This window comes from Rhodoferax sp. P1_F3 (genome assembly GCF_056405715.1).
In genome coordinates this window covers 54308-504856 of record NZ_JBFUBO010000001.1, presented here as the reverse complement: position 1 = coordinate 504856, position 450549 = coordinate 54308, and the positions used below count along the sequence as shown (strand labels likewise).

Annotated in this window: 432 protein-coding genes, 10 tRNA genes and 1 riboswitch (2 of these 443 only partly in view); of the genes, 234 read left to right on the top strand and 208 right to left on the bottom strand. The window is 61.5% G+C overall.

Features of this window, described 5'->3' with window-relative positions; translation table 11 throughout:
• From AC1DZ5_RS02475 to AC1DZ5_RS02380, 20 genes are all read left to right on the top strand, one after another.
• Window positions 1–1643 carry the 3' portion of an acetyl/propionyl/methylcrotonyl-CoA carboxylase subunit alpha gene (locus AC1DZ5_RS02475; RefSeq protein ID WP_477885685.1) on the top strand. Its footprint begins 382 nt before the window's first position, so 1643 of the gene's 2025 nt are visible here — the last part of the coding sequence; the start codon falls outside the window, past its left edge; the stop codon is at window positions 1641–1643.
• A 29-nt stretch (window positions 1644–1672) separates the two neighbouring features.
• On the top strand, window positions 1673–2593 hold the full coding sequence (locus tag AC1DZ5_RS02470; RefSeq protein ID WP_477885788.1) for a 2-hydroxyacid dehydrogenase: 921 nt from the start codon (window positions 1673–1675) through the stop codon (window positions 2591–2593).
• Between the two features lie 16 nt (window positions 2594–2609).
• Window positions 2610–3518, top strand: a complete 909-nt coding sequence (locus AC1DZ5_RS02465) for a hydroxymethylglutaryl-CoA lyase (protein ID WP_477885683.1) — start codon at window positions 2610–2612, stop codon at window positions 3516–3518.
• Between the two features lie 14 nt (window positions 3519–3532).
• Window positions 3533–4033, top strand: a complete 501-nt coding sequence (locus AC1DZ5_RS02460) for a YbaK/EbsC family protein (protein ID WP_477885681.1) — start codon at window positions 3533–3535, stop codon at window positions 4031–4033.
• A gap of 86 nt (window positions 4034–4119) precedes the next feature.
• Window positions 4120–4272, top strand: coding sequence for a DUF1289 domain-containing protein (locus AC1DZ5_RS02455; protein ID WP_477885679.1), 153 nt, complete (start codon window positions 4120–4122; stop codon window positions 4270–4272).
• Window positions 4269–4925, top strand: coding sequence for a 2-hydroxychromene-2-carboxylate isomerase (locus tag AC1DZ5_RS02450; RefSeq protein WP_477885677.1), 657 nt, complete (start codon window positions 4269–4271; stop codon window positions 4923–4925). The genes AC1DZ5_RS02455 and AC1DZ5_RS02450 overlap by 4 nt, the downstream gene beginning before the upstream one ends.
• A gap of 167 nt (window positions 4926–5092) precedes the next feature.
• Entirely contained in the window at window positions 5093–6853 is a 1761-nt protein-coding gene (locus tag AC1DZ5_RS02445; protein ID WP_477885675.1) for an MFS transporter, read from the top strand.
• 95 nt (window positions 6854–6948) lie between these two features.
• Window positions 6949–7110 carry a hypothetical protein gene (locus AC1DZ5_RS02440; protein WP_477885673.1) on the top strand — a complete coding sequence of 54 codons (162 nt, stop codon included), beginning with the start codon at window positions 6949–6951 and terminating at the stop codon, window positions 7108–7110.
• A gap of 68 nt (window positions 7111–7178) precedes the next feature.
• Window positions 7179–7655 carry a hypothetical protein gene (locus AC1DZ5_RS02435; protein WP_477885671.1) on the top strand — a complete coding sequence of 159 codons (477 nt, stop codon included), beginning with the start codon at window positions 7179–7181 and terminating at the stop codon, window positions 7653–7655.
• Window positions 7656–7802: 147 nt separating this feature from the next.
• Window positions 7803–14045 carry an excinuclease ABC subunit UvrA gene (uvrA, locus tag AC1DZ5_RS02430; RefSeq protein WP_477885669.1) on the top strand — a complete coding sequence of 2081 codons (6243 nt, stop codon included), beginning with the start codon at window positions 7803–7805 and terminating at the stop codon, window positions 14043–14045.
• Window positions 14046–14136: 91 nt separating this feature from the next.
• Window positions 14137–14799, top strand: coding sequence for a hypothetical protein (locus tag AC1DZ5_RS02425; protein ID WP_477885667.1), 663 nt, complete (start codon window positions 14137–14139; stop codon window positions 14797–14799).
• Between the two features lie 107 nt (window positions 14800–14906).
• Window positions 14907–15542 carry a DUF2239 family protein gene (locus AC1DZ5_RS02420; RefSeq protein ID WP_477885665.1) on the top strand — a complete coding sequence of 212 codons (636 nt, stop codon included), beginning with the start codon at window positions 14907–14909 and terminating at the stop codon, window positions 15540–15542.
• A gap of 13 nt (window positions 15543–15555) precedes the next feature.
• Window positions 15556–16929, top strand: coding sequence for an MATE family efflux transporter (locus AC1DZ5_RS02415; RefSeq protein WP_477885663.1), 1374 nt, complete (start codon window positions 15556–15558; stop codon window positions 16927–16929).
• 114 nt (window positions 16930–17043) lie between these two features.
• Entirely contained in the window at window positions 17044–17526 is a 483-nt protein-coding gene (locus AC1DZ5_RS02410) for a Spy/CpxP family protein refolding chaperone (protein WP_477885661.1), read from the top strand.
• Window positions 17527–17532: 6 nt separating this feature from the next.
• Entirely contained in the window at window positions 17533–17832 is a 300-nt protein-coding gene (locus AC1DZ5_RS02405; RefSeq protein WP_477885659.1) for a hypothetical protein, read from the top strand.
• Between the two features lie 5 nt (window positions 17833–17837).
• The gene (locus AC1DZ5_RS02400; RefSeq protein ID WP_477885657.1) at window positions 17838–18533 is read left to right on the top strand and encodes a response regulator transcription factor; all 696 of its coding nucleotides are present in this window, start codon (window positions 17838–17840) and stop codon (window positions 18531–18533) included.
• Between the two features lie 23 nt (window positions 18534–18556).
• Window positions 18557–19891 (top strand): sensor histidine kinase, encoded by a 1335-nt coding sequence (locus tag AC1DZ5_RS02395; RefSeq protein ID WP_477885655.1) that lies wholly within the window; start codon window positions 18557–18559, stop codon window positions 19889–19891.
• A gap of 3 nt (window positions 19892–19894) precedes the next feature.
• On the top strand, window positions 19895–20608 hold the full coding sequence (locus AC1DZ5_RS02390) for an alpha/beta fold hydrolase (RefSeq protein ID WP_477885652.1): 714 nt from the start codon (window positions 19895–19897) through the stop codon (window positions 20606–20608).
• A 383-nt stretch (window positions 20609–20991) separates the two neighbouring features.
• Window positions 20992–23175 carry a hypothetical protein gene (locus AC1DZ5_RS02385; protein WP_477885650.1) on the top strand — a complete coding sequence of 728 codons (2184 nt, stop codon included), beginning with the start codon at window positions 20992–20994 and terminating at the stop codon, window positions 23173–23175.
• Window positions 23176–23202: 27 nt separating this feature from the next.
• Entirely contained in the window at window positions 23203–24096 is an 894-nt protein-coding gene (locus AC1DZ5_RS02380; protein WP_477885648.1) for a GIY-YIG nuclease family protein, read from the top strand.
• Between the two features lie 60 nt (window positions 24097–24156).
• On the opposite strand, the gene AC1DZ5_RS02375 is transcribed toward AC1DZ5_RS02380, so the two are convergent.
• Window positions 24157–24753: an ATPase gene (locus tag AC1DZ5_RS02375; protein ID WP_477885646.1), complete on the bottom strand. Its 597-nt coding sequence runs from the start codon at window positions 24751–24753 to the stop codon at window positions 24157–24159.
• 1 nt (window position 24754) lies between these two features.
• On the bottom strand, window positions 24755–25108 hold the full coding sequence (locus AC1DZ5_RS02370) for a TA system antitoxin ParD family protein (RefSeq protein ID WP_477885644.1): 354 nt from the start codon (window positions 25106–25108) through the stop codon (window positions 24755–24757).
• Window positions 25109–25161: 53 nt separating this feature from the next.
• Here AC1DZ5_RS02370 and AC1DZ5_RS02365 point away from each other — a divergent pair, with 53 nt between their 5' ends.
• The 6 genes from AC1DZ5_RS02365 to AC1DZ5_RS02340 all read left to right on the top strand — a co-directional run bounded on the left by AC1DZ5_RS02365 (window position 25162) and on the right by AC1DZ5_RS02340 (window position 30150).
• Window positions 25162–25572 carry a PPC domain-containing DNA-binding protein gene (locus AC1DZ5_RS02365; protein WP_477885642.1) on the top strand — a complete coding sequence of 137 codons (411 nt, stop codon included), beginning with the start codon at window positions 25162–25164 and terminating at the stop codon, window positions 25570–25572.
• Between the two features lie 128 nt (window positions 25573–25700).
• Entirely contained in the window at window positions 25701–26375 is a 675-nt protein-coding gene (locus AC1DZ5_RS02360; protein ID WP_477885640.1) for a hypothetical protein, read from the top strand.
• Window positions 26368–27048 (top strand): hypothetical protein, encoded by a 681-nt coding sequence (locus AC1DZ5_RS02355; protein ID WP_477885638.1) that lies wholly within the window; start codon window positions 26368–26370, stop codon window positions 27046–27048. The genes AC1DZ5_RS02360 and AC1DZ5_RS02355 overlap by 8 nt, the downstream gene beginning before the upstream one ends.
• A gap of 37 nt (window positions 27049–27085) precedes the next feature.
• Entirely contained in the window at window positions 27086–28363 is a 1278-nt protein-coding gene (gene murA, locus AC1DZ5_RS02350) for a UDP-N-acetylglucosamine 1-carboxyvinyltransferase (protein ID WP_477885636.1), read from the top strand.
• Between the two features lie 71 nt (window positions 28364–28434).
• A complete protein-coding gene (locus tag AC1DZ5_RS02345) occupies window positions 28435–29475 on the top strand; it encodes a histone deacetylase family protein (protein ID WP_477885634.1) in 1041 nt (346 codons plus the stop codon).
• A gap of 48 nt (window positions 29476–29523) precedes the next feature.
• Window positions 29524–30150: a hypothetical protein gene (locus AC1DZ5_RS02340; RefSeq protein ID WP_477885632.1), complete on the top strand. Its 627-nt coding sequence runs from the start codon at window positions 29524–29526 to the stop codon at window positions 30148–30150.
• 18 nt (window positions 30151–30168) lie between these two features.
• On the opposite strand, the gene AC1DZ5_RS02335 is transcribed toward AC1DZ5_RS02340, so the two are convergent.
• From AC1DZ5_RS02335 to AC1DZ5_RS02320, 4 genes are all read right to left on the bottom strand, one after another.
• The gene (locus AC1DZ5_RS02335; protein ID WP_477885630.1) at window positions 30169–31362 is read right to left on the bottom strand and encodes an MFS transporter; all 1194 of its coding nucleotides are present in this window, start codon (window positions 31360–31362) and stop codon (window positions 30169–30171) included.
• A complete protein-coding gene (locus AC1DZ5_RS02330) occupies window positions 31359–32192 on the bottom strand; it encodes an HAD-IIB family hydrolase (protein WP_477885628.1) in 834 nt (277 codons plus the stop codon). Before AC1DZ5_RS02330 ends, AC1DZ5_RS02335 begins: the two co-directional genes overlap by 4 nt.
• Before the next feature lie 6 nt (window positions 32193–32198).
• Window positions 32199–34151 carry a bifunctional 2',3'-cyclic-nucleotide 2'-phosphodiesterase/3'-nucleotidase gene (locus AC1DZ5_RS02325; RefSeq protein WP_477885626.1) on the bottom strand — a complete coding sequence of 651 codons (1953 nt, stop codon included), beginning with the start codon at window positions 34149–34151 and terminating at the stop codon, window positions 32199–32201.
• 90 nt (window positions 34152–34241) lie between these two features.
• Window positions 34242–35873 (bottom strand): peptide chain release factor 3, encoded by a 1632-nt coding sequence (locus AC1DZ5_RS02320; protein WP_477885624.1) that lies wholly within the window; start codon window positions 35871–35873, stop codon window positions 34242–34244.
• A 19-nt stretch (window positions 35874–35892) separates the two neighbouring features.
• Between AC1DZ5_RS02320 and AC1DZ5_RS02315 the strand changes: the two genes are divergently transcribed.
• From AC1DZ5_RS02315 to metF, 4 genes are all read left to right on the top strand, one after another.
• Window positions 35893–37023: a substrate-binding domain-containing protein gene (locus AC1DZ5_RS02315; protein WP_477885622.1), complete on the top strand. Its 1131-nt coding sequence runs from the start codon at window positions 35893–35895 to the stop codon at window positions 37021–37023.
• Between the two features lie 46 nt (window positions 37024–37069).
• Window positions 37070–37177, top strand: a riboswitch (S-adenosyl-L-homocysteine riboswitch).
• A gap of 76 nt (window positions 37178–37253) precedes the next feature.
• Window positions 37254–38786 (top strand): adenosylhomocysteinase, encoded by a 1533-nt coding sequence (ahcY, locus tag AC1DZ5_RS02310; RefSeq protein WP_477885620.1) that lies wholly within the window; start codon window positions 37254–37256, stop codon window positions 38784–38786.
• 12 nt (window positions 38787–38798) lie between these two features.
• Window positions 38799–39686 (top strand): TlyA family RNA methyltransferase, encoded by an 888-nt coding sequence (locus AC1DZ5_RS02305; RefSeq protein ID WP_477885618.1) that lies wholly within the window; start codon window positions 38799–38801, stop codon window positions 39684–39686.
• A 43-nt stretch (window positions 39687–39729) separates the two neighbouring features.
• Window positions 39730–40584 carry a methylenetetrahydrofolate reductase [NAD(P)H] gene (metF, locus tag AC1DZ5_RS02300; RefSeq protein ID WP_477885616.1) on the top strand — a complete coding sequence of 285 codons (855 nt, stop codon included), beginning with the start codon at window positions 39730–39732 and terminating at the stop codon, window positions 40582–40584.
• A gap of 30 nt (window positions 40585–40614) precedes the next feature.
• Here the strand turns inward: metF and AC1DZ5_RS02295 are convergent, their stop codons facing one another.
• Window positions 40615–41505: a 23S rRNA (adenine(2030)-N(6))-methyltransferase RlmJ gene (locus AC1DZ5_RS02295; protein WP_310344949.1), complete on the bottom strand. Its 891-nt coding sequence runs from the start codon at window positions 41503–41505 to the stop codon at window positions 40615–40617.
• A 109-nt stretch (window positions 41506–41614) separates the two neighbouring features.
• Here AC1DZ5_RS02295 and AC1DZ5_RS02290 point away from each other — a divergent pair, with 109 nt between their 5' ends.
• From AC1DZ5_RS02290 to erpA, 6 genes are all read left to right on the top strand, one after another.
• Window positions 41615–43297, top strand: a complete 1683-nt coding sequence (locus AC1DZ5_RS02290; RefSeq protein ID WP_477885613.1) for a serine/threonine protein kinase — start codon at window positions 41615–41617, stop codon at window positions 43295–43297.
• 166 nt (window positions 43298–43463) lie between these two features.
• On the top strand, window positions 43464–43934 hold the full coding sequence (gene rplM / locus AC1DZ5_RS02285; RefSeq protein ID WP_310344953.1) for a 50S ribosomal protein L13: 471 nt from the start codon (window positions 43464–43466) through the stop codon (window positions 43932–43934).
• Window positions 43931–44323: a 30S ribosomal protein S9 gene (rpsI, locus tag AC1DZ5_RS02280; protein ID WP_094477218.1), complete on the top strand. Its 393-nt coding sequence runs from the start codon at window positions 43931–43933 to the stop codon at window positions 44321–44323. The genes rplM and rpsI overlap by 4 nt, the downstream gene beginning before the upstream one ends.
• 136 nt (window positions 44324–44459) lie before the next feature.
• Entirely contained in the window at window positions 44460–45140 is a 681-nt protein-coding gene (locus AC1DZ5_RS02275) for a DUF6776 family protein (protein ID WP_477885610.1), read from the top strand.
• Window positions 45141–45158: 18 nt separating this feature from the next.
• The gene (locus tag AC1DZ5_RS02270) at window positions 45159–45554 is read left to right on the top strand and encodes a bactofilin family protein (protein ID WP_477885608.1); all 396 of its coding nucleotides are present in this window, start codon (window positions 45159–45161) and stop codon (window positions 45552–45554) included.
• Window positions 45555–45615: 61 nt separating this feature from the next.
• Window positions 45616–45981, top strand: a complete 366-nt coding sequence (gene erpA / locus AC1DZ5_RS02265) for an iron-sulfur cluster insertion protein ErpA (protein WP_310344961.1) — start codon at window positions 45616–45618, stop codon at window positions 45979–45981.
• Window positions 45982–46002: 21 nt separating this feature from the next.
• Here the strand turns inward: erpA and AC1DZ5_RS02260 are convergent, their stop codons facing one another.
• Together AC1DZ5_RS02260 and AC1DZ5_RS02255 are read right to left on the bottom strand one after the other, a co-directional pair.
• The gene (locus tag AC1DZ5_RS02260; RefSeq protein ID WP_477885606.1) at window positions 46003–47118 is read right to left on the bottom strand and encodes an anhydro-N-acetylmuramic acid kinase; all 1116 of its coding nucleotides are present in this window, start codon (window positions 47116–47118) and stop codon (window positions 46003–46005) included.
• A 16-nt stretch (window positions 47119–47134) separates the two neighbouring features.
• Window positions 47135–48502, bottom strand: a complete 1368-nt coding sequence (locus AC1DZ5_RS02255) for a peptidoglycan DD-metalloendopeptidase family protein (protein WP_477885604.1) — start codon at window positions 48500–48502, stop codon at window positions 47135–47137.
• A gap of 123 nt (window positions 48503–48625) precedes the next feature.
• Between AC1DZ5_RS02255 and tyrS the strand changes: the two genes are divergently transcribed.
• Complete coding sequence (gene tyrS / locus AC1DZ5_RS02250) at window positions 48626–49867, top strand: tyrosine--tRNA ligase (protein WP_477885602.1); 1242 nt, start codon at window positions 48626–48628, stop codon at window positions 49865–49867.
• 8 nt (window positions 49868–49875) lie between these two features.
• A complete protein-coding gene (gene dtd, locus AC1DZ5_RS02245) occupies window positions 49876–50340 on the top strand; it encodes a D-aminoacyl-tRNA deacylase (protein WP_477885600.1) in 465 nt (154 codons plus the stop codon).
• Between the two features lie 343 nt (window positions 50341–50683).
• Here dtd and ybeY read toward each other — a convergent pair whose 3' ends face one another.
• Window positions 50684–51133 (bottom strand): rRNA maturation RNase YbeY, encoded by a 450-nt coding sequence (ybeY, locus tag AC1DZ5_RS02240; protein WP_477885786.1) that lies wholly within the window; start codon window positions 51131–51133, stop codon window positions 50684–50686.
• The gene (locus tag AC1DZ5_RS02235) at window positions 51130–52143 is read right to left on the bottom strand and encodes a PhoH family protein (protein WP_477885598.1); all 1014 of its coding nucleotides are present in this window, start codon (window positions 52141–52143) and stop codon (window positions 51130–51132) included. Before AC1DZ5_RS02235 ends, ybeY begins: the two co-directional genes overlap by 4 nt.
• Before the next feature lie 109 nt (window positions 52144–52252).
• Here AC1DZ5_RS02235 and ruvA point away from each other — a divergent pair, with 109 nt between their 5' ends.
• Complete coding sequence (ruvA, locus tag AC1DZ5_RS02230) at window positions 52253–52825, top strand: Holliday junction branch migration protein RuvA (protein ID WP_477885596.1); 573 nt, start codon at window positions 52253–52255, stop codon at window positions 52823–52825.
• A gap of 51 nt (window positions 52826–52876) precedes the next feature.
• Here the strand turns inward: ruvA and AC1DZ5_RS02225 are convergent, their stop codons facing one another.
• The gene (locus AC1DZ5_RS02225) at window positions 52877–53881 is read right to left on the bottom strand and encodes a carbonic anhydrase (RefSeq protein ID WP_477885594.1); all 1005 of its coding nucleotides are present in this window, start codon (window positions 53879–53881) and stop codon (window positions 52877–52879) included.
• A gap of 177 nt (window positions 53882–54058) precedes the next feature.
• On the opposite strand from AC1DZ5_RS02225, the gene ruvB reads away from it, so the two are divergent.
• Window positions 54059–55126, top strand: coding sequence for a Holliday junction branch migration DNA helicase RuvB (gene ruvB, locus AC1DZ5_RS02220; RefSeq protein WP_310344987.1), 1068 nt, complete (start codon window positions 54059–54061; stop codon window positions 55124–55126).
• An 83-nt stretch (window positions 55127–55209) separates the two neighbouring features.
• Window positions 55210–56451 (top strand): trypsin-like peptidase domain-containing protein, encoded by a 1242-nt coding sequence (locus tag AC1DZ5_RS02215; RefSeq protein ID WP_477885592.1) that lies wholly within the window; start codon window positions 55210–55212, stop codon window positions 56449–56451.
• Window positions 56452–56460: 9 nt separating this feature from the next.
• Here the strand turns inward: AC1DZ5_RS02215 and AC1DZ5_RS02210 are convergent, their stop codons facing one another.
• The 8 genes from AC1DZ5_RS02210 to AC1DZ5_RS02175 all read right to left on the bottom strand — a co-directional run bounded on the left by AC1DZ5_RS02210 (window position 56461) and on the right by AC1DZ5_RS02175 (window position 62576).
• On the bottom strand, window positions 56461–58197 hold the full coding sequence (locus AC1DZ5_RS02210; RefSeq protein ID WP_477885590.1) for a lysoplasmalogenase family protein: 1737 nt from the start codon (window positions 58195–58197) through the stop codon (window positions 56461–56463).
• A gap of 70 nt (window positions 58198–58267) precedes the next feature.
• The gene (locus AC1DZ5_RS02205; RefSeq protein WP_477885588.1) at window positions 58268–58726 is read right to left on the bottom strand and encodes a hypothetical protein; all 459 of its coding nucleotides are present in this window, start codon (window positions 58724–58726) and stop codon (window positions 58268–58270) included.
• Between the two features lie 14 nt (window positions 58727–58740).
• On the bottom strand, window positions 58741–59391 hold the full coding sequence (locus AC1DZ5_RS02200) for a histidine phosphatase family protein (protein ID WP_477885586.1): 651 nt from the start codon (window positions 59389–59391) through the stop codon (window positions 58741–58743).
• Window positions 59391–59981 (bottom strand): DUF4136 domain-containing protein, encoded by a 591-nt coding sequence (locus AC1DZ5_RS02195; RefSeq protein ID WP_477885584.1) that lies wholly within the window; start codon window positions 59979–59981, stop codon window positions 59391–59393. The genes AC1DZ5_RS02200 and AC1DZ5_RS02195 overlap by 1 nt, the downstream gene beginning before the upstream one ends.
• A gap of 13 nt (window positions 59982–59994) precedes the next feature.
• The gene (ttcA, locus tag AC1DZ5_RS02190; RefSeq protein WP_477885582.1) at window positions 59995–60954 is read right to left on the bottom strand and encodes a tRNA 2-thiocytidine(32) synthetase TtcA; all 960 of its coding nucleotides are present in this window, start codon (window positions 60952–60954) and stop codon (window positions 59995–59997) included.
• 26 nt (window positions 60955–60980) lie between these two features.
• On the bottom strand, window positions 60981–61352 hold the full coding sequence (locus AC1DZ5_RS02185) for a dihydroneopterin aldolase (protein ID WP_477885784.1): 372 nt from the start codon (window positions 61350–61352) through the stop codon (window positions 60981–60983).
• Between the two features lie 7 nt (window positions 61353–61359).
• Complete coding sequence (locus tag AC1DZ5_RS02180; RefSeq protein WP_477885580.1) at window positions 61360–61761, bottom strand: dihydroneopterin aldolase; 402 nt, start codon at window positions 61759–61761, stop codon at window positions 61360–61362.
• Window positions 61758–62576 carry an SDR family NAD(P)-dependent oxidoreductase gene (locus tag AC1DZ5_RS02175; RefSeq protein ID WP_477885578.1) on the bottom strand — a complete coding sequence of 273 codons (819 nt, stop codon included), beginning with the start codon at window positions 62574–62576 and terminating at the stop codon, window positions 61758–61760. The genes AC1DZ5_RS02180 and AC1DZ5_RS02175 overlap by 4 nt, the downstream gene beginning before the upstream one ends.
• Window positions 62577–62614: 38 nt before the next feature.
• Between AC1DZ5_RS02175 and AC1DZ5_RS02170 the strand changes: the two genes are divergently transcribed.
• The 7 genes from AC1DZ5_RS02170 to AC1DZ5_RS02140 all read left to right on the top strand — a co-directional run bounded on the left by AC1DZ5_RS02170 (window position 62615) and on the right by AC1DZ5_RS02140 (window position 70474).
• A complete protein-coding gene (locus AC1DZ5_RS02170; protein WP_477885576.1) occupies window positions 62615–63736 on the top strand; it encodes a class I SAM-dependent methyltransferase in 1122 nt (373 codons plus the stop codon).
• Window positions 63737–63871: 135 nt separating this feature from the next.
• Window positions 63872–64828, top strand: a complete 957-nt coding sequence (locus tag AC1DZ5_RS02165) for an ROK family protein (protein ID WP_477885574.1) — start codon at window positions 63872–63874, stop codon at window positions 64826–64828.
• A 179-nt stretch (window positions 64829–65007) separates the two neighbouring features.
• Window positions 65008–66258, top strand: a complete 1251-nt coding sequence (locus AC1DZ5_RS02160; RefSeq protein ID WP_477885572.1) for an ABC transporter substrate-binding protein — start codon at window positions 65008–65010, stop codon at window positions 66256–66258.
• Between the two features lie 107 nt (window positions 66259–66365).
• Window positions 66366–67628: an ABC transporter substrate-binding protein gene (locus AC1DZ5_RS02155; RefSeq protein ID WP_477885570.1), complete on the top strand. Its 1263-nt coding sequence runs from the start codon at window positions 66366–66368 to the stop codon at window positions 67626–67628.
• 5 nt (window positions 67629–67633) lie between these two features.
• Window positions 67634–68512: a carbohydrate ABC transporter permease gene (locus AC1DZ5_RS02150; RefSeq protein WP_310345027.1), complete on the top strand. Its 879-nt coding sequence runs from the start codon at window positions 67634–67636 to the stop codon at window positions 68510–68512.
• A gap of 30 nt (window positions 68513–68542) precedes the next feature.
• Entirely contained in the window at window positions 68543–69397 is an 855-nt protein-coding gene (locus tag AC1DZ5_RS02145) for a carbohydrate ABC transporter permease (protein WP_477885568.1), read from the top strand.
• Window positions 69398–69400: 3 nt separating this feature from the next.
• Window positions 69401–70474, top strand: a complete 1074-nt coding sequence (locus tag AC1DZ5_RS02140) for an ABC transporter ATP-binding protein (RefSeq protein ID WP_477885566.1) — start codon at window positions 69401–69403, stop codon at window positions 70472–70474.
• A gap of 198 nt (window positions 70475–70672) precedes the next feature.
• Here AC1DZ5_RS02140 and AC1DZ5_RS02135 read toward each other — a convergent pair whose 3' ends face one another.
• The 7 genes from AC1DZ5_RS02135 to AC1DZ5_RS02105 form a co-directional block, all read right to left on the bottom strand.
• On the bottom strand, window positions 70673–71128 hold the full coding sequence (locus AC1DZ5_RS02135) for a hypothetical protein (protein ID WP_477885564.1): 456 nt from the start codon (window positions 71126–71128) through the stop codon (window positions 70673–70675).
• 250 nt (window positions 71129–71378) lie between these two features.
• Complete coding sequence (locus AC1DZ5_RS02130) at window positions 71379–72281, bottom strand: hypothetical protein (RefSeq protein WP_477885562.1); 903 nt, start codon at window positions 72279–72281, stop codon at window positions 71379–71381.
• A 308-nt stretch (window positions 72282–72589) separates the two neighbouring features.
• Window positions 72590–73966, bottom strand: coding sequence for a sensor histidine kinase (locus AC1DZ5_RS02125; protein WP_477885560.1), 1377 nt, complete (start codon window positions 73964–73966; stop codon window positions 72590–72592).
• Window positions 73963–74664: a response regulator transcription factor gene (locus tag AC1DZ5_RS02120; RefSeq protein WP_477885558.1), complete on the bottom strand. Its 702-nt coding sequence runs from the start codon at window positions 74662–74664 to the stop codon at window positions 73963–73965. The genes AC1DZ5_RS02125 and AC1DZ5_RS02120 overlap by 4 nt, the downstream gene beginning before the upstream one ends.
• Window positions 74665–74717: 53 nt before the next feature.
• Window positions 74718–76001 carry a multifunctional CCA addition/repair protein gene (locus tag AC1DZ5_RS02115; RefSeq protein ID WP_477885556.1) on the bottom strand — a complete coding sequence of 428 codons (1284 nt, stop codon included), beginning with the start codon at window positions 75999–76001 and terminating at the stop codon, window positions 74718–74720.
• Window positions 76002–76006: 5 nt separating this feature from the next.
• A complete protein-coding gene (locus tag AC1DZ5_RS02110) occupies window positions 76007–76690 on the bottom strand; it encodes a glutathione S-transferase family protein (RefSeq protein ID WP_477885554.1) in 684 nt (227 codons plus the stop codon).
• Between the two features lie 98 nt (window positions 76691–76788).
• Window positions 76789–78801 (bottom strand): lytic transglycosylase domain-containing protein, encoded by a 2013-nt coding sequence (locus tag AC1DZ5_RS02105; protein WP_477885552.1) that lies wholly within the window; start codon window positions 78799–78801, stop codon window positions 76789–76791.
• A gap of 9 nt (window positions 78802–78810) precedes the next feature.
• On the opposite strand from AC1DZ5_RS02105, the gene AC1DZ5_RS02100 reads away from it, so the two are divergent.
• Window positions 78811–79410, top strand: a complete 600-nt coding sequence (locus tag AC1DZ5_RS02100) for a 5-formyltetrahydrofolate cyclo-ligase (RefSeq protein ID WP_310345058.1) — start codon at window positions 78811–78813, stop codon at window positions 79408–79410.
• Between the two features lie 49 nt (window positions 79411–79459).
• Here the strand turns inward: AC1DZ5_RS02100 and AC1DZ5_RS02095 are convergent, their stop codons facing one another.
• A complete protein-coding gene (locus AC1DZ5_RS02095) occupies window positions 79460–79891 on the bottom strand; it encodes a TfoX/Sxy family protein (RefSeq protein ID WP_477885550.1) in 432 nt (143 codons plus the stop codon).
• Between the two features lie 15 nt (window positions 79892–79906).
• Window positions 79907–80815, bottom strand: coding sequence for a DUF6279 family lipoprotein (locus tag AC1DZ5_RS02090; RefSeq protein ID WP_477885548.1), 909 nt, complete (start codon window positions 80813–80815; stop codon window positions 79907–79909).
• Window positions 80816–80905: 90 nt separating this feature from the next.
• On the opposite strand from AC1DZ5_RS02090, the gene glmU reads away from it, so the two are divergent.
• Both glmU and AC1DZ5_RS02080 read left to right on the top strand, forming a co-directional pair.
• Entirely contained in the window at window positions 80906–82285 is a 1380-nt protein-coding gene (glmU, locus tag AC1DZ5_RS02085) for a bifunctional UDP-N-acetylglucosamine diphosphorylase/glucosamine-1-phosphate N-acetyltransferase GlmU (protein WP_477885782.1), read from the top strand.
• A 19-nt stretch (window positions 82286–82304) separates the two neighbouring features.
• Window positions 82305–83075: a sensor histidine kinase gene (locus tag AC1DZ5_RS02080; RefSeq protein ID WP_477885546.1), complete on the top strand. Its 771-nt coding sequence runs from the start codon at window positions 82305–82307 to the stop codon at window positions 83073–83075.
• A gap of 31 nt (window positions 83076–83106) precedes the next feature.
• On the opposite strand, the gene AC1DZ5_RS02075 is transcribed toward AC1DZ5_RS02080, so the two are convergent.
• The gene (locus AC1DZ5_RS02075) at window positions 83107–83313 is read right to left on the bottom strand and encodes a hypothetical protein (protein WP_477885544.1); all 207 of its coding nucleotides are present in this window, start codon (window positions 83311–83313) and stop codon (window positions 83107–83109) included.
• A gap of 204 nt (window positions 83314–83517) precedes the next feature.
• On the opposite strand from AC1DZ5_RS02075, the gene AC1DZ5_RS02070 reads away from it, so the two are divergent.
• Window positions 83518–84480: a LysR family transcriptional regulator gene (locus AC1DZ5_RS02070; RefSeq protein WP_477885542.1), complete on the top strand. Its 963-nt coding sequence runs from the start codon at window positions 83518–83520 to the stop codon at window positions 84478–84480.
• On the opposite strand, the gene AC1DZ5_RS02065 is transcribed toward AC1DZ5_RS02070, so the two are convergent.
• Window positions 84466–84948, bottom strand: a complete 483-nt coding sequence (locus tag AC1DZ5_RS02065; RefSeq protein ID WP_477885540.1) for an Lrp/AsnC family transcriptional regulator — start codon at window positions 84946–84948, stop codon at window positions 84466–84468. The two genes, AC1DZ5_RS02070 and AC1DZ5_RS02065, sit on opposite strands and share 15 nt — an antisense overlap.
• Window positions 84949–85083: 135 nt before the next feature.
• Here AC1DZ5_RS02065 and glmS point away from each other — a divergent pair, with 135 nt between their 5' ends.
• The 8 genes from glmS (at window position 85084) to queC (ending at window position 94445) form a co-directional block, all read left to right on the top strand.
• On the top strand, window positions 85084–86979 hold the full coding sequence (glmS, locus tag AC1DZ5_RS02060; protein ID WP_477885538.1) for a glutamine--fructose-6-phosphate transaminase (isomerizing): 1896 nt from the start codon (window positions 85084–85086) through the stop codon (window positions 86977–86979).
• Between the two features lie 93 nt (window positions 86980–87072).
• Window positions 87073–88095: an iron ABC transporter substrate-binding protein gene (locus tag AC1DZ5_RS02055; RefSeq protein WP_477885536.1), complete on the top strand. Its 1023-nt coding sequence runs from the start codon at window positions 87073–87075 to the stop codon at window positions 88093–88095.
• A gap of 7 nt (window positions 88096–88102) precedes the next feature.
• Window positions 88103–89671 (top strand): ABC transporter permease, encoded by a 1569-nt coding sequence (locus AC1DZ5_RS02050; protein ID WP_477885534.1) that lies wholly within the window; start codon window positions 88103–88105, stop codon window positions 89669–89671.
• Entirely contained in the window at window positions 89668–90729 is a 1062-nt protein-coding gene (locus tag AC1DZ5_RS02045) for an ABC transporter ATP-binding protein (RefSeq protein WP_477885532.1), read from the top strand. Before AC1DZ5_RS02050 ends, AC1DZ5_RS02045 begins: the two co-directional genes overlap by 4 nt.
• 41 nt (window positions 90730–90770) lie before the next feature.
• A complete protein-coding gene (locus tag AC1DZ5_RS02040) occupies window positions 90771–91373 on the top strand; it encodes a DUF4337 domain-containing protein (RefSeq protein ID WP_477885530.1) in 603 nt (200 codons plus the stop codon).
• 162 nt (window positions 91374–91535) lie between these two features.
• Entirely contained in the window at window positions 91536–92981 is a 1446-nt protein-coding gene (locus AC1DZ5_RS02035) for a DUF4139 domain-containing protein (protein ID WP_477885528.1), read from the top strand.
• A gap of 324 nt (window positions 92982–93305) precedes the next feature.
• On the top strand, window positions 93306–93650 hold the full coding sequence (locus AC1DZ5_RS02030) for a hypothetical protein (RefSeq protein ID WP_477885526.1): 345 nt from the start codon (window positions 93306–93308) through the stop codon (window positions 93648–93650).
• 54 nt (window positions 93651–93704) lie between these two features.
• On the top strand, window positions 93705–94445 hold the full coding sequence (gene queC / locus AC1DZ5_RS02025; RefSeq protein ID WP_477885524.1) for a 7-cyano-7-deazaguanine synthase QueC: 741 nt from the start codon (window positions 93705–93707) through the stop codon (window positions 94443–94445).
• Here queC and AC1DZ5_RS02020 read toward each other — a convergent pair.
• The 6 genes from AC1DZ5_RS02020 to gspF all read right to left on the bottom strand — a co-directional run bounded on the left by AC1DZ5_RS02020 (window position 94400) and on the right by gspF (window position 101633).
• The gene (locus AC1DZ5_RS02020) at window positions 94400–96193 is read right to left on the bottom strand and encodes an ABC transporter ATP-binding protein/permease (RefSeq protein ID WP_477885522.1); all 1794 of its coding nucleotides are present in this window, start codon (window positions 96191–96193) and stop codon (window positions 94400–94402) included. The two genes, queC and AC1DZ5_RS02020, sit on opposite strands and share 46 nt — an antisense overlap.
• A gap of 96 nt (window positions 96194–96289) precedes the next feature.
• Window positions 96290–96514 (bottom strand): hypothetical protein, encoded by a 225-nt coding sequence (locus AC1DZ5_RS02015; protein WP_477885520.1) that lies wholly within the window; start codon window positions 96512–96514, stop codon window positions 96290–96292.
• Window positions 96515–96610: 96 nt separating this feature from the next.
• Window positions 96611–97888, bottom strand: coding sequence for a DUF1501 domain-containing protein (locus AC1DZ5_RS02010; RefSeq protein ID WP_477885518.1), 1278 nt, complete (start codon window positions 97886–97888; stop codon window positions 96611–96613).
• 7 nt (window positions 97889–97895) lie between these two features.
• Window positions 97896–99416 carry a DUF1800 domain-containing protein gene (locus AC1DZ5_RS02005; RefSeq protein ID WP_477885516.1) on the bottom strand — a complete coding sequence of 507 codons (1521 nt, stop codon included), beginning with the start codon at window positions 99414–99416 and terminating at the stop codon, window positions 97896–97898.
• 86 nt (window positions 99417–99502) lie between these two features.
• Entirely contained in the window at window positions 99503–100408 is a 906-nt protein-coding gene (locus AC1DZ5_RS02000; RefSeq protein ID WP_477885514.1) for a 5'-nucleotidase, read from the bottom strand.
• Window positions 100409–100415: 7 nt separating this feature from the next.
• Window positions 100416–101633: a type II secretion system inner membrane protein GspF gene (gene gspF / locus AC1DZ5_RS01995; protein WP_477885512.1), complete on the bottom strand. Its 1218-nt coding sequence runs from the start codon at window positions 101631–101633 to the stop codon at window positions 100416–100418.
• 247 nt (window positions 101634–101880) lie between these two features.
• Here gspF and AC1DZ5_RS01990 point away from each other — a divergent pair, with 247 nt between their 5' ends.
• Both AC1DZ5_RS01990 and AC1DZ5_RS01985 read left to right on the top strand, forming a co-directional pair.
• The gene (locus AC1DZ5_RS01990; RefSeq protein ID WP_477885780.1) at window positions 101881–102798 is read left to right on the top strand and encodes a lipase family alpha/beta hydrolase; all 918 of its coding nucleotides are present in this window, start codon (window positions 101881–101883) and stop codon (window positions 102796–102798) included.
• A 3-nt stretch (window positions 102799–102801) separates the two neighbouring features.
• Complete coding sequence (locus tag AC1DZ5_RS01985) at window positions 102802–103782, top strand: lipase secretion chaperone (RefSeq protein ID WP_477885510.1); 981 nt, start codon at window positions 102802–102804, stop codon at window positions 103780–103782.
• Between the two features lie 164 nt (window positions 103783–103946).
• Here the strand turns inward: AC1DZ5_RS01985 and AC1DZ5_RS01980 are convergent, their stop codons facing one another.
• The 9 genes from AC1DZ5_RS01980 to AC1DZ5_RS01940 form a co-directional block, all read right to left on the bottom strand.
• Window positions 103947–104663: an ABC transporter ATP-binding protein gene (locus tag AC1DZ5_RS01980; protein ID WP_477885508.1), complete on the bottom strand. Its 717-nt coding sequence runs from the start codon at window positions 104661–104663 to the stop codon at window positions 103947–103949.
• A gap of 39 nt (window positions 104664–104702) precedes the next feature.
• On the bottom strand, window positions 104703–105479 hold the full coding sequence (locus tag AC1DZ5_RS01975; protein ID WP_477885506.1) for an ABC transporter ATP-binding protein: 777 nt from the start codon (window positions 105477–105479) through the stop codon (window positions 104703–104705).
• Window positions 105476–106459 (bottom strand): branched-chain amino acid ABC transporter permease, encoded by a 984-nt coding sequence (locus tag AC1DZ5_RS01970; RefSeq protein ID WP_477885504.1) that lies wholly within the window; start codon window positions 106457–106459, stop codon window positions 105476–105478. Before AC1DZ5_RS01970 ends, AC1DZ5_RS01975 begins: the two co-directional genes overlap by 4 nt.
• Window position 106460: 1 nt before the next feature.
• A complete protein-coding gene (locus AC1DZ5_RS01965) occupies window positions 106461–107342 on the bottom strand; it encodes a branched-chain amino acid ABC transporter permease (RefSeq protein ID WP_477885502.1) in 882 nt (293 codons plus the stop codon).
• 81 nt (window positions 107343–107423) lie between these two features.
• Window positions 107424–108593: an ABC transporter substrate-binding protein gene (locus AC1DZ5_RS01960; RefSeq protein ID WP_477885500.1), complete on the bottom strand. Its 1170-nt coding sequence runs from the start codon at window positions 108591–108593 to the stop codon at window positions 107424–107426.
• Window positions 108590–109435, bottom strand: a complete 846-nt coding sequence (locus AC1DZ5_RS01955) for an alpha/beta fold hydrolase (RefSeq protein WP_477885498.1) — start codon at window positions 109433–109435, stop codon at window positions 108590–108592. The genes AC1DZ5_RS01960 and AC1DZ5_RS01955 overlap by 4 nt, the downstream gene beginning before the upstream one ends.
• Window positions 109432–111027, bottom strand: coding sequence for a benzoate-CoA ligase family protein (locus tag AC1DZ5_RS01950; RefSeq protein ID WP_477885496.1), 1596 nt, complete (start codon window positions 111025–111027; stop codon window positions 109432–109434). Before AC1DZ5_RS01950 ends, AC1DZ5_RS01955 begins: the two co-directional genes overlap by 4 nt.
• A 22-nt stretch (window positions 111028–111049) precedes the next feature.
• Window positions 111050–112642 (bottom strand): 3,4-dehydroadipyl-CoA semialdehyde dehydrogenase, encoded by a 1593-nt coding sequence (locus AC1DZ5_RS01945; protein ID WP_477885494.1) that lies wholly within the window; start codon window positions 112640–112642, stop codon window positions 111050–111052.
• 11 nt (window positions 112643–112653) lie between these two features.
• Entirely contained in the window at window positions 112654–113088 is a 435-nt protein-coding gene (locus tag AC1DZ5_RS01940) for a 4-hydroxylaminobenzoate lyase (protein ID WP_477885492.1), read from the bottom strand.
• Between the two features lie 162 nt (window positions 113089–113250).
• Between AC1DZ5_RS01940 and AC1DZ5_RS01935 the strand changes: the two genes are divergently transcribed.
• The 9 genes from AC1DZ5_RS01935 (at window position 113251) to pcaF (ending at window position 123380) form a co-directional block, all read left to right on the top strand.
• A complete protein-coding gene (locus AC1DZ5_RS01935) occupies window positions 113251–114231 on the top strand; it encodes a helix-turn-helix transcriptional regulator (RefSeq protein WP_477885778.1) in 981 nt (326 codons plus the stop codon).
• A gap of 108 nt (window positions 114232–114339) precedes the next feature.
• Window positions 114340–116004 carry a 2,3-epoxybenzoyl-CoA dihydrolase gene (gene boxC, locus AC1DZ5_RS01930; RefSeq protein ID WP_477885490.1) on the top strand — a complete coding sequence of 555 codons (1665 nt, stop codon included), beginning with the start codon at window positions 114340–114342 and terminating at the stop codon, window positions 116002–116004.
• 26 nt (window positions 116005–116030) lie between these two features.
• Window positions 116031–117458, top strand: a complete 1428-nt coding sequence (gene boxB, locus AC1DZ5_RS01925; protein ID WP_477885488.1) for a benzoyl-CoA 2,3-epoxidase subunit BoxB — start codon at window positions 116031–116033, stop codon at window positions 117456–117458.
• Between the two features lie 218 nt (window positions 117459–117676).
• Window positions 117677–118960 carry a benzoyl-CoA 2,3-epoxidase subunit BoxA gene (boxA, locus tag AC1DZ5_RS01920; protein WP_477885486.1) on the top strand — a complete coding sequence of 428 codons (1284 nt, stop codon included), beginning with the start codon at window positions 117677–117679 and terminating at the stop codon, window positions 118958–118960.
• Window positions 118960–119754 carry an enoyl-CoA hydratase-related protein gene (locus AC1DZ5_RS01915; RefSeq protein ID WP_477885484.1) on the top strand — a complete coding sequence of 265 codons (795 nt, stop codon included), beginning with the start codon at window positions 118960–118962 and terminating at the stop codon, window positions 119752–119754. Before boxA ends, AC1DZ5_RS01915 begins: the two co-directional genes overlap by 1 nt.
• The gene (locus AC1DZ5_RS01910) at window positions 119751–121295 is read left to right on the top strand and encodes a 3-hydroxyacyl-CoA dehydrogenase (RefSeq protein ID WP_477885482.1); all 1545 of its coding nucleotides are present in this window, start codon (window positions 119751–119753) and stop codon (window positions 121293–121295) included. The genes AC1DZ5_RS01915 and AC1DZ5_RS01910 overlap by 4 nt, the downstream gene beginning before the upstream one ends.
• Before the next feature lie 3 nt (window positions 121296–121298).
• Window positions 121299–121748: a MaoC family dehydratase gene (locus AC1DZ5_RS01905; protein WP_477885480.1), complete on the top strand. Its 450-nt coding sequence runs from the start codon at window positions 121299–121301 to the stop codon at window positions 121746–121748.
• Window positions 121749–121830: 82 nt separating this feature from the next.
• Window positions 121831–122160 carry an enoyl-CoA hydratase-related protein gene (locus AC1DZ5_RS01900; RefSeq protein WP_477885478.1) on the top strand — a complete coding sequence of 110 codons (330 nt, stop codon included), beginning with the start codon at window positions 121831–121833 and terminating at the stop codon, window positions 122158–122160.
• An 8-nt stretch (window positions 122161–122168) separates the two neighbouring features.
• Window positions 122169–123380, top strand: coding sequence for a 3-oxoadipyl-CoA thiolase (pcaF, locus tag AC1DZ5_RS01895; protein ID WP_477885476.1), 1212 nt, complete (start codon window positions 122169–122171; stop codon window positions 123378–123380).
• Between the two features lie 149 nt (window positions 123381–123529).
• On the opposite strand, the gene AC1DZ5_RS01890 is transcribed toward pcaF, so the two are convergent.
• Complete coding sequence (locus AC1DZ5_RS01890) at window positions 123530–124090, bottom strand: DUF4148 domain-containing protein (RefSeq protein WP_477885474.1); 561 nt, start codon at window positions 124088–124090, stop codon at window positions 123530–123532.
• 201 nt (window positions 124091–124291) lie between these two features.
• On the opposite strand from AC1DZ5_RS01890, the gene AC1DZ5_RS01885 reads away from it, so the two are divergent.
• Window positions 124292–125224 (top strand): LysR family transcriptional regulator, encoded by a 933-nt coding sequence (locus tag AC1DZ5_RS01885; protein ID WP_310345120.1) that lies wholly within the window; start codon window positions 124292–124294, stop codon window positions 125222–125224.
• Here the strand turns inward: AC1DZ5_RS01885 and AC1DZ5_RS01880 are convergent.
• From AC1DZ5_RS01880 to gspG, 11 genes are read right to left on the bottom strand one after another with little or no spacing between them, the layout of a single operon-like run.
• Window positions 125221–126609: a GspE/PulE family protein gene (locus AC1DZ5_RS01880; protein WP_477885471.1), complete on the bottom strand. Its 1389-nt coding sequence runs from the start codon at window positions 126607–126609 to the stop codon at window positions 125221–125223. The genes AC1DZ5_RS01885 and AC1DZ5_RS01880 overlap by 4 nt on opposite strands.
• 9 nt (window positions 126610–126618) lie before the next feature.
• A complete protein-coding gene (locus tag AC1DZ5_RS01875) occupies window positions 126619–128094 on the bottom strand; it encodes a hypothetical protein (protein WP_477885469.1) in 1476 nt (491 codons plus the stop codon).
• A gap of 25 nt (window positions 128095–128119) precedes the next feature.
• Window positions 128120–130231 (bottom strand): type II secretion system secretin GspD, encoded by a 2112-nt coding sequence (gene gspD, locus AC1DZ5_RS01870; protein ID WP_477885467.1) that lies wholly within the window; start codon window positions 130229–130231, stop codon window positions 128120–128122.
• A 4-nt stretch (window positions 130232–130235) separates the two neighbouring features.
• Entirely contained in the window at window positions 130236–131054 is an 819-nt protein-coding gene (gene gspN / locus AC1DZ5_RS01865; RefSeq protein WP_477885465.1) for a type II secretion system protein N, read from the bottom strand.
• A 7-nt stretch (window positions 131055–131061) separates the two neighbouring features.
• A complete protein-coding gene (gene gspM, locus AC1DZ5_RS01860) occupies window positions 131062–131535 on the bottom strand; it encodes a type II secretion system protein GspM (protein WP_477885463.1) in 474 nt (157 codons plus the stop codon).
• A complete protein-coding gene (gene gspL, locus AC1DZ5_RS01855) occupies window positions 131532–132716 on the bottom strand; it encodes a type II secretion system protein GspL (RefSeq protein WP_477885461.1) in 1185 nt (394 codons plus the stop codon). Before gspL ends, gspM begins: the two co-directional genes overlap by 4 nt.
• Window positions 132717–132750: 34 nt before the next feature.
• On the bottom strand, window positions 132751–133713 hold the full coding sequence (gene gspK / locus AC1DZ5_RS01850; protein WP_477885459.1) for a type II secretion system minor pseudopilin GspK: 963 nt from the start codon (window positions 133711–133713) through the stop codon (window positions 132751–132753).
• The gene (locus tag AC1DZ5_RS01845; RefSeq protein WP_477885457.1) at window positions 133710–134387 is read right to left on the bottom strand and encodes a PulJ/GspJ family protein; all 678 of its coding nucleotides are present in this window, start codon (window positions 134385–134387) and stop codon (window positions 133710–133712) included. The genes gspK and AC1DZ5_RS01845 overlap by 4 nt, the downstream gene beginning before the upstream one ends.
• Complete coding sequence (gene gspI, locus AC1DZ5_RS01840; RefSeq protein WP_477885455.1) at window positions 134387–134755, bottom strand: type II secretion system minor pseudopilin GspI; 369 nt, start codon at window positions 134753–134755, stop codon at window positions 134387–134389. The genes AC1DZ5_RS01845 and gspI overlap by 1 nt, the downstream gene beginning before the upstream one ends.
• Window positions 134752–135186 (bottom strand): GspH/FimT family pseudopilin, encoded by a 435-nt coding sequence (locus tag AC1DZ5_RS01835; RefSeq protein WP_477885776.1) that lies wholly within the window; start codon window positions 135184–135186, stop codon window positions 134752–134754. Before AC1DZ5_RS01835 ends, gspI begins: the two co-directional genes overlap by 4 nt.
• On the bottom strand, window positions 135180–135611 hold the full coding sequence (gene gspG / locus AC1DZ5_RS01830) for a type II secretion system major pseudopilin GspG (protein ID WP_477885453.1): 432 nt from the start codon (window positions 135609–135611) through the stop codon (window positions 135180–135182). Before gspG ends, AC1DZ5_RS01835 begins: the two co-directional genes overlap by 7 nt.
• An 81-nt stretch (window positions 135612–135692) precedes the next feature.
• Between gspG and AC1DZ5_RS01825 the strand changes: the two genes are divergently transcribed.
• Window positions 135693–136190, top strand: coding sequence for a type II secretion system protein N (locus AC1DZ5_RS01825; RefSeq protein WP_477885451.1), 498 nt, complete (start codon window positions 135693–135695; stop codon window positions 136188–136190).
• A 46-nt stretch (window positions 136191–136236) separates the two neighbouring features.
• Here the strand turns inward: AC1DZ5_RS01825 and ilvA are convergent, their stop codons facing one another.
• Window positions 136237–137859 carry a threonine ammonia-lyase, biosynthetic gene (ilvA, locus tag AC1DZ5_RS01820; protein WP_477885449.1) on the bottom strand — a complete coding sequence of 541 codons (1623 nt, stop codon included), beginning with the start codon at window positions 137857–137859 and terminating at the stop codon, window positions 136237–136239.
• 124 nt (window positions 137860–137983) lie between these two features.
• Between ilvA and AC1DZ5_RS01815 the strand changes: the two genes are divergently transcribed.
• Window positions 137984–138433 carry an OsmC family protein gene (locus tag AC1DZ5_RS01815; protein ID WP_477885447.1) on the top strand — a complete coding sequence of 150 codons (450 nt, stop codon included), beginning with the start codon at window positions 137984–137986 and terminating at the stop codon, window positions 138431–138433.
• A 17-nt stretch (window positions 138434–138450) separates the two neighbouring features.
• Here AC1DZ5_RS01815 and coq7 read toward each other — a convergent pair whose 3' ends face one another.
• Window positions 138451–139068 carry a 2-polyprenyl-3-methyl-6-methoxy-1,4-benzoquinone monooxygenase gene (gene coq7, locus AC1DZ5_RS01810; protein WP_477885445.1) on the bottom strand — a complete coding sequence of 206 codons (618 nt, stop codon included), beginning with the start codon at window positions 139066–139068 and terminating at the stop codon, window positions 138451–138453.
• A gap of 242 nt (window positions 139069–139310) precedes the next feature.
• Between coq7 and AC1DZ5_RS01805 the strand changes: the two genes are divergently transcribed.
• The gene (locus AC1DZ5_RS01805; protein ID WP_477885443.1) at window positions 139311–140312 is read left to right on the top strand and encodes a porin; all 1002 of its coding nucleotides are present in this window, start codon (window positions 139311–139313) and stop codon (window positions 140310–140312) included.
• Between the two features lie 288 nt (window positions 140313–140600).
• Window positions 140601–141680 carry a porin gene (locus AC1DZ5_RS01800; RefSeq protein ID WP_477885441.1) on the top strand — a complete coding sequence of 360 codons (1080 nt, stop codon included), beginning with the start codon at window positions 140601–140603 and terminating at the stop codon, window positions 141678–141680.
• A gap of 126 nt (window positions 141681–141806) precedes the next feature.
• Here the strand turns inward: AC1DZ5_RS01800 and AC1DZ5_RS01795 are convergent, their stop codons facing one another.
• Both AC1DZ5_RS01795 and zwf read right to left on the bottom strand, forming a co-directional pair.
• Window positions 141807–142655, bottom strand: a complete 849-nt coding sequence (locus tag AC1DZ5_RS01795; protein WP_477885439.1) for a MurR/RpiR family transcriptional regulator — start codon at window positions 142653–142655, stop codon at window positions 141807–141809.
• A gap of 6 nt (window positions 142656–142661) precedes the next feature.
• The gene (zwf, locus tag AC1DZ5_RS01790; protein ID WP_477885437.1) at window positions 142662–144128 is read right to left on the bottom strand and encodes a glucose-6-phosphate dehydrogenase; all 1467 of its coding nucleotides are present in this window, start codon (window positions 144126–144128) and stop codon (window positions 142662–142664) included.
• 142 nt (window positions 144129–144270) lie between these two features.
• On the opposite strand from zwf, the gene tal reads away from it, so the two are divergent.
• From tal to AC1DZ5_RS01770, 4 genes are read left to right on the top strand one after another with little or no spacing between them, the layout of a single operon-like run.
• Complete coding sequence (gene tal / locus AC1DZ5_RS01785; protein WP_477885435.1) at window positions 144271–145218, top strand: transaldolase; 948 nt, start codon at window positions 144271–144273, stop codon at window positions 145216–145218.
• Window positions 145219–145220: 2 nt separating this feature from the next.
• On the top strand, window positions 145221–146789 hold the full coding sequence (gene pgi / locus AC1DZ5_RS01780; protein WP_477885433.1) for a glucose-6-phosphate isomerase: 1569 nt from the start codon (window positions 145221–145223) through the stop codon (window positions 146787–146789).
• A gap of 16 nt (window positions 146790–146805) precedes the next feature.
• A complete protein-coding gene (locus AC1DZ5_RS01775; protein ID WP_477885431.1) occupies window positions 146806–148053 on the top strand; it encodes a winged helix-turn-helix domain-containing protein in 1248 nt (415 codons plus the stop codon).
• Complete coding sequence (locus tag AC1DZ5_RS01770; protein WP_477885429.1) at window positions 148050–148700, top strand: HAD family hydrolase; 651 nt, start codon at window positions 148050–148052, stop codon at window positions 148698–148700. The genes AC1DZ5_RS01775 and AC1DZ5_RS01770 overlap by 4 nt, the downstream gene beginning before the upstream one ends.
• Before the next feature lie 129 nt (window positions 148701–148829).
• On the opposite strand, the gene groL is transcribed toward AC1DZ5_RS01770, so the two are convergent.
• Together groL and groES are read right to left on the bottom strand one after the other, a co-directional pair.
• Window positions 148830–150476: a chaperonin GroEL gene (gene groL / locus AC1DZ5_RS01765; RefSeq protein ID WP_029707088.1), complete on the bottom strand. Its 1647-nt coding sequence runs from the start codon at window positions 150474–150476 to the stop codon at window positions 148830–148832.
• Window positions 150477–150558: 82 nt separating this feature from the next.
• On the bottom strand, window positions 150559–150849 hold the full coding sequence (gene groES / locus AC1DZ5_RS01760) for a co-chaperone GroES (protein ID WP_477885426.1): 291 nt from the start codon (window positions 150847–150849) through the stop codon (window positions 150559–150561).
• Window positions 150850–151226: 377 nt separating this feature from the next.
• Between groES and AC1DZ5_RS01755 the strand changes: the two genes are divergently transcribed.
• The gene (locus AC1DZ5_RS01755; RefSeq protein ID WP_477885424.1) at window positions 151227–154163 is read left to right on the top strand and encodes an MASE4 domain-containing protein; all 2937 of its coding nucleotides are present in this window, start codon (window positions 151227–151229) and stop codon (window positions 154161–154163) included.
• Window positions 154164–154196: 33 nt separating this feature from the next.
• On the top strand, window positions 154197–155399 hold the full coding sequence (locus AC1DZ5_RS01750; protein WP_477885422.1) for an EAL domain-containing response regulator: 1203 nt from the start codon (window positions 154197–154199) through the stop codon (window positions 155397–155399).
• A 332-nt stretch (window positions 155400–155731) separates the two neighbouring features.
• Here AC1DZ5_RS01750 and AC1DZ5_RS01745 read toward each other — a convergent pair whose 3' ends face one another.
• Window positions 155732–156022 (bottom strand): hypothetical protein, encoded by a 291-nt coding sequence (locus AC1DZ5_RS01745; protein WP_477885420.1) that lies wholly within the window; start codon window positions 156020–156022, stop codon window positions 155732–155734.
• 171 nt (window positions 156023–156193) lie between these two features.
• On the opposite strand from AC1DZ5_RS01745, the gene AC1DZ5_RS01740 reads away from it, so the two are divergent.
• Entirely contained in the window at window positions 156194–157162 is a 969-nt protein-coding gene (locus AC1DZ5_RS01740) for a Bug family tripartite tricarboxylate transporter substrate binding protein (RefSeq protein WP_477885418.1), read from the top strand.
• A 15-nt stretch (window positions 157163–157177) separates the two neighbouring features.
• On the opposite strand, the gene AC1DZ5_RS01735 is transcribed toward AC1DZ5_RS01740, so the two are convergent.
• The 10 genes from AC1DZ5_RS01735 to AC1DZ5_RS01690 all read right to left on the bottom strand — a co-directional run bounded on the left by AC1DZ5_RS01735 (window position 157178) and on the right by AC1DZ5_RS01690 (window position 169733).
• Window positions 157178–159109 carry a YhgE/Pip family protein gene (locus AC1DZ5_RS01735; protein ID WP_477885416.1) on the bottom strand — a complete coding sequence of 644 codons (1932 nt, stop codon included), beginning with the start codon at window positions 159107–159109 and terminating at the stop codon, window positions 157178–157180.
• Between the two features lie 153 nt (window positions 159110–159262).
• Window positions 159263–160390 carry an FAD-dependent oxidoreductase gene (locus AC1DZ5_RS01730; RefSeq protein ID WP_477885414.1) on the bottom strand — a complete coding sequence of 376 codons (1128 nt, stop codon included), beginning with the start codon at window positions 160388–160390 and terminating at the stop codon, window positions 159263–159265.
• 12 nt (window positions 160391–160402) lie between these two features.
• The gene (selD, locus tag AC1DZ5_RS01725; protein WP_477885412.1) at window positions 160403–162691 is read right to left on the bottom strand and encodes a selenide, water dikinase SelD; all 2289 of its coding nucleotides are present in this window, start codon (window positions 162689–162691) and stop codon (window positions 160403–160405) included.
• Window positions 162692–164875 (bottom strand): FAD-dependent oxidoreductase, encoded by a 2184-nt coding sequence (locus tag AC1DZ5_RS01720; RefSeq protein WP_477885410.1) that lies wholly within the window; start codon window positions 164873–164875, stop codon window positions 162692–162694.
• Window positions 164872–165477 carry a CDP-alcohol phosphatidyltransferase family protein gene (locus tag AC1DZ5_RS01715; protein WP_477885408.1) on the bottom strand — a complete coding sequence of 202 codons (606 nt, stop codon included), beginning with the start codon at window positions 165475–165477 and terminating at the stop codon, window positions 164872–164874. Before AC1DZ5_RS01715 ends, AC1DZ5_RS01720 begins: the two co-directional genes overlap by 4 nt.
• Before the next feature lie 9 nt (window positions 165478–165486).
• A complete protein-coding gene (locus tag AC1DZ5_RS01710; protein WP_477885406.1) occupies window positions 165487–165990 on the bottom strand; it encodes a TlpA family protein disulfide reductase in 504 nt (167 codons plus the stop codon).
• Between the two features lie 80 nt (window positions 165991–166070).
• Window positions 166071–166700, bottom strand: coding sequence for an ATP-binding cassette domain-containing protein (locus tag AC1DZ5_RS01705; protein WP_477885404.1), 630 nt, complete (start codon window positions 166698–166700; stop codon window positions 166071–166073).
• Entirely contained in the window at window positions 166697–167098 is a 402-nt protein-coding gene (locus AC1DZ5_RS01700; RefSeq protein WP_477885402.1) for a Rieske (2Fe-2S) protein, read from the bottom strand. Before AC1DZ5_RS01700 ends, AC1DZ5_RS01705 begins: the two co-directional genes overlap by 4 nt.
• A gap of 34 nt (window positions 167099–167132) precedes the next feature.
• Window positions 167133–168788, bottom strand: coding sequence for an ABC transporter permease (locus AC1DZ5_RS01695; protein ID WP_477885400.1), 1656 nt, complete (start codon window positions 168786–168788; stop codon window positions 167133–167135).
• An 81-nt stretch (window positions 168789–168869) separates the two neighbouring features.
• Window positions 168870–169733: a cupin domain-containing protein gene (locus tag AC1DZ5_RS01690; protein WP_477885398.1), complete on the bottom strand. Its 864-nt coding sequence runs from the start codon at window positions 169731–169733 to the stop codon at window positions 168870–168872.
• A gap of 128 nt (window positions 169734–169861) precedes the next feature.
• Here AC1DZ5_RS01690 and AC1DZ5_RS01685 point away from each other — a divergent pair, with 128 nt between their 5' ends.
• Window positions 169862–170821: a phytanoyl-CoA dioxygenase family protein gene (locus AC1DZ5_RS01685; protein ID WP_477885396.1), complete on the top strand. Its 960-nt coding sequence runs from the start codon at window positions 169862–169864 to the stop codon at window positions 170819–170821.
• A 9-nt stretch (window positions 170822–170830) separates the two neighbouring features.
• Here AC1DZ5_RS01685 and AC1DZ5_RS01680 read toward each other — a convergent pair whose 3' ends face one another.
• The 5 genes from AC1DZ5_RS01680 to AC1DZ5_RS01660 form a co-directional block, all read right to left on the bottom strand.
• Window positions 170831–171484 (bottom strand): peroxiredoxin, encoded by a 654-nt coding sequence (locus tag AC1DZ5_RS01680; protein WP_477885394.1) that lies wholly within the window; start codon window positions 171482–171484, stop codon window positions 170831–170833.
• A 67-nt stretch (window positions 171485–171551) separates the two neighbouring features.
• Window positions 171552–171797, bottom strand: a complete 246-nt coding sequence (locus AC1DZ5_RS01675; protein WP_477885392.1) for a hypothetical protein — start codon at window positions 171795–171797, stop codon at window positions 171552–171554.
• Window positions 171798–171806: 9 nt separating this feature from the next.
• Window positions 171807–172487: a hypothetical protein gene (locus AC1DZ5_RS01670; RefSeq protein WP_477885390.1), complete on the bottom strand. Its 681-nt coding sequence runs from the start codon at window positions 172485–172487 to the stop codon at window positions 171807–171809.
• Between the two features lie 6 nt (window positions 172488–172493).
• The gene (locus AC1DZ5_RS01665) at window positions 172494–173426 is read right to left on the bottom strand and encodes a class I SAM-dependent methyltransferase (RefSeq protein ID WP_477885388.1); all 933 of its coding nucleotides are present in this window, start codon (window positions 173424–173426) and stop codon (window positions 172494–172496) included.
• 184 nt (window positions 173427–173610) lie between these two features.
• Complete coding sequence (locus AC1DZ5_RS01660; RefSeq protein ID WP_477885386.1) at window positions 173611–174690, bottom strand: hypothetical protein; 1080 nt, start codon at window positions 174688–174690, stop codon at window positions 173611–173613.
• Window positions 174691–174831: 141 nt separating this feature from the next.
• Between AC1DZ5_RS01660 and AC1DZ5_RS01655 the strand changes: the two genes are divergently transcribed.
• From AC1DZ5_RS01655 to AC1DZ5_RS01645, 3 genes are all read left to right on the top strand, one after another.
• Entirely contained in the window at window positions 174832–175284 is a 453-nt protein-coding gene (locus AC1DZ5_RS01655) for a lysozyme inhibitor LprI family protein (protein ID WP_477885384.1), read from the top strand.
• Window positions 175285–175371: 87 nt separating this feature from the next.
• A complete protein-coding gene (locus tag AC1DZ5_RS01650; protein WP_477885382.1) occupies window positions 175372–176076 on the top strand; it encodes an N-acetylmuramoyl-L-alanine amidase family protein in 705 nt (234 codons plus the stop codon).
• 225 nt (window positions 176077–176301) lie between these two features.
• The gene (locus AC1DZ5_RS01645; protein ID WP_477885380.1) at window positions 176302–176805 is read left to right on the top strand and encodes a pyridoxamine 5'-phosphate oxidase family protein; all 504 of its coding nucleotides are present in this window, start codon (window positions 176302–176304) and stop codon (window positions 176803–176805) included.
• Window positions 176806–176828: 23 nt separating this feature from the next.
• Here the strand turns inward: AC1DZ5_RS01645 and AC1DZ5_RS01640 are convergent, their stop codons facing one another.
• Window positions 176829–177155 carry a plasmid stabilization protein gene (locus tag AC1DZ5_RS01640; protein ID WP_477684968.1) on the bottom strand — a complete coding sequence of 109 codons (327 nt, stop codon included), beginning with the start codon at window positions 177153–177155 and terminating at the stop codon, window positions 176829–176831.
• 136 nt (window positions 177156–177291) lie between these two features.
• On the opposite strand from AC1DZ5_RS01640, the gene AC1DZ5_RS01635 reads away from it, so the two are divergent.
• A complete protein-coding gene (locus tag AC1DZ5_RS01635) occupies window positions 177292–177567 on the top strand; it encodes a hypothetical protein (protein ID WP_477885378.1) in 276 nt (91 codons plus the stop codon).
• 13 nt (window positions 177568–177580) lie between these two features.
• Here the strand turns inward: AC1DZ5_RS01635 and AC1DZ5_RS01630 are convergent, their stop codons facing one another.
• On the bottom strand, window positions 177581–178990 hold the full coding sequence (locus AC1DZ5_RS01630) for a DHA2 family efflux MFS transporter permease subunit (protein WP_477885376.1): 1410 nt from the start codon (window positions 178988–178990) through the stop codon (window positions 177581–177583).
• A gap of 118 nt (window positions 178991–179108) precedes the next feature.
• Here AC1DZ5_RS01630 and AC1DZ5_RS01625 point away from each other — a divergent pair, with 118 nt between their 5' ends.
• The 5 genes from AC1DZ5_RS01625 to AC1DZ5_RS01605 all read left to right on the top strand — a co-directional run bounded on the left by AC1DZ5_RS01625 (window position 179109) and on the right by AC1DZ5_RS01605 (window position 182312).
• Complete coding sequence (locus AC1DZ5_RS01625; RefSeq protein ID WP_477885374.1) at window positions 179109–180263, top strand: zinc-binding metallopeptidase family protein; 1155 nt, start codon at window positions 179109–179111, stop codon at window positions 180261–180263.
• A 207-nt stretch (window positions 180264–180470) separates the two neighbouring features.
• On the top strand, window positions 180471–180863 hold the full coding sequence (locus AC1DZ5_RS01620) for a BON domain-containing protein (RefSeq protein WP_310345586.1): 393 nt from the start codon (window positions 180471–180473) through the stop codon (window positions 180861–180863).
• 147 nt (window positions 180864–181010) lie between these two features.
• Entirely contained in the window at window positions 181011–181325 is a 315-nt protein-coding gene (locus AC1DZ5_RS01615) for a hypothetical protein (RefSeq protein ID WP_477885372.1), read from the top strand.
• Between the two features lie 113 nt (window positions 181326–181438).
• Window positions 181439–181894 (top strand): DUF3429 domain-containing protein, encoded by a 456-nt coding sequence (locus AC1DZ5_RS01610; protein WP_477885370.1) that lies wholly within the window; start codon window positions 181439–181441, stop codon window positions 181892–181894.
• A 184-nt stretch (window positions 181895–182078) separates the two neighbouring features.
• Window positions 182079–182312 carry a DUF2835 family protein gene (locus AC1DZ5_RS01605; protein WP_477885368.1) on the top strand — a complete coding sequence of 78 codons (234 nt, stop codon included), beginning with the start codon at window positions 182079–182081 and terminating at the stop codon, window positions 182310–182312.
• Between the two features lie 4 nt (window positions 182313–182316).
• Here AC1DZ5_RS01605 and AC1DZ5_RS01600 read toward each other — a convergent pair whose 3' ends face one another.
• The 7 genes from AC1DZ5_RS01600 to ftsY form a co-directional block, all read right to left on the bottom strand.
• On the bottom strand, window positions 182317–183585 hold the full coding sequence (locus AC1DZ5_RS01600; RefSeq protein ID WP_477885366.1) for an Hsp70 family protein: 1269 nt from the start codon (window positions 183583–183585) through the stop codon (window positions 182317–182319).
• Window positions 183582–184259, bottom strand: a complete 678-nt coding sequence (locus AC1DZ5_RS01595) for an alpha/beta hydrolase (RefSeq protein WP_477885364.1) — start codon at window positions 184257–184259, stop codon at window positions 183582–183584. Before AC1DZ5_RS01595 ends, AC1DZ5_RS01600 begins: the two co-directional genes overlap by 4 nt.
• Before the next feature lie 110 nt (window positions 184260–184369).
• Entirely contained in the window at window positions 184370–184804 is a 435-nt protein-coding gene (locus tag AC1DZ5_RS01590) for a DUF2846 domain-containing protein (protein WP_477885362.1), read from the bottom strand.
• Between the two features lie 204 nt (window positions 184805–185008).
• Window positions 185009–186454: a cache domain-containing protein gene (locus AC1DZ5_RS01585; protein ID WP_477885360.1), complete on the bottom strand. Its 1446-nt coding sequence runs from the start codon at window positions 186452–186454 to the stop codon at window positions 185009–185011.
• Between the two features lie 15 nt (window positions 186455–186469).
• Window positions 186470–187669 carry an ABC transporter substrate-binding protein gene (locus AC1DZ5_RS01580; RefSeq protein WP_477885358.1) on the bottom strand — a complete coding sequence of 400 codons (1200 nt, stop codon included), beginning with the start codon at window positions 187667–187669 and terminating at the stop codon, window positions 186470–186472.
• 36 nt (window positions 187670–187705) lie between these two features.
• Complete coding sequence (locus tag AC1DZ5_RS01575; protein ID WP_477885356.1) at window positions 187706–188296, bottom strand: hypothetical protein; 591 nt, start codon at window positions 188294–188296, stop codon at window positions 187706–187708.
• Between the two features lie 22 nt (window positions 188297–188318).
• Window positions 188319–189386 (bottom strand): signal recognition particle-docking protein FtsY, encoded by a 1068-nt coding sequence (gene ftsY, locus AC1DZ5_RS01570; RefSeq protein WP_477885354.1) that lies wholly within the window; start codon window positions 189384–189386, stop codon window positions 188319–188321.
• A 29-nt stretch (window positions 189387–189415) separates the two neighbouring features.
• On the opposite strand from ftsY, the gene AC1DZ5_RS01565 reads away from it, so the two are divergent.
• From AC1DZ5_RS01565 to AC1DZ5_RS01540, 6 genes are read left to right on the top strand one after another with little or no spacing between them, the layout of a single operon-like run.
• Window positions 189416–190870, top strand: coding sequence for a M16 family metallopeptidase (locus AC1DZ5_RS01565; protein ID WP_477885352.1), 1455 nt, complete (start codon window positions 189416–189418; stop codon window positions 190868–190870).
• A gap of 16 nt (window positions 190871–190886) precedes the next feature.
• Window positions 190887–192242 carry a M16 family metallopeptidase gene (locus tag AC1DZ5_RS01560; protein ID WP_477885350.1) on the top strand — a complete coding sequence of 452 codons (1356 nt, stop codon included), beginning with the start codon at window positions 190887–190889 and terminating at the stop codon, window positions 192240–192242.
• 9 nt (window positions 192243–192251) lie between these two features.
• Window positions 192252–192884: a 16S rRNA (guanine(966)-N(2))-methyltransferase RsmD gene (gene rsmD, locus AC1DZ5_RS01555; RefSeq protein WP_477885348.1), complete on the top strand. Its 633-nt coding sequence runs from the start codon at window positions 192252–192254 to the stop codon at window positions 192882–192884.
• A 25-nt stretch (window positions 192885–192909) separates the two neighbouring features.
• Window positions 192910–193398 carry a pantetheine-phosphate adenylyltransferase gene (gene coaD / locus AC1DZ5_RS01550; protein WP_310345556.1) on the top strand — a complete coding sequence of 163 codons (489 nt, stop codon included), beginning with the start codon at window positions 192910–192912 and terminating at the stop codon, window positions 193396–193398.
• Between the two features lie 15 nt (window positions 193399–193413).
• Complete coding sequence (locus tag AC1DZ5_RS01545) at window positions 193414–193860, top strand: universal stress protein (RefSeq protein ID WP_477885346.1); 447 nt, start codon at window positions 193414–193416, stop codon at window positions 193858–193860.
• 38 nt (window positions 193861–193898) lie between these two features.
• Complete coding sequence (locus AC1DZ5_RS01540; RefSeq protein ID WP_477885344.1) at window positions 193899–194150, top strand: YfhL family 4Fe-4S dicluster ferredoxin; 252 nt, start codon at window positions 193899–193901, stop codon at window positions 194148–194150.
• A 3-nt stretch (window positions 194151–194153) separates the two neighbouring features.
• Here the strand turns inward: AC1DZ5_RS01540 and AC1DZ5_RS01535 are convergent, their stop codons facing one another.
• The 8 genes from AC1DZ5_RS01535 to AC1DZ5_RS01500 form a co-directional block, all read right to left on the bottom strand.
• Window positions 194154–194531 (bottom strand): hypothetical protein, encoded by a 378-nt coding sequence (locus tag AC1DZ5_RS01535; protein WP_477885342.1) that lies wholly within the window; start codon window positions 194529–194531, stop codon window positions 194154–194156.
• Window positions 194528–195178 (bottom strand): aminoacyl-tRNA hydrolase, encoded by a 651-nt coding sequence (pth, locus tag AC1DZ5_RS01530; protein WP_477885340.1) that lies wholly within the window; start codon window positions 195176–195178, stop codon window positions 194528–194530. The genes AC1DZ5_RS01535 and pth overlap by 4 nt, the downstream gene beginning before the upstream one ends.
• Before the next feature lie 94 nt (window positions 195179–195272).
• A complete protein-coding gene (locus AC1DZ5_RS01525; protein WP_310345543.1) occupies window positions 195273–195902 on the bottom strand; it encodes a 50S ribosomal protein L25/general stress protein Ctc in 630 nt (209 codons plus the stop codon).
• A 98-nt stretch (window positions 195903–196000) separates the two neighbouring features.
• Window positions 196001–196975 carry a ribose-phosphate pyrophosphokinase gene (locus AC1DZ5_RS01520; RefSeq protein ID WP_310345540.1) on the bottom strand — a complete coding sequence of 325 codons (975 nt, stop codon included), beginning with the start codon at window positions 196973–196975 and terminating at the stop codon, window positions 196001–196003.
• A gap of 78 nt (window positions 196976–197053) precedes the next feature.
• Window positions 197054–197130, bottom strand: a tRNA-Gln gene (locus AC1DZ5_RS01515).
• A gap of 39 nt (window positions 197131–197169) precedes the next feature.
• Entirely contained in the window at window positions 197170–198042 is an 873-nt protein-coding gene (ispE, locus tag AC1DZ5_RS01510; protein WP_477885337.1) for a 4-(cytidine 5'-diphospho)-2-C-methyl-D-erythritol kinase, read from the bottom strand.
• Window positions 198043–198078: 36 nt separating this feature from the next.
• Complete coding sequence (locus AC1DZ5_RS01505; RefSeq protein ID WP_477885335.1) at window positions 198079–198585, bottom strand: lipoprotein insertase outer membrane protein LolB; 507 nt, start codon at window positions 198583–198585, stop codon at window positions 198079–198081.
• A complete protein-coding gene (locus tag AC1DZ5_RS01500; protein ID WP_477885333.1) occupies window positions 198582–200321 on the bottom strand; it encodes a tetratricopeptide repeat protein in 1740 nt (579 codons plus the stop codon). The genes AC1DZ5_RS01505 and AC1DZ5_RS01500 overlap by 4 nt, the downstream gene beginning before the upstream one ends.
• A gap of 38 nt (window positions 200322–200359) precedes the next feature.
• Between AC1DZ5_RS01500 and mutM the strand changes: the two genes are divergently transcribed.
• Genes mutM through mutY form a run of 3 tightly spaced genes read left to right on the top strand, consistent with a single transcriptional unit; the run spans window position 200360 to window position 204246 of the window.
• Complete coding sequence (gene mutM / locus AC1DZ5_RS01495; protein ID WP_477885331.1) at window positions 200360–201175, top strand: bifunctional DNA-formamidopyrimidine glycosylase/DNA-(apurinic or apyrimidinic site) lyase; 816 nt, start codon at window positions 200360–200362, stop codon at window positions 201173–201175.
• 54 nt (window positions 201176–201229) lie between these two features.
• The gene (locus AC1DZ5_RS01490; protein WP_477885329.1) at window positions 201230–203200 is read left to right on the top strand and encodes a dynamin family protein; all 1971 of its coding nucleotides are present in this window, start codon (window positions 201230–201232) and stop codon (window positions 203198–203200) included.
• On the top strand, window positions 203197–204246 hold the full coding sequence (mutY, locus tag AC1DZ5_RS01485; RefSeq protein ID WP_477885774.1) for an A/G-specific adenine glycosylase: 1050 nt from the start codon (window positions 203197–203199) through the stop codon (window positions 204244–204246). The genes AC1DZ5_RS01490 and mutY overlap by 4 nt, the downstream gene beginning before the upstream one ends.
• A 6-nt stretch (window positions 204247–204252) precedes the next feature.
• On the opposite strand, the gene rapZ is transcribed toward mutY, so the two are convergent.
• From rapZ to AC1DZ5_RS01470, 3 genes are read right to left on the bottom strand one after another with little or no spacing between them, the layout of a single operon-like run.
• The gene (rapZ, locus tag AC1DZ5_RS01480; RefSeq protein ID WP_477885328.1) at window positions 204253–205113 is read right to left on the bottom strand and encodes an RNase adapter RapZ; all 861 of its coding nucleotides are present in this window, start codon (window positions 205111–205113) and stop codon (window positions 204253–204255) included.
• Window positions 205113–206762, bottom strand: coding sequence for a DNA repair protein RecN (gene recN, locus AC1DZ5_RS01475; RefSeq protein ID WP_477885326.1), 1650 nt, complete (start codon window positions 206760–206762; stop codon window positions 205113–205115). Before recN ends, rapZ begins: the two co-directional genes overlap by 1 nt.
• Window positions 206763–206765: 3 nt before the next feature.
• Window positions 206766–207662, bottom strand: a complete 897-nt coding sequence (locus AC1DZ5_RS01470) for an NAD kinase (protein ID WP_477885324.1) — start codon at window positions 207660–207662, stop codon at window positions 206766–206768.
• A 39-nt stretch (window positions 207663–207701) separates the two neighbouring features.
• On the opposite strand from AC1DZ5_RS01470, the gene hrcA reads away from it, so the two are divergent.
• Window positions 207702–208706, top strand: a complete 1005-nt coding sequence (hrcA, locus tag AC1DZ5_RS01465) for a heat-inducible transcriptional repressor HrcA (RefSeq protein WP_105261210.1) — start codon at window positions 207702–207704, stop codon at window positions 208704–208706.
• 34 nt (window positions 208707–208740) lie between these two features.
• Window positions 208741–208817: transfer RNA gene (locus AC1DZ5_RS01460), tRNA-Ile, on the top strand.
• 164 nt (window positions 208818–208981) lie between these two features.
• Here AC1DZ5_RS01460 and AC1DZ5_RS01455 read toward each other — a convergent pair.
• Window positions 208982–209722, bottom strand: coding sequence for a response regulator (locus AC1DZ5_RS01455; RefSeq protein ID WP_477885322.1), 741 nt, complete (start codon window positions 209720–209722; stop codon window positions 208982–208984).
• Window positions 209723–209880: 158 nt separating this feature from the next.
• Window positions 209881–216303, bottom strand: a complete 6423-nt coding sequence (locus AC1DZ5_RS01450; protein ID WP_477885320.1) for an AAA family ATPase — start codon at window positions 216301–216303, stop codon at window positions 209881–209883.
• A gap of 542 nt (window positions 216304–216845) precedes the next feature.
• Between AC1DZ5_RS01450 and AC1DZ5_RS01445 the strand changes: the two genes are divergently transcribed.
• The 3 genes from AC1DZ5_RS01445 (at window position 216846) to AC1DZ5_RS01435 (ending at window position 221484) form a co-directional block, all read left to right on the top strand.
• Window positions 216846–217586 (top strand): AfsA-related hotdog domain-containing protein, encoded by a 741-nt coding sequence (locus AC1DZ5_RS01445; protein ID WP_477885318.1) that lies wholly within the window; start codon window positions 216846–216848, stop codon window positions 217584–217586.
• A gap of 575 nt (window positions 217587–218161) precedes the next feature.
• Window positions 218162–219325, top strand: a complete 1164-nt coding sequence (gene cfa / locus AC1DZ5_RS01440) for a cyclopropane fatty acyl phospholipid synthase (protein ID WP_477885316.1) — start codon at window positions 218162–218164, stop codon at window positions 219323–219325.
• An 86-nt stretch (window positions 219326–219411) separates the two neighbouring features.
• Window positions 219412–221484, top strand: a complete 2073-nt coding sequence (locus AC1DZ5_RS01435) for an AsmA family protein (protein ID WP_477885314.1) — start codon at window positions 219412–219414, stop codon at window positions 221482–221484.
• Between the two features lie 81 nt (window positions 221485–221565).
• Here the strand turns inward: AC1DZ5_RS01435 and AC1DZ5_RS01430 are convergent, their stop codons facing one another.
• A complete protein-coding gene (locus AC1DZ5_RS01430) occupies window positions 221566–222039 on the bottom strand; it encodes a MerR family transcriptional regulator (protein WP_477885312.1) in 474 nt (157 codons plus the stop codon).
• A complete protein-coding gene (locus AC1DZ5_RS01425; protein WP_477885309.1) occupies window positions 222029–222325 on the bottom strand; it encodes an SCP2 sterol-binding domain-containing protein in 297 nt (98 codons plus the stop codon). The genes AC1DZ5_RS01430 and AC1DZ5_RS01425 overlap by 11 nt, the downstream gene beginning before the upstream one ends.
• A gap of 152 nt (window positions 222326–222477) precedes the next feature.
• On the opposite strand from AC1DZ5_RS01425, the gene AC1DZ5_RS01420 reads away from it, so the two are divergent.
• The 8 genes from AC1DZ5_RS01420 to greB all read left to right on the top strand — a co-directional run bounded on the left by AC1DZ5_RS01420 (window position 222478) and on the right by greB (window position 230735).
• A complete protein-coding gene (locus AC1DZ5_RS01420) occupies window positions 222478–224088 on the top strand; it encodes an acyl-CoA carboxylase subunit beta (RefSeq protein WP_477885307.1) in 1611 nt (536 codons plus the stop codon).
• Window positions 224089–224121: 33 nt separating this feature from the next.
• On the top strand, window positions 224122–225273 hold the full coding sequence (locus AC1DZ5_RS01415) for an acyl-CoA dehydrogenase family protein (protein ID WP_477885305.1): 1152 nt from the start codon (window positions 224122–224124) through the stop codon (window positions 225271–225273).
• Between the two features lie 6 nt (window positions 225274–225279).
• Complete coding sequence (locus AC1DZ5_RS01410; protein ID WP_477885303.1) at window positions 225280–226128, top strand: enoyl-CoA hydratase/isomerase family protein; 849 nt, start codon at window positions 225280–225282, stop codon at window positions 226126–226128.
• Window positions 226125–228083 (top strand): acetyl/propionyl/methylcrotonyl-CoA carboxylase subunit alpha, encoded by a 1959-nt coding sequence (locus tag AC1DZ5_RS01405; RefSeq protein ID WP_477885301.1) that lies wholly within the window; start codon window positions 226125–226127, stop codon window positions 228081–228083. Before AC1DZ5_RS01410 ends, AC1DZ5_RS01405 begins: the two co-directional genes overlap by 4 nt.
• Entirely contained in the window at window positions 228080–228958 is an 879-nt protein-coding gene (locus tag AC1DZ5_RS01400) for a beta-keto acid cleavage family enzyme (RefSeq protein WP_477885299.1), read from the top strand. The genes AC1DZ5_RS01405 and AC1DZ5_RS01400 overlap by 4 nt, the downstream gene beginning before the upstream one ends.
• 96 nt (window positions 228959–229054) lie before the next feature.
• A tRNA-Arg gene (locus tag AC1DZ5_RS01395) sits at window positions 229055–229131 on the top strand.
• A 125-nt stretch (window positions 229132–229256) separates the two neighbouring features.
• Window positions 229257–230084 (top strand): diguanylate cyclase domain-containing protein, encoded by an 828-nt coding sequence (locus tag AC1DZ5_RS01390; RefSeq protein ID WP_477885297.1) that lies wholly within the window; start codon window positions 229257–229259, stop codon window positions 230082–230084.
• A gap of 87 nt (window positions 230085–230171) precedes the next feature.
• Window positions 230172–230735: a transcription elongation factor GreB gene (greB, locus tag AC1DZ5_RS01385; RefSeq protein WP_477885294.1), complete on the top strand. Its 564-nt coding sequence runs from the start codon at window positions 230172–230174 to the stop codon at window positions 230733–230735.
• Here greB and AC1DZ5_RS01380 read toward each other — a convergent pair.
• The 4 genes from AC1DZ5_RS01380 to AC1DZ5_RS01365 form a co-directional block, all read right to left on the bottom strand.
• Window positions 230732–232972 (bottom strand): RelA/SpoT family protein, encoded by a 2241-nt coding sequence (locus AC1DZ5_RS01380; RefSeq protein ID WP_477885292.1) that lies wholly within the window; start codon window positions 232970–232972, stop codon window positions 230732–230734. The genes greB and AC1DZ5_RS01380 overlap by 4 nt on opposite strands.
• An 86-nt stretch (window positions 232973–233058) precedes the next feature.
• Entirely contained in the window at window positions 233059–233262 is a 204-nt protein-coding gene (gene rpoZ, locus AC1DZ5_RS01375; protein WP_477885290.1) for a DNA-directed RNA polymerase subunit omega, read from the bottom strand.
• Between the two features lie 17 nt (window positions 233263–233279).
• Complete coding sequence (gene gmk / locus AC1DZ5_RS01370; RefSeq protein ID WP_477885288.1) at window positions 233280–233900, bottom strand: guanylate kinase; 621 nt, start codon at window positions 233898–233900, stop codon at window positions 233280–233282.
• A 38-nt stretch (window positions 233901–233938) separates the two neighbouring features.
• The gene (locus AC1DZ5_RS01365) at window positions 233939–234856 is read right to left on the bottom strand and encodes a YicC/YloC family endoribonuclease (RefSeq protein WP_477885286.1); all 918 of its coding nucleotides are present in this window, start codon (window positions 234854–234856) and stop codon (window positions 233939–233941) included.
• Between the two features lie 79 nt (window positions 234857–234935).
• Here AC1DZ5_RS01365 and AC1DZ5_RS01360 point away from each other — a divergent pair, with 79 nt between their 5' ends.
• Genes AC1DZ5_RS01360 through AC1DZ5_RS01335 form a run of 6 tightly spaced genes read left to right on the top strand, consistent with a single transcriptional unit; the run spans window position 234936 to window position 240222 of the window.
• Window positions 234936–235943, top strand: a complete 1008-nt coding sequence (locus AC1DZ5_RS01360; protein ID WP_477885284.1) for a serine/threonine protein kinase — start codon at window positions 234936–234938, stop codon at window positions 235941–235943.
• Window positions 235940–236857, top strand: coding sequence for a PP2C family protein-serine/threonine phosphatase (locus AC1DZ5_RS01355; protein ID WP_477885282.1), 918 nt, complete (start codon window positions 235940–235942; stop codon window positions 236855–236857). Before AC1DZ5_RS01360 ends, AC1DZ5_RS01355 begins: the two co-directional genes overlap by 4 nt.
• Before the next feature lie 37 nt (window positions 236858–236894).
• Entirely contained in the window at window positions 236895–237623 is a 729-nt protein-coding gene (gene rph / locus AC1DZ5_RS01350; RefSeq protein WP_477885280.1) for a ribonuclease PH, read from the top strand.
• Between the two features lie 42 nt (window positions 237624–237665).
• Window positions 237666–238271, top strand: a complete 606-nt coding sequence (locus AC1DZ5_RS01345; protein ID WP_477885278.1) for a non-canonical purine NTP pyrophosphatase — start codon at window positions 237666–237668, stop codon at window positions 238269–238271.
• Between the two features lie 6 nt (window positions 238272–238277).
• Window positions 238278–239513: a radical SAM family heme chaperone HemW gene (hemW, locus tag AC1DZ5_RS01340; protein ID WP_477885276.1), complete on the top strand. Its 1236-nt coding sequence runs from the start codon at window positions 238278–238280 to the stop codon at window positions 239511–239513.
• Between the two features lie 25 nt (window positions 239514–239538).
• Complete coding sequence (locus tag AC1DZ5_RS01335; RefSeq protein WP_477885274.1) at window positions 239539–240222, top strand: CBS domain-containing protein; 684 nt, start codon at window positions 239539–239541, stop codon at window positions 240220–240222.
• Window positions 240223–240237: 15 nt separating this feature from the next.
• Here AC1DZ5_RS01335 and AC1DZ5_RS01330 read toward each other — a convergent pair whose 3' ends face one another.
• From AC1DZ5_RS01330 to ureE, 7 genes are all read right to left on the bottom strand, one after another.
• The gene (locus AC1DZ5_RS01330; protein ID WP_477885272.1) at window positions 240238–240942 is read right to left on the bottom strand and encodes a type 1 glutamine amidotransferase; all 705 of its coding nucleotides are present in this window, start codon (window positions 240940–240942) and stop codon (window positions 240238–240240) included.
• Window positions 240943–242157 (bottom strand): MFS transporter, encoded by a 1215-nt coding sequence (locus tag AC1DZ5_RS01325; RefSeq protein WP_477885270.1) that lies wholly within the window; start codon window positions 242155–242157, stop codon window positions 240943–240945.
• A gap of 30 nt (window positions 242158–242187) precedes the next feature.
• Window positions 242188–242934, bottom strand: coding sequence for a hypothetical protein (locus tag AC1DZ5_RS01320; RefSeq protein ID WP_477885268.1), 747 nt, complete (start codon window positions 242932–242934; stop codon window positions 242188–242190).
• Window positions 242935–243101: 167 nt separating this feature from the next.
• Window positions 243102–243191: transfer RNA gene (locus AC1DZ5_RS01315), tRNA-Ser, on the bottom strand.
• A 13-nt stretch (window positions 243192–243204) separates the two neighbouring features.
• Window positions 243205–243864 (bottom strand): urease accessory protein UreG, encoded by a 660-nt coding sequence (gene ureG, locus AC1DZ5_RS01310; RefSeq protein WP_477885266.1) that lies wholly within the window; start codon window positions 243862–243864, stop codon window positions 243205–243207.
• Window positions 243865–243922: 58 nt separating this feature from the next.
• Entirely contained in the window at window positions 243923–244600 is a 678-nt protein-coding gene (locus AC1DZ5_RS01305; protein WP_477885264.1) for an urease accessory protein UreF, read from the bottom strand.
• A gap of 5 nt (window positions 244601–244605) precedes the next feature.
• On the bottom strand, window positions 244606–245127 hold the full coding sequence (gene ureE / locus AC1DZ5_RS01300; protein ID WP_477885262.1) for an urease accessory protein UreE: 522 nt from the start codon (window positions 245125–245127) through the stop codon (window positions 244606–244608).
• A gap of 69 nt (window positions 245128–245196) precedes the next feature.
• Between ureE and AC1DZ5_RS01295 the strand changes: the two genes are divergently transcribed.
• Window positions 245197–246513, top strand: a complete 1317-nt coding sequence (locus tag AC1DZ5_RS01295) for an ATP-binding protein (protein WP_477885260.1) — start codon at window positions 245197–245199, stop codon at window positions 246511–246513.
• 29 nt (window positions 246514–246542) lie between these two features.
• Here the strand turns inward: AC1DZ5_RS01295 and AC1DZ5_RS01290 are convergent, their stop codons facing one another.
• The 6 genes from AC1DZ5_RS01290 to ureA all read right to left on the bottom strand — a co-directional run bounded on the left by AC1DZ5_RS01290 (window position 246543) and on the right by ureA (window position 251425).
• Entirely contained in the window at window positions 246543–247790 is a 1248-nt protein-coding gene (locus AC1DZ5_RS01290; RefSeq protein WP_477885258.1) for a serine hydrolase domain-containing protein, read from the bottom strand.
• Between the two features lie 63 nt (window positions 247791–247853).
• Window positions 247854–248351, bottom strand: a complete 498-nt coding sequence (locus AC1DZ5_RS01285) for a GNAT family N-acetyltransferase (RefSeq protein ID WP_477885256.1) — start codon at window positions 248349–248351, stop codon at window positions 247854–247856.
• Between the two features lie 4 nt (window positions 248352–248355).
• On the bottom strand, window positions 248356–250074 hold the full coding sequence (gene ureC / locus AC1DZ5_RS01280; RefSeq protein WP_477885254.1) for an urease subunit alpha: 1719 nt from the start codon (window positions 250072–250074) through the stop codon (window positions 248356–248358).
• A gap of 2 nt (window positions 250075–250076) precedes the next feature.
• Window positions 250077–250382: an urease subunit beta gene (locus tag AC1DZ5_RS01275; RefSeq protein ID WP_315478770.1), complete on the bottom strand. Its 306-nt coding sequence runs from the start codon at window positions 250380–250382 to the stop codon at window positions 250077–250079.
• A 10-nt stretch (window positions 250383–250392) separates the two neighbouring features.
• Window positions 250393–250986: a HupE/UreJ family protein gene (locus AC1DZ5_RS01270; protein WP_477885251.1), complete on the bottom strand. Its 594-nt coding sequence runs from the start codon at window positions 250984–250986 to the stop codon at window positions 250393–250395.
• Window positions 250987–251122: 136 nt separating this feature from the next.
• Window positions 251123–251425, bottom strand: a complete 303-nt coding sequence (gene ureA / locus AC1DZ5_RS01265) for an urease subunit gamma (RefSeq protein ID WP_477885249.1) — start codon at window positions 251423–251425, stop codon at window positions 251123–251125.
• A 170-nt stretch (window positions 251426–251595) separates the two neighbouring features.
• Between ureA and AC1DZ5_RS01260 the strand changes: the two genes are divergently transcribed.
• Together AC1DZ5_RS01260 and AC1DZ5_RS01255 are read left to right on the top strand one after the other, a co-directional pair.
• The gene (locus tag AC1DZ5_RS01260) at window positions 251596–255078 is read left to right on the top strand and encodes a hybrid sensor histidine kinase/response regulator (RefSeq protein ID WP_477885247.1); all 3483 of its coding nucleotides are present in this window, start codon (window positions 251596–251598) and stop codon (window positions 255076–255078) included.
• Complete coding sequence (locus tag AC1DZ5_RS01255; protein ID WP_477885245.1) at window positions 255059–256030, top strand: response regulator; 972 nt, start codon at window positions 255059–255061, stop codon at window positions 256028–256030. Before AC1DZ5_RS01260 ends, AC1DZ5_RS01255 begins: the two co-directional genes overlap by 20 nt.
• Before the next feature lie 88 nt (window positions 256031–256118).
• On the opposite strand, the gene AC1DZ5_RS01250 is transcribed toward AC1DZ5_RS01255, so the two are convergent.
• Window positions 256119–257111, bottom strand: a complete 993-nt coding sequence (locus AC1DZ5_RS01250) for an alpha/beta fold hydrolase (RefSeq protein WP_477885243.1) — start codon at window positions 257109–257111, stop codon at window positions 256119–256121.
• A 179-nt stretch (window positions 257112–257290) separates the two neighbouring features.
• Here AC1DZ5_RS01250 and AC1DZ5_RS01245 point away from each other — a divergent pair, with 179 nt between their 5' ends.
• The 7 genes from AC1DZ5_RS01245 to AC1DZ5_RS01215 all read left to right on the top strand — a co-directional run bounded on the left by AC1DZ5_RS01245 (window position 257291) and on the right by AC1DZ5_RS01215 (window position 262069).
• Window positions 257291–258256 (top strand): substrate-binding periplasmic protein, encoded by a 966-nt coding sequence (locus AC1DZ5_RS01245; protein ID WP_477885241.1) that lies wholly within the window; start codon window positions 257291–257293, stop codon window positions 258254–258256.
• 59 nt (window positions 258257–258315) lie between these two features.
• On the top strand, window positions 258316–258588 hold the full coding sequence (locus tag AC1DZ5_RS01240; protein WP_477885239.1) for a VF530 family protein: 273 nt from the start codon (window positions 258316–258318) through the stop codon (window positions 258586–258588).
• Window positions 258589–258710: 122 nt separating this feature from the next.
• Entirely contained in the window at window positions 258711–259289 is a 579-nt protein-coding gene (locus AC1DZ5_RS01235) for a cytochrome b (protein WP_477885237.1), read from the top strand.
• A 34-nt stretch (window positions 259290–259323) separates the two neighbouring features.
• Complete coding sequence (locus AC1DZ5_RS01230) at window positions 259324–259896, top strand: YceI family protein (RefSeq protein ID WP_477885235.1); 573 nt, start codon at window positions 259324–259326, stop codon at window positions 259894–259896.
• 47 nt (window positions 259897–259943) lie between these two features.
• The gene (locus tag AC1DZ5_RS01225) at window positions 259944–260516 is read left to right on the top strand and encodes a YceI family protein (RefSeq protein ID WP_477885233.1); all 573 of its coding nucleotides are present in this window, start codon (window positions 259944–259946) and stop codon (window positions 260514–260516) included.
• A gap of 72 nt (window positions 260517–260588) precedes the next feature.
• Entirely contained in the window at window positions 260589–261245 is a 657-nt protein-coding gene (locus tag AC1DZ5_RS01220; protein WP_477885231.1) for an ABC transporter ATP-binding protein, read from the top strand.
• 20 nt (window positions 261246–261265) lie between these two features.
• Window positions 261266–262069: a DODA-type extradiol aromatic ring-opening family dioxygenase gene (locus tag AC1DZ5_RS01215; protein WP_477885229.1), complete on the top strand. Its 804-nt coding sequence runs from the start codon at window positions 261266–261268 to the stop codon at window positions 262067–262069.
• Between the two features lie 3 nt (window positions 262070–262072).
• On the opposite strand, the gene AC1DZ5_RS01210 is transcribed toward AC1DZ5_RS01215, so the two are convergent.
• Window positions 262073–262357, bottom strand: coding sequence for a hypothetical protein (locus tag AC1DZ5_RS01210; RefSeq protein WP_477885227.1), 285 nt, complete (start codon window positions 262355–262357; stop codon window positions 262073–262075).
• A gap of 38 nt (window positions 262358–262395) precedes the next feature.
• Window positions 262396–263169: an SDR family NAD(P)-dependent oxidoreductase gene (locus AC1DZ5_RS01205; protein WP_477885225.1), complete on the bottom strand. Its 774-nt coding sequence runs from the start codon at window positions 263167–263169 to the stop codon at window positions 262396–262398.
• 101 nt (window positions 263170–263270) lie between these two features.
• Between AC1DZ5_RS01205 and AC1DZ5_RS01200 the strand changes: the two genes are divergently transcribed.
• Window positions 263271–264179 carry a LysR family transcriptional regulator gene (locus AC1DZ5_RS01200; protein ID WP_477885223.1) on the top strand — a complete coding sequence of 303 codons (909 nt, stop codon included), beginning with the start codon at window positions 263271–263273 and terminating at the stop codon, window positions 264177–264179.
• Between the two features lie 7 nt (window positions 264180–264186).
• On the opposite strand, the gene AC1DZ5_RS01195 is transcribed toward AC1DZ5_RS01200, so the two are convergent.
• The gene (locus AC1DZ5_RS01195) at window positions 264187–264813 is read right to left on the bottom strand and encodes a FecR domain-containing protein (protein WP_477885221.1); all 627 of its coding nucleotides are present in this window, start codon (window positions 264811–264813) and stop codon (window positions 264187–264189) included.
• Between the two features lie 251 nt (window positions 264814–265064).
• Between AC1DZ5_RS01195 and urtA the strand changes: the two genes are divergently transcribed.
• The 5 genes from urtA (at window position 265065) to urtE (ending at window position 270714) form a co-directional block, all read left to right on the top strand.
• Entirely contained in the window at window positions 265065–266339 is a 1275-nt protein-coding gene (gene urtA / locus AC1DZ5_RS01190; protein ID WP_477885219.1) for an urea ABC transporter substrate-binding protein, read from the top strand.
• 96 nt (window positions 266340–266435) lie between these two features.
• Entirely contained in the window at window positions 266436–268016 is a 1581-nt protein-coding gene (gene urtB / locus AC1DZ5_RS01185; RefSeq protein WP_477885217.1) for an urea ABC transporter permease subunit UrtB, read from the top strand.
• The gene (gene urtC / locus AC1DZ5_RS01180) at window positions 268013–269131 is read left to right on the top strand and encodes an urea ABC transporter permease subunit UrtC (protein ID WP_477885215.1); all 1119 of its coding nucleotides are present in this window, start codon (window positions 268013–268015) and stop codon (window positions 269129–269131) included. Before urtB ends, urtC begins: the two co-directional genes overlap by 4 nt.
• Window positions 269128–270009, top strand: a complete 882-nt coding sequence (urtD, locus tag AC1DZ5_RS01175; RefSeq protein WP_477885213.1) for an urea ABC transporter ATP-binding protein UrtD — start codon at window positions 269128–269130, stop codon at window positions 270007–270009. The genes urtC and urtD overlap by 4 nt, the downstream gene beginning before the upstream one ends.
• 12 nt (window positions 270010–270021) lie before the next feature.
• A complete protein-coding gene (gene urtE, locus AC1DZ5_RS01170) occupies window positions 270022–270714 on the top strand; it encodes an urea ABC transporter ATP-binding subunit UrtE (RefSeq protein ID WP_477885211.1) in 693 nt (230 codons plus the stop codon).
• Here the strand turns inward: urtE and AC1DZ5_RS01165 are convergent.
• The 6 genes from AC1DZ5_RS01165 to AC1DZ5_RS01140 are packed head-to-tail and all read right to left on the bottom strand — an operon-like array spanning window position 270711 to window position 276355.
• Window positions 270711–272375: a tetratricopeptide repeat protein gene (locus AC1DZ5_RS01165; protein ID WP_477885209.1), complete on the bottom strand. Its 1665-nt coding sequence runs from the start codon at window positions 272373–272375 to the stop codon at window positions 270711–270713. The two genes, urtE and AC1DZ5_RS01165, sit on opposite strands and share 4 nt — an antisense overlap.
• Before the next feature lie 40 nt (window positions 272376–272415).
• On the bottom strand, window positions 272416–273246 hold the full coding sequence (locus AC1DZ5_RS01160) for an urease accessory protein UreD (RefSeq protein WP_477885206.1): 831 nt from the start codon (window positions 273244–273246) through the stop codon (window positions 272416–272418).
• Window positions 273247–273248: 2 nt separating this feature from the next.
• Window positions 273249–273722 carry a nucleoside deaminase gene (locus AC1DZ5_RS01155; RefSeq protein WP_477885204.1) on the bottom strand — a complete coding sequence of 158 codons (474 nt, stop codon included), beginning with the start codon at window positions 273720–273722 and terminating at the stop codon, window positions 273249–273251.
• Window positions 273722–274489, bottom strand: coding sequence for an ABC transporter permease (locus AC1DZ5_RS01150; RefSeq protein WP_477885202.1), 768 nt, complete (start codon window positions 274487–274489; stop codon window positions 273722–273724). Before AC1DZ5_RS01150 ends, AC1DZ5_RS01155 begins: the two co-directional genes overlap by 1 nt.
• A 6-nt stretch (window positions 274490–274495) precedes the next feature.
• Entirely contained in the window at window positions 274496–275323 is an 828-nt protein-coding gene (locus AC1DZ5_RS01145; protein WP_477885200.1) for an ABC transporter ATP-binding protein, read from the bottom strand.
• A gap of 3 nt (window positions 275324–275326) precedes the next feature.
• Window positions 275327–276355, bottom strand: coding sequence for an ABC transporter substrate-binding protein (locus AC1DZ5_RS01140; protein ID WP_477885198.1), 1029 nt, complete (start codon window positions 276353–276355; stop codon window positions 275327–275329).
• A gap of 131 nt (window positions 276356–276486) precedes the next feature.
• Between AC1DZ5_RS01140 and AC1DZ5_RS01135 the strand changes: the two genes are divergently transcribed.
• Window positions 276487–281613, top strand: a complete 5127-nt coding sequence (locus tag AC1DZ5_RS01135; protein ID WP_477885196.1) for a sensor domain-containing protein — start codon at window positions 276487–276489, stop codon at window positions 281611–281613.
• Window positions 281614–281654: 41 nt separating this feature from the next.
• On the opposite strand, the gene AC1DZ5_RS01130 is transcribed toward AC1DZ5_RS01135, so the two are convergent.
• Genes AC1DZ5_RS01130 through AC1DZ5_RS01115 form a run of 4 tightly spaced genes read right to left on the bottom strand, consistent with a single transcriptional unit; the run spans window position 281655 to window position 286290 of the window.
• On the bottom strand, window positions 281655–282884 hold the full coding sequence (locus AC1DZ5_RS01130) for a M20 family metallopeptidase (protein ID WP_477885193.1): 1230 nt from the start codon (window positions 282882–282884) through the stop codon (window positions 281655–281657).
• Between the two features lie 12 nt (window positions 282885–282896).
• Window positions 282897–284708 carry a 2-oxo-4-hydroxy-4-carboxy-5-ureidoimidazoline decarboxylase gene (uraD, locus tag AC1DZ5_RS01125; protein ID WP_477885191.1) on the bottom strand — a complete coding sequence of 604 codons (1812 nt, stop codon included), beginning with the start codon at window positions 284706–284708 and terminating at the stop codon, window positions 282897–282899.
• A gap of 5 nt (window positions 284709–284713) precedes the next feature.
• The gene (puuE, locus tag AC1DZ5_RS01120) at window positions 284714–285652 is read right to left on the bottom strand and encodes an allantoinase PuuE (RefSeq protein WP_477885189.1); all 939 of its coding nucleotides are present in this window, start codon (window positions 285650–285652) and stop codon (window positions 284714–284716) included.
• Window positions 285649–286290, bottom strand: a complete 642-nt coding sequence (locus AC1DZ5_RS01115; protein WP_477885187.1) for a GntR family transcriptional regulator — start codon at window positions 286288–286290, stop codon at window positions 285649–285651. Before AC1DZ5_RS01115 ends, puuE begins: the two co-directional genes overlap by 4 nt.
• 66 nt (window positions 286291–286356) lie before the next feature.
• On the opposite strand from AC1DZ5_RS01115, the gene uraH reads away from it, so the two are divergent.
• Window positions 286357–286722, top strand: a complete 366-nt coding sequence (gene uraH / locus AC1DZ5_RS01110; RefSeq protein ID WP_477885185.1) for a hydroxyisourate hydrolase — start codon at window positions 286357–286359, stop codon at window positions 286720–286722.
• A gap of 8 nt (window positions 286723–286730) precedes the next feature.
• Here uraH and AC1DZ5_RS01105 read toward each other — a convergent pair whose 3' ends face one another.
• Entirely contained in the window at window positions 286731–287270 is a 540-nt protein-coding gene (locus tag AC1DZ5_RS01105) for an energy transducer TonB (RefSeq protein WP_477885183.1), read from the bottom strand.
• A gap of 89 nt (window positions 287271–287359) precedes the next feature.
• On the opposite strand from AC1DZ5_RS01105, the gene xdhC reads away from it, so the two are divergent.
• From xdhC to AC1DZ5_RS01090, 3 genes are all read left to right on the top strand, one after another.
• On the top strand, window positions 287360–288169 hold the full coding sequence (gene xdhC, locus AC1DZ5_RS01100) for a xanthine dehydrogenase accessory protein XdhC (protein WP_477885181.1): 810 nt from the start codon (window positions 287360–287362) through the stop codon (window positions 288167–288169).
• A 12-nt stretch (window positions 288170–288181) separates the two neighbouring features.
• Complete coding sequence (locus AC1DZ5_RS01095; RefSeq protein WP_477885179.1) at window positions 288182–289414, top strand: urate hydroxylase PuuD; 1233 nt, start codon at window positions 288182–288184, stop codon at window positions 289412–289414.
• 625 nt (window positions 289415–290039) lie between these two features.
• Entirely contained in the window at window positions 290040–293069 is a 3030-nt protein-coding gene (locus AC1DZ5_RS01090) for a RelA/SpoT domain-containing protein (RefSeq protein WP_477885177.1), read from the top strand.
• Window positions 293070–293587: 518 nt separating this feature from the next.
• Here AC1DZ5_RS01090 and AC1DZ5_RS01085 read toward each other — a convergent pair.
• The 10 genes from AC1DZ5_RS01085 to AC1DZ5_RS01040 form a co-directional block, all read right to left on the bottom strand.
• Entirely contained in the window at window positions 293588–294214 is a 627-nt protein-coding gene (locus AC1DZ5_RS01085; RefSeq protein WP_477885175.1) for a LysE family translocator, read from the bottom strand.
• 35 nt (window positions 294215–294249) lie between these two features.
• Window positions 294250–295137, bottom strand: coding sequence for a 2-hydroxy-3-oxopropionate reductase (locus tag AC1DZ5_RS01080; protein WP_477885173.1), 888 nt, complete (start codon window positions 295135–295137; stop codon window positions 294250–294252).
• A 23-nt stretch (window positions 295138–295160) separates the two neighbouring features.
• A complete protein-coding gene (garL, locus tag AC1DZ5_RS01075; protein ID WP_477885171.1) occupies window positions 295161–295943 on the bottom strand; it encodes a 2-dehydro-3-deoxyglucarate aldolase in 783 nt (260 codons plus the stop codon).
• Window positions 295944–295970: 27 nt separating this feature from the next.
• Window positions 295971–297536, bottom strand: a complete 1566-nt coding sequence (garD, locus tag AC1DZ5_RS01070) for a galactarate dehydratase (protein WP_477885169.1) — start codon at window positions 297534–297536, stop codon at window positions 295971–295973.
• Between the two features lie 7 nt (window positions 297537–297543).
• Complete coding sequence (locus AC1DZ5_RS01065) at window positions 297544–298503, bottom strand: Bug family tripartite tricarboxylate transporter substrate binding protein (protein WP_477885167.1); 960 nt, start codon at window positions 298501–298503, stop codon at window positions 297544–297546.
• Window positions 298504–298541: 38 nt separating this feature from the next.
• Window positions 298542–299834: a TRAP transporter large permease gene (locus tag AC1DZ5_RS01060; RefSeq protein ID WP_477885165.1), complete on the bottom strand. Its 1293-nt coding sequence runs from the start codon at window positions 299832–299834 to the stop codon at window positions 298542–298544.
• On the bottom strand, window positions 299825–300313 hold the full coding sequence (locus AC1DZ5_RS01055) for a TRAP transporter small permease (RefSeq protein ID WP_477885163.1): 489 nt from the start codon (window positions 300311–300313) through the stop codon (window positions 299825–299827). The genes AC1DZ5_RS01060 and AC1DZ5_RS01055 overlap by 10 nt, the downstream gene beginning before the upstream one ends.
• 63 nt (window positions 300314–300376) lie before the next feature.
• Window positions 300377–301345, bottom strand: coding sequence for a TRAP transporter substrate-binding protein (locus AC1DZ5_RS01050; RefSeq protein ID WP_477885161.1), 969 nt, complete (start codon window positions 301343–301345; stop codon window positions 300377–300379).
• A 20-nt stretch (window positions 301346–301365) separates the two neighbouring features.
• The gene (locus AC1DZ5_RS01045; RefSeq protein WP_477885159.1) at window positions 301366–302283 is read right to left on the bottom strand and encodes an SMP-30/gluconolactonase/LRE family protein; all 918 of its coding nucleotides are present in this window, start codon (window positions 302281–302283) and stop codon (window positions 301366–301368) included.
• A 7-nt stretch (window positions 302284–302290) separates the two neighbouring features.
• Window positions 302291–303118 (bottom strand): NAD-dependent epimerase/dehydratase family protein, encoded by an 828-nt coding sequence (locus AC1DZ5_RS01040; protein WP_477885157.1) that lies wholly within the window; start codon window positions 303116–303118, stop codon window positions 302291–302293.
• Window positions 303119–303203: 85 nt separating this feature from the next.
• On the opposite strand from AC1DZ5_RS01040, the gene AC1DZ5_RS01035 reads away from it, so the two are divergent.
• Both AC1DZ5_RS01035 and gudD read left to right on the top strand, forming a co-directional pair.
• Window positions 303204–303983 (top strand): FadR/GntR family transcriptional regulator, encoded by a 780-nt coding sequence (locus AC1DZ5_RS01035; RefSeq protein ID WP_477885155.1) that lies wholly within the window; start codon window positions 303204–303206, stop codon window positions 303981–303983.
• Between the two features lie 61 nt (window positions 303984–304044).
• A complete protein-coding gene (gene gudD / locus AC1DZ5_RS01030; RefSeq protein ID WP_477885153.1) occupies window positions 304045–305397 on the top strand; it encodes a glucarate dehydratase in 1353 nt (450 codons plus the stop codon).
• Here gudD and AC1DZ5_RS01025 read toward each other — a convergent pair.
• Complete coding sequence (locus AC1DZ5_RS01025; RefSeq protein WP_477885151.1) at window positions 305394–306830, bottom strand: 8-oxoguanine deaminase; 1437 nt, start codon at window positions 306828–306830, stop codon at window positions 305394–305396. The two genes, gudD and AC1DZ5_RS01025, sit on opposite strands and share 4 nt — an antisense overlap.
• A gap of 182 nt (window positions 306831–307012) precedes the next feature.
• Here AC1DZ5_RS01025 and AC1DZ5_RS01020 point away from each other — a divergent pair, with 182 nt between their 5' ends.
• From AC1DZ5_RS01020 to AC1DZ5_RS01010, 3 genes are all read left to right on the top strand, one after another.
• Window positions 307013–308353 carry a glycerate kinase type-2 family protein gene (locus AC1DZ5_RS01020; RefSeq protein WP_477885772.1) on the top strand — a complete coding sequence of 447 codons (1341 nt, stop codon included), beginning with the start codon at window positions 307013–307015 and terminating at the stop codon, window positions 308351–308353.
• 155 nt (window positions 308354–308508) lie between these two features.
• Window positions 308509–309087 carry a Crp/Fnr family transcriptional regulator gene (locus AC1DZ5_RS01015; protein WP_477885149.1) on the top strand — a complete coding sequence of 193 codons (579 nt, stop codon included), beginning with the start codon at window positions 308509–308511 and terminating at the stop codon, window positions 309085–309087.
• A 135-nt stretch (window positions 309088–309222) separates the two neighbouring features.
• Complete coding sequence (locus AC1DZ5_RS01010; RefSeq protein ID WP_477885147.1) at window positions 309223–310836, top strand: diguanylate cyclase domain-containing protein; 1614 nt, start codon at window positions 309223–309225, stop codon at window positions 310834–310836.
• Between the two features lie 57 nt (window positions 310837–310893).
• Here the strand turns inward: AC1DZ5_RS01010 and AC1DZ5_RS01005 are convergent, their stop codons facing one another.
• On the bottom strand, window positions 310894–311955 hold the full coding sequence (locus AC1DZ5_RS01005) for an extracellular catalytic domain type 1 short-chain-length polyhydroxyalkanoate depolymerase (protein ID WP_477885145.1): 1062 nt from the start codon (window positions 311953–311955) through the stop codon (window positions 310894–310896).
• Window positions 311956–312281: 326 nt separating this feature from the next.
• Here AC1DZ5_RS01005 and AC1DZ5_RS01000 point away from each other — a divergent pair, with 326 nt between their 5' ends.
• Both AC1DZ5_RS01000 and AC1DZ5_RS00995 read left to right on the top strand, forming a co-directional pair.
• A complete protein-coding gene (locus AC1DZ5_RS01000) occupies window positions 312282–312941 on the top strand; it encodes a DUF4145 domain-containing protein (protein ID WP_477885143.1) in 660 nt (219 codons plus the stop codon).
• A 17-nt stretch (window positions 312942–312958) separates the two neighbouring features.
• Entirely contained in the window at window positions 312959–313417 is a 459-nt protein-coding gene (locus AC1DZ5_RS00995) for a hypothetical protein (protein WP_477885141.1), read from the top strand.
• A 1098-nt stretch (window positions 313418–314515) separates the two neighbouring features.
• Here the strand turns inward: AC1DZ5_RS00995 and AC1DZ5_RS00990 are convergent.
• Genes AC1DZ5_RS00990 through xdhA form a run of 3 tightly spaced genes read right to left on the bottom strand, consistent with a single transcriptional unit; the run spans window position 314516 to window position 318641 of the window.
• Window positions 314516–314833, bottom strand: coding sequence for a helix-turn-helix domain-containing protein (locus AC1DZ5_RS00990; RefSeq protein ID WP_477885139.1), 318 nt, complete (start codon window positions 314831–314833; stop codon window positions 314516–314518).
• Window positions 314830–317166 (bottom strand): xanthine dehydrogenase molybdopterin binding subunit, encoded by a 2337-nt coding sequence (gene xdhB / locus AC1DZ5_RS00985; RefSeq protein WP_477885137.1) that lies wholly within the window; start codon window positions 317164–317166, stop codon window positions 314830–314832. Before xdhB ends, AC1DZ5_RS00990 begins: the two co-directional genes overlap by 4 nt.
• On the bottom strand, window positions 317163–318641 hold the full coding sequence (xdhA, locus tag AC1DZ5_RS00980) for a xanthine dehydrogenase small subunit (RefSeq protein ID WP_477885135.1): 1479 nt from the start codon (window positions 318639–318641) through the stop codon (window positions 317163–317165). The genes xdhB and xdhA overlap by 4 nt, the downstream gene beginning before the upstream one ends.
• An 86-nt stretch (window positions 318642–318727) precedes the next feature.
• On the opposite strand from xdhA, the gene AC1DZ5_RS00975 reads away from it, so the two are divergent.
• From AC1DZ5_RS00975 to AC1DZ5_RS00945, 7 genes are all read left to right on the top strand, one after another.
• Window positions 318728–319660, top strand: coding sequence for a LysR family transcriptional regulator (locus AC1DZ5_RS00975; protein ID WP_477885133.1), 933 nt, complete (start codon window positions 318728–318730; stop codon window positions 319658–319660).
• 13 nt (window positions 319661–319673) lie between these two features.
• Window positions 319674–321242 (top strand): ABC transporter ATP-binding protein, encoded by a 1569-nt coding sequence (locus AC1DZ5_RS00970; RefSeq protein ID WP_477885131.1) that lies wholly within the window; start codon window positions 319674–319676, stop codon window positions 321240–321242.
• Window positions 321235–322317, top strand: a complete 1083-nt coding sequence (locus AC1DZ5_RS00965) for an ABC transporter permease (RefSeq protein ID WP_477885129.1) — start codon at window positions 321235–321237, stop codon at window positions 322315–322317. Before AC1DZ5_RS00970 ends, AC1DZ5_RS00965 begins: the two co-directional genes overlap by 8 nt.
• Entirely contained in the window at window positions 322317–323237 is a 921-nt protein-coding gene (locus AC1DZ5_RS00960) for an ABC transporter permease (RefSeq protein ID WP_477885127.1), read from the top strand. The genes AC1DZ5_RS00965 and AC1DZ5_RS00960 overlap by 1 nt, the downstream gene beginning before the upstream one ends.
• A gap of 48 nt (window positions 323238–323285) precedes the next feature.
• Window positions 323286–324443 carry a BMP family ABC transporter substrate-binding protein gene (locus AC1DZ5_RS00955; protein ID WP_477885125.1) on the top strand — a complete coding sequence of 386 codons (1158 nt, stop codon included), beginning with the start codon at window positions 323286–323288 and terminating at the stop codon, window positions 324441–324443.
• Between the two features lie 83 nt (window positions 324444–324526).
• A complete protein-coding gene (locus tag AC1DZ5_RS00950; protein WP_477885123.1) occupies window positions 324527–325513 on the top strand; it encodes an aromatic ring-hydroxylating dioxygenase subunit alpha in 987 nt (328 codons plus the stop codon).
• Window positions 325513–326565, top strand: coding sequence for an adenosine deaminase (locus AC1DZ5_RS00945; protein WP_477885121.1), 1053 nt, complete (start codon window positions 325513–325515; stop codon window positions 326563–326565). The genes AC1DZ5_RS00950 and AC1DZ5_RS00945 overlap by 1 nt, the downstream gene beginning before the upstream one ends.
• Here AC1DZ5_RS00945 and AC1DZ5_RS00940 read toward each other — a convergent pair.
• From AC1DZ5_RS00940 to AC1DZ5_RS00925, 4 genes are all read right to left on the bottom strand, one after another.
• Window positions 326558–328066: an aminotransferase-like domain-containing protein gene (locus tag AC1DZ5_RS00940; protein ID WP_477885119.1), complete on the bottom strand. Its 1509-nt coding sequence runs from the start codon at window positions 328064–328066 to the stop codon at window positions 326558–326560. The two genes, AC1DZ5_RS00945 and AC1DZ5_RS00940, sit on opposite strands and share 8 nt — an antisense overlap.
• A 220-nt stretch (window positions 328067–328286) precedes the next feature.
• Complete coding sequence (locus tag AC1DZ5_RS00935; RefSeq protein WP_477885117.1) at window positions 328287–328457, bottom strand: hypothetical protein; 171 nt, start codon at window positions 328455–328457, stop codon at window positions 328287–328289.
• Window positions 328458–328575: 118 nt separating this feature from the next.
• The gene (locus AC1DZ5_RS00930) at window positions 328576–329370 is read right to left on the bottom strand and encodes a tetratricopeptide repeat protein (protein ID WP_477885115.1); all 795 of its coding nucleotides are present in this window, start codon (window positions 329368–329370) and stop codon (window positions 328576–328578) included.
• Window positions 329371–329427: 57 nt separating this feature from the next.
• Window positions 329428–330063 (bottom strand): flavin reductase family protein, encoded by a 636-nt coding sequence (locus AC1DZ5_RS00925; RefSeq protein WP_477885113.1) that lies wholly within the window; start codon window positions 330061–330063, stop codon window positions 329428–329430.
• Between the two features lie 123 nt (window positions 330064–330186).
• On the opposite strand from AC1DZ5_RS00925, the gene AC1DZ5_RS00920 reads away from it, so the two are divergent.
• The 12 genes from AC1DZ5_RS00920 (at window position 330187) to AC1DZ5_RS00865 (ending at window position 340902) form a co-directional block, all read left to right on the top strand.
• Window positions 330187–331356: a BMP family ABC transporter substrate-binding protein gene (locus AC1DZ5_RS00920; protein WP_477885111.1), complete on the top strand. Its 1170-nt coding sequence runs from the start codon at window positions 330187–330189 to the stop codon at window positions 331354–331356.
• Window positions 331357–331365: 9 nt separating this feature from the next.
• A complete protein-coding gene (queE, locus tag AC1DZ5_RS00915; RefSeq protein ID WP_477885109.1) occupies window positions 331366–332001 on the top strand; it encodes a 7-carboxy-7-deazaguanine synthase in 636 nt (211 codons plus the stop codon).
• Window positions 331998–332402, top strand: a complete 405-nt coding sequence (locus AC1DZ5_RS00910; protein ID WP_477885107.1) for a 6-carboxytetrahydropterin synthase — start codon at window positions 331998–332000, stop codon at window positions 332400–332402. Before queE ends, AC1DZ5_RS00910 begins: the two co-directional genes overlap by 4 nt.
• Before the next feature lie 75 nt (window positions 332403–332477).
• Window positions 332478–333788 (top strand): guanine deaminase, encoded by a 1311-nt coding sequence (gene guaD, locus AC1DZ5_RS00905; RefSeq protein WP_477885105.1) that lies wholly within the window; start codon window positions 332478–332480, stop codon window positions 333786–333788.
• A 25-nt stretch (window positions 333789–333813) separates the two neighbouring features.
• Window positions 333814–335046, top strand: a complete 1233-nt coding sequence (locus AC1DZ5_RS00900) for an MFS transporter (protein ID WP_477885103.1) — start codon at window positions 333814–333816, stop codon at window positions 335044–335046.
• A 204-nt stretch (window positions 335047–335250) separates the two neighbouring features.
• The gene (locus tag AC1DZ5_RS00895; protein WP_477885101.1) at window positions 335251–335496 is read left to right on the top strand and encodes a hypothetical protein; all 246 of its coding nucleotides are present in this window, start codon (window positions 335251–335253) and stop codon (window positions 335494–335496) included.
• A gap of 562 nt (window positions 335497–336058) precedes the next feature.
• Complete coding sequence (locus AC1DZ5_RS00890) at window positions 336059–336511, top strand: hypothetical protein (RefSeq protein ID WP_477885099.1); 453 nt, start codon at window positions 336059–336061, stop codon at window positions 336509–336511.
• Window positions 336512–336677: 166 nt separating this feature from the next.
• A complete protein-coding gene (locus AC1DZ5_RS00885; protein WP_477885097.1) occupies window positions 336678–337043 on the top strand; it encodes a hypothetical protein in 366 nt (121 codons plus the stop codon).
• Between the two features lie 166 nt (window positions 337044–337209).
• Window positions 337210–337746 carry a deoxycytidylate deaminase gene (locus AC1DZ5_RS00880; RefSeq protein ID WP_477885095.1) on the top strand — a complete coding sequence of 179 codons (537 nt, stop codon included), beginning with the start codon at window positions 337210–337212 and terminating at the stop codon, window positions 337744–337746.
• Window positions 337747–337936: 190 nt separating this feature from the next.
• Complete coding sequence (locus AC1DZ5_RS00875; RefSeq protein WP_477885093.1) at window positions 337937–338242, top strand: hypothetical protein; 306 nt, start codon at window positions 337937–337939, stop codon at window positions 338240–338242.
• 90 nt (window positions 338243–338332) lie between these two features.
• Complete coding sequence (ypfJ, locus tag AC1DZ5_RS00870) at window positions 338333–339232, top strand: KPN_02809 family neutral zinc metallopeptidase (RefSeq protein ID WP_477885091.1); 900 nt, start codon at window positions 338333–338335, stop codon at window positions 339230–339232.
• A 185-nt stretch (window positions 339233–339417) separates the two neighbouring features.
• Window positions 339418–340902 (top strand): DEAD/DEAH box helicase, encoded by a 1485-nt coding sequence (locus tag AC1DZ5_RS00865; RefSeq protein ID WP_477885770.1) that lies wholly within the window; start codon window positions 339418–339420, stop codon window positions 340900–340902.
• A 3-nt stretch (window positions 340903–340905) separates the two neighbouring features.
• Here AC1DZ5_RS00865 and AC1DZ5_RS00860 read toward each other — a convergent pair whose 3' ends face one another.
• On the bottom strand, window positions 340906–341769 hold the full coding sequence (locus AC1DZ5_RS00860; RefSeq protein ID WP_477885089.1) for a symmetrical bis(5'-nucleosyl)-tetraphosphatase: 864 nt from the start codon (window positions 341767–341769) through the stop codon (window positions 340906–340908).
• Between the two features lie 24 nt (window positions 341770–341793).
• On the opposite strand from AC1DZ5_RS00860, the gene AC1DZ5_RS00855 reads away from it, so the two are divergent.
• Window positions 341794–343098, top strand: a complete 1305-nt coding sequence (locus AC1DZ5_RS00855; RefSeq protein WP_477885087.1) for a hemolysin family protein — start codon at window positions 341794–341796, stop codon at window positions 343096–343098.
• Between the two features lies 1 nt (window position 343099).
• On the opposite strand, the gene AC1DZ5_RS00850 is transcribed toward AC1DZ5_RS00855, so the two are convergent.
• Both AC1DZ5_RS00850 and AC1DZ5_RS00845 read right to left on the bottom strand, forming a co-directional pair.
• Window positions 343100–343840 carry a YdcF family protein gene (locus AC1DZ5_RS00850; RefSeq protein ID WP_477885085.1) on the bottom strand — a complete coding sequence of 247 codons (741 nt, stop codon included), beginning with the start codon at window positions 343838–343840 and terminating at the stop codon, window positions 343100–343102.
• A 54-nt stretch (window positions 343841–343894) separates the two neighbouring features.
• A complete protein-coding gene (locus AC1DZ5_RS00845; RefSeq protein ID WP_310344444.1) occupies window positions 343895–344110 on the bottom strand; it encodes a hypothetical protein in 216 nt (71 codons plus the stop codon).
• 92 nt (window positions 344111–344202) lie between these two features.
• Here AC1DZ5_RS00845 and AC1DZ5_RS00840 point away from each other — a divergent pair, with 92 nt between their 5' ends.
• The 6 genes from AC1DZ5_RS00840 to AC1DZ5_RS00815 all read left to right on the top strand — a co-directional run bounded on the left by AC1DZ5_RS00840 (window position 344203) and on the right by AC1DZ5_RS00815 (window position 349552).
• A complete protein-coding gene (locus AC1DZ5_RS00840; RefSeq protein WP_477885082.1) occupies window positions 344203–345549 on the top strand; it encodes a sigma 54-interacting transcriptional regulator in 1347 nt (448 codons plus the stop codon).
• A 216-nt stretch (window positions 345550–345765) separates the two neighbouring features.
• Entirely contained in the window at window positions 345766–346218 is a 453-nt protein-coding gene (locus AC1DZ5_RS00835; RefSeq protein WP_477885080.1) for a globin family protein, read from the top strand.
• A gap of 218 nt (window positions 346219–346436) precedes the next feature.
• The gene (locus AC1DZ5_RS00830; RefSeq protein ID WP_477885078.1) at window positions 346437–346616 is read left to right on the top strand and encodes a hypothetical protein; all 180 of its coding nucleotides are present in this window, start codon (window positions 346437–346439) and stop codon (window positions 346614–346616) included.
• A gap of 5 nt (window positions 346617–346621) precedes the next feature.
• Window positions 346622–347167, top strand: a complete 546-nt coding sequence (locus AC1DZ5_RS00825; protein WP_477885076.1) for an ABC-three component system protein — start codon at window positions 346622–346624, stop codon at window positions 347165–347167.
• Window positions 347161–347661 (top strand): ABC-three component system middle component 5, encoded by a 501-nt coding sequence (locus AC1DZ5_RS00820; RefSeq protein ID WP_477885074.1) that lies wholly within the window; start codon window positions 347161–347163, stop codon window positions 347659–347661. The genes AC1DZ5_RS00825 and AC1DZ5_RS00820 overlap by 7 nt, the downstream gene beginning before the upstream one ends.
• Entirely contained in the window at window positions 347648–349552 is a 1905-nt protein-coding gene (locus tag AC1DZ5_RS00815; protein WP_477885072.1) for an AAA family ATPase, read from the top strand. The genes AC1DZ5_RS00820 and AC1DZ5_RS00815 overlap by 14 nt, the downstream gene beginning before the upstream one ends.
• Here AC1DZ5_RS00815 and AC1DZ5_RS00810 read toward each other — a convergent pair.
• From AC1DZ5_RS00810 to AC1DZ5_RS00800, 3 genes are all read right to left on the bottom strand, one after another.
• Entirely contained in the window at window positions 349549–349734 is a 186-nt protein-coding gene (locus tag AC1DZ5_RS00810) for a hypothetical protein (protein WP_477885070.1), read from the bottom strand. The genes AC1DZ5_RS00815 and AC1DZ5_RS00810 overlap by 4 nt on opposite strands.
• 55 nt (window positions 349735–349789) lie before the next feature.
• Window positions 349790–349901 (bottom strand) — tRNA-Ser (locus AC1DZ5_RS00805).
• 107 nt (window positions 349902–350008) lie between these two features.
• Window positions 350009–350212, bottom strand: a complete 204-nt coding sequence (locus tag AC1DZ5_RS00800; protein ID WP_477885800.1) for a hypothetical protein — start codon at window positions 350210–350212, stop codon at window positions 350009–350011.
• Here AC1DZ5_RS00800 and AC1DZ5_RS00795 point away from each other — a divergent pair.
• The 3 genes from AC1DZ5_RS00795 (at window position 350123) to AC1DZ5_RS00785 (ending at window position 351833) form a co-directional block, all read left to right on the top strand.
• Window positions 350123–350524: a tyrosine-type recombinase/integrase gene (locus AC1DZ5_RS00795; RefSeq protein WP_477885768.1), complete on the top strand. Its 402-nt coding sequence runs from the start codon at window positions 350123–350125 to the stop codon at window positions 350522–350524. The two genes, AC1DZ5_RS00800 and AC1DZ5_RS00795, sit on opposite strands and share 90 nt — an antisense overlap.
• Before the next feature lie 237 nt (window positions 350525–350761).
• Window positions 350762–350837: transfer RNA gene (locus AC1DZ5_RS00790), tRNA-Thr, on the top strand.
• Between the two features lie 465 nt (window positions 350838–351302).
• Window positions 351303–351833 carry a hypothetical protein gene (locus AC1DZ5_RS00785; protein ID WP_477885068.1) on the top strand — a complete coding sequence of 177 codons (531 nt, stop codon included), beginning with the start codon at window positions 351303–351305 and terminating at the stop codon, window positions 351831–351833.
• Window positions 351834–352318: 485 nt separating this feature from the next.
• Here AC1DZ5_RS00785 and AC1DZ5_RS00780 read toward each other — a convergent pair whose 3' ends face one another.
• The gene (locus AC1DZ5_RS00780) at window positions 352319–352585 is read right to left on the bottom strand and encodes a helix-turn-helix domain-containing protein (RefSeq protein WP_477885066.1); all 267 of its coding nucleotides are present in this window, start codon (window positions 352583–352585) and stop codon (window positions 352319–352321) included.
• A 106-nt stretch (window positions 352586–352691) separates the two neighbouring features.
• On the opposite strand from AC1DZ5_RS00780, the gene AC1DZ5_RS00775 reads away from it, so the two are divergent.
• The 7 genes from AC1DZ5_RS00775 (at window position 352692) to AC1DZ5_RS00745 (ending at window position 358207) form a co-directional block, all read left to right on the top strand.
• A complete protein-coding gene (locus AC1DZ5_RS00775) occupies window positions 352692–353225 on the top strand; it encodes a hypothetical protein (RefSeq protein ID WP_477885064.1) in 534 nt (177 codons plus the stop codon).
• Between the two features lie 171 nt (window positions 353226–353396).
• Complete coding sequence (locus AC1DZ5_RS00770; protein WP_477885062.1) at window positions 353397–354572, top strand: serine hydrolase domain-containing protein; 1176 nt, start codon at window positions 353397–353399, stop codon at window positions 354570–354572.
• A 27-nt stretch (window positions 354573–354599) separates the two neighbouring features.
• The gene (locus AC1DZ5_RS00765; RefSeq protein WP_477885060.1) at window positions 354600–355799 is read left to right on the top strand and encodes a serine hydrolase domain-containing protein; all 1200 of its coding nucleotides are present in this window, start codon (window positions 354600–354602) and stop codon (window positions 355797–355799) included.
• A gap of 140 nt (window positions 355800–355939) precedes the next feature.
• Window positions 355940–356290 (top strand): hypothetical protein, encoded by a 351-nt coding sequence (locus AC1DZ5_RS00760; RefSeq protein ID WP_477885058.1) that lies wholly within the window; start codon window positions 355940–355942, stop codon window positions 356288–356290.
• Complete coding sequence (locus tag AC1DZ5_RS00755) at window positions 356280–356639, top strand: hypothetical protein (RefSeq protein WP_477885056.1); 360 nt, start codon at window positions 356280–356282, stop codon at window positions 356637–356639. Before AC1DZ5_RS00760 ends, AC1DZ5_RS00755 begins: the two co-directional genes overlap by 11 nt.
• Window positions 356640–356774: 135 nt before the next feature.
• Window positions 356775–357725, top strand: a complete 951-nt coding sequence (locus AC1DZ5_RS00750; RefSeq protein ID WP_477885054.1) for a site-specific integrase — start codon at window positions 356775–356777, stop codon at window positions 357723–357725.
• Window positions 357722–358207, top strand: a complete 486-nt coding sequence (locus tag AC1DZ5_RS00745; protein ID WP_477885052.1) for an HAD domain-containing protein — start codon at window positions 357722–357724, stop codon at window positions 358205–358207. The genes AC1DZ5_RS00750 and AC1DZ5_RS00745 overlap by 4 nt, the downstream gene beginning before the upstream one ends.
• 87 nt (window positions 358208–358294) lie before the next feature.
• Here the strand turns inward: AC1DZ5_RS00745 and AC1DZ5_RS00740 are convergent, their stop codons facing one another.
• From AC1DZ5_RS00740 to AC1DZ5_RS00720, 5 genes are all read right to left on the bottom strand, one after another.
• Window positions 358295–359152, bottom strand: a complete 858-nt coding sequence (locus AC1DZ5_RS00740; protein WP_477885050.1) for a hypothetical protein — start codon at window positions 359150–359152, stop codon at window positions 358295–358297.
• Between the two features lie 245 nt (window positions 359153–359397).
• Window positions 359398–360291, bottom strand: a complete 894-nt coding sequence (locus tag AC1DZ5_RS00735; RefSeq protein ID WP_477885048.1) for a hypothetical protein — start codon at window positions 360289–360291, stop codon at window positions 359398–359400.
• 58 nt (window positions 360292–360349) lie between these two features.
• On the bottom strand, window positions 360350–361663 hold the full coding sequence (locus AC1DZ5_RS00730) for a Y-family DNA polymerase (protein WP_477885046.1): 1314 nt from the start codon (window positions 361661–361663) through the stop codon (window positions 360350–360352).
• Complete coding sequence (gene cho, locus AC1DZ5_RS00725) at window positions 361660–362517, bottom strand: excinuclease Cho (RefSeq protein ID WP_477885044.1); 858 nt, start codon at window positions 362515–362517, stop codon at window positions 361660–361662. Before cho ends, AC1DZ5_RS00730 begins: the two co-directional genes overlap by 4 nt.
• 2 nt (window positions 362518–362519) lie before the next feature.
• The gene (locus AC1DZ5_RS00720) at window positions 362520–362960 is read right to left on the bottom strand and encodes a LexA family protein (RefSeq protein WP_477885042.1); all 441 of its coding nucleotides are present in this window, start codon (window positions 362958–362960) and stop codon (window positions 362520–362522) included.
• A 29-nt stretch (window positions 362961–362989) separates the two neighbouring features.
• Between AC1DZ5_RS00720 and AC1DZ5_RS00715 the strand changes: the two genes are divergently transcribed.
• The 4 genes from AC1DZ5_RS00715 (at window position 362990) to AC1DZ5_RS00700 (ending at window position 365420) form a co-directional block, all read left to right on the top strand.
• Window positions 362990–363133, top strand: coding sequence for a hypothetical protein (locus AC1DZ5_RS00715; protein ID WP_477885040.1), 144 nt, complete (start codon window positions 362990–362992; stop codon window positions 363131–363133).
• Between the two features lies 1 nt (window position 363134).
• Window positions 363135–363629, top strand: a complete 495-nt coding sequence (locus tag AC1DZ5_RS00710; RefSeq protein ID WP_477885038.1) for a hypothetical protein — start codon at window positions 363135–363137, stop codon at window positions 363627–363629.
• Entirely contained in the window at window positions 363619–364404 is a 786-nt protein-coding gene (locus tag AC1DZ5_RS00705) for a S1/P1 nuclease (protein WP_477885766.1), read from the top strand. Before AC1DZ5_RS00710 ends, AC1DZ5_RS00705 begins: the two co-directional genes overlap by 11 nt.
• Before the next feature lie 212 nt (window positions 364405–364616).
• Window positions 364617–365420 (top strand): DUF1353 domain-containing protein, encoded by an 804-nt coding sequence (locus AC1DZ5_RS00700; RefSeq protein WP_477885036.1) that lies wholly within the window; start codon window positions 364617–364619, stop codon window positions 365418–365420.
• A 704-nt stretch (window positions 365421–366124) separates the two neighbouring features.
• On the opposite strand, the gene AC1DZ5_RS00695 is transcribed toward AC1DZ5_RS00700, so the two are convergent.
• The 3 genes from AC1DZ5_RS00695 to AC1DZ5_RS00685 form a co-directional block, all read right to left on the bottom strand.
• The gene (locus tag AC1DZ5_RS00695) at window positions 366125–367231 is read right to left on the bottom strand and encodes a hypothetical protein (RefSeq protein WP_477885034.1); all 1107 of its coding nucleotides are present in this window, start codon (window positions 367229–367231) and stop codon (window positions 366125–366127) included.
• 227 nt (window positions 367232–367458) lie between these two features.
• Window positions 367459–367848: a hypothetical protein gene (locus tag AC1DZ5_RS00690; RefSeq protein ID WP_477885032.1), complete on the bottom strand. Its 390-nt coding sequence runs from the start codon at window positions 367846–367848 to the stop codon at window positions 367459–367461.
• Window positions 367849–368443: 595 nt separating this feature from the next.
• Window positions 368444–369031, bottom strand: coding sequence for a GIY-YIG nuclease family protein (locus AC1DZ5_RS00685; RefSeq protein WP_477885030.1), 588 nt, complete (start codon window positions 369029–369031; stop codon window positions 368444–368446).
• A 661-nt stretch (window positions 369032–369692) separates the two neighbouring features.
• On the opposite strand from AC1DZ5_RS00685, the gene AC1DZ5_RS00680 reads away from it, so the two are divergent.
• The 3 genes from AC1DZ5_RS00680 to AC1DZ5_RS00670 are packed head-to-tail and all read left to right on the top strand — an operon-like array spanning window position 369693 to window position 374063.
• Window positions 369693–371327 carry an ATP-dependent nuclease gene (locus AC1DZ5_RS00680; protein ID WP_477885028.1) on the top strand — a complete coding sequence of 545 codons (1635 nt, stop codon included), beginning with the start codon at window positions 369693–369695 and terminating at the stop codon, window positions 371325–371327.
• An 11-nt stretch (window positions 371328–371338) separates the two neighbouring features.
• Entirely contained in the window at window positions 371339–372025 is a 687-nt protein-coding gene (locus AC1DZ5_RS00675) for a UvrD-helicase domain-containing protein (protein ID WP_477885026.1), read from the top strand.
• Between the two features lie 25 nt (window positions 372026–372050).
• Window positions 372051–374063, top strand: coding sequence for a hypothetical protein (locus tag AC1DZ5_RS00670; protein ID WP_477885024.1), 2013 nt, complete (start codon window positions 372051–372053; stop codon window positions 374061–374063).
• A 10-nt stretch (window positions 374064–374073) separates the two neighbouring features.
• Here the strand turns inward: AC1DZ5_RS00670 and AC1DZ5_RS00665 are convergent, their stop codons facing one another.
• The 16 genes from AC1DZ5_RS00665 to AC1DZ5_RS00590 form a co-directional block, all read right to left on the bottom strand.
• Window positions 374074–375561 carry a DNA/RNA helicase domain-containing protein gene (locus tag AC1DZ5_RS00665; protein ID WP_477885022.1) on the bottom strand — a complete coding sequence of 496 codons (1488 nt, stop codon included), beginning with the start codon at window positions 375559–375561 and terminating at the stop codon, window positions 374074–374076.
• Between the two features lie 257 nt (window positions 375562–375818).
• Entirely contained in the window at window positions 375819–376235 is a 417-nt protein-coding gene (locus AC1DZ5_RS00660; protein WP_477885020.1) for a hypothetical protein, read from the bottom strand.
• Window positions 376236–376237: 2 nt separating this feature from the next.
• Complete coding sequence (locus AC1DZ5_RS00655; RefSeq protein WP_477885018.1) at window positions 376238–377338, bottom strand: hypothetical protein; 1101 nt, start codon at window positions 377336–377338, stop codon at window positions 376238–376240.
• Window positions 377339–377548: 210 nt separating this feature from the next.
• Complete coding sequence (locus AC1DZ5_RS00650) at window positions 377549–378505, bottom strand: AAA family ATPase (protein ID WP_477885016.1); 957 nt, start codon at window positions 378503–378505, stop codon at window positions 377549–377551.
• Entirely contained in the window at window positions 378505–378891 is a 387-nt protein-coding gene (locus AC1DZ5_RS00645) for a hypothetical protein (protein WP_477885014.1), read from the bottom strand. Before AC1DZ5_RS00645 ends, AC1DZ5_RS00650 begins: the two co-directional genes overlap by 1 nt.
• Before the next feature lie 129 nt (window positions 378892–379020).
• On the bottom strand, window positions 379021–380544 hold the full coding sequence (locus AC1DZ5_RS00640) for a hypothetical protein (RefSeq protein WP_477885012.1): 1524 nt from the start codon (window positions 380542–380544) through the stop codon (window positions 379021–379023).
• A gap of 23 nt (window positions 380545–380567) precedes the next feature.
• Window positions 380568–381767, bottom strand: a complete 1200-nt coding sequence (locus tag AC1DZ5_RS00635; protein ID WP_477885010.1) for a tyrosine-type recombinase/integrase — start codon at window positions 381765–381767, stop codon at window positions 380568–380570.
• A 368-nt stretch (window positions 381768–382135) separates the two neighbouring features.
• Window positions 382136–382244 (bottom strand) — tRNA-Thr (locus tag AC1DZ5_RS00630).
• Window positions 382245–382281: 37 nt separating this feature from the next.
• Window positions 382282–383313, bottom strand: a complete 1032-nt coding sequence (locus tag AC1DZ5_RS00625) for a class 1 fructose-bisphosphatase (protein WP_477885008.1) — start codon at window positions 383311–383313, stop codon at window positions 382282–382284.
• Window positions 383314–383335: 22 nt separating this feature from the next.
• Complete coding sequence (locus AC1DZ5_RS00620) at window positions 383336–384184, bottom strand: tetratricopeptide repeat protein (RefSeq protein ID WP_477885006.1); 849 nt, start codon at window positions 384182–384184, stop codon at window positions 383336–383338.
• 17 nt (window positions 384185–384201) lie between these two features.
• Window positions 384202–386880, bottom strand: coding sequence for an aminopeptidase N (gene pepN, locus AC1DZ5_RS00615; RefSeq protein ID WP_477885004.1), 2679 nt, complete (start codon window positions 386878–386880; stop codon window positions 384202–384204).
• Window positions 386864–387550 carry an HAD family hydrolase gene (locus AC1DZ5_RS00610; protein WP_477885002.1) on the bottom strand — a complete coding sequence of 229 codons (687 nt, stop codon included), beginning with the start codon at window positions 387548–387550 and terminating at the stop codon, window positions 386864–386866. The genes pepN and AC1DZ5_RS00610 overlap by 17 nt, the downstream gene beginning before the upstream one ends.
• Window positions 387547–388569, bottom strand: a complete 1023-nt coding sequence (locus AC1DZ5_RS00605) for a hypothetical protein (protein ID WP_477885000.1) — start codon at window positions 388567–388569, stop codon at window positions 387547–387549. Before AC1DZ5_RS00605 ends, AC1DZ5_RS00610 begins: the two co-directional genes overlap by 4 nt.
• Before the next feature lie 29 nt (window positions 388570–388598).
• Window positions 388599–389703 (bottom strand): peptide chain release factor 2 gene (gene prfB, locus AC1DZ5_RS00600; RefSeq protein WP_477885764.1). Its coding sequence is split into 2 segments (ribosomal slippage): window positions 388599–389621 and window positions 389623–389703, totalling 1104 coding nucleotides; the frame shifts between segments, so codons are not numbered across the junction.
• A 74-nt stretch (window positions 389704–389777) separates the two neighbouring features.
• The gene (locus AC1DZ5_RS00595) at window positions 389778–391061 is read right to left on the bottom strand and encodes a hypothetical protein (RefSeq protein WP_477884998.1); all 1284 of its coding nucleotides are present in this window, start codon (window positions 391059–391061) and stop codon (window positions 389778–389780) included.
• A gap of 47 nt (window positions 391062–391108) precedes the next feature.
• Window positions 391109–392011, bottom strand: coding sequence for an alpha/beta fold hydrolase (locus tag AC1DZ5_RS00590; RefSeq protein WP_477884996.1), 903 nt, complete (start codon window positions 392009–392011; stop codon window positions 391109–391111).
• A gap of 25 nt (window positions 392012–392036) precedes the next feature.
• Between AC1DZ5_RS00590 and AC1DZ5_RS00585 the strand changes: the two genes are divergently transcribed.
• From AC1DZ5_RS00585 to plsY, 7 genes are all read left to right on the top strand, one after another.
• On the top strand, window positions 392037–393815 hold the full coding sequence (locus tag AC1DZ5_RS00585) for an acetate--CoA ligase (protein ID WP_477884994.1): 1779 nt from the start codon (window positions 392037–392039) through the stop codon (window positions 393813–393815).
• On the top strand, window positions 393796–394620 hold the full coding sequence (locus tag AC1DZ5_RS00580; RefSeq protein ID WP_477884992.1) for a glycine-rich domain-containing protein: 825 nt from the start codon (window positions 393796–393798) through the stop codon (window positions 394618–394620). The genes AC1DZ5_RS00585 and AC1DZ5_RS00580 overlap by 20 nt, the downstream gene beginning before the upstream one ends.
• 69 nt (window positions 394621–394689) lie before the next feature.
• Entirely contained in the window at window positions 394690–395757 is a 1068-nt protein-coding gene (locus AC1DZ5_RS00575; RefSeq protein WP_477884990.1) for an aldo/keto reductase, read from the top strand.
• 84 nt (window positions 395758–395841) lie between these two features.
• Complete coding sequence (locus AC1DZ5_RS00570; RefSeq protein WP_477884988.1) at window positions 395842–396291, top strand: hypothetical protein; 450 nt, start codon at window positions 395842–395844, stop codon at window positions 396289–396291.
• A gap of 52 nt (window positions 396292–396343) precedes the next feature.
• Window positions 396344–396871, top strand: coding sequence for a peptide chain release factor family protein (locus tag AC1DZ5_RS00565; RefSeq protein ID WP_477884986.1), 528 nt, complete (start codon window positions 396344–396346; stop codon window positions 396869–396871).
• Window positions 396872–396994: 123 nt separating this feature from the next.
• Window positions 396995–397486, top strand: coding sequence for an aminoacyl-tRNA deacylase (locus AC1DZ5_RS00560; RefSeq protein WP_477884984.1), 492 nt, complete (start codon window positions 396995–396997; stop codon window positions 397484–397486).
• A gap of 31 nt (window positions 397487–397517) precedes the next feature.
• Window positions 397518–398159 (top strand): glycerol-3-phosphate 1-O-acyltransferase PlsY, encoded by a 642-nt coding sequence (gene plsY / locus AC1DZ5_RS00555; RefSeq protein ID WP_477884982.1) that lies wholly within the window; start codon window positions 397518–397520, stop codon window positions 398157–398159.
• 21 nt (window positions 398160–398180) lie between these two features.
• Here plsY and AC1DZ5_RS00550 read toward each other — a convergent pair whose 3' ends face one another.
• Genes AC1DZ5_RS00550 through AC1DZ5_RS00540 form a run of 3 tightly spaced genes read right to left on the bottom strand, consistent with a single transcriptional unit; the run spans window position 398181 to window position 400277 of the window.
• Window positions 398181–399134 (bottom strand): HD-GYP domain-containing protein, encoded by a 954-nt coding sequence (locus AC1DZ5_RS00550; protein ID WP_477884980.1) that lies wholly within the window; start codon window positions 399132–399134, stop codon window positions 398181–398183.
• A gap of 7 nt (window positions 399135–399141) precedes the next feature.
• Complete coding sequence (locus AC1DZ5_RS00545; protein WP_477884978.1) at window positions 399142–399792, bottom strand: retropepsin-like aspartic protease family protein; 651 nt, start codon at window positions 399790–399792, stop codon at window positions 399142–399144.
• Window positions 399792–400277, bottom strand: a complete 486-nt coding sequence (locus tag AC1DZ5_RS00540; RefSeq protein WP_477884976.1) for a YajQ family cyclic di-GMP-binding protein — start codon at window positions 400275–400277, stop codon at window positions 399792–399794. The genes AC1DZ5_RS00545 and AC1DZ5_RS00540 overlap by 1 nt, the downstream gene beginning before the upstream one ends.
• A gap of 34 nt (window positions 400278–400311) precedes the next feature.
• On the opposite strand from AC1DZ5_RS00540, the gene murB reads away from it, so the two are divergent.
• From murB to AC1DZ5_RS00515, 5 genes are all read left to right on the top strand, one after another.
• Window positions 400312–401382 carry a UDP-N-acetylmuramate dehydrogenase gene (gene murB, locus AC1DZ5_RS00535; RefSeq protein WP_477884974.1) on the top strand — a complete coding sequence of 357 codons (1071 nt, stop codon included), beginning with the start codon at window positions 400312–400314 and terminating at the stop codon, window positions 401380–401382.
• Between the two features lie 284 nt (window positions 401383–401666).
• Window positions 401667–402695 (top strand): virulence RhuM family protein, encoded by a 1029-nt coding sequence (locus AC1DZ5_RS00530; RefSeq protein ID WP_477884972.1) that lies wholly within the window; start codon window positions 401667–401669, stop codon window positions 402693–402695.
• 133 nt (window positions 402696–402828) lie between these two features.
• Window positions 402829–403389, top strand: coding sequence for an ORF6N domain-containing protein (locus AC1DZ5_RS00525; protein WP_477884970.1), 561 nt, complete (start codon window positions 402829–402831; stop codon window positions 403387–403389).
• A gap of 60 nt (window positions 403390–403449) precedes the next feature.
• The gene (locus tag AC1DZ5_RS00520; protein ID WP_477884968.1) at window positions 403450–404403 is read left to right on the top strand and encodes a nuclease-related domain-containing protein; all 954 of its coding nucleotides are present in this window, start codon (window positions 403450–403452) and stop codon (window positions 404401–404403) included.
• A gap of 28 nt (window positions 404404–404431) precedes the next feature.
• Complete coding sequence (locus AC1DZ5_RS00515; RefSeq protein ID WP_477884966.1) at window positions 404432–406390, top strand: ATP-binding protein; 1959 nt, start codon at window positions 404432–404434, stop codon at window positions 406388–406390.
• 91 nt (window positions 406391–406481) lie between these two features.
• Here the strand turns inward: AC1DZ5_RS00515 and argG are convergent, their stop codons facing one another.
• The 3 genes from argG to AC1DZ5_RS00500 all read right to left on the bottom strand — a co-directional run bounded on the left by argG (window position 406482) and on the right by AC1DZ5_RS00500 (window position 408627).
• Window positions 406482–407813, bottom strand: coding sequence for an argininosuccinate synthase (gene argG / locus AC1DZ5_RS00510; protein WP_477884964.1), 1332 nt, complete (start codon window positions 407811–407813; stop codon window positions 406482–406484).
• A 72-nt stretch (window positions 407814–407885) separates the two neighbouring features.
• On the bottom strand, window positions 407886–408212 hold the full coding sequence (ppnP, locus tag AC1DZ5_RS00505) for a pyrimidine/purine nucleoside phosphorylase (RefSeq protein ID WP_477884962.1): 327 nt from the start codon (window positions 408210–408212) through the stop codon (window positions 407886–407888).
• Window positions 408213–408276: 64 nt separating this feature from the next.
• Window positions 408277–408627 carry an ArsC family reductase gene (locus AC1DZ5_RS00500; protein WP_477884960.1) on the bottom strand — a complete coding sequence of 117 codons (351 nt, stop codon included), beginning with the start codon at window positions 408625–408627 and terminating at the stop codon, window positions 408277–408279.
• Between the two features lie 306 nt (window positions 408628–408933).
• On the opposite strand from AC1DZ5_RS00500, the gene folC reads away from it, so the two are divergent.
• From folC to AC1DZ5_RS00455, 9 genes are all read left to right on the top strand, one after another.
• Window positions 408934–410277, top strand: coding sequence for a bifunctional tetrahydrofolate synthase/dihydrofolate synthase (gene folC, locus AC1DZ5_RS00495; RefSeq protein ID WP_477884958.1), 1344 nt, complete (start codon window positions 408934–408936; stop codon window positions 410275–410277).
• A gap of 15 nt (window positions 410278–410292) precedes the next feature.
• The gene (locus AC1DZ5_RS00490; RefSeq protein ID WP_477884956.1) at window positions 410293–411117 is read left to right on the top strand and encodes an SPOR domain-containing protein; all 825 of its coding nucleotides are present in this window, start codon (window positions 410293–410295) and stop codon (window positions 411115–411117) included.
• Window positions 411118–411130: 13 nt separating this feature from the next.
• The gene (locus tag AC1DZ5_RS00485) at window positions 411131–411616 is read left to right on the top strand and encodes a CvpA family protein (protein WP_477884954.1); all 486 of its coding nucleotides are present in this window, start codon (window positions 411131–411133) and stop codon (window positions 411614–411616) included.
• 14 nt (window positions 411617–411630) lie between these two features.
• Window positions 411631–413133, top strand: coding sequence for an amidophosphoribosyltransferase (gene purF, locus AC1DZ5_RS00480; RefSeq protein ID WP_477884952.1), 1503 nt, complete (start codon window positions 411631–411633; stop codon window positions 413131–413133).
• A gap of 3 nt (window positions 413134–413136) precedes the next feature.
• A complete protein-coding gene (locus AC1DZ5_RS00475; RefSeq protein WP_477884950.1) occupies window positions 413137–414348 on the top strand; it encodes an O-succinylhomoserine sulfhydrylase in 1212 nt (403 codons plus the stop codon).
• 2 nt (window positions 414349–414350) lie between these two features.
• Complete coding sequence (gene gltX / locus AC1DZ5_RS00470) at window positions 414351–415751, top strand: glutamate--tRNA ligase (protein ID WP_477884948.1); 1401 nt, start codon at window positions 414351–414353, stop codon at window positions 415749–415751.
• A gap of 74 nt (window positions 415752–415825) precedes the next feature.
• Window positions 415826–415901 (top strand) — tRNA-Ala (locus AC1DZ5_RS00465).
• 32 nt (window positions 415902–415933) lie between these two features.
• Window positions 415934–416009, top strand: a tRNA-Glu gene (locus AC1DZ5_RS00460).
• Between the two features lie 94 nt (window positions 416010–416103).
• Window positions 416104–416180 (top strand) — tRNA-Asp (locus AC1DZ5_RS00455).
• A gap of 59 nt (window positions 416181–416239) precedes the next feature.
• Here the strand turns inward: AC1DZ5_RS00455 and AC1DZ5_RS00450 are convergent.
• Window positions 416240–416911 carry a glycine zipper 2TM domain-containing protein gene (locus AC1DZ5_RS00450; protein WP_477884946.1) on the bottom strand — a complete coding sequence of 224 codons (672 nt, stop codon included), beginning with the start codon at window positions 416909–416911 and terminating at the stop codon, window positions 416240–416242.
• Window positions 416912–417053: 142 nt separating this feature from the next.
• Here AC1DZ5_RS00450 and AC1DZ5_RS00445 point away from each other — a divergent pair, with 142 nt between their 5' ends.
• Window positions 417054–417713 (top strand): DUF1345 domain-containing protein, encoded by a 660-nt coding sequence (locus AC1DZ5_RS00445; protein ID WP_477884944.1) that lies wholly within the window; start codon window positions 417054–417056, stop codon window positions 417711–417713.
• Here AC1DZ5_RS00445 and AC1DZ5_RS00440 read toward each other — a convergent pair.
• The 3 genes from AC1DZ5_RS00440 to AC1DZ5_RS00430 are packed head-to-tail and all read right to left on the bottom strand — an operon-like array spanning window position 417691 to window position 420711.
• Window positions 417691–418605 (bottom strand): DMT family transporter, encoded by a 915-nt coding sequence (locus tag AC1DZ5_RS00440; protein WP_477884942.1) that lies wholly within the window; start codon window positions 418603–418605, stop codon window positions 417691–417693. The genes AC1DZ5_RS00445 and AC1DZ5_RS00440 overlap by 23 nt on opposite strands.
• Window positions 418602–419096 carry a methylated-DNA--[protein]-cysteine S-methyltransferase gene (locus AC1DZ5_RS00435; RefSeq protein ID WP_477884940.1) on the bottom strand — a complete coding sequence of 165 codons (495 nt, stop codon included), beginning with the start codon at window positions 419094–419096 and terminating at the stop codon, window positions 418602–418604. Before AC1DZ5_RS00435 ends, AC1DZ5_RS00440 begins: the two co-directional genes overlap by 4 nt.
• A gap of 49 nt (window positions 419097–419145) precedes the next feature.
• Window positions 419146–420711 (bottom strand): Ada metal-binding domain-containing protein, encoded by a 1566-nt coding sequence (locus tag AC1DZ5_RS00430; protein WP_477884938.1) that lies wholly within the window; start codon window positions 420709–420711, stop codon window positions 419146–419148.
• A gap of 116 nt (window positions 420712–420827) precedes the next feature.
• Here AC1DZ5_RS00430 and AC1DZ5_RS00425 point away from each other — a divergent pair, with 116 nt between their 5' ends.
• From AC1DZ5_RS00425 to AC1DZ5_RS00415, 3 genes are read left to right on the top strand one after another with little or no spacing between them, the layout of a single operon-like run.
• Window positions 420828–422204, top strand: a complete 1377-nt coding sequence (locus tag AC1DZ5_RS00425; protein ID WP_477884936.1) for a phosphomannomutase/phosphoglucomutase — start codon at window positions 420828–420830, stop codon at window positions 422202–422204.
• Entirely contained in the window at window positions 422201–423274 is a 1074-nt protein-coding gene (waaC, locus tag AC1DZ5_RS00420; protein WP_477884934.1) for a lipopolysaccharide heptosyltransferase I, read from the top strand. Before AC1DZ5_RS00425 ends, waaC begins: the two co-directional genes overlap by 4 nt.
• A complete protein-coding gene (locus AC1DZ5_RS00415; RefSeq protein WP_477884932.1) occupies window positions 423271–424587 on the top strand; it encodes a 3-deoxy-D-manno-octulosonic acid transferase in 1317 nt (438 codons plus the stop codon). Before waaC ends, AC1DZ5_RS00415 begins: the two co-directional genes overlap by 4 nt.
• On the opposite strand, the gene AC1DZ5_RS00410 is transcribed toward AC1DZ5_RS00415, so the two are convergent.
• From AC1DZ5_RS00410 to AC1DZ5_RS00385, 6 genes are read right to left on the bottom strand one after another with little or no spacing between them, the layout of a single operon-like run.
• Complete coding sequence (locus AC1DZ5_RS00410; RefSeq protein WP_477884930.1) at window positions 424577–425911, bottom strand: TolC family outer membrane protein; 1335 nt, start codon at window positions 425909–425911, stop codon at window positions 424577–424579. The two genes, AC1DZ5_RS00415 and AC1DZ5_RS00410, sit on opposite strands and share 11 nt — an antisense overlap.
• Before the next feature lie 56 nt (window positions 425912–425967).
• Window positions 425968–426309 carry a rhodanese-like domain-containing protein gene (locus tag AC1DZ5_RS00405; protein WP_477884928.1) on the bottom strand — a complete coding sequence of 114 codons (342 nt, stop codon included), beginning with the start codon at window positions 426307–426309 and terminating at the stop codon, window positions 425968–425970.
• Window positions 426310–426350: 41 nt separating this feature from the next.
• Entirely contained in the window at window positions 426351–427004 is a 654-nt protein-coding gene (locus AC1DZ5_RS00400) for a protein-L-isoaspartate O-methyltransferase family protein (RefSeq protein ID WP_477884926.1), read from the bottom strand.
• Window positions 427005–427047: 43 nt separating this feature from the next.
• Window positions 427048–430200 (bottom strand): efflux RND transporter permease subunit, encoded by a 3153-nt coding sequence (locus AC1DZ5_RS00395; protein ID WP_477884924.1) that lies wholly within the window; start codon window positions 430198–430200, stop codon window positions 427048–427050.
• Between the two features lie 3 nt (window positions 430201–430203).
• A complete protein-coding gene (locus AC1DZ5_RS00390) occupies window positions 430204–431337 on the bottom strand; it encodes an efflux RND transporter periplasmic adaptor subunit (protein ID WP_477884922.1) in 1134 nt (377 codons plus the stop codon).
• Between the two features lie 8 nt (window positions 431338–431345).
• Window positions 431346–432032 (bottom strand): TetR/AcrR family transcriptional regulator, encoded by a 687-nt coding sequence (locus tag AC1DZ5_RS00385; RefSeq protein ID WP_477884920.1) that lies wholly within the window; start codon window positions 432030–432032, stop codon window positions 431346–431348.
• Window positions 432033–432199: 167 nt separating this feature from the next.
• Here AC1DZ5_RS00385 and msrA point away from each other — a divergent pair, with 167 nt between their 5' ends.
• Window positions 432200–432742, top strand: coding sequence for a peptide-methionine (S)-S-oxide reductase MsrA (gene msrA / locus AC1DZ5_RS00380; protein ID WP_477884918.1), 543 nt, complete (start codon window positions 432200–432202; stop codon window positions 432740–432742).
• Here msrA and AC1DZ5_RS00375 read toward each other — a convergent pair.
• The 5 genes from AC1DZ5_RS00375 to AC1DZ5_RS00355 all read right to left on the bottom strand — a co-directional run bounded on the left by AC1DZ5_RS00375 (window position 432739) and on the right by AC1DZ5_RS00355 (window position 435851).
• Window positions 432739–432921 carry a hypothetical protein gene (locus AC1DZ5_RS00375; protein ID WP_477884916.1) on the bottom strand — a complete coding sequence of 61 codons (183 nt, stop codon included), beginning with the start codon at window positions 432919–432921 and terminating at the stop codon, window positions 432739–432741. The two genes, msrA and AC1DZ5_RS00375, sit on opposite strands and share 4 nt — an antisense overlap.
• A 93-nt stretch (window positions 432922–433014) precedes the next feature.
• A complete protein-coding gene (locus AC1DZ5_RS00370) occupies window positions 433015–433935 on the bottom strand; it encodes a metal ABC transporter substrate-binding protein (RefSeq protein ID WP_477884914.1) in 921 nt (306 codons plus the stop codon).
• A gap of 43 nt (window positions 433936–433978) precedes the next feature.
• Window positions 433979–434866: a metal ABC transporter permease gene (locus AC1DZ5_RS00365; protein ID WP_477884912.1), complete on the bottom strand. Its 888-nt coding sequence runs from the start codon at window positions 434864–434866 to the stop codon at window positions 433979–433981.
• Window positions 434863–435690, bottom strand: a complete 828-nt coding sequence (locus tag AC1DZ5_RS00360; protein ID WP_477884910.1) for a metal ABC transporter ATP-binding protein — start codon at window positions 435688–435690, stop codon at window positions 434863–434865. Before AC1DZ5_RS00360 ends, AC1DZ5_RS00365 begins: the two co-directional genes overlap by 4 nt.
• Entirely contained in the window at window positions 435687–435851 is a 165-nt protein-coding gene (locus tag AC1DZ5_RS00355) for a hypothetical protein (protein ID WP_477884908.1), read from the bottom strand. The genes AC1DZ5_RS00360 and AC1DZ5_RS00355 overlap by 4 nt, the downstream gene beginning before the upstream one ends.
• A gap of 105 nt (window positions 435852–435956) precedes the next feature.
• Between AC1DZ5_RS00355 and AC1DZ5_RS00350 the strand changes: the two genes are divergently transcribed.
• The 6 genes from AC1DZ5_RS00350 to AC1DZ5_RS00325 are packed head-to-tail and all read left to right on the top strand — an operon-like array spanning window position 435957 to window position 440128.
• Complete coding sequence (locus AC1DZ5_RS00350; protein WP_477884906.1) at window positions 435957–436442, top strand: Fur family transcriptional regulator; 486 nt, start codon at window positions 435957–435959, stop codon at window positions 436440–436442.
• Window positions 436439–437131 (top strand): ABC transporter ATP-binding protein, encoded by a 693-nt coding sequence (locus tag AC1DZ5_RS00345; RefSeq protein WP_477884904.1) that lies wholly within the window; start codon window positions 436439–436441, stop codon window positions 437129–437131. The genes AC1DZ5_RS00350 and AC1DZ5_RS00345 overlap by 4 nt, the downstream gene beginning before the upstream one ends.
• The gene (locus AC1DZ5_RS00340) at window positions 437128–438330 is read left to right on the top strand and encodes an ABC transporter permease (RefSeq protein ID WP_477884902.1); all 1203 of its coding nucleotides are present in this window, start codon (window positions 437128–437130) and stop codon (window positions 438328–438330) included. Before AC1DZ5_RS00345 ends, AC1DZ5_RS00340 begins: the two co-directional genes overlap by 4 nt.
• Window positions 438331–438349: 19 nt before the next feature.
• Window positions 438350–438592: a hypothetical protein gene (locus AC1DZ5_RS00335; RefSeq protein ID WP_477884900.1), complete on the top strand. Its 243-nt coding sequence runs from the start codon at window positions 438350–438352 to the stop codon at window positions 438590–438592.
• Between the two features lie 32 nt (window positions 438593–438624).
• A complete protein-coding gene (locus tag AC1DZ5_RS00330) occupies window positions 438625–439155 on the top strand; it encodes a DUF3299 domain-containing protein (RefSeq protein ID WP_477884898.1) in 531 nt (176 codons plus the stop codon).
• A gap of 16 nt (window positions 439156–439171) precedes the next feature.
• Window positions 439172–440128 (top strand): AEC family transporter, encoded by a 957-nt coding sequence (locus tag AC1DZ5_RS00325; RefSeq protein ID WP_477884896.1) that lies wholly within the window; start codon window positions 439172–439174, stop codon window positions 440126–440128.
• Window positions 440129–440534: 406 nt separating this feature from the next.
• Here AC1DZ5_RS00325 and pdxH read toward each other — a convergent pair whose 3' ends face one another.
• The gene (gene pdxH / locus AC1DZ5_RS00320) at window positions 440535–441173 is read right to left on the bottom strand and encodes a pyridoxamine 5'-phosphate oxidase (protein WP_477884894.1); all 639 of its coding nucleotides are present in this window, start codon (window positions 441171–441173) and stop codon (window positions 440535–440537) included.
• Between the two features lie 134 nt (window positions 441174–441307).
• Here pdxH and AC1DZ5_RS00315 point away from each other — a divergent pair, with 134 nt between their 5' ends.
• From AC1DZ5_RS00315 to AC1DZ5_RS00270, 10 genes are all read left to right on the top strand, one after another.
• Window positions 441308–441772, top strand: a complete 465-nt coding sequence (locus AC1DZ5_RS00315) for a (2Fe-2S)-binding protein (RefSeq protein WP_477884892.1) — start codon at window positions 441308–441310, stop codon at window positions 441770–441772.
• 11 nt (window positions 441773–441783) lie between these two features.
• Window positions 441784–443922, top strand: coding sequence for a xanthine dehydrogenase family protein molybdopterin-binding subunit (locus tag AC1DZ5_RS00310; protein WP_477884890.1), 2139 nt, complete (start codon window positions 441784–441786; stop codon window positions 443920–443922).
• Between the two features lie 25 nt (window positions 443923–443947).
• Window positions 443948–444958: an XdhC family protein gene (locus AC1DZ5_RS00305; RefSeq protein ID WP_477884888.1), complete on the top strand. Its 1011-nt coding sequence runs from the start codon at window positions 443948–443950 to the stop codon at window positions 444956–444958.
• Entirely contained in the window at window positions 444948–445499 is a 552-nt protein-coding gene (locus tag AC1DZ5_RS00300) for a nucleotidyltransferase family protein (protein ID WP_477884886.1), read from the top strand. The genes AC1DZ5_RS00305 and AC1DZ5_RS00300 overlap by 11 nt, the downstream gene beginning before the upstream one ends.
• 86 nt (window positions 445500–445585) lie before the next feature.
• Window positions 445586–447454 (top strand): phosphogluconate dehydratase, encoded by a 1869-nt coding sequence (gene edd / locus AC1DZ5_RS00295; protein WP_477884884.1) that lies wholly within the window; start codon window positions 445586–445588, stop codon window positions 447452–447454.
• 37 nt (window positions 447455–447491) lie between these two features.
• Entirely contained in the window at window positions 447492–448133 is a 642-nt protein-coding gene (gene eda, locus AC1DZ5_RS00290) for a bifunctional 4-hydroxy-2-oxoglutarate aldolase/2-dehydro-3-deoxy-phosphogluconate aldolase (protein WP_477884882.1), read from the top strand.
• A gap of 220 nt (window positions 448134–448353) precedes the next feature.
• Window positions 448354–448917 carry a hypothetical protein gene (locus AC1DZ5_RS00285; protein ID WP_477884880.1) on the top strand — a complete coding sequence of 188 codons (564 nt, stop codon included), beginning with the start codon at window positions 448354–448356 and terminating at the stop codon, window positions 448915–448917.
• Window positions 448918–449013: 96 nt separating this feature from the next.
• Complete coding sequence (locus AC1DZ5_RS00280) at window positions 449014–449661, top strand: dihydrofolate reductase family protein (RefSeq protein WP_477884878.1); 648 nt, start codon at window positions 449014–449016, stop codon at window positions 449659–449661.
• A gap of 31 nt (window positions 449662–449692) precedes the next feature.
• Entirely contained in the window at window positions 449693–450172 is a 480-nt protein-coding gene (locus AC1DZ5_RS00275; RefSeq protein ID WP_477884876.1) for a VOC family protein, read from the top strand.
• Window positions 450173–450176: 4 nt separating this feature from the next.
• Window positions 450177–450549, top strand: the 5' portion of a protein-coding gene (locus AC1DZ5_RS00270) for a group II truncated hemoglobin (protein WP_477884874.1). It continues 140 nt past the right edge of the window; only the first 373 of its 513 coding nucleotides appear in the window; it begins with the start codon at window positions 450177–450179; the stop codon falls past the right edge of the window.

The following is a 450549-nucleotide window of genomic DNA, read 5'->3' as shown; positions in this document are numbered from 1 at the left end:
TGCCGCTGGTGCCCGGCTACCACGCGGCCGACCAAGACCCCGCGCTGCTGCAGCGCGAGGCGGACCGTATTGGCTACCCCGTGCTCATCAAGGCCAGCGCGGGTGGTGGTGGCAAGGGCATGCGCGCGGTGGACAAGGCCGAGGACTTCGCGGCAGCGCTGGCGTCGTGCAAGCGCGAGGCCATCAACAGCTTTGGTGACGATGCAGTGCTGATTGAAAAGTACGTGCAGCGCCCCCGCCATATCGAGATTCAGGTGTTCGGCGATACGCACGGCAACTACGTGTACCTGTTCGAGCGCGACTGCTCGGTACAGCGCCGCCACCAGAAGGTGCTGGAAGAGGCGCCCGCACCGGGCATGACCGAGGCCTTCCGCAAGCAGATGGGCGAAGCCGCCGTGGCGGCAGCGCGCGCTGTGCACTACGTGGGCGCCGGTACGGTGGAGTTCATCGTCGAGCAAAAGCCCGATGGCAGCATGACCTTCTTTTTCATGGAGATGAACACGCGCCTGCAGGTGGAGCACCCGGTCACCGAAGCCATCACCGGGCAGGACCTGGTGGAATGGCAGCTGCGCGTGGCGTCGGGCGAGCGGCTGCCGCTGCAGCAGCACGAGCTGAAGATCCAGGGCCACGCCATTGAGGCGCGCATCTGCGCCGAGAACCCCGACAACAATTTCCTGCCCGCCACCGGCACGCTGCAGGTCTACGGCCTGCCCGCGCATGTGACCTTTGAGCGCGCCAGCCATGGCACACGCGTGGACTCCGGCGTGCGCCAGGGCGACACCATCAGCCCCTATTACGACTCCATGGTGGCCAAGCTCATTGTGCATGGCGCCACACGGGAAGAGGCCTTGGCGCGCATGGATGCCGCGCTGGCGCAAACCCATATCGTGGGGCTGGCCACCAATGTGCAGTTTTTGCGCCATGTCACCACCAGCGCCTCGTTCGCCCAGGCGAATCTGGACACGGCGCTGATTCCACGCGAGGCCGCAGCCCTGTTCAACCAGGACAAGCTGGGCCTGCCGCTGGCCGCCGCCGCCTTGGTGGCGCACACGCTGCAGGCCGAGCAGGGCCAAGGCGCGCAGACCGACACGGCAGGCTGGCGCGACCCCTGGGCGCAGCGCGATGGCTGGCGTTCGCATGGTCCGTCGGTGCGCGGCTTTGCGCTGGAGTACGCTGGCGAACCCCACACCGTGGTGCTGACGACGGTGCGTGGCCGCTACACGCTTGCCGTGGCGGGGCAGAGCCTGCCGCTGCAGTGGGCCGTAAGCGCCACGGGCGCGCTGGACTTGCAGCTCGGTGCGCAGCGCGTTTTGGCCCATATCTATAGAAATGGCGATATAGCCCACGTATTCACTGCGCAAGGCGCTATACAAATCGTAGCAATTGACGCATTGGCCCATGCAGGGGAAACCCATGCCGAGGGCGGCCGACTGACCGCGCCCATGCCAGGCAAGGTGGTGTCGTTTGCGGTGAAGGTGGGCGACGCGGTGACCAAGGGCCAGGCGCTGGCCGTGATGGAAGCCATGAAGATGGAGCACACCATTGCCGCGCCGGCCGATGGCACGGTGGCCGAGTTGCTGTTTGCGCCCGGAGACCAGGTGACCGAAGGGGCTGAATTGCTGCGCCTGGAGACTGCGGCCTGAGTTGCGGAGAGAATGGCCGCATGCCTTCTTTGAACGTTATTTACTACTCGGCCGATATGGATGCGGCCTCCTGGATCCCCGGCCTGCAAGCAGCCTTGCCGGGTGCCACAGTCTCCCTGTGGGAGCCCGGTGCGCCGCAGGCGGATTTCGCCGTGGTGTGGAAGCCGCCTCAGCAGTTGCTGAACGAGCAGACTGGCCTGAAGGCCATCTTCAACACCGGTGCGGGCGTCGATGCGCTGATGAAGCTGGACCTGCCAAAGGGCGTGCCCGTCATCCGGCTGGACGATGCTGGCATGTCGGTGCAGATGGCCGAGTATGTGTGTCATGCGCTGATCCGCCACTTCCGCGAGTTCGATGGCTATGAGGCGGACGTGGCGCATGGCAAGTGGTCCTTCCGCAAGCCGCGCAGCCGGCTGGATTACCCGGTGGGCGTGTTGGGCCTGGGGGTGCTGGGTGAGCGCGTGGCCAAGGCCGTGGCGCTGTTTGATTTCCCCGTGAACGGCTGGAGCCGCTCGCCCAAGGCGGTGCCCGGCATCCAGAGTTTTTCGGGCGAGGACCAGTTGGACGCCTTTCTGGCCGCCAGCCGCGTGGTGGTGTGCCTGCTGCCACTTACGCCCGACACCGAAAACCTGCTCAACGCCGAGCGACTGGCAAAGATCCGCTCGGGTGGCTATGTGATCAATGTGGCACGCGGCGCCCACGTGGTGGACGCCGACCTCATCGCCGCCCTCGACAGCGGCCACCTGGCCGGTGCCACGCTGGACGTGTTCCGCATAGAGCCCCTGCCCAAGGATCACGCGTTCTGGTCCCACCCCAAAATTACCCTGACCCCCCACACCTCAGCCCGCACATTGCGCAGCGAGAGCATCGCCCAGATCGCCTTCAAGATCGGCGCGCTGGAGCGCGGCGAGCCGGTGGCGGGCCGCGTCGATGCGGCGCGCGGCTACTGAACCCCGGAGACACCCCATGGCCTACCCATCCCAAGTCAAAATCATCGATGTCGGCCCGCGCGACGGTCTGCAAAACGAGAAGCAACCCGTGCCCGCCGCCATCAAGGTAGAGCTGGTGCACCGCCTGCAGGATGCGGGGCTCAAGGAAATTGAAGTCACCAGCTTCGTGTCCCCCAAGTGGGTGCCCCAGATGGCCGACAACGCCGAGGTCATGGCGGGCATCCAGCGCAAGCCCGGCGTGCGCTACTCGGTGCTCACGCCCAATATGCAGGGCTACGAGGCAGCCGTGCTGTCCAAGCCCGACGAGATCGTTGTGTTTGGCGCGGCCAGCGAGGCCTTTAGCCAGAAGAACATCAACTGCTCCATCGAGGAAAGCATTGAGCGCTTTCGCCCCGTGGCGCAGGCGGCCAAGGCGGCGGGCATTGCGGTGCGCGGCGCCATCTCGTGCGCCGTGGGTTGCCCGTACGAGGGCGAGATTGCGCCCGAACGCGTGGCGCTGGTGGCGCGGCTCATGAAGGACATTGGCGTGGAGCACGTGGGCGTGGCCGATACGATTGGCGTGGGCACGCCGGTGAAAGTGCAGCGCGCGCTGGACGCCGCGCTGCAGCACTACAGCGTGGACCAGGTGTCGGGCCACTTCCACGACACCTACGGCATGGCGCTGGCCAACACGCTGGTGAGCCTGGAGATGGGCATCTGGCATTTCGATACCTCGTCCGCTGGCCTGGGCGGTTGCCCTTACGCCAAGGGGGCCACCGGCAATGTGGCCACGGAAGACGTGGTCTACCTGCTGCACGGCATGGGCATTGAAACCGGCATTGACCTGGACAAGCTGATCGATGCGGGCAAGTTCATCAGCGACTTTCTGGTGCGCAAACCGCATTCGCGTGCGGCCAATGCGCTGTTGACCAAGCGCCTGGGCTGAGGCGCGCCAACTGCATGTGTGGAGCTGAATTGACTGAACTACCCGAAGGCGTGCAGCGCGTGGCGGCTGCCCTGCAGGCGCAGAACCACCCGCACAGCCCGGTCATGCTGGACGGCGCCGCGCGCACCGCGCAGCAGGCGGCCGATGCGCTGGGCATTGCCGTGGGGCAGATTGCCAAGAGCATCATTTTTCGCCGCCTGGCCGACGATGTGGCCGTGCTGGTCGTCACCTCGGGCGACCGGCGGGTCGACGAAGCGAAGGTGGCCGCGCTGGTGGGGCCGCTGGGCCGGGCCAATGCCGCGTTTGTCAAAGAGCGTACCGGGTTTTCGATTGGCGGCGTCAGCCCCATCGCCCACGCCACGCCCAGTGTGACGCTGATCGACCAGGACCTGTTCCGTTTTGACGAGGTATGGGCCGCGGCCGGACACCCCCATGGCGTGTTCAAGCTGGCGCCCCAGGATTTGCTGGCGCTGGCCAATGCGCCGGTGGCCGATGTGGTGGAGATGCCTGCATGAGTGCTATCAAAAGACTAGCTGCTCGCGCAGCGTCTATGCGGGCTGGGGCCGAAAATGTGCCTTCTCCCTGCAGCTCGGTCTGTCGCATGGGCCCCAGCACCGGTCTGTGCGAAGGCTGCTTTCGCACGCTGGACGAGATCCGCGACTGGAGCACCAGCACCGACTCCACCAAGCAACAGGTGTGGGCCGCTATCGCCCAGCGCATCGTGACGACCCACCCGCAGGAGTTCCCCGCATGAAACAGATCACCTTCTACCTGGACTTCATCTCGCCCTACGCCTACCTGGCGTTTGAAGAGCTGCCGCTGGCGCTGCTGGGCCTGAGCTACAGCGTCACCTACAAGCCCGTGTTTCTGGGCGGCCTGCTCAAGCACAACGGTGTGCTGGGCCCGGCCGAGGTGCCGCCCAAGCGCGCCTGGATTTACCGCCATGTGCAGTGGCTGGCCCACACCAAGGGCGTGGCGCTGGACATGCCCGCGGTGCACCCCTTCAACCCGCTGGGCCTGTTGCGCCTGGCCGTGGCCACCGATGCGGCCGGCCTGCCGAACCGTTACGTCTGCGAGACCCTGTTTCACCACGTCTGGCGCGGTGGTGCCGATGCGGGCGATGCGCAGCGCCTGGCCGCCGTCACGCAGTCGCTGGCACCCGTGCAAGACCCCACCGGACCGGAGGTGAAAGCGCAGCTCAAGGCCCATGCGGACGAGGCCATTGCGGCGCAGGTGTTTGGCGTGCCTTCGTTCGAGGTGGACGGCAAGGTGTTCTGGGGCGTGGACGCGTTGCCCATGCTGCGCGCCTACCTGGAAGGCGACGCCTGGTTCACCGATAACGAAGCTGACACGCGTTGGGCGGGGGTGCACGCTGTGCCCTCGGGAATACCCTTGCGCTCCGCGTGAATTGCCGTGATGTGAAATGGCCCTACAGGGTTAGACCTTAATCTGTCAGAGCCTAGTCAGTTTCGCGCAAGCCAGCGTTGGTTTCGCGTCAGAGCAGGGTCAGTGCCTACTCCAAGAATACGGCAAGCCTTCATGTCGGGGGCTGTACAACGATTGGAGACACAAATATGGCAAACGTAGCCCCACGGCCGATGTCTGCGGAAGAGAAGAAAGTTATCTTCGCTTCCTCACTCGGCACCGTTTTTGAGTGGTACGACTTCTACCTCTACGGTTCTTTGGCAGCCATCATCGCCAAGCAGTTTTTCAGTGGTCTGGATGAAGGCTCTGCCTTCATTTTTGCGCTGTTGGCGTTTGCTGCCGGCTTCATCGTGCGCCCCTTCGGTGCCATTTTCTTCGGCCGCTTGGGCGACATGATTGGTCGCAAGTACACCTTCCTGGTGACCATCCTGATCATGGGCTTGTCCACCTTCATCGTGGGTATCTTGCCCAACTACGCCTCGATTGGCGTGGCCGCTCCCGTCATCCTGATTGCCCTGCGTCTGCTGCAGGGTCTGGCGCTTGGTGGTGAGTACGGTGGTGCTGCGACCTATGTGGCGGAACACGCACCCCACGGCAAACGTGGTGCCTACACCTCCTGGATTCAAACCACGGCAACTTTGGGCCTGTTCCTGTCGCTGATCGTGATTCTGGGTACCCGTACTGCGATGGGCGAAGAAGCCTTTGCCGATTGGGGCTGGCGCGTTCCGTTCGTCGTGTCCATCCTGCTGTTGGCCGTGTCCGTCTACATTCGTTTGAGCATGAATGAGTCGCCCGCCTTTACGAAGATGAAGGCCGAAGGCAAGACCTCCAAAGCGCCCCTGTCCGAGTCCTTCGGCCAATGGAAGAACCTGAAGATCGTGATCCTGGCCCTGATCGGTTTGACCGCCGGCCAGGCCGTGGTCTGGTACTCCGGCCAGTTCTATGCCTTGTTCTTCCTGACCCAGGCGTTGAAGGTGGACGGTCCTACGGCCAACATCTTTGTGGCTGTGTCCCTGATCATCGGTACGCCGTTCTTCGTGATCTTCGGCTCCCTGTCTGACAAGATCGGACGCAAGTGGATTATTTTGGGTGGCTGCGCATTGGCGGTGGTGACTTACTTCCCCGTGTTCTCCGCGCTGACCAAAGCCGCCAACCCTGACCTGGCTGCTGCGCAAGCCGCTGCCAAGGTGACGGTGACTGCCGATCCTGCTGAGTGCTCCTTCCAGTTCAACCCAACAGGCACCAAGAAGTTCACATCGAGCTGCGACGTGGCCAAGCAACGCCTGGCCGGTGCTTCGGTGTCGTATGACAACGTGGTGGCCGCGGCCGGTACGCCTGCCGTGATCAAGGTTGGTGAGACTGTGGTGAACGTGAAGTACAGCCCTGAAGACATCGCCGCTGCCAAGGCCAAGGCCGAAGCCAAGCTGGCTGAAGTGTCTGCTGCCAACCCGGTGGACGAAAAGGCTGTCGCCGCCGCCAAGAAGTCGGTTGCTGACCTGGGCAACGAGAAGACCGCTGGCGCCACCCTGCTGGGTGCCAATCTGGGTGCTGCCCTGAAGGCCGCCGGCTACCCCACCAAGGCAGATCCTGCCAAGGTGGACAAGGTCATGGTGATTGCCCTGCTGACCTACCTGGTGATTCTGGTGACCATGGTGTACGGCCCCATTGCCGCCATGCTGGTGGAAATGTTCCCCACTCGCATCCGTTACACCTCCATGAGCCTGCCGTACCACATCGGTAACGGCTGGTTCGGTGGCTTGCTGCCTACCACTGCGTTCGCTATCGTGGCGCAGACCGGCAACATGTACAACGGCCTGTGGTACCCCATCATCATCGCTGGTGCAACTGTCGTCATTGGTGCCTTGTTCATCAAGGAAACCAAAGACGTGGACATCTACGCGAACGACTGATCTGTTCGATTGACGTGAGTTAACGCCCCGACCTTTGTGGGTCGGGGCAATTTCCAGGCTCTCCTTGTGGGGGCCTTTTTTTTGAAAGAAATGGTATGTGGAAAATTGCAGTGGGTTTTGTGGTGTTTGCCGCCCTTGCCCTGTTCATCCTGAGCAAGGGTGGAGATTTGGATATGAGTGGAGAAAAGCATGGTGTGGATGCCGCGCACACAGACGCCCCAGCCACACCCGCCGCCGCTGCCAGTGCAGCCAAGTAGGGTTAACGTGGAGGGCGCAAATACGTGAAGCACCCGCAAAACCGGGGTACGGCCCCTAGAATGTCCGCATGAGATATGCAAAGACGGAGGCGGGGCAACAGGCGTTCAAAGAGCGCTCGCCCCTGTTTTCTGCAAAACAGCGCTCCACCTTCATTCTGTTCGACGGCAACAAGACGCTAGAACAGGTGCTCGCGGCCACCGCTGGCATGGGCGTGGTCGAGGCGGATGTGCTGCACATGGTGGAACAGGGCTTTCTGGCTGCAGTCGCCGAGGCCGAGCCCGCGCCTGCGGCCTCGGCCGAGATGATTCAAGACGCGGAAGACGCCGCAACACCCCCCAGCAACCGCACGGCGCAAGAACGCTACAGCGACGGCAAGCCCATCGCCACCAAGCTCACCGCTGGCATGGGCCTGCGTGGTTTTCGGTTGAACCTGGCCGTGGAATCCGCAGCCGGCTATGACGACCTGCTGGCCCTGCTGCCCAAGATCCAGGAAGCCCTGGGCTCCAAAGCGTGCCGGGAATTGGAGCGCGCCCTGAAGGGCTAGCCCCCACGCTCCGCCGCTGCGCGGGTCGCTGCCCCCCAAGGGGGCTAATTTTGCTTGAGGCGGCTCGGCGCAAAATTGCCCTCACACACGGTTTTCATCTATGTGGTTGCCTAGAATGTCTCTCCTCCTCCAGAAGAGCATTCACTTATGTCCCAGGGAACCATCCGCATTCGCGGAGCGCGGCAGCACAACCTCAAGAACCTTGACCTGGACATTCGCACCGGCGAATTGACCGTGGTGACTGGCCCCAGTGGCTCGGGCAAGTCCAGCTTGGTGTTTGACACGCTGTACGCCGAAGGCCAGCGCCGCTACGTAGAAACCTTCAGCGCCTACGCGCGCCAGTTTCTGGACCGCATGGACAAACCCGCTGTGGACAAGGTGGAAGGTGTACCACCAGCCATCGCCATCGACCAGACCAACCCGGTGCGCTCCAGCCGCTCCACGGTGGGCACCATGACGGAGCTCAACGACCACCTCAAGCTGCTGTTCTCCCGTGCGGGCAACCTGTTCGACAAGGACACCGCGCTGCCGGTGCAGCACGACACGCCCGAGACGATATATGCCGAGCTGGTACGCCGCGCCGCCGAGGCTTCGGGCCCGCGCCTGGTGCTTACCTTCCCGGTGGAACTGCCCGCCAGCACCACGCAAGAGGAAGTGACCCAGTGGCTCAGCGCCAGCGGCTTCACGCGGGTGCAGGCCGAGCGCGAGGTGTCTACCGTCAGCGGACCGAGAAAGGTCTTGGATGTCGTGGCTGATCGCTTCCGCATCGACGGCGTGGAGAAGGCCCGTGTGCTGGAAGCCATCGAGGTGGCACTGAAGCGCGGCAGTGGGCGCCTCAATGTTTATGTATTAAATGATGCTGTAGCCCCCGTCGACACTGCGCCAGCAGCTCCTGAAAATGTAGCAACTACCGCGCCCACGCTCTGGCGCTTTTCCACCGGCCTGCACTGCCCGCAAAGCGATTTGCGCTACACGGACCCGATCGCGTCCATGTTCAGCTTCAACTCCGCCGTGGGCGCCTGCGAGGCCTGCCGCGGCTTTGGCCGCGTGGTGGGGGTGGACTACGGGCTGGTGATTCCCAACGACAAGCTGACACTGCGTGCGGGCGCCGTGAAGCCTATGCAGACGCCTGCCTGGCAAGAATGCCAGGACGACCTGATGCGCCACGCCGAGGCCGCAGGCATCCCACGCGATACACCTTGGTACAAATTAACCGAGGAACAGAAAAACTGGGTATACAAGGGCTCGCCCAACTGGAACGGCAAGTGGAACCAGCACTGGTTTGGTGTGGACCGTTTCTTCGAGTACCTGGAGAGCAAGGCCTACAAGATGCACATCCGCGTGCTCTTGTCCAAGTACCGCAGCTACACGCCATGCGGCACCTGCGGAGGTGCGCGGTTGAAGACCGAGAGCCTGCTGTGGCGCATCGGTACCAAGGCACAGGCCGATGCCGTGCTGCCGCCCGCCAAGCGCTTCATGCCACAAGGTGTGAAGTGGACGCGCGCCCAACTCGAAGTGCTGCCCGGACTGTGCCTGCACGACATGATGCTGATGTCGTTGGACAAGCTGAAGCGTTTCTTCGATTCCCTGCAAGTGCAGTTGGATACGCCCAACTCCGCCTTGTCTGCGGCGGCCACGTCCGAGGCTGAGCAGAAGACGCTCAAGCTGTTGTTTGAGGAAGTGGGCACACGCCTCAAGTACCTGTGTGATGTCGGCATTGGCTACCTCACGCTGGACCGGCAAAGCCGTACGCTGTCGGGCGGGGAGGTGCAGCGCATTAACCTGACGACGGCGCTGGGCACCTCGCTGGTCAACACCCTGTTTGTTCTCGACGAGCCCAGCATCGGCCTGCACCCGCGCGACATGAATCGCATCATCGTGGCCATGCAGCGCCTGCGCGATGCGGGCAATACGCTGGTGGTGGTGGAGCATGACCCGGCCGTGATGCTGGCCGCCGACCGCATGATCGACATGGGCCCCGGCCCCGGCGAGAAGGGCGGGCAGATTGTGTTTGATGGCACGACCGAAGCCTTGAAAGGCGCGGACACCATGACCGGCGCCTACCTGGGTGGCCGCAAGCAGGTGGGCATGGGCTTCAAGCGCATGGTGGCGCCGAACACGCCACGCCTGATTCTGGAGGGGGCTACCGAGCACAACCTCAAAAACGTGACCGTCGAGATTCCGCTGCAGCGTTTGGTGTGCGTGACCGGTGTGTCCGGTTCCGGCAAGTCCACGCTGATTCAGGACGTGCTGGCCCCTGCACTGCTGCGCCACTTTGGCAAAGCTACCGAGACACCGGGTGCCCACGCGCGCCTGCTGGGGGCGGAGCAGCTCAGCGAAGTGGTGTTTGTGGACCAGTCGCCGATAGGCAAGACCGCACGTTCCAACCCTGTGAGCTATGTGGGTGCGTGGGATGCGATCCGCGAGCTGTTTGCGGGCGCCTCCCTGTCCAAGGAGCGCAGCTACACCGCCAGCAAGTTCAGCTTCAACAGTGGCGATGGGCGTTGCCCCACCTGCGGCGGCTCGGGCTTTGAGCATGTGGAGATGCAGTTCCTCAGCGACGTGTACTTGCGCTGCCCGGATTGCGATGGCAAGCGTTATCGGCCCGAGATTCTGGAAGTCACGATTGAGCGCAAGGGCCGCAATGTGAACGTGGCCGATGTGCTGGACCTGACGGTCAGCGAAGCGGCCGACCTGTTCAGCGCCGACCGCGATGTGATCCGCGTGCTGCAGCCCATTGTGGATGTGGGGCTGGAGTATGTGAAGCTGGGGCAGCCGGTGCCCACGCTCTCGGGTGGTGAGGCGCAGCGCCTCAAGCTGGCGGGCTTTTTGGCGGAAGCCGCCAAAACCAGCAGCGCGAGCAAGCAGCTCGTGGCCAAGCGTGGTTCGCTGTTCATGTTGGATGAGCCCACCACGGGGCTGCACTTTGATGACATTGCCAAGCTCATGCGCGCGCTGCGCAAGTTGTTGGATGCGGGCCATTCGCTGGTAGTGATTGAGCACAACCTGGATGTGATTCGGGCTTCCGATTGGTTGATTGATTTGGGGCCTGAGGGCGGGGATGCGGGAGGCGAGGTGGTGGCTTACGGCACGCCGGAAGATTTGCTGCTGCATGCAACTTCGCATACGGGCAAGGCGCTGCGGGAATATGCGGCGGCTATGGGGGTGGTGCATGAGGTCAATGAGGACCGGGCTACTTTTTCGTCGTTCGCTGCGGCGGACGGGCTTACGCCCGGAGCCTCATACACTCGCTTCGCGATTGCCAAATCGGCACCGGGCGCAAGCCCATCCGCCTCCGGGGCGTTGCTCGCTGACGCATCGAATTCGATTCGTATCGTTAATGCGAAGGAACACAACCTGAAGTCACTGTCGGTGGATATTCCACGGGGCAAGTTCAGTGTGGTGACGGGGGTGTCGGGGTCGGGCAAATCGACGTTGGCGTTTGACATCTTGTTCAACGAAGGCCAACGGCGCTATCTGGAGTCGCTCAACGCGTATGCGCGTTCCATCGTGCAGCCCGCAGGGCGGCCTGAGGTGGATGCGGTGTATGGCATTCCGCCTACGGTTGCGATTGAGCAGCGGCTCTCGCGCGGTGGGCGCAAGAGTACGGTGGGTACGACTACCGAGGTTTGGCACTTCTTGCGTCTGTTGTACGTGAAGCTGGGCACCCAGCATTGCTACAAGGACGGCGCGGCGGTGGAGCCGCAGTCGGCGGACAGCATTGCGGCGCAGTTGCTGAAGAACTACCGTGGCCAGCACATTGGGCTGTTGGCGCCGCTGGTGCAGGGCCGCAAGGGCGTGTACACCGAGCTGGCGGACTGGGCGCGGCCACGTGGCTACACGCATCTGCGGGTGGACGGCAACTTCCTGCCCACCACCAGCTTCCCGCGCATCGACCGCTTCAAGGAGCACAACATCGAGCTGCCGGTGGCCAGTCTAGATGTGTCGCCGTCCAATGAACCCGCGCTGCGCCAGGCGCTGGCCGATGCGCTCACGCATGGCAAGGGCGTGGTCTATGTGCTGAGCGAGATTGATGGCCTGCGCGAAGCCATGGTGGCCGGCTCGCCTGCGGCGGGCATTGGCAAAGTGCAGGTGTTCTCCACCAAGCGCGCCTGCCCGGTGTGCAGCACCAGTTATGCCGAGCTGGACCCGCGCCTGTTCTCCTACAACAGCAAGCATGGCTGGTGCCCGGACTGCGTGGGCACCGGTGTCGCGCTAACCAAAGAGCAGCGCAAGGTGTTTGACGATTCCGTGAAGGACGATGACAACAAGGGCCGCGAGCAAACTTTTGCCGAGGCCGACATTGAAGACCTGCACGACGCGACCTGCCCCACCTGCAACGGCACGCGCCTGAACGCCACCGCACGCAATGTGAAGTTCGCCAACGTGGGCATCACCGATATTGCGCGCCTCTCGGTGACCGATGTGCGCAAGTGGGTGCAGACGCTGCAAGTAGTGGGCGGCATGACCACGCGTGAAGGCGACATCGCACGCGACCTGGTGCCCGAGATCAAGAGCCGGCTGGAGTTTTTGGAAGAGGTGGGCCTGGGCTACCTGACGCTGGACCGGGGTGCGCCCACGCTCAGCGGTGGCGAGGCGCAGCGCATTCGATTGGCCGCGCAGCTGGGCAGCAATTTGCAGGGCGTGTGCTATGTGCTGGACGAGCCCACCATTGGTCTGCATGCGCGCGACAACAAGATATTGCTGGGCGCTTTGCAGAGCTTGAGCGACAAGGGCAACACGCTGGTGGTGGTGGAGCATGACGAAGACACCATTCGCCATGCGGACCACATCATCGACATTGGCCCCAGTGCGGGCAAGCGCGGTGGGCGGTTGGTGGCGCAGGGCTCCATTGCCGATGTGCAAGCGGCTCCCGAGTCGCAGACTGGGCGGTATTTGCTGCATGCGATGAAGCATCCCCTGGCAGTGCGTCGCGGGATGGTTTCTTATGCGGAGACCTTGGCGCTCGACGCGGCGGAAGCCGTATCGCCGGGTTCCTCATACGGGTACACGAAATCGTCACCCGGCGATACGACTCCCACCGTGAGTGTTGATAAACCTGCGAAGAAGCTCAGTGCTAAAGCAGCCAAGGCTGCGGTGGCAGCTGCACAAGTGAGCGCCAGCGAGAAGGCAAACATCGAATTGGCAGAGCGAACGAAAGTGGCCGCCGAATACGCAGCATTGGCTGACCGCCGCACCGCCCAAATGTCCGTCGCAGCAGCGGGTAGCCCCAGGGCGGGTGACGATTTGGCAGTTGCGCAGCAAATGCATGAGGAGCCCGCCCTGGGGCTACCCGCTGCGGGCCCAGCCAAAACACAGAAGCCAAAGATCGGCTGGCTAACCGTCAAAGGCGCCAACCTGCACAACCTGCAAACTGTCACGGTCCACGTGCCCCTCAAGCGCCTGGTCGCCATCACCGGTGTCAGCGGCTCCGGCAAGTCCACGCTGGCGCGCGACGTACTGCTGGCCAACGTCCAGGTGGCCGTGCAAAAACGCAGCACCAAGGCTGGCCGCGATGCGCTGGACGCGGGCGAGAAAATCCAGTGGACCGGTTGCGCAGGTGTGGAAGGTTTTGAGAGCGTGGACCGCGTGCTCGAAGTGGACCAGACGCCCATCGGCAAAACGCCGCGCAGCTGCCCCGCCACCTACATCGGCTTTTGGGACACCATCCGCAAACTGTTTGCCGACACGCTGGAAGCCAAGGCGCGTGGCTACGCGTCCAACCGCTTCAGCTTCAACACCGGCGAAGGCCGCTGCCCATCGTGCGAAGGGCAGGGCATACGCACCATCGGCATGAGCTTCCTGCCCGATGTGAAAGTGCTGTGCGAAACCTGCAAGGGCGCGCGCTTCAACCCCGAAACATTGGCCGTCACCTGGCGCGGCAAGAACATTGGCGATGTGCTGCAGATGGAAGTAGACGAAGCCGTCGACTTCTTCGCCGCCATGCCCGTCATCGCGCACCCGCTGCAACTGCTCAAAGATGTGGGCCTGGGCTACCTCACGCTGGGCCAGCCGTCACCCACATTGAGCGGTGGCGAGGCGCAACGCATCAAGCTGGTGACCGAGCTCAGCAAGGTGCGCGACGACGTGGGCAAGCGCGGCAACAAGGCGCCGCACACGCTGTATGTGCTGGACGAGCCCACCGTGGGCCTGCACATGGCCGACGTGGAAAAACTCATCCATGTGCTGCACCGCCTGGTCAATGGCGGCCACAGCGTGGTGGTCATCGAGCACGACCTGGACGTGATCGCTGAAGCCGACTGGGTGATTGACCTGGGCCCGGACGGCGGCAATGGTGGTGGCCGCGTGGTAGCCGCCACAACGCCCGAAGCCGTGGTGCAGCTTGGCACCCACACGGGCAAGGCGCTGGAGGCGGTGTTGGCGCGGTAGCGCTTCGGGGAACAATTGCTTACGGTTTGTGCGTCGGCGCAGCCTACAGTGGGGCGTTATAAGAGTCTGTCCCTACAACAAGGAGCCTTGTATGCCCAACACTTTTTTCGCACCACGCGGCCTTATCGTGATCTGTGGAGCCGTTTTGCTGGCATGGGGGGCGGCACAGGCACAAACGTCTGCTACTCCGGTACCACCACCCGCACCGGTGGCCACCCAACCCAGCCCGCCTAACGACAAGCTGGTCAAGGAGTACTCCGCTTGGGCAGGTTCCCGGCAAAACGCGCAAGCCTTGGTGCTGGGGTTGCGCAGCGGATCTGCGGTCAGCCTGGGCACAGGAGCCACCAGCACTACCTTCACGCCCACGACCACCAAGCTGGGCACGGGTGAGGTGAACATTGCGCTGTCGCTGGCCAAGGCGGCCCTTGCTAAGCAAGGCATTACCAACCCCACGCCTGCGCAAATCGCGGCTGCGCTCAATGGCGGCACGGTAACCACCGCCAAGGGAACCCAGACCTTGCCTGGTGTGCTGACACAGCGCCAAAGCGGCATGGGCTGGGGCCAGATTGCCCATGCCATGGGCGTGAAGTTGGGCTCGGTGGTCAGCGCCTCCAAGTCCGGCAAAGGCACCACGGGTACGCAATATGCCAAGGCCAAGCTGCACGACAAGGCGGGATCAACAGGTACCCACGGCAAGGGCGAGCATGGCGGTGGCGGTTCCTCCGGTGGCGGGGGAGGCGGGGGCAAGAAGTAAGCACCCGACAGCCCTGTCCACACCCAGCACAAGCCCGGCAGCGTCCGGGTTTGTGCTTTTGTTTTACCCGGATATAATTTGCACATTAATTAAATCCGGGTAAATTTATGGCATGGTTAGAAACATCGTCTACGGCATTTGAAGGCAGCCGCTGTATCGCCAGTGGCTCGCTGAGAGAAGTGGCTCTGGCCACCAAGCCGGTGGTAGACCGCTGGGCGGGCAGCATCAGCCCGCCGCCCATCCTGGTCTTTGAGGACGCGAGCAGCGAGGTGATCGAGCTGGACTGGCGCGGCACGTTGGCCGACTTTGAGGCGCGGCTGAACGCGCTGAACCCGGTGATGACGCAGGCCATGCCGCCGGCACCCGTAGAAGAGCCGCCTGCAGCGGCCGACGCGCCACGTGGCCCGGGCCGGCCCAAGCTGGGTGTGTCGGCCCGTGAGGTGACGCTGTTGCCGCGCCATTGGGAATGGTTGGCGCGCCAGCCCGGCGGCGCCTCGGTGGCGCTGCGCAAGTTGGTGGAAACCGCACGCCTGGCATCTGAGACCAAAGACCGCGTGCGCCACTGCGGCGCTGTGACCTACAAATTCATGTCCACCATGGCCGGGCACGAGCCAGGCTTTGAAGAGGCCAGCCGCGCGCTGTTTGCCGGTGACTCCGCGGGCTTTGCAGCGCGTGTGGCGCCGTGGCCTGCGGACGTGCAGGCGCATCTACTCAAAATATCAACCCACGCCTTTGCAGCGTGACCAGGGAGCTCCCATGACAACCCGCAACCCTGCGCTGCCCGCGGCCGCGCCCCCGGCACTCTGGAGGGGCTATCTGGCCTTTCTGGTGCCTATGATCATCAGCAACATCCTGCAGGGCCTGTCGGGCACGGTGAACAACATCTACCTGGGCCAGATGCTGGGGGTGGGCGCCATGGCCTCGGTGTCGGCCTTCTTCCCGGTGCTGTTTTTCCTCATCGCCTTCATGATCGGCTTGGGCGCAGGTGCCTCGGTACTCATCGGCCAGGCCTGGGGGGCGAAAGAGCCGGAGCGCGTGCGCGCCATCACCGGTACCACCTTGACGGTGGGCGTGTACGCGGGCCTGGTGGTGGCAGTGTTCGGTGGCACGTTCACCGAGCCACTGCTGCGCGCGCTGGGCACGCCGGCCGACATCCTGCCCGGTGCCATTGCCTATGCGCGCATCAGCATGGTGGCCGCGCCCGGCATCTTCATCTTTCTGCTCATCACTTCCATGCTGCGCGGCGTGGGCGACACCAAAACCCCGCTCAAGACCCTGATCATTTCCACCGTGGTGGGGCTGGTGGTCACGCCCGCACTCATCCAAGGTTGGCTGGGCCTGCCGCGCTTGGGCGTGACGAGCGCGGCCTGGGCCTCGGTGCTGTCGTTCTTGTCGGCCATCGCCTGGACGGCCTGGCACCTGCTGCGGGTGAACCACCCCATGGCGCCCAATGCGGCCTTCATGAAGCACCTGCGGGTAGACCGCGCCATCCTGGCCAAAGTGCTGCGCATCGGCCTTCCCACGGGCCTGTCCATGATCACCATTTCGGTGGCGGAGATTGCCGTGCTATTCCTGGTGAACCGCTTTGGTTCGCAGGCCACGGCCGCCTATGGCGCGGTGAACCAGATCGTCTCGTATGTGCAGTTCCCGGCGTTCTCGATTGCCATTGCGGCATCCATTCTGGGCGCGCAGTCCATCGGTGCGGGACGCACCCACTTGCTGGGCCAGATTGCCCGCACGGGGATTGTGTTGAACCTGCTGTTGACGGGCGCGTTGGTGCTGGTGTGCTACGTGTTCTCGCGCAGCATGCTGGGGTGGTTCATTACCGACATAGCGGTGGTGGATCTGGCCCAAACCCTGCTGCACGTCATGCTGTGGAGCGTGGTGATCATGGGCATGTCGATGGTGCTGTCTGGCCTGATGCGGGCTAGCGGCGTGGTGCTGTGGCCCACCGCCATCACCATGTTTGCCATTGGCTGTGTCGAAGTGCCAGTGGCCTGGGTGCTGAGCCAGCACTACGGCTTGAACGGCATCTGGGCCGCATACCCCATCACTTTCCTTGTGATGCTGGGCATGCAGACCACCTACTACCGCCTGGTGTGGCGCAAGAAGCCGATCCGCCGCCTCTGAGCGCGTGACATAAACCGATACAAACCGAAACTGCCCTGACACCCTGTATCAGGCCTGCGCCGGCACCATTGCAGTCATGTTCAACACATCCCTTCGGGGATTCGAAAGGTCAGCATGAGCCACTTCTTCCGCCGCAACCTGAAACGTACCCTCATCGGCGCTCTGGGCGCCACCCTGCTCATCGGCGGCCTGTCCGCCTGCGGCCACCGCCCGCACGACTACGGCAGCAACATGAGCGCTGAGCAATACGCGCAAAAGCGCGACAAGATGGTCGACAAGGCCGCCAGCAAACTGGACCTCAACGAGGACCAGAAGAAGCGCTTGGCTACCCTAGGCGACAAGCTGTATGAGCAGCGCACCGCGCTGATCGGCCAGACCAAAGACCCACGCGCCGAAATGAAGGCGCTGGTAGCTGGCGACAAGTTTGATGCCGCCCGTGCCCAGGCCTTGATCAATGACAAGACGGCTGCGGTGCAGGCCAAGAGCCCTGAGGTGATTGCTGCGCTGGCCGACTTCTACAACAGCCTGAACCCTGCCCAGCAGCAAAAGGTGCGCGACTACATGGATGGTCGCGGTCACTGGTTCCACCGCGGATAAACCACCATGCCCACCACCACGCTGAGCGCTTTGACCGCCCCCCTGCGGGCCTATGGCGCGGTGCTGTTCGAGGGATACGAGGAGCCCCACGCCGAAGTCATGGCGTTGGTGTGGGGTCCGCGTTTTGACCGAGAGCATGCAAACACCCTGCTGGAGCGCCGCCCCGGCTATGTGCCGCAGGTGCTGCATACCGTGCAAAGTGCGGCCGACCAGTTTGACCAACTGGCCGCCGAGCAGCAACGGCGCGTGCGCCAGCTCATCCTGCGCCACCGCAGCCGGTGGGACAATGCGCAGGCCACCCAATAACGCCTATGCACCGCATCCTGCTGATTGACGACGACACCCAACTGGGCCCGCCCCTGGCCGCCTACTTTGCGCGCTTTGACATGGTGCTGGAATGTGCCCTCAAGCCCAGCGAAGGCATGGCCCGGCTGGCGCAGGGCGGGGTGGATGCCGCCATCCTCGACGTGATGCTGCCTGAGATGGATGGTTTCTCACTGTGCCGCGCGATCCGCAAGGACAGTGATATTCCCATCATCATGCTCACCGCGCGTGGCGAGGTGATGGACCGCGTGGTGGGGCTGGAGCTGGGCGCGGACGACTATGTGCCCAAACCCTTTGAGCCGCGCGAGCTGGTAGCGCGAGTGCAAACCGTGTTGCGCCGCCGCCTGCCCGCAGCGGCCAAGCCTGCGGCGGCTGACGCCAACACCTTTGTCTTCAACGGCCTGGTGGTCAACGGCACCACGCGCACCGTGCAGCGCCAGGGTGAGGCCGTGGACCTGACTAGCACCGAGTTTGATTTTTTGTACATGCTGGCGCGTGAGCCCGGCAAAGTGTTCAGCCGCGACGACATCCTGAACCAGCTGCGCGGCCATGAGGCCGAGCTCTACACCCGCGCGGTGGACATTGTGGTGAGCCGCCTGCGCAAGAAGCTGGAGCCGCTGGACTGCATCAAGACCCTGCGCAACGCGGGCTACACGCTGGCCCTGGCGGGCGCGGCCCCATGAGGCTTCACGGTTTCAAGGCGTGCATGCGTGCCAGCCGCCGCGCCAAAAAGGCGCTGGCCCATTCACTGCGCGTGCGCCTGGTCGCCATGTTTGTGCTGCTGGCCATGGCCATGGCCGCGTGCTTTCTGTTCGGCATGCAGTCGGCCCTGTCCGTGGGCTGGCGCGACGCGGCCAAGCCGCTGGTAGTGGACTACATCGACAAGCTGGCAGCCGACATCGGCAGCCCGCCCAGCGTCGAACGCGCCCAGGCGCTGACGCAGCGCTTGCCGCTCAGCGTGCGCATCAGCGGCCCCCAAACCAACTGGCGCAGCCACCCGCAAGACCCCGACTACGGCCACGGCTGGATGGACGACAAACGCAACAAGACCGACGAGCTGCGCTTTTACGAACGCACCACGGCCGACGGCCACCGCATCCAGTTTGGCGTGAGCGTGCAGGCCTGGCATGACCGGCCGCGCTTCATTGGCTGGGCCACGCTGGCCATTTTGCTGAGCCTCACCGCACTGGCCTATGTGCGTGTGCGCCGCATGCTGCGCCCGCTGGACGACATCCGCGCCGGTGCCCTGCGCTTTGGCCAGGGCGATTTTTCTCAGAAGATTGTGGTGCGCCACTTCCACCACCCCGATGAGCTGGGTGAGCTGGCCCACACCATCAACACCATGGGGTCCGACATCCACCAGATGCTGGAGGCCAAGCGCACGCTGCTGCTGGCCATCAGCCACGAGCTGCGCAGCCCGCTAACCCGCGCCCGCCTGAACACCGAGTTGCTGCCCGAGACCGCCGAGGTGCAGCCCAGCCGCGAAGCCCTGCTGCGCGACCTGGCGCTGATGCGCGACCTGGTGACCGACTTGTTGGAAAGCGAACGCCTGGCCAACCCCCACGCGGCCCTGTACCGCGAGCCGGTGAATCTGGCTGCCCTGGTGCAAGACGTGGTGTGCGAACTGCAGGCCGCCCACGCCGCCGCACCGCATATCGCCGTGGATGTGCAGGCCGGTCTGCCCAGCATGGCGCTGGACCCCACACGCATTCGCCTGCTGGTGCGCAACCTGCTGGACAACGCGCTGCGCCACAGCACGGGCGAGCCCGCCGCGCCGCAGCTCAGCGTGCAGCGCCAGCCCAATGGCAGCATCGCCATCACCGTGCGCGACTTTGGGCCCGGCGTGGCCGAGGCCCAATTGCCCAACCTGGGTCAGCCGTTTTACCGCCCCGATGCGGCCCGCACCCGCGAAGGCGGTGGCGTGGGGCTGGGCCTGTACCTGTGCCGCCTGGTGGCGCAGGCGCATGGCGGAACCTTTGCCGTGCGCAACGCGCAGCCAGGCCTGGAAGTGCAGGTGGTCTTGCCAGACGCTACAGTCTGAGGCATGACCGACACAACCCTGGTTCTTCTCCCCGGCCTGATGTGTGACGCAGCGGTGTGGGCGCTGCAGGTGCAGGCGCTCGCATCCCATGCCACTTGCCATGTGCCGTCGTGGGGCCCGTTGGATACGCTTACCGCCATGGCCGAACATGTGCTGGCCACCGCTCCCGCGCGCACCTTCGCCCTGGCCGGCCACAGCATGGGCGGGCGCGTGGCGCTGGAGGTCATGCGCATCGCGCCCCAGCGCGTGGAGCGCCTCGCCCTGCTGGACACCGGCACGCCCGCGCTGGCTGCTGGCGCGGCCGGTGCCAAAGAAAAGGCCGGCCGCATGGCGCTGCTGGCATTGGCGCAGAGCAGCGGCATGCGCACCATGGGCGCGCAGTGGGCCAGCGGCATGGTGCACCCCAGCGTGCTGGGCACCGCCTTGTTCGAACAGATTCTGGACATGCTGGAGCGCAGCAGCCCCACGCAGTTCGCCGCCCAGATCCACGCGCTGCTGAACCGTCCCGACGCCGCCCCCGTGCTGCCCACCATCACCTGTCCCACGTTGGTCCTCACTGGCCGCGAAGACCTGTGGAGCCCACCCAACCAGCACGAAGCTATTGCCAATGCCATCCCCGGTGCGCAGCTGTGCATCGTGGAGCAGTGCGGGCACATGAGCACCCTGGAGCAACCGGAGGCGGTGAATGCGGCGTTTGCGGCCTGGCTGGCAAGTTAGGGTGCTATCAAAAGAGAAGCTGCTGGCGCAATGAATACGGGGGCTAGTGCCTGTTTCTGTTTGTAACTAGAATGCAAACACGGGAGGACAGGGCATGACGCCAGAGCTAAAAGCCAGAGTCAGCATCGACGCGCAATTGCAGCAAGCTGCTTGGCATGTCTGCAATGTAGCGGATGCCAACATCCACGCCAGCGTGGGCGTGGCAATCCGCGAATTCCCACTTAACACCGGTTTTGGCTTTGCGGACTACCGCCGCATAGCGTCCGTGAAAGCAAGCCGATGTCTATGCCAACTTCCGGCGTGTGCAGTCACTGCTACAGACACAGATGACGGCAATGAACTACTTGTGTGTTGAACCGAGAACCAAAAAGGGGGCAAGAAATATGACGAATGAAGACGCGGCCGCAATCTCCGCGGCAATGAGTCCCAGAGAGCTAGTTGCTTTTGCATTTGTTGAAGAGGCCTATTCGAAGACAGGTGACCTAGTCGCTGGGCTAGTGCCGTTGTTCGTACCCATTCTGGCGAAACGTGCCAATAGGCGCTTTGATCCGGCTGAATTTTCGAGCGCTGTCGAAAAGACATACGACATCCCAATGAGTCCACTTGTCGCTGCTGGCCTAGCAGAGAAGCTGGCAGAGTTTGGGTTGTTGCGAGTTGATCCAAGTGAGCCGCATACATATCGGGTTGAACCGTCCGCACATGTTGATACGAAATTTGATGATTCCGGAATGGATCAACTTCTGGCAGCGTTCAGTGAGTTTGCGGCTGAGGCGCTGAAGAAAATTGAATTGGACGTATCTCCTGACTCATTGCAAACAGCCTTCCTGAGGAGGTTGACTAGCGTTGACTTTTTGAGCTTTGTAGACCGACGGGAGAAAAATTACTACAAAGGAAAGAAGCTGGTTCTAAATGAAGTTGTAGATGATGAACAGGATGCCGTTCACCTAGATCAAGCGCTTGACGTCCTGTCCGCAGCTTTTGCACTTCAGACGATTGAGCAAGGTGGATCGGGCGCCGACCTAATAACGCGCCTCACATGTGGCGCGTTAATTGCTGAGGTGGTACTTACCTTGCAGGTGCCGAGTTCCTCAACAGCGCTGAATGGTGTTTCGATTTCATTTGATGGGCCGTTGATCCTTGACTATTTGGACCTTAGTACGCCGGAGCTGCATGACTTCTCGAAAGACCTATTCGAATTGATCGAGAAGGCCGGGATTCGTAAATATGTTTTTTCTCACGTAGTGGCTGAGATGAAAGGCACTCTTCGTGGTCCCTTGGAGGCAGTGCAAAGGGGCGAGATGCCTTTTGGCCCATTGGGTAACCGGATACGGGCCGACTCAAGTCACGCAGGATATGCACGGGCGACTCTGGACAATTTGGATTCTCAGTTGGTCGCATTGGGCTTTGAAATCCTAGACGCAGATGTTTATGCAACCGAAGAGTTGTTTACTTTTTGCGATCTTGCAATTGAAGAAGGTTTGAGGAATACGGTTGGCCCCCTTCACACTAATTTGGAACGGCGAATACGCGATGCGAGGTCAATAGCGACGGTGCTTCGGTTGCGTGGGGAGACTCAACATGCGAAGTCAATAGCCGACGCAAAGTGGCTCTTCATTACGCGAAACGATGTTGTCGCTTCCAAGTCCGGCGGGTATGTGGTTTTCAAGAATTTGCTAAAGAGAGACGATGTTCCACCCGCATTGACTGACCGGAGATTGGCGGGGCATCTATGGTTTGCCGTCGGCGGGAATCTTGGCAATCTCTCGCGCAAGAAACTTATCGCGAACTGTTCCTATGTGATGAATCCGCAAACTGATCTAGTAAGTAAGGTTCGACAGTACCTTACGGAGCTTGATCCAAAGAAGGCGGAAATTTTTGTGGCTTTGATGCGGGACCAGCGTGCCCAGCGTTGTTTGGTGCAGTCCACGATGGCTTTTCCAAGTTTGGTCGGGTTGGATAACGTCGATGAGTTGCTTGAGGTTGTCAGGTTGAGTACTGCTGATGACGTTCGAGCCTTGGCGGAGCAGAGGGAGGCAGCGCTAAAGCGGGAGCACGATGAGGCGCTAGCGAACTTGGTAAAAAGTAATGCTGACGAAGAGCTTGCGAGGAAGAGTGAAATACTCCGACTTGAGCAGGAACAGGCGCGTCAAAGAGAGGAGGCGGAAAGATCGGTTGACGTGCGTGATGGCCAAATTGGAGATTTGTCTTCGCGGCTTACTGAAATTGAGATTGCGGCAAACGCTGACATTGATCAGCGAATTCAGCGTGCCGTCAAAAGTGCCAAGAAGATGTCCACGCTACTCAAATCTGCTCTTACCGTCGCATACCTTGGTGCTGTGGGAGCTGCATATTGGTATGCACCTGCAGAGAAAACGCCTTTATTTTTGGCCGTAACTTTGGCCTTGGCCTTTGTGGGTTTTTGGATAATTCCAGATCTCGTTTTTAAGATGGTACGGCCCCCCCTGTGGAGATGGCGATTCAATAGCAGATGTGAAGATCTTCAAGTTTCACAGCATCTGTCCAAGTTCTTGGTCGACGAGACCAATGAAACTGCGGTTAGGTCATGAAGCTTGTTTACAACTCCTGAATTCACCGTGAGTCAGCCCTTCTCCCTCCGCATCTTCGTCGCCGACGGCGACCCCGACGGCCTGCGCATCGTCGACAAATCCAACTGGATCGGCAAGGCGCTGGTCTTCCCGCGTGCGCTGCTGCCGCAAGTCAAAGCCCGGCCCGAGCTCGCGCAGACCGGGGTGTACCTGCTGCTGGGGCCGCGCCCGGACGGTGAGGGCGACGTGCTCTACGTGGGCGAGGGCGACCCTATCCGCCCCCGGTTGGAGCGCCATTACGCGGAAAAGGATTTCTGGACCCGTGCCATCGGCTTCACCACCACCACGGCCGGGCAACTCAACAAGGCGCATGTACAGTTTCTGGAGTCGCGCCTCATTACTCTGGCCCGTGCCGCCAAGCGCATGCCGTTGGACAACGCCAATCTGCCCGCCGAGCCATCTCTAAGTGAGGCGGATCGTGCCGACATGGAAGTCTTTTTGGCCCACATGCTGGGCATGCTGCCGGTGCTGGGCGTGCATGCGTTTGAGCAGGCGCCGCCTGCGGTGGTTTCTAGTTTGTCTGCAGGTGGACCGCTGTCTGCTGTCCCAAACTTGTTGTATTGCAAGGGCAAGGGGATAGAGGCGGTGGGGTACGAGTCCACCCAGGGTTTTGTGGTGTGCAAGGGCTCGCAGGCGGTGGCGGACGTAGTGCCCTCACTGGAGGCCAATAAGCCCGCCCGCCTTGCGCAGCGTGAGGACTTGATAGCCCGTGGGGTGGTGGAAATGCATGCAGGCACCTATCGATTTACACAAGACTATGTCTTTTCTTCGCCCAGCATCTCTGCGACGTTCGTCCTGGGAATGAGTAGCAATGGACGCACCAAATGGCGTGACGCGCAAGGGCGCACGCTGAAGGAGATTCAGGAGGCGGAGGCGGGATAGTAACCGCGCTTCTATTTTGATAGCTGCTTGCGCAGTACCTGCGCGGGCTAGGGCCCTATTTCAATCCCAAAGTACCCGTCGTGCCCATTCGGGCATGGGCTGCACCAGCTCTCGCGTCCAGTCGCCCTTGCAGGTGGCCACGGCGGTGTGCGTGCCGGGCGACACGTCGGCAGAGTCATAAAGAATGGCGGCGTCGGCTAGGCGCACTGCGTGGGTCAGGTGGGCAAGCGTGCGCGGGTAGCGCGCCAATATGCGTTCAGGTGGCACTGGGTGGCCGCCCTCAAGAACCCGCTGGGCGACACGAGCCAATAGGCGCTCCGGCTGGTCCAGCGCCACGACCAGCAGCATGACAAAGAAGCTCTTGGCCTGTGCTTCCTGAATGAGCGCTAGTTTGGATTCGTGTGAGAACACGGTTTCGCTCACAAACGATTGGCCCGCTTGCAGCAGTGCGGCCCGGCGCGCATCGGCCCACTGGCGGGCTTGCTCTGAACGTTGCTCTGGGTCGGTAATGTGTTGCAGATGTACGGCTTCGTGCAGGTCGGCGTTTACAAACTCTGCCGTGGCCGGAATGGTGCCTGCCAACACCAATGCGCGGTACAGGGTGGACTTGCCAGCGCCGTTGGGCCCGGCCAGCAGGTAGAAGACGGGTTGCCCCATGTCAGGTGGCTGTGGGGTCTGCTTTGCTCCGGTTGCTGGCTACCACTTCGCGCACGCGTTGCGCCAGGCTGCCATCGTTTTCCACAGTCATGAACTGGGCGAGTAGGGCGTCTGCCTGGCTGGCGGGTTCGCTTGGGGTGGGCTGAGCACGCCGGGCGGCGGCCTCGTAGTTGGCGATGGCGGTTTGCGCCTCTTGCGCGGTCAGGCCGCTGTGCTCCACGATGCGGCCCAAGGTGGCCCAATATTCCACTTGGCCCGCTACCGAGCGGCGCATAGGCTGCGCAGCTTCGCGCGCTTGGGTCACCAGGGCGGTGGGCAGTTTGACGGATGCAAAACCGGTGTTGGCTTGGGACATGGTGTTTCTCCTGATTGGCGCATTTTGCGCCATTTTGGATTAATATGAAAGAAATGAAGACTCTCCCCATCCGCCTCACCCCCGGCCAGGACCTGCGTGCCGCGCTGGAGGCTGCCGTACAAAGCCAAAACTGCCGTGCGGCCTTTGTGCTTTCTGGCATCGGCAGCCTGTCCACCGCGGGCATCCGGCTGGCGGGTGCGGATCAACCCACGCGGCTGACGGGCAGTATGGAAATCCTCACCTTGTCGGGTACGGTAGCGGTTGATGGTGGCAAGACCAGTTCACATATGCACATGGCCATTTCCACCGCCACGGGCCAGGTGCTGGGTGGGCATGTGGCGCCCGGCTGCATCGTGCTCACCACGGCCGAGGTGCTGCTGGCCCTGCTGCCCGACTGGCAGTTCAGCCGCGAGCCGGACGCACACACCGGGTATGACGAGCTGGTGATTCGGGCACGAAACTGATTTGCTTCTGTTTTGATAGCTGCTTGTGCAGACTCCGCCTGGGCTAGAGGCTGATTTCATCCATAACTTGCCTTCGATTGGTAATTCATTTACATTCAATATTCGTGATTCACGAATATTGAATGTAAATGCAACTCAAACCCCAAGACTTCCTGGTAGCCCTCAAGCTCGTGGCTTGGGGCGAGCAGCGCTGGACGTACGCGAGGCTGGCACAGGAGCTGGGCATTAGCGTGTCTGAGGCGCATGCCTGTATCAAGCGGGGGTTGCAGGCGGGGCTGTTACTGCCGAACCGGGAATCGCTGCCGGATACTGCGGCTGGGAGCAGCGCACTCGGTGTGCAGGAGCCCGCTGCTATTTACCGTGTCACTCGCAAACGGGTACGCCGTTCTGTATTGCCGGACAGTGAGGTAGTCGCCGACAACGCGGTGCGCCCCCATGTGCACAACCTGGCCGAATTCGCCCTGTACGGAGCCAAATACGCTTTTCCCGGTGTGCGGCTGCCACTGGTCGTCGGCGTGCCCACTAGCCACAGCGCACCGGCATTCGCTGGTGTGTTCGCACCCGGCAGTACCGACTTTGTTTGGCCGCACCCCAATGGCTCGGTGCGTGGTGTGGGGGTCGAGCCGCTGCACCCGTCCGTTCCCTTTGCCGCGATGCAGGACGCCAAGCTGTACGAAATGTTGGCGCTGTTCGACGCTCTGCGAGTGGGCAAGGCCCGCGAGCGAGGCATGGCGCTGGAACGACTGCAAGCACTGATTGACCCCGACGCGCCCAAACCCATGAAAGGCCCCATGTATGGCTAACCCGAACTTGGGTCTATTGATGGGCATGGCGCAGGCCATGGGCCCTTTGTGCGAGCAAGTGGTGTTTGTGGGCGGCTGCGCCACGGGCCTGTTGGTGGACGATGCTGACTTGATGGATGTGCGCCCCACAGAAGACGTGGACGCCATTGTGGAGGTGGCTTCGTTGGCGGCCTATCACCGACTGGCAGAACAGTTGATGGGGCGCGGCTTCAAGCAGACCATGGCAGACAATACGCCGCCATTTCGCTGGTTCTGGAATCGTATGCAGCTGGACTTAGTGCCCTTGGACGAAAAGGTGCTGGGTTTCGCCAATCCGTGGTACCGAGTCGGCTACGAAAACGCCTTGACGGCAGAGCTGACGGACGGGCTTCGGTTGCGGCATCTTTCAGCTCCGCACTTTCTGGCTACCAAGTTCGAAGCCTTTAAGGATCGCGGGCAGAATGATGTATATCTGAGCCACGATCTGGAAGACATCATGACGGTGGTGGAAGGACGTTCCACCCTGGTGCAGGAGGTGCTTGCCGCACATGAAGCCGTGCGCCGCCACCTAAGTCAATCGGTGGCGACGTTGTTGAAAATGCCTGCTTTCCACAACGCGCTGCCAGGTTTGCTGAGCGACCCGGAGCGAGAGCAAACCGCCAAGGCGCGCTTAATCCAGATTGCCGTCGAATAGCGCATCTAAATTCATTCAACCAAGTTTCTCCCAACCCATGTCCACATTCGAAATTGAAGGCGGCGTGCCGCTGCGGGGCACCATCCGCGCCTCTGGCAACAAAAACGCCATCCTGCCCATGATCGCGGCCTGCATCCTGACTGACCAGGAGGTGGTGCTGGACAACGTGCCTGACATCATCGACGTGCGCCACATGCTGGACGTGATCGTCGAGATAGGCGGCAAGGTGGAGCGCAGCGGCCAGCGTGTGAGCATCCATGTGGCCAGCGTGCGCACCAACGAGATTGGGCAGGTGCTTTGCAACAAGGTGCGTACCTCCATCCTCTGCGTGGCGGGTCTGCTGCACCGCACTGGCAAGGCGCGCCTGCACCCGCCCGGTGGTGACGTGATTGGCCGTCGCCGACTGGACACGCATTTCTACGGTCTGCAGAAGCTGGGTGCCCAAGTCACCATCGACGGTACGTACGACTTTGAAGTGCCCGGCGCACTCACGGGCGCCGAGCTGTTCTTTGACGAACCTTCGGTCACCGGCACCGAGCACATCCTGATGGCCGCTGCCGTGAGCCGTGGCCACACGCTGATCCGCAACGCAGCCTGCGAACCGCACGTGCAAGACCTGGCCCACCTGCTCAACGCCATGGGCGCGAAGATCACCGGCATCGGCACCAACCAGCTCAGCGTGGATGGTGTGGAGTCACTGCGCGGCACCACATACACCGTGTGCCATGACCACATTGAGGCCGCGTCTTACCTGGCGCTGGCTGCGGCCACGGGCGGCGAGATCACGGTGGAGGGCACAGACAAACACGCCTACGGCATGTGCCACCGCGTGTTCGAGACCCTGGGCGTGAAGATCGATTTGCACGACAAACACATCTACCTGCCTGCCAACCAGAGTCTGCGCGTGACGCGCGAGTTTGACGGCGCCATGCCGGTGATCGGCGACGGCCCCTGGCCCCAGTTCGCCACTGACCAGATGAGCTGCATGATCACGCTGGCCACGCAGGTGGAGGGCAATGTGCTGTTCTTCGAGAAGATGTTTGAGTCGCGCCTGTACTTTGTGGACAAGCTCATTGCCATGGGCGCTGCCGCCGTGGTGTGTGACCCGCACCGTGTGGTCATCAGCGGGCGCAGCAAGCTGCGCGGCACCACGTTGCCTTCCCCCGATATTCGCGCCGGCATGGCGTTGCTGGGCGCGGCCCTGTGTGCCAGCGGCAAGTCCACGCTGCAAAATGCCAACATGATCCAGCGCGGCTACGAGAAGTTGAACGAGAAGCTGCTGGCACTGGGTGCCCGCATCACCCAGAAGGCTTGAGGCTTGCTATACAAAGCGTAGCTGCTTGCGCATATTCCATAAGGGCTAGAGCCCTATTTGATGCCTAAACCATGATCACCTTCTACAACCACCTCCACGCCCAGCACCAGGGCAAAGTCGAAATGTTTCGCGGCGCGCTGGTGCCGTGTTTTGAAGTGCCAGCACGTGCCGACCATGTGCTGGCGGAGCTAAAGCGCCGCCAGCTGGGCACGGTGCAAAACCCGCATGCGTTTGACGACAGCGCGCTGACCGCGATCCACAGCCCGCGCTACCTGAACTTTCTGGCCACTGCCTGGGACCAGTGGGTGGCGCTGGACCCAGCCAACGCCGACAAGGACATCTTGCCCTCAGTCTGGCCCACACGCACCTTCCGCACGGACATCGAGCCTGAGAATTTTTCGGCCAAGGTCGGGTTGTATTCGTACGACGCGGGCTCGCCGTTCACCAGCGGCACCTGGGTGGCGGCACGTGCCGGGGCGCATTGCGCACTGAGTGCGGCGCAGGCCCTGCTGGACGGCGACCGCGCATCGTTTGCGCTGAGCCGCCCGCCGGGCCACCACGCAGGTATGGATTTTTTTGGCGGCTACTGCTTCCTGAACAACGCCGCACTGGCCGCGCAGCACCTGCGCAATGCGGGCATGAAAAAAGTGGCGGTACTGGACGTAGACTACCACCACGGCAACGGCACCCAGGCCATCTTCTACGACCGGCCCGATGTGTTCTTTGCCAGCATCCATGGCGACCCGCGCACCGAGTACCCCTTCTACCTGGGCCATGCCGATGAAAAAGGGCAGGGCGCGGGGCTGGGTGCCAACCTGAACCTGCCGCTGCCACGCGGCACCAACTACGCCACCTGGGCACAGGCGCTGGACATGGCGCTGGTAGCCATCCAGACGTTTGGTGCCGATGCGCTGGTGGTGTCGCTGGGCATGGACACCTTTGAGGGCGACCCCATCTCCGGCTTCACCCTCAAGAGCGATGACTACCTGCGCGTGGGCGAACGCCTGGCCAAGGCCGGTCTGCCCACGGCCTTTGTCTTTGAAGGCGGCTATGCGGTGGAAGAGGTCGGTATCAACGCCGTCAACGTGCTCCAGGGATTTACCGGCGATTAACAATTGCCCGGCACGAGGCTCGCTGCAGGCAGGCTAAGCTAGCGCCCCATGAAACGAGACATTTCCAAGTTGCTGGCCGCAAGCCTGCTGGGCGCCCTGGTGGCACTGGCCACACCCGCGTGGGCCGCATCGCCTGCAGAACCCGCATCCTCCAGCTTGTTCACCGACGAGCTGTCCGAACGGCTGGTGACCGAATTCACCCCTTGGCTGGGCAGCCGTGACGACACCGAAGCCCTGGTCAACACGCTGCGCAGTGGCCAGCCCACCCGCCCTAACGGCGCCGCAGGCGTAGGCCCCGCTACCGGCCCCATGGGCTATGGCGAGGCGCGCCTGGCGCTGAAGATGGCCCAGAGCACGCTGGCCCAGCAGGGCGTGCCCCAACCCAACACCGAGCAACTGCGCGCTGCCTTGCACGGTGGTGCAGCGGATACCCCCGGTGGGGTGCAAGAGCTGCCCGGTGTGCTGCCTCTGCGTGCGCAGGGCATGGGCTGGGCGGCCATCGCCGAGCGGTCCCATGTGCCCATCGACGACCTGATGGTGCCCCCGCCGCGCGCGCCCCGCCAGGCGCACAGCGCCAAACACAGCAAGAAAAAAGGGGCCACCGCCAAGGGCCAGGCCTCCAAAAAAACCTCTGCCAAGGGCACTAAGCCCAGCGCCAAAAAGCCCCGCAAGTAGGGCTTGCTCCGTGGTCGGCTAAAACCGGCCCGCGCGCCGGGTGCGCAGCAGTGCTACCAAACCGATAGCGGCTACCGCAATCAGCACGAGGGAGAAGCCCATGTTGGGCGACCAATCGATGAGCGCGCCGGACATGGCCGACGCCACCAGCCCGCCCAGCGTGTAGTTCAGCACCAGCACTGCGGTGCTGTTTACCAGCGCGATGCCCTGCTCGCGTGCACCGATGTCCGTCATGCTCAGCGTGTAGAGGCTGCTACCGGCTGCCCCCAATAAAAAGACGATGGGCCACGCCAGCCAATGCCAGCGCGCCACCAGCAGCAGGCCGCAGGTCATTGCCAGTGCGATGGCGACGCACACGGCCATCAGCGTGCGCCGACCGCGGACCTTGTCGGTAAAGCGGTCCGCCACCATGCCAACGGGAATGGCTACCAGCGTGCTGCCCATGCCGCTCACCGAGATCAGCAAGGCTCCGGCCGCCGCGCCCAGGCCCATGGCCAGCCCATAGAGCGGCAGGATTGACGCCAGGCCCAGCTCAAAGAAGCCGCCAATGAACCCGGCCAGCATGATGATGGGGTGGCTGCGCACTGCCTGCCACAGGCCCCGCAGGCCTACGTGTGCGCTGGCCGATTCGGGGTGGGGTGGTACCACGGGGATGAAAAGAGTCCAGGCCAGCCCCAGGCTCAACAGGGCGATCACCAAGCCCAGCGCCGCGGGGCCCTCGCTGCCGACCCAGGCCAGCAGCGTGGGGCCGATGATGAAGGTGGCGCCCACCATGGTGGCGTAGATGCCGATAGTGCGGCCCAGCCGGTCGGATGGCGAAAACTCGGCAATGAACGCCTCGGCCAGCACCCAGCGCAGGCCGCCGGCCACGCCGGCCAACAGCTCCAGTGCAAACCACAGCCACAGCGCGTCCGTGGTCAGAAAGCCGATGGCCGCCAGCAGCGGCGCACCGGACGCAAACCACATGGTGGTGCGTTGGCCCCAGCGTCGGGTGAGTGCAGAGGCAAACGGGGTGACGATGAAGATGCCCAGCCAGGTGGTGGCCGCGAACAGGCCCGCCACGGTGGTGGACACCTCGCGCTCTTTCAGCAGCACCAACATCAGCGGCGAGAGCATGAACACGCCCGAGAGCTGGAACAGCGTGGAACCAAACACACTGATCAGGCCCATGGGAGAGCCTGCGGAACTGCGGCGAACGGCGCTGCTGCTCACAGGCCGCGCGCCTGCAAAATCGCTCGCGCCACTTCGGCAAAGCCAGCGCCGCGCTCGGCCGTGGTCACGTAGCCGGGCAGGTGTGCCAGCTGTGGCACAAAGCGCGCAATGTTCGCCACCCCCACGCTGTGCGTGAAGTGTTCAAACATGGCCTGGTCGTTGCCCGAGTCGCCCACAAACACCCAGCGGTCCAGCTCTTCGGCCAAGTCGCGTCCCAGCAGTTCGCGCGCCATCCAGCAGGCGCCCTGCCATTTGTTGAAGTTGCCAAAGCAGCCGTGGATGTGGATGCTGCTCACGGTCGTCTGCATGCCCGCGCGCTGCAGCACGGCCAGCACTTGTTGCACCGTGTCGGGCGCGAGGCAGGCGAATTCGGCGTAGTCAAACGCCAGGTCGGTCTCGCGGCCCGCGCTGTCGCGGCTGAGCTGCACGCCGGGCACTTCGGCCACCACTTGGGCGGCAATGGCCTGCATGCGGGCCTGGTTGGCCGTGCGCGTGGCAGCGTCCTGTTGATATAGTTTTGATAGCGGCTCGCGCAGATTCGACGAGGGCTGCAGGCCTTTTTGATGCACAAAGGCCACCGCACCGTTCTCCGCCACCATGGCGTCCACGGGCCAGGCCGGGCCGTCCGTCCCCGCCATGAAGGGCTCGCACCAGCCGATGGGCCGCCCAGTGATGGGGATGACAAACAATCCCGCGGCCTTGAGGTCGGCCAGCGCCTGCAGCGCGTCCGCAGTGATGGCGCCGTCGGTGGTCAGCGTGTCGTCGATGTCGGTGAACACGCCGATGATCTGCCGGCGCTGCGCGGCAGGCCATTGGTGCAAAGGGTGCATGCAGTCTCAGTCCAGCAGCTCGTACAGGGCAGAGCCGTCGCCGTTGTCCTGTACTAGCCGGATTTCCGTGTGCTGGCCCAGAAAGCGGCTGGCCGCGCTGCCCGACAAAAAGGTAGGGTGCACACCGGGGATGCGTGCGATGCGCCAGTTGCCGTCGGCTGTGGGGTTGACGGTGTGGTCCGCCGCCAGCTTGTCCGACATGCGCAGGTACTCCACCAGGGCCTGGCGGTTTTCGTCGGGCGCGTCCAGCACCACCTTGTCGGCCTTCAGGCCGGGGAAGTTGCCGCCGCCGAAGGCACGGTAGTTGTTGGTGGCGACCACAAAGCGTGCAGTGTCCACGATGGGCTTGCCCTCAAAACGCAGGTTGCGGATGCGGTGGGCGTCGGGGGTGGTCAGTTGCCCCTTGGCGTCGTAGCGGGCGGGCTGGGTCACGTCGACCTCGTACTGCACGCCGTCGATCACATCGAAGTTGTAGGACGGGAAAGCATCGTTGATGAGCGGCTGGCGCGCCGGGCCCTGCGGGTCGATGCGCAGGAACTGGCCGGCGGACATTTCCAGCCATTCGCGCACCTCCGCGCCCGTGATCAGCATGGCCTTGAGCGTGTTGGGGTAGATATAGAGGTCCGCCATGTGCTTGATCGCCAGCGGGCCGGCAGGAATGTCGGTGTAGTAGTTCCAGCCCTGGCGCCCACCCGCCTTGAAGGGGGCGGCCGCAGAGAGCACGGGGTACTTCTCGTAATCGGTGCCCTGCATGGCGCGCTTCACGTAGGCGATCTGCGCGTTGGACACGATCTGGATGGACGGGTCATCCGCCACCTGGGCAAAGTAGCTGTAGATGGGGGCACTGCTCAGGGCCACCTTGTTGCGCACATAGTCCAGCGTGCGCTGGTGCTCCGCGCCGATCAGGTCCATCACCATGGGGTCTTCTGCCGCGATCGATTTCTTTGCAGCACGGTCAAAAATGGGGCGAATGCTGGCCTGGCTGTCCACCACCTTCCAGTTGCCGCTGCTGTTGTCCAGCGTCAGGTCGATCACACCCAGGTGGTCACCCCAGCGGCCGGGCATGACGGCGGGCACGCCGTTGATGGTGCCGCGCGCGATGTCCACCTTGGGGTAGTCGGCAAAGGCCTTGCCGGGAAACTCTGCGTGCGCATGGCCGAACAAGATGGCGTCCACGCCGGGCACTTCGGCCAGGCGGGAGACAGCGTTTTCCGCAAAGCTGCCGACCTCACCTTTCTCAAAACCGGAGTGGGGAATGGCGATCACCAGTTGCGCGCCCTTGGCCCGCATCTCGGGCACGTAGCGGCGGGCCATGTCCACCATATCGCGCGTGGTGACCTTGCCTTCCAGGTTGGCCTTGTCCCACTGCATGATTTGTGGCGGCACAAAGCCGATCACGCCCACGCGCAGCTTCTGCTCCTTGCCGCTGGCATCCTTGAAGGTGCGGTCCAGTAGCACATAGGGGGTGAAGGCGTGGGTGGGCGTGGCGCTGTCTTGTTTGCCGTCGGCCAGCAGCACATTGGCGTTCACGTAGGGGAAACCAGCCCCGGCGATGGAGCGGCGCAGAAAGTCCAGACCGTAATTGAACTCGTGGTTGCCCAAGTTGGCCGCGTCATAGCCCAGCGGGTTCAACACCTTGTAGGCCGGGTGCGTCTGGCCGGGCTGCAGCGGGGCCACGCGCGCCACCACATCGCCCAACGGGTTGCCCTGCAGCAGGTCGCCGTTGTCAAACAGCAGGCTGTTGGGTGCCTCGCTGCGTGCGGCCTTGATGAGGCTGATGGCACGGGCCAGGCCGTATTGGTCGGTCGGCTTGTCCTGGTAGTAGTCGTAGCTCAGCAGGTTCATGTGCACATCGGTGGTCTCCAGGATGCGCAGCTTCAGTTGTTCGGCGTTAGCGGCCGTGCCCAGGGCTGCCAGCAGCAGGGCGCTGGCGAGGCGCAGGGAAGAGGGAAATGTCATGGGGTGCTCCTGTCCGGTCAAGCCAATAAAAAAGCCCACTGACTGCAGCGGGCTTTTGATCTTACTTCGGTGGGCGAAGGAGCTGGCCCTTCAGCCCGCGCTTTGCAGCGCCAAGCCCGCGTGCTCGCGCAGCGGGTGGAAGTGGATCTTGGGAAAGCGCTCCTGCGCCAGGCGCACGTCGTAGGGGCTGGTGCACAGGTAAGCCAGCGTGTCGGCCGCGTCGCGCGCCATGCGGGCGGGGTAGGCGTTGATGAATTCCTGCAGCTCTTTGGGCGTGTCGGCCGTGATCCAGCGCGCGCCGGTGTACTGGCTGCCTTCCAGGCGGATGTCGGCGTCATATTCGCCCTTGAGGCGGTGCTGCACCACTTCAAATTGCAGCTGGCCCACGGCGCCCAGCAGCATGTTGCCGCCCATCTCAGGGCGGAACACCTGAATGGCACCTTCTTCGCCCAGCTGGGCCAGGCCCTGCTGCAGTTGCTTAGTACGTAGCGGGTTTTTCAGCACCACGGTCATGAACATTTCGGGCGCGAAGAAGGGCAGGCCGGTGTACATGAGGTTCACACTGCCGTCGGTAATCGTGTCGCCCAACTGCACGCCGCCGTGGGTGGTAAAGCCCACGATGTCGCCTGCATAGGCCTCTTCCACCGCCTCGCGGCGCTGGCTCATGAAGGTCACCACGCTGGTGGGGCGCAACTCTTTGCTGGTGCGCATCACCTTGAGCTTCATGCCTGGCGTGTACTTGCCGCTGGCCATGCGCACAAAGGCAATGCGGTCGCGGTGGTTGGCGTCCATATTGGCCTGCACCTTGAACACCACGCCGCTGAAGGCGTCGTCTTCGGGCTGCACTTCCTTGATGACAGGCTGCTTGTTGACGATGAAAGAACTGGTACGCGGGCCGGGCGAGGGTGCCAGGTCCACCAGCGCGTCCAACACTTCCATCACGCCAAAGTTGTTCACGCCCGAGCCAAAGAACACGGGGGTTTGCTTGCCGGCCAAAAAGGCCTCCAGGTCCCAGGCGGGGCTGGCGCCGGTGGCCAGCTCCATGCTCTCGATAGCGGTCGTCCACTCATGGCCAAAGCGCTTGGCCAGCGAGTCGGCGTCGTTCAGCGGCACGGCGTCAAAGTCCTGCGGGCGGCGCTCGCTGCCGCTCTCAAAGACCGTCATGGCTTTGGTGCGCAAATTGATGATGCCGCCGAAGGCCTTGCCCTGGCCCACCGGCCAGGTCATGGGCACGCAGGGCATGCCCAGCTCGCGTTCGATCTCGTCCAGGATGTCCAGCGGCTCGCGCACTTCGCGGTCCATCTTGTTCACAAACGTGATGATAGGTGTATCGCGCTGGCGGCAGACCTCAATCAGGCGGCGGGTCTGCGCTTCCACACCGTTGGCCGCGTCAATCACCATCAACGCGGAATCCACCGCGGTCAGTACCCGGTAGGTGTCTTCCGAGAAGTCCTTGTGGCCGGGCGTGTCCAGCAGGTTGATCACGTGGTCGCGGTAGACCATCTGCATGACGCTTGATGCCACCGAGATGCCGCGTTGCTTTTCAATTTCCATCCAGTCGGACGTCGCGTGGCGCGTGGCTTTGCGGGCCTTCACCGAGCCGGCGATCTGGATTGCTCCCGAGAACAGCAGCAGCTTTTCGGTCAGCGTGGTCTTGCCGGCGTCAGGGTGGGAAATGATGGCAAAGGTGCGGCGGCGGCGGGTTTCGGGGGCGTAGGTCACAGGGGGTCCAAGGTCGGGTGTGGGCAGCGCACAAGGGGCGGGCCACCAGAGAGAAGCTCGGTATTTTACAGAGGGCGCCAACCGACCGCTTGCCCTTACACTCGCGCTCCAACAAGCGAAACGAGCGGAGCAGCGTGTGAGCATCAAGCAACTGGCCAGTGCACTGGGGTTATCCACCTCCACGGTCAGCCGCGCCTTGAATGGCTACACCGATGTGAATGAGCAGACCCGCGAGCGTGTGCAGGCCATGGCTGCGGCCATGGGCTACCGGCCCGACGCCGGTGCGCGTCGCCTGGTGCGCGGCAAGACCGATGCGGTGGGCATTGTCTACTCCGCCGCGGTGGAAAACCTGGGCAACCCGCAGTTTCTGGACATGGCCGATGGCCTGGGAGAGCGCCTGCAAAGCAAACAGCTGGACCTGCTGCTGGCGGTGGCCAAAAACGAGACCGATCTGACGTTTTACGAGCGCCTGTTTCACGGTGGGCGGGTGGACGCGGTCGTCGTGCCCAACACCCGGGTGCATGACCCGCGCGTGGACTACCTGCGGGAAAAGGGCTACCCCTTTGTCGGCTATGGCCGCACCCATGCGTGCGACGACTATTCCTGGGTGGACTTTGACAACGACATGGGCAGTCGTCTGGCCGTGGAGCATTTGCTCAAACTGGGCCATACGCGGTTTGCCTATGTACATGCGCCGCTGGAGCTGAACTTTGCCTTCCAGCGCCACCGCGGCTTCATGGCCGCGCTGACAGCGCGCAATCTGGATTGCCCGGCCCACTACCGCGTGGGCGATGTGCAAGACCGGCGCAGCGGCCTGCAGGCCGTGCAGGCCCTGCTGGCCATGAGCCCGCGGCCCACCGCCGTGCTGGTCGACAACAACCTGGGCGGCGTGGGCGTCATCCGCGGCCTGATGGATGCCGGCGTGCGCGTGGGGCAAGACATTTCGGTCGTGGTGCATGGGGACATTCCGCAAGATACGTTGCTTACCGGCATGCCAGTCACCACCGTTACCCAGCCCACGCCCCACACCACGGGCGAGGCACTGGCCGACATGGTGTTCCAGGTGCTGCACGCGCCTGAAGATGGCCCCTACCACTTACTGCGCCAGCCTGGACTGCAGCTGGGCACCACCACCGGGCCGGTGCGATAAATCCCTAAAGGTTGCCGCGGTCCGTGGCAACAGGCTAAAATGCGCCACTTCCGAGGAGCGTTGCAGCTCGCCCGATGCCCCCAGCGGCACGGCGAGTGAGGCTCGGAAAACACGGCGCGCCCTGCGCTGTGCCTCCCAACGGCGCTCACCCACTGGTTTGTGTGCGGTGAGTTTTACCTCTTGAATCCCCGCCCGCCAGTGTTTATTCAAATGAACTTTTGGAGTGAACCATGAGCGCTGTGTTGAAATTTTCCAAGACCCCCAAGGCTGTCAAGGCTGCCGTCAAATCCGTAGCCCCCAAGGCGGCTGCCAAAGTGGTGAAGGCGCCCGTCGCCAAGACTGAAGACTTCAAGATTGCCGACATCGCCCTGGCAGCCTGGGGCCGCAAAGAGCTGACCATTGCCGAGACCGAAATGCCCGGTCTGATGGCCATCCGCGAAGAGTTCGCCAAGGTCCAGCCCCTGAAGGGCGCACGCATCACCGGCTCGCTGCACATGACCATCCAGACCGGCGTGCTCATTGAAACGCTGAAGGCCCTGGGCGCCGATGTGCGTTGGGCTTCGTGCAACATCTTCTCCACGCAAGACCACGCCGCCGCCGCAATTGCCGCGACTGGCACGCCAGTGTTTGCTGTCAAGGGTGAGTCGTTGGAAGACTACTGGGATTACACCCACCGCATTTTTGAGTTCAACGGCAAGAAGGGGACTGCGGCTGAAGGCCCCAACATGATCCTGGACGACGGCGGCGATGCCACGCTGCTGATGCACCTGGGCGCTCGCGCCGAGAAAGACATCAAGCTCCTGGCCAAGCCCGGTAGCCACGAAGAAATCTGCCTGTTCAACAGCATCAAGGCCAAGCTGAAGGTGGACTCCACCTGGTACAGCCGCCGCCTGAAGAACATCATGGGCGTTACCGAAGAGACCACTACGGGCGTGATGCGCCTGGAAGAAATGGCCGCCAAGGGCACACTGGCCCTGCGCGCCATCAACGTGAACGACTCGGTGACCAAGAGCAAGTTCGACAACCTGTACGGTTGCCGCGAATCCCTGGTGGACGGCATCAAGCGCGCCACCGACGTGATGATCGCCGGCAAGGTGGCCGTGGTGGCTGGCTACGGTGACGTGGGCAAGGGCTCTGCCCAGGCCCTGCGCGCTTTGTCCGCCCAAGTGTGGGTGACCGAGATCGACCCCATCAACGCCCTGCAGGCCGCGATGGAAGGCTACAAGGTCGTGACCATGGAATACGCTGCCGACAAGGCCGACATTTTCGTGACCACCACCGGCAACAAGAACGTCATCACCTACAAGCACATGGAGGCCATGAAGGACCAGGCCATCGTGAGCAACATCGGCCACTTTGACAATGAAATCGACGTCGCTTCGCTGGAAAAGCTGAAGTGGGAAGAGATCAAGCCCCAGGTGGACCATGTGATCTTCCCGGCCAAGGGCAAGAAGCCTTCCAAGCGCATCATCCTGCTGGCCAAGGGCCGCCTGGTGAACCTGGGCTGCGGCACCGGCCACCCCAGCTTCGTGATGTCGTCCAGCTTTGCGAACCAGACCATCGCCCAGATCGAGCTGTTCACCAAGCCCAAGGAATACAAGGTTGGCAAGGTCTATGTGCTGCCCAAGCACCTGGACGAAAAAGTGGCGCGTCTGCACCTGACGAAGGTCGGCGCCATGCTGACCGAACTGACCGACGAGCAGGCTTCGTACATCGGCGTCTCCAAAGCCGGTCCGTACAAGAAAAACACCTACCGCTACTAAGCCAAGGACTTCATGCGTATAGACCAACTGCTGGTACAGCGCGGGCTGGCCAGCACCCGCTCGCAGGCCCAACGCCTGATCGCCGATGGCGTGCAGTGGCAGAAGATGGAAGCGGGCGGCGAGGTCTGGAAACGCGTGGTCAAGAATGGCGACGACGTGCCTGAGGACGCTCGCATCGAGCTGCTGGACGACTCCGAGGCACGCTATGTGTCGCGGGGTGGTCTGAAGCTGGAGGCCGCCCTCAAGCACGTGGGCTTGTCGGTGGCGGGGCTGCGTTGCCTGGACGTGGGGCAGAGCACCGGTGGTTTCACCGACTGCCTGATCCAGGCGGGTGCCGCCGCGGTGGTGGGGGTGGATGTGGGCAGTGCCCAACTGCACCCCAGCCTGCGCGAGGACGCCCGGGTCTTGTGCGTGGAGAGCGTCAATGCCCGTACCCTGTCCGCTGCAGATTTGATAGCTGCTTACGCAGACAGTACGGGTGCTGAAGGCCAATTTGACCTGGAAGAGGATGGCGCAACCTTTGAAGGTTTCGATGGCTCCGATGACAGCCGTGAGGAGGCCGAGCTGGCCACCTTGCCGCCAGAATTCGCGCCGCCGTTTGACCTGCTGGTGGCCGACCTATCCTTCATCTCGCAAACCTTGGTACTGCCCGCGGCGGTGCCTTTGTTGCGGGACGGTGGCACCTTGCTGACCCTGGTGAAGCCGCAGTTTGAACTGCAGCCTGGCCAGGTAGGCAAGGGCGGCATTGTCAAAGACGCGGCCATGTACGCCATCGTCGAGCAGCGCCTGCGCGAGGCCTGTGCCGAACTGGACCTGACGGTCACCGCGTGGTTCGACTCGCCCATCGAAGGCGGCGACGGCAACCGCGAATTTTTCATTTGCGCCCGCAAGGCGGGCTGAACGCAGCTCCCGCGTGTGCGGGGCGTGCGAGACGGAGATGCTGATGTTTACCAACGACCGAATTCCGCTGAGTCTGGAGTTCTTTCCCCCCAAAACACCCGAAGGCGCGGAGAAGCTGCGGGGCGTGCGCCAGCAGCTGTACGCGCTGCGCCCCGATTTTTGCTCGGTCACTTTTGGTGCCGGCGGTTCCACGCAAGAAGGCACCTTCGGTGCGGTGCGTGAGATCCTGGCTGAAGGCGTGAGCGCGGCTTCGCATTTTTCGTGCATCGGTGCGACCAAAAACACCGTGCGCGATCAGCTGGCCATCCTCAAGACCATGGGCGTGAAGCGCCTGGTGGCTTTGCGTGGCGATCTGCCCAGTGGTTACGGCGCGGGTGGTGAGTTCCACTACGCCAGCGACCTGGTGGCCTTTATCCGAGCTGAGTCGGGCGATGACTTCCACATCGAAGTGGCGGCCTATCCCGAGGTGCACCCCCAAGCCAAGTCACCGGCCCATGACCTGCAGGCGTTTGCCGCCAAGGTCAAGGCTGGTGCCAACTCGGCCATCACCCAGTATTTCTACAACTCAGACGCCTACTTCCGCTTTGTGGAAGAGGTGGATGCGCTGGGGCTGGAGGTGCCCGTGGTGCCGGGCATCATGCCCATCACCAGTTCCACGCAGCTGATGCGCTTCTCGGACGCTTGTGGTGCCGAAATCCCGCGCTGGATTCGCCTGCGCCTGCAAAGCTATGGCGACGATATTGCGTCCATCAAGGCCTTTGGGCTGGAAGTGGTGACAGATCTGTGCGAGCAACTGCGCGCCGGCGGCGCCCCCGCGCTGCACTTCTACACCATGAACCAGAGCGGGGCTACTCTGGCGTTGTGTCAGAACCTGGGGCTGGTGCCTACGGTGCAATAACGCGGAATCGCTAGGCCCGGAGAGGCGGTATTAGCCGCCCGACTCCAGCGTTGACGTGGCATTTGCGTCTTGTTTGAGCAATTCCACCATCTGCGGCAAGGCGTCTTTCAACGCGGCTTTGAGCGTGTGAGGTGGGTTGATCAGGAACATGCCACTGGCTGGCAGACCCGGGCGCACCACTTCGCCTTCGGCGTCCTGCAGCAGCTTGCTGGACTTCACGGTCAGTGTGGCGTGCAGCCAAGACTTACCTGATTTGTTGGCCAGGGTCTTGAGCTTCTTGGGTAAGTCGTGTGCCTCGGGGCGCGGAATGATGGGGTACCAGACGGCGTAGGTGCCGGTGGCAAAGCGCACCATGGCGTCTGCCACCATGGCGGTAACGCGGGCGTAGTCGTTCTTGACTTCGTAGCTGGGGTCGCACAGCACCAGCGCGCGGCGTGAGGGCGGCGGCAAGAACTTCTTCAGCCCTTCAAACCCGTCTTCGCGCAGGATGGCCACCTGGCGGCCCGCTTCAAGCTGGGCGATGTTCGCCATCAGGGTTTTGGTGTCGGTGGGGTGCAGCTCGAACAGTTTGAGCTTGTCGCGGTCACGCAGCAGGCTCTGGATGATGAATGGCGAGCCGGGATACACGCTCCAGTGGTTGGTGCTGTTGAAGCCTGCCACCATGTCCACATAGTCTTGCAGGGCGGGCGCAAACGGCGTTGCGGGCTTGGTGGCAACCAGTTTCAGGAAGCCCTCGGCGGCTTCCTCGCTGGTTTTGGCGAAATCGCCATCCAGCCGGTACAGGCCTGCACCCGCATGGGTGTCGAACACGTTGAGCGCGGTATCTTTTTGCGTCATGTGACGCAACACCGCCAGCAATACGGTGTGTTTGAGGACGTCGGCATGGTTGCCGGCGTGAAAGGCGTGGCGGTAACTGAACATCCCCTATGATACCTACGCAAGGCCAGCCGCCACAGGGCGGGATGTTGGAAGCGCGGCCTGAAAATAATATTGTGTAGAGCCTGGAGCTCTTTCCTACTGTTGCCACAGCATGAGTGATACCACCTCCCAGCCCAGCGAGCCTGCGGCTTTGCCCCTGGGCCACATGGACGCATTGCCGCCCGGCACCATGCTGGGCGAGTTTGAGCTGCAGGCGCTGCTTGGCGTGGGTGGCTTTGGCATGGTGTACCGCGGCTACGACCATTCGCTACACCGCCCCGTGGCTATCAAGGAGTACATGCCATCCGCATTGGTAGGGCGTGGCACTGACTTGTTGGTGTCGGCCCGCTCTACGGCCGACGCCAAGCCCTTCCAGGCCGGTTTGCAATCCTTCATCGCCGAGGCCCGCTTGCTCGCCCGTTTTGACCACCCCTCGCTGGTCAAGGTGTACCGCTTTTGGGAAGCCAACAACACGGCCTACATGGCCATGCCGCTGTATGAAGGCATCACCCTCAAGGAAGCCCGTCGCCGCATGAGCGGCCCGCCTTCGGAAGAATGGCTGCGCCAGGTGCTGTGGTCGGTTCTGGAGGCACTGCGCGTGCTGCACGACAACGACACCCTGCACCGCGACGTATCGCCAGACAACATCTTTCTGCAGAACCTGGGCCCTCCGGTGCTGCTGGACCTCGGCGCTGCGCGCCGTGCGCTGATGGATTCCAGCCAAAAACACACGGCTATCCTGAAGGTGAATTACGCGCCCATCGAACAGTACGCCGATGCGCACGACCTGCGCGAGGGGCCGTGGACCGATCTTTACGCGCTAGCCGCCGTGGTGCACGGCTGCCTGTGCAATGAGCCACCGCTGCCCGCTACCTTCCGGGTGGTACGTGACCGCATGCCCGCTTTTGCACAGGTCGCCAAGACTGCAGAAACGCATTTTGGCCAGCTGTATTCGCTGGCGTTTGTAGAGACCGTGGCACATGCCCTGACCATAGAGCCAGGAGGACGCCCCCAGAGTGTAGATGCCTTTGCACAGGAAATGGCACTGCAGGTGCCAGCCGATATGGCGCGATTTGATTGGCGCCAGGGTTTGGGGCCTTCCATCACGCTGGAGGAGCGCGGTGTGGCTTCGGTGCCGTTGACCACCGCCTTACTCACCACGCAGCCAGCACCTCAGCAGCACACCCAGCCGGTAACGTCCAAGACCTCTCGGGCATCGGCCAAAACGGTACGGGTGCCTCCTCGTGCCAAGCGCAAACCCGATGTAGTGGCTGCCGTCGCTCCACGCAAGACGGCCCCGTCGGGGTGGTGGATTGCCGCCGTTGTGGCGTTGGTCGTTGGGGTGCTGGCAGCTGCTTTCACGGTAGGCATAGGTCATAAATCGACGCCGCAGGCAGCAGTCGTAGAGCCGGGAAAATCCGTGACACCGGCGGAAATCGTTCCCGTAACGGAAGTGCCTGCGCCCGCAGTGTTACCCAATGTCGCGGCCTCCGCCCCCGCACCTCGCAATGCGCCCGTTGTCTTGGCCAAACCTGCAACGACTGCTGTCGCAGGGGTGGCCGCGGACAAGTCGATGGTGGTCAAGCCCAACCGGGCAGAGCCCAAGCCCTCCGCCCCGTCCGCACCCCCGGTGGTTCAGGTGGCGCCGGTAGAGCTGTGCCCCGATGCCACGGTCCTCACCAAAACCATGTGCATCTACCGGGAATGCCTAAAACCAGAGCACGCGCAGCTGCCGGTTTGCATTGCCGACCGCAAGCGCTGGGAGAGCCAGAACAACCGGGCAGTTCTTCCCTGATATTTGCCGATTGGCAGGGCTTTTTGTATAATCGTGGGCTTCGCAGCGCTTTTGTGGCTCCGCGGCGAAGGCTTTTCACAAAGTATCCCCACCTAAGAGATTCCCATCAGAGGAACGCCGACCGTGGAAAAGAGCCCGCCAAACCCTCCTTTAAAAGAGAAATCTCATGTCTACTTTCAGCGCAAAACCCGCTGAGGTCGTGCACGAGTGGTTTGTGATTGACGCGACCGACAAGGTCCTCGGACGAGTAGCCAGCGAAGTTGCTCTCCGTTTGCGCGGCAAACACAAGGCCATTTACACGCCTCACGTCGATACCGGTGACTTCATCGTCATCATCAACGCAGCCCAGCTGCGCGTCACAGGGGCCAAGACCCTGGACAAGGTGTACTACCGCCACTCCGGTTACCCCGGCGGCATTACAGCCACCAACTTCCGCGACATGCAAGCCAAGCACCCCGGCCGCGCTTTGGAAAAAGCCGTCAAGGGCATGTTGCCCAAGGGTCCCCTGGGCTACGCCATGATCAAGAAGCTCAAGGTGTACGGTGGTGCTGAGCATCCCCATACCGCCCAGCAGCCCAAGGTTCTGGACATCGCTGGTATTTCTGCCAATGCAGTGAAGAGAGAGGCCGCCCAATGATCGGTGAATGGAACAATGGCACCGGCCGTCGCAAATCCAGCGTCGCCCGCGTGTTTCTGAAAAAAGGCTCCGGCCAAATCGTGGTGAACGGCAAGGCCATCGAAAAGTTTTTCGGTCGCGCAACGTCCATCATGATCTGCAAGCAGCCTCTGCTGTTGACCAACCACGCAGAAACGTTTGACATCATGGTCAACGTGGCTGGTGGCGGTGAGTCTGGTCAGGCTGGTGCAACCCGCCACGGCATTACCCGCGCTTTGATCGACTACGACGCCACACTCAAGCCCGTCTTGAGCCAAGCTGGCTTCGTGACACGCGATGCGCGTGAAGTCGAACGTAAGAAGGTCGGCTTCCACGGCGCTCGCCGTCGCAAGCAGTTCTCCAAGCGTTAATCGCCGCAACATTGCGTTGCAAAGCAACAGCCGCCAGAGTGCAAATTCTGGCGGCTGTTGTCTTTTGGGCTGCTAGACTTCGCCCTCCATGAGATTCCGCCTGCTCCGCCGCCGCCTTACCATCAGTGCCCCGCGCATGGCGGTACGCAGTGCACTGCCGTGGCCGTTTCGGTGGGCCATACTGGCTATCGTGCTGGGGTTTTGCTCGGCCATCGGCCTGTGGGCCTTCGAGTTTGGCAAGGACATTGCCGGGCTGGACAAAGGCTCCAAGGAAGAGCTGATGCAACTGCGCACCGACGTGGCCACCTTGCGCGCCGAACTGACAGATGTCAAAACCGAGCGCGACCAGGCCCAGTCCATTGCCAATACCGCCGACACCTTGGTCACGGCCGAGAAGGCATCGCACGAGAAACTCCTGGCGCAGGTCAAACAGCTGGAAGCGGAAAACCGGGGCTTGCATGACGACCTGGGCTTCTTTGAGAAGTTGATTCCAGCGGGTGCGGTCGAAGGTTTGGCGATTCGCGGTCTGCAAGCGGAGCTGAGTTCCCCTGGAACGTTAAAATGGCAGACGCTGGTCATGCAGCCGGGCCGCAATACGCAAGAGTTCACAGGTCGTTTGGAGTTAACTTTTGCGGGCACGGTGAATGGCAAACCCTGGTTTGCAACCTTGCCGGAAGGGGCTATCCCCATCCGGATCAAGCAATACGGACGCATGGAGGGCGAGTTGGCGCTTCCTCCTCAGGTGATTGTTAAGAGTGTGTCAGCGCGGGTTCTTGAGGGTTCTACGGTCAAGGCGACCCAGACCCTCAAGCTGTAATGTTTACAGAGGTTCACCATGTTCAACAAGAAAAAGCAGCCCCCCATCAAAAGCCTGATCGCCGAAGGCACGCAAATCGACGGCAATATGGCCTTCTCGGACGGCCTGCGGGTCGATGGCGTGATTGTGGGCAATGTGATGGCCAGTGATACCGTGGCCAGCATTCTGGTGATTTCCGATTCCGCCAGCGTGACCGGCGAAATTACCGCGGACCACATCATCATCAATGGTACGGTGAAGGGCCCTATTCACGCCCGCCACATGCTGGAGCTGCAGCCCAAGGCGCGCATTGAAGGCGATGTGGAATATGCCGCCCTGGAAATGCACCAGGGCGCCCTGATTTCTGGCCAATTGCGGCCACTGTTGGGCGCCGAAGAAAAACCCACACTGAAACTAGCGGCAAATAACCTGTAAAAGAATTCCCGAGCGAATTCCTGTACTATTTGCAGCATCCTGATACCGACCGGAGTTCCCCATGAGCGCAGTTGCCGAAAACATCCAGACCGAAATGCCTTCTCCTATCCTGTTTACCGACAGTGCGGCGGCCAAGGTGGCGGACTTGATCGCCGAAGAGGGCAATCCTGACCTGAAACTGCGCGTGTTCGTGCAGGGTGGCGGCTGTTCTGGCTTCCAATACGGTTTCACGTTTGATGAAATCACCAACGAAGACGACACCACCATGACCAAAAACGGGGTGTCCTTGCTGATCGACGCAATGAGCTACCAGTACCTAATGGGTGCGGAGATTGATTACAAGGAAGACCTGCAGGGTGCGCAGTTTGTGATCAAGAACCCCAATGCCACGTCTACCTGTGGCTGCGGTTCGTCGTTCTCGACCTGATGGTCGGCAAGCCCTGCGTACTTACGCGGGGTAGATTGCACCGAGTATGCGGGCGCCTTGGGCGCCCGTTACTTTTGGCAGGCTGCTAGTCTGGCGCAGGCAGGTCTGGCGGGCCAGCCAGGCAAAGGCGCTGGCTTCCACCTGTAGGGGGGGCAAGCCCTGGGCTTCGGAGGATTCCACTGCGCATCCCGGCAGATGGTGTGCCAACCTTTGCATTAAATGGGTATTGAAGGCACCACCACCACAGACCACCAGGGTATTGCAGTGCGGGGCGACCTTGCGCAGGGCTTCTGCACACGACCGGGCCGTTAGTTCTGTCAATGTGGCTTGCACGTCTTGCGGTGATACGCCGGTCACCTCTGACAAACAGCGTGCCAGCCATGCGGCGTTGAACAGGTCGCGTCCCGTGCTTTTGGGTGGGGGGGTCGCGAAGAAGGGTTCATTGAGCAAACGCACCAACAAAGCCGCATGCACCTGACCACCGGCAGCCCAGCGGCCCGCATCGTCAAAAGCCTGACCGGTATGGGTTTGGCACCAGCCGTCCATCAAGGCATTGCCCGGACCACAGTCAAAGCCCTGCACGGGCGCATCCGCAGAATGATTCAGCACCGTGATATTGGAGATACCGCCAATATTCAGCACGGCCATTGCGCGACCGTCTTGCCCGAAGAAGGCTTGGTGAAAGGGCGGAACCAGCGGGGCGCCTTGACCGCCGGCTGCCACATCGCGGCTGCGAAAATCGGCGACCACGTCGATGCCGCAGAGTTCGGCCAGCAAGGCGGGTTGGTTCAGCTGCAGGGTGTAGCCCGTGCCATCAAACTCTTGCGGGCGGTGCCGCACGGTTTGTCCGTGGGCGCCTATGGCTCTAACTGAGGACCTTGGCGTATCGCCACCCTGCAGCAAGTTGGCGACCACTTCGGCATACACCCTCACCAAACCGTTGCCAGCGAGGGCTGCGCGGTGCAGTTCGTTGTTGGAGGGCGTATTCAGGGCCAGTAGCTCTGCACGCAATGGGGCTGGCAGCGGTGCGCTGCAATGTTGCAGCACGCGCATACGCCCTTGGGAAAAGTCGGCCAGCACGCCATCCACACCGTCCAGCGAAGTGCCGGACATCAGGCCAATGAACAGTTCGGACACAGTGCGGCCGGTGCGATTATTCGGCGCTGCCGGGGCGTAGCTGGGCTGCGGCGGCCAACTGGGCGCGCACGCCCATGGCCGCCTGGTCGAACTGGGGCTTGAGTGCCGCGGTGACGGGCACCGATTCGCTCTGGCGTGCAATGGTCAGCGGGTCGTGGTGCACGCCGTTGACGCGGAATTCAAAGTGCAGGTGCGGGCCCGTGGCCCATCCGGTGGAACCCACCGCGCCGATGTTTTGGCCCTGCGACACGCTCTGGCCTTTTTTGACATTGATTCGGCTCAGGTGGGCATACACCGTGGTCTGGTTGTTGCGATGCTTGACCATGACCACATTGCCAAAGCCGTTTTGCACACCGGCGAAGTCCACCACGCCATCGGCCACGGTGCGCACGGGCGTGCCGGTGGTGGCTGCGTAGTCCACGCCCAGGTGGGCTTTCCAGGTTTGGAGAATCGGGTGAAAGCGCATGCTGAAGCCGCTGCTGATGCGCGAGAACTCCAGGGGCGAGGCCAGGAAGGCGCGGCGCAGGCTTTCACCGGCGAGCGTGTAGTAGCTGCCCTTGGTCGCGCCTGCAACGGCGGCGGGGTCGCGGAACCACATGGCTTGGTGGGCCTTGCCCGCGTTCACGAACTCGGCGCTGAGTACGCGGCCGGAGCGCAGGGGTTCGCCATCGCCTTCCAGCGTTTCATACACCACGGAAAAGCGGTCGCCCTTGCGCAAGGCACGGTGGAAGTCGATGTCGCCGGAAAAGATTTCGGCCATCTGCACGCCGATGGAGTCGGGGAGGTGGGCGTCGTCAGTGGCGGCAAACAAAGAGGTCTGGATCACGCCGCTGGCGAGGCGCGTGGTGGCCACCAGCGGCAGGGTCTCCAACTGAGCCTTGAAGCCGACGCTGTCCTTGGTCACGTTCAGGCGCTTGAAGGTGCCATCGTCCAGCGGGCTCCACCGTGCAGTCAGGGAGGTCAGGCCTTGCAATTCATTGACTTCGGCGGTCACGTTGCGGCCCGCGCGGCCCAGTAACTGTTGCTGCACCTGGGGGTTGGCGCGCAAAAAGGCCGAGGCTGCGGGGTCGAACACGCCCAGGCGCTTGAGCAGGCTGTCGGCGGTATCGGTGGAGCGGGTGACTTCGGACCGGTACAGCCGCATGGTCTGGTCAGGCAGGGCAACGTCCAGTGGCGCTGCGGGCAGGGCCTGCACGGCCTCGACCACGGTGCGCACGGGCAAATCCGCTGCATCGGGAGCAAAGGACGCTACGGCGAAGGCGCCACCAGTCCCACCCACGAGGAGGGCTGCGATGGCGGCGGAGATGCGTTGGGGGTGGCGTTGGGCCAAGTCACGTGTGTACGCAAAGCAGGCCTCTACGGCCTGGGTCAATCCGTGTTTCAAAATCTGGGACTCCGATGGGTGGTGCGGCACGAACTAAAATCCAGCCGCTGGCAACGAACACGTTGCAGGAGAGAGCCCGCAGTATAGCGGCGGCACCTCCTCCAGCAACCAGAAAAAACCCTTATGAATCAAGCCTCAAGCCCCCAAATTGTTGTAAGCGATCGTGTCCGCGAAGCCCTGGCGGTGACCCTGCGCGGCGTGGAAGAACTGCTGCCGCAAGACGAGTGGGTGAAAAAACTCGCCAAATCGGAGGCCACCGGCACGCCGCTGCGCATCAAGCTGGGCCTGGACCCCACCGCACCGGACATCCACATTGGCCACACCGTGGTGCTGAACAAGATGCGGCAACTGCAAGATCTGGGCCACACGGTCATCTTTTTGATCGGCGATTTCACCAGCATGATTGGCGACCCCAGCGGCCGCAACAGCACCCGCCCGCCGCTGACGGCCGAGCAGATCAAGGTGAATGCCGAGACCTACCGCGCCCAGGCTGACAAGATACTGGACCCAACCAAGACCGAGCTGCGCTACAACAGCGAATGGAGCGACCCGCTGGGCGCGCGCGGCATGATCCAGCTGGCCAGCCGCTACACCGTGGCGAGGATGATGGAACGCAATGACTTCCATGACCGCTTCAAGGCTGGCACGCCCATCGCCGTGCACGAATTCCTGTACCCGCTGATGCAGGGTTATGACAGCGTGGCGCTCAAGAGCGACCTGGAGCTGGGCGGCACCGACCAAAAGTTCAACCTGCTGATGGGGCGCACGCTGCAGGCCGAATACGGCCAGGAGCCGCAGTGCATCTTGACCATGCCTTTGCTCGAAGGCCTGGACGGCGTGGAGAAGATGTCCAAGAGCAAGAACAACTACATCGGCATCAGCGAGGACGCCAACACGATGTTCGCCAAGGTGCTGTCGATCTCCGACGTGCTGATGTGGAAGTGGTACACGCTGTTGAGTTTTCAGAGTGAAGCCGCCATTGCGGCGCTGAAAGCCGAGGTGGATGGCGGGCGCAACCCCAAGGACGCCAAGGTGGCCTTGGCCAAGGAAATCACTGCGCGCTTCCACAGCGCGGCAGCGGCCGATGCGGCCGAGCAGGATTTCATCAACCGCAGCAGGGGCGGTATCCCGGACCAAATTGATGACCTGTCCGTGGAGTTGGGCGAGGGGGCTCTATTGGGCATCGGTGTTCTGCTGAAGATGGCTCGGCTGGCAGCGTCAACCAGCGAAGCCAACCGCCTGATTGACGGCGGTGGTGTGCGCATCGACAGCAATGTGGTGAGCGACAAGGGCCTGAAGCTGGGCGCTGGTACCTATGTGTTGCAGGTGGGCAAGCGCAAGTTTGCCCGCGTGACACTCGCCTAATTCGTCCGATGCTAGCTTTGGTGCAACGGGTGCGGCGGGCCCAGGTGACGGTGGATGATGCGGTGGTGGGCTCCATCGGTCGCGGTCTGCTGGTGCTGGTGTGTGCCGAACAGGGTGATACCGAAGCGCAGGCGGACAAGCTCCTGGCCAAGCTGCTGAAGCTGCGCATCTTCAGTGACAGCGCGGGCAAGATGAACCTTGCCGTGCCGGACCTGGATGGTGCGGGCACGGTGGGTGGTTTGTTGCTGGTGAGCCAGTTCACCCTAGCGGCGGACACCACGGGCGGCAACCGGCCTAGTTTCACCAACGCAGCGGCCCCAGCGGAGGGACGACGCCTGTACGACTACTTGGTGGCGCAGGCGCGGGTGGCGCATCCTATTGTGCAGACCGGCATTTTTGCAGCGGACATGCTGGTGGAGCTGGTCAATGATGGGCCGGTGACGATCCCCATGCGGGTTGCGCCTGTTGTTTGATTGCTATTAATTTAGTAGCTGCTTGCGCAATGTTTACGGGGGCTTGGGGGTTAAAAGGCTTGTAGGTTGGGTGGTGTTTGCCCGCGAGGGGAAGGGGTAGGCGTTTTGCTCCGTGTCCCCCGCCCGCTGCGCAGGCTCCTCCTTGACCTACGCAAAACGCCTACCCCTTCCCCTCGCTTGACGCATTGGAACGCCGACGCCCTAACCTTTGACGTTTCGAGGTTGCAGACACTCGGAGGAGTAGTTGCAGTGGGCGTTTTGCGTAGGTCAAGGAGGAGGCCGAAGGCCGGGGGACACGGAGCAAAACGCCCACTGCGGCTGCTCTGGAGCAACAACCCAAAACTCAATAGGGGTTCTTAAACCCCAACCGCGCCATGATCTCCGTCTCGCGCAGTTCCATCACCTCCGCGTCCTCGTCCAGCTCATGGTCCCACCCCTGCGCATGCAGGGTGCCGTGGACGATCATGTGCGCGTAGTGCGCCTCCAGCGTCTTCTTCTGCTCCTTGGCTTCCTTGGCAATCACCGGTGCACACAGCACCAGATCGGCGCTCACCACGGGGTCTTGCGTGTAGTCAAAGGTCAGAACATTGGTGGCGTAGTCCTTCTGGCGGTACTCGCGGTTCAGCGTTTGGCCTTCCTCGGCATCGACGATGCGCACGGTGATTTCCCCGTTCACTTCCAGCGTGTTGCGAATCCAGCGGATCACCTTGTGACGCGGCAGTGCGGCGCGGTGCTTGTCGGCATCTTTGAGCTTGCCGAATTGCAGGGAGAGAGAGAGTTCGGGCAGCATCAGCGGGCCTTGGGTGTTCGGGTTTTGGGCAGGCCCACGCGCGGTAGTTCGGGTTCAGGGTCGGGGATAGCGATGCGTGGCAAGTCTTCCAGGCGCGCGGCGTCGTAAGCGTCCACAATGCGGGCCACGAGTGGGTGGCGCACGATGTCGGCGCTGGTCAGGCGGGTAATGGCAATGCCGGGCGTGCGGCGCAGGATGCGCTCGGCATCGACCAAGCCGCTGAGCTGCGTCTTGGGCAGGTCAATCTGGCTCACGTCACCGGTGATGACGGTCTTGGTGCCAAAGCCCACGCGCGTGAGGAACATCTTCATCTGCTCGGGCGTGGTGTTCTGCGCTTCGTCCAGAATCACAAAGGCATTGTTCAGCGTGCGCCCGCGCATGAAGGCCAGAGGCGCAATCTCCAGTGCTTGCCGCTCGAAGGCCTTGTGCACTTGGTCGTAACCCATCAGGTCGTAGAGCGCGTCGTACAACGGGCGCAGATACGGGTCCACCTTCTGGTTCAAATCGCCGGGCAAAAAGCCCAGGCGTTCGCCCGCTTCCACGGCGGGGCGCGTTAGCACAATGCGTTGCACCGCGCTGCGCTGCAAGGCGTCCACGGCGGCGGCCACGGCCAGATAGGTCTTGCCGGTACCAGCCGGGCCAATGCCAAAGGTAATGTCGAACTCGGCGATGTTGTCCAGGTACACGGCCTGGTTCTGGCTGCGCGGCTTCAGGTCGGCGCGGCGGGTGGCCAGCGTGGGGCCGTCTGCACCGTCCGGGCCACCGTTGCCGCTGAGCATGAGCTGCACGGTGGAGGCAGCAATCGGGCGGCCAGCGATTTCGTACAGCGCCTGCAGCATCTCCATGGCGCGCTGGGCTTTGGCCTTGGCGCCTTCCACCTTGAATTGCTCATGCCGGTGGGCGATGCGCACCTCCAGTTCGCGCTCGATGGTGCGCAGGTGCTCGTCGGTCGGGCCGCACAGGTGCGAGAGGCGTGTGTTGTTCAGCGGGGTGAAGATGTGTTTGAGAATCAAGCTGATAATCCGGCAGGGCTAAGGGGCGCCAAGGCTGGCGTTACCCTGCATTGTCCCCAATGTTCGGCCCACAGGCCACACCCCGCGTTACAACCCCAGGCAAAAGACGATGATCGGCAAACTCACAGGCATCCTCAGCGACAAAAATCCCCCGCAGGTCATCGTGGACTGCGGCGGCGTGGGCTACGAGGTGCAGGTGCCCATGAGCACGTTTTACAACCTGCCGGCCGAGGGGCAGAAGGTCAGCCTGTTGACCCACTTTGTGGTGCGCGAAGACGCGCAAATCCTCTACGGCTTTGGCAGCAGCAGCGAGCGCGAGGCGTTCCGCGAACTCATCAAAATCTCTGGTGTCGGGCCGCGCACGGCGCTGTCCGTACTGTCGGGCATGGACGTGGCGGACCTGGCGCAGGCCGTGACGCTGCAGGAAGCCGGGCGCCTGGTCAAGGTGCCGGGCATTGGCAAGAAGACCGCCGAGCGCTTGCTGCTGGAACTCAAGGGCAAGCTGGGCGCGGACATTGGCGCGCCACTGGGCGCCGCCAGCGATGCGCAGGCCGACATCCTGCAGGCGCTGCTGGCCCTGGGCTACAGCGACAAGGAGGCCGCGGCCTGCCTCAAGGCCCTGCCCAAGGATGTGGGCGTGAGCGATGGCATCAAGCTGGCGCTCAAGTCATTGGCCAAATAGGCCGCTAGCCCGCGTGGAATTTGCGCGAGAAGCTACTAAATCAATAGCAAGCTATTGCGCCTCGCGCACGGGCCGACCGTTGAGTGCTTGCACCGGGCGGGCATTGGCGGCGTAGAGCTGAGTGAACAGCTTGTACTGCGCGCGGCTGATTTGCATGGGCTGCTTCAGCACGGTCCATAACACGCCCTCGGTGCAGGGTGGCGTGGTCAAGGAGCCCATGAACTGGTAGTAGCGCTGGTCGGTGGGCAGCAGCTCGTTGAGGTTCAGCAGCTCGCGCGGCATGCGCACACGGTCGTTCACCTCCAGCGGCATATAGGTCCACACCTTGTCGATCAGCGGGTTGGCCACACCGGGCTCCAGCAGCACCGCCACGACGGCCAACTGACCGTCGTCGTTCTTGTGCACCAGGTGCGCCACCATGGCCGCACGTTTGCCGTTCACCTGCTCTTCGGATGGGGTGTGAAAGTGGAACTGCAGCAGCTTGTAGCGCGTGCCACGCACGGTGATGGTGTTGTCGCCTTGCACATCCACCTGGATGGTGTGGCCGTTGTTGAGCACGGTGCCATTGCTGGCCGTGTAGTTGAACAGCAGCGGTTCTGCCGGGCCTTGCAGGGTGTTGCCGTCTTCGATGTTGATGGGGGACTGGCGTTTGCCCAGCGCGCAGACGTTGAAGTCGGGTTTGAGCTTGCCCCAGGCCTGCGGCCCTGCGTCGCCCTCATAGGCCCAGTGCACCTCGCCGCCATGGGCCTCTGCACCCGTCTTGGCGACCTGGCTGGCTGCGGCGTGGGCGGGCGGGCGGCGGCTGGCAGAGGCGGCTCCCGCCGGTCCCGTACCGCTGACCGTGATGGTGAGTTTCTTCTTGGGGGCCACGCCCAGCGCTTCGCGCAGCTGGTCACCCACCTCTTTGGCATTGGAGGCACTGGTGGCCTGAATATCGACAGCGGCGGGCTTTTTGGCCACGGCGGGTTTGGTGGGGGGCACCGCGTCGTTGGCCCACGCCGTGGCGGAGCCCAGCGCCAGGGCCAGCAGCAGGGAAATTGGAAGGCGGATGGGCATGGCGGGCGCGGCCTTTCAGTCGTGCAGAAGCGTAAATCCAGGCCCGGGCGCACCAGACAAGGAGGGGATATCCTGCATATCGGCACAGTGGCGGTGCTTCTTGAGCGCGGACGGTGCCGCGCTATAGTGGGCACCCACCCCGGGTTTTGTGATTTTCAGCATGGATAGGCCTCTTTCGTGAGCATTCAGACCGACGACTTTTCCGTTCCACCCCCTGCCGCGCCGCGCATGGTGTCTGCCGCGCCGGTGTCCAGCAGCGAAGAGGCGATCGAGCGCGCGCTGCGGCCCAAGCTGCTGGACGAGTACGTGGGCCAGGCCAAGGTGCGCGAACAGTTGGAGATCTTCATCGGTGCGGCCAAAAAACGCAATGAGGCGCTGGACCACGTGCTGCTGTTCGGCCCGCCTGGCCTGGGCAAGACCACGCTGTCGCACATCATTGCCCATGAGCTGGGTGTGAACCTGCGCCAGACCAGCGGCCCGGTGCTGGAAAAGCCCAAAGACCTGGCAGCCCTGCTGACCAACCTGGAAAAAAATGACGTCTTGTTCATTGACGAAATCCATCGCCTGTCGGCCGTGGTGGAAGAAATTTTGTACCCCGCGCTGGAGGACTACAAGATCGACATCATGATCGGCGAAGGTCCCGCAGCACGCTCCATCAAGCTGGACCTGCAGCCCTTCACGCTGGTGGGCGCCACCACGCGCGCCGGCATGCTGACCAACCCGCTGCGCGACCGCTTTGGCATCGTGGCGCGGCTGGAGTTTTACAGCTCCGAAGAGCTGGGGCGCATTGTCAAACGCAGTGCAGGACTCTTGGGCGTTCCCATGGAAGAAGAGGGTGGGTTTGAAATCGCCCGCCGCTCGCGCGGCACGCCGCGCATTGCCAACCGCCTGCTGCGCCGCGTGCGTGACTATGCGGAGGTGAAGGGCGATGGCACCATCACGCTGGACATTGCCAACCGCGCACTGGCCATGCTGGACGTGGACCCGCAAGGCTTTGACCTGATGGACCGCAAGCTGCTGGAGGCCGTGATTCACCGCTTTGATGGCGGCCCCGTGGGGTTGGACAACATTGCGGCCAGCATTGGCGAAGAGCGCGAAACCATTGAGGACGTGATCGAGCCCTACCTGATCCAGCAAGGCTATTTGCAGCGCACGCCGCGCGGGCGCATTGCCACACTGGCGGCCTACCGGCATCTGGGGGTGACGGCGCCTGCTGCACCGGCCGTAGACCTGCTGGGCGATTGAAGCTGCGCCCGGCAACGGGCGCTTGACTCCGCCACTGCGCAGGCGCACGATGGCCCCAGGTCTATCCACTCTGGAGGTTGACCATGGACGCACTGCCGACCCCAACGGAGTTGTTCCTGCCCCGCACCCGCGGACCGTGGTCTGCGCCGGCAAGCTTTGCCCGGCCACTGGTACGCAGACCCGTTGGAGCGTCCACCCGCACAGACCGCTCGGCGCGCCGACACCTGCGACGGGTGCTGTGGGTGGTTCTGTGTGTGGCGGCTATGTTGGCAGGCATGGGCGTGCAAAGCCTGTACACAGCAGACCTTGCAGAACGCCTGGCGCAGGCGCAAGCACGTGTCAATGACCTGGACCAGAACCTGCAGACCCTGCGGGCGCAAGCCTCCACCCATGATGACGTGGAGTCACTGCGCAGTGTCATGGGGCATGGCTTTGATGGCACGGCGGCCCGCGTCAGCGCGGTGGAGTCCGGTTCAGTGGCTCCCGTGGTGTCCAGGGTGGCCAAGTCGGTGGCACTGATTCAGGCGCGCTATGTGCTGATCGATCCGCCTACCGGCCGGCCTTTGCGGCTGGTACTTGTCAAGGGCAAACCACAAATGGGGGCTGACAACGAACCCCGCCTCACCTTGTCCGGACAGGGGCCTATCTATATGTTCCGCTCCACCGGAACGGCCTTTGTGGTCGACGCGCAGGGCACGCTGGTGACCAACCGCCATGTCGCTTTGCCCTGGGAGCAGGGCGTGGCGATGCAAGCCATGCAAAGCTTCGGCGTGCGGCCCATGGTGTTGGAGTTGCGTGGTTTCCTGCCCGGCACGGTGGAACCCTTTGCCGTGTCGGTAGCGGGGGTGAGCACCACCCATGACCTGGCGCTGTTGCGTGGCAGTGGTGCAGCCCTGACGGCCGAGCCGCTGACGATGGCCAGGCTGGCGCCTTCGCCCGGCGACGCGGTGTTGGTGTTGGGCTACCCCACGGGGCTGACGGCATTGATTGCACGGGCCGACAAGCGCTTTGTGTCTGGCTTGCGCCAGCAGGCCGACATGAATGACCAAAAAGCGGCGGAGGCATTGGCGCAGGCCGGGTTGATCCAGCCGCTGGTGAGCCGGGGCATCGTGGCGCAGGTCAGCGCCGCCGCGGTGGTGCACGACGCCCAGACCACGTTTGGTGGCAGTGGCGGCCCGGTGCTCAACCTGCGTGGCGAGGTGCTGGCCATCAACCGGGCGATTCTGGCGGGCTTTGGCGGAGCGAACATGGGCGTGCCCGTGGGCATGGCCAGTGAACTGATGCAGGCCGAGAGTGAGGCCCGCAAGAAGGCAGAGCAGCCCTGAAGGCGGCGCCTAGTGGCGCTGCGGGCTCTGCACGTTGTGCACGATGAGCAACTGGGCTGCGTAGTAAGTCAGCAAAATCCAGAACGAGGCCAGCGGCACGGGTGTCAGGAATTTGTTCACTGCAATCAGCGAGTCACTCAGCATGAACACGCAGGCACCCACTGCCACCCAGCGGGCGGCTGCGTCACTCTGCGCTGTGGCGCGGCCAATGGCCTGCGCCGCCATCAGCGAGATCACAAACACATAGGCCGCCACCGCCCCTTTGAGCACCGGGTCGCCCAGGCTGCCCCACAGCGTGGCGTACATCACCGCGCCAAAGGCCAGCACATAGACCAGCGCCGTGCGGCTGGGGAACCAGGCCTGCCCTTGGCGGAACAGCGCGATGTAGAACAGATGCGCCACCAGGAACGAGGCCAGACCGGGGATGAAATAGTTTCCGGGCAGCATGAGGAACACATCGCCCACCAGTGAAAACCCCAGTGCACCGATCAGCAGCGCCGTCGGTTTAATGCCAAAAAGTCCGATAGCCCCCGTGGAATATGCGCGAACAGCTACAAAAGCAATAGCAAGCACCATCGCCAGTGGTTTGGTGACGAGGTAGTAGGGCAGCAGGCCCATGGCCCCCAGCGTGGCCAGCGCTGCGGCCTCCACCACCAGCACCTCCAGCGCGCCCAGGCGGTGCTGCATGAAGCGGCCCAGCGCCCACATGGCGGCTGACAGGGCCACGCAGCCCGCGGCCGCGTCGGCAAAACTCAGGCCGTCGGCCACCCACAGGTAGCCAGCCACCGCACCCAGCGCCAGCACAAACTGCAGGCCGGCAAACCATTGCTGGCCTCGGGTCAGCTGCGGGTCGTAGGTGTGCACCTGGTCCAGGGTGAACGCAGGTTTGGGGTGGGCGGCTGCCAGGTCCGCCGGTTGCCAGCCCGGTGGCTTGAACCAGACGCGTAGCTTGTCGGCCCAGCGCCGCGTGGCCCAGCTGTCCTTGGCCAAGCCCCAGTAGACGTCGGCATTGGCCCATAGCGGATCCCAGCTGTTGAGCGGGCCGCGCGTGCCATAGACACAGGGCTCCTTCTCTTCGGTGAAGGTGCCAAACCAGCGGTCCCACAGCACCAGAATACCGCCGTAGTTTTTGTCGATGTACGGGTCGTTCACCGCGTGGTGCACGCGGTGGTTGCTGGGTGAGCAGAACACGCGGTCAAACCAGCCCAGCGTGCCCACTTGCTCGGTGTGCACCCAGAACTGGTAGAGCAGGTCGATGAGGGCGACGATGCCAAAGACCAGCGGCGGTACGCCGGCCACCGCCATGGGCAGGTAAAAGATCCAGCCGAACAACGTGCCGCTGCTGGTCTGGCGCAGTGCGGTGGACAGGTTGTAGTGCTGGCTTTGGTGGTGCACCACATGCGCCGCCCAAAACAGCGCCACCACGTGACCAGCCCGGTGCAGCCAGTAGTAGCAAAAGTCGTAAAACACCAGCGCCAGCACGATGCCGTACCAGGTCCTCCAGAACTCCAGATCGGGGTAGAGGGCCACGGCACCAAACACCGCGGTGTAAATGCCAATGCTGAGCACCTTGGTCAGCACGCCGCTGACTTGGCTCAGGATGCCCAGGCTGATGCTGTTAATGGCGTCGTTCAGGCGGTAGGCGCGCACGCCGGGCACGCGGGCGTTGGCCCGGCGACTCCAGGCAAATTCCAGAGCGATCAGCAGCAGGAAGACGGGGGTGGCTAAAACGATAACTTTGCTCATGCCCGCATTTTTGCCGAGCAAGCGCTTGGTGCCGAGCGGGACAACCCTAGTTCGGCGTAGAGGGGGCTGACTACTTTGCGCGGAAATCGCGCCACTGCACCCGCGCAAACCAGGCACAGAGCGCACCCAGCGCCAGCCAGAACAGCAGCGAGCCCCAGGAAATATTCGGGAAGCGGAACGCATCGCCCAATACGGCCGTGAGGCTGATGAGGAAGCCCAGGCCCGAGAGCAGCACAAAGACCAGGGCCAGGACGCGTTCTATGCCCGTCTTCACGGTGGCCACGGCCTGCTGGGTCTGCTCCCAGGCCTCGGCCGCATCGGCCAGCGGGCTGCGGTCTTGGGCGGCCAGGGCGTCGGCCACATTGGCCTGGGTGGCCAGCGCCGCAAAGTCGCCTTTGGCGGGTCGGCTCGCGCGCTTGCGCCACCAGAGCAGGCCAAACAGCGCCACGAGGGCCGCAAGGATGAGGCCCGCGTAGAGCAACTGGTCCTGCCAGGGGACCGAGTTGGCATGCAAGATGTAGTGGCCCATATCGGTGTCTCGCGTCAGGTGGTGGATTCGTCCAGCGCGCTGTCGTCGAGGTGCCGGGTATCGGCCCAGCCCACCAGCGTCAGGGCGTCGGGCGTCCACAGCAGGCGATTGATGGCGGCATTGCCCAGTTCCCAGGTGCGCGCGGCATGCAGCTCCTGCTGGGTGGCCAGGCGGTAAAGGATATCCATCACGCCGCCGTGGGCCACCAGCACAATGTGCTCGCCCAGGTGCTGCTGCGCAATCTCGTTCAGGGTCAGGGCCACACGTTCACGCAACTGCAACGGGGTTTCGCCACCAGGGGGCGCAAAGTGGGGGTCGCGCTGGCGCCAGCGCTTGGATTCTTCGGGCCACTTTTCGGCGATGTCGGCCCAGGTCTGGCCCTCAAAGCTGCCAAAGCCGCGTTCGCGCAAACCGCGGTGCAGCCGCACTGCACGCGCGTGGGGGTTGTGGGCATGGCGCGCAATGGCCTGGGCGGTGGTGTGGGCCCGTGCCAGGTCGCTGCTGTAGACGCAGTCCACGGTTTCTTCCGCCAGCGCCGCACCCACGCGCTCGGCCTGCCATAGGCCGCGTTCGTTGAGCCCAATGTCCAACTGGCCCTGGATGCGGGTGTCTACGTTCCAGGCGGTTTCGCCGTGGCGTACGGCAGTGATACGGGTGGCGGCCATCAGCGGTTGTCTTTGCCAGGTGCTGGCAACTCCACCACGACTTTGTGGGCACCAGGTTGGGGATAGTTTTGAAGGGCTGCTTCCAGCATGGGAGGCAGCAGGTTCAGCGTGTCGCCCCAGGGGCCTTCAAACACGGCGGTGGTTTCGTAGGCCACTTGGCCACTGGCGGTGTCGCGCAGCAGCAGGTGCACGCGGTGGCGTACCCAGGGCGGGTCCATGTCCAGCAGCGGGCGTTCGTACCACAGGCCATTGGTGCCCAGCACCAGGCCGTAGCGCGGCGGACGTGCGTAGGGGTTGCGCATGCTCTCGGCATCCACGCCCACCTGCACCAGGTAGCGCGGGGCGGTGTCGCTGCGGTGTAGCCCGGCATTGGCCAAGGCCGCCTCGGTCATCGCCTCAATGCGGTCCTGCACACCATTGGCGGCCTGCGACGGCAGGCGTTCAAACCGGTAGCTGGCGCCGGTGACCGCAGGGGCGGTGCCGACAAAGCTTTGCACATCGCTGTCGATCATGCGCGAGGTGGCGCAGCCCACTAAGAGCAGTGCGACCAGGGTGAGTCCCCAGCGGCGGAGCGCAACGAGCATGGGCATGGTGATTCCTTTCCTACAGACTGACGACCTGCAGCCCCGGCAAGCCAGACAGTCCTGGCAATGCCGGTGCGGGGAACTCCTCCGCGTCAAACGCCTTGTCGCCATCTTCGTCAGCCACGCCAGTCGTCGCAATGTTCTTGAAGTCGTGCTTGGTGTGGTCCATCAGGTGGGAAGGAACCACGTTTTGCAACGCCGTGAACATCGTTTCGGCCCGACCGGGATATTGCTTCTCCCAGTCGCGCAGCATGTTGCCGATCTGCACACGCTGCAAGTTCGTCTGACTACCGCACAGCGTGCAGGGGATGATGGGGAACTGTCTGTGTGCTGCCCAACGAATCAGGTCCTTCTCTGCCACATAGGCCAGGGGGCGAATGACAATGAATTCACCGTTGTCACTGGCCAGCTTGGGGGGCATGCCCTTGAGCTTGCCACCGAAGAACATGTTCAGGAAGAAGGTTTGCAGCATGTCGTCGCGGTGGTGGCCCAGCGCGAGTTTGTTGCAGCCCAGCTTGCGCGCCACGTTGTACAAAATGCCCCGGCGCAGGCGGCTGCACAGGCTGCACATGGTCTTGCCTTCGGGGATGTTTTTCTTGACGATGGAGTAAGTGTCCTGTGTCTCGATGTGGTACTCCACGCCCAGATTCTTCAGGTACTCGGGCAGGATGTGCTCGGGGAAGCCGGGCTGCTTCTGGTCCAGGTTGACCGCAACGATTTTGAAGTCGATAGGCGCGCGCTGCTGCATCTTCAGCAGAATGTCGAGCATGCCGTAGCTGTCCTTGCCGCCGGACATGCAGACCATGACACGGTCGCCTTCCTCGATCATGTTGAAGTCCATGATGGCTTGGCCGACCTGGCGGCACAGGCGCTTTTCGAGCTTGTGCGTTTCGCGCTCGATCTTCAACTCTTTGTTCCGATTTGCGGCAGCCGCGTCTGCGGCCTCTGCGGTTTCATCTTCTACCCACACTGCACTCATAGTTTTCTCCATTGCGCCATCCGCGTTCACCACTGGCCCGTCTCCATACGGATGGCCACTTCACAGTCTTCAAAAATTTCCAGCTTTGCAATCTTCACGCGCACCCCCAGCACGCCAGGCAGCTGCATCAGGCGGTGGGAGAGTTTGCCGATCAGCGTTTCCAGCAAATTCACATGCTCCGCCGTGCACTCGGTGATGATGATTTGGCGCACCTTGCGGTAGTCCAGCACATGGTTGATGTCATCATCGTGCGGCAGCAGGGGCTGGGTGCCCAGGCTCAGTTCGGCGTCTACCTGGATCGGCTGGGGTGCGGTTTTTTCCGACTCCAGAATGCCCAAGTTCGCGTCGAAGCGCAGGCCCGTGAGGGTCAGGGTTTGGTGACCGGTGCCGGTCTTCATGCTCTCTTCACGCATTTGCGCCTTTCATGCGAAATACTTCAACGCCCACGCCCGCACAGTCGGGGTACACATCGGGTTTTTGGGTGGACAGGCGCACGGCGCGCACTTGCGGGTGGGCCAGCAACTGGGCCGCCAAGTCATCGCACAGGGTTTCCTGCAATTCCACATGGCCCTGCGCAATGCGTGCAGCAATCACTTCGCGCACAAAGTCGTAGTCCACCACCTCGGCCAGCTTGTCGGCCTTGGGCGTGGTGCTGGCGTAGGGCACAAACAGCTCTACGTTGAATACCAGGCGCTGGGTCACGCCCTTCTCAAAGTCGTGCGCACCAATCTGTACCGGCACCACATGGTCACGCAGAAACAGGCGGCGGCATTCCACGGCCAGGGTGTCGAAGATGCGCTCGCTCATGGCGCGGCTCCGTTGGCGGCGGGCACCATGAACATCACATCGCGCGCCAGCGGCACCAGATGCTGTCCGTTGTCTACGGCAATGGTCACACCGCTGATGCAGGGGTTCTGGGCCAGGAATACACAGGTGGCGGCCACCTGGGCTGGTTCTAGCGCGCGCTGCATCAGGTTGACGCGGGCGGCCTGGTCAAAGTTGTCCTGGGTTTGCGGGCCGCTCAAAAACATCAGCCCCGGCGCCACACCGCAGACGCGGATGGTGGGTGCCAGCGCCTGCGCCTGCAGGGCCACGGCACGCTCCAAGGCCAACTTGGTCACGGTATACGAAAAATAATCGGGGTTCAGGTTGAACACTTTCTGGTCCAGCACGTGAATGATGCTGCGCGCACCCGCTGGTTCGTCGGCATCGGTTTGGGCCATCAGGCTGGAGAGGGACAGGGGCGCCAGCAGGTTGATTTCGATTTGCTGGCGAGCACCGTCCACGTCCATGGCCTGGCCGTTGTCCGGCTCAAAGCTGGAGGCGTTGTTCACCAGGCAGTGCAGCGGGCCCGATTTGGCGGCGATTTGCTGCACCAGGGCGCGGCGACTGTCTTCCTGACTCAGCTCGGCCTGGATGGCATGGGCCTCATGGCCTTGGGCGCGCAGATGGCTGCACAGCGCCTGGGCCGCTTCAGCGCTGCGCTGGTAGTGGCACCAGACCTCCCAGCCGGCTTGCGCAAACTGGGTGCACAGCAGCGCACCCAGGCGATGGGCGCCACCGGTGACGAGTACGCGTTTAAGCACCAAATAGTCCTTGAGCAGAATGGGGGTGAGGGGCAAGATAATCCTTGGCTTTACCAAACACGAGACCGTTGTTCATGTTCACTGCCGAAAGCATTCCGGCCAGCCTGACCCGAATTATCGCGGATGCCATCGAAAAAGCTGGCGGCTGGCAGGGTTTTGACGCGTTTATGGGCCAGGCCCTCTACACGCCGGGGCTGGGCTATTACGCCAACGGCTCGTCCAAATTCGGTCAGATGCCCCAGGGCGTGCAGGGTGTCGAAGGGGTTGTCGGGGCGGGCAGCGACTTTGTCACTGCACCCGAAATGACGCCCTTGTTTGGCCAGGCGTTGGCCCGTCAGGTGGCGCAGGTGCTGGAGGTTACGGGCACCGACGAGGTCTGGGAGTTTGGCGCCGGCACTGGGGCGCTGGCCTCGCAACTGTTGGAGGCTCTGGGTGACCAGGTGCGTCGCTACACCATTGTGGATCTGTCCGATTCGCTCAAGGAGCGGCAGCGCGCAACCCTGGCACGGTTTGGCGACAAGGTGGTGTGGGCCACGGAACTGCCCACCGAATTGCGCGGCGTGGTGGTGGGCAACGAGGTTCTGGACGCCATGCCGGTGCAGTTGCTGGTGCGCAGGGGCGGAGTCTGGCATGAGCGCGGCGTGGTGGCAGCGCAGGGCGCCCTGCAGTGGAGTGACCGCCCCACCGCCCTGCGGCCCCCGGTGGAGATTGAGGGCGAGCATGACTACCTGACTGAAATCCACGCCCAGGGCGAAGCCTTTGTGCGGACGCTGGCCGATCGTTTGGTGCTGGGGGCCATTGTGTTGCTGGACTATGGATTTCCGGAGAGTGAGTACTACCATGTGCAACGCCATATGGGCACCGTGATGTGCCACCGCGCGCACCAGAGCGACCCCGAACCGCTACTGGATGTGGGCCTCAAGGACATCACCGCGCATGTGAACTTCACCGGCATAGCGCTGGCCGCACAGGATGCCGGGCTGGACGTGCTTGGCTATACCAACCAGGCCCATTTTCTGATCAACTGTGGCTTGGTCGATGCCATGCAGGCCGCACCTTTGCAGCAGCGCGTGGCGGCACAAAAGCTGATCCTGGAACATGAGATGGGCGAGTTTTTCAAAGTGATCGCCTTGGGGCGCGGAGTAGATGCGCCCCTGCTGGGTTTTGCCCGCGGGGACAAAACCCACCGTTTGTGAGGGCCTGGTGCCCGTAACGGCGCTGTAACAGGGTGGGAGGCTTGCACGTTAGTATCAGCCGCCCGTTGTAATGACCCACCGACGGCCCCTTTTTTGAACGAGACAACCATGCAAACAACCTCCTCGGATCTTTTGGTGAAACTGCCTCCCGGCGCGGCCCCGGTGGCCTGTGTGGACATTGGGGGGACCAAGGTGGCTGTCAACGTGGCTGACACCGAAGGTGTGCGTGGCAAAGTGTCTGAGCCGACGTGCAAGGAAGGCAATAACGACGCGCTGGCCTTGCAGATCATTCGCATGATTGGCGAGAGCTGCGCATTGGCCGGCATTGCCGTTGCGGACATTTCTGCCGTGGGCGTGGCCACCTGCGGCCCGTTTGTCATCAACCAGGGTATGGTCGAACTGGCGGGCCCCAACATTTGCGGCGGCCTGGCTGGCAAGGCGCGTGGGCTCCCCAATGACTGGAACACGGCACTGCTGGAAGCCCCGCTGAAAGCGGCCTTCCCCAATGTGCGGGTGGAGAACGACGGCGTGGGTGCGCTGGAGGCCGAGCGCCGCTGGGGCGCGCTGCAGGGGCTGGACAACTGCGCCTACGTCACCTGGAGCACCGGCATTGGCATGGGCCTGTGCGTGGACGGGCACATTCTGCGCGGCAAGAACGGCAATGCGGGCCATGCAGGCCATACCTTTGTCATCAGCAACGACGACGCCTTGTGCGGTTGTGGCCTGGTGGGGGATGTGGAAGGTATGGTGGCCGGTAACGCCATTCCGCGTCGTTTTGGCGCCCAGGGTTTCTCAGACGCTGCTACGCTTTTTGTAGCTGCTCGCGCAGGAGATGCGGGGGCTACAGCCATTGTGGATGATCTTTGTACGGTGATGGGGCGCACGCTGTTCAACATGGTGGCTACGCTGGATTTGCAGCGCATCAGCGTGGGCGGCAGCGTGTTCTGGCACAACCGCGATTACCTGCTGCCCAAGCTGCAAAACTACCTCAAGGGCAAGCTGCCCGCCCTGACCAATGGGGTCGAAATCGTGCCCGCCGGCTTGGGTGAAAAGGTGGGTGACTACGCCGCCCTGGCGCTGGTTGTTGGCTAAGCAAACTAATTCAGGCTTTTTGATTTAGCAAGCCCTAGGGAAACTCCCAATAGTTGAGCGTTAAAAATTAATGAAAAATTAATTAATTCGAACTGGCATGGTGTCGGTTTGAATTCAACGTAGCTTCTGGCCCTTTTTAAGACACCGGGCTGCGAAGACAAAACTTTTTTGGAGACAAGATGTTGAAGCTTTCTAAACTCGCCACCGCCGTGGCACTCGTGGTTGCTGGTTCGGCCGCTGTGGCTGGTGAAGTGGAAGTCCTGCACTACTGGACATCCGGTGGCGAAGCCAAGTCGGTTGCTGAACTGAAGAAGATCATGCAAGCCAAGGGCCACGTCTGGAAAGACTTTGCCGTGGCTGGTGGTGCTGGCGATAACGCTGCGACCGTGCTGAAGAGCCGTGTCGTGAGCGGCAATCCTCCTGCTGCTGCCCAAATCAAGGGCCCTGCCATCCAAGAATGGGCTGCCGAAGGCGTGCTGGCCAACCTGGATGCAACCGCCAAAGCTGAAAAGTGGGACAGCCTGCTGCCCAAGGTCGTGGCTGACGTGATGAAGTACAAGGGCAACTACGTGGCTGCCCCCGTGAACGTGCACCGCGTGAACTGGATGTGGGCCAACGCCGCCGTGCTGAAAAAGGCTGGCGTGACAAGCACCCCCAAGACTTGGGACGAATTCTTCGCCGCTGCTGAAAAGGTCAAGAAGGCCGGCCTGATCCCCGTGGCACACGGTGGCCAAAACTGGCAAGACTTCACCACCTTCGAGTCCGTGGCTCTGGGCGTGGGTGGCACCAAGTTCTACAACGACGCTCTGATCAAGTTGGACGAAAAGGCACTGACCAGCGCCACCATGACCAAGGTTCTGGAAACTTTCCGCAAGATCAAGGGTTACACCGACGCTGCCGCTCCTGGCCGCGACTGGAACCTGGCCACTGCCATGGTGATCCAAGAGAAAGCCGCCTTCCAATTCATGGGTGACTGGGCCAAGGGCGAATTCACTGCCGCTGGCAAGGTTCCCGGCAAGGATTACATCTGCGCAGCCGCTCCTGGCACCGACAAGGCTTACACCTTCAACGTGGACTCCTTTGCCATGTACAAGCTGAAGGACGCAGGTGCCCAAAAGGCCCAGGCGGATCTGGCTGCGTCCATCATGGGCACTGAGTTCCAAGAAGTGTTCAACCTGAACAAGGGCTCTATCCCCGTGCGCCTGAACATGGACATGTCCAAGTTTGACGACTGCGCCAAGACGTCCGCCAAGGACTTCGTGGAAACCGCCAAGACTGGTGGCCTGGTGCCTTCCGTGGCCCACGGCATGGCGATCAAGCCTGCTGCTGAAGGTGCGATCAAGGACGCCGTTTCCCAATTCTGGAACGACGACAAGATCTCCGTGGCTGACGGTGTGAAGAACATCGCCAAGGCTGCTGCAACCAAGTAAGTTGTACTGGCGCGCAAGCGCTAGTGTCTAGCCAAGCAGACGCCCCATCCCTCCGCGGGGGGGGGGGGCTGTTTCCCATGTGGCCGGCCTCTCAAGATTGCATTCCCATGTCATTCCCATCCTCTTTGCGTTACCTGTGCGCCGCTGTGGCCCTGTGTGCTGGTGCGAGCCTGTGGGCTGGCGAGGTGGAGGTGCTCCACTACTGGACGTCGGGCGGCGAGGCCAAATCCGTGGCGGAACTCAAGGGCATGATGGCCCTGCGTGGCCACAGCTGGAAAGATTTCACGGTAACCGGCGGTGGCGGCCAGAACGCCATGGCCGTTCTCAAGCAGCGTGTGCTGGCAGGCAATGCCCCGGCAGCTGCAAACATCAAGGGCCCTGCCATTCAGGAATGGGCCGAGCTCAATGTGTTGACCAGCTTGGATGCCATGGCTTCCTTTGAGCGCTGGGACGAGGTGCTGCCCAAGGTGGTGGCAGACCAAATGAAATACAAAGGCCGCTATGTGGCCGTGCCGGTCAATGTGCACCGGGTGAACTGGTTGTGGGCGAACTCGGCCGTGCTGAAGAAAGCCGGCGTGGCGTCGCTGCCCAAGACGTACGACGAATTTTTTGCCGCCGCCGACAAGATCAAGGCCGCGGGCTTTGTCCCTGTGGCCCATGGCGGCCAAGACTGGCAGGACTTCACGGTGTTCGAGACCGTGGTCCTGGGTGTGGGCGGTGCGGCTTTTTACGACAAGGCGCTGGTCAAGCTGGACCGTGCGGCCCTGACCAGCGACGAGATGCGCAAATCCCTGGAGGTGTTTCGCCGCATCAAGGCCTACACCGACGACAAATCTCCCGGCCGCGACTGGAACGTGACCACCGAGATGGTGATCAACGGCAAGGCGGGCTTCCAATTCATGGGTGACTGGGCCAAGGGCGAATTCCTGGCGGCCGGCCAGACGCCTGGCAAGGATTTCACTTGCTCGGCAGCGCCCGGCACCGAAAAGGCTTACACCTTCAACGTGGACTCGTTTGCCATGTTCCAGCTCAAGAGCTGGGAGGCGCAAAAGGCCCAGGGCTACCTGGCCTACCTGTTGATGGGCAAAGACTTTCAAGAGAAATTCAATCTGCGCAAGGGCTCCATCCCCGTGCGCCTGAACATGCCCATGGACAAGTTTGACGAATGTGCCAAGACCTCCAGCAAGGACTTTGTGGCCACGTCTGTCAGTGGCACGCTGGTGCCTTCGGTGGCCCATGGCATGGCACTGTCGTCTGCCCAGCAGGCTAGCATGCGCTCGGCCGTGTCCGAGTTCTGGAATAACGACAAATTGACAGTGAACGAAACTCTGTCCAAGCTGTTGGCGGTGAGCGCCCCCAAACAGAAATAAAGCTTATGAAAACCCTTGAAAACATCCTACCCAAGCTGGTGATCGCCCCGGGCTTCGTGCTCGGCTTCGCCTTCATCTATGGCTTCATGATCTGGAATGGCGTGCTCTCCGTCACTGGCTCGCGCATGCTGCCCAACTACGACGAGTTTGTGGGGCTGGAGCAGTACGTACGCCTGTGGGAGATGGACCGCTGGTACGTGGCGCTCAAAAATCTGGGCCTTTTCAGCTTGCTGTACGTGGGCGGCTCCATGATTTTGGGCATGGGCCTGGCGATTTTTCTGGACCAGAAAATTCGCTTTGAAGGCGTGCTGCGCACCGTCTACCTGTACCCCATGGCGCTCTCGTTCATCGTGACCGGTACCGCCTGGAAATGGATCTTGAACCCCAGCCTGGGCCTGGAAAAACTCATGCACGACATCGGTTGGGCCAGCTTCAGTTTTGACTGGCTGGTGCAGTCCGAGACCGCCATTTACTGCGTCGTGATTGCCGGCATCTGGCAGTCCGCTGGCTTTGCCATGGCCTTGTCTTTGGCCGGCCTGCGCGGCATTGACGACAGCATCATCAAGGCCGCCCAGATCGATGGCGCCTCGCTGCCCCGCATCTACTGGCGCATCATTTTGCCCATCCTGCGCCCCGTGGTGTTCTCCACCGTGCTGGTGCTCTCCCACCTGTCCATCAAGAGCTTTGACTTGGTCATGGCGCTGACCTCCGGTGGCCCCGGTTTCTCGTCGGACGTGCCCGCCACCTTCATGTACACCATGAGCTTCACACGCGGCCAGATCGGCCTGGGCGCCGCCAGCGCCACCATGATGCTGGCCTTTGTGGCCGCCCTCGTGGTGCCCTATCTGTACAGCGAATTGCGCTCCAAACCGCACGACCGCTAATCCACGACCGTCACACCACGATCGAAACCTATGTTGTCCAAAAACCTCCCCCGCATCCTGATCTACGGCGTTCTGCTCATCGCCGCCTTCTTCTTCCTCGCGCCGCTCTATGTGATGTTGGCCACGTCCTTCAAGGACGCCGAGCAAATCCGCTCGGGCAACCTGCTGAGCTTGCCGTACGGTCTGAACTTTGACTCGTGGAAACTGGCGTGGTCTGCCGCTTGTACCGGCGTAGATTGCCGCGGCCTGCAGCCCTACTTTGTCAACTCCGTCATCATGGCCGTGCCGGCCGTGCTCATCTCCACCGCATGGGGCGCCATCAACGGCTACGTGCTGAGTATGTGGAAGTTCAAGGGCAGCGAGGTGCTGTTCGGCTTCATGTTGTTCGGCGTGTTCATGCCCTTCCAGGTGGTGCTGTTGCCCATGAGCCAGGTGCTCGGTTTCCTGGGCCTGTCCAGCTCGCTGGGTGGTCTGATCCTGGTGCACTGCATTGCAGGTTTGGCCGGTACCACGCTGTTCTTCCGCAACTACTACACAGCCATCCCCAAAGAGCTGGTGAATGCGGCGCGTATTGACGGCGCGGGCTTCTGGCGCATCTTCTTCCGCATCGTGGTGCCCATGTCCACCCCCATCCTCATGGTGACGCTCATCTGGCAGTTCACCAACATCTGGAACGACTTCCTGTTCGGCGTGGCCTTCAGCGGTGCCGACAGCAAGCCCATCACCGTGGGCTTGAACAACATGGCCAACACCTCCAGCAGCGTGAAAAGCTACAACGTCGACATGGCTGCCGCCGTGATTGCCGGTCTCCCCACCATGCTCGTCTACGTACTCGCAGGTCAATATTTTGTGAAAGGTCTCACCGCCGGCGCGGTGAAAGGATAAAAAATGGCAGCTTCTCTTCAAATCGCAGGCATCCGCAAAGTTTTCGGCAAAGGTGACAAAGCCGTCGAAGTTCTCAAGAAGATCGAAATTGATGTTGCTCCCGGCGAATTCCTGATCTTGGTTGGCCCCTCGGGCTGCGGCAAGTCGACCCTGCTGAACATCATTGCGGGTCTGGAAGAGCCGTCTGAAGGCGAACTGCGCATTGCCGGCAAAAACGTGGTGGGCGTAGCCCCCGCCCAGCGCGACATTGCCATGGTGTTCCAAAGCTACGCGCTCTACCCCACCATGAGCGTGGCCGACAACATTGGCTTCGCACTGGAAATGCGCAAGGTGCCGCTGGAGCAGCGCAAGAAGCGCATTGCCGAAGTAGCCGCCATGCTGCAGATCGAGCACCTGCTGGACCGCCGCCCTGCGCAACTGTCCGGTGGCCAGCGCCAACGCGTGGCCATGGGCCGTGCCCTGGCGCGTGACCCGCAACTGTTCCTGTTTGACGAGCCCCTGTCCAACCTGGACGCCAAGCTGCGCGTGGAAATGCGCGCCGAAATCAAGCGCCTGCACCAGGTCTCCGGCATCACCAGCGTGTATGTGACGCACGACCAGATCGAGGCCATGACCCTGGGTAGCCGCATTGCGGTGATGAAGGACGGCATCCTGCAGCAGATCGGCACGCCCGACGATATCTACAGCCGCCCGGCTAATACCTATGTGGCCAGCTTCATCGGCTCGCCCACTATGAACCTGATCAAGGGCCATGTGGAAGCCGCGGGTGCGCAAGGTCGTTTTGTTTTCAACGGCAGCACCCTGCAACTGGCCACGCCCGCAGTGGGCGACGCTACGTTGGGCGTGCGCCCCGAGCATGTGCACCTGGTGTCCGATGCCTCCTGGCGCGGTGAGGTGATGGTGGTTGAGCCCACGGGGGCAGACACCTACGTGGTAGTGAAGACCGCCGCGGGCGATGTGACAGTGCGCACCGCCCCCAAGAGTCAGTGGAAAGCCGGTGACCAGGTCGGCCTGGAAGTCAGCCCTGCCAACGTCAACTGGTTTGGCACTACGACGGGTGTGCGTCTAGACGCGTAATTCCGCAGGCGAAGAACTGAAGCGCCGGGCTGTCCCTGTAGGGAAGTCCGGTTTTTTTTATTTCTTCAAAAAACTGAAAGTCGACTTTCGCAGCGCTCGAAAGCAGTCGTTAACATCGAAGATGTCTAGCGGACAGTATGTGGGCGAAGCCCGCCGATAGGACGTCCCAGTCGATCGACTCGTTATATTGCTGGGCGCTCACTTTCCTTCGCCCGCCCACGAGGGGCGTTTCTTCACAGGCTTCGATTTCCATTCGTGTCCATTCGAATCGCTAACTTGGGCCACGATTTTGTCCCAGTACTTAGCGTATATCTCCATGCCATCCTGGGTCACCACGTGGATTTCCGACGGTGCGGCCTCGGAGAGTGTTTTGCCTCGAATTCCGTCGCTGATCAGAAGGTGGGTGTCGTCCAGTCCCTTCGGCAGGCGAAGAGCGACGTGGCTCACGTGGATGGGGCGGCGTCCGACGTTCGTGACAGTTACAACACCCCAGAACTTGTTCTCGTCGTACTCCGGCGCGCCAAAGCTCTTCATGTCCCATTGAAGCGATACCTGAACACTTGCACGATCACGCAAGTAGTTCATCACGCCAAGGACGGTGCCCGCAACGCCAGATGCAAGACCCAGGACTGCGACTACTTCGGTGATGGTCATAGAGCGATCTAACGAGGCTGTAAAAAAACTATCGCGTGCGCTGCGGTAGCGCGATTTCGAGGGTACTTGCACCCTTCCCTTGCCCGAGATCGTGGCATATACGCCGTTCTGATGCGTCGATTTTTGGTGCAATTCATAGGGGATTTCTCTGGATGAGTTTTTCTACAGCCTCAACGTTTGAGTTCAGGGCGCCGCCGCCGATAGGCGGGGCATCCCATGCAACGAAAAGTTAGGTTTCATGTGATCGTACTCAAAAACCAATTAGGTCAAAGATGGCTGCGCAGACAAGCAGCACGACAGCAATTGACCATGAAAGAACTTGTATTGGAGCATTTATCTTTTTCCGATCCAGCCAGTTGAGCGCGTCCAGTGCCCAGAATATCGGGGCTGCGACAGTTCTTTGCAGAGGTGCAGGGAAAGTCCTGAGCAGTGCCGCAACGAGGAACATTGCGGATACCAGAAACGATGAAAGAGCGCTGGAAGCAGCGAGCAGTCCATAGGAAAACCAATGCGTTCCAAGCTGCATAGATCCCGAACTTTGGATCGGATTGAAGAATGCGACAACGATTCGATTCCAGACGAACGACGGAATAAATAGGTTACTGGAAACGAGAAATCCAACTATTGCAGCCAACCCAGCGCCAACGGCCCATAGGGCATAAGCCAATGGCAGCGCAGCAATGAGAGCAATATAGGTGCGAGTTGTCTTTCCTTTTGCCCCCCAACGGACTAAGAGGTGGGCGCAAGCTATATCTACTGGTGCAAGGAAAGTGGCCGTAAACACGCTTGGCAGAAATATGAACTGCCACCAATAGTGCTTTTGCACAATGAGTACAGCTTGTGCGAAATCATTAGCAATAAATATCAAAGCGAAAGCTGAGAGCAGTACTCCAAGGCTCAACCCGATTGCAGCACACCGGATTACATAGGAGGCCGAAAGTATCTTGCTCCCCCCAACTGTGTTAAACGTTTTGTCCGCTAGACCAATTGCCTTCGTCGCAAGCTCGCCGAATTTCATTTGTTTTAGCGACGACAAAGCTGAAAGGAGTTTGGTCTTCTGCGTTTGACGATCACGTTGCTGAAGGAATGGCGCTAGCGCCCGAAGGAAGAAGATCACCTTTGCGGCCAAGAAGAAAAATGCAGAAGACAGCATATGAAGCCTAACGATTAGCGTTTATCAGCCGCGCTGCAATGCTCGTAGAAACCACGAACGCCTCTCGCGGCTGATAAACCATGTTGGACTGAACCGCCTGCTGAGGCAGTCGCGATAGGGGGTTGTAAATTTCGCCCAAATTTTTGAATCAAATTTGGCCGGTCTTTCGGTGACCTCTCCATCATGGCACTGAGTTGCCGTAAACCGCAACCCTCTTGGCGTGCGGCTTGCTCGGGACGGGGAAGTCCCTTTCATTCATTTTGGTGAATTTTCGAACGTCTGCTTCCGCCCCGCAAAGCAGCCCGCCATCACCCCTGCAACGGCAGCTGCAAACTAATCGTCAACCCATGCGGCAGCGTGGTGCGTGCCGTGGCCGTGCCGCGGTGGCGTTTGGCAATCTCGGCCACGATGGACAGACCCAGCCCGCAGCCGCCGGGTAACTCGCTGGCGCGCCAGAAGCGTTCGAACACACGTTCCAGGTGCTCGGCCGATAGGCCCGGGCCGTTGTCTTCCACTTCCAGAAAACACAAGCCGTCGCGCACCTCGGTGCGCAGGGTCACGTTGCTGCCCTTGCCTGCGTAGCGCAGCGCGTTGTCGATGAGGTTGCTCAGCACCTCGCGCAGCAGCAGTTTGTCGGCTGGCACCATCACCGCGTCTTCGCCTTCGTAGCCCAGGTCTACGCCCGCGGCCATCGCGCGTGGCGTCCATTCGCGCGCCACCTCGCGTGCCAGCGCTGCGGCGTCTACCGGGTGCAGGGTGACTTCGGCCTCTGTGCGCGCCAGCGACAGCAACTGGTGTACCAGGTGGGCGCTGCGCTGGGCGCCGGTGTGCACTTTGGCCAGGCGCTGTTGCAGGGCTTCGGGGTCTTTTTCCTGCATGGCCAGCTCGGTCTGGCTGATCAGGCCGGCCAGCGGCGTGCGCAGCTGGTGTGCGGCGTCGTTCAAAAAGCGTTTCTCCTGGCTCAGGCTGCGGCGCAGCGTGGTGAGCAGCTGGTTCAGCGCATTGGCCAGCGAGTGCACCTCCTCTGGCGCTTGGGTCATCTCGATGGGGGAGAGAGATGCCGTGGTGCGGTGTGCCAGTTGGGCCTCGAGCCGCTCCAAGGGGGCCAGGCCGCGGCGTATGCCCTCGTACACCAGCACGCTGAGCACCGCGCCCAGCAGCAGCAGGGGGAACAGCACATCGCGCACCAGCTCGCGCGCAATGCGCTGCTGCACCACCAGGCTCTTGGCCACCTGCACACGCATGCGCTGGTCGGTAAAGCCGTCGCCAAAGCTCAGGTCCATGGACGCTACGCGCATGGGCTTGCCATCCAGCACCACCTCGTAGAGCCGTGGCTCGTTGTCGGGCATATAGAGGTCGGGCTGCATGGCGGGTATCTTGGTGTTGCCCAGCAAAAAGCTGCCGGGTGGCGAGGACACCATGTAGGCCACCCGGTCGCTGGGGTCTTGCTCCATGATGTCTTGTGCGGCGCGCGGAAAGTCAATCAACAGGCCCGAGCCCAGTGGTTTGACCTGGCGCGCCAACGAGCGCACGGATTGGGTCAGTGACTGGTCAATGGTTTTCTCGGCATAGGACAGCGCCACCCGAAAGGCCAGCACCCCGCCCATGAGCCACAGCACCAGCTGGGGCAGCAGCAGCCACACCAGCAGCTGACGCTTGAGCGAGAAGCGGGCCGGAGCGCTCATGCGCTGTCGGTTTCCAGCATGTAGCCCAGGCCACGCACGTTGCGGATGTTCAGGCCGCTGTCGGTCAGTTTGCGGCGCAGGCGGTGCACATACACCTCCAGCGCGTTCGAGCCCACGGCCGCGCCATCCTGTGGCTGCGTTTGCCACACAGCGAGCACGTCTTCGCGGCCCACCACCTGGCCCATGTTGTTCACCAAGAGCGACAGCAGCGACCACTCGCGCTGGGTCAGGTCCATGGGGTCTTCGCCCAGCCAGGCCAGGGGCAGCACGGGGTCCAGGCGCAGGTTTTTGCTGGAGCTGCTTTGCACCTCCAGCGAGCCGCCAAAGGCCGGCAGGCGCGAGCGGCGCAGCATGGCCTGCAGCCGGGCCAGCAGCTCGGCCATGTTGAAGGGTTTGGTGAGGTAGTCGTCGGCGCCGGCGTTCAGGCCTTGCACCCGGTCGTCCACGCCGTCGCGCGCGGTGAGCACCAGCACGGGCAGGGCGGTCAGGCGCTGGCGTATCCAGTGCAGCACGCTGATGCCGTCAATCAGCGGCAAGCCCAGGTCCAGCACCACGCCGTCAAAGCGGTTGCCTTCCAGCAGGCTTTGGGCCTGCGCGCCATCGCTGGCGCTGCTCACGCTATGGCCGGCGTGGACCAGCTGCGCACACAGGCCGTCGCGCAGCAATTCATCGTCTTCAACAATCAGTAAATGGGCCATGGGCCGAGCATACCAAGGCAGTTGGCGTAGCAGGGAGGGGGAAAGCGCGGTGTCTAGAGTCCTTGCGCGACGGCTTCGGTGCGCGCCGCCTGGATCATTTGGCCTATTTTTGGGCCGCTAGCCCCCGTGGATATTGCGCGAGCAGCTACTAAATCTGTAGCAACTGCCTGTGCGCGCTGCAGCGCGGCGGCCAGGCGGTCGGCCTGGGGGTATGGGGCGTCGGTCATGCCGAGGCGGCCCTGGGCGTCGCACTGGCAGGCCTGCAGCACTTGGGCGAAGCGCTGGGGTTTGCGGAAGGCGTCGCAGCGCTCCAAGAGGCGTACCACGGCGGCTGCGTTGAGTTCGCCAGAGCGGTGGATGTTGCCGTGCTCGCGCGCCACCACCTCGGCCAGCTCGGCGCAGTCGGTGGGCACGCGCAGGCGTTGGCATACGGTTTTGAGCAGGCGCTCGCTGCGCTCCTCGTGGCCAATGTGGCGGGGCAGCACGTCGGTCGGCGTGGTGCCCTTGCCTAGGTCGTGGCCCAGGCAGGCAAAGCGCACGGCCAGCGGCGCGCCCAGCTGGGCGGCGCGGTCCAGCACCAGCATCACGTGCACGCCGGTGTCCACCTCGGGGTGGTGCTGTGGGCTTTGCGGCACGCCCCACAGGCGGTCCAGCTCGGGCAACAGGCGCACCAGCGCGCCGCAGCTGCGCAGCACCGCAAACATGCGTGCGGGCTGGGCTTCCATGAGGCCGGTGGCCAGCTCCTGCCACACGCGCTCGGGCACCAGATGGTCTACCTCGCCCTCGTTCACCATGGTTTGCATGAGCTCCGTGGTCTCAGAAGCCACGGTGAAATCGGTGAAGCGCGCGGCAAAGCGTGCCAGCCGCAGGATGCGCACCGGGTCTTCGCGGAAGGCGGGCGTCACGTGGCGCAGCACGCGCTGGGCGATGTCGCCCTGGCCGTGGAAGGGGTCTACCAGGGTTTTGGTGTCAAATGAGCCGCTAGCCCCCGTAGAATCTGCGCGAGCAGCTATGGAATTGATAGTAAGGTCGCGCCGGGCCAGGTCTTCTTCCAGTGTCACGCCGGGTTCGGCGTGCACCGCAAAGCCGCGGTAGCCCGGTGCCGTTTTACGTTCGGTGCGGGCCAGCGCGTATTCCTCTTTGCTGTGCGGGTGCAGGAAGACCGGAAAGTCGCGGCCCACGGCCACAAAGCCGGCGTCCAGCATGGCCTGCGGCGTGGCACCCACGACCACCCAGTCGTGGTCCTTCACCGGCAGGCCCAAGAGCGAATCGCGCACGGCGCCGCCCACCAGGTAGGTCTGGCCGGGGATGGTGAGGGGCGTGCGGTCGGCGGGCATGGGTGTCAGGGCGCAAGCCGGTAAGGCTCATCAAAGACCAGAAAGTCTTTTTCGGCCAGCGCCGCATCAGTCCAGGCCTTCACGCCGGGTAGGGCCAGAACACGGTCCACATAGGCCGTTGCCTTGGCTGGCAGCGGCAGGGCGTAGGTTTTCAGGCGTGTGCAGACCGGGGCAAAGTAGGCATCAGCCACGGTGAACTGGCCAAACAGCAGCGGGCCGCCGTACTGGTCCAGCAGGCCTTCCCACATGGCGACCAGGCGCGCCACGTCGGCCCGCACGCCGGCCTTGTCACGCCAGATCAGTGCGCCCGCGGTGGTCAGGTTGGCTTCCACATTCATGGGGCAGTTGCCGCGCAGTGCGGTAAAGCCGGAGTGCATTTCGGCACAGACGCTGCGCGCGCGGGCTCGGGCGGCCTTGTCTTGGGGCCAGAGCTGCTTGTCGGGGTATTGCTCCGCCAGGTACTCGGCAATGGCCAGGGTGTCCCACACAGCCAAATCACTGTCCACCAGCAACGGTACCTTGCCGGTGGGCGTGTGTTTGCTCAGGGTGGTTTTGAATTGAGAGCCGCTGTCGAACGAGTCGAAGCGGACCATTACCTCGTCAAACGCAATGTCGGCCTGCTTGAGTAGCACCCAGGGGCGCATGGACCAGGAGGAGTAGTTTTTGTTACCGATGTAGAGCTGGGGCATGGGTCACCTTGGTTGTAGGACTGCCATCGTAAAAGACCCTGGCATTTTCATTGATGAAAAAAAGGGCGCCCATTGATGTGGACGCCCTGGGGTCGGGTTCAGGGCAGTTCCAGTCCGGGGTCGGGCGTGGACGTATCGCGCGGGCCCACGGTGCCTAGGCGCGCCTTGAGCGACTGGGGTTGGCCGGTGATCAGCGCGGCATACAGCGTGGTGTTGGCCAGCACTTTCTTCACGTAGTCGCGGGTCTCGGTGAACGGCACGTTTTCGGCCCAGATGGCGGCCTCTACCGTGGGGCTGCCGGTCTGGCCGCGCCACAGGCGGGGTCGGCCGGGGCCGGCGTTGTAGGCGGCCGCGGCCATGGCCATGGAGCCGCCAAAGTCGTCCAGCACCAGCTTGAGGTAACCGGTGCCGATGGCGATGTTGGTGTCGCGGTCGGTGATCTGGTGGGCCTGGAAGTCGGTCAGGCCAATCTTCTTGGCGGTCCAGCGTGCCGTGGCGGGCATGACCTGCATGAGACCAGAGGCGCCCACGCCCGATTTGGCGTCCATGATGAAGCGGCTTTCCTGGCGGATGAGGCCATACACATAGGCGGGCTCCAGGCCGATCATCTGGGTGCGCGCCATGACGGCGGACTTGAACGGCATGGGGAAGCGCTGTTCCAGGTCGATCACACCCTTGGTGCGTTCGCTGGTGTTGATGCAGCGGTCCCACACCTCGTTTTTGCAGGCCAGGTCGGCGGCGGCCAGCAAGCCACGGTCGTCCATGCCGCCCCGGGCGTGCAGGTTGGTGGTGTAGTTCCACTCGCGCACGCCCTCGGTGCGCAGGCCGATCTGGATGGCGTAAAGCGCGCGTGCCAAGCCGGGGTTGGCCTTGGCCGTGTCTTTTTCTTCCAGCGTCGGGGGCAAGGGGCGGGTCGGGGCGATCACCTTGTAGCCCAGCTCTTCCAGTGCCAGCATTTCGTAAAAGCCTTTGACGCTGGCGATGTTTTCCAGCGGGCGCAGTGCCTCCGTGCGGGCCACGTCGGTGCTGGCGCGGGCCAGCTGGGCGCGGGCGCGCCAGTAGACCCAAGTGGGGTCGTTGCGCAGGCCCTCTGGCATGGCGGCGATGGCATCGGCGACCTGGGCCCAGCGCCCGGCGCGTAGCGCAGCGCGCGCGGCCCAGACCAGGTGGTCTTCATGCATCTGCGCAAACTGACCCTTGGCAAAGTAGCCCAGTGCATCGTCCGAGAGACGTTGTGCGGCACGTTTGCCGATCACGCCCCAGATCCAGCTGCGCTCTTCCTGCGTGAGTTGGGCTTTCCAGCGCAGTTTTTCCACTTCCACCGCAGCGTCCAGCGGCTCCAGAAAGGCCTGGCGGATCAGCGCCAGCGACACCAGTTCGCGCGTCTGTGGGCGCAGTGCGGTGAGCTTGTCGTTGAGGTATTTGCCGGGGTTCAGGTAGATGGAGTTGACAGTCTTGACCCAGTCCGGGTCCATCAGCGCCACAGCCTGGGTGGCGATGCGCAGTTTGTCGTTCTCCATGCCCAGGCGGGCGCGCACCCAGGCGACGTGGGTGTTGAGCTTTTTGTCCTTGATCAGCTGGCCGGCAGCGCTGCCGCAGGCTTCGTCGGCGTCTTTGAGCGAAAGCCAGGTGTCCTGCACCGCATTGGTAACGTCTGCGCCCTGGGTGGTGTAGCTGGCCAGCAGGCCGTAGCAGCGCACCGAGCGGTCGTCGCCCATGCGGTACAGCGGGTACTCGCGGTTGAAAGTGTCCCAGTCGCGGTTGCGGCCCAGCTGCAGCAACCATTCTGCGCGAAGCCGGTCTTCCTGGTAGGTGCCGCTGTGGCGGTTCAAAAAGTCCTGGATGTCGTTGGGGCTGGCATCGTACAGCCGGGTCGAGAGTTCCCAGTAGGCTGCCCAGGGCTCCAGCGGGTGCGTGCGCAGCTGCGGCAGCAGGGCGGTGAGGCGTTTGCGGTCGCGCTGTTTATAGGCTTGCGCCATGTCCAGCACCACCTCGTCGGCACGGGCGGAATCGCGGGGAAGGTCACGCGCCTGGGCGTATGCTGGAGCGAGAACGGAGGACACCAGCGCGCTGGTGAGCGCCAAGGATGTCAGAATGACTGAAAACTGCATGTGGGGATTATGGACAACTCAGACGATAGCAAAGCCGCGCAAAAGAAAGCCCTTCGCAAGGCGCTTCTGGAACAACGCCTGAACCTGCCGGACCGCCTACAGCGGGCTGATTTGTTACAGCGCGTGATGCGCATCTGGCTGGTGGGCCGGCCCGACGCGGTGATTGGTGCCTACTGGCCCATCAAGGGCGAGTTTGATCCGCTGCCCGCCCTGCACCGCTGGAAGGAAGACGGTGAACTGATCGACCAGCCCCAGCCGCGCCGCATTGGCCTGCCGGTGGTGAACCGCGAACACAAGACCATGACCTTCCACGCCTGGTACCCGGGCTGCCCCATGGAAGAAGATGCCTACGGCATTCCCAAGCCCAAGGACACGGAGTTGATCGTGCCCACGCTGCTGTTTGTGCCTTGCGTGGGCTACAGCGCGGGTGGCTACCGGCTAGGCTATGGCGGTGGCTTTTACGACCGCATGCTGGGCAGCCTGAGCCCCAAGCCGTTCACGGTGGGGCTGGGCTTTGGCACCGACTTTGTGGATGACTTTGAGCCCGAGCCGCACGACATGCCGCTGGACACCATCCTCAACGACCACGGGATTGTTTGGCCGACGTAATGTGGCCCCCACGCTCCGCCGCTGCGCGGGTCGCTGCCCCCCGCGGGGGCTAACCCGCCTTGGGGCGGCCCGGCGGCGGGTTTCGCTTTTGGGCGGTTTTCTTTGCTTTGGCCGGTGCCTTGGGCCGTGCCGCCGGTTTCTTGGCCTGCAAGGCGGCCTGCATCGCCAGGCGTGCCCAGGGCAGCATCAGGGCGGGCGACTCCATTGCGTCGGCCGGGGCGCCGTAGTAGTTGATGCCGCGCGTGCCGGTCTTGGAGCCATAGCTGAAACGTGGGCAGCCTTCGGCTTCAAACTGGGCCTGTGTGTCGGCGCTGGCCTTGAGCCACAGCGTGTCGCCACCGCCCAGGTTCGCCAAAATGGCCACGGTGAGCCCGTCCACACTGATGCCCCAGCCCCCAAACATGCGCTTGGCCACACAGGGGCCCAGGCCACTCAAAAGTTCACAGCAGTAGTCGGCAAAGTCGGGGTTCTGAATGGCCATGGCGTGGGACGGGGGTTAGGTGCGCGCCATCAGCGCGCGGACATCGGCTTCGTAGCCTTGCAGGGTTTGCTGCAGCTTGCTGCGCTGGCTGGCGCTGGTGCTGTTGTGGAAGGCGGCAATGGCGCTGCAGGCCTGGGTGCGTACCCGGTCGGTGTACTGCCGGAACACGGGGTCGGGCGACTGCAGGCTGCGCGCCACCAGAGCGCGCACCTCGGCCTGCACATGGATCTCTGCGGGGTTGCTGGCTCGCAGGGCGCGCAGGGTTTGCAGCACATCCTGCTGGCGGCGCAGGATTTCGCGGTACTGCAGGCTGGCATCAAAGGCTGAGGTGTCCATCTGGCTTTGCAGCAGCGCCCGCTGTTCGTCGCTCACGCGGCCATAAAAACCTTCGGCGCGCTCTACCAGTTTCTTCAGGCGGCGGTCATTGCGCTGCTCCGGCGTGCCGTCCAGCCACTCTTCGCGCCATTCGCGGTTGCGCTTGTCCAGCGCGCGGGTCAGGTGGTCTAGCTGCGCCACCGTCAGGCTGGGCGCCAGTGCCACGGCGGTGGGCGCGGCCCGGTCCAGCACGGCTTGCACGCGCTCTTCCAGGTAGGTGCTGAGCTTGCAGACCTGCTCGGGTACTACCGCTTGGGGGGCGGCGGTGTTCAGGTTTTTGAGCGTTTCGGCCAGTTGGGGCAACTCGCCCTGGCGGTGCCAGTCCTGCAGGCTTTTCAGGTCGTTGCGCAGGCGCAGGCTTTGGGAGCCGTCGAAATCGAAGTAGCCATCCAGCCACCAGTAGGTGAAGTCGGGCGCGTTGTTGTAGGCCAGGCGCAGCGCACTGCAGCCACCCAGCACCAGCGACGCCATGAGCAGCCCGATAATGGCGCACCAGCGCAGGCCGCTCACACGCAGCGGCGAGCGCGCATCATTTGGCAATGCAGACATCAGCAGGGGCATGTTGTGACTTCTAGTTTTCAGGTTTCCGGGCAAAGTTCTGGGCAAGACGCCCAGCGCGCCGCAGTGGACGTGGTCATTATGGCGGCGGGCAAAGGCACACGCATGAAGAGCAAGACCCCCAAGGTCCTGCACACGCTGGCCGGGCGGCCGCTGCTGCAGCATGTGCTGGACACCGCAGCCCAATTGCTGGCGCGCAAGGTGGTGGTCATCACCGGCCACGGTGCTATGGAAGTAGAAGCAGCCTGCACAATGAATACGGGGGTTGCGGCCGATTTTGATTTAAATTTTGTGCGCCAGGAGCCGCAACTCGGCACCGGCCACGCAGTGCAACAAGCCGTACCGGCTCTGGCTGACGATGGCGTGGTGGTGGTGCTGTCGGGTGATGTCCCGTTGACGCAACCCGACACCCTGTTCCACCTGATCACGGTCTGCGGTGGCGACAAGCTGGCGCTGTTGACGCTGGAGCAACTCGACCCTACGGGCTACGGCCGTATTGTGCGCACCGGCGATGCGGTTCAGGCCATTGTGGAACACAAGGATGCGTCGGAGGCACAGCGCCAGATCACCGAGATTTACAGCGGCATCATGGCCGTACCAGCCGCCCTGCTCAAACGCTGGCTGGCCCGCCTGGACAACCAGAATGCGCAAAAGGAGTACTACCTGACCGATATCGTGAAGTTTGCGGTGGCGGACGGTGTAGCTGTAGTGGCCCACAAGATCGACGACGCCGCGCAGGTGGCCGGCGTCAATAGTCCGGTGCAACTGGCCGAGCTGGAACGCGCCTACCAGCTGCGTCAGGCGCACCGCCTGATGGAAGAGGGTGTGCGATTGGCCGACCCGGCGCGCATTGATGTGCGCGGGGATTTGCTCTGCGCGCACGACGTGAGCATCGACATCAACTGCATCTTCCAGGGTCAGGTGAGTCTGGGCGAGGGCGTGTCCATCGGTGCACACTGCGTGATCGCCAATGCGGTGATCGAGGCTGGTGCGGTGATTCACCCGTTCACCCACATTGACGGTGAAAAGCTGGGCGTGACCGTGGGGGCAGGCGCGCTCATCGGTCCCTTTGCCCGACTGCGCCCCGGTGCCAAGCTGGGGGCCGAGGTACACATCGGCAATTTTGTGGAAGTGAAAAACTCCACCCTGGCTAAGGGCGCCAAGGCCAACCACCTGGCTTACCTGGGCGACGCCACGGTGGGTGAGCGTGTCAACTACGGCGCCGGCAGTATCACGGCCAACTACGACGGCGCCAATAAGCACCGCACGGTGATTGAGGCCGATGTGCATGTGGGCAGCAACTGCGTGCTGGTGGCGCCGGTCACCATCGGTGCTGGTGGCACGGTGGGCGGCGGCTCCACCATCACCAAGAACACCGAACCCGGCGCCCTGAGCGTGGCGCGTGGCAAACAGGTCAGCATTGCCAACTGGGCGCGGCCTGCCAAAAAGCCCAAGGCCTGATTCACTTTTTGAGTCCCGCATGTCAGACCCCCAAGCACGCATTGCCGAACTCGAAGCCGAACTCGCAGCCGTGCGGCGTGAGATGCAGGACTTTGCCTATGCCGTCTCGCACGACTTGCGTGCGCCGTTGCGGCATATCGTGTCCTACGCTCACTTGGTGGAGGAAGATGCCGGCCCGCAACTGGATGCCGAAGTGCAGGGGTTCTTGGCCACCATCACGGATTCGGCCAAGCACCTGGGCGCCATGCTGGACGCGCTGCTGGAGTTGTCACGGGTTGGAACCTTGCCGCCGGCTCCTGGGCCCGTGGACCTGAAAGCGGTGTTGGACGATGTGGTGGCGGCACTGGTGCATCGTGGTGCGCCTCGCCAGTTGGCGCTGGAGATAGACCTGCCGGAGGCCATGGTCGTGGTGGATGCAACGCTGTTGCGTGTAGTGTTAAGTGCGGTGTTGGACAACGCTTGGAAATTCACTGCTTTGCTGCCTGAGGCAGACGCGCGTGTCTGGGTGCGCGTCCAGCGGGAGGCGTCTGGTCCATGGGCTCTGGAGGTTCGTGACAATGGTGCAGGTTTTGCAGCGCCAGACGCTGACTTGGCCTTGCGCATGTTTGGGCGTTTGCATGGCAACAAACCGTTCCCAGGATTGGGTGTGGGGCTGGCGCTGGCCGCCAAAGCTGCGCAACGCATGGGCGCTGCACTTCGCATCCAGGCGGCGGTGCCCACGGGCTGTGTGGTGACGCTGTCTTTCCCCGGCACAAAAAAAAGCCCGGACATGCCGGGCCTTGTAGCGTAGTCAGGTTACTGCGCGACGGCAGTCCTGGTGCTTACCACTTCTTGATTTTGTCGTATTCGGCAAAAGGATCAGCAGATTCTTTGCCCTTGGTTTCTGCGACAGGCTTGGCGGCGGCTTTGGTGGCCACGGCGACTTGTTCGGTGGTTTTGGTGTCATTGGCTTGGTCTGCAGCCATGGCTTGGCCAGCCACCAAAGTTGTCAGAGCGATAGCAATAGCGGCAAAAGATGTCTTGTTCATGATGAAGTTCCTTTCAAGGTTTAGAAGAATCCGCTCTGGCGGGCATCACACCGTCTGAACAGCATCGATGGGGCGGTTAAATCATTCGTCTCGTCGATGGGATGAACTGTAAAATTTCTAATTCAAAAGATAAACAGCGTGCGCAGCACATGTACATTGCTGTTTTGGCAACAATGATGGCTTGATATCGTTTTGGAGTGCCCCATGGACCGACTACTTTCGATGCGCGTATTTCAGCGGGTGATCGATGAGGGCGGCTTCGCTGCGGCAGCGCGGGCGATGGACATGTCGCCTGCGGTGGTCACGCGCCTGGTGGCGGATCTGGAAGAGCACTTGGGCACCCGCCTCTTGCACCGTTCCACCCGCCGAATCTCATTGAGTGAGGCCGGCGAGTCCTATCTGGGGCGGGTACGCGCGATTCTCCAGGACATCGATGAGGCGGACATTCTGGCCAACCAGCACACCCAGGAGCTCTCGGGCGAGTTGCATGTGCTGGCGACCCCCGTGCTGGCCACCTATGTGTTGGCCCCACTGATTGCAGGCTTCAGGGGCTTGTACCCCAAGATCACGCTCAACCTGCAGGTGGAGTCCTTCATGGAGCCCCCCATCGAGGGCCACGACGTGACCCTGTTCACCGCCAACGAAGCGTATGACGGAGACGTGGTGGCGCGCAAAATTGCGACCACCCAGGCGGTGTTCGTGGCCTCACCTGAGTACCTCAAGCGCCGCGGCACACCACTGCAGCCTGCGGACCTGACTCAGCACGACTGTCTGGGCATTCGCGGCAGTGCCATGGGCTTGCGCCAATGGCGACTCAAACATGGTGAGCGCCCGGAGGAGCATGTGGATGTTCCGGTGATGCCCGTGGTGTGGTCTAACCACATCGAAACCCTGATCCGAGCGACCTTGGATGGTGCCGGCATTGCCCCCACCACCGTGGAACTGGTCGCGCCCTTTTTAGCGACGGGGGAGTTGGTGCGGGTGATTTCGCCGTGGATTGCCGGTCAGCTATTGCTGTACGCGGCGTTGCCCAGTCGCCAGTTCATGCCGCGACGGACCCGTGTGTTTTTGGATTACCTGACTGAGCAGACACGCCTGCAGTTGGCAAACGCCATGGGCGCCGGTGGGAATGGTTGCAGTGCGGCGGCGGTGCTATACCAGCGGTAGCTCCGCGCCAAACTTGCTGCGCTTGATGCTGAAGAAGGCTTTGACATTGCGCACATTGGCGTCGCTGGTGAACAGCCGTTGCGTCAGCGCCTGGTAGCTGGGCATGTCGCTGGCGTGCACCACCAGACAAAAGTCCGGCCCTGGGGAGACGCGGTAGCACTGCTGCACCGCGGTGTCGTTTGCCACGCGGGCTTCAAACTGCGCCAGTGCTTCGGCATCTTGCCGGTCCAGGGTGATTTCCACGATGGCGGTCAGTCCGTGGCCCACCACGGCGGCCAGTCGCTCGGGCTGCAAGATGGCCACTTGTTTCTCGATCAAACCCGCATCGCGCAGGCGCTTAACTCTGCGCAGGCAGGTGGGCGGGGAGGTGTGCACGCGTTCTGCCAGCTCCTGGTTATTCAGGCTGGCATCGCGCTGCAGTTGCGCAAGCAGCAAAATGTCTATCGCATCCAGAGTTATTGATTCCATATTTTGTTTATATATGAAATAAAAAATTAATTCAATGAATTTATGAAATAAAAATTCATATTTTAGAAAAATAAGAGCAACTATTTTTCTGCAGCATGCCTACCATGCAGTCCATTGCTTGATTGGAGACTGTCTATGTGTGGCATCGTCGGCGCGGTATCAACCCGCAACATTGTTCCTGTACTGGTGCAAGGCCTGGAGCGGCTGGAGTACCGTGGCTACGACTCCTGCGGTGTTGCGGTCTATGCCCTGGATGGCAAGCCAGGCTTGCGCCGCGCGCGCAGCACGTCCCGCGTGTCGGAACTGGCCGCGCAGGTTGCCAGCGGATCGCTTGAAGGCATGCTGGGCATCGCCCACACCCGCTGGGCCACGCACGGCGCGCCCGTCGTCCACAACGCCCATCCGCACTTCAGCCACGGCAGCGGTGCCGACGCGCACCAGCGCGCTGGGCGCATTGCCTTGGTGCACAACGGCATCATCGAAAACCACGACGAGTTGCGTGCTGCCCTCAAGGCCAAGGGCTATGTGTTTGTCAGCCAGACCGATACCGAGGTCATCGCGCATTTGGTTGACAGTCTGTACGACGGCGATTTGTTCGAGGCGGTCAAAGGCACGGTGCGCCAGCTGCATGGTGCTTACGCGATTGCCGTGTTTTGCAAGGACGAACCGCACCGCCTGATCGGTGCGCGTGCAGGTTCGCCACTGATTCTGGGCGTAGGTAAAGACGGGCAAGAGCACTTTCTGGCCAGCGATGCCATGGCTCTGGCCGGTGTGACCGACCAGATCGTCTACCTCGATGAAGGTGACGTGGTCGACGTGCAACTGGGCAAGTATTGGTTGGTCGACAAGGCGCACAAGGCCGTTGCGCCCGCCCAGCGCCCCGTGAAGACGGTGCACGCGCACAGCGGTGCGGCCGAGCTGGGTCCGTACCGCCACTACATGCAAAAAGAAATCTTCGAGCAGCCGCGCGCCATTGCCGACACGCTGGAAGGTGTGGAGGGCATCGTGCCCGAGCTGTTTGATGCACAGGCCAACCACGCGCCTGGCAGCAATGCAGCCCGCGTGTTTGCGCAGATCGACTCGGTGCTGATCTTGGCCTGCGGCACCAGCTACTACAGCGGCTGTGCCGCCAAGTACTGGATAGAGAGCATCGCCAAGGTGCCTTGCAATGTGGAGGTGGCCAGTGAATACCGTTACCGCGACTCCGTGCCCAACCCCAACACGCTGGTCGTCACCATCACCCAAAGCGGTGAGACGGCAGACACGCTGGCTGCGCTGCGCCACGCGCAATCCCTGGGTATGAAGCACACATTGACGATTTGCAATGTGGCCACCAGCGCCATGGTGCGCGAATGCAGCCTGGCCTATGTGACCCGTGCAGGCGTGGAAATCGGCGTGGCCTCCACCAAGGCCTTCACGACCCAACTGGCCGGACTGTTCCTGCTAACTCTTTGCCTGGCCCAGGCCAAGGGTCGCCTCACCGACGCCGAAGAAGCCCGCCACCTGAAGGCCATGCGCCATTTGCCTGCTGCATTGCAGGCGGTGCTGGCGCTGGAGCCACAAATCATGGCCTGGGCCGACGACTTTGCGAAGAAGGAGAACGCGCTGTTCCTGGGCCGTGGCCTGCACTTCCCGATTGCCATGGAAGGTGCCCTGAAACTCAAGGAGATCACCTACATCCACGCCGAGGCCTATGCCGCGGGTGAGCTCAAACACGGCCCGCTGGCCCTGGTGACGAGCGAGATGCCAGTGGTCACCGTGGCGCCCAATGACGCGCTGCTGGAAAAACTCAAGAGCAACCTGCACGAAGTGCGCGCGCGTGGTGGTGTGCTTTATGTGCTTGCTGATGCCGACACCCGCATCGACAGCGGCGAAGGCTTGCATGTAATTCGCATGCCCGAGCACTACGGTGAGTTGTCGCCACTCTTGCACGTGGTGCCTTTGCAGCTGTTGGCGTACCACACGGCCTGCGCACGCGGCACCGATGTGGACAAACCCAGAAATTTGGCGAAGAGCGTGACGGTGGAGTGAGCGCCGGGCGGATTACAATACAAATGCGAATTATTGTTATTTGCGTTGTAATCACAACGTCCATGCCACTTCCACTTGATCCGGGCTTGCCTCATGAAAAATACATTGTCGTTTCCGTTGGTGCGCGCTGCGGCGCTGGCTGCTAGTTTCTTTGTTGCGTCCTTCGGGGTCTCTGCGCAAAGCGCACCTGAAGGCATCGTGGTGTACAACGCCCAACATGCCAGCCTGACCCAGGCCTGGGTGGACGGCTTCACCCGCGAAACGGGCATCAAGGTCACGGTGCGCAACGGTGGCGACACCGAACTGGGCAACCAACTGGTGCAAGAGGGCGCGAATTCGCCGGCCGACGTGTTCCTGACCGAAAACTCGCCTGCCATGGCGTTGGTCGATGGCGCTGGCTTGTTTGCGCCACTGGACCCCGCCACCTTGGCGCAAGTGGCGCCCAACTACCGCACGGTCCACGGCCGCTGGGTGGGCATTGCGGCCCGCAGCACCGTGTTTGTCTACAAGAAAACCAAGTTCACGCCAGCGCAGTTGCCCAAGTCCATGCTCGACTTGGCCAACCCGGAGTGGAAAGGCCGTTGGGGCGCTGCACCTGCGGGCGCGGACTTTCAGGCCATCGTCAGCGCGCTGCTGGAACTCAAAGGTGAGGCCGCCACGGCTGCCTGGCTCAAGGGCATGAAAGAGAACGTCGTGCCCTTCAAGGGCAATAGCATTGCCATGAAGGCTGTAAACGCCGGGCAAGTGGATGGCGCGCTGATTTACCACTACTACCATTTTGGAGACATGGCCAAGACCGGTGAGAACAGCGAGAAAACCGGGCTCCACTACTTCCGCAACGAAGATCCGGGTGCCTTTGTCAGCATTTCGGGTGGTGGCGTATTGGCGTCCAGCAAGCACAAATCGGAGGCCCAGGCCTTTGTGAAATGGATCACCGGTAAGGGTGGTCAAGAGATCTTGCGCACCGGTAGCTCGTTTGAATACGCGGTGGGCGCAGGTGCCCAATCCAACCGCAATCTGGTGCCCTTGGCCGAACTGCAAGCTCCCAAGGTCGAGCCTTCCAAGCTCAACAGCAAAAAGGTCTCTGACCTGATGACCCAGGCTGGTCTGCTCTGACCCTGTCTTGACCGCCTCTTCGATCCGCGTCTCCACGCCCTTGCTGCGCATTGCGCGGCCGGGGCGTTGGTCTTGGGTGACTGTTGCCGCGGTGCTGGTCACACTGGTTGCTCTGCTTCCACTGGGCTTTGTGGCGTGGGTGGGTATTCAGTCAGGCTGGACCACGGTGTCAGCGCTGGTGTTTCGCCCCCGCGTCGGTGAACTGCTGGTCAACACAGGTCTGCTGGTGCTGGTCACCGTGCCCATCTGTGTCGTGTTGGCTGTGGCGCTGGCCTGGTTGACCGAACGCAGTGATCTGCCGGGTGCGCGTATCTGGGCTTGGCTTGCAGCGGCCCCTTTGGCCGTGCCGGCCTTTGTGCACAGCTATGCCTGGATCAGCCTGGTACCTGGCTTGCATGGCCTGGGTGGTGGTGTGCTGGTGTCGGTGGTCGCGTATTTCCCGTTCCTGTATTTGCCGGTGGCAGCAGCGCTGCGCAGGCTTGACCCCGCGATGGAAGATGCTGCGGCCTCGCTGGGGGAAGGCCCGTGGGAGGTCTTTTTTCGTGTGGTGTTGCCGCAGTTGCGCTTGGCGATTTGGGGTGGTGCCTTGCTGGTAGGCCTGCATCTGCTGGCCGAATACGGCCTGTACGTGACGATCCGTTTTGACACCTTCACCACGGCCATCGTGGACCAGTTTCAATCCACCTACAACGGCCCCGCCGCCAATATGCTGGCGGGTGTGTTGGTGGTGTGTTGTTTTGTGCTGCTGGGCTTCGAGTCGGGAACCCGCGGGCACGAGCGCTATGCCCGTGTCGGTTCTGGCTCAGCGCGACAGCCGCTGCGCAGCCGCTTGGGGCGCCTGTCCACGTTGTGCCTGTTGCTGCCCGTGGTGACCGCCGTGCTGTCGCTGGGCGTGCCTTTGGTCACGCTGGCGCGCTGGTTGGTGGCGGGTGGTGCCAGTGTGTGGAATCTGCCCGAGCTGGGTCCTGCACTGTGGCAAACCCTGTCGTTGGCCCTGGCTGGCGCGCTGCTGACCACTGTGGTTGCGGTGCCCATGGCGTGGCTCTCCATACGCGCGCCGGGACGCATGCAGCGCCTGCTGGAAGGCGGCAACTACCTGGCGGGTTCCTTGCCAGGCATTGTGGTAGCGCTGGCCTTGGTGACCATCACGGTACGGGTGGCCCTGCCCATTTACCAAACCGTGGTCACTGTATTGTTGGCTTATGTATTGATGTTTTTGCCACGCGCGCTGGTCAGCCTGCGCGCGGGCATTGCCCAGGCGCCGGTGGAGCTGGAGCAGGCTGCCCGCAGCCTGGGTCGCTCGCCCACCCAGGCCCTGTGGCAGATCACCATGCGGCTGGCGGCACCTGGCGCGGCGTCGGGTGTGGCCATGGTGTTTTTGGCCATTACCAACGAATTGACCGCCACGCTGCTGCTGTCGCCCAATGGCACGCAGACGCTGGCTACCGCTTTCTGGTCCCATAGCAGCGAGATTGACTACGCTGGTGCTGCACCGTATGCGTTGATCATGGTGCTGCTGTCGCTGCCCCTGACCTGGCTGCTTTATCTCCAATCCAGACGCATTGCCGGACGATGACAACCCTTGACCTGCACGCAGTGCACAAAACTTATGGCGCCGTAACTGCACTGGCCGGTATTGACCTGCAGGTGCTCGCAGGCAGCCGCACCGCCATTGTCGGCCCTTCGGGGTCGGGCAAGACCAGTCTGCTGCGCATCATTGCGGGCTTTGAAGCGCCCGATGCCGGGCGAGTGGTGTTGGGGGACCAGTTGCTGGCCAACGGTCCGGCCATCGTGCCGGCGCACCTGCGCGGCATTGGCTACGTTCCGCAAGATGGAGCCTTGTTTCCGCACCTGAGCGTGGCCGACAACGTAGGCTTTGGTTTGCCGCGGCATACACCCCAGCGCGCGCAGCGCATTGACGAGTTGATGGAGATGGTGGCGCTGGACAAGGCCATGCTGCAGCGTCGTCCGCACGAGCTGTCGGGTGGTCAGCAGCAGCGTGTGGCGCTGGCACGTGCGTTGGCCTTGCGGCCGCGGTTGATGCTTCTGGACGAACCGTTCTCTGCACTCGATACCGGTCTGCGTGCCGCTACACGCAAGGCCGTAGCCCAACTGCTGCAGTCCGCTGGCATCACCACCATTTTGGTCACCCATGACCAGGCCGAGGCGCTGTCATTTGCAGACCAGGTGGCTGTGATGCGCGAAGGCCGTCTGGCCCAGGTGGGGCGCCCGCTGGACCTGTACTTGCGCCCCACGGACCCGGCAACTGCCAATTTTCTGGGTGAGGCCGTGGTCTTGCCTGCGCAGCTGTCTGCAGGCTGGGCCGAGTGCGCGTTGGGCCGCATTGCTATTCATGATGCACAGCGCAGTGGGGCGGGGCAGATCATGTTGCGCCCCGAGCAACTGCAGCTGACCGAGCTGGCCAATGAAGGTGCGGATGCCTATGCCTGCCTGGGCGTGGTGCTGGAAGCCGACTTCTGTGGCCCAGTGTCCGAGCTCAGTGTGCGCCTGCTGGCCCATGCGGACACTGCGCCACTGCTGGTGCGCAGCCCCGGCCTACACGCACCCGCAGTAGGCGCCACCGTCAGCATCTCGGTGCAGGGCCACGCGCATGTATTTGCGCCAGGTGCTTGAGCGGCCGAGCCCAAAACAGTGTGTGACCACGAAGAAACGATATGGACATTGATCCCCTGGAGTTGGTTGAAACCGCCCAAGTGGGCGCCCGCAAGCCGCGTGCGGCTTGGCTGAATCCGGCTGTGGCCATCACGGTGGCGCTGCTCGCCACCTTCATGGGCATTTGCAAGGTCAAGGACGACAACATTGTCCAGGCTATGCAGCAGGCCCAGGCCGACAAGCTGGACCATTGGCAGTTCTACCAGGCCCGCAATATTCGCGAGGAAGTGGCCAAGTCCACACTGGTGCAACTGCGCCTGCTGGCATTGGCAGCCACGCCCAAACAACAGGCCGCCTATGCTGAGCAGATGCAGGCCTATGAGACGTTGGCCAAAGAGCAGAACGGCAAGAAGGACGAACTCAAGCAGCAGGCCGAGAAAGACCAAGCCAGCTACGACGCGCTGAATTTCCGTGATGACCAGTTCGATCTGTCCGATGCATCGATCGCGATTGCTATCTCCCTGCTAGCGGTGGCCTCGCTCACGCAGTTGCCCTGGCTCTATCTGTTGGCGTTGTTGCCTTCGGGATTTGGGTTTGTGATGGGCTGTGCGGGCTTGGCAGGTTGGGCAGTGCATCCGGACGGGTTGATCAAGTTACTCAGCTAGCGCGCTCCCTCGCGCAAGGGCAGGGAAGGTAACACTCTGCAACACAGTCGGCGTGCGGTTGATGTCATGCGTTGCATGGAGGCGGGGTGCAAGCGCTATGCTGTTTGCACCCCGCAGCCTTATGGCTGGCCGTTCCCTTCATGTTTTTGCTGAAAGCCCTTCATGCGCACTGTGTCCGTCCCTTTTGCCCTGGCCGCCCTCACCCTGCTGACGCAGGCCAGCGTTGCCCAAACCACCGAACAACGCAGCACGCTAGCCGACCAGCAAGAAGTTGCCGTCACCATCTACAACGAGAACCTGGCCCTGGTGAAAGACCAGCGGCGTGTGTCGCTCAAACCTGGCGCAACGGCGCTGGCGTTTCGTGATGTCAGCGCGCGCATGCGCCCGGAGACGGCACAGCTGCGCAGCGTGAGCGCACCTGGCAGCTTCAGCGTGCTAGAGCAAAACTTTGACTTTGATCTGCTCACGCCCCAGAAGATGCTGGAGAAGTATGTGGGCCAAACCGTGAACGTGGTGCGCACCAACCCCGCCACCGGGATGGAGACCAGTGAAGTCGCTACCGTGCTCTCGGCCAACAACGGTGTGGTGCTGAAGATTGGCGAGCGTATTGAAACCGGCATACCGGGCCGGCTGGTATTTGGGGATGTGCCAGCCAATCTGCGCGATCGCCCCACGCTGGTCATGGCGCTGGACAACACGGGCGCGGCCCAACAAGACGTGGAGCTCAGCTACCTGACAGGTGGTCTGGCTTGGAAGGCCGACTATGTGGTGGAGCTCAATGCGACCGACGACAAGCTCGACATTTCTGGTTGGGTCACGCTCACCAACACCAGCGGCACCAGCTACCGCAACGCCAAGCTGCAGTTGGTTGCCGGTGACGTGAACCAGGTGGCACCAGATATGTTCAACGGACACTTGAAGACCATGGCGGCACCTGCTGCGGCCATGGCCAAAGAATCGCGCATGGCGGAAGAGTCGCTGTTTGAATATCACCTCTACACCCTGGGTCGTCCCACCACCATCGCCGAAAACCAGACCAAGCAGGTCGCGCTGCTGTCGGCCACCGGCGTGCCAGCCCGCAAAGAGCTACTGCTGCAGGGCAACGACTACTACTACCAGGGCGCCTCAGGCGAGCTAGGCCAGAAAATCAAGGTGGGGGTGTTCGTCGAGTTTGACAACAAGGAAAGCGCGCACCTGGGTATGCCTTTGCCCAAAGGCGTGGTGCGGGTGTACAAAAAAGACGGCGCGGGCAATGCCCAGTTCATTGGGGAAGACCGCGTGGATCACACGCCCAAGAACGAGAAGGTGCGCCTCAAGCTGGGCGATGCGTTTGACGTGACCGCCGACAAAAAGCAGACCGATTTCAAAAAACTCAGCGGTACCAGCAAATACAACTATGTGTTTGAAAGTGCTTACGAACTGGTACTGAAGAACGCCAAAAAAGAAGCCGTGACGGTCACGGTGCAGGAACCTGTGCCGGGCGACTGGCAAATTTTGAGCACCAGCCACACCTATACCAAAGGCGCTGCGAATACCGCGGTGTGGAAGGTCAACGTGCCTGCAGAAGGTAGCACTGTTGTGACGTACCGGGCACTGGTTCGCTATTGACGCTGGGCTGAGGAATTGCACTGTTTTGGTGCGGTTTGAGGGGGCAGGCAGGCGATGGCCCAAAATTTCTCAAAAATTTTAAAAATAGGCCTAAATAACCCCCTAAATCTGCCGTTAAGAAACGTACGTCAACTCCTAAAAGTAACCGGAGGGGCCGAAAGGCCTACCAAAATGCAATTGCCATCCATTGATCGAAACCCGCATGTGCGCCCCTCCGGCGTAGATACGGCTTCGTCTGGGGCAAATAGGGTTATCCCAGTTGCGCCGGTGAATCCCTCTGTCAGCCCCAGCCCGTCTATTGAGCGTAGCCCAGGCGTGATCGACATGGTCAATCCCGCCTTGAAGCCGCAGGAAGCCGGTGGTCCCTACAGCAGCGTGCCCGACCCTATTGGTCACACGGTGGAAGCAGTAGCGACCCAGAAGGACTGGACTATCCATCGGCCGGTGCCGCAAAAAGTGGAGGACCCTCCGCCCAAGCCCATCTCGCAGGTGCTGATGGATCATCTCAAGACAGTCTGGACCGCCAGTGCCAGTGCCATCCAGATCGAACAGGTGAAAGACCAGTTGACACCGCCAACCAACGTGGTGCCCACCGAAGTGCCGGGTGACCTGGCCAAACAAGCCTTGGTCTACACGCCCAGCAAGATCAAAAAGACCGAAAACATCTGACCCGGGCTCCGCCCGGGCAGACAGGTCCACGCGCTGTGCTCTACCATGGCGGCTATGCACACCACCGCACTCGTACTCTTCTCCGGCGGGCAAGACTCCACCACCTGCTTGGCCCATGCCCTGGCGCGCTACGAGCGCGTTGAAACCATTGCCTTTGACTACCGCCAGCGCCACAGCGTGGAGCTGGACGCCCGGCTCAATGTGCTGCGCGAGCTGCGAGCACACTTCCCACAGTGGGCCGCCAAGCTGGGTGAAGACCATTTGCTGGACCTGGCTGTATTGGGCGAAGTCAGCGAAACCTCACTCACGCGGGACACCGCCTTCCAGATGGAAGCCAGCGGCCTGCCCAACACCTTTGTGCCGGGGCGCAACCTCCTGTTTATGACGCTAGCCGCAGCCTTGGCCTACCGGCGCGGGCTGCAGGTGATCGTGACAGGCGTGTGTGAGACCGACTTCTCAGGCTACCCCGACTGCCGTGATGACACCATGAAGGCCTTGCAGTTGGCCCTGTCGCTGGGCATGGACAAGCGTTTCCTGATCGAGACCCCGCTGATGTGGATCGACAAGGCCCAGACCTGGGAATTGGCCTACGCGCTGGGCGAGCAGTCCGGCGTGCCAGGTGGCGGCGAAACGCTGGTGGACCTGATCGTCGAGCACACCCACACCTGCTACCTGGGCGACCGCGCGCACCGCCAGGTTTGGGGCTACGGCTGCGGCAGTTGCCCCGCCTGCGAGTTGCGGGCCAGGGGCTATGCGCGGTTTTCGGACAAGGTGAACAAGGCCCCCGTGCCCTGACGTGGCATCAGCACCCACTGCCGGGTGTGAAAGGTCGCCACGCTGGGACGGTGGGCAATGGACACCATGCCCCCCCCACGTTGGGTGACCAGGTCGCTGAGGCGCTGGTACAGCGTGGCTTCAGCTTCTGCGTCCAGCGCGCTGGTGGCTTCGTCAGCAAAGACCCACTGGGGTTGCTTAAGCAACACCCGGGCAATCGCCAGGCGCTGCTGCTCCCCGCCTGAAAGTTTTTGTCCCCAGGCGTCCGCGCGGTCCAGCGCGTCTGCCAGGTGGGGCAAAAGCGCATCTACCAGGGCTTGCTGCAGTTGTGCATCGGTGTAGGTGCCGGGCGGCTGCGGGTAGGCCAATGCCTCGCGCAGGGGGCCGTCCGGAAAGAAAGAGCGCTGCGCAATGAACATGCTGTCCGCAGGTGCGTGCACATCGCCGTGGGTGAAAGGCCAGATCCCGGCAATGGCGCGAAACAGCGTGGACTTGCCGCTGCCTGAGGGGCCTTGCAGCAGAATCCGGTCGCCGCGTTGGGCCAGCAGGTCGGTGCGGGCCAGCAGTTCCGTGCCATTGGGCAGCGACAGGCCCAGCTGATGGGCAGAAAAGCCGTTGGATTCTGCTATGGATTCAGGAGCTGCTAGCGCAGTATTTACGGGGGCTGTGGCTTCAAATGAGGCCTCAAAACTGGTCAGGCGGTCGGTGGTGGCGCGCCAGACGGCCAGGCCGCGGTAGCTCTCCACAAACCAGCTCAGGGCGCCTTGCACCTCGCCAAATGCGCCCGAGATTTGAAACAGCGTGCCCAGCTCAATGGCGCCACTGAAGTAGCGCGGCGCTGCAACGATGAGGGGAAACACCACGGCCGCCTGGCGGAAGAAACTGGTGAACCAGACCAGGTTTTTTTGCGCCTTGACCAGCGTCAGCAGGTTGCCCAGCAAGGAGGTGAAGCGCTGGCCCAATTGGGCGCGTACCGAGGCTTCGCCCCGCTCCAGCGCAATCGCCTCGCTGTATTCGCGCACCCGGATCAGGCTGTGCCGAAAGTCGGCCTCCAGCTTTTGTTGTTTGAAGTTCAGCGGAATTTGCCGGCGCCCGATGTAGTGCGTAAGGACACTGCCCACGGCGCAGTAGATGGCAGCCATCCACACCATGAAGCCGGGGATGCTGTATTCGGTGCCGTTGAACGTGAAGCCAAACGCACCCGACAAGCTCCACAGAATGCCGACAAAACTCACCAGTGTGACCGCTGAACTCAGCAGACCCATGGTCAGGCCCAGGGTCTGCGAGGTGAACTGGTCAATATCTTCCTGAATCCGTTGGTCAGGGTTGTCGGGCGTCGCGTCAGGGTTGGTGGCAGCCGCCGTGAAGCGGGCCAGTTCCATGCGGTAGAAGGCCTGCCCCTCCAGCCAGCGCTGCAGGTAATGGCCCGTCATCCAGGCGCGCCAGCGAATCTGCAGCATTTGCGTCAGGTAGAACTGGTAGACGGTCACCACGACCCAGATGAATGCGAGGTAGCTGAAGCGGCCGAGCTGGTGCCAGAACTCGGCGCTGTTCTTCTGCTGCAGGGCGTCGTAGAAGTATTTGTTCCAGTCGTTGAACAGGACGTTCATGTACACCATGCCCAGGTTCAGCGCCACGATGGCCACCAGCATGCCGCGGGCTTTCCATTTTTCTTCAGACGAGAAGTAGGGGGCGGACAGGGCCCATACACGTCGCACCATTTGTCGAAACGACGCCAGCTTGGCGCTCGCAGCAGTCATCAAAGCCATCAGAGCTTTCCTTGGTTAAAAAACGCGGCACGCGCTACCGGCATACCCGGAGTTGCACAGGGGGCATGGTAGTCGGTGTTGCCACCGCAGAATCGCTCAGAGGTCTTGGTAGGCGCTGTCGGACAGCTCATCGTCGTCGCGGTCGCGCTGAAGGGGTGCCGGCTGGGTGGCGCGCACCTTGGCGGCGGTGCGCCCATAGCCCTCGCGTGCCAGCTGGCGCCACGCTTCCGCGTTGGCGGACAGGTGGGCATGGTGGTGGCGTGCGATCTCCTGGCGACGGCTTTCGTCGGCGGCAGAAGAGGAGGGGGGCGGTGAGGACATCACGTTGCGCATAACTGCAGCTTAGCGAGTGCCCATGCGGCTGTCAGCCGCTTTTACACAGGTTTACCAAATGCATACGTAAAGCTGCCAATGCGCTCAGGCATGCATCAGCCCGTCAAGCTTGGCATCCCACGCAAAGCCCGGGAACAGTGCGTCCAGCCCTTGTGTGTTCACGCCTTGCGTGCTGCGCAGCACCTGCGCCAGCACGGCGCGAAAGTCGTGGTGCACCGGCAGGTCGCGGCCTTCGTGCAGGTTGCCTTGTGCCAGGCCGTCCCAGCGGCCATGCCAGCGCCCGCCCTGCACGCGGCTGCCCATGAGCCACAGCGCGTTGCCATGGCCATGGTCAGTACCGCGCGTGCCGTTCTCCGCAGTGGTGCGGCCAAACTCGCTGACCACGGCCACCACATCGTTGGGCCGCGAGAACTCACGCCGCAGTTGCACCAGCGTGGCGGCCAGGCTGCCGAGGTTGTTGGCCAAGGCGCCGCTGGCGTTGCCCTGGTTGGCATGCGTGTCCCAGCCACCGGCTGAGAGGAAACCCAGGCGCAAGGCGCGGTTTTGCCGCATCAGCGTGTTCAGGTGCTGCGCGTCCAGCAGCAGCCCTTTGGCGCTGCCTGCGCCGTTGTCGGCCGCGGCCATCTCCTTACGGTTGGCCATCGCACCGCCAGCCATGTCCTGCGCCTGCATCTCGTCGTCGCTCAAGGCTTTGGCCGTTTCCATACGGCTCTCGGCCCCGGCGCGGAAGGTCTTGGAGAGTGCGTCGTCGCCGGCGTAGAGCTTCATCACTGCGTCCCGCGTGCGCGCATCTCCCAGTGCACCTTGTTTGGTGGCCGCCTGGCCCTTGGGCACCAGTTGCACTTGGGCGCTGCCCGCCAAGATCAGCGGGTTGGCCTCGCCCACACCCAGGGCCTCCACATGACGCTGCCCGGCAAGCGTATTCATCCAGCCCGGCGATGCGCTGTTCTTGCCGGGTATGCCGATTTCCCAGTGGTGCTGCGCCTCGAAGTGCGAGCGTGTGGCATCGGGCGAGCCCGCGCAGGGGATGGCGGCCAGCACACCCTGTTGCCACAGGGGTTTCAGTGGTGCCAGTGCGGGGTGCAGGCCAAAGGTAGCGTCCAGTGCCAGCGTGGTCTGCGCACTGCCGTCTGGCGCGGCAATGGCGATATTGGGACGCAGGCGGTAGTAGTTCGCGTCGCCATGCGGCACCAGGGCCGAGAGCCCGTCGTAGGCGCCGCGCAGAAACACGACTACCAGCCGTGCGTCGTCGACCGCATTGGCGCGGCTGGATTGGGCCCAGGCCTGGGGTGCAGCCCAGGCGGCCACGCCGCCCAGGGTGGCGGTGAGCAGGCTGCGGCGGTTCAGGGTGTGGTGGGGCATGGGGTGCTCACTTGCGCATGAAGTCGGGGCTGGCCAGCATCAGGCCTGTGCGCAGCGCCGGGCGCTCTTGCGCAATGCTGGCGAGCGTGGCGGCACTGAGGAAAGGGGTGAGGAAGCTGGTGTCTGCGGGCCGCACGATGCTGAGCGCAAAGTCGGCGCGGCGTGTCAGCGCCTCGGGCACCAGCCAGGTGGCCGTGTCGAACGCATAGCCGTCCGGCGTTTGCCAGCCGTGCAGGGGCTGACCGGCATTGGCCAGAAAGCCGGCGGCCAGAAACAGGTTGCGGTTTTCGCGCGCACCCTGCGTGGCGGTGAGCACCGTGCAGGCGTAGTCCATGGGGGTTTTGAACAGCGTGTTCTCGGCTTGCCAGAAGTCGGGCAATTGCAGCAGTGTGCGCATCACGGCGCGCAGGTCGCCGCCGGTGGCGGTGAAAGTGTCAGCGAGCTTTTTCACGGCAGCAGCGCTAGGCTGGTCGGCAATGAAGAACTGCGCCAGGCGCAGGCACACGCGCTGCGCGGTACTGGGGTGGCGCGCCAGCAGGCGGATGGCGTCCACGCCTTCCTGCTCGCCTCCGCCAAACGAGATGCCCGAGTAACGCTGGCCCAGCACGGTCTTGCTACCCGTGTCGTGCAGGCGTGGCACAAAGCGAAAGCCCGAGCTGTCTTGTGGCCCCATGGTCCAGCCCGTGAGGATGCGGGCCATTTCACGCACATCGGTCTGCGTGTAGCCGCCGTGCACCCCCAGGGTGTGCAGCTCCATCAGTTCGCGTGCGTAGTTTTCGTTCAGCCCGCGCGATTTGCCCATGGGCCCACGCCCGTTCTCGGCCACGCTCTGTGCCTGGTCCAGGTAGGCCAGCATGGCGGGGTGGCGTGCGCTGGCCAGCAGCAGGTCTTCAAACTTGCCCAGCGCGTGGCCGCGTGCCACGTTGATGAGGTAGTGACCTACAAACGGCCGCACCGCGCCCTTGCCGCTGTAGACGTTGAAGTGGTTGAACCAGAATTCGGTGAGGCGCGCGAGCAGGGGGTTTTCAGCGTCGGGCTCGCTGCAGCTGCTCAGGCGCCAGGCGGCGGACTGCAGCGCCATGGAGCGGCTGTAGTACTCGGGGTCGCCGGCCAGCAACTCCTGTCGGCTGGGCTTGTCATCGCGTTCCTTGGGCCTTTTCTCTTTGCCCTTGCCGCGCTCTTCGCGCTCCTGACGGAATTTGGCAAAGATCTCGGGCAGCGGGGCGTTGATGCCGGCCCATTCGGGCGCAATGCGCGGGAGCTGCTGGCTGGCGGAGTACGCCGCGTCCACCTGGGCCAGCGCCCAGTCGCGCGGGCTGGGCGCGTTCTGCACCGCTTGTACCAGTGCCGCAGTGGGGCCGTAGCCCACGCGGGACAGCGTGCGCCAGGTTTGCGCGTTGGTGCTCAGCGGCGCGGTGTTGCCCTGGGCCCAGGCCTGGCGCACCAACCCGCTGTTGCCCAGCAAGGCCACGGTGGTGAGGGTGCGCAGTGCATGGCGGCGGGGCAGGGGTGTGGATGGGAGGTGCATGCCCTGCACAACGCCACGGTGCGGCCTCGGGCCTACGGGTTAGCCCGCGCCGCGGCCGGCTTTACAAAGCTTTACGGCTTGGTGCGTCAGCCGCGTGGCGTGTTGCTCACGCCGCTGGCCACATGGCCGGCGGGCACATGGCGGGCTGCGGATTCAATGTGACCGGTCTGGTCGTCAAAGAAGAAGTCGGGCTCGAACTCGCGCAGGAACTCGCCTTTGTCCAGTCCGCCCAGGAACATGGCCTCGTCCACCTCGATATTCCAGTCCATCAGCGTGCGGATGGCGCGCTCGTGCGCCGGGGCGCTGCGCGCGGTGACCAGCGAGGTGCGGATGCGCATGTGCGGAATGGCCGCCTGCTGCATGCGGTGCAGGGCCACCAGCAGAGGCTTGAAGGGGCCGTCCGGCAAGGGAAGGGCCATCTTGTCGGTTTCGTGTTTCTGGAACGCCGATAGGCCGCCGCTTTGGTACACCTGTTCGGCCTCGTCGCTGAACAGCACAGCGTCGCCGTCAAAGGCGATGCGTACCTCTGCGGGATGGGCGTTGCTGGCATGCGCGCTGTGCGGATACACCTGCGCCGCAGGCACGCCCGCGGCTAGGGCCGCGCGCACGTCGCTCAGGTGGGTGCTCAAAAACAGGTTGGCGTGCAGCGGCTTGAGGTAGCGCCAGGGCGCCTCGCCGCGCGTGAACGAGCAGCGGATGATGGGCAGCGCATAGTGCGCCGCGCTGCGCATCACGCGCAGGCCGCTGACCGGGTCGTTGCGCGAGAGGATGACCACTTCCACGCGCTGTGAAGGCGTTTCGTTGAAGGCCAGCAGCTTTTGCACCAGCGAGAACGCCACGCCGGGCTTGGCCGGGATATCGAGCCGGTCGCGCTGCAGCTGCATGTACGCGCGGTCGTCGCCCTGCTCGAAGATCTGGTTCTCTTCTTCAAAGTCAAAGAGCGCGCGGCTGGAGATGGCGACGACCAGTTTGCCGTCGAGTGTGAGTGCCATGGGTTCTTTACTTCACTAATTGATTCAATTGGATGATGGGCATGAGCACGGCCAGCACGATGAGCATGACCACCACGCCCATGGCCACGATCAGCAGCGGCTCTAGCAGCGTGGCCAGTTGCAGCGCGCGGCGCTGCACCTCCGTGCGCAGCTGCAGGGCGGCGCGGTCCAGCATGTGGGGCAGGCGCCCGGTCTGCTCGCCCAGGCGGGCAAACATGGCCAGCAGCGGCGGAAAGCGTTTTTCATGCGCCAGTGCGCTGGCCAGCGGTGCGCCTTCGCGCACCAGCACCAGGGCCTGCAGTGCGTCCTCGCGCATGGCGCGGTTGGACAGCGTGTCGGCCGCGGCCTGCAGCGCCTTGAGGATGGGCACGCCAGCGGCGGCCAGCATGGCCAGCGTGCTGGCAAAGCGTGCCGCGTTGTAGCTCCGCGCAAGCCGGCCCAGAATCGGCAGGCGCAGCCACGCAGCATCCACCTTCAAGCGAAAAGCGGCCCCAGCCCACGCCAAACGTGCGCCACCAGCTAGCAAAACCATAGCAATCAGCGCAACCCAGCCATAAGAACGTACCGTAGCGCTGATGCCCAGCATGACGCGCGTGATCAGTGGCAGTGCCTGCTTGGAGCCCGCAAAGACATTGGCCACCTGCGGCACCACATAGGTGAGCAAAAACATCACGATGGCCAGCGCCACCACGCTGACCACGCCGGGGTACAGCGCCGCGCCCAGCAGCTTGGACTGCAGCGTGTGCTGTTCTTCCAGCTCATCGGCCAGGCGCTCCAGCACCAGGCCCAACTGGCCGCTGTGCTCGCCGGCACCAATCACGGCCACATAGATATTGGAGAACTCGCGCGGGTGCTGGGCCAGCGCCGCGCCCAGGGTAGAGCCGCCGTTCACCTCCGACCGCAAGGTGGCCACCACATCGCGTTGGGCCGGAGTCTCGGCCTCATCGGCCAGCGAGGTGAGTGCGCGCTCCAGCGGCAGCCCGGCCGACACCAGGCCGGCGAGTTGGCGTGTCCATACCGCACGCTGGGTGGTGGTGAATGCACGCCGACCACCACGCACACCTGCCGTGCTGGCCTGTGCCTCACTGCCCAGCACCTGCACGCTGAGCGGCACCAAGTGTTGCGCCCGTAGCTGGCTGCGCGCGGCGCGCGGGGCGTCGGCCTCCAGCACGCCGGTGCGGGTTTTGCCTTCGGCGTCCAGGGCAGCGTATGAGTAGGCGGGCATGGCGCAATGGTAGCGGCAGCGTGGTGCGCGGGTTTTCCACCATGACAAGAATTGCCTCGGCCTTTATGCTCACATAAAAGCACGATCGTGCTATTTAAGAACTGTATCCACCGACACAAGCGTTGGGCCACAGCTCTCCCGCGACAGCGCCCCCACCCCAGAGGTCGCACCGGTTGTATCGACGTATCCCCCTTCAACCCCATCGCCCCTCAGAGGGCCTGAGGAGACATTTGTGAAGAGAATCGTGATGACCTGGCTGGCCGCGTGCGCGCTGGCCCTGTGCCTGTTCCCCGCCACCGCATCCGCGGCCGGCTACACCCAGACCAAGTACCCCATCGTGCTGGTGCACGGCTTGTTCGGCTTTGACAACATCGGCCCCGTGGAATACTTCTACGGTATCCCATCGGCCCTGCGCGCAGATGGCGCCAAGGTCTATGTGGTGCAGGTGGCCGCCGCCAACAGCACCGAGGTGCGCGGCGAACAGCTGCTCACCCAGGTGAAGCAGATCCTGGCCGCCACGGGTGCTGCCAAGGTGAACCTCATGGGCCACAGCCACGGCGGGCCCACCGCGCGCTATGTGGCCTCAGTGCGGCCAGACCTGGTGGCCTCGGTCACTTCCATTGGCGGCGTGAACAAGGGCTCTGCCGTGGCAGATGTGCTGCTGGGCGTGGCGCCCGCGGGCAGCCTCAGCAACACCGTGCTGGTGTCCATCACCAACGGCCTGGGCACCATCATCAACTTCCTGTCGGGCGGTGGTGGCCTCACGCAAAACTCGCTGGCCGCTGCGCAATCGCTCAGCACCGCGGGCACGGCCAAGTTCAATGCGGCCCACCCCCAGGGCGTGCCCACCACGGCCTGTGGCGAAGGCGCCTACAGCGTAAACGGCGTGGCCTACTACTCGTGGAGCGGCGCCCAGCCCTATACCAATGTGCTGGACATCATTGACCCCGGACTGGCACTGACCTCGCTGGCGTTTGCGGGTGCCAAGAACGATGGCCTGGTGAGCAGCTGCTCTTCGCGCCTGGGACGGGTCATCCGCGACGACTATGCCATCAACCACCTGGACGAAGTGAACCAGACCGTGGGCCTGACCAACCTGTTTGAAACCAGCCCGGTCACGCTGTTCCGCCAACAGGCCAACCGCCTGAAGAACGCGGGGCTGTAAGCCTTGCTCCAGTCAACCATGAGCCGGGTGGGCGCAGGCGTGCTTGGCATGCTGGTAGTGGGGCTGGTCCTGTGGTGGGCCAGCCGCCCGGTGGACGCCACGCTGGCGCCTGCCGTTGCCACAGACTCTGCGAACGGCGCTCCCGTCGTCCATTCTCTGCAGGGCACGGTGCCTGATGGGTTGCCGCTCCCCGGTGCACTCAACGCACTGCCGGGCACCACGGCTACCGGCGGGCTGGACTATGGTGGACTCAAGCGTCTGTTTGATTACTACCTGAGCACGGTGGGCGAGCAATCAGTGGACACGATTGCCCAGCAGATCCGCATGGAGCTGGACAAGACCCTGGACGCGACCCGCGCCGAAGCGGCCAAGCGCCTGCTGGGGCGCTACCTGAATTTCAAGCGCGAGCTGGTGACACTGGAAGCGCAATTTGCCAAGCAAGCGCCAGGGCCCAAGACCCTGCGCCTGCGCTTTGACGCCATGCAAACCCTACGCACCCGCTTCTTCAATGCGGAGGAAGAGCAGGCCATGTTTGGCCTGGAAGACGCGGCCGATATGGACGCTCTGGCCCGACTGGACATTGCCAACAACCCGCAACTCAGCGCCACACAAAAGCGCGAGCAACTGGCCGTGTTAGACGCCGCCATGCCCAAGGCTTTGCGTGAAGACCGCGAGGCGTCGCGCGCCGTGATCCGGCTGGACGAAATGGCCCAGGCCCTGCGTGCGCAGGGCGGCAGCGAGGACGATGTGTTTCGCCTGCGCGCGAAGGCGCTGGACCCGGCCGCCGCCACACGGCTGGCCGAGGTGGACCGTGATGAGCAAGCCTGGAAGGGCCGCATTGCCACGTACCTGGCTGAGCGCAACCGCGTGTTGCAGTCGCTGGTCAATGCCAGCGAGACGGAGCGGCAGACCGCGCTGGACGCGCTGCAAGAGGCGCAGTTCAGCGCCCATGAACGGCCGCGTCTGGCAGCGTATACGCCCTGACGAGACTGTTTTTCCTAGGCCAAACAGCGCTCTTTTTGATTGGTGATAACCTGCATTGCGACAGGCGCGGATGGATATCCACAACACAAAAAGAGGCACGCCATTGGGCGCAATTTACGGCAGATCCACACACGCGGCATGCAATAAATGCGGCCTTCATAGTTTCAAACCCCCAGAAAACCCGCCAGTGCCGGATCGGCCGCAACTGAATCCGCATTGCCGCCCAGTACCACCTGCCCTTTTTGCAATACCAGTGCCTGGTCAGCGTGGGCAAGAACCTTGCGGTAGTCGCGGTCAACGATCAGAGTCGCAATGCCGCTCTTGCGTATCTCGCCGATTACGTTCCAGATTTCCAGCACAACCAAGGGAGCCAGACCTTCGGTAGCTTCGTCCAAAATGATCAGGTCTGGATGTGTCATCAGGGCGCGGCCAATCGACAGCATCTGCTGCTCGCCACCGGATAGTTGCGCGCCCAAGTTGGTCAGGCGCTCGGACAGGCGCGGGAATGTTTCCATCACTCGCTCAAAGGTCCAGTCGCGTCGGCCATCGCGCCCTGGGCGCGCAGCCATTACCAGGTTTTCACGTACGTTCAGGTTGGGGAACACACCACGCCCTTCAGGCACATAGGCCACGCCCAAGCGCGCCACCTCATAAGGCTTGGCACGTGACATGTCCTGACCGAAGAGGCTGATATGGCCGTCGCGTTGTGGCACGTGGCCCAGCAGGGTCCGGATCAAGGTGCTCTTGCCCATGCCGTTGCGCCCCAAGAGGCCCACGGTTTCGCCGCGGCGAATATGGATGTCCACTCCATGCAGCACATGGCTGGAGCCATACCAGGAGTGAATCCCCTGTGCGTCGAGGATCGACTCAGAAGCGGTCATACGCGGGCACCCGGAAAAAATGGAAGCGGAAGACTTGCATCAGTGCTCTCCCAGATAAGCAGTTCGTACTTGGGTATTGGTACGTATGGCAGCCGGGGTGTCGCTGGCGATCACCACACCATTGACCATCACCGTGACGCAGTCGGCGATGCGGAAGACGGCGTCCATGTCATGCTCCACCAGCAAAATAGCGTGGTCCGTCTTCAATTCGGAGAGCATGGATAGCATTCGCTCGGTTTCTTCTGCACCCATGCCGGCGAGTGGCTCGTCCAGCAGCAGCACTTGCGGCTTGGTGGCCAGGCACATGGCAATTTCTAGCTGGCGCTTTTGACCGTGTGATAGCAGGCCTGCGGACAGGTTGCGAAATCCGCTCAGGCCACTACGTGCAACCACGTTCTCCGCAATGTCGCAGCTCACTTCGCATTTCTGGGCGCTTTGCCACCAAAGCCAGGGTTTCTGGTGCGTAGACTGTGCCGCCAAGCGGCAGTTCTCAAACACGCTGAACGTCGGGTAAATGGTGTTGCGCTGGTAGCTGCGGCCCAAACCGGCGCGGGCGCGGCGAGGCTGCTGCCATTGTGTTACGTCTTGGCCCAGCAATTCCACGCGGCCTTCGCTGGGGGGGAACTCGCCAGACAGGATATTGATCAGTGTGGACTTGCCTGCGCCATTGGTTCCGATCACCGCATGCACACTGCCGCGTGTCAACTCTACATTCACCTGGTTGAGTGCAAGCAGGCCGCCCCAGCGGCGCGAGATGTTCTGGCCGCGTAACAGCACTTCGCCTGTGGTCGCTTGGGATGATGCATGAGTGTTCATTGTGCGGATCCTCCTGCTTGCTTGATGCCCAGAAGGCGAGCGCGCAGTTGCTCTGGCAAACCGACCAGTCCGCGCGGTAGCAACACCACGCTGGCGATAATGGACAGCCCCAGACCCAGATGCCAATGCTTAGCCAGGTGACCGAAGATGGCTTCCGACTTGAAAAACTCCTGCAGTAGCGCAAAGGCAAAGGCGCCAACCAGCGCCCCGCGCAAATGACCTATGCCGCCTAGAATGATCATGATCAGTACGGCGCCAGACAGGTGCCAGCTCATCATTTCGGGGTTTACAAATCCGTCCTTCACCGCGAACAGAAAACCGGCCAGACCGGCAATACCGCCGGACACGGTGAATGCTGCCAGTTTATAGGGATAGGTGGAAAAACCGGTTGCGCGCATGCGCTGCTCATTGAGGCGGATGCCGGCCAGCGCACGACCAAAGCGCGAACGGTTCAACATGCCCAGGCCGCCAAACACCAGCAGCAGGCACCCCAAGGTAAAGCCATATAACGCACCCGCCTTATCCAAGTCGATCCAGGTACCGAGCACCGGTTTGAGCGTCAAGTAAATGCCGTCCGTACCCCCTCCCAGCGGCGTGTCGTGCACGACGTAGTAGGCCATCTGTGCGAAGGCCAGCGTGACCATGATGAAATACACACCCTTGGTGCGTAGCGACAGAGCACCAACCAGCAGCGCATAGCCAGCCGCCGCCCCAATGCAAGCCGGTAGCAACCAAGCAATGGAAGACGGATTGCTGTCGGATGACAGTAGCACCGCCGCATAGGCGCCGATGCCGAAAAAAGCGGCCTGACCAAAGCAGATCAGACCGGTGGCCCCCACCAACAACTCCAGACTCAGCGCAAACAGCGCATAGACCATGATCTTGGTGACGAAGTCAATGCCGTAGCTGCCTGACACCAGTGGGAACAAGGCCAGCAGTGCAAAACATACTGCGACGAACATATAACGAGAATGAATCATGTCATGCCGCCTTGAACAGACCGTCGGGTTTCCACAGAAGGATCAAGGCCATCATCACGTAAACCAGCACCCCGGCAGCCTGTGGTAGCAGCACCTTTCCAAAGGTATCGACCAGCCCGATCAACAAGGCTGCCAGCAGCGCCCCGCGAATCGAACCAATGCCGCCAATTACCACCACCACAAAACAGATGATCAGCACCGTATCGCCCATGCCCGGGTAGACCGAGGACACCGGTGCCGCCACCATGCCAGCCAGCACGGCAATCGCCATACCGGCGGCAAATACCACTCGGTACAAAAATTTGATATCAATGCCTAGTGACTGCACCATCTCGCGGTTGGCGCTGCCGGCGCGAATCATCATGCCAAGTCGCGTGCGTGTGAATACCAGGTACATGCCCAGTGCCAGAAGCAGGCAGACACCAGAGATAAACAACCGATACACCGGGTAGGTCATCATCTCGCCCAAAGGCAGAGTACCAGCCAGAAATGGCGGTACCTCCACGCCATGCACCTCGTCACCCACCAAGAGGCTGCGCAACTCTTCAAACACCAGAATCAGGCCATAGGTCATCAACACCTGCTGCAGATGCTCACGCTCATACAAAAAGCTGAAGAAGGCCCACTCCAGCACATAGCCCAAGAGCACGGCCAGCACCACGCCCACGAAGAGTGTGGCAAAGAAGCCGCCACCAAAAGTAGCTGCCACTATGGGGGCTAGTGCATATGCCATGTAGGCGCCCATCATGTAAAAGCTGCCGTGCGCCAGATTGATGACACCCATGATCCCAAAGATCAGCGTCAGGCCCGATGCCACCAAAAACAGCAGCAAGCCGTACTGGAGCGCGTTCAGACACTGAATAAGAAAAGTTGCGAAGTCCATGGAGGCTCAGGAGGGGTACGTCGAGGAGGTAGGCATTGAAGCGCTGCGCACACGTGGTGCGCAGCAGTTTTTGGGCGTCGTTTACATCTTGCAGCCGCGGGCGGGATCCGTCAGTGCTTTGCTGGCAATGCCCACCAGCTTGTTTTCCTTACCCGATACTTGGCGTAGGTAAATGTCCTGTACCGGGTTGTGGGCCTTGGACAGCGAGAAGGCTCCGCGCGGGCTGTCGATTTTGGCGGCTTCTACGGCCTTTGCAAACTCTGCCTTCTTGCTGACATCGCCGTTCACGGCCTTCAGACCAATGCCCAAAATCTGGGCTGCGTCATAGCCCTGTACCGCGTACACATCGGGTTGAAGCTTGTATGCCTTGGCATATGCCAGACGGAACGATTTGTCCTTGGGGATGTCCATGCTGTCCGCATAGTGCAACGCAGTAAACAACCCTTCGGCGTCCGCACCTTGTGCATCCAGTGTGCCGTCAGTCAGGAATCCCGAGCCATAGAGCGGAATTGTTTTTTTCAGACCGGCCGCAGCGTAGTCTTTGACGAACTTGACGGCGCCACCACCCGCAAAGAAGGTGAAAACGGCGTCTGGCTTGGTTGCCGCAATGTCAGTCAGCAGTGCTTGGAATTCGACATTTGGAAAGGGAAGGCTGAGTTCCTTGACAACGGTACCGCCACCTTTCTCGAAAGCTTCTTTAAAGCCGCGCACACTTTCATCACCTGCTGCGTATTTCCAGGTGATGGTTGCGACCTTTTTGATACCCTTTTTAGCCATGACTTCGCCCATGGCGTAGCCTGGTTGCCAATTACTGAAAGAACTGCGGAAGATGTTCGGCGCACACATTGCACCGGTCACCGCATCGGCACCGGCATTGGGCACGATCAGAATGGTGCCACTTTCCTTGGCCACCTTTGCCATAGCCATGGCCACGCCGGAGTGCACAGTACCGACCAGCACATCCACGTTGTCGCGCTTGACGAGCTTGTTGACGTTGTCCGTGGCCTTGGACGGGTCGGACTCATCGTCTACTTTGATGAATTCCACTTCGCGTCCGGCCAGCTTGCCCCCCTGTTCCGTGAGGTACAACTTAAAACCGTTTTCAATGGCATTGCCCAGAGAGGCAAAGGTACCGGTATAGGGCAGCATCAGGCCTACCTTGAGCTTGGCACCCGCCTGCGCAAAAGCGGTGGTGGTCAGAATGGCGGCTGCGGTTGCAACCAATGTAGTGCGAAAAAGTGTGCTTTTCATGGGTTTGTCTCCTGACGTTGTTGATGATAAAAATCCCTGACCGCTTCTATTAGTCGGTCTTTCTGATCCTTGTGCGGTGAATGACCACAATGGGTCAATTCCACGATCACGCATTGTGGTGTGCCCCTGGAAATTCCATGAATTTGTTCCAAGGTCCCGTACTCATCGTTGACTCCTTGCACCGCCAGCAGCGGGCAGGTGATGGACTTGAGTTCTTGCGTGATATTCCAGTTGCGAAACTCTGGATGCAGCCAGATGTCGTTCCAGCCGTTGAACGCCGAATCCACATCTATGTGGTGGCGTGCCAGGCGCTTGCGCAGGTCTGTTTCGGCGTATGAGGTGCGAGCTTGCTCGATGCTGGAAACGGATATGTCTTCAACCAGAATGTGGGGCGCTAACACGACGGCACCAGACAGTTGATCCGGAAATCGTGCAGCGTACAGCAGCGTGATAGAACCGCCGTCGCTGTGTCCAAACAGCCAAGGCTTGTCTTTATTTGTATCTATATCAAGCGCTTTCAGGAGTGCAGGCAATACTTCATGCGCCTGGCGGTGCATAAAGTCCGGCTTCAAATCGTCATGGGCCACGCGTGGCGTTGACTGTCCGTAGCCTGGACGCGAATACACCAGGCCACGGCATTGCAAGGCCTCACACAACTCCTGCGGAAAGCCGCGCCACATGGAGACTGAACCCAAGCCCTCGTGCAAAAAAACCATTAGCGGCGAATCTACATCGTCACGACGCAGCCATTGGTGCTCGATACGCACACGGCACTCGTCCCAGTCCAGCTCGATCCATTCGGTGGTGGCGCTGGCCTTGGGTGGAGTTCGCACGGCATTCATGCAGCGCTAGATTCCGCATCGCGCAGCTTGAAGCGCTGGATCTTGCCTGTAGCTGTCTTAGGAAGTTCCTCTATGAACACGATCTGGCGAGGGTACTTATAGGGTGCCAGCTTGTCTTTTACAAAGGCCTTAAGTTCCTCCGTCGTGGCAATGGCGCCAGGTTTGAGCACCACAAAGGCTTTGGTCTTGGTTAGGCCCTCACCATCTGGTACGCCAATTACAGCGGCTTCCAGTACGGCAGCATGTTGCACCAGTGTGGCTTCCACTTCAAAGGGAGACACGTAAATGCCGCTGACTTTAAGCATATCGTCGCTGCGCCCGCCATAGGTGTAGCTGCCGTCTTCGTTGCGTATGTATTTGTCGCCGCTCTTGGTCCAACCGCCTTGGAAGGTCTCGCGCGTTTTAGCGCGGTTGCTCCAGTACATCATGGCGGCCGAAGGGCCACGTATATAGAGCTCGCCGGACTCACCATCCGCAACGGGCTGGCCGTCATCATCTCGTAACTCGATGTCATATCCTGAAACCGGCCAGCCAGTCGTGCCATAACGCACGCGCTCTGGGGTGTTTGACAGAAAGATGTGCAGCATTTCGGTCGAGCCAATCCCATCCACAATGTCTACGCCAAAGTGTGTCTTGAAACGCTGCCCTAGCTCTGCTGGCAAAGCCTCGCCTGCAGATGACACCAGACGTAGAGACACATCGTTGCGCGCGGGAAGGTGGGGGCTTGCGAGCATTCCGGCAAAGCCTGTAGGCGCACCGAAGAACACGGTGGGCTTTTGTGCGCCTATCTCTCCTCTCCATCTTTTGAAGGCAGCATCAGGCGTGGGGCGTTCGCTCATCAATATGGTGGTTGCCCCCACGCTCATTGGGAAACTCAGAGCATTGCCGAGGCCGTATGCGAAGAATAATTTTGCTGCTGAAAAGCAGACATCGCTTTCCCTCAGCTTAAGAATGCCTTTTCCATACAGCTCGACTGTCCAGTATGGATTGCCGTGCGAATGCACAGTCCCCTTGGGGCGCCCGGTTGATCCGGACGAATACAACCAAAAACCGGGATCATCCGGTCTGGTAGACGCTGCTTTGAGTAACGGCTGATTTGCCCGCACAAAAGCCTCAAACTCCACCTCTGACGGGTGTAGAGGTGCAATCGGGTGAGAGACAACAACCTTTGTGACCTCATGGTCGGACTTGGTCATGGCCACCGTCAGTGCGGGCAGCAGCGCGCCGGATACCAGTACCGCCTGAGCACGAGAATGCTCCAACATATAAGCATAATCATCGGCGGTCAGAAGCGTATTAACCGCTACCGGCACCAAGCCTGCGTACATGGCACCCAGAAAACTCACTGGCCAGTCGCAGCAGTCGTGCATCAAGATCAGCACGCGCTCTTCGCGTCGCAGCCCAAAGGACTTCAGACCCGCGGCGACACGGCGCACGCGGTCTTCGACCTGACCGTAGCTCACGCTGCCGTGGTCGTCGATGAAGGCCGGCTTTGTGGTGCGTGCTGCGTTGACGCTGAGCAGGTGACTCGCGAAGTTGAATTGCTCGGGCAGCGCAGCCAAGCCTTTTGCCATTGTTATTTCTGCGGACATGGAGTGTCTCCTCGTTATTCTTTTATTCGGCAGAAGTTGCGCTTGCAGAGGAGCTGCATAACTGTGCCAGCACGATGCTGCTAGCCTGCACTGCGGAGCGACGGTGATAAAAGTTCAGGGCGCGTACGCCACCCAGTTCCTCCCCACCGCCCGCACGGCCTGGGCCGCCGTGCAACGACTGCGGCATTACATTACCGTGGCCGGTGTGTAGGGCGCCCACGTCTGGCGAGATGATGTGTACACGGCCATGGCTGTCGGCCAGCTCAGAAGTGGCCCGCGCCATGGCTGCGGGGTCGCTGCCGTAGACCGAGCAGACCAGCGAGCCTTGCCCGCGCCGCACCATGAGCAGCGCGTGTGCTAGGTCGCGGTACGGAATGAGCGTGGCCACCGGGCCGAAGACCTCGGTGTCATGCACGCGGTCTGAGGCATCGCTGCCTGCAACGTCACGGGTGCCAAGCAAGGTGGGGCCGACGCAGCAAGAAGATGCATCGGCATCCACCAACACGTGATTTGTACCGTCGTGCAGTATTTCGGTTTGTTCTTTTAGATAGGCTAAACCTTCGCGCACCGCATTGAGTTGTGTGCGGTTCACAAGCGCCCCCATGCGTACAGTCTCGTTGCGCGGGTTGCCCACGATGGTTTTGGCCAGCCGTGCACTGATGGCTCGCGCGGTGGCGGTGTACAGCGCCTCGGGCACAAAGATGCGGCGGATGGCGGTGCATTTTTGACCGGACTTGACCGTCAGCTCGCGCGCTACTTCTTTGGCGAGTAGTTCGAAGGATTCGCTGTCTGCGGCCTCACCGGGTAGAAGCACGGCGGAGTTCAGGCTATCGGCCTCGATGTTCACGCGGACCGAGCGCTGTGTAACCGCAGGATGCGAGCGAATCACAGTTGCCGTCTCCGCCGAGCCCGTAAAGCTCAATACGTCAAATGCCTGCAATTGGTCCAGCAGACCGGCAGAATTGCCACAGACCACCGACAGCGCACCTGCAGGCAAGATGCCCGAATCCACCACATCCTTGACCATGCGTTGCGTCAGCCAGGCGGTGGCCGTTGCTGGTTTGATGATGACTGGTACACCGGAGAGCAGCGCCGGTGCGGCCTTTTCCCAAAGCCCCCAAGCTGGGAAATTGAAAGCGTTAATGAACAGCGCTAGCCCACGCGTTGGGCTCTGAATGTGCTGGCTCTGGAATAGAGGATCCTTGCCAAGACGGGCCGGCTCACCATCCAACAGAAAATTGCGTTCACCGAGGGAGTCTCCCATCTTGGCGTAAACGCCCAAGGTGAACAGCGCGCCGTCAATGTCCACGGCGGAGTCGTTCTTCACCGTGCCACTGTTAGTGGTAGCAATTTCATAATAGGCGTCGCGATTGGCTTGCAGCACCTTCAACACCGCGCCCAGCAGGGCACCTCGCTCTTTGTAGCAGAAGGCTCGCAGAGCGGCACCGCCCCGTTCGCGGGCAAAGTCAAAGCCTGCTGTGAGGTCCAGGCCGGTAGCGTCCACACGTACCAGTTCGGCGCCGGTGACCGGGTCCAGCAGGGCCGTGCCGACGCCAGTTCCGTATTGCCATTGGCCGCCTAGGTAATTGGGCAAGAGTTCGATGGTTTTGGTCATTGTGTGATGTCTTACGCTTTTGCAGTGAATTCAATACGACCATTGGGTAAGAGATACAGCACCAAGGCGCGGCCGTTGGAAACGGTGGGACTATGGGCGCTGCCGGCAGGCGTCACCATCCAACCAGCGGCTCGGCCGTCAAACAATGCACCCTCGTCCAGCGGCATGATCAGATCGATTTCCCCCTCAGGGTGCACGTGGTGTGGTCCCGCCACATCTTTCATGTCCACAACATCCACAGAAAAGCCATGCAGGTCATCGGCCGGCTTGAAGATGCGGCCATAGCGCAGGCCGCCGCCTTCGTATTTGCAAAGCCAGCCCTCGGTGACACCCATGACACAGGCTGCCTTAAGTTGCTGGTAACTGGCGCTGGTTACCCCATGCTGCTGGTTAAGCCAAGCATCCAGGTTTTGGTCCAGCGGTCGGTCGGAAATCTCCCGGGTCAAGTCTGCTAACAATGAGCGAAATGCGGCAACAGCGGGAGGCGTTGCAGCGGGAGGTGCTATTGCGGTGTTGGACACAAATTGCTCCAGGTTGAGTTTCGGGCTTGCCAAATTCAGGCACATGAATTATTGTGCACACCGAAACGATAAAGCTCTCCTCTTGGGCTGTCAAGCACTATATTGCATGTATGCGGGTTTACACCGAGTCTCACTATGACGAATGAAGCAGGCCTGTCTTTGGACGCCCCTTTGATAGACAGCAGCCAGATTCCGGCGCTGGCAAAGAACCCCTTTTTGGCGGCACTAGGCGAACGCGTGCGCTCCCTGCGTTCGCGCCGCGGCATGACGCGCAAAGCCGTCGCCTTGGCGGCCGATGTGTCCGAGAGGCACTTGGCAAATTTGGAATATGGCGAGGGAAATGCCTCGATCCTGGTGCTGCTTCAAGTTGCTGGCGCCTTGCAATGCACTTTATTTGAGCTGCTGGGTGACATCACCACCTCCAATCCCGAGTGGCTACTGATCCGCGAGCTACTACAGCATGCCGACGAGGCTCACCTGCGCCTTGCACGCATTGCTATTGGCGAAGCCCTAGGCACCGGTGGCGGCACGCCGCATGCCAATCCCAGGGTAGCGCTGGTGGGTTTGCGCGGTGCAGGTAAATCGTCGCTGGGGCAGATGCTGGCGGACGACCTGGGTTTCCCGTTTGTGGAGCTAAGCCGCGAAATCGAGAAATTTGCCGGCTGCAGCGTCAATGAAATTCAGAACCTATATGGCATGAATGCCTACCGCCGCTACGAGCGCCGCGCTCTCGAGGAGGCCATTCAGATTTACCCTGAGGCAGTGATCGCAACGCCCGGCGGACTGGTGTCAGACCCGGCTACTTTCAACCAGTTGCTTTCACATTGCACAACAGTTTGGTTGCAGGCAGACCCGGAAGACCATATGAGCCGGGTGTTGGCACAAGGGGATACGCGTCCAATGGCCAACAACAAAGAGGCCATGGAAGACCTAAAAAGTATTCTGGCCGGACGCGCCGCTTTTTATAGCAAGTCACAGTTGAAACTCGATACCAGTGCCCAGTCACTGGAAGCTACTTTCCAAGATCTGCGTCGCATGGTGCGCGAGCTACTGCAGCTGCCCGCCTGATTTTCCAAAAGATGCACAAAAGTGCTTGACCTCGTCTCTTTATGTGCACTATTATTCACATCAAGAGGGCGACAGCAGCAACTATTTGCATTTTTTGGAGACAATCAGATGACTACCGCTACCCCACCGCGCGTCGAATACCAAACGCACCCCAGCCAGTACCGCCACGTCAAGCTGGCCTTCAACGGTCCAGTGGCCACCCTGTCCATCGACATTGACGAGAACGCCGGCCTGCGAGAGGGCTACAAACTCAAGCTCAACAGCTACGACCTCGGGGTGGACATCGAGCTGAATGATGCGCTGGGGCGCATTCGCTTTGAACATCCCGAAGTGCGTACCGTGGTTATCACCAGCGCCAAGGAAAAGGTGTTTTGCTCCGGCGCCAACATCTTCATGCTTGGCGTTTCCAGCCACGCCTGGAAGGTGAACTTCTGCAAGTTCACCAATGAAACCCGCAACGGGCTGGAAGATACCTCCAAACACAGCGGCCTGAAATTCTTGGCTGCAGTCAATGGCGCCTGCGCTGGCGGCGGCTACGAATTGGCTCTGGCCTGTGATGAAATTCTGCTGGTGGACGATCGCTCTAGTGCGGTCAGCCTGCCTGAAGTGCCATTGTTGGGTGTGCTGCCAGGTACAGGCGGCCTGACTCGCGTTACCGACAAGCGCCGCGTACGCCACGATTTGGCTGACATTTTTTGCACCAGCGTTGAAGGTGTACGTGGCCAGAAGGCCAAGGACTGGCGCCTGGTTGACGACATTGCCAAACCCGCGGCATTTGCCGCCAGGGTGCAGGAACGCGCCCTGGCGCTGGCAGGGCAAAGCGACCGCCCTGCAGATGGCAAGGGCATCACGCTCAACCCGCTGCGCCGTACGGTGGAAGCCGACGCTCTGCATTACCAATATGTAAGCGTGGAAATCGACCGCGCAAAGCGCACCGCCATTTACACGGTCAAGAGCCCCACCGGCGTCCAGCCCACCGACATTGCAGGCATAGAAGCCGCTGGCGATCAGTGGTATCCGTTGGCCATGGCCCGCGAGCTGGAAGACGCAATTCTGCAAATGCGCACCAATGAATTGGACATCGGTATCTGGCTGATGAAGACCATGGGAGATTCGGCCGCAGTTCTGGCCTCTGACGCCACGCTGGTTGCCCATCAAACTCATTGGCTTGTGCGCGAAACAATCGGCCTTCTGCGTCGTACCCTGGCACGTCTGGATGTATCTTCGCGCAGCCTGTTCGCACTGATCGAGCCAGGCTCCTGCTTTGCCGGCACCCTGCTGGAACTGGCCCTGACTTGCGATCGCAGCTATATGCTGATCTTGCCTGATGACGAAGCCGCTACACCCAAGATAACTGTGTCGGACACCAACTTTGGAATGTTCCCCATGGTCACGGAGCAGAGCCGTCTGCAACGCCGTTTCTACAGTGAAGCACCCGCCCTGAATGCTGTGCGTGCGCAGGCCGGAAAAGCCCTGGACGCTGATGCGGCCTTTGCACTTGGCCTAGTTACGTCAAATCCTGACGACATCGACTGGACCGACGAGGTGCGCATTGCCATCGAAGAGCGCGTCTCGATGTCGCCTGACGCACTCACTGGCCTGGAAGCCAACTTGCGCTTCAACGGCCCCGAGAACATGTTCACTCGCGTCTTCGGCCGCCTGACCGCTTGGCAGAACTGGATTTTCCAGCGCCCCAACGCTGTCGGTGAAAAGGGCGCGTTGAAGGTATACGGCAAGGGCAACAAAGCAGTGTTCGACTGGAACCGCGTTTAAACAAGCAATTAACCGAGGAATTAAACATGAGCAGCATGAATTACAGCGACAAGATTCCGAACAATGTCAACCTGAGTGAAGACCGTACCCTGCAGCGTGCACTCGAACAGTGGCAGCCAAATTTTCTCAGCTGGTGGGATGACATGGGTCCCGAAGGCAGCACAGACTCGGACGTGTACTTGCGCACCGCCATCAGCGTGGACCCGCAGGGCTGGGCACAGTTCGGCCACGTGAAGATGCGTGACTACCGGTGGGGAGTGTTCCTGAATCCGGCCGAGCAAGATCGCAAGATCCATTTTGGAGACCACAAGGGCGAAGCCGCTTGGCAAGACGTGCCTGGCGAGTACCGCGCAAATTTGCGTCGCATCATCGTGACCCAGGGCGACACTGAGCCAGCATCGGTTGAACAACAGCGGCACCTGGGAATGACAGCACCCAGCATGTACGATCTGCGTAACCTCTACCAGATCAATGTGGAAGAGGGTCGCCATCTGTGGGCCATGGTCTACCTGCTGCACAAGCATTTTGGTCGCGATGGCCGCGAAGAGGGTGAAGCCCTCCTAGCGCGCCGTTCAGGCCAAGAGGACAACCCCCGCATTCTTCAAGCCTTCAACGAGCAGACGCCGGATTGGTTGGCCTTCTTCATGTTCACCTATTTCACCGACCGCGATGGCAAGTTCCAGCTGTGTGCCTTGGCTGAAAGCAGCTTCGATCCACTGGCACGCACTACCAAGTTCATGCTCACCGAAGAAGCCCACCATATGTTTGTGGGCGAGTCTGGAATCAGCCGCGTTATTAGTCGCACTTGTGCGGCCATGAACGAGCTCAAGACGGATGATGTAAGCAAGCTGCGTGCAGCCGGAGTTATCGACCTGCTCACACTTCAGCGCTACCTGAACTTCCATTTCAGCGTGACCATCGACCTTTTTGGGGCCGACGAGTCCAGCAATGCAGCCACTTTCTACAACACCGGCCTCAAGGGTCGTTATGAAGAAGGCAAGCGCAACGATGACCATATGCTCAAGGGCCAGACTTACAAGGTACTGCAAGTGCAAAACGGCCAGTTGGTGGAGCGTGATGTGCCCATGCTCAACGCCCTGAACGAGGTGCTGCGTGATGACTACATCAAGGACTCTATCGGTGGTGTAGAGCGCTGGAACAAGGTAATTGAAAAGGCCGGCATCCCTTTCCGCCTGAAGGTGCCGCACAAGGCTTTTCACCGCAACATCGGTGCACTCTCAGGCGCGAAAGTGTCGCCGGACGGCCGCGTGTTGAGCGAAGCTGAATGGAAGGCGAACGTAGACAACTGGCTGCCGTCTGGAGCAGATCGCGCCTTTGTCGCAAGCCTGATGGGGCGAGTGGTTGAAACCGGCAAGTTCGCCAACTGGATTGCTCCCCCGGTCATGGGCATCAATCGTCAGCCTGTGGACTTTGAATACGTTCGATTTAACTGATCGGTTGAAGGGCTGAACGTGTGCCTGGTATTTTCTGAGCACACGGGGGAAAGGGGGCATGCTGTTCATGCCCCCGTCCTAAGCTTCAGGACTCCTCCGTTTCGCCGCACTGTCAAGCATCCAGCCTATCTGCTGCGAACGGGACTTCTCGCTAGCCACGTAACAAGAAAAAAACAGAATACTCAAAAAGGCGATACCTCTAAGAGGGAGTCAAAACCATGCAAGAAGCCGTCATCCAGCAACACCTGATAGACCCAGAGATCTGCATCCGCTGCAATACCTGTGAAGCCATCTGCCCGGTGGGTGCAATCACCCATGACTCGCGTAACTACGTCGTCAAGGCGGATGTCTGCAATCTTTGCATGGCCTGCATCTCGCCTTGCCCGACCGGTTCTATCGACAACTGGCGCACCATGCCCAGAGCGCTCGCCTACTCAATAGATGATCAGCTTCTTTGGGATCAACTGCCTGCTGAGCTTAGCGCCGAACAACTGGCCTCTGCGGGTGTAGCGGAAACAGCGGTCGCTGAATCGCGGCAGGAAAAACCTGTGACACCAATCGACCCCACCGGGCTGCAGACATTCAATTCTGCAGCCTATGGAGCCATCGTTCCACCCTGGTCTGCAGCACATGCCTATACCAATCTCTATGGCCCCAAGGCCACGGAAAAAACAATTACCGCCAAGGTTGTCGGGAATGTGCGCGTCACAGAACTAGGCACTACTGCAGGCGCAGACTACGACACGCACCACATCGTGCTGGACTTTGGCGACATGCCTTTCCCCGTGTTGGAAGGTCAGAGCATTGCTGTACTGCCACCTGGTCTGGACGAAAACGGCCGCGCCCACCATGCGCGCCAGTATTCAATTGCAAGTCCGCGCAATGGTGAACGCCCAGGCTACAACAATCTGTCGCTAACCATCAAGCGTGTGCTCGAAGACCATAGTGGCAAGCCCGTACGTGGCGTCGCTTCCAACTACATGTGCGACCTCAAAATTGGTGACAACGTGCAGGTCATCGGTCCGTTTGGTAGCAGCTTCTTGATGCCCAATCACCCTCGCTCCAACATAGTGATGATTTGCACCGGAACCGGTAGTGCACCCATGCGCGCCATGACCGAGTGGCGCAGGCGTCTGCGCGCTTCCGGAAAATTTGAAGGCGGAAAACTGATGCTTTTTTTCGGTGCACGCACCAAGGAGGAGTTGCCATATTTCGGCCCGTTGCAAAACCTGCCCAAGGATTTCATTGACCTGCATTTCGCCTTCTCGCGTACTCCCGGAAATCCGAAGCACTATGTTCAGGATCTGATGCGAGAACGCGCAGCCGATCTGGCGCCACTTCTGGCCGATGGCAACACTTACTTCTATGTTTGCGGGCTCAAGAGCATGGAAGAAGGTGTTGTGCGCGCCCTGCACGACATTGCCAAGGCGGCAGGTCTGAATTGGGATGCTGTCGGCAGCGCACTGAAACGTGAAGGCCGGTTGCATCTGGAAACTTACTGATGGCTACTTATCAAACCTTGATGGTGAGTCAACGCACCTCGGGCGTAGTGCAAATCACTATGTCGCGTCCGGCGGTATTCAATGCGTTTGATGAGCTGATGATCGGCGAACTCGACGCCGCCTTTGCCGCGCTCTGTAAAAATGCGGGCGTGCGCATCATCGTGTTGGCCGGCGAGGGAAAGCACTTCAGTGCCGGCGCTGATTTGCAATGGATGCAGCGCGCTGCACAAGCGAGCATCGAATGGAATCTGCAGGATGCGCGGCACTTTGCCGGTATGCTGCATCGCATTGCAAATAGCCCCAAACCGGTGGTAGCACGCATACAAGGTGCAGCACTCGGCGGCGGTATCGGTTTGGCCTGCGCATGCGATATCGCCATTGCGGCGGACAATGCCAGCTTCTCGGTAAGCGAAGCCAAGTTCGGAATCCTGCCTGCCGTCATTGGCCCCTATGTCATCAACGCTGTGGGCAAGCGCCAGGCGCAGCGCCTAGCACTCACGACCACTCGCATTGATGCAACTGAAGCCCTGACTATTGGAATAGTCCAACAGGTCGTGGCATTGGATGCACTCGATGCCGCTGTGGATGCAACGTTGAAAGAGTTGCTGGCCAGCAGCCCCAATGCACAGCGCGAAATCAAAGCGTTGTTTTCGCAACTGGAAGTCGGTCCAATAAGTCCCGAGGTCCGCGAACTCACGGCCCAAACTATCAGCCGCGTGCGTGGTACCGACGAGGCACGCGAAGGCTTTGCCGCTTTCTTGGAAAAGCGTCCGCCCAGCTGGATTCCGCAGTGAACGATTTGAATACCGCAACAGTGTTGGTTGTGGGCGCCGGCATCATGGGTGCCGGCATAGCCCAGGTCGCCGCTCAAGCAGGCCACAGTGTCCTGCTGTTTGACATGCGCGAAGGCGCGGCGACCGAGGCAAAAGACAAGCTTACGGTCAGTCTGGACGCGCTGGTAACAAAGGGCAAGCTATCAGCCGATGCCTCGGCTCAAACCTTGTCACGCATCAGAGCGATTAAGACTTTGCAGGAAGCCGCAGCGGCCGGACTGGTGGTGGAAGCGATTGTCGAAAAACTGGATGCCAAGCGCGGCTTGTTCCGCGACCTGGAACCTATTGTGAGTTCCGACTGCATTTTGACCACTAACACCTCAAGCATATCGGTCACCGCTATTGCCAACGGTTTGCAGCATCCGGGTCGCCTGGTGGGTATGCATTTCTTCAACCCGGTGCCGCTGATGAAGCTTGTGGAGGTGGTGTCTGGATTGCAAACCGATGACAACGTTGCAAACGCCATATTTGCGCTATCCGAGCGCTGGGGCAAGGTTGCGGTGCATGCGCGTTCCACGCCGGGTTTTATCGTCAACCGTATTGCCAGGCCTTATTACGCAGAGACTCTAGCCCTGTTGCAGGAGCAAGCCTGCACACCGGTAGTGCTGGACGCGTGTCTTCGCGCTGCCGGGTTTCGCATGGGGCCGTGCGAACTGATGGACCTGATAGGCCACGACACCAATTTTTCAGTAACCCAGTCGGTGTATGAAGCCAACTTCTTTGACAAGCGCTATCAGCCATCGATGGTGCAGCGCGAGATGGTCGATGGCGGCCTCTTGGGCCGCAAATCGGGCCAGGGCTTCTACAGCTACGCGAGCAATGCTGTCAAACCGACCATCACACCCCATACAGCGGCAGCCCTACCGCACGCCAAGGACGTTTGCCTGCACGGCAAAGGTGCGCTGGCTGACACTTTGCAGGCGGCATTGGCCAAGGCCATCACCGACTATAAAGACGCTAATAGTCTGACACTGTCGGCCCTGCGTCGCGAACCAGATAGCGACTGGGTCGGCCTGACAATCGACGGTGCACAGTTGCGCCTGACCGATGGCCGCTGCGCTTCGCAGTTGGGCAAAGATATCTGTGTGTTCGACTTGCCCGTGCAGGTCTCGGGTAGTCAGACCGGTTCAGACAAGGCTGCATTGGCCTGGGCCCCTTCCACGCGCGCCTCGGCCGTTTGGGTGGCACTGGCCGAGCAGTGGCTAGTGGCCCTGGGGTTTATCCCGCAGCGTGTCGCGGATACGCCAGGTCTGGTCGTAGCACGTACCCTTGCCATGCTTATTAACGAGGGGGCAGATGCGGTCTACCAAGGCGTTTGCAGCGCCGCAGCGGCGGATGCGGCAATGAAACTTGGGGTGAACTACCCCGCCGGTCCGTTTGAATGGCTGGATCTTTGGGGCGCTGCACCAGTATGCGCGCTGCTTGATGCGCTAGATGCGCACTACCGAGGTGAGCGCTATCGCGTCAGCCCGGGCCTGCGTCAGCGTCTGTGGGAGCAGTAGACCATGCGCTTTTCCCAATTTGCGCCTGGCATGGTGATCACGGCCGGGCCCTATGCGGTAAAAGAGGCCGAAGTCCTGCAGTTTGCCAAGGCCTATGACCCGCAGTGGTTCCATACCGACGCCGAGGCGGCGACAACCGGCCGCTTTGGCGGCCTGATTGCCAGTGGCTGGCACACTTGCAGCATTGCCATGCGCCTAATCGCCGACGAGGCACTGCACGGCTCTGAATCGTTTGCCTCTCCCGGCCTGGCCTACGTCAAGTGGCCACATCCTGTGCGCCCTGGTGACGCGCTACACATGCGGGCCACTGTGTTGGAAGCCCGTGCATCACGCAGCCAGACGGGCCTGGGCATCCTGCGCTGGCGCTGGCAACTGTTCAACGCGCATGCAGTCGAGGTACTCGACCTAGAAGCCACCAGCTTGTTTGACCTCAACCAATCTCCCAATAGCTGAAGCACCATGCAGCCGACAAGTACAAAAGAGGAACATACGGTATGACACGCCGACTGGAGTTGGCAACGCGGCACTTGCCAGCGTGTGGCGCCAACTTGCGGCCGAGCCTGACGTGCGTTGTATCCTGGTTCGTAGCGTGGGGCGAGGTTTTTGTGCCGGGGGCACGCCGGAAGTGCTTCAGGGCATGCTCAATAATGAAGCGGATCGTATGCGCGTGATGCGCGAGGAACGCGAGGAGCGCGATATTGTGCAAGGCATGATGGATTGCGATCTCCCCATTGTGTCTGCCATCAACGGCGCCGCAGTGGGTGCCGGCGCCCGGCCAAGTTCGCGTCCAAGTAAAGCGATCACTTTGCGATACCCAACCGCGACGCAAGTGGCCCCTTTCGATTTCCTCACACTTTTGAATTGACTGTCTCCATGCAAAATCGTCCCTCAGCCTTCATATGCGATGCCATTCGTACACCATTTGGTCGCTATGGCGGTGCACTCTCCTCCGTACGAACTGATGACTTGGGAGCGATCCCGATCCGTGCGCTTATGCAACGCAACGCTTCGGTAGACTGGGGAGCCTTGAGCGACGTGATTTATGGTTGTGCCAACCAGGCTGGCGAAGACAACCGAAATGTGGCTCGCATGAGCGCTCTGCTGGCCGGTCTACCGCTGGAAGTTTCAGGCTGCACGGTGAACCGCCTTTGTGGTTCGGGCCTGGATGCGTTGGGTACTGCGGCGCGCGCCATCAAGGCCGGTGAAGCGACACTGATGATCGCCGGCGGCGTGGAGAGCATGAGCCGCGCACCCTTTGTCATGCCAAAAGCGGAGAGTGCATTCAGCCGCAGCAACGCTGTGTACGACACCACAATCGGATGGCGTTTTATTAATAAGTTGATGAAGGCGCAATACGGTGTCGATAGCATGCCTGAAACAGCCGAGAACGTGGCCACTGATTACCAAATCGAGCGTGAAGCGCAGGACCGCATGGCCCTGTCCAGCCAGATGAAGGCAGTTGCCGCACAGCAGTCCGGCCATTTCGCACGGGAAATTGTGGGTGTGCAAATTGCACAGAAAAAGGGAGATCCTGATTTCTTTGATGCAGACGAGCACCCGCGCGCTACCACCCTGGAAGCCTTAGCCAAACTCAAACCCATCGTGCGTCCCGACGGCACCATTACGGCCGGCAATGCCAGTGGCGTCAACGACGGTGCCTGCGCCCTGTTGCTGGCTGATGAGGCTACGGCGCTCAAGAATGGTCTGAATCCCAGGGCTCGCGTGGTTGGCATGGCCACTGCCGGTGTGGCACCACGTATCATGGGCATTGGCCCCGCTCCAGCTACTCTAAAAGTTCTGGCGCAGACTGGCCTGACGCTGGCTGACATGGACGTAATCGAACTCAACGAAGCCTTTGCAGCGCAGGGCTTGGCCGTGTTGCGCATGCTGGGACTATCTGACGAAGACGAGCGTGTGAATGCCTGGGGCGGTGCAATTGCTTTGGGTCACCCACTGGGCGCCTCGGGAGCGCGACTGGCCACTACGGCCATTAACCGCCTGCATGCTTTTGGAGGCCGCTATGCGCTCTGCACCATGTGTATTGGCGTGGGGCAGGGAATCGCACTGGTGCTGGAGCGAATTTGACGGTTCACTGGAGTGAACTCATCCTGCCGACCACGTCCGCATTGGACAAGGCCGATGCGACGTTCATCGTGAACTGACCATTTCAAGCAACGCCAAAAAAAAGCCCTCGGAGCGCTTCCGCTCCGAGGGCCTTTGCATATGCGCAACGCTTAGTTGGTGCGTGTTACGGGGTAGAGGTTGGGGAACACTTCGTTGAGCTTGCGACCGGCACCGGACGCAAATTCGTCGACGCCAACATCCTTGCTGGCGAGGATGTCACCGGTGCGCTGGGCTTCGGCCAGCTCGGCGCGCACTTGCTCGCGGGTCTTGCCAGCCACTGCGGGTTTTGCGGGGTATGCGGCTGGGTTCAACTCATTGAGCTTGCGGCCTGTGCTGGGTGTGAATTCGTCAAATCCCACGTCCTTGCGGGCAGCAATATCACCGGTGCGTTGGGCTTCTGCCAATTCAGCGCGCACTTGTTCGCGGGTCTTGCCAGCCACTGCGGGTTTTGCGGGGTATGCGGCTGGGTTCAACTCATTGAGCTTGCGGCCCGTGCTGGGTGTGAATTCGTCAAATCCCACGTCCTTGCTGGCTGCGATATCACCGGTGCGCTGGGCTTCTGCCAATTCAGCGCGCACTTGTTCGCGGGTCTTGCCAGTGTCGGCGGCTTGGGCGTGGCCAGTAACCAATGCGGCGACGGCCAGGGCGATGGATGCGGTTGCGTATTTCATGATTCAAATCCTTCTCTAGATGATTGATTCCGTTTGCAGAACACAGCGTCCTGTAAACGGTATCGAGGGGGCGTTTCAGGTTCGTCTCATCGATGGGTTGGACTTTAGAGAAAGCTGCGCATTTAAAAAATACCTCGTCAAGCAGTGGTGCATTACGTACTTTGAAATAATCCAGACCTTGATTTGAGAAGAAAGAACTCCATGGATCGATTGACGTCAATGCGGGTATTCCAGAAGGTGATTGACGAAGGTGGTTTTGCTGCAGCGGCGCGCGCCTTGGACATGTCCTCGGCCGGTGTGACGCGGCAGATTGCCGACCTGGAGGACTACCTGGGCACACGCCTGCTGCACCGTACGACGCGCCGCGTGTCCCTGAGTCCGGCGGGGGAAACCTACCTGGGCCGGGTGCGCTCCATCCTGCAGGACATTGACGAGGCCCACGATGTGGCCAGCTCGCAGACCCATGAGCTCGCGGGCGAGCTGCGCCTGCTCTCGCCGCCCGCGCTGGCGTCGCACGTGATCGGCCCCATCATCGCCGGCTTCACGGCGCGCTATCCCGGGATTTCCTTGCACATGGACGTGGAGTCCTACACCACCCCGCCCGTGGAGGACTACGACATCACCATGCTGCCGACCGATGGCACCTACGACGGCAATGTGATTGCACGCAGGGTCTCCACAACCCAGGCTATTTTGGTGGCCTCTCCGGCCTACCTCCAACGTATGGGTACGCCCGCCACGCCTGACGAATTGATCCGGCACGACGTGCTGCGCCTGAAAGCACCCCACACCAGTTTCGACCAATGGCGGCTCTTGAATGCCGACGCCGGTGACGAAGCCGCCCACTTTGCAGTCAAACCCAAGCTGTGGGTGAACCACAGCGACACACTGGTTCGCGCTGCAGTGGACGGGGCGGGTATTACCTCCGCAGCAGTCACCCTGGTGGCGCCTTTGTTAACCGACGGTACCTTGGTGCGCGTGTTGTCGCCCTGGATCGCCGGGCACCTGGCGCTTTACGCGGCTTTCCCCAGTCGCAAGTTCATGCCAGAGCGCACGCGCGTGTTTTTGGAATACCTGACAGCGCAAAGCCGCGCCCGCGCGGATGCCGTGTTGAAGGCCTGCACTCGCTGCTAGTCCCGCACCACTCGGACCAGTTCTTCGCGGCTGGTCAGGCCGCTGCGCACCAGGCGTTCGCCGTCGTCGCGCAGCGCCACCATGCCATCAGCCAGGCCGGCCGTGCGGATCTCGGCTTCGGACGCGTTGTGGTGCACCAGCTCGGCAATCGCATCGGTCACGCGCAGCAGCTCGAACACGCCGGTGCGCCCGGTGTAGCCGGTGTGGGCACAAGCCTCGCAGCCTGGGCCGCCGCAGCGCGTGCACAGTTTGCGCACCAGGCGCTGGGCCAGCACGCCGCGCAGCGACGAGCTCAGCAAAAACGGCTCCACGCCCATATCGATGAGCCGTGTCACCGCACTGGCCGCATCGTTGGTGTGCAGCGTGGCCAGCACCAGGTGGCCGGTCAGCGAGGCCTGGATGGCGATTTGCGCGGTCTCAAAGTCGCGGATCTCGCCGATCATGATCACATCCGGGTCCTGGCGCAGGATAGCGCGCAGCGCCTTGGCAAAGGTGAGGTCGATCTTGGTGTTGACCTGGGTCTGGCCCACGCCGGGCAGTTCGTACTCGATGGGGTCTTCCACCGTCATGATGTTTTGCCGCGCCGCGTCCAGCTTCGATAACGAGGCGTACAGCGTGGTGGTCTTGCCCGAGCCCGTGGGCCCGGTGACGAGGATGATGCCGTGCGGCTGGGCAATCAGGCCCTCAAAGCGCTGCAGCACCGAGCCTTGCATGCCCACCGATTCCAGGCTGCGTTGGTCCTGGCTCTTGTCCAAGAGGCGCAGTACCGCGCGCTCGCCATGCGCACTGGGCAGGGTACTCACGCGCACGTCCACCGCGCGCGTGCCGATGCGCAGGCTGATGCGCCCGTCCTGTGGCAGACGCTTTTCGGAAATGTCCAGGTCGGCCATGATTTTCAGGCGGGAGATGAGCGCTGCATGCAGCGCGCGGTGCGCCTGCACCACCTCGCGCAGCGTGCCGTCCACGCGAAAGCGCACGCTGCTGTGGCGCTCATAGGGCTCGATGTGGATGTCGCTCGCGCCATCGCGCGCAGCCTGCGTCAGCAGCGCATTGAGCATGCGAATGATGGGTGCGTCGTCAGCCGTCTCCAGCAGGTCTTCTACCGCGGGCAGCTCCTGCATCATGCGGCTGAAATCGGCCTCGCCCTGCACCTCGCTCATCACCGTGGCCGCGCTCGATTCGCCCTGCGCATAGGCCACGCTGATGCGCTGCGTCAGCGTGGCCGCATCCTGCGTCTGCACGCTATGCACCGCGTACTTGCGCAGCGTCTCCCCCACGGCCGATGGCGGCGTGGCCGCATGCACCCACAGGGTTAGCGTGTTGTCGGCTTCCTCCAGCAGCAACTGCTGGGTGCGGGCAAAGGCGTAGGGGAGGGGGTAGCGCATGGGGGGATATCAATCCACCAGATCGGGGTAGGGCGGGAAGCTGGAAGGCTTGCCGTCGAGGTAGGCCGCTATGGTGTCTTTGCTCTTCTCCATCCAGGTCCGCACGGCCTTCATATATTTACCATCGGGATTCACCGTCGCGGGTTGTGCGGTGTACAGAGTAAACAGCAGACGTCGGGTGTCATTGGCGCCTACACGCAGTTCTATCCAGGTATGGGCTTCTGGCAATCCGTCGGCGTACGGGATCAACGCTGCAAGATTGGTTTTGTCCCACTCCGTGCCGGTGGTTTTGGCGTTAACCACACGTTGACGGAAGCTTTTGGAAAAAGTGTTGGCCATGCCGCACGAAGCAATTGGTGATTCGGGTGTAGTGCCATAGTTCTCCAAGATAGGTGTCGACTTGCTTTCACATTTGGTAGAGGCTTGAGAGTAATAGTAAGGTTTGCTGTCGTAAACCAGCCAAGCGGCAGCAATGCTGGCATTGGGGTCCATATTGCGCAGGGTGAGGTAAACCCGGCTGGACTTGGTTGGACTGGCACCCGGTTGAACTTCTCGGCGCTCGGCCACTTTCCACTGCCCCGGGGGCAATGGCATGGGGGGCCCGCTTTCGTCCAGCTTGAGGGAGCCAGACAAGACTTTTCCGGGAAGGGTGATCTCCACAGCGTTGTCAATTTTCTGAGCCGTTTCACTCGCACTGTCGTTACCCGCTACAGGCGTGGGGAACGGCGCAATGGGTATGGACTTGTTGTGCAAAGCGGCCTGAATAGAGAGACCAGTTTCATGCACCCACGCTTGTGCAGCCAGGTCAAACGAATTGCCTTTTTGCATGCTGGACGGCGCACGCACATGCATTTGGTATGTCGCACGTCGCCCTTTGTCCGCACTGAACGTCATGATCAAGAACAGGCTGCTGTCGCTGATGGACGATACATAGGGGAGAAAGCCAGAATACAAGTCACGGTTGATGGCGTTGTTGCTGTGGGCTAGGTTGTCGACCATTCCCCGGTTTCCGCTAACGACATACAGTCCCCGGGCACAGCCATAAGTGAGCCCGCTTGGCAATGTCCCAAAGTCGTCCTTGAAAGGCGCCCCGGATGTCCCTATGAGATTGCACGCCGGGCTTCTCCAAACAATGGGTACTGAATCAGGCGTGAAGGTGACCATCAGCAATTCAACCGGGTTGCCGGCATCCTGGCTTTTCAGTGCCACCACGATCTCGGGCACAGAATTTCTGGATTCGGAGTTACCGCCCGTCAAGCTGACGCTGGAGCTTGCCTTGCTCACCACCAACCACTCGCCAGGAGGCAAGGGCCAGGGAGCCGCAAAGGCGCTGAAACTGATGCCCTTGCCATCAAGCTTTGTGCCAGCTTCCAGTTTGTCATACGGTGTCTGGGCCATGACAGCGGATGCCATGCAAAGCCCTGCGAATAAAGCGGCGCGCCACACATGGGTCAACAGTCGTTGGACGGTTGTTGCTTTTGTCATTCTCTCTTTGTCTCCCTGCGGTTACTTATGGTTGAGGTGATGGAGGTATTGGCGCCGCCGGCGGTGCTGGTCGCGTCTGCAACGCCGGCAACACCGGTGCCTCGTTGATCGGTACCAAGGTGCTGGCTTCAGGCTGACCATTAAGTTGCCCGCTGCGCATGAGTTCGTAGCGGTCGTTCGATAAGCGGTCCACGGCGGCGGCATCGCGCACCACCACGGGCCGCAAGAACACCATTAGGTTGGTCTTCTTGCGGCTGCGGGCTTCGCTCTTGAACAGGTTGCCAAAGAAGGGTACATCGCTCAAGCCGGGTACCTTTTCCTGGTTGCCAGCGTATTCATCCTGCAGCAGGCCGCCCAGCACGACCACGGCACCGTCTTCCACCAGCACGTTGGATTCGATCGTGCGCTTGTTGGTGGTGGGGCCGTTGGGGGCGTTGGCGGTGGAGGCCAGCACGCTGGACACCTCCTGGAAGATGGTTAGCTTGACGGTGCCGTTCTCGCTGATCTGCGGCTTGACCTTGAGCGTCAGGCCCACGTCTTTGCGCTCGATGGTCTGGAAGGGGTTGACCGTGCCGTTGTTGCCGCCGCCGGTGTTCGTGAACTGGCCGGTGACAAAGGGCACGTTCTGGCCGATGACGATCTTGGCTTCTTCGTTGTCCAGCGTCAGCAGGTTGGGTGTAGAGAGTACATTGCCGCTGCCCGACTCTTCCAGAAAACGCGCCAGAAAGCCCAGCACATAGACGCCGTTGGTCTTAGTGGCTGCGCCCAGGTTGAAGCCACGGGGGGGCGACACTGTGCCCGCAGCGGCCTGGGTGGCCAGGTTGATGATGTTTTTGCCGCCGCTGCCAAAGTTGGTGCCCAAGAGGCCGATCACGCCGTCGCCTGCATTGCCCAGCGCGCCCTGCCACTGGATGCCAAATTCGGCCGCCTTGTCGGCGCTGACCTCGGCGATCAGGCTTTCCACATAGACCTGGGCGCGGCGTGCATCGAGCTTGTCGATGACGGCGCGCAGCTGGCGGTACTGCGGTTCGCTGGCGGTGATGATGAGCGAGTTGGTGGTGGGGTCGGCCTGGATCTGGCCACCGGTGCTGGGCACATTGGTGGCGGTGGCAGAGGCTGCGCTACCGGCGGCGGCGGGTGCTGGCGTGGCGGCCACTGGCGCGCGCGCCTCGCTGCTGATGGCGGCGCGCAGCGTGGTGGCCAACTGGGTGGCGTTGGCGTTCTTCAGGTAGACCACATAGATGTTGCCGGCCGCGCCGTTGCCGCCTGCGGTGGGTTGGTCCAGCTTGCTGATGAGGGAGCGGGCCAAGGCCAGGCGTGCCTGGTTGGCGGCACGCACGATAAGGGCGTTGCTGCGCGGTTCGGCCAGCACCGCCGTCTTGAAGCTGGCATCGGCCTGGCCGGCGCCCACGGTGCCGCTGCTCTCCAGCAGGCGCAGCACCAGGGGGGCCAGGTCGCTGGCGTTGGCGTGTTGGATGGGGATGACTTCCACGTCGGTGGCGTTGGGCACATCCAGCGCGGCCACCACACGGGCCAGGCGGCGCAGGTTGTCGGCGTAGTCGGTGATCACCAGCGAGTTGGTCGCCGGGTTCACGTTGATAGGGTTGTTGGGGTTGATCAGCGGGCGCAGCACGGCCACCAGGTTGTTGGCGTTCTCGTACTGCAGCTTGATGATTTGCGTGACCAACTGGTTGCCACCCGCGCCGGGGCTGCCCGATTCGGTGGCCGATACGCCACCACCCTGTAGCTTGGCGTCCGCCTCGGGCACCACCTTGTCAATGCCATCTACCTGTACGACGGTGAAGCCTTGCATGCGCAGCGTGGCCAGGAACAGGTTGTAGGCGCGCGCTGGCGAGGCCGGGCTGTCCGTGGTCAGCGTGATGTTGCCCTTGACGCGTGGGTCCACCACCACGTTGCGCCCGGTCAGCGTGGCCATGGTGCGGGCCACGGCCTCAATGTCGGCATTGCTGAAGTTCAGTGTGACGGGTTCGCCGCGCTTCACCGGAGCCGTTTGCGCCCACACTTGTGTGCCAAACAGGCCGCTAGCCACCATGAATAGTGCGCAAGCAGCTAGCAAATGCATAGCAATCTGGCGGCTACCCGGGGCTCTGGAGGAAGGAGGAGGGGACTGGTGCATGCGGTTATCCCACGTGGATGATGGAGCGCGCGCCATCGCGCCGTCCAATGATATTGAGCAGATTGGCCAGTGCGTCTTCGCGGCCCGCGGCGGCGCGCGCTTCGCCATCAAATTGCAGCCGGCCCTGGTGCCACTGGCCGCGGCCCTGCAGCTGCAGGGCGCCGTCCAACGTTTGCAGTGCCAGCGTGGGCGCATCGCCGCCCAGCAGTTCAATCCGGTAGCTGCCCACGGGTTGCAGCGGGGTCAGGCGCGTGCTCATCTGCAGCGCATCGATCTGCAGTCGGCCTTGCAGTGCCAATGCGCCTTGCTGCCATTGCAGTGCCAGCCCCTGTGGCTGCAGCGCCAGCGTGCCTTGCAGCTGGATGGTGTTCCACGGCGTGCCCAGCCCGGTCAATAGCGCGCTGGGCAGGCGTATGGCTTGTGCGGCGTCCAGGTCGGATGTGTGCAGTTGCACGGCACGGGTGGAAGCCTCCAGGGTGAGGTCCAACGGAGTGGTCATGCAGCAGGGCGCGTGCAGGCGCAGCGCCGCACCCAGCCACTGCGGGCGTAGGTGCCACTCTAGTCGTCCGGGCAGCGCGGTGGCCACCGCGGGGTCGGCCCCCAAGGCCAATTGGGCGCTGCCTTGCCAGACCGTACCCTGGGGCTGCAGCAGCTGCACGCGCTGCTGGCTGGCCTGTGCCAGGCCCCAGGCCAGCCAGCGCGCGGGGGCAAACACGGCGGCGGCAACCAGCCCACCCACCAGCAGTCCCACCGCCGCCCAGGCCCAAGGCGCGGCGCGCCGGGGCGTGGCGGTCAGGGGGATAGGGGCGAGCAGGGTGGCCATGGTGTCGTCAGTTACCCGGCAGGGGTAGTTGCAGGGTGCCGTTCCAGCCGCCCTTGGCATCGCGGCTCAGGTTGGCTTGGCTGGGGGCCAGGCGCGCCTCGGTGCGTGCGCGGGCCAGCCACTGGGCCAGGGCCTGCGGGCTCGCGCCACGCAGCGTCACCGTGGCCAGGGTGCCTTGCACCACCACGCTGCCGCTGGTACCCAGCGCACCCAGCGTGCTTTGCAGGGCCTGCTGGGCAGCGGCGGTGGAGAGTGGCGGCTGGGCCTGCAGACTCTGCGCCTCAGCTTGCAGGCCGCGCATGGTTTGCAGCTGGGCTTCCAGCCGCGGGGCCTGGGTTTCCCACTGGCGCAGGCTGCGCAGCGCTGGGGCCACGCCCAGCCACCACAGCAGCGCCACGCCAACCAGGGCGAGCGCGATGCCCAGCATGCGCTGCTCGCGCGGCGCGCGTTGGCTCCACCAGTGGCGCATGGATGCACTCATGGCGTACTCCGGGGGCTGAGCAGCAGGGTGTCGCCGTCCAGGCGGGCACTGTAGCCCCGCGTGTGCAACTGGTTTTGCACCGCGGGCAGTTGCTCAGGGGCCAGAGTCAGGCCGCGCATGCGCACCTCACCTGCTACAAAATCAATAGCTGCTGGCGCATATTTGGCGGGGGCTATGGCCTCAAAACCTTCCAAACTACCGAGTGCGGCCAACACACTCTCCAAATCGCGCGCCGAGGCGCTGCCGCTGGCCTGGCGCAGGCCGGCCATGCCGCGCTCCATCTGCAGCGGGGCATCCACCACCACCGGGGTGTTGGGGAAGGTGGCCAGCAAGGTGGCCTGTAAGGCGCTGCGTTGCTGCGTGAGCTGGTTGCTGGCCTGCCAGGCCGCCACATTCAACCCCAGCAGCTGCACGCCCAGCAAGGCCACAGCGGCCCAGCGCGCGGGGCGCCATTGCGCCGACTGCCACAGCGCTGCAGCGGCCTGCTGCAGCCGGCGCGTGGCCGGATGGCTACGCGCCATGTCGCCCTGGGCCAAGTCCCAGTCACTCTGGGCGCATTGCTGCAGGCGCTCGTCGCGCGAGAGCACCTGTACCTCGCCGCGGTGCAGGGCCTCGGCAAGGCCTGCCACCGCAGGTTCTGCCTGTACGGCCAGCGGGTGCCAGGATTCGGGAATAGAGGCGGACGAGGTGTGGTCCGCGGACAGGGGGCGCCAATGTACGCCGCTGCCATCCACCCACACGGCCTGCGCTGTGTCGGCATCGCCAGTGACCCACAGCGTGTCGGCGTCCGCCAGCGGCGCCCACTCGGGTACCACGGCGCCTATTTGGTAGCCCGCCTGCTCCAGCGCCAGTAGCGCCTGGCGCAACCAACTGCGTGCGCAGGCGGCCACCCACACCGGGTTACCGGCGTTCAGGGCCGGCTGCAGCGCAAAGTGCATTTGGGCCGGGTCGTCCAGCAGCTGGTCTTCCAGCAGGCCTTCCAGCACGGCGCGCAGCCGTGGGCCTTGGCGCTGCACGCCCACAGGCAGCTGCACGCGGTGCCACGACAAGGCTTGCGCAGGTACCACGACCGTGACATGGCCTGCCCGCGCCGCGCCGCCCGCGCCCACCCATTCCCACTGCGCCACGGGGGTGGCAGGCAGGGCGGCGGGCAATGGCAACAGGACAAGCGGACGGGTCATGTGGGGGGCGCAAGAGGGCGCCTTGGTGGGCGGTTCATTGTACGGACGCCACCTCGGCGGCCAGGCGCTCTTTCCATAGGGGTTTCACCAGCAAACCTTCGCGTTGCACTACGGTGCGTTCCTGGGTGTCCAGCGCGCCTAGGCGCAGGCGTGCGCGCACCTCGAAATAGCGCGAATTCACGCTGTGCTGTGTGTCCACCGTGGCCAGGTTTGCCAGGCCCGAAGCCTGCACCACTTCGGCCAGTGTTTGGAAGTGGTTAAGCGCGCGCGCCGCGACCAAGCGCTGCGCACCCGCAGCGTCCAGGCCCGGCAGGCAGGCCTGCAGCAGCACGGCGGGGGCGGTGTTCAGGTTCAGCGGTGTGCGCTCGGGCAATAGCACCACGTAGGGTCGCAGCACGCGCACTGTGGCGGGCGAGAGGCCCAGCCAGCCCAATTGGTCCGCGCTGCGCGGCAGCAGCGGGTGCGGCTGGTTGGTAGAGTTGGGCGTGTCCGGCGGCTCCAGCGCCAGCTGCAAGTTGCTTACCAATACTTGCAATTCAGTGGGCGGCAGGTGCAACGCATCGAACAAGCGGGTGACGGCCTGCAGCGTGGCGGGGTGGGGGCGCCCCTCTTGCACCAGGTTGAGCAGGTTCAGGCGCGCTTGCAGGTCGTTGATCTGGCCCGACAGGCTGGCGTCCTGCAGCGCCTCCAGCGCCGCATCGCCACCGCCTTGGCTAGCCAGAAAGGCGGAGAGTTTGGCGTCTTGCAGCGGCACGGCCCAGGGCTCGGCCAGGTGGTCGGTGGCGCCGGTGCGGGCGTCTTCGCGCAAGATCAGCCGCGCCCAGTCCACCGCGCCCTGCAGGATCCAGCTGGCCTGGGTGCGCTGGCGCTCCGCAGTTTCCACCTCCAGCGTGCGCCACTGCTGCCACAGCGCGGAGGCGCTGAGTGCGGCCACCAGCGTGACCAGCAGCATGGCGGTGAGGATGGCTGCGCCGTGTTGGTGGCGTCGGTGCGTCACGGTGTGCCCCCGCTGTTGGCGCGCGCCCAGTCACGCGTCACTGTACCGGCCAGGGGGTGGGGCGGCGATACGGTCAGCACCAGACGTACGCCATCTGGCACGTTGGCCGCGGGCTGGGCGCCCGCGCCGTTGCTGCCAGTGCTGGAGAGCGGGTTGCTCCAGGCGCCGCCCCAGTAGAAGTAGAGTTGCCATTGGTCCAGCGCGGCAACGCGCACCTCACGCGTGCGCGCACCGTTGGCGCTGTCAGCGCCGGCGCCTTGCAGCCAGGCATCCGCCGCGGCCCAGGCACTGGTCCATTCCTCACGGGTGCGCACGGGGGTGGACTGCCAGCGCAGCCACTGCGTGCGGCCGTCGCGCTCGGCGCGCGTCCAGGCCACCACCTGCGCACCGGCGCTGTCGCCTGCGGTAGCGCGGCGCGTCAGGCGCAGGGCGCGGCCATCCCATTCCAGCGTGCGGGTTTGCGGCAGTTCGGTCAGCGCGTCCAGGTCCGTGGTCCACTGCGAGAGGCCGGCATCCAGCGCCAGCACGGCGTCGGCATGGTCGCGGTTGGCATTGCGCGCCTGTTGCATACCATCCAGTGCACGCCAGCCCATGACGGCCATCAGCGCCATCACGCCCAGCGCCACCAGCAGCTCGATCAGCGTGAAGCCACGGGGGCGGTGCACCGGTCGCATCAGTAGCGTCCCACCACGGTGCCCAGCTGTAGCAGTGGCATGCCGTCCAGCGCTACGCGCGCTTCCACGCGGCGGAAGTTGGGGTTGGGTGTGGGCTGCACCAGCAGGCGCAGGTCCAGCGTGCGACCCGCTTGTTCGCAGGGGCGGGTGCTGTCACCCACATCGGGCAACTGGCGCGACAGGCGCACCTGGGCCAGGGCGTTTTCCGCACACAGCTGGGCCAGCACGCGCTCGGTTTGGCGACTGGTATTGCGCGTCAGGGAGGCCGTGGCCTGCAGACCCGCAATCAGGGTGACAGCCACGATGGCCAGCGCCACCAGCACCTCAATCAGGGTGAAGCCCCGGGGCGCGGGGCGCAGCCGGTTCATGGCGCGCTGCTTTGCACGGCGAAGGGCCGCACGCCATCGGTGGCCACCCACAGGCTGCGCTCGGGCTGGTCCTTGCTCCACAGGCGCACCGCTTGGGGGGTGATCAAGGGGTCGGGGCCCAGCAATACGGGCTCGCTTTGGGCCTGTATTCCGGTGGTTTGCCAGGTGCTGGGCAAGGCCGGGGCGTCCTTGACCGGTGGCAGGCCTTCAAACACAAAACCCTGTGCGGTACTGCGCCAGCGCACCGGGTTGCCACTGGCGCGCGACTGCGCGCGGGCCGATTCCAGCAGTGCCGCCAGGCGCTGGGCTTCGCGGTCCAGCTGGGACTGCGCCGCATCGCGCAGTGCCAAGGCCACTCCTGCCGCGGCCACTCCTACGATAGCGACCACCAGCAGAAGCTCCAGCAGGGTGAAGCCGCGCGGTTTCACCAGTTCCCGATATCGGCGTCTTTGCCGTCGCCGCCCGCTTGGCCATCCGCGCCAAAGCTCATCACGTCGATCTCGCCCTTGAGGCCGGGGCTCAGGTACAGGTAGGCGCGGCCCCAGGGGTCATTGGGCAGCTTGTCCAGGTAGGGGCGCCAGTTGGGCGGTAGCGCACCCGCGGTGGGCTTGGCCACCAGGGCTTGCAGGCCCTGCTCGCCGCTGGGGTAGCGCTGGTTGTCCAGCTTGTAGAGCTTGAGCGCCTGGCTGAGGTTGGCAATGTCGGTTTTGGCGGCGGCCACGCGGGCGTCGTCGGCACGGTCCAGCACATTGGGCACGATGAGCGCGGCCAGCACGCCGATGATGACCAGCACCACCATCAGCTCGATCAGGGTGAAGCCGCGGGCAAGTGCAGAAGGGCGTGAAGCAATGCGCATGGTGGGAGGGCCAGGATGGTGAGCGTTGAACGGTGCGCCTGCCAGGGCAGGGCGCATGGGCCTTCCATGATAATGCGCCGAATGGTCCTTTCTGCCCCTTCCCTGTGGTGGCCGCGTTTGGCGGCATTCGTCCTGGCGGCGCTGGCGGCTGCCAGTGCGGCCGTCTGGGGGTTGCGCGTGGCCGCACCGGTGCAGGCCAGCAGCATTGCGGCTGTGGCAGCGCCCGCGGTACCGCCGGATGGGGTGGCCGTAGCGCGTGCGTTGGGTGCAGTTGCGGCAGCCGGCGACTCCCCTGCGGTGGCGCAGGCTGCTCCGGTGCTGGAGTCAGCGCGCTTTGCGCTGATGGGCGTGGTGGCCCAGCCCAATGCCAAGGGTGCGGCCCTGTTGTCGGTAGATGGCAAGCCTGCCAAGCCATATACCGTGGGTGCGAATGTGGTGGATGGCTGGACGCTGCAGGCGGTGCAGGGGCGCCGTGCCACGCTGGCGCGCAATGATGCGGAGATGGTGCTGGAGCTGCCAGCACTGGTGCCCGCAGCTGCCGGCCCTTCCATCGCGATCAAGGGTAAAACAGCGCCCTAGCCCTCGTGGAACATGCGTCGGCAGCTACTCTTTTTGTAGCATGTGCTCAGCGCTGCAGGAACATGCGGTACACCGGGTTGGCGGTTTCTTCCACATACGGGTAACCCAGCGTTTCCAGAAACTGCGCAAATGCCTGGTTGTCCGCAGCAGGCACTTGTAGTCCCACCAGAATGCGGCCGTAGTCCGCGCCCTGGTTGCGGTAGTGGAACAGGCTGATGTTCCAGCCCGGGCGCATCAGGCTCAGGAACTTCATCAGCGCGCCGGGCCGTTCGGGGAACACAAACCGCAGCAGGCGCTCGTCCTGCGCCAGGCTGGAGATGCCGCCCACCATGTGGCGGATGTGCTCCTTGGCCAGCTCGTCGTGCGTGAGGTCCAGCGTCTGAAAGCCGTGCTTGGCAAAGCTCTTGGCAATCTTGCCAGACTCACCCTTGTTCTGCGTGGTCAGGCCCACAAACACGTGCGCCTGCGCCGCGTCGCTGATGCGGTAGTTGAACTCGGTCACATTGCGCGTGCCGCCAGGCAGCTCGCCAATCAGTTCGCAAAAGCGCTTGAAGCTGCCGCGCTCCTCGGGAATCGTCACGGCAAACAGTGCTTCGCGCTCTTCGCCCACCTCGGCGCGCTCGGCCACGAAGCGCAGGCGGTCGAAGTTCATGTTGGCGCCGCAGAGGATGGCGGCATAGGTCTCGCCCTTGGTTTTGTGCGTGGCCACATATTGCTTGATGGCCGCCACGGCCAGCGCGCCCGCAGGTTCCACGATGGAGCGCGTGTCCACAAAAATGTCCTTGATGGCCGCGCACACCGCGTCGGTGTCTACGGTCACATAGTCGTCCACTAGGTTGCTGGCGATGCGGAAGGTTTCCTCGCCCACCAGCTTCACCGCCGTGCCGTCGGAAAACAGGCCTACGTCGGGCAATGTCACGCGCTGCTTGGCGGCCACCGACTGGATCATCGCGTCGGAGTCGTTCATTTGCACGCCGATGACCTTGACGCCGGGTGCCACGGCCTTGATGTAGTTGGCCACACCCGAGATCAGTCCGCCGCCGCCAATCGCCACAAACACGGCGTCCAGGCCGGGGCCGGTTTTGCTGCCAGTTTTGTGGCCCGACTTGGCCGCCTTGTCGGCGCCCAACGTCTGCACCTGGCGCATGATTTCCATGGCCACCGTGCCCTGACCGGCGATCACATCTGGATCGTCAAACGGGTGCACAAAGGTCAGCCCCTCCTTTTCCTGCAAGGTCACCGCGTGGCCATAGGCGTCGGAATAGCTCTCGCCAAACAGCACCACCTCGCCACCGAAGCCGCGCACCGCATCCACCTTGAGCTGGGGTGTGGTGGTGGGCATCACGATCACGGCGCGCACCCCCATGCGGCTGGCAGATAAGGCCACGCCCTGGGCGTGGTTGCCTGCGGACGCGCAGATCACGCCCTTGGCGATCTGCTCGGGCGGCAGTTGCGCCATCTTGTTGTAGGCGCCGCGCAACTTGAAGCTGCGTACCGGTTGCTGGTCTTCGCGCTTAAAAAGCACGGTGTTGTGCAGGCGGCGGCTCAGTGCGCGAGCGGGCTCCAGCGGGGTCTCATTGGCCACGTCGTAGACGCGTGCGGTCAGAATTTTCTTGAGGTAATCCGCCGGGGTGAGCTGGGGGGCTGGGGTCTGCTGGGGAGAACTCACGGGGCTACACTCCGATATGAATAGGCGAAAACGCAATTGGACAGCTCCGCGCGGGGCTGCTAGATTGCATTGTAGCGACATACTTTTGGCCCCGCGCGGGGCAATTTATTGAAGGATGAGAACCATGGAATGCACAGTAAGCTGGACTGGCGGCTTGAATACCCGCTCCGGCATGGGCTTTGTCGCCGAGACCGGCAGCGGCCATATCTTGACGATGGATGGCGCGCCCGATGCTGCCAAGCCCGAGAACGGTGGCCAAAACCTGGCACCGCGCCCTATGGAAACCGTGCTGGCCGGCACCGGCGGCTGCACCGCCTATGACGTAGTCCTGATCCTCAAGCGTGGCCGCCATGACATCCGTGGCTGCACTGTCAAACTGACGACTGAGCGTGCCGAGGTGGACCCCAAGGTGTTCACCAAGATCCACATGCAGTTCACCGTGACTGGCAAAGGCATCTCCGCCAACGCTGTGGAGCGCGCCATTGCCATGAGCCACGAAAAATACTGCTCAGCCAGCATCATGCTGGGCAAAACGGCCGAAATTACAACCGGATTCGATCTGGTCGAGGCCTGAACAGCGCTAGATCAGCCCTAAATCCGCTCCGCCACGGTGGTCATCACCTTGGCGGCGGCGCGCATCAGTGCCTTGACGGGCTGGGGCAAGTCTACGCCGCCCGCCGCTTTGGCCTCGTTGGCATGGCGCAGCTCATCGTCATGCATTTGCGCCACGATGGCGCGTGAGGCGTGGTCGCCTTCGGGCAGCAGTGCCAAATGACTCTGCAGGTGGTCACCCACCTGCTTTTCGGTTTCCACCACAAACCCCAGGCTGATGGCATCGCCCATGCGCCCGGCCAGCAGCCCCAAACCAAAAGCTCCGGCGTACCACAGCGGGTTCAACAACGACGGCCGTGCCCCCAGCTCTTCCAGCCGCTGCGCGGTCCAGGCCAGATGGTCGGTTTCTTCCAACGACGCCTGCGTGAAGTGCGCGCGCAGCCCAGGGTTGGGCGTGGCCAGAGCCTGTGCTGTGTAGAGAGCCTGTGCGCAGACCTCCCCCACGTGGTTCACCCGCATCAGGCCTGCAGCCTTGTGCTTTTCTGCGACCGAAAGCTCGGTGGCATGCTCTGCCACGGTAGGGCAAGCCTTGGCAGCGTGTGGCTGAGCGAACAGGGTGCGCAGCGCGGTGTCTGCAGCAGTAAAGAATGCGTCCATGGGAGATGTTTCCAATATGGAGAGAGTCTACCGGGGCTGACGTTTAGGTGAGCTTGATGACAGTCAAACAAATTGTTGCAACCCAACAACGGTAACCGGTAGGAACCCTAATATTTCGGGCTTTTCCTTTGCCAAACGCTCCCTCGTCTGGTGCAATACATCCAACTTCCTGAATAGGAGGTTGGCCCGGAGTTCCGAACAATCGGTCCGGAGCTCTATGTTTAACCTTGGAGTATTTCTACATGAAAAAGACTTTGATCGCTTTGGCCGTTTTGGCTGCTTCCGGCGCTTCTTTCGCACAAGCCACTATCACCGGTAACGTGACATCTGGCTACAAGGCAGCTACCGCTGTGACTACAGCCGCTGGCGTGAGCACTTCTAGCGACTCTTCCGGCTTGGGCCTGGATACCGCAGAACTGTACTTCACTGCTAACGAAGACCTGGGTGGCGGCTTGAAGGCTACTGCAGTGTTGAGCTTTGACACAGTTGCTCGCGCTGGCGTTGCTGGTGGCGACACTTCCTTGACTTTGGCGAATGCTTCTTGGGGCGCTTTTGCTCTGAAGTCTGTTAAGGGCGCTGACTACCTGTCTGGCGGTATCGCCAACGTGGGTGGTGTTGGTTTTGACGGTCGCATTTTCAGCGCCAAGACATACTCTGACAGCATTTCCTACACATCGCCTTCTTTCAGCGGTTTCACCATTGGTCTGTCCCACGCTGAAAACAGCGTGAACTCCGTTACCACCGGCCAAGGCCTGGGTGTTGGCGCTGCTGGTACTCCTACCGGTCGTGATTCTCAGCGTAATGCTGGTATCTCCGCTGCTTACGCTGCTGGCCCATTGGCTGCTAACTTGGGTTACACCACATACGACCAAAAGGGTACCGAAGCTCTGGACCCAGCAAACAGCGACAGCAAACTGTACGCTTCCGCTGCATACGACTTCGGCGTGTTCAAGCTGGGTGCTGGTGTAGAAGCTCGCAAGCTGGTCAAGGGTACACGTACTGATTCTTTGATCGGTGCCGCATTGCCTTTGGGCGCTTTCACACTGAACGCTACTTTTGCTAGCCGCGCAGTGAACGACAGCGTTGCAGCTACTGATGGCACCAAGACCGGTTACGGTCTGGGCGCTGCCTACGCTCTGAGCAAGCGTACTAGCGTTGTGGCTAACTACCGCAACTGGACTCAGACTGTTGGTGACAACTCCAAGTCCACAGAAACCAACCTGTTGTTGTCGCACTCCTTCTAATTTTTGGCTGGCTTAGCCAGTTCGAAATTTCAAGACAAAAAACCCGCTGTAGAAATACAGTGGGTTTTTTTGTTACGTATGAAATTTCATAATGCGGTGAAATTTTGTCTTTTGGTGCTAATACAACAAAATATGCTTTTTGGCGTTCGTGTCTAATTTTTGTCCCTTTAGTTACATGACGAGGACGTGAATTTTTGTTTCAATAGACATTGCTTCTGAATTAAGAAGTATCCGTTGGTCAAAAGGCTATTGACTAACTACCTAACTCAAATTGAAGAGACATACCAAATGAAAAAAACACTCATCGCCTTAGCTGCCTTGGCTGCAACGGGCGCATCGTTCGCACAAGTTACGATTACCGGCAACTTAATCACGGGCTACAAGTCTAGCTACCAAGCCCCTAATACCGGTACTGCTGGGCAACAAGCAGTGCAAACCGTTACCCAAGCCATCGCCGGTGGCTCAGGTGGCAATGCAGTTGGTGATTCTTCCGGCTTGGGTATTGATACCTCCTTGATTACCTTCAACGCCAAAGAGGACTTAGGCGGTGGCATGAGCGTGGCTGCGGAAATGAGTTTCGATGGTGTTAACCGTGCTGGTGTCAATGGTGGTGATACATCCTTGAAGTTGACTACGGGCGTTGGTCGTTTGACCCTGCAAAGCTACAAGCCTGTTGACTACCTGTCTGGCGGTATTTCTGGCGTTGGTGGTGTTGGTATGGACAACAAGGTGTTTCCTTCGCGAGGTCTGAAGGATGCTGCTGGTTTTGACACCAAGCTGGGTCCTGTCTATTTGGGTATGGCGCATATGGAGCAAGCCTCCGTGAGCTCTTCCACCACCTCGGGTGTGGGTGCGGGCTTGGGTGTTGGTGGCTCCGGCGCTGCGGGTACCACTGGTCAGCGCTTGAACAGCTTCACCGCGACATACGTCGGTGGCGCTTTGGTGGCTAACGTGAATTACTTGGTGTACGACGGCCGTACAGACAATGTGAACACTTCGTACAAAGACGTGATTCGTACCGCGGCTTCGTATGATTTTGGTACCGCAAAACTGGGTGGTGGTCTGTCTGTTTTGACCACGACTGGCGGAGCAACATTGACGGATGCTTTGGTAGCTGTTTCGGTTCCTGTAGGCGCCTTTACCTTGGGTGCAAACTTTGCTACTGAAACATTCAGTGGCTCTGTCGCGCAGGCTGGCGTATCGGCATCTGCCGGCGCGCTGGACCAGACTCGTAACGGCTATGGATTGTCTGCAACTTACGCTCTGAGCAAGCGCACCAGTTTGATTGCAAACTATGCCAATTGGCTGTCGGCTATTGGAAGGGACCGGAGCACTGAAACCAACCTGTTGGTTTCCCACTCCTTCTAATCACGGCGCTGGCGTGGGCCAGTATGTGGTATAGGTATAAAAGCCCGCTGTAGTAATACAGCGGGCTTTTCGTTGGGATGGCTACGCAAGCGATGACACAGGTTAAGGCGCAAGGCCTTAGTTGCTTCAGGCGTAGCGCTTGTTCCGCAGGTTGTGCTTCATCTCGCGCAGCAGGGGTTGCAGCTTGGCGCTGCCGATGCGCAGGGCCACGCAGGTGGCGAGGATGTCGATGATCATCAAGTGCAGCAGGCGGGAGACCATGGGGCTATAGCGGTCAAAGCCTTCAGGGTGGTCTGCACTCAGATGGATGTGGCCTGCGCTGGCCAGGGGCGAACCACTGGCGGTGATGACGATGGTGGTGGCGCCATTTTTGCGTGCAATATCGCAAGCGTCCATCAGGTCGCGGGTGCGGCCGGAATTGCTGATGACGACCACACAGTCGCCCGGCCCCAGGATTGAGGCGCTCATGACCTGCATGTGGCCGTCGCTGTAGGCAGTAGTGTTGATGCCCAGGCGGAAGAACTTGTGTTGCGCGTCTTGCGCCACGATGCCGGAATTGCCCACACCGAAGAACTGAATCTGCCGGCCTGCACTGTAGGCATCCACAAGCGCCAATACAGCCTTTTCTATCGCCAATGTGGAGGCGTCGTTGCGGTACTTGAGGAAGGCTGCCACCGTGTTGTCGATGACCTTGACCATCACATCGCCGGTTTTGTCATCGGCGTCCACACTGCGGTGGATAAAGGGCACGCCTTCGTTCACCGTGCCCGCCAGCTTCAGTTTGAAATCTGAAAGACCGTCGTAGCCTACGCTGCGGCAAAACCTCACCACGGTGGGTTTGCTGACATGGGCGCGGTCAGCCAGCTCGCTGACAGGCAGTTTGGCAAACGTGCGGGGGTCGGCCAAGCACAGCTTGCCCACCCGTTGCTCGGCGGGGGCCAGCGATGGCAGCGAGGCTTTGATTCGGTCCAACATAGGGTTTTAGCTTTCTTCGCTCCAGCAGAAGCCGTCGCGTGCAATCATGGCGCTGGATGCGCTGGGGCCCCAAGTACCGGCTGCGTACAGGCGCGGGCCCTGTGTGTCTGCAGCCCAGTGTTCCAGCATGGGTTCGACCCAGCGCCAGGCTTCTTCCTGCTCATCGCTGCGCACAAACAGGTTCAGGCGGCCGTCGATCACATCCAACAGCAGGCGCTCGTAAGCGCCCACACGCTCGGAGCCAAAGCGTTTGTCAAAATCTAGATCCAGTTGCACCGGTGCCAGGCTTTGCGACGCCGCAGCGCGCGATTGGCGGTTTTCCTGTCCCTGGGCGAGCAAGTGCAGCTCCAAGCCATCCTTGGGTTGCAGGTTGATGATCAGCCGGTTGGCTGCACCTTCGTTCGAGTCGTAGATGGCGTGTGGTGTGGGGCGGAAGTTGATGACGATGCGCGCATCGCGACCTGCCAAGCGCTTGCCGGTTCGGATGTAGAAGGGCACACCGGCCCAGCGCCAGTTGGCGATTTCGGTGCGCAGGGCGACAAAAGTTTCAGTGTTGCTCTTGGGGTCAACACCGGTTTCTTCGCGGTAGCCTGGCACCTTGTTGCCGCCGCTGGTGCCGGCCGAATATTGGCCACGCACCACGTCCTGCTTTAACGTCTCTGCGGTCCAAGGCTTGAGCGAACGCAGCACCTTGAGCTTTTCGTCGCGAATGGCATCGGCGTGCGAGTTGATCGGGGGCTCCATGGCAATCGCGCAGAGCAGTTGCAGCGCGTGGTTTTGCACCATGTCGCGCAGCGCGCCCGTGGTTTCGTAAAACGCGCCACGGCTTTCCACCCCCAGGTCTTCGGCAATGGTGATCTGGATGTTGGCGATGTGCTCACGGCGCCACAGTGGCTCGAACAAGGCGTTGCCAAAGCGCATGGCAAACAGGTTTTGCACCGAGGGCTTGCCCAGGTAGTGGTCGATGCGGTAGATCTGCTCTTCGGCAAAGAAGCGGCGCACCGTCTGATTGATTGCGCGGTTGGATGCCAGATCGTGGCCCAGAGGCTTTTCCAGCACCACACGGGTCTTGGGCGTGTTCAGGCCGCTGGCGGCCAACTGTTCACAGACATTGGTGAACAGGCTGGGCGCGGTGGCTACATACATGACCACGCTGTCGGCATTGCGGGCGTTCAGCGTCTGGGCCAGGCTGGCGTAATCGTCCGGCTTGGACAGGTCCATGCGCTGGAACTCGAGGATGGCAGCAAAGCGGGCAAATTCTTCGGCGCTGGGGCGCTTGGCCAGTTCCACTTTCTCGAAGCGGGACTGGATCAGTGCGCGGTATTGCTCATGGCTCATATCGTCTCGGCCCACACCGATGATGCGACCACCCGCAGGCAGAGAGCCGTGGCGGAAGGCCTGGAACAGGGCGGGCATCAACTTGCGCCAGGCCAAATCGCCGGTGCCGCCAAACATGACTAGATCAAAGCTCATAAGACAGGTGGTACGTTTAAGAGTTACATGAAAGATGACGTTGTAATGTAACTTTGTTTCATTGATAATTCAAGGGGACAAACCACAACACGTTGCTGGTTTACCCCTAGTCTTCAACCTTGGCCTTTTGGCCCGCGCCCCCATGAACCAACTCGACGCACTCAAACAATTCACCACCGTAGTGGCCGACACCGGCGACTTCAAGCAGCTCGACGCCTTCAAGCCCCAAGACGCGACCACCAACCCCTCGCTGATCCTGAAGGCGGTGCAAAAGGCCGACTACGAGCCCCTGGTGAAAGACACGGTGAACCAGTTCCGCAGTCGCCCCATGGACGAGATCGTGGACCGCCTGCTGGTGCGTTTTGGTTGCGAAATCCTCTCCATCATCCCAGGCCGCGTGTCCACCGAAGTGGATGCCCGTTTGAGCTTTGACACCAACGCCAGCGTGGCCCGTGGCGAACGTTTGATCGAGCTGTACCAAGCGCAAGGTATCCACTCTGACCGTGTGCTGATCAAGGTCGCTTCCACCTGGGAGGGCATCAAGGCTGCCGAGCAGCTGGAGCGCAAGGGCATCCGTACCAACCTGACCCTGTTGTTCGCTTTTTGCCAGGCCGTGGCTTGCGGCCAAGCCAAAGTGCAACTGATTTCCCCCTTTGTCGGCCGTATTTACGACTGGTACAAAAAGAACGCCGGCGCCGCTTGGGTGGAAGCCGACAACGGGTTGGCCAACGACCCCGGGGTGAAGTCTGTGGCGCAGATCTACAACTACTACAAGAAGTTCGGCATTGCCACCGAAGTGATGGGCGCGAGCTTCCGCAACGTGGGCCAGATCACGGCCCTGGCCGGTTGCGACCTGCTGACCATCAGCCCCGACCTGCTGGCCATCCTGGCCGCCACCAACGCACCGCTGACTCAGGCCCTGAACGCCGATACGGCCAAGGACCTGGCGCTGGAACACGTCAGCTACGACGAAGCCAGCTTCCGCCTGGCGCTGAACAACGATGCTATGGCCACCGAGAAGTTGGCCGAAGGCATTCGCGCGTTCTGCGTGGACGCTGTGAAGCTGGAACAGCTGCTGCTGGCTGCGTGACCATGACACGTACCCGTTGTGACCGCACCCCCGCCTGGGGCGCCCTGCAGGCCGCCTACGACGCCACCGGCAAGGCGCTCGATGTGCGCGAGGCCTTCAAGGCCGACGCCCAGCGCTTTGGCCGCTTCAGCCAGGAGGCGCCCTATGTGTTTGCTGACCTGTCGAAGAACCGCATCGACGCGGCGACCGAAGCCTTGTTGTTCGACCTGGCGCGCCAAAGCGGCGTGCTGGAACACCGCGACGCCATGTTCGCGGGCCAGAAGATCAACAACACCGAGCAGCGCGAGGTGTGGCACGTTTTGTTGCGCAATCCGCCTGGAGCCCCCGTCAACTATGCGGGAGCAGCTACTGAATTTGTAGCGGGTGAGCAGGCCAAGGTACATGCCACGCTGGACGCCATGCTGGCCTACGCCGAGAAGGTGCGTGCCGACAAGGCCATCACCGACGTGGTGAACATCGGCATTGGCGGCTCCGACCTGGGCCCGCAAATGGCGGTGCTGGCGCTGGACGCGTTTGCCACCACCGGCAAGCGCCTGCACTTTGTGAGCAACGTGGACGGCCATGAACTGGCCGCCAAGCTGCCGCACCTCAAAGTGGAAAGCACGGTCTTCCTGATCGCCAGCAAGACCTTCACCACCATCGAGACCATGACCAACGCCGCTTCGGCCAAGGCCTGGTTCGAATCGCAAGGCGGTATCGACATTGCGCGTCACTTTGCCGCGCTGACGACCAACGTGCCCGCGGCGAATGCCTTTGGCATCACCACCACCTTTGGCTTTTGGGACTGGGTGGGCGGCCGCTATTCCATGTGGTCGGCCATTGGCCTGCCTTTGGCCATCGCCATTGGTGCTGCGGGCTTCCGCGAATTCCTGGCCGGTGCCCATGCCATGGACGAGCACTTCCGCACCGCGCCGCTGGAGAGCAATCTGCCCATGCGCTTGGGCCTGCTGGACGTCTGGTACCGCAACTTCCACGGCTTCACCAGCCGCAGCATTGCGCCGTACCACAGCGCCCTGCGCCGCGTGCCCGCCTACCTGCAGCAGCTGGAGATGGAAAGCAATGGCAAGCGTGTAGACGCATCGGGCGAAGCGCTGCCGTTTGGCACCTCGCCCGTGCTGTGGGGTGAGCCGGGTACCAACGGCCAGCATGCTTACTTTCAGATGCTGCACCAGGGGACCGATGTGGTGCCCATGGAGTTCATCGCCGTCAAGAAGGCACGCCATGACCTCAAGGGCCACCAGCCGTTGCTGCTTGCCAATGTGCTGGCCCAAGCTCAGGCCCTGCTGCAGGGCAAGAGCGACGCCGGTGGCCACAAGCACTTCACGGGCAACCGCCCCAGCACCTTCCTGTTGCTGGATGACCTGACGCCGGCCGCGTTGGGCGCGCTGATTGCGCTGCAGGAGCACCGCGTGTTTGTCAGCGGCAGCCTGTGGGGCATCAACAGCTTTGACCAGTGGGGCGTGGAGCTGGGCAAGGTGTTGGCCAAAGAGATTGAGCCGCGCCTGGCCAGTGGCGACACCACCGGGCTGGATGGCTCTACGGCGGGCCTGCTGGCCCGTTTGCGCGCCTGAGCTTGAGCACCAGGGATTGTCTTTGCTGAGCCTGGACCAAGCCCGCGCGCTGCACCTCGCAGCGCAGGGTTTGCTGCAACCGCCCGCGCGGGCCGCAAAACGGGTCGACGTGGCGGCCTGTATCCAGCGCATGGCGCTGCTGCAGATCGACACCATCCATGTGGTCTCGCGCAGTCCCTACCTCGTCCTGCATTCCCGCCTGGGGGACTACCCGCGCGAATGGCTGGAAGACACGCTGGCCACGGCCAAGGTGTTTGAAACCTGGGCCCACGAAGCCTGCTTTGCGCATGTGGATGACCTGCATATCCACCGCAGCTACAACCGCCATACCCGTCGCCACTGGGGCTTGGCCAAGGCCGCGCAAAGCCACGCGGCGCAACGCCCACACCTAGACAAGCTGCTAGAGCACATCCGCAGCAACGGGCCCGTGAAATCATCCGACTTTGAACGGATCGAGGGCAAGGGCGGCCCTTGGTGGGGCTGGAAGGACGAGAAGCGCTGGCTGGAAGCGTTGTTCGCGCTGGGCGAGCTGATGATTGCGCGGCGCGAGAATTTCCACCGTGTGTATGACCTCAGCGAACGTGTGGCGCCCCAACTGCTGCTGCAGACGCCCCAGCACAGTGAGGCCACGCTACACGCGCAACTCATCGAAAAATCTGTCGCCGCGCTGGGTATCACCCAGGCGCGCTGGATCCACGACTACTTCCGTACCAAGCCTCGACTCAAGGACGTAGACCTGGACGCACTGGTGGGCACTGGCACCCTGGAGCGCGTGGCTGTGGAGGGTTGGGACGCACCCGGCTATGTGCACGCCAACCATGCCGCGCTGCTGAAAAAGGCCCGCGCCGGCAAGCTGCAGGCCACGCACACGGCGTTGCTCTCGCCGTTCGACCCCGTGGTGTGGGACCGCGAACGTGCCTCGGCGCTGTTTGACTTTGACTACCGGCTGGAGTGCTACACGCCCGAAGAGAAGCGCGTGTACGGCTACTTTGTGCTGCCCATCCTCTGCCGCGGCGCACTGATTGGCCGGCTGGACGCCAAGGCGCACCGAGCCGAGGGTGTGTTCGAAGTGCGCGCCCTCCACGCCCAGCCCGGCCTGGTGTGGACCGACGATCACCTGGCCGATGTGGCCCAGGCCATCCAGCGCAGTGCGGACTGGCACGGCACGCCCCAGGTGCGCATCACGCAGACCCAACCTGCCAAGCTGGCGGCCGGGTTGCGGCGCGCCCTGAAGAATCTGAAACTCGAAAGACCTGACGCATGAACGTGGTGTTTGACTTTGGCGCGGTGCTGTTCACCTGGCGCCCAGTAGATCTGGTGGCCGAATGCTTTCCCGAACGCGCACCCACGCCCGCGCTGGCCGGCCATCTGGCGCATGAGGTGTTTGGCCATGCCGACTGGCAGGGCTTTGACCGCGGCGCGGTGTCCATGCCTGACGTGATTGACCGCACCGTGGCCCGCCTGGGGCTGGACCGGGCGGCGCTGACCGCGCTGGTGGAAAGCATCGGTGAACGCCTGGTGCCGCTGCCCGAATCCATCGCGCTGCTGAACCGGCTGGACGCGCTGCGCGCGCAGCAACAGGCCAAGGGTGGCGAACCGCTGCACCTGTACTTTTTGTCGAACATGCCTGTGCCTTATGCGCGCACGCTGGAGCACCTGCACACCTTTCTGTTGAATTTTGACGGCGGCATTTTTTCAGGCGATGTACTGCTCATCAAGCCCGAGCCCGCCATCTACCAGCTGCTGCAAAGCCGCTACGCGCTGGAGCCCGCCAAGACCGTATTTATCGACGATCTGCTGGGCAACATCGAAGCGGCCCGTGCCCAGGGCTGGCACGGCATCCACTTCAAGAATGCCACCCAAGTCACGCAAGAGCTGCAGGCCGTGGGTTTAAACGAAATTGGCCTCTAGCCCCCGTATCCATTGCGCCAGTAGCTATTAAAAACATAGTGCGCCAGACGTAAAAAAGCCCCGCAAGGCAAAACCTTGCGGGGCTTTTTATTGGCTGTAAGAGGGCTTGCGCCCTCAGGCAAGGCGCAATTACATGCCCATGCCGCCCATGCCGCCCATTCCACCCATATCAGGCATACCGCCGCCGGCAGCGTCGTCCTTGGGGGCTTCAGCAACCATGCACTCGGTGGTGAGCATCAGGGATGCCACGGATGCCGCGTTCTGCAGCGCAGTACGTGTCACCTTGGTGGGGTCCAGGATACCCATTTCGATCATGTCGCCGTAGGTTTCGTTCGCAGCGTTGTAGCCGTAGTTGCCCTTGCCGGCCAACACAGCAGCCACCACCACGGAAGCTTCGCCGCCGCCGTTGAACACGATCTCGCGCAGGGGCGCTTCGATAGCCTTCAACACCAGCTTGATGCCGGCTTCTTGGTCAGCGTTGTCGCCCTTGATGGCGCCAGCCGCTTGCTTGGCGCGCAGCAGAGCCACACCACCACCAGCCACAATGCCTTCTTCCACAGCAGCGCGGGTAGCGTGCAGAGCATCTTCCACGCGGGCTTTCTTTTCCTTCATTTCGACTTCGGTGGCAGCGCCCACCTTGATCACGGCAACACCGCCAGCCAACTTGGCCACGCGCTCTTGCAGTTTTTCACGGTCGTAGTCAGAAGTGGCTTCTTCGATTTGCACGCGGACTTGCTTCACGCGGGCTTCGATGTCAGCAGCAGCGCCAGCACCGTCGATGATGATGGTGTTTTCCTTGCCCACTTCGATGCGCTTGGCGGAACCCAGGTCAGCCAGGGTCACTTTTTCCAGCGACAGGCCGATTTCTTCTGCGATGACCTTGCCACCGGTCAGGATGGCGATGTCTTCCAGCATGGCCTTGCGACGGTCGCCGAAGCCAGGAGCCTTCACAGCCACCACCTTCAGGATGCCACGGATGGTGTTCACCACCAGAGTTGCCAGGGCTTCGCCTTCGACATCTTCAGCAATGATCAACAGGGGACGGCCAGCCTTGGCGACTTGTTCCAGGGTAGGCAGCAGGTCACGGATGTTGCTGATCTTCTTGTCGAACAACAGCACGAAGGGGTTGTCCAGCAAGGCAGCTTGCTTTTCGGGGTTGTTGATGAAGTAAGGAGACAGGTAGCCGCGGTCGAATTGCATGCCTTCAACGACATCCAGTTCGTTTTGCAAGGACTTGCCGTCTTCCACAGTGATCACGCCTTCTTTGCCCACTTTGTCCATCGCGTTGGCGATGATTTCGCCGATGCTGGAGTCAGAGTTGGCGGAGATGGAGCCGACTTGGGCGATCTCTTTGGAAGTGGTAGTGGCTTTGGAAGCCTTCTTCAGCTCTTCGATCAGGGCAGTCACTGCCTTGTCGATACCGCGCTTCAGGTCCATCGGGTTCATGCCGGCGGCAACGTACTTCATGCCTTCGCGCACGATGGCCTGGGCCAGCACGGTAGCAGTAGTCGTACCGTCACCAGCGTTATCAGAAGTCTTGGAAGCAACTTCCTTGACCATCTGCGCGCCCATGTTTTGCAGCTTGTCTTTGAGTTCGATTTCCTTGGCCACGGACACACCGTCCTTGGTCACGGTAGGGGCGCCGAACGAGCGCTCCAGAACCACGTTACGGCCCTTGGGGCCCAGGGTCACTTTGACCGCGTTGGCCAAAATGTTCACGCCTTCAACCATGCGTGCGCGGGCTTCGCCGCCGAAAATTACGTCTTTTGCTGCCATGTTATGACTCCAAATTTAAGTGAAAAGTATCGCTAGCCCGCATAAATGTTGCGCAACTAGCTATCTATTTAGTAGCGAAGTATTACTTCTCGACGACTGCGAACAGGTCGTCTTCCTTCATGACCAACAGCTCATCGCCGTCGATCTTGACGGTCTGGCCGCTGTACTTGCCGAACAGGACGCGGTCGCCCACTTTCACGGACAAAGCCTTGGTTTCACCCTTGTCGTTGGTCTTGCCAGGGCCCACAGCCAGCACTTCGCCTTGATCGGGCTTTTCAGCCGTGTTGCCGGGCAGCACGATGCCGCTGGCGGTCTTTTCTTCCGCTTCGAGGCGTTTAACGATCACGCGGTCAGCCAATGGACGTAGTTTCATGAGGAATCTCCTAGGGTTTGAAACAGAAAGGGAACAGGCGCCCACCCGGGGGTGAACACACATGAACTTGTGGGATGGGTGCTGTTAGCACTCAACCCCAACGAGTGCTAATGATAAGGGCTTTTGGGGTGGTTTCAAGGCCACCAATGAAAACGCCATCCGAAGATGGTGTCGGGTTCAGTTAATGTCGGGTTATTGATTGAATGGCGGTTTAGCACTAAGCTGACCGACGTTGGATGGACTCGCTTAGAGTCAGGATGATTTTGGCTAAGACCCGACACAGGGTTTCGCGGGCAATTGGGGTTTGTGCAGGGAGGGTTGCTCAGATCATGGTTTCAACATCGCAGGTGTACGCGCCATCCGTCGAGTCGGCGTTCTTGTCCACACTGTCTGCGGACTCGCGGCATTGGCGTTTGGCTAGTGGCACCGTAGGGATATCCCTGCTCGTCTTCTTGGCGACGGCACCGTTCGCTCGAGTCGCCTTGATGCCGGTGCCTGCGTTCATCCCCATCTACCAGTCTGCAGTCATCACCAACGACGTCATCACCGCAGTGCTGTTATTTGGCCATTACCGCTTCCTGCGTACGCCAGCCTTGTTAGTGCTGGTCTGCGGTTATCTTTTTTGTGCGCTTATGGCGGCTGCGCATGCGCTGAGCTTTCCTGGTCTGTTCGCTCCAAGCGGTGTCTTGGGCGGAGGTTCTCAAACAACGGCATGGCTGTATTTTTTGTGGCACGGTGGATTCCCGCTGTTTGTTCTAGCCTACACGCGCCTCAAAGCCAACGGGCGTACTCCTATATTGGCGCAAGAACAGTCTCACACATCGGTAGCCGCGACCGTCGCACGACCTGTGTTAGCAACTCTGGCTTTGTGCGGATTGATGGTATTTGTGACAACCGTCGGGCATGACACGTTGCCCGCGATCATGCGTGGCAATCTGGACGATCCGCGCAAGGTTCTGGTTGCGGCGTGTACGTGGGGGCTATCTCTATTGGCGCTGCTCTGTTTGTGGCGCAGCCGTAAACATAGCGTGCTCGACTTGTGGTTGATGGTTTCATTGATCGCTTGGCTATTTGATATCGGCTTGGCTTCAGTACTCAATGGCGGACGGTTTGATCTGGGGTTCTATGGCGGACGGGTGTACGGGCTATTAGCGTCGTCCTTTGTTCTGATGGTCCTATTGCTGGAAAACGGTCGCTTGCACATGGAACTCGCCCGTGCCAACGGGCGAGAGCAACAGAGAAGCCAAGAGCTGGAATTGGCACGAAATACTGCTGATGCCGCAACCCAAGCCAAATCAGACTTCTTGGCCGCTATGAGCCACGAAATTCGCACACCCATGAACGGTGTTATTGGGATGGTCGAGGTACTGGCTCGCTCTAGCTTGAAGGGTCACCAGGTCGAAATGGTGGAACTGATTCGCGAGTCGGCATTCTCTCTGCTTACCGTCATTGACGACATTCTGGATTTCTCGAAAATCGAAGCCGGGCATATGGAGATCGAAGCCCAGTCGTTGTCTGTGACGGAGGTGGTGGAGAAGGTCTGCGTCATGCTGAATCGACTGGCAGAGAAACAGAATGTCGAACTTACGCTGTTCACCGATCCAGCGATTCCTCAAAGCGTGGTCGGTGACAGTCTACGTTTGCGCCAAGTGTTGATCAATCTGATTAACAACGCTGTTAAATTTTCGGGCGGTACCAGGCGCATCGGCAAGGTATTGGTGCGGGCCCTGCTGACTCGTCTGGAAGAGGATACCGCCTACATTGAGTTTCATGTCATCGACAACGGCATTGGTATGGATGAGGCGACCATCGCGCGACTATTCACGGCATTCAGTCAAGCCGATGCTTCGACCACGCGACGCTTTGGCGGAACGGGCCTTGGATTGGCCATTTCCCAAAAGCTAGCGTTCTTAATGGGCGGCGCTGTGCGCGTGGACAGCACGGCAGGTCAGGGCTCTCGATTCGTGCTGCAAATGCCGTTTAAGGTGATGGTCACTCCCGAAAGGGAACGTAAACCGCCACCGTTGGTCGCGGGGCTCGCGTGCATAGTGGTTGAGGATGGTGGCGGGAGTGAAATTGCCAAAGACTTGCATGCCTATTTGGTCGATGCCGAGGTGCAAACCCAATCTGCGGCGGATTTACAAAGCCTACGCGGCATGGCGTCTTCCTTGGAGCCCGGGCTATGGGTTTGGATCATCAACGCTGGTTCTCACCAACCTCCATCGGTTGACATGCTGCGCGAGATCGCAGCGTTAAATCCCTCAATCGATGCTCGTTTTTTGGTGATCGGACGGGGGCCAGACCGTTACCCTCACCGCGTCGACGCAGATCGTGTCACAGTGGATGGGAACGTGCTGACACGTTCTGCGTTGTTGCGTTCGGTTGCCATTGCGGCAGGAAGAGCGGCCGAAGAAGATGAAATCGAAGACGTTGCCGTTGCACAAGCGCGGCATGCGGAAGTGCTGCCCAATTCGCCATCGCGCGAAGAAGCTCGTCGCCTCGGACGGCTGATCTTGGTAGCCGAGGACAATGCCATGAACCAAAAGGTCATCATCCAGCAATTTGCACTGTTGGGACTAACGGCCGATGTCACTGGCGATGGATTGCACGCGCTGCATCGTTGGCAGAGTGGCGACTACGCGTTGATATTGACAGACCTCCATATGCCAGGGTTGGATGGCTACCAACTCAGCGCAGCGATACGCGCCCAGGAAGCAAAGTCGGCGTCAGGTTCCATCCAGACAGCACGTATTCCCATCATCGCTTTGAGCGCAAATGCGCTCAAAGGAGAGGCCGAGAATTGCCGCAATGCTGGTATGGATGACTATTTACGCAAACCCGTTCCACTGGCCGAACTGGAGGCTATGTTTGAAAAATGGCTTCCCAAGGTGCCCACCGAAGTACTTGTAACCCCAAACGCAGCAACGGAACAAACGAATGACAGCCCGTTGGATTTGCGCGTACTGCGCAATCTGGTTGGCAATGATGCGCAGGTGGTAGAGGAATTCTTGCAAGAGTTTCAACGCAGTGCGATGCGCAATCGGGAAGAGATAGTCCAAGCGGTTGTTGCCCAAAACAATGCGGAGATTGTCGCTGCAGCGCATCAATTGAAGTCTGCTGCTCGCTCAGTTGGAGCTCTGGCATTGGGGACTTTGTGCGAAGAGCTGGAGGCGGCGGCAGCGTGCAATGACAGAGTTAATTTGCAGCCATTGTGTGATCTCCTTTTGGCTGAAGTACAGCTCGTGGATAGTTATTTGGTTAGCACGATGCGCGGCGACCAAGATAGGCCCGCTGATCAGATTGAAGATGACTGAGGTCTGTCTTATGCGTCGATTTTGGAGCACGCTATGCGTATCCCTCTCAACCTGAAAGTCCTGGTGTTGGACGATGAGCCTTTTATGCTCAAGTTGCTTGCCTATTTGCTGGCTAAGAAGGGGTTCCAGGACGTGGCCACTTGCGACAACGGGTCAGCCGCGCTGGCGTTGGTGGATTCCCCTCATGCGGCACCACAACTGATATTTTGTGACATCAACATGCCGGGTATGGACGGCGTCGAGTTTGTCCGTCGTCTGGTGGAGCATGGCTACTCCGGCAGCTTGGTGCTGGTGAGTGGCGAAGATGAGCGCACTTTGCAATCTATGCGCCGACTGGTGCAAGCGCATCACATTGAAGTATTGGGGTGCCTACAAAAACCGGTGACTCCTGCGAGCCTAGAAGTCATGATGGAAGCATGGAAAATGCCCACCGCCGCACCTCGCGCCATTGCGGAAAAAATCTATCACGAAGAAGAATTGCGACGGGCCATTGCGATGAAGCAATTGATCAACTACTACCAACCAAAGGTGGCACTGTCCACCGGCAAGGTGGTGGGAGTGGAAGCGCTGGTGCGTTGGCAACATCCCACGGATGGCCTGGTGTACCCAGATCAATTCATCGGCGTTGCTGAGGCGCATGGTCTGATCAATGACTTGACCCATTCGGTTTTAAAGCAGGCGCTACAGGACATGGCGAGTTGGAAGCAAATGGGACTTGAGCTTCAGGTTTCGGTCAATGTCTCTATGGACAATCTCAGCGCCTTGGACTTTCCAGACACGGTTTCGGCACTCGCGGCATCTGCCGGCATTGCGCCCACAGCTTTGATCCTGGAAGTGACGGAAAGCCGACTGATGCACGACCTGCGTGCTCCATTGGAGATCTTGACTCGATTGCGGCTCAAGCGCTTTGGACTATCCATCGACGATTTCGGTACTGGACATTCTTCTCTGACGCAACTGCGTGATCTGCCTTTTGATGAGCTGAAAATTGACCGGAGCTTTGTACACGGAGCCCACGACATTGGGAATATTCGCGCAATTTTCAGTGCTAGTGTCGGTTTAGCCAAGGAGCTTGGCATGAAGGTGGTAGCAGAGGGTGTGGAAGATGCGGGCGACTGGGCCTTCTTGCGTTTTACCGATTGCGACCTAGCGCAGGGGTATCACATCTCCAAGCCTATTCCGGCCAGCGACTTTGTGGCGTGGGTTGATTTGTACCGGCGCAGGTTGGGAACATAGTCCAATAACGCGAGGAGGCGTGGCACCTCACGGCCAAAATGCTATGGCCTGAATCATTCGTGCGTCTGAGGACACCTTTACCACTCGGGGCGCGCGACCCAGACGACGTCAACGTGGTGCTGGACTTGCCTTTACCAACTCGTTTGACAAGTTGGCAGTCCTGACGGCCTTGTATGACGTGACGCACAGAGTGAAAACGCAGGCTAGGGAGTTGGTGGACGGGGTCGCCGTCCTTCAGATATCCACCGGCCAGAGGAACGGCTATTTAACGCAGTCTCGATAGCACAACAACAGGACTACAGATCTGGTTGGGGTTAGCTGAGACCCGACAATCATGCCACCTGGGTAGCCAAGGCTTCGCGTTCCATCCGGTCGGCCATGGCGTACAGGTCCTGGGCAAAGCCGGGGTCCTTGGCCAGTGCGTCATCGGCCAGGCCGCGCAGGTAGCTCACTTCGTCCAGGGCCGTAGGCGCCTTGGCTTGCACTGCGGTGCGGGCAGTCGCCGTGCTCCACAGCGCCAGCACCAGATTCTGGGCCGACACACCTAGCGCACGCAGTGCTTCACCCACGCTGGGACGGGCGTTTGGGGTAAACGGGCGGTTGTGCAGGGTCGTGCTGGTCATGGTGGCTTCTCCAGAAGGAACGATGTTGCACTGCAGTATAGGGTAAACCCTAGTTTTCAACAATCCATAGGGTCGAATTCCCCTGTTTCTGCGCGGGTGGCCCTTGCGGCAGAATCGGTGGCCTCCGTGCGGATTGCGCGGCCCTTTTGCGTCTATTCCTTGGGATTTACTATGTTGAAAAAGTTGCTTGCAATGGCTTTGGTCTCTGTGGCGGTGCTGCCCGCTGCATGGGCGCAGGGCAGCTACCCCACCAAACCCATCCGTATGGTGGTTCCTTTTCCTCCCGGTGGCGGTACCGACATCCTGTCGCGCCTGGTGGCCAACAAACTGACCGAAGCCAACCACTGGACCGTGGTGCCTGACAACCGCGCTGGTGCCGGCGGCACCATTGGAATCACCGAAACCGTCAAGGCTGCGCCCACGGGCTATGACATCGTGATGGGCCAAAAAGACAACCTAGTGGTGGCGCCCTGGCTGTACGGCAACCTGCCCTGGGATCCGACTAAGGACCTGATCGCCGTGGCCCATGTGGCCTACACCCCCGTGGTGATTGCCACCAGCGCCGGCTCTCGCTTCAAGACCCTGGCCGACGTGGTGGCTGCCGCCAAGGCCGCGCCCGACGCCATTACCTACGGATCACCCGGCAACGGCACCACCATCCACCTGGCCGGTGACCTGTTTGAAAAGGCCGCGGGCATCAAGATTCGCCACATCCCCTACAAGGGTTCCAACCCTGCGCTGATGGACGCGCTGGCGGGCAACATCGACCTACTGGTGTCGTCCGTGCCCTCGGCCATCGCGCAGATCAAGGCCGGCAAGCTGCGCCCGCTGGCGGTGACTTCCGCCGCGCGCAGCAGCTCGCTGCCCGACGTGCCCACCGTGGCCGAGTCTGGTTACAAGGACTTTGATGTGAGCACCTGGTACGGTGTGTTCGTACCCGCCGGCACACCCGCTGCAGTGGTCACCACGCTGAACACTGAGATCAACAAGCTGCTGGCCAACCCTGAGGTGAAGGCGGCCATCCAGGCCCAGGGCGCCGAGCCTTTGGCCATGAAAGTAGACCAGTTCTCCAACCTGTTGAGGGCCGACTATGCCAAGTGGAAGGGCATCGTCCAGGCCTCGGGTGCCAAGATCGAATAAGGCGGCAGGCAGGCCTTACAGGTCTACCGCGGGCCGCATGCTGCCCGCTTTGACAAAGCGCCAGCGCCCCAGGTAGGCAGCGATCAGCAGGGCAACAGCGCCTGCTGCCGCGACCAGCACCAGGGGTTGTTGCCAACTGCCATCGTAGGCCCCGAACATGCTGGCCTTGATGGCCCGCACCACCCAGGTCAGCGGCAACCAGGGGCTGATCTGGGCGAACAGCCCACCACTCAGCTCCACCGGCAGCACCCCACCCGACGAGGACAGCTGTACCGCCAACAGCACCATGGCCAGGGCCTTGCCTGCGTCACCAAAGGCCTTGGTCAGCAAAAACACCAGCCCCAGAAACGTCATGGCGGCGACGCCCAGCGTGAGGGCAAAAGCCCCGGGTGCGACGACGCGAATCTTCAACAGGTACATCACCGTGGCCCAGACCAGCGTAGCCTGCAGGACCACCACGGCCATGGGCAGTACCAGCTTGCCCAGCAGCCGCGTCGCGCGGGAGAAGCGCCGTGCCTGACGCGGCAACGAGCGCACATGAATCAGGAACGCCGCAATGCCGGCCCCCAGCCACAGTGATGCGGGGATGATGTTGGCTGCAAACCCGCTGCCACTGTTTTGCACCTGGGCGTCCACCTCCATCACGGGTTGTACCGAGTTGGCCAAGCCTTCGGCGCTGCCCTCCGGTGTCTCTAGTGTGGTGGGCAGGGAGTTTGCCAGCAACTCCAGCCCGCCATGCAGGGTCTGGCTGCCGGCTTTGACCTTTTGCAGGCCCTCCGCCAGCGCATTGCTGCCGCTGGCCACAGCGCTTGCGCCCGATCCTAGTTCGTCTAGTTGGCCGTCCTCTGGCAGTTTGGATACCGCGGTGCGTATGCCCCCGGTCAAGGCCCGCACACCATTGGTCAGCGTGCCCACGCCGGCACTAAGGCGGTTGGCCCCATCGCTGAGTTTTTGCTGCGCTTCGGCCGCGGACTTCAGGCCGTCGTCCAGTTGGGTGAGGCCACTGGACAACTGGCCAATGTTCTCCTTCACCTTGGTCGGCACCAGCATGCTGTTGTTGGCCTCTTCCTTGAAACCATTCACGCCTTCCTGGATTTTCTGGGTTCCGTACTGCAGCGCCTCCATGCCTTGTCCCAACTCCACATGGCCCTCGGCCAGGGCATCGGCACCGCTTTTGAGGCGGTTGAGCTCGGAATTGGCAGGGCGGCGTGCGTCCATGGTGCGCAGACCGGCACCCAGCTGCTTGACCCCGCTGGTCAGCAGGCCCACGCCATCGCTGACGCGGCTGGCGCCATTGGTCAGCGCCTTGGCGGCTGCGGCGGTTTGGGTGGTGCCCGTGCTGAGTTCCTGGGCCCCCACCTGCAACTGGTGCACACCCGCACGCAGTTGCGACACGCTGCGCTGCGAGCCCGCGGCATTGGTCAGCACCAGCGCCCAGCGGCGCTCGTTCAGGCTCTCGTTGACCTCATGCCCCAGCTCGGTGGCAAACTGCCGCGCGATCGATGCGGCTTCGTAGTTGTTGCCCTCGGACGCGTAAATCACCAGTTTGCCGCCGCCGGGTTGTGCGCCCGGAATGGCGTTGGAGCTGAAATCACGCGGAATGATGAGCGCAAACGCCAGCTTGCCCTGGCGCACACGCTGGCGGGCTTCCTCGGCATCGTGGTAATCCACATAGCCAAACCGCGCCGAGTGCTTGAGCTTGGACACCACCTGCCAGCCCACGTTGAACACCTGGTCGCGGTACTCCACGCCATCGTCCAGGTTGACCAGTGCCACCGGCAGTGCACCGGTGTTGGCCGACGGGTCCCACACGCTGGAAAGGTAGATCACCGCGTACAGCGCCGGCAGCAGGGCCACCGCCACTGTGGCCAGCATCAGCTTGGGGTAGCGCAAAAAGGCCTGTGCCTCATTGCGGACAACGTAGGTGATCTGTTGAAAAAAAGTCATGGCGTCTTGCCGGGGTAGGCGGGCGGCGTTTGCGGGGTGGTAGCAACAACGGTGTTGCGGTCTGCGCCTTTGCAAACCATTGTCGCTCAGCCGCAGCCCCTGTGTGGGCCAGCGCACCAAAGCAGTGTGATCAACCGGTTACCAAGAAAACGCTCAGGAACTGCCTTGCAGATAGCGTGCCACAAAGCGCCGGTCAGCCCACTCTTTGAGCCAGCTGATGGGCCGACCCTGGGCGCTGTAGGTGCCCCAGCTGGCCACGGCCTGGTGGGCACCACCAAACATCAGTTGCAGCGCTTGCGACGCCTGACGCGGTGGGTGCAAGTGCTTGCCTGTGGTGGCGGCCGGCAGGTTGTGCGCCAGGGCCAGGCTGCCGTCGGTCACCGAAAACACCTGGGGGTGGCTGGTGCTGCGCTGGTAGGCATCGGTGGCAATCTGGCCTTGCGCATCCAGCGCCAGGGCGCTGCGGGCCAGCCAGGCCGGGGTTTGCCCTTCGATGGCCAGGAGCGGCACATCGCAGGCCAGACGCGCACCGCAGCCCAGTTTGATTTCGTCCGCTTTCAGGCCCACGGCGGTGTCGTGCAGCACCGTGACGCGCTGGGTTTTCATGGCGGCAATCAGCCGCAGCTCGGTGGGGCTGGGTACCCGGCCATCGGCGGGCTGCGGGGGCGCGACCAGCGTGACGGCGCTATCCGTCAGGCGCTGGCGCACCGCCAGGGCCAGTTCCATGGCGGCCGTGCCGCCGCCTACCACCGCCACGCGCAGCGCGCGCGTCTGGCCCAGCTCGCACACGCGGGGCCACAGGGCGGCAAAGGTTTCCATGGGGTGTACAAACAGGCCGTGCTCCCGCGCGCCAGGAATGTCGTGTTCAATTTGCTCACGGTTTTGCACCGGGCCGGTGTTGACCGACAGCCAGTCGTAGTGCTGGCGGCTACCGTCGTCCAGTTCCAATGTTTGGGTCACCGCGTCCAGCGCACGCACGGTGCGGGGCAGCCAGCGAATGCCGGCGCGGCGCACCAGGGGCTCCAGCGGGATAGCGCATTCGTCCAGCGCGTAGCGGCCCGCTACAAAGCCGGGCAGCATGCCAGGGTAGATGCTGCGCGGATAGGGCGCCACCAGAATGATGCGCATCTCGGCCAGCGGCTTGGCCGCCAGGCTGGAGAGCAGCTGCAGATTCGCCATGCCACCGCCCAGCAGCACCAGCTGCCGGGGCTGGTAGCCATGGGCGTCGGTGCCATGGGCCGATTCGGCATGGTCTTTGAGATGCGCAGCCAGAGCGTTCATGGCGCTATTGTTTCATGAGTGGGCGACCAACACCACCGGTGCCAGGGCGTCGCCCTGGGCGGCAATGTGGCCGATGGCACAGGCTTGCGCATAGCCCTGGGCCTGTAGCGCCGCCACGCAGGCGTCGGCCTGGATTGCGGGCAGGCTGGCCAGCAGGCCACCAGCGGTTTGCGGGTCAAATAGCAAGGGGTAGCGTGGATGAGCCACCCACTGCTCTTGGTCGCGCAGGGCACGGCGCAGCCGCACATTGGCGCTCTGCAGGGAACTGACAATGCCGCGCGCCACACAGTCCTGCGCGCCGCCCAGCAGCGGCAACTGGTCTAGATTCAGGTGCGCGTCCACGCCGCTGGGGCGTGTCATTTCCACCAGATGGCCCAGCAGGCCAAAGCCCGTCACGTCAGTGCAGGCCGTGGCGCCATGGGCGCGCAGGGTCTGCGCGGCCTGCTGGTTGCTCTGCACCATATGGGCCAGGGCGGCTTGCACCCAGCGGCCCCTGGCCTGCAACTGCGCGTGGGATGCCATCAACGTGCCCGTGCCCAGCGGTTTGGTCAGTATCAATACATCACCCGGTTGCATGCCGCCCTTGCGCAGAACCGTGGGCAGGCTGCCGTCGGGCGCCACGTCGACCAAGCCGTTCACGGCAAAGCCCAGCGCCAGCTCGGCGCCTTCGCCCGTGTGGCCGCCCACCAGCGTGCAACCGGCGGCGTTCAGCACCTCTACTGCGCCCGCCATCATCTGGCGCAGTGTGGCTTCCACCTGGCGCTCCAGCCCGGGTGGCACCGTGGCCACCGCGGTGGCGGTGTGGGGCCGGGCGCCCATGGCAAACAGGTCGCCCAGCGCATGGTTGGCGGCGATTTTGCCGAATAGATAGGGGTCGTCCACAAAGGCGCGGAAGAAGTCCACGCTGTGCACCAAAGCCTGGCCCGGCGGCACCCGCACGATGGCAGCATCGTCAGGCGCGTGCAGGCCAATCAATACGTCCGCATTCGCCACGGGCTGCAAACCGCTGAGCGCTTGCGACAGCACCGTGGCCCCCACCTTGGCCCCGCAACCACCACAGCGCATGGCGATGGCCGAGATAGCTTGCTGCGATTCTTCGGCGCTCAAGGGCAGCGTTAGAGGCGCGGCGGCGGCCATGCCGGGGCGCGGCTGGTAATCGTTGAAGCGGCGCATGAAGCGCCGGTCAATCTGGTCCTTCCAGCGCCAGACCCAGCGGCCTGCAAAGCCCAGTGCACCACGCGAGGCCACGGCATAGCGGTCACCGGTGCCGATGAGCGCAAGCCAGCGGCGCTGTGGGTGGTAGGGCTTCAGCGGCTGGCCCTGCACCGCACGCGCCAGGTTCTTCGCCAGCGGCATGCCCATGCGCACGGCAAACACGCCGTTTTTTTCCAGCGCCTGCGGCAGGCTGGCTACATCGCCCCCGGCAAACACCCGCGGGTCGGTGGGGGACTGCAGGCAGTTGTTGACCTGCACAAACCCCTGTGCATCCAGTGCCAGGCCTGTGCCCTGCAGCCAGGCGGCGCCCACGGCACGCGTGACCCAGACCACTTCGTCAGCATCGAACCACGCCCCATCGGTAGTGCGCAAGCGGCCACTCTCCACCTCCGCCACCGCGGCATGGGCGTGCACCTGCACGCCACGCTGCGCCAGCACCTGGGCAAAGCGGCGCTGCACGCCCGCGCTGTGTGTGGGCAGCAGGCCCTCGGCGCTGAACAGGTGGAACGTGAGGGCGTCCGGGTCGTGGCCCAGGGTCTGCAGTTCTTGGCGCAGCCGGTATTGCAGCGCCAGGCACAGCTCCACACCGCCCGCACCGCCACCTACCACGGCAATCGTAGTGCGGCCCGCGTGGTCGCGCACGCGGGCAAGCAGCGCCAACCAACGCTGGTTGAACTGGGTGATGGGTTTGACTGGCACCACGTGCGCGGTGGCACCCGGCACGCTGTGGGTTTGTGGGGTAGAGCCGGTATTAATAGACACGACGTCGTAAGCCACGTCGGGCCGACCCCGCAGCTGCACGGTGCGGGCGCTGCGGTCCAGTCCGGTCACCTCGGCCTGGATGAAGCGGGCGCCCACCGCGGCGCACAGGCGGCAGAGGTCAATGTGCACCTCGTCATAGCTGTAATGGCCTGCGATGTAGCCTGGAAGCATGCCCGAGTAGGGTGTGTGCGCGTCGGTGCAGATGAGGGTGACGCGCACGCCGGGCAGCGGGTGCATGCCGAAGTGGCGCAGCACACCCACATGGCTGTGGCCGCCGCCCACCAAAACGATGTCGCGGCTGATCGGGGTCGTCGGCGTTTGCACCTAGCCGCGCCTCCAGTCGTGGAACCGGCGCACCCAGGCCAGCAGGCGCTCGGGCTGGTGGGCGCGCTTCCATTCGCCGGCCGCGTATTTGTTGGCCTCGGAAAAGGTGGGGTAGGTGTGGATGGTGCCCAGAATCTTGTTGAGCCCCAGGCCGTGCTTCATGGCCAGCACGTACTCGGCCAGCAGCTCGGCCGCGTGGCTGCCCACAATGGTCACACCCAGAATGGTGTCTTTGCCGGGCACGGTCAGCACCTTCACCCAGCCCTGGGCCTCGCTGTCGCAGATCGCGCGGTCCAGGTCGTCGATGTTGTATCGGGTGACCTCGCAGGCCACGCCCTGGGCGGCGGCGTCCTGTTCGTTCAGGCCTACGCTGGCCACCTCGGGGGCGATGAAGGTGGCGCGCGGGATCACGCGGTAGTCGGCTTTGAATAGCTTGAAATCGCCAAACAGCGCGTTGACCGCCGCATACCAGGCCTGGTACGACGCGGTGTGCGTGAACTGGTAGGGCCCGGCCACATCGCCTGCGGCATAGATGTTGGGGTAAATGGTCTGCAGGTACTCGTTGGTCTGCACCGTCTTGTCGGTGGGGATGCCCAGCTCTTCCAGGCCATAGCCACTCAGGCGCGCGCTGCGGCCCACGGCGCACAGCAACTCGTCAAAGGCAATGCGCTGCTCTACGCCGTCATGTGCCACCACCAGCACCTTCTCGCCATCCACCAGTTCGCAGCGCAGCGCCTGGTAGCCAGACAACACCTGCACGCCATCGGCCTGCAGGGCCTGGGCGGCCAGGGCGGACACGTCCGCGTCTTCGCGCAGCAGCAGGCGGGGCGCCATGTCCACCACGGTGACCTGCGCGCCCAGGCGCGCAAAGGCCTGCGCCAGTTCGCAGCCTATGGGGCCGCCGCCCAGCACCACCAGGCGGCGGGGAATCTCATCGCGCTGCGCAAAGCGTTCCCACAGCGTGTCACTGGTCACATAGCCCACGTCCTCCAGGCCGGGCAGCGGCGGCACCACGGGCCGGGCGCCCGCGGCAATCACGATGCTGCGCGTGGTCAGCACCTGCGTACTGCCGTCGTTGAGCGCAATCTCCACCGTCCAGGGGTTGACGATCTTGGCGTAGCCCTGCAGCACCTCCACGCCCAGCGCGGTGTAGCGCTCCACGCTGTCGTGCGGGGCAATGGCGGCAATCACCGCCTGCACACGCTGCATCACGGTTTTGAATGAAAACGGTGCCTGGCCCCCGTCATCATTGCGCGAGGTGCTATGTAAACCATAGCGTTCTGCGTGGCGGATCTGGTGGGCCAGGTTGGCGCTTTTGATCAGGGCCTTGCTCGGCACGCAGCCAAAGTTCAGGCAATCTCCGCCCATCTGCTGTGCCTCCACCAGCGTGACCTTGGCCTTGACGGCGGCCGCAATGTAGGCCGAGACCAGGCCTCCGGCCCCGCCGCCAATGACAATGAGGTTGCGGTCAAAGGCTTTGGGGCGCACGGACTTCCAGCGCGCGTAGACCTTGCGCTTTTGCAGCGCGTTCGTGACCACTTTGGCCAGCAATGGAAACAGACCCAACAGCATGAATGCTCCCAGGATGCCGGGGCTGGCCACGTCGCGCAGCGACTGGATGCTGGCCAGCTGCGTGCCTGCGTTCACATAGACCGCAGTGCCCGCCAGCATGCCCAGTTGGCTGACCCAGTAAAAGGTCCAGGGTCGCAGGGTGGTCAGGCCCATGAGCAGGTTGATGACAAAAAACGGCACGACCGGGATCAGGCGCAGGCTGAACAGGTAGAGCGCACCGTCGCGCGCCACGCCCTGGTTGATGTCCGCCAGCCGCTTGCCAAAGCGCGCCTGCACCGCGTCGCGCAGCACAAAGCGTGCGGCCAGAAACGACACCGTGGCGCCGATGCTGGAGGCAAACGACACCAGCAACAGCCCCCATCCCAGGCCAAACACGCCGCCGCCGGCCAGCGTGAGCACGGCCGCGCCTGGCAGCGAAAGCGAGGCCACCGCCACGTACACCGCAAAGTAGGCCGCCCGCGCCCCCCAGCGGTGGTCGGCATAAAAATCCTCCAGCGCGGTATGGCTCTGCTGCAGGGCGTCCAGGCTCAGGTACTGCCCCAGGCCCAGCGCAAAGAAGGCGGCCACCAGCGCCGCAAACCCCAGCAGCAAAAGCCATTGGGTGCGCTTCACTGAAACGCTTCCCAGCCCCACCAGATGCGGGTGACGATGGTGGCGGCGCACAAGCCCGAAAAGATGTAGGCCAGGAGCGCAAAGTGCGCCGGCCACAGGCACATGGCGACGAAGAAGGCGATGGTCTCGGTGGCCTCGGTCAGGCCACCCAGAAAGTAGAACGACTTGCCCGGCGTGGCCAAGTCCTGCACGCCGCGCTTGGCGGCCAGCGCCGCAAACGCCAGAAAGCTGGACCCCGTGCCCATGAAGGTGGCCAGCAGCACGGCCGCGGCCAGCGCATTCTCCGCCGGGTTGGCCAGCGCAAAGCCCAGCGGAATGCTGGCGTAAAACAGAAAGTCCAGCGTGATGTCCAGAAATCCCCCAGCATCGGTGGCCTGCGTTTGGCGTGCCACAGCGCCGTCCAGTCCATCGCACAGTCTGGATAGTAAAAGGGCTACAGCCCCCATGAAATATGCGCCATTAGCTATCAAAATTGCAGCAAACAGGCCGATACCAAACCCCACCAACGTGACCACATTGGCCCCCACGCCGGCCCGCACCAATACGCGGGCAACCCCTTGCAGGGGCGGACGAACCAGGGTGGTGAGATAGCGGTCCAACATGGGGGGCTCCTAGGGCAGCATTTCGGCCACGCCGTCCCACACCTCGGGGGCCAGCCGGCCTTCGAAGCGCGAGATCACTTTGCCCTGCGGGTTGACCAGCAGGGTGACAGGCAAGCGGGCGGAGGGTGGCGTGTCGGCACGTTGGTGCACGCTGATCCAGCCACTGCCGGGCATTTGGGTTTGGCCGACGGCGGCCTCGTAGGCCAGCCAGTCTTCGGTCTTGCGATCCACGTTCACGCTCACTAGCGCAAACGGCTTGCTCTGCCAGCCGCGCAGATTGGCCCGCAGCTCGGGCAGGCTGTCGCGGCACACCGGGCAGGCGGTGGACCAGATGAACACCACGGCCACCTTGTTGCGGATGGCCGCCGTCTGAAAGGCCTGGCCCTTGGTGTCGCTGGCGCTGAGCTGCAAGGCGCTGCCGGGCAGCACGGTGGTGGGCGAGGGCTGCGCTTGCACGCTGGCGCCCAGGCAGAAAAACACCAAGGTGGCAAGACGCAGGAGGGTGTGTGGCATGGTGGGAAGTCTAAGGTGGATGGAGGGGAAGCACACCTTAGTCGCGCCCAGGGCCGATTTCTTACGCGCGGGCCCTGCGTTCAAGCGGGGCCGAGTTGGGTGACCCGGGCCGGATCGGCCACATCGGCCACGTCGTGGGTCACCAGCAGTGCGGGGATTCGGCGCGCCTGCACCAGGCCAAATACCAGTGCACGCATGCGGCCACGCAGCGCGGAGTCCAGCTTGGAAAACGGCTCGTCCAGCAGCAGCGCCCGGGGCTGGGCCAGCAGGGCGCGCGCCAGCGCCACGCGGGCACGCTGGCCGCCCGACAGCGTGGCGGGGTTGGCGTGCAGGGCGGCTGCCATTTCCACGTCGGCCAGGGCGGCCACCACCGCGGCCTCGCGTGCGGGTTGCGGGCCGCCGGGCACGGCAAACAGCAGGTTCTCGCGCACCGTCATATGGGCGAACAGCAGGTCTTCCTGAAACAGAATGCCCACGCGCCGCGCCTGCGTGGGCAGGGTGTCGATGCGCTGGCCATGCAGGGTGATCTCCGCCTCACACTGCAGGCCTTCGTCCAGCGTGCCGCACACGGCGGCCAGCACACTGCTCTTGCCCGAGCCGCTCTCGCCCATCAGCGTGTGCACCGTGCCCGGTGCAATCTGCAGCTGCAGGCCCTGCACTAGCGTGGCGCTGGGAGTGGCCAGGCGCTTGATATGGATCTGCAGGCTCACGGTTCGGGCCCGTCGCTGGCCACGCAGATGTTGCCCTGCGCATCCAGTTGCACCGCAATGGCAGGCAGGGCCTCGCCCACGCAGTCTCCGGATTCGCAGATGCCGTCACTCCAGCGGTAGCGCGCGTAGTGCACATTGCAGCTGATGCTGGTGTGGGGTTTGAAAATCAGCAGGTCCTGCCGCGCGGCCAGTGGCACGCCAAAGTGGGCGCAGCGGTTTTCATAGGCCTTGACCGTGTCTCCACTGCGCAGCAGCAGATAGCGAAAAGGTTTCTGGCTCTGCGCGTCGGGCGCGGGCAACTCACCCATGGTGGCGCTGCCGTCAGCCAGCGCGTCTAGCCGGCCCAGTACCGTGCCCGGGGGCGGTGTGGGGCTGGAGGTGGGGGGGGAGGTAGCCATGGCGCAATGGTATCGGGCGGCAATGCCCATTGCCTCAAAACTTGCGCGCCCGCCCCAGCCGCGCGGCCAGCGCAAACACCAGCACCGGCAGCAACCACTGCAGCCAGGCGTAGGCCGCCGTGAGCGAACGCTGACCGCCGGCGGCCAGGTTCACGGCCTCGGTGGTCACCGTGGCAAAACGGCCCGCACCCACGTACAGCGTGGGCAGGTACTGCGCCACGCTGACCGCAAAGCCAATGGCTGCGCCGGCCGCTAGGGCACTGCGCAAGAGCGGCCACTTCACGCGCAGCAGAAAGTGCCAGCGCCCGTGGCCTAGTGTGGCCGTTACCTGGCGTAGTCGCGGGTCAAACCCCTGGTAGGGCCCTTGCAGCGCGATCAGCACATAGGGCAGCGTGGCCAGCGTGTGCGCCAGCCACAGCCCCGTGCCGGTGGTGTCCAAATCCCACGCCAGGCTGAGCCGGTGCAAGCCCACCACCCAGAGTACCGCGGGCAGCACCAGCGGCAGCATGAGCAGGGGGCGCGCAAGCCGCTGCCAGCGTGCAGGCGCCCACTCCAGCCAGGCCACGGCCCAGAGCAGCACCACGCCGCTGCTGGCCAGCGCCAGCCACACGGTGGTCCACAGCGTGGCGCTGCTGCGCAGCACGTTGCGCCAGGCAGCCCAGGTCCAGCTGTCGGGCAACAGCTGGGGGAAAGGCCAACTGCCGACTACGCTGCCCAGCAGCAGCGCCAGCATCACCGCGCCGTAGGCCAGCACCAGCGTGGCCAGTAGCCAAGGCATGCGCCTGGTGGCCCGCGCCGCTGTTTCCACCATGGGCTGGGTACCGCCTGTCCACCGCTGGCGCCACAGCGGTGTGCGGTGCAGGCCCCAGGCCAACGCCGCACACAGGGCCAGTGTGGCGGCCAGCAGCCAGGCCGCAGCCGCCCCCTGTGCATTGGTGGCCGGGTCCGCGTCTTGCAGCCACTGCCAGGCCAGCACTGCCAGCGTGGGGGGCGAGGTGGGGCCGATGAGCAGCGCCACGTCCACCACCGTCAGGCTGTAGGCCAGCACCGCCAGCAGGGGGGCGGTCAGGCGCGGCAACAGCTGCGGCCAGCCCACGCACCACCAGGCAGCAGCGGCGCTATAGCCCAGGGTGTGGGCCAGGCGCAGCTCTTGCTGCAGGCGCCGCGCTACGTCGGGCCGCTGCAGATGCGCCAGCGCGGCCCACAGCAAAAACGGAATCTCCTTGCACACCAGCACGGCGATCAGGCCCAGGCCCCAGGGGTCTTGCGTGGTGGGCCAGGGCGGCGGTGCGGTCAGCCCGGTGGCCCAGGGCGAGACGAGGCGCAAGAGCCAGCCACTGGGGGCCATCAGCGCCACCAACCCGATAGCGAAGGCCGCGTGGGGCACGGCAAGCAAGGGCGAGAGCAGGCGCGTTAGCCGGTTGCTGTGCGCGGCGCTGTGCAGCCGCCCCACCGTGGCCGCCAAGACCCCTGCGGTAGCCATCGTGGCCAGCAGGGTGGCGGCCAGGCCAGTCCACACACTGGCGGCCAGCGCCGCCCCGGTGTGCGGGGCCTGTGCCAGTGTGACCCAGGCCTCGGCGTCCAGCCCGGCGGCGACAGCGCCCCACAGGCTCCAGGCCAGCGGCAACAGCACCGCTGCCAGCAGCGTGAGTGCGGCCGGGTGGCTGTGGGGTGGGTGGGGGTGCTGCATGCGCGAATAATAATCAAATAGGCCTCTAGCCCCCGTGGAATATGCGCAAGAAGCTACCAAAAATATAGCAACTGACGCGGGCTAGGGCGTTGCCACATGGTAGTTGGCACGGAACGTCCGCGGCGTCATGCCCTTGCGTTGCAAAAACTGGCGGTTGAAATGCGCCAGCGTGCTGTAGCCCACGTCACTGGCGATCACGTTGATGGGCAGCGGGGTGTTGATCAGCAGCTGGCAGGCCTGGCCGATGCGCAGCTGGGCCACATAGTCCAGCACCGTCATGCCGGTGTGGCGTTTGAAGAAGCGGTGAAAGGCCCCGACCGACATGGCCACCTCCTGCGCCAGCGCGGAGGCTGACACCGTGTCCGCTGGCCGGGCATGCAGGCGGTGCAATATCTTGCCGATGCGCGCGCCCACCTTGTCGCCCGCGGGCGTGTAGGCATGGGTGGCCAGCGGCCGGGCCGCCGTGTCCTTGGCCAGTAGCGTGAGGATGTGCAGCAGCGTGGGCAGTCGCAGCGCCGGTTCTTGCGCCTGCAGCGCGAGGATCAAGGGCTGCACCTGCGCGCGCGCCGCGTCCGAAAACTTCAGCCCGCGCCCGGCCTGGGTCGACAAGGCTTGCAGTCCGCCCAGCTCGGGCCAGTGGGCCATGGCACGTTCCAGCCAGCCGGTGGTGAACCACATCACCACGGCCAGCATGGGCTGGCTGGTGTCGGGCCGTTCGGTGGCGGCCCAGGTGTGGGGCTGGTTGGGGCCGGTGAGCACCAGGTCGCCGGATGCAAAGTCTTCCAGGCTGTCACCCACATAGCGCTGACCCTGGGCGTTCAGGGTCAGCGTGAGCTCGAACTCGGGGTGGTAGTGCCACAGAAAGGGCAGCTCCGGCAGCTCGCGCCAGAGCAAGCTCCACGACTCGCCCACCGGCACGGTGACCTGTTCAAACTGTGGTTTCATGACCTTGGCTAGGTTAATTTGGTCAGAATCGTACCAGTATCAGGCAGTCGGCAGGTACTGGAAACCCGTGTCCGTTTTCACAATTCCCTTTCGTCCACACCCCATCCATAGACACGCAGGAGACCGCCATGAACGACCGATACCGCTACGGCGACCAACGCCCCGGCAACCCCACCCTCTCGTACACCGCCAACGAACAGCTGCGCGACATTCAGAAGCAACTGCCCCTGCGCGTGTTGTCGGAGGCCGACTTTGCCCACTGGCAAACCTATGGCTACGTGGTGATCAAGCAGGCCATTCCGGCAGAGCAAGTCAAAGCCACGATCGATTTTTTGTGGGAGTTCCAAGACTGGAACCCCAACGACCCCAGCACCTGGAACCACGCTGAGCTGCGCGGCCATGAGATGAAAGAACTCAACGGCTCCGGCATGGTGGAGACCTACCAGCACCAGACCCTGTGGGACAACCGCCGGACGCAGCGCGTGTACGACGCGTTTGTGGACATCTGGGACCGTGAAGACCTCTGGGTCAGCATCGACCGCGCCAACCTCAACACGCCCAACCGCGGCGCACGCCAGTTCACCGGCTTTATCCACTGGGACGCGGACACCACGCAGGACCCGCTGCCCGTCAATGTGCAGGGCGTGCTGGCACTGTCAGACACCAGCCCGCAGAGTGGCGGCTTCCAGTGCATCCCAGAGCTATTCAAGAATTTCATCGAATGGCGCAAGACCGCACCTGCCGATCGCAACCCCTGGCGCCCCGATGTGGACAGCCTACCCTGGCCCGTGCAGTTCATCTCTATGCAAGCGGGCGACCTGCTGATTTTCAACAGCCTGCTGGCCCACGGTATCCGCCCCAACACCAGCGACCATCTGGTGCGCGCCGCACAGTACATCGCCTTCACGCCTGCCAACGAGGGGGACGCCATGCTGCGCGACGCGCGGGTCACTTCCTGGCGTGAGCGCGAAGCCCCGCAGGGCTATGCGTTTCCTGGGGACCCGCGTGAGTGGGAAAAGAAGAAGTACCCCACGGCCACGCTCACCCCGCTGGGCGAGCGCATCTTGGGGCTGGCCGACTGGGCCTGAGCCCGGGCCTTACTTGGGCGCGTGGGTGGTGCGCAGGTAGGGCAGCTTGATATCGAGGTGGCCGTACTTCTCGCGGGCCTGGTCGTCGTTGAGCGACAGGGCCACGATCACGTCCTGGCCCACGGTCCAGTTGGCGGGGGTGGCCAGGGGCACGTTGAAGGTCAGTTGCAAGGCGTCCAGCGCGCGCAGCACTTCGGCAAAGTTGCGGCCCACCGACATGGGGTAGGTCATGGAGAGCTTGAGCTTCTTGTCCGGGCCGATGATGAACACCGAGCGCACGGTGGCGGTATCGGCAGCGGTGCGGCCATCGGGCAGGTAGGCCTCGGCGGGCAGCATGTCAAACAGCTTGGACACGGCCAGGCCTTCGTCTGCCACGATGGGGAAGCCGGCCTTGGAGCCTGCAAAGCTCTCAATGTCGCCTTTCCATTTCTTGTGCGCTTCCACGCCGTCCACGGACACACCGATCACCTTGGTGCCGCGCTTGGCCCACTCGTCGGCCAACTGGGCCACGGCGCCGAATTCGGTGGTGCACACGGGGGTGAAGTCTTTGGGGTGGGAAAACAGAATCGCCCAACCGGAGCCAATCCACTCGTGGAATGTGATGGGGCCCTGGTCGGTATCGGCCGTGAAGTTGGGGACGAGATCGTTGATGCGTAGAGCCATGGTTTTCCTCCGGTGGATAGGGGAGTGGCAGTTTGCCAGAAGTCGGCAGGCCGTGCCGCTGGCAGGGTCAGGTGATTTTGAAGACCGTGAGCACTTTCTTGCCCCCCGCCTTTTCCTCGTAGGCCGACCATTGCTTGATGCCCTTGACCAGCACGGTGTTGCTGACGTCCTTGACGGGCTGCTTGGCCTTGAGCTTGGCCGTGACCCAGTCCTGCACATGGGGCAGGGTAGGGCCGTGCTGTCCGGTGGGGATGAGCAGGGATTTGCCGGCAACGGTGCCGGCGGCGGTGACCTGGATTTCGGTGGCGGGCATGGGGGTCTTTCAGGGGTTGGCGGCGCGGCAGCGCTGGATGTCGCAGGCCGTGGGCAGTGCAGATCGGTACTCTACGCCCGGCGGTCGGGCTTGGCCGCCGCGGATGCTGCACTGCTCGCCCTGTGCATTGTTGTAGTAAGAGCTCACGTCCACACAGCGCCGGGAATGTGCCACCACGCCAAACAGGTGGCCCATCTCGTGCGAGATCACCATCTGCAAGGTCTCTCGCGCGTCGTGCGCCGGGTTGCGGGTGTTGAGCAGCTGAAACGCCGAAGGCCCCAGGGCGATGGTTTTCAGACCCAGGTTGGCCAGGCCAAAGTTGTGCTGGCTGCCTGCTTCACTCCAGTGCACGCGGATGGCATTGGGTGGCACGGGCTCCTCCGGCGGCACCAGCAGCACCTTGGCCGGAATGCCGCACGCGGACCATGCGGTGGCGGCACGCTCCAGGGTGGCCAGCACCAGGGATTGCGGGAACCACGGAGGGGCTTCTGCGTGGCTGTACGCAAACACCAGCGGCGTGGCGACTGCCGGGCGGTCTGCGGCATCGCCCCAGGTGGCTACTTCGCCGGGGCGGCACTCGGCAATTTCCTGCGCCCGCAGCGCGTCCCACGGCGCGCCCCATGCGCCCCGTGCCACTAGCAGCCAGGCCAGTGCAGCCAGGTGATACCAGCGCGCGCGGTGGAGGTCCATACCGGGTTACAGCGGAGGGGCTTGGTACAGCAGCACTTTGAGCGCGCGCTCGGGTGATGCGTCGGCAAATGTGGCCGGGTTGGGCAGGCGCTGCACAAAGCGCAGTGTGGGCGCCTGCTCTTGCAGGTGGGTTTGCAGGAAGGCCGTGTCCAGCTCAGGCGCATTCAGGCACACCAGCGCATGGCCTTCGGGCGCCAGTAACTCGGGCAGGCGGCGCACCAGGCGGGCGTAATCCTTGGTGGCCACAAAGCTGCCTTTCTGGTAGCTGGGCGGGTCCACGATGACCAGGTCGTACGGCCCGCCACGCGTGATCTTGCCCCAGGTCTTGAAGATGTCGTGCGCCAGAAAACTGGCGCCGGTGTTGAAGCCGTTGAGCCGGTGGTTTTGCTGGCCAATGGCGAGCGCGCCCTGGCCCATGTCCACATTGACCACCTGCTTGGCGCCCGCCTGCAGCGCCACCACCGAGAAGGCACAGGTGTAGGCAAACAGGTTGAGCACCTTGAACGCATACGTCTTGGGGTGCGCGGCCACATGCTGGCGCACCCAGCGCCGGCCCTCGGCCATGTCCAGAAACAGGCCATGGTTTTGCCCACGCAGCACGTGCACCTTGTACTGCGTGCCGGCCTCGGTCACCACGTGCGGGTCGGGCACGGTGCCGGCCATCAACCGGGTATCCGTCTGGCCTTCGGCCCGGCACTGGAACACCCAGTTCAGCGGTTGTCCGGGCGCGATCTGCTCCCAGCGTGCGGCCAGTGCGGTGCCGACCGTCGCCAGCGTGGCATCGGCCACCGGCTGAAAACAGGTGAGCACCAGCACAGGCGGGTAGGCGTCCAGCGCCCATTGCTCGCAGCCGGGATGCAGGCCACCACGGCCGTGGAAGATGCGTTGGGCGTCAGTGGGCAGGTCCATCGCGGCGATGGTGTCGAGCAGGGCTTGCAAGGGGTGAACGGGTAAGCAGTGGGAAGGCTGTGAGTGTAGGTGGAGTGCTATGTTGGACAGTGCATAGACTGCCGGGGGGCGACGCGCGATGGGGCTTCATTGATCAGCCCGCTTAACAAGCTTACAGATCTCGCGGTCACGACTGGGTGAAGGTCGTGGCGACGTTTGCAGATGTCCTCATTGACTAATCACCAGATTTTGTTTTTATCTCGGACTTTGGAAGCTGTAGGTACTTCCTCATCCCGTCGAATTTCTCATCGTAAACCAGGACATTGTCTTTCTGTTCTGGCTGGAGAATTCGCAAGCTGTCGTACTTGGTCTCCACTTTCTCCTCCGTATTCATAAATACCTTGTGATCCCACCGCTCCTCCGGATCGGGATAAACAGTTTCAAGGATGACCTTGCCTTGAAAAACTTCGTTAAATGCGATGTAGTACTCCGGATGAAGAGAGGGATCGTTCTTTCTGAGAAAAACCAGGAGGATGTAGGTGTCGTTCAGTTCTTCTCGCGTGTTCTTGAGAAGAATTGCGATTTCTTTTTTATCTTGCCCGCTGAAATTGCCTTCTCTTAACAGGCTTGAGTATTTGAGGTTTCCGGATTTGAGGAACCGATAGTTCGCTCCTTCGTCGGATGAGTAAAACTGAAGGAGTTTCTCTTTGACGCCATACGGCAATTCCTTGAGATAAAACGCATCGAAGCTGTGGCCGTATTTTCTGCTGAAGTTTTCTGCCGACATCAAGTAGTTTTCGTTAAGGATGGTGGGCAGCAAGGCGGGGTATTCAACAGCGCCCTTCATGGCGAGCTTTAAATACGCAATCCAGTTTTCCTGACCAACCGCCGGTCGATACTTTTCCAGATCCTGAAGCGTATTCGTTTCAATCACGGAGTACCCGGGTTGCTTTTTCCCCTTGTCGTCAGTGCAGGTAACGCAGTAAATGGTTTCACCAAAATGGAGGGCGTAAAGTTTTTCAGGAAGCTGGTCGTACTCTTTTTTGTAACTTGCATTCAGAAGCTTGCCCTTGGTGATATGACCTGTATCACCGGTAAAGATAGCGATTGTTTTTGACTCGGCGACGGCACTTGCCTCCGTATCGCCTTGTGTACTCACTAGCGCTGCGAATCTATCGCTTTCGTGCGTAAAGTCGTAGACGTAGTATTTGAAATATTGAAAATCGTTCTTGGCAAGGAGAAATAGGAGCGCAAACACAAGCAATGCAAGCGCTGCCAAAGTCTTTTTGGTCTTGGACAAAGTGAAAAAATTCATGGGCCAGATGGGTGGTATGTGTTTAAACAACAGGCGAACCATGTCGGCTGATTGAAGGGCTGGTATCGTGAAACGTAGCCAAGAGCCGATCCGGACCGTCGAAGTATCACTGATAAAGATGTGACAGACGGGAAATGGCGAATGGCTTCTGCCATGGGCGCATCGCCCATAATTCCCAATCCTACATTCGGAGAATTTATGAAATTTTTGACTTTGGCTTCGGTGGCTGCGGGTTTGGCCTTTTCAGCACAATTTGCCCACGCGGAAGACACGGAAAGCTGCGACAAGTTCAAGACCAGCTATGACAAAACCTATTGTGTCGCCAAGTTGTTTTTAGAATCCGACAAAGAGCTGAATGCTGTATACACCGAGCTGCGAAAACCGCTCAAAGACAATGTAAAACAGCAACTGACTGCGACACAACGCGATTGGATCAAATACCGGGATGCGTCGTGCGAGCGCTCTGGCTCCATTGACGTCAGCTGCAACTACAAACTTAACCGTGAGCGCGCCGAGTACCTGCGCGACCGTGCGCGTGAGTGCAAAACCGGCACTTGCAACGACACCGCTATCGCCAAAAAATCTTGGGAATGAGCCGTTTGAACGAATAGGCGGAAAACCTTGTTTTGGCGCTATTTAAAAGCACGCAGCGCACAGGCATTTTTGTGTCTGTGCGCTTTTTTGATATGCGCCGCTCCCTGTGATGCGGCTGACGCTGCGCGCACCGCAGACAAACCATTCGTCATTGTTATAGACCCCGGCCACACCCCCAAGCAAGCCGGTGCTTTGGGCGTCAAGGGCATCCACGAAGTCACCTACAACGATGCACTGAGTGCAAAACTGGCCAAGGCTTTACAAGCCCCTGACGTGCAAGTGGTGGTCACGCGTGCACCCTCAGAAGAGATCAGCCTGGACGGACGCGCTGAACTGGCAAATGCCCGCCAGGCGGATTTATTTTTGGCACTGCACCACGACTCAGCGCAGCTGAAATACCTGACCAAAACTGAAGTCAACGGCACACCCGCATACCAGACCGTTCAGCCGATTGCCGGTTACTCCATCTTTGTGTCCCAACTCAATCCCAGGTTTGCACAAAGCCAGCAGTTTGCCAAGCTACTGGGGCAAGCATTGCTCGCACTGGGTCGCCATCCCACGCTGCACCATGCCGAACCCATCGCAGGCGAAAACCGCGAACTGCTCGATGCCAAATTGGGCATTTACAAATTTGACGAGCTACTGGTTTTGCGAAAAACCACGGTGCCCGCGGTATTGCTGGAGGTAGGTGTGATCGTGGACGCGGAGGACGAAAAATACGTGGCCGATATCGCCAAGCAAGATGCCATCGTGCAGGCGATCGTGGCCGCTGTCGAAAAATATCGGCACTGAGCTACTCAAACTCCAATTTGCCTTATAGCCCTTATTCCGCCTAGGTTTACAGCTACAAAATTAATAGTATTTAACGTGACCGTCCGACCTGAGCTTGCAAGGGGTGAACGGGGTAAACAGTGGCTGTGAGTGTAGGTGGAGTGCCCGCATGCTGTGTTGGATGAAACACAGACGCCAAGGTCAGGGTGACGCACGATGGGAAGTCCAACGAAACCGGAGTGAAGCATGAAAATTGACACCCAAACCGCGCCAGATTTGCAGAAGATTCGCGATCTGATTGACGGCATGCATATCGCCATGCTGACCAGCATCGATGCGGATGACCGGCTGGTAAGCCGCCCCATGTCTGTCTTGAAGATGGACAGTGAGGGAGTGTTCTGGCTCTTTGCCGACACGAACTCGACCACGGTCAACCAGCTGGACCGGGTGAACCTGAGCTTCTCCAATGAAGAGGACTCCACCTATGTATCCATCGCCGGCCACGGTGTGGTCAGCGACGACCGTGCGCAGGTGCATGCGTTGTGGTCGCCGCTCATGAAGCCCTGGTTTCCCGACGGGGAAAACTCCCCCAACCTCGCGCTGCTGAAGATCCAGGCGCAGACGGTCGAGTACTGGGATTCTGGCCACAGCAAGATGGTGCGCTTGTTCGCGATGGCGGCCTCCGTCGTTGCCAGCAAACCCATAGGTATGGGCGAACACGGAACTATCGATCTGCTTGAAAGCCCCTGAAACCGTACGGCGCAGCTCGCCTGTCAGGCCTTCAGGGCCTGTTCCAGTTGCGCCTTGTTCATGCGGGAACGTCCCTTGATTCCGCGCTGGCGTGCTTCATTGCGTAGCTGCTGCACAGTCCGACCGCCCGCGCCGCTGTGCGAGCGCAGGCCTCCGCGCCGGGCGGAAGACATGTCGTTCAGGGATGACGGACTGGCCTCCGTGGATTCTCCGTGTCGGGCGCGCTCCTTGTTGACCACGCGCGCGGCGATTTCCTTAGCCAAGGGTGCCGGCTTTCCATGGTCCAACAGGCTTTCCTTGATGTGCAAGTATTGACGTTCGCGTTTGGCGTTCCAGGCAGATTTGGGCATGAGGGCTCCTCCAGGGTGTCAGTGGTGCCATTGGACCTGGGCCAACGCGCCTTGTTGGTGCGAAGCCGCACGCTTTCGCCAAGCCCGTGACCCTGTTGGCAGGTAGGATGCGAGGCCTCAACACGAAAGAGAGCCAATGTTCAAGATTTACTGGACCGACGAAGACCAGCAGGTGCATGGCGAAGAGACCGCAGAGCTCGGCCAAGCACTCCAAATCACCAAAGCGAAGCGCGATGCCGGCCACCGCTTCGTGACCATGGCCAGCGAAAACCCGCAGCATGCGGGCAAGCCCGGTGTGGACACCGTCGCGGACGGGAAGACCCCCGACGGGCAGGACTACGACTGGTCCAAGGCCGGGCGCGCGGGCCGGCCCCGCAAGAACGACCGCATCATCACCAACAAGGACCGCTGAGCACTGGTGGCTGTCAGGTCGATGGCGTGGACCCCTGGCTCACTGCATCCCCGTCACCCGCCTTCAACGCCCAGAAGGACAGCGACGAGACGATGGTGATGGCACCCAGCGTCAGGAACGCGTGGTGCAATGCGTTAGTTACCGCAAGCCTGTCGGTTTGCGGTACGTTACCCAGGTACCACCCGGTCACAAGAGACCCGCAAGCCAGGCCGAAGCTCATGGACAGCTGTTGCAGGGAACTGCCAATGGTGCTGGCCATGCTGGAGTCCTTGGCCTCTATGTCGGCGTAGGCCATGGAGTTCATGCTGGTGAATTGCAGTGAGTTGAAAAAACCCTGGGCCAGACCCAGACAGGCAATTAGCCACAGCGGCGTACTGGCCGCAACCAGTGAAAACAGGGACACGGTGACGCCGATGCATACCGTGTTGACGATCAGCACCTGGCGGTAGCCAAAGCGCGCAAGCACTTTGGACGCCACGAGCTTCATGCCCATGGCGGCTACGGCGGCCGGCATCATGAGCAGTCCCGATTCCCATGCGGACAGCCCCAGCCCCACCTGGTACAGCAGGGGCAACAAAAACGGCATGCCGCCCAGCCCCAGTCGGGTGACAAAACCCCCGAGTACGGAGATGCGGAAGGTCCGCACCCTGAACAGGGTAAGGCGCAATAGCGGAAAGCTGGTGTGCCCTGCGTGGAAGCCATAGCCCAGCAAAAGGCTGACGGCCACCACCAGAAGCATGGCCGCGGTGGCCCCGTCAATCTGATGTTCGCCAAACACCTCCAGCACCCACGACAGCAGCGCCGTCCCCGAGCTGAAGAGCAGCAGGCCGATGACATCCAGGGAGCCGCGCGTAGGGTCGCGGTAGTCTGGCATGTAGCGATGGATCAGCCATAACGCGACCACCCCCACGGGAACATTGACAAAAAAGATGTCGCGCCAGGACAGCCAATGCACGATAAGCCCGCCAATCGTGGGACCAAGCAGAGGCCCGATCAAGGCAGGAATGACCACGAAATTCATTGCCACCAAAAGCTCGGATTTGGCGAAGGTGCGAATGATGGTCAGCCTTCCCACGGGCATCATCATGGCGGCACCAATCCCCTGCAGAATGCGGGCCGTAACCAGCATCGGCACATTGACGGACAAGCCACACAGAACCGAGGAAAGCGTGAAGATGACGACCGCCCAGGCAAAGACTTTTCGCGTCCCGAACTTGTCGGCCATCCACCCGCTGATGGGAATACCGACCGCCAGGCTCAGGATGTAGCTTGCCACCACCCCTTTCAGGCTGAGGGGCGACACGTTGAGGCTTGCCGCCATGGCCGGCACCGCCGTATTGACGATGGTGGAGTCCAGTTGCTCCATGAAGAGCGTGGTGGCTACCACCCATGGCAGGTAGCGTTTTACGGTGGCGGTTTCCATCGGGCTCAAGAATACACCTGGCCTTGGGACCACGCTGTGCCGGGCCCGGCCGTATGGCTGCCCGAACAACGTGCGCAAACGCACGGATGAGCTTCCCCCATCTGCATAGTCTTGGGCCATGGAAATGGCACATCTGCAGGACACACCGGGGCACCGGCAGCCCCACACCCACCGCATTGGCCAGTGCCAGTGCGGCTACCCGGTCTTTTTTCGCAATCACCTGTGTTTGCACTGCGGCAGGGCGCTGGGTTATGAGCCCGACACGGCCGCCATCCTGCCGCTGGAATCCCTGGACGAGGCTGGCAACTGGTACGTAGCGGGGGCGGCTGCGGAGCAGGGTAGGGTGTACCGCCGCTGTGCCAATTTCAGCCTGGCGCCCCAATGCAACTGGCTCATCAGAGTGGCAGAGGGGGAGAGCCACGACCTGTGCAGATGCTGCCGACTGAATCGCACGGTGCCAGACCCCAGCATCGGGCAGAACGCAGCCCTGTGGCATGCGGTGGAGGTGGCCAAGCGTCGGCTGGTGTCTTCATTGATTGCCCTGGGCCTGCCGGTGGCCTCTCGCATCGAGGAAGACCCGCAGCGAGGTCTGGCCTTCGATCTATTGGTGGATGCGGTACCTCTGCCGGTGACCACGGGCCACCAGGACGGCATCATCACCGTCAACGTCAATGAGGCGGACGATGCGGCGCGCGAAGCCATCCGGTCTGCCATGCATGAGCCGTACCGCACTGTGCTCGGGCATGTACGGCATGAGTCGGGCCACTACTACTGGAGTCGCCTGCTGGAGGGAAGCCTGTGGCACGAGCCCTTTCGTGCGCTATTTGGCGACGAGCGGCAGGACTACGCGGCGGCGCTGCAACAGCACTACGCGAACGGCCCTGACCCCGCCTGGGCGGACAACAGTGTCAGCGCCTACGCCAGTTCCCATCCCTGGGAAGACTGGGCCGAAACCTGGGCGCACTACCTGCACATGGTGGACACCCTGGATACCGCCATGGGCGCCGGCATGGCGCGCGATCAGGTGGATCTGTTGAAAGATCCGTTTGAAACGGATGTGCTGTACCGCTTGTCTGACGAGGATGACGCGGTGGATACGGAGTTTCTGGCGTTTTTCAACGCGTGGGTCGGGCTGACCAGCGTACTCAACGAGTTCTCGCTGGGTATGGGTCTGCCCGACTTCTATCCCTTTGTGCTGCGCAAGTCTGCCATCACCAAATTGCATTTTGTGCACCGGTTTATCCAGGCGTTCGGCGAGTCTGCTGCCCGATGACCGCGCGATTGACCCCTTACCAGTGCGCGCTGTGAGCGGCTCCAGGGTTACGTTTTTTCACACTTGATGCCGCGCAGAATGGCTCCGTGTGTGCGCGTGCGCACCGAAGCACCAAGCCCGTTGCGGCACTCTTGGGGTTCCGCTGCATGCCGAGCCATTCACCCGGTTTTGACCATGCGTTTTCAATCTGACTGAGGGCACACCACTATGTCAATTTCTACATCTCCCCGCACTTTTTCCCCCTACGGCAATCTCTTGCGCCCCGCCTTGGCTGCGGTGGCACTCATGGCTTGCGCAGCCGTGGCCTATGCCGCCACCAACGAACCGACCACCACCACGGAGAAGATCGAAAAAGCTGAGACCAAGGTCGAGAAGGCCGTTTCCGATAGCTGGATCACCACCAAGGTCAAATCCGAAATACTGGCCAACAGCGCAGCCAAGGCGTTCAAGGTCAGCGTCACCACCAAGAGCGGTGTCGTATCGCTGAAGGGCACGTTGCCCACGCAAGATGCGGCAGATCTGGTGCAGAAGATCGCAGAGGGTGTGCAGGGCGTCCACAGTGTGGATGTATCCGGTCTCTCCGTAAAAACTGCCAGCTAAACCAGTGATGGACATTGCAGCGGTGCGCAGCCGCTGCGGGTCCGTCACGTGGGCGCTTTACAAAGGTTTACCAAGATGGCGTAAACCGGGGCGAGGCCCTTGGGGTTAAGGGTGCATGGCAATATCGCCATGCATCGAAAAGTCTCTATGTTGAAACAATCTCTCATCGCTACTGCCTTGGTCCTCTCTGCGTTGGGTGCTTCCGCACAAGCGCCAGCTGCAAAACCCGCAGCACCTGCAGCAACAGCTGCTGTCGCAACCCCTGCGGCCACCAAGACACCAGATGCGACGAAAGAGACACCGGTAGCCGCACCCAAGGCCAGTGCAGACGCCAAGGCGGCCAAGCTGGAAGAGGCCAAAGCCAAGCGTGAAGCCAAGAAGGCTGAACGCGCAGCCAAGAAAACCAAACGTGCTGAAGCCAAGGCGGCCAAAGCTGCCGCTCCAGCGCCTGCCAAACAGTAATCCGACACCCGCGCGCTCCCGTAGCGCCGGTTCAAGAGGCCATCCTTTGGATGGCCTCTTTTTTATGGGATATCGCAACTGCTACAGTCCCACAGACGACAGAGGGCTCCCCATTGGCATCTCCCATTCCGCCTCCCGTGGTACGAACCATTGCCTGGTTGGGCTACGGTGGTTTGCTGCCCTTTGTGCTGTTGACCGTCGCTACGGCGGTGGACAAAAACAATGTGGTCTTCTGGAGCCAGGGGCTGTTTTCCTACGGTTCCGTCATCCTCACATTTGTGGGGGCGTTGCACTGGGGCTTTGCATTGGCGATACCCGGTATCCCCGACAAGCAGCGGGACGCTGTCCTGATCTGGAGCGTGGTCCCCGCCCTGGTGGCGTGGGTGGCACTGATGTTTGACGGTGTGGCCACTGGCTATGTGCTGATCCTCGGGTTTGCAACGCACTATTGGCAGGACACGCGGCTGCACAATGACGGATTTTTGCCGCCCTGGTACTTGCCCCTGCGATTTCAAATCACTGTGGTCGCATGCGTGTGTATGGCGCTGGGCACTTATTGGGGACGTTGAAATGGATGGTCAAAATACCGATACACCGAAAGACATCACGCCACGGTTTGGCCGATTGCTCGTTGCCTGCGCGCTCTCCGTGCTTTTTTGCGGCGTGCTGGTGTATTTCATGAGCGACATGTTTTCAAACTGCTGTGATCTCTCGTGGCTGGATCGGCTAGGCCATTGAGTAGACCGGTCCACCATGCGCCGCTTCGAATTCGGACTCAGCATTTCGGCCCAGGACTATCTCCAGTACTACCGGGGCGAAGTGAGAAATGTCCTGGCCAGATGCCAGGATGGCCGCACCGTCCAGTTTCCTGCAACGCTGCTCACGCCATTTGTGACGGGCAGGGGCATCCACGGCAGTTTTGTGTTGACGTGTGACGATGAAGGCAAAGGGGCACGGCTCTTGCGCCAGTGGCTACTAAAACAGTAGCAAACTAAAACTGCTGCACGGCCCCCGCCCACGCCAGCCCGGCGGCCACGCCGCCAAATCGGTTGCCTTCCACCAGCGTGGCCTGCGGCATGGCTTGGCGCAGCGCTTCGATCAGCGTGCGTAAGGCGGATGAACCGCCCGTCAGGTACACCGCATCCACCCCTTGCAGGCCCGCGGTGGCCACGCAGTCTTGCGCGCATTGCACCACTTGGGCGATGGACGTGTGCAGGGCTAGCTCCATGCTGTGCGCATCGATGGTGGGGGTGAGCGCGCGGTCCAGAAAAGCCAGGTCCACCACGGCGCTGTCCCCGCTGATGGAGCAGGCAATCTTGGCCGCCTCCACCCCAGCGAGCATGCGGTGACCGTGCTGTTCTTCCAGTGCGTCCATCAGGCGGCGGTGCAAGGTCTGGTTGGTGTAGTCGGTCCACAGCTCTTTGGCAAAGTGCAGTGCCTTGCGCGTGTAGGCCTGGTGGATCAAGTGCCAGGTGCTCAGGTCGAAGAACACGCTGTTGGGCACAATGCGCCCGCCCGTGCCCACGTGCTTGTAGCCCAGGTGGGGCATCACGGTGCTCAGGTCCAGCAGGCGATCAAAGTCGGTGCCACCAATGTGCACACCCGTGGTGGCCAAGATGTCGGCGCTGCGGTCGCACTGCGTGCTGCGTTTGGGGTTCAGGCGGATGACGGTGAAGTCCGATGTGCCGCCGCCAATGTCCACCACCAGCGCTGTGGTTTCTTGCACCACGCGCTGCTCATAGTCCAGCGCCGCGGCAATGGGTTCCATCTGGTAGGCGATGTGGGTGAAGCCCGCTTCCAGCGCAGCGCGGCCCAGGGTCTCTTGTGCCAGCAGGTCGCGCTCGGCGTCGTCGTCCACAAAGTGCACGGGGCGGCCCAGCACGGCGTGGGTCAGGGGCCGGCCCACATGGGCTTCACAGCGGCGTTTAAGTTCTTTGAAGAACAGCACCACGATGTCAAAGAAGCGGATGCTCTTGTCGCCCACTGCGGTGTACTCGTCCATCAGGCGGCTGCCCAACAGGCTTTTCAGCGAGCGCAGCAGGCGGCCTTCGGTACCGTTCAGGTAGGCCTGCATGGCGGCTGCGCCATACAGCACGGTGTGCGTCTCGCTGGCAAAGAACAGCGCGGTGGGCATCTCGGCCCGGGCGCCGTCCAGTGGGATGACCTGTAGCGTGCCGCTGGCGTCTATCAGCGCGGCGGCGGAATTGGAGGTGCCGAAGTCAATGCCCAGAACCAGGGGGCGACTCTGCTCCCCGCTCACGCGGCAGTGCCCAGCACCTGGGTCAGGAAGGCGGAGATGTCTGCAATCTCGCGGGGGTGCACGCTGTGGGGCATGGGGTAGGTGTGCCATTGCACGGGGTGGCCCAGCTTGGCCAGCGCGTCGCGCGACTCCTCGCCGCGCTGGATGACAACCACGGGGTCTTGCGTGCCATGCGCCATGAAGATGGGCGTGTGCGCGTTGGCCGCGTGGCGCTCCGACGGAAAGCGGTCTGCCAGCGGCAGGTAGCCAGACAAGGCCATCACACCGGCAATCTTGTGGGGCAGGCGTAGCGCAGTGTGTAGCGCCATGGCGCAGCCCTGGCTGAAGCCGGCCAGCACGATGCGCTCGTACGGAATGCCGCGCGCCACTTCGTTCTCGATCAAGGCGTTGATCGCCCATTCGGACTTCTGGATGCCACGGTCATCCTGCTTGCTCACTAGGTCCATGCCATACAGGTCGTACCAGCCGGGCATGACATAACCACCGTTGATGGTGATGGGAATGCTGGGCGCGTGCGGGAAAACAAAGCGGATGGGCGGGCAGCCCTCCAGGTCCAGTTCGGGCACCAGGCCCGCAAAATCATTGCCATCGGCCCCCAGGCCGTGCAACCAGATAACGGCTGCGGTGGGGTTGGGGGCAGATTCGAGTTCGATACGGGGGAGGAGGGCGGTCATATTCGCGGAGTAGTCACCAATTCGGGAACTGGTGATTGTCCGCGAAAGCCCGCAAGTACCGCCAATGAGTCTTCAGCTTGCAAGTACTGCGGGCTTCACGTGGCGCACGGTTACTTTGTTTCCGCCAATTTGGTTTCCAACACACCCTCTTGCCCGGTCGCTTGGTCTACGACCTGCAACTTGGACCGTGCGCCGAAAAATCCCATTTTTACTTCTTGCCAGATATAGAGAATGGTGCCGGGCTTAGCATCCACTTCGATCGTGCTGTCGGTCTCGGCTTGCGACGTTATTTTGTGCTTGCCGGGCGTGACTTCCTTATAGAGATAAGTCTTCTTGGCTGTCTGGCCAATAGATACCCCATCCACTGTGACTCCCATTTTTACGGCGGCACCCATGGTTTCATTGCGATAGATATACAGCGCGGCCTTGTTGGGCGCTACTGCAAAAGTTTTTAATGCAGCATCTTGTTTTTCGTCTCCCATGGAAACAGATGCGCAACCAACCAAGCTCAAACTCAAGAAGGCGACGGAAAGAATTCTTTTCATGTGTATGTTTATTGATGAAGAAAGGACCCCGGTGAGTTTAAGTGGGTCTCTATGGTGTTTCTATCCCCAAATGGGTGAATCTGAGGGCTTCTACGCAAATGTCTCGCACCCCCCACGGGAGCTCAGCGGCGTACCCCGTCAGCGCAGTAGCGAATGACGGGCTTGCGTGGTTTGACCAGGCCGAGCCAAATCTTGCCATTCAGGTCATGGCGTGTTCCCCGGTTTTTTATTCGCGCTCTGGGCGGCTTGTGCATCGGCCAGTGCCGCGCTGAGCTGGGCATAGACCCCGCGCAGTTCGGCGGACCGGGCGTTGAGCTGGGCTTCGTGTTCGGCGGTGGCGGTGTGCAAGGCGGCCACTTGTTGGGCCAACTGGGCCTCCAACTGGGTGGTGCGCTGGTGCACGCCCAGCATCTGTTCCCGCCGCAGTAGGGCTTGGCGGGTCACACGGTCAAACCAGGGCTTCCACAGTGGGGGCACCGGCGGCGCGCGCTTGATGTTGGGGCCCTCGGTCTGCTGCACATAGTCGGCCAGCTGCAGCGCGGGTTGCGTGAAGCGTCGGCTCAGCCAGAAGCAACTGGCCACCAGCGCCAGCAGGGCCACCACCGCCAGCGCGATGAAGGGCAGCATCTGGGTCAAGGCCTGGCGGCTTACCAGCGCGGACGGGGCTTGCACCAGCAGCGCCCAGTCGGTGCCGCGCAGCGCAAAGCGCAACCAGCCGGCGTCGGCCACATAGGGGCCTGCGGGCAGGGCGTCTTGTGCCTTGGGGTTGCTGCTGGCCAACACGTGGCCTTGGGCGTCCACCACCCAGGCATGGCCCAGCGGCAGGGGGTGCTGCACCAGCACGTCGCTGAGCGTGCTCAGTGCCAAGTCCGTGCCCACCACGCCGGTGTAGCCGTTGCCGCTGTAGACCGGTGCCAGCACCGATACCACGGTGACTTTCTTCAGCGGGTCTACATGCGGTGCGGTCCACACCAGTTCTTTTTGCGGATTGCTGGCGGGGCCGACCGCCTCCAGCGGCGTGGTGCCTCCGGCGTCCCACAGCACGCGCAGCGCGGCACCCATGTCGGGCTTGCCGGTCGCAGTCAGCACTTCATCGCGTGCTTGTGCTGGGAATACCCAGCGCCATTGCTTTTGCGCATCGTAAAAGTAGCTCCACAGCAGGCCTTTTTGCTGGGCGTGCGTGGCGGTCACCTGGGCCAGTGCGCCCAACGGGCCCACCAGGTCACGCCGGTAGTCCGCGCCGGAGGATGGGTCTACATGCACAGAGCCCACCTCTTTGGCCAGGTCTTGCGGCAGCCGGTCCCAGGGGGCGTCGCGCAGCGGCGCCAAGTTACGCCGCTCCACGCGGTCGGCCAGACCGGCATCGGCCAGCGCGGGCTGGCGCAGGTTGCGCTCGGCCGACTGGCGCATGGCAGCTACATGGGTGCGCGCCACGTCCAGGTTGGTGTTCAGGGCCAGCTGCAGCTGTTCGCCCTGAGTGCTCAGGCCCCACCACAGCGTGCTGCGCTGGCGCGCATACGTGCTCCAGCCAAAGGCCAGCATGGCCAGCGTGAGTACAGCCACGATGAGGGCCAGCGTGGCGGTGTGGCGCCGCTGCAGTTGCTGCGCCGAGGGAGCCGGCGGCTCCTGGAAAGGGACGGTGTCGGACATGACCGCCATTGTGGTCTAAGCGCCGTAGCGCCGAGTCCATTCCTTCTCAATCGGTTGCACCCAGCTGCCGTGCGGTTCGGGAATGGCGGGCGCGCTTTTCTCCACCTGTCCCGGCAAGGGCTTGGCGGCAAAGCGCGCGCGTTCTGCGCTGCTCAGCTTGTCCAGCGCCAGCACGGTGGGATCACCCCACACGGCTATATCGGCCTTGCGTGCCTGGGCTTCGGGGCTGAGCAGGAAGTTGACCAACACCTGGGCGCCTTCCTTGGCGGACGCGTTCACCGGGATCGCCACAAAGTGCGTGTTGCCAATGGTTCCGCTACTGAATTGGTAGCTGGTTACGCTGGCAGGAAGCCGGTTGGCGGCAATTTCGTTGGCCGCGTCGTTGGGGTTGAAGGTCAGTGCCAGTTGCAGTTCGCCATCGGCCAGCATCTGGCGCATGGCCTCGGCGTTTTGTGGAAACTGTTTGCCGGCGCGCCACAGGTGCGGGTGTAGTTGGTCCAGCGTGGCCCACAGCGGTGCGGTGGCCTTGGCAAATGACTCCATGGCCACCGGCTTGTAGAAGGCGCCACGGGATTCGCTGCTGTCCAGCAGTACCTGCTTCAAAAACGTGGTGCCGTGGAAGTTGGGCGGGCGTGGATAGGTCACACGGCCGGGGTTGGCTTTGGCGAAGGCCAGCAGCTCAGCCAGGCTGCGCGGTGGCTTGGGCGTGCGCTTGCTATCGACCATGAAGGTCAGCTGGGCCATGCCCCAGGGTGCCTCTAGCCCTTCGGTCGGCTCCGAGAAATCCAGGCGCGTGGTGGGCTTGCCTTGCACATCCACCATCGCGTACGAAGGCAGGCCTTCCGCAAACGGGCCGAACAGCAGGCCTTCGCGCTTCATGGTCAGAAAGTTTTCCCCATTGATCCACACCAGGTCCACCGTGCCATTGGCCTTGCCCGCCGCTTTCTCGTTGCGCACGCGCTTCACCACATCGGCCGTGTCCGTCACCTTCACATGCTCCACCTTCACGCCAAAGCGCTTCTCCACTTCGCCGGCCGCCCATTGGATGTAGGCGTTAATGGTCTCCGCCCCGCCCCAGGCATTGAAGTACACCGTCTGGCCTTTGGCCTTGGCTTCGATGGCGTTCCAGACAGCGGTGCTTTGGGCAAATGCCGGGGCCGCGAGGGCGGTGGTAGAAAGTGCCAGCAGGTGGCGACGGGTGAGGGGGTGGGTCATGGCCGATGGGTGTCAATGGTGAAGAGCAACCGCAGCTTACAGCGCGTCGGCAGCTTCCCACAACGTGGTCGAGCCAATGGATCGGTACCACTGGCGAAATGCACTTCTTTGGGATTCAAAGGGCTCGTTCAAGGGTGTGCGTGGGTCTTCGCTAAGGTCGTAGGCCATGCCCTCCTTGAACCAGGCGGGCTTGCGCAATAAACCCAGAACGCCAATCCGCTCTGCCTGCAGCACATGGATCATTTCGTGCCGCAGGTAATAGGCTTTCCAAGCGCGTGGCCCCACCACGGTGCCGAAAGTGCCCACCGTTACCGCGGATCGGGCGCCAAGGCCAAAGGTGTCCGCACAGCGCTCGGTGGAACAAAAAATGACTTTGGGTGCTGCTTGCAATGTGCCGACGGTATGAACAACGAATGCCTGGGCTTCGGCATGCAGCGCTGTGGCGCGGGCCAGTTCACCCTTGTCTTCCACGCACACCGCTTCGGTGGCGCAGTCCATACCGACCCACTGGGGTGTCAGCACCCGAACGGGTTTGACCAACATCCATGCGGCGGCAGGGGTAACCACCAGCAACAGCAGTGCCAGTCGCCCCAGCATCAACACGTACCGTTTGAGCTTGCTTTGCATGCGGATTGGCGGGCTAGTCGTTTTACGCTAGCAGCGCCTGCGCAAACTCCCGCGCATTGAAGGTTTCCAACTCATCCAGCTTCTCACCCACACCGATGAAGTACACGGGAATGGGCCGTTCGCGCGCAATCGCGGCCAGCACGCCGCCCTTGGCGGTGCCATCCAGCTTGGTGACAATGAGCCCGGTCAGGCCCAGCGCGTCGTCAAAAGCCTTCACTTGGGCCACGGCGTTTTGGCCGGTGTTGCCGTCGATGACCAGCAGCACTTCGTGCGGGGCGGTGCCGTCGGCCTTGGCGATCACGCGTTTGATCTTCTTCAGCTCTTCCATCAGGTGCAGCTGCGTGGGCAGGCGGCCTGCGGTGTCGATGAGCACCACATCCTTCTTGCGCGCCTTGCCAGCGGTCACGGCGTCAAAGCTCACGGCGGCAGGGTCGCCGCCTTCCTGGCTGACGATCTCCACGGTGTTGCGGTCGGCCCAGACGGTGAGCTGCTCGCGGGCTGCGGCGCGGAAGGTGTCGGCCGCGGCCAGCAGCACGCTGGCGTTGCTGTCGGCCAGGTGCTTGGTGAGCTTGCCGATGCTGGTGGTCTTGCCGGCGCCGTTCACGCCCGCCACCATGATGACGGTGGGCTGCTGCTGGCCAATCACCAGCGGCTTTTGCAGCGGCTGCAGCAGCTCGGTCAACTCGGCGATCAGGATGTTCTTGAGCGCGATGGGGTGCGTCACGCCGCTGGCCTTCACCTTCCTGCGCAGCGCGTTGGTCAGGTGCTCGGTGGCGGTCACGCCAGCGTCGGCCATGAGCAGCGCGCTCTCCAGGTCTTCGTACAGGGCCTCGTCGATCTGGCTGCCGCCAAACACGCCCGAGATGCTGCTGGCCGTTTTGCCCAGGCCGGCCTTGAGTTTGTCCAGCCACTTTTGCCGCTCCGGCGGCGTGGCGCTGGGTTCGGGAATGGCGATGGGCGCAACCAGCGCGCTGCCGATCAGGGAGCCTGTGGGCAGGGCCTCGGCAGGGGTTGCATGCGGGGCGGGAGCAGCGACTGGCGCCACTGCGGGAGCGGGAGGAAGTGTTTTTTTCTTGAAAAAGCTGAACATTTGGGGCGTTCTTAGAATCACACCATTCTATGAAACACCCATTCCCCTGGCCGGGACAGCGCTTTGTCGCTGTTGGCGCGGTCCTTCTGGCCTTTTTCTCCCTCACCGTTTCGCCCTTTGCCGCCCTGGCGGCAGAGCCTGCAGGGGTTCAGCAATTCACGCTCAAGAGCGGCATGACGCTGATCGTCAAACCCGACCGGCGGGCGCCCACCGCGGTGCACATGCTGTGGGTGCGCGTGGGTGCCATGGACGAAGTGGACGGCACTAGCGGCGTGGCCCACGTGCTGGAACACATGATGTTCAAGGGCACGCCCACCGTGAAGGCGGGCGACTTTTCGCGCCAGGTGGCGGCCCTGGGCGGGCGCGAAAACGCCTTCACCGCCAAGGATTACACGGGGTTCTACCAGCAGATTCCGGCCAACAAGCTCGAAGACGTGATGCGCCTGGAGGCTGACCGCTTTGCCAACAACCAGTGGAGCGATGAGGTGTTTGCCAAGGAGCTGGAGGTGGTGAAGGAAGAGCGCCGCATGCGCACCGAGGACAACCCCCACGCCCGCCTGCATGAGGCCATGGACGCCATGGTGTACCAGGCCGCACCCTACCGCCGCCCCGTGGTGGGCTGGATGAGCGACCTGGACGCGATGACGGCGCGCGACGCACGCGACTTCTACCGCCGCTGGTACATCGCCAACAACGCTGCCGTGGTGGTGGCCGGCGATGTGGACGTGGACCAGGTGCGCGCCCTGGCCGAAAAATACTACGGCAGCCTGCCCACCCGATCCGCCCCCACACGCAAGCCGCGCGAGGAGCCCGAACAGCTGGGCCTGCGCCGCCTGGACTTTAAGGCGCCGGCCGAGCAGGCCTATGTGGCGCTGGCCTTCAAGGTGCCGGGCTTGTCGGCCGAGGGCCTGGTGGCCAGTGGTTCTGCCCAGCCCGATACGGACAGCGAAGAGGCCATGGCGCTGACGGTGTTGTCCGCCGTGCTCAGCGGCTATGACGGTGCGCGCCTGCCGCGTGCCCTGACGTTGGAGGCCAACCCTGTGGCCGATGACGTGGGAGCCTACTACGGCCTGACGGCACGCGGTGGTCCGCAGCTGTTCACGCTCTCGGGCGTGCCCGCCGCGGGTAGGACGGCGGCCGAGGTGGAAAAGGCCTTGCGCGCCCAGGTCGCCCTGGTGGCCAAGGACGGCATCACCGAGGCCGAGCTGGCCCGCGTGAAGAACCGCTGGGTGGCGGGCGAGGTCTACAAGCAAGACAGCGTGTTCAACCAGGCACGCCTTTTGGGTGTGAACTGGATCAACGGCTACCCGCTGGCCAGCGACCAGCGCCTGCTGGAACGCCTCCGCACCGTGACGGCTGTCCAGGTGCAGGCCGTGGCGGCCAAGTACTTTGGCGATGACGCCCTGACCGTGGCCACGCTGCTGCCCCAGCCGGTGGACAAGACCCGCAAACCCCGCCAGCCTGTGGCCGGTGCGCGCCACTAAGCCACGGATTCATACCATGACTACTATCAAATCAATAGCTGCTCGCGCAATGTTGACGGGGGCTACAGCCCTATTTTGCATAAATTCTGCCTGGGCGGGCATTCCCATCCAGCATTGGACGCAGCCCAGCGGCGTGCGCGTCTACTTGGTCGAAAGCCCGGCCATTCCCATGGTGGATGTGCAAATCGACCTGGACGCCGGCGGGCGCCGCGACCCAGCCGACAAGCCGGGCCTGGCCAACCTCATGGCGTCCATGACAGCGAATGGTGTACGTGCTACGGCCACCGAGTCCGCGCTGGACGAACACGCGCTGACCGAAGCCTGGGCCGACCTGGGCGCCTCGTTTGGTGGCGGCGCGGGCAGCGACCGCATGAGCTTCTCCCTGCGCTCACTGACCTACCCGGACCTGCTGGACAAGGCCGTAGTGCTGGCCGCGCGCCAACTCGGCGAGCCGTCGTTTCCCGAAGCGCCCTGGCTGCGCGACCGGCCCAAAATGATTGCCAGCCTGAAAGAGGCCAACACCCGCCCCGCTACGTTGGCGGCACGCGCCTTTAACCGCGCGGTGTACAGCAACCACCCGTATGGCTGGGAGATGACGGAAGAGAGTCTGCTGCGCATCGGCGTGGAGGACCTGCGCGCGCTGCACGCCAGCGCCGTGCGGGCCTGTGATGCGAGCGTGAGCATCGTGGGCGCGTTGACCCGTGCGCAGGCTGATGCCCTGGTGACGCGATTGCTGTCGCGCCTGCCCAAGACCACGTGTGCGCCGCAGCCTGTCGTGCCCGAAGTGCTGCCGCTGAAAGAAGCCTCTGAGCAACGCATTGCCTTTGCCTCGGCTCAGGCCCAGGTGCTGCTGGGCCAGCCCGGCTACAAGCGCAATGACCCCGACTTCTTCGCGCTGACCGTGGGCAACCACATCCTGGGCGGCGGTGGCTTCACCGCACGTCTGACCGAAGAGGTGCGTGAGAAACGTGGCCTGACCTACAGCGTGTACAGCTACTTCTCGCCCGGCCTGCACGCGGGTGCCTTCACCATAGGTCTGCAGACCCGGCCCGACCAGGCGGACCAGGCGCTGGGCCTGGTGCGCGAGGTGCTGGCCAAGTTTGTGGAGGAGGGCCCGACCGAGAAGGAGCTGCAGGCCGCCAAGGACAACCTCATTGGCGGCTTTGCGCTGCGCCTGGACAGCAACAAGAAGCTGCTGGACAACGTGGCCAACATCGCCTGGAACGGCCTGCCACTGAACTACCTGGACACCTGGACTGAGCAGGTGGACAAGCTCACGGTGGCCGATGTGCGGGCGGCCTTTGCCCGCAAGGTGCAGCCCAACACCCTGGCCACGGTGGTACTGGGGGCGGCGGAGGCCGGGCTGCGTTAAGCTCCCCGGATGAAAGCCAAACCCTCTTCTTCCGCGCGCGGTGCCACGGGTGCACCCAAGCGTCTGCCACGCCCCCGCGCCATTCAGACCCACGAGATCCGCATCATTGGCGGGCTGTGGAAGCGCACCAAACTGAAAGTCGCCGACAAACCCGGCCTGCGTCCCACACCGGACCGCGTGCGCGAGACCCTGTTCAACTGGCTGAACCAAGACCTGACCGGCTTGCGCTGCCTGGACGCTTTTGCCGGCACCGGCGTGCTGGGTTTTGAGGCCGCATCGCGCGGTGCCAAGGACGTGCTGATCGTGGAGCAAGACAGTGCGCTGGTGGAGCAGCTCAAAAAGACCCAGATTCAGCTGCAAGCCAGTGCTGTGCACGTGCTGCGTGGCGATGGCGTCTCTGCCATTCGCCAAGCCGCGCCGGGTAGTCTGGACGTGATCTTTATTGACCCGCCGTTTGACGCTCCGCTGTTCGAACCCGCGCTGGGCGCCTGCGCGCGTGCGCTGGCCCCCGAAGGACTGGTCTACCTGGAGTCCCCCACCAAGTGGACCGACGAACTGCTGAGTCCCATGGGGCTGGTGGTGCACCGCCACCTGAAGGCGGGCGCCGTGCATGCCCATTTGCTGGCGCTGGCCGCCGCATAATTTCAGTCATGTTTTTGGAGCGCCCATGAGCAAGTCCGTGATCGCTGTGTTCCCCGGCACCTTTGACCCCATCACGCTGGGCCATCAGGACCTGATACGCCGCTCGGCGCGGCTGTTTGGCACCGTCATCGTGGCGGTGGCTGCGGCCCACCACAAGAAGACCATGTTCACGCTGGACGAGCGGCTGGACGCGGTGCGCGAGGTGTTCCAGCCGCTGGACAACGTGCGCGTGGAAAGCTTCACAGGTCTGGTGCGTGACTTTGCGGTGCTGCATGGCGCGGGCGTCATGGTGCGCGGCGTGCGCTCGGTGACTGACTTTGACTACGAAGCCCAGCTGGCCGGCATGAACAAGGCGCTGGCGCCCGAGGTGGAAACCGTGTTTTTGACGCCTGATTCGCGTTTTCAGTTCATCTCGAGTACTCTGGTGCGCGAGATCGCCACATTGAAGGGGGACGTAACCCAGTTTGTGGCGCCGGTGGTCCACACGCGTTTGATGGACAAGTTACGTCCCTAACCTGAGGAGGCTGCCATGAAGATTCTGCTGCCAGTCGATGGATCGGAGTTGTCATTGGAAGCGGTGCGCCATGCGCTGCGATTGCGAGCGGACGGATTGCTGATATCCGCCGTGCTGGCCAATGTGCAGGAGCCGGCCAGCCTCTACGAGCTGCTAGTGGCCCATGACCCCGAGATGATTGACCGTGTGAGCGCCGAAGCCGGCATGGACGCCCTGTCCACCGCCATGGGCCTGCTGGACGCCGACGGCGTGGATTACGAGTGCGAGGTGGCCAAGGGCGACCCAGCGCACACGCTGATCGACATTTGCGAGCGCTTTGGCTGCGACATGATTGTCATGGGCGCCCGTGGGGCCAGCGCGGCACGCAGCGCCATGCTGGGCTCGGTGTCCAACGAGGTGCTGCACGCCAGTGGGGTGCCCGTGGTCATCGTCAAACCCCCACAAGAGGAAGAGGGTTCCTAGCCCTGCGGCGATAATTGGGCCATGGAGCGTGAACTGCCGTGGCACTGTTAATTACCGACGAATGCATCAATTGCGATGTGTGCGAGCCCGAGTGCCCGAACGAGGCGATTTACCTGGGTGAGCAGATCTACGAAATCGACCCGCACAAGTGCACCGAGTGCGTGGGCCATTTCGACGAGCCCCAGTGTGTGCAGGTCTGCCCCGTGGCCTGCATTCCCATCAACCCCAACTTTGTTGAAGACAAAGAAACGCTGTGGCAGAAGTACCGCCGCCTGCAGGGCGTGGCTTAGGCCTCACTTCTTGGGTTCTGGCGCGCCTTTGGCGGTGAAGTACTCGGGTTCCTTACTTTTCTTCTTTTTGGTCGTTGCGGCCTTCTCTTTCACAGGCTTGGCTTCTGCCTTGACCGGCTTGCTGGCCGCCGCCGCCTCGGCATCGTCCTTCAATCGCGTTTTTTCCAGCTGTTTGGCCTGTGCCGCCTGTTCGCGCATGGTCTTGTTGGCTGCAGCCCGCTGCGCCGCCGTGCGACCGTCACCAGCCTCCAGCGCTACCCCGTCCGGGCAGGGGATTTGGCTGTAGCTGGAGCCACATTTGTAGACTTTTTGGGCCATAGCCCCCGTGGATAGTGCGCCGATAGCTATCAAAATGAGAGCGTATTTGTAGGTCGGGGTCATGCGTCACTCCGGGGTGCTGGTTCTGCGACAGGTACCACGGCGTCTGCCGGCGGCCGTGGGGGCTTGGGGCGGGGTGGTTTGCTGGTGTGGATCAACATGGTGGCCTTGTCCATCTCGCCCGCAATCAGGTGGGGCAGGGCTTTCATGGAGCGGTCGATGCACTGGTCAATCGCAATGCGGTGGTCCAGTGACGGCTTCTTAAGCACCCAGTTCACCACCTCCGACTTCACGCCCGGGTGGCCCACGCCCAGGCGCAGGCGCCAGTAGTCGCCGGTGCCCAGCTGGGCATGGATGTCGCGCAGGCCGTTGTGGCCCGCATGGCTGCCGCCGAATTTGAGCTTCACTTCGCCCGGAACGATGTCCAGTTCGTCGTGTGCCACCAGAATCTCTTCGGGCTGAATTTTGAAGAAGCGCGCCAGCGCGCCCACCGATTTGCCAGACACATTCATGAAGGTCTGCGGCTCCAGCAGCCACACCGTGTTGCCCTGCACCGTGGTGCGGGCCATGAGGCCGTGGTAGCCCCGGTCCATGGAGAGCGAGACCTTGAGCTCGCGCGCTAGCGCATCCACCCACCAGAAGCCCGCGTTGTGGCGGGTGGCGTCGTATTCGGGGCCGGGGTTACCCAGGCCAACAAACAGTTTGATCATCGGGAAAATTATGGCTTACAAAAAGCGGGGAGCCGAAAAGCAAACGGCCCACCGAAGTGGGCCGTTTGCAGCGAACTAGCGCAGGGCAGAAGAATTACTTCTTGCCTTTGCCCTTGCCCTTGGCGTCAGCAGCGGGGGCAGCGGCTACGGGAGCAGCCACTTCTTCCACCGGAGCCACCACGGCCACGATCACGGGGTTGGCCTTGCCGTGGGTGACGACAGTCACGCCCTTGGGCAAAGTCAGATCCGCAGCGTGCAGGGACTTGCCCTTCACCAGACCAGACAGGTCCACGGCGATGAACTCGGGCAGATCGGCAGGCAGGCAAGCCACTTCCAGGTCGGTCACGACGTGGTTGATCAGGCAAGCGTCCACCTTGGCGGCGGGGGAGTTTTCTTCACCGCTGAAGTGCAAAGGCACCTTCATGCTGAGCTTGGTGTTGGCTTCCACGCGTTGGAAGTCAATGTGCAGGATCAGTTGCTTGAAGGGGTGCATTTGCACGTTGCGCAACAGAACCTTGCTTTCCTTGCCAGCGAATTCCATATCCAAGATGGAGGCGTGGAACGCTTCCTTCTTGATGGCGTGCCACAGAGCGTTGTGGTCCAGTTCGACCAACAAGGGCTCGGCGGAACCGCCGTAAACGATGCCGGGGGTACGGCCAGTGATGCGGAGACGGCGGCTCGCACCCGTGCCCTGCTTAGCGCGCTCAAAAGCGACAAATTTCATATCTAACTCCAGTAAGAGTCCACCGCGACCAGTGTGACTCCGATTTAAAAAGACGCCTGCCAACCCTGTGGGTCAGCGGCGTCGGCTTTTTGTCCCGATCAAAGGCTGTCTTGATCCGAGAACAAACTCATGACCGACTCTCCGCGGGCGATGCGCTGGATGGTGTCCCCAATCAGCGGTGCCACAGAGAGTTGGCGAATCTTGGTGCACTGCGCGGCGGCAGCGCTCAAAGGAATGGTGTTGGTCACCACCACTTCGTCCAGCGCGTCGCCGCTGGAAATACGTTCAATGGCGGGGCCAGAGAAGATGGGGTGCGTGCAATACGCATACACCTTCTTGGCGCCACGGGCCTTCAGCACCTCGGCGGCTTTCACCAGCGTGCCTGCGGTGTCGATCATGTCGTCCATGATCACGCAGTTGCGGCCTTCGATCTCACCGATCACGTGCATCACTTCCGACACATTGGCCTTGGGGCGGCGCTTGTCGATGATGGCCAGGTCGCAGTTCAGCTGCTTGGCCAGCGCACGGGCACGCACCACACCACCCACGTCGGGCGAGACCACGATCAGGTCTTCGTAATTCTTCTGACGCAAATCGCCCAGCAGCACGGGGGACGCATAAATGTTGTCCACCGGGATGTCAAAAAAGCCCTGGATCTGGTCAGCATGCAAGTCCATGGTCAGCACGCGCGCCACGCCCACAGTCTGCAGCATGTTGGCCACCACTTTGGCGGTGATGGGCACGCGGCTGGAGCGGGGGCGGCGGTCTTGGCGTGCATAGCCAAAGTAGGGAATCACGGCGCTGATTCGCTCGGCCGATGCGCGCTTGAGCGCATCCACCATGATCAGCAATTCCATCAAATTCTCGTTCGTGGGGGCGCAGGTGCTTTGCACCACGAACACATCACGCGCACGCACGTTCTGGTTGATCTCGACGGTGACTTCACCATCCGAGAAACGGCCCACGGTAGCGGCGCCCAGGGAGATCCCCAGGTGCTTGGCAATGTCAGCGGCCATGCCAGGATTGGCATTGCCAGTGAAGACCATGAAATCAGGGGGAGTGAAGGCCTGCATGTGGAATCCAGCGAAGAGAATTTGGGTTTATGTCGTCACTATGCGCATGCTGAAGCGGGACCGGCCCGAACAGCAATTTGGCAGGGGAAGAAGGATTCGAACCTTCGCATGCTGGAATCAAAATCCAGTGCCTTAACCAACTTGGCGACTCCCCTACACAGGTTGACAGCGCAATGCTGCCCACCGCTAAACCTTCATTTTTCGTCGCTGTCTGCCCACCCTAACAGGGGGTGAACATCCAAACTGCTGCACAACCTGACTTGAAACGCGTCTGGCGCGTCGCCCACATCGATGTCGTGCTGCAAGTGCGCAAATACCGCGCTTCCAGAGCCTGTCATCCTGCCACTTAAACCCTTGTCATCGAGCCACTGAAGGGCTTGATTCACACCGGGGCACAGCTTCTGGGCAACGGCTTGCAAGTCGTTTCGGCCATAACTAAAGGAATCCTTTAATGTCTTTCCGAATGCGTCTGCAGCGAAGCCTGTGATTATAGCTGGTTCTGAATCGCGTTTCAACTCCGGGTCAGAAAAAATCAATTTAGTTTCGAGCCCGGCATCGGGCTTGACTACGACCCAGCGCGATGCAGGTAGTACCAGGGGCGTGATTTTTTCACCAATGCCCTCGACCCAGCCGTGGCGCCCGCTCAGGAAGAACGGCACATCCGCTCCCAGTGCCAGCCCGATGGCGGAGAGTTGCTGTACCGATAGTTTCAGGCCCCACAAGCGGTTCAGCACCAGCAAGGTGGAGGCCGCATCCGAGGAGCCACCGCCCATGCCGGCCTGTGCCGGGACGGATTTAAGAACGCCAATATGCACGCCTTGCGTGCAGCCCGTGGCCTGCTGTAGTGCGCGGGCGGCACGCACGTTCAGGTCGTCCGCGGGCAGACGCACGTTGAGGTCTTCGCGGCTGATTTGACCGTCGCTGCGCAGCGAGAAGTGCAGCGTGTCGCACCAGTCAATCAGCATGAAGGCCGATTGCAGCAGGTGGTAGCCATCGTCCCGCCGCCCGGTGATGTGCAGAAACAGATTGAGTTTGGCGGGGGCGGGGATGTCGTAGAGCGACTGCATGGTGGGCGGCATTATCGGCGCAGGGGCAGCGCCCGCTCAGTTTTGCAGGATGATTTTCAGGTCCACTGCGGGCAGCTTTGCTGCCTTGCGCTGCGCGTTCAGTCTGCCCTCTGGCAGTTGGCTCAGGTCCACCTCCCAGTCAGGTGCTGCCGTGGGCGTGCCTTGCAGCCAGTCAAACAAGGCGGCGACTGGCAGTTCGGCGCCCGTGGCATGCAGCACCAGGGCCTGCAGCGAATCGAAGGACTGTGGCTCGCCCGTGGTGGTCAATCGGGCAACGCCAGGCGCCCATTGCATCTGCGCCAGCGTGCTGCCCAGGGGCGTGTGCAGCGACAGGCTGCCTGCCTCGCCGTTGCCCTCGAGTACAAAGTTGGACGCAAACGCCTGCACCGGCGTGGCGTAGACCTTGAGCGCCAGACGGCCTTCCCATCGGGTTTGGGATGCAAAGTCGGCGCTACCCCGCGCAGTCGTTGCGCAAGCAGCTATGAAAAGCGTAGCAATGGACAGGATGAGCAGCAGGCCGAGTCGGCGTAGCAGCTCCTTCATGGCTTGGCACGCAAGCGGCGCACGGTTTCCTGCAGGGTCTCGTTGTCCTTTTGCTGCTGCAGCGCCTGGCTCCAGATGGTGTTGGCCTGGTCGCGTTGGCCCAAGCTCCACAGCACCTCGCCCAGGTGGGCCGCAATCTCGGCGTCCTGGCGGCTGGCGTAGGCCTGCTCCAGCAGGCGTTTGGCTTCCGCGGCGTTGCCGCTGCGGAATTCCACCCAGGCCAGGCTGTCCACGATGAAGGGGTCGTTGGGCGCAAACTCCAACGCCTTCTCGATCAGCTTGCGCGCCTCGGGCAGGCGCACATTGCGATCGGCCAGCGAGTAGCCCAGTGCGTTGTAGGCGTGGTGGTAGTCGGGGCTGGCGGCGATCACTTTGCGCAGCAGCTTTTCCATATCGTCCAGCTTGCCGAGCTTCTCGGCAATCATGGCCTGGTCGTACATCAGGTTGGTATCGTCGGGGTACTGTTTGAGCGCAGCGGCCAGTACCTGGTAGGCGGTGTCCAGTTGTTTGTGGTCGCGCAGCAGCTGTACTTCGGCGGAAATCTTTGCGCGCGCATCGTCGGCCTGGGTTTCGGGGGCGGAGCGGATCAGGGCGCGTGCCTCCACCATCTTGCCTTGGCCCGCCAAAATCATGGCGCGGCGGGTCAGCACCTTGAGTGCATCCTGCGGGCTGTTGATGCGCTGCAGGTAGGCATTGGCCTCGTCCAGCTGGCCGCGTTGCTCGGCAATCTGCGCCAGCAGCAAGTAGGCTTGCACCATGCCACGTGAGGTCTCGTTGCCATCCGCAGCGGGCGCTTCATTGGGGGCCACCAACTGGGTGTACTGCTTGAGCGAGCTTTCGGCCGCGCTGTTGTTGCGGTCCTGCAGCTCCAGCGAGCCACGCACCAGCCAGGCATCGGCAAAGCTGGGGGCTTGTGTGTTCAGGGTCTGCATCTGCACCAGCGCCTCGGAGTAGCGCATGGTGTCGATCAAGCGGCGTGCATAGGCCATGCGCACTTCGGGCAAAGGCTGGCCTGCCAGGTAGCGCTGTACCAGGGCCTCGGCGCCAGGGGACTTGGCTTCCATCAGGTTCAGTGCCAGCACCGCGGGCTCTTCGGCGCGGGCATTCAGGGCGGAGCCGCGTTGGGCGGCTTCCAGCCCGCCGGGCACGCTGCCTGCGTTCAGGCGCAGCAGGCCCACGGCTGACCAGGCGGCCGGGCCGGTTTCGGGGGATGTGAGGTCAATTGCCAGGGCCTGTTCGACGATGTTGGCGGCCAGCGGTTTGTCGGTCACGCGGCTGAAATAGCGGGGCAGCAGGTCGATGGCGGTGATGCGCTCCTTGCCGGTGGTGCCTACCAGTTCTTTTTTGAGCGGCTCCAGCGTGTCACTTACACGGTTCAGGCCCAGCAAGATTTGCAAGACATAACGGTTGGCATCTTTGGAGGCCGGAAAGGCCCGCTGCCAGGCGCGAGCCGCATCCAGCGCCGACTCGCCACTGCGGGCGCGCAGCGCCATTTCCACGGCGCGTTCGTACAGTTTGGCCGAGTTGGCCTTGCGTGCCGCATCCAGCATGCCGAGGTAGGCATCGCCAATGTCACCGTTGGTGGCGTAGATCTCACTGAGTAACAGTTGGTAAAAAAGATCCGGGTTCAGGTCGGAATTTTTGACTTCGTCGGGCTCGGCCGCGAAAGCGGAACCACACAGGCCGATGCAGGCCGCCAACAGGGTGGTGGAGATGAGGCGTTTGGGGCGTGTCATCAGACCATAATAATCCAACATCATGAAGCTGAGGCCCCATGCCTGAATTGCCCGAAGTTGAAGTCACGCGCCTGAGTTTTGCCGACCGTATTGCGGGCGCGCAGGTGCAGGCGGTGCATGTGGGCAAGCCCCTGCGCTGGCCGCTGCAGTGCGACCCCGATCACCTGGTGGGCCAGCGTGTATTGCAGGTGCGCCGCCGCGGCAAATATTTACTTCTGGATCTTGACGCCGGCCTGTTGCTGGTGCACCTGGGCATGTCGGGCAGCGTGGCCTTTGGCGGGCGTATGCCGCCGCCCGGCGTGCACGACCACTTTGACCTGGTCACCACCCGCGGCACCTTGCGCCTGAACGATCCGCGCCGCTTTGGCGCTGTGGTGTTTGCCGCCGGCGAGACCGACCCGGTCGCACAAAAATTGCTGGGCCACCTGGGCATGGAGCCGTTGAACGGGGGCTTTGACCTGCTCGCGTTTCAGCAGGGCATGGCGCAGCGCAAGGCACCCATCAAGCAGGTGCTGCTGGCCGGTGAGGTGGTGGTGGGCGTGGGCAATATCTATGCGTCTGAGGCGCTGTTTTTGGCCCAAATCCGGCCCACCACGGCGTCCAACAAGGTGAGCAAGCCGCGGCTGAAAAAGCTGCACGCCGCCATACAGGATGTGTTGGCGCGTGCCGTGGCCAAGGGTGGCAGCACGCTGCGCGATTTCTCCAATGCCAAAGGCGAGAGCGGTTACTTCCAATTGGAAGCCACGGTCTACGGCCGCGAGGGCCAGCTCTGCAGGGTCTGCGCCACGCCCATCAAGTCGATCCGCCAGGGCCAGCGCTCCACGTTTTTCTGCCCGACTTGCCAAAAACCCTGAGGGGCGCGGCCGCTGGCGATGCTATATTGAACCCTTCACGGGGGACTCTTGCTCTTGGCTACTTCATTTAACGATCAGTTTGACCAGCACGGCACGTGGCGGCGCGAGTTCGCATTGCGGCTGAAACTGCTGGCCGAGTGGATGAAAGACCACGAGCTGCTGGACGCCGCGGTCGAAGAGCGCCTTCGCCGTCTGGAAGCCCAGGTGCGCTCCGACAAGGTGATGGTCGCCTTCGTGGCCGAGTTCTCGCGCGGCAAGTCCGAGATGATCAACGCCTTGTTTTTCGCAGGGTATGGTCGGCGCATCATGCCGGCCAGCGCGGGTCGCACCACCATGTGCCCCACCGAGATGGGCTATGACGCCGATGTGCCGCCCTGCCTGCGCCTGCTGCCGATCGAGACCCGCCTGCAGCCGCAAGCGCTGATGGAATGGCGCATGGCGCCCGAGAAGTGGACCCGCATCGACCTCGATGTGAATAACCCCCAACAACTGGCCAAGGCCCTGGAAAAAGTGGCGGAGACCCGCAAGGTCACGCAGGATGAAGCCCGCGCTCTGGGTTTCTGGCACAACCAGGCGCCCGAAGACAACCCCATGGTCGATGCCCAGGGCATGGTGGAAGTGCCCAAGTGGCGCCACGCCCTCATCAACATCGCCCACCCGCTGCTCAAGCAAGGCTTGGTGATTCTGGACACGCCTGGCCTCAACGCCATCGGTGCCGAACCCGAGCTCACCGTGAGCCTGATTCCGCAGGCGCATGCCGTGGTGTTCATGCTGGGCGCCGACACGGGCGTCACCAAGTCTGATCTGGCCATCTGGCGCGAGCACCTGATTACCGAGTCCACCGACCCCGACGCGCGCCTGGTGGTGCTGAACAAGATTGACACGCTGTGGGACGCGCTGAGCACGCCCGCGCAAATCCAGGCCCAGATCGATCGCCAGAAGGCCAGCACCGCCGAGATTTTGGGCCTGCCCAAAGACAAGGTGATTGCCGTCTCCGCCCAAAAGGGCCTGGTGGCCAAGGTGACCGAAGACGACGAGCTGCTCAGGCGCAGCTGCCTGCCCGTGCTGGAAGACGTGCTGGGCCGCGGCATGATGGGCAAGCGCCAGAAGATTTTGGGATCGGCCATGGCCGATGGCATCACGGGTCTGCGCCTGGAGACCGGCCGCGTCATTAACATCCGCAAGCGCGATTTGACCGAGCAGATGATGGAACTCAAGGGTTTACAGGGCAAGAACGCCACCGTCATCAAGCACATGCGCAACCGCATCTCGCAAGAGCAGGCCGAGTTTGACCAGGGCGGTGCCAAGATCCACGCCGTGCGATCGGTGCATCTGCGCCTGCTGCGCGAGGTGTTTGGCATTCTGGGTTCGGGCGCGCTGAAGAAGGAAATGGCGCAGCTGACAGAGACGCTGATGCAAAAGGGCCTGAAGTTGGGTGTGAAGCGCGCCTATGGCGACACCTTTGACCGCCTGCGCGGCAACCTGCAAAAAGTGCAGACCCTGTGTGCCGAAATCCAGTCCATGCTGGTGGCCAGCTTCAAGCTGCTCAACGGCGAATATGGCTTCTCGCTGCAGGCGCCGGCTGAGCCCGACATGGGCCGCTTCATGGCCGAACTGGACACCATTGAGCGCAACCACCTGCAGTACCTGGGCGTGGGCAATGCCTTCAAGCTGGCCCAGCCCGAGTTCTCGGACCGGCTGGTGCGCGCGCTGTCCACCCGCCTGCGTTCGGTGCATGAAAACGCGCTCGCGGATGTGGAGCTGTGGAGCAAGTCTGCCGCGGCCCAGCTGGACGCGCAGCTGCGCGAACGCCGCCGCAACTTTGCCCGCCGCATCGAAGCGATCGACCGCATCTCGCAGGCCGCCGGTGGACTGGACGACCGCATTGGCGAGATCGAGCAACAGGAAACCGCGCTGGACCAGCTGGACGCCAAGCTTTCCGAACTGACCGCCTACCTGATTGCTGCTCAAGACGCTGCCAAGCTGTTGGCAGTGGCCGCCGCTGCAGACGTCGCCATCGCCTGAGCGTGGCCGCCAGCAACTTTGCCACGCAGGTGGTGGCGTGGCAGCGTCAACACGGCCGCAACACGCTGCCTTGGCAAAACACCCAAGACCCCTACCGCGTGTGGCTGTCCGAGATCATGCTGCAGCAAACGCAGGTGGTCACGGTCGTCGGCTACTTCGCCAAATTTCTGGAGCGCTGCCCCACGGTGGCCGACCTGGCCGCTGCCAGCAGCGACGAGGTCATGGGCCTATGGAGCGGGCTGGGCTACTACAGCCGCGCGCGCAATCTGCACCGCTGCGCGCAGCTGGTGGTGGAGTTGCACGGCGGCCAGTTCCCGCGCGACGCGGCCACGCTGACGACCTTGCCCGGCATAGGCCGATCGACCGCTGCGGCCATTGCCTCGCTGTGCTTTGGGGAGCGCGTGGCGATTCTGGATGCGAACGTGAAGCGTGTGGTGACCCGCGTGCTGGGCTTTGACGCCGACCTGGCATCTGCCGCCAACGAAAAGAAACTGTGGGATGCCGCCACCGACCTGTTGCCCGCTGCAAAGCAGGCTGCGACCGACATGCCGCGCTACACCCAAGGCATGATGGATTTGGGCGCTACCGTGTGCAGTCCGAAGAAGCCCAACTGCCTGCTCTGCCCCGTGCTGAGCCACTGCGTGGCCGCGAAACAGGGCGACGCCGAGCGCTACCCGGTGCGCACCCGCAAGCTCAAGCGCAGCAGCCAAAGCTTGTGGCTGCTGTGGGCGCAGCGTGCCGATGGTGCGGTGTGGCTGGCCAAGCGGCCTACGCCTGGTGTGTGGGCAGGCCTGCAGTGTTTCCCCCTGTTTGACAGCGAAGACGCCTTGCGTGCGGCCCTGCCAGCGCAGACGGCCCAAGGCCTGCAGATGCTGCCGGTTTTCACCCACGTGCTCACGCACAAAGATCTTTTTATGCACGCAGCCCGCGTGGACATTGCGCAAGCAGCTATGGATTTAGGAGTGGGCGCCTGGTTTTTGCGAGCCGAATGGGCTGCAGCGGGCTTGCCTGCGCCGGTGCGCAAGCTGCTGGAGAGACCTGCCTAGACGTGCTTAAAGCGCGTCCATCTCGCGGTGCCGCTTGAGCGTGCTCCAGCTGCTGCCAAAGCGTTTGGCCAGCTGCTCCACCAGGTACACAGACCGGTGCTGCCCGCCCGTGCAGCCTATGGCCACGGTCACGTAGCTGCGGTGGTCGCGCACCAGGGCGTCCAGCCAGCTTTCCAGAAACTGGCTGATGTGGTTCAGCATCAGGTCCACATCGGCCTGTGCTTTCAGGAAGTCGATCACCGGCTGGTCGCGCCCGGTCAGGTGCTTCAGCTCGGGGTCGTAGTGCGGGTTGGGCAGCATGCGCACGTCGAACATGTAGTCTGCATCCGTCGGCACACCGCGCTTGAAGGCAAACGACTCAAACACCAGCGTGAGTTGCCCGCCGGGTGAGGCGATCAGTTCTTTGACATAGCCCTGCAACTGAGACGGGCGGATGATGCTGGAGTCAATCACATGGGCCTGCTCTCGCAGGTCGGCCAGCAGCTCGCGCTCCAGCTCGATCGCATCGACCAGCGCGCGGCGCTCGTCCCCGGCCGCTTCCACCTTGGAGAGTGGGTGCTTGCGCCGTGTCTCGGAATAGCGGCGCACCAGTGTGTCGGTGGTGGCGTCCAGAAACAGCGACTTCACCTCCACGCCCAGCTGGCGCAGGCCCTGCAGCTGCTGCGGCACCAGGGGCAGGGATGTAGCGCTGCGCACATCCATGGCAATGGCCACACGCTGGGCCTGGTGCTTTTGCTCCAGCTCTACAAACGGCAGCAGCAGCTCGGGTGGCAGGTTGTCTACGCAGTAAAAGCCTGCGTCTTCCAGCGCATTCAGCGCCACCGATTTCCCGGAGCCGGACATGCCGGTGATCAGCACAATCTCCATCACGGCCCCGCTTGCAGCATTTCCTTGGCGTGGGCCAGGGTGGTGCTGGAGAGTTTTTCGCCGCCCAGCATGCGGGCAATCTCGCCCACGCGCTGTTCGCTGTGCACGGCAGCCACGGTGCTGAGTGTGGCCTTGCCCTGCAGGGTTTTGGAGACCACCAGGTGGTGGTCCGCGCAGGCGGCCACCTGGGGCAGATGGGTCACAGCCAATACCTGGCGGTCGGTGCCCAGCTGCTGCATGAGCCGGCCCACGGTCTCGGCCACGGCGCCGCCCACACCGGAATCCACCTCGTCAAAAATCAGCGTTTGCGCGGTGCCCAGCTGGCTGGTGGTGACCGCAATGGCCAGCGCCATGCGCGACAGCTCGCCGCCGGATGCCACCTTGCCCACGGGGCGCGGCGTGCTGCCGGCGTGGCCTGCAGCCAAAAATTGCACGTCTTCCAGCCCGCTCTGCTGCGGCTGGGCCAGCGGCTCCAGTGCCACCTGAAACTGCCCGCCCTGCATGCCCAGGCCTTGCATGGCCTGGGTGATGCTTTGGGCCAGCGACGGTGCGGCCTTGGTGCGCTGTTTGGAAATGCTCTTGGCCTCGGCCAGGTAGGCGGCTTTTGCTTTGCGTTCGGCGGCTTGCAGGCCTTCCAGGTCGGCGGCGGCGTCCAGCGCGGCCAACTCGGTTTTCCACGCGGCCAGCACGTCCACCAGTTCTTCGGGCGGGCGCTTGTAGCGGCGTGCCAGGCTCACCCAGAGCGACATGCGCTGGTCCAGCTCGGCCAGGCGGTCGGGGTCCAGCTCGGTGCGGCGGGCGTAGCTGCGGAGTGTGTGCACAGCGTCTTCCACCTGCGCCAGGCTGGAGGTCAGCGCCTCCATGGGGTCTTTGAATTCGGCCTCCAGGTGGGCCTGGGCCTGCAGCAATTGCAGTGCGGCGTGCAGCGGGCGCAGGGCGCTGGTTTCGTCGTCTTCCAGCAGGTTCACGGCGCCTTCGGCCGCGTCCAGCAAGGCCTGGCCGTTGGACAGGCGGCTGTGGCTGGTGTTGAGCTCGTCCCACTCGTGGGGCTGGGGCGCCAGCTTGTCCACCTCGCCAATTTGCCAGGCCAGGCGCTCTCGCTCGCGCTGCAAAGAGTCTTGTGCTTCGGTGGCCTGGGCCAGCGCAGCTTGGGTCTGGCGCCAGGCGGCCCACAGCTGGGTCAGCGTGGCGGTGTTCACCTTGGCATAGGCGTCTAGCAGGCCACGCACGGCCTCGGGGCGGGTCAGGCTTTGCCAGGCGTGTTGGCCGTGGATGTCCAGCAGCTGTTCGCCAATGGCGCGCAGTTGCTGGGCTGTCGCCGGACTGCCGTTCACCCATGCGCGGCTTTTGCCTTGCGTGTCCACCGTGCGGCGCAGCAGCAGGGTGTCGCCGCCTTCAAAGCCGGCCTCATTTAGGATGGCCTGCACACCGGGGGCGGTGTCGAATTCGGCCGACACATCAGTGCGGGCAGCGCCCTCGCGGATCACGCCAGTGTCGGCGCGCGCGCCGGTCACCAGCTGCAGCGCGTCGATGAGGATGGACTTGCCCGCGCCGGTCTCGCCGGTCAGCACTGAAAAGCCGGACTCCAGGTCCAGCTCCAGTTCGCTGACGATCACAAAGTCACGCAGGACGATTCGCTTCAAGGCCATGGTTCAGGCCACTCCTTCATTCCAATGCATTTTCTGGCGCAGGGTGTCAAAGTAGGTCCAGCCCTTGGGGTGCAAGAAGCGCACCCGGTGCTCCGACAGCGTCACTTCAATGCGGTCGCCGTGCATCAGGCTGGCCAGGCTCTGCATGTCAAAGTTGGCACTGGCGTCCCGCCCTGCTACGATTTCGATAGCTATCCGCGCAGTGTTGGAGAGGACTATCGGCCTATTTGACAATGTATGGGGGGCAATCGGCACCATGACCCAGCCGGGGATGGCGGGGTGGAGCAACGGTCCGCCGGCCGACATGGAATAGGCCGTGGAGCCCGTGGGCGTGGCGATGATCAGGCCGTCCGCCCGCTGGTTGGATACAAAGTTGCCATCCACCTCCACGCGCAGTTCCACCATGCCGGAGGTGGCGCCGCGGTTCACCACCACGTCGTTCATGGCCAGCGCCGAGAACACGCAGTGCCCGTCGCGCATCACGCGGGCGTGCATCAGGCTGCGGTCGTCCAGCTCGTAGTGGCCGGCCAGCATGGGCAAGAGGGTGGTTTTGTACTGCTCGAAGCGGATGTCGGTGATGAAGCCCAGCCGCCCCTGGTTGATGCCGATCAGCGGCACCTTGTACTGCGCCAACTGGCGGCCTATGCCCAGCATGGTGCCGTCTCCGCCCACCACCAGCGCCAGGTCACAGCTGATGCCAATGCCAGCCACGTCCATGGTGGTGTAGCCGGTCAGCTCGGTGTTGGCGGCGGTGTTGGCCTCGATGACGATCTCGCAGCCCTGGTCCATCAGGAAATGGGCGATCTCGTCCAGCGACTCGCGCGATGAGGCGCCGACCGCGCGGCCCCCCGTGGATTGGTACTTGCCAATGAGCGCGACCTGTCGGAATTTGGACAACATCCGCAAATTAGACACTAAATAGATCACTAGAATGGACCGATGCTCGATGATCGTTCCAAGTTGTTGTTGAAAGCGCTGGTAGAGCGCTACATCGCCGATGGACAGCCCGTGGGCAGCCGCACCTTGTCCAAGGCCTCGGGCCTGGAACTCTCGCCCGCCACCATCCGCAACGTCATGTCGGACCTGGAAGAGCTGGGCCTCATCGTCAGCCCCCACACCTCCGCCGGGCGCATTCCTACCGCGCGCGGCTACCGCCTGTTTGTGGACACCATGCTCACCGTGCAACCCGGCCAGTTCCAGGCGCACAGCCTGGCGCCCGACCAGCCGCAGCGCGTGCTCTCCAACGCGGCCAACCTGCTGTCCAACCTGTCGCAGTTTGTGGGCGTGGTCATCTCACCGCGCCGCACCTCGGCGTTTCGGCACATCGAGTTTTTGCGCCTGTCCGAAAAGCGCCTGCTGGTCATCATCGTCTCGCCCGATGGCGACGTGCAAAACCGCGTCATCTACACCGAGGTGGACTACGCCCAAAGCCAGCTGGTGGAGGGCGCCAATTTCTTGAACACCCACTACGCCGGGCTGGAGATCGAAGAGGTGCGCAAGCGCCTGCAAAACGAGGTGGACAGCCTGCGCGGCGAGATTGCCACGCTGATGCAGGCCGCCGTGCACGCCAGCTCCGAGGCCATCAACGAATCGCAGGACGAGGTGGTGATTTCGGGTGAACGCAACCTGTTGTCTGTGTCCGACTTTTCCAGCGACATGGGCCACCTGCGCCGGGCGTTTGACCTGTTTGAGCAAAAAGCGCAACTCATGCGCCTGCTGGATGTGACCGGCCAGGCCGAAGGCGTGCGCATCTTCATTGGTGGCGAGAGCCAGGTAGTGCCGTTTGAAGACCTGTCCATCGTCAGCAGCCCGTATGAGGTGGATGGCAAGGTGGTAGGCACGCTGGGCGTCATCGGCCCCACCCGCATGGCCTACGACCGCATGATCCAGATCGTGGATATCACTTCCAAGCTAGTCAGCAACGCGCTCAGCCACCACAAATAGACCTGCGCGGCCCGGTACAATCCGCGGTTCGGTGGGGCCGTTAGCTCAGTTGGTTAGAGCAGAGGACTCATAATCCTTTGGTCGACAGTTCAAGTCTGTCACGGCCTACCATTCAATTCAAGGACTTAGCTTTGTAGCTAAGCCACTTACCGTTTAAGAACGTGACGGGAGCGTGACAATATCGCTCACGTTTTTCAGCACTTTTGAATACCATCAGCAATCTGCCCCACTCCAGTAGGCCCTACCCTGCTCTAAAAACTAGCAGGGTAGGGGCCTCAACTGAGGACTTTGGCAACTGCTTGGGCTCGGCTAAAGACGTTGAGTCTCAGGAATATTTGTCCTGCGTGGTATTTCACGGTATCTTGGGTCGTTCCAAGAATCCTGCTGATTTCCCAATTGGTCTTGCCTTCACACATCCATAACAGAACTTCTTTTTGCCGTGACGTCAATTCGGCAGTCAATGCGCTGTTTTCAATGCTTTTAGTAGATTCGGGAGATGCGATTTCCGACCCCCCGAAAACCCTTTGCGCTTCTGTGCCTACGGCAACCTTCTCGTACGGCAGCGAATCCCCCTGTTTTCGGCGAATTCTCATCTGTGTGCGTACCCGTGCCCGCACAACCGGTGCATCAATGGGTTTGGTCACAAAGTCGACCGCACCAGCTTCCAGCCCCATCACTTCCTGGGCGCTGGAATTCAATCCAGTAATGAAAATAATGGGAATATGCGCGGTGCGAGGATCCGCCTTCAATCGGGCACAGACTTCGTAACCGTCAAGATCATCCATTTGGATGTCAAGCAGTATGACGTCAGGCGTTGCATGGATCGCGAGCTCTATGCCTTTTGCGCCGTGAGTTGCGCAAAGGATTTCATATTCGTGGCCCAACACTTCAAACATGACTTCGATGCTGGCGGCATCGTCATCAATGACAAGAATTTTCAACTGATGGCTGTCCGCAGGTGCTGCGCCCAGGAATTGCGCAGTTCCATTCATTGCACTTTCAGACGATTCCAACATGCTGGGCTTTTTATGTGTCAACAACGCGCTGTACACGGGACTCCGTGCATCAGCCCCGGAGGGCCAAATCTGCGATGCGGAATTCTCATTCAATTGGTGCGTTTTACCTAACGAGAGCTATAAAATTTAATTACAAAATGTATCAATTCTTGTTTTGATCACAATTTGGGGGTAATAGCGATCAGCTGCGTACGAGCGGTAGCAGTCAGGTGGTCAACCAGTTGGACCAAGCATTGCTGGGCAGCTCGAAAATCGAGGCGCTCCAGATTCTCAAGAACCAGCTCCAGCATGGGAGCCCATTCCGTGCCAACCAGCAATTTGATAAGGTCCTGTGTGAGTTTGCGGGAAGTGAGGCTGTGAGAAGCTATGGAATCGCGCAACGTAAGCGCCGCTGTAGAAGTGGCCCCATAGTCGATATGCGGTGTGGACTTGCTGCTCGCCACGGTTGCAATGCGGGGACCCATGAGCGATGCGGCAGTTGCCGAGGCTTGGGCCAATAGCGTCTCCAAGGCGCAGAGCCATTCGGCCGCGGTATCGAGCTGGCGGCTTTGAATCGCAGCTTCAAGCGTGCATACAGTGGTGTAGATGGTTGTGGATTCGAGCGTGCCCGCCATCGCTTTGAGCGTGTGAATATACCGGGCTGCTGCCTCAAATCTTCCAGTGTTGACAAACTCCCGCAAGTCGGATGCAGCATGTGCGAATGTGCGGTCGAAATTGATGATCAGTTTTCGCAGCAACCCTCTGTTGCCATTGATGCGGAGCAGCGCCGACGCAACATGGAATGGCGGTAGCTGCTCGGGCAAATCATCTTGGTACTGCCCGTTCCGGGACTCGTCATGCCGCAGCATGGTTGGCATGCGATCCAAAGAAGAGAAATGTGGTTTTATCCAGTGTTCCAGCGTATTTCGAAAGATGGTGGGATCAATTGGCTTGGTGATCAGATCGTTGATGCCGACTTGCAGGCAGCGATTTTGCTCGTCATCCAAGACCCCTGCCGTGATGGCAATGATGGGTATATGAAAGCCGCCTTCCGTGACGCGAATTTGCCTGCTTGCCTCCAGTCCGTCCATGACAGGCATCTGAAGGTCCAACAATACGGCGCTATAACGCCCGGGGTTGGCCATGAAGCTGGTGACGGCCTGTTGGCCATCTTCGGTGACGTCGGCCATGATTCCCAGCACATCCAGCAATCCGACGAGAACCTGCCGATTGATGGCATTGTCGTCCGCCAGCAGTACGCGAGAGCCAGCAAGTGATCCACGCGTATCAGTGGGTGTGATCCCATTGTCTGGTGATTTCGCGTGTGCAGCTTCGGGCAGTGCCAGACGGATGGTAAAGCGGAAAATACTTCCCATACCGAACGTGCTTTCGACCTGGATGGCAGACCCCATCAAATGGACCAATCGCTGGCTGATGGCAAGCCCCAGACCTGTCCCGCCGTACCGGCGGGCAGTTGAGGTGTCCGCCTGGGTAAAAGGCTGAAACAAGCGGTTCAAATGTTCGGGACTCAAACCGATTCCTGTGTCCTGCACTGAGCACAGCAAATCAATACTCTGTTGTTGACGGTCGGCAACTTGAATAGAGACTGCCACTTCACCATGTTCGGTAAATGTAATAGCGTTGTTAACCAAGTTAAGAAACACTTGCCCAAGGCGCAGGGGATCACCGATCAAATGAGTGGGAACATCGGAAGCGATCTCCATGCGAAGAAGTACATGTTTTTCTGAGGCGCGCAGGGCTACAACATTGGCCACATTGTCGAGCACCCCTGCAAGTTGAAAATCCACTCGCTCAATAGCTAGTTTGCCGGCCTCGATCTTGGAGAGGTCCAGCATGTCGTTGAGCACACCCAGAAGAATGTTGGCTGAGGACTGAATCTTGAGCAGATAGTCGCGCTGCTCGTCATGGACCACCTTGCGCAGAGCCAGATGCGTCAAGCCCAGTACCCCATTCATGGGCGTACGAATCTCGTGACTCGCGACCGCTAGAAATTCTGACTTTGCGCGATTGGCAGCCTCTGCCACACTCTTTGCTTTGTGCAATTCAGCCTCGGCGGCGCGTCGCTCGGTGATGTCTTCTATCAGCCATATAGCGCCCTTGGACAAATCGTGCCTGTCCAGGGCGCAACCCACCAATGCGACCAGAATAGTGCTGCCATCCTTGCGCCTATAAGTCTGTTCGCCGCGATAGGTATCTCCAGAAGGCAGCAACTGGCCGTAGGCCAAATCGGCAATGGCGAGATAAGCCTCCCTGTCCTGGTAAATGTCGCGTACAAAGGTGTTCTTCAGTTCGCCTGTGCCATAGCCCAACATGCGCTCCAGGGCCGGATTCGCAAACCGAACGATACGGCCTGCCGCCGTGGACGCAATCTTGGCAATACCGAGCGAGGCGTTATCAAAGATCAACTCCAGCTCCGCTATTGTCTGGTTGAGGTGACCCTTTTGGCGAAGCAATTCCGCCGTGCGCTGCGCCACCTGTTCTTCAAGCCTTTCCAAATGGTTCTTGAGCAACCCTTCTGCGCGCCGACGTTCGCCGTTTTCCTGTTGCAATTCAGCATATAGCGTTGCGTTCTCCAGGGATGTCGCAATTTGTGTGGCGAGGATCTGGAGCAACTCAGTGCGCTCAGCGGTAAAAACGCCAACTGCCAAATTGTTTTCCAGATAAAGCATACCGATCAGCTGAGATTGCTTCAATAAAGGAATGCACAGGAGCGACTTTGTTTGAGCGCGAATGATCTGAGGATCACTGTTGAAGCGATCGTCGGTGGATGCGTCGGCCAATACAACAGATCCACACGTATGTCTGACGTAGTTGACCACCATTAGACTAAGGTCTCCGCTGTTCTGCGGCGGTGTGGCTTGCAAGACTTGAATCGCGTCGCCTTGCGCTTTTGCCTGAATCAGTAAATCGTCACCAGTTTGTAAAAGCAGGCTTCCTTTTTGTGCGCCGGCGCTTTTAAGCAATATCAACATCAACGTTTCAAGCAAACGCTCAATCCGAATTTCGCCGGATACCGCCTGCGAAGCCTTGATCACGGTATCGAGATCCAAACGTTGCGCGGTGAGTTTCTCGTCTATGGCAAGGTCTCTGCGTTTGGTGGTGTTGGCGCGTAGCAGCAATTCCGCATGGACGTCTTCCAATTGCTGGACCTTCGTGCTTGCGCCCCATTGCGCATATCGATCACGCGATTCTTCGAGATAGGCTCGGGCGATGGTCCGTCTGCCCAGACCGAGATGGAACTTGCCCGCCAGTTCGTTGGCAAGCGCCTCGTCGTTGAGGTATTCGTGTACCTTGGCTCCCGCTATCGCCAAGTCGTAGAGGCCGGAGGCCTTCTCGTTCCTACCCAGCACACGACAGCGCTCCGCTTCCACTAACTGCAACTTGTGCAAGTAGTTCATTGGCCCATGCTGTGCCAACATCCGAAGTTTACGGATCAAGGGCTCAAGCGAATGCTGCGCCACAAGCTCAGCCTTAGACCACAAAGCAAGCCGTGTCAAACAGGTGAAATAGATGTGGTCCGCGCGCAAGTGAGCGCCCTGGGCGATCACCGCATGGACCTCTGCTGCCTCCTCGCAAATCAATGCCTGCCGATAGCGGGCAAACAGATAGTGCTCCATTGCCAGGCAAACATTGTAGAAATAAGCCCCCCTGATATTTCCGGAGCTGATTAAATGCCCCAACAAACCGTCAAAGCTGACGCCTTGCGGAATCAGGCGATGGTCCATGCAAACGCCGGACAAGGTGGACATGACCTTGAGCATGACAACGGCGTTGATCGCCACATGAGGCGCTCCAGCCTTGTTGCAGCGACGAATGGCTGCTTCCAGAAGAGGAATGCACTCCCTTACCGTGGCCCCTGACAGCGACGTTTTCATGGCATATCCCAGGTGCACCACGGCTGCCCAGAAAGTTTCTCCCGATGCATCAGCGAGCAAGCTCGCAGCACGCATTGAGTCCGTTGCCTGCCTGAGCGACTCTTGATTCGGTCGAATAAGGGCTGAGGTCAGGAAGGCAGTCCAAATCCGGATGGTTGGTGAGCTGCCCTTTGCCAATTTGAGCGCACAGTCACCCAACGCACAGCCCTTGGCCACGTCTCGCCCGCTGGCGCACAGCAAATATCCGTAGCCAGCAAAGGCAACACTCGCCGATCGCGACAAGCCGAAGCGACAGTTCAGCCACATTGCACTGTAGAAAATTAGCGGCAACAAGTGGGGCGCTGCAAACAAGGCGGCGGGGAACATCGCGACGAGGACCTCTGACGCAGCGGTCTTGGTGGGGTCACGCATGGCTGGGAGCTCCTGAAGCTCGGCCATTGTCTTGCTACCCAAGGCGCGACGCGCCTTGGTGCGCCAGTGGTGCGTGTCCGTGGGGGTGATATTCGCCAAGTCTGGAAAACTCACACCCCATTGGCCGAGTTCGGCCAGTCCGGCGCTCAGTCCTTCTGCAAAACGGCTTTGTCGGAAGTGGATTCGCAGCCTCAACAGGGTCACCTGCACGATCTCGTCAGGTGAAAGTGCATGCGCGCGCAATTCTTTGATCACGTCCATGGCGGATTCATTTTCAGCAAGCCCCCCCAGCATTTCCGCACGTTGAATTCCGGCTTGCCAAGCCCGCTCATGGTGCAACGTCCAAGCTCCGCTTCCCAGTACTTCAACAGCCATTGCCGCTTGCTCCAATCCGGCGTCGAAAGCCCTTGCCCCGCCTGCGCGGCGCGATGCGGCAAGATGGAGGTCTGCGAGTTCCAGTTGGTCTTTGCGGTCTGTGATGAGCCCTCGCCCTGCGTTCAGGTGTGTGAAGTAATCGAAGACCCGTTCTTCACGCTGCTCAACGGGGATGTTTGCAAGCAGCAACCGTCCAACCTTCAAATGAATAGCGTGGCGCTCGGCCTCGGGAAGACCTAGATAGGTGGCTTCTTGGACGCGATCATGTTGGAAGTTGTATTGCGTGGTGTGTTGTCCGGCATGCACGCTCAGCAAGCCGGCACCGATTGCGGGCTGCAAAGCGGCCTGTGCCGTGTATTCATCCATTTCTGCAACGGTCGCAAGTGTTTTCAGCTTGAACCGATTTCCGATACAGGCGGCCACAGCGAGCAAGTTTCGTGTGACTGGGGGAAGTCGTGCCAGTTCACTGCTGAATAGGTCGACCACATTGTCGGCAATGTTCAATGACGCGATCTGTGCGACGTCCCAAACCCACGCGCCATGCTCAAACCTTATTTGCTGCGCGTGGTAGAGATTTTTCAGGAACTGACCGATGAAGAGCGGGTTGCCGTGGGTCTTGCGATGAATCAATCGGGCCAATGGTGCCGCTTGATCATGCGTCGACTGCGTTGTATCGGCTATAAAGGAATGGACATTTTCCTCACGCAACGCTTCGAGCTCGATAGTGCTCACCCGAGCCAGTCTTCGGACGGCTTCAACTGTGTGCATCAACGGACTGTCGAGGCTTACCTCGTTGTCACGGTATGCACCAACCAACAATAGGCAGGGGTTGTCAAGGCTTGTCATGAAAAGCTCGATGAGCCGTAAGGAAGCTGGGTCGGCCCATTGCAGATCGTCAAGAAACAGGACAAGCGGGTGTTCCACCCGCAGGAAGACGGAAGCGAAGCTGCACACCACTTGGTCGAAGCGATTCTGGGATTCCACTGGCCCCAACGGTTCGATTTCCGGCTGCGGGCCTATGATGTGGACCAGCTCCGGCAATGCCGCAGTCAGGATTTGACCGTTGGCCCCCAGCGCGTCTTGCAGCTTAGCCTTCCAGTCGGCAATCTTGGTTTTGCTTTCGGTCAATAGCTGCTGCATCAGTCTGCGGAAAGCGCCATTGAACGCTGAGTAGGGGATGTTTCGCTTGAATTGATCGAATTTTCCAGTGATGAAATATCCGCCCGAAGCAAGCACGGGCTTGCGAAGTTCGCTCGCCAGCCTTGATTTCCCGACCCCGGAATCGCCCGAGATAAGCAGCATTGCCGCATTGCCGCTTGCAATTTGGTCAAATGCCTGCCTCAACTTTTCGACCTCGTTGGAGCGGCCGTACAGTTCCTGTGAAATTTGCAGACGACCTTGAATTTCATGCTCGCCAAGCGCAAATCCAGCAAGCGCTCCGCCGTCCTCCAACTCCCGCATGCAGCGATGCAAATCGTCCAACAGACTTCTCACGCTTTGGTAGCGACGCTCGGCGTTCTTGGCCAGCAGCTTCAAGACAATGTCGCTCAGGGCTTGGGGCACCCCATGTTTGACGGAGGCTGGAGCAAGTGGCGTACGCGCAATGTGCCCGTGAATAACCTCCAGCGCATCATCCGACTCGAAAGGTAGTTGCCCCGTCAATTTCTCATAGAGCACAACGCCGAGAGAATAAAAATCACTGCGGTAGTCTACTGTCCGGTTCATTCGCCCTGTCTGCTCGGGAGAAACATGGGTAACCGGCTGCGGCATTTGGCGCAAAAGTCGAATCTCATCGCCCTCCTGCGCCAAGATATTGGCGGGGCATAGCATCAGGTAAGCGGACCTGCCTTGTTGCGCAACGGTTAGCGCTTGGCACAACGACTGCGCAAAGCGTAAAAACTGGCGATGGGCTTCAATCATTTTTATTGTGAGTTCTCTGGTTCTTTTTCCAGCGCTGGAGAATGGACACCTTGTGGGTGAACAGACTTGTGATCTGTACAAGCAAATCTTCGGCCAGTTCGTGCAGTTTCTACGTTCAAATTCGACAGCGATTCAGGGGCAATAGCCGTGCACGGCAGTGTGCCTGCCGGGTGGTCTGTGGCCCATTGGCGCTATCACCAATGGACGCAAAGTGCGTTCAGAGTCTCGTTTGAGGACGACCCACGCGGACCCGATTGCATTCCCCGAAGGCAAGACTGTCATTTTTTGCCGGGTGCAAGCACCTAGCGCACCTACCCGATCGGGTAGGTGCGCTTGAACGTATTTGCAGCGACATTCACCGCTGCCTGCTGAATTGCCATGAATTGAAAGGAGAAGCCCGTGTCTAGAGGTTATCTGCGAAATCTACTCCGATGCGTTCCCCTGGCGGCTGAGCTTGCCGGGGACGGGCCAATGCTTCTTCCAGCAACAAAGAGTCAGTGCGCGGACGGCTTGCAATAAAGACTTATCTACAAAACGTTGCTATGGAAACAATCTATATTTTGGTCGGGGACGAGTATGCAAACTTCGCAAAGCATAGCAACGTCTTAACGGTGTCCCAACTGATGGAAAAGCTGGAGGGCGACCACATTTGGGATGGTGATGAGATATTTATTGTGGGGCTAGGCATCACTAAAAACACGCGTCAATTTTTGAAGGCCGCGTTGAGCCAACGAGGGCTTGAAATCGTCATGGGTGAAGATACGCTCGCCCCGCCGCATCTCACGCACAAGAAGCATATTGAGAACGCGCTCATATCCGTACCACGCAAAATTCGGCCCCTGCAATATGAGTTCCATTTCTGCGTGGATAACCGCATGGACAGGCTTGCAGACCATGTCACAGGCCAGCATATAAGTGCCATGCTATTGGTAGAGGCAAGTCGGCAAGCCTCTATAGCGGCATTGGAGCTTGAATACTGTTCGGGGCGAAACCCAAAATCTGGGTTGGTTATTGAGCAGTTCACATCCCGATTCAGTAACTATGCCTTTCCCATACCAACGCTCATCACGGCAAGTATTAAGGAAATTGGGAAATCAGCAACTGGAAATCTATCTCTGGAATGCCTGGTGGCGTTCAGCCAAGCTGACAAGGAAGTGTGTACGGTCTACTTCACAGGTAGCGTTCCCCAACTTGCACAGTTGGAAATTGTGGAGGCACGCATGGCCCGCAGCTCCATCAATGCGCTCCGTAAAAAATACGAAACCCAGCCTGTAGCGGGCTAGTAGTTCCACTATGGGACGTGGCTAAGCTATAGGGGGCAGCTTGGGCAGCATCTTGCGATCGACGGTGGTTACTTTTCACATTGCTTAAGGCAACGCTGAATAAGGCCCCCTGTAATCGCGACAAGCGGTAAATTAACGGCCCATGCGCTACGTGGTTTGCAGAAGAACGCCAACGGGCGTTCACGGCATTGGCGCTGGCCAATCACTATCTCAGTCGAGGGCGTTTGCTGGGGCAGGTGCGCCCGTAAGGGCAGTCCCGCTCGAAGGACCCGCCAAACTGCCCTGCTGGGCACAACCAAACGGCATAAATCTGCCCAAATAGCGCTTCACGTCATCGGGCTTGGCCGTCTGGGTTACTTGTTCAGCGTTGCCCTGGGCCCTTCCCGCTTCCTTAGTCGGATACGAAGCCGTATCAGCGCGACTCACAGTCGCTGCTCTGCAGACGTCATTGAGCATTGCTGACGGTCCATTAGAAAAACCTATATCCCTCTCAGCCCAAAATCAATTGGACTGTGCGGCACCGCACGTTTTTCAATAGCGTTTCCTTCCACTATTTGGCAGAGGAGGAGCGAAGGATGGAACCCCAAAGCATTCAAAGTCTCCCGCGCGAAGTTGGCACAGGCCACAGCGCGGCGCACCACTATCTGGAATCGCTGCTGGCCGAGGCCGATATTCAGCTGGACGGGCAGCGCCCCTGGGACATGCGGCTGCGCCGGTCTGGCGTGCCCGAGCGCATCCTGGCGCAGGGCAGCCTGGGGCTCGGCGAGTCGTACATGGACGGCTGGTGGGATTGCGACCACCTGGACCAGTTCTTTGACCGGCTGCTGCGCGCCAACTTGCCATCGCGCGTGCGCCCGTGGGCCATGGCCTGGCACCACCTGCGGGCCCGCTGGTTCAACCTGCAGACCGAAGACCGCGCGTGGGAGGTGGGCCGCGCCCACTACGACCTGGGCAACGACTTTTACGCCGCCATGCTGGACCGCCGAATGACCTACACCTGCGCTTTCTGGCAGGGCGCAGAGACGCTGGACGCCGCGCAGGAGCACAAGCTGGACTTGGTGTGCCGCAAGCTGGGCCTTGCGCCGGGCATGCGCGTGCTGGACATTGGCTGCGGCTGGGGCAGCTTCATGCAGTTTGCGGCCGAGCGCTACGGCGTGCAGTGCGTGGGCGTCACCATCTCGGCCGAGCAGGCGGCGCTGGGACAGCAGCGCTGCGCGGGTCTGCCCATCGAATTCCGACTGGCCGACTACCGCACGCTGAACGAACGGTTCGATCGCATCGTGAGCATTGGCATGTTTGAGCACGTGGGCCACAAAAACTACGCCACCTACATGGATGTCGCGCAGCGCTGCCTGGCGGACGATGGCCTGTTTTTGCTGCACACCATAGGCCGCAACGAGCATGGCCATGGCACCGACCCGTGGATGCATCGCTACATCTTCCCCAACGGGGAGCTGCCTTCTATCGCGCAGATTGGGCGTGCCGCCGAGCGCCGCTTTGTGGTGGAAGACCTGCACAACTTTGGCGCCGACTACGACCGCACGCTCATGGCCTGGCACCACAACTTTGCCCAGGCCTGGCCGCGGTTTGCGGGACAGCTGGATGAGCGCTTTCGCCGCATGTGGCGCTACTACCTGTTGTGCTGTGCAGGTGCCTTCCGCGCACGGGATATCCAGGTGTGGCAGTGGGTGCTGTCCAGGCCCGGGCGCCCGGGGGTGTACCCGCGGCTGGCGGCTTGATGCGCTGACCGGTGCTGCAACGATGGCCCTCTAGAATGGTTTGCATCGATTAGGCCTCTGGGCAAGAAACACAAAAAGGGAGTTTCATGAAGGTGCTTCGCATAGTGGGGTTTGCAGTTGCTGCGCTGCTGGGTTTTTTGGTGTTGGCAGTGGGCGTGCTCTACGTGCTGTTTGACGGCGACAAGATCAAGGCAGAAATCAGCCGCACGGTGCTGGAGCAAAAGCAGCGCACGCTGGTGATCGTGGGCCAACCCAAGCTCTCTGTCTGGCCCAACGTGGGCATTCAGCTGGACGGCGTGACGCTGTCTGAGCACGCCAGCAAGGCCGAGTTTGCCGCGCTGGACTCGGCCCGCATTTCGGTGGCGCTGATGCCGCTGCTGAGCAAGCAGGTGCAGGTGCGTGCGCTGGACGTGGAGGGCCTGAAGCTCACATTGGTGAAGAAGAAAGACGGCACACTGAACATTGCCGACCTGCTGGGCGAACCCACAGCGCCCGAAGCAGGCAAACCCGCTGAACCTGCCAAGCCGGCCGAGCCGCTGCAGATTGATATCTCCAGCATCCGCATCGCCAATGCCCAGCTCACTTGGCGTGACGAGAAGGCGGGCAGTAGCACCGCGCTGTCGAACCTGAGCCTGTCCACCGGCCATGTGCTGGCCGACACGGGTGCCAAGACGGCGGCGGTGGACAAGCTGAGTCTGTCGGCCAAGGGCCAGAGTGGCACGGATGCCTTTACGCTGGCGCTGGACGCGCCCAAGCTGAACCTGTCGCCCCAGAAGTCGGGTGGCGAGGCCATCACGCTGTCGGCCACGTTGCAGGGCACAGGCCGCAATGCAACGGTGAACCTGGTGCTGAATGGCGTGGAGGGCAATGCCGATGCACTCAAGATGGCCAGCTTGGCGCTGAAGCTGGATGCAAAGTCCGGCGATGCGGCCATCAAGGGCCAACTGAGTTCGCCCGTGGCGGTGAACGTGGCCGGGCAAAGCGTGGCGCTGGCCAAGCTGACCGGCAGCTTGGACGTGGCCCACCCCAGCATGCCCATGAAGAGCGTGACTCTGCCCATCAACGGCAACCTGAAGGTGGACGCGCTGCAGCAAACCGCCGCGTTGGAGCTGGCTACGCAGTTTGACGAATCCAAGATTGCCGCCAGCGTGAAGGTGGCCAAGTTTGCGCCGCTGGTGCTGGCGTTTGACCTGGATGTGGACAAGCTCAACGTGGACAAATACCTGCCACCCAAGCCGGCGCCCACTACGGTGGCCGCCAAAGAGGCGGCTGTGGCCAAAGAGGCGCCCATCGACCTGAGTGCGCTCAAGGGCCACACGGTGAACGGCGCGATCCGCATCGGTGCGCTGCAGGTGTCCAACCTGAAGCTGGAGAAGATCAACGCCAAGCTGGCGCTGGCCGGCGGCAAGCTGGACGTGGCTCCCCTTTCCTTGAACCTGTACGAAGGCAGCACCAGCGGCAGCCTGTCAGTCAACGCCAATGGCAACGCGGTGGCCGTCAAGCAGTCCCTGGTGGGCGTCAGCATCAACCCGCTGATGAAAGACCTGGTGGCCAAGGACCTGCTGGAGGGCAAAGGCAATGTGACGCTGGACATCAACACCCACGGCGACACGGTGACGGCGATGAAGAAGGCGTTGGGCGGCACAGCTTCGCTGGCGCTGAAAGACGGAGCCATCAAGGGCATCAACCTGGCGCAAAGCCTGCGCGACCTTAAAGCCAAACTGGGCCAGGCCGACAGCACGCAGGCCGCCAACGCGAGCCAGAAGACCGACTTCTCGGAGCTGACCGGCTCCTTCAAGATTGCCAACGGCGTGGCGCACAACGATGACCTGGCGATGAAGTCCCCCTTCATCCGCCTGGGCGGCACAGGTGACATTGACGTGGGCGCTGGCCAGATGAACTACCTGGCCAAGGCCACGGTGGTGGCTAGCGGCGAAGGGCAGGGCGGCAAAGACTTGGGCCAGCTGAAGGGCCTGACCGTGCCCGTGCGCCTGACGGGTCCTTTTGAAGCGCTGAGCTACAAGATCGAATTCGGCACCATGCTGGAAGACGCTACCAAAGCCAAGGTGGAAGAGAAGAAACAGGAGATCAAGACCAAGGCCGAGGAGGCCGTGAAGGACAAGGCCAAGGACTTGTTCAAAGGCCTGCTGGGCAAGTAAGCCGCTCGGTGGATTGCGCGGGTTGCTCCTGTTTTAGGAGCTACTCGCGCATATTCCACGGGGGCTAGAGGCCAGTTTGGTTTAATTCTTACCGGTACGCACGCGTTCAGCCAGGTGGCCGCGGCAGCTGGTGTTGATCACGCGCAGCTCGGCCAGCGTGGCGTCAATCTGGGCGCGCTTTTTCTCTAGGTCGGCAATCTCGGCGTCGGTGCGGTCGATGACGTACTGCAGCTGCTGGGTGCGGCCTTCGCCGTGGTCGCCATACAAATCCAAATAGCGCTTGATCTCCGACAGCGGTGAGCCTATGGCCTTGGCGCGCAGGATGAGCGCCAGCCGGGCACGGTCGCGCCGCGTGTAGACACGGGCACCATTGACACGGCGGGGGCTGAGCAGGCCCTTGTCTTCGTAAAACCGCAGCGCGCGCAGCGTGATGCCGAACTCCCGGCACAACTCGGTGATACCGAACAGCTCGGCCGTGCCCTCGTCGCGGTGGGAGGCGACAAACGCTTGCGCGTCTGCCACCGCTGCGTCGGTGGCCACCGACTTAAATGACACGTTGCAGGCGCATGGCCACGCCCATGTCGCCGCTCACCTTCAGCTTGCCGGCCATGAAACCGGTGGCGGGTTCCAGGTCGCCGTCCAGCAGGGCCTGCAGGTTCTCTAGCGTGATGCCCACGGTGCAATCCACATCGGTGTTGTCGTTGCTCACACAGTTGGGCGTGCTGGCGCCGTCGATGACGATGACGCCGTCGGCGCCCATGTCGAACTTCAGGGTGGCGTTGAGGCCGCTGTCGGCGCCCACTTTGGCGCGGATGGCTTCGGTTGCGGATGCGAGGGACATGGGGTTTCCTTGTTGGGTGTGTGGAGGATTTGGGCTGGATGTTAGCTGCGCAGCATACCGTAAAGAATAGTGAAAATACCTATACGGCAATTGATTGACGTTAACGTCACCATGACCTCTAATGCCGCAAGACGTTTGAAGGACCCGTTGCCATGCCCGCTCTCCGCTCCAAGATCAACCCCCGCGCCGCCGGCTTTGCGGCCAACGCCCAGCGCATGGCCGAGCTGCTGGCCGAGGTGCAGCGCCTGGAGGGCCTGGTGATTGCCGAGTCCGAATCCAAGCGCGAGAAATTCGAGAAACGCAACCAGCTGCTGCCGCGCGAACGCGTGGCCCGCCTGCTGGACCGCGGCACGCCGTTCCTGGAGCTGAGCCGCTTGGCCGGCCTGAACATGCACGATGACGATGGCAAGAAGGCCGTGTTGGGCGGCGGCTCCATCGTCGGCATTGGCGTGGTGGCGGGGCGGCGCTGCATCGTCTCCGCCAGCGATAGCGCGGTGAAGGGCGGCACGGTGGCACCCATGGGCCTCAAAAAAGCGCTGCGTGCACAGGAGATCGCTTTCGAGAACAAGCTGCCCGTCATCTACCTGGTGGAGAGCGGCGGTGCCAACCTCATGTACCAGGCCGAAATTTTTGTAGAGGGCGGGCGCAGCTTTGCCAACCAGGCGCGCATGTCGGCCGCAGGCATCCCGCAGATTGCGGTGGTGCATGGCTCGTCCACCGCGGGCGGCGCGTACCTGCCCGGCCTGTCGGACTACGTGGTGCTGGTGCGTGGGCGCAGCAGCATCTACCTGGCGGGCCCGCCGCTGGTGAAGGCTGCCATCGGCGAGGACTGCACCGACGACGAGCTGGGCGGCGCCGAAACCCATGCGCAGGTCACGGGGCTCGGCGAGTACCTGACCGAAGACGACGCGCATGCGATCGCCATGACGCGTGAACTCATGGACAAGCTGAACTGGGACACCACACCCGCCACCGCACCCTTTGCTGCGCCGCTGTTTGACGAGCAGGAACTGATGGGCATTGTGCCCGCCGATGAACGCGAGCCCTATGACGTGCGTGAGGTGATCGCTCGCTTGGTGGATGGCTCGGACTTTCTGGAATTCAAGGCCAGCTACGCCCCTGAGATGATGTGCGGGCACGCCCGCATCGAGGGGCGACTGGTGGGCATATTGGGCAACAACGGGCCCATCCAGCCCACGGGCTCGACCAAGGCCGCGCAGTTCATCCAGCTGTGCGACCAGAGTGGCACGCCGCTCATTTTTTTGCAGAACACCACGGGCTACATGGTGGGCTCCGCGGCCGAGCGCGGCGGCGCCATCAAGCACGGCAGCAAGATGATCCAGGCCGTGGCCAATGCCCGCGTGCCCAAGTTCACCGTGGTGCTAGGTGGCTCGTACGGTGCGGGCAACTACGGCATGTGCGGGCGTGGATTCGATCCGCGTTTCATCTTCAGCTGGCCCACGGCGCGCACCGCCGTGATGGGCGGCGCGCAGGCCGCCAAGGTGATGGACATTGTGAATCGCGCCAAGCTGGAGCGCATGGGCAGTGAGGTGAACGAGGACGCGCTCGAGGCCATGTCTGATGGTCTGCGCCTGCGGCTGGACAAGGAAAGCGCTGCCCTGTTTGGCACAGCCCGCCTGTGGGACGACGGAATCATCGACCCGCGCGACACGCGCCGCTTGCTGGGCCTGTGCCTGGCGTTAGCAGCAGAGGCCGAGCAGCGCACGTTGCGCGCCAACACCTTTGGCGTGGCACGCCTTTGATTGAAACCATAACAACGACGCGAGAAGACACCCATGAAATTCACCCCTGAACACACGCAAATCTCTGACACGGTGCGCAAGTTCGTCGCCAATGAGATCAACCCCTTCACCGCTGAATGGGAAAAGGCCGGCATCTTTCCGGCACACGAACTTTTCAAGAAGATGGGCAATCTGGGCTTGCTGGGCATCAAGTACCCCACGGAGTTTGGCGGCATGGGGCTGGACTTCAGCTACTCCATGGTGGCGGCCGAGGCGTTGGGCGACTGCAATGTGGGCGGCGTGCCCATGGCGATTGGTGTGCAGACCGACATGTGCACCCCGGCACTGGCGCGCTTTGGCAGCGACGAGCTGCGCGCCGCCTACCTGGCCCCGGCCATTGCGGGCGACATGGTGGGTTGCATTGGTGTGAGCGAAGTGGGGGGCGGCTCTGATGTGGCCGCCCTCAAGACCACGGCACGCAAGGATGGCGGTGACTACGTCATCAACGGCTCCAAGATGTGGATCACCAATGGCATGCAGGCCGACTGGTGCTGCCTGCTGGCCAACACCAGCGAAGGCGCGGTGCACAAAAACAAGTCCCTCATCATCGTGCCCATGGATGCGCCCGGCATCACGCGCCAGAAGATCGAGAAGATCGGCATGCACAGCAGCGACACCGCGCAGCTGTTCTTTGACAACGTGCGCGTGCCCCAGCGCAACCTGATCGGCCAGGAGGGCATGGGCTTCACGCTGCAGATGCTGCAGTTCCAGGAAGAGCGCTTGTATGGCGCCGCCGGCAGCCTGCGCTCGCTGGACAACCTTATCGACCAGACCATTGCCTACACGCGCGAACGCAAGACCTTTGGCCAGCCGATTCTGAACAACCAAGTGGTGCACTTCCGCCTGGCCGAGCTGCGCACCGAGGTGGAGTGCTTGCGCGCGCTGACCTACCGCGCGGTGGAGTCGTATGTGGGCGGCAAGGATGTGACCAAGCTGGCCTCCATGGCCAAGCTCAAGGCCGGGCGCTTGAGCCGCGAAGTGGCCGATAGCTGCCTGCAGTACTGGGGCGGCATGGGCTTCACGGCCGACAACCCCATCTCTCAGGCCTACCGCGACAGCCGCCTCATCTCGATTGGTGGCGGTGCGGACGAGATCATGCTGGGCATCATCTGCAAGCTCGAAGGCACGTTGCCGGGCAAGGCCTGAGGCCAGATGCACACCATGCAGCACGCCATAGATGCTATGCAATTAGGAGCTGTTCGCGCAGTATCCACGGGGGCTAGCCTGCATATTTACTTGAATAGACCCGAGGTACGCAACGCCATGTCGCTGCAGATGGTGGCCGAGCTGCAGCAGGTGCTCCGAGCGGCGGAGGCCACGGCGGGCACGCCGGACGCGGTGCGTGTGGTCGTGCTGCGCGGCGAGGGCGGGCACTTCAGCGCCGGGGCCGATTTGAAAGACATGGCCGGTGCACGCATGCGCGCCATGCAACGCGCCGAGGGCGCGCCTGACCCGATTGCCGAGGTGAACGCCGCCTTTGGCCACCTGTGTGCAGCCTATGCCAGCACGCCGCTGGCCGTGGTGGCGGTGCTGGAGGGCACAGTGATGGGCGGTGGCTTTGGCTTGGCCTGCGTGGTCGACGTGGCGATTGCCAGTGACACCGCCGCTTTCCGTCTACCCGAGACCTCACTGGGTGTGGTGCCCGCGCAGATTGCGCCTTTTTTGGTGGAGCGTCTGGGTTACTCGCAGGCCAAGCGCCTGGCCGTCACTGGTGGGCGGCTCGATGCTGCAGGTGCGTTGACGGTGGGACTGGTGCATACGGTGACAACCCCCCAAGGCATTGCCGCCGCGCTGGACAAGACGCTGGCAGACATCCTAGCCTGTGCACCGGGCGCACTGGCCGCCACCAAGGCGCTGATGCGCAAGGCGCGCTTTACGGCTGCGGCCGATCTGGTGGAGGAAGCCGCCACCATCTTCTCCCACGCCGCTCAGGGCCCGGAAGGGCAAGAGGGCATGACTGCCTTCATCCAGAAACGCAAACCCCAATGGGCCGTGACATGAGCTTTTCCAAAATCCTGATCGCCAACCGCGGCGAGATCGCCTGCCGCGTCATCCGCACCGCGCGCAAGCTGGGCTACCAGACGGTGGCCGTGTACAGCGATGCGGACCGCGATGCACCCCATGTGGCATTGGCTGATGAGGCGGTGCACATCGGCCCCTCGCCCGCCGCGCAGTCCTATTTGAAGTTCGATGCGATTCTTGACGCCGCGCGCAATACCGGCGCCGATGCGCTGCACCCGGGCTATGGCTTCCTGAGTGAAAACGCCGCCTTTGCGCAGGCCTGTGCCGATGCGGGCGTGGTCTTCATCGGGCCGCCCGCCAGCGCCATCACCGCCATGGGCGACAAGGCCCTGGCTAAGCGCCGCATGCTGGAAGCGGGCGTGCCGTGTGCACCCGGCTACTTGGGCGCAGACCAAAGCGACGTGACGCTGACGGCCGAGGCCAAGAAGCTGGGCTACCCGCTGCTGGTGAAAGCCGTGACCGGGGGCGGCGGCCGCGGCATGCGGCTTGTGCGTAGTGACGCTGAGCTGCAACAGGGCATAGACGGCGCACGTCGCGAAGCCATTAACGCGTTTGGCGACGGCACGCTCATGCTGGAGCGCCTCATCGACAACGGCCGCCATATCGAGATCCAGGTGTTTGCCGACGCGCATGGCAATGCGGTCTACCTGGGCGAGCGCGATTGCACCGCCCAGCGCCGTCGACAAAAGGTGATTGAAGAAGCACCATCGCCCTTGGTGAGTCCTGCCATGCGCGCCGCCATGGGCCAGGACGCCGTGGCCGCCGCGCTGGCCGTGGGCTACCGCGGCGCCGGCACGGTGGAGTTCATCGTGGACGACAAGCGCAATCACTATTTCTTGGAGATGAACACGCGCCTGCAGGTGGAGCACCCGGTGACCGAATGCATCACGGGTTACGACCTCGTCGAGTGGCAGCTGCAGGTAGCCGCCGGCGATGTGCTGCCCGCGAGGCAGGAAGACATCACGCTCACCGGCCACGCCATCGAGGCACGCCTGTATGTGGAAGACCCTTACACCGGCTTTGCACCGCAGACCGGCACCGTGGCCTGGTGGCAACCGGAGCGCGCGCTGCATGGTGGCGTGAGGGTGGACGACGGCATCCGCCAGGGCAGCGTAGTCTCGCCCTTCTATGACCCCATGGTCGCCAAGATCATCGTGCACGGCCGCGACCGGGATGATGCCATCCGCCGTCTGCGCGCCGCGTTGGCCAATACGCCCTTGCTGGGCCTGAAGAACAACGGCCGCTTTCTGAGTGACCTGGTGGACCACTCGGCGTTCCGCAAGGCCGAGATGACCACCACGCTGATCGACCACTGGGTGGAGCAGGGCGAGCCATTGTTGCAGGCGCCCGTGGCCAGCGATGCCGCGTGGACCGTGGCCTCAGTGGCTCTGGCCATGCAACACGGCAGCAGCTGGCGCGCCAACAGCGTGGCGGCCTACGGCTTTCAACTGCAGACCGCAGACAAGGTGCGTGCGGTGCGCGTGCTGCCGGACCGTCATGGCGTGGTGGCCGTCACCATCGCTGGCCACACCACATCCGCACGGGTTCTGCAGTTTGCCGAAGGCGTGTTGCGGCTTGAACTCGACGGTGTGGCCCAAACCGCGATTGCCATGTTTGTAGGCGCCGACTTGCACCTCGCCCACGCAGGCCATAGCCATGTGTTCACCGAAGTGTCTGCCCTCCCGAATGCCGACGCGCTCAAGGACGCGAGCCGCGCGCGGTCTCCGGTGGCTGGCAAGGTCACACAGGTGTTGGTGGCACCGGGCGACGCGGTGCAAGATGGTCAACAGCTGGTGTGTGTGGAGGCCATGAAGATGGAAATGTGGCTCTGCGCCGAGAGCGCAGGCACGGTGAAGGCTGTGCATGCCAAGGCGGGCGACCAGGTGGAATTCGGCGCACTGTTGGTTGAACTTGAGATCAAGAAGGACGCATGATGGACAAAGCCATACTCACCTGCGCGCTGACCGGCGTGCTCACCAATCCCCAGCAACACCCCGTGCCGGTCACACCGGCGCAAATGGCGGCCGAGGCGCGCGACGCCTTCAATGCGGGCGCCAGCATCATGCACATCCACATGCGCAGTCAGGAAGAGGGCATGGGCCATATGCCCTCGTGGGACCCGGATGTGGCCGAGAGCATCGTCAATGCCATTCGCGAAGCCTGTCCCGAGGTCATCATCAACCTGACCACCGGCGTCGTGGGCAAGGACATCAGCGGCCCGCTGGCCTGCATCCGTCGTGTGAAGCCCGAGATCGCGGCCTGCAATGCGGGCAGCCTGAACTACCTCAAGCTCAAGGAGGACGGCTCGTGGGCTTGGCCGCCCATGGTGTTCGATAACCCGGTGGCGAAGGTGCAGCAGTTCCTGGACGTGATGGAAGAGGCCGGCACGCACCCCGAGTTCGAATGCTTTGATGTGGGTATCGTCCGCTCGGTCACCATGTATCTGAAGAACGGCATGCTCAAGCCCGCCATGGGTCGCGCCGAGTACAACCTGGTTATGGGTGTGGCCTCCGGCATGCCTTGTGATGCGGATCTGCTGTCGCTGCTGCCCAAATACATGGCCGCTGACAGCATCTGGCAGACCACGCTGATCGGTCGCGCCGAGATCTGGCCCGTACACCAGAAGACTGCCGATCTGGGCGGCATGTTGCGCACCGGCCTGGAAGATACCTTCTATCTGCCCAACGGTGAGCGTGCAGCAGGCAACGGCGCCCTCATCACCGAACTGGCCGCTTGCGCCCAGCGTGCGGGTCGTGCCATTGCCAGCCCGGCGGAGGCGCGCAGCCTGCTGGGGCTGCGCAGCGCGTAAACTTGGGGGCTAGCGCCCCCGGGAATCGGGGGTTGCAAAAGTTTCTACGGGTTTTCCAGAAAGCCCAAAAAACTTCGTGCTAGAATACGATGCTTAGCGGCTGTAGCTCAGTTGGATAGAGTACTTGGCTACGAACCAAGGGGTCGTGGGTTCAATTCCTGCCAGCCGCACCAAACGTGAAACCCTAGAACAGTAATGTTCTAGGGTTTTTTCGTTTCTGTACGTTGTGTGCGCTGCCGCACAGTCTGATGCTTGCCAAACCGCTAGGCTGGGGTACGTTCCGTTCAGGTAAGCTCCCATGGCCCCTTCCTCTCCGTCTCCGTCGCAGCCCGCCATACGCAGCGACTCTCTCAGCACCGTGTTGGGTCAGGCGGAGCATGTGCAGGCGTTGGTAGACGAGAGCGCCTTGGAGTTGTCCACCCTCAATTCCGTGTTGGGACAGCAAAGCGCGCAGGCCCAGTCCCAAGAGGTCAAGCGAGCTCTGGCGCAGAGCCAAGCCGTGGAAGAAAAGGTGCAAGACGCGTCGGACAAGTTGGTTCTGGTCACCCAGGCCTTGGAAAGCGAGATCAAGGAGCGCAAGGCCCTCGATGCGGAGCTGGCCTTGGTCACCCAGCAGGAAGAAGTGGCGCGCTATGCAGCCTTGCACGACCCTCTGACGGGGTTGCCGAACCGCACACTATTCAACGACCGCCTGGAACATGGCTTGGCACAGGCGCGGCGGCACGACTTGGCGTTGGCCGTCATGTTTCTGGATCTGGATGGTTTCAAGCAAGTGAATGACACCCATGGACACGATGCGGGCGACGCGGTGTTGAAGACCATCGCAGAGCGACTCAAGGAAAACACGCGGAATGACGACACCGTCAGTCGGCTGGGTGGCGATGAGTTTTTGTACCTGTTGATGGGAGCGGCAGATGAGCAGACCGTTGCCAATCTCGCCCAAAAAATCATCCATCGGGTCCAGCTTCCGTGCCAGCTCAGTACCGGCAACATCAGTGTGCTGACGAGTATTGGTATTGCGCTGTTTCCCAGAAATGGGCTAACAGTGGATGCACTCATCAACGAGGCAGATGCCGCGATGTATGCGGCCAAGCGTGACCGCACGGGCTACGCATTTGCCAAGTAACAGGGCATGGATCCGTCGCAATGCAAAGGCTGTCATCGATAGAATGAAACCAGCCGCGGAGTGCCGTGGATTGCATTGAACGGAATCATGAGCAAGGCCTTTACCAAAGAGTCTGACACGGGCACCGACGACGAGGAGCTGCAACTGCCTGCGCTGCCGTCGGGTGGCAAAAACTACATCACCCCCCAAGGCTATGCCGTGCTGCGCGACGAGTTACTCGACCTGATCGACAACGAGCGCCCCAAGATCGTGGAAGTGGTGCACTGGGCGGCCAGCAATGGTGACCGCTCCGAGAATGGCGACTACCTGTATGGCAAAAAGCGCCTGCGCGAGATTGACCGCCGCATCCGCTTTCTGACCAAGCGCCTGGAAATTGCCGAAGTAACCGACCCCACCGTGCACCATGGCAACGACCAGGTGTTCTTTGGCGCCACGGTTACGTATGTGGATGACCAGGACGTGGAGCGCACCGTCACTATCAAAGGCATTGACGAAGCCAACAGCGCGCTGGGTGAGGTGAGCTGGATCTCCCCAGTCGCCCGCACCCTGCTCAAGGCGCGCGTGGGCGATGAACTCAAGCTGGTGATGCCCGACCGCGTGGGCGACATTGAGGTGTTGCGGGTGGTCTACCCGGCACCTGCATCCAACTAACTGTTGTTGGTTGCTGTGTTGCTGCTGCGCTCTGCGCGCAGTACCGAGGGCGTACGGCGCAGGTTGCGTAGCGCAGTCTCCAGGTGGGCCGTGTCACGCACCGCAACCAAGAAACGCAGGTCTGAGGCGTCCTGCACACCGTCCTGCCCCATGTCGATGTGCAGGATGTCGGCCTCGGCCGAAGCTAGCGCTGCAGCCACTTTGGCCAGCACGCCCTTGCCATTGTTCACGGTCACCACCACGCCGGTTTTAAACGGGCGGATCGGCTCATCGGACCACTCCACACCAATGAAGCGCTCGCTGTCCTTGTTCTGCAGCTTGCGTGCCACCTGGCACTCTTCCCGGTGCACCACCAAGCCCTCGCCGCGGCCCAAATAGCCAACGATGGCATCACCGGGGATGGGGCGGCAGCAGGGCGCAAACTGCACCGAGGCATTTTCGCTGCCATCCAGTGTGATGGAGCCCAGCGAGGTGGATTCGTGCGCTGTGAAGCGCTCGCGCGTCAGCAGCAGCGCGTCGGGGCGTTCTCCGGTGTCGGCCAGCAGGGTTACCAGGCGCTTGGCTACGATGTTGGCAATGCGCTTGCCCAGGCCAATATCGGTCAGCAGCTCCTCGCGCGTCTTGTTGCCGGTGAAGCGCAGCAGCTTGTCCCACAGCGCGCTATAGCTGGGGTCCTCATCGGGGAAGCCTTCGATGCCTTCGGCGCGCAGGGCCTGTGTCAGTAGCTTGCTGCCCAGGCTCTCCGACTCGGTCTGCGCCATCGTCTTGAGGTGGTGGCGGATCTTGGAACGTGCACGCCCCGTACGCACAAAGCCCAGCCAGGCAGGGTTGGGTGTGGACACCGGCGCGGTCACCACTTCCACCACATCGCCATTCTTTAGCTCTGTGCGCAGAGGCACCTGTTCGCCATTGATACGCGCGGCCGTAGTGCGATCGCCCACATTGCTGTGGATGGCGTAGGCAAAGTCCACCACCGTAGCACCGCGTGGCAGCGCCATGATTTGGCTCTTGGGGGTGAACACATAGACCGCATCGGGGAACAGGTCCACTTTCACGTGGTCCCAGAATTCGGCGGCGTCGCGCGTTTCGTCCTGAATGTCCAGCAGCGACTGAAGCCACTTGGTGCCCAGGCGGTCGTTGGACGCATCTTCGGGGTTGTTGACCTTGTAGAGCCAGTGGGCTGCCACGCCCGATTCGGCCACCACATGCATGGCCTCGGTACGCATCTGGAACTCGACGTTGATGCCGGCCGGGCCGACCAGCGTGGTGTGCAGCGACTGGTAGCCATTGACCTTGGCAATGGCAATGTGGTCCTTGAACTTGCCGGGCACGGGCTTGTAGAGCTGGTGCAGCAGGCCCAGAGCCGTGTAGCAGTCGGTCACATTGGGTACCAGCACCCGAAAGCCGTAAATGTCGGTGACTTGGGCAAAGCTCAGGTGCTTGTCGTCCATCTTCTTGTAGATGGAGTACAGCGTCTTCTCGCGGCCCGCAATGCGCACCGGCATGTTGGCCGTGGCAAACACGGTCTCGACTTCTTTTTGCACCTTCTGGATCAGGTCGCGACGACGACTGCGTGCCTTGGCCACGGCCTTGGCCAAAATGGAATATCGCCAAGGCCGTAGGTGGCGAAACGAGAGATCCTGCAGCTCGCGGTAGGTCTGATTCAGGCCCAGGCGGTGCGCGATGGGTGCGTAAATGTCCAGCGTTTCGGAGGCAATGCGCCCCCACTTGGCGCGCGGCATGTCTGACAGTGTGCGCATATTGTGCGAACGGTCGGCCAGCTTGATCAGGATGACGCGCACATCGCGCGCCATGGCCAACAGCATCTTGCGGAAGGACTCGGCCTGGTTTTCTTCGCGGGTGTTGAACTGCAGCTTGTCCAACTTGGTCAGGCCGTCCACCAGCTCGGCCACGGGTGAGCCAAACTTTTCGATGAGCTCGGTCTTGGTGACGCCACAGTCTTCGATGGCGTCATGCAACAGGGCTGACATCAGGGCCTGGGCGTCCAGCTTCCATTCGGCGCACTGGGCGGCCACGGCAATGGGGTGGGTGATGTAGGGCTCGCCGTTGTTGCGCATCTGGCCCAGGTGGGCCTCGTCGGCAAACCGGTAGGCCAGGCGCACCTGCTCCACATCGCTGGGGCTCAAGTAGTCCAGCTTGGCCGTTAGTCCGGCAAAACTGGCAGCTACTGCATTGGCAGCCGCAGCGGGGGATGTGAGATGTGGAGTGCTACCCATGGCGTAAATGTAGCGTGCAGATCAGAGCGCTGCTGTACAGACGAAAAAAAGCACCGCAAGCGGTGCTTTTTTGAGAGCGGAGTGGCTCAGAGAGGCACTTTTTTCAGCATCTCAATGCCGATCTTGCCAGCCGCGATTTCGCGCAAAGCGGTCACGCCTGGCTTGTTCTTGCTCTCGATTTTGGCGGTGTGGCCTTGGCTGAGCATGCGGGCGCGGTAAGTGGCTGCCAGAACCAGTTGGAAGCGATTGGGGATCTGCACGAGGCAGTCTTCAACAGTGATGCGGGCCATGGAAATCTCCGGGAAAACTAGAGGATGTTCAGCGCTTGGAATGTCTCGGCACGGGCGCGGCGCTGTGCCGAAATTTTGAGCCGCTGAGAGTGGACGATGGCTTTCAGGTCGAAAAGCGCACGGTCAAATAACTCGTTGATTATAACGAAGTCGAATTTCGCGACCTGGGCCACCTCGATTTGGGCGTTTTTCATGCGCATGTCGATGACCTCGGGCGAGTCTTCACCCCGGCGCTCGAGCCGGGAGCGCAACTCTTCCCAGCTGGGGGGGAGGATGAAGATGCAGATCGCGTTGGCAAAGACCTTTTTGATTTGCACGGCACCCTGGAAGTCGATTTCCAGGATCACATCCGCGCCCTGGGCCATGCGGTCTTCAATCGCCTTCTTGGAGGTGCCGTAGCGCTGGCTGTGCACATGGGCCCACTCGACAAAGGCATCAGCGGCCACCATGGCGTCAAATTCTTGCTGGGAGACAAAGAAGTATTCGCGCCCGTGCTTTTCCTGGCCGCGCGGCGGGCGCGTGGTGTGGGACACCGAGGGCTGCAGCCGGGAATCCAGCTCTAGCAGCGCCTTGCACAGACTGGACTTACCCGCCCCGCTGGGGGCTGCGACGACAAAGAGATTTCCGGGGTAGTCCATTGACATTGGCTCCGATAAAGCGGGTGGCTGAAGTCGCCTTATTCTAAGTTCTGAACCTGCTCACGCATTTGTTCGATCAACACCTTCATGTCCACCGAGATATGCGTCAGCTCCAGTGCCGCTGATTTGGAGCCCATGGTGTTGGCCTCGCGGTGCAGCTCCTGGATCAAAAAGTCCAGCCGTTTGCCGATCTCGCCGCCTTTTTTGATCAGGCGCTCCAGCTCGTCCAAGTGAGAGTTCACGCGGGTGATTTCTTCGGCCACGTCGATGCGGATGGCAAACGCCGTAGCCTCGGTCAGTGCGCGGTCTTGCGCGGCTTCGGGCAGCGTGGCACCGTCGGTCAGGGCCATGGCCTCTTTCCAGCGCTCCATGAAACGGGTGCGCTGCTGTTCCACCAGCTTGGGCACCAGCGGGCCGGCCTGTTCGGCCAGGGCGCGCAACTGGGTGATGTGGCCCAGCAGCATGGTGGCCAGGCGGGCGCCTTCGCGCTGGCGCGCGGCCAGCAGTTCCTTCAATGTCTTTTCTGCCAGCGGCATCACGTCGGCACTCCAGTCGCGCTGGCTGCCTTGTTCTGCAGCGGCCAGGCGGATCACGTCGGCCACGCTCAGCGGGTTGGCGCTGGGCAGCCAGGCGCGGATGCTGTCCTGCGCAGCGTTCAGGCGTTGCAGCAGCTTGGGGGTGGGGTCGGGGATGTTGCTGGCGCTGGTGGTTTCCACCGAGGCACGCACTTCAATCTTGCCGCGCTTGAGCTTGGCACCCAGCAGTTCGCGCAGGGCCGGTTCGAACTGGCGCAGGTCTTCAGGCAGGCGAAACGTGAGGTCCAGGAAGCGGCTGTTGACCGAGCGGATCTCCAGGCCGAGCTGGGTGATGGGCTGGTTTTTGGGCTCGCCTTCCGGGGTGCTGGTGGCTGTGCTGTGCTGGGCACTGGCATAGCCAGTCATGCTGTAAACTGGCATCACGGGTTCTCGCTGCGTTGAAACGGCCCCGAGAATAACCCGGTTCCCACGCAACCGACGAGCCCATACCCCGCAATTTATGTCAAAGGTCAAGCCAGCACCCCTTCCCCCCGAGACCATCATTGGCGGCTATCGCATCATTCGCAAGGTTGCCGCCGGGGGATTTGGGTTGGTGTACTTGGCGCTCGATTCGGAAGGCCAGCAGGTGGCCGTCAAGGAATACCTGCCGTCCTCTCTGGCCAGCCGCGCACCCGGCGAGCTGCTGCCCCAGGTGCAGCCAGAAAAACTCTCGCTGTACCGGCTGGGCCTGAAGAGCTTTTTTGAAGAAGGTCGTTCGCTGGCACAAATCTCCCACCCTTCGGTGGTGAGCGTGCTGAACTTCTTCCGTGAGAACGAAACTGTTTATATGGTGATGAACTACCTGGAGGGGGCGGCCCTGCAGGACTTCATCGTCACCGCGCGCGACCAGAAGAAGAGCAAGGTGTTCCGCGAGTCCACCATCCGATCGCTGTTTGATGAAATCCTGCGCGGGCTGCGCATCGTGCACCAGCACAAGATGCTGCACCTGGACATCAAGCCCGCCAACATCTTCATCACCGACGACAACCGATCCGTGCTAATTGACTTTGGTGCCGCCCGCGAGGTGCTGAGTAAAGAGGGCAACTTCATTCGCCCCATGTACACACCCGGGTTTGCCGCCCCAGAGATGTACCGCCGCGATGCCTCCATGGGCCCGTGGACCGACATCTACGCCATTGGGGCCTGTATCTACGCCTGCATGCAAGGCTATCCGCCCAACGAAGCACCGCAGCGCCTGGAAAAAGACCGCATCTCCACGGCGCTGGCGCGCCTGCGCGGTGTGTATTCCGACAACCTGATTGAGGTGGTGGAGTGGTGCATGTCGCTGGACCCGCTGTCGCGCCCGCAGTCGGTGTTTGCTTTGCAAAAGGAGTTGTCCCGCGAGGGCGAGCGCCGTTACACCAAGCTCACCGTGGGCGAGAAGGTGCGCATGCAGTTTGATTCCATGGTGGCGGACACCAAGAAGACCGTGCAAGGTGCGGTGGCGGCCTCGGGCAAACCCAAATGAAATTTTCTGTCTTCCAGATCAGCCGCAAGGGCGGCCGTGAAAAAAATGAAGACCGCATGGGGTATTGCTACACCAAGTCGTCGGGCCTGTTTTTGCTGGCCGACGGCATGGGTGGGCACCCTGAGGGCGAGGTCGCCGCGCAGATGGCCTTGCAGGTCATCTCTGCGCTGTACCAAAAGGAAGCCTCGCCCGAGATTGAGGACGTGAATGCGTTCTTTCACCGTGCGGTGATGGCCGCACACCGGCAAATCTTGCGCTATGCCGCTGAGAAGCACCTGGCCGATACCCCGCGCACGACGCTGGTGGCAGCTGTGGTGCAACACGGCTCTGCGCACTGGGTGCACTGCGGCGATTCTCGCCTCTACTTTGTGCGCCAGGGTGAGCTGCTGGCCCGCACGCGGGACCATTCCTACATGGAGCAGCGCGAAGGCGAGGAACGCCCTTTGGCGTCTGCGGCCGCGGTGTTCAACCGCAACGTGCTCTACACCTGCCTGGGGTCGCCGACCAAACCCGTGTTTGACATCACCGGCCCGGTGCCGCTGCAGCAGGGCGACCGCATGATGCTGTGCTCCGACGGACTCTGGGGCACGGTGGATGATTCCAACATCGTCTACCAGATGGCGCAGAAGCCCGTGCCCGTGGCGGCCCCCGATCTGGTGGAGATGGCGCTGGTCAATGGCGGCCCGCACTGCGACAACGTGACACTGATCGCCATGGAGTGGGAAACGCCGGACAGCTTCGAATCCACCCGCGGGGCTATTTCCACGGACAACATTGAGGACGGTGTGTTCGCTTCCACGGTGCAGGCCGGCTGGCTGGACTCTGATGTCGACGACCTGGACGATGCGGCCATTGAACGCTCCATTGCCGAAATCAACGAGGCGATTCGCCGTTCCGCTGCACGCAAGGCCTGAGGCCCGCGCTGCGGCATCCATTGCCTGAAGGACTCCCATGACTGCATTCGTTCGCAGCGGTGCGCGCGCCGCCAATGCCTTGCGCCCGGTGCGCATCACCCGCCACTACACCATGCACGCCGAAGGCTCGGTGCTCATCGAGTTCGGCAACACCAAGGTGCTGTGCACCGCGTCGGTGGAAGAGCGCGTGCCGCCGCACAAGCGTGGCAGTGGTGAGGGCTGGGTGACGGCCGAATACGGCATGCTGCCGCGCGCCACCCACAGCCGCAACGACCGTGAAGCTGCCAAAGGCAAACAGAGTGGCCGTACACAAGAGATCCAACGCCTCATTGGCCGCGCGCTGCGTGCCATCTTTGATTTGAAGAAACTGGGCGAGCGCACCATCCAGCTGGACTGTGATGTGATTCAGGCCGACGGCGGTACCCGCACAGCCGCCATCACCGGGGCCTTTGTGGCGGCGCAGGATGCGGTGAACGGCTTGCTGAAGGCCGGCAAGATCACCGAGTCACCCATCATTGCCGCTGTGGCCGCTATCAGTGTGGGCATCGTGCAGGGTACGCCGCTGCTGGACCTGGAGTACACCGAGGACTCGGCCTGCGACACCGACATGAATGTGGTGATGACAGGTGCGGGCCACTTCGTGGAAGTGCAGGGCACGGCGGAGGGCGTGGCGTTCACGCGCGCCGAGATGGACCAACTGCTCGGGCTGGCCGAGAAAGGCATTACCGAGCTGATGGCTTTGCAACAGCAATCGCTATCAAATTAATAGCTGCTCGCGCAATAAGTACGGGGGCTATAGGCGAATTTTATGAAAATTGTTCTCGCATCCAACAACCAAGGCAAGCTGGTCGAACTGCAGGCCATGTTTGGTGCATTGGGTTGCACGCTGGTGCGCCAGGGCGACCTGGGCGTGCCTGAGGCCCCCGAGCCCTACCGCACCTTCGTGGAGAACGCGCTGACCAAGGCGCGCAATGCCGCCCAGCACACCGGTTTGCCAGCGTTGGCAGACGATGCCGGCTTGTGTGTGGACGCTTTTGGCGGACTGCCTGGGGTGGATACGGCCTATTACGCCACCCAGCACGGGTATGCCAAGGGCGACGACAACAACGTGACTGCGCTGCTGGAGCAGATGCAGGACATCGACAACCGCCGCTGTGCGATGGTCAGCACGCTGGTGGCCGTGCGTTCACCCGAAGACCCCGAACCGTTGATTGCTGTGGGCCGTGTGGTGGGTGAGGTGGCGCGGGAGCGGCTGGGCACCAACGGCTTTGGTTTTGACCCGGTGATGTGGATTCCCGAGTTTGGCCAAACCTTTGCCCAACTGCCCGTGGAGGTGAAAAACGCGCACAGCCACCGGGGCCGCGCTGCGCAAGCCATGGCCGCGTTGATCCGCAGCAACTGGCTGGGGGCCTGAGCGGCCATGATCCCGATCACGCCGGTCCATGAGGGTGCAACAGAAGCCGCGGTACAGCGTGACATCCAGCACTACATGCGGCCCGGCACCTTGCAGCTGGCTGCGCTGCCGCCTCTGTCGCTGTATGTGCACCTGCCCTGGTGCCTGAAGAAGTGCCCGTACTGCGACTTCAATTCCCATGAGCAAAGTGCGGCAGGGCTGCAGGAGCAACGTTATATAGATGCAGTAATTGCCGATCTGGAAGCCGCGCTACCGCTGATCTGGGGTCGCACGGTGCACAGCATTTTCATTGGCGGCGGCACGCCCAGCCTGTTCTCGCCGCAGTCTATCGACCGCCTGCTGGCCGACATCCGCGCGCGCCTGCGGTTGGAGGCCAACTGCGAAATCACCATGGAAGCGAACCCCGGCACGTTTGAGAAAGACCGTTTCAAGGCCTTCCGCAGCGCCGGTGTGAAGCGCCTGTCTATCGGTGTGCAGAGCTTCAACGACGACCACCTCAAGGCCTTGGGCCGCGTGCACGACCGTGCGCAGGCGCTGGCCGCGGTGGAAGAGGCCGCGCAGTCGTTTGATACCTTTAACTTGGACATCATGTACGCGCTGCCCGGCCAGACGATGGAGCAGCTGGATGTGGACATGAAACTGGCGCTGCAGTTCGCGCCGCCCCACATCTCCATCTACCACCTGACTATCGAACCCAATACCTACTTCGCCAAATTCCCGCCGCAGATTCCCGAGGACGACACGGCCTACGCCATGCTGGACCACATCACCGAGCTGACGGGTGTGGCGGGGTTGGAGCGCTACGAGGTGTCGGCCTATGCCAAGCCCGCGCACCGCTGTTTCCACAACCTCAACTATTGGCAGTTTGGTGATTACCTAGGCATAGGCGCGGGCGCGCACAGCAAGCTCAGTTTTGCCCACCGCGTAGTGCGCCAAGTCCGGTTTCGCGACCCTGCGCGCTATATGGAACAGGCGCTGGCCGGCAACGCGCTGGCACAGGACAACGAGGTGGCGCGTGCTGATCTGCCGTTTGAGTACATGCTCAATGCACTGCGCCTGCGCAATGGTTTTGGGCTGCGTGATTTCACTGAACGCACCGGCCTGGCCATCACCGCTATCGAGGCTGGCCTGCAAGAAGCCGAGCGCAAGGGACTGATCGAACGCGACTTTGCGCGCGTGCGACCCACGGTGCGTGGCTTCGACTTTTTGAGTGACTTGCAGGAACTTTTCCTGCAAGAATAGCCCCACGCTCCGGAAAGGGGACATCATGTTTTCGGTCTACGGCACGGCAGGACGGGTATTTCGCGGCACGCTGGAAGAGTTGCGCCGCGTGGGTGCCACCACCGGCCTGGCCCGCGCGCGGGGCGTTGCCCCCATCGAACAGGACGCGCAGGACCACGGCCCCTCCCACTTTGGCGACTTGCTGACCGCACCGCCCGCAGAGCCCCCCACAGACCTGGCCCACCGCAGTGCATTGGCCGCCTACGAAGAGGTGCGCAAACCGGAGCTGCCACGCCAGCCGCTGACGCGGGTAGATGCCATCATGAGCGCCAAAGTGGTCACCGTGCCCGACAGTTTCAACGTGGAGCAAGCCTGGGCGCTGCTGGGCCAGCATGGCATTGGGCAGGCGCCTGTGGTCTCTGTAGCTGGGGTGCTGGTGGGGTTACTGTCACGGGCCGAGCTGATGCGCCCGGACCGCCTGCCCAAGGCCGACAGCCACCCACTGGTGTGGCGTGCGCTGCTGGCACAAAGCGTGATGGACCTGATGTGGACGCCCGTGCCCAGCGTGGCCGCGGACACCGATATCCGCCGCGTGGCGCGCGTGCTGCTGGACACCGGATTGCCCGGCCTGCCCGTGGTGGATGAGCAAGGCATGGTGACCGGCTTTGTCTCGCGCTCCGACATCCTGCGCGCCGTAGTGGCCGACCCGCCGCTGGACCTGTGGACCTGAGCCCCGCGAGTTGACTCAGCGGCGCAGGCCTTGCGCCCAGCGTGCATAGAGGCTGCTGGCAATCGCCTGGCTGTGGGCGAGATCCTGCTGCAGTGTGCGCAGGATTGCTTGCGGCGTTTGCACCGCGGGGCCAGAGGTACGGAGCATGAGCTCTGCGCCATCCCGCAGCCATTCCAGCAATTTGGCTTCGTCCACTTCGCAATGGAACTGCATGCCCAGATGCATATCGTTGACCACAAAGGCCTGGTTGGCACACCACGTTCCTCGCAGCATCGGCATGGCGCCAGCGGGGATGCTGAAGGATTCACTGTGCCATTGGAACTGGCGCAGAGGGCTGTGCGGGCCCACCCACGTCACACCTTCGGGGTTGGCAAGCTCCAGGTCGGTCCAGCCAATCTCGGTCTGCTCGGCTGCCTGCACCGTGCCGCCCAGCGCGCGGCTCATGAGCTGGCCACCCAGGCAGTGGCCGATGACGGGAATATCGGCAACCATGGCTTGGCGAATCTGGTCGAGCAGGCGTGGGTAGTAAGGCAGCGGGTCATTGGCGCTCATGGCGCCACCCAAGATGCACAGGCCGGAATGAGCCAGGATGTCGGCTGGCAAGGCCTCGCCCAGGTGCATGCGGTGCAGGGTGAAGGGGATGCCACGGGTTTGCAACCACGTGGCAAAGAACGCAGGGCCGTCGTCGGCCAGGTGCTGGACGATGGCAACAGGCGGCATTCAGTCCTTTTCCATGCGGTCGCGCTGGGCCAGCGCGGGGAACAGCTTGAACCACAGGCCTGCCACCAGCACCGTGCCTACGCCGCCCACCACCACCGATCCCACGGGCCCGAACAGGACGGCCGTGGCACCCGATTCAAATTCGCCCAACTGGTTGGAGGCCCCAATGAAAATCGAGTTGACCGCCGAAACGCGGCCGCGCATCTCATCCGGCGTTTCCAGCTGTACCAGCGTGCTGCGGGTCACCACGCTGATGCAGTCGGCCGCCCCTGTGACAGCCAGGGCCATGAGCGAGAGCCAGAAGTACTGCGACAGCCCAAAGACCACTGTGGCCAAGCCAAAGATGCCCACCGCAATCAGCAGCCGCTTGCCCACATAGCGGCGCAGTGGCCAGCGGGCTACGGCCAGCGACATGAGCAGCGCACCCACGGCGGGTGCACCGCGCAGCAGGCCCAGGCCCACGGGGCCGGTGTGCAGGATGTCGCGTGCATAAATGGGCAGCAACGCCGTGGCACCGCCCAGTAGCACAGCAAACAAATCGAGCGAGGTGGCGCCCAGAATTAGCTTGCGCTGCCAGACAAAGGCCACGCCCGCAAACAGCGACGCCCAGGTGGCCGCCAGGTGCGAGGGCCGGTGTTCGTAGCGCACGGCCAATATCAGCAGCCCCGCGGTGAGCATGAGCACGGTGCAGCAAATGTAGACATTGATGGCACCCGTGACGTACAGCAAACCGCCCAAGGCCGGACCGCTGATGACGGCGATCTCCATGCCCGTGGAGCTGAGTGCCACCGCCTGCGCCAGCAAGCTGGGTGGTACCAGCAGCGGCACCAGCGCCTGTTGCGCGGGCATCTGGAAGGCACGGGTCAGACCCAGCACGACGGCGATGCCGAGGATCAGTTCGCGCGACGCAAAGTGCCCCGCCGTAGCACTAACCAGGGTGGCACCCACCAGCGCCTGCACGAACATGCAGGCGGCAAAAATACGCCCACGGTGCAAGCGGTCCGCCAGGTGGCCGGCAGGCAGGGTCATGACCAGGGCAGGAACGAACTGGAAGAGGCCGACCAGGCCCAAGTCCCAGGGGCTGGAGGTCAGGTCATACATGTGCCATGCCACCGCCACCATGAGCATCTGGTTGCCCATGATGCCGGCCAGCCGGGCCAGCCAGTAACGAATGAAAGCGCTTTGTTGGGAGAGTCGCGGGGCTTCTTGGGTCATGGACGCCCAATTATCCCCGGCCAAGGGTAGTCAGTAGTCCAGGCGAACCTTGATGGAGGCGTCCGATTTGTCGTAGCCGTATAGCTCGGCATTGCTGATGTTGCGCATATAGCTCAGTTGGGGCCGTACCGAAATGCCCTTGCTCACCGCCCAGGTGACCCCCAGGGACAGGTCATAGAGGGATTCTTCCCGCGCAAAGCCGTACAGGCTGTTGGTGCCCACATACCTGGCACGCGTAGCCCCAAAGGTGACGTAGGCGCCCCACCGGTCATTGAAGCTGCGCTGGAGCAGTGCGCGGGGACCAAAAAACTGTTTGTCACCGTCCTCCCGCCCGCTGGGGGCCAATTCCATCCCCCCTGCCGCAGTCAGACTGAAGAGGGTGCTGCCGTCTCCTAAAGCAGTGAGCCAGCCTACCGACAAGGTATTGGTTTGCGTGGCTTGGTTTTGACCTCCCAGCGTGGGGTATTGGGCCCGGTTGCTGGTGGTTCCGCCCAGAGAGAGCTGGTTGCCGCCGTCTAGCGGATAACGCCAGTCAGCGCTCAGCCCGGTCGCATCGCGGTAGGAGGAGTTGCTGATCGCAAGGCTGTCGGTTGTAGAGAAGGGGCGCACCTGCAATGAGCCGCCCAAGTATCTGATACTGCCGCGCGCGTCCAAGCGAATGGCGCACGTGTGATCGCAGTCGGGTTGCGCCCACGCAGAAGAGGCTGCCAGTGCTGCGCACAGGCCGAGGAGGGTGAAGGTAAGGTGCCGCGCCGTACGGCTGGTCGGAAGTGTCATACCGTTCCTCCTTAGTCAATTCACAGACTGTGGCCCTATTTTGCTGGCGCTGTCCGTAAATAAGTATAGGAAGTCCGGGCTATTTCAGGCGGAATTTTTTGCCGGAGGGGGTAGGAATTGGCGACCAGTGGGGCTGTTTGCCGTATGAATGGCTGGCGCGGAGGGTGTGGCGGAAGCTGTGAGATTCGAACTCACGGAGGACTCACATCCTCGCCGGTTTTCAAGACCGGTGCCTTAAACCGCTCGGCCAAGCTTCCAGAGCTGCGTATTCTAGCTGGCCTTGAGCATGCCCTTGGTTTCGATGAAGGCGATCACATCCTGCAGGCCGGTCAGGTCTTTCAGGTTGGTCATCACAAAGGGTTTGAGGCCTTTGGCGGTGTTGCGCATGCGTTCGGTGTCGCTGCGCATCACGTCCAGATTGGCGCCCACGTAGGGGGCCAGATCGGTCTTGTTGATGACAAAGAGGTCACTCTTGGTAATGCCAGGGCCGCCTTTGCGCGGGATTTTTTCACCGGCGGCGACGTCGATCACGTAGATGGTGAGGTCGCTGAGTTCGGGGCTGAAGGTGGCGGCCAGGTTGTCGCCGCCGCTTTCCACAAACACGATGTCGGCGTTGGGAAAGTCCACTAGCATGCGGTCTATGGCTTCCAGGTTGATGGAGCAGTCTTCGCGGATGGCGGTGTGCGGGCAGCCGCCGGTTTCCACGCCCATGATGCGTTCAGCTGGCAAGGCACCGCTCACGGTCAGCAGGCGCTGGTCTTCCTTGGTGTAGATGTCGTTGGTGATGGCGACCAGGTCGTACTGTTCGCGCATGGCCTTGCACAGCATCTCCAATAGTGTGGTCTTGCCGGAACCCACCGGGCCGCCTATGCCCACGCGCAGGGGAGGGAGGTTCTTGGTGCGATTGGCGATGTGGTGTAGGTTGGACATGGTAGTTGCTATGAATAAAGGAGCTGCTTGCGCAATGGATACGGGGGCTAGAGGCCGATTACGATCTAAAAAGGCGTGAGTACTGCACTTCGTGCTGGCTGCTCAGGATGGCGAGCATGGGGGAAAACGCCTGGCGGCTGTCGTCGTCTAGTGCCAGGGCGTGGTCGATGGCAGCGGGAATTTCGGCGGTCAACGCGGACAGGATGCGCTGGCCCGCGCTCTGGCCCAGGGGCACCGATTTGATGGCCGCCTGGGTCATGTTCTCGGCCCAGCCGAAGGCATAGGCCAACAGGCATTCGCGCACCGGTGCCTGCGTGGCACTGGCCGCCAGGGCGTAAGCGACGGGGTAGGTGGGCAACTGCCCGGCCAGCACGGCAATTTGCGCAGGGGTGGCCGTGGTGTGGTTCTTCAGCCATTCCAGCAGGCTCTTGCCCATTTGCTCGGTCTGGGCGCGCAGCTCGGCGCTCTCGCGGGTTTGCAGCACCCAGGCGTTCAATGCGGCTACCCGCGGCATGTCATTCGCGCGCCAGGCCGCTATGGCCTGGGCCACGGCGGGCAGGTCGGAGCGTGCCAGTGTCAGGTGCAACTGGTCCACCAGCCAAGTGGATGCTTCACTTTCTGTAGCAGCCCGCGCAGTGTCTACGGCGGCTTCCAGGCATTCTGAGTATGAGAACCCGCCAATCGGCAAGGCCGGCGAGGCCAGCCACATCAGCTGCATCAGGCTCGAATCAAGCATGGCGGTCAGTGGTGGTGGTGATTGCCATGGTCATGGTCGTCGTGCCCGTGGCGGTGGCCACCGGCGTGCCCGCCGGTAGCATAGGCGCCGTTTTCTGGCTCAAAGGCTTCGTCCACCGCGTTCACGATCAGGTGCATGGCGCGCAGCATGTCGGCCAGCACGTGGTCGGGTTCGATCTTCAGGTGGTCGGGCTTGAGCTCAATCGGCACGTGACGGTTGCCCAGGTGGTAGGCCGCGCGGATCAGGTCAAATGGGGTGCCGTGTGCATGGCAGTGGGTGATCTTCAGCACGGCTTGCGGTGCTGCGATCACCTTGATCAGTGAACCGTCCTCGGCCACCAGCACATCGCCACCGCGCACTGCCGTGCCGCGCGGCAGAAACACGCCCAGTGCGCGGCCTTGGGAATCCATGGCGTCAAAGCGGCTTTTTTGGCGCACATCCCAGTCGAGTTCGACCGTGGCCGCGCGTTTGAGCAGGACGGAGGCCAGGCCCTGGCCTTGGGGAATGCATTTGGAGACTTGAAACATGGGCTTGCCGATGGCGGGGATGTTGGTTATAGAGATTATCTGCACAATGCAATGGACAAGAGGTATTCCATGACGACGGACAAAATTCACGGTGGAAACCAGGATAGGGAGCCAACCGACAGTGAGCGCGGTCCAACTGACGCATCGCAGGACATTCAGGGCTTGGTGTTTCGTACCCTCATCGGCATCATGCCTGATCGAATTTACGCGAAGGACACACAAGGCCGCTTCATCTTGGCCAACAAGGCCGTGGCCAACCTGATGGGCAAGAGCACGCCCGAGGAGATGATGGGGAAAACGGATTTCGATTTCTACCCCAAGGAATTGGCATCCGAATATTTTGCGGTTGAACAGACGTTGATCCACTCCGGCGAATCATTGATTGCATGTGAACAATTTGTGCCAAATTTGAGCACGGGTGAGCCAGGATGGTTGGAGACTACGAAAGTACACCTGCGTGATCCGCAAGGAAACGTGATCGGGCTTGTGGGCCTCGCGCGGGACATCACAGAACGAAAACGAATCGACGCCGAGTTGCTGAACCGCAACAAGGAACTTACCGAGGTCAACGCGAAGCTCTTTCAGGCACAAGAGCAATTGTTGCAATCGGAAAAAATGGCCTCTTTGGGCCAACTGGCTGCCGGCGTGGCCCACGAGATCAACAACCCCATCGGCTTCGTCAATTCCAATCTGGGCAGCTTGCAGCGCTATGTCGAAGAGCTCCTCAAAATGCTGTCTGCCTATGAAGCACGAGAGGGTGAATTGAAGGCAGAGACCCTGGCGGCTCTCGATGCATTGAAGCGGGAAATTGATATTTCCTTTTTACGCGAGGATGTGGTCGGTCTGCTGGCCGAGTCGATGGAAGGCATGCAAAGGGTCAAACGCATTGTCCAGGACCTTAAGGATTTTTCGCATGTGGACGAATCCGAGAGGCAGTGGGCGAATCTGGAGCGGGGCCTGGACAGCACGCTCAACATGGCAAGGAATGAGATCAGATACAAGGCAGAGGTAGTCAAGGAATACGCTGGCATTCCCGAGATCGAATGCATGCCCTCTCAGCTCAACCAGGTTTTCATGAACCTCATCGTCAACGCCGCCCACGCGATTGAAGACCACGGAACGATCACGGTGCGGACTGGTGTCGATCAGCAACAGGTCTGGGTTGAAGTGAGTGATACCGGAAGCGGGATTTCAAAGGACCATTTGCCGCGGATTTTCGATCCGTTCTACACGACAAAACCCGTGGGCAAAGGAACGGGGCTTGGCTTGTCGCTGTCCTACGGGATCATTCAACGCCATCACGGCAGCATCGATGTGTCCAGCGAACCTGGAAAAGGCAGTTCTTTCAGGGTGAACTTGCCCATCACATGGGCTGGAGGGATGTAGTTGCCGGTTTGCCGGAGCGCGACTATTCCTTACCAGGCGCCGTAGGCCGCCACTATGCCGCGCCACAGCGCGCCGCGCTCCACGCCCATGCGGGTGCCGCTGGCGTCGCCCGAGGCGTCCTTCGCCACCGCCATGTGCACGACGACGAGTTTGAGGTCCGGGTCCACCAGGATGGCTTGGCCGTAAATGCCCAGCAGCACAAAACGGCGGTGGCTGCCTGGTAGCAGCCAGGTTTGCAGGCCATAGCCCATGTAAGTGCTGCCCTTGTTCTGCATGGTGCCGGGCCGGAAGGCCGGGGGCTGCTGGCTGGCCTCGGTCATGCGCAGCAGGTAGTCGCGGGCGATGATGGCCTTGCCATCGCGCTGCCCGTCATTGGCCAGCATCAGGCCCAGGCGGGCGTAGTCGTGCACGGTGGCGTTGAAATTGCCCGCGGCCAATTCGGTTTGGTCCACGGCATTGGTGAGCCAGGTGGCGGCGGACTCAGCCCCCAGCGGTTGCCAGATTTTTTCGCCGATGTACTGGCACAGGCTCTGGCCCGTGGCGCCGCGCAACACCAGGCCCAGCATCTGGGTCTCGGCACTGGCGTAGTTGAACAGCGTGCCCTCGGGCGCCACGCGCTCGGTGATGACCTGCGCACCCGCGGCGTTGCCTCGCGTGCGCGTGGTCTGATTGAAGCGGGCCAGGTCGTCCTTGCCCGAATAGTCTTCCACAAACTGGGCGCCCGAGGCCATGCGCATCAGGTTGATGATCTTGGTTTGCCCATACAGCGTGCCAGCCAGTTTGGGCTCGTAGGTGGCGGCGGTGTCGTCCAGCGAGCGGATATGGCCTTCTTCCAGGGCCTTGCCAAAGCCCAGCGCCACAATGGTCTTGGCCATGGAGTTGGACAGCAGACGGTGTTCGGGCTTGCGGTCGTAGTTGCTGCGCTCGGCCACGATCTGCCCGTCCTTGAGCACCAGCACCGCCGTGGCGCGCTGGCGCTGCATGTAGTCGTCCAGCGTCAGGCTCTTGCCGTCAAACTGGTAGCGGAAGGTGGGTTCGCGGGCCGCCTTGGGTAGCGGCTGGGGCTGCGCGGATGCAGGCAATGTGCAATGGGGTGAGATGCTGTCCATGGCGCTGAAGGAGCCCACACGGTAGGCCTCCTGAAACGCCTGACCCAGCCGCGGGGCCACGGGGTAGCCCGCCGCTTTGCCCAATAGGTCTTCGTCGGGGGCGGCAAGGCTTGCACCGCAGGCCAAAGCGGTAGCAAGGATGAGCCAAGTGTGGCGTTGTAGAAGCATGGTCGATGGCGGAGCAGGGAAGATGGCTGATTGTGGCGCAGCCGCCCGCAGGCCCCCTGCGTGCTACAAAGCCCGCGTCAGGTAGCGGCTGTTCGGGTCTGGCGTGTAGTTGCCAAATGGGCCGCAGGGCTCGAAGCCATGCGCCAGGTAAAGCTGGTGTGCCGGGGCGAAGAAGGGCTGGGTGCCAGTCTCCAGGCTCAGGCGTTGAAACCCCAGCGCACGCGCTTGGGCCAGGACGTGCAGCAGGACTTGTTTGGCAAAACCCTGGCCGCGAAACACGCTGGCGGTGCGCATGGACTTGAGTTCCGCATGGCGCGCATCCAGGCGTTTGATGGCGCCAGTGCCCACCAGCACGCCATCGCTGGCACCTGGCGTGTCGTCTGCAGGCAGCCAAGCCGACCAGAAGTGCACGCTGGGGTCGCGTAGCTTGGACAGATCCAGCGCATGCACGCTCTCGGGTGGCGAGGTGGCGCGCATGTCCTGCAGGTGCTCCTCCAGGAAACGGGCAATGCGGGGGTCGCTCAGGTCATCCAGCCGGATATGCAATGGCTTTGGCTGCATGCACTCAGAACAGGAAGTAGCGCTGTGCCATCGGCAGCTTGACCGCCGGTTCGCAGGTCAGCAACTGGCCGTCGGCGCGCACGGTGTAGGTCTGCGCGTCGATCTCCATGGTGGGCAGGTAGCTGTTGTGCACCATGTGCTGCTTGCGCACGCCGCGGATGTTCTTCACCGCGGCCACGTTCTTGGCCAGACCAAAGCGTTCCTTTACACCAGCATTCAAGCCGGCTTGCGACACGAAAGTGAACGAGCCCTTGTGCAGCGCGCCGCCAAAGCTGCCGAACATGGGGCGGTAATGCACGGGCTGCGGCGTGGGGATGGAGGCATTGGGGTCGCCCATGGCGGCAAACGCAATGAAGCCGCCTTTGAGAATGACGGCGGGCTTCACGCCAAAGAAGGCCGGCTTCCATACCACCAGGTCGGCCCACTTGCCCACTTCAATCGAGCCCACTTCGTGGCTGATGCCGTGGGCGATGGCCGGGTTGATGGTGTACTTGGCCACATAGCGTTTGGCACGGAAGTTGTCGTTGCGCACTGAGTCTTCTGGTAGCGTGCCGCGCTGGGCCTTCATCTTGTCGGCCGTCTGCCAGGTACGAATGATGACCTCACCCACGCGCCCCATGGCCTGGCTGTCGCTGCTCATCATGCTGATGGCACCCATGTCGTGCAGGATGTCTTCGGCCGCAATGGTTTCCTTGCGGATGCGGCTTTCGGCAAAGGCCAAATCTTCGGCAATGCCTGCGTCCAGGTGGTGGCAGACCATGAGCATGTCCACATGCTCGTCCAGCGTGTTCTGGGTGTAGGGCATGGTGGGGTTGGTGGAGCTGGGCAGGAAGTTGTCTTGCCCCACCACACGCAGGATGTCGGGCGCGTGCCCGCCGCCAGCGCCTTCGGTGTGGAAGGCGCACAGGCCGCGGCCCTTTGTGGCGGCAATGGTGTTCTCGACAAAGCCCGATTCATTGAGCGTATCGGAGTGGATGGCGACCTGCGTGTCAGTTTCGTCTGCCACGTCCAGGCAGTTGCTGATGGCGCTGGGCGTGGTGCCCCAGTCTTCGTGGAGCTTCAGTCCAATCACGCCGGCGTTGATCTGCTCGTGCAGCGCGGCGGGCAATGACGCATTGCCCTTGCCCAGAAAGCCCAGGTTCATGGGGAAGGCGTCCGCCGCCTGCAGCATGCGCTCGATATTCCAGGGGCCGGGCGTGCAGGTGGTGGCAAAGGTACCCGTGGCCGGGCCAGTGCCGCCGCCCAGCATGGTGGTCACGCCGCTGGCCATGGCCTCTTCGATCTGCTGCGGGCAAATGAAATGGATGTGGCTGTCGATGCCGCCGGCGGTGACGATGTTGCCCTCGCAACTGATGACTTCGGTGCCGGGCCCGATGATGATGTCCACACCCGGCTGGGTGTCAGGGTTGCCGGCCTTGCCGATGGCGACGATGCGACCGCCCTTGAGGCCAATGTCGGCCTTGACGATGCCCCAGTGGTCCAGGATCAGCGCGTTGGTCATCACGCAGTCCACGGCACCTTCAGCCCGCGTTCTTTGCGATTGCGCCATGCCGTCGCGGATGGTCTTGCCACCACCAAACTTCACCTCTTCGCCATAGGCACCGGCGGCGAGGGTGCAGTCCTTCTCCACCTCGATGAGCAGGCCGGTGTCGGCCAGGCGCACGCGGTCACCGGTGGTGGGGCCAAAAATTTCCGCGTAGGCGCGGCGTCCAATTGTTGCCATAGTCAAAGCTTTCCTTGTACGAGGCCGCGAAAGCCATAGACCACGCGGTCACCGGCCAAATCCACCAGCTCCACGGTGCGTTGTTGGCCGGGCTCAAAGCGCACCGCCGAGCCGGAAGGGATGTTGAGCCGCATGCCTTGCGCGGCAGCGCGGTCAAAGCCCAGCGCGCCATTGGTCTCGGCAAAGTGGTAGTGCGAGCCGACCTGGATGGGGCGGTCCGCCGTGTTTTGCACCACCACCGTCAACGTGCGGCGGCCGGTGTTGAGGGCGTGTTCGCCCTCATCGCAGAGTATTTCTCCGGGGGTCATGTTTCGGCCCTCAGACGTGGATGAACAGGTAGATGCCGGCAACGCCCAGCAAGGTGCCCAAGCTGCCCAGCACTGCGGTACTGCGCGTGGCCAGCCAGCGGCGGATGGCGAGGCCCAGGCCCACGCCGCCCAGATGCAGCGCGGTGGTGGTCAGCAGAAAGCCGACGGCGTAGCCGCCAAAACCGGTCTCTGGCGTCTCAGCCCCATGGGCCAGGCCGTGCAGCGATGCGGCAGCGGCGATGAGCCCCAGGCCCAAGGCTTTGGGCAGTGGCTTGGCAGCGACGATCAGCATGGCGCCGAACAGCACCACGGACAGCGCAATCGCGTGCTCCAAGTAGGGCAGCGTCACGCCGCTGGCGCCCAGCACGGCGCTTGCCACCAGGGCCAACAGGAAGGTTGCTGGGCCTTGCCAGGCCTTAGGGGCGGGCAAGGCGCTGACCGACCAGACGCCCACGGCCAGCATGGCAAGCAGGTGGTCCAGGCCGAAGGGGTGCGCCAGACCTTCCATGAAACTCTCGGTTCCATGGCCGGTATGGGCGCTAGCCCCCGTGGATATTGCGCAAGTAGCTATCAAAAGAAGAGCATTTTTCAATGAAGGTCGCATGAAATCTCCAAAAATTGGCGAGAGGAGGGATGTTGTTTTTGTCAGGAACACCGTGGAACCGGCTTTGCCGGGCCACCGGTGTTGCCCCCTGCAAGGGGGAAAGCGGCCACACGCAGTGGGCAAGCCGGGGGGTGTTTCATAGTATGGGTTGGTGCACGGTGACCAGCTTGGTCCCGTCGGGGAAGGTGGCTTCCACCTGGATGTCGGGAATCATTTCGGCGATGCCGTCCATCACGTCGGCACGGGTTAGTACCGCGCGGCCTTCGCTCATGAGCTGGGCCACGGTCTTGCCGTCGCGGGCGCCCTCCATCACGGCGCAGCTGATCAGGGCGATGGCTTCAGGGTAGTTGAGCTTCAGGCCGCGGGCCTTGCGCCGTTCGGCCAACAGGCCGGCGGTGAAGATGAGCAGCTTGTCTTTTTCGCGGGGTGTAAGTTCCATGGCGGTCTTATGGTGGCTGTTCGGTAAACGGGACACTGCACTGTAAGCAATCCGCGTGCCCCTGTGGGTGTCCATACGCCAAATGACGCAGTGGCGCGCCCGCTACAGGGCGGTCCCGGCGCGTGTGGCATGAAATCTGCACCCCCGGTGCTGTGCACACCCCGCCCTCCTTGCCGCAGCCAGCCGAAGCCCCCGCCCAGCGGGTGGTGAAAATCCGCCGCGACTACAACAACTGGGTGGCCAGCGAGACCATGGAGGACTACGCGCTGCGCTACGCGCCGCAGCGCTTTCGCAAATGGTCCACCTTCCGGGTGGCCAACACGGCGTTTGGTGCCTCCTCGTTTTTGATCCTAGAAGCCGTGGGTGCCACGCTGCTGGTGCAGTACGGCTATGTGAATGCGCTGTGGGCCATCCTGGCCACGGGGCTGGTGATTTTTCTGGCGGGCCTGCCGATCAGCGTGTACGCCGCGCGCTACGGGGTGGACATGGACCTGCTGACCCGCGGCGCGGGCTTTGGCTACATCGGCTCCACGCTCACCTCGCTCATCTACGCGTCGTTCACGTTCATCTTCTTTGCGCTGGAGGCGGCCGTCATGGCCTATGCGCTGGAACTGGCGCTGGACATCCCGCCCACCTGGGGTTACCTGATCTGCGCGCTGGTGGTGATTCCGCTGGTCACCCACGGCGTGTCCACCATCAGTCGCCTGCAGATCTGGACCCAGCCGCTGTGGCTGGTAATGTTGGTGGTGCCATTCGGCTTTGTTTTGGTGCGTGATCCTGCGGTGTTTAGCGGCATTACGCACTACGGCGGTGAATTAGGCCAAGGCGGCGTCTTTAATCTGCACTTGTTTGGTGCTGCATTGACGGTGGGCATTGCCTTAATCACCCAAATGGGGGAGCAGGCCGATTACCTGCGCTTCATGCCCGCGCAAACCGCGGGCAACCGCCGCAGCTGGTGGCTGGGCGTGCTGGTGGGTGGGCCGGGCTGGGTGATTCTGGGCGTCGTCAAAATGTTGGGCGGCGCCTACTTGGCCTACCTGGCCATCCAGCACAGCGTGCCTACCGACCGTGCGGTGGACCCGAACCAGATGTACCTCGCGGCCTATGAGTACGTATTTCCCTCGTTGGGCTGGGCGGTGGCGGCCACCGCCGTGTTTGTGGTGGTGTCGCAGCTCAAGATCAATGTGACTAACGCCTACGCCGGCTCGCTGGCCTGGAGCAACTTCTTCTCGCGCCTGACGCACAGCCACCCGGGGCGCGTGGTGTGGGTGCTGTTCAACAGCGTCATCGCCTTCATGCTGATGGAGATGAATGTGTTCCAGGCGCTGGGCGATGTGCTGGGCCTGTACTCCAACATCGCCATTGCCTGGATCATGGCCGTGGTGGCCGACCTGGTCATCAACAAGCCGCTGGGCCTGTCACCCAAGGGCATCGAGTTCAAGCGCGCCTACCTGTTCGACATCAACCCCGTGGGGGTGGGTGCCATGGCGCTGGCGTCCGGGCTGTCGATTGCGGCGTACCTGGGGTTCTTTGGCGAACTGGCCAAGGCGTTCTCCGCGGTGGTGGCCTTGGTGACCGCCATGGTCACCGCGCCCCTGATTGCCTGGGCCACGAAAGGCAAGTACTACTTGGCGCGCCAGCCGTCGGAGGCGCAGGGCGAGGGCAGCTATGCGCGCCTGGCCGTGCGCCGCTGCGTGATTTGCGAGCGCGAGTACGAAGGCCCCGACATGGCCCACTGCCCGGCCTACCAAGGGCCCATCTGCTCGCTGTGCTGCACGCTGGACGCGCGCTGTGGCGATGTGTGCAAACCGCACGCCAATCTGTCCACCCAGTGGTCGGCCGCGCTGCGCTGGCTGCTGCCCAAGCCCGTGTGGCCGTTTTTGGACACGGGGCTGGGCCATTTCATTTTGCTCATGCTCATCATCGTGCCGTTGCTGGCCACGGTGTTTGGCATGTTCTACACGCAGGAACTGGGCGCGCTGGCCGCCATGACCGAACAGCAGGCCGCACTGCAGGCCGCGCTGCGCTCGGGCTTTACCAAGGCGTTTGCCGCGCTGATGCTGATGTCGGGCATCGTGGCGTGGTGGCTGGTGCTGGCGCACAAGAGTCGCCAGGTGGCGCAGGAAGAGTCGAACCGACAAACCCATTTGCTGATGCGCGAGATCGAATCACACCGCCAGACCGACGAGGCCCTGCAAGACGCCAAGCTACTGGCCGAGCGCGCCAAGCAGGCCGCCGAAGCCGCCAACCAGGCCAAGAGCCGCTACATCAGCGCAATCAGCCACGAGCTGCGCACGCCGCTCAACAGCATCCTGGGCTACGCGCAGCTCATGGGTGAAGATGCCTCGATTCCCGCACACCGCAAACAAGCCGTGAGTGTCATCAAGCGCGGTGGCGAGCATTTGTTATCGCTCATCGAGGGCACGTTGGACATGGCCCACATCGAGAGCGGCAAGCTCACGCTGAATGTGAAACCCATGCAGTTCGCCAGCGGCATGCACGAGATCGCTGGCATGTTTGAACTGCAGGCCGCGGCCAAGGGTCTGCAGTTCCACTTCGAGGTGCAGGGCACCATTCCCGAATGGGTGCGCGCCGATGAAAAACGCGTGCGCCAGATCTTCTTCAACCTGCTGGGCAATGCCATCAAATTCACGCAGCAGGGCAGCGTGACGCTGCGCCTGCGCTATGCGCGTGAGATGGCCCAGGTGGAGGTGCGCGACACTGGCCCCGGCATGGCTCAGGACGATTTGGATCGCATCTTCGAGCCCTTCACGCGCGGCGCCAGCGCGGCGGGCGGTACGGCAGGTTCCGGCCTGGGCCTGACGATTGCCAAGATGCTGACCGATCTGATGGGTGGCGAGTTGTCGGCTACCACGGCGCTGGGTGAAGGCTCGGTGTTTCAGGTCCGGCTGTTTTTGTCCGAGCTGCATTTGCCTGCGGGCCCGGCCGAATCGGTGCTGCCTGCCGTCAACCGCAAGCCGCGCTTGGGCTATCTGGGCCCGCGCCGCAAGGTGCTGGTGGTAGACAACGAAGAGGCCGACCGCGAGCTGCTGGTGAGCCTGCTGGAGCCGCTGGGTTTTGAGGTGCGCACCGCCGCCAGCGGCCACGACTGTCTGGACCTGCTGGCCGCCGGCCTGCAGCCCGATGTGGTGCTGCTGGACTTGGCCATGCCCGGCATTGACGGCTGGGAGACCCTGCGCCGCATCCGCGCCAACCCCGCACTGGGTGGCGCGCAGCCGCAGGTGGCCATCGTGTCGGCCAATGCGTTTGACCGTGGGCTGGATAACGGCCTGGGCTTGCCGCCCGAAGATTTCATCGTCAAGCCCGTGCGCCACTCGGAACTGCTGGACTGGCTGGAACGCCGCCTCTCCCTGCAGTGGCAAGACGTGGCTGCCAGCCCGCTGCGCGCGCCACCCAAGCCGCCTGCCGCGCAGGCCGAAGTGTTGCCACCGCGCAGTGAGTGCCTGGCGCTGCAAGAACTGGCGCGGCTGGGTTTTTACCGCGGCATCATGAACAAGCTGGACGCGATCGAAGTTGCCCACCCCGCATGCGCTGCGTTCACCCAGTCCATGGCCGCGCTGGCGCGGCAGTACCAGTTCGAGTCCATGGCCGCCCAACTACAGAAAGCGCTGGATGCAAGCCCCACCCATTGACTCCTTGGACCGCGCCAACAGCGACGTGGTGCTGATCGTGGACGATGTGCCCGACAACCTCTCGGTGCTGCACGACGCGCTGGATGAATCGGGCTACACCGTGCTCATTGCCACCTCGGGCGAGGCCGCCTTGCAGCGCGCCACGCAGGGCCTGCCCGATGTGATTTTGCTGGATGCGATGATGCCCGGCATGGACGGTTTTGAGGTGGCGCGCCGCCTCAAAGCCGCGCCGCACACCACGCACATTCCCATCATCTTCATGACCGGGCTGACGGAGACCGAGTACTTGGTGGCCGCGCTAGAGAGCGGCGGTGTGGACTATGTGACCAAGCCCATCAAACCCAAGGAAGTGTTGGCCCGCATGGGCGTGCACCTGGCCGGCGCGCGCGAGCGCCGCCAGACCCGCAATGCGCTGGACGCCTTTGGCTACGCCACCATCACCGTGCGCGCGGCGGATGGCTGTCTGATGTGGCAAACCCCGTTGGCGCGCGAGTTGTTAGAGCGCTACTGCGGCACCCATGCACCGCAGACCCCGCCTGAACTGCGCACCTGGCTGCAGGCCTGCGTGCAGACGCTGGAGCGCGGTGGCGAGCCCGCCAAACTGAGCCTGGAGCGTGGCCCCAAGCGCCTGACCTTTCGCTTGCACCAGCAAATCGGCGACAGCGACGCGGGCGGCGATTGGCTCATCGTCATGCGTGAGGTGTCCGACACCGCCGTCATCGAAGCCATGAGCCTGTCCTTCAAGCTCACAGCGCGTGAGGCCGAGGTGCTGTATTGGGTGGTGAAGGGCAAAACCAACAAGGACATTGGCGACATTCTGGGCAGCAGCCCCATGACTGTGAAGAAACACCTAGAGCGCGTGTTTGTGAAGCTGGGCGTGGAGACACGTACAGCCGCAGCGGGGATGGCCATGTCACGCATCCGGCAGCTGCATCCGCAGTTTGAAGGGTAGTTATTGATCGAATGGGCCTCTAGCCCTTATGGAGTAAGCGCTAGAAGCTATCAATTCAGGAGCTTTTGATGCGCTCTCTGGCACCGTGTCAGAAACCCGTGACAAAGGCAATTGCCGCGTTTATGACGTCCAAATTCGACGACGAGCCCATTTGCGCGTCGATGGAAGCTACTGCGTGTTCGGCTCCCAACACGCGCTTGAGCACCAGCTTGCTTGCGCAGCTGGTCCACGTGTCGACGTTGCCGGAGTGGACAAAAGCTTGGCTGGCCAAAGTGCCGTTGCACACGATGGCGGTTCGGGCCTGTTGTTGATGGAACTCCCCGATGACCACGTTGTTGTCCCACGCGGTCGCTGCAGCTTGTACCAGGGCCGTGTCCACCGTCCAGGTTGCGTCCTCCCAGACACCACCCACGCGCGTGTCGCTGTCGCCAATGATGCCCATGTAAGGCTTGGCATTGCTGCCTGGATTGCACGGCGTGGCGCCATTGTTGAACTCCGACGACGCCGGACCGGCCAGCGAGACGTAGGCGTTAAACGTGTTGGCAGACTCGCACCACATGCGATTGGTCATCACTCCGCCCATGGAGTGGCCCATCAGCGTGATGTTGGAAATGCCGTACTCGCTGCGGATCTTTGCGGCTAGCGCTTGCAGGAAGGTCACGTCGTCCCGCCCGGAATTCATGGCGTAGTTGCGCCAAGTCGTGGCGTTTGGCTCAGTGGAGATGTGTTGGCCTTGCGGTACCACCAGCATCACCTTGTTGGCATCCAGCCAGGCCCAGTTGATGGTGCTGAAGGTGGTTATGTTGGCATCGTTATTCAGGCCCACTTGGTACGCGATGGCGCTCTTGTTGCCGCCGCCCCCGTGCAAGAGGACGATGGCCCGTGTAGCGCCAGCGGTGTTGTAAATATCCACCGTCTGCAAGGGGTCGCCGTTCATCGTTGTGGTGACCAGTTGGTCCACGGCAGTCGGGGGCTGCGTACTACCGCTGTCGCCCCCTCCGCCACAAGCGGCAATGCTGATTGCTGCAGTCAGCATCATGGCTCTTGCCAACATGAACATGTGGTGAACGCGATTGGACATGGTTTGCTTTGCCTCGTAATTGCTGTGTGCATGTCACTTGCCCCGTGGCATCGTGAGTCAGCAACAACAGTACAAATCGTAGGCCCCACCGGGTGGTAGCGCAAAGACATTGCGCTACGAATTGCGACAGTTTTGTAGTGATCTCGCACGGGGATGTCTGCGCCACCTACACCGTCGGCATGGTCATGTCACGCATTCGGCGCTGCATTCGCAGTTTGCAGGGTAGTCAGACCTCCCGCCGCGCTTTTGGCAGTGTTCTGCCGTACCATTCGGTGCATGCGGGAGAATCTTCTTCTCCGAAGTCGTTGTTACCTCACCAAAAGAAGAAAATGGATGCAAGCCGGTGCTTCTTTAACTCGGTCGCCATGGCTCTGATGCGCTTGACACTGGGGTGGTTGCAATGCGGCTGCTGGCTGGCCTGTCTTGCGTCGATGGGTGTTTCCAATGCCAATGCACAAACGCTGGTCCTGGCCGCCGCAGACAGTGTTCCGACTGCTTACGTTGAAAACGGAAAACAAGCCGGACTGCTGGTCGACGTCATCAATGAAGTATTCAAGCGAACTGGTTATTCGGTTGAGATTGCCATCATGCCTTGGGCGCGTTGCCTTGCTGAAGTCAAGGCAGGCAGAATCGACGGCATTTTTTCGGTCTACCAGACACGTGAGCGTCAGGAGTTTTTGACCTACACAGAAGAAGTTTTGATCACCCAGGTGCAGGCATTCTTTGTTCGCAAAGACTCGGCCATTACCTTTGATGGCGATTTGAACAAGCTTTCAGAGCTGCGCATTGGGATCATCAACCAAACCAGCTATGGCCCCCGTCTTGATTCGGCTTTGGAAAAAGGGGTGTTCAAAAAAGTGGATGTCGCCAATAACGTGTCGGCCAGTATTAAAAAACTTCTGGTTGATCGTGTTGACGTGGTCCCGTCGTATCGCCACGTGGTCCTCGATTCGGCCAGAACGCTGGGTCTGGCGGGATCGATCAAGGAGTTGTCCCCGGCCATTGAAGCCATCCCCAGCTATCTGGCGTTTACCAACAAGAAGGATTACGCCAAGGTCATCAGTGCCTACAACCTGGCACTTCGGTCGATGAAAAAAGACGGTACCTACGATGCGATATTCAACAAATATCTCGCTGGGCCTTAATTGCGTAAAGCGAATTTTGATTTGCCATGCATGGATGCTGACACTGCGACAATCTCCGCATGAGCACCGATTCGCCCAAACCCGCCCCCGTCGCCAAGCAAGCCAACAACCCCCTGCACGGTAAGACGCTGGAAGCCATCGTGACCGAGCTGGCCGATTACTATGGCTGGGATGGACTGGGCGAGCGCATTCCCGTGCGCTGCTTTACCTTTGAGCCCAGCGTGGGCTCCAGCCTCAAGTTTTTGCGCAAAACGCCCTGGGCGCGCGAGAAGGTAGAGGGCCTGTATCTGTTCATGTTGCGTGAGATGCGCCGCTCAGGCCACAAACCCTGACCGCTCATCGACCCGTGCCTGTCCATTCGGACTAGTGCGGGAACTTTTCCATTCAAATATTTTGGAATTGATCGTCAATCCAATTCAAAATTAAAAAACCAATGCCCTCTAGACTCAGGGGCATGGCAATCTCCTCCACTTCCAACGACGTCCCCGCAATCCAGCGTTACAGCTTCGTGGCCATCGTGCTGCATTGGGTGCTGGGGCTGGCAATTTTTGGTCTGTTCGGTGTGGGCCTGTACATGGCAGATTTGCCGTTCTCGCCCATGCGCCTGAAGCTGTACAACTGGCACAAGTGGGCGGGTATCACCCTGTTGACGCTGTCGGTGCTGCGCCTGCTGTGGCGCCTCACGCACCGCCCACCAGCGCTGCCTGACAGCATTGCCCAGGCCATGCCAACCTGGCAGCACTGGGCGCACAACGCCACCCACTACGCGCTGTACGCACTGTTCTTTGCCGTGCCGCTGATTGGCTGGGCCTACAGCTCGGCCGCGGGCTTCCCCATCGTGGTGTTTGGCGTGCTGCCCTTGCCCGACTTTGTGCCTGCCGACAAGGCCCTGTCCGAACTCATCAAGCCCTGGCATGAGATCAGTGCCTTTGCGCTGGTGGCCCTGGCGGTGTTGCACGCTGCGGCGGCCTTCAAACACCAGTGGTTTGACCGCGACGGCCTGATTGGCCGAATGCTGCCCGGCCGCAGCTGATTTTCGTTTTCTCCCTTTGTACTCTGGAACCTGTATGAACACCTCTCGCCTTCTTGCATCCGTCGTGTTGGCTGTAGCCACGCTGGGAGCATCCGCCGCGTTTGCCGAGCAAAAGCTGGTACCCGCCCAAAGCGAAATCGTCTTTGTAAGCAAGCAGATGGGCGTGCCTGTGGAAGGCCGCTTCAAGAAGTTTGACGCACAGATTGCGTTCGACCCCGCCAAGCCCGACACCAGCAAGATCGCGTTCACGGTTGACATCGCCAGCGCCACGCTGGGAGTGCCCGAGAGTGACGCCGAGCTGCCACGCCCCAACTGGTTCAACACCGCCAAGTTCCCGCAGGCCACCTTCCAGTCCACGGCCGTCAAAGGCTTGGGCAGCGGCAAGTTTGAGGTGAGCGGCAAGCTCGCCATCAAGGGCGCCAGCCGCGACGTGGTGGTGCCTGTGGCACTGACCCAAAGCGGCGCGACTACCACCGTCACCGGCACGTTCCCGCTCAAGCGCCTGGCCTTCAAGATTGGCGAGAACGAGTGGGCCGACACCTCCATGGTGGCCGACGACGTGCAGGTCAAATTCAAGCTCGCGCTGACCGGCGTGGGCAAGCTCTAAGTTTTTTCGTTTCTTTTTTTCACCATCCCGCAAATCAGGAGTTTTCCATGCGTACATCCCTCATCGCTGCCGCCCTGGCGCTTTCCGCTTTCGCTGGTGCCGCCAGCGCCGAGTCCGCGACCTACAACCTGGACCCCTCGCACACCTTCCCCCGCTTCTCGTACAGCCACTTCGGCCTGTCCACGCAGCAAAGCCGCTTCAACAACACCACCGGCACCGTCACCTTTGACAAGGCCGCCAAGACCGGTTCTGTGGACGTAGTGATCGACATGAAGGCTGTGGACACTGGTTTCACCGCGTTCAACGGCCACATCCAAGGCGAAGACTTCCTGGACACCGCCAAGTTCCCTACCGCCACCTTCAAATCCACCAAGGTGGTGTTTGATGGCGACAAGCCCGCCAGCGTGGAAGGCAACCTGACCATCAAGGGCGTGACCAAGCCTGCGACTCTGAAGATCGTGAACTTCGTGTCCGCCGTCCACCCCATGAACAAGAAGGACGTGATTGGCGCAGAAGCCACCACCACCATCAAGCGCACCGAGTTCAATGCTGGCAAGTTCGCACCGTACGTGGGTGACGACGTGACCATTACCATCGCACTGGAAGCCGTCAAGCAGTAAGCCCTGCGCGGCGTCGGCCACAAGCCAGCCCTTGTGGCTGGCTTTTTTTATGCGTTTCTTCAGCCCTGCGTCATGACCTTCTTCGCCCATCCCACTTCGCCCGACGCCACGCCCTGCGTGTTGCAGGCGCAGGACCTGCGCTTTGGTTTCGCTGGGCAGTGGTTGCCGCTGCCTGCGCAGTTGCAGATTCCGCCGGGTGTGACCTGGCTGGGTGGTGGCGAGGGTCGGGGCAAGACCAGCCTGCTGCGCTTGCTGGCGGGTGATCTGTTGGCACCAGGCAGCAGCCTGCAGCTGGGTGGCGTGTCTTTGCATGTCCAGCCCGCGGCCTACCGCCAGCAGGTGGCGTGGATGGATCCGCGCAGTGGGGCGTTTGACCAAGTCAGTGCCACCCATTTTTTCAAAACCACCGCCGCGCGCTACCCGGATTGGGACGACGCGCTGCTGGCCGACTTGACCGATGCGCTGGGGTTGATGCCGCACCGTGAGAAACCGATGTACATGCTGTCCACCGGCTCCAAGCGCAAGGTGTGGTTGGCCGCGGCCCTAGCCTCGGGGGCCACGCTCACGCTGTTGGACGAGCCGTTTGCGGCGCTGGACAAGGCGTCTATCCGCTGTGTGCTGGCGCTGTTGCAAGAGGCTGCCGCCCACCCGCGCCGTGCCTGGGTGGTCGCTGATTACGAGGCACCTTTCGAGGTGCCGCTGGCCCAGATCATCGATCTGGGCGATTGAATTTTTGAAGGAGACCCACCATGTCCCAACGCCTTCCCACCTACTTCATCTCACACGGCGGCGGCCCTTGGCCCTACATGCCGGAGATGGCCGCGGCCATGCAACCGCTGGCCCAGTCGCTGTCCGACATTCCACGCCAACTGGGCCAAACACCCAAGGCCGTCTTGATGGTCACCGCGCACTGGGAGGGCCGTGCCTTCACACTGGGCAGCAGCCCTGCGCCCGGCATGGTGTACGACTACGGTGGCTTTCCGCCCCATACTTACCAAATCGTCTATCCCGCACCCGGTGCGCCTGCGCTGGCGCAGCGCGTGCAGGGGTTGTTGGAGGCCGTAGGCCTGCCCGCGGCGCTGGACAGCCAGCGAGGCTACGACCACGGCACCTTTGTGCCACTGGCTGTGATGTACCCCGAGGCCCAGGTACCGGTGTTGCAAATGTCTCTGCGCACCGGGCTGGACCCGGCCGAACACCTGGCGCTGGGCCGTGCCCTGGCACCGTTGCGTGACGAAGGCGTGCTCATCGTGGGCAGTGGCCTGAGTTACCACAACCTGCGCGCCTTCGGTCCGCAGGCCAAGGCACCCTCCAAGGCGTTTGACGATTGGCTGCAGGCTGCGCTGGTCGCCCCGCCTGCACAACGAACCCAGTACCTGCTGGACTGGGAACTGGCCCCTGCGGCCCGCCTGTGCCATCCGCGTGAAGAGCACCTGTTGCCGCTGATGGTGGCGCTGGGGGCGGCTGAGGCCGACACCGCGACCTGCGTCTACCACGAGGACGCAATCTTCGGCGGCGTCACCGCGTCCAGCTTCCGCTTCGACGCAGCCTAAGCCCTAGAGCTGCTTTTCTTCGATGGGGTTGTTGTCTGTGGCGGGCTTGGGCTTGTCCGACTGCAGGCGCTCGCGTTCCTGCTCGTAGCGGTCATATGCCGGACCTTTGCCGCAGGACTCGTTCTGTGCGCCGCGGCCTGGCGGGCAGCGCTGGAAGCCGTCGTAAAACGCGCGCTCCCAGTGCACATCGGCGCAACCGCCCAACAAGGTGAGAGCTAAGCCGCAGACCAGCCCGGCAAGGCGGCGCTGGATGCGGGTTGATGGGGTGGGGGCAGAGCCAGTGTGCATAAGGTCTCCTCGGAGGAGACCATGGTAGCAGCGGGCGCTTACAGAAACATGCCGCCCGACGCTTCGATGCGCTGGGCGTTGACCCAGCGGTTGGCCGGTGTCAGCAATGAGGCAATCATGGCGCCAATATCGTCCGGCACACCGGTGCGGCCTAGCGCGGTGTTGGCGGCCACAAAGGCATTGAGCTGTGCGTTGTCGCGCACAGCGCCGCCACCAAAGTCGGTCTCGATCGCGCCGGGTGCCACCACGTTGACGGCAATGCCACGTGGGCCCAGCTCCTTGGCCATATAGCGCGTCAGCGTCTCGATCGCGCCCTTCATCGCACCGTAGGCCGCGTAGCCGGGCAGCGCAAAGCGGGCCAAGCCGCTGGAGAGGTTGACGATGCGCCCGCCGTCGCTCATCAGCGGCAGCAGCTTTTGTGTAAGAAAGAACACGCCCTTCAGGTGGATGTTCATCAGCGTGTCGAACTGCGCCTCCGTCGTTTCCATCAGGCTGGCATGTACGCCCACACCGGCGTTGTTCACGAGAAAGTCAAAGCGTTCACGCTGCCAGGTGCTGGCCAGCGCGGCCTTCACCTGCGCTGCAAATTCCGCAAAGCTGGCGCTGTCGCCGGTGTCGAGTTGCAGCGCCACGGCGCGGCGGCCCAGCGCCGTGATTTCAGCGACCACCGCTTGTGCCTCGGCGGCTTGGCTGCGGTAGGTGAGGATGACGTCGCTGCCGTTCTTGGCAATGTGCAGTGCGGTGTTTTTGCCCAGGCCGCGGCTGCCGCCGGTGACGAGGGCGATGGGGGTGGAGGAGGGGCTAGTAGACATAGGAACTTCCTTGATGGGTTGGTGATGGAAGCGAGTCTATTGAGCGGCACGAGTTTGATAAATATGCCAATGGTGATTGCATTGTTTGCAATAATTGAACAATGAGCACCCTGGACCGCATGCAGATCTTTACCCGTGTGGCCGAGCTGGCCAGCTTCACGCAGGCGGCGGACGCGCTGGGCCTGCCCAAGGCCAGTGTGTCCATCGCCGTGCAGCAGTTGGAGGCCGAGCTGGGCACGCGCCTTTTGCACCGCACCACGCGCAAGGTGCAGCCCACGCAGGACGGCCAGGCCTTCTACGAGCGCTGCAAAGATTTGCTGGCCGATGTGGACGAAGTGCAAACCATGTTCCAGCAACAGGGCGTGCAAAACCTGCGCGGCCGCGTGCGCATCGACATGAGCACGGGCATGGCGCGCCATGCCGTCATTCCGCGCTTGCCGGAGCTGCTGGCCCTGCACCCGCTGCTGGAGCTGGAGATCAGCAGCACCGAGCGCCGTGTGGACCTGGTGCGCGAGGGCTTTGACTGCGTGCTGCGTGTGGGCCCCGTGGGCGACACCAGCCTGGTGGCGCGCCCGCTGCCGCCGCTGCGCATGGTGAATGTGGTCAGTCCGGCCTACTTGCAGGCATATGGCACGCCGCATACGCTGGTGGACCTGGCGCAGCACCGCCTGGTGCACTACGCCAGCACCTTGGGTGCCAAGCCCGGTGGCTTTGATTATTCCGAGAATGGTCAGATGCTGAGTCTGCCCATGCAGGGCGCTATCACCGTGAACAACGCCGATGCTTACACGGCGGCCTGCCTGGCGGGTCTGGGTCTGATCCAGGCGCCGGCAGTGGGTGTGCACCTGCTGCTGAAGCAGGGGCTGTTGGTGGAAGTGCTGCCCCAACATGTGGCACTCCCCATGCCGCAGACCCTGTTGTATGCCAACCGCCGCAACCTGTCCAAGCGCGTGCGCGTGGTCATGGACTGGATGGCCGAGGTGGTGGGCGACTACGTGCAGACGGTGTAGGAACGGGCTAGTAGCCGCTGGACGCGGGGCGCCCATGGAATGGGGGCACACGGCCCACCGTGGCTTCGAGCAGCGTGAGCTCGGCATCGCGGTGGTTCAACACAGGCGCGGGCTGCAGCAGCGGCCGACTGCGGTCTGCGCCAATCGTGATGGGCCGGTCGTGGTAGAGGGTGGTTAGGGTTTGCGCCTGGCTGACGTCGGCCAGGGGCTGGACGTCGGCCGTGCCGTAGCACAGGCAAAAGTAAACCTGCGTGTCCTGTGTCTCGATGTAGCAGGCGGTGCCGCGAATGCCCACGGTGGCGGTGGCGGTTTCGATGCGTTTGGCGCCGGGGCCAAACACCGACAGCACCTTGCCGGTGAGCACGCGCATCACGCCCACGGCGCCGTCCATCAAAAAACTCACTTGGCTGTTGTTGCGCATCAGGTAGGCGTTGTTGGCCATCACATAGACCACCTCGCTCTGCGCGCCCGTACTCACCGTGTCGCCCTGCAGCACGGCCTGGCCCACGTGCGCGGGGGCGCCGTTGACGCGCACCTCGCCGCGCAGGCTGTGGATGCCATTGGGCAGCGGCTTGTTGCCATTGGCCAGCGCGTGGCTCAGCCCGGCCAGACTGCCTGTGGCCGCAAGTTGCAAGAGAAATCGGCGTCTAGCCCCCATGGAATATGCGCGAGTAGCTATCAAAAAGTGAGTAAATCAAGTGCCTGCATCCAGTGTAGAGGGTTTCGTGCTGGCCGTCATCCGGTGCGTGCCCGGGGGGCTGGGGCACTTGCAGGGCAGGTGTACGCCACACGGCGTATTTCCAGTTCAGGGGGGCATCCCTACAGTCACTCTATCGGTTTGTAAAAGCAAGCCGACACCAGTTTTTAACCCTCGGAGAAGCCCACATGCAACGCCAGAACTCTCGCCGTTTTACCCTGAAGGCACTCACCGCTGCCGTCGCCCTGACCACCTTGTCCGCCGTGCCTGCGTTCGCCGCAGACACCATCAAGGTCGGTATCCTGCACAGCTTGTCAGGCACCATGGCTATTTCGGAAACCGTGTTGAAAGACACCGTGCTGATGGCCATTGACGAAATCAACGCCAAGGGCGGCGTGCTGGGCAAGAAGCTCGAACCCGTGGTGGTCGACCCCGCTTCCAACTGGCCCCTGTTTGCGGAGAAAACCAAACAGTTGCTGACGCAAGACAAGGTCGCCGTCATCTTCGGCTGCTGGACTTCGGTGTCTCGCAAATCCGCTTTGCCCGTGCTGGAAGAGTTGAACGGCCTGCTGTTCTACCCCGTGCAGTACGAAGGTGAAGAGCTGTCCAAGAACGTGTTCTACACCGGTGCAGCCCCCAACCAGCAAGCCATTCCTGCAGTGGACTACCTGATGAGCAAAGAAGGCGGCGGCGCCAAGCGTTGGGTGCTGCTGGGTACCGACTATGTGTACCCCCGCACCACCAACAAGATCCTGCGCGCCTACTTGCACAGCAAGGGTGTGAAGGACACCGACATCGACGAGAAGTACACCCCGTTTGGCCACAGCGATTACCAGACCATCGTGGCTGACGTGAAGAAATTCGCTGCCGGTGGCAAGACCGCTGTGGTGTCCACCATCAACGGTGACTCCAACGTGCCCTTCTACAAGGAGCTGGGTAACGCCGGCCTGAAGGCCAAGGACGTGCCAGTCGTTGCCTTCTCCGTGGGTGAAGAAGAACTGCGCGGCGTGGACACAAAGCCACTCGTGGGCCACCTGGCTGCCTGGAACTACTTCATGTCCATCAAGAACCCGACCAACACCGAGTTCATCAAGAAGTGGTCTGACTACGCCAAGGCCAAGGGCATTGCTGGTCACAAGGACAAGCCTCTGACCAACGACCCGATGGAAGCGACGTACATCGGTATCAACATGTGGAAGCAGGCTGTGGAGAAAGCCAAGTCCACCGATGTGGACAAGGTGATTGCAGCGATGGCCGGCCAGACCTTCAAGGCGCCAAGCGGCATCGTCTCCAAGATGGATGAAAAGAACCACCACTTGCACAAATCGGTGTTCATCGGCGAAGTCAAGGCCGACGGCCAGTTCAACGTGGTGTGGAAGACACCCGGCCCTGTGAAAGCCAAGCCATGGTCTCCGTACATCGAAGGCAACGACGTCAAGCCTGACGAGCCTGTCAAGAAGTAAGGCGAAGGCAGGGAGAGGCTAAGTTTTCTTTAGCCAAAGCCGCCACTGCCTGTACGGGCCGTGGCGGCTTGTTTTATTTACCCGGAGAGTTGGCGTATGCCAAAACGACTATTTCATGTGCTGGTCATTGCTATTGTTTTGATAGCTACCCGCGCCCAGGCGCTGACGGCCAACGAGGCAAAAGCCATGGCAGTGGGCGAGGGCGATGCGCGTATCGAAGCCCTGCGTGCCGCCGTTGCGGGAGCCGATGCCAACACCGTGCGCTTTCTGCAGGCGCTGTCTGACGATGCCGTGAAGGTGATGGGCGACCGCCCGGTGCTGGTGGTGGACGGCATGGGCGTGGACCCCGTGACCAATGCCGAAGTGGTGCTGACCGACAGCGCCGAAGACGTGATGAACAACAACCGCATGCGCGGCGAGCTGGACACGGCGCTGGCCGCGGTGAAGCTGCTCTCGACGGATGTGAAAGTGCGCCGCGAAGCTGTGAAGACCCTGCAGGGCGAGGTGGACGAGAGCAAGCTGCCACTGATCGAGAAGGCGCTGGCCGCCGAGACCGTGCCCGACATCAAGGAGCAGATCACGCTGTTGCGCGCCGCTGCGCTGCTGGGCAGCGCCGACACGGCCAAACGGCTGGAGGCTGCCGGCTCGCTGGGCGACAGTACCCTGGCTGCCACGAAGACGCTATTGGTGGAGCGCCTGAAGATTGAGACCGATGGCCCCGTGAAGGCCGCGCTGGACAAGAGCCTGCGCGCGCTGGAGTCGCGCCTGGCCTGGGGCGACCGGCTGGGGGCCATCTTCAGCGGTATCAGCCTGGGTTCCATCTTGTTGCTGGTGGCGCTGGGTCTGGCCATTACCTATGGCCTGATGGGCGTGATCAACATGGCCCACGGCGAACTGATGATGATAGGTGCCTACGCCACCTATGTGGTGCAGGGCGTGTTCCAGAAATACCTCCCCGGCGCGTTTGACTGGTACCTGCTGGCATCGCTGCCCGTGGCCTTTATGGCGTCGGCTCTGGTGGGCGCGGCGCTGGAGCGCGGGGTGATCCGCTTTCTCTACGGCCGGCCACTGGAAACACTGCTGGCCACCTGGGGTATCAGCCTCATGCTCATGCAACTAGTGCGTACGATCTTTGGTGCGCAAAACGTGGGCGTGGAAAACCCCAGCTGGATGAGCGGTGGCGTGCAGGTCATGGGCAATTTGTCCCTGCCTTACAACCGTCTGGTCATCGTGGGCTTTGCCTTTGCGGTGCTGCTGGGCGTGTGGTTCCTCATCGAGAAAACCCGGCTGGGCCTGTTCGTGCGTGGTGTGACGCAGAACCGCCCCATTGCCTCGTGCATGGGGGTGAACACGGCGCGCATCGATACCTACGCGTTTGCGCTGGGCAGCGGCATTGCGGGCCTGGCCGGCTGTGCGCTGAGCCAGGTGGGCAACGTGGGGCCAGACCTGGGCCAGGGTTACATCGTGGACTCGTTCATGGTGGTGGTGCTGGGCGGCGTGGGCCAGTTGGCCGGCACCGTCTACGCTGCGCTGGGCCTGGGTGTGCTGAACAAATTTTTGGAAGGCTGGACCGGCGCTGTGCTGGCCAAGATCGCCGTGCTGGTCTTCATCATCATCTTTATCCAGAAACGTCCCCAAGGCATCTTTGCCATGAAGGGCCGGAGCGCAGAAGCATGAGTACCTCCCCCGTTCCTACCCTTGTTCTCCCGTCACCCCAACCCTTGCTCAGCCGCAGTGGCTGGGGCGCCTGGTTGGGCGCCCTGGTGGTGCTGTGCGCGCTGGTGCCGGTGCTTAACCTGCTGGTGCCCGTGGGCAGCGTGTTCCACCTCAGCGACTTTGCGGTGGGCCTGGTCGCCAAGATCATGTGCTACGCCATCTGCGCGCTGGCCATGGACCTGATCTGGGGCTACACCGGCATCCTGAGCCTGGGCCATGGCGTGTTCTTTGCACTGGGCGGCTACGCCATGGGCATGTACCTCATGCGCCAGATCGGCCTGGACGGCAACTACAAGAGCGCCTTGCCCGACTTCATGGTGTTCCTGGACTGGAAGACTTTGCCCTGGCACTGGACCTTCTCGGGCAGCTTCATCGCCACGCTGCTGTTTGTGGTGCTGGTGCCCGGCCTGGTGGCGTTGATCTTCGGTTTCTTCGCCTTCCGCTCGCGCATCAAGGGCGTGTACTTCTCCATCATCACCCAGGCCATGACGTTTGCGGCCATGCTGCTGTTCTTCCGCAACGAGACGGGCTTTGGCGGCAACAACGGCTTCACCGATTTCAAGCGCATTCTGGACATTCCCATTGCCACCACCAGCATGCGCATGACGCTGTTTGTGCTGACGGCGGCCACGCTGCTGGTCTTCTTCCTGATGGCACGCTGGCTGGTGAACAGCAAGTTTGGCCGTGTGCTGCAGGCCGTGCGCGACGCGGAAACCCGCGTCATGTTCAGCGGCTACAACCCCATTGGCTACAAGCTCACCATCTGGGTCATCTCGGCCATGATGTGCGGTGTGGCTGGTGCGCTGTATGTGCCGCAGGTGGGCATCATCAATCCCAGTGAGATGAGTCCGGCCAACTCCATCGAGATTGCCATCTGGGCTGCAGTTGGTGGCCGTGCCACGCTGATTGGCCCGGTGGTGGGAGCTTTCATCGTCAACGGTGCCAAGAGCTGGCTCACCGTGACCTACCCCGAGTTCTGGTTGTACTTTCTGGGTGCGCTGTTCATTGGCGTGACCCTGTTTCTGCCCGATGGAGTGGTTGGCTTGATCAAGAAACTCAAAGGGAGCAAAGCATGACTCCCGACCTGTTGGAGCAGGGCGCCAAGCGCGTCCAGGATCACATGGCCGCGTTGGTGGCCCAGTCCGGGCAAACCGAATCAGGTGGCCGCGCGGCGGGCTTCTCGCGCGTGGCCAAGGCCGGTGAGGTGGACGTCACCCATGGTCGCATTCTCTATCTCGAAGACGTGAGTGTGAGTTTCGATGGCTTCAAGGCCATCAACAAGCTGTCGCTGGACATTGCACCGGGCGAGCTGCGCTGCATCATTGGCCCCAATGGTGCAGGCAAGACCACGATGATGGACATCATCACCGGCAAGACACGGCCCAATTCAGGCACCGTATTCTTTGGCAGCACCATCGACTTGCTGCGCTTCAAGGAAGCCGAGATTGCGCAGCTTGGCATTGGCCGCAAATTCCAGAAACCCACGGTGTTTGAGCAGCTCACGGTGTTCGAGAACCTGGAGCTGGCCCTGAAGACCAACAAGGGCGTGAAGGCCTCGATGTTCTTCAGGCTGGACTCGGCCCAGAGCGACCGCCTGGCTGAGGTGCTGCACACCATCCACCTCGCCGATAGCGTGGGCCGCCTGGCCGGCAACCTGAGCCACGGGCAAAAGCAATGGCTGGAGATCGGCATGCTGCTCATGCAAGACCCCAAGTTGCTGCTGCTGGACGAACCTGTGGCGGGTATGACCGACGAGGAAACTGAGCGCACGGCCGAGCTGTTCCTCACGCTCAAGGGCAAGCACTCGCTCATGGTGGTGGAGCACGACATGAGCTTTATCCGCACCATCAGCGACATCGTTACCGTGCTGTGCGATGGCTCGGTGCTGGCGCAAGGCACGCTGGACCAGGTGCAATCGGACGAGCGCGTCATTGAAGTGTATTTGGGACGCTAAGGTAGTGAGCACATGCTGAAAATCAAGAACGTCAACCAATACTATGGCGGCTCGCACATTCTGCGCGATGTGAGCCTGGAGGCCGAGATCGGCAAGGTCACGGTCATCCTGGGCCGCAACGGGGTGGGCAAGACCACGCTGCTCAAGTCCATGATGGGTCTGGTGCCCATCAAGTCCGGCAGCATTGAGTTCGATGGCAAGCCCATCCAGAAGCTCACGCCCTATGAACGGGCGCGCCTGGGCCTGGGCTTTGTCCCGCAGGGGCGTGAGATCTTTGCGCGCCTGACGGTGGAAGAAAACCTGCGCATGGGCCTGGCCTACAAGAGCGCCAGCACGCCGATTCCGCCCGAGTTGTTCGAGCTGTTCCCCGTGCTCAAGCAGATGCTGAACCGCCGCGGCGGTGACCTGTCCGGCGGGCAGCAGCAGCAGCTGGCCATTGCGCGCGCACTGGCAGCCGGCCCCAAAGTATTGATTTTGGACGAGCCCACCGAAGGCATCCAGCCCAGCATCATCAAGGATATTGGCCGCGTGATCCGCATGCTGGCGGATCGCGGTGACATGGCCATCGTGCTGGTGGAACAGTACTACGACTTTGCCCAGGAGTTGGCCGACGACTATGTGGTGATGGAGCGTGGTGCGGTGCTGGCCCGTGGCAAGGGTGACAACATGGAGATCGACGGTGTGCGCGCCTTGGTGGCTATCTAGGTGAGGGTGGGTGGTGCGTCGGGCGGTACCCGCTTGCCCGTGCGCAGTGCCAAGCCACCTGCCTGGCGTTTTTGCTCGCCCAGGGAGGCACGGCTAATCACCGGGCCACACAGAGCACGCAACTCGTTGACCAAGCCCTGCAAGTGCGCCTCTTCCTTGACCTTGCCGCTGTGTTTTTGCAGCAGCTGGTAGGCGTTTTCGGCCAGGCGCGCGTTCATAGTTTCTTTGCCATGCAAGATCAGGTTTTTGACCGCAGCGGTGGGGTCGCCCCCTAGGCTCAGCGTCATCGCCGCTTCGGTGTACTCCAGCACCTGGGTTTGGGCCGTGCGGATGACCGCCTGGTACGGGGGGTAGGCCAGTGCGCTGGCGGCCAGCAGCTCCGTGATGGAGCGGTTGCTGCAGAAGCGCTTGGCCAGCGCCTCTACCACGGAGGCCACCTCATCGAGCTGGATGGCCTTTCGCGCCAGGTGGGACACCAGGGTGACCAGGTTGCTGGCGGACTCAAAGTCAAACTGCGGTGTCTGCACAGCCCGGGCCATGTCCCGCACCGCGTTCAGCGAGGGTCCAAACTGCTGCTGTTGGATCAGGCTGAGCACATCCACCACGGCCGACAGGCGCTGCAGTCGCACGTTGTCCGGGTCCTTGTCGATAAGGCGCAAAAAATCGTCCTGGCAGCGCTGCAATCCTTTGCGGTCGTTGCTTTCCAGGCGCGTGAAGGCCAGCAGCACCAGGCTCTGGCTGTCGAACATCTTGGACTCGATACCCAGGCGCACCGTCTTGTCCAGCAGGCGCTCGGCATCTTCGTGGTTGCCCGAGTAGTAGGTCATCATGGCCAGGTTTTGCACGCGGCTCACGGAGGCCGGTGTCAGCGTGGACGCCATCTTGTAGGTCTCCAGCGCCTTGTCAAAGCGGCCCAGCTCGAAGTAGGCGCGGGCCATCACGTCGTAGGCATCGGCGTAGCTGGGGTCGTCGTTGATGAGGTTTTCCAGCGTGCCGGTGGCCTGGTTGATGTTGCCGGCCTCCAGCTGCGCGCGGGCCACACCCAGGCGTGCCCAGGGCAGCGTCTTGGCGGCAATCACGGCCTTGTACAGCACCTGCGCTTCGCCATGGCGGCCCAGGCGCAGCAGCAGCTCGGCGCCTACGCGGGCGGCGTACAACCAGAACTGGCCTCGGGACTCGAAGCGGTCCATGCACATGGCGGCAGCTTCTTCAAAGCGCTCTTCCTCGATGGCGCTGAAAATGCCCTGCAGCGAGACCTTGCGGGTGCGCGCCGCAGCCAGGCGTTCTCCCAGATGGATGGCTTTGTGGGGCTTGAGCAGGTAGCCGTCCAGCGCGGACTCAGCCGCCTCGGCCACCTTGGCGTAGGTGGCCTCGCCAGTGATCATGATGAATATGGTGGAGAACGGCAGCAGTTGGTTGCGCCGCAGGTCGTCCAGCAGGTCCTGGCCCGACATTTCATCGGTGGCGAAGTGCTGTTCACACAGCACAAAGTCAAAGCCCCGGTATTCCAGTTGCTTGCGCGCATCGATGGGGCGGGCCGCCTGGGCCACGGTGGCAACACCAAAGTCCCGCAACTGCGATACCAAGATGGATCGCGACGTAGGGTTGCCATCCACGACCAGGGCGGTGCATTCAGAAAAGTCAGTATCTAGCTCTGCCATCGCTCGCATTATGGGCGCAGCGCACCCGGAATGGGCGCTGTCACATGGACCAGATTCTGGGGTCTGCGGCGCTGAGCGCCCAGGCCTCGGCGCGCCAAGCGCGGCGGATGTTGCGTAGCAGCTGCATGGCGGGCTCTACCGTGGGGGCCAGGGCACGCACCACCACCACGCGCGGGTTGGGGCTGGTGGCGCCCACGCTGCGTGCCAACGGGTGGCCTTCGGTGGCATGCCGCGCGATGTCCAGCAGGGCTTCCTTACGCGGTCGCGTTAGCGGGCTGCCGCTGGCAAAAAATAGGGTTGCCAGGCAGCGTTGGCCGTCCAGCCCGGCAGGGCTTTGCATCAGGCGCTGGTCTTGTGCGTCAATGCGCCCGCGCTCTAGCCAGACGCCGGGGATCTCGATGTGTTGCTCCAGCTGGCCCCGCGTAAACGGCAGCTGCGCATGGGGCAGGCCCAGCGCGGTGATGTCCCAGCCCATGCATTCGGCGCTGGGGGCCAGCTCCAGCTGCAGCTGGTTGCGGGCCTGGCAGCCGTCGTAGCAAATGGCCTCCAGGGGCAACCATTCCATGCGCACGCCGTCGTCCAGCGTGAGGCGACTGTGCTGCGTGGCCCAAGGGCCCTCCGACCGGTAGAAACGGGTGGCCCCGGGCGTGGTGATGAGGCCGTGCGAACCGGCATTGGCACGCACGGTGATGGACAGCGTATCGCCGCCCACCAGGCCACCTGGCGGGTGCACCAGCACGTTGTGGCAGGTGGCATCGCCCTCGGGGTACAGGCTTTGCAGAATGCGCAGCGGGCCGCTGTGCACATGGCGGGCCACGGTGCGGCCCGATTCCAGACGGTAGCTCAGGTCGAGCTGGGCGTGCCACACCATTCTTATCGGGCCCAGAAACCGCGGTGCAGGGCCGCAATGGCCTCTTCCACCGCTGGCACGGGGCCAGTCACTTGCACCTGCTGCTGGCCCGCTGCCAGCACCGTGCGGCAGGGCAGGTCCATGGTGGGGTTCTCGGCGTGGTTGCCGGTCAACTCCAGTAGGCGCCGCTCCGTCATGCCAAACACCAGGTGGCCAATGTGCGCCCAATACTGGGTGCCTGCGCACATGGCACAGGGCTCTACGGTGGTGACCAATGTGCAACCCCACAGGTATTCCGGCGTGTAGTTGGTAGCGGCCACGCGTGCCAGCGTGGACTCGGCGTGGTTCACCGTGTCCACATTGCCCTGTTCGGCCAGCACGGTCTCGCCATCGGGGGCTATAAGGATGGCGCCGAAGGGATGGCGCCCCAAAGCTATGGCACGCGCGGCCACAGCATTGGCGCGCAGCAAATGGCGCTCAATCTGCTCTGGTGTCATCAGGTGTTTTGAGAGCCGCGATGGGCCCAGCCGGTGGTGTGTTTTTCAATCGCGCTGAACAGCTCGTACATCACCATGGCCATGGCACCCACCACCACCAGGCCGGAGAAGGCCAGGCCCATCTGCATGGCCGATCCTGCGCTGATGAGCAGGTAGCCAATGCCTTCGTTGGCAGCGGTCATTTCGGACACCGTGGTGCCCACAAAGGCCAGCGTGATGGCGACCTTGAGCGAGCCGTAGAAGTAGGGCATGGAGCGCGGCAGGCCGACCTTCACCAGCACGTCCCAGCGCTTAGCGCCCAGCACGCGCAGCACATCTTCGAGCTCTGGCTCCAGTGTGGCCAGGCCGGTGGCGATGTTGACCATGATGGGGAAGAAGCTGATGAGGAAGGCCGTGAGGATGGCCGGGCCTACGCCAATGCCAAACCACACCACGAGGATGGGCACAAAAGCCGCCTTGGGCAGGGCGTTGAAGGCGGTCATGAGCGGGTACACGGCGGCATAGGCCAGGCGCGAGCTGCCAATCAAAAAGCCCAGCATGACACCGACTACGATGGCGATGCCAAAGCCCGCCATGGTGACCCAGTACGTACGCCAGGCATGGGCGGCGATGATGCCCTTGAACTCCCAGAATTGGGTCCAGATGCGCCAGGGACTGGGGAAGATGAATTCGGACACATCAAAGGCCGAGCACAGGATTTGCCACAGCACGACCACGGTCACCAAGAGCAACCAGGGCGACCATTGTTCTATTTTCTTTTGGTTCATGGCGGTTTACTGGTTGATGGTGGCGCCGGTCTTGCGCATGGCACCAATGTGCCCGCGCAGCTCGTGCACGATGTCCGTAAATTCTTTGGTGTAGGTGATCTCCAGGTCGCGCGGGCGCGGCAGCTCAATCTCCTTCTTCACCACAAAGCGGCCCGGGCTCTTGCTCATCACGTATACCGTATCGGCCAGAAACACCGACTCGCGCAGATCGTGCGTGACCAGAATCACGTTGAATTGCTGCTCGGTCCACAGGTCGCGCAGGATGCACCACAGCTCTTCGCGCGTGAACGCATCCAGCGCGCCAAAGGGCTCGTCTAGCAGCAGCATCTTGGGCTCGTGGATCAGCGCGCGGCAGATGCTGGCGCGCTGCTGCATGCCACCCGAGAGCTGCCAGGGGAATTTGTCTTCGTAACCCGCCAGGCCTACCTTTTGCAACAGCTTGCGGGCGCGTTCCTCGTATTCCTTGCGCTTGGCCTTGAAGTTGCTGCGGTAGGGCTCCACGATTTCCAGCGGCAGCAGCACGTTGTCTACCGTGGTGCGCCACGGCAGCAGCGAGGGCGCCTGAAACGCCATGCCCGAAATTTTGAGTGGCCCCGTCACCGGCTGGTTGTCGATCAGGATCTTGCCCATGGACGGCATCTTCAGGCCGGTGGTGAGCTTCATGAAGGTGGACTTGCCGCAGCCCGAAGGCCCGACGATGGCGATGAATTCGCCCTTGCGCACCTTCAGGTCGATGGCCTCGACCGCGAAGTGGTTCTGCTTGAGCAGCTCCTCGTTGTAGGCCAGCCAGACATCCTGAAAATCGACAAACCAGGGGGAGACGGATGCGCTCATGACTTACTTCTTGGGCAGGACATCCAGGGCCGCTTTGGAGGGCAGGAAGCTGCCGTTCCACACCACGTCGGGGTTCACGCGGCTCTTGGTGTTGAACGCGTCCGATACCTGTGAGGCCATCAAGGACAGGCGGGGGCCGTTGACCTGGCCAAAGCCTTCGGCGCGTGCATTAGCGCTGTTGATGGCGGTGTCGATGGCCAGCTTCAGGCGGCGGGTTTCGAGTTCGGTGTTGATGATGCCGTCACGGGCCTTCACGTCCTCAATGGCCGCGGCGGGGTTGCCGATCACGTCCTTCATGCCTTTGGCAAACGCGGCCAGGAAGGCTTTCACCGCGGCGGGGTTTTCTTTCAGGATCTTGGGCGAGGCAATGATGGCGTTGCCATACAGCCTCACGCCATAGTCAGGGTAGGGCAGCACCACCACGTCTGTAGCTTTGACGCCACGGGCTTCCAGGTTCAGCAGTGAGGTGAAGGTGAAGCCGGTGATGGCGTCCACGTCGCCGCGGGCCAGCATGGTTTCGCGCAGGGGCGGGTCCATGGCGGTCCACTGCACACCGCTGATGTTGTTGGCCTTGGCGAAGATGGGGAAGGCGCGGCGGCCGGCATCAAACACCGGGGCACCGAGCTTCTTGCCATTCAGGTCCGCAGGGCTCTTGATGCCCGACTTCTTCAGAGCCATGACCGATGCGGGCGTGTCGTTGTAGACCATCATGATGGCCACAGGCTTGTTGGGTGCATCGGCGTTGTTGGCGTGGAATTCCATGAGCGCGGCCAGGTCGGCAAAGCCCATGTCGTAAGCACCCGATGCCACACGGGTCACGGTGCCACCGGAGCCGTTGCCGGCATCAATGGTGACATCGAGCTTGGCGTCCTTGAAATAACCCTTGGCGGCGGGGGTGAGGAACAAAGCCGCGGGGCCTTCAAAGCGCCAGTCCAGCTGGAACTTGATGGGGGTGACCTGGGCCAGGGCCGTACCGGCCGTCAGGGTAGCTACCGCGAGGGCCACGGCGTGCAAGAAATAGCGCTTTTTCATGAAGGTTCCTTGGGTTCAACAGACAGAAGTTAACACGCAAGAAGGATGCCCAATTCAGGGGCATCTCTTCATAAAAAACTTGACCCCTACAATCTTCAGGGGCATGCTGAGTTTGAACATTTTGGCGATTTTTGAAACGACTGATCAAAGCAGCCCGAAGACTCAGCAATACAGAGGATGAATGGATGATCAGCGCAAGCATGCAAAGTGACGTCAGGCATCTGATCCTGACGCGGCTGCGTATGGCGTACCAACGGGTAACGCTTTCTACAGTTTCCAGCCTGTTGGTGTCATCGCTGGTGGTGGTCGCCTTGTGGCCGACCGTTGCCCGGCAGGGGCTCCTGGCCTGGCTTTTTGTCCTGTGGTCGATCCTGGGGGTTCGCTACCTGTTCGCCCGTCGCTTTCTGAAGCTGGACTCGAGCACCCGCGCCGAGCCCAGCCATTGGATCACTGGCTATGTGATCGGGGCGGCAGCCACGGGGCTGTGCTGGGGGCTCACCGTCTTTTGCTTCCCCGAGTCGCCTCGGGATCAAACCACCCTTCTGCTGGTCTTCGTGATCGCGGGGGTCAGCGCATTTGCCAGCGCGACCATGGCATCGATCCCGCAGGCATCCGGCGCATTCATGCTGTCTTCTTTGTTGCCAGTCGCTCTATGGTTATTTTTATTTGACCAGCACATCATGACTTTGATCGCGCTGGTTTATCTGGGGTTGATGCTGCTGCTTTCGCGCCAAGTTCATGATGCCGTGCTTTCTTACGTGGTGTCGAACCACCAGAACAAGGAATTGACGTCGGCGGATCAGGAGCGCGAAGCACGCTACCGTGCCCAAAGCAATCTGCTGCATTCTGTGATGGAAAGCGCATCCGACGTGAGCGTTTGGGCACTTGACCGTGACTACCGCTATCTGATGTTCAATGCAGAACACACTAGAAGCTCAAAATTGAGAGGGGTGGATATTGCCATTGGGATGAGCGCGATCGACATCGTCGAGCGCGAGGAATTCAGGGAGTTTTTCCGCCATGGATTCGGGCCTGCGTTGGCGGGTCACAGTCTCTTCGTGGAGACAAGGGAAGCAGTCGTGCAAGAGGGCACCACGACCTACGAATACTACGAACACCACGGTTCGCGAATTTGCAATGATGCAGGCGAAGTCGTTGGGTTGACCATCTTTTCACACAACATCACCGAGCGTAAGCGCATGGAGCATGCTCTGGAGGACTCGCGCAACTTTCTCAGCAAGGTCATCAATTCCATCTCCGACAACATCTCCGTCAAGGACAGCGAGCATCACTGGATACTGCTGAACGACACCTGTTGCGCCATGCTAGGCCACCCTCGTGAAGTACTGCTTGGCAAGTCGGACTACGATTTCTTGCCCAAAGAGCAAGCTGACGTGTTCTGGGAAAAAGACGATCTAGTGTTCAAGTCCGGCCAAGTCAACCTCAACGAGGAGGCCCTCACCGGTGCGGATGGCAATACGCGCTACCTGCTAACCCAAAAATCTCCTTTCACGTTCAGTGATGGGCAGCGGTATGTTGTTGCCATCAGTCGTGACATCACCGAGCGCAAAGCAATTGAAAAAGCTTTGGCTGACAGCGAACACATGCTGCAAGATGCCCAGCGCATTGCCCATGTCGGCAGTTGGGATGTGGATTTGCTGAACGATAAGCTCGTTTGGTCGGATGAGATTTTTCGTATTTGGGAAATCGACAAGACGAAATTCAAGGCGGACTTCGCGGCATTCGTCGATACGGTGCACCCGCAGGACAGGGAGCGCGTAACGCAGGCCTACAACGAAGCCATTGGCAACCACTCGCTCTACGAAATCGAGCATCGCCTGTTGTTCCCGGATGGAAGGGTCAAATACATCTTGGAGCAGGGTGAGCCGCAATACGATGCGCAGGGCAAACCTGTGCGCTTTATTGGCACATCGCTGGACATCACTGAGCGCAAGCGCCTACAGAATGAGTTGGTCGAGCGTGAGCGCGAGTTTCGTTCGCTGGCGGAAAACCTGCCGGACAATATTGCGCGCTGGGATGTGGAAGGCCGTTATTTGTATGTGAACCCCGTCCATGAACGAACGCTGGGCCTTGCTGCAAGCGATCTCATCGGCCAACCGCTCCCCGATACCCATGGGCACGTGAAGGCGGCCATCGCCCAGGTTGTTGCAGCCGGGCAGATGGTGGAACTGGTGCGTCAATCCATTCCGGTTGGTGATGAGATTCAATTCCACGAAGTCAGCCTCGTGCCGGAGTTCGATGCCGAAGGTCGCATCGTCAGCGTGTTGGGGCTGGGGCGCAACATGACGGAGTTTTACCGCATGCAGCAGGCTGTGGTTGAACGCGAGCGCGAGCTTCGTGCTCTGGCCGAGTCTTCTCCGGGCATGATGGGGGCGTTCTATTCGCGCCCGGACGGTTCGATATGCATGCCCTATGTCTCTCCGAAGATCGAAGAACTGTTCGGCCTGCGGCCGCAAGACGTTGTGAACGACGCAACGCCGCTTATGGCGATGACCCATCCAGACGATGCACGGCGGGTGGCGGATTCGATTGCTGAATCGGCGCGCAACATGACGACGTGGCACGAGGAGTACCGGATCACTCACCCCACGCGTGGAGAGCGCTGGATGGAATCCAACACCCATCCGGAGCCACATCCGGATGGCGGCATCGTCTGGTATGGCTACGTGCATGACATCACCGAACGCAAGCGGGCGCAGCAGAAGCTGGAACTGCTCGACCGCGCAATTGATATGTCAGCAGATGCCATTTTCATGATCGACGAACAGCTTCGCTTTACCTATGTGAACGAAGCCGCTTGCCGTGCACTGGGCTATAGCCGCGAAGAGCTGATGACTATGGGGCCTTGCGACATTGACCCGGACATACAACGCGAAGTGTTATTGAAAATAATGTGGGAGTCTCCGATCGGTTTGATGAACATCATTGAGACACGTCACCGGACCAAAGACGGTCGAACCTATCCGGTCGAAATCTGCGGCGTGCAGTTTGAAGAGGAGGGAGCAAGGTTCGGCCTGACCGTAGCGCGCGACATCACCGAACGCAAGCAAACAGAGCGCGCACTGCGGGAGAACTTCAACCAAATCATTGCGCTCAATCGGAGTCTGGAACAGACGGCCCGTGACATGGAGCAACAGGCCACCATACTGGAGGCATCTCAAGCGCAACTTCAGAGAACCGAAGCCTGGTACCGCGGCATTCTGCAATCAGCACCAGACGGCATGCTGGTAGTGAGTGAACAAGGGACCATTACGTTGGTGAATGCGCAGCTTTGCCGGATGTTTGGTTATGCAGATGACGAGCTGATCGGCCAGCCGATTGAGACACTGGTTCCACCACAAGCCCGCGGTGAACATGTGGCTCTTCGCAACGGCTTTATCCGTGGGCCTTCAAAGGGCAGAAAGATGGGGGGAGATGCTGCCGAGCTGAGAGGTCGTCGTAAAGATGGTAGCGAATTTTTCGTGGACATTTCCCTGTCCCGTCCGCCCAGCATCGATGAGGGTGCTGGGGCGATTTGCGCAGCCATACGCGATGTCACTGAGCAGCGGCGCCTGGAGACGGCGCTGGCCGAGCGGGAGCATGAGTCGCGCACCCTGATCGACAACACACCAGACACCATCGCCCGTTACAACCGCGATGGCATCCGTATCTTTGCAAATCAGGCCTTGGCGAATGGAGTCGAAGGCGGTTTGGAAGCTGCGCTTGGCAAAACCCCCGCCGAGGTTCCTGGTGGAGAGCAATCCAAGATCTACGAGGAAAAATTGCGTGAGGTTCTTGCAACGGGTGTCAACACCGAATTTGAGTTGACCTGGGTGAGCAAGAATGGACAAGATCTGTGCAGCCATATTCGGCTCACCGCGGAGTTTGATGCCAACGGCACCGTGGCCACCGTGCTGGCTGTGGGACGCGATATCACTGAGCTGAACAACTTCCGCCGGAAGATTCATCAGATGGCGTTTTATGACAATCTGACCGCGTTGCCCAACCGCGCCTTGTTCAACGATCGCCTGCACCAGGTGCTTCACGATGCAGAATGGCACGGCCAACTGGCTGGAGTGATGCTACTGGATCTGGACCGCTTCAAGGCCATCAACGACTCGCTGGGCCACCCCGCCGGGGACGCCCTGTTGCGCGAAGCTGCACTTCGACTGACCTTTTGTGTGCGCATCTATGACACCGTGGCTCGTCTGGGCGGGGACGAGTTCGCCATTTTGTTACCCGATATCCGCAGCGGCGATGACCTTGGGCGAGTGGCCAGCAAAATTCTCACGGCATTCAATGAGCCGTTTTTACTGGAGGGCACCGAAGTGTTTGTGTCCACCAGCATCGGCATTGCGGTGTACCCCGATGACGACACCGATCCGAATGGGCTGATCAAGCAGGCCGATTCGGCCATGTATTTCGCCAAGCGCTCCGGTCGCAACAATTTCCGCTTTTACTCCAAAGATCTCACTGCCAGCGCGGACGAAAAACTGTCGCTGGAGTCAGAGTTACGCCGTGCGCTTGAACGCAACGAGCTGGAGCTGTATTACCAGCCCAAGGTTCGCTTGGGCGACAACATGCTGGTGGGGTCAGAGGCGTTGCTCCGTTGGAACAATCCGCAGCGGGGCATCGTGCCGCCGAATCAGTTCATCTCGATTGCCGAGGACAGCGGACTGATCATCGAAATTGGCCAGTGGGTTCTGCGTGACGCGTGTCGCACTGCCTGCGATTGGAATGGTGCGCAGAAGCCCTTACATAAGGTCGCCATCAACCTGTCGGCGCGCCAGTTCCAGTCCCACGACCTGGTTAGTACGGTGCGCGATATTCTCGAAGAAACCGGTTGCCAGCCGCAGTGGATTGAGTTGGAGATCACTGAGAGCCTGTTGCTTGACGAGCACGGCCAAGTGTTGGAGATGTTGAAAAGCTTCAACGCCATGGGCGTCACCATCGCCATCGACGATTTCGGCACCGGTTATTCATCACTGAGCTACCTGGCACGTTTCCCGATCAACACCCTGAAAATTGACCGCTCGTTCATCGGTAGCCTCACCACGGAGCATTTCCGTGCAGAGCTGGTGAAGGCGATTCTTTCCATTGCACGTTGCCTGGGGCAAGAGGTGGTGGCCGAAGGGGTCGAGACGCTGGAGCAGGCGGCATTCCTGCAGGCCCATGGGTGCCAGGTTGCACAGGGGTATCTCTACAGCAAACCGGTGCCCAAAGCGGAGTTTCAGGCTCTCGACTTTGTCAAGCGATGACTGACTTTTGGGAATTTTGTGCGATGCCCCTGGGACTTAGTTCAAGGTTGCAGCAAGTCCAGCAGCGTGCGCGCCACTACCTTGGTCGCTTTGCGCAAATCGTCCAGGCTCACACGCTCGTCGGCGCGCTTGGCATGCGACTCCAGCACCGTGCGCGGGCCGGCGCCATAGATCGCGCCGGGGATGCCGCGCTCAGCGAACAGGCGCACATCGGTGTACAGCGGCGTGCCCATGGCGGGAATGGGTTCGCCAAACACGGCCTGCCCATGCTTTTGCAGCGCGTCCACCAGCGGTTGGTTGCCCGGTAGCGGCTGCATGGAGTTGGCGAGCAGCAGGCGCTTGATGTCCACGGTGATGCCAGGGCAGGCCGCAGCCGCATCGGCGATCACTTGGCGAATGTTCGCCTCCACCTCGGTGGGGTTTTCCTCGGGGATCATGCGGCGGTCCAGCTTGAGCACCACCTTGCCGGGGACCACATTGGTGTTGGTGCCGCCTTCGATGCGGCCCACGTTCAGGTAGGGGTGGGTGATGCCTTCCACCTGCGAACGCACCTGCTTGTACAGCGTGTTCTGTGCATACAGCGCGTTGAGGATGTGCACCGCGCCCTGCAGCGCGTCCACCCCGGTGTCGGGAATGGCGGCGTGCGCCATCTTGCCGTGCACGGTCACTTCCATTTGCAGGCAGCCGTTGTGTGCGGTGATGACCTGGTAGGAGAAGCCGGCGGCCAAGAGCAGGTCGGGTTTGGTGAGGCCTTTTTGCAGCAGCCAGCCCGGGCCCAGTTCGCCGCCGAATTCTTCGTCGTAGGTGAATAGCAATTCCACCGCACCCTTGAGCGGCAGGCCCAGCGATTCGAGTGCGCGTACGGCAAAGGTGTAGCTGGAAAAGTCGCTCTTGCTGACTGCCGTGGCACGGCCGTACAGGTTGCCATCGGCGATTTCTCCGCCATAGGGATCATGGGTCCAGCCCTCACCGGGTGGCACCACGTCGCCATGGGCGTTCAGGCCGATAGTGAGGCCGGGGCCATACGCACGGCGTACCACCAGGTTGGTGATGCTTTGCATGCCCGCTGCGACTACGTCGGTAGTGGGCACGGCGTGCTTTTCGGCGGCGATGCCCATGGTGGCCAGCAATTCCGCGGTGCGTTCTGCGTGTGGGGCATTGTTGCCCGGCGGCGTGTCGGTGGGCACACGCACCAGTTCTTGCAGAAAGCGTACCTGTTCGTCAAAGTGCGCGTCAATCCAGGTATCGAGTTGGTCGTAGGCAGTGGTCATGGTGGGGTGGTCTCAGGCTTGCGCAGCCAGTTGTTCGAGCAAATGGGAGAAGGCGTCGACGGCGAGTTGCATGTCGTCGCTGGTGCTGGATTCCAGCGGGTTGTGGCTGATGCCGGAGTTCAGGCCGCGCACAAACAGCATGGCCTGCGGCATGACGGTGTGCAGCTTCATGGCGTCGTGGCCCGCGCCGCTGGGCATGCGGTGCAGGGGCACGCCCAGGGCGGCCACGGCTTGCTCCCAGCGCTGTTGCCAGGCGGGCGCGCTGGGTGCGGCGCTGGCCTGCATGGTTTGGGTCAACGTGAGGTGCACGCCACGCCGCTCGCACAGCGCTTGCAGGCCAGCGCGCACATCGGCGTCCAACGCATCGCGCTGCGCGTCCGACGGCGCGCGCAAGTCCAGAGAGAACTGGCAGCGCCCGGGGATCACGTTGATGGAGCCATGGGGCACGTTGAGGATGCCCACGGTGCCTACCGAGTCACCATCGCGCGCGGCGCGTTGTTCCACCAGCAGGATGAGTTCGGCCACAGCAGCTGCGGCATCGCGCCGCTGGTCCATGGGCGTGGTGCCGGCGTGGCTGGCCATGCCGATGACTTCGCCCACATAACGTACGCTGGCGTTGATGGAGGTGACTACACCCAGAGGAATGTCCAGCGCGTTGAGCACCGGGCCCTGTTCGATGTGCACTTCCACAAAGCCTTGGTAGTCCGCCGGATTGCGGCGGATGGCCGCAATCGCGTTCATGTCCAGCCCGGCATGCGCCATGGCGTCGCGCATGGCAATGCCGTCGGCGTCCACCTGGTCCAGCCACGCCGGGTCAAAGTCGCCGGTCAGCGCGCCCGAGCCTAGGAAGGTGGCCTTGTAGCGCTGGCCTTCTTCTTCGGCAAAGCCCACCACCTCCAGTGCGTAAGGCAGGCGTTGGCCCTGGGCCTTCAGCGCTTGCACGCACGCCAGCGGTACGTAGATGCCCAGGCGGCCGTCGTACTTGCCGCCGTTGCGCACGGTGTCATAGTGGCTGCCCGTCAGCAGGGTTTTAAGTGTTTTAGGGCTCTGGCCCACGTCGATATTGCGCGACCAGCTATCACTTTCATAGCGTCCCACCACATTGCCCACCGCGTCGACGACGGCACTGTCGCAGCCTGCCGCCAGCATGTCGGCCTGAATCTGGCGCGCGCAGGCGCGGTGCGCGTCGGTCAGGTAGGTGACGGTGAGTTGGCCCAGTTCGGCGTAGCCGGGGTCGGTGTGCTGGGCCAGCGCTTCCTGCCAGTCCCACACCTGGTGGCCCTGGGTGGGCACATAGCCAAACTTGTCGTTGAGGCGGATCTCGGCAATGCGGTGCACATTGCGGAGGCATTCGGCCAGTTCAAACTCGGGGTGCCCTTGCACGCGGCGTTCCAGCGTGGCAATGATCTCGGCCTTGGACAGGCCGATGCCGCGCGGGCCGCGCACCGCCAGGATGAAGGGGAAACCAAAGCGCGCGTTGTACTGTGCGTTGAGCTGCTGGATCTTGTCGAACTCAGCCGGCGTGCAGTGGGTCAGGCCCGCCTTGCTTTGTTCGTTCGTACTCTCGGCCGTCAGGTTTTTGTCCACCATGGCCTTGCCAGCCAACTCGGGGTGGGCACGCAGGAGTGCCAGCTGCGCATCGCGCCCGCCATTCGCCACCTCCAACACCATGGCGTGTTTGAGCTGGGCCAGCGAGACAAAAGGGCGCTTGGCCAGGGCCGCACGCGCAATCCAGGGTGAGTGTTCGTAGAGGCCGTCCAGCAGCGCGGCGGCGTCATCCAGCGTGGCGCGGTTGAGTTGGTCCAGGGTGATTGGTGTCGGCATGGTGTTCACCCGGCGTAAGGATGGGTGGCTTTCCAGTGCCGCGCAATGTCGATGCGCCGCGCCACCCACACGCGTTCATGCTGGGCTATGTGGTCCAGAAAACGCTGCAGCGCGGTGATGCGGCCTGGGCGCCCCAGCAGGCGGCAGTGCATGCCGATGCTCATCATCGATGGGCGTTCGTCCCCCTCGGCGTACAGCGCGTCAAAGGTGTCCTTGAGGTATTGGAAGAAAGGGTCGGCGTGCGAATAGCCCTGGGGCAGGGCGAAGCGCATGTCATTGCAGTCCAGCGTGTAGGGCACGATGAGCTGGGGCACTACGCTGCCATCGGTCTTTTGCACCTTCATCCAGAAGGGCAGGTCGTCGCCGTAATAGTCGCTGTCGTACGCAAAGCCGCCGTAGTCGGCCACCAGGCGGCGCGTGCGCGGGCTGTCGCGGCCGGTGTACCAGCCCAGCGCGCGCTGGCCGGTGAGCTTTTCGATCGCGGCCATGCCCAGCTGCATGTGTTCGCGCTCGGTGGCTTCGTCCATATTTTGGTAGTGGATCCAGCGGTGGCCGTGGCAGGCGATCTCATGGCCCAGCTCTACCAGGCGACGCGTCAGCTCGGGGTGGCGTTCCAGCGCCATGCCCACGCCAAACACGGTCAGTGGCAGGCCGCGCTTCTCAAACTCGCGCAGGATGCGCCACACGCCGGCGCGTGAGCCGTATTCGTAAATGCCTTCCATGCTGATGTGGCGGTCCGGGTAGCTGGCGGGGTTGAACATCTCAGACAGAAATTGTTCGGAGCCCGCGTCGCCATGCAGCACGCTGTTTTCACCGCCCTCTTCGTAGTTGAGAACAAACTGCACGGCCACGCGGGCCTGGCCTGGCCATTGCGCATGCGGCACGTGTTCGCCATAGCCAATCAGGTCGCGGGGGTAGGGCTGGGTGCTGTCGTAGGTGGTCATGGTGTGGCAGTCGGTGTGAGGGTCAGGGCGGCTTCGACGTTATGCAGGTGCGCGTCCATCAGTTGCAGGGCCAGGGCCTCGTCGCGCGCTTCCAGTGCGTCCACGATAGCGGTGTGTTCTTCGTGCGAATGTTCGGCCGCCGCGCTGGACTGGTACATCAGCGTGATCAGCGCGCAGCGCGAGAGCAGGTCCATCAGCAGCAAGGCCAGCACCTCGTTGCCCATGAGCTGGGCCAGGCGCACGTGAAAGTCACCCAGCAGCTCGGTGCGGCTGGTGATGTTGCCTTCGCGGACGGCCTGCTGTTCCTGGACGATGTGGGCACGCAGCGCCTCAATGTGGTGGGGAGTGACGCTGGGGATGAATGCACGGAGCATGCCCGCTTCCAGCATGCGGCGCACCGCAAACACCTGGCGCGCTTCGGCCACAGAGGGGGCCGAGACAAACGCCCCGCGCGCAGGCTCCATGCGGATCAGCCGGTTTTGCGAGAGCTGGAACAGCGCCTGGCGGATCAGCGTGCGCGACACGCCGAACTGGTCGGCCAGCTTTTGTTCCCCCAGTTTGGCGCCGGGCTGCAGCCGGTGCTCCACGATGGAGCGGGTGATGGCCTCGACGATGAAACTGGTGGTGGTGGGCTCCATGCGGCCATGATACCGAGAATGCCGAAAAGTGTATACACTTTGGATTTTCAGCAAAGGGGCAGCGCCATGGGCTTGAGCACACACGTACTGGACACCATGCACGGCACGCCCGCAGCAGGCATGACCGTGGCGCTGTACACCACCCAGGCCGGCCCGCAGGGCGACACCGCCACGCTGGTGAAAAGCTTTGTGCTGAACGCCGACGGCCGCAACCCCGACGGCCCGCTATACGACAACGCGAGCTTGAAGACGGGCACCTACCGGCTGGTGTTTGATGTGGCGGGCTACTTCAAGGCCCGCAACGTGGCCTTACCCGAACCGAATTTTCTGAACCAGGTGAGCCTGGACTTTGGTGTGGCCCATGTGGACCAGCACTACCACGTGCCGCTGCTGGTGAGCCCGTGGAGCTACTCGACCTACCGGGGCTCTTGAGTCCTGGTTTAGAGCTGACCTTCAGTCAAGGTGTCGAGTTGAAAACGCCCACTCTTGTGCCACAACCAGGTGTCGGTGTAGGTCACCTTGCCCATCCGCACCGGAGCAGGGAAGGGCGCGGCCATGCGCACCGAACGTTCAATTTCCGCCATCACCTCGGGAACATGGCTGGGTGCGCGCATCCACCGGATGTCCGTCACATAGCCCTGGCGGTCAATGTCCACCTGCAGCACGCCCACGGCGTACAGCAGGGGCGGCAGCTTGCCCGACCAGATGCGATCCGTGTTGCGTGCATAGAGGTGGGTAGCGGCGTCGCGCCGGTAGTCACGCGGCGACAAGGCCTGCGACACCAGCAGGGGAATATCCTGTGGGGGCGGAACAATCACAACGGGAGCGGATGGTGGTGTGGGGGCGGTGGCCACAGGGGGCGGTGCTTCACGCTTGGTGGCACAGCCAGCCAATATGCTGGCCAGAGCGATGCCAGCGCTCCAGGCCAACCAGGTGCCGCGCTTCCAACGGGGGGCGCGGGCGGTGTTGTTCAATTCCATCATGGGTCTCCAATCGGGTCTGTGCCCGCGTGCTGTGGAGCAAATTATGGCCCCGATTGGATGCATGTTTGCGACAAAGGTATCTGTTTGTGAACGCCCTGCAGTCCCTTGCCAGCGTGCTGCGGCAAACCGATGCCGTGCTGGTCTGCGTGCAGTCCAGCCGCGGCTCGGTGCCGCGCGAGGCCGGCGCCTGGATGGCCGTGTACGCACAGGGCACGGTGGGCACGGTTGGCGGTGGGCGTCTGGAGCTGGACGCGATTGCGCAGGCGCGTAACCTATTGTTGCAAAGCCCGGCGCCCGCGCCGCACACCGAGCGTTATGCGCTAGGCCCCAGCCTGGGGCAGTGCTGCGGCGGCGAGGTGCATTTGCAGTTTGAGCGCGTGGGCGTTGCCGACATCCCTGCGCTGCAGCAACGGCTGCGCCCGCCACATTGGCCTGTGGCGCTGTTTGGTGGTGGCCATGTGGGCCGCGCGCTGGTGCAGGTGCTGGGCACCTTGCCCATGGATGTGCGATGGATCGACAGCCGCGACGAAATATTCCCCGACCCGGTGCCTGAGACCGTGCAGTGCGAACACTCCGACCCGGTGCAGGGCGCGGTGGCCACGCTGGCGCCGCAGTCCTGCGTGCTGGTCATGAGCTTCAGCCATGCCGAAGACCTGGACATCGTGGCCGCCTGCCTGACGCGCCAGCGTTCGCAGGGCGATCTGCCCTACATCGGCCTGATCGGCAGCCGTACCAAATGGGCGACCTTTCGCAAGCGCCTGCAGGCGCGCGGATTTGCCGACGCCGAGTTGGACCACGTCACCAGCCCCATCGGTGTGCCCGGCATTGCCGACAAGCGCCCCGAGGTGATTGCGGTGGCCGTGGCGGCCCAACTCTTGCAAGTGACATCAATCTAGGAGAACCCCCGCATGGAAAGCTATTTACTCGACTGGGCCAACCTGCTGTTGCGCTGGGTGCACGTCATCACCGCGATCGCCTGGATCGGCTCTTCGTTTTACTTCGTGTTTCTGGACAGCAGCCTCACGCCGCCTGAAGACGAAGATTTGAAGAAGCAGGGCGTGAGCGGCGAGCTCTGGGCCGTGCATGGCGGCGGCTTCTACCACCCGGTGAAATTCGCCAGCGCGCCGCCCAAGCTGCCGGCGCACCTGCACTGGTTTTACTGGGAGAGCTACAGCACCTGGCTGACCGGCTTCTCGCTGTTCACCGTGTCCTACTTGTGGAATGCGGGCACCTACCTGATCGACAAGTCCGTCATGAACTGGTACCCGCACGCGGCCATCGCTGTGGCCATCGGGTTCCTCGTCGTTTTCTGGTTGGCGTATGACGTGATCTGCCGCTTGTTCGGTCAGCGTAAAAACGGCGATGCCATCGTCGGTCTGGGTGTGGCTGTGCTGGTGTGCATCGCGTCGTGGCTGGCGTGCCACTGGTTTGCCGGGCGCGCGGCCTTCCTGCTGGTGGGCGCCATGATGGCCACCACGATGACGGCCAACGTGGCGCACTGGATCATCCCGGGCCAACGCAAGATGGTGGCCAGCATCAAGGCCGGGCTGCCGGTGGACCCCATCCACGGCTGGCGTGGCAAGCAGCGCAGCGTGCACAACACCTACTTCACGCTGCCCGTGCTGTTTGCCATGCTGAGCAACCACTACAACTTCACCTACAGCCACACGCAGAACTGGCTGGTGCTGATCGTCATGATGTTTGCGGGCGCCGCCATTCGCCAGTTCTTCGTGCTGCGCCACGGCTTCAAGCTGGGCCGCAACGGCCACCCCTGGCCCTATGCGCTGGCCGGCGTGGTCGCCATTGTGGGCGCGTTGGTCTGGCTCAAGCCTGCGCCACCTGCACAAGGTGCTATTAATTCAGGAGCTACTGGCGCAGTGGAAACGGGGGCTACAGCCCAATTTGGCTATAAAGAGCTGCAGCCCATCCTGGCCCAACGCTGCTATATGTGCCATGGGGAGGCGGTGCAGATGAAGAACGTGCGCCTGGACTCCCCCCAAGGTGTGGCCGCCCACGCGCAAGCGGTGTACCAGCAGGCTGTGGTCACCAAGATCATGCCCATGAACAACGCCACCAACATCACCGAGGCCGAACGCGAAGTAATTGCGCGGTGGTTTGAGGCGGGAGCGAAGGTCGACTAAGGCCTCGGCGTGGTGTCGCCCTGTTGGGCTGGTCACTTCATCGGTTTGATGCGCACTGGAAACACTGGTTACCGACCACCGTGCAGGCCAATTGCCAGTAGTTCGTCTAAAGAGCTGCATCGGACTAACCAATTCGCCTATATCAGTGGCCGACTGGGTTGCGATGGAAGCAGACTTTGCCCTGATGCATCGGTGGTTCGCCTTGGGGCCAGTTGTTGTCGGTCACGAATGACCGCTGTGGAGCCACCAAATTTCAAGTAAGCGAGATGCCTGATACCCTACCGCAACGGGCACCCGCTTGGTGCCCAAAGGGGGCGCTCAAACTGCCACAGGCTGTGACCGCTCTTCTGGGGTGAGCCGACATCGGACTGCCTCGGCACTTTCGCCTGCGACGCTAGACGCCCTGAACGGCACAACGTCTGTCAGTTCAGCTGGGGGCTACAGCCCAATCCATGATGTATGCACCGCTGCGGAGACGAGTCAGACAACCAATATGGGCCCCATACCTAGTCTGGTCGCTACCTGCCCGACATCGTCGTGATAATCGGAGGGGCGGTGAATGTCTCCTGGTGGCTCGCCGACCAGCCGCAACGCCTTGGAATGCAGTCAAATGGATGGGGATCGGATGAACTTCGAACACTATGAGCGCCAGGGGCTGGCGGCCTATGCATCCCTTGCAGGGACTGTTGCCACCATCCTGGTGGCCGCGATTGAACGCGAAGGTGGCTACCGGCTGCAGCAGGTGGCCAAGCGGGCAAAGAGTCCAGCCTCGTTGCAAAAGAAGCTGCAGGACCGTCTGATCGAGGGCACCACGAACCTTGAGACGGACATCAAGGATCTGGCGGGCTGTCGCCTCGTTTTCTATACCAACAGCGACGTCACTCGGTTCATGAACTCAGGCGTCATCGACCAGAACTTCGAGGTTCTAGAGGTCAAGCTCCATCATCCTCGGAGAGACGCAGAGGATGCCTCAGACCTCTACATCTCCAATCACTACCTGGTAGCTCTCCGTTCCGAGCGGGTGGCGCTGCCGGAATACGCTTCGTTCGCGGGCATGCGATGTGAGGTTCAGGTGCAAACCATCCTCAACCATGCGTGGGCGGAGATGGCGCATGACACCATCTACAAAGCGCCGGAGCTTGGCGAGTTCGGTGCCAAACAATTCGATAGCATCAAGCAACGATTACGCAGGGTCGCGCGCAAGTACCTTCTCCCTGCCGGTTACGAGTTTCAACAGATTGCACAGGATTTCAAGCGGCTCGTTGATGGTAAAGATCTCTTTGATGGAGATGCACTGGAGGCCGTCGTTCACGCGGAGGACAACAACGCACGTGCAAAAGCGCTTGAAACGTTTTCGGAAAGCGTTCTCCCTTTCTACGATGATCTGGAGAACGTGTACCCGCATGTGGTCGAGCGGCTCGTTGTAGCTGCCGATGTCGCTCGCGTAACGCGGCCGATCGCAATAGAAACGCCATACGGTGAGATTCCCGCCAAGACCTTTGCTGACATCGTTTCGGCAATCGCTAAGGTCCTGACGCGCTATCGGTACATCGACATAGAGGCCACGTTCGACGCGCTCCGAACTCTCTATGGTTGGGCATCCGACGAGGTCGAGAGAAAGCCTCTCATTGAACTCGGCAAATCACTCGCCAGGCACCACATGGAGGTCTGGCGCACGCACGGTCCGGCGGCGCAGGCTGTTCTTGTCGACAGCATTCACCAACTTGGTGATGACGAGCGGCGCGGTGCGGTGAAACTCCTCACCGCAATGCTGAGCGAGGTACTTGGTGCCGAGGTGACTGGCACCACGAACACTTCCAATGCCGTGACCTTTCATCGCGGAACGGTGGTAGCCTCCGACGCGCTTCGCGACACTCGGAAGAAGGCGCTTGACCTCTTGAAGTATCAATTCGCATTGAGCGAGGACGAAGCGGAACGCCGAGACGTGCTCTTCGCGCTGCAGGCCGCCACTCGCCCTGCGATGGGAGGCGGCTACAGCAACGCGCTTGCCCGCCTTGTTATGGACGACACCTGCTCCATCATTTCCTTTGAGGCAGAGGTTGCTCCCACGCTCGGCCTGTCTCTCAGGCAAGCTACCGAGACACGAGTGCATCGCAACTATCGGATGTACATCAAACTACCCGAAGGCATGCGCGAAGACGAGAATCTTGTCGCAGGGCAAGCTAATGTGAAGGCCGCAGCGATTGCCTTTCGTGATGCCGTCAATGCCGATCCGGACTTCGTCGCCTTCAAGACGCTAGTCGGGTTCGACTGCGTGTATCCGCCCGCATGGGAAGACGACGCCTTTCAGTACGCCGAGGTCGAAGCATATCGGACCCAGCAGGTGACTGCACTTCTGGCGTCCGTCAACGCTGACAGCGCCGACGAGTGGTTCCACAAATTAAATCGCTACGCGAGCATCGAATCCGACGATGCTGCGACCTTCCCCGTATTTGGGAGGTTTATCGCTAAGCTCTCCGAAGAGCAACCGGCAACAGTGTTGGCCTACATCGACAAGATAGATGGACCGCTAGGCAAATTTCTGCCTGGCATGTTGGCAGGGCTCTTTGTGAGCGCTCGGCGAGAGGACGGGCTTGCCAGGGTCAATGGCTGGCTGGAAGAGGGTCGGTATGTCGACGACATCACATGGTTCCTCCGGTCAGCGGACCCGTTCGATGAAGCGTTGCTACTCCGCGCAGCACAAAGCGCGCTCAGGCATAGCAACTCACGAGGAGTGCGCAATGCGCTACTCGCCTGCGCAGACCAATACAACAAGCATCCGGGAACGCTCATCGAGCGAGTATTTCTTCCAGCACTTCGCTACCTGTCTGAAGCTCGTGACTTCAGTTGGTTGCGCATGCCCTGGGTGACGTGGATGAACAGGTCCATCATCGAGGCGCTCGACGAACAACAAGCAGATGTTGTGCTCGATGCGTTGCTCCCATATCCCCACCTCGAATACGCCTGCGAAGACATCGCGGTGTCCATCGCTAGGCGGTGGCCAGGGCGTGTCATCGACTTTCTCGGGCGGCGGCAAGCCTTCAAGTTGACGGGCCAGGCACCAGAAGGGTACGACGCGGTCCCCTTCAGCGTTCACGACCTTCAAGGCCCACTCGCTGCGGTGCCCGACCTCATGCTAGCGGGGGCACGCCGGTGGTTCGACGCGGATTCGCTGCACTTCTCCTTTGACGGCGGAAGGCTGCTGGCATCTGTGTTCCCAGACTTAGCCAATGGCCTTAGCGAGAGGCTTTCCCAAGTCATTGCAAATGGGAACAAAAACGACCTTGCCTTCGCGCTCGCTGTCCTGTCAGCCTTTGAAGGCAAGGAGGTCGTCTATGACCACGTCCGAAGCATCGTGGCTGCGATAGAGGTCGAGAGCCCTTTGTTCAACCAGGCGAAGTACGTACTGCAAGAGTCGGGCGTGGTCTCCGGCGAGTTTGGATTCGCGGATCTGCATGCCCAACGCAAGGCCTTGCTAGAGCCATGGCTCCGGGACGAGAGCGAAACTGTAAAGGCTTTTGCCGCCTTGCAAATTCACTATCTCGACCAGCGGATCGCCGCTGAGGTTAGGTCAGCCGAGGCGTCGATTGCATTGCGCAGACTGAGCTACGGCGAGGAATTGGATGAAGTCGAAGAGCTCACGCCGAAGGCATGACTATGCGGTGCGTGACACTTCAATCAAGACCATTTTTTTTCCTCGATTCTTAGACCTCCGAACGACCGATCTTGGATTCAAGGAGTCAGCCGGGCCCCGCAGATGGCTGTCTGCTTGTGGTCGTCACTCGACGACCACTTTGAAGATCTGTCATCCCGTTAGCGGTCATCGACTACGAAATGGCATCGCACCTCGGATGGCGGCTATCAGGCGTTGATTTCGACGACCACAACGTCAGGTATGGGTCGATTGTCGATGTCGAATCAGCCGCATGAGACGACTGCTTTCAGTCTGAAATCAATTGCCGTCGCTCAGTGAAACAGAAGGTCCAATCCTCACGCAGATACCGAGGCGGGCAGTGGCATTGGAATAGGCGCTTGTCTTGGACGGGTCTTATTCGATGAGGATTGGGGGTAAAAGTGGGCCATAGCCCCCGCAGATCATGCGCGAGTAGCTATAAAATAGATAGCAACTATCGGGTGTGCTATCTGTCGTGCCTGTATTTAACTTAGAAAGCCCTAACGCTGCGCCGTCGCCAGCCGCAGCGCCAAGCCCACAAACACCACGCTAGCCACGCGGTTCAGGATGCGTTGCGCGCGCAGCGATTGCTTGAACACCTGGCCAAAGCCGGCGGCAAACCAGGCAATGGTGCTGAAGGTCAGCAGTGCCGCCAAGATGAAGACGCCGCCCAGCATGCTGATCTGTAGCGCCATATTGCCCTGCTGCGGGTCGGCAAACTGCGGCAAGAACGCCAGGAAGAAAATTGCCACCTTGGGGTTGGTGAGGTTCATCAGCACGCCGCGGCCAAAGGTTTGCGCCGCAGTCATGGGGGGCGAGGTGTCGCTGTCCATGATGCCCACGGGCGCACGCCAGGCACACCAGGCCAGCCACAGCAAGTAGCCCGCGCCACAGAGCTTGAGCACGGTGAATGCCATGGCCGAAGCGGCAAACACGGCGGCCAGGCCCAGCGCCACGGCAGCCGTGTGAAACAGCAGGCCGCTGCACAGACCCAGCACCACCAGCAGGCCCGCGCGCCGCCCATGCACTGCAGAGTGCAGCAGCACAAACACGTTGTCCGGGCCGGGTGACAGGGTCAGCAGCACCGAAGCGCCGAAGAAGGTAAGGATGGTGTTCAGGGTAGGCATGGGCTACATCCTACCGGGTCACCGGCCGCGGGGCGTCAGGCCTTGGCGACTTCGTGTGCGCCCATGATCTCCAGGGCGCGCACCAGGGCAGAGTGGTCCAGATTGGCCATGCCATTGGCAGCACACACCTGCATCAGTTGCGCAGCACCAGCGGTTTGCGGCAGAGCCAGGCCTAGGGCCTTGGCGCCGTTCAGGGCCAGGCCCAAATCTTTCTGGTGCAGCCCAATACGGAAGCCCGGGTTGAAGGTGCGCTTGACCATGCGCTCGCCATGCACTTCCAGAATGCGCGAGGCGGCAAAACCACCCATCAGCGCCTGGCGCACCTTGGCGGGGTCGGCACCGGCCTTGCTGGCAAACAGCAGGGCTTCGCCCACTGCGGCAATGTTCAGCGCCACGATGATCTGATTGGCCACCTTGCAGGTTTGGCCGTCACCATTGCCACCCACCAGCGTGATGTTCTTGCCCATCAGTTGCAGCAAGGGCAGCAGCTTGGCGAAGGTCTCTTCGGACGCGCCCACCATGATGGTCAGGCTGGCCGCCTTGGCGCCCACTTCGCCGCCCGAGACGGGGGCATCCATGTACTGGCAGCCCAGCGCGTTGATCTTTGCCGCAAAGGCCTTGGTGTCCACGGGCGAGATGGAGCTCATGTCCACCACGGTCTTGCCTTGGCTCAGACCCGCGGCCACGCCGCCCTCACCAAACAGCACGGTTTCTACGTCTGGTGTGTCGGGCAGCATCAGGAAAATGATGTCGGCCTTTTGCGCTACCTCTTGCGCGCTGGCGCAGGCGTGGCCGCCCGCGTCCAGCAAGGGCTGCGGCACGGCGCTGCGTGTGTTCAGGTAAACGGTGTGGCCCGCGGCCAGCAGGTGGCCGGCCATGGGGGCGCCCATGATGCCCAGGCCGATGAATCCGAGTGTGGTCATAGTCGTGTGGTGAAGATAAAAAATTAAGCGGCGTAACGGTCTTTGAGGGCTTGGGTGGCCGAGCGGAACACGCCCAGGTCACTACCCACGGCCACAAAGGTTGCGCCCATGTCCATGTAGCGGCGTGCGTCGGCCTCCACGGGCGCCAGGATGCCCGTGGGCTTGCCGTGGGCCTTGGCCTGGGCAAACACGTGGGCGATGGCCTCTTGCACTTCCGGGTGGGCAGCGTTGCCCAGGTGGCCAAAACCAGCGGCCAGATCGGAGGGGCCCACAAACACACAGTCCACACCGGGCAGCGCTGCAATCTCGCCGCTGGCGGCGACGCCCGCACGGCTCTCGATCTGCACGGCAACGCACATATGCTGGTTGGCTTCCTGGAAATAGTTGGCCACCGTGCCATAGCGGTTGCTGCGCTGGGACACCGATACACCGCGTATGCCCTCCGGTGGGTAGCGCGTGGCGGCCACAGCGCGCCGTGCTTCGTCCGCGCTTTGCACAAAGGGAATGAGAAAGTTGTAGAAACCCGCATCCAGCAGACGCTTGATTTCCACCTCGTTGTTGCTGGTGGGGCGCACAAACGGCGCGCTCACGCTGTCTTTTAGCGCCATGAGCTGGGGCACAAAGGTGATCACGTCGTTGGGCGAGTGCTCGCCGTCCATCAGGATCCAATCAAAGCCGGCCACGCCTAGCACCTCGGCGGTGATGGGGCTGGCCAGCGACGACCAGCAGCCGATCAGGCGTTTGCCGGCCAGCAGGTCTTTCTTGAACTGGTTGGGGAAAGGGCGGTAGGGAGTGGGGTAGGTCATGGCATAGCCTTTGGGTAATCGGTTCGGTCAGGTAATGGGGGCCGGGTTGAACAGCACCAGTGCGTTGTGCAGCTTCCAGTGTTCGGCCCAGGTTTTTTTGCGTCCGCTGGCAACTTCCAGCATCAGGTGGAACAGTTCCCAGCCCACATCGGCAATGCTGGCTTCGCCATCGGCAATGCGGCCCGCGTTCACATCCATCAGGTCGTGCCAGCGGCGGGCCAGGTCGGTGCGCGTGGCCACCTTGATGACCGGCACCTCGGCCAAGCCGTAGGGCGTGCCACGGCCGGTGGTGAATACATGCAGGTTCATGCCCGCTGCCAGCTGCAGCGTGCCGCAGATGAAATCGCTGGCGGGTGTGGCAGCGTAGATCAGCCCCTTGTGCTGCAGCTTCTCGCCCGGTGACAGCACGCCGCTGATGGGCGCCGTGCCGGACTTGATGATGGAGCCCATGGCTTTTTCAACAATGTTGGATAAGCCGCCGGCCTTGTTGCCTGGCGTGGTGTTGGCGCTGCGGTCAGCCTGGCCACGGCCCAGGTAGGCGTCGTACCAGGCCATCTCGCGCGCCATGGCATCGGCTATCTCGGGCGTGGTCGCGCGCGCGGTCATCTGCTCCACCGCGTCGCGCACTTCGGTGGTCTCGGAAAACATCACCGTGGCACCGGCGCGCACCAGCAGGTCGGTGCAAAAGCCCACCGCGGGGTTGGCGGTCACGCCCGAGAACGCATCGCTGCCACCGCACTGCACACCCACCACCAGTTCGCTGGCGGGAATGGTTTCGCGCTGGCGGGCGTTGAGCCGCTCCAAGTGCGGCACGGCCGAGGCCAGCACCGAATCAATCATGGACATGAAGCCCACATGCTTCTCGGCCTGCAGGCACACCACATCGAGGGCCTCATTGGCTTGCAAGGGGATGCTGCCAGGTGGCAGCAGGCGCTCGGGCTGCAGCTTTTCGCAGCCCAGGCTGACCACCATCACTTCGCCGCCAAAGTTGGGGTTCTTGCTGATGTTGCGCAGGGTGCGGATCGGGATGATGGCGTCGGGCGCATCAATGGCCACGCCGCAGCCGTAGCTGTGTTCCAGGCCAATCACGTCGTCTACATTCGGATAGCGCGGCAGCAGCTCGGCCTTGATGCGTTGCACCGCAAAATCCACCACACCCGCTACGCATTGCACGGTGGTGGTGATGGCCAAGATGTTGCGCGTGCCCACCGAACCATCGGCGTTGCGGTAGCCCTCAAAGGTGTAGCCCGTCAGCGGCTCGGCGTTCCATGCGGGGGCCGTGGATTGCGGCAGGTCGGCAAGCGAACGCGCCTCAGGCATGTGCAGCAGGCGCTCGTGCACCCAGGCACCTGCGGGGATGTCTTTCAGCGCGTAGCCAATCGGCACGTTGTAGCGCAGCACCGCAGCGTCTTTGGCAATGGCCACCAGCGCTACTTTGTGGCCTTGCGGCACACGGTCCACCAGCACCAGGCCGTCGGGCAACACGCTGCCCACGGCCAGACCGCCATCGTTGACCACAATGGCCACGTTGTCCGCCGCATGCATTTGGATGCTGCGTGGTGTTTCCATGCTCGGGCTGGGTGACGAAGACATAGGGTGGTTAATCCGCCTTGATGTTGCGGGAGGTGATCAGCTTCTGCCAGCGCGCGTATTCCAGGGCCTGGAAGGCTGCAAACTGTTCTGGCGTATTGAGTACCAGCTCAAAGCCCAGTTCCTGCAGCTTGGGAGCCACGGAGGGGTCTTTGATCGCCGCCACTGCCGCATCCAGCAGACGCTTCTTCACGTCGGCGGGAAGCCCCCGGGGAGCGGCCAAGGCTTGCCAGGAGTTCACGTTGGCATCCTTCACGCCACTTTCTTCCAGCGTAGGTACATCCGGCAGCAGCGGCGAACGCTTGGCACTGGTGATGGCCAGCGCCCGCAACTTGCCAGACTTGATCTGCGGCATGGCGGTGTTGATGTTCATGAACGACGACTCCACCTGGTTGCCCAGCAGGTCGGTCATCACCGGGCCACCCCCCTTGTAGGGGACGTGGACACCGCTGGTGCCGGTCTGTTGCCAGAACAGTTCGGCAGTGAGGTGGTCACTGCTGCCGTTGCCCGAAGAGGCAAAGCTCATCTTGTCCGGATTGGCTTTCAGGTAGGTAATCACTTCGGCCACAGATTTCCGCTCGGAGGCTGCGGGCACCACCAGCACATTGGGCGCCTGCACCGCGATCGTGATCGGGTCCAGATCCTTCAGCGCGTCGTAGTTCACCTTGATCAAATGGGGCGCAATCACGAAGGGGCCCAAGGAAGAGACCAGCAGCGTATGGCCATCGGCTGGCGCACGTGCAACGTATCCGGCCCCGATGGTGCCGGTGGCGCCCGCCTTGTTGTCCACGATGAAGGTAACGCCGCCACCCATCTTTTCGGCCATTTTGGTCGAGAGAATGCGCGCGATCTGGTCTGTGGAGCCCCCCGGTGGAAATGGCACGACCAGCGTGATGGGCTTGTCGGGCCAGGCCATGGCACTCAGGCAGGTGCCAGTCGCTAGCAGCAAAGTGATCAGTTGCTTTTTCATACGGTTTCTCCAGAGTCAAGACGTCGGACGCGTTTCTGTCAGTGCAGGATCAGGTTGGGCAACCACAGCGAGAAAGCGGGCACATAGGTCACCAGTGCCAGGCAGGCCAGCAGCGCGCCATAGAAGGGCCAGATGGAACGCATGACCTCGCCGACTGAGATGCCACCAATTGCACACCCCACAAACTGCGTGGTGCCCACCGGTGGTGTGTTCAGGCCCAGGGCACAGTTGATGAGGATCAGCACGCCAAACTGCGAGGGGTCCATACCAAACTTCTGTGCAATTGGCAAAAAGATGGGCGTGCAGATCAGCAACGTGGGGGCCATGTCCAGGAAGGTGCCTAGCAGGAACAGCACGACGTTGATCATCAGAAAGATCATCCACGGCGTTTGGGTGACACTGCTCATCAGATCGCCCGTGCGTTCGGGCACGGAGTACATCGCCAGGAAGTAGCCAAAGGCGTTGGAGATACCGATCAGAAACAGCACGACACCGGTGGTCTTGCAGGCCTTGGCGCAGGACTTGATGAAGTCCTCCCACGACAGCGAGCGGTACACAATGCCTGTGATCACCAACGCCCACAGCACCGCAGTCGCAGCAGATTCGGTGGCCGTGAACACGCCCGTCAAAATGCCAGTGAGGATGATGCCCACGACCAGCAGGCCAGGCAGTGCGGCGACAAAACTGTTGCCCACTTCCTTCCAACCGGAGAAAGCACCGCGGGTGGGGTAACCACGCTTGATGGCAACTCCGTAGGCGGCCAGCAGGTTCAGACCGGTAAGCAGCAATGCGGGGACGATGCAGGCCATGATCATGCCGAGCACGCTGACGGATGCAATACCCGCGGTAGCCAGGGTGTACAAAATCAGGTTGTGGCTAGTGGGCATCAGCGCGCCGACCAAGGAGGCATGTGTGGTCACGTTCACCGCATAGTCGGTGTCATAACCCTCCTTCTTCATCAGCGGAATCATCACCGAACCCATGGCGGACACATCGGCCACGGGCGAACCTGCAACGCCGCCAAACAGCGTGCAGCCCAACACGTTGGACATGCCCAGGCCACCGCGTACATGACCCACCAGACTATTGGCAAAACGCACGATGCGCTGCGCAATGCCGCCGTGCAGCATCAGTTCACCCGCGAAGATGAAGAAGGGGATGGCCAGGAAGGAAAACACTTGCATGCCTCCCACCATCTTTTGAAACACCACAGCGACTGGCAGGCCGGCACTGACGATGGTTGCCACAGAGGACAGACCCACAGCGAAGCCCACAGGCACACCGATCAGCAGCAGCACGCCGAAACTCACACCCAAAACAATCAGTTCCATGCCGGCACCACTTCCTTGCCCTGAATCAGGGCGATCACATGTTCAATCGTAAAAAGCACCACCAGCACGCCAGCGATGACGAGGGGCACGTAGTCCATGCTGGACGGAATGGCCAGCAAGGGTTTTTGGTCGTTCCATTTCAAGACGGCCCAGATGAAGCCGTTGTAGGCCATGAGGGCGCCGAAGATGCCCACCAAAATGTGGATGAGGATTTCCAGTTTCAGGCGCATGCGTTCGGGCAGCAGGCTGATGATGGAGTCCATGCCGATGTGGCCAGCGTCACGCACGCCCACCGCCACGCCCAGTGCGGTGATGTAGAGCACCAGTAGCAAAGCCAATGCTTCGGCCCAGGTGGGGGTGTCGTTGAAGATGTAGCGCCCGATCACCTGGTATTGCACGCAGGCGATGAGCACGATGAGACCAGCCACCGCAAGCATCAGGCTGAGCTTGGAGAGGGTGGCACAGAAGCGGGTATACATGAACAGCTCCGGTGAAGAGGAAAAACTTCCCGCTCATTGAGCGGGAAGTTGAGGAGACACGGCTTATTTCGTGTCTTGAACGGCTTTCACCAGACGCTTCATGTCGGGCGTGTTGGCAAATTTGTCGTAGACCGGGCCCATCACATCCTGGAAGGACTTCTTGTCCACTTCCACGATCTCCGTTCCGGCGGCCTTCACCATGTCGTATTCCTTTTTCTCGTAGGCGGCCCAGGCCTGGCGGTTGAAGGGAACCGACGCCTTGGCCGCAGCGCGGATCTGGTCTTGCTCAGTTTTGCTCAGCTTGTCAAAGATGACCTTGGAGAACAGCAGCACCTCGGGGGCCATGGAGTGCTCGGTCTTGTTGTAGTACTTGGCTGCTTCATAGTGGCGACTGCCCGAACCATAGGAGGGATAGTTGTTTTCAGCGGCGTCAATAATGCCGGTTTTGAGGGCGGTCATCACTTCACCAAAGGGCATGGGAGTGGGGTTGGCGCCCATGGCGGCTGTAAGTGCCACCCACAGGTCGGACTGCTGCACGCGAATCTTCATGCCCTTGGTGTCGGCCACCGACTTGATGGGCTTCTTGCTGTAGATAGAGCGTGCGCCAGAGTCGTAGTAGGCCAACAGCACGAAACCTTGGGATTCGCAGTCCTTGGCGATTTCGTCGCCGATGGGGCCGTCCAACACTTTGTGCAAATGGTCCACTGAGCGGAACAGGAAGGGCAGCACCGGGATATTGGTCTTGGCGCAAATGGAGTTCATCGGGCTGATGTTCACGCGGACCATGTCCAGCGCGCCGATCTTCACCTGATCGATGGTTTCCTTTTCGGTGCCCAGGGCGCCCTTGTTGAACACCTTGATGCTGTCTTTGCCGCCGGTGGATTTCTTGAGCTCATCACTCATGAATTTCACAGCAGTGACGGTGGGGTATTCGTCCGAGTTGTGGATGTCAGCCGACTTGAACTCGGTGGCGTAGCTGGCCATGCCAATGCTGGCCAGCAGTGTGGCGATAAGGGTGGGTACCAGTTTCATGATGTCTCCTGTGGATGGTTTTAGTGGGATGGAACGGGAACGGGAAATTGGGTGAACAGGGGCTCGGCCCGCCCTTGCACGCCGGGCTCCAACACCAGCACTGCACCGTCCAGCGTGGCGTCGAAGCCGGGGGCGGGTTGTGCAGGCTGGATGGAGGTGACAAACAGGTGCCGCAGTTCGGGGCCGCCAAACGCGCACATGGCAGGCTTGCTGACGGGCAGGGCGATGGACTGCAGCAAGGCGCCCGCAGGGCTGAAGCGGTGCACCTGGCCGGCGTCGTTGCCGCAGATCCAGTAGCAACCCTCGGCGTCCACCGCCGCGCCATCGGGGCGGCCGGGCAGGGGCTTCATGTCTATCCATTCGGTCTGCGGGCCCCAGGTGCCGTTGGCGCTGTCAAATGCATGCGTCCAGATTGTCTGGCGGCTGGGGTGGGAATCCGAGAGGTAGGCGGTGCGCCCATCGGGGCTGAAGGCCATGCCATTGGGCGTGATGTACCCCTGTAGCACCGGGCCACGCAGGCCTTGCGTGTCCAGGCAATAGATGCCTCCAGCAGGGCTGGCCAGCGACATGTCGCGCACCATGGTGCCAATCCAGAAACGACCCTGCGCATCGCAGCGGCCATCGTTGAAGCGCATGCCGGGCTGCGGGTGGTCCACGGTGGCCAGGCACGTTACGCGGGCCATGGGGGCGTCTTGCAATTCCACCTCGTAGATGCCGCTTTCCATCGCGGCAATCACGGTGCTACGGTTGCTCAGCGCAATGCAGCCCACGCGTTCGGCCAGAGTCCAGCTGCTTTGCGTGCGGCTGGCCCAGTCCAGACGGTGGATGCGCTGGCCTTCAATGTCCACCCAGTACAAGGCCTGCGCCTGCACCGACCACACGGGCGATTCGCCCACGCGGTCGCGTGCGGTGCTGATGGTAATGGCGGCTGTGCTCATGGTTGGCTTACTTGCCAGCCTTGTGGGCGGTCATGGGCTCGCCCTGGAACAGAAATCCGCCACCCTGGTAAATAGCTGCAGGGTCGGTAATGTCGGGTTGTGGCGTGCGGGCATAAATGGCCTCGCGAAACGGGTCTGAACTGTCTTGCGGCACATAGCCCACATGGTGGGCTGCGCTGTTGTCGTACCAGACTACGGCGTTGTCGGACATGCCAAAGATGGCGGTGTGGCCCAGGATGGGCGTGGTCAGGCAAGCGGTTACCAGGCGGTGCAGGTCATCAAAGCTGAGCCAGCTCGCCAGCATGCGGCGGTCTTTGGGCTCGGCAAACGAGGAGCCAATGCGCACGCAGGCCGTTTCGATGCCATAGCGGTCAAAGTACATGCGCGACAGGTCTTCACCAAACGCCTTGCTCACGCCATACAGGCTGTCGGGGCGGGCAGGGTGGTCCAGCGTGATGGTTTCGCTTTGCTTGTAAAAACCGGTCACATGGTTGGAACTGGCAAACACCACGCGCTTCACACCATGTTTGCGTGCGGCCTCGTACAGGTTGTAGACGCCCAGAATGTTGGCTTGCAGGATGGGCTCGAACGGACCTTCGACGGAAATGCCGCCAAAGTGCACGATGGCCTGCACGCCCTTCACCATGGCTTCTACGGCCATGGCATCGGCCAGGTCGGCCAGCATCACTTCTTCGCCTGCACGTGCGGGGCCAAAATCTGCACGGTCAGAGAGGCGCAGCACTTCGCAATTGGCCTTCAGGCGGTCCCGCATTGCCGTGCCCAAACCGCCTGCTGCGCCGGTCATCAGCAAAGTGTGGTGTACTTTGATGGTCATGAAATTTATCGCTGCCTTGTCAGTTGTATGTTGTCTGATGTGTTAAATTGTCAACACCTGTTCCAACCGAGTCAAGGGCTTTTCCATGGACCTAGTGCAAACCCCTAGAGCCGCTGTCGCGCAACCGTCGCCTGCCGATGCAGGGGATACGCCGCGTCCGCGCCGTGCCCGTGGGCTGGTGCAAGAAGTGGTGGAAAGTCTGGCCGCCAGCATCCGCGAAGGCGCGATTCAGCCGGGCAATAAATTGCCCACCGAGTCCGAAATCATGGCCCGCTATGACGTGAGCCGCACCGTGGTGCGCGAGGCCATTTCACGCCTGCAGGCCAACCGCCTGGTGGAAACACGGCACGGCGTGGGCACCTTTGCGCTGGCGCCGCAGAGCAGTGGCAACTTCCAGATTGCCGATGTCGACTTTGCCACCATTGCCGACGTGATCGCCCTGCTGGAGCTGCGTATCAGCCTGGAGACAGAGGCCGCCGGCCTGGCTGCCCAGCGCCGCACCGATGCCAATCTGCAAGCCATGCAAGCCACGCTCGATGCGTTCCAGACCTCCATTGAAGAGGACTCGGACGCCGTGCCTTCGGACTTCAGCTTCCACATGGAAGTGGCCAGAGCAACAGGCAACCGCCACTTTGCCGACCTCATGACCTACCTGGGCACCATGATCATTCCGCGCACCCGGGTGAACACCGCCAGCAGTGCGCCCGAAGGCCGGCTGAACTACCTGCGCCGTGTGCATGGTGAGCACGAATACATCTTCAACGCCATTCGCAACCAGGACGCCGATGCCGCTCGCGCGGCCATGCGCACGCACTTGGCGAACAGCAAAGACCGCCTGCGAAAGTCGCAACCCGACGCGGTTTAGTTGTATGATGTCTGACTTGTAGGGGTGCCGTGTCGAGCGCCTCGCTGAGGAGACTTAATCCATGACTACCCCCCAGTCTGGCGCCACGCAACGCGCCCCCACCATCACCGCCCTGCAAGTCATTCCCGTCGCGGGCCATGACGGCATGCTGATGAACCTGAGCGGTGCGCACGCCCCGTTCTTCACCCGCAACATCGTCATCCTGACTGACAGCAGCGGCAACACCGGCGTGGGCGAAGTGCCCGGCGGCGAGAAGATTCGCCAGACCCTGGAAGACGCCGCCGCCCTGGTGGTGGGCCAGCCCATCGGCAACTACAACGCCATCCTCAACCGCATGCGCGAGGCCTTTGCGGCGCGTGACAGCGGTGGGCGTGGTCTGCAAACCTTTGACCTGCGCATTGCCATCCACGCGGTGACGGCGGTGGAAAGCGCGTTGCTAGATTTGCTGGGCAAGTTCCTGAACGTGCCTGTGGCGGCCCTCCTGGGCGACGGCCAGCAGCGCGACAGCGTGGCCGTGCTGGGTTACCTGTTCTACGTGGGTGACCGCAGCAAGACCGACTTGCCCTACGCCAGCGAACCCGACCAGGCTGACGACTGGAAACGCCTGCGCCACGAAGAAGCCATGGACGCCGAGGGCGTGGTGCGCCTGGCCGAGGCGGCCTATGCGCGCTACGGCTTCCAGGATTTCAAACTCAAGGGTGGCGTACTGCGCGGCGAAGAAGAAGTGGAGGCCATCCGCGCGCTGCATGCACGCTTCCCGCAGGCCCGTATCACGCTGGACCCGAACGGCGGCTGGCTGCTCAAGGACGCGGTGCGCCTGTGCCGCGACCTGCATGGCGTGATGGCCTATGCCGAAGACCCGTGTGGTGCCGAAGGTGTTTTCTCCGGCCGCGAGGTGGTGGCCGAATTCCGCCGCGCCACCGGCCTGCCCACGGCCACCAACATGATCGCCACCGACTGGCGCGAGCTGGCGCATTCGCTGGCGCTGCAGTCGGTCGACATTCCGCTGGCCGATCCGCATTTCTGGACCATGCAGGGCTCCGTGCGCGTGGCCCAGGTCTGCCAGACCTGGGGCCTCACCTGGGGCTCGCATTCCAACAACCACTTCGATGTGTCGCTGGCCATGTTCACGCATGTGGCTGCCGCCGCACCCGGCAAGGTCACCGCCATCGACACGCACTGGATCTGGCAAGACGGCCAGCGCCTGACCAAGGCGCCGCTGCAGATCGTGGGTGGGCAGATTGCCGTGCCCACCACGCCCGGCCTGGGTGTGGAGCTGGACATGGCGGAAGTGGAGAAGGCTCACCAGTTGTACCTGCAGCATGGCCTGGGCGCGCGCAATGACGCCATGGCCATGCAATACCTGATTCCGGGCTGGGCGTTTAACCCCAAGAGCCCCTGCCTGGTGCGCTAGGTCGCGCTGGCTGCCAGCTGCAACGCGAGCCGGTTGTGCCGCTCCATCAGCGGGCCCAGGTCCACGGTGTCCAGATGCCCTTCGCGCACCACTACTTGGCCGTTGACCACGGTGTAGTCCGCCTGTGGGCTGGCGCACAGCAGCAGGCTGCCTACGGGGTCGTGCACGGCACCACCGGCAAAGCCCAGTGTGTCCAGGTCAAACAGCACCAGGTCGGCGCACATGCCCGCGGCCAGGTGGCCAATGTCGCTGCGACCCAGCACCTGCGCGCCACCGCGTGTGGCCACGCTCAGCGCATCGCGCGCCGTCATCTCGGCCGGACCCAGGTCGCAACCAAAGAAAGTTTTGCCGTCGCGCACTTCAGGCGGCTGCATGGCGCGGCCCACGCGGGCCAGCAGCAGGGCCTGGCGCGCTTCGTTGACCATGTGCGCCGCGTCGTTGCTGGCGCTACCGTCCACACCCAGGCCCACCGGCACACCCGCATTGAGCATCTTGCGCACGGGCGCAATGCCGCTGGCCAGGCGCATGTTGCTGCAGGGGCAGTGCGCCACGCCGGTGCGGCTGGCAGCAAACAGGCTGATGCCCTCGTCGTCCAGCTTCACGCAGTGCGCGTGCCACACGTCATGGCCCAGCCAGCCCAGGTCTTGGGCGTACTGGGTGGGTGTGCAGCCAAACTTCTCTTTGGAGTACGCCAGGTCGTGGTCGTTCTCGGCCAGGTGGGTGTGCAGGCGCGCGCCGTACTGGCGAGCCAGCAATGCAGACTCGCGCATCAGGTCGCGGCTCACGCTAAAGGGAGAGCAGGGCGCCACGGCCACGTTCAGCATCGAGCCGTGCGATGCATCGTGGTACTGCTCAATCAGACGCTGCGTGTCTTTGAGGATGAAGTCTTCGCGCTCCACCACGCGGTCCGGCGGCAGGCCGCCTTGGCTTTGCCCCACGCTCATGCTGCCGCGCGTGGCCACAAAGCGCATGCTGATCTCGGCGGCAGCTTCGATGCTGTCGTCCAGCCGCACGCCGTTGGGGTAGATGTAGAGGTGGTCGCTGCTGGTGGTGCAACCACTCAGCAGCAACTCAGCCATGGCAATCTGCGTGCTTACCTGCACCATCTCGGGCGTCAGGCCAGCCCAGATCGGGTACAGCCCGCGCAGCCAGCCAAACAGCTCGGCGTTCTGCACCTCGGGTATCGCCCGCGTGAGGCTCTGGTACATGTGGTGGTGCGTGTTCACCAAGCCCGGCGTTACCAGGTGGTGGCAGGCGTCGATCACCTCGTCGGCTTGCAGGGCCTGCGGGGGCAGGTCGGCGGTGGCGCCGATGAACGCGATGCGGTTGCCTTCGATGTAGATGGATGCGTCGCGCAGCTCGGTGGCGTGCGCGGGGTTGGTGTTGTCGAACGTCGCGATAGCGCAAGCGTTGTGGATCAGCAAAGTGCCCATGTGAAAGTTTCTCCGTCAAACAAGTCGCCCACCTGCAAGGGTGGGTCCTGTCGAGGCCGAATCCCGCTGGCGGGCTGCAAGAGCCACCAGAGGCGAGCACCACGTTGCCGAGCATCCCGGGCTGTGCTTGCGCGAAGCGCCCCCGAATTTTGCCTCAAGTACCATGGAATAAAACGATGACCATGCCAAACCACACCACCCACTTCTCCGATCTGGAGCCCCGCGAACTGCTCACCCAGCTCTATTGGGCCGCCGTGCGCCAGGCCTTGCCCAGCCACACGCTGGCCGGATTTTTACCCCCGGTGCCCAAGGGCCGCACGCTGGTGCTGGGCGCCGGCAAGGCGGGCGGCGCCATGGCCCATGCGCTGGACGCGTTGTGGCCGCAAGACGCTCCCATGTCAGGGCTGGTGGTCACGCGCTACGGCCACACCCCACCGCGCCCGGCAGACGCCGCGCCCCAGCGCATCGAGGTGGTGGAAGCCGCCCACCCGGTGCCCGATGCTGCGGGCCTGGCCGCCGCCCAACGCATCCTGGCGCTGACTGAGGGCCTGACCGAAGACGACCTGGTCATCTGTCTGATCTCGGGCGGCGGCTCTTCGCTGCTGACCTTGCCAGCGCCCGGCATCAGCCTGGAAGACAAACAACGCATCAACAAGATGCTGCTAGAGAGCGGCGCCAGCATCCAGGAGATGAACTGCGTGCGTAAGCACCTCTCCGCCATCAAGGGTGGGCGTCTCGCGGCGGCTTGCCATCCGGCGCAGGTAGTGACACTGCTCATCAGCGATGTGCCGGGTGACGACCCCAGCGTCATCGCCAGCGGCCCCACCGTTCCAGACCCCACCACCTGCGCCGATACGCTATCAATATTGAAGCGCCTTGCGCATATTTCACGGGGGCTAGAGGATGATTTCATTCTGAAAGCACTGGAAGACGGAGCCCTGGAGACCCCCAAACCCGGCGACCTGGTGTTTGCCCGCAACCAGGTGCACCTGATTGCCACACCGCAGCAGTCGCTGGAAGCCGCCGTCGCTGCCGCGCGTGCCATGGGGTTGACGGCCCACATCCTCAGCGACGAGATGGAAGGCGAATCGCGCGAGGTGGGCAAGGTGCATGCCGCCTTGGCCCGGGCTGCAGCCCAGCGTGGCGAGCCATTTGCCCGTCCCTGCGTGATCCTCAGCGGTGGCGAGACCACGGTCACCATCCGCCCGCGCCGCGAGGGCGCCACCAAAGGCCGCGGCGGCCGGGCCGGAGAATTCTGTATGGGCCTGGCCCATGCGTTGCAAGGCCAAGCCGGTGTGTGGGCACTGGCGGCCGACACCGATGGCATTGACGGCGTGGAAGACAACGCCGGCGCCTTTGTGGCGCCCGACACCCTGGCGCGTGCCAAAGCCGCTGGCACGTCGTTGGCGGACTGTCTGGACCGCAATGACGCCGTGGGGTTCTTTGCCCCCCTGGGGGACCTGTTCACCACCGGGCCCACCCACACCAATGTGAACGACTTCCGGGCGTTGTTGTTGCGCTGAAGGCCCCGCGAGGGCCGGCCCGGTCTGCGCAAAGCTTGATATGCCTCAAGGTGCCGGGCACCAAGGCGCGGCACAGTGGCCTCATGTTGGCCCCTGTTCCTTCCCTCTCCGCCCTCTGGGCTACTTGCCCTGCCCAGACAAGGGCCGCCGGAGCCATGCTGGTTCGCCGTGGCGATCCCACCACCGAAGTGCTGTACCTGGAGTCTGGCCAGGTGGTGCAAGGCGTGCAGGGCACCGTGCCGCTGCAGGAGGCGCTGCTGGAGCATCCGCTGGGCACCCTCACAGGTCCCTGCTGGTTGGACGCTGCCGCTGCGGTGCTGGCCCAGCCCGCGGCCATGGACGCGGTGGCCCAGACCGAGGTGCGGCTGCGTGCGGTGCCGCTGGCTGTGTTCCGGGCCACGTTGACCGACACCGGCAAACCCGCACTCAGCGTGCTCATGGACATGGCCTGCGCCCATCGCCAGCAAACCGAGCTGGCCGTCAGCCGCCTGGCCAAGGGGGCAGAGGCCCGCTGTGCCGAATGGTTGCTGCGGCACGCCCAATCGACCGAACAGGGCGCGTGCCTGGTACAACTGCAGCAGCGCAAACGCCTCATTGCCATCCAACTGGGCATCGCGCCCGAGACCCTGTCACGCGTGCTGCGTCACTTGCGTGAACGCAGCCTCATCAGCGGATCGGGCCGGGTCGTCCAACTGGTGGATCCCCAGGGGCTGCGCGCCCTAGCGGGCGTCTAGCGGCTGAGACTGCTGTTGTATCGGCCCTTTGCGGGCTTAGGTACGGTGTACGAAAGGCAGGTGGGCCGCTATAGTGGCGCTAGCATGCCGAAGCCATAAAAAACAAGGTGGGCATGTCTTCATTGGGAGATGCCGATGGCCCTTGTGGCTGACCTGTCCGCTTCAGCTCTTTCCGTTCCTAAGCGCAGGCGGCTGTTTGTCGTCGTCTGGATCTTCGTTTCCGTGGTGGTGGGGGTGTTTCTGCTCACTTGCCTGAGCATCTTCCTGCTATCGGCCGTGCGCGCCTATGTGGAAGGCGAGGGCCTGTGGTCCAAGGGGCAAAAAGACGCCCTCTATGCCCTGACCCGCTACACCCTTTATGCCAAGGAAGCGGACTACACCTCCTACCAGGCCGCGCTGGCCGTCAACCAGGGTGACCGCCAGGCCCGCATCGAGCTGGAGAAACCGTCGCCTGATTACGACGTTGCGCGCGCTGGGTTTTTGCAGGGACGCAACCACCCGGACGATATCGATGGCATGGTGTTCCTGTTTCGGCGCTTTCGGCGGCTGCCTGATATTGACAAAGCCATCGCGATCTGGGCCGCTGCCGACCACCATCTCGAAGAGCTGACGCGGGTGGGCGAGCGCATCCACGCGGCCGTGGGTGCTGGCCCGCTGCCCCCCGAGCAGATGCGGCAGTTTCTGCTGCAACTGCATGCCATCAATGACGAGCTCACGCCGCTGGAAGACAACTTCTCCTACACCTTGGGTGAGGCGGCGCGCAAGTACACGCTGGTGATCCTGCTGCTGGTGTTTGTGGCCGTGCTGATCATGCTGGTGCTGGCCTACTGGGCGTCGCGGCGCTTGTTGCTGCAGTTCGCGTTGACCCAGGAGGTGCTGCGCAGGGGCGAGGAGCAGGTCAGGAGCGTGTTGCAGTTTGCCCCCTTGCCTATGGTCATCGTGCGCTTGTCGGACGAAGCGGTGATGTATGTCAACGACCGCATGCGCACCGAGTTTGGCCTTGGTGACAAACCGCTGAAAGACTTTCGTCCCCGTGATTTCTACGTGAACAGCGCAGACCGCGACCAGCTGATCACCGCCTTGCAAGCCACAGGGCGGGTGTCGGATCTGGAGCTGCTGCTGAAGGATGCACACGGCAAAGTCTTCTGGGCGTTGTATTCGTCCCAGCGCATCCGCTTTGGCGGGCATGAATGCGTGATGACGGCCTTGCTCAACGTGGACGAACGCAAGCGCGCGCATGACGAACTGCGCTACCGCGCCTACCACGACGCCCTGACCGGACTGCCCAACCGCGCCATGTTCATGGACGCGCTCAAACGCACCCTGCACCGCATGGAGCGCAGCGAAGGTGCTACCTCCCTTTTGTTCATTGATCTGGACCATTTCAAGACGATCAACGACCGCCTGGGCCACGAAACCGGCGACCTGCTGTTGCAGCAGGTCGCCCAGCGTATTGAAGACTGCGTGCGCGAGGGGGATCTGGTTGCCCGCCTGGGGGGCGATGAGTTTGTGGTGCTGGTGGAAGGCAGCGATGACGCCCACCGCATGGCCGAAAAAATCTTGTCGGTGCTGCGCCCGGAATACCAACTGGGCGACCACGCGGTAAATGTCACTGCCAGCATCGGCGTGAGCTGCTTTCCGCAGGACGGCACCGAGCTCAACAGCCTGCTCAGCGCGGCCGACTTTGCCATGTACCAAGCCAAAACCCAGGGCCGCGATGGCGTGCAGTTTTACGCGCGTCCGCAATGAGCATTGCTCGCCAAAGCGCTGGGCGCACTCCGGCGGGTTGGACATAGAGTTCCAGCGTCAGGGTGTGCTCACGCGTTGGAAAAAATCCCACATCACGTCGTTGGCCGAGATAGCCGTGGATGCTGGCTCGGAGCGGGGGCGAGCCTTGCTGCCCCCGGGCCAGGAGTGGCCGCCAGTGTCTGTCACGCACAGTTGCACTTGGGTGCCGCGCGCACAGCTTTTGTAGGCGTCACAGTAAGCGCCAGGCACACTCAGCACGCGCTGGGGGGCGCCGGTGCACTGGTTGCGTTGCACCCAGCGGTTGATGGTTTCTGGCACCGATACAAACTCGGCCACCTTGCTTTTGTCTTTGAAGGCTTCGTCGCCGGCACCGCCGTTGAATAACACGTGGGTGTCGTCTTTGGCGTGGATGTGCAAGACGGACACCGGCCGCGAAGGCTTGCAGCTCAGCGTGCCATCGGTGCCCGCCACGGGCGCTATGGCCTGGAAGACGTCGGCCATGTCGCAGGCCAGTCGGTGGCTCAGCATGCCGCCGTTGGACATGCCGGTGGCGAACACACGCCGTGGGTCCACGGTCACCTGGGTTTGCAGCCGCGCCCAGATGGCACGCACCAGGCCCACATCGTCGCTGCCCGCGTCCCGCGCCTGGGCGCAGCAGTTGCCTGCATTCCAGGTGGCCAGCTTGCTGCCGGGCAGGCGGCTGTAGCCATTGGGGAACACCGCCACAAAACCTGCGCTGTCGGCCTTGTCCACCAGGCCGTAGTGTTCGGAGGCCTGCAGTTTCATGTCGCCCCCGCCCCCATGAAAGGCAAACACCACGGGTGCCGGAGTGCCACTGCGGTAGCCGGTGGGAATATGCACCAGGTAGGCACGCTCCATGCCGCCGTGCTGCAGGGTGAAGCTGTAGGTGCCGGGCCGGGTCAGCGGCGCTGCAGGGCTGGTGGTGTCTTGCCGTGCGGCCCGGCGCTCCTGGAGTTTTTCTTTGATACGGTCACGCAGCGTGCCGGTGGGCTCGACGGGTGGCGTCTGAGCCTGGGCCAGCGGGGGCAGCAAAGCCATCCACACAAGCATGAGGCTCGCCAGCGAGCCAAGGGCGGGGGGAGTGAACAGCAAGACCATGGAACCTCCTTGTGGCCCCCGGTGTGCAGAGGGCTGCAAGGCCAGATACTAGCGAGGCACCGTAGCCGCGCGTGAAGCGCCGGTTGCCTTTGCGTAAAGTTAGGGTATTCAGCGGGGCAGCGCTTGCAGCACATGCTCTGCCGTGGCCGGTGCCTGACCCACCGCGCCAACCTGTTCGAGAAACTGGCAGCGCCATCGTTGGCGCATTTGATTCGGCACTATGCGGCGTGGGTGGAGGAGGGTGACGTCTGAAGGTAGTGCAGCTTCACCCAATAGGGGGATTGGCTTACCATGAGAGTCAGTCGTCACCATTCACCACTATGAGCATGAAAAAATTTGCCCAACGCTTCCAAGAACTTTCTGATCAACTGAAGCAAGTTGAGGGGACAGAAGTATCGAAGCAAAGCCTCATGGGTGGCGGCTCGTATCAGCATATAGAACAACCCTTGATCCTGAACTGGGCCGTGAAAGCACGCAATTTGATATTAAGTGCCTGCGGTAAAGAATCTGAGCACTACGTTTCTTTCGTTACGGCCGAGGAAGCGCGATCCTATGAGGAAAGCCCAACGCGTCTCAAGCGGATGGGCGCTGTTTTTCATGCAGCGCGAGAAGATTTCGAAGGCGGCTACCTAAATTCGATTCGAAATCTTGTTCAAGCCGAACTCGCAGGAGGTGAGATCGATCAAGCGAGAGAGCTATTTGTATCGGGCTACTACGTGGCCGCCGCAGTAGTAGTCGGCGTTGTTCTTGAGAACACCCTACGGAGTCTGTGCGAAAAACAGGGACTTGCAGTAGGCAGCATGGAGCGAATGAACGCCGATCTGGCCAAAGCTAGTGAGTACAACGCATTGGTCCAAAAGCGAGTAACTGCGCTTGCGGCAGTGCGAAATAGCGCGGCTCACGGAAAGTCAAGTGAATACACGAATGAAGACGTGAAAAACATGATCTCCGAAGTCGAGAGATTCGTTGCAGAGCGTCTAGTGTGAAGGTCGACTCAAACGTTATGAGTCGTACGGATGCTTTCGCTAACGACGCGTGGGTGATTCGGAAAAAATGGCCGAAGCGTTTGTTTTGGGCTATTGCAATTGTGTACGTGATTTACCTAAATTCATTTCCTATCGGTGATGAATTCACGGATCGATCGCGTGTTGCAGAACTGATTGTTCTTACCGCCGATTCAAGAGTGAAGGTCGAGAACGCTTTGCTTGAAAATTCATCGCACGGGGTCACACTTGATGCGTCAAAGCTTATTCCCGATGCACTCGGCGTGAGGTCGAAAGATGAGGAAAAGATTGAAATTGCTTATCGTGACATCTCTGAGGCTGGCGAAGTCAAAGTCTATTCGCCACAGCTTGGCGTTTTGCTCATCTTTACCCCTACCTTGGCTGAAAAAAAGGTTTCCTGGTCGTGCTGGGGCCGTCCTCTCAAAATAGTTCCGAGTCTCTGTCGTGGCAACTCATAACAAGCTGTTCGTATCGGACCTCCAGCTGCGAAAGACCGCTGCGCGGCTTATCTTTCTCGCCGGACAACGCCAAAGTTAGGCCCCACGAAATGTCCTCCTTTCCGCTGATGCGCGATCTGCCACAGGTAGTGGAGACGACAGGCTGGAGTTGGCGCTCGTATGAGGCTCCGGTCGCGCCATCAATGAACTTTTGGATCGGGACAGATCGCGAGGGCAATCGATGGCTAACCAAACTGACTGGTGACTTCTGCGCCTACCGGGAAATCGTCTTTGCCAGACTCGCGCAGCGCATGCACTGGTCTTGCCAGAGTTCAGTATTCATGCGACTTGATGAATCCAGTGCAAACGAAATCGGTGCGAAGCCGGGGGGGGGCTCCATGCCGCACACTGGTTCATGGACGAACACGCAAACCCTCCATGCGACCAAGATTGCAACCTTGCCCCGCTGGTTGGAAGATCGGTTGCTACTATTGAAGATATCACGGACCTGCCCATTGCGCACATCCTGGACTGGCCTAAGAGTGAAATGGCTGCATGCTTGTTCGGCGGCAACGAGCCACCTGGTCGGCTATTCACAACGAAGCACGAGTTCGTCATCATTGATTCTGAGCTTATGTTCGCAACTGGTCCATGCTCTTTCGACAGCACTTGCTGGTGGGGTGACACCAACTCGCCAACACCGAGCGGAGTCAAACTGGCCGAAGAGGTTTGCGCAGACTTGCTTGCGCTTGGGCAGCCGTCATTGAAAGCGGCGCTCTCACTCCCCGCTGGCATTACCGTCCAAGAGATGTGGCCCATCACACCCCTTCTTTACAAGAGTTTTACCTATGCGCAGTCCTTCACCCGCGGCGTGCGTAGGGGTTAACTCGAATCTATCTTTGTATTTCTACTGCCCCCGCGCGCAAGCCTACGAATACCGCGCAAGGCGGCCTTTTTCTACAGTTCTCCCAGCGGCAAACAACAGTCTGCCGTCCCTTAAAACCCTCTAGGAGAACCGTATGAACAGGGCCCTGTCTGCCCTCGCAATCGCCTCCATCGCCTGTTGGCCGCCTCTGGAGCGCGGCTACCAGGCCATGTGCAGCTGCTGCAGGCACGGCCTTAGTCTTGCGCCTTGGGCACCAAGGTATAGGCCGGGTGCTGCCCCGTCAGCAGCAAAAACATGGCGAACATGGGGCCCTGCATGCAGCGTTCGTCCGTCGGGCTTTCCAGCGCCTGCCAGGTGCGGGACTGCAGGCCGCCGCGGCTGCCGGTTTGCAGGGAATAGCCCATCAACTCGGCCGCCTGGGCCTGGTTCAGCCCGGCAGCAACGCGCGCGGCCTTGAGCTGTTCGCCCGTGGGAATGGGCATGGTCAGCGTGATGGGCTGTGGAAGCTGTGTTGGGAGTGGGGCGGGTGTAGTGGCAGTGTCTGGCGTCATGCCCCGGACTGTAACGCGCGCAGCACGTTTTCGGCCGTGGCAGGGGCGGTAAGCCGCACCGCAGTGCCGTCGCCGCGTGCCTGCGCCACGGCGTCGCGCAGTGCTTCGTAAACGCTGATGGCCAGCATGAACGGCGGCTCGCCCACGGCCTTGCTGCCAAACACGTTGTCCTCGCGGTTGGGCTCGGGCCACAGGTCCACCTTGAAGTGCTCGGGCACATCGCCCGCGGTGGGAATCTTGTAGGTGCTGGGCGCGTGGGTACTCAGGTAGCCCTTGTCGTTCCACACCAGTTGCTCGGTGGTTAGCCAGCCCATGCCCTGCACAAAGCCGCCCTCGATCTGCCCCACGTCGATGGCCGGGTTGATGCTGCGCCCCACGTCGTGCAGGATGTCCACTTTGAGCACTTTGCTTTCGCCGGTCAGCGTGTCGATGACGACCTCGGTACACGCCGCGCCATAGGCAAAGTAGTAGAAAGGGCGGCCGGTCAGCGTGGTCTTGTCGTAGTGGATTTTGGGCGTGCGGTAGAAGCCGTCGCTCCACAGCTGGATGCGGTTGGCGTAGGCCAGCTTCACCACTTCATCGAAGCTGCGGGTGGTGACGGGGGAGAACACCTCGCCGCCCTTGAACTTGATGGCGCCCGCGCCGCAGCCGTCCAGCCCGCAAACGAACGCTGCCAGGTTGTCGCGCACATGGCGTGCCGCAAACTGGGCGGCGCGGCCATTCAGGTCGGTGCCTGCGCTGGCCGCGGTGGCCGATGCGTTGGGCACCTTGCTGGTGTCGCTAGCCGTGCACAGCACGCGCGCAAACGGAATGCCCAGTTCGTCCGCCACGATCTGCGCCACCTTGGTGTGCAGGCCCTGGCCCATTTCGGTGCCGCCGTGGTTCACCTGCACGCTGCCGTCGGTGTACACATGCACCAGCGCGCCAGCCTGGTTGAACAGCGTGGCGGTGAAGCTGATGCCGAATTTGACCGGTGTGATGGCAATGCCGCGTTTGAGCACCGGGCTGCTGGCGTTCCAAGTAGAAATGGCCTCTACCCGGCGTCGGTATTGCGCGGATAGCTCTAGTTTTGATAGCAAGGGCTGGAGGATGTTGTCCTCCACTTTCATCTGGTAGTGGGTCGTATCCCGCTTCTGGTCGGTGCCGGCAATGGCCTCGTCGCTGTAGAGGTTGCGCAGGCGCACGTCCAACGGGTCCAGCTTCAGCGCGCGCGCAATGTCGCCCATGATGGCCTCAATCAGGATCACGCCCTGCGGGCCGCCAAAGCCGCGAAACGCCGTGTGGCTCTGCATGTTGGTCTTGCAGCGGTAAGACGTGATGTCCACATCCTGCAGGTAGTAGGCGTTGTCGCTGTGGAAGATGGCGCGGTCGGCCACGGGGCCCGACAGGTCAGCGCTGAAGCCGCAGTTGGCCGCCATTTGAAGCTGCAGCGCGGTCAGGCGGCCGCTGTCGTCAAAACCCGCGCGGTATTCGTAGGCAAACGGGTGGCGCTTGCCGGTGACCATGAAGTCGTCGTCGCGGTCCATGCGCAGCTTCACCGCGCGCTTGGTTTTCACCGCGGCCACGGCGGCCCACACGGCCAGGTGGCCGGCCTGCGTTTCCTTGCCGCCAAATCCTCCCCCCATGCGCCGGCATTCCACCTTCACGGCGTGGTTGTCGATGCCCAGCGCGTGGCTCACCCAGTGCTGTACCTCTCCGGGGTGCTGGGTGCTGCTGTAAATCCACCACTCGTTTTGCTCCAGCGGCATGGCGTAGGCAATCTGCCCTTCCAGGTAAAAGTGCTCCTGGCCGCCCACTTCCAGCGTGCCGTGCAGGGAATACTGAGCGTTGGCGAGTGCGGCGGCGGCGTCGCCACGGCGCACGGTTACGGGCGGCAGCACAAAGCTCTTGGCGTCCAGCGCCTGCTGCACAGTCAGTACGGCGGGCAGTGCTTCAATGTTGAGCTTGACCTTGCGGGCCGCATGGCGCGCTTGCATGGCGGTCTGGGCCACCACCACGCCCACTACCTGGCCGACAAACTGCACGGTGTCCATGGCAAACACGGGCTCGTCGCCGGCAAAGGCGGCCAGCATGGGGTCGCCGGGAATGTCCTCGCTCAGCACCACGCTCACCACGCCAGGCATGGCCAGCGCGGCGCTGGCGTCCACGCCCAGCAGCTTGCCGTGGGCCACGTTCGAAAGGATGGGTGCTGCATGCAGCGTGCCGCGCACTTCGGGCAGGTCGTCGATGTAGTGCACGGCACCAGCCACCTGGGCCACGGCGCTTTCATGCGCGTGGGACACGCCAGCGGCGTGGGTGGGCAGCAGGCCGGTGATAGGCGTGTTGGCGTTCATGCGGCTTCTCCTTCCAGCACAAAGCTTTCCAAATTGATGGCGCTCAGGCCTTGGCTCTCCAGCCAGTAGCGCTGCAGCAGGTTGCCCAGCACCTCGGTGCGGTAGGCGCTGCTGGCGCGCATGTCCGAGATGGGCGAGAACTCGGCACGCAGCGTGGCCATGGCGGTCATCACCGTGTCGGCCGTCCAGGCCTGGCCCAGCAGCGCCGCCTGGGTTTTGACGGCCCGCACCGGCGTGGCCGCCACACCGCCTACGCCAATGCTGGCGTGCACCACCTTGCCACCCACGATGTGCAGGTTTAGCGCCAGACATACGGCCGAAATGTCGTCCTCAAAGCGCTTGGAGATTTTGTAGACACGCGCGCGTTCTTTGGCAACCGCCTTGGGCACCTTGATCCAGGCCAGCACCTCGTCGGGGGCCATCACGTTCTTGCGGTAGCCGGTGTACAGGTCTTCCAGGCGCAGCTCGCGGTGCACGACCTTGCCCCGGCGCAGCGCCATCAGCACCACGTTGGCACCCAGGGCAATCAAGAGCGGCATGGAGTCGCCAATCGGCGAGCCATTGGCCACGTTGCCGCCCAGCGTGCCCGCGTTGCGCACGGGCAGGCCGGCAAAGCGGCTGGCAAAGGCGCCCAGCTGCGGCCGGTCGGCCACCAGGGCGGCAAAGGCGTCGGTCAGCGTCACGGCGGCACCGATGGCGATGTGGTGGGGGTACTGCTCCACGCGCTTCAACTCGGCCACCTGGGTCACGTCCAGCACCTGGGGAAAGTCTATGTGCATCTTGTTGACCCACAGGCCCACATCGGTACACCCGGCCACGATTTGCGCCTGTGGATGCTTGGCGCGTGCGGCCAGCAGGCCTTGCAATGTTGTGGGCGATTTATAAGACAAATCGGTCTCTAGCCCCCGTGGAATATGCGCGAGCAGCTTCAGTTTTGATAGCGTTTTTGCCTCGTCCACCGGCACGGCGGGCAGGCCCAGCATGGTCTGGGCGGCGTCCAGAATCGGCCGGTAGCCGGTGCAGCGGCACAGGTTGCCGCTCAGTGCGTGCTGGGCGTCGGCCCGGGTGATGGGCTGGCCAGCGTGGGCGTGCTGCTGGTACAGGCCAAACAGGCTCATGACAAAACCGGGGGTGCAAAAGCCGCACTGGCTGCCGTGGCACTGCACCATGGCCTCTTGCGCGGGGTGCAAGCAGCCGTCGTCCGCGGCAATGTCTTCCACGGTCCACAGCGCTTTGCCGTCCAGGCTGTGCGCCATCTTGATGCAGCTGTTCACCGCCTTGGTCTGCAACTTGCCATCCACTTCTTCGCCCACCACCACGGTGCAGGCGCCGCAGTCGCCTTCGTTGCAGCCTTCCTTGGTGCCGGTGCAGTGCAGGTCCTCGCGCAGCACCTCCAGCAGGGTGCGCGTGGGGGGCACATGGGGCACGGTGACGATCTCGCCACGGCGTACGAATCTCAAAACTTGGGTTGTCATGGAATGGGTTCCTCGTGCGGGAGGGTAAGTCGGGAGGGGCATCGCTCCCATACGCATTAGCATATGGCACCAATTTACACGCCTGTATGAGAGACCAATCCCTTTTCGACAAGATAGACCTTCATCTGATCAGGGTCCTTCATACCGTGTTAACCGAGCGCAGCGTTTCCAAAGCCGCCATCCGTCTGGGCATGCACCAGCCGGCGGTGAGCGCGTCGCTGAAACGCTTGCGCGACTTTGCCGGCGACCCGCTTTTGGTGCGCTCCGGCTCGGGCATGGTGCCCACCGAGACGGCGCTGCGCATGCTGGAGCCCAGTGCCAGCATATTGCGTGCCGCCGAGATGCTGTTTTCTGATGCACGGGGTTTTGAGCCCGCCACCGCACGCAACACATTCCGCCTGGCTGCCAGCGATTACCTGGACCCGCTCTTTCTGCCCCAGCTGGTGGCACAGATCAAGTCCCACGCGCCCATGGCCGAGATTGAGATCCACGCCCTGTCTGGCGCCAGCGACTACCGCACGCTGCTGGCCCAGGGCGATATCGACGTGGTGATCGGCAACTGGCCGCAGCCGCCCGACGACCTGCACCTGGGCCGCCTGTTTGGCGACGAGGTGGTGTGCCTGGTGTCCAAAAAGCACCCGGCGGTGCGCCGCGGCTGGGACCAGACTTCGTGGCTAGAGGCCGAGCACATTGCGCCCGGCGCCACCCACCCCGGCGCCAAGGGCGTGATTGACGACCACCTGACCAGCCTGGGCCTGCAGCGCCATATCGTGGCGCGCTGCCCGCATTTCGGGCTGATTCCGGGCATGGTGGCATCAACCTTGCTGGTGCTCACCACCGGCCGGCAGTACTGCGAACGGTTTGTGGACTCACTCCCCGTCAAAATACTGCCGTGCCCTGTGGAGTTCCCCCGCATGATGTATTACCAGCTTTGGCATGCCCGCACCCATACCAGCGCTTCCAACAAGTGGCTGCGCGAGCGCATCAAGTCGGTCGCTGCCGAGCTCCGAAAAGAATAAGAGACACGCACCCATGGCCACCCCCGCACCCGATTCACCGCATTCCTCCGTTCCCAGGCTCCAGCTCACCGGCATCACCAAGGCCTACCCCGGCGTGGTAGCCAACAGCGACGTCTCGCTCAGTGTGCTGCCCGGCCAGACCCATGCGGTGCTGGGGGAAAACGGCGCCGGCAAGTCCACCTTGATGAAGATCATTTATGGCTCGGTCAAGCCCGACGCCGGCCAGGTGCTGTTCAATGGCAAGCCGGTCACTATCCGCAACCCGAAAGAAGCGCGGGCGCTGGGCATCAGCATGGTGTTCCAGCACTTCAACCTGTTTGACACCATCACCGTGGCCGAGAACGTCTGGCTGGGCCTGGACAAGGCGCAACGCCTGGAGCAGGTCACGGCCAGCATCACCGCCAAGGCCGCCGAATACGGGTTGGATATCGACCCCAGCCGCCCGGTGCACACGCTCAGCGTGGGCGAGATGCAGCGCGTGGAAATCATCCGTGCGCTGCTGACCAGCCCGCAGCTGTTGATCCTGGATGAACCGACCTCGGTGCTCACACCGCAGGCGGTGGAAAGGCTGTTTGTGGTGCTGAAAAAGCTGGCTTCGCAGGGCTGCAGCATCCTCTATATCAGCCACAAACTGCACGAGATTCGCGAGCTGTGCAATGCCTGCACCGTGCTGCGCGGTGGCGTGGTCACCGGCGTGTGCAACCCGGCCGAAGAATCGAACGCCTCGCTCTCGCGCCTGATGATTGGCGCCGAACCCCCGCAGTTGGAGCACCGACCCCTGCATGCAGGCGCTCCTGTGTTGAGCGTGAGCCAGCTGAGCCTGGCGCGCGAAGACCAGTTTGGCGTGGACCTGGATGGCATCTCGCTGACGGTGCATGCGGGCGAGGTGGTGGGCATTGCCGGTGTGTCGGGCAATGGCCAGAAAGAATTGTTGTACGCGCTGTCGGGTGAAGACTGCCGCGCGCCCAAGGGCAGCGTGCGCATGGGGGCGACCGATGTGTCGGCCCTGCATCCCGGCGCACGGCGTGCGCTGGGCCTGCACTTTGTGCCCGAAGAGCGTCTGGGCCGCGGCGCCGTGCCCACGCTGAGCCTGGCGCAAAACATGTTGCTGACCCGCACAGGCTCTATCTCCATGCCCAAGTTTGCCGGTGGCTGGATCCGCGTGCGCCAGCTTGAAGAACATGCCGCCCGCATCATCAAGGCCTTCAACGTCAAAGCCAATGGCCCGGGTGCGGCAGCGCGCTCGCTGTCCGGCGGCAACCTGCAAAAGTTCATCGTCGGCCGCGAGATTGACGCGGCGCCTAAGCTGTTCATCGTGTCCCAGCCCACCTGGGGGGTGGACGTGGGCGCGGCGGCGCAAATTCGCGGCGAGATATTGGCGCTGCGCGATGCGGGCTGCGCCGTGCTGGTGGTGAGCGAAGAGCTTGACGAATTGTTTGAGGTGAGCGACCGCCTGCATGTGATTGCACGCGGCAAGCTATCACCCTCGGTGCCGTTGGCAGAGGCCACGGTGGAAAAGATTGGAGAGTGGATGAGTGGTTTGTGGAACGCGCCTGCGCAAGCGGAGGTGGCCCATGGCTGATTTCCGTTTCAAGCTGGAGGCCCGCCAGCAGCCCTCGAAATTCTGGAGCTACGGCTCCCCGGTGCTGGCACTGCTGTGCACCGTGCTCATCGGGGTTGCGCTGTTTGCCTTGGTGGGCAAAGACCCGGTGCGCGGCCTGCAAGTGTTTTTCTGGGAGCCCATCAAGAGCGGCTATGCCTTGGGCGAGCTGGCGGTTAAGGCCACGCCGCTGTTGCTCATTGCACTGGGCCTGGCGGTAAGTTTCCGCTCCAACGTCTGGAACATTGGGGCCGAGGGGCAGTACATCATTGGCGCGGTGGCGGCCAGCGGTGTGGCCCTGATGGCCGAGAAGACCACGGGGGGTTGGATCGTCATCCCCATTCTGCTGGCAGGCATCGTTGGCGGCATGCTGTGGGCTGGGCTGACCGCGTTTTTGCGCGACAAATGCAATGCCAATGAAATTCTGGTCAGTCTGATGCTGGTGTATGTGGCCGTGCAGGTGCTGGGCTATGTGGTGGTGGGGCCGTGGAAAGACCCCGCAGGCTATAACTTTCCGCAAACCAAGACCTTTGAGGTGGCTACCCGCATCCCGCGTTTGTTCCAGGGATCGCGCCTGAGCATTGGTGCCATCCTGGCGCTGCTGGGTGTCGCGGGGCTGTGGGTGTTTTTGTTCCGCACCCGGGCTGGCTTTGCCCAGCAGGTGGGCGGCCTGGCACCCGCCGCTGCGCGCTATGCGGGCTTCTCGTCACGCCGCGCACTGTGGATCGCGCTGCTGGTGTCCGGTGGCATGGCCGGTCTGGCGGGTGCGCTGGAAGTGGCTGGGCCCATTGGGCAGCTCACGCCTTATGTGCCTGCCGGTTACGGTTTTGCCGCCATCATCGTGGCCTATGTGGGGCGCCTGCACCCGGTGGGCATGGTGTTCTCCGCGCTGCTGATGAGCATGTTCTACATCGGTGGTGAGCTAGCGCAGTCTCGCCTGGGCCTGCCCAAGTCACTCACTGGTGTGTTCCAAGGGCTGCTGTTGTTTTCCTTGTTGGCCTGCGACACGCTGGTGAACTATCGCTTTAAACGGGTCGCGCAGGGAGGGAAAGTCTGATGGAATCCTACGCACTTCTGATTGCGGCCACGCTGAATGCGGGCACGCTGCTGGCCATTGCTTCGCTGGGTCTACTGATCAACGAGAAAGCCGGCATCGTCAACCTGGGGGCCGAGGGCATCATGCTCTGCGCCGCCATTGCGGGCTTTGCCACGGTGGTCCACACCGGCAGTGACACCATGGGTTTTGTGGCCGGCATGGGGGCCGGCGCGCTGATGGCGGCCATTTTTGGCGGCCTGGTCATCTGGCTCAATACCAACCAGTACGCCACCGGCCTGGCGCTGAGCCTGTTTGGTGGCGGCTTCTCGGCCTTTGTCGGCACCTCTTATGTGCAAGAGAAGATTCCCCAGCGCCCGGTCTTCGCCATCCCCGGTCTGTCGGACATCCCTTTTCTGGGATCGGCCGTCTTCAAACAACACCCACTGGTGTACCTCACCGTGCTGTTTGCCGGCGCCCTCATCTGGTTTTTGTACCGCACCCGCTCGGGCCTGATCCTGCGCAGCGTGGGGGAGAGCCCGGAGTCTGCCCATGCCCTGGGCTACCCGGTGCGCCGCATCCGCCTGCTCGCGGTCATCGTGGGCGGGGCCTTGTGCGGCTTGGCCGGCGCGTACCTGTCGATTGTCTACACCCCCGGATGGACCCAGGATATGGTCGCTGGCAAGGGCTGGATCGCACTGGCACTGACGACCTTTGCCACCTGGCGTCCGGCACGGGTGTTGCTTGGAGCCTATCTGTTTGGCGGCGTCACCATGCTGGATTTCCATTTGCAGAGCATTGGCGTAGACATTCCCAGCCAGTTGCTCAGCAGCATGCCCTACGTGGCCACCATTGTGGTGTTGGCCCTCATATCGCGAAACCCGCGCTGGATTCGGATTAACATGCCTGCTTCCATTGGCAAGCCGTTTTATCCGGGCTCGTGATACCTCATTGTTTCGTTTTCATCCCTCGTTTTTTTATAAGGAAGTGACATGACAGATTTGCAGAAACGTTCATTGCTCAAGATTGCGGCCCTGACGGCCGTTGCGAGCGCTGCCCTGGTGGGTTGCGGCAAGAAGGAAGAGCCGGCACCTGCGCCCGCACCGGCACCTGCCGCGTCGGCTCCCGCACCAGCCAAGCCAGAACCCCTGAAGATTGCATTCGCTTACGTGGGCCCTGTGGGCGACGGCGGTTGGACATTCGCCCACGACAACGGCCGCAAGGCGCTGGAAAAAGAGTTTGGCGACAAGATCGTCACGTCTTTTGTGGAAAACGTGCCTGAATCGGCCGACGCCGAGCGCGTGATCCGCGACATGGCTTCCCAAGGCAACAAGCTGATTTTCGGTACCACTTTCGGCTACATGGAAACCATGCTCAAGGTCGCCCCTGAATTCAAGGACGTGAAGTTCGAGCACGCTACCGGCTACAAGACGGCCGAGAACATGGCCACCTATGACAGCCGTACCTACGAAGGTGCGTACATGGCGGGCGTGATTGCCGGCAAGATGACCAAGACCGGTACGCTGGGCGTAGTGGCTTCGGTGCCAATCCCTGAAGTGATCCGCAACATCAACAGCTTCACCTTGGGCGCCCAGAGCAGCAACCCCAAGATCAAGACCAAGGTGGTGTGGGTGAACGAGTGGTTCAACCCACCCAAAGAAACCGAAGCCGCTACCAGCCTGATCAATGGCGGTGCCGACGTTCTGTTCCAGAACACCGACTCTCCAGCCGTGCTGAAGACCGCCGAAGCCAAGGGCAAGCGCGCCTTCGGCTGGGATTCCGACATGACCGCCTACGGTCCCAAGGCTCACCTGGCTTCCAGCGTGATCAACTGGGGTCCGTACTACATCAAGACCACCAAAGATGCGCTGGCCGGTAAATGGGCCAGTGGCAGCAGCTGGTGGGGCGTGAAGGAAGGCGCGATTGACATCGTGTCCATCGCGGAAGACGTGCCTGCAGAAACCAAGGCCAAGGTCGACGAAGTGAAGAAGGGTCTGAGCGACGGCACCTTCGCCATCTGGAAGGGCCCGCTGAAAGACAATGCTGGCAAGGAAGTCTTGAAAGACGGCGAAACGGCCGACGACAAGTTCCTGTCTGGCGTGAACTTCTACGTCAAGGGCGTGGAAGGCAAGGTCCCCGGCGCCAAGTAATGGCAACGGTGTGATGCAAGGGCCGCCTCTGGGCGGCCCTTTGTGTTTGGAAGGCGAGACAACATAGAGTGAAAGACCAAGGCATGATGGAAACTGCCCTGTGGCACCCGGTGGCGCTGGCCAGCGAAGTCGCTGCGCAGCCTGTGGCCGTGCGTTTGCTGGACCAGGCGTTGGTGCTGTGGCGTGATGCAACGGGCCACGTCCGCGCCTGGGCCGACCGCTGTCCCCACCGCGGCGCCCAGCTGTCGCTGGGTCGGGTGTGCAACGGGCATTTGGAGTGCCCCTACCATGGTTGGCAATTTGACGCCCATGGGCAATGCACGCATGTGCCGGCCCTGCCTGGCTTCAAGGCACCGGCCACCCATGTCGCGCATACCCATGCGGCGCGAGAGGCTTACGGCTTGGTGTGGGTGTGCCTGCAGGCCGATGCGGCGGATGGCGTTGCCTTGCCCGCATTTGCCGCAGAGACCGATGCCCAGCTGCGCAAGGTCAACTGCGGCCCTTACGAGGTGGCCGCCAGTGCGCCGCGCATCATCGAGAATTTTTTGGACATGGCCCATTTCGGCTTTGTGCATGACGGCTGGCTCGGCATGCGTGAGGCCACGGCCATCGACGACTACACGGTGGAACCTACACCCACCGGCTTGCGCGCCACGCAGTGCAAGGCCTGGCAGCCGCAGAGCAATGTGCATTCCACCGCGCCCGCGCAGGTGGAATACACCTACGAGGTGGTGGCGCCTTATACCGCGGTGTTGACCAAGGTGCCCGATGCCGCCAGCGTGGCCTTGCAGGGGTTCCGTGAATCGATCGCGCTGTTCATCTGCCCGCTGACACCAGAGAGCAGCCGCGTCTGGTTTCGACTGGCCATGGCCGACTTCACCAGTCCCGACACCAAACTGCAAGATTTCCAGCACACCATCTTCATGCAGGACAAGCCGGTGCTGGAGTCGCAGACCCCCAAGCGTCTGCCCCTGGACCTGCGGGCCGAACTGCACACGGCCGCGGACAAGGCATCGTCCGCCTACCGCCGCTACCTGAAACAACAGAACATTACCTTTGGAGTTTGCTAATGGCCTCTACGCACCCCACCATCAAACCCGTTGCGGCAGACCGCATGTCGGCCCTGCTACGCGCCATGCCCAAGGCCGAGCTGCATATGCACATTGAAGGCTCGCTCGAGCCCGAACTGATGTTTGCGCTGGCCAAACGCAACAACGTGCCGCTGCGCTTTCCCAGCGAACAGGCACTGCGCGATGCCTATGTGTTCAACAACCTGCAGGAGTTCCTGGACATCTACCACGAGGGCACCATGGTGCTGAAGACCGAGCAGGACTTCTACGACATGACCTGCGCCTACCTGGCCAAAGCGCAGGCCGACAACGTGCTGCACACCGAAATCTTCTTCGACACGCAAACCCACACCGGCCACGGCCTGAGCGCAAATGTGGTTATCAATGGCCTGTACCGCGCCTGCGCCGATGCACCCGCCAAGTTCGGCATGACGGCGTCGCTGATCCTGTGCTTTTTGCGGCACCTGAGCGAGGAAGAAGCCTTTGAGTGCCTGGAGCAAGCGCTGCCGCTGCGCGACAAGATCGTGGGAATCGGTTTGGCCTCCAGCGAGGTGGGCCACCCGCCCGAAAAGTTTGCCAAGGTCTATGCCCGCGCCAAACAGCTGGGCTTTCGCCTGGTGGCCCATGCGGGCGAAGAGGCGCCACCGGCCTACATCTGGAGTGCGCTCGATGTGCTGAAGGTCGAGCGCATCGACCACGGCGTGCAGGCCATCCACGATGCGGCCCTGATGCAGCGCCTGGCCAAGGACAAGATGCCGCTCACCGTGTGCCCTTTGTCCAACCTCAAGCTGCGCGTGTTCCCTACGCTGGCCCAGCACAATATTGGAACCATGCTGGACGCCGGCATCATGGCCACCGTCAACTCCGACGACCCGGCCTACTTTGGTGGCTACGTGAACGAGAACTACACCCAGACCTTTGCGGCCTTGGGTTTGGGCGCGCAGCATGCCTACACGTTGGCACGCAATAGCTTTGACGCTAGCTTCATCGATGCATCGCTGCGCCAGCAGTACCTGCAGAGGCTGGATGCGGTGTTCGAGACCTTCAGGTAGGCGCCTGGGTCTCCAGCAAGGCGGTCACGATCTGCCCCAGGCGACGCAGGCCCTGTTCCACGTCATGCTGGTGCGGCCAGCCGCAGTTGATGCGCAGGTAGGAGTCAAAGCGCAGGCTGTTGGAAAACATCTGCCCCGGTGTCACCAGAATCTGCTGCGCCAGGGCAGCGTCAAACACGCGCCGGCTGGAGAGCTTCTGCGGCAACTCCACCCAGAGCGACAGGCCGCCATCGGGTACGTTCAGGCGCGTGCCTTCGGGGAAATAGGTGGCAATGGCCTGCGCCGTTTTTTCGCGCTGCACATGCAGGGTGCTACGCAGGCGGCGCAAATGGCGGTCGTAGGCGGGCGAGGCCATGTAGTCGGCCAACGCCAGCTGTGACAACTCCTCGTTGCTGCGGGTCTGGCTGAACTTGAGCATTTCCACCCGCGCTTGCCAGCGGCCTGCCGCCATCCAGCCCACACGGGCACCGGGCGCCAGTATCTTGTGCAGCGAGGCGCAATAGATCACGTTGCCCGTGGTGTCCCAGGATTTCATGGCGCGTAAGGGCGTGTCGCCGCGGGTACTCTCATTGACCAGCTCGCTATAGGTGTCGTCTTCAATCAGGGCAACGCCCTGGCGTTCGCAGAGTTGCACCAGGCCCTGTTTGTGCGCGTCCGGCATGATGCTGCCCAGCGGGTTTTGCAGGTGTGGCACCACCACCACGGCCTTGATGTTGTCGTAGGTCTGCATCGCCATCTCCAGCGCGTCCAGCGAGATCCCGGTCTGGGGGCTGGTCGGTATCTCCAGCGCACGCAGGCCCAGCGCTTCCAGCACCTGTAGCAGGCCGTAGAAAGTGGGGGACTCCACCGCAATGGTGTCGCCGGGCTGGGCTACAGCGCGCAGTGCCAGGTTCAGCGCCTCAATGCAGCCGTTGGTGATCTGCACGTCGGCAGGTGACAAGGTGACGCCCAGGCTTAGCGCACGCTTGGCCAGTACCGCGCGAAACTCCGGATTGCCGCGCGGGGACGATGCCGACACCAACAACTGGGGGCGTGTACGCAGTACCCGCATCGCGGCCAGCTTCAAGGCCTCGGCGGGGTAGAGCTCGGGCGCACAGCGCGCCACGGCCAGGTTGGTCTTGACCATGTGCAGCCGGCCGCGCGCGATGAAGTCGGACACCCGGGCATGGATGCCGACGTACTGCGCCGGATCGGGCGTGATGTCCATGCGCGGCTCGCTCACCGTGGCCAGGGTGTTGCGCAAGGGCTTGCGCACGAAGTAGCCCGAGCGTGGCCGCGCCTCCAGCCAGCCTTCACTCTCTAACTGTCGGCTCAGCTGCATGGCGGTGGACAGACTGACCTCATGCTGGCGCATCAGGCTGCGCAGCGAGGGCATGCGGTCGCCCATGACCAGCGAACCGGCCTGGATGGCGCCACGGTAGTGCGCGGCCAGGCGCTGGTAAATGGGCTCTGTCGCGGGTGGGCTGCGGTGCGCTGCGCGGGTGGTCAATGCGGTGTCCATGGCCGATGGTCCTTCATCCGGGGTGGAGAGAACAGATACAGATTTATCAAAACCGTACCGTAACAGATGCCCATCGTCACGTCTGTTCTGGCCAAGACAGTACGCCGCTGTGCCTGTTGCGAACACAGGGGGACACCTACGATTTCTCCCATGCCCGACCCCATCCGGCCGGGTCTTTACCGCAGCAAACAGGAGGTGTTGTATGTCAAGTGGCGCAGGATCATTCCAAACCCGCCAGCTGAGCCTGGCCAAGGGGCAGTCCCTGTTCGACAAAATGCCGCGTGGCACGGTGATCCGGGTCGCCGTCGGCACGGTGGTCCTGGTGCAGCGTATCGCTCTGGACCAGAGTACGCTGGTCCAGCGTACGGTGTTGGCACGGGGTGCGGTGCACTGTGTGCAGGTGTCGGACTGGCTGGACCTCGTGGCCCAGTCCGATGCCGAGCTGGTGCTGCTGGTGCCCCATCCGGTGTCCTGGCCGCCGCTATGGGGGGCGCTGGCCGCGTGCCTGGCTAAGGCGCTGCCGCGTCGGGCAGGGCGTCCAACATCTGCTGGCCAACCGCCTGAAACGCGGGGTGCGGTGACTGCAGCAGTTGCTCCCCCGCCAGCCGCTTGTAGCCCGGGGTAGCCGTTAGCGGCACCTTGCGCAACCAGTCCAGCGCTTCGTCCATCTGGCCGCGGGCAGCCAACAGGCTGGCGTAGTTGAACTGGCCGCGGAAGTCGCCGCCGCGCGCACCACCTTCAAACCAGGTGAAGGCGGCCGCGGCGTCTTGCGCCACCACGCGGCCATCTTCGTAAAAATAGCCGATCTTGGTCATGGACTTGGCGTGGCCCTGGGCCGCGGCCTTGCGGTACCACTGCAGGGCGGCTTCGGCGTCCTGTTTCACGCCCTGGCCCGTGGCCAGCAGGTTGGCGTAGTTGTACATGCCCGCATCCAGGCCCTTGGCCGCTGCCTGGCGGAACCAGTTGGCGGCAGCAAACATGTCCACCGCCGTGCCCCAGCCATTCTCAAAACAACGCCCTGCCATGGTGATGCCCAGGGGGTGGCCCTGCGCCGCTGCCTTGAGAAACCAGGCCAGGCCATCCGCCGGGTTGCGTGCCAGCCCGTGGCCATTCAGCAGCCACTGGCCCAGGATGGTCTGGGCATCGGCATGGCCCATGCGGGCGCAGTGCAGCATCCACTGCGCGGCGGCCCCCGGTTCTGCCGCGCTGGCGGCTTGCCAGTCAGCGGGCGTCAGCCCCGCCAGTGCCTCCGGGGTCTGGGGCAATGGTGGCAGGGGGGAGGGGGCAACAGCAGGCGAGGACATGACAATAACTCAAATAGGAATTGTTCTCAATTATGCCAAGCTTGCCACCCCCCTTTTTCAGAGTTCGTCGATGGGCGTGACCGTGGCCGCAGGGGCGCCCGGGTCGGCCATGGCAAAGCGGTCGCTGGAGCGCACATAGAAGCTGGCGCCAAAGCGGCCCACCGGGTGGTAGTCCTGCAGGCGCACGCGCCAGGTCTCGGTGTCAATCAGGCCATCGCGTGCATGCATCCACACCACCTTGCCGATGAAGATCTGGCGGCTGGCCGTTTCCAGGGTTTCCCACAGCGTGCATTCAAAGGCCACGGGCGCCTCGGCAATGCAGGGCGGTGCCACCGCGCGCGAAGGGCGGGTGTGCAGCCCCACGTTGTCCAGCTCGCTCTGGTGGGCCGGCAGGCGTTCGCCGCAGCGGTGCATTTGTTCGGCCATGGCCTCATCGGTCATGTGCACCACAAACTCCTTGGTGCGCACGATGTTGGCGGCCGTGTCTTTCAGGTGTCCATCGTTCAGCCGGTTGATGCTGACCATCACGATGGGCGGCTCCTCGCCCAGCATGTTGAACATGCTGAACGGCGCGGCGTTGACCACACCGTCCGCCCCCAGCGTGGTGATGAGCGCAATGGGCCGCGGCACGATGAGGCTCGCCATCAGCTTGTAGCGCTGGTATTCGGTGAGTTGGGTGAAGTCGATGTCCATAGCTCAGCTGGCAAGCAAAACCTGCGCCACACAGCACGGCCGCTCACCGGTTAAAATATGCTCCGAGGCCCGCTGCTCCGGCGGGCTTTGTCTTTTGTGTTCGGAGCCATGTAGAGGACTACCATGTATAAAAACCTCGTAGCCACTGCCGTGGCCGCTTGCTGTTTCTTTGCCGCACCGCAGGGTGCTTTCTCCCAAACCCCGAACAACGGAAAACCTGAACCGCTCAAGGTCGGTTTTCTCTATGTCGCCCCGCTGGGCGACGCCGGCTGGGTGCGCCAGCACGAAGAAGGGCGCCAGGCCGTGATGGCTGCCCTGGGTGCCAAGGTGCAGACCACCTATGTAGAGAACGTAGCGGAAGGCCCGGATGCCGAGCGCGTGATCCGCGATCTGGCGCGCCAGGGCTACAAGCTCATCTTCACGCCCAGCTTTGGCTATATGGAGCCCACGCTCAAGGTGGCGCAAGAGTTCCCGGATGTGAAGTTCGAGTCCATCACCGGCTACAAGACCGCGCCCAACGTGGCTACCGCCAATGCGCGCTATTACGAAGGCCGCTACCTGGCTGGCGTGGCCGCTGGCCGCATGACGAAGAGCAATGTAGCCGGCTATGTGGCGGGTTTTCCCATTCCTGAGGTGCTGCAAGGCATCAACGCCTTCGCCTTGGGCATGCGCTCGGTGAACCCGCAGGCCCAGGTCAAGGTGGTGTGGCTGGACGAGTGGTTCAACCCCACGCGCGAGCGCGATGCCGCTATGACATTGTTCAACCAGGGCGTGGACGTGATCGCGTTCCACACCGGCTCCACCGCCGTAATGGCCGCAGCGCAGGAGCGCGGCAAGCTGGCCGTGGCCTACCACTCTGATATGCGCAAGGTGCTGCAGCCGATGGTGTGCCCTGTCAGCTGCGAGGTCGTGGCCTACCACTCGGACATGCGCAAGATCGCACCCGACGCGCAGATCGTTGCCGTGACCCACCATTGGGGCGCCTACTACACGGCGCGCACCAAGGCCGTGCTGGACGGCAGCTGGAAGACCGGGAACGTCTGGGGCGGCGTGAAAGAGGGAATGATCCGCGTGGGCGACTTTGGCAGCAAGGTGCCCAAGGCCGTGCAGACCGAGGTGTTGCAGCGCCAGAAGGACATTGCCGCGGGCAAGCTGCACCCGTTTTACGCCCAGGCCGACGTGTTGGACAACGAGGGCAAGCTGGTGATTGCCAAGGGCCAGACCTTGAGCGACGTCGACATTCTGGGCATGAACTGGCTGGTGGCCGGCGTGCAGGGCAAGGTCAGCCACTGAGGGCGCGCGATGACATACCAGATCAAAGAAATTTTTTACACCCTGCAGGGCGAAGGCTCGAATGCAGGCCGCCCCGCCGTGTTCTGCCGTTTTGCGGGCTGCAACCTCTGGACCGGCCGCGAGCAGGACCGCGCCAACGCCGTCTGCCAGTTTTGCGACACCGACTTTGTGGGCACCGACGGCACGCTGGGCGGCAAGTTCAAGACCGCGCAGGCGCTGGCCGAGCGCATTGCCGCGCAGTGGCCCGATACCGATGCGGCGAACCGCTTTGTGGTGCTGACCGGTGGTGAGCCGCTGCTGCAGGTGGACACTGCGCTGATTGATGCGCTGCATGCGCAGGGCTTTGCGATTGCGGTGGAAACCAATGGCACGATTGCGGCGCCCGAGGGCATCGACTGGATCTGCGTGAGCCCCAAGGCCGGCTCCACCTGGGTGCAACGCAGCGGGCACGAGCTCAAGCTGGTATGGCCTCAGCCCGGCATCACGCTGGCCGACTGCGAGGCGGCGGACTTTACCCACCGCTACCTGCAACCCATGGACAACATCCTGCGGGCCGACAACACGCGGGCCTGCATTGCCCAGTGCCTGGAGCGCCCGCAGTGGCGCCTGTCCCTGCAAACCCACAAGATCACAGGCATCCGATGACCCAAGCACCGTCTATCCCCATTCCCCGCCGCTGCGAGGTGAGCCAGAAGTTTTTCTTTGACGCCGCCCACACGCTCAAGCGCACGCTGGACGACGCGGAGGAGGTCGCCGGCAGCCGCCGCATCCACGGCCACACCTACCATGCTGAAGTCACCGTGGCTGGCAATGCCGACGAAGACACCGGCATGGTGATGGACCTGGCCCACCTGCGCCACGCCATCGCGGTGCTGCGCCCGTGCCTGGACCACCACCTGCTGGACGAAGTGGAGGGCCTGGGCCCCGCCACGCTGGAAAACCTGGCCGCCTTCATCTGGCGCGCCATGGCGGTGGAGTTCTCCGGCCTGTGGCAGGTGCGCGTCTGGCGCGAAGGCATTGGCGACAGCTGCACGCTGCGCGCCTGATGTGCCATGTGACGCCATAGGGGCTATGCGCCGCTTGGTATAGAGATTGCTGCGCCGCGTACTATGCTTACCCGCATGAAAGCCTACCGCGCCTCCCTCTTGTGGTTTGCCCCCGATGCCCCGGGGCAGGCCCTTTTTGAAACCGATGGCCTGCTCGTCGTCGGCCCCAACGCCCAGGGCACCCAGGTGGTGCAAGCCATTGGCGCCTACAGCGCCATCGCGCCGCAGTACCCGCAGGTGGCCGTGCAGCACTTCCCGGGCCGCATCATCGCGCCGGGGTTTATCGACCTGCACATCCACTACCCGCAGACCAATGTCATCGGTTCGCCCGCACCCGGCCTGCTGCCCTGGCTGGAAAACTACACCTTTCCAGAAGAAAAACGCTTTGCAGCCCCTGAATACAGTGCGCAAGCAGCTACTTTTTTTGTAGCAGAGCTGTTGCGCAACGGCGTCACCAGCGCGCTCACTTTTGCCACCTCGCACCCTGAATCGGTCAATGCCTTGTTTGCCGAGGCCCAGGCCCAGCGCCTGCGCCTGATTACCGGCCTGTGCCTTATGGACCGCCATGCGCCTGCCGATCTGCTGAACCAGGGCCAGGGCAGCGTGAGCGGCACCGAGCAGAGCCTGCGCGACACCGAGGCGCTGATCCAGCGCTGGCACGGCGTGGACCGGCTGGGCTACGCCATCACCCCGCGCTTTGCCCCCACCAGCACCGAGGCCCAGCTGCGCGGCGCGGGCGAGCTGGCCAAGCAATACGCGGCTGTGTGGATCCAGAGCCACGTGGCTGAGAACAAGGACGAGATCACCTGGGCGCGCGAGCTGTTCCCGGCGTCCCGCAGTTACCTGGCCACCTACGACGACTTTGGCCTGATGCGCGACCGCGCCATCTACGCCCACTGCATCCACTTTGACGACGACGACCGTGCCTTGATGCGTGACACTGGCGCGGCTGCGGCCGTCAGCCCCACGAGCAACCTGTTTCTAGGCAGCGGCTTTTTCGACTACGAGGGCGCCAACCGTGTGGGCTACCACTACGGTCTGGCCAGCGATGTGGGTGGCGGCACGTCGTTCAGCCCCTTCCACACCATGCTGGCCGCCTACTACGTGGGCCGCGAGGGGCAAACCAAACCCGGCCTCTCGCTCTCGCCCCAGCACCTGTGGTGGCAGCACACGGCGGGCGCGGCCGCGGCCCTGGGGCTGGGCGGCGTGGTGGGCAACCTGCAACCCGGCTGCGAGGCCGACTTTGTCGTCATCAACCCCCAGGCCACGCCCCTGCTGGCCCGCAAGACGGCGCTGGCGTCCAACCTGGACGAGTTGCTGTTCTCGCTGATCGTGCTGGGCGACGACCGCCTCATTGAGCACACCATCATTTCTCAAGCCCTGTGAGACGCGAGCCCATCCCAAGGAACCCATGACCGCGACAGAAGCGTCCGCGCCGTTGACACGGCTACAGTTTTTTATGGTGATCGTCGCGCTGGCCTGCGGCGGTTTCGCCATCGGCACCGGCGAATTCGCCATCATGGGCCTGCTGCCCGATGTGGCCAGCACCTTTGCAGTGACGACCCCGCAGGCTGGCTACGTCATCAGCGCCTATGCCCTGGGCGTGGTGGTGGGCGCACCGCTGATAGCGATTGCAGGCGCCAAGTCCTCGCGCCGCACGCTGCTGCTTATCCTCATGGCGGTCTTCACCCTTGGCAACCTTGCCAGCGCGCTGGCGCCGGGTTTTCTGAGCTTCATCGTGCTGCGCTTTCTTTCGGGCCTGCCGCACGGGGCCTACTTTGGGGTGTCCGCGTTGGTCGCCGCGTCCCTGGTCCCGTTGGACATGCGGGCCCGCACAGTGGGTTACGTCATGCTGGGGCTGACCGGCGCAACACTGGCCGGTACGCCGGTCATGGCGCTCTTTGGCCAGTACCTCAGTTGGCGCGTCATGTTCCTCTCGGTCGGACTGATCAGCGCGCTGACCGTGACGCTCATCTGGATCTACCTGCCACGTGACAAGCCCGCCGAGGGCGCCAGCGTGGTGCGAGAACTGGTGGCGTTCACCCACCCGCAGGTGTTGCTGACACTCACATTGGCCGCCACTGGCTTTGGCGGCATGTTCTCTATCTTCTCCTACATCGCCAGCACGGCCACCGAGGTGGCGCACATGCCAACGGGAATGATTCCTGTGATCATGGTGCTGTTCGGCATCGGCATGAACGTGGGCAATGTGGTGGGCTCCAAACTGGCGGACATCGCGCTGATGGGGACGATAGGTGGCATGCTGGTCTTCAACATCGTGGTGATGACGCTGTTCAGCCTCACCGCTGCCTCGCCTTGGATGCTGTGCACGTCGGTGTTTCTGATTGGGTGCACCTTTGCAGCGGGCCCGGCCGTTCAGACGCGGTTGATGGACGTGGCGTCGGACGGCCAGACGCTGGCGGCCGCGTCGATGCACTCGGCCTTCAATATCGCCAACGCCCTGGGCGCCTGGCTGGGCGGTCTGGCCATTGCGTTTGGCTACGGCTATGCCGCCACTGGCTATGTGGGTGCCGTTCTGTCTTTCATTGGCTTGTTTGTGTTCGGGGCGTCTGTCATGTTGGAACGACGCGGTAGCAGCCCAAATTCTCAACTCGGATCGTTTACGTCTATTCGGCCGCAATGATTGGGTTGGGAACGGTTGGGTTGAGCTTCTGATTTTCGGCGGAGGACATCCAAAGAATCACCTGAACGGGACAGCTAATCCGTGTATTGACGGACAGAATCGCTGTGGAAGCGAACATGAGAACTTTCATCATTGAGCTATCCAGTCCATGCTATGTCCAACAATTAGGTCGATATAAACTCATCTTATTTGGAGAGATTTAGCATGAAGGTCACCATCGTAGTTGGCGGGGTATTTCTCGCACTATTGCCAGCAATCTACGGGATGGAACTTGCGCTTAAAACCAAAAATCCTTTGGGTTATCTACTGCTAGTTTTGTGGATTCCATATTTTGCATGGCTAACCGGCAAGCTACACGCCAAGAAAATCGTCGATAAAAACATTTCGAGGATTGGGGGTGTTTTGGCTGTGTGTGCTTTCGCGTTTGGCTTCTATCAACGATATTCGTAGTAAGAAATGGGTTTGCCATGGGCTCACATGTCCAGGTGAATAGTGCTTATGCCGCAAGCGCTGCTCACGCGCTTCCGTCGCTCCCAACCCAGCTGGCGGACCGACCACTTAAGCTATCGTCTCACCCTATTCGCTAGCGTTGCTTTGGGTTGTCCGCTTTGGAGAGCAATGGAGGTCGGCTATCAGTCTGTAGACGCCTGAAACCCGACGACTCCGATCCAGATTGTCGATTTGTGCTCACCTTCACGGATAAGGCTCTCCTAGTTGAGAAGAATGGACGTGATGGGCTGTTTGGAAAACATGTTGGAGCGGTGGGAACATACAAACGGATTTCTAGCAAACGGCCAATATTTGGCGAACATCAGTAGGACTTGCTATGAAGATGTCCGTATTTATATCGAACGTCAATGTTGGTCTAGAGTTTGCTGAATGAACGCAATTGGCCTGTTGCTGTCTTGGCCGAGGGCAGAAGTGGCCCCTAGCACATGATGTCCATAACGGTCCGAAGCAGACGCCTGCAACGCGTTTCTCATTGTGTTCACCCGTACTTTAATCAGACAACATGATAAAAATATTTGTATGTATTCTTGTTTTAACACTATCCGTTTTCGGCGGCTTTGCAACCGCGAAAGCGTCACCATTGGAATGGTGGGCAGAGGAGCCGGTTACCTTGACGATAAATGGCCAATCCATGGGTTTTTCCAATCTGCTGGGTGTTCAACAAGTCGACGACCGAATTTGCGCGATTCATTACATGAGATTTATGGGTGACGAGACAGCGCATTTGTTTCGGGGAAAAAAGCTGTTTGGGCGAAGTGAGCTTGTCAAAGTCCGCAGAATTCGTGGCGATATGAATGAGTCTCCAAAGATGGAGTTGTATACAGGCGTTACGGGCATTGCGCAGAGACTGTACGTAGGTGGAAGTGATGAGCCGAGGTTGCTTTTTTTATCCCCAGCGACTGTTCCCCTACAGACGCGTCAATCCATCGAGCTTTCCTCGGAATGCGCAGAATAGATTTTTCCTCCTATCGCGATTGCGCGCTGTGGCTCGATCTGAGAGGTCGATTTTTCATAATGCCCCCATTCCCACCATTAAATTCCGCGTTTTCACACAGCCTCAGTCTGTAGACGTCTGAGCTATGCGGCGGAAGCGGCCTTTCACTCAATGAGTTATTGCACAGATGTTTGATAGCTACTTTTTGCCTTTGTGCGCCATTCTTGCTACCGTTGTGGCGGTCATCTTATTTGCGATTTATAACAAACGCGGTCAACGTGACAGTCGATTCGACAGAGCATTCAAGCAGTTTCTTGCAACATCAATTCGTTCGGAAAACCCAAGGTACTCGTTCGATGGCCGTAGCGCGAATATTGTTCATAGAGAACTGGACCGGAGCAACGGAGAAAGTACAACCTACGCGCTGACCATTTACGCCCGAAATGAAAGTGGTGAATATTTCAGCTTCAAATCAGATGGCGAGAATCCCTTGGTAAGACATATGGAACATCGCATCGCCAAAATAGTTTTAAAGAGCAGATATTTAGCTTAAATGCTCGCCATCAGTCTGTTGACGCTTCAGCGACACGGCGGAAGTGAACTTTCAATCTTCGTGCGCAGGATTTCAACTTGGACGAGCCGTTGTTTTCCCTGATAGTCTTGGGATACGACCGATTCCATTGATAAACCGCACGCCCCTAGCCTGAACCAGCACATCCATGAAAAACCTTCCCTTGCTCCACTGGCATTCGATGTTCATGGGGGTGGCGCTGCTGGCGTCAGGCCGCTCCAAGGACGCACGCAAGCGCAATGGCGCCTGCATCGTCAGCCCGGACAACAAGATTTCCGGCGTGGGTTACAACGGCCTGCCGCGCGGCTGTGACGACAATGACGAACAGTATTGGCAGGACGACGACACCGACCCGCTGAACTCGCGCCATAGCTACATCGTCCATGCCGAGCAAAACGCCATCCTCAACTGCACCACGCTGCCGCTGCACGGTTCGACCATCTACGCCACCCAGTACCCCTGCCCCAAGTGCGTGCAGTCCATCATCCAGGTCGGCATCAAGCGCGTGGTCTATCTGGAGAAAAAGGCGCACCAGGAGCGCGTCAACGGGGCGTCCGAAAAAATGCTGGCCGATGCCGGCGTCGAGATCGCATCCCTGCAGGAACTGCACCCCGAGTCCGCCGACTGGTCGGGCGAACTGGCCCAGTTCATAGAAAACTCGACGGATAAAAAGACCACATCGTGACATTGCCAAAGGCCTGTGGGCCTAACCAGACTAGTTTGCGGTCACTTACAAAACGCCTTCAGACAAGCCGCGGTCAATAGACTTCCTTTTCTCCTACAGCACGTCGGCCGTTTGGCTGATGGTGGCGGGGAGGCCGGCTCCATAGGATTCAGTCAGGTTCTAGACCTCGCACTGTCAATAGGAGCTCAACATGGCAGCCACTGAAACATCTACCGGTTTTTCGTCTACCGCTGTGGAGGGCAGCTTGGCGCATTCCTGTCGGTATTGGCCCTGCGAACTCCTGTCAGCGTTCATGCTGCAAATGGCGGCCAAGGGTCAGTGTGTGAATGAATCCATGATGCTGGGCAGCCGTGCATACGCGGTGGGCACGCTTGCGCATGCCCAAACCCTGAACGACGACGGTCTGCGCGAACTGGCGGTGCGTATGGGGACCTATTTTGACGATGAGCCTTGCCATGCCGTGGCCGCGCTGGTTGCGGCATCGCAGCACCACTGAGCGCTGACCGTTTGCCTGCACTGCAGTACAGTGGCGCAGACGTTGGCGTATCTGCCAGCACCCCCTTGCGCTCTACAGGACGAGATCAGTATGAAATGGGAAGGTAACCGCCAATCGGACAACGTGGAAGACCGCCGCAGCGGTGAAGGCGGTTTCAGCGGTGGCGGCCTGGGCGGTTTGCTCGGCGGCCTGCTGGGCAGCCGGTTGGGCGTGGGCACCATCGTCGTGGCGCTCTTGGGCGGCTGGGCGCTGGGTATCAACCCGCTCACCATCCTGGGCATGCTCAGTGGCGACGGCGGCCCCGCACCCATGGTGCAGCAAGCCCCAGCCCAGCGCCCACCAGCGGACGACCGCATGGCCCAATTTGTGTCCACCGTGCTGGCCGATACCGAAGACGTGTGGACCGAGGTTTTCAAAAAGGGCGGGGCGGATTACCAAAAGCCCAAGCTGGTGCTGTTCCGCGGCGCCACGTCTACCGCCTGCGGCCAGGGCCAGAGCGCCATGGGTCCGTTTTACTGCCCGGCGGACCAAAAGGTCTACATCGACCTGGGTTTTTACGAAACCTTACAAAAACAACTGGGTGCGCCAGGTGACTTTGCCCAGGCCTATGTGATTGCCCACGAGGTGGGCCACCATGTGCAAAACCTGCTGGGCATCAGTGAAAAGGTGCAGCAGGCGCGCAGCCGCGCCAGCGCGGCCGAGTCCAACGCCCTGAGCGTGCGCCTGGAGCTGCAGGCCGACTGCCTGGCCGGCGTATGGGCCCACCACGCCGACAACGCCCGCCAGTTGCTGGAAAAAGGCGATGTGGAAGAGGCCATGAACGCCGCAGCCAAGATTGGCGACGACGCCTTGCAGCGCGGCAGCGGCCACGCCGTGGTGCCCGAGAGCTTTACCCACGGCACCAGCGCCCAGCGCCAGCGCTGGTTCGACAAGGGCCTGAAAACGGGCACCGTCAAGGCCTGTGACACCTTCTCCAGCCGATCGCTGTAGCCTCCCCGCTCCGGGGAAATTGCCGTTTCACGGGAGTGGGGGATAATACGGGGTTGCCCCCGGCGTCGGGGCGCAATCAGCTATCGGATGGATAGCACCCTTTATGGCTATGCCTGACCGACTTGACTACTGAACAGACTCCCACCCCCGCACCGTCCAACGAGCTGACGGCGGACACCCCCATCATGGCGTTTGCCCAGCTGCAGCTGGCCGCACCGATTGCCCGTGCCGTGGCCGAAATGGGCTACGAAACCATGACGCCCATCCAGGCGCAGGCCATTCCCGTGGTGCTGACCGGCCAGGACGTCATGGGCGCTGCCCAGACCGGTACCGGTAAAACCGCCGCATTCGCGCTGCCCCTGCTGCAGCGCATGATGAAGCACGAAAACCCCTCCACATCCCCCGCCCGCCACCCCGTGCGCGCGCTGGTGCTGTTGCCCACGCGGGAACTGGCCGACCAGGTGGCCCAGCAGGTCAAGCTGTACGCCAAGTACACCAACCTGCGCAGCGCCGTGGTGTTTGGCGGCATGGACATGAAGCCCCAGACCCTGGAGCTGAAAAAAGGCGTGGAAGTGCTGGTAGCCACCCCCGGCCGTCTGCTGGACCACATCGAAGCCAAGAACGCCGTGCTCAACCAGGTGGAGTACGTGGTGCTGGACGAAGCCGACCGCATGCTGGACATCGGCTTTCTGCCAGACCTGCAACGCATCCTGTCCTACCTGCCCAAGCAGCGCACCACGCTCTTGTTCAGCGCCACCTTCTCGCCCGAGATCAAGCGCCTGGCCAACAGCTACCTGCAAAACCCCGTCACCATCGAAGTGGCCCGCTCCAACGCCACGGCGTCTACGGTCGAGCAGCACTTCTACAGCGTGGGCGAAGACAACAAGCGCCACGCCCTGCACCAGATCCTGAAGACCCGCGGAATGAAGCAGGCCTTTGTGTTTGTGAACAGCAAGCTGGGCTGCGCCCGTCTGGCCCGTTCGCTGGAGCGCGAAGGCCTGAAGACTGCCGCCCTGCATGGCGACAAGAGCCAGGACGAGCGCCTGAAGGCGCTGGAATCGTTCAAAAAGGGCGAAGTGGACTTGCTGGTGTGTACCGATGTGGCCGCCCGCGGCCTGGACATCAAGGACGTGCCCGCAGTGTTCAACTTCGACATTCCCTTCAACGCGGAAGACTATGTGCACCGCATTGGCCGCACCGGCCGCGCTGGCGCCTCCGGCCTGGCCGTGACCTTTGTGGGCGGTGGCAATGATGCCCGCCTGCTGGCCGACATCGAGAAGCTGATCAAAACCAAGATCGAACTCGAAGCGGTGGAGTTTGAAGAAGACCAACCCGACATTCGAAAGCAAGGTCGCATCAACGATGGCCGCCGCATGTACCACGAAGACGGCAGTGCGGTGACCGACAACGGCCGCAGTGGCGGACGCGGCGAGGGCCGTGCCCCGCGTGACGATGGCGACCGTGTGCGCGTACCCCGCGCCCCGCGCAACGACTACAACCGCCCGGTGCAAGTCTCGCGTGACCCGTTCTTCGACAAGCCCTACGAGCCCACCGCGGCTGCGCCCGAGGCTGCACCATCGTGGGAAGCCACGGCGCGCACTGCCACGCGCAGCATCTCGGCCAACATCAAGCCCAAGCGCAAGGTGGCGGCGCTGTTCAAGGCAAATTAAGCCTCATTCCCCCGGCTTTTGTGACTGCTCGCAGTGCACCTGCAGCAGCTCAGTGCGCCAGGGCGTGTCCGCTACGCCAGGCTCCACGCGCAGCGCGCTCAGGCAGCCGCCCCACACACAGCCCGTGTCCAGCGCCAGCACGTCGGGCCGGCCCAGCCAGCCCAGCGTAGACCAGTGGCCAAACGCCACCGTCACCGTCACATCCGTCGTCAGACGCCCGGGCACCGCGTACCAGGGCAGGTAGCCGGCAGGCGCCTGGTCGGCTGCGCCGGAGGTGGCGAACTCCATGGCGCCTTCGGGTGTACAAAAGCGCATACGCGTCAGCGCGTTCACGATCACGCGCAGCCGCTCTATGCCGGTCAGGTCGTCACTCCACTGCTCGGGCGCATTGCCATACATGGCGTGGAAGAAGGCGCCCACATCGTCCGAGCGCAGCACGGCCTCTACCTCCGCCGCAAGTGCTATGGTTTTGGTAGCTGTCCACGCAGGTAATACGCCGGCGTGCACCATTAAAAGGTCTGAACCACCCACGCGCTCTAGCATCGCCATGCGTTGTTGGCGCAGCCAGTCCAGCAGGGCGGGGCGGTCGGGGGCGGCCAGCAGGTCGTCCAGCGTGTCGTGGCGGCCGGGCTTGCGTGCACCATGGGCCACGGCCAGCAAGTGCAGGTCGTGGTTGCCCAGCAGGCAGTGGGCGGACGCGCCGTAGCCCATCAGGCGGCGCAGCACCGCGGCCGAGTCGGGCCCGCGGTTCACCAGGTCTCCCAGCAGATACAGCGTGTCGCGGCTGGGGGAGAAGTCGATCAGTCGGGTGAGCTGGTCCAGGGCGGCGTCGCAGCCCTGCACATCACCGATAAGGTACATTGCCATGGTCTCGATTCTCGCTTGGGTTCCATGGATTTTTTGCTGATCATTGTTCTGACCTTGTTGAACGGCGCTTTCGCCATGTCAGAGCTGGCGCTCACCGCCAGTCGCAAAGTGCGGCTGCACACCATGGCCGATGCCGGCGACAAGGGGGCCAAGGCCGCCCTGACGCTGATGGACAACCCCACGCAGTTTCTCTCGTCCGTGCAGGTGGGCATCACCTCCATCGGCATGCTCAACGGCATCGTGGGCGAGGCCGCATTCAGCGACGGCGTGGCCCACTGGCTGGACGCTACCTTGCCCATCTCGCACCGCGCAGCGGAGATATCGGCCACCGCGCTGGTGGTCACCATCATCACCTTTGTCACCATTTTGTTTGGCGAGCTGGTGCCCAAGCGCATTGGTCAGCTCTACCCCGAGACCGTGGCGCGCATCATGTCGCGCCCCATGACCTGGGTGGCCACCGGGGCCAAGCCCTTTGTGCGCCTGCTGTCCATGTGCACCCACGGCATGCTCAAGCTGTTGCGCATTGACACCACCGACACCCGTGCCGTCACCGAAGCCGAAATCTCTGCCAGCCTGGAAGAGGGCGTAGACGCCGGCATCATCGAAGAGCACGAACACCAGATGGTGCGCAACGTGTTTCGCCTGGATGACCGGCATCTGACCTCCATGATGCTGCCACGCACCGACATCGCCTGGCTGGAGGCAGATTCCACAGTGGAGCAAGCCCTGTCACTGGCCAGTGGCGGTGGCGGCAAGGGTGCGCATTCTTGGTACCCGGTTTGCAGAGGGTCTTTGGACGATGTGGCCGGTGTGGTTAGTGTGGCGCGCTTGTTGGAGCGCGGTATACGCTATCCCTACAGCATTGGCGCACTGGTGGAGCCCGCCGTGTTTGTGCCCGAAACGCTGAGCGGCATGGAGCTGATCGAGCAATTCCGCGTCAAGTCGGCGCGCATGGTGTTTGTGGTGGACGAATACGGTGTGGTGCAGGGCCTGATCACCCCGCACGACCTGCTGGAAGCCATCACCGGCGAACTGCAGCCCGACGCGCAAACCGAAGCCTGGGCCACGCTGCAGGACGACGGCACCTGGGTGCTGGACGGCCTGATGCCCGTGGGCGAGCTGAAAGCCCGGCTAGAGATTGACGACGAGCTGCCCGACGAAGAGCGTGGCCGCTACAACACGCTGGCGGGTTTGCTCATGGCCGTGTCGGGCAACCTGCCTGCGCAGGGCGAGCGAATCATCTGCGCGCAGTGGGCGTTTGAGGTGCTGCTGCTGGAAGGCCACCGCATCGACAAAGTGCAGGCCCGCCGCACCCTGGGCGAGGCCTGAGCTACATGCGCCCGGTGAGCTTGTAGGCCACTAGGCCCAGCAGCTCGTGCAGCGCCAGCTGCCAGTTCGTCGCACCACCCGCCATCGAAAAGTCCAGCCAGTCGCTGCTGTCCCCGGTGCGAAAGTCCACCGGGTAGGCCGTCACATTCCAACCTGCCTTGGTAAACGTGGCCATGGAGCGCGGCATGTGCCACGCGGAGGTAACCAGCAACCAGCGCTGCGTGGGGTCTACGCCCGGCAGCTGCGCGGTCAGCACCGCGTTTTCATAGGTGTTGCGGGAGGCCGATTCGTACTGCACCAGCGGCCCGCTCACGCCCATGCTGTCAAAGAACATCTTGGCGCGCTCGGCTTCACTCTGGCCAACGCCCATCAGTGATCCTTCGCCACCGGTGTACAGCATGCGCAGCTTGGGGTTGCTGCGCAGCGCAGCCACGGGGGCCGTCATGCGCTCTGCCGCGTCGTTGAACATGGGTTGCACATGCGCCATCTGCGTGCGGCCCGACTCGGTGGCCCCGCCCAACACCACCATACCGGCGTAGCCGCTCAAGTCGGCCTGCGGGGCCAGTTCAGGGTATTGGGCCTCCAGCTGGCGAATGATCAGCTCGGGCAGTGGCTGCCAGGCGGTCAGCACCATCAGTACCAGCGCCAGGCCCAGCAGGCGCTTGCCAGTGCGCGGGCGGCGCTTCAGCACCAGCAGGCTCAGCACCATCAACACAAACACCCACAGCAGCGGCTGGGACAAAAGGCCAAGAAGTTTGGAAGCAATGAACATGAAGAAGGGGAATGGATAGGGCGGTTATTTGGTGTCGTCCGGCATGGGGCGCGCTTGCTGCATGGCGCCCTCTACCGATTGTTTGACCTGTTGCTGGATCTGTTGGCTTTGCTGCTGCGGGGTGGCACCTGGCGTGGCCCCGGGTACCACGGCGGTGGTACCGCCCAGCTGTTTCTTGGCCAGCACGCCCACGATGGCCAGAACGACCAGCAAACTGACGATTCCAAAGAGTGCACGCATAGGGTCTCCAATCGAGGGCGGAGCCGCATTTTGACCGATGACCAGCCGCACCGTGGCAAGATGGGCGCTATTTTGAAATGTGTGGGAGAACCATGGCGCGCATTCTTGTCGTTGACGACGACGCAGACCTGCTGAAGTCCCTGTCCATGCGCCTGCGCTACGAGGGGCACGACGTCACCTCGGCCGACGGTGGCCCCATGGCGCTCGCCAAGCTCGACCTTGAAGTGCCCCACATGGTCATCACCGACCTGCGCATGCCCGAGATGGACGGCCTGCAGCTGTTCGAGGCCATCCACCGCCGCTTCCCGCTCATGCCCGTGGTCATCCTCACGGCCAACGGCACCATCCCCGATGCCGTGCGCGCCATGCAAAAAGGCGTGTTCGGCTACATCACCAAACCGTTTGAAGGCGCCGCGCTCATGCGCGAGGTGGACCGTGCCCTGGCCATCTCCAGCGCGCTGGGGGCCGACATGCCGGGCGACGGTCCGGGCGAGAGCTGGCGCGAAGCCATCATCACCCGCAGCCCGCGCATGGAGAAGCTGCTGGCCGAAGCCCGCCGCATGGCGCAGAGCGATGCCTCGGTGCTCATCCACGGCGAGAGCGGCACTGGCAAAGAGCTGCTGGCCCGCGCCGTGCACGCCTCCAGCACGCGGGCGGACGAAGCCTTTGTGGCCGTGAACTGCGGCGCCATCCCTGAGAACCTGGTGGAGGCCGAGCTGTTTGGCCATGTCAAAGGTGCGTTCACCGGCGCCGTGCGCGACAACCCCGGCATGTTCACCAGCGCCCACAAGGGCACCATTTTTCTGGACGAAATTGCCGACCTGCCGCTGGCCATGCAAGTCAAGCTGCTGCGCGTGCTGCAAGAGCGCGAGGTGCGCCCCGTGGGCGCCAGCAAGCCGCACAAGGTGGACGTGCGCGTCATCTCCGCATCGCACCGCACGCTGGCGGCCGAGGTGGCCGCCGGCACCTTCCGCGAAGACCTGTACTACCGCCTCAACGTGGTGAGCCTCACGCTGCCGCCGCTGGCGGATAGACGAGAAGACATCCCGCTCTTGGCCAACTACTTTTTGCAAAGCCTGGCACTGCGCTACGCCAAGCCTGTGAACACCTTTGCGCCCGGCGGGCTGGAGCAGCTCAGCGTGGCGCCCTGGCCCGGCAATGTGCGGCAGCTGCAAAACGTGGTGGAAAAGTGCGTGGTGATGAGCACGGGCGCCGTCATCCCCGCCACGCTGGTGCAAAGCGCCATCAGCACCCAGGGGCCCGAGCTGCTCTCGCTGGACGAGGCGCGCAAAGAGTTTGAGCGCGACTACCTCACCAGCCTGCTCAAGATCACCAACGGCAACGTTGCCCAGGCCGCCAAGCTGGCCCAGCGCAACCGCACCGACTTTTATGCGCTCATGGCCCGCCACCAGCTGGAGCCCGCGCAGTTCAAAAACTGAGCCTGCGGGCCGGCCCAAACTGTCGGCAAACGCCGACACCCTAAGTTGTTGATTTCATTGGAGTTTTGTTTTGGGGCACAGGGCCGTGTCGGCGTTTGCCGACAAACCACCACCCCCGTTTTTCGCTAAGTGGTTGATTTCATTGAAGAAAAGTTTTGGCACGCTTCGTGGGTAGTAGTGCGGGTCTTATTCAACAAGTACCCCAAGGTAAACACCATGAACTCCGAACAAATCAACCTCGTCCAGGCATCCTTTGAAGAGGTGCGCCCCATCGCCGCCACCGCGGCCGAGCTGTTTTACGACCGCCTCTTCACGCTGGACCCCTCGCTCAAGCACCTGTTCAAGGGCGACATGCCCAACCAGGGCCGCATGCTCATGTCCATGATCGGCTCTGCCGTGCACGGCCTGAAGGACCTGGACAACCTGGCCCCCGTGCTGCGCAGCCTGGGCGCCCGCCACGTGGGCTACGGCGTGCGTGAAGAACACTATGTGACCGTGGGCACCGCCCTGCTGTGGACGCTGAGCGCCGGCCTGGGCGAGAAGTTCACCCCCGAAGTGCGCGAAGCCTGGACCGCTGCCTACGGCCTGCTGGCCGATGTGATGCAGTTTGGCGCGCTGGAAGCGGAGCGCATCAAGCGGCATCAGGAGAGCGCTGCGGCATGCGCATAAGTTTTGCGGGATCGGCACTAGGAGTCTGATGCTCTGGGGATGAGGATCCCCGGACGAGCGTGTCTCGAATTACTTCCGGGTATGTCTAACGCGCGGTCAATGATTGACGCTGCGTGAGCGCCTGTGCAAGCTTGTATTTACATTGCGATACAAATTGCTTTATGCTTCTCCAATTGGCCGGCGGACAAAACAACAGATACGGCTAAAAAGGGAGAAAAATGAATTGGTCTGAAATTGGCAAATGGGCGCTTGCCGTATTGGGCGTTATTGTTGCTGGAGGCTTTGTCTTCAAAATTGCGGTAAACCGCAAGTCCTCAAGTGTTGTGCAGATCGGCAATACTGCAGGCGGCGATATCGTCGCTGGCGACAAAAAAACAAACTCGCATAACAAGCGGTAGCGCTAATGTCAGTCGTCCAAATCGGCAACGATGCTGATGGTGACATTATTGGTGGCTCAAAGTACGTATACGTTACGCAGCCAACGTCACTTTCACGCCTGTACCAGATACTCCGGGATGCCGAACAAGCCTCATCGCATAAGTCCACAATTGCAGAAGTGCTTAGGCACTATTGCGCGCCAACAACCACGGACGTTCGTGGTCTTGAGGTAAAGTTAAATGAAAGCGGACGCGTAGACTTGCTTGCGGAAGCCGTCTTTTGGAAGCAGCGCGCTGCGATGTTGATCATGCAATGGCAAACATCGCCTGTGACGCACGACATCATCACTCACATCCTCTCTAGAATTCACGCTGAGTTCACTCTTCACATAAGACCCGCGATCGAGAGTGGACAGCCGCGCAGCGAAGTTGATCGACTGATTAGTGAAAAGGTTATTGCGCCGACCAATGAAATGCTCGGTGAGAACGACCTTCAAATTACATATCATGACCTTCTTGGCATGCTGTACTACCTTGGTGGAAATTGCCACATCAGGTGGGACAAATGCTGATCTACCACCCCGCCTTCGATGCATATCACTGCATACACCGCCTAATCGCCATCACGCATACCAATAGAGAGATTGAATTCTCCAAGCTGAGAATTCTTGATTTCTATCTTTGCTTTCCAGCAGAAGTAGCAAGTATTGAGCTCCCACAGGCACATCAGAAATACCGTGTCAGTGCACGCGAAGTGAAAAATAAATTCCGAGGCCCCGTGAATCCGCTAAGGACATTTCGGGACATGGAAACTATCCATCATGCCGCCACACGCCTATTGGTGGCCTCCAAAGTATTCGACTCTGGAAAGTTAGACGCTGGCACCGTTTCTAGAACTAGCTGGGAAGAGCCCGCGACACTGAAGCTAGCAGTAGATGTATTGCCGTCTGTTTCTATCGAACTTACCAAATATATTTTGACGCAACTGAGTGCACTCCCTCTCGGTGGCGTAGGTGGACTCAAACAGCGAACCGGGCTAATGGAATATCGATATGACGCGATTTGACCCCACTCTTATTGTCAATGAATTGCGTGTATTCAAGGACGGGTATGTAGTTCTTGAAGAGACTTTTCACGTAGGACTCAACGTGGTCAAAGGGCATAACAGCTCAGGAAAAACGACCACGCTTGATTTTCTCGCCTTCGGTCTTGGAGCGGAAGAGATCCCCTGGAAGAAAGAAGCGTTGTTGTGTGATTCCGTTGTCCTCGAAGTTTCGCTAAACGGCCAACGTGTGACGTTAAAACGTGAGATCAGTCTAGATCGATTTCGGCCAATGCATATCTTCTGGGGGCCCCTGCTTGAGGCCTCTGCCTCCGCTCTTGAAGGCTGGGAGTTGTATCCCTTCAAGAGAAGTGAGCATAAGCTTGGGTTTACTCAGAGTCTGTTGCTCGCGTTAGGTATGCCGGAGGCACAAGGTGATGGTGTATCAAATCTGACAATGCACCAGTTTCTACGTGTAATGTATGCAGACCAACCATCGCTACACAATCCCATTTTCAGACACGATACTTGGGATAGTCAATTGACACGCGAGACCGTCGGCAACTACATCTCAGGGGTGTACGACGATAAGCTCTATTCAGCGCAACTCCGTAAGCGGGACCTGGACAAGGAGCTGGCTGGGGCTGAGGCAGAACTCAAGAGTATCTTCACTGTCTTAGCGAAATCACAGCAGCATGTCGGACTTGAGTTTTTTGGACAGCAAATCTTAGAGGCTGAAAGACGCCAAGAGGTGTTGCGAGCTGAAATTGTTCGTTTAAAGGCAGAGCGTACCGTTCAGCACGATCAAAAGCGGCAAAGCGAAGAAGCTCCGATTCGCGCCAGTCTAGATAGTGCTAAACGTAAGCTTACAGGCGTGTTGGACGAAGTAGCGAAAAAAGAGGCAGAGCTTGCAGACACAAAAGCCTTCGTGGCTGAGATTGAGTCTCGACTTCTGAGTCTTGAGGAATCGGAATCTACACGCAAATATTTTGGCGGACTGACCTTTCAACTATGCCCATGCTGCCTTTCCGAAGTTAAGCCAATTTCGGATGCGCAGGAGGTCTGTTCTCTTTGCAAAAACCCCCTCAGCGGCGCATCTGCAGACGCGCAATTGCTACGCATGAAGAATGAATTGCGCTTGCAACTGAAGGAGTCTTTGTCAATTGTCAAAAGGCGTGAAGACGAAACTAGTCATCTTCGAGGTGTTCTACCCGCGCTACGTCAGGATCTTCGTAGGTTGGAGAAAAGATATAGTCAGGCCGCCGACTCGTGGTCAAGTGAACTTGAAGTTGCACTAGAGGCTGCAGTCAGAGAAGCCGGAGCACTAGACCACGAAATCAAAAGCCTCTATGAAAACCAACGACTCGCGAGTGTCATTAAGGAACTCCAAAGAAAACGAGACGAACTAAAGCACGAGATCGATAATCTCAATTTGATGATTGGCACACTTGAGGATGCTCAGGACAAGCGCAAACGAGATGTGGCATTGGAAATTTCCACGACACTTGGGCGTCTGCTTCGAAAAGACCTCTACCGACAAGCTGAATTCAAAACTGCAGAAAGTGTTCACTTTAGCTTTAGCGAAAATCGCATTGCGGTCGACGGATCTGACCGATTTTCCGAGAGTTCCACGGTCGTGCTACGGCACCTGTTCCACGTTGCACTCTTAAGTGCTTCCACCAAGATTAGTGCTATGCGCTTTCCTCGATTTCTAATGCTAGACGGTATTGAAGATGGGGGTATGGAGCTCCCCCGCTCTCATTTGCTCCAACGAATCATCGCGGAGGAATGTGCTACTTATGAAGTCGAGTATCAAATCATCATGGCGACATCGCAAATCGCTTCCGAGCTTGATAGCGAAAAGTTTGTAGTCGGTCGAGCGTTCACGGAGGATGACCGCTCTATTCGAATCTAGTCACGATCTGACTCGGCTATCACTTTATTACCCAATTTCTCCACCAGCTTCTGCGCTTCATTAAAGCGAGAAACGATGACTGAGTCTGTGAATAGTGTTGCCTTGCGCCGCACTTTCTTGATGCCGTCAAAGTGTGGTGCTCCCTTGAGCAGCCAAAAAAAACCCGCAATGCCAATAGGCATGCGGGTTTTTGGCTATTTTTTTCGAGGGCGCGTAGCCCTGTACAAAAATGTGATTTGGTGCCGGAGAGATGAATCGAACACCCGACCTTCTCATTACGAATGAGATTGAATGGATAGTTGATGAAAGTCAGGGTAAGTCGATGCCAGTTAAATCAACGACTTACAGCTATTTTACTTGAATCGAGTGTTGCCAATTGGCTTCAGTTCTCATAGTCGTTGTGCCAAGGCTGTGCCAAGGATCAGTGTTCGCTTTAGGATCGACGGCAAGATCCTTTCAGTTTTGTGTTGCAGCATCGGTCATCACCAATTCTGCTGCTTCAAACTCTTTCACTTTGAGCTCTGTGTCTACACCGTGGCCGTCGGTTGATAGGTCATGCGGTACAGCGAAATGATGAATTTGCGCTGGCGCGATGTTCTGCTTAACGAGCAGGGACTGTGCAGTTTGGCGGTTCTGCAAGAAACCAAGAACGGTGACCACCGAGGGGTACCGCTGACTGGAAGAGGACAAAGCTCCATGGACACCTTGCGCCAAGCCCATCTGCTGGTCAACGGTGGGAAGGTCAATGACGACTTGCTGCTATTCCCCAGCGCGACCAAGGACGACAAACCCGTTGAATTGCGCAAATCCTGGGAAACGGCCATGAGACGAGCCGAAATTCAGGATTTTAGGTTTCACGATCTGCGACACACCGCAGCCAGCTATCTAGCAATAGGGGCGCAACTGGCCCCGAGATTGCCGAAGTGCTCGGTCACAAGGACTTGCAGATGGTCAAACGCTATGCCCACTTGAGCAAGGCACACATCACGGGAGTGCTGTTGCGCATGAGTCAATCCAGATTGACTGGTGATGGCAACACACCGGCGCAGCCGTCCCCCACAAAACCCAATCCAGAAACAACCTGATCTCCCGTACGGCGATGGGACGCAAATGCAACCAATTTGCTTCTACTACCCTCGGATTGAGGGCCCCTCGCGGAGGCCACAAATTTTCGCTCCAGTATAATTCTGGCCTGTCAATCAGACATACGCCGATGTAGCTCAGTTGGTAGAGCAACTCACTCGTAACGAGTAGGTCACCAGTTCGATTCCGGTCATCGGCACCAATCCCAAAAAGGGGTTCTCAGCGCAATTGAGAACCACTTTTTTATTGGCCCGCAGAGCCTCCTCGCCTAGAACGATGCCATTCACTTCTTTGTTGCAGGCTGCCAAAGTTATTCAACTCGACCAAGCTCAATGCACCTCGGTTAGCATCCGCTTCGTTTATCGCTTACCTGGTGGCACTAAATCCCAGTGAACACCAGGGAAAAAATCAGTGCCTGCCAAAGTCAAATAGCCACCCCCTAGTTGAAACACGCAGCTAAAATTTAGCTGTCGAATCAAACTTTCACTCGCTGAACAGCCAGATTTGACCAAGCGCACAGCAGTGCAGCCAGAAGCGAATTGAGTCCTAAGCCTCAATTCCGCAGACGAATCCCTCTCCATTCCTAGCTTTTTGGATTCCCACCAATTCCGGTGCGGCTGCCGCATGGACGCTTGCTTCCTTCAACCCCCATCAGGAGTAAGAAACCATGGCAACTACAAAAACCATATCCGCAACAGCAAGCCCATTCCCCGAAGGCTTCGTCTCACCTTTCACCCGCGTAGAGATGGAACCCAATGCCCGCATAGACGATGGACTGTGCTGTGTGGCCATGCTGGTCAACCAGCCTTTGGACAAAATCAAGAAGCTCGCCTACCAACTTGGTTTGGCTGAACATGGCCCGGCGTGGGTGTATTCCGATCTGCTGCGCAAGCTGCTTTATCAATACGACCTCGTCGCCAGCGAAGACAAGGAAGTACCAACCATCGACGCGCTGCCAGATGTTGCACTGATCACCGCCCACTACAACCCCAACACCCAGTTCGGCCGCTGGGTGCTTTGGCACCACGTCAGGGGTAAAGGCGATTCACCTAGCTTTCACTACGCGCTTGACCCCGCGTACTGGATAGATTCCAAGCATCACGTCACGAGAGACTTCAAGGCGTTGATAACACCCAAGCATCCCGTTTACTACATCGAGATCACGCCCAAGCCCAGCCCAAGGGGTAGTGGCAAGTAGGAATCCCCGGCCGCAGGCTAAAGGCAAGTAACGGTGACTCCTGCGGAACTGATCGGTACCAAAGTCCGGCACGTCATGGTGCACGACGTCAAGGAGATGCATTTGTCTGATGGGGCAACGGTGCAATGTTCTGGTGCGGTGGACATATGGACCGAAGATCATGTCATCGTGCTTCGCTCCTCATCGCTGTACAGGTGCCAGCGCCTGTGCTCGGCTATGGCGGGCAGGGCGTCAACCGGCGCAACGGTCACGGTCTGTTCCCATGAGGAAGCTGATCGCCTGTCAAGCAGATTGAGCCCGCGCTGGGAGCCTAAGATGATGCGCAGCCAAGTAATCGCCGCATTCGACCCAGCCGAAGCTGCAGTCTGCCTGCGGTCGAGAAACTGGCAGGACACGTGGATCACCTACCGTGCAGACTTAAAGCGGTTCGTTGTTGATGGCTTGGTGCGGGAGGCCCAGCCGTGAGTGACTTGGACTAATGCACGCTATCGCGCGGTCGGGCGTACCGTTTCAGCAATAGCAAACAGTTCAGCAGGTGAGGTACCCAGACCATGTGCAACGCGCACGATATTGAACAGCGACAAATTCTTTACGCCACGTTCAATCTGGCTGATGTAAGTTACATGCATATCGCTGAACTCTGCAAGCTGTTCCTGCGTGAATTTTTTGTCGTCACGCACTTGGCGGACGGCCGCACCAAAGCCATGCAGAACTACGTCCTTGCTTGGCGGTTTGGCGGTTGACTTTCCCATCCGGGAAGTCTCATTTCCCTAGGCCTATAAATCCATAGACAATGAATCTATATCTGGCAAACTATGCAAGATAAAAAGATCAATAAATCTACAAACAGGAGGATCAATGTTTATTCCCACGCCCCTACTACGCCCATGGGTGCTTGTTGCACCTGCTGCCGCTCTCTTGACCGCGCTACTGTCAGGCTGCGCCCCCAAACCTCCGGACTGCGATGACCCCCAGGTCGTCGATAGATTCCACCGGGCCATAGTGGACGGCGGCGTCAATCTGATCAGCAGCAACATTGAGGCCGCTGGAAACTGGCGGCGCGCAGGTGCCGACCGACTGCGCGCCCAACTCGATGCATTCGGGAAGTCCATAAAGGTGGAGTTGGTGACCATCACAACGAACGGTTATGACGCCGCTGCCAAACTACATTCCTGCTCGGCAAACTTGATGGTGGCAACGGATGGTTCGCCCGTGCAGATAGAACGCATGCCTTACAGCATCCAAGGCACGGCTGATGGCAAGGATTTCGTGCTGAGCTCGCCGCAGTACCAGCTCGTTCTTGCCGGCATCATGGGCGCTTTTGATGTCTATCAGAGCAAGGCTAGGCGCGCTGCAAATAGCGGTCAGGCGCCAGTTGAAGAAGCTAAGTGAATTCGAGTGGCTGGAAATCTCCATCTCTCAACCATGCATAGGTAACCATGAAACGCTTGCATTCTTCAAAGAGCACATGAGTGCGGCGGACTGACACAGAAGTTCGAGCGCGTTTTCGGTCAACCGACATCGCGGATTCTTCATTTCCGTTTCAACCCTCTTGAGTTCAACATGACACGCCTTATCAAGTCTTCGATTCTTTTTGCACTTGTCTTAGCGTGCACAGCGACGCATGCAGAGAGCCCCAGCGAAAACGGTGTCGCAGCAATACCCGATTCGTGGCTGCTTGCAAGCAAAGGGCCGTCATGGTGGTACACGTCCAAGCCCAGTCCCAGTCCGGTTCAGCTTCAAGAACGCACACCCTCTGCTGCTGAGCAAGTGGTCATCGACAAGGCACGCGCTTTGGTAGCGACGAATCCCGCAAAGGGGTTCGCTTTAATGGATGGCAATACCGTCCTGTACACCGAGTTCAATGCCCCGGCGAATGCGGACTCCCTGTTCATGGGCATGTCAATGGGCAAGACTGTGACGGCCATGGGAGTTGGTAAAGCCATTTGCGCTGGCCATCTCCGCTTTGATACCAAAGCTGGTGATGCCGTGCCTGAACTAGACGGCACCGCACTCGGAAAGGCGACCGTGCGTGAACTGTTGCGTATGTCGTCTGGGACGGCTACTTTTAATGCGGATGCTTCTGTATGGACACCTGAACAAAACGATGCGTGGAACCGGGGAACGCTGAACATCTTGGAAATGCTTGCAGCAGATCGCGTAAGCAAGGCGGCCAAGGGTGTGTTCTCAGACTACAAGCCTGGCGAAAAGATGGAATACAAAGCCACAGACCCCATGACGCTTGCAGTAGTCACGGCGCGCTCAACCGGGACGGCCTGGTCGCAATGGCTGCAGGAACAAGTGTTCAACCCTATGGGAGCGGCGAAACCCGGTCTCTATGGTCAAGACCGGAGCCTCAACGGGCTGGCGGATAGCGGGATGCGCCTGCGGATGGATGACTGGATGCGATTTGCACTGTGGGTCAAGCAGTCCTCAAAAGAGCCGGGATGCTTCGGTGACTATGTGCGTGCCGCTATGACGACGCAGATCACCAACGGACCTGCATCAACCAGAAAGAGTGGCAAATTGTTTGGTGGCTATGGCTACTTGATGTGGACGGAGAACGACGGTGCTCCGAACACCGTATGGGCCGTTGGCTGGGGTGGTCAGCGTATCAGTTGGAGTACAAAGAATGATCGCATGCTGGTGCTGTTTTCCAGCAGAGAAGATTTCATGGGCAAGGTCTATGCACTTGCGAAAGAGTGGAGCGCTATACCGGCCCAAACGGCAAAACCATAAATAGATAAGCACCGGAGTACCCATACCATGACACCACGCTTTATCAAATCTTCCATCGCGACCGCCGCAAGAACCTGCATGTTGCTGGCACTCGGTATCTTCTCCCTGACCGGCGCAGCGATTGCGCAGGACGACGCGCTGAAACAACTTCGCGCTGCCGAAGACAACGTCCTCTTGGCTCGGCAACAGGGGCTGCCGTACTGGTGGTATGTGTCTAAGCCCAGCCCTCGGCCCGTTCCGTTGTACCAGCGTGCGTCGTCTGAGGGTGAGCAGTCCATCGTGGACAAAGCCAATGCCATGCTTGCTTCCGGCGAACTGCGCGCCTTTGCCATGTTGGACGGTGACAAGGTGATTCACTCTGGCTTCTCTGGCCACGCCAATAGTGACTCCCTGTTTTATGGATACAGCATGGGAAAAACCATTACCAGCATGGCAATCGGTAAAGCCATCTGTGCTGGAAATTTGGAACTCACCAGCAAAGTCGGTGACGTTATCCCTGAAATGGACGGAACCGACCTCGGGGAGTCGACGGTTCATGACCTTCTGCGCATGGCCTCCGGCACGCGCATGAACAACAACTATCCCTCCCTGATTCACCCATCGCAAGAGAGTGAACTGATACTCAAAAAATCCAGCTTCTTTGATCTGATGCTGGACCCAGCGGTCACCAGCGCCCACAAGTCTTTCTTCGGAAACAAGCGCAAACCAGGGGAAGCTTTTGAGTACAAGGGCACGGAGCCGATGACTTTGGGCGTGATGATTGCGAAGGCTACAGGTATGCCGTTCAGCCAGTGGATGCAGGAACAAGTTTACGACCCTATGGGTGCTGCCAAGACTGGAAACTTTCTCGAAGATCCGCAACGTATCGGTATGACCTCCGGCGGTTCGCGTCTGCGCTTTGAAGATTGGCTGCGCTTCGCCGTGTGGGTGAAGAAGTCCAGCAAGGAGCCGGGTTGTTTCGGCGACTATGTTCGTACATCCCTGAAGAAGCAGATAAACAATGCCCCGCGCAACAACCGCCACACTGGGCACTACTTTGACAGCTACGGATATCTTGTGTGGACTGACAACATCATCGCGCCCGACACTGCTTGGGCCCAAGGTCGTGGCGGTCAACTCATTGGCTGGAACTACAGTAACGACCGCATCCTTGTGACGTTCTCGAATTACGATTCGACCAACAAGAAGGTGTACGAGATGTCCAAGGAATGGAACGCCATCAAATGACCAGCACACTCGGACTGAATCGCTAGCACCCCATCTTCCCACCCCGGCCAAAACCGGTTCATCCAAGCACTTAGCCCGCGCCCACCCAGGCGCGGGCTAAGTGCTTTTTGCATTTCTGATTCCACTTGAAAGGTTCAACCATGCGTACTGACCACGTACCCGTGCCAGACCGGCACATCCAAACCGTCAAAACTTGCGGGCCACCCTTGTTCGCCATGGGCCAGGTCGTGGCAACGCCAGCGGTGCTGGAGCACCTCGACAAACACGGTGTCTATCCCTCCGTGCTGCTGAGTCAGCATTGCCATGGCGATTGGGGTGTGGTGGATGCGCATGATGCCAAATGCAATGACGCTGCGATCCACAACGGCGGGCGGATTGTGAGCGCCTACGACTTGGAAGGTACGCGCATCTTGGTGATCACAGAGGCTGAGTCCGATGGTCCTAACCGGCAGCGCGTCAGCACCTGTTTGCTACTCCCGGATGAGTATTGACATGGCCAGCCGGATGGTTGCCCTTCGGCCCATGCGGGACTTGATGGCTCGCCTGCCCACACTCCCGCTCACCGACGAACAGAAAGTGGACTATGCCGCCGCCGATCCCGCGCTGCTAGTGGCCATTGCCGAGGATGCGGAAATCCTGGTGGGCACGATGCACAACGGTGTCGGCGCCATCGGGCAGTTGCTGGCGAACTCTGCCGTCATGGTGGAGGACGGCACCATCAGCGCCGATTGCCTGGAAGCGCTTGGGTTCTTGATGGCTGAGCTGGGGGATATGGCCGCAGGCTGTATGGCCCTGGCCGCACACTGCCGCCGCGAAACCGCCGACTACAACCCATCGTAAGCAACAGCGCAGGCTGCCACCAAAAAACAGCCAGGCGCTGCAACAGTTCTTCAGCCGTACGCATACCGGCCACCACTTTCCCTTGAACCCTCAAAACGCGGCCACGCGCGCCGCGCAGTGACCCATGGAAGAAGCATGAACACGCAACACCCCACAACCACCAAAACCAAAAACCCGAAGCCAAAATCTTCGCAGCTTGTCCTCAGCTACACCGATGCCGCCCAGTCGTCCTCGACCAAGCGCAGCTATGCGCAGGATGTGCGGCACTTCAAAACCCATGGCGGAAAGATTCCGGCCACACCCGAGATGGTGGCCGAATACCTTGCCAAGTTTGCCGGGGTGCTGGCGGTGGCCACGTTGGCCCATCGTTTGATTGCGATCCACCGGGCGCATACAGACCGAGGGCTGGACAGTCCCACCAAGGACCGGCTGGTCAAGCGCACGATGCAGGGCATACGCCGCACCCTCGGGGTGACGCAACGGCAGGCAAGGGCGCTGGTACGCGACGATCTTGTTGAATTGCTCGTACAAGTTGCCAAGCAGAAACCCTTGAAGGCTGCGAGAGACAAGGCGATTCTCCTGCTCGGTTTCGCCGGTGCGTTCCGGCGATCGGAACTCGTTGCTCTGCGGATGGATGACATTACGCCGCACGCCCACGGTATTGAGTTGCTAATTCGCCGTTCCAAGACGGATCAGGAAGGAGAGGGCAGGACTGTTTTTGTTCCGCTGGCTAAGTCGGAGGAGCGCTGTCCGGTCAAGGCCTTGGACGGCTGGCTGGAACTGGCGGGAATCGGCGAGGGGCCTTTGTTTCGGCCCGTGAACCGGCATGACAAGGTAGTGACAGATCAAGCCTTGACGCCGCAGTCCGTGGCTTTGATTGTGAAGTCAGCGGTTGGGAAGGCCAAAGGTGCCGATGCGGCCAAGCTGGTATCGGGACATTCGTTGCGGGCTGGGTTTGTGACCGAGGCTGCAACCGTGGGCATGCCCACGAGCGCGATCATGGGGCAGACCGGTCACAAATCTTTGGAGATGGTCTATCGCTACATCCGGCCTGTTGAAAAGCGCCGCATACAGAGTTTGTTATGACGCATACGAATCTTCCCTACCCCGCCGGTTCGATGCGCAAGATTCTTTTTCTCGACTTCGATGGGGTGCTCCACCCCGCTTGGGGGAACAGCTTGCCTGAGTTTGTGCACGCGCACGCTTTGGCTCAGGCCCTAGCGGGGCGACCCTGCGAGATTGTGATTTCGTCTACATGGCGTGAGCATTACTCACTGGCTCAGCTCAAGGGATTCCTTTTGCCTGAGTTGGCTGGACGAGTCATTGGTGTTCTGGGACCAGATCAACGTCCACCCTTCGTGCGTTCCAAAAATATCGAAGGGTGGTTGGCGACGCAAGCCGGGGCGATAGATTGGCGGGCATTGGATGACTCGAAGTCAGATTTCCATGAGTGTCTCAATCTGATTCTGTGTGACGGTGCCATCGGTCTGCAACGGGCTCAAGCCGAGCAAGTGTTTGAGTGGCTAGACGATAGTGGCTACCAGACTCCTAGTAGCCTAAGTTCTTAAAAAGTGCCCCTGTTTTATGAATGTGTTCCCAAAGACAGAGCAATCCTCTGGGGGGGGCATCGTCAACTATGGGCTGGGAACGACCGTTTACGAACGTCCGGTCACCGTTTGCAGGCGGCGCTTCAGATTGGTTGCTAGCGCAGCGATACCTTCTGCATTGGGCAGGTAGTTGATGTAGCGGATGTGTTGGAGGTCGAATGGCACATCAGTTTGGTGCTGACTGATTAGGATGACCTCCGCACCGATGGCGTGCGCGATACCAGCCTCATAGAAGACGTTGGGATTTCTGCCGCTCAAATCGCAGATAACCACTTTGGCCTTACTGATCAGCGATACGACATCCTGAATGATATGTGTGTGAATCCAGATGTCGTCGGCACGCTGGCAGGTCATGCCAAGTTCAGCAGCGACACCCTGTATAGCGGTGTAGACACTTGCGAAGTTCGCGGCGAAGGGCATCATCACGGAGATGAGGTTCTCGTCAATCGGCGGTGGTGCTAGTTGGAACACGGTCGGCTCGCGGGGTGGTGGCTTGATGCCGCTCTTCAGAAGCACGCGATACAGGTCCACGTCCTTGATAGCCCAGTGGTTGCGGTTGAACTCCCATTCGTCGATGTCGAGTACAGGCGCAAGTTGAGTCAGGCGAGCTTGCGTGATTGGCGGCACTTCTACGTCATAGACGTACTCGACTTGGTAGTCATTGCCGATGGTGGTCACGTTCGTGATCGACCCCAGGCGCGCGAACTGTGGTTGATCCCCGTGGGTTTCACCGGCGAACAGCGCCGGGATGCCACGCACGCTGGCAACGTCAAGTGTGCCCATCACGCCGCCCGGTTTGAATCGTTCCTTCAGAATTTCGGCCGTGTGTTCAAACACACGTGTGCGATTCATCGTGCCACGGGTTCCGTTCCAGCCCATGTATCCGGTCATTAGCAGTTGGTACATGCCGCGCTCCCTATTATTCAGATATCCATCGTACCCGTCAGGCGGGCCAAATCTGAATGTCCGCGATCCGGCAATGAATCTGGGTTGATCGAAGATTGCTTTGGGTCGAAAGCTAATTCGATCAAATAGCTTGATGTTCGATGCTCAACCTGAATGGGTAAGAAGTTAGCGCTCACGAATTGACAACCACAAATCATCAATGTATGAGACCCCTTCGGCTTCAACATGCTCTGGCCAATACGCGACTAATTCTTCGACCAATCAAGGTCTCGCAAGGTGAATCCCAATGCTTGTAGTGCGAGCTCCGCATCTTCCTCAACGATGGGACGGTATCCCTTTTGACGCTGCGCGTTGCTCTTGTTCCGGCTGTGGAGCTTCGCGCAAACCTTGCCCAAGTTGCCAGCGCAAATCCTTTCATGCGGAGCTGCTTCTACCGCGGCGGCGATTTTGGCGAGTTCGTTTCCAATCACAGCGTCGGGAGATCCGTTCTGGGCCAGCCATGACGAGAGGATCGCCTGCATGGCGTCTCGGCAGTTGTCCACAACAGAGCCAGGCGACTCCCTGAACGCGGAGTCAAGTACCCGGGCGAGCGCTTGTGTCACTGCTGGCCTGAACCGCTCTTCGACCTTTACTGTATCGAGTTCAGGCAGGATTCCATAGACCGACAAGGCTTTGAGCGTCACCATCACGGCACCGCTGTAAATCGCTTCGGTTTGCACGATGCGCCACGCAGAGGCTCCGTGGGACGAACCGAGAGCCAACACCAAACCTTGCCCCTGATTCGGCTTATGCAGAATGTCAGTGCATGACCTGTAGACGAACATCGATTTGCGCGTCGCTTTGTCATAGCCTGGTAGCAGGCCCCTGTCATACGGGTGAGCGGAGACAGTGTGCTGCTCGGGCTGCGTGCCTTCCTTTTTTTGATAAAGGCGGCCTCTGCGCGTGCGGCTCACAGCGTCGAACGAATCCTCTCGAAACACGAGCCCGAATGCTTCTGAGGGTCCAGGAAGGGATTTCCAATCGGCAGGCTGTTCGATGATCTTTGCGTGCACCACGCTTGGCATCGGGATGGCGGGTATGTCAGGGTTGCCTGTTCCCTCGTAGATCAGCCCGGTGTGCCGCTCAATGCCAAGATACATGCGCGCTCCTTGATGTTTATATGGGAGTATGACTGCTCCTGGCGCACTCAGTTCATATTCATGCCCGAGCTACAGGCATATCTGCCCACTTCGTGGTGTATCCCGGAGTGCGCCGCTCCTGCTTCATAGACCAGACCCGGCGCTTACCTTCTGCCCCCGCGCTAGCCATCAGCACAGTCCCCTTGCCATACCGCTGGTTCAGTCCATCCAAGGCTGACATGAGCTTGCCGCGATCCTCCCCATGATCGTCCTCAAGGTCCAGCTCGCACTGCTGCTGAGAGTCAGGCTGCAACTCCAGCAACATCACACCCGCCTTGGCGTATTTGAATCCCGGTCTGTATATCTGCCGTAGACCAGCAAGGGCGGCGCTCACGAACGCCGCAGTGTCTGCTGTGGGACGGCGAAGGGGAACTACGGTGGTACGGCTGTACTGTGCTTCTGGTCGGAAGGGACTGGTGCGAACAAAGACCAGTATCCGACCTGCCAGACTGTTTTGCTTGCGCAACTTCTCTGCCGCACGCGATGCGAACTCGGTGATTGCTTCGGCGAGGTGATGCTGCTCCAGTACATAGTGCCCAAACGACCGGGTACAGGCGATTTCCTTCTTGGCTGCAGGGGTGTGCTCCAGGTCAATGCAAGGCGTTCCCTGTAGTTCCCGAACCGTACGCTCCAACACAACCGACCACTTGCCCCGTACAGTGGCGGCATCCAGTCGGGCAAGGTCCAGGGCGGTATGAATACCTTCAGCATTGAGCTGCTTGGTGATCTGCCGCCCAACCCCCCAGACCTCGTTGACGGCTGTGGCGGCGAGCACGGCATCCCGCTCTTCTGGGCTCAACGCCTCAAGGTTGCAAACCTGGGCCAGCTTCTCGGGGTAGCTGCCTGGCTTGCGTTCAGCGGTCTTGGCGATGTGATTGGCGAGTTTTGCCAGGGTCTTGGTGGAGCCGATACCTATGCCGCAGGGAATGCCTACCCACTGCAGGATGCGGTCTCGGACTTTGTGGCTACGGGCGAGTAGGTCACCGCGCACACCCGTGAGTTCGATGAAGGACTCGTCAATGCTGTAAATCTCCTGCACCGGCCCTAGACCCGCCGCCAGGCTCATCATGCGGTCAGACATATCGCCGTACAGCGCGAAGTTGGCGGAGAGTGCGACCAGTCCTGCATCCTCAGCAAGGTGTCTGATCTGGAACCAGGGGGCGCCCATGGCAATACCCAGTGCCTTGGCTTCATTGCTACGGGCGATGGCACAGCCGTCGTTGTTGGACAGCACGACCACCGGAATACCGTTCAGGCTGGGTCGGAAGACTCGCTCACAGCTCACATAGAAGTTGTTGCCGTCCACCAATGCGTAAAGGGGCTTGGCAGTCACAGCACAACAATCTCGACGCTACTCGTCAGGATGGGTTTGCACAGGATCTTGTAGCCGTCCGCATCAAAACCCGCCGTCATGGTGTCCAGCGTCTTGGCCTGGCTCACATCACTGACACTGCCTAGGTAAGTCCAGTTGCGAACCACGTGCACCTGGCATTCGTCCCCATGGCGCTCCACCAAGCCCACCGCGCCAGAAAACGGCCAACACGCCACACGCAGACCGTCCAGGGCGTCCTGTAGCCGTGCCTGGTGTGCCTCCAGGCTTTCATCGCCGCGGCACGCCCCAGCGCAGTGGTGAATCATGGCCCGAAAGCATGGCTTTCCTCTCACCAGTTTCTCCAGGCCAAGGGGGCCGTAGCAGAGCTTGTGCTGATCCGCGAGATCGCGCAGGGCTTGCAGCGCTGCGTGCTTGCTGGAGAACAAACCATGTAGGTCCGCTTCCGTCGCAAAATTCACATCCTTGGAATAGACCACTTCGGGCTTGCCTTGGACCAGTCGTAGGGAGCAGAGCTGGCGGCTTCGTCGCAAGCGCTGATTCATCAATGGGTTTTGCTGCTTGATCATGGCGGCCTCCAGCAGCAGGGCACCAATCTCACCAGCGGTACGGATGTGGCTGATCCGTTTGGTTTGCCGCAACAAGCGGGCTTCATCCGCATTGCGCAGGTGTGACAACACCCGGTTGCGCAGGTTCACGCTTTTACCGATGTACAGCGGCAGGTCACCTTCTTCCCCGTGAAAGACATAGACCCCCGGTGCGGCCGGCAGGTCCTCGATAGCTTCTCGGAGGTGTTGGGGGTATTCGTAGATGCGCGTCTCATCGAACTCAGGACGGCGGCGACGGGGCAGTTGCATGGTCAGGCTCCAAACTGCTTGATGCAACTGGTGACCACGCCCCAGATTTGGATCGTCTGGCCGTCTTTGGGCACTATGTCCGGGAAAGTGGGGTTGGCCGCCATCAGCTTGACCCGCCCAGCACGCTGGTAGAGCTGCTTGACAGTGAACTCTCCGTCCACGACCGCTACGACAATCATGTTGTGCCTGGGCTTGATGGCTTTGTCGATCACCAAAATGTCATTGTCAAAGATTCCAATATCCCGCATGGAGTGACCGGCAACGCGCTGCACATAGGTGGCTTGGGGATGGATGATCAGGACTTTGGTGAGATCAATGCGTTCGTCACCCTCATCTTCTGCAGGGCTAGGAAAGCCCGCGCACACGGCGTTGGGTACCGAGTCAATCAGACAGGGAAGGGCGGAAATGGGGATCGGGGGACCGGCTGGCACTATACTGTACATAAATACAGTTTAACCATCGAAGCCGCACTATGCAATGTCGCAATGCCCGCTACCAGAAAACGACGATATGTCGCCAACTGGCGGGCTACTATGCGCGCATGTACAACCTGTACGTTACGCTCAATCCGCATGTGAAGGACAAGCAGGGCGTGTTGCCTGTTGAAGGAGGTTGATATGGACGAGTTCTACCCGGACCTTCCTGAGAACCCGCTGCTTATGCGCCCTGACACGCGCTTGGTGATCGACATTCGAGACTTGCATACAAAGGTCCCCGTATCGGGGGACGCCTTGAGGCGTGGGCTGGAAGCGGCTCTGCCAGTATTTGAACGCAACGGCGTGAGCGCCTATGTCGCGTATTGCTCGAACTTTCTTCTGTCACTTCACAAACACGATGACCTGGAAGACCCAGACGTCACAGAGGAAACGCTGACTTACTACTACGCGATGGGTGCATGGGGCAATGTCTGGGTGGAGGCGCGTTTTGTGGCAATGGAAGAAGCTTTGAGCGACATGCCCGATGGGGACTACGAATGCAGATTCCTCGTGGATTGGGATAACCGCGGCGCAGGTGAAACCGATGAATACTGGGGTTGGCACAGGAAGCGTGCTGGCAGTACGTATAGACCGATTTGGTTTGCGCCAGGCAACGAGGTTGAAGGTGCGCATTAGTCTCACGAATGGCCGCAAGCTGGCCACCGCTATGTTCTTGTGCCTGGGTGCATTTGTTTGCAACCCAGTTCACGCCTGGGGCGAGGATGGCCATGAGATCATTTCCGCGATTGCCGAAGCCAAGCTGACACCGGCGGCTAGGAAAGAGGTTGCACGCCTTCTGGCGCTGGAGCCTGGACAGACGTTAGCCAGTATCGCCACTTGGGCAGACAAGCATCGCAACCCCACGACTGCACCTTGGCACTACGTGAACTTTCCGAGAGGCAACTGCAACTATGACCCACAGCGTGACTGCGTTGATGGGAAGTGCGTGGTGGCCGCAATCGACAGGCAGATTGAGATACTGCGCACAAGCGGTGATGATGAAAAGCGACTCACGGCTTTGAAATACCTAGTGCATTTCGTGGGGGACATTCATCAACCATTGCACGCAGGTTTTGGTGACGACCGAGGCGGGAATAACTACCAGCTTCAGGCATTCATGCGCGGCAGCAACCTGCATGCTGTTTGGGACACCGGACTCATCAAGTCCTTGCAGCAAGAGAACGATGCAATCGTGAGGGGATTGCTCATCAGGCCCTTACCTAACCCGCAGGCGGGCTTTGCAGCTGCTGGTGCGGCCGAAGAGTCGTGCCGAATCGTTTCCAAGCCGGGGTTTTATCCTGATCGCCTAGTCACTCCGGAATACGTACAGAGTTACACGCCGGTCATGCTTTACCAGTTGGCTCTGGCGGGGTCACGGCTAGCTCAGGTGCTCAACGTGGCACTCGGTTAAATCCAGAAGTCGTTTTTGGGCCAGAAGTGGACAAAATCGAATGTCAGCTATCAGGCCCGCCATTCTTCAATTTCGTTCTCAATATCCCCCATTCGGGGGATACACAATCACATGACTTTCGGGTATTTTGCTGTTTGAACAGGTACAAGCTCACCACTGAAGCGAATTGACCTATTCAGCTATAAATAGAGGTAACCAACAACATGAAACCCGTGACATTGGCCAAATCGGAATGCGCAGTGAAATATGCATTTCTGTTGGGAATAGTCCTGCAGTGTGTTGCTTGCGGTTCACTTCTGCCAACGGCAATTCCGCCTAACCCAACAATCATGGGCTTCGCAAACTTCAAGGTTTTTATGCTCAGAGATGATATGAGCTGGGAAATTGGAAATACTGGGGTTTTCGTCACGGTACCAGCTGGTTTCGTCTCTGACTTAGCTAGCGTGCCGCAAGTGCTGTGGTCCTTTGGTTTATCTCCTGCAGACAAGTACACCCGAGCAGCGATCATTCATGATTACCTCTATTGGACACAGAGTTGTACCAAAAGACAGTCCGATAATTTGCTGGCGATTGCCATGAAGGAGAGTGATGTAGGCTGGCTTAAAAGTACGTCGGTATATACGGGCGTGGTAGTTGGTGGCCAGGACAGTTGGGATAAGAACACCCAAGCTCTGTCAAGGGGTATGCCAAAAATTGCACCGCCTCAGTGGCGAGAAATTCCAGCTGGAATTGACTGGGATGACCAGCAAAAGGCCATGTTCACAAAAGGTGTTAGGGATACTAAGGTCAATAAGGACCTGCCTTACTGTAAGTATGGAGACTCAACTAATGTGCCTTTTGATGCAACCAGGCCAGCGAGTGCGAAAAGCTATTTCAACGAATTGGGCGACTTGGTAACGGTCTCTCATGTCACACGCAAGTTCATTTCGGAGGGTGGTCAAATCCCACCGGGTGGGACAATTACCAGGCAGGTTCTGCCTGCACATGGTTCTCCGGTTGTGGCTCCAGCCAATTGAAGGAAGCCTATGGAAACGAAGAAAATCGTGCCTCGCGAAGAACTAGATACGTGGATGACCCAGAAATTGAGTCAGCACGACGACTGTGGTGGAAGTTCGTTGACGGTCAGGTACTTGCTCCAAGCCCCGGATGACAACGGGTGCAATTGGTCCGGTGATTACAGTCTTTCGGCTGGGCCTAAAACTGATGTACGTCAGATCGCCCCAATTGCCGCAGCCATAGTGGCAAGTGCCCAGGCTCAATTAACTTGGCCAACTAGATTTGGGAAATCAAGCATGCATGGCGTTCGACCAATCTACTGCCCGCTCTGCGCAAGTGAATGTGATCAGCCGATGGGGCGTGGCGTTAGTTGCTCGCAGTGGGGTGGTTTCACCCCGCAGCTGCAAGGCTCAATCCGCGCTGCTGTCTATGGCGTTGATCCGTCAAAGAATGCACCGCGAAAACCGGCGCTCGCGTCGTGGCTCTGGTGTCCAAGTTGCACTGGGGAGCTTGACGAATACGACGAAATGGGCCGGTTCTTGCGATGCCCTCACTGCGCCCTACACCTGCGCGGCGCGAGTCTGGCAGAACTCATTGAGCTTAAATCTGAACATCCGAAACCAGATGCCGAACGCTGGTAGGGCGATTTACATCAAGGAAAGCCGATGTCTCAGTTTGACTGTGTGCTGCAAGGCTTGACTTGGCGTCGACACCCACCAACCAACTACGTGCGCGATTTCAATTTCTGACGCACGACCTGCAGTGCTGTTACGAGACGCGCGCGATAGTCATGAAATTGAGGGTCATTGAGTGCCTTCCGGATACCAGTTGCACGGATGGCTGCTGGTTCGCCGCCGCGCTTGAGTCGTGCCTGGTAGATTTGGTCCACTGGCGTTTCTGGCCGAATCGTTGCGCTGGCTGCGATTTCTAGTGACATCAGTCGAATCCACTTTCGAGACGTCGCGTCGAGCTGGCCAAATGATTCTTTGAATGACGCCGACAGGCTCGTGGCCAATGTCAGCGCTCGCACCACGGAAGGCGGATGGCTAAGGCCTGGTACGCCCTCCCATTTGATCTCCCGAGGCACAATGCGCAGCACGGCGGCCATAGCGCCAACGCCTATGAGTATGGCCAGCACGCGTTGATAGGATTGCTGCTCTTCCAAACTGAATGTCCGAACCTCCCACAGCTTCGAGAGAAGCTTGGCCATAGCACGCTTGGCTAGCGTCAGGCCTATCAGGTCGGCCTCGTGTTCAAGTGCTTGTGCAGTCAGCCATGGACCGAACTCCAGTGCGTTTGACGTGTACAACTGCTCGGCGTGAGCGCCATTAACAAAGTGTCCGTCGTGGCCCGCTAGATGATGTCCCGCTTCATGGCCAGTAAAGAACGCGATAGCGCCAAAGTAAATGAGCGAACTGAGCGTCGTTCTGAACCCCGGTAGGGGATCTTGCTGGAGTAGGCGTAGAGTCAGCTCCGAATGCATCACTTCCGGAAACGCTGCAATGAGTCGGTCATCGAGTATGTCTGAACCGCTCCGAAGTAGATCCATCAGGCCATGACTAAGAACAATCCAATCATTGCGAGAGTTGGTCCACACCGCCAATGCGTTCGCTTCTGTGGACGCAGATATCGCAGCGACCAGTCGTTCGGGCTTGCTTGCATATCTTGATCGAGCATCTTGGACAACCCAAGTCATGACATCGACCGTGGATGAAACCAACATGGAGGCATTTGGACGCAATAGCTCATCCGTCAGGAGGTGCGCGATGAGCTGGTGTTTCAGATCTTCATCACACATGGCCATTTCGAAACTGGCTGCGAAGTCGTGCACGGGCGCTGGCATGAAGTAGCTTTCGATTTCGTTCTGAAAAGTCTGCAGCGTTTGCGGAAATTACTGTGCTTTCCCTATACATCCGAAATCTGACAGGATCACTGAAGTGGGGTTAGTAAGGGGGATTTAGGCTGGCGCAATGCAGGGACAGCAGGAGCCTGCTGACCAGCAAGTCTCACTATCCGACGTGCTCTGGCCAGTCATAAACTATTGAGAGTGATCCAGACTTACATCCAGATTGCCTGCCCGAGAACGTTGCGAATCTTCACTAGAGTGGCTTCGCCGATGCCATAGATAGCGTCCAAGTCAGCATCCGGCGCGTCAACCAGAGCACCGACCGTTGCATAACCCGCAGTTTGAAGTAGTTGAATTTTGTGATCGCTTAACCGCCCGATCAAAGCAGTAACCGCGACTTCAAGAAGTGAGCGTGTCAAAAACGGACCGTACAGAGAGATCCGTTCCGGCGACTGTGCCCCCAGCGCATTGAGTTCGCCCAAGATCGACACTAATATGGTGCGTAGGTGGAGCAATATTTTCGACAACTCGCAGTCGCCCTGAGCAGTATCGACTTCACCGCCACCACATACCAAAGTGGCTAGCTTTTTTAGTTCTGCCATCCCTTTTTCCTCTCTGTTGCACCTAGGCTCTCGGTGAGAGCCTCGCACGTACACTAACGAAGACTATTCTGCCTCAAGCGGCACTTAGGGCAGCACCACGCTTGTCAAGCTTCACACCTAGATAGGCTTGCTCTCAAGTAGCTGCCCCACTGACAAGCTTTCGCTAACTACTAACCATCGATATTGCCTGTATCACGCGATGCCTCGCAGACCGAGTATTCTCCGGAGACCGGTCTGCGGCTGGCTGAATTGCTCAGGGTTCTGGACAAAAAGTCATGAAGTGCATCGGCAGTCTTGCATGACCGAACGCTCACAGCGATTCAGCCGATAGACGTTGCGGCGATGATCTCGGATTATGTGTGCTGTGTAGCTATCGGAATACGCCCAGCCGCTACGCACAGCGGCAAGAAGCCCCCATGCACACTCGGTCCGCAATATGCGGTAATCCAAGTGCCAGTTACTGTATGTCTGATGTCATCCTGTAGCGAAATTTCGTTTGCAATAACTTGCCCCAGCAGTGGCGTCAAATTCATTTGCTGAGAGCAGGCACTTGCGAACGGCAGCAAAGGCCTATTCCGGGCGTACTATAGATCACTCACCAAGAAATGTGACCGTCAAGCTTATCGCCTAGCTCGTAGTCGTCATCCACATTTACTGGCCTTCCGAACATTTCTGTCAGCATCTCTTGGTTGTAGTAGGCAAGGCCGACAGGATAAGCGCCAGCGGGAGACCAACTTGCAAGGTGAATATCATCTACTTCGAGGCATTCTTGAAGGGCCGCTTTTAAATGGCCAGATGCTTCAAGCACATCAATCTTGAACCACTCGGAGTAAGCGATAAGTGTGTCGTCATCTAGCGTGTGTGCTGGCCTGTTGCCGTGCGGACGAATGTGCTCTGCAAACCTAATGCGACAGCTTTCAAACCAATCATGCACCCATTTTTCGATGTGTTTGATTTCACCCATTGATTCAGGAATATAAAACGACCCAACCATTGCCATGTATGGATCGCCACATCGGAGCTTCGCCAATCGCTCAATCGGGTTGTTCTTGGTCTTCCCGATCTTGACCCTGTTTCCATCGCTTCGCGTCATCAGTATGTAGATCCACCCTCCAGGCTCTGCTCTTGGAGCAGTCGGGATGGTGGAGAGCAACCTGTCGTTGCTGGAATAGAAGCTTGTCATCTTTAACTCTCGCTTTCCGAATCAATAAGTTCGCGCCGCCCCACCAACTGGGGGCGTTCCCTTGCGCCGACAAAGTGGGTGCATCAGTATTTGAATGACTGCAAAGAGTCGGTGGTGCCAACTTTGCTCAAACCGGACTGGCTATGCTGAATCAGATCAGCCGTCATTGCCATGGAGTATTCAGTCCCGAATTTAAAGTGGTCATACTAGATGCTGGCACTCAATTGTCAGGTCACGAACGCAGCTGTCGCTCGGGCTTCCCGCCATGCAGCTATGCGGCTGAAAATCGACAATGTTCGATTAACAATACTCAGCCACTGCGGTTGCACATCGCGCAATGCTGCGTTCGACCCAAAGCGGGCGTAGCGTGGTTCGAATTTAGCGCCCATAAGCCGACGTTTGCGGATGCAAGAAACCACATACCGTTCTCGAACAAGGTTACTTTTCGGCGATTGCGTCACGCAACGCAGCGGCCCACAGATCTTTGCACCCCAAGCGTCCGGGCCAGTGCGCAGGATATCCGGATTGCATAGTGTCCGCCTCAATCGATCCCCAGGAAAGGTAGCGCCGAGTGCGCTGTTCGCTACTGCACGAAGCTGTCCCCTATACTAGAAAGTGAGGTAGTGCCACTTTATGCTGACACTTAATTTCAGGGGGACGCATGCGAATTACAAAGGTGAAAATCACCAACTTCAAGTGTTACGAGGACACCTTCTCGCTCGTCTTGAACGATGGGCTAAACATCATCGTTGGTAACAACGAGTCAGGAAAAACGACCATCCTGGAAGCGATCCAGTTGGCGCTAACGGGGTTGTTAAACGGCCGCCCCCTTAGAAACGACCAAGCGGGGTACCTCTTCAACCTGTCAACTCAGGACAAGTACGTGAAGAGTCTGGGTACGGCTACACCGCTTCCTCCACCCGCGATCACGATAGAGCTTTTCTTTTCGGGTGCTTCAAGCGAATTGGCGGAGCTTGAGGGCGACGGGAACTCGGAGAAGGCCAAGGTCAGCGGTGTCGTATACAAAATTGAGTTCGACGAGGAGAACTACAAAGATGCCTACGATGAGCTATTAAAGGCAGGCGAACTACGTTCCATCCCAGTCGAGTACTACAACGTCGGCGCCAAATCCTTCGCACGCAAAGGGATTACGCCCCGCAACATTCCTATCAAATCCGCGCTCATTGATTCATCCAGCACTCGACTGCAGAACGGCTCGGATGTCTATGTATCTCGAATCATTCGCGATGCTCTTGAAGAGCATGAACGCGCGTCGATTTCCCAAGCCCATCGGAAGCTGAAGGAGGCCTTCTTTGACGACAAGAATCTGAAGGTTATCAACGAACGGATCACCAACGCTGCAAAGATCAGCAGCAAGGCCGTCAGCATTGCCGTCGACTTGTCCTCACAGACTGCGTGGGAAAGTAGTCTGATGACATACATCGATCTCATTCCTTTTCAGTACATTGGCAAAGGTGAGCAGTGCGTTATCAAAACCAAGCTTGCACTAAGTGCCAAGAAGAACGCCGAGGCTACAGCTATTCTGCTGGAGGAGCCCGAAAATCACCTCTCTCACACCCGCCTAAACGAGCTCATCGCGGATCTGACCGAACAACATGGCCAGAAGCAAATCATCATCTCCACTCATAGCAGCTTCGTGGCCAACAAGTTGGGGCTCGAACATCTGATTGTTCTTCGCGACGGTAAGGTCACGCGCATCGCGGAGTTGGTGGCCAGCGTTTTTTTCAAAAGACTAGCGGGCTATGACACCTTGCGGCTGACACTTGCGCGTAAGGCAATCCTGGTGGAAGGCGACTCGGACGAGTTGGTCGTCCAGCGAGCGTATATGGATGCTAACAAGGGGCGGCTGCCAATCCAGGATGGCATTGACGTCATTTCCGTTGGCACTGCGTTTCTGAGATTTCTTGAGCTAGCCAATAAACTGCAAATTCCAGTTGCTGTGGTTACCGACAACGACGGTGATGCCGATGCAGTCGCTGCAAAATACGCCGACTACGACAGCTCCGATACCATCAAGATTTGCTTCGACCCCGTCGTAGATGCCGGCCCCCTGAAGACTAAGGACAAGCCATATAACTACAACACGCTTGAACCTAAGCTCCTGAAGGCAAACAGCTTGACGGCTTTGAATGGGATTCTCGCTACATCGAAAAAGACCGACGATGAGCTTCGCATCCACATGCGGGCCAACAAAACTGAGACCGCCCTGGCGATCTTCAATTCCAAGACCGCGATCAACTATCCGGACTACATCATCAAGGCCATTACGCCGTGATGGGTGCCAATATGATCGTCATAGCCGCAGCTGGTTCGGGGAAAACCACCTACCTCGTCCAGGAGGCTATCAAGGTCAAGAACGAGCGGGTCTTGATCATGACCTACACCCAGTCCAACGAAGCGGAGATCCGTCAAAAGTTCTACGAATGTGCGGGCCGTATTCCGGCAAATGTCACGATCATGACTTGGTTCAGTTTCTTGATCACGCATGGCGTAAAGCCCTTCCAGGGCGGCCTGTTTGACTTCTCCGTTGCAGGCATGCAACTGGTTTCGTCGCAATCGGGGATCCGCTTCGTCAACAATCTAGGGATTGGGGTGCCGTGGCCGGAGGACGAAATCGAAAAGCATTTTTTCGACTCCACGCGGCGTGTCTATTCGGACAAACTTTCAAAACTGGCGATGCGTTGCGACGACAAGAGCGGTGGAGCAGTAATCGATCGGATTGCTCGCATCTTCCCGCATGTCTTCGTTGACGAGGTTCAAGATCTGGCAGGGTACGACCTTGACATCCTGAAGGCTATTGCCAAGAGCTCCGCGCGCCTGCTCATGGTCGGCGATCCGCGACAGGTGACCTACCTCACCCACCACGAGCGGCGCTACACCAAGTACGTCGACGGCGGTATTGTTAAGTTCCTGAAGCAGGACCTTCCGACGTGTCTGGTGGTGCGAAGTTGTGCTACCCGAAAACGTGAATAGGGAGATTGCCCACCAGAGAAAGGCGATGGTCACGACTTGGTTACGTCGTGTTGCACCGGTCATTGACGCTCAGGTCGCCAGCCAATCTTCCGCTCCGATTCTCTGGCGATGTGTGTTTGACTCCGGCAGTTTGGCGGCTCAACGCACGTCGAATACGTATGACCGGGCAGCGGCGCGTAGGACGATTCAGGTCAATACGGATTGCGGGACGGGGATCATTGAATTCGTGATCTCCGCCGAATTCGACAGCGCCTCCTTTAGCGAGGAAAACATTGCCGAGCAGGCGTTGGTTGAGGCGCTTCTTGACGGGGCCGCTGCGTTCGCTGAGCGGCCACTGTCCACGAGGCAGCGAGAAGCGTTGCTTTTGGAAATCGTGCCAGATACCTTCGCTCGCCAATCCCACGTTTTCACTGCCAAAGACTTTCGGGATCACATCGACTCCCTGCAGCATTCATCCGTTCTGACAATCAGCAGCTATGACGATGCGGGCATGAAGATTGGCCTCGGTTGGCGTGTTCGAACCATGCAAGAAGGTGGGGAAATTAATGGGAAGTCTGAATGCATTGAGTACTTAAATCGACTTGTAGGGTCCTTGGAGGACGCGCTTTGTGCTCAACTGCAGAGTTTTAATCGCCGCGGCCTCATTGAGGCATTGATGTCGAATTACGAGAAGGCTGCCCAACAACGCACCTGGTGGAGGCGCACCGCTGCAGCGCAGCTTTCATTGCACAAGGACAAGAAAGCTGTCCTTGAAGCGATGGGGCTCAATGAGACAAAACTCAATGGCGTGTTCCAGGCAACCCGGATTCTGATTGAGATGGCGGTCTGTGAATGCCCAGCGAAGGATGGCGTGTCGCCAGGGGACTTGGATTTGACGCAATTGATGGTTCTTGCGAATACGTTGTTCAGCATGGGCGGCTGGTCCGATGCCATTCGTTGGGACGTCATGCCTGCGCGTGTGGTGATTCGACCAATGGGTGATGTTCACGTCCATGCAGACTTCTTTGATCAAGTCATCACTCCATTTGGCCGTACGACGAGCGATAGACGTTTCAATGATTCCGCAATTGACTATGCCCTGAATCTCCAGGAGCACAAAGGTGTTCCTACTGCGGACATTCCCACAATGGGTGATTTCTTCCAGGCATGGCAGCAGGAATTCGGATTCTCAATCGACACATTGCGTCGATACATAGACGCAGTGGAGGATCTAGGTATTGGACAGCAGAAATTCCTCTTGACCATGCGCCGTAGCGAGTTTGTTCAATTGCTAGGAGCAGAGGGTTCTACAGAGAAAATCCTCAATCTATTCACGCTTGCGCACAGGCCCAACTGGCGGAGTGTGCCTGAGGGTTTCAAACCCGCAGATCGGCAACCGTGGCGATTTCGTCGCCGTCTCAGCACATTGCGGCGACCATTTTTGCAAGTCGATGACGGCGAAGACCCCACACTTTTGGTGGCGCCGGGCTTGTTGCGCGAAGGTTTCAGCTACTCACTTCAGAATTACTACCGCGGGGATTTCCCGGATTGGCAGCTGGGGGCACCAATGTCGAAGTGGTGTGGCCACAGCCGACGTGCACGAGGATTGGAGTTCAATGCAGAAGTTGCAGACAAGCTGCGTAGCCTTGGCTGGCAAGTTGAACCCGAAATTAAACTTACGAAGATCCTGCGGCAGGCCTTGGAACGCGACTACGGTGATATCGACGTGTTTGCTTGGGACGTCTCACGAAATCGGATTCTGGTCATTGAATGCAAGGTTGTCCAATATCGAAAGACAGCAGGTGAGATCGCTGAGCAGCTCTCAGATTTCCGTGGGGAGATCATGCCAAACGGAAAACCAGATCTGCTGCGCAAACATCTTGAGCGAATGGAGGTGTTGCAACGACACGCTGATGCTGTGTGCGCCTTTACCCAGATGCCGATGGCAAGTCGCATTGAGAGTCACTTGGTCTTCAAAAACCCGGTACCCATGCAGTTTGTATCAAGTCGCGCGGACAGTGTTCGAATCTCCCTGTTTGATGACTTGCAAAGCCTTTAGGTGCGTTTGGTCAGGCACCAGGTTGCTTAAGGATTGCGATGCATCGACTGAGCAGTTCTGCATTACCAATGATTACCAAGTTCAACTTCTTTCTACACCTGGAAATGTTCTGAAATAGCATTTTTGGCGGATCATAGTAAACCTTGCTTCTGTAAATTAAGTCACCATTTTCATCATAGGAAAAAAACTGATCCAGCGTCACCGCTACGCCGTCAAACTCCTGCCCGATTACCTGATGCGATGTTTTTTTTGATGCCTTGGAGTATTTTTCGTGATGCTCATTGTCGTACTGCGATGGAGTGAACCGCAACACTTCCCACTTGCTCGCGTCAAGGCCATCTAAGTAATTTTTTGCGTCTTCTGTCGTGCTGAAATAGTTTATTTCTATGTTGCCGTTGCTTGATATTGGTAGGGATCTCTTGTTATTGAAGAGCATTTTTATGAACGCAGCAATCTCTTTGTTGGTTCTTATTTTTTCTGACAGCCTGTAATGCGAGATTGAATGAATTGAAGCGATCTTTGCGCTGATTTCCCTGTGCACCTCCCAACTGGCTAACGTTTGAAGTTTGTCATGCGAGAAGATGCCGCAGCCATTGGCCTGTTTTACTTTTTCGACGATGTCATTCAGTTGATTTTGGCGAATGCGCTGGGCCTCATCAACAATGACCACATCAAAATTTGCAAGGTCGTGGTTGCCGTAATTTTTAATTGGAACTATCGTCCAACCATTTTTCATCAACTCAAAGTGGCCGCTATTGAGTTGTCCGCAGTGGATGATGAGCGACTTCTTTTTAGCATCGAAAAAGCTTCTGGCAATATCGTAGGTTAATAGAGTTTTGCCCGTTCCAGCGCTACCTATGATGGATATGAATTTCGCCCCTTTGGATTCTGTCAGAGAAGCCAATATTTGATTTTTCACGTCTTCTTGCTGGTGGGTCAGAAAATATTCACCAGCCAAGAATTTCTTTGTTGAATTGAAGGGTGAAACTAGGTAGTCGGATGGGTTGAATAGGGCTTCCAAGACTTCCGAATCATCGACCTCCTGATCGGCAAGCATTTTTGCTAAAAGCTCAATCTTGACTTTTTCCAGTTGTCCTCCCTCATGGAGGAAGTACAACTCTTTGGACTCTGACACAAAAGTGAAAGTCAAAACCTTCCGCCCAATAAAGCTCAAATAGTATTTGTTCCGTAGCAGCTGCTTTTTTATTCTGTCCTCTGGACATTGACTCTTGAGTTCAATGTTGACGATGTATTTTTGACCTAACCGCAGCAAGTCAAACTCTTTGCCTATCTGTGGAATTTTGAAGCCCACATAGTGCCTGTCGAAATTTTCCATGCTGCATCCAGCAGCACTCAGCACATCCGATAGGCATCTCAGATCTTCAATTTCTGCATCTTTAATTTCGATGCCATAGTGCTTCAAGAAATCTTTGAAATCGGCTTCTTTTAAGGAGTCTTCTGCTTGCAATAGCGACTTGATATTGACTCGTTTCAGCATTTTTACTGTTATCCCTTCAATGACGGTGCGTCTATTGTGATTGCACTGTCACGCTTGTCCATCCCCTAAACGGGTGATCCTCTTTTTATAGAAATCTATGCCGGTAACAGAAAAGTCAAAAAGACTGGCTGATTGCGAGAACACTAGCCAATGGCATCCAGCGCACTACACATTGAGGAATAAATGTCATTTCAGCAATTGCAGGGCATAGCTTGAACCTAAAGTTACGCTAATGCCCTGCAGCATTTGCTTCGGTTTTAGTGCAGATTGGTCCTACTTTTGAATGGGTTCTCCATAGCAGACCTAGCTCCAATATCGAAATTCAACTCCCAATCCGTCTTGATGTGCTGGCCATTGAGCTCAAACTGAAACCAAGACTTTCCGCTTTTTTTGCAGAAGGCGACCAACCGATCCGTGAAGACAACATCGCGACCTTCCAGCGAGACAATCGCCAAAGCTCTCATATCTATGCACATCTCTTCGTTCTCCTCTTGTCTTCGTGCTGCGGTAACTAGGTTGTTCAGGTCTTCGCGGTTTTTGATTGAGAGGAAGATGTCGATTCCACTCATATAGGGAACTACACCGAAGGCTGCGTAGTGCTGCTCATACCTTTCACCAGCTTTTAGATAGTTGCTGGGATCGAACTTTCTTCTCTTCCGTATGGTTTCCGTCATGCTCATGCTTCCTTGCTCTTAGGGTTGTTCCACCACTGCCTGAAGAGATCAGGGTTGCGCCGTAGCTCCAAGGGAAGTTCTGCCGCGCGATCCGGCCGGAGAACCTCATGCAGGCCATGGACAAGGAATTCGTGGCGCGCGAAGGGTACGTCCACGTCGTAGCCGTGCTCCAACATGTACTTCTTGTAGCGGGGCGTGGAGCCGCTGCGGGGGTTGAATGCGGATCCCTTCTTACCGTTACTGAAGAAGTGCTTCGCGTACTCCACGAAAGTGGGATGCTTGGCGTAGACCGACGCCGGGGTAAAGCCGTCTTGGTCAGCCCGGAAAGCGACACTCAGGCCGAAGCGCTGGTAGCGGCTCTCAAGCAGACGCATGACGGTGGCAGAATCTTCCCAACCGGCGATGGTGTCAAGCCCGGCAGACTCCAGTTCACGCTTGTTGAACATGATTTCCACCCGCAGATGCCACTCTATGGCGTTGCACAGCGAGGTCCACGCTTCGACTGGGATGTGCGCAGGTCGGCCGTTGTTCTTCTTCTGGATAAATTTGATGCAAGGATCGTAGGTTCGGCAGGCTCGGCTACTTTTGGACTTGCCGATGCGGATCGTTCCTGGGTTGTCGAGAGTGCGACCCTCATTCGAGTACCGGGAGGGGAGCAAGACCATCTGCATTTGATCGATTCTGCGCAGAGCATCCGCCTTGTCGATGCTGTCTGGGATGATGTGGTGCCGGGTTAACTCTGCCCGCTCGATCACGGGTTCAAACTGCTCGGGCAACAACAGACCAGTTAGGTCACGCAAGGGGTTAGACACGATCTGCGTGATGGCACGCAACTGTGCAGCCTCATTAGTGAAGACGTGCAAGTTGTGGCCGAAAAACGTAGTTGTGACGCCGCCTGAACAGCCAATGCTCCGGTCGGTCAGGTTGACGCGGTACAGCCAGCGGCCCTTGTAGGGCCCGATGGGCAGCGAAAACAGTATCTCTTCGGTGTTCCTCTTCGGGTCAGTGCGATGAGTCACCTTGATCTTGCGTTGCGCCAAAGCGGTGACAAGCTCGAAAGAGTTGATGGTCGTATCTAAGATACGAAATGACGTGTTGTCCATGATGATTCCTTTTTGGTTCTGCCGATGACCGGCAAAGACTGATTCACAGTTTCGTTAATGGCGAATGGGTGGTGCATGACGGCACGGTGAAGGCCGCATGCTTGGTGGCGTTTTGCTGACGTAAGCGGTACACAGCGCCGTTGATACGCGAGCCCTGGACCCTAAGGTTGCGCGGTTGCACGCACTAAGCACGCGCAACCGCGCAACTCTTTAAGCGCCTTCGCTCTCATCGGCAACCAACCCGCCAGCTTTCGCCGCTTTGATGGTGTCGAGTGCCCGCCCAATGGTGGATTTGTGGCGACCAACAATTGCTGCAATTTCGGTGTTGGTTTTGCCAAGCTTGTGAAGTTTTTCGATCTCTTCTAGCTTTTCGTCGCGAGGGCTCTGCACAGATACCGAATCAAACTTCATCACACCGTTCTCTGAGTACACGGTGAAGCGAAAACTCCCACGCAACTGAGGCAGGTGGTCTCGAAGCTTGGTGTGGTCCACGTCAAAGACAGTCTTGGCGGGGTCCTCATCGGGCACGGGGGTGATTCTTATGGAGTAGTCCAAAAGGTCTTCGTGGGCGCTCGTGCCGCGTTGCGCCCCTGATTTCCCTGCGTGATGAAGCATCAGGACGGCCATTCCGCTTAGCCGCTTGCCAAGAAGCCAATGTTTGATGCTCTGCCATGAAGTACCTTCGCCGCCGTTTTCTGTCCACGCGGCAAGGTTGTCAATAATGAGAATCTTCGTATCGAGGGGTATCAGGGCATCGATTTCCCTTTGGCCACTTTCTGTATCGATGTTGCCAATCGGTTGTGCAGCAAGATCCCGACTGATCACATGGAAGTTGTCTGCGCCCATTGACACCGAATCTGGATCACCATTGAATGCGGAGAGTTGCCGTATGCGTTCCTGGAAACCGCGAATTCGCATTTCCCCGTCGAGGTAACAAACGAGGTTGCCAGTGCCCTCGCCCCAAGGATGAACTTTCTTTGCGGCTGCAGTCGCATATGCAATGATCATGGCCAAAAGCGATTTACCACTGCCGCGAGGGCCAAACATCATGCCGATGGACCGCGCTATGAACATAAGACCGAGAAGTTGCACTTCAGCGGAAAACTTCATGTTCTTCAGTTCGCGCAGCGATACTGCCTTAGTGATGGATTTTTGTTCGTTTTCCATCATGCCTCCCGACCAGCTTGGCCCATGGTCAGCCACCGCTCGAAAGCCTCCCAGTTCAGCAGAATCTTGCGGCGACCGCCGGGCCGGTAAATCACCGGCAGAAACCCGTTTGACTTCAGGTTCGCCGTCGGGTTACGTGCGTAGGATTCAGCCTGCCAGATCAGATGACGCAGTGCTGCTTCGGTGGTGATGCTTGAGTACGCTTGCGCAAACTGTTTGACCGTACCAAACCGATTGCGTTGATTGAGTTCTTTGGGCGGACGGTTTTCGCTGCCGAAATGCTGGCTATAGGCCACGACCGTCGGCACACAGCCGAGGCCAAATGGGGGATGCTTGTTCGGCCCAGTAACTGATTGAGTTATGGGGTGGAGTGAAGACGAGATCACGGTGAGTTCTCCTGTGAAAGTTAAAAAATACTTTGACTGACCAACGTATTTTTTTCCTCACAGGCATTTACGGCCACGTGACTTATCTTTGACTTTCGGAGCCTCCTCTGACCAGTCGTGCCGAGCCAGTTACGGACTTGGTTTCAGCGTCTGGACGGCATCCTCGAACTGCCTTGACGCCACGAATTCATACCATCCAAGCACCATGCCTTTACCTAAATCCAGTGCCTCCCTGATTCTGTTGAGATGGCCGGCTTGACTTCTTGCGTTGAGTCCTTTGACCTTGTGTGGAGAAACAGAAAGTCCTCTGAGTTCGTAATAGGCCGCGTTGTCGTCGCAGTAGATCGCTTTGTTCATGGCCAGTTGTGACAATCCTGCTCCGTCCTCGCTGAGACTGTGTTTATGCAGTTCAAACACACATAGCGCTCGCTTCAGCGTGTTTTCACGCACATTGGTTTCTCCACGCGAGCGCTCGCGTATGGGAAACGTGAGCGCAGGGCCGAGGGCCTCCTGATCGTCCTTTAAGCGTTGGACGACCTCGGTCTTTTGCTCTGGCAGGGCGGCGGCGACATCAATAGTCACAGCGCACCAGTTTTGGCGCATGCGCACTGCGGCCTGGCCCAAAACCGAATCGATGCCGTCTTGATGCTTGGTTCCATGTGCGGCCAGACGGACGATGTCAATAGGTACTCGGGCCGCGCCGCGCTGAACGACTTTCTTGTCGTATTGTTTATGCAGCGCCAAAAGTTCTGCCGCAACACGAAAAGCCATGTCTACCTGCGGCTGAACGTATCCGTCCAGGCAGACGTAAAACTGTAACTGAGTGGCGGTCAGCCCGTTTCCCATTAGGGGCAGAGGATTACCTACGTGTAGGGCCATCTCCATCGGTACGTGGTCAACGCCATCGGTCTTGAAAACCGTCATTTCCAGGACTCTCTTGGCGACAGAACTCGTTCCTATCTGGACAGTTTGGTTGTCCACCAATTTCCGAAGTACGGGCTCAGCGGGAGCCAGTGACCAGGTGTTGACCCTCCAGATGGGCTCGTTAACGTTAAAAAACCATGAAGCACGCCAGGGCGGCGTCATTTCACCGGTCTGCTCAGCGAGGTTTGCACCAATTTGGGCTGACTGCAGCGATGGCAATTGTCGAGTCTTGGGGTCAACCCATGCACCTATTCCATAGTCTTTGGCAGCATCGAATTCTCGGACGCATATGCGCTGAAGTAACTCGGCATCGCGATGCTCGTTCAAATATTCGGCCAAGGTGATGGCTCTATATTGAAGGTAGCCCGATTCATTCCCAAGTGGATCGCCATCCAAGGTGAAATAACGAGAGTCAAGATTGCCAACTTCGCTTGGCAACACAATCGCAGGCGGTGCAATATTGCTCTTCTCCGGTAGCGGCGTGATCTGTGGGAGGCGAGGCACCACTAACCTGTTTTTGGGATATTGGTTTGAGAGATGCCCCCAGTTTTTTTCCCGTCCGCTCCAGAGTTTGAAGTCATGCTGATACAAGGGGTTGAGCCTTAGGAAAAGCCAGGCCCATTCGTCCAGGCTGAAGCATTTCTCTTCTTCTGTCAGGGAAAACGGGTAACTACCTTCAACCAATGGGAGCGTGAAGATGTGTTTGGAAAGTTGGATTTTGGCGTTCAACTGAGTCTCTTGTTGGGGTTGAATTATGTGAGACTTACCATGGCGGCGATAGAGAATTCGGCTGTCGCCTTGGCCATTTTGACGGCGTGGTCCTTGGCGAAGTGTGTGTAGATCTGGGTGCTGCGGGGATCTACATGGCCCAGGATTTCACCGATTTCGGGCAGGCTATAGCCGTGACTAGCGAATCGACTGGCTGCGGAGTGGCGCGTGTCATGGAAGCGGAACCTGTTGATGCCAGCCACCTTGAGACAGGTGGTCCAGGCAGAGCGAAGCATTACAGGCCTATCCTTGTTCTTCTCGCTTGAGAACAGCAAGGCCTCGCTGTAGCCATCTCCCAGCGGCAGACGAAGCGCGACCACCGCATCCAAGGCATCCGCGACAACCGGCACGATGCGCTGGCGTTTGTTTTTCGGCTTACGGATGGTCACCAGGGCGTGGTCGGTCCTGAAGTCGAAATCATGCCATCGCAGTCGCATGATCTCGTTGTAGCGCATGCCCGTGCGCAGTGCCAGCTTGATCACAACATGCAGGAACCTGTTTTTCGAGTGTTGCGCGGCGGCCAGCAGTCTGGCTTCTTCGGCAGGTGCCAGGGTGCGGGGGATCTTGATGACATCCTCTTTGGGTCGAATAACACCGCGAAGGGGAGACTTCTCAAGCCACTCTAGTTGATCGACGGCAACGTTGAAGACCCGGGAAATTACGCCCAAGTACCGAACTCCTGTTCCGACAGAAGTCAACTTCACCGGTTTTACAGATGGGGGCTTCGCCCTCCGACGACGTGCAGCCTGTTCCGCAATAATCCGATGTACCGGCGTAATGGTGGTCGTGATGTGTGGAGACGGCTTCTTTTTGCGCTGGTTGTTTGGCGACGCCATCAGTTCGTTGAGGCAGGCCTGAATTGTTTTGGGCTTGATGTAGATCAGCCGAACCGAGCCAATCCGGTCCTCCCACCAGCCTAGGATTTGTGTGTAGCCCTTGGTACACGAAGGCCGCATGTGTTCTTCCTTGAACTTTTTGCACAGTTCAGAAAAATCGCGGTTTTGGGCTTCGTTGACGACCTGGAAGCGACCTGACCTAATCAGCCGCTCGGTGGCTTCGGCCCATGCTTTCGCATCAGTCTTCCTGTCGAAGGACTGTGTTTGAGGTTCATGCCCCAGGACACGCACTTGAGCGTGCCATTTTGATTTGCCGTTAGCGTTCTTGCGCTCACGAATTGCGGCCATGTCGAATCTCCATACGGTGTTAGAAGCGCGCGAGCGTGCGCTGTGTACGTATCATTCCTCTCAAGAGGTTTGAATTCCACGGGATTTAATTTGGGGTTTCAGTCCGGTGCGTGGACTGGTGCTATTAATGCTGGCGTTTGAACGCCGCAAGTGCTCAGAGCTAGTGTTGGTTCATGAACCGGCGTCCGCATAGCGGAGCGATCTCGTATGGACCAGCGCTAGGACCTCGGCGCATGACGCGGTTGAGCGGTTGGGACTACAGTTGCCCGTCGTAGTGCGGCAGCTGTGACACTCGGTCGAACTGTGCTGAAGTTCGCCGAGAGTATTGCTGGCGTTGTGCCAACACTGTGCCAGGAGGGCACATTGGCTGCCGGTGAAGAGAGTGCTCTGCGTTGATTTGCAAAGACTTTTTGGTGTGTTCTCGGTAGTTGGCGCATCATTACGAATGAGCTGCTCTACCGACTGAGCTACACCGGCAACTAAGCCCGCAATTATAGCGGGCCGCCTCTCCCAATCAGGCCGCTTCCGAGTGGTAGCGCGTGGCGCGCTCCACCTCGTTTTTCGATCCTAGGAACACGCTCACACGTTGGTGCAGCTTGGTGGGTTGGATGTCCAGAATGCGTTGCTTGCCATCGGTGGCGGCGCCGCCAGCTTGCTCGATGAGCCAGCCCATGGGGTTGGCTTCGTACAGCAGGCGCAGCTTGCCTGGCTTCTCGGGTTCGCGCTTGTCCCAGGGGTACATGAAGACGCCACCGCGGGTCAGGATGCGGTGCACATCGGCCACCATGCTGGCAATCCAGCGCATGTTGAAGTCCTTGCCGCGCGGGCCGTCTTTGCCCTGCAGGCATTCGTCAATGTAGCGCTTCACGGGCTCGTCCCAGTGGCGCATATTGCTCATATTGACGGCGAACTCTTGCGTGTCTTCGGGCACGCGCACGTTCTCTTGCGTCAGCACAAACGAGCCTTGTTCGCGGTCCAGCGTGAACATGGCCACGCCTTCGCCCAGCGTCAGCACCAGCGTGGTTTGCGGGCCATACAGGCAGTAGCCGGCGGCCACTTGCTGGGTGCCGGGTTGCAAAAAGTCTTGCTCGCTCACGGCGGGACCTTCGGGCGACTTGAGCAGCACGCTGAAGATGGTGCCGATGCTGACGTTCACGTCGATGTTGCTCGATCCATCCAGCGGGTCAAACATCAACAGGTATTCGCCTTGCGGGTAGCGGTTGGGCACCACGTAGATGCCTTCCATTTCCTCACTGGCCATGGCGGCCAGGTGGCCACCCCATTCGTTGGCTTCGATCAGCACTTCGTTGGCAATGATGTCCAGCTTCTTCTGGATTTCACCCTGCACGTTTTCGCTCTCGGCCGTGCCCAGCACGCCGCCCAGGGCGCCCTTGGTCACGGCCAGGCTGATGCTCTTGCAGGCGCGGGCCACCACTTCCAGCAGCAGGCGCAGCTGGGGCGGAATGGCACCCTGGCCGGCCAACTGGCCTTCGTGGCCGCGCTGCTTCTCGATCAGGTAGCGCGTGAGCGATATACGTTGTGTCATGGAATGGTCCCTAAGTTAAAAATCAGTCGGCTTGTTCGCGTTCGGTCAGTTCGTCCAGCCGGGCTTGTGCGTCTTCCAGCAGGTCTTCGTCGCCGCTGGCGCGGGCGATGGCTACGCGCTGCTCAAGCAAGTCGCGGGCCCGTGCCGCGTCGCCAGCCTCATGCGCCAGCACGCCTTGTTGAAACAGCGTGTCCAGCACGATGTCGTTGTCTTGCAAGGCCTGGCCCAGCGCCAGGCGCTGCTGCAGGTAGGCCTGTGCCTGGGCGTGGTCGCCCAGCTCGTAGGCGTTTTGGGCCAGGTTGTTGATGACGCCCGAAAGGCGTTCATCGGTGCCCGTACCAAAGGCGCTCTGCGCATCGGCCAGCAGCTGCTGGTTGTGCGCCAGCGCCTCGGCATGGCGGCCGGCCTCGTGCAGGGCGTAGCCAATTTCTTCGCGGATGCCCAGCTTTTGGTCCAGGCTGAGCGTGGCGCTGGCGTGCCCAGACCATTCGGCGGCCTGCTGCAGGTGGGCTACTGCCGTGTCGTATTCCTCGGCCTGCACGGCCGACTTGCCGATGGCGTAGTACTGCTCGTAGCGGTCGGTGGGCGTCAGGCCGCCACGCGACTCGCGGATGGCCAGCGCGCGCAGGCCCAGGGGCAGGCCCTCAGAATCCCACTGGCGCTTGGCGAACACCACAAACTGCAGCCACAGCAAGTCAGCCAGCTCGGCAGACTCCGCGCCCACCTTCTCCGCCAGGGGCAGCAGGGCTTCCAGGTCTTCCGACATGGCGGAGCCGCTGAACATGGCGTCCGCGTCGTACACCGTGTCGCGCAGCGGGGTGAACCGCCGCGCAAACTTGTCTGCAGGGGATGCGAAACCGAAGAGGGCCATGGCCGTGTGCCTTGTGCTTAGTCGGCCAGCGCGCGGTCTACCACCTCGCGCACGTCGTTGCTGAGGTCGGGCTTGGCGGCCACACGCACCAGCGCTTCGCGCGCGGCGCTGCGGTAGGGCTCGGCCAGCTTCTTCCAGCGGTCCAGCGCGCGGGCCAGGCGGGCCGCCACCTGGGGGTTGATGCCGTCCAGCTCCATCACGCGGTCGGCCCAGAACACATAGCCCGCGGCGTCTGCACGGTGGAAGCCGCCGGGGTTGGCGCTGCAGTAGCTGAAGATGACGCTGCGCGCGCGGTTGGGGTTGCGCAGGTTGAAGTCCGGGTGGGCCATGAGCTGGCGCACGGCGGGCAGCACCTGGCCGCCACGGTCGCTAGTGCCTGCTTGCAGGGCAAACCATTTGTCCAGCACCAGCGCTTCGTCCTTGAACAGCGCGTGGAAGCGGGCCAGGGCCTGCGCCGCTAGCGCGTGGCCGCTGCCCACCAGGGCGGCGAGTGCGTTGAAGCGGTCGGTCATGTTGCTGGCGTCTTTGAAGCGCTGTAGCGTCTTGCCGGGCCACACGGTGTCACCGCTTTGCACGGCAGCCAGGTTCAAGAAGGTGAGCGCCAGGCCAACCAGGGCGCGGCGGCCGCTGGACACGGGGTCTGGCTCATAGGCGCCGTTGTGCTGGTGGGCATCAAACGCCCATTCCCAGTCGGCCTGCAGGGCGGTGGCCAGCTGCAGGCGCATGGCTTCGCGCACCGCGTGGATGCGCTGCGGGTCCACCACGTCCAGCTGCTCGGCGATGTAGGTCTCGCTGGGCAGGGTCAGCACCAGTTCCTTGAACGCGGCGTCCAACGTGGGGTGGCGCAGCACGGCGCGCATGGCGTCGATATAGGCATCATTTAGCGGTGTAGCCCCCGTGGAATCTGCGCCAGCAGCTATGCAATTGATAGCGCTGCGCAGCGCCAGGCGCTGGCCCGCTTCCCAGCGGTTGAACGGGTCTGGGTCGTTGGCCAGCAGGGTGAGCAGTTGGGCGTCGGTGTAGTCAAAGTCCAGCACCACCGGCGCGGAGAAGCCGCGCAGGATAGAGGGCACGGGCTCTTCGGTTACGTTGTTGAAGGTCAGGCTTTGCGCGGCCTCGGTCATCACAAACAACTGGGTGTCGGTATGGCTGGTGGCGCCCACCAGGCCCAGGCTCACGGGGATGACAAACGGCTCTTTGGCCGCCTGGCCCGGCGTGGGCGCGCAGCTTTGGGTGAAGTGCAGGGTGTAGGTCTGCGCCGCGGCGTCGTACTCGCCGCGGGCGGCCAGGCGTGGCGTGCCGGCCTGGCTGTACCAGCGCTTGAACTGGGGCAGTAGGCGGGCCAGCGCCGAGTCGGGGTTGGCGTCGGCAATGCTTTGGGCGAAGTCGTCACACGTCACGGCTTGGCCATCAAAGCGCTCGAAGTACAGCGTCATGCCCTTGGCAAAGCCGGCGCGGCTGGTCAGGGTCTGCATCATGCGCACAACCTCCGCACCCTTCTCGTAGATGGTGACGGTGTAGAAGTTGTTGATCTCGATGTAGCTGTCGGGCCGCACCGGGTGGGCCATGGGGCCCGCGTCTTCGGGGAACTGGGCGGTGCGCAGCACGCGCACGTCTTCAATGCGCTTGACGGCGCGGGCCGATGGCTCGGCGCACAGGTCTTGGCTGAATTCCTGGTCGCGGAAGACGGTCAGGCCTTCTTTCAGGCTGAGCTGGAACCAGTCGCGGCAGGTGATGCGGTTGCCGGTCCAGTTGTGGAAGTACTCGTGGCCCACCACGCTTTCAATATTGGCGTAGTCCACATCGGTGGCCGTGGCCTGGTTCGCCAACACGTATTTGGTGTTGAAGATGTTCAGGCCCTTGTTCTCCATGGCGCCCATGTTGAAGTCGCTGGTGGCGACGATCATGAAGCGCTCCAGGTCCAGCGGCAGGCCGAAGCGGGCCTCGTCCCAAGCCACGCTGGCCATCAGGCTGTTCATGGCGTGTTCGGTCTTGTCCAGGTCGCCGGGGCGCACATAGACCTGCAGTAAGTGCTCTTTGCCCGCGCGGCTGGTGATGCGCTGCTCGCGCGCGACCAGCTGGCCGGCCACCAGCGCAAACAGGTAGGAGGGCTTCTTGTGCGGGTCTACCCACTTGGCGAAATGTCGTGGACCGTTGGGGCCGTCTTCCAGCGCGCCGTGCTCCACGAGGTTGCCGTTGCTCAGCAGCACGGGGTAATTGGCCTTGTCGGCGCGCAGGGTCACCGTGTACATGGCCATCACATCGGGGCGGTCCAGGAAGTAGGTGATGCGGCGAAAGCCCTCGGCCTCGCACTGCGTGAAGAACGATTCGTTGCTCACGTACAAGCCCATGAGCTTGGTGTTCTTCACAGGCGCGCAGGTGGTGAAAATTTCCAGCGCAAAGGGCTCGGTGTCTTCGGGCAGGTTTTCCAGCACCAACTGGCCGTTTTCCATCTTGAAGCTGGTGCCCTGGCCGTTCACCAGCACGCGGGCCAGGTTCAGCTCTTCGCCGTCCAGGCGCAGGGGCTGGGCCGCTACATCGGGGTTGCGGCGCAGCGTCATTTTGTTGAGCACGCGGGTCTTGGCGGGGTCCAGGTCAAAACTCAGATCGACGGTGTCGATCCAGTAGGCGGGGGCGGTGTAGTCGCCGCGGTGGATCACCGAAGCTGGGCCCGAGGCCTCACGAAGTTGCAACATGGTGTGTCTCCAGAAATTGGGATGTGATCAAGGCGTGGTAATCGGGCACCACGGCCAGCACGTGCGGGCCGGTGAGTTCTTCGGGCGCGTGGCTGCTGGCAATGCCTACGGCGCGCATGCCGGCGCGGCGTGCGGCTTCGATGCCCAGCGGCGCGTCTTCAAACACGATGCAGCGCGCGGGCGCCACGCCCATGCGGCGCGCGGCTTCCAGAAAAATGGCGGGCTCGGGCTTGCCGGGCAGGCCTTCATCGCCGCCCACGGTGGTGTGTGGGGCGATGGGCATTTGCAGGTTCGCGTAGGCAAAGGCCTGGTTGTGCCGGTCGCCCGCGGTGCCCACGCCCAGCTTCAGGCCGCGCGCATGCGCCTGCCCGAAGAAGGCCTTGAAGCCCGCCACCTCGGCAAAGATGGGCGCAAAGATTTCGCGGTACACGGCTTCTTTTTCGTGCACACGGGCCATGGCCTCGGCCGCATCCATGTCGGGGCGGCCAAACAGATCGCGCATGCACTCCAGGCCCGTGCGGCCGGTGGTGCGACGCATCAGGTCGGCAATGTCCACATCCAGGCCCTGGCGCCGGGCAAACACCGCCCAGCTCTCCTGGTGCGAGGGCATGGAGTCGATCATGGTGCCGTCCATGTCGAAGATCAGGGCATGCGTGGTGAAAGTGCTCATGGCGCGCTCGCTGCGGCTTGGAGCGCTTGGCAATATTTGGTATTCAGTTCCTGGAGTCCCACCGGATTGCGTTCGCGGTAAGTACGGAAGCCACTCGTATGAAAACCAAATTCACAAGCATTTGTTACATACATCTTTCGGAACTTCTTGTCCGTCATTTTGACGGTGGAGGCTTGCCAATCAATGTATTTATCCACCCAGTTTCTGGCCTCTGCGTCTCTTGTCAATTCAAAAAGTGCGTCTGCAATGCTTGCGCCAGATCCTTGGCCTTTGTCTTTGGGGCGCTGAGAAACGGATTGAATCCAATCGTCAATGAATTCTCCAGTCGCGCTGCCGCCAGTAACAAACTCGAATTTCCCAAACAGCGCATTCAGGCCGATCGAGAAGTCATAGGCTGGGTACTTTGATTGCCCCAGTTTGCTGATTTCGATGCCTTGTTTTAACAGATCGATTTGCGCTTCGCGCGAATAGCCCTTTTGGGCTGCAAGTTCTGCCAGCAATTCATACCGCGCTGCGTGTTGATAAACCACACTGCCCTTGTCATCCTCATCCGCACTCAGTGAGATGGCGTCTTCAAAGGATTGGGTCGCGCGCAGCGCATCGGAGTCATTTCTCTCCAGAATCCCGCGAATAAACAATGCAGTTCCTTGGTCCTGTAGCGCAAAGCGGCGCCAGTGCTGCAGTTCATCTTTCCATGCCGCATTCAACTGGACAATGAGATCGATTTTTTTCTTGGCTGCGGCCTCATTCGAAACGGCGCTCTTCTCTACCTCGTTTGTCAAATAGGAAATCAATTGATACCTGTGAAACTCAGAGTCTTTCTTGTTTATATTGGCTGCCCGAATTGAATCGATGGACTTGAGCGCCATGTCGCCGAATATCAAGGCCTCTTCGGCAAATGCCTTCTCTGCCAGCGCCAGCAACTGTGCATCATTTGGCGCTGCAAAGGCGGGCTGCACAAAAAACAAAAACCAGCTTGCTGCGGAAGTAAGAATGAAGTTGGTAATGGGATGTTTCATGGACTGGGTTCTGAGGCAGCGTCTGGTTGTTAAATGCCCTGCTTCAACGATGCTTGGATGAACACATCCAGATCGCCGTCCAGCACCTTTTGCGTGGCCGAGACTTCGACGTTGGTGCGCAGGTCCTTGATGCGGCTGTTGTCCAGCACGTAGCTGCGGATCTGGTGGCCCCAGCCCACGTCGGTCTTGGTGTCTTCCAGCTTTTGCTGCGCCTCTTGCTGCTTGCGCAGCTCGAAGTCATACAGGCGGCTGCGCAGGCGTTTCCACGCCACATCGCGGTTGCTGTGCTGGCTGCGGCCATCCTGGCACTGCACCACGATGCCGGTGGGGATGTGCGTCAGGCGCACGGCCGAGTCGGTCTTGTTGATGTGCTGACCGCCGGCGCCGGACGCGCGGAAGGTGTCGGTGCGCACATCGCTGGGGTTGATCTCGATCTCGATGGAGTCGTCGATCTCGGGGTACACAAAGACGGACGCGAACGAGGTGTGGCGGCCACCCGATGAATCGAACGGGCTCTTGCGCACCAGGCGGTGCACACCAGTTTCGGTGCGCAGCAGGCCAAAGGCGTATTCGCCTTCGATCTTGATGGTGGCGCCCTTGATGCCGGCCGTGTCGCCATCGGTGATGTCTTCTACCGTGGCGGTGAAGCCCTTGCGTTCCGCGTATTTCAGGTACTGGCGCAGCAGCATGCTGGCCCAGTCGCAGGCCTCGGTGCCACCGGCGCCGGCCTGGATGTCCAGGAAGCAGGGCAGGGGGTCGGCCGGGTTGTTGAACATACGGCGGAATTCCAGGCCCTCGATGATCGTGGCTTGTTTGGCGGTCTCGGCCTCGATGGTGAGCAGGCCGGCTTCGTCGCCGTCTTCCTTGCTCATCTCGAACAACTCGGTGTTGTCGGCCAGGTTGCTGGTCAGGTCATTCAGGGTAACGACCACGCCGTCCAGCATCTTCTTTTCTTTGCCCAGCTCTTGGGCGCGTTTGGGGTCGTTCCAGACGGTGGGGTCTTCTAGCGATGCATTGACGGTGCGCAGGCGCTCGGCTTTGGCATCGTAGTCAAAGATACCCCCGAAGTTCCTGGGTCCTGCTTGTCAGGTCTGCCAGGGTGGTGCCGATAAGGTTGACGCGCTCTGCTTCGATCATGGTGTTCTCGTTCTGCGGAAAGGGAAAACCTCGATTTTCTCATGCTTGGGGCCTGCGCCCCGCACAGGCGGCTAGCGGCCGAACAGGCCCTTTAGCACATTGCCCAGGCCGGGTACGCCCGGCACTGCGGGCAGCAGCGATTTGTTGGACTGGGAATCGTCCGCTCCCTCGGGCTTGGCGGGGGCCGCGGGTGCTGCAGCACGGCCGTTGGCCGAAGCGTCCAGCGGCAGGGTGGCCACGCTCTTCACGCGCACGCGGGCCGCCCAGTCGGGCGCCCAGGGCACTTTTTTGTCGGTGGGGCGGGGTGGGTAGACCAAGTTCAGCTCTTGCCCATAGGCAATGCCCCGCACCATGGCGCCGTTGGCCTTGGCAAAAATGCCGGCCGGAATAGCGCACTGGGTCTGGCTGGTGGGCAGCAGGGTCTTGTCGGCCAGCCACAGGTCCAGGTTGGCGGTGCTCAGGTAGTCCATCAGGCCCCAGCCGGGCTCGGGGGTTTCGGCCGAGCTCCACAGCACCATCTCCCCATCGCTACCGCCCATGGCGTTCAGAAAGTAAGCGCGCGCCTGCGGCTGGGCCGGCCAGGCCATGCTGGTGGCGCTGGCGCCGCCGCCCGTGGCCGCCAGGGCCAGCGGCGGCATGAAGTCTTGCACCTGGCCGATACCAAACTGCAGGCTGGCGGGAATGCCGTCGCCAGCCACCTTGTGGTCGCCCACCAGGGATGCGCCCTTGGGCACAAGTTGTTTGTTTTGCGGGTTGGGCCAGATGGCGTTGCCCGGGGCAGCAGTGGCGCCGCGCTCCCGCGTGGCGCGCCCCAGCATGAACTTGGCGTAGTCCTCGGGCTTGGTGTTGGCCAGGTCCAGCACCTTGGGCTGGCCGGCACGCACCGTGTCGCCGCAACCCCAGTACATCAGGATGCGGCCCTTGGGCTGCTCCGGCACGCCGTCTTCGGTGTCGCGGCCTTGGGGCGTAGCGGGCTTGCTGGCCACGGGCTCAGGGGGCAGCAGCATCAGGCTGGCGCCCAGGTTCAGGCCGGGGGGAATGGTTTGGGTGGCGGTGGTGCCCGCGGGTTTGCGCTGGGTGGTGACTGCAATGTCCAGCCAGCGGCCGGGCATCATGCCCTTGGTGGCGCCAAAGCTGGCCTCGCCCATGCCTTTGACACCCGCCATGCTGGCCGCCAGGCCGCCCATGGCGCCCAGGTTGGGCAGCTCGTCCATGTCGGCCATGCGCACCGTGGCCACATCCATCCAGTACTGGGCTACGGGGGGCTTCACCACCTGGGTTTGCGTGTGGCCGGGCGTGGCGCCCAAGGCCATCAAGGCGGCGGTGGCGAGTAGGCTGTGGCGGTGGCTGGGCATGGGGTCTCCTGGTGCAAGGGGGCTCTCAGCCAACCATTATGAAGCGCCTAGGCGATAAAGCGTTCGATTAGCCCTGCCAGCACCTCGGGCTGGTCGTGGTGCATCATGTGGCCGGCATCCTCAATGCGGGCAATCTCCACGTGGGGCACCACCTTCAGGCGCTCGTGGTATTCGGCCATGGTGTATTTGCCTTTCCACCACAGGTCCAGGCTGTTGTCTGACGCTTCCACGGCCAGCACGGGCATGGAGAGGCGCTTGTAGATCTCCTGCACCTCGTCCACACGGTACAGCTGCGCATTCGTCACCTTGTGCGCAGCGTCGCCCTGAATGGCCCACTTGCCATCCGCCGTTTCGGCCGCCCAGTGGCGGGCCAGCCAGTCGGCCTTGTCCTGGCCCAGGCGCGGGTTGGTCTTCATCAGGCGGCGGGCCACGCCGTCGGCACTGTTGTAGGCCTTCAGGTCCATCTCGCCCGCGTGCAGCTTTTTCAGCTCGTCCATCCAGGTCGCCAAGCGGCCGGGCGCCTGCGCGGGAATGGTGGCGGGCATGCCAAAGCCTTCCAGGTTCACCAGGCGGCGAATGCGCTCGGGGCGCACGCCGCCGTACATCATCACCACATTGCCACCCATGCTGTGGCCCACCAGGTTCACGGGCTGGTCTTGCACGTAGTGGTCCAGCAGAAAGTCCAGGTCGGCCAGGTAGTCGGGGTACCAGTAGTTGTCGGTGTGGGGGGCTTTTGTTTTCCCATAGCCGCGCCAGTCGGGGGCAATGATGTAGTGGTCGGCCGCAAACGCGTCCACCACAAACTGGTAGCTGGCGGCCACGTCCATCCAGCCATGCACCATGACCAACGGAGTCTTGCCGGGCGCGGGCTGGCCCCAGACCTGGACGTGGTAGGTGAGATTACGGATGGGGACGAATTCGCTTCGGCAGGGTCTTTTGACTTGGTACATTCACCGAATCATAAGGAGACACTGCATGCCAGTCAGTCAACGCAGAGACAAGACCACCCCCGCCTTGCCCCCCGGCTACGCCGCGCTGCATGCGGGCTTTGGCTGGCAGGTGCCGGAGTTCTTCAACATGGCGCAGGCCTGCTGCGGCCGCTGGGCGCAGCAGCCGGACGCTACTAAAAGAATAGCTGTTCGCGCATATTCCACGGGGGCTGGAAGCACTTTTCACACCTATGCCGAGCTGCAGGCGCAGGCCAACCGCCTGTCCAATATCCTGCACCAGCTGGGCGTGCAACGCGGGGACCGCGTGGGCATTGTGCTGCCGCAGCGGTTTGAGACCGCGGTGGCCTACATGGCGGTGCTGCAGCTCGGTGCGGTGGCCATGCCCCTGTCCATGCTGTTTGGCCCCGAAGCGCTGCAATACCGCCTGCACGACAGCGAGGCTGTGGTGGCGATTTGCGATGCCACCTCACTGGAAGCGCTGAGCAGCGTGCGCGACGATTGCCCGCTGTTGCGCAGCGTCATCGGCGTGGGGGCCGCCGCCGCCACGCGCAGTGCTGACCAGAACTACGCCGCCGCGCTGGCCAAGGCGCCCAAGCATTTCACTGCGGTGGCTACGCGCGCCGACGAGGCCGCGGTGCTCATCTACACCAGCGGCACTACCGGCAACCCCAAGGGCGCGCTGATTCCGCACCGCGCGCTGATTGGCAACCTACCGGGTTTTGTGGCCAGCCACAACTGGTTTGGCTTCAATGGCAAAGACAACCAGCGCTCCAACGCCGTCTTCTGGTCGCCGGCCGACTGGGCGTGGACCGGCGGGCTGATGGATGCGCTGCTGCCCAGCCTGTACTTCGGCCGGCCCATCGTGGCCTACAACGGGCGCTTCAGCCCGCAGACGGCACTCGAATTGATGCGCGACTGCGGCGTGACGCACACCTTCCTCTTCCCCACCGCGCTCAAGGCCATGATGAAGGCCTACCCCGGCGTGAAGGGCAAGACCGTGCGCCAGCAGTTCAAGCTCAAGCTGGACGCCATCATGAGCGCGGGCGAGGCCGTGGGCGACGCAGTGTTCGGTTACTGCGAGCAGCAGCTGGGCGTGACGCCCAACGAGATGTTTGGCCAGACCGAGATGAACTACATCGTGGGCAACTCCAGCCGCCACTGGCCCGCCAAGGGCGGCAGCATGGGCATGGGCTACCCCGGTCACCGCGTGGCGGTGATTGACGATGCGGGCCAGGAATGTCCAGTGGGCGTGCCCGGTGATGTGGCGCTGAATCGATTCGACGTGCACGGCCACCCGGACCCCATCTTCTTCTTGGGCTACTGGAAGAATCCCGCCGCCACGGCCGCCAAGTTCACCGGCGACTGGTGCCGCACGGGCGACCTGGCGGTGCGCGATGCCCAGGGCTACCTCTGGTACCAGGGCCGCAGCGACGATGTGTTCAAAGCCGCGGGCTACCGCATTGGCCCCGGCGAGATTGAGAACTGCCTGGTCAAGCACCCGGCCGTCATCAACGCCGCAGTGGTGCCCAAGCCCGACGCCGAGCGCGGCGCGCTGGTCAAGGCCTATGTCGTTATTGCTCCTGATTTCATAGCTGCTTGCGCAGGAGATACGGGGGCTATAGGCCAATTGCATGCCAAACTGACCGTGGAACTGCAGGCCCATGTGAAAGGCCAACTGGCACCCTACGAATACCCCAAGGAGATCGAGTTTGTGGACGCCCTGCCCATGACCACCACCGGCAAGGTGCAGCGCCGCGTGCTGCGCCTGCAAGAGGAGGCGCGCTATGCAGCTGCCCGCGTTTAGACCGACGCTGCTTCGGCGTATTAGCTGGCTGAGCTGGGGCAAGTGGCTGGCGGTGCCCCTGTTCTCCCTCATGCAGTACGCCGCCAGCCCCTGGCGCAGCATGTTTTTTCTGGCCCTGGTGCTGAGCGGTGCGCTGTCCGTGTTTCTATTTATTGCTTTGCGCGCCTGGGAGCTGAGCCTGCGCCGCCAGTTTGTGCGCGAGGCGCCGCTGCCGCGCTTTCTGGGTGCCAAGCTCATGGCGCATTACCCGCAGCTCAGCGCGCGCGACACCGAGCTGGTGCTGCACGGCCTGCGCCAGTTTTTCATCGCCTACCTGCGCAGCAACCAGCAGTTCGTAGCCATGCCTTCCAAGGTGGTGGACGCGGCTTGGCACGAGTTCATCTTGCACACGCGGGGTTACGCACAGTGGTGCCACGCCGCGTTTGGCAGCCTGCTGCACCACAGCCCGGCCGAGGTGCTGGGCCGCGACGCCAAGCGCAACAGCGGCCTGCGCCGTGCCTGGTTCTGGGCCTGCAAGGAAGAAAGCATCAACCCAGGCGCGCCCACGCGCCTGCCGCTGCTGTTTGCGTTGGACAAGAAGTTCGCCATTGCGGGCGGCTTCACCTATGTACCCAACTGCCGCGATATCGATAACAAGGCCGGCTCCGACGCGTACTGCGGCACCAGCTTCAGCGATGGCGGGGGCGGCGGATGTGGGGGAGGGGGCGATGGATCGTCCGACGGCTTCAGCTTCAGCTCCGACAGCAGTTCGGACAGCGGCTGTGGCGGGGACAGCGGATGCGGGGGAGGCTGTGGTGGCGACTAGGTCTTTCACTCCGCGCTACCATCGCCCGACTTCTCCTTCAACCCACCTTCTTTTGCGAGCTGCCTTTCCATGAAAACCGTTCAACTTGGCTCCAGCGACCTGCACGTCACCCCCATCTGCCTGGGCACCATGGTGTTTGGTGAGCAGGTGGACGAACCCACTTCCCACGCCATCCTGAGCCACTCGCTGGAGCGCGGTATCAACTTCATCGACACGGCCGAGATGTACGCCGTGCCGCCGCGCGCCGAGACCTTCAACCTGACCGAAAAAATCATCGGCAACTGGATCAAAAAGAATCCTATGGCCCGCGAAAAGCTGGTTATCGCCACCAAAGTGGCCGGCCCCTCGCGCGGCATGCCCTGGGTGCGCAATGGCAGCAGCAACCTGACGGCCGAAGACATCGTGGCGGCCTGTGAAGGCAGCCTCAAGCGCATGAACATCGAGACCATCGACCTCTACCAAATCCACTGGCCCGTGCGCCACGTGCCCATGTTCGGCGGCATGTACTACAACCCCGCCAATGAAAACGTGGGTGGCAGCAGCATTGAAGTGCAGCTGCGCGCCATGGACACCCTGGTGAAGGCCGGCAAAGTGCGCGCCATCGGCCTGTCCAACGAAACGCCTTATGGCGTGCATGAGTTTGTGCGCGTGGCCGAGCAGCTTGGCCTGCCGCGCATTGCCACGGTGCAGAACAACTACGGCCTGCTGTCCCGTACGGTGGAAAATGGCCTGGACGAAACCCTGCACCGCCTGGGCGTGTCGCTGCTGCCGTACTCGCCGCTGGCGTTTGGCCTCTTGACCGGCAAGTACGACGAATCCGGCCTGACCGGCGAAGGCGCCCCCAAAGACGCCCGCCTGGCCAAATTCGAGTCCACCCGCAAGCAGCGCTGGGGCCGCCCCGATGCGCTCAAAGCCGCACGCCGCTACAACGCGCTAGCCAAAGAACACGGCCTCACACCCACCCAACTGGCCCTGGCCTTTTGCTACACCAAATGGCAAGTCGCCAGCACCATCATCGGCGTGCGCACGCTGGAGCAACTGGACGAAAACATCAACGCCTGGGGCACCACGCTGTCGCCCGAACTGCTGACCCAGATCGACGCCATCCGCTGGGAGATTCGCGATCCGGCGGTGTGAGGGGAAACGGGCAAGCGATTACTCTGCTGGCGACCTAAGTGTGATAGCTGCCTACTTTCTTCCATCACCCGCTAAGGGGCCTCAATGAATATCTTCTCGCGAATCAAAACACGTTTTTTTGGTGCCAGTGCGCCTAGGGCACAAGTGGAAGAGGAGCTCGATCTCACACAATTTATCTACATCAAGATACCCGGCAATATCGGCCCTATTGATCGTGGTGAACTGTTCGAAGATCAAATTGATCCTGTCCTTGAGAAGGAAGGGCTTGGCGCGGTTTCTGGCGGAGGCTCTTCGCTCGGGGAAGAGCAGCCAGACGGAACGAGGCAGGTGGAATTCTGCGGTATCGATGTAGATGTCACTAACCTTCATCGAGCCAGAGAAGTGCTTCGCGATCTACTGCCGAAGCTCAATTCACCTATTAATACCGAGCTTCAATTCACCATAGGTGGTGAAAAGCTGCAAGACCGGTATGACGGTATGACTTGGATACTAGAGGAACCGAGACATGCTTTGCATCCCGGATTCGGCGTTTAACAAAACACGCGTATTGGGATTCACTCCAATGAGTCGCCATTGAACTGGTGCCATGAACTCAGGTCTTATAGCTCACAGAATTCCTGCGCCTGAGCTATACGTGGTGGCGCATGCAACCGTAAGGGGCCGCGAGTGGGTTCGTGATCTTTGGCGCCTTTGTATCGGCGTGGTGGCGGAGCCCTCGGCAGTCGAAGTAGACGATGAGAAGCAATTGAGCGCTGAAGGCGACGTAGACGAAGCCGTGCTCAGCATTACCTTGCCAATGCCTGCCGAAGGAGTTCAACGACTAACTGAAGAGCTTCGGGAAAAGCTTGCTAGCGGTGTAAATGCTCGACTTGTAAAGGCAGTTCAGCCTGATGGTTTTCGCCTTCACTCTGCGCATATTTTGGTGGAGTACTTCCGGCGCGAGTTTGCGGTCGATAGTCGAATGGTGGTTCATGTGGCTAGCTGCGTGAAGCTGACCCATGTACCAAGTGGAACGGTAGCGCGCAGTACCCGCCACCGTTCGAGAGCTCTAAACCAGAACGACGCTCTTTTGTTGCTGGAGTCGCTCGTCGCAGAGCGCCACGATGCGGCATAACCAGCCGCTGCAATCGAGCACCCACGGGGGCTGAGCGGTGACGTTAAAGATTGGGTCAAATCGTATTCAAGGATCGTGAACAATCATTTTCGGTTCGGCCAAAGCGTATGAAAATACGCCCCTATGGCCAAAAAAGACCACGTCTCTGAAACCCCCGCGACCCAGCTGCTGAAGGCGAACAAGATCGCCTTCAGCGAGCATCCGTACGAGTACCTGGAGCACGGCGGCGCGCAGCACAGTGCCGAGGTGCTGGGGTTTGATCCGTTTACCGTGGTGAAGACGCTCATCATGCAAGACCAGGACGCCAAGCCGCTGGTGGTGCTGATGCATGGCAACCGCAAGGTGTCGACCAAGAACCTGGCGCGCCAGATTGGCGCCAAATCGGTGGAACCCTGCGCGCCCGAGGTGGCCAACCGGCACAGCGGCTACCTGGTGGGCGGCACCTCGCCGTTTGGCACGCGCAAGACCATGCCCGTCTACATCGAATCCACCATTCTGGAGCTGCCCCGCATCTGCATCAACGGCGGGCGGCGCGGCTACCTGGTGGGGATAGACCCTAGTGTTTGCGTCCAGTTGCTGGGCGCCAAGCAGGTACAGTGCGCTCTGGACGATTGACCCGCGCACCGCGCATGGATTGGAGACTGGTTTGAATTCTGTTGCAGCTTTTTACCCCGCCCTGGCGGCGCTGGCGGGCTACCTGGTGGGCTCGCTCTCGTTTGCCGTGATTGTGAGCCGCGTGATGGGCCTGAACGACCCGCGCACCTACGGTAGCAAAAACCCTGGTGCCACCAACGTGCTGCGCTCTGGCTCCAAGGCCGCGGCCATCGTGACGCTGCTGCTCGACGCCATCAAAGGCTGGCTGCCCGTGGCAGCCGTAGCCTGGTGGGGCAAGCTCTATGGGTTGGAAGAAGGCACCATGGCGCTGGTGGGGCTGGCTGCGTTTTTGGGCCACCTGTACCCGGTGTTTTTCCGCTTTGTAGGCGGCAAGGGCGTGGCCACGGCCATGGGCGTGATTGTGGCCACCAGCGGCTGGCTGGGGCTGGCCGTTGGGCTAACCTGGCTGATCATTGCGTATGCGTTCCGCTACTCGTCGCTGGCCTCGCTGGTGGCGGCAGTGTTTGCGCCGGTGTACTACGCGTTTGGCGACGGTGTGGCCTGGGCCATGGACAAGAGTTTGCTGCTGTCCACCATCGTGATGTCGCTGCTGCTGATCTGGCGCCATTCGGAAAACATCTCGCGCCTCATCAAGGGCACGGAGTCCAAACTCGGCAGCAAGAAGAAGGCCTGACCTGGCAGGCGCCCCGCCGGCTCAGGCCAGCGCGTGGCTGCCCAGTTGCAGGATGTGGAAGTGGTTCAGCGGCGAGCGCACGGCCGCCGAGGGCAGGGCCGAGCGGATGCGTGGATACGCCTCCGCCGTGCTGTGCAGGCGGGGGCTGGGCTCCAGCTCACCACTGGGCTTGCCCACCACCACCACAAAGGGCTGGTTGTTTTTGTTACTGCGCCGCACCACTACGGCCAGCTCTTCGTTGTCCAGCCGCACATAGGTGCCGGGCGGGCACAGGCCCACGGCGCGCACCAACGCATGGCCAATTTCATCAACGGACGAGGTGGCCCGGGTCATGATGGAGCGTGCGGATTCAATGGCGCTGCGGCCCGAACGTGATTTGCGCGGGCTGATCATGGCCGCGTAGCGGTCCACCACCATCAGCGTGCGCGTGAGCCGCACCGACACAGCTGCGGTGCGCAGGTCTTCTTTGTCCAGGCTGTCTTCGTGGTGGCTGGAGACGATGTCCAGCCAGTCGTTATCGGCCACGCCCAGGTTGGCCAGCATCATCGCGCCCTTGATGGTGTGGGCGCGGATCGCGTCTTGCTGCTGCGGGCTGGGCTTTTCCACCTGGCCGGCCAGCTCGTCCTGCAGGGCCGTCATGGCTATGTTCATGGTCAGCGCGGCGTGTACCAGGCTGTTGCGCTCTTTGGGGGGCAGGGCCAGTTCGGTGGCCACCAGGTGGCACAGCACACCACACACCAGCGAGTGGGAAGCGCTGTAGCCCACCGGCGAGTTGCTGGCCAGCTGGAACAGCAGGTACAGGCCCACATCGGGGTCGCGTTGCAGCAGGCCCTGCATCCAGCGGTCGTACTGCACCACGCGGTGGGCAAACTGCTGCGTGTTGGCCGGGTTGCTGAGGATGATGCCCAGACCACTCTCCAGGTCCGACCATTGGCCCAGCAGGTCTTCGTATTCGTTTTCGTCACGGACTTTCATGGCCGAATCAATAACGCTTTTCCAGTACCATTTGTTCGTTGTTGCGATTCATTTGAAACCGGTTCAGGAAACTGTTTCCGAGCAACACATACGGCATTCCAGCTGAGGTCACTATCGCATCTACGTTGTTTATAACGACATCACCTATGCGTACAGTGTCCAGATTGACACGCCAACCCTGGGTCATGCCATTGGCAGTGCCCATTTGTACGGATTGTCCGCTCTGGTAATTGAGTCCAATGCGTTTCGCATCTGTTGCACCCATGGAAACCATCGTGGCCCCGGTATCCACCATGAACTGCACTACGCGACCATTGATTTGCCCTTCGCTGAGGAAGTGCCCCCCCGGCCCTGCAACCAAAACTACCCTGCTCCCGCTATTTTGTTGCCCAGAGGTACTACCCACGCTGGCCGGCGCATCGCCCACGCGCATGGTCTGGCGCTTGCCGCCCAGGTCCAGCGTGACCTGCTCGCCCTGGATGGCCAGCACTTTCACGCCCTTGTAGGTATCGCCCACGGCCACTGCCTTGGGGAAGCCGCCGTCCACAATCAGCAGCGCTTTGCTGCCCAGCAGGCCGTTGATGGCCACCGACTGGCCCCAGGCGCTGTGCGCCAGGAGCAGGCAGGCTGCTGCGAGGAGTGGGCGGGCGGGGAACATTAGTCGCGGAAGTTGTCGAAGCTCAGGGGAATATCGGTCACGTCCTTGCGGATCAGGGCCATGGCGGCCTGCAGGTCGTCGCGCTTGGCGCCGGTGATGCGCACTTTTTCTTCCTGGATGGCGGCCTGCACCTTGAGTTTGCTGTCCTTCATCAGGCGCTGGATTTTCTTGGCCAGTTCGCTCTCGATGCCGTTGCGCACCTTGATGACCACTTTGACCTTGTCGCCGCCCATTTTCTGCACATCGCCGCGGTCCAGAAAGCGCACATCCACTTCCTGCTTGGTCAGTTTGTTGCGCAGCACGTCTTCAATCTGGTCGAGCTGGAACTCGGCATCGCCGACCAGGGTGATCTCCTTGTCCTTGATCTCGATCTTGGCGGACGTGCCCTTGAAATCGAAGCGGGTGGTGATCTCTTTGGCGGTGTTTTCCACGCCGTTTTTCACCTTGACCAGGTTGGCTTCGCAGACGGTATCAAAAGAGGGCATACGGGACTCGAAATGGCAGTGAGACAATCCCGTCATGTTAGTCGAGAAAAACGTTCCCCTGCAGGCCTTCAACACCTTTCGCATCGTCGCCAAAGCCCATGCGCTGGCGCGCATTGCCAGCGAAGCCGACCTGCAAGCCCTGCTGGCCGACCCCCAGTGGGGCCCGGCCCCGAAGTTTGTGCTGGGCGGGGGCAGCAACATCGTGCTGACCGGCGATGTGAAGCCCCTGGTGCTGAAGGTGGAGGTGCCGGGCCGCCGCCTGGTGGCCGAGACCGACAAACACTATGTGGTGGAGGCTGGTGGCGGCGAGGCCTGGCACGACTTTGTCACCTGGACCCTGGACCAGGGCTACCCGGGGCTGGAGAACATGGCGCTGATACCCGGCACCGTGGGTGCCGCCCCGGTGCAAAACGTGGGTGCCTACGGCGTGGAGCTGCAGGACCGGTTTGAGTCGCTGGACGCGGTAGACCTGCAAACCGGCCAGGTCTTCACGCTGAACGCCGCCCAGTGCGCCTTTGGCTACCGCGATTCGGTGTTCAAACACGGCGGCACTCTGCCTACGGCGGGCGGCCAGTCCCTGGGCCTGAAAGACCGGGCGTTGATCCTGCGCGTGCGATTCGCGCTGCCCAAGGCCTGGAAACCTGTGCTGGGCTATGCCGACCTGGAACGCAAGATGGCCGACAGCGGCATCGCGCAGCCCACGGCACGCCAGATTTATGACTGGGTGTGCGAGGTGCGCCGCGCCAAGCTGCCCGACCCGGCCGTCATTGGCAACGCCGGCAGCTTCTTCAAGAACCCCACGGTGAGCGTCGAGCAGTGCGCCGACATCATCGCCCGCGACCCCAAGGTGGTGCATTACCGCATGGACGACGGCTCGGTGAAGCTGGCCGCCGGCTGGCTCATCGACTCCTGCGGCTGGAAAGGCAAGAGCGTGGGCCAGGCCGGCGTGTACGAACGCCAGGCCCTGGTGCTGGTGAACCGCGGCGCGGGCGTGGACGGCAACGGCGCCACAGGCGGCGAGGTGATGACCCTGGCCAAGGCCATCCAGACCAGCGTGTACGAGCGCTTTGGCATCCGGCTGGAGCCGGAGCCGGTGGTGGTGTAGCCATCTTGTCCCGGCTGGGAGGTGGCAAAGCTACTATGCTTTTGATAGCTGCTGGCGCATATTCCACGGGGGCTACGGGCTAATTTTGCTTGTAAAGAACTGGTGCCCACGGGTTTCGGTCCGTCGGGCCCTTCTATTCAAGCCCGCTTTAATAGCGGCGCTTTCTATTAAAGACATCTTTCACACCATGTGCGTCATTGGCATCTGAGTGCTTTGTGGGTGCTGTATGAAATAACAGTATCATTGCCAGGCATGGCGAGCCAACCCATAGACAGGAATCTGACATGAGCAGCACCCGACTCATCCGCAACAGCACAGCCGAATTCCTGATCTTTACCGGTCAAGCCGGCGAGCAGAGCATTGAGGCCCGTTACGAGGACGAAACGGTCTGGCTTTCGCAAAAGCTTATGGCTGAGTTGTTCGCGGTGGATGTACGCACGGTCAGTGAGCATTTAAAGAACATTTACGCAACCGACGAGCTGGTTCGGGAAGCAACTCTCCGGAAATTCCGGACAGTTCAACCCGAGGGCGGTCGTGACGTTACGCGCAACGTCGATTTTTACAACCTCGACGCCATCATCTCGGTTGGCTACCGGGTCAATTCTGTGCGGGCCACGCAGTTCCGCCAGTGGGCTACCGGTGTGCTGCGCGAGTTCGCTATCAAAGGCTTCGTTCTCGACAAGAAGCGGCTGGAAAACGGAGCCTTCCTTGGGCAAGACTACTTCGAACGCCTACTCGCCGAGATACGGGAGATTCGCCTTTCGGAGCGTCGCTTCTACCAAAAGATCACCGACATCTATGCCACGGCCGTGGATTACAACCAGGATGCCCCCACCACCCAGGCCTTCTTTGCAAAGGTGCAAAACAAGCTGCACTTTGCCATCCATGGCCACACCGCTGCAGAGCTGATCGCGAAACGGGCAGATGCCACCCAAGCCCACATGGGCCTGACAAGCTGGGAGAAAGCGCCGGACGGAAAAATTCTCAAGACCGACGTGTCGGTTGCAAAGAACTATCTGAGCGGCGAAGAACTGCAGTCCCTGGGGCGCATCGTCAACGCGTATCTTGATCTGGCCGAGGAACGGGCCATGCGCAAAATTCCCATGAGCATGGAAGACTGGGCCAAGCGGCTGGATGCGTTCATCGCGTTGACCGACCGCGAAGTCTTACAAGACGCCGGCAAGGTCACCGCTGAAATCGCCAAGGCACATGCAGAAAGCGAATTCGAGAAATACCGCATCGTGCAAGACCGCCTGTTTGAGAGCGACTTTGACCGCATGGTGAAGCAGCTTCCCCGCGCGTCGGACGACTGAACTGTGCCCATGCTCCCTCTGGCAAGAAGGGGGATGGGGTGCGGATCAAATCCGCGGACGCCAAGTCCAAACGCTTGGCGTTGCTGTAAGACCTGCGCGTGGTTGGGTGGTGGCTGTTTGACTGGGAGGCTATGTGAATAAAAAATTTGTATCTGGAACATTCCCCAACCATCAGCTTCCTCATGACGAAGCTCCCTTGCCGGCCACCCAACATCTGGCTACGCTGGTGTACTGGGTTCGGAGCGAAAAGGTCATGTTGGACGCTGATCTGGCTGCACTGTATGGTGTGGAAACGGGTGCGCTCAACCGAGCAGTCAAGCGCAACCTGGATCGCTTTCCGACTGATTTCATGTTCCAGCTCGGCGATGCGGAGTGGGAGAACTTGAAATGCCAGATTGGCATCTCAAGTGCACACGGGGGGCGCAGAGGCATGCCCTACGCCTTTACCGAGCAAGGCGTTGCCATGCTTTCCAGCGTGTTGCATTCGCTGCGCGCCGCGCAGGTCAATATCGCCATCATGCGCACCTTCGTCCAACTGCGCCGGCTGATGGATTCCAACCGCGACCTGGCACGCCGCATCGACTCGCTGGAAGCCCGCTATGACGAACAGTTTGCTTCTGTGTTTGATGCCATCAAACAGCTCATCACCGAAGATAAGCAACGCAAGAGCAAACGCCCCATCGGTTTTCTGTAGCGCCCCGGTGTCGATTTCTGCAGCGGTATAGTCTTCCTGTTACAGGGAGATACAAATACCATGCTGATCAAATCGGCTGACGATAAGAGCAAGCGCCTGGCGCTGCTGGAAGACCTGCAAAAGTCCAGCCTGCTGGACAACCGCCAAAAAGACTGGCTGCGCGACGAACTGCGCAACCTAAATGCAGGCATCAAAGGCGAGCGCGCCGCCGCCTTTTACCTGGACGGCCACTACAAAGATGGCCAAAACAACGTGCTGCTGCACGACCTGCGCCTGCAGGTGGACGGCGAAGTTGCCCAGATCGACCACCTGGTCATCAACCGCACCGGCTACATGGTGCTGATCGAGACCAAGAACTACTCGGGCGACCTGGAAGTCAACGCCCACGGTGAATTCACCGTGCGCTATGGCAAAGACCGTTATGGCATTCCATCCCCCTACGAGCAAAGCCGCCGCCACGCGCGCATCTTGGGCAAGTTGCTGGAGCGGCTGGAGATCAGCACTCGCACCGACAAGCTGCCCGAGTTCCACAACGTGGTGATGATGCACCCCCAGGCCATCATCCAGCGGCCCGACCCCAAGGCGTTTGACACCAGCTTTCTCATCAAGGCAGACCAGTTCCCCGCCTGGCACGACAAGCTGGTGGATGGCATTGGCGCGGGCAGCTTGCTCAAGGCGCTGTTCAATATGCGCAGCTCAGACACCATCCAGGAATGGGGCGAAAAGCTCAAGCGCCAGCACCGCGCGGCGGACCTATTGGCTCTGCCGGATTTCATGCAGCCGAAGCCGCATTTGGTGCCAGCGGCACAGGCACTCAAGCCAGTTGCGCCCGTGACCAAAGCGGAGCCTGCAGCAGTGACACCGGCCGAGGCTGATGCGTCACTAGCCAAAAAGCTCATTTGCGCTCACTGCCGTGAGAAGATCAGTTTCCCCGAGGGCAAGTTTTGCTGGAACAACGCCAAGCGCTTTGGCGGGTTGCAGTACTGCCGGGATCATCAAGGTTTGTTTGCGTAGAGGCTAATTTACTTTTCAGGGAGACAAGATGGAACAGGCATCACTACTAGAAAATCAGCCGTACCACTACGATGAAAGATTCCTCAATAAATATGCAGGAAGCATCATCTCCGACCCTTCGACTGCAATCGTTGAACTAGTTGCAAACTGCTGGGATGCCTTTGCCACCGATGTGCAAATCACTCTTCCCGACAAAAAGCAGGGTAGGCACTTCAAGATTGTTGACAACGGTAAGGGGATGACTCGCGAGGAGTTCGCTTTTATTTGGCAAACGTGGGACTACAACCGAATTAGCCATCAGGGCTCTAAAAGTGAGCCGCCGCCTGAAATCAACACGCATCCAAGAGCAGTTTTTGGAAAGAACGGGAAAGGTCGCTTTGCTAGCTTCTGCTTTGCCAGCGAGTACCTGATCACCTCCCGGAAAAACGGGCAGGAGTTCATATGCAAGGTCAGTAGAACAACAACACGGCCTCTTGTACTGAAAGAGGTGTCCTTCACTGTTGACGGCGTAGAGGGTCATGGTACGACCATCGTAGGCACTGGTGAAATTCCATACCTCCAATTCGCCGAGGAAAAAGCTAGAGAAATACTTGGAAGCCGCTTTCTAGCTAATCCTGCCTTCAAGGTGTCAATTGGAAGTCGGGCAATTTCCTTCAACGACATACCCGATTACCTGAGCAAGGTAGAGGTTGGAGTTGAGGGTTTGGGAGTCGTCACCATCCTGCACATTGATACTAAAAAGGCCGACAAGACTACCAAGCAGCATGGTATTGCTTGGTGGATACAGGACAGAGCAGTAGGCCAGTGCAATTGGAGCGCTAGCGACTACACCCAAATCCTTGACGGGCGAACTACCGAGGCCAAGAGATTCACTTTCATAGTGAAGGCTGATTTCTTGAATGAGCACGATGCAGTCAAAGAAGACTGGAGCGGATTCAAAGAGGACAGTGAGGTTTGGGGTAAGACCAGGGCTGCTGTCCAGGATCGCATTTGCCAGATCATTGACGACACTAGCAAGGAGGAGCGAGCTGGTACGAAGGCCGCGGTTAAGGAGAAGGTGGGCAACACGATCAACAAGCTCTCACCTATCAGTAAGGAGCGAGTTACTAACTTTGTTGATGAAGTTGTGGATACGTGCCCTCACTTTGGTGAAGCGGAGATTGTTCAACTGACCACTATTCTTGCAAAGTTGGAGCAGTCCAAGTCCCGCTTTGGTCTCTTGGACATTCTTCACAAGTGCGGGCCTGATGATTACGACAATCTTCATGAGATGTTGACCGAGTGGACCATAGGTATGGCAAAGCTGGTTCTAGATGAAATCCAGAACCGTCTGAGACTCATTGGCGAGCTAAGGATCAAACTTCAGAAGGTTGGGATTGATGAAGTTCATGAGCTTCAGCCTCTATTTGAAAGAGGCTTGTGGATGTTTGGTGCGCAGTTCGAATCCATCGACTTCACATCAAACGTGGGGATGACTCAAGTAATCAAGACGATCTTTAAAGACAAGGCAGGCAAAGGCACTCGGAACCGGCCTGATTTTGTCGCCCTACCAGACTCTAGCGTGGGTTTTTATGCCCGGCCCTCCTACGATGACAATCATGATGAAGACGGTGTTGATCACCTTGTCATCATTGATCTGAAGACGACCGGGTTGCCGCTAGGGCGAGATGAAAAGGGTCAAGTTTGGAAGTACGTGAAAGAGCTTCGCGCAAGAGGCTATTTGAAACCCTCTACTAGGGTTGATGGCTTCCTACTTGGTGACAAGATCGAAAATGGAGAAGCCGAACCAGAAGCTCAGGGTGAGTCGGTGACTATCTATCCGATGCTCTACGACACCATCTTGGTTCGTGCTGAGAAAAGGCTTTTGAACCTTCACAAAAAGGTTAAGGATGCGCCATTTCTTATTGAGCAGCAGGAGTCCTTAAAAAGTTTTATGGAACCGTTACCCGTTGCGCAAATGGAGTTGGTGGAAGACGAGGAACGGTGACCAAATAGCTCGAATAAGTTAACCTTACTAAGAACAAAACCCGCCAAGCTTTCACTTGGCGGGTTTTGTTTCATGGCAAGCCAGTCGAGACTTACTTACCCAGCTTCAAGAAATCATCCCCCTTGCCCAACTCCAACATCCCCGCATTGGAGTAGACCTGCAGCTTGGCGCGGGTATCCGTAATGTCCAGATTGCGCATCGTCAATTGCCCAATGCGGTCCAGCGGCGAGAACGGCGCGTCTTCCACCTTCTCCATGCTCAAACGCTCAGGCGCGTAGGTCAGGTTGGGGGACTCGGTGTTCAACAGCGAGTAGTCGTTGCCGCGGCGCAGTTCCAGCGTGACGGTGCCGGTGATGGCGCTGGCGATCCAGCGCTGGGCGGTTTCGCGCAGCATGATGGCCTGGCTGTCGAACCAGCGGCCTTGGTACAGCAGGCGGCCCAGCTTGCGGCCGTTGTCGCGGTATTGCTCGATGGTGTCTTCGTTGTGGATGCCGGTGACCAGACGCTCGTAGGCGATGAACAGCAGCGCCAGGCCGGGGGCTTCATAGATGCCGCGGCTCTTGGCTTCGATGATGCGGTTTTCGATCTGGTCGCTCATGCCCAGGCCGTGGCGGCCGCCGATTTCGTTGGCCTTCAGGATCAGGCTCACTAGGTCGGGGTACTGCACGCCGTTCAGCGCGACGGGGCGGCCTTCTTCAAAGGTGACGCTCACTTCTTCGGCCTTGACGACGCAGTCGTCTTTCCAGAACGGCACGCCCATGATGGGGTTCACGATCTTCATGCCGCTGTTCAAGAACTCCAGGTCTTTGGCTTCGTGCGTGGCGCCCAGCATGTTGCTGTCGGTGCTGTAGGCCTTCTCGGCGCTCATCTTGTAGCCAAAGCCGTTGGCGGTGATGAAGGCGCTCATCTCGGAGCGGCCGCCCAGTTCGTCGATGAACTGCTGGTCCAGCCAGGGCTTGTAGATCTTCAGCGCGGGGTTGGTCAGCAGGCCGTAGCGGTAGAAGCGCTCGATGTCGTTGCCCTTGAACGTGGAGCCATCGCCCCAGATGTTCACGTCGTCCTGCTTCATGGCGCTGACCAGCATGGTGCCGGTCACGGCGCGGCCCAGCGGCGTGGTGTTGAAGTAGGTGTTGCCAGCGGTGGTGATGTGGAAGGCGCCGGATTGCAGGGCGGCAATGCCTTCAGCGGCCAACTGCGGGCGGCAGTCGATCAAACGGGCCTTGATGGCGCCGTATTCCATGGCCTTCTTGGGGATTTCGTCGTAGTCGGACTCGTCGGGCTGGCCCAGGTTGGCGGTGTAAGCGTAGGGCAGGGCGCCCTTTTGCTTCATCCACAGCAAGGCGGCGCTGGTGTCTAGCCCGCCCGAGAAGGCGATGCCGACCTTTTGGCCGGCGGGGATGTTTTGCAGAATGGTGTTTGACATGAAATGTGCCTCTAGCCCGCGTGGAATATGCGCAAGCAGCTATGAAAATGGGAGCGAATGCGTCTGCGTGGATTAACCAAAATGGCAGATGTAGTGGTAAGCCTCAAAGCCCTCAGAAACGCGGATCTGGAACTTGGCGTTGCCGGGCACGCTGAACTTCTGGCCTTCGCCGCTGGTGACCCAGGCGTCGGTGCCGTCCAGCTTGTAGTCGCAGCTGCCGCCCACGCATTCCATGATCTCGGGCGCGCCGGTGTTGAAGGTCAGCGTGGCGGGCAAGATCACGCCCACCGACTTCTTGGTGCCGTCGGCCAGGGTGAAGCCGTGGCTCACGCACTTGCCGTCGAAGTAGACATTGGCCTTGGTGGTGACGGAAACGTTGTCGAAGTGGGTCGTGGTCATGGTGCTGGGCAAAAAGTAATGGAAATGAGGGCCCGGCGCGCCAGGCACCGGGCAACCCGCGATTTTACGGGAGGCGGGCCTGGAAGGCCGCGTCGCTGAAGCCGACGGTGACGGTCCCGTCGCCCCAGACGACCACGGGCCGCTTGATGACGCTGCTGTGTTCCTGCATGACGGCGATGGCGGACGGCGTGTCCACCACGCGGGCTTGGGTGGCCTCGTCCAGCTTGCGCCAGGTGGGGCCGCGGCGGTTGATCAGGGTGTCCAGGCCCGCGGTGGCAATCCAGCCGGGCAGCAGGTCGGTGGGGACGCCCTGCTTTTTGAAGTCATGAAACTGGTAGTCCACCCCGTGTTGGGTGAGCCAGTCGCGGGCTTTTTTGACGGTGTCGCAGTTGGGGATGCCGTAGAGGGTGGTCATGGGTGCTATTTTGCACTCGCCCGCAGCGGAGCGGGGGTAGGCACCGCCGTTCGTGTCCCCCGCGCTGCGCGCTCCTCCTTGACCTCACTTTGGTGCCTACCCCCGCTCCGCTGCTGGAGCAGCGTCACGCCGTGGATATTCCTTCTAGGCGCGCCAGCACGGTGGCAGATCAGGTGGGTTGGGCGTTCTGCGTAGGTCAAGGAGGAGCGCGCAGCGCGGGGGACACGAAGCAGAACACCCAACCCACCTGATCCGAAGCACACCGCCTGATCCAAGGAAAACACAGCCCTGCGACAATCCAACCCAATGGAAAACACACCGAATACGCTACAAGGCTGGCTAGCCCACTGCGAGCGCCTGCACCCCAAGGGCATCAACGGCATCGAACTGGGCCTGGACCGCGTGCGCGCCGTCGCCCAACGGCTGAATCTGAAGTTCAGCTGCCCCGTCATCACCGTGGCTGGCACCAACGGCAAAGGCTCCACCTGCGCCATGCTCGAATCCATTTTGGGCCAGGCGGGCTACAAGACCGGGGTGTACACATCGCCCCACCTGGTGCACTTTGAAGAACGCATGCGCCTGAACGGCGAGGCCGCACCTGCTAGCAAATTTGTAGCTGCTTTCGCAGACGTGGAGCGGTCTAGACTGGGAAATGATGGCCAACATGGCCCAGAAATCTCACTCACCTACTTCGAATTCACCACCCTCGCCATCCTGCTGGCTTTGTCCCGCGAAGGGCTGGACGTGGTGATTCTGGAAGTAGGCCTGGGTGGCCGGCTGGACGCGGTCAACATCATCGACACCGACTGCGCGGTGATCACCAGCATCGACCTGGACCACATGGAACTGCTGGGCAACACCCGCGAGGCCATTGGGTTTGAGAAGGCCGGCATCATGCGCACCGGCCGCCCGGTCATCGTCAGCGACCCCGTGCCGCCCCAAAGCGTGCTGGACCGGGCGATGGAAGTGGGCGCTGACCTGTGGCGCGTGGGCACAGACTTCAACGTGTCGGGCGACAAACAGCAATGGGGCTGGGCCGGCCGGGGCCGGCGCTACAGCGGCCTGGCCTACCCGGCGCTGCGGGGTGCCAACCAATTGGTCAACGCCTCTGGCGTGCTGGCCGCACTGACTGCGCTGCGTGAGAAGTTGCCCGTCACGGCCCAGGCCGTGCGCGTGGGCTTGGCGCTGGTGGAGCTGCCGGGGCGCTTTCAGATCATTCCGGGCCAGCCCACGCTGGTGCTGGACGTGGCACACAACCCGCATTCGGTGGCCGCGCTGGCCGCCAACCTGGACGCCATGGGCTTTTACCCCACCACCCACGCCATCTTTGGCGCCATGGTCGACAAAGACCTGGCCCCCATGCTGGCCCGGGTGGCGCCGCTGATGGACCGCTGGTATTTCACCGATTTGCCCTCGCCGCGCGCTGCGTCGGGCGCCGAGTTGCAGGCCCAGTGGAGCGCCCAGAACACGCGCAAAGACGCCTCTGCCCAGGCCTTTGCCGACCCCATGCAGGCCCTGCAGGCGGCCATCGCTGCTGCAGACCCCGCTGATAGAATCGTGGTCTTCGGATCGTTCTACACCGTGGGTGGTGTCTTGCAGCAGGGCACGCCCAGGTTGCACGCCAAACACTTCCCGCCCCAAGCCACCTGAACCGTCACCCCATCCATGGCCTTTTTCAAGTTTCGCAAAGGCGGCGACGAGCAGCCCACCCCACCCACCGCCGCCGAGAGCGTGGAGGCCATGCGCAAGCGCGCACGGCACCGGTTGATTGGGGCTGCGGTACTCGTGTTGCTGGGCGTCATCGGCTTCCCCCTGCTGTTTGACAGCCAGCCGCGCCCCATCGCGGTGGACATCCCCATCGAAATTCCCGACAAAGCAAAAGTGCGCCCCCTGGGTACGCCGCAGGTGAATGTAGCCGCAGGTGCTCCATCGCAGGTCAGCGGTGGCGCCATTGAGGGCGAAACGCCCACACCGGTGGCTTCCGCCCCTGTAAAGCCTGAAGCCAAACCCGAAGCGAAGCCTGTCCCCAAGCCAGAGCCCAAGGCCGAAACCATCATCACCGAGTCCAAACCGGTGCCCAAGGCAGACGCCAAGCCCGCGGCCAAGGTAGAAGCCAAACCCGAGTCCAAACCCGCAGCGCCGGCTGAAAAGCCCGCCGCCAAGGTGACCGAGGCCGCCAAGGCTCAGGCCCTGCTGGATGGCAAACCTGCGGTGGCAGCGTCCGCCGCCAAGCCCGCTGAGAAAAAGGCCGACGCAACCGATGGCCGCTATGTGGTCCAGGTTGGCGCCTATGTAGAAGCCGCCAAGCTGCGTGAAGCGCGCCAAAAGGTGGAGTCGCTGGGCTTCAAGACCTACACCCAGGTGGTGGGCACCAAGGACGCACAGCGCACCCGCGTGCGCATTGGCCCCTTTGCTAACAAGGCCGAGGCGCAAAAGGCGGCCGACAAGATCAAAAAACTGAGCCTGCCTGCGGCCATCTTGGAACTGTAAGCAACGGCCCCACATGCCCACCTTGGACTGGATTTTTCTGGCGGTGCTGCTGCTGTCCATGGTCATAGGCGCCTGGCGTGGCTTGGTATTTGAAGTGCTGTCGTTGCTGACCTGGGCCGCGGCCTTTGTGCTGGCGCAATGGTTTGCGCCCGATGCGGCCGGCTGGCTGCCCATGGGCAATGCGGCAGAGCCGGTGCGCTATGCAGCCGGGTTTGTGCTGGTGTTCATACTTTCGATTTTCGCGGGCAGCCTGGTGGCGTTCCTGATCAAGAAATTGGTGGCGGCGGTGGGGTTGCGGCCCGCCGACCGGCTGTTGGGCGCGGGCTTTGGCCTGGTGCGCGGTGTGGTGCTGTTGTTGGCCGTGACGGTGGTGGTGGGCATGACGCCGCTGCACACCGGCACCTGGTGGCAGGAAGCCACCGGCCCCAAGGTCACCAGCGTGGTGCTGGGCGGCCTCAAGCCCCTGCTGCCTGAAGAGTTTGGCAAATATTTACCTTGAGTGAGTGAAACCCTATGTGTGGAATCGTTGGCGTTGTTAGCAATGCACCTGTAAACCAGCTCATCTATGACGCCTTGCTGCTGCTGCAGCACCGTGGCCAGGACGCAGCTGGCATCGTCACCCAGCAAGAGCGCAAGTTCTTCATGCACAAGGCCAAGGGCATGGTGAAGGACGTGTTCCGTACGCGCAATATGCGCAGCTTGCTGGGCAACTGCGGCCTGGGCCAGGTGCGCTACCCCACCGCGGGTAACGCCTTCAGCGAAGAAGAGGCGCAGCCCTTCTACGTGAACGCCCCCTTCGGCATCGTGCTGGTGCACAACGGCAACCTGACCAACGCGCACGCGCTGAAGGCTGAGCTGTTCAACACCGACCACCGCCACATCAACACCGAGAGCGATTCCGAAGTGCTGCTCAACGTGCTGGCGCACGAGATCGAAAAAACCACACGTGGCCTGCCGCTGCAGCCCATGGACATCTTTGCCGCGGTGCGCAACGTGCACAAGCGCGTGAAGGGCTCGTACGCAGTGATCGCTCTGATCGCCGGCCACGGCGTGTTGGCGTTCCGCGATCCCTATGGCATCCGCCCGCTGTGCATGGGCAAGAACGGCGATGGCAATGTGATGCTGGCCAGCGAATCGGTGACGCTGGAAGGCACGGGCTTTCAGTTCGACCGCAATGTGGACCCCGGCGAGGCCGTGTTCATTGACCTGGACGGCAAGGTGCACGCCCAGCAGTGCGCCGAGTCGCCCACGCTGAAGCCCTGCATTTTTGAATTCGTGTACCTGGCCCGCCCGGACTCGGTCATGGACGGTATATCGGTCTACCAGGCCCGCTTGAACTTGGGCGAAACCCTGGCCAAGCGCGTGATCTCTACCGTGCCACCCAACGAGATCGATGTGGTCATTCCCATCCCCGAATCCAGCCGCCCCAGCGCCGCACAGCTGGCGCAACTGCTGGGCCTGCCTTACCGCGAAGGCTTTGTGAAGAACCGCTACGTAGGCCGCACCTTCATCATGCCCGGCCAGGGCGTGCGCAAGAAATCGGTGCGCCAGAAGCTCAACGTGATTGCCAGCGAATTCAAGGGTCGCAACGTGCTGCTGGTGGACGACTCCATCGTGCGCGGCACCACTAGCAAGGAAATCGTGCAGATGGCGCGTGATGCCGGTGCCCGCAAGGTGTATTTGGCCAGCGCCGCGCCGCCCGTGCGCTTTCCCAACGTCTACGGCATCGATATGCCCACCAGCAGCGAGCTGGTGGCGCACGACCGCACCGTAGAGCAGATCCGCGAGATCATCGGCTGCGACGCGCTGATCTACCAGGACGTGGAGGGCATGAAGAAGGCCATCGGTTCGCTCAGCACCAAGCTGGCGGGCTTTGACGCGTCCTGCTTTGACGGCATTTACGTCACCGGCGATATTTCGTCCGACGACATCGAACGCCTGAACGAAAAGCGCGTGGGCGGTGAAGAGAACCAGGAAGACACCTCGCGCCTGGCCCTGCCCAACCCCGCGGACTGAACCATGGCAGCACAACAGTTACCTGACGACTTGCACCTGGACACTCTGGCCGTACGTACGGCCCTGGAGCGCAGCCAGTACGGCGAAAACTCCGAAGCCCTGTACCTCACCAGCGGCTACGTGCAATCCAGCGCCGCCTCCAGCGCCGCGCGCTTTGCCATGGAAGAAGAGGGCTTCACCTACTCACGCGTGGGCAACCCCACGGTCAGCAGCATGGAAATGCGCCTGGCCGCCCTGGAAGGCACCGAGGCGGCCATCGCCACTTCGTCCGGCATGTCTGCCGTTCTGCTGCTGGGCATGGCCGTGCTCAAGGCCGGCGACCATGTGCTCTGTTCGCAGTCGGTGTTCGGCTCGGTCATTCCCATGTTCAGCCGCGAGTTTGCGAAGTTCGGGGTGGAGACCACCTTTGTGCCGCAGACCGATATCGCCGCCTGGAAGGCCGCGGTGCGCCCCAATACCAAACTGCTGTTTGCGGAAACACCGACCAACCCGCTGACCGAGGTGTGCGACATCCAGGCGCTGGCCGACATCGCGCACAACGCGGGCGCCTTCCTGGCCGTGGATAACTGCTTTGCCACGCCCGTGTTGCAACGTCCCGTGCGCATGGGCGCGGATTTCATCATCCACTCGGGCACCAAGTTTCTGGATGGCCAGGGCCGTGTCATGGCCGGTGCCATCTGCTGCACGCAAAAGCAGCGCGATGAGCTCTTCCTGCCCGTCATCCGCACGGCTGGCATGGTGCTCGCGCCCTTCAATGCCTGGGTGCTGCTCAAGGGCATGGAAACCCTGGCGATTCGCGTCAAGGCCCAGTCCGCCAGCACGCTGGCCGTGGCCCAGTGGCTGGAGGCCCAACCGCAGGTGGCCCGCGTCTTCTACCCCGGCCTGCCCAGCCATGCCCAGCACGAACTGGCCATGCGCCAGCAGTCGGGGCAGGGCGGCGCCGTGCTGTCGTTTGAAGTGAGGGCTGCTGACGCGGACGCCGCACGCAAGAACGCTTTCCATGTGTTGGACAGCATGCAGGTGCTCTCGCTGTGCACCAACCTGGGCGACACCAAAACCCTGGCGGCGCACCCCGCCAGCACCTCGCACGGCCGTCTGTCTGAGGCGCAGCGCCAACTGGCCGGCATTGGCCAGGGCTTGATCCGCGTGGCCGTGGGCCTGGAACATCTTGATGACATCACCGCCGATTTGGCGCGTGGTCTGAACACCCTTTGAACATGAGCAAAATTCGCACGCGCATTGCGCCTTCCCCCACCGGTTTTCTGCATCTGGGCACAGCCCGCACCGCGCTGTACTCGTGGGCCTATGCCCGCCACTTTGGTGGCGAGTTTGTGCTGCGCGTGGAAGACACCGATGTGGCCCGTTCCACGCAAGACTCGGTCGACCAGATCCTCGCTTCGATGAAGTGGTTGGGCCTGGAATACGACGAAGGCCCGGTCTACCAGATGCAACGCCTGGACCGCTACAAGGCGGTGGTGGACCAGCTGATTGCCGAGGGCAAGGCCTACTACTGCTACAGCACGCCCGAGGAATTGGATGCGGTGCGAGAAGCCAAGAAGGCGCGTGGCGAGAAGGCACTGTACGACGGAACCTGGCGCCCCGCGCCCGGCAAGACCCTGCCGCCCGTGCCGGAAGGCGTGAAGCCTGTGGTGCGCTTTTGCAATCCACCCGACGGCGATGTGACCTGGAACGACTTGGTCAAGGGCCCCATCACCATCAGCAACCGTGAGATCGATGACCTCATCATCGTGCGCACCGATGGCATCCCCACCTACAACTTTGCAGTAGTGGTGGACGACTGGGACATGCAAATCACCCACGTGTTTCGTGGCGACGAGCACATCAACAACACGCCCTGGCAGATCAACATCTTCAACGCACTGGGCGCAACGCTGCCGCAGTTTGGCCACTGCCCGGTCATCCTCGGCGACGACGGCCAGAAGCTGTCCAAGCGCCGCGGCGCCGTCAGTGTCACCGCGTACGAAGAGGGCGGCTATCTGCCCGAGGCCATGCTCAACTACCTGGCCCGCCTGGGCTGGAGCCATGGCGACGAAGAGCTGTTCACGCGCGAGCAACTGGTGAGCTGGTTTGACGGCACGCACTTGAACAAGAGCCCCGCGCAATGGGACCCGGCCAAGCTGCTGTGGGTCAATGCGCACTACATCAAGCAGGCTGACAACGCACGCTTGGCCACGCTGGTGGCTGCGCAGTTGGTCAAGCAAGGCATTAGCTTGTCGGAAGACGTCATTGCTTCCCACTTGCCACTGGTCTGCGGTTTGCTCAAAGACCGCTGCGACACCACCGTGGCCTTGGCCACGTGGGCCGCGAAGTTCTACAGCGACGTGACGGTGGATGCTGCGGAGAAGGCGCAACACGTGACCGATGCTGTGCAGCCCGCCATTGCCTTGTTGAAAGACAAGTTGGCAACGTGCACCTGGGACAAGGCGAGCATTGCCGCCGTCATCAAGGAAGTGCTGACGGCCACCGGCCTGAAGATGCCGCAACTGGCCATGCCCGTGCGTGTGCTGGTGATGGGCACGGCGCAGACGCCATCACTCGATGCGGTGCTCGAATTGAGCGGAAGAGAAAAAGTTATCGCCAGACTTGCCAGGGGCTGAAAAACTTGTATATAATTTGAGGCTCGGAAGATAAGAACACTGCAAAACAATCGTTAGCAGATTTCTTAGGATTAGGGGGTATAGCTCAGCTGGGAGAGCGCTTGCATGGCATGCAAGAGGTCAGCGGTTCGATCCCGCTTACCTCCACCAAATCTTCTGAAACGGACAAGTTCCAAGGTTTTGACCCTATCGTCTAGAGGCCTAGGACATCACCCTTTCACGGTGAGTACCGGGGTTCGAATCCCCGTAGGGTCGCCAAGTTTTTGCAGCAATGCAAGACGGCACAAGTTGGTAACCGCAAGCCCGCAAGGGCAGGCGACTTGGCTCGAAAGAGCAAACGTTACTACTACCAGGAGTGGTAGTTCAGTTGGTTAGAATACCGGCCTGTCACGCCGGGGGTCGCGGGTTCGAGTCCCGTCCACTCCGCCAAATTGAGAAGCCCTTGCATGCAAATGCAAGGGCTTTTTCTTTGTCTGCCTGCGATCGGCTCAGCGCCAGTGGTGGTGCCAGCCACCGCCCCAGCCATAGCCAAAGTGCAGGTTGACGGGCGGGTAGTAGGGCCGCGTGTAGTAGATGGGGTACACCGGTGGCGACATCACGACCACGGGTGGCTGGGTGTAGACGGGCTGCGGCGGTGCCGCCGCATAGGCGGGGGGCATCTCTTGCTGTGGGCTGGCGCCCACGGGGGCTACCGACAGCTGGATGGTGGGGCCCGGGTCGTTGGGCATTTGTACCGAATACTGCCTGCCCGCATATTCGTAGACCACGTTGTAGGCCACGGTGCGGTTTTCGTAAAAGTTTTGCGTGCCGCAGGTTTGCACGGTCTGCACCTGCGGCGCAGGACTGCCCTCAATGCGGTTGCCCACGATGGCGCCACCAATCAGCCCGATCACCGTGGCAGCCGCCTGGCCAGAGCCGTGGCCGATGGCGTTCCCCATAGCCCCGCCCGCAATGGCGCCCATGGCCGCACCGGCGCCCGATTTTTGCGGCTGCACCGCTACTTGCTGGTTGGAGCAGACTTGGCGTGGCACGGCTACCTGCTGCTGCACCGGCGTGGACGAGAGCACGCGGCCCACATCCTGCGGCTGGGCCTGCGCAAGGCAAGCACTGCCCAAGGCCAGGATGGCGGTGGACACAAGGGTTTTGGCAAGGAATTTCATGGTGTGGGTTCAACGACGTTGTATCGGTGGAGTAAGCAAACTCCTCCTTTAACGCGGTCCCTTCTGTCGCGCGTTGACAGGGTTCATGTAAAGCTGCGAGTCGCCCATTTCATGTTGCGGTGCAACACGACGACAATGGCTTATGCGCAAACACTTCTCTGAAACCACGGGTCACCAGCGCTTGGTCTATGGCGCGATCGCGGGCGGGTTGATGGCGGTGTTGCCGCTGCCTATTGCCGCGCCCTCGCAGGCCCTGCTGGCCTGGACCGTGGGTGCCAGCACCTACCTGCTGCTGGCGTGGTGGCTGGCCGTGGAGTTTGATGCGGAGCGCACGCGCGCCCGTGCGCAGGCGCAGGACCAGCCGGGCATGATGCTGTTTGCGCTGCTGTTGCTCTCGGTCTTCGCCAGTTTTGCGGCCATCGCGCTGATGCTGCTGCACGTCAAGGACTTGTCGGGTGCGCAACGTGCGGCGCACCTGGGCCTGAGCATGCTTGCGCTGGCGTCCACCTGGTTGTTGATGCAAACCATCTTTGCCTTCCGCTACGCGCACCTGTACTACCAGGAAGAGTTGCGCGGCCATCCGCTGGGGGCTGGGCTGGAGTTTCCAGGCAAGTTGCCGCCGGATTATTTCGATTTCATGTACTACGCCCACGTAGTGGGCATGACCTCGCAGGTGTCGGATGTGGTGGTCACCGCGCGCCATATGCGCCGCCTGACCCTAATGCACAGCGTGAGCGCCTTTGGATTCAACATGCTGGTGCTGGCGCTGTCCATCAACGTCATGGCCGGTGCGATCCAATGATGCCGGTGGACAGCGAAGTCCCCAGCAAAATCACCAGGCCGCAGCCCACCATCCACGGTGTGACTACCTCGCCCAGCAGCATCACGCCGTAGAACACGGCAAACACCGGCGCCGCAAAGGTAACCGCCAGCGCCTTGGCCGGCCCGGCACGTTCGATCAAGCGGAAGTAAAGAATGTAGGCAATGCCGGTGCACACCACGCCCAGCGCCAGCACGGCCAGCCAGGCCTTGGCACTTACGGTGTGGTCCGGCCAGAAATACCACGCCAGGGGTGCCAGGCCCAGCGTGGCTCCCAGCTGGCTTCCGGTGGCCAGCACCAGCGAAGGTACCCCGGCCAGGTAGCGCCGCGCAAAGCTGGCCGAGAAACCGTAGAAGAAGCACGCCGCAAGGCAGGCCAACACGGCCCAGCCGGTGGACACGCCCTCGGCATTGGGCTTGAAGCTGGCCTTGTTCCAGGCCAGTAGTGCCACACCCAGAAAACCGATGAGCAGGCCCAGAATGCGCATGCCGTGCGGCCGGTCCTTGAGCCACAGCCAGGCAACGAGTGCACCAAACAGCGGTACGGTGGCGTTCAGGATGGATGACAAGCCGGTGGAGATGGACAACAGCGCGAACGCCAGGCAGGTGAACGGAATGGCCGAGTTCATCACGCCCACGGCAAACAGCAGCTTCCAGTGTTGGCGCAGCGTGGCCACCTGGCCTTTGAACGCCAGCAGCGGCAACAAAAACAGCGCGGCAATGCCCACGCGCACACCGGCCGTGGGCAGCGCGCCAAACTCCACCGCGCCCAGGTGCATGAACAAAAAGGACGAGCCCCAGATGGCGGCCAACAACAAAAAATCTCGCACCCAGACGGGGGCGTGCGAAGGGGACGAAGCGGTGGGTTCGGTCACTGAGGGCTTTCAAGTTTCAACAGGGCCACCTTGCGGTCCAGGCCTCCGGCGTAGCCGGTGAGCGCACCATTGGCACCCAGCACGCGGTGGCAGGGCACGATGATACTGATGGGGTTGCGCCCCACAGCCGCGCCCACCGCCCGCACAGCCTGCGGGTTGTTCAGCTGTTGGCTGATGCGGCCGTAGCTCACCGTGGCACCGCTGGCAATGGCCTGCAGTTGGGCCCACACGCGCTGCTGAAAGGCGGTGCCGCCCGACAGGTCCAGCGGCAGGTTAAATGTGGTGCGCTCATGGGCAAAGTACTGCTCCAGTTGCTCACCGGCGGTTTGCATCACGGGGTGCTTATTCACTATCGGCCAGGCGTCGGTATCGGGTTGGTGGCTTTGCCCGTCAAACCACAGGCCCACCAGCGCGGTGTCGGTGGCAGCAAGGATGATGGTGCCCAGCGGGCTGCGCAGGGTGCTGCGTGTGGTGGTGGATGGATATTTCATACAAATAGGCCTCTAGCCCCCGTGGAATATGCGCGAGCAGCTATGGTTTTCATAGCGACTCGGAGGTGGATGGATCGGCGTGGTCGCCCGACCAGGCGCGCACCGTGGCATAGCTGCGCCAGGGTTGCCAGGCCTGCGATGCTGCTTCGGCCGCCAGCGCCGGGCGCTTGGCATCGCGCACGCCCAGCGCCTTTTGCAGTGCCACATCGCCGGCCGGAAACGCATCGGGCCAGCGCAGCGCGCGCATGGCGATGTACTGCGCGGTCCACGGGCCAAAGCCCGGCAGCGCCTGCAGGGCCGCCACGGTGCCGAGCACATCGGCACTGGGGTTGAGCACCAGCGCGCCGTCGGCCACGGCAGCAGCCAGCGCGCGGATGGCGTTTTGGCGCTGGCGCACGATGCCGAGCTGGCCCAGGTCATCGTCACTCGCATGGCGCAGCACCTGCGGTGTGGGGAACAAGTGGGTAAGACCGGCCACGGGTGTAGCCAGCGGCGCACCAAAGCGCGCGACCAAGCGCGCACCCAGCGTGCGCGCGGCCTGCACGGTGATCTGCTGGCCCAGCACGGCGCGCACGGCCAGCTCAAACCCGTCCAGCGTGCCGGGCACGCGCAGGCCCGCACTGCGGGGAAAGCTGTTGCCCAGCACGGCGTGGATGGCGTTGGGGTCGGCGTCCAGGTCCAGCAGCGCGCGCAGGCGCACCAGCACCAGGGGCAGGGCGGCAATTAACGATTCGCTGACCAGCGCTTGCACCTCGCAGCGCGTGGCGTCGATGCGCAGTTGCACCCAGCCTTGCAAGTGCTGGCCCGCCCAGTCCAGCGCCAGCGTACGGGCCAGCGTGTGGCTGGGTAGGTCCACGTGTTCCACGCCGTCCAGCCCACGCGTGGCAAAGAATTGCAGCAGCGCCCTGGCGTCCAGCGGCGGGCGGTAGGCCAGTTTGCAGCGCACGCCGCTGTGGTCCGCCGGCACTGTGCCCTCGGCATCGCTTCCGGCCTTGCGCAGTGCGCGGGGTTGAAAACGGTATTGCTCGGCAAACACGGTGTTGAAGCGCCGCACGCTGGCAAAGCCGCTGAGCGCTGCCACTTGGGCAATGGGCAGTTGCGTGTCGGTCAGCAGCTGCTTGGCGGTCAGCAGGCGGCGTGTCTGCAAATACTGCAGGGGAGATACGCCCCAGTGCGTCTCAAAAATGCGGCGCAGGTGGCGTTCGCTCACGCCCAGGCGAAGGGCCGTTTGCGCCATGCTGGGGCTGCCGTCGCTCCACAGCTGCGGCGCGTCCAGCAAGCCCGCGGCCTGGCGCGCCAGGATGGCGGAGGCGTCTTGTGTGGACCAAGCCCGTGCGCCCAGCACATGCAAAGCCGAGGGCGCCAGCTCGGGCCGGCAGCGCATGCAGGGTCTAAAGCCCGCGGCCTCGGCCTGCGATGCCAGCGTGAAGAAGCGGCAGTTCTCCGCCCGCGGCGTGCGCACCTTGCAGACCGGGCGGCAGTAGATGCCGGTGCTGGTCACGCCCGTGAAGAAGCGCCCGTCAAAGCGGGCATCGCGAGCTTTGAGCGCCAGGTAGTTCGCCTGGTCACTGCTGCTGGCGGTGTCGGTTTGGTTGGGCGCTGTTGGGGTAGGCATGGGGTCATGATACGCAGCCGTTGGCGACAAATGCGCCGTTTTCGGACATGTGCCTACGGCCACGGGGTAAGTGGCACCCTACAATCCACGGCCAACCTGAAAGTACGTTTTCCTCCATGCAAGTAGCGGCCAGCCTGTTCAAGGCCTATGACCTTCGCGGCATCGTTCCCGCCACGCTCACGCCCGATGTGGCGCTGGGCCTGGGCCGCGCCTTTGGCACGCTGGCCATGGCCAGCGGCGAGACCACGGTGGCCGTGGGGCGCGATGGCCGCCTGAGCGGCCCTGCGCTGGTGGCTGCCGTCATCCGGGGACTGCAGGACACCGGCGTGCAGGTGATCGACGTGGGCATGGTCACCACGCCCATGCTGTACTTTGCTACCAGCACCCTGTGCCGCAGCGGCATCCAGGTCACGGGCAGCCACAACCCGCGCGACTACAACGGCTTCAAGATGGTGCTGGCCGGTGCGGCGCTGTATGGCGATGCCATCCAGGCCCTGCGCCAAACCATGGAGGCCGAGACCTGGTTGCTGCAGCCCGGCGGAAGCTGCCGCAGCGCAGACCTGCTGGCCGACTACACCGCACGCATCGCGGGCGACATCCGCTTGGCGCGGCAGATCAAGGTTGTGGTGGACAGTGGCAATGGTGTGGCCGGTGCTTCTGCCCCTGGCGTGCTGCGCGCCATTGGTTGCGAGGTGCAGGAGCTCTTCAGCACCGTGGATGGCAACTTCCCCAACCACCACCCTGACCCCAGCCAGCCTGAGAACCTGCGCGATCTGATTGCCGCACTGCAGGCGGGCGACGCAGAACTGGGCCTGGCCTTTGATGGCGATGGCGACCGGCTGGGCGTGGTCACGCGCGATGGCGCCACCATTTACGCCGACCGACAGATGGTGCTGTTTGCGCGCGATGCACTGTCACGCGCGCCCGGTGGCACTGTGGTGTTTGACGTGAAGTGCTCGCAGCAACTGGCTCCGGCCATTGTGGCTGCCGGCGGCACACCCTTGATGTGGAAGACCGGCCACTCGCTGATCAAGGCCAAGATGCGTGAGGTGAACGCGCTGTTGGGTGGCGAGATGACAGGCCACATCTTTTTCCAGGAGCGCTGGTATGGCTTTGACGACGGTACCTATGCTGCAGCCCGTCTGCTCGAAATCCTGAGCGGCGCGCCCGATGCGAGTGCCGTGCTGCAGGCCCTGCCCAACAGTTTCTCTACGCCCGAACTGCATGTGGCCTGTGAAGAGGCGCACGCGGTGGTGGCGCAGCTGGTGACCGATGCACAGTTCGACGCGTCGGCCACAGTCAGCACCGTGGACGGCCTGCGCGTGGATTGGCCCGATGGATTTGGCCTGGTGCGCGCCTCCAACACCACACCCGCTTTGGTGCTGCGCTTTGAGGGCCAGACCGAAGCCGCGTTGCAGCGCATCCAGGCCGATATGCTGGCCCTGCTGCGCACGTTGCTGCCGCACGCCCAACTGAGCAAGGTGACCCATTGAAAGCTGCGACTATCCAACGCATTCTGATCGTCAAGCTCTCGTCGCTGGGCGACGTGGTGCATGCCATGCCCGCCGTGCAGGACCTGCGCCGCGCCTATCCGCTGGCGCAGATTGACTGGGTGGTGGAGGGCGCGTTTGCGCCGCTGGTGGCGCGCTGTGAAGGCGTAGGCCAGGTCATCGCCTGCGACCTGCGGCGCTGGCGCAAGGCGCCGTTGGCCGCCACTACACGCCGCGCGTGGAAAGCCTTCAAGACGCAGCTGCAGGCCCAGGCCTACGACGCGGTGATTGACCTGCAGGGCCTGAGCAAATCGGCGTTGGTGTCCTGGCTGGCTCGCACCACGCCCAAGGGCAAGCGCTATGGTCTGGCCAACCAGACAGAAGGCTCAGGCTTTGAGGCGCCCGCCCGCTGGGTGGCCGATGTGGCTATTGAGATTGAGCCCCATGTGCACGCGGTGCAGCGTTCCCGCATTCTGTGTGCTGCCTCGCTGGGCTATGACTTGCAGGGCTCCGCGCTGTGCGGCCTCAAGCCTGGTGACTTGGCCATCGTCCAGCCCGGTCCGATTGGCCAGGCCGACAACCCGTTCACGCCCAAGAAGGCCGTGGTGGCTTTGGTGCATGGCACTTCCCGCGCAGACAAGGAATGGCCGCTGGCTGCCTGGGTGGAACTGGGCCAGCGCTTGAACCACGCGGGCTTTGCCGTGGCCCTGCCGCATGGCAACGCGACCGAGAAGGCGACGAGCGAGGCGATTGCCAAGCAGCTGCAAGACGCCTGGGTCTGGCCCGCCATGGCACTGGACGCCATGACCGACACCCTGGCCCACTGCGCCGGCGTGGTGGGGGTGGACAGCGGTGTGAGCCACATTGCCGTGGCGCTGGATTTGCCGCATGTGCAGATCTACAACTTTGACACCGCCTGGCGCACCGGGCCCGAGGTGCTGGCCGGCACCGACGCGGCCACCGCGCCGCGCCTGCCGCTGCGCCAGCTCAGCGTGTTTGGCCAGCCGCAGCCCACGGTGGATGCCGTCTGGCAGGCCTGGGACAGCCTGGCCACGCCGGTGCTGTGCCGATGATGCGTGCGCTGTACTCCTGCGCTACCTGGCTCATGCAGCCGCTGGTGCGGCGCAAGCTGCGCCGCCGCGCTGTGGCGGAACCTGTGTACGGCGAACACGTGGAAGAGCGCTTTGGCCACTACACACAACCTCCATCCCCAAGCGGTCTTGGTCCACTGGTGTGGCTGCACGCGGTGTCGCTCGGCGAAACCCGGGCTGCCGTCGCATTGCTGAAGGAGCTGCGCCTGGCGTTGCCGGGTATGCGCCTGCTGCTCACGCACGGCACGGCCACTGGGCGCGAGGCCGGTCGCAGCCTGTTGCAGCCGGGCGATGTGCAGGTTTGGCAACCGTGGGATTCGGTGGGCGCCGTGCGCCGCTTCCTCACCCATTTCCGGCCACACATCGGCCTGCTCATGGAAACCGAGCTCTGGCCCAATTTGGTGGCAGAGAGCGCGCGCGCTGGTGTGCCGCTGTGCCTGGTGAACGCGCGCCTCAGCGACAAGAGCCTGCGCCAGGCGCAGCGCCTGGCCTGGCTGGCCCGGCCTGCGTACCGTGCCCTGCATGCAGTGTGGGCGCAGTCCCAGGCCGATGCAGACCGCTTGCGGCAACTGGATACCCCGGTGCGCGGGGTATTCGGTAACTTCAAATTCGACGCCACGCCCAACGCAGCACACCTCGCCCTGGGACAGGCGTGGCGCACTGCAGCGGCGCGTCCCGTGCTGATGTTTGCGAGTTCGCGTGAGGGCGAAGAAGCCATGCTACTCGAGGTTTTGAAGCGAAATAGGCCTCTAGCCCCCGTGGAATATGCGCAAGCAGCTCCTGAAACCATAGCATCCGACGTGCAGTGGCTGATCGTGCCGCGCCATCCTCAGCGCTTTGACGAGGTGGCTGCGCTGTTCACCGCGGCGGGCTACACCGTAGCGCGCCGCAGCCAGTGGGGCGATGCAGCGCCGCCTGTGGCCGACGTGTGGCTGGGCGATTCGGTGGGGGAGATGGCGCTGTACTTTGGCTTGGCCCAAGCCGCACTGCTGGGCGGCAGCTTTGCGCGCCTGGGCGGGCAAAACCTCATCGAAGCTGCGGCCTGCGGCACGCCCGTGTTCATGGGGCCACACACCTATAACTTTGCCGAGGCCGCGCAGTTGGCGGTAGAGGCTGGCGCCGCGTTTGCCTGTGCGGATCTGGCGCAGGCCGTGGACCGGGCCACCATCCTGCTGCACACACCGTACGCCCTGGCTGCGGCGCAGCAGGCTGCGCTGGGCTTGGGCGCTGCCCACCGCGGTGCAGCGCTACGCACCGCGCAGGCCGTGGCCGCGGTGTTGAAGATCAGTTTGTGAGCTGGCTGTTGATGGGGTTCAGGTCTTCGGCCTTGAGCGTGCCGTTGGCCTGGCGCAGCTTCAGCCCGCCCACCAGCACGTCGTAGCGCGCCTTGGCCAGCTTGGCTTTGGTGTCAAACAGCTGGCTTTGTGAATTCAGTACGTCGATGTTGATGCGCACACCCACTTGGTAGCCCAGCTTGTTGGCGTCCAGTGCGCTTTGGCTGGATGCCTCGGCCGCCTCCAGTGCCTTCACCTGGCCTTGGCCCGACAGCACGCCGAAGTAGGCGGTGCGCGTGCCCTGCGCCACGGCGCGTCTGGCGGCTTCCAGGTCGGTGCGGGCCTTGTCTTCCAGCGCCAGGGTTTCCTTGATGCGGTTTTGTGTGGAGAAGCCCGCAAACAGCGGCAGGTTGAAGCTCAGGCCGATGGTGGCCACATTCACCCGGCTGTCGGCAATGGCCGTGGAGGTGCCGTTGTTATTGACGGCAGAGTAGCTGCCAGTCAGGTCCAGCGTGGGCTTGTGGCCGGCTTCGGCCTTGGCGGTCTCCAGCTTGGCCACGTCCAGTGCCACTGCCAGTTGCTGAATGCTCGGGTGGTTGGCTTCAGAGGCCAGTACCCAGGCTTCCGCATCTGCGGGCTGCAGTGGCGCCAGCACTACGGGGGCGGCCAGGGGCTTGGGCTGGGCATCGGTCTTGCCGACCAGCTGGTTCAGCGCAATGGTCTTGACCAACAGGTCGTTATCGGCGGCCAGTTCCTGGGCAATCACCAGGTCGTAGCGGGCCTGGGCTTCGCGGCTGTCGGTGATGGTGGAGGTGCCGACCTCAAAGTTGCGTTTGGCCGAGGCCAACTGCTCAGCGACCGCGGTTTTCTGGCTCTTCACAAAGGCCAGGCTGTCGCTGGAGGCCAGCACGTCAAAGTAGGCCTGGCTCACGCGCACGATCAGGTCCTGCTCGGCTGCCTGCAGCTGGGCTTGAGCCAGCGCAGCTTGCTTGTTGCCCTGCTCGTAGCTGGCCCAGTTGGCGGGGCGATACAACGGTTGGGAGGCGCTGATCGTGGCGTTCTGCGTCCCATAGGCGCGCTCTGGCGTGGGCAGCACTTCCTGGCTGGTGCGGCTCATGCCCAAGCCCAGGTTGGCGGTGGGCAAGATGGCGGCACGGGCCTGATCGCCCTTGGCCAGCGTTGCATCAAACTGCGACTTGGCCGACTGGTAGGTGGCATCAAAGCCGCGCGCGGCGGTGTACAGGTCGACCAGGCTTTGGGCCTGGGCGGATGCGGCCAGGCAAGAGGCCATGGCCACAAACAGGGGCAGCAGGCGCAGGTGGGTGGAGGCAGTAGATCGGGACATGGAGTGCTTTCTCAGGCTCGGGGAGGTGGAACTATCGGGTGGGGAATGACGCCGGTTCAGTAGCGCGCCACGCTGGCGTCGCGCTCTGCCGACCAGGCGTCAATGCCGCCGGCAATATTGGCCACATGGGTGAACCCGTGGCTGTGGAGAAACATAGCCACCTGCATGCTGCGTGCACCGTGGTGGCACAGGCAGGCCACAGGCCTGGAAGCGTCCAGCTCAGTGAGTCGCTGCGGCACCGTGCCCATGGGAATGGTCAGCAGCTCAAACCCGTCGGCTTGCACGCTGGCAACGGCCAGTTCGTGCGGCTCGCGCACGTCCAGTACCAGCGGCGCACCGTGCTCGGCCACGCTGGCAAACCAGGGTGTAAGTTGGGAAGGGCGGACTTGGTCAATCATGGGCAGGGCGCACAGCGTGAACTAGCGGGTTAGAGGGCAGGTTAGAAAGAAAAGCGCGAAGGCTCGGCAAAGTGCTGCAGGCGCGGCGCGTTCACATCCCAGGGCTGGGTGGTGCGGAATTCGTTGGTGCTGGTGCGGGTGACAAAGGTGGCGCGCATCTGCGGCTCATCACCCACCACAGCTGCCAGACGGCCACCCACGTTCAGGCGTTGCAGCAGGTCCTGCGGCACCTGGGTGACCGAGCCGCTCAGCAGAATCACGTCAAAGTTACCTTCGCCGGTGGCCAGCTTGGCGCCATCGGCCTCGCGCACGGTCACGTTGTTGATGCCAGCGGCAGCCAGGTTGGCGCGCGCCATGTTGACCAGTTCGGGTACCAGGTCAATGCTCAGCACGTGGTGGGCGCGGTGGGCCAGCAGCGCGGCCATGAAGCCGGAACCGGCACCGATTTCCAGCACCGACTCGTGCGGCTGGATGGCCAGGTCTTGCAGCAGGCGCGCTTCCAGGCGTGGGGCCAGCATGCACTGGCCGCCAGGCAGCGGAATTTCCAGGTCGGCAAAGGCCAGCACCTGGTGTGCCTTGGGAACAAAGTCCTCGCGCGGTACCGTGCTCAGCAGTTCCAGCACGTCGGTGTCGAGCACGTTCCAGGGGCGGATCTGCTGCTCAATCATGTTGAAGCGGGCTTGGGCAAAGTTCATCGTTTTCTCTCCTTCGGAATTACGGTCGGCAAAGGGCCAAATTTTACGGGGCCAGGGTGCTGGGAGTGCTGCCCCACAGGCGCTTGGCCCAGTGGGCCAGATCGTCCATGTAGCAGTACACCACGGGCACCACCACCAGCGTTAGCAGCGAGGAGGTGATGACCCCGCCAATCACCGCCTGGCCCATGGGGGCGCGGGTCTCAGACCCTTCGGTCAGCGCAAACGCCAGCGGCACCATGCCAAAAATCATGGCCAGCGTAGTCATCAAAATGGGGCGCAGGCGCACCTTGGCGGCCAGCAGCAGGGCCTCAGACCGCTCCATGCCGTCCTCACGTGCGCGGATGGCAAAGTCCACCAGCAAAATCGCGTTCTTGGTCACCAGGCCCATGAGCATCACCACGCCGATGATGGAGAACATCGACAGCGTGGAGTTGAAGATCATCAGCGCCAGCACCACACCAATCAGCGTAAGCGGCAGCGCGGTCATCAGCGCCAGCGGCTGCAGGAAACTCTTGAACTGGCTGGCCAGAATCATGTAAATGAAGATGATGGCCATGGCCAGCGCCGACACCGCGTAGGCAAACGACTCTGCCATGTCTTTGGTGGAGCCGCTGAACTGGTAGCTGTAGCCCGGGGGCAGGGCAATGCTGTCCATGGCCGTCTTAATGTCCGCTGACACCTCGCCCGCCGATCGGCCTGACACGTTGGCGCTGAAGGACACCTCGCGCGTGAGGTCGCGGCGGTTGATCTGGTTGGGGCCCGTGGACTCGACCACCTTGGCCACCTGGTTCAGGCGCACGATGCGCGGGCTGCCATCGGTATTGGTGCCCAGCGCGAAAGGGATGCGTTCCATGTCCAGCGCGCTGGCGCGGGCTTCGGGCGCCAGGCGCACGTTGACGTCGTAGGTCTGGTCATCCGGCGCACGCCAGTTGCCCACGGTCTGCCCGGCCACCAGGGTGCGCAGGGCTGTGCCGATCTGGGCGATACCCACACCCAGGTCAGATGCGGCATCGCGCTGCACCTGCACGTCCAGTGTGGGTTTGTTGGGTTTGACGCTGGAGTCCAGGTCCACCAGGCCCACCACCGGGCGCACTTTTTCAAGGGCCAACTGGGTCAAGCGCTCCAGCTCTCTGGTATCAGGCCCGAGGATAGAGAACTGGACCTGCTTGTTGCCACCCACCGAGTCCAGCAGGCCCACATGGGTCACCGTGATGCCGGGCACCTGGCGCAGACGGTCGCGCAGCAGCACGGACATGGCGTCCACGCCCCGCGTGCGGGCCTTGCGGTCCACCAGGCGCACATAGATGCTGGCGTACATCTTGCCCTGGGCGTTGCCGGTGTTGATGGTGGTCAGTGTGTAGCGCACTTCGGGGAATTCGCGGATGATGGTTTCGACCTGCCTGGCCCGGGCCTCGGTCACTTCCAGCGATGATCCCACCGGTGTGTAAAAGTTGAGTGAAGTTTCGGAAAAGTCTGACTTCGGAACAAATTCAGTTCCCAGCAGCGGCACCATGAAGATACTCAGTACAAAGATGCCCACAGCCAGCAACACGGTGGCCAGCTTATGGACCAGCGACCAGCGCAGGATGGTCTGGTAGGCGTCGGCCAGCCAGTCGGTGCCGCGATCAAACAAGCCGGTGACCCGGCCAATGGTTTTGTCGTAAAAGGTAACGGGCGGGCCCTGGCGACCATGCGATTCAATGCTGGGGTCGTGCCAAATGCTGGAGAGCATGGGGTCCAGCGTGAAGCTCACAAACATGGAGATCATCACGGCGGCCACGATGGTGATGCCGAACTCGTGGAAAAACTTGCCGATGATGCCGCCCATGAAACCGATGGGCAGGAACACCGCCACGATGGACAGCGTGGTGGCCAGCACGGCCAGGCCGATCTCCTGCGTGCCGTCCATGGACGAATCAAAGGCACTCTTGCCCATCTGCACATGGCGCACGATGTTTTCGCGCACCACGATGGCATCGTCAATCAGCAAGCCCACGCACAGCGAGAGCGCCATCAGCGTGATCATGTTGATGGTGAAACCAAACAGGTTCATGAACAAAAAGGTGCCGATCAGCGCGATGGGCAGCGTGAGGCCGGTAATGACGGTGGAGCGCCAGGAGTTCAGGAACAGGAACACGATAAGCACGGTCAGCACCGCACCTTCGATCAGCGTGCGCCGCACGTTTTCCACCGACACCCGGATCTGGCGTGAGCCGTCCATGATGGGTTCCAGCCGCACGCCGGGCGGCAGCTGTTTCTGCATTTCCGTCAGTGTTTTGGCCAGACCATCGACCACGGCAATGGTGTTCTCGTCCTGCGACTTCTGCACATTGAGCAGCAGGGTGCGCTGGCCGTTGTACAGCGCCAGGCTGTCCACTTCCTGAGCGCCGTCAGAGATACGGGCCAGCTGCTGCAGCAGCACGGGTGCGCCGTTCTTGCGGGCCACGATGATCTTGCCAAAGTCTTCCGGGCGTTCCATGCGCCCGGCAATCTGGATCACACGCTCCTGCTGATTGGAGTGGATGGTGCCTACGGGCACGTCCTGGTTCTCGTTGCGCACCGCGCTGACCACTTGGTCGGGCGTGATGCCAAAGGCTTCCAGTGCTTGGGGATTCAGGTACAGGTTCAGCTCGCGCCGGGTGCCGCCCACTACCGTGACCGAGCCCACGCCGCGCACGTTTTCCAGGCGCTTCTTCAGGGTCTGCTCGGACCAGTTGGTCAGTTCCACGGCGCTCAGGGCCTTGGCGCCGGCCGTGGTGTCGGGCAATACGGCCACCGACCAGATGGCACGGGCCGCCGGGTCAAAGCGCAGCACGCGGGGCTCTTTCACTTCCGTGCGCAAATTCGGCTTCACTGAGGCCACTTTCTCGCGCACATCCTCAGCAGCCTTGCGGCCATCGATGTGCAGGCCGAACTCGATGACGACCACCGACTGGCCTTCGTAGTTGCGTGAGGTCAGCGCCTTGATGCCGGCGATCGAGTTCACGCCTTCCTCGATCTTCTTGGAGACTTCGCTCTCCACGATCTCGGGCGAAGCACCGGGGTAATCCGCGATCACCACCACCACGGGAAAGTCGATGTTGGGGAACTGGTCCACCTGCAAGCGCTGCAGCGAGAACAAGCCCAGCACCACCAAGGCCAGCATGACCATGGTGGCGAACACCGGGTTCTTCAGGCTGACTTTGGTAAACCACATGGTCTACTGCGCCGCGGTTTGGGCTTTGGCGAGGGTACCTTCGCGCACCGTGCCCACGGTACCGCCCAGCACCTGCGCGCCTTCGGCCACACCTTGCACCGCCACCATGGTCTGGCCGTCGACGTCGCCGCGCGGGCCCAGGGCGACCGTCTGGTGCACCACCTGCCCATTGCTCAGCACCTGTACATAGGGCTGCGGCTTGTCGGTGCGCACTGCATTCAGTGGCACGACCAGGCTGTTGCCCTTGCCGGTGGCCAGCGTGCCCTGGGCAAACAGGCCTTGGCGCAATTTAGAATTGCCCTCGATCGACAGGTAGGCCAGTACAGCGCGGCTGCCCGCGACGGCGCTGGGGTTCACGCGCACCACTTTGGCGGTTAGTGGTTTGGCCGCACCCTCTACGGTCAGTTGGGCGGTTTGCCCGACCTTGATGCTGAGGGAATCGGTGGCGCTGAGGCTGGCCTCGAGTTCCAGGCGGCTCAGGTCCACGATCTCCACCACACGGCCGTCGATCGCCACACGTTCGCCGGGTTGTGTCAGGCGCTGCGCGATCTGGCCCGCAATCGGGGCGCGCAGCACCGCGTCGTCCAGCGACTTGGTGGCCACGTCCACCCCGGCCTGGGCGGCGTGGTAGGTGGCCTCGGCGGAGGTCAGCGTGGCAATGGACGAGTCCAGCGCGGTCTTGGAGATAAAGCCCTGGTCTACCAGCGAACGGTTGTTGTCAAAGTTGCGCTTGGCAATGTCCACCTGAGCCCGGGCACTTTCGGCCTGCTGCTGGGCCTGGCGCACACGTGCCTGGAATTCGGTGGGGTCCACGTGGGCGATGATTTGCCCTGCCTTCACAAAGTCGCCTTCGCGCACGGCCAGGCCCTGCAGCTCGCCAGCCACGCGGGCTTTGACGAAGGCAGAGTTGACAGCTTTCAGCGGGCCGGAGATGGACAGGCCCTGGGTCAGCTCCACGGTCTTAACCGTCACCACGTCGGTAGCGGGCAACACCAGGGTGGCTTGGGCCTTTTGCGATGCCTGTTGGGCTTCCAGCTCTTCTTGTTTGGCTTTGCGGGCCGAGAGCAGGCGTGCGGCAACTGCCACGATGACGGCGATCACCAGCCCTATAACAATCCATTTCAGCCAGCGTTTCATGGGGGTGTTCAGGTGGAGGAGGGTGTAGGGGCTGGGCGCATGCACAGGCCGTACAAAATATTGTCGACTTGGGAGTTGATGTACTTCACGGGGTCCAGCGGCTCATTGGCTGGCATGCAGCCGCTACCGGAGTGTTTGGAAATGGCCAAAAACAGCATGGGGGCCAGCACGTTGTAGACGCCGTAGGTCAGGTCCATGGGGCGGAATTCGCCGCTGTCGATGCCCCGCTGCAGCACGCGGCGGATCAGCTCGCGGCCCGGCATGATGACTTCGGCTTGGTAGAAGGCGGCCAGCTCGGGGAAGTTGCCGGCCTCGCTCATCATGAGCTTGGAAATACCGGCGGCCTGGGTCGAGCCCAGGCGCTCCCACCAGGTGTTGACGCAGTGGCGCAGCAGATCGGCGCTACTGCCTTGGTACTGCTCCAGTTCCACGCGCCATTCGACAAAGCGCCCGGACAGGTTTTCCCGCACCACGGCCTTGAACAGTTCTTCTTTGCTGGAAAAATACAGGAACAGCGTGCCCTTGGACACGCCGGCGCGTTTGGCCACTTCCTCGGCGCGGGTGGCGGCAAAGCCTTTTTCCACGAACAGCTCCAGCGCCGCGGCCAGCAGTTCACCGGGGCGCGCGTCTTTGCGGCGTTCGCGCTTGGCGCGCGCGTTGGCGGCGATGTCACAGAGGTTGAAGGGCGTGGACATGAAAGTTACTGACTGATTGGTTATTAATGTAGCCGTGCGCCTGCGGACTGTCAAACGCGGAGCTTGTAAAGCTATGCCCTAGCGCGGGTTTTGGGGGGCACTGCGTAAGATGGGATGGTCTGGGGCGACTAAGTTGCGTGAGCCCTGTTGATCTTATTGGAGAACCCATGTCTGAATTCCTTCAAACCCTGGTGCTGGGCGGCGGCTGCTTTTGGTGCACCGAGGCGGTGTTTGTGCAGGTTAAAGGTGTGGTGGACGTGGAATCCGGCTACAGCAACGGCCACGTGGTCCAGCCCACTTACGAAGACGTGTGCACCGGCAGCACCGGGCACAACGAAGTGGTCAAGCTGGTGTACGACCCGGCGCAAATCTCCACCCGCGAGGTACTGGAGATCTTCTTTGTGATCCACGACCCGACCACGCTGAATCGCCAGGGCAACGATACGGGCACCCAGTACCGCAGCGGTATTTATGTGTCCGCGCCCGAGCAGCAGGCGGTGGCGCGCGAGGTGATGGCCGAAATGGCCGCCAGTGGCGTTTACAGCCGCCCCATCGTCACCGAGGTGCTGCCAGTGGACAACTACTGGCCGGCCGAGGCCTACCACCAGGACTTTTTTGAGCGCAATCCGCACCAAGGGTATTGCATGGCGGTGGCTGCCCCCAAGGTGGCCAAGTTTCGCAAGACGTTTTCGCGTCTGCAAAAGCCCTAGCGCCGCAGGGGCGAGTCGCCTGCGATGCCCCAGTTGGACACCGGCTTGGCAATCTGCGGCGGGCCTTGGACCTGGTCGACATACCAAAGGGCGAGGCCCACGCCGCCGATCAACACGACGGCTCCAACAACGAGTTTCAAGATGGTGACCCAGAGTTTGGGTTCTTCATTGCGCTTCATGGCACTTTCTCCAGTTGGCAATATTGTGCCTTCCTGGCCGTAACTCCCGCGCAGTGTGCGCAGGAGTTACTACAGATATAGCAAAAACCGGCTTTAGTTCAAGCGCATGCCAGTCACCAGATGCGTCACGTTGTAGCGCATCATCTGCAGGTAGGTGGTGGCGTCGGGCTGGTCGGCGGCAGATAGGGCATCGGCATATAAGGTGGGGCCCAGTGTGGCACCGGCGTCCTTACTCAGCTGGGCAATGAGCTTGGGGCTGCCCATGTTTTCGAGGAACACCGCGCGTATTTTTTCGCGCTGGATCTGCCGGATCAACTGCGCCACCTGCTTGGCGCTGGGCTCCGCCTCCGTGCTGATGCCCTGGGGCGCGAGGAACTGGACGCCGTAGTGCGCGCCAAAGTAGCCAAATGCGTCGTGCGAAGTGATCACCTTGCGTTTGGCCGCGGGGATGCTGGCGATCTGCGCCTGTGCCCAAGCGTCCAGTGCCTGCAACTCTTTCACATAGGCCTCTGCGTTGGCCTGGTAGCTGGCGGCGCCTGCGGGATCGGCCTGCGCCAGACCGTGGGCGATGTTGCGCACATACAGCACCACGTTTTGCGGGTTTTGCCAGGCGTGGGGGTCGGCCTCGGTGTGGCCGTGCTCATCGGCCAGACTGCGCGGCCTCACGCCCTTGGCGGCCACCAGAACGGTGCCGCGGTAGCCCGCCGATTTGACCAGCTTGTGCGCCCAGGGCTCGAAGCCCAGACCGTTGGTGACCAGCAGCTTGTTGGCCAGCACGGTCTTGGCGTGGCCGGGTGTGGGTTCAAACACATGGGCATCCTCATTGGGACCGACGAGCGTGGTGACAGCCACGCGGTCGCCACCCACCACGCGCACCAGATCCCCCAGGATGCTGAAGCTGGCAGTGACGGGCAAGGGCGTGTCCGCATGGGCGGAGCCCAGCAGCGCCAGGGCGACAGCACTGGCGAGCAGGAAGCGGCGGGGAAAGGTGGCAAAGGCGGGGGCGTGCGGCATGAAAGCTCCAGAGAGTGGATGAAGAGAGAAGGGGGCGGAAACGTCAGGCCACACGGTGGGCCGTGCTGCGCAACCGGGGCAGCCAGCCGCCGGGGGCGATGAGGAGTGAGGTGGCGTAGAGCGCACCTGCACAGCCAATGATGGTGGGTCCTGAGGGCGTGTCGCAGTGGTAGGACAGCAGCAGGCCGGCCACACCGGCCAGCGCGGCCTGGGCGCTCGCATTGAGCAGCTGGGCGGGCAGGGTGTCGTGCCAGAGGCGCGCGCTCACGGCGGGCAGCATCATCAGGCCCACGGCCATCAGCGTGCCCAGCGTCTGGAAGCCTGCGACCAGGTTCACGACCACCAGCACCAGAAAGCCCTGGTGCCATACCCACGCGGGTAGGCCGTGGCGGTGGGCGGCCAAAAACACGGGGTCCAGCGTCTCCAGCACCAGGCCACGGTACATCAGCGCCAGCGCCAGCAGACTCACGGTGGTCACGCCAGCCACCAGGCGCAGGCCTGCCGTGTCCACGCCCAGCGCGCTGCCAAACAAAATGTGTAGCAGGTCCAGCTGCGTGCCGTGGCGCGCAATCAACGTCACGCCCAGCGCCAAGGCGACCAGGTAGATGGCGGCCAGGCTGGCGTCTTCCTTCAGGGTGGTGAAACGGCTGATTGCTCCGGCCACACCCGCCACCAACAGTCCGGCCAGCACACCCCCCAGCGCCATGGCCGTGAGCGACAGCCCGCTGACCATAAAACCCAACGCCACGCCGGGCAGGATGGCATGGCTGAGCGCATCACCCAGCAGGCTCATGCGCCGCAGCGTGAGGAACACGCCCAGTGGCGCGGCGCTGAGTGCCAGCGCCAGCGTGGCCACCAGCGCACGGCGCATGAAGACGAATTCGGTAAAGGGGGCGATGAGGGTGTCCCACAGCGCGGGCATAACGGTCATGGCAGCGCTACTTCTTGATGCTGCGCGGAACACCGTGGAGCCGGCTTTGCCGGGCCACTGGTGTTGCCCCCTGCAAGGGGGAAAGCGGCCACACGCAGTGGGCGAGCCGGGGGGTGTTCGTCAGCCTCCCAAGCCTCAGCCATGGTGCGGGCGCGTTGCAGGTTCGGCGCGGTCAGCACCTGGTCCGTTGCACCCCAGGCCACCAGCTCGCGTGCCAGCAGCAGCGTTTGCGGAAAGTGCGTGCGCACCTGGGCATCGTCATGCAACACGGCCACCACCGTGCGGCCTTGCCGGTGCCACTGGCGCACCAGGTCCAGTAGCGCGGCGGTGGTGTTGGCATCCACCGCGTTGAAGGGTTCGTCCAGCAGGATGAGTTGCGCGTCCTGCACCAGCAGGCGCGCAAACAGCACGCGCTGCAGCTGGCCGCTGGAGAGTGTGCCCATGGGCCGGTGCGCAAAGTCTTGCAGGCCCACGGTGTGTAGGGCGGCGTCTACCTCACGCAGCATGGCTGCGGTGGCAGCGCCAAAAGCGCCGCTGCGACGCCACAGGCCCAACAGCACGCAGTCGCGCACATCCAGGGGGAAGCTGCGGTCCAGCTCGCTCTGCTGGGGCAGGTAGGCCAGCTGCTGGCGCGGCAGGCCCAGGCGCACGCCTGCCGCGGGCAGCAGCCCGGCGATGCTTTTGAGCAGCGTACTTTTGCCCGCGCCATTGGGCCCCACGACTGCGGTAAGCGTGCCCGCGGCGAACTGCCCGCTGACATAGTGCAGTGCCGGGTGGCGGCGGTAGCTCACCGTCAGGTTGTCCAGGGTGACCAGGGCGCTCATAGCGGCGCCACCTCGGTGCACGCCCAGGCCACGGCCAGCCACAGCAGCACCAGCGCGGGCACCACCACGGCGGCGCGGCGCCAGGCGGGCCAGGCCAGCACGCTGGGGCGGGGCGGGCGGTGTAAAGACTGGGTAAACGGTGGCGGGCTGGACGATTTCATCGTTAATAATGCAACTCGATTGCGGTAAATGGAGTGCAAATATAACGCAACTTTGTTGCGTTATGGAATTTATTGCAACACAATTGCATTTTTAGAAAGCGCCCTATGGCTTCCTTGCCCCCGCCTGCCGACCCGATTGATGCCCTGCTGTCTGCCCACGGCCTGCGCCGTACGGCCGCTGCCCGCCAAGTGCTGGGCTGGCTGCTGGCCCACCCGGACACCAGCTACACCCACGGCCAGCTGCAGATTGCACTGGCCGACGATGCCGAGGCTGCGCTGGACCGCGTGACGCTGTACCGCCTGATCGACCGGCTCACCCAGGTGGGCCTGCTGCTGTGCCGCGTGGACAGCCAGCGCGTGCGCCGCTACCAGGCCATGCCCACCAGCGTGCACGCCATCCCCCATTTCGAATGCCAAAGCTGCCACCGCGACAGCCCGCTGGCCGGCGCGCTCAAGGCCAATGCCAACGACCTGGAGAAGGCCGCGCAAACCGCGCTGGAAACGCTGGCGGCGTTGGGCTACCAGGGCATGAGCATGGACTTTGCGGTGCGGGGCGTGTGTGTGGATTGCGCTACCGGTGCCGCCGCATGATCCGCACGCAGGGGCTGGTCTATCGCTATGCGGGTGCTGAGGCTGCGCTGCAGTTTCCCGATGTGGACGTGGCGCAGGGCGTGGTGCTGCTGCTCAGCGGCCCTTCGGGCTGCGGAAAATCGACCTGGCTGGCGCTGGTGGCCGGGCTGGTAGCACCCACCACGGGCACGGTGGAGGTGGCCGGGCAGCCGCTACATGCTCTCAAATCTGTAGCTGCTGACGCATGGCGGGCGGGGGCTATCGGCTTTCTTCCTCAGAAATTGCACCTGAGCGCGGCACTCACCGTGCAGCAGAACCTTGCCATGGCGCAGTGGGCCGCGGGCCAGCCCGAAGACACCGTCGCCATCACCACGGCACTGCACGCACTGGGCGTGGCCGAGCTGGCGGGACGCAAGCCCGCACAGCTGTCGGGCGGGCAGGCGCAGCGTGTGGCGCTGGCGCGGGCCGTGCTGCTGCAGCCGCGCGTGTTGCTGGCCGACGAGCCCACCGCCAGCCTGGACGATGAAGCCGCGGCCGACGCCGTGGCGCTGTTGCTGGCCACCGCCCGCACCCATGGCGCCACGCTGGTGATTGCTACCCACGATGCGCGCGTGGCGGCGCTCATTCCCGCGGATGTTAATGGTCAAATCGGCTTCCAGCCCCTGCGTTTATTGCGTCAGCAGCTATTAAAAGAGGAGCAAACCGCATGAAAACCCTGCTGTTTGCCTGGCGCTACCTGTGGTCGCGCCCACTCGGCGCCGCACTCAATGTGCTGCTGCTGAGCCTGGGGCTGGCATCCATCACCTTTCTGCTCTTGGTGGGTGCGCAACTCAGCAAGGCGTTTGACCGCGATCTGGCGGGCATCGACGTGGTGGTGGGCGCCAAGGGCAGCCCCATGCAGCTCATCCTCTCGGGCGTATTGCATATCGATGTGCCGCCCGGCAATGTGCCGCTCAAGGCGGTGAAAGAGCTGGCCAAGAACCCGCTGGTGGCGCAGATCATCCCCATCAGCCTGGGCGATAACTTTGCGAGCTACCGCATCGTTGGCACCTCGCACGCCTACATGGACCACTACGGCGCCACACTGGCCCAAGGCCGCGCGTGGGACGCACCCATGCAGGTGGTGCTGGGCGCCACCACGGCGCGCAAGCTGGGCCTGCAGCTGGGGCAAAGCTTTGTCGGTTCGCACGGCCTAGGCGCGGGCGGCCACTTGCACGGCGATAACCCCTACACCGTGGTCGGCATTCTGGCGCCCAGCGGCAGTGTGCTGGACCGCCTCATCTTGACCGACACCGCCTCCGTGTGGAAGGTGCATGAGGACTACACGGCAGTGGACGACGATGACCGCAAGGTGATGGAAGAGGAGCGCGAAATCACCATGGCGCTCGTTAAGTACAAGACGCCCATGGCGGCACTGAGCTTTCCGCGCTATGTGAATACCAGCACCGAAATGCAGGCTGCCGCGCCGGCGGTCGAGATCAGCCGCCTGTTGCACATGCTGGGGCTGGGCACCGATGTGCTGCGCGCCTTTGCCGGTGTGCTGCTGCTGACTGCGGGCCTGAGCGTATTCATCGCGCTGTGGAGTGCCGTGCGCGAGCGCCGCGCCGACTTGGCGCTGCTGCGCATGCTGGGCGCGCCGCCGCACAAGGTGGCAGCGTTGTTACTCAGCGAAGCCTTGTGGCTGGGCCTGGTGGCCGCCGTGCTGGGCGTGCTGCTGGGGCAGGCCTGCACCGCTGCGCTGGCCTGGCTGCTGCAGCTGGACAACTCGCTGCTGATTGGTGGCGTAGTCTGGCCCGTGGAGCTGTGGATCGTGCCCGCGCTGGCGCTGGGCGTATCGCTGGTCTCGGCGCTGCTGCCGGCTATAGGCGCCTACCGCGTCAGCGTGCTGGAACTTTTGCAATCCCGATGAACCAACTGAAGAGGTATTTATGAAAAAAGCACTCCTAGCCCTCGTATTCCTTGCGCAAGTAGCTACGGTTTCCATAGCAAAGGAAAGCGCAGAAGACACCAAGCAAGACGTGTTGAAGCACCGCGCCATTGCCGCCGCACACCTGGCTGCAGCCACCTGCCGCGAGTCCGGCAAGGACGAAGACGTGTGCAACAAGGACCTGCAGGCCGCCTGCAAGGGCCTGGCAATTGGCAAGTTCTGCGGCATGAAGCACGAACACTGAGGGCGTAAACTAGGCCCGTTGGAGACCACACCATGAAACCCTTGGCCCGCGTGCTTGCCCTGTCCCTCAGCCTGGTGGCTGCGGTGGCGTCTGCCCAACTGAGCTCGCCCATGGGCGGCGCAGCCATCCCGCCCGGCGGTATTCCGCTGGGCAGCGGCCCTGGGGTGCATGGCCCCAACAGTCCGTTCGCCCCGCTGCAAGACCGCGCCGATGTGTTGCCCTGGTCGGTGCTGACTGCCGTGAAGACCAAGAACGAGAAGAATCGCCTCCTGCCGGTGTTCCCATCGGATGTGCAGGCGCTCAACAAGAAGAGCCAGCGCATCCAGGGCTTCATGATGCCGCTGGAGCCGGGGGAGAAGCAGAAGCACTTTTTGCTGAGCTCGGTGCCGCTGACCTGCGCCTTCTGCGTGCCCGGTGGGCCCGAGAGCATGGTGGAGGTGAAGACCAAAACCCCAGTCAAGTACTCGCTGGAGGCCGTGGTGGTGGAAGGCCAGTTTGCGGTGCTGAGCGACGACCCCTACGGCCTGTACTACCGCATCACCGACGCGGTGCCCGTGAAGTAAAGCGGTTACGCCGCGTATGGCCTTGGACCATCCGGTCGTCTCGTCCCTGTTGCCGGTGGTTCTGCTGATTGTGGTGGGGCTCATCACCGGCAAACTCAAACTGATCCGCCAGGAGGCGGTGCGCGATCTCTCCAACCTCGTGTTTCTGGTGCTGACGCAGGCGCTGCTGTTTCGCACCATGAGCAGCGTGCACATCGAGACGCTGGACTTTCGCCCCGTCTCGCTCTATTTCGCCGTGGCCGCAGGCCTGTTCACTGCGCTCTTGTTGATACAAGGCGCCAGCAGCCGCGCGGCGGTCATTGCGCTCTCGGGCACGTTCAGCAACACCGTGATGATCGGTATTCCGCTGGTCGGCCTGGCTTATGGCAAAGAGGCGCTGGTGCTGCTGTTTACGCTCATCTCTCTGCACGCGCTGGTGCTGCTGACCATGGCCACCGTGGTGTTGGAACTGCTGCACGCGCGTGAGCAGTCCAGGCACAGTGACGCGCCCGAGCGCCACCCGCTGGTCTCCATCGGCCTGGCCGTGCGCAACGCGGTGATTCACCCCGTGCCCATGCCCATCATTGCGGGCTTGCTGTTTGCGCAAACCGGCTGGACCCTGCCCGACGTGGTGGACCGGCCCCTGCTGTTGCTGGGCAACGCCTTTGGCCCGGTGGCGCTGGTACTGGTGGGCGTCACGCTGTCGCAGGCCTCCATCGGCCGACATCTGAAAGGCGCCCTGGTCGTGTCTGCGGTGAAGACCCTGCTGCACCCCGCGCTCATGGCGCTGGCGGGCTATGTGTTTGGCCTGCGCGGCATGTCGCTCACGGTGCTGGTGGTGGCGGCGTCGCTGCCCATCGGTGCCAATGTGTTCTTGTTCTCGCAGCGGTATCAAAAGGCGGAGGATCTGGTCACGGCCAGCGTGGCGGTGTCTACGTTGGTGGCCTTGGTCAGTGTGACCTTGGTGATGACGTTGGTGCCGTTGATTGCCTGAGCTTTTAAGTACCGTTTTTTTAACACCCACTCCCCCAGCCCCTCGCCCCGTCGGCGAGGGGAGTCTTAACAGCCGTATCTTGTTGTGTCGCGCCGGCTACGTTGCTACTGGCGGTGCTTTAGATCTGCGGTTTCTCTCCAAGGCCCACGCCTGCGTTGGAGGGTCTTCGGAGATGTAGGGTGGTCAACGCTGGCGGCTGCGCTCGCCAGTGGGGGGGGCGCAACCTGTTCGAGTTCGCCACAACCGTTGGTGCTGGCCGCAGAGCGAAATAACGGTGGCAACCTCACTGAATTAATTCCGTATTCGGCGCGCAGACACCAAATCGGCTGTTAAAGGCTCCCCTCGCCGACGGGGCGAGGGGCTGGGGGAGTGGGTGTTAAAAAAGCGGCGCAGCTGAACAAAAAAATTAGGGCGCAAGCCGCTCGCGCCGCCAGCCGCCGCTGTCTTCCAGCGTGTAGCGTAGCCGGTCATGCAGGCGGCTCCTGCGCCCTTGCCAGAACTGCCAGTTGTCCGGCTTGAGCCGGTAGCCGCCCCAGTGTGGAGGGCGCGGTGGCTTCAGTAAAAACTGCGCGGCGTACTTGGCGGCGTTGGTCACCAACACGCTGCGCCCTGAGATGACCTCGCTCTGTGGCGATGCCCACGCGCCAATGCGCGAATCCAGCGGGCGGCTGTGGAAGTAGGCGTCGCTTTCTTCTGGGCTCACCTTCTCCACCACACCCTCGATGCGCACCACGCGCTCTAGCTCCACCCAGTGGAACTGCAGGGCCGCGTACGGGTTGCCGGCCAGCTCGTGGCCCTTGCGGCTGTCGTAGTTGGTGTACCAGACGATGCCTTGCGCGTCATAGCCCTTGATCAGCACCACGCGGGTGCTGGGGCGCAAGTCGCTGCCCACGGTGGCCAGCGTCATGGCGTTGGGCTCGGGCACCTCGCCTTGAATAGCTTCTTTCAGCCATTGGTCAAACTGCTGCAGGGGGTCGGCGTGCGAGGCTTTTTCGTCCAGCTCGGCGCGCTCGTAGCTTTTGCGAAGGTCGGCGATAGAGGTCATGGGGCCAGTATAGGGAAGCCCGGTTTCAGGCGACTCCATGGGGTCATGCTTATTAGGGATTCCCCTTGCTGTGCTGGAGCCCGGCAGTGACTACGCTGTGTTGGCTAAGGCACCTTCAACAAGGAGACACCCCCATGAGCGTCAAATTCCAAGTCAATGGCAAGGCGGTAACCGCGAACGCAGAGCCTGATACCCCGCTGCTGTGGGTGATCCGCGATGAACTGGGCATGACCGGCACCAAGTTCGGTTGCGGTGCCGCACTCTGCGGGGCGTGCACGGTGCATGTCAATGGTGCGCCTGTGCGGTCCTGCCAGACGCCGCTGTCCACCGTTGCGGGCAAGAAGGTGGCCACCGTGGAGGGGCTGTCGCGCAACAACACCCACCCGCTGCAGGTGGCATGGATCAAGCACGACGTGCCGCAGTGTGGCTACTGTCAGTCGGGCCAGCTCATGAGTGCAGCGGCATTGCTCGCTGGCAACAAAAACCCCTCCGATGCGGACATCGACGCCGCCATGAGCGGCAACCTCTGCCGCTGCGGCACCTACCCCCGCATCAAGGCCGCCATCAAGGATGCGGCCTCCACGATGCGCAAAGTCTGAGGAGCAGCACCATGACCAAGATCCAAAACGCTTCGCGTCGCGACTTCCTCAAGACCTCCACCGCCCTGGCCGGCGGCGGCCTGCTCATGGGTATTGCAGTGCCCGGCGCGCTGCAGGCAGCCGGCACCGTGCACACGCCCAATGCCTGGGTGCATATTGCTGACGACAACACCATCACCCTGATTTCGGCGCGCTCGGAAATGGGGCAGGGCGTCTACACCTCCATGCCCATGCTGATTGCCGAAGAGCTCAACGTGGACCTGCGCAAGGTCAAGGTGCGCATTGCACCGCCCAACGCCAAGCTCTATGGCAACCCCTTGTTGGGTGGGCCGCAGCTCACTGGCGGATCGACCTCGGTGCGTGACGGCTGGGAGAAGCTGCGCATCGGTGGCGCCCAGGTGCGCGAAATGCTGATCAGCGCCGCCGCCAACCAATGGAATGTGGACCGCTCCACGCTGAAAGCGGTAGACGGCATGGTGATAGGCCCGAACGGCAAAAAGGCCAGCTACGGATCGCTGGCGGCCGACGCCTCCAAGCTACCGGTGCCGGAGAAGGTGAGCATCAAGGACCCCAAGGATTTCACCATCGTGGGCAAGCGCACCAAGCGTCTGGACACGCCCATGAAGGTCAACGGCACGGCCGAGTTCGGCATCGATGTGAAGCTGCCCGGCATGGTCTACGCGGCGCTGGAGCAGTGTCCGGTGATCGGCGGCAAGGTCAAGTCGTTTGATGCGGCCAAGGCCAAGACCATGCCCGGCGTTATTGCGGTGGTGGAGATCCCCGACGGTGTGGCCGTGGTGGCCAACAGCTGGTGGCGGGCCAACACCGCACGCAAGACCGTCAACATCACCTGGGACGAAGGTGCGGGCGCCACACTGAATGAAAAAGCCATGCTCGACAGCCTGCGCGGTGCGGCCAAGACCGGCACACCGATTCCGCTCAAGGCTGTGGGTGACCCGGACGCGGTGATTGCCGCGTCGGACAAAGTGGTGCGCGCCGAGTATGCGAGTCAACTGCTGTCGCACTCGCCACTGGAGCCCATGAACTTCACCGCCGACTACAACAACGGCAAGGTGCGCCTGATCGGCCCCACGCAGTGGCAGGACGCAGCGCAAAGCGCGATTGCTGCCGCTGTGGGTGTGAAGCCCGAAGACGTGAGTGTGGAGACCACCTTCCTGGGTGGCGGTTTTGGGCGGCGCATCGACATCGACTTCATCATCCAGGCCGCACAAATCTCCAAGGCCGTGGGCAAACCGGTCAAGCTGGTCTGGTCTCGTGAAGACGACATGACGCACGACTTCTACCGCCCGCAGGCCATCCACACCATGGCGGCGGCCCTGGGGGCCGATGGCAAGCCCAGCGCCATGACCTTCCGCCTGACTTCGCAGTCGGTCACCGGTCGCATCTTTGGCCTGCCTGCGCCGGTGCAGGACCCGCTGATGACCGAGGCCGCCGTGGCGGGTTACGAGATTCCAGCCTCGCGCCACGACGTGGTCAAGCACGATGCCGGCCTGCGCGTGGGCTACTGGCGCTCGGTCAGCCATGCGCTCAACGCCTTTGCCAACGAGAGCTTCATCGACGAACTGGCGATTGCCGCAGGCAAAGACCCCTACGCCTACCGCATGAGCCTGTTGGAGAAACAGCCCCGCTTTGCCAATGTGCTCAAGCTCGCGGCGGACAAGGCCGGCTGGGGCACTCCATTGCCTGCGGGCCGCTCGCGCGGTATCGCGCTGATGGAAGGCTACGACACCTACATGGCCCAGGTGGCCGAGATCAGCTTGGAGGGCGGGGCCGTCAAGGTGCACAAGATGACCGTTGCGGCCGATCTGGGCCGCATGGTGAACCCCGACACGGTGGAGGCGCAGATCCAGTCCAGCATCGTGTTTGGCCTGGGGGCCGCGACGATGCAGGAGATCACGCTGGTCAATGGCCGCGTGCAGCAGACCAACTTCAACACCTTCCCGCTGGTGCGCATGTACGAGGCACCGGTGATCGACATCACGCTAGTCAACAGCACCGAGAAGCCCGGCGGCATCGGCGAGCCCGCCACGGCCCTGGTGGCGCCCGCCATTGCGAATGCGGTGGCAGCGCTCACCGGCAAGCGTGTGCGCAAGCTGCCCATCAACGAAGCGGCGATCCGGGCCGCCTGAGCGGCCGAGTCGCTACAGTGCAGGTATGGAAAGTCTGGATTTAAGGGTGCTGGGGGACGCGCTGGCCTGGAAGCAGGCCGGTCACGCCGTCACGCTGGTGACGGTGGTGGAGACCTGGGGCAGCGCGCCGCGCCCGCCGGGGGCCTTGCTGGCTGTGCGCGACGATGGTGTGGTCAGCGGTTCGGTCTCTGGCGGCTGTGTGGAGGACGACCTGATCGCCCGCACCAAGGCCGCGTTGAACCAGCCGTCGGAGGCCTCGCCCCCTCATCCTTCCATGATGGCCTATGGCGTGAGCAAAGAAGAGGCCGCGCGCTTTGGCCTGCCCTGCGGCGGCACGCTGCGCCTGGTGCAGGAGCCGCTGCATGACACGGGCTGGATCCGCACGGTGCTGCAGCGCACGGCAGAGCACCAACTGGTGGCGCGCACGCTGACTTTGTCGACCGGTGCGGTCACACTGCACCCTGCGGCACGTGGCCAGGCCATGCAGTTTGACGGCTCCACGCTCACCACGCTGTTTGGCCCACGCTGGCGCCTGTTGCTCATCGGTGCGGGCCAGCTGTCACAGGCGGTGGCCCACATGGCAACGGCCCTGGACTTTGAGGTGCTGGTGTGTGACCCGCGCGAGGAATACGCCGCCGTGCTGGAGATGGCTGCTGTGCCCGGCGTGCGTCGGGTGGAGGGCATGCCGGACGACGTGGTGCGCAACCTGCAGCCAGACGCCCACACCGCCATCGTGGCACTCACCCACGACCCCAAGCTGGACGACATGGCCTTGCTGGAAGCGCTGGGCAGCGATGCGTTTTACGTGGGGGCACTGGGCTCGCGCCGCAACCAGGACGTACGCAAGCAGCGCCTGGCCGAACACTTTGACCTGACCGAGGCCCAACTGTCCCGTTTGCATGGCCCGGTGGGATTGAAGATTGGCGCACGCACCCCGGCCGAGATTGCCGTGTCCATCCTGGCCGAAATCATCCAGGTGAAAAACACGGTGGCCACGTCCGCCTTGGCCCACGCCGCTTCCAGCTGTGCTACCTGAGGCGCAGCGCCTGCCTGTGGTGCTGGTGCTGGCCTCGGGCCGGGGTGAGCGCTTTATCGCCTCGGGCGGCACCACCCACAAACTGCAGGCCGACCTGTGCGGCGCCACCGTGCTGCAACGCACGCTGGACGCAGTGCGTGCCAGCGGCCTGCGCTGGCACCTGGAAGACGCGGGCCACCCCGGCATGGGCGACAGCATTGCGGCCGCGGTGCGCGCCACGCGCGGTGCGACGGGGGGCTGGATGGTGCTGCCGGCGGACCTGCCGCTGTTACAACCCGACACCCTGGTTACCATCGCCCGCGCGCCCATGGCAGGGGAAGTTCTGGTACCGTGGTTTGAAGGCCAGCGGGGCCACCCGGTGCGCTTTGCGGCCAGCTGTGGTGATGCACTCGCTAATTTAATGGGAAATCAGGGTGCGGCCCCCGTCGTCTCTGCGCGAGTAGCTAGCAAAATGATAGTGACTGACGCGGGCTGTGTGCTGGACATTGACACCGTGGACGACCTGGAGCAGGCGCGTGCCGCGTGGCGGCAATTCCGTTAGTTCGTACCCGCCTGGTAACTCCGGCCATACACAAGCCTGTGTTTCCAAGTTACTATCAGAATCTGTAATTTAGTTACAAGAGCACCATGCCAGACACCACCCCATCCCCTGCCGCTTTGCACCCCGTTGTCGAGGCCGTTACCCGCCGCATCCGCGAGCGCAGTGTGGTTACCCGCACCGCCTACCTCGCCCAACTGGACCAGGCCGCCAACCGCAAACCCGGCGCCGACCGCATGGGCTGTGCCAACGTGGCCCACGCCTTTGCCGCCATGCCTGATGCCGACAAGACCCGCGTCACCGGCTTGGACAAGCTCAAGATCGTGGAAGAGAAGGGCGCCAACATCGGCGTCGTCAACGCCTACAACGACCTGCTCTCGGCCCACGCGCCGCTGCAGCACTACCCCGACCTCATCAAGGTGGAAGCCCGCAAGCACGGCGCCACGGCCCAGGTGGCCGGCGGCGTGCCCGCCATGTGCGATGGCGTGACCCAGGGCACACCGGGCATGGAGCTGAGCCTGTTCAGCCGAGACGCCATCGCCATGGCCACCGCTGTGTCGCTGAGCCACGATGTGTTTGATGCTGCGCTGATGCTGGGCGTGTGCGACAAGATCGTGCCCGGCTTGCTGATTGGGGCGCTGCACTTTGGCCACCTGCCCACCGTGTTTGTGCCCGCCGGCCCCATGACATCCGGCCTGCCCAACAACGAAAAAGCCAAGGTGCGCGAGAAAGCCGCCCAGGGCCTGGTGGGCCGCCCCGAGCTGCTGGCCGCCGAGAGCGCCGCCTACCACGGCGAAGGCACCTGCACCTTCTACGGTACGGCCAATAGCAACCAGATGCTGCTGGAGGCCATGGGCCTGCATGTGCCCGGCACTGCCTTCATCAACCCCGGCCAGGACGTGCGCCAGGAGCTGACCCGCGAAGCCGTGCGCACCGTGCTGGCCATCACCAAGGCCAAGCGTTTTGCACCGATTGGCAAAGTGGTGGACGAGCGCTGCATCGTCAACGCCATGGTGGCCCTGCTGGCCACCGGCGGCTCTACTAACCATTTGATCCACTGGGTGGCCGTGGCCCGTGCCGCCGGCATCGTCATCGACTGGAACGACTTTTCGGCCCTGTCCGATGTGGTGCCGCTGCTCAGCCGCGTGTACCCCAACGGCAGCGCCGATGTGAACCAGTTCCAGGCCGCGGGCGGCCCCGGCTATGTGATCCGCGAACTGCTGGACTTCGGCTTTATGCACGCCGATGTGCTGACCGTGCGCAGCGGTGGCCTGCGCGAGTTCACCGCCATTCCATCCGCCAAGGCCGACGGCGCCTTGCAGTGGACCGACCCCGGCGCCAGCAAGGACGAATCCGTGGTGCGCCCCGCCAGCGCACCCTTCAGCGCCAGCGGTGGCCTCAAGCTGCTCAAGGGCAACCTGGGCCGCAGCGTCATCAAAGTGTCCGCCGTGCCGGATGATCGCCACATCATCGAAGCACCATGCCGCGTGTTCGATTCGCAAGACGCGTTGCACAAGGCCTTCAGCGCCAACGAGCTGAACCACGACGTGATTTGCGTGGTGCGCTGGCAGGGCCCGCAGGCCAACGGCATGCCCGAGCTGCACAAGCTCACACCGCCGCTGGCCGTGTTGCAAGGCAAGGGCTTCCGCGTAGCGCTGGTCACCGACGGCCGCATGAGCGGCGCATCGGGCAAGGTGCCCGCCGCCATCCACGTGTCGCCCGAAGCGGCCGCCGGTGGCCCCTTGGCCAAGGTGCGTGATGGCGACATCATCCGTCTGGACGCGAATGCCGAAACCCTGCAAGTGCTGGTGAGCGACGCCGAATGGGCCGCCCGCCCACTGGACACCATGCCCGAAGAACTGCGTGCCGCCAACGGCATCGGTATGGGCCGCGAGCTGTTTGCCAACTTCCGCCGCAACGCATTGGCCGCCGAAGAAGGCGCCTGCACCTGGTTCTGAACCTAACAACTTACAACGTCGATCTGGAAATCTCCCTATGTCCAAAGCCCCCGCCTTTACCGCTCTGCAAGTGATGCAGGACGCCCCCGTCATTCCCGTTATCGTGTTGAACGATGTGGCCCACGCCGTGCCCATGGCCCGCGCCCTGGTGGCCGGCGGCGTGCGCATGCTGGAAGTGACGCTGCGTACCCCCCAGGCCCTGGCCTGCATGGAAGCCATTGCCCGTGATGTGCCCGAAGCCGTGGTCGGCGCCGGCACCGTGCGCAGCAAGGCCGACGCACAAGCCGCCGCCAACGCCGGCGCCCGCTTTGCCGTTAGCCCCGGCTACACCAGCGCTGTCGGCCAGGCCTGCCGTGACCTGGGCCTGTCGCTCTTGCCCGGTGTGGCCACCGGCAGCGAAATCATGATGGCGCAGGAAGATGGCTTCACCCAGCTCAAGTTCTTCCCCGCCATGCAAGCCGGCGGCCCAGCCATGCTTAAGGCCTGGAGTGGCCCGTTCTTTGACGTGAAGTTCTGCCCCACCGGCGGCGTGACGTTGCAAAACGCAACGGAGTTTTTGGCCCTGCCCAACGTGATCTGCGTAGGCGGTTCGTGGATCGTGCCGGCCGATGCGATGGTGAAGGGCGAGTGGGACAAGATCACGCAGCTGGCCAAGGACACGCAGGCGTTGCGGAAGTAAGGCGTGTTGGTGATTCAATAACAAGGGGGCTGAGGCTCCCTTTGTTATTGCGCGAGCAGCTATTATTTTTGTAGTGGATAGTGCTGCTGATGTAGAAGCAGCTCCAGATTCGAGAAATGAAATGTCAATCTAAAATCGAACAAAGCACGGAAGAAAAGCATGGATCTATGTGGCTTTTTTCGTCAGACGTGTTTCACTTTCATCATAGGTTGGACCTCTCATGCCGAGTCTCACCATCTTCCTCCGACAAGTCCGCAGTCGCTCGCTCGAACATCAGCGGGCAATGCGCCTTCTAGCCGAAGCCAGACTAGCCGGGCAAATGGTTTCTGTCCTGCGACAGGAACTGGACTCAATGGTTCGAGTGATCTATTTGCTTGCACAAGGTTCTGAGCGCCGGGATCTACTCATCGAGGCTTCCGTACGCGGAGAGAAATGGTCGCAAGCAACCTCGCGCGCCAAGGTGGCCGATAAGGAGATGGTTGACCTTGCGCAAACACTTCAAGGCTGGACGCAGTCTGTCTACAAGTTCGGGTGCGCGTTTATTCATCTGTCTGGGTTACACGACTACAACGACCGTGATCCACTCCTGCAATTACCCGTTGAAGAGCGCAGAGACATCCTTTCGCACTGTCGGAATTACCATGGCGGTCCAGATCCCAGTGCTGAAAGCTTCAATGATCTTGTTCAGTTTCTTCCGCGTGTCTTTGAGAAGATTGCAGGGAACCTTGAGTGCTACCTCAAGGCGCTGGAAAATGGCGAGGTTCTTAGCGTCTGCGACATCTGAAAAATCATGGCCGTCAATAGTTTTAGGCTGTGCTTAATTCTGACGCTAGGCTTTGCAAGCTAGAGCGTACTGACACCAACAACTTCAGGAGTCCCCATGTCTAAACTTCGCGTAGAAAGCTTCACCATCTCGCTGGACGGCTTCGGTGCCGGCCCTGACCAAGATCTGAACAACCCACTCGGTGTGGGCGGGACCTCCTTGCATGGTTGGGCGATACCGACGCGAACGTTTCAGAAGCATCTGTTTGGCAATGAGGGCGGAACCGTTGGCATCGACGAGGACTTTGCCCAGCGCGGCTTTCAGAACATGGGCGCCTGGATCATGGGGCGCAACATGTTTGGTCCTGTTCGCGGGCCCTGGCCGGATGAGAGCTGGCGCGGCTGGTGGGGCGAGAATCCCGTCTACCACGTGCCCGTGTTTGTGCTGACCAACCACGCGCGCCCGCCGCTGGTCATGGAGGGCGGCACGACCTTCCACTTTGTCACCGAAGGCCCGGAGGTCGCGCTGGAGCGCGCCCGAGCGGCGGCCGGGGGCAAAGACGTGCGGGTGGGTGGTGGCGTCAACACCATCCAGCAGTACCTGCGTCTGCGCCTCATCGACGAGATGCACATTGCCATCTCGCCAGTGTTGTTGGGGGCGGGGGAGCGGTTGTTCGAAGGCATCAACCTGCCTGCTTTGGGCTACGCTTGCACCCGGCACGAAAGTTCACCACTGGCCACACACGTGGTTTTTACGCGGCAGTGATCACGGTAACGCTAACCCAAGGAGAATGCCCATGACCCCCAAGAACACGATTTGTATCTGGTACGACGGCGGCGCACTGGAGGCCGCTGAGTTCTATGCCAAGACTTTCCCCAACAGCACCGTAGGTGCAGTGCATTACGCCCCCGGTGACTACCCCATGGGCAAGCAAGGCAATGTGCTCACGGTGGAGTTCACTGTGATGGGCATTCCGTGCCTGGGCCTCAATGGCGGGCCGATGTTCAAGCACACCGAGGCCTTTTCGTTCCAGGTGGCAGTGGACGACCAGGAAGAGACGGACCGCCTGTGGAATGCCATCGTGGGCAACGGCGGCCAGGAGAGCCAATGCGGCTGGTGCAAGGACAAATGGGGTCTGTCGTGGCAGATCACGCCGCGCGCCCTGACAGACGCCATGGCGGACCCGGATCGTGCCGCCGCCAAACGGGTGTTCGAGGCGATGATGGAGATGGGCAAGATCGACATCGCCAAGATTGAAGCCGCTCGGCGCGGCTGACGTGATGGCTGCCATGGCGCATGGCAACAGCAGAAAGGCACCGCAGATGCAATCTTCAGACACTCCCACCCTGTACGAATGGCTGGGTGGAATCGATACGCTCAATCGCCTGACGACTCGCTTTTATGAGCATGTGAACCAGGACGAACTCCTCAAACCCGTTTTTGCCCATATGGGTGCGGACCACCCTGAACACGTGGCAGCATTTCTGGGCGAGGTTCTCGGTGGTCCTGCCGTTTACTCGGAGCAGCATGGTGGCCATCCACACATGATTCAGCAACATCTGAATCGCCACCTGACGCAGGACAAGAGGCGTCGCTGGGTCGCCCTGCTTCTCGCAACCGCGGATGAGCTGGGGTTGCCGGACGATCCAGAGT

Coding starts and splice junctions, on each gene's coding strand:
- AC1DZ5_RS02465 (WP_477885683.1), top strand. CDS start 2,610: ATGGCCTACCCATCCCAAGTCAAAATCATCGATGTCGGCCCGCGCGAC.
- AC1DZ5_RS02460 (WP_477885681.1), top strand. CDS start 3,533: ATGTGTGGAGCTGAATTGACTGAACTACCCGAAGGCGTGCAGCGCGTG.
- AC1DZ5_RS02455 (WP_477885679.1), top strand. CDS start 4,120: ATGGGCCCCAGCACCGGTCTGTGCGAAGGCTGCTTTCGCACGCTGGAC.
- AC1DZ5_RS02450 (WP_477885677.1), top strand. CDS start 4,269: ATGAAACAGATCACCTTCTACCTGGACTTCATCTCGCCCTACGCCTAC.
- AC1DZ5_RS02445 (WP_477885675.1), top strand. CDS start 5,093: ATGGCAAACGTAGCCCCACGGCCGATGTCTGCGGAAGAGAAGAAAGTT.
- AC1DZ5_RS02440 (WP_477885673.1), top strand. CDS start 6,949: ATGTGGAAAATTGCAGTGGGTTTTGTGGTGTTTGCCGCCCTTGCCCTG.
- AC1DZ5_RS02435 (WP_477885671.1), top strand. CDS start 7,179: ATGAGATATGCAAAGACGGAGGCGGGGCAACAGGCGTTCAAAGAGCGC.
- uvrA (WP_477885669.1), top strand. CDS start 7,803: ATGTCCCAGGGAACCATCCGCATTCGCGGAGCGCGGCAGCACAACCTC.
- AC1DZ5_RS02425 (WP_477885667.1), top strand. CDS start 14,137: ATGCCCAACACTTTTTTCGCACCACGCGGCCTTATCGTGATCTGTGGA.
- AC1DZ5_RS02420 (WP_477885665.1), top strand. CDS start 14,907: ATGGCATGGTTAGAAACATCGTCTACGGCATTTGAAGGCAGCCGCTGT.
- AC1DZ5_RS02415 (WP_477885663.1), top strand. CDS start 15,556: ATGACAACCCGCAACCCTGCGCTGCCCGCGGCCGCGCCCCCGGCACTC.
- AC1DZ5_RS02410 (WP_477885661.1), top strand. CDS start 17,044: ATGAGCCACTTCTTCCGCCGCAACCTGAAACGTACCCTCATCGGCGCT.
- AC1DZ5_RS02405 (WP_477885659.1), top strand. CDS start 17,533: ATGCCCACCACCACGCTGAGCGCTTTGACCGCCCCCCTGCGGGCCTAT.
- AC1DZ5_RS02400 (WP_477885657.1), top strand. CDS start 17,838: ATGCACCGCATCCTGCTGATTGACGACGACACCCAACTGGGCCCGCCC.
- AC1DZ5_RS02395 (WP_477885655.1), top strand. CDS start 18,557: ATGCGTGCCAGCCGCCGCGCCAAAAAGGCGCTGGCCCATTCACTGCGC.
- AC1DZ5_RS02390 (WP_477885652.1), top strand. CDS start 19,895: ATGACCGACACAACCCTGGTTCTTCTCCCCGGCCTGATGTGTGACGCA.
- AC1DZ5_RS02385 (WP_477885650.1), top strand. CDS start 20,992: ATGACGAATGAAGACGCGGCCGCAATCTCCGCGGCAATGAGTCCCAGA.
- AC1DZ5_RS02375 (WP_477885646.1), bottom strand. CDS start 24,753: ATGGGGCAACCCGTCTTCTACCTGCTGGCCGGGCCCAACGGCGCTGGC.
- AC1DZ5_RS02370 (WP_477885644.1), bottom strand. CDS start 25,108: ATGTCCCAAGCCAACACCGGTTTTGCATCCGTCAAACTGCCCACCGCC.
- AC1DZ5_RS02365 (WP_477885642.1), top strand. CDS start 25,162: ATGAAGACTCTCCCCATCCGCCTCACCCCCGGCCAGGACCTGCGTGCC.
- AC1DZ5_RS02360 (WP_477885640.1), top strand. CDS start 25,701: ATGCAACTCAAACCCCAAGACTTCCTGGTAGCCCTCAAGCTCGTGGCT.
- AC1DZ5_RS02355 (WP_477885638.1), top strand. CDS start 26,368: ATGGCTAACCCGAACTTGGGTCTATTGATGGGCATGGCGCAGGCCATG.
- murA (WP_477885636.1), top strand. CDS start 27,086: ATGTCCACATTCGAAATTGAAGGCGGCGTGCCGCTGCGGGGCACCATC.
- AC1DZ5_RS02345 (WP_477885634.1), top strand. CDS start 28,435: ATGATCACCTTCTACAACCACCTCCACGCCCAGCACCAGGGCAAAGTC.
- AC1DZ5_RS02340 (WP_477885632.1), top strand. CDS start 29,524: ATGAAACGAGACATTTCCAAGTTGCTGGCCGCAAGCCTGCTGGGCGCC.
- AC1DZ5_RS02330 (WP_477885628.1), bottom strand. CDS start 32,192: ATGCACCCTTTGCACCAATGGCCTGCCGCGCAGCGCCGGCAGATCATC.
- AC1DZ5_RS02325 (WP_477885626.1), bottom strand. CDS start 34,151: ATGACATTTCCCTCTTCCCTGCGCCTCGCCAGCGCCCTGCTGCTGGCA.
- ahcY (WP_477885620.1), top strand. CDS start 37,254: ATGAGCGCTGTGTTGAAATTTTCCAAGACCCCCAAGGCTGTCAAGGCT.
- AC1DZ5_RS02305 (WP_477885618.1), top strand. CDS start 38,799: ATGCGTATAGACCAACTGCTGGTACAGCGCGGGCTGGCCAGCACCCGC.
- metF (WP_477885616.1), top strand. CDS start 39,730: ATGTTTACCAACGACCGAATTCCGCTGAGTCTGGAGTTCTTTCCCCCC.
- AC1DZ5_RS02295 (WP_310344949.1), bottom strand. CDS start 41,505: ATGTTCAGTTACCGCCACGCCTTTCACGCCGGCAACCATGCCGACGTC.
- AC1DZ5_RS02290 (WP_477885613.1), top strand. CDS start 41,615: ATGAGTGATACCACCTCCCAGCCCAGCGAGCCTGCGGCTTTGCCCCTG.
- rplM (WP_310344953.1), top strand. CDS start 43,464: ATGTCTACTTTCAGCGCAAAACCCGCTGAGGTCGTGCACGAGTGGTTT.
- rpsI (WP_094477218.1), top strand. CDS start 43,931: ATGATCGGTGAATGGAACAATGGCACCGGCCGTCGCAAATCCAGCGTC.
- AC1DZ5_RS02275 (WP_477885610.1), top strand. CDS start 44,460: ATGGCGGTACGCAGTGCACTGCCGTGGCCGTTTCGGTGGGCCATACTG.
- AC1DZ5_RS02270 (WP_477885608.1), top strand. CDS start 45,159: ATGTTCAACAAGAAAAAGCAGCCCCCCATCAAAAGCCTGATCGCCGAA.
- erpA (WP_310344961.1), top strand. CDS start 45,616: ATGAGCGCAGTTGCCGAAAACATCCAGACCGAAATGCCTTCTCCTATC.
- tyrS (WP_477885602.1), top strand. CDS start 48,626: ATGAATCAAGCCTCAAGCCCCCAAATTGTTGTAAGCGATCGTGTCCGC.
- dtd (WP_477885600.1), top strand. CDS start 49,876: ATGCTAGCTTTGGTGCAACGGGTGCGGCGGGCCCAGGTGACGGTGGAT.
- ruvA (WP_477885596.1), top strand. CDS start 52,253: ATGATCGGCAAACTCACAGGCATCCTCAGCGACAAAAATCCCCCGCAG.
- AC1DZ5_RS02225 (WP_477885594.1), bottom strand. CDS start 53,881: ATGCCCATCCGCCTTCCAATTTCCCTGCTGCTGGCCCTGGCGCTGGGC.
- AC1DZ5_RS02215 (WP_477885592.1), top strand. CDS start 55,210: ATGGACGCACTGCCGACCCCAACGGAGTTGTTCCTGCCCCGCACCCGC.
- AC1DZ5_RS02210 (WP_477885590.1), bottom strand. CDS start 58,197: ATGAGCAAAGTTATCGTTTTAGCCACCCCCGTCTTCCTGCTGCTGATC.
- AC1DZ5_RS02205 (WP_477885588.1), bottom strand. CDS start 58,726: ATGGGCCACTACATCTTGCATGCCAACTCGGTCCCCTGGCAGGACCAG.
- AC1DZ5_RS02200 (WP_477885586.1), bottom strand. CDS start 59,391: ATGGCCGCCACCCGTATCACTGCCGTACGCCACGGCGAAACCGCCTGG.
- AC1DZ5_RS02195 (WP_477885584.1), bottom strand. CDS start 59,981: ATGCCCATGCTCGTTGCGCTCCGCCGCTGGGGACTCACCCTGGTCGCA.
- ttcA (WP_477885582.1), bottom strand. CDS start 60,954: ATGAGTGCAGTGTGGGTAGAAGATGAAACCGCAGAGGCCGCAGACGCG.
- AC1DZ5_RS02185 (WP_477885784.1), bottom strand. CDS start 61,352: ATGAAGACCGGCACCGGTCACCAAACCCTGACCCTCACGGGCCTGCGC.
- AC1DZ5_RS02180 (WP_477885580.1), bottom strand. CDS start 61,761: ATGAGCGAGCGCATCTTCGACACCCTGGCCGTGGAATGCCGCCGCCTG.
- AC1DZ5_RS02170 (WP_477885576.1), top strand. CDS start 62,615: ATGTTCACTGCCGAAAGCATTCCGGCCAGCCTGACCCGAATTATCGCG.
- AC1DZ5_RS02160 (WP_477885572.1), top strand. CDS start 65,008: ATGTTGAAGCTTTCTAAACTCGCCACCGCCGTGGCACTCGTGGTTGCT.
- AC1DZ5_RS02155 (WP_477885570.1), top strand. CDS start 66,366: ATGTCATTCCCATCCTCTTTGCGTTACCTGTGCGCCGCTGTGGCCCTG.
- AC1DZ5_RS02150 (WP_310345027.1), top strand. CDS start 67,634: ATGAAAACCCTTGAAAACATCCTACCCAAGCTGGTGATCGCCCCGGGC.
- AC1DZ5_RS02145 (WP_477885568.1), top strand. CDS start 68,543: ATGTTGTCCAAAAACCTCCCCCGCATCCTGATCTACGGCGTTCTGCTC.
- AC1DZ5_RS02140 (WP_477885566.1), top strand. CDS start 69,401: ATGGCAGCTTCTCTTCAAATCGCAGGCATCCGCAAAGTTTTCGGCAAA.
- AC1DZ5_RS02135 (WP_477885564.1), bottom strand. CDS start 71,128: ATGACCATCACCGAAGTAGTCGCAGTCCTGGGTCTTGCATCTGGCGTT.
- AC1DZ5_RS02130 (WP_477885562.1), bottom strand. CDS start 72,281: ATGCTGTCTTCTGCATTTTTCTTCTTGGCCGCAAAGGTGATCTTCTTC.
- AC1DZ5_RS02125 (WP_477885560.1), bottom strand. CDS start 73,966: ATGAGCGCTCCGGCCCGCTTCTCGCTCAAGCGTCAGCTGCTGGTGTGG.
- AC1DZ5_RS02120 (WP_477885558.1), bottom strand. CDS start 74,664: ATGGCCCATTTACTGATTGTTGAAGACGATGAATTGCTGCGCGACGGC.
- AC1DZ5_RS02115 (WP_477885556.1), bottom strand. CDS start 76,001: ATGCCCGCCGACCGCACGCCCCTCACCATCCCCGGCCAGACCTACCTG.
- AC1DZ5_RS02110 (WP_477885554.1), bottom strand. CDS start 76,690: ATGCCCCAGCTCTACATCGGTAACAAAAACTACTCCTCCTGGTCCATG.
- AC1DZ5_RS02105 (WP_477885552.1), bottom strand. CDS start 78,801: ATGCAGTTTTCAGTCATTCTGACATCCTTGGCGCTCACCAGCGCGCTG.
- AC1DZ5_RS02100 (WP_310345058.1), top strand. CDS start 78,811: ATGGACAACTCAGACGATAGCAAAGCCGCGCAAAAGAAAGCCCTTCGC.
- AC1DZ5_RS02095 (WP_477885550.1), bottom strand. CDS start 79,891: ATGGCCATTCAGAACCCCGACTTTGCCGACTACTGCTGTGAACTTTTG.
- AC1DZ5_RS02090 (WP_477885548.1), bottom strand. CDS start 80,815: ATGTCTGCATTGCCAAATGATGCGCGCTCGCCGCTGCGTGTGAGCGGC.
- glmU (WP_477885782.1), top strand. CDS start 80,906: ATGGCGGCGGGCAAAGGCACACGCATGAAGAGCAAGACCCCCAAGGTC.
- AC1DZ5_RS02080 (WP_477885546.1), top strand. CDS start 82,305: ATGTCAGACCCCCAAGCACGCATTGCCGAACTCGAAGCCGAACTCGCA.
- AC1DZ5_RS02075 (WP_477885544.1), bottom strand. CDS start 83,313: ATGAACAAGACATCTTTTGCCGCTATTGCTATCGCTCTGACAACTTTG.
- AC1DZ5_RS02070 (WP_477885542.1), top strand. CDS start 83,518: ATGGACCGACTACTTTCGATGCGCGTATTTCAGCGGGTGATCGATGAG.
- AC1DZ5_RS02065 (WP_477885540.1), bottom strand. CDS start 84,948: ATGGAATCAATAACTCTGGATGCGATAGACATTTTGCTGCTTGCGCAA.
- glmS (WP_477885538.1), top strand. CDS start 85,084: ATGTGTGGCATCGTCGGCGCGGTATCAACCCGCAACATTGTTCCTGTA.
- AC1DZ5_RS02055 (WP_477885536.1), top strand. CDS start 87,073: ATGAAAAATACATTGTCGTTTCCGTTGGTGCGCGCTGCGGCGCTGGCT.
- AC1DZ5_RS02045 (WP_477885532.1), top strand. CDS start 89,668: ATGACAACCCTTGACCTGCACGCAGTGCACAAAACTTATGGCGCCGTA.
- AC1DZ5_RS02040 (WP_477885530.1), top strand. CDS start 90,771: ATGGACATTGATCCCCTGGAGTTGGTTGAAACCGCCCAAGTGGGCGCC.
- AC1DZ5_RS02035 (WP_477885528.1), top strand. CDS start 91,536: ATGCGCACTGTGTCCGTCCCTTTTGCCCTGGCCGCCCTCACCCTGCTG.
- AC1DZ5_RS02030 (WP_477885526.1), top strand. CDS start 93,306: ATGGTCAATCCCGCCTTGAAGCCGCAGGAAGCCGGTGGTCCCTACAGC.
- queC (WP_477885524.1), top strand. CDS start 93,705: ATGCACACCACCGCACTCGTACTCTTCTCCGGCGGGCAAGACTCCACC.
- AC1DZ5_RS02020 (WP_477885522.1), bottom strand. CDS start 96,193: ATGGCTTTGATGACTGCTGCGAGCGCCAAGCTGGCGTCGTTTCGACAA.
- AC1DZ5_RS02015 (WP_477885520.1), bottom strand. CDS start 96,514: ATGTCCTCACCGCCCCCCTCCTCTTCTGCCGCCGACGAAAGCCGTCGC.
- AC1DZ5_RS02010 (WP_477885518.1), bottom strand. CDS start 97,888: ATGCCCCACCACACCCTGAACCGCCGCAGCCTGCTCACCGCCACCCTG.
- AC1DZ5_RS02005 (WP_477885516.1), bottom strand. CDS start 99,416: ATGCACCTCCCATCCACACCCCTGCCCCGCCGCCATGCACTGCGCACC.
- AC1DZ5_RS02000 (WP_477885514.1), bottom strand. CDS start 100,408: ATGGCACTCACACTCGACGGCAAACTGGTCGTCGCCATCTCCAGCCGC.
- gspF (WP_477885512.1), bottom strand. CDS start 101,633: ATGCCCGCCTACTCATACGCTGCCCTGGACGCCGAAGGCAAAACCCGC.
- AC1DZ5_RS01990 (WP_477885780.1), top strand. CDS start 101,881: ATGACCTGGCTGGCCGCGTGCGCGCTGGCCCTGTGCCTGTTCCCCGCC.
- AC1DZ5_RS01980 (WP_477885508.1), bottom strand. CDS start 104,663: ATGACCGCTTCTGAGTCGATCCTCGACGCACAGGGGATTCACTCCTGG.
- AC1DZ5_RS01975 (WP_477885506.1), bottom strand. CDS start 105,479: ATGAACACTCATGCATCATCCCAAGCGACCACAGGCGAAGTGCTGTTA.
- AC1DZ5_RS01970 (WP_477885504.1), bottom strand. CDS start 106,459: ATGATTCATTCTCGTTATATGTTCGTCGCAGTATGTTTTGCACTGCTG.
- AC1DZ5_RS01965 (WP_477885502.1), bottom strand. CDS start 107,342: ATGGACTTCGCAACTTTTCTTATTCAGTGTCTGAACGCGCTCCAGTAC.
- AC1DZ5_RS01960 (WP_477885500.1), bottom strand. CDS start 108,593: ATGAAAAGCACACTTTTTCGCACTACATTGGTTGCAACCGCAGCCGCC.
- AC1DZ5_RS01955 (WP_477885498.1), bottom strand. CDS start 109,435: ATGAATGCCGTGCGAACTCCACCCAAGGCCAGCGCCACCACCGAATGG.
- AC1DZ5_RS01950 (WP_477885496.1), bottom strand. CDS start 111,027: ATGTCCGCAGAAATAACAATGGCAAAAGGCTTGGCTGCGCTGCCCGAG.
- AC1DZ5_RS01945 (WP_477885494.1), bottom strand. CDS start 112,642: ATGACCAAAACCATCGAACTCTTGCCCAATTACCTAGGCGGCCAATGG.
- boxC (WP_477885490.1), top strand. CDS start 114,340: ATGACTACCGCTACCCCACCGCGCGTCGAATACCAAACGCACCCCAGC.
- boxB (WP_477885488.1), top strand. CDS start 116,031: ATGAGCAGCATGAATTACAGCGACAAGATTCCGAACAATGTCAACCTG.
- boxA (WP_477885486.1), top strand. CDS start 117,677: ATGCAAGAAGCCGTCATCCAGCAACACCTGATAGACCCAGAGATCTGC.
- AC1DZ5_RS01915 (WP_477885484.1), top strand. CDS start 118,960: ATGGCTACTTATCAAACCTTGATGGTGAGTCAACGCACCTCGGGCGTA.
- AC1DZ5_RS01905 (WP_477885480.1), top strand. CDS start 121,299: ATGCGCTTTTCCCAATTTGCGCCTGGCATGGTGATCACGGCCGGGCCC.
- pcaF (WP_477885476.1), top strand. CDS start 122,169: ATGCAAAATCGTCCCTCAGCCTTCATATGCGATGCCATTCGTACACCA.
- AC1DZ5_RS01890 (WP_477885474.1), bottom strand. CDS start 124,090: ATGAAATACGCAACCGCATCCATCGCCCTGGCCGTCGCCGCATTGGTT.
- AC1DZ5_RS01885 (WP_310345120.1), top strand. CDS start 124,292: ATGGATCGATTGACGTCAATGCGGGTATTCCAGAAGGTGATTGACGAA.
- AC1DZ5_RS01880 (WP_477885471.1), bottom strand. CDS start 126,609: ATGCGCTACCCCCTCCCCTACGCCTTTGCCCGCACCCAGCAGTTGCTG.
- AC1DZ5_RS01875 (WP_477885469.1), bottom strand. CDS start 128,094: ATGACAAAAGCAACAACCGTCCAACGACTGTTGACCCATGTGTGGCGC.
- gspD (WP_477885467.1), bottom strand. CDS start 130,231: ATGCACCAGTCCCCTCCTCCTTCCTCCAGAGCCCCGGGTAGCCGCCAG.
- gspN (WP_477885465.1), bottom strand. CDS start 131,054: ATGGCCACCCTGCTCGCCCCTATCCCCCTGACCGCCACGCCCCGGCGC.
- gspM (WP_477885463.1), bottom strand. CDS start 131,535: ATGAGTGCATCCATGCGCCACTGGTGGAGCCAACGCGCGCCGCGCGAG.
- gspL (WP_477885461.1), bottom strand. CDS start 132,716: ATGACCCGTCCGCTTGTCCTGTTGCCATTGCCCGCCGCCCTGCCTGCC.
- AC1DZ5_RS01845 (WP_477885457.1), bottom strand. CDS start 134,387: ATGCGACCGGTGCACCGCCCCCGTGGCTTCACGCTGATCGAGCTGCTG.
- gspI (WP_477885455.1), bottom strand. CDS start 134,755: ATGAACCGGCTGCGCCCCGCGCCCCGGGGCTTCACCCTGATTGAGGTG.
- gspG (WP_477885453.1), bottom strand. CDS start 135,611: ATGCGCATTGCTTCACGCCCTTCTGCACTTGCCCGCGGCTTCACCCTG.
- AC1DZ5_RS01825 (WP_477885451.1), top strand. CDS start 135,693: ATGGTCCTTTCTGCCCCTTCCCTGTGGTGGCCGCGTTTGGCGGCATTC.
- AC1DZ5_RS01815 (WP_477885447.1), top strand. CDS start 137,984: ATGGAATGCACAGTAAGCTGGACTGGCGGCTTGAATACCCGCTCCGGC.
- coq7 (WP_477885445.1), bottom strand. CDS start 139,068: ATGGACGCATTCTTTACTGCTGCAGACACCGCGCTGCGCACCCTGTTC.
- AC1DZ5_RS01805 (WP_477885443.1), top strand. CDS start 139,311: ATGAAAAAGACTTTGATCGCTTTGGCCGTTTTGGCTGCTTCCGGCGCT.
- AC1DZ5_RS01800 (WP_477885441.1), top strand. CDS start 140,601: ATGAAAAAAACACTCATCGCCTTAGCTGCCTTGGCTGCAACGGGCGCA.
- AC1DZ5_RS01795 (WP_477885439.1), bottom strand. CDS start 142,655: ATGTTGGACCGAATCAAAGCCTCGCTGCCATCGCTGGCCCCCGCCGAG.
- zwf (WP_477885437.1), bottom strand. CDS start 144,128: ATGAGCTTTGATCTAGTCATGTTTGGCGGCACCGGCGATTTGGCCTGG.
- tal (WP_477885435.1), top strand. CDS start 144,271: ATGAACCAACTCGACGCACTCAAACAATTCACCACCGTAGTGGCCGAC.
- pgi (WP_477885433.1), top strand. CDS start 145,221: ATGACACGTACCCGTTGTGACCGCACCCCCGCCTGGGGCGCCCTGCAG.
- AC1DZ5_RS01770 (WP_477885429.1), top strand. CDS start 148,050: ATGAACGTGGTGTTTGACTTTGGCGCGGTGCTGTTCACCTGGCGCCCA.
- groL (WP_029707088.1), bottom strand. CDS start 150,476: ATGGCAGCAAAAGACGTAATTTTCGGCGGCGAAGCCCGCGCACGCATG.
- groES (WP_477885426.1), bottom strand. CDS start 150,849: ATGAAACTACGTCCATTGGCTGACCGCGTGATCGTTAAACGCCTCGAA.
- AC1DZ5_RS01750 (WP_477885422.1), top strand. CDS start 154,197: ATGCGTATCCCTCTCAACCTGAAAGTCCTGGTGTTGGACGATGAGCCT.
- AC1DZ5_RS01745 (WP_477885420.1), bottom strand. CDS start 156,022: ATGACCAGCACGACCCTGCACAACCGCCCGTTTACCCCAAACGCCCGT.
- AC1DZ5_RS01740 (WP_477885418.1), top strand. CDS start 156,194: ATGTTGAAAAAGTTGCTTGCAATGGCTTTGGTCTCTGTGGCGGTGCTG.
- AC1DZ5_RS01735 (WP_477885416.1), bottom strand. CDS start 159,109: ATGACTTTTTTTCAACAGATCACCTACGTTGTCCGCAATGAGGCACAG.
- AC1DZ5_RS01730 (WP_477885414.1), bottom strand. CDS start 160,390: ATGAACGCTCTGGCTGCGCATCTCAAAGACCATGCCGAATCGGCCCAT.
- AC1DZ5_RS01715 (WP_477885408.1), bottom strand. CDS start 165,477: ATGTTGGACCGCTATCTCACCACCCTGGTTCGTCCGCCCCTGCAAGGG.
- AC1DZ5_RS01710 (WP_477885406.1), bottom strand. CDS start 165,990: ATGCCACACACCCTCCTGCGTCTTGCCACCTTGGTGTTTTTCTGCCTG.
- AC1DZ5_RS01700 (WP_477885402.1), bottom strand. CDS start 167,098: ATGGCTACCTCCCCCCCCACCTCCAGCCCCACACCGCCCCCGGGCACG.
- AC1DZ5_RS01695 (WP_477885400.1), bottom strand. CDS start 168,788: ATGCAGCACCCCCACCCACCCCACAGCCACCCGGCCGCACTCACGCTG.
- AC1DZ5_RS01690 (WP_477885398.1), bottom strand. CDS start 169,733: ATGAAACCACAGTTTGAACAGGTCACCGTGCCGGTGGGCGAGTCGTGG.
- AC1DZ5_RS01685 (WP_477885396.1), top strand. CDS start 169,862: ATGAACGACCGATACCGCTACGGCGACCAACGCCCCGGCAACCCCACC.
- AC1DZ5_RS01680 (WP_477885394.1), bottom strand. CDS start 171,484: ATGGCTCTACGCATCAACGATCTCGTCCCCAACTTCACGGCCGATACC.
- AC1DZ5_RS01675 (WP_477885392.1), bottom strand. CDS start 171,797: ATGCCCGCCACCGAAATCCAGGTCACCGCCGCCGGCACCGTTGCCGGC.
- AC1DZ5_RS01670 (WP_477885390.1), bottom strand. CDS start 172,487: ATGGACCTCCACCGCGCGCGCTGGTATCACCTGGCTGCACTGGCCTGG.
- AC1DZ5_RS01660 (WP_477885386.1), bottom strand. CDS start 174,690: ATGAATTTTTTCACTTTGTCCAAGACCAAAAAGACTTTGGCAGCGCTT.
- AC1DZ5_RS01655 (WP_477885384.1), top strand. CDS start 174,832: ATGGCTTCTGCCATGGGCGCATCGCCCATAATTCCCAATCCTACATTC.
- AC1DZ5_RS01645 (WP_477885380.1), top strand. CDS start 176,302: ATGAAAATTGACACCCAAACCGCGCCAGATTTGCAGAAGATTCGCGAT.
- AC1DZ5_RS01640 (WP_477684968.1), bottom strand. CDS start 177,155: ATGCCCAAATCTGCCTGGAACGCCAAACGCGAACGTCAATACTTGCAC.
- AC1DZ5_RS01635 (WP_477885378.1), top strand. CDS start 177,292: ATGTTCAAGATTTACTGGACCGACGAAGACCAGCAGGTGCATGGCGAA.
- AC1DZ5_RS01630 (WP_477885376.1), bottom strand. CDS start 178,990: ATGGAAACCGCCACCGTAAAACGCTACCTGCCATGGGTGGTAGCCACC.
- AC1DZ5_RS01625 (WP_477885374.1), top strand. CDS start 179,109: ATGGAAATGGCACATCTGCAGGACACACCGGGGCACCGGCAGCCCCAC.
- AC1DZ5_RS01620 (WP_310345586.1), top strand. CDS start 180,471: ATGTCAATTTCTACATCTCCCCGCACTTTTTCCCCCTACGGCAATCTC.
- AC1DZ5_RS01615 (WP_477885372.1), top strand. CDS start 181,011: ATGTTGAAACAATCTCTCATCGCTACTGCCTTGGTCCTCTCTGCGTTG.
- AC1DZ5_RS01605 (WP_477885368.1), top strand. CDS start 182,079: ATGCGCCGCTTCGAATTCGGACTCAGCATTTCGGCCCAGGACTATCTC.
- AC1DZ5_RS01595 (WP_477885364.1), bottom strand. CDS start 184,259: ATGACCGCCCTCCTCCCCCGTATCGAACTCGAATCTGCCCCCAACCCC.
- AC1DZ5_RS01590 (WP_477885362.1), bottom strand. CDS start 184,804: ATGAAAAGAATTCTTTCCGTCGCCTTCTTGAGTTTGAGCTTGGTTGGT.
- AC1DZ5_RS01585 (WP_477885360.1), bottom strand. CDS start 186,454: ATGTCCGACACCGTCCCTTTCCAGGAGCCGCCGGCTCCCTCGGCGCAG.
- AC1DZ5_RS01580 (WP_477885358.1), bottom strand. CDS start 187,669: ATGACCCACCCCCTCACCCGTCGCCACCTGCTGGCACTTTCTACCACC.
- AC1DZ5_RS01575 (WP_477885356.1), bottom strand. CDS start 188,296: ATGCAAAGCAAGCTCAAACGGTACGTGTTGATGCTGGGGCGACTGGCA.
- ftsY (WP_477885354.1), bottom strand. CDS start 189,386: ATGTTCAGCTTTTTCAAGAAAAAAACACTTCCTCCCGCTCCCGCAGTG.
- AC1DZ5_RS01565 (WP_477885352.1), top strand. CDS start 189,416: ATGAAACACCCATTCCCCTGGCCGGGACAGCGCTTTGTCGCTGTTGGC.
- AC1DZ5_RS01560 (WP_477885350.1), top strand. CDS start 190,887: ATGACTACTATCAAATCAATAGCTGCTCGCGCAATGTTGACGGGGGCT.
- rsmD (WP_477885348.1), top strand. CDS start 192,252: ATGAAAGCCAAACCCTCTTCTTCCGCGCGCGGTGCCACGGGTGCACCC.
- coaD (WP_310345556.1), top strand. CDS start 192,910: ATGAGCAAGTCCGTGATCGCTGTGTTCCCCGGCACCTTTGACCCCATC.
- AC1DZ5_RS01545 (WP_477885346.1), top strand. CDS start 193,414: ATGAAGATTCTGCTGCCAGTCGATGGATCGGAGTTGTCATTGGAAGCG.
- AC1DZ5_RS01535 (WP_477885342.1), bottom strand. CDS start 194,531: ATGACCCCGACCTACAAATACGCTCTCATTTTGATAGCTATCGGCGCA.
- pth (WP_477885340.1), bottom strand. CDS start 195,178: ATGATCAAACTGTTTGTTGGCCTGGGTAACCCCGGCCCCGAATACGAC.
- AC1DZ5_RS01525 (WP_310345543.1), bottom strand. CDS start 195,902: ATGAAATTTGTCGCTTTTGAGCGCGCTAAGCAGGGCACGGGTGCGAGC.
- AC1DZ5_RS01520 (WP_310345540.1), bottom strand. CDS start 196,975: ATGCAGGCCTTCACTCCCCCTGATTTCATGGTCTTCACTGGCAATGCC.
- ispE (WP_477885337.1), bottom strand. CDS start 198,042: ATGCAGTCGCTCTACGACATCCCCGCCCCCGCCAAACTCAATCTGTTT.
- AC1DZ5_RS01505 (WP_477885335.1), bottom strand. CDS start 198,585: ATGAAGGAGCTGCTACGCCGACTCGGCCTGCTGCTCATCCTGTCCATT.
- AC1DZ5_RS01500 (WP_477885333.1), bottom strand. CDS start 200,321: ATGACACGCCCCAAACGCCTCATCTCCACCACCCTGTTGGCGGCCTGC.
- mutM (WP_477885331.1), top strand. CDS start 200,360: ATGCCTGAATTGCCCGAAGTTGAAGTCACGCGCCTGAGTTTTGCCGAC.
- rapZ (WP_477885328.1), bottom strand. CDS start 205,113: ATGGAGATTGTGCTGATCACCGGCATGTCCGGCTCCGGGAAATCGGTG.
- recN (WP_477885326.1), bottom strand. CDS start 206,762: ATGGCCTTGAAGCGAATCGTCCTGCGTGACTTTGTGATCGTCAGCGAA.
- AC1DZ5_RS01470 (WP_477885324.1), bottom strand. CDS start 207,662: ATGTTGTCCAAATTCCGACAGGTCGCGCTCATTGGCAAGTACCAATCC.
- hrcA (WP_105261210.1), top strand. CDS start 207,702: ATGCTCGATGATCGTTCCAAGTTGTTGTTGAAAGCGCTGGTAGAGCGC.
- AC1DZ5_RS01455 (WP_477885322.1), bottom strand. CDS start 209,722: ATGTTGGAATCGTCTGAAAGTGCAATGAATGGAACTGCGCAATTCCTG.
- AC1DZ5_RS01450 (WP_477885320.1), bottom strand. CDS start 216,303: ATGATTGAAGCCCATCGCCAGTTTTTACGCTTTGCGCAGTCGTTGTGC.
- AC1DZ5_RS01445 (WP_477885318.1), top strand. CDS start 216,846: ATGGAAACAATCTATATTTTGGTCGGGGACGAGTATGCAAACTTCGCA.
- cfa (WP_477885316.1), top strand. CDS start 218,162: ATGGAACCCCAAAGCATTCAAAGTCTCCCGCGCGAAGTTGGCACAGGC.
- AC1DZ5_RS01435 (WP_477885314.1), top strand. CDS start 219,412: ATGAAGGTGCTTCGCATAGTGGGGTTTGCAGTTGCTGCGCTGCTGGGT.
- AC1DZ5_RS01425 (WP_477885309.1), bottom strand. CDS start 222,325: ATGTCCCTCGCATCCGCAACCGAAGCCATCCGCGCCAAAGTGGGCGCC.
- AC1DZ5_RS01420 (WP_477885307.1), top strand. CDS start 222,478: ATGCCCGCTCTCCGCTCCAAGATCAACCCCCGCGCCGCCGGCTTTGCG.
- AC1DZ5_RS01415 (WP_477885305.1), top strand. CDS start 224,122: ATGAAATTCACCCCTGAACACACGCAAATCTCTGACACGGTGCGCAAG.
- AC1DZ5_RS01410 (WP_477885303.1), top strand. CDS start 225,280: ATGCACACCATGCAGCACGCCATAGATGCTATGCAATTAGGAGCTGTT.
- AC1DZ5_RS01405 (WP_477885301.1), top strand. CDS start 226,125: ATGAGCTTTTCCAAAATCCTGATCGCCAACCGCGGCGAGATCGCCTGC.
- AC1DZ5_RS01400 (WP_477885299.1), top strand. CDS start 228,080: ATGATGGACAAAGCCATACTCACCTGCGCGCTGACCGGCGTGCTCACC.
- AC1DZ5_RS01390 (WP_477885297.1), top strand. CDS start 229,257: ATGGCCCCTTCCTCTCCGTCTCCGTCGCAGCCCGCCATACGCAGCGAC.
- greB (WP_477885294.1), top strand. CDS start 230,172: ATGAGCAAGGCCTTTACCAAAGAGTCTGACACGGGCACCGACGACGAG.
- AC1DZ5_RS01380 (WP_477885292.1), bottom strand. CDS start 232,972: ATGGGTAGCACTCCACATCTCACATCCCCCGCTGCGGCTGCCAATGCA.
- rpoZ (WP_477885290.1), bottom strand. CDS start 233,262: ATGGCCCGCATCACTGTTGAAGACTGCCTCGTGCAGATCCCCAATCGC.
- gmk (WP_477885288.1), bottom strand. CDS start 233,900: ATGGACTACCCCGGAAATCTCTTTGTCGTCGCAGCCCCCAGCGGGGCG.
- AC1DZ5_RS01365 (WP_477885286.1), bottom strand. CDS start 234,856: ATGCCAGTTTACAGCATGACTGGCTATGCCAGTGCCCAGCACAGCACA.
- AC1DZ5_RS01360 (WP_477885284.1), top strand. CDS start 234,936: ATGTCAAAGGTCAAGCCAGCACCCCTTCCCCCCGAGACCATCATTGGC.
- AC1DZ5_RS01355 (WP_477885282.1), top strand. CDS start 235,940: ATGAAATTTTCTGTCTTCCAGATCAGCCGCAAGGGCGGCCGTGAAAAA.
- rph (WP_477885280.1), top strand. CDS start 236,895: ATGACTGCATTCGTTCGCAGCGGTGCGCGCGCCGCCAATGCCTTGCGC.
- AC1DZ5_RS01345 (WP_477885278.1), top strand. CDS start 237,666: ATGAAAATTGTTCTCGCATCCAACAACCAAGGCAAGCTGGTCGAACTG.
- hemW (WP_477885276.1), top strand. CDS start 238,278: ATGATCCCGATCACGCCGGTCCATGAGGGTGCAACAGAAGCCGCGGTA.
- AC1DZ5_RS01335 (WP_477885274.1), top strand. CDS start 239,539: ATGTTTTCGGTCTACGGCACGGCAGGACGGGTATTTCGCGGCACGCTG.
- AC1DZ5_RS01330 (WP_477885272.1), bottom strand. CDS start 240,942: ATGCCGCCTGTTGCCATCGTCCAGCACCTGGCCGACGACGGCCCTGCG.
- AC1DZ5_RS01325 (WP_477885270.1), bottom strand. CDS start 242,157: ATGACCCAAGAAGCCCCGCGACTCTCCCAACAAAGCGCTTTCATTCGT.
- AC1DZ5_RS01320 (WP_477885268.1), bottom strand. CDS start 242,934: ATGACACTTCCGACCAGCCGTACGGCGCGGCACCTTACCTTCACCCTC.
- ureG (WP_477885266.1), bottom strand. CDS start 243,864: ATGTCCAACCTACACCACATCGCCAATCGCACCAAGAACCTCCCTCCC.
- AC1DZ5_RS01305 (WP_477885264.1), bottom strand. CDS start 244,600: ATGCTTGATTCGAGCCTGATGCAGCTGATGTGGCTGGCCTCGCCGGCC.
- ureE (WP_477885262.1), bottom strand. CDS start 245,127: ATGTTTCAAGTCTCCAAATGCATTCCCCAAGGCCAGGGCCTGGCCTCC.
- AC1DZ5_RS01295 (WP_477885260.1), top strand. CDS start 245,197: ATGACGACGGACAAAATTCACGGTGGAAACCAGGATAGGGAGCCAACC.
- AC1DZ5_RS01290 (WP_477885258.1), bottom strand. CDS start 247,790: ATGCTTCTACAACGCCACACTTGGCTCATCCTTGCTACCGCTTTGGCC.
- AC1DZ5_RS01285 (WP_477885256.1), bottom strand. CDS start 248,351: ATGCAGCCAAAGCCATTGCATATCCGGCTGGATGACCTGAGCGACCCC.
- ureC (WP_477885254.1), bottom strand. CDS start 250,074: ATGGCAACAATTGGACGCCGCGCCTACGCGGAAATTTTTGGCCCCACC.
- AC1DZ5_RS01275 (WP_315478770.1), bottom strand. CDS start 250,382: ATGACCCCCGGAGAAATACTCTGCGATGAGGGCGAACACGCCCTCAAC.
- AC1DZ5_RS01270 (WP_477885251.1), bottom strand. CDS start 250,986: ATGCGACCTTCATTGAAAAATGCTCTTCTTTTGATAGCTACTTGCGCA.
- ureA (WP_477885249.1), bottom strand. CDS start 251,425: ATGGAACTTACACCCCGCGAAAAAGACAAGCTGCTCATCTTCACCGCC.
- AC1DZ5_RS01255 (WP_477885245.1), top strand. CDS start 255,059: ATGCAAGCCCCACCCATTGACTCCTTGGACCGCGCCAACAGCGACGTG.
- AC1DZ5_RS01250 (WP_477885243.1), bottom strand. CDS start 257,111: ATGTCCAATCGCGTTCACCACATGTTCATGTTGGCAAGAGCCATGATG.
- AC1DZ5_RS01245 (WP_477885241.1), top strand. CDS start 257,291: ATGGTCATGTCACGCATTCGGCGCTGCATTCGCAGTTTGCAGGGTAGT.
- AC1DZ5_RS01240 (WP_477885239.1), top strand. CDS start 258,316: ATGAGCACCGATTCGCCCAAACCCGCCCCCGTCGCCAAGCAAGCCAAC.
- AC1DZ5_RS01235 (WP_477885237.1), top strand. CDS start 258,711: ATGGCAATCTCCTCCACTTCCAACGACGTCCCCGCAATCCAGCGTTAC.
- AC1DZ5_RS01230 (WP_477885235.1), top strand. CDS start 259,324: ATGAACACCTCTCGCCTTCTTGCATCCGTCGTGTTGGCTGTAGCCACG.
- AC1DZ5_RS01225 (WP_477885233.1), top strand. CDS start 259,944: ATGCGTACATCCCTCATCGCTGCCGCCCTGGCGCTTTCCGCTTTCGCT.
- AC1DZ5_RS01220 (WP_477885231.1), top strand. CDS start 260,589: ATGACCTTCTTCGCCCATCCCACTTCGCCCGACGCCACGCCCTGCGTG.
- AC1DZ5_RS01215 (WP_477885229.1), top strand. CDS start 261,266: ATGTCCCAACGCCTTCCCACCTACTTCATCTCACACGGCGGCGGCCCT.
- AC1DZ5_RS01210 (WP_477885227.1), bottom strand. CDS start 262,357: ATGCACACTGGCTCTGCCCCCACCCCATCAACCCGCATCCAGCGCCGC.
- AC1DZ5_RS01205 (WP_477885225.1), bottom strand. CDS start 263,169: ATGTCTACTAGCCCCTCCTCCACCCCCATCGCCCTCGTCACCGGCGGC.
- AC1DZ5_RS01200 (WP_477885223.1), top strand. CDS start 263,271: ATGAGCACCCTGGACCGCATGCAGATCTTTACCCGTGTGGCCGAGCTG.
- urtA (WP_477885219.1), top strand. CDS start 265,065: ATGCAACGCCAGAACTCTCGCCGTTTTACCCTGAAGGCACTCACCGCT.
- urtB (WP_477885217.1), top strand. CDS start 266,436: ATGCCAAAACGACTATTTCATGTGCTGGTCATTGCTATTGTTTTGATA.
- urtC (WP_477885215.1), top strand. CDS start 268,013: ATGAGTACCTCCCCCGTTCCTACCCTTGTTCTCCCGTCACCCCAACCC.
- urtD (WP_477885213.1), top strand. CDS start 269,128: ATGACTCCCGACCTGTTGGAGCAGGGCGCCAAGCGCGTCCAGGATCAC.
- urtE (WP_477885211.1), top strand. CDS start 270,022: ATGCTGAAAATCAAGAACGTCAACCAATACTATGGCGGCTCGCACATT.
- AC1DZ5_RS01165 (WP_477885209.1), bottom strand. CDS start 272,375: ATGGCAGAGCTAGATACTGACTTTTCTGAATGCACCGCCCTGGTCGTG.
- AC1DZ5_RS01160 (WP_477885206.1), bottom strand. CDS start 273,246: ATGGTGTGGCACGCCCAGCTCGACCTGAGCTACCGTCTGGAATCGGGC.
- AC1DZ5_RS01155 (WP_477885204.1), bottom strand. CDS start 273,722: ATGACACCAGAGCAGATTGAGCGCCATTTGCTGCGCGCCAATGCTGTG.
- AC1DZ5_RS01150 (WP_477885202.1), bottom strand. CDS start 274,489: ATGAACCAAAAGAAAATAGAACAATGGTCGCCCTGGTTGCTCTTGGTG.
- AC1DZ5_RS01145 (WP_477885200.1), bottom strand. CDS start 275,323: ATGAGCGCATCCGTCTCCCCCTGGTTTGTCGATTTTCAGGATGTCTGG.
- AC1DZ5_RS01140 (WP_477885198.1), bottom strand. CDS start 276,355: ATGAAAAAGCGCTATTTCTTGCACGCCGTGGCCCTCGCGGTAGCTACC.
- AC1DZ5_RS01130 (WP_477885193.1), bottom strand. CDS start 282,884: ATGACCACTGCCTACGACCAACTCGATACCTGGATTGACGCGCACTTT.
- uraD (WP_477885191.1), bottom strand. CDS start 284,708: ATGCCGACACCAATCACCCTGGACCAACTCAACCGCGCCACGCTGGAT.
- puuE (WP_477885189.1), bottom strand. CDS start 285,652: ATGACCACCTACGACAGCACCCAGCCCTACCCCCGCGACCTGATTGGC.
- AC1DZ5_RS01115 (WP_477885187.1), bottom strand. CDS start 286,290: ATGGAGCCCACCACCACCAGTTTCATCGTCGAGGCCATCACCCGCTCC.
- uraH (WP_477885185.1), top strand. CDS start 286,357: ATGGGCTTGAGCACACACGTACTGGACACCATGCACGGCACGCCCGCA.
- AC1DZ5_RS01105 (WP_477885183.1), bottom strand. CDS start 287,270: ATGGAATTGAACAACACCGCCCGCGCCCCCCGTTGGAAGCGCGGCACC.
- AC1DZ5_RS01095 (WP_477885179.1), top strand. CDS start 288,182: ATGGAAAGCTATTTACTCGACTGGGCCAACCTGCTGTTGCGCTGGGTG.
- AC1DZ5_RS01090 (WP_477885177.1), top strand. CDS start 290,040: ATGAACTTCGAACACTATGAGCGCCAGGGGCTGGCGGCCTATGCATCC.
- AC1DZ5_RS01085 (WP_477885175.1), bottom strand. CDS start 294,214: ATGCCTACCCTGAACACCATCCTTACCTTCTTCGGCGCTTCGGTGCTG.
- AC1DZ5_RS01080 (WP_477885173.1), bottom strand. CDS start 295,137: ATGACCACACTCGGATTCATCGGCCTGGGCATCATGGGCGCCCCCATG.
- garL (WP_477885171.1), bottom strand. CDS start 295,943: ATGACCTACCCCACTCCCTACCGCCCTTTCCCCAACCAGTTCAAGAAA.
- garD (WP_477885169.1), bottom strand. CDS start 297,536: ATGTCTTCGTCACCCAGCCCGAGCATGGAAACACCACGCAGCATCCAA.
- AC1DZ5_RS01065 (WP_477885167.1), bottom strand. CDS start 298,503: ATGAAAAAGCAACTGATCACTTTGCTGCTAGCGACTGGCACCTGCCTG.
- AC1DZ5_RS01060 (WP_477885165.1), bottom strand. CDS start 299,834: ATGGAACTGATTGTTTTGGGTGTGAGTTTCGGCGTGCTGCTGCTGATC.
- AC1DZ5_RS01055 (WP_477885163.1), bottom strand. CDS start 300,313: ATGTATACCCGCTTCTGTGCCACCCTCTCCAAGCTCAGCCTGATGCTT.
- AC1DZ5_RS01050 (WP_477885161.1), bottom strand. CDS start 301,345: ATGAAACTGGTACCCACCCTTATCGCCACACTGCTGGCCAGCATTGGC.
- AC1DZ5_RS01045 (WP_477885159.1), bottom strand. CDS start 302,283: ATGAGCACAGCCGCCATTACCATCAGCACCGCACGCGACCGCGTGGGC.
- AC1DZ5_RS01040 (WP_477885157.1), bottom strand. CDS start 303,118: ATGACCATCAAAGTACACCACACTTTGCTGATGACCGGCGCAGCAGGC.
- AC1DZ5_RS01035 (WP_477885155.1), top strand. CDS start 303,204: ATGGACCTAGTGCAAACCCCTAGAGCCGCTGTCGCGCAACCGTCGCCT.
- gudD (WP_477885153.1), top strand. CDS start 304,045: ATGACTACCCCCCAGTCTGGCGCCACGCAACGCGCCCCCACCATCACC.
- AC1DZ5_RS01025 (WP_477885151.1), bottom strand. CDS start 306,830: ATGGGCACTTTGCTGATCCACAACGCTTGCGCTATCGCGACGTTCGAC.
- AC1DZ5_RS01020 (WP_477885772.1), top strand. CDS start 307,013: ATGCCAAACCACACCACCCACTTCTCCGATCTGGAGCCCCGCGAACTG.
- AC1DZ5_RS01015 (WP_477885149.1), top strand. CDS start 308,509: ATGCTGGTTCGCCGTGGCGATCCCACCACCGAAGTGCTGTACCTGGAG.
- AC1DZ5_RS01010 (WP_477885147.1), top strand. CDS start 309,223: ATGGCCCTTGTGGCTGACCTGTCCGCTTCAGCTCTTTCCGTTCCTAAG.
- AC1DZ5_RS01005 (WP_477885145.1), bottom strand. CDS start 311,955: ATGGTCTTGCTGTTCACTCCCCCCGCCCTTGGCTCGCTGGCGAGCCTC.
- AC1DZ5_RS01000 (WP_477885143.1), top strand. CDS start 312,282: ATGAAAAAATTTGCCCAACGCTTCCAAGAACTTTCTGATCAACTGAAG.
- AC1DZ5_RS00995 (WP_477885141.1), top strand. CDS start 312,959: ATGAGTCGTACGGATGCTTTCGCTAACGACGCGTGGGTGATTCGGAAA.
- AC1DZ5_RS00990 (WP_477885139.1), bottom strand. CDS start 314,833: ATGACGCCAGACACTGCCACTACACCCGCCCCACTCCCAACACAGCTT.
- xdhB (WP_477885137.1), bottom strand. CDS start 317,166: ATGAACGCCAACACGCCTATCACCGGCCTGCTGCCCACCCACGCCGCT.
- xdhA (WP_477885135.1), bottom strand. CDS start 318,641: ATGACAACCCAAGTTTTGAGATTCGTACGCCGTGGCGAGATCGTCACC.
- AC1DZ5_RS00975 (WP_477885133.1), top strand. CDS start 318,728: ATGAGAGACCAATCCCTTTTCGACAAGATAGACCTTCATCTGATCAGG.
- AC1DZ5_RS00970 (WP_477885131.1), top strand. CDS start 319,674: ATGGCCACCCCCGCACCCGATTCACCGCATTCCTCCGTTCCCAGGCTC.
- AC1DZ5_RS00965 (WP_477885129.1), top strand. CDS start 321,235: ATGGCTGATTTCCGTTTCAAGCTGGAGGCCCGCCAGCAGCCCTCGAAA.
- AC1DZ5_RS00960 (WP_477885127.1), top strand. CDS start 322,317: ATGGAATCCTACGCACTTCTGATTGCGGCCACGCTGAATGCGGGCACG.
- AC1DZ5_RS00955 (WP_477885125.1), top strand. CDS start 323,286: ATGACAGATTTGCAGAAACGTTCATTGCTCAAGATTGCGGCCCTGACG.
- AC1DZ5_RS00950 (WP_477885123.1), top strand. CDS start 324,527: ATGATGGAAACTGCCCTGTGGCACCCGGTGGCGCTGGCCAGCGAAGTC.
- AC1DZ5_RS00945 (WP_477885121.1), top strand. CDS start 325,513: ATGGCCTCTACGCACCCCACCATCAAACCCGTTGCGGCAGACCGCATG.
- AC1DZ5_RS00940 (WP_477885119.1), bottom strand. CDS start 328,066: ATGGACACCGCATTGACCACCCGCGCAGCGCACCGCAGCCCACCCGCG.
- AC1DZ5_RS00930 (WP_477885115.1), bottom strand. CDS start 329,370: ATGTCCTCGCCTGCTGTTGCCCCCTCCCCCCTGCCACCATTGCCCCAG.
- AC1DZ5_RS00925 (WP_477885113.1), bottom strand. CDS start 330,063: ATGGACATCGACTTCACCCAACTCACCGAATACCAGCGCTACAAGCTG.
- AC1DZ5_RS00920 (WP_477885111.1), top strand. CDS start 330,187: ATGTATAAAAACCTCGTAGCCACTGCCGTGGCCGCTTGCTGTTTCTTT.
- queE (WP_477885109.1), top strand. CDS start 331,366: ATGACATACCAGATCAAAGAAATTTTTTACACCCTGCAGGGCGAAGGC.
- AC1DZ5_RS00910 (WP_477885107.1), top strand. CDS start 331,998: ATGACCCAAGCACCGTCTATCCCCATTCCCCGCCGCTGCGAGGTGAGC.
- guaD (WP_477885105.1), top strand. CDS start 332,478: ATGAAAGCCTACCGCGCCTCCCTCTTGTGGTTTGCCCCCGATGCCCCG.
- AC1DZ5_RS00900 (WP_477885103.1), top strand. CDS start 333,814: ATGACCGCGACAGAAGCGTCCGCGCCGTTGACACGGCTACAGTTTTTT.
- AC1DZ5_RS00895 (WP_477885101.1), top strand. CDS start 335,251: ATGAAGGTCACCATCGTAGTTGGCGGGGTATTTCTCGCACTATTGCCA.
- AC1DZ5_RS00890 (WP_477885099.1), top strand. CDS start 336,059: ATGATAAAAATATTTGTATGTATTCTTGTTTTAACACTATCCGTTTTC.
- AC1DZ5_RS00885 (WP_477885097.1), top strand. CDS start 336,678: ATGTTTGATAGCTACTTTTTGCCTTTGTGCGCCATTCTTGCTACCGTT.
- AC1DZ5_RS00880 (WP_477885095.1), top strand. CDS start 337,210: ATGAAAAACCTTCCCTTGCTCCACTGGCATTCGATGTTCATGGGGGTG.
- AC1DZ5_RS00875 (WP_477885093.1), top strand. CDS start 337,937: ATGGCAGCCACTGAAACATCTACCGGTTTTTCGTCTACCGCTGTGGAG.
- ypfJ (WP_477885091.1), top strand. CDS start 338,333: ATGAAATGGGAAGGTAACCGCCAATCGGACAACGTGGAAGACCGCCGC.
- AC1DZ5_RS00865 (WP_477885770.1), top strand. CDS start 339,418: ATGGCGTTTGCCCAGCTGCAGCTGGCCGCACCGATTGCCCGTGCCGTG.
- AC1DZ5_RS00860 (WP_477885089.1), bottom strand. CDS start 341,769: ATGGCAATGTACCTTATCGGTGATGTGCAGGGCTGCGACGCCGCCCTG.
- AC1DZ5_RS00855 (WP_477885087.1), top strand. CDS start 341,794: ATGGATTTTTTGCTGATCATTGTTCTGACCTTGTTGAACGGCGCTTTC.
- AC1DZ5_RS00845 (WP_310344444.1), bottom strand. CDS start 344,110: ATGCGTGCACTCTTTGGAATCGTCAGTTTGCTGGTCGTTCTGGCCATC.
- AC1DZ5_RS00840 (WP_477885082.1), top strand. CDS start 344,203: ATGGCGCGCATTCTTGTCGTTGACGACGACGCAGACCTGCTGAAGTCC.
- AC1DZ5_RS00835 (WP_477885080.1), top strand. CDS start 345,766: ATGAACTCCGAACAAATCAACCTCGTCCAGGCATCCTTTGAAGAGGTG.
- AC1DZ5_RS00830 (WP_477885078.1), top strand. CDS start 346,437: ATGAATTGGTCTGAAATTGGCAAATGGGCGCTTGCCGTATTGGGCGTT.
- AC1DZ5_RS00825 (WP_477885076.1), top strand. CDS start 346,622: ATGTCAGTCGTCCAAATCGGCAACGATGCTGATGGTGACATTATTGGT.
- AC1DZ5_RS00820 (WP_477885074.1), top strand. CDS start 347,161: ATGCTGATCTACCACCCCGCCTTCGATGCATATCACTGCATACACCGC.
- AC1DZ5_RS00815 (WP_477885072.1), top strand. CDS start 347,648: ATGACGCGATTTGACCCCACTCTTATTGTCAATGAATTGCGTGTATTC.
- AC1DZ5_RS00810 (WP_477885070.1), bottom strand. CDS start 349,734: ATGCCTATTGGCATTGCGGGTTTTTTTTGGCTGCTCAAGGGAGCACCA.
- AC1DZ5_RS00795 (WP_477885768.1), top strand. CDS start 350,123: ATGATGAATTTGCGCTGGCGCGATGTTCTGCTTAACGAGCAGGGACTG.
- AC1DZ5_RS00785 (WP_477885068.1), top strand. CDS start 351,303: ATGGCAACTACAAAAACCATATCCGCAACAGCAAGCCCATTCCCCGAA.
- AC1DZ5_RS00780 (WP_477885066.1), bottom strand. CDS start 352,585: ATGGGAAAGTCAACCGCCAAACCGCCAAGCAAGGACGTAGTTCTGCAT.
- AC1DZ5_RS00775 (WP_477885064.1), top strand. CDS start 352,692: ATGTTTATTCCCACGCCCCTACTACGCCCATGGGTGCTTGTTGCACCT.
- AC1DZ5_RS00770 (WP_477885062.1), top strand. CDS start 353,397: ATGACACGCCTTATCAAGTCTTCGATTCTTTTTGCACTTGTCTTAGCG.
- AC1DZ5_RS00765 (WP_477885060.1), top strand. CDS start 354,600: ATGACACCACGCTTTATCAAATCTTCCATCGCGACCGCCGCAAGAACC.
- AC1DZ5_RS00760 (WP_477885058.1), top strand. CDS start 355,940: ATGCGTACTGACCACGTACCCGTGCCAGACCGGCACATCCAAACCGTC.
- AC1DZ5_RS00755 (WP_477885056.1), top strand. CDS start 356,280: ATGAGTATTGACATGGCCAGCCGGATGGTTGCCCTTCGGCCCATGCGG.
- AC1DZ5_RS00750 (WP_477885054.1), top strand. CDS start 356,775: ATGAACACGCAACACCCCACAACCACCAAAACCAAAAACCCGAAGCCA.
- AC1DZ5_RS00745 (WP_477885052.1), top strand. CDS start 357,722: ATGACGCATACGAATCTTCCCTACCCCGCCGGTTCGATGCGCAAGATT.
- AC1DZ5_RS00740 (WP_477885050.1), bottom strand. CDS start 359,152: ATGTACCAACTGCTAATGACCGGATACATGGGCTGGAACGGAACCCGT.
- AC1DZ5_RS00735 (WP_477885048.1), bottom strand. CDS start 360,291: ATGTATCTTGGCATTGAGCGGCACACCGGGCTGATCTACGAGGGAACA.
- cho (WP_477885044.1), bottom strand. CDS start 362,517: ATGCAACTGCCCCGTCGCCGCCGTCCTGAGTTCGATGAGACGCGCATC.
- AC1DZ5_RS00720 (WP_477885042.1), bottom strand. CDS start 362,960: ATGTACAGTATAGTGCCAGCCGGTCCCCCGATCCCCATTTCCGCCCTT.
- AC1DZ5_RS00715 (WP_477885040.1), top strand. CDS start 362,990: ATGCAATGTCGCAATGCCCGCTACCAGAAAACGACGATATGTCGCCAA.
- AC1DZ5_RS00710 (WP_477885038.1), top strand. CDS start 363,135: ATGGACGAGTTCTACCCGGACCTTCCTGAGAACCCGCTGCTTATGCGC.
- AC1DZ5_RS00690 (WP_477885032.1), bottom strand. CDS start 367,848: ATGGCAGAACTAAAAAAGCTAGCCACTTTGGTATGTGGTGGCGGTGAA.
- AC1DZ5_RS00685 (WP_477885030.1), bottom strand. CDS start 369,031: ATGACAAGCTTCTATTCCAGCAACGACAGGTTGCTCTCCACCATCCCG.
- AC1DZ5_RS00680 (WP_477885028.1), top strand. CDS start 369,693: ATGCGAATTACAAAGGTGAAAATCACCAACTTCAAGTGTTACGAGGAC.
- AC1DZ5_RS00675 (WP_477885026.1), top strand. CDS start 371,339: ATGATCGTCATAGCCGCAGCTGGTTCGGGGAAAACCACCTACCTCGTC.
- AC1DZ5_RS00670 (WP_477885024.1), top strand. CDS start 372,051: ATGGTCACGACTTGGTTACGTCGTGTTGCACCGGTCATTGACGCTCAG.
- AC1DZ5_RS00665 (WP_477885022.1), bottom strand. CDS start 375,561: ATGCTGAAACGAGTCAATATCAAGTCGCTATTGCAAGCAGAAGACTCC.
- AC1DZ5_RS00660 (WP_477885020.1), bottom strand. CDS start 376,235: ATGACGGAAACCATACGGAAGAGAAGAAAGTTCGATCCCAGCAACTAT.
- AC1DZ5_RS00655 (WP_477885018.1), bottom strand. CDS start 377,338: ATGGACAACACGTCATTTCGTATCTTAGATACGACCATCAACTCTTTC.
- AC1DZ5_RS00650 (WP_477885016.1), bottom strand. CDS start 378,505: ATGGAAAACGAACAAAAATCCATCACTAAGGCAGTATCGCTGCGCGAA.
- AC1DZ5_RS00635 (WP_477885010.1), bottom strand. CDS start 381,767: ATGGCCGCAATTCGTGAGCGCAAGAACGCTAACGGCAAATCAAAATGG.
- AC1DZ5_RS00625 (WP_477885008.1), bottom strand. CDS start 383,313: ATGACACAACGTATATCGCTCACGCGCTACCTGATCGAGAAGCAGCGC.
- AC1DZ5_RS00620 (WP_477885006.1), bottom strand. CDS start 384,184: ATGGCCCTCTTCGGTTTCGCATCCCCTGCAGACAAGTTTGCGCGGCGG.
- pepN (WP_477885004.1), bottom strand. CDS start 386,880: ATGTTGCAACTTCGTGAGGCCTCGGGCCCAGCTTCGGTGATCCACCGC.
- AC1DZ5_RS00610 (WP_477885002.1), bottom strand. CDS start 387,550: ATGAGCACTTTCACCACGCATGCCCTGATCTTCGACATGGACGGCACC.
- AC1DZ5_RS00605 (WP_477885000.1), bottom strand. CDS start 388,569: ATGAAACATCCCATTACCAACTTCATTCTTACTTCCGCAGCAAGCTGG.
- AC1DZ5_RS00595 (WP_477884998.1), bottom strand. CDS start 391,061: ATGCCCAGCCACCGCCACAGCCTACTCGCCACCGCCGCCTTGATGGCC.
- AC1DZ5_RS00590 (WP_477884996.1), bottom strand. CDS start 392,011: ATGTACCAAGTCAAAAGACCCTGCCGAAGCGAATTCGTCCCCATCCGT.
- AC1DZ5_RS00585 (WP_477884994.1), top strand. CDS start 392,037: ATGCCAGTCAGTCAACGCAGAGACAAGACCACCCCCGCCTTGCCCCCC.
- AC1DZ5_RS00580 (WP_477884992.1), top strand. CDS start 393,796: ATGCAGCTGCCCGCGTTTAGACCGACGCTGCTTCGGCGTATTAGCTGG.
- AC1DZ5_RS00575 (WP_477884990.1), top strand. CDS start 394,690: ATGAAAACCGTTCAACTTGGCTCCAGCGACCTGCACGTCACCCCCATC.
- AC1DZ5_RS00570 (WP_477884988.1), top strand. CDS start 395,842: ATGAATATCTTCTCGCGAATCAAAACACGTTTTTTTGGTGCCAGTGCG.
- AC1DZ5_RS00565 (WP_477884986.1), top strand. CDS start 396,344: ATGAACTCAGGTCTTATAGCTCACAGAATTCCTGCGCCTGAGCTATAC.
- AC1DZ5_RS00560 (WP_477884984.1), top strand. CDS start 396,995: ATGGCCAAAAAAGACCACGTCTCTGAAACCCCCGCGACCCAGCTGCTG.
- AC1DZ5_RS00550 (WP_477884980.1), bottom strand. CDS start 399,134: ATGAAAGTCCGTGACGAAAACGAATACGAAGACCTGCTGGGCCAATGG.
- AC1DZ5_RS00545 (WP_477884978.1), bottom strand. CDS start 399,792: ATGTTCCCCGCCCGCCCACTCCTCGCAGCAGCCTGCCTGCTCCTGGCG.
- AC1DZ5_RS00540 (WP_477884976.1), bottom strand. CDS start 400,277: ATGCCCTCTTTTGATACCGTCTGCGAAGCCAACCTGGTCAAGGTGAAA.
- murB (WP_477884974.1), top strand. CDS start 400,312: ATGTTAGTCGAGAAAAACGTTCCCCTGCAGGCCTTCAACACCTTTCGC.
- AC1DZ5_RS00530 (WP_477884972.1), top strand. CDS start 401,667: ATGAGCAGCACCCGACTCATCCGCAACAGCACAGCCGAATTCCTGATC.
- AC1DZ5_RS00520 (WP_477884968.1), top strand. CDS start 403,450: ATGCTGATCAAATCGGCTGACGATAAGAGCAAGCGCCTGGCGCTGCTG.
- AC1DZ5_RS00515 (WP_477884966.1), top strand. CDS start 404,432: ATGGAACAGGCATCACTACTAGAAAATCAGCCGTACCACTACGATGAA.
- argG (WP_477884964.1), bottom strand. CDS start 407,813: ATGTCAAACACCATTCTGCAAAACATCCCCGCCGGCCAAAAGGTCGGC.
- ppnP (WP_477884962.1), bottom strand. CDS start 408,212: ATGACCACGACCCACTTCGACAACGTTTCCGTCACCACCAAGGCCAAT.
- AC1DZ5_RS00500 (WP_477884960.1), bottom strand. CDS start 408,627: ATGACCACCCTCTACGGCATCCCCAACTGCGACACCGTCAAAAAAGCC.
- folC (WP_477884958.1), top strand. CDS start 408,934: ATGGAAAACACACCGAATACGCTACAAGGCTGGCTAGCCCACTGCGAG.
- AC1DZ5_RS00490 (WP_477884956.1), top strand. CDS start 410,293: ATGGCCTTTTTCAAGTTTCGCAAAGGCGGCGACGAGCAGCCCACCCCA.
- AC1DZ5_RS00485 (WP_477884954.1), top strand. CDS start 411,131: ATGCCCACCTTGGACTGGATTTTTCTGGCGGTGCTGCTGCTGTCCATG.
- purF (WP_477884952.1), top strand. CDS start 411,631: ATGTGTGGAATCGTTGGCGTTGTTAGCAATGCACCTGTAAACCAGCTC.
- AC1DZ5_RS00475 (WP_477884950.1), top strand. CDS start 413,137: ATGGCAGCACAACAGTTACCTGACGACTTGCACCTGGACACTCTGGCC.
- gltX (WP_477884948.1), top strand. CDS start 414,351: ATGAGCAAAATTCGCACGCGCATTGCGCCTTCCCCCACCGGTTTTCTG.
- AC1DZ5_RS00450 (WP_477884946.1), bottom strand. CDS start 416,911: ATGAAATTCCTTGCCAAAACCCTTGTGTCCACCGCCATCCTGGCCTTG.
- AC1DZ5_RS00445 (WP_477884944.1), top strand. CDS start 417,054: ATGCGCAAACACTTCTCTGAAACCACGGGTCACCAGCGCTTGGTCTAT.
- AC1DZ5_RS00435 (WP_477884940.1), bottom strand. CDS start 419,096: ATGAAATATCCATCCACCACCACACGCAGCACCCTGCGCAGCCCGCTG.
- AC1DZ5_RS00430 (WP_477884938.1), bottom strand. CDS start 420,711: ATGCCTACCCCAACAGCGCCCAACCAAACCGACACCGCCAGCAGCAGT.
- AC1DZ5_RS00425 (WP_477884936.1), top strand. CDS start 420,828: ATGCAAGTAGCGGCCAGCCTGTTCAAGGCCTATGACCTTCGCGGCATC.
- AC1DZ5_RS00415 (WP_477884932.1), top strand. CDS start 423,271: ATGATGCGTGCGCTGTACTCCTGCGCTACCTGGCTCATGCAGCCGCTG.
- AC1DZ5_RS00410 (WP_477884930.1), bottom strand. CDS start 425,911: ATGTCCCGATCTACTGCCTCCACCCACCTGCGCCTGCTGCCCCTGTTT.
- AC1DZ5_RS00405 (WP_477884928.1), bottom strand. CDS start 426,309: ATGATTGACCAAGTCCGCCCTTCCCAACTTACACCCTGGTTTGCCAGC.
- AC1DZ5_RS00400 (WP_477884926.1), bottom strand. CDS start 427,004: ATGAACTTTGCCCAAGCCCGCTTCAACATGATTGAGCAGCAGATCCGC.
- AC1DZ5_RS00395 (WP_477884924.1), bottom strand. CDS start 430,200: ATGTGGTTTACCAAAGTCAGCCTGAAGAACCCGGTGTTCGCCACCATG.
- AC1DZ5_RS00390 (WP_477884922.1), bottom strand. CDS start 431,337: ATGAAACGCTGGCTGAAATGGATTGTTATAGGGCTGGTGATCGCCGTC.
- AC1DZ5_RS00385 (WP_477884920.1), bottom strand. CDS start 432,032: ATGTCCACGCCCTTCAACCTCTGTGACATCGCCGCCAACGCGCGCGCC.
- msrA (WP_477884918.1), top strand. CDS start 432,200: ATGTCTGAATTCCTTCAAACCCTGGTGCTGGGCGGCGGCTGCTTTTGG.
- AC1DZ5_RS00375 (WP_477884916.1), bottom strand. CDS start 432,921: ATGAAGCGCAATGAAGAACCCAAACTCTGGGTCACCATCTTGAAACTC.
- AC1DZ5_RS00370 (WP_477884914.1), bottom strand. CDS start 433,935: ATGCCGCACGCCCCCGCCTTTGCCACCTTTCCCCGCCGCTTCCTGCTC.
- AC1DZ5_RS00365 (WP_477884912.1), bottom strand. CDS start 434,866: ATGACCGTTATGCCCGCGCTGTGGGACACCCTCATCGCCCCCTTTACC.
- AC1DZ5_RS00360 (WP_477884910.1), bottom strand. CDS start 435,690: ATGAGCGCCCTGGTCACCCTGGACAACCTGACGGTGAGCTACCGCCGC.
- AC1DZ5_RS00355 (WP_477884908.1), bottom strand. CDS start 435,851: ATGAAATCGTCCAGCCCGCCACCGTTTACCCAGTCTTTACACCGCCCG.
- AC1DZ5_RS00350 (WP_477884906.1), top strand. CDS start 435,957: ATGGCTTCCTTGCCCCCGCCTGCCGACCCGATTGATGCCCTGCTGTCT.
- AC1DZ5_RS00345 (WP_477884904.1), top strand. CDS start 436,439: ATGATCCGCACGCAGGGGCTGGTCTATCGCTATGCGGGTGCTGAGGCT.
- AC1DZ5_RS00340 (WP_477884902.1), top strand. CDS start 437,128: ATGAAAACCCTGCTGTTTGCCTGGCGCTACCTGTGGTCGCGCCCACTC.
- AC1DZ5_RS00335 (WP_477884900.1), top strand. CDS start 438,350: ATGAAAAAAGCACTCCTAGCCCTCGTATTCCTTGCGCAAGTAGCTACG.
- AC1DZ5_RS00330 (WP_477884898.1), top strand. CDS start 438,625: ATGAAACCCTTGGCCCGCGTGCTTGCCCTGTCCCTCAGCCTGGTGGCT.
- AC1DZ5_RS00325 (WP_477884896.1), top strand. CDS start 439,172: ATGGCCTTGGACCATCCGGTCGTCTCGTCCCTGTTGCCGGTGGTTCTG.
- pdxH (WP_477884894.1), bottom strand. CDS start 441,173: ATGACCTCTATCGCCGACCTTCGCAAAAGCTACGAGCGCGCCGAGCTG.
- AC1DZ5_RS00315 (WP_477884892.1), top strand. CDS start 441,308: ATGAGCGTCAAATTCCAAGTCAATGGCAAGGCGGTAACCGCGAACGCA.
- AC1DZ5_RS00310 (WP_477884890.1), top strand. CDS start 441,784: ATGACCAAGATCCAAAACGCTTCGCGTCGCGACTTCCTCAAGACCTCC.
- AC1DZ5_RS00305 (WP_477884888.1), top strand. CDS start 443,948: ATGGAAAGTCTGGATTTAAGGGTGCTGGGGGACGCGCTGGCCTGGAAG.
- edd (WP_477884884.1), top strand. CDS start 445,586: ATGCCAGACACCACCCCATCCCCTGCCGCTTTGCACCCCGTTGTCGAG.
- eda (WP_477884882.1), top strand. CDS start 447,492: ATGTCCAAAGCCCCCGCCTTTACCGCTCTGCAAGTGATGCAGGACGCC.
- AC1DZ5_RS00285 (WP_477884880.1), top strand. CDS start 448,354: ATGCCGAGTCTCACCATCTTCCTCCGACAAGTCCGCAGTCGCTCGCTC.
- AC1DZ5_RS00280 (WP_477884878.1), top strand. CDS start 449,014: ATGTCTAAACTTCGCGTAGAAAGCTTCACCATCTCGCTGGACGGCTTC.
- AC1DZ5_RS00275 (WP_477884876.1), top strand. CDS start 449,693: ATGACCCCCAAGAACACGATTTGTATCTGGTACGACGGCGGCGCACTG.